This window comes from Komagataeibacter medellinensis NBRC 3288, assembly GCF_000182745.2.
Classification (GTDB): Bacteria; Pseudomonadota; Alphaproteobacteria; order Acetobacterales; family Acetobacteraceae; genus Komagataeibacter; species Komagataeibacter medellinensis.
The window spans coordinates 1,531,750-1,885,000 of record NC_016027.1 but is presented as its reverse complement, the minus strand read 5'-3'; the positions used below and the strand labels follow the sequence as shown (position 1 = coordinate 1,885,000).

At 60.2% G+C, this 353,251-nt stretch carries 359 protein-coding genes, 9 tRNA genes, 2 rRNA genes, 15 pseudogenes and 2 riboswitches (2 of these 387 running past the window's edge); of the genes and pseudogenes, 202 read left to right on the top strand and 183 right to left on the bottom strand.

Annotation, left to right across the window (positions count from 1 at the left end):
- From GLX_RS08805 to GLX_RS08790, 5 genes and pseudogenes are all read left to right on the top strand, one after another.
- A 23S ribosomal RNA gene (locus GLX_RS08805) occupies positions 1–2,437 on the top strand (it extends 302 nt beyond the left edge of the window).
- 108 nt (positions 2,438–2,545) lie between these two features.
- Positions 2,546–2,661: ribosomal RNA gene (gene rrf, locus GLX_RS08800) — 5S ribosomal RNA — on the top strand.
- A gap of 20 nt (positions 2,662–2,681) precedes the next feature.
- Positions 2,682–2,758, top strand: a tRNA-Met gene (locus tag GLX_RS08795).
- A gap of 359 nt (positions 2,759–3,117) precedes the next feature.
- Positions 3,118–3,549, top strand: a pseudogene (locus GLX_RS18095) (transposase); the annotation flags it as partial.
- A gap of 23 nt (positions 3,550–3,572) precedes the next feature.
- Positions 3,573–4,551: pseudogene (locus GLX_RS08790) on the top strand (IS630 family transposase).
- Positions 4,552–4,557: 6 nt separating this feature from the next.
- On the opposite strand, the gene GLX_RS17245 reads toward GLX_RS08790, so the two are convergent.
- The 3 genes and pseudogenes from GLX_RS17245 to GLX_RS18765 all read right to left on the bottom strand — a co-directional run.
- Positions 4,558–5,336 (bottom strand): IS5 family transposase gene (locus GLX_RS17245; protein ID WP_197536207.1). Its coding sequence is split into 2 segments (ribosomal slippage): positions 4,558–5,006 and positions 5,006–5,336, totalling 780 coding nucleotides; the frame shifts between segments, so codons are not numbered across the junction.
- Between the two features lie 56 nt (positions 5,337–5,392).
- Positions 5,393–5,557: a hypothetical protein gene (locus tag GLX_RS18620; protein WP_167537200.1), complete on the bottom strand. Its 165-nt coding sequence runs from the start codon at positions 5,555–5,557 to the stop codon at positions 5,393–5,395.
- A gap of 298 nt (positions 5,558–5,855) precedes the next feature.
- A pseudogene (locus tag GLX_RS18765) lies at positions 5,856–6,299 on the bottom strand (IS1595 family transposase); the annotation flags it as partial.
- A gap of 111 nt (positions 6,300–6,410) precedes the next feature.
- Here GLX_RS18765 and tnpA point away from each other — a divergent pair.
- The 3 genes from tnpA (at position 6,411) to tnpC (ending at position 8,788) form a co-directional block, all read left to right on the top strand.
- Positions 6,411–6,770: an IS66-like element accessory protein TnpA gene (tnpA, locus tag GLX_RS08775; protein WP_007400224.1), complete on the top strand. Its 360-nt coding sequence runs from the start codon at positions 6,411–6,413 to the stop codon at positions 6,768–6,770.
- Positions 6,767–7,114 carry an IS66 family insertion sequence element accessory protein TnpB gene (gene tnpB / locus GLX_RS08770; RefSeq protein ID WP_010510701.1) on the top strand — a complete coding sequence of 116 codons (348 nt, stop codon included), beginning with the start codon at positions 6,767–6,769 and terminating at the stop codon, positions 7,112–7,114. Before tnpA ends, tnpB begins: the two co-directional genes overlap by 4 nt.
- Before the next feature lie 63 nt (positions 7,115–7,177).
- Positions 7,178–8,788 carry an IS66 family transposase gene (gene tnpC, locus GLX_RS08765; RefSeq protein ID WP_007397838.1) on the top strand — a complete coding sequence of 537 codons (1,611 nt, stop codon included), beginning with the start codon at positions 7,178–7,180 and terminating at the stop codon, positions 8,786–8,788.
- On the opposite strand, the gene GLX_RS18455 is transcribed toward tnpC, so the two are convergent.
- On the bottom strand, positions 8,789–9,034 hold the full coding sequence (locus GLX_RS18455) for a hypothetical protein (RefSeq protein ID WP_041247760.1): 246 nt from the start codon (positions 9,032–9,034) through the stop codon (positions 8,789–8,791). It lies immediately after the preceding gene.
- 95 nt (positions 9,035–9,129) lie between these two features.
- Here GLX_RS18455 and GLX_RS08755 point away from each other — a divergent pair.
- A pseudogene (locus tag GLX_RS08755) lies at positions 9,130–9,444 on the top strand (helix-turn-helix domain-containing protein); the annotation flags it as partial.
- 34 nt (positions 9,445–9,478) lie between these two features.
- On the opposite strand, the gene GLX_RS08750 reads toward GLX_RS08755, so the two are convergent.
- Positions 9,479–10,702 (bottom strand): IS256 family transposase, encoded by a 1,224-nt coding sequence (locus GLX_RS08750; protein WP_014104109.1) that lies wholly within the window; start codon positions 10,700–10,702, stop codon positions 9,479–9,481.
- Positions 10,703–10,759: 57 nt separating this feature from the next.
- On the opposite strand from GLX_RS08750, the pseudogene GLX_RS17230 reads away from it, so the two are divergent.
- Together GLX_RS17230 and GLX_RS08735 are read left to right on the top strand one after the other, a co-directional pair.
- Positions 10,760–11,503: pseudogene (locus GLX_RS17230) on the top strand (IS630 family transposase); the annotation flags it as partial.
- Positions 11,498–11,867: pseudogene (locus GLX_RS08735) on the top strand (IS5 family transposase); the annotation flags it as partial. The pseudogenes GLX_RS17230 and GLX_RS08735, both read left to right, overlap by 6 nt.
- Before the next feature lie 28 nt (positions 11,868–11,895).
- Here GLX_RS08735 and GLX_RS17225 read toward each other — a convergent pair.
- Positions 11,896–14,070, bottom strand: a complete 2,175-nt coding sequence (locus tag GLX_RS17225) for a TonB-dependent receptor family protein (protein ID WP_014105619.1) — start codon at positions 14,068–14,070, stop codon at positions 11,896–11,898.
- Between the two features lie 245 nt (positions 14,071–14,315).
- Positions 14,316–15,149, bottom strand: a pseudogene (locus GLX_RS17220) (IS5 family transposase).
- A 96-nt stretch (positions 15,150–15,245) separates the two neighbouring features.
- Between GLX_RS17220 and GLX_RS17215 the strand changes: the two are divergent.
- Positions 15,246–16,003 (top strand): IS5 family transposase gene (locus GLX_RS17215; RefSeq protein WP_148268520.1). Its coding sequence is split into 2 segments (ribosomal slippage): positions 15,246–15,567 and positions 15,567–16,003, totalling 759 coding nucleotides; the frame shifts between segments, so codons are not numbered across the junction.
- Positions 16,004–16,298: 295 nt separating this feature from the next.
- Positions 16,299–16,901 (top strand): hypothetical protein, encoded by a 603-nt coding sequence (locus GLX_RS08720; RefSeq protein ID WP_231850313.1) that lies wholly within the window; start codon positions 16,299–16,301, stop codon positions 16,899–16,901.
- A 125-nt stretch (positions 16,902–17,026) separates the two neighbouring features.
- Here GLX_RS08720 and GLX_RS08715 read toward each other — a convergent pair whose 3' ends face one another.
- The 4 genes from GLX_RS08715 to GLX_RS08700 all read right to left on the bottom strand — a co-directional run bounded on the left by GLX_RS08715 (position 17,027) and on the right by GLX_RS08700 (position 21,556).
- The gene (locus GLX_RS08715) at positions 17,027–17,278 is read right to left on the bottom strand and encodes a hypothetical protein (protein WP_041247307.1); all 252 of its coding nucleotides are present in this window, start codon (positions 17,276–17,278) and stop codon (positions 17,027–17,029) included.
- Between the two features lie 114 nt (positions 17,279–17,392).
- Positions 17,393–18,838: a cardiolipin synthase gene (gene cls / locus GLX_RS08710; protein WP_041247306.1), complete on the bottom strand. Its 1,446-nt coding sequence runs from the start codon at positions 18,836–18,838 to the stop codon at positions 17,393–17,395.
- A gap of 92 nt (positions 18,839–18,930) precedes the next feature.
- Positions 18,931–20,664, bottom strand: a complete 1,734-nt coding sequence (locus tag GLX_RS08705) for a SulP family inorganic anion transporter (RefSeq protein ID WP_041247757.1) — start codon at positions 20,662–20,664, stop codon at positions 18,931–18,933.
- Positions 20,665–20,812: 148 nt separating this feature from the next.
- The gene (locus tag GLX_RS08700) at positions 20,813–21,556 is read right to left on the bottom strand and encodes a hypothetical protein (RefSeq protein ID WP_231850312.1); all 744 of its coding nucleotides are present in this window, start codon (positions 21,554–21,556) and stop codon (positions 20,813–20,815) included.
- Positions 21,557–22,025: 469 nt separating this feature from the next.
- On the opposite strand from GLX_RS08700, the gene GLX_RS08695 reads away from it, so the two are divergent.
- The 4 genes from GLX_RS08695 to GLX_RS08680 all read left to right on the top strand — a co-directional run bounded on the left by GLX_RS08695 (position 22,026) and on the right by GLX_RS08680 (position 24,573).
- Positions 22,026–23,243, top strand: a complete 1,218-nt coding sequence (locus GLX_RS08695; RefSeq protein ID WP_014105613.1) for a tyrosine-type recombinase/integrase — start codon at positions 22,026–22,028, stop codon at positions 23,241–23,243.
- Positions 23,244–23,533: 290 nt separating this feature from the next.
- Positions 23,534–23,746: a DUF4160 domain-containing protein gene (locus GLX_RS08690; RefSeq protein ID WP_041247305.1), complete on the top strand. Its 213-nt coding sequence runs from the start codon at positions 23,534–23,536 to the stop codon at positions 23,744–23,746.
- A complete protein-coding gene (locus tag GLX_RS08685; RefSeq protein WP_014105611.1) occupies positions 23,730–24,134 on the top strand; it encodes a DUF2442 domain-containing protein in 405 nt (134 codons plus the stop codon). The genes GLX_RS08690 and GLX_RS08685 overlap by 17 nt, the downstream gene beginning before the upstream one ends.
- Positions 24,135–24,273: 139 nt before the next feature.
- Complete coding sequence (locus GLX_RS08680; protein WP_041247304.1) at positions 24,274–24,573, top strand: HigA family addiction module antitoxin; 300 nt, start codon at positions 24,274–24,276, stop codon at positions 24,571–24,573.
- A gap of 523 nt (positions 24,574–25,096) precedes the next feature.
- Here the strand turns inward: GLX_RS08680 and GLX_RS18085 are convergent.
- The 3 genes from GLX_RS18085 to GLX_RS18080 all read right to left on the bottom strand — a co-directional run bounded on the left by GLX_RS18085 (position 25,097) and on the right by GLX_RS18080 (position 26,617).
- Positions 25,097–25,336 (bottom strand): hypothetical protein, encoded by a 240-nt coding sequence (locus GLX_RS18085; RefSeq protein WP_148268570.1) that lies wholly within the window; start codon positions 25,334–25,336, stop codon positions 25,097–25,099.
- A 31-nt stretch (positions 25,337–25,367) separates the two neighbouring features.
- Complete coding sequence (locus GLX_RS08675; RefSeq protein ID WP_041247303.1) at positions 25,368–25,982, bottom strand: hypothetical protein; 615 nt, start codon at positions 25,980–25,982, stop codon at positions 25,368–25,370.
- 104 nt (positions 25,983–26,086) lie between these two features.
- Positions 26,087–26,617, bottom strand: coding sequence for a helix-turn-helix transcriptional regulator (locus GLX_RS18080; protein ID WP_231850311.1), 531 nt, complete (start codon positions 26,615–26,617; stop codon positions 26,087–26,089).
- Positions 26,618–26,727: 110 nt separating this feature from the next.
- Between GLX_RS18080 and GLX_RS08665 the strand changes: the two genes are divergently transcribed.
- From GLX_RS08665 to GLX_RS08605, 14 genes are all read left to right on the top strand, one after another.
- Complete coding sequence (locus GLX_RS08665; protein WP_050856109.1) at positions 26,728–26,973, top strand: hypothetical protein; 246 nt, start codon at positions 26,728–26,730, stop codon at positions 26,971–26,973.
- The gene (locus GLX_RS08660) at positions 26,970–27,167 is read left to right on the top strand and encodes a hypothetical protein (RefSeq protein WP_041247287.1); all 198 of its coding nucleotides are present in this window, start codon (positions 26,970–26,972) and stop codon (positions 27,165–27,167) included. Before GLX_RS08665 ends, GLX_RS08660 begins: the two co-directional genes overlap by 4 nt.
- The gene (locus GLX_RS08655; protein ID WP_014105608.1) at positions 27,164–27,424 is read left to right on the top strand and encodes a hypothetical protein; all 261 of its coding nucleotides are present in this window, start codon (positions 27,164–27,166) and stop codon (positions 27,422–27,424) included. The genes GLX_RS08660 and GLX_RS08655 overlap by 4 nt, the downstream gene beginning before the upstream one ends.
- Positions 27,421–27,654, top strand: coding sequence for a hypothetical protein (locus GLX_RS08650; RefSeq protein WP_041247302.1), 234 nt, complete (start codon positions 27,421–27,423; stop codon positions 27,652–27,654). Before GLX_RS08655 ends, GLX_RS08650 begins: the two co-directional genes overlap by 4 nt.
- Positions 27,651–27,899 (top strand): hypothetical protein, encoded by a 249-nt coding sequence (locus tag GLX_RS08645; protein WP_041247301.1) that lies wholly within the window; start codon positions 27,651–27,653, stop codon positions 27,897–27,899. Before GLX_RS08650 ends, GLX_RS08645 begins: the two co-directional genes overlap by 4 nt.
- Positions 27,896–28,225 carry a hypothetical protein gene (locus GLX_RS08640; RefSeq protein WP_014105606.1) on the top strand — a complete coding sequence of 110 codons (330 nt, stop codon included), beginning with the start codon at positions 27,896–27,898 and terminating at the stop codon, positions 28,223–28,225. The genes GLX_RS08645 and GLX_RS08640 overlap by 4 nt, the downstream gene beginning before the upstream one ends.
- Entirely contained in the window at positions 28,222–28,410 is a 189-nt protein-coding gene (locus GLX_RS18075) for a hypothetical protein (protein WP_148268569.1), read from the top strand. Before GLX_RS08640 ends, GLX_RS18075 begins: the two co-directional genes overlap by 4 nt.
- A gap of 2 nt (positions 28,411–28,412) precedes the next feature.
- Positions 28,413–29,186 (top strand): hypothetical protein, encoded by a 774-nt coding sequence (locus GLX_RS08635; protein ID WP_041247300.1) that lies wholly within the window; start codon positions 28,413–28,415, stop codon positions 29,184–29,186.
- 94 nt (positions 29,187–29,280) lie between these two features.
- Positions 29,281–29,487, top strand: coding sequence for a helix-turn-helix domain-containing protein (locus GLX_RS08630; protein WP_014105604.1), 207 nt, complete (start codon positions 29,281–29,283; stop codon positions 29,485–29,487).
- Positions 29,488–29,687: 200 nt separating this feature from the next.
- The gene (locus tag GLX_RS08625; protein WP_014105603.1) at positions 29,688–30,095 is read left to right on the top strand and encodes a hypothetical protein; all 408 of its coding nucleotides are present in this window, start codon (positions 29,688–29,690) and stop codon (positions 30,093–30,095) included.
- Positions 30,092–30,364, top strand: a complete 273-nt coding sequence (locus tag GLX_RS08620) for a hypothetical protein (RefSeq protein ID WP_014105602.1) — start codon at positions 30,092–30,094, stop codon at positions 30,362–30,364. Before GLX_RS08625 ends, GLX_RS08620 begins: the two co-directional genes overlap by 4 nt.
- Positions 30,361–30,663: a hypothetical protein gene (locus tag GLX_RS08615; RefSeq protein WP_014105601.1), complete on the top strand. Its 303-nt coding sequence runs from the start codon at positions 30,361–30,363 to the stop codon at positions 30,661–30,663. The genes GLX_RS08620 and GLX_RS08615 overlap by 4 nt, the downstream gene beginning before the upstream one ends.
- Positions 30,664–30,666: 3 nt before the next feature.
- Entirely contained in the window at positions 30,667–33,264 is a 2,598-nt protein-coding gene (locus tag GLX_RS08610; RefSeq protein ID WP_014105600.1) for a DUF927 domain-containing protein, read from the top strand.
- A 1,010-nt stretch (positions 33,265–34,274) separates the two neighbouring features.
- The gene (locus GLX_RS08605; RefSeq protein ID WP_014105599.1) at positions 34,275–34,835 is read left to right on the top strand and encodes a recombinase family protein; all 561 of its coding nucleotides are present in this window, start codon (positions 34,275–34,277) and stop codon (positions 34,833–34,835) included.
- Between the two features lie 345 nt (positions 34,836–35,180).
- Here GLX_RS08605 and GLX_RS08600 read toward each other — a convergent pair.
- Together GLX_RS08600 and GLX_RS08595 are read right to left on the bottom strand one after the other, a co-directional pair.
- Positions 35,181–35,257: transfer RNA gene (locus GLX_RS08600), tRNA-Arg, on the bottom strand.
- 57 nt (positions 35,258–35,314) lie between these two features.
- Positions 35,315–36,397 (bottom strand): alpha/beta fold hydrolase, encoded by a 1,083-nt coding sequence (locus tag GLX_RS08595; protein ID WP_014105598.1) that lies wholly within the window; start codon positions 36,395–36,397, stop codon positions 35,315–35,317.
- Positions 36,398–36,472: 75 nt separating this feature from the next.
- Here GLX_RS08595 and GLX_RS08590 point away from each other — a divergent pair, with 75 nt between their 5' ends.
- The 4 genes from GLX_RS08590 to GLX_RS08575 are packed head-to-tail and all read left to right on the top strand — an operon-like array spanning position 36,473 to position 41,800.
- Positions 36,473–36,688: a zinc-finger domain-containing protein gene (locus GLX_RS08590; RefSeq protein WP_014105597.1), complete on the top strand. Its 216-nt coding sequence runs from the start codon at positions 36,473–36,475 to the stop codon at positions 36,686–36,688.
- Between the two features lie 14 nt (positions 36,689–36,702).
- Positions 36,703–39,477 carry a DNA polymerase I gene (gene polA / locus GLX_RS08585; RefSeq protein ID WP_014105596.1) on the top strand — a complete coding sequence of 925 codons (2,775 nt, stop codon included), beginning with the start codon at positions 36,703–36,705 and terminating at the stop codon, positions 39,475–39,477.
- On the top strand, positions 39,477–40,106 hold the full coding sequence (locus tag GLX_RS08580) for an SCO family protein (RefSeq protein WP_041247297.1): 630 nt from the start codon (positions 39,477–39,479) through the stop codon (positions 40,104–40,106). Before polA ends, GLX_RS08580 begins: the two co-directional genes overlap by 1 nt.
- A 14-nt stretch (positions 40,107–40,120) precedes the next feature.
- Positions 40,121–41,800 (top strand): ABC transporter substrate-binding protein, encoded by a 1,680-nt coding sequence (locus tag GLX_RS08575; RefSeq protein WP_014105594.1) that lies wholly within the window; start codon positions 40,121–40,123, stop codon positions 41,798–41,800.
- Positions 41,801–41,872: 72 nt separating this feature from the next.
- Here the strand turns inward: GLX_RS08575 and GLX_RS08570 are convergent, their stop codons facing one another.
- Positions 41,873–42,322 carry a DUF2501 domain-containing protein gene (locus GLX_RS08570; RefSeq protein ID WP_041247296.1) on the bottom strand — a complete coding sequence of 150 codons (450 nt, stop codon included), beginning with the start codon at positions 42,320–42,322 and terminating at the stop codon, positions 41,873–41,875.
- A 384-nt stretch (positions 42,323–42,706) separates the two neighbouring features.
- Between GLX_RS08570 and GLX_RS08565 the strand changes: the two genes are divergently transcribed.
- Positions 42,707–44,476 (top strand): ABC transporter ATP-binding protein/permease, encoded by a 1,770-nt coding sequence (locus tag GLX_RS08565; protein WP_193360639.1) that lies wholly within the window; start codon positions 42,707–42,709, stop codon positions 44,474–44,476.
- Here GLX_RS08565 and GLX_RS08560 read toward each other — a convergent pair.
- From GLX_RS08560 to GLX_RS18985, 4 genes are read right to left on the bottom strand one after another with little or no spacing between them, the layout of a single operon-like run.
- Complete coding sequence (locus tag GLX_RS08560; protein ID WP_014105591.1) at positions 44,448–45,344, bottom strand: metal ABC transporter solute-binding protein, Zn/Mn family; 897 nt, start codon at positions 45,342–45,344, stop codon at positions 44,448–44,450. The two genes, GLX_RS08565 and GLX_RS08560, sit on opposite strands and share 29 nt — an antisense overlap.
- A gap of 13 nt (positions 45,345–45,357) precedes the next feature.
- Positions 45,358–46,221 (bottom strand): metal ABC transporter permease, encoded by an 864-nt coding sequence (locus GLX_RS08555; RefSeq protein ID WP_014105590.1) that lies wholly within the window; start codon positions 46,219–46,221, stop codon positions 45,358–45,360.
- Positions 46,218–46,946, bottom strand: coding sequence for a metal ABC transporter ATP-binding protein (locus GLX_RS08550; RefSeq protein WP_014105589.1), 729 nt, complete (start codon positions 46,944–46,946; stop codon positions 46,218–46,220). The genes GLX_RS08555 and GLX_RS08550 overlap by 4 nt, the downstream gene beginning before the upstream one ends.
- Positions 46,947–46,956: 10 nt before the next feature.
- A complete protein-coding gene (locus GLX_RS18985; protein ID WP_228391337.1) occupies positions 46,957–47,097 on the bottom strand; it encodes a hypothetical protein in 141 nt (46 codons plus the stop codon).
- A 239-nt stretch (positions 47,098–47,336) separates the two neighbouring features.
- Between GLX_RS18985 and GLX_RS08545 the strand changes: the two genes are divergently transcribed.
- Both GLX_RS08545 and fumC read left to right on the top strand, forming a co-directional pair.
- The gene (locus GLX_RS08545; RefSeq protein WP_269448770.1) at positions 47,337–47,912 is read left to right on the top strand and encodes a LysE family translocator; all 576 of its coding nucleotides are present in this window, start codon (positions 47,337–47,339) and stop codon (positions 47,910–47,912) included.
- Between the two features lie 181 nt (positions 47,913–48,093).
- Positions 48,094–49,548 carry a class II fumarate hydratase gene (gene fumC, locus GLX_RS08540; RefSeq protein WP_014105587.1) on the top strand — a complete coding sequence of 485 codons (1,455 nt, stop codon included), beginning with the start codon at positions 48,094–48,096 and terminating at the stop codon, positions 49,546–49,548.
- Positions 49,549–49,647: 99 nt separating this feature from the next.
- Here fumC and GLX_RS08535 read toward each other — a convergent pair whose 3' ends face one another.
- The 4 genes from GLX_RS08535 to GLX_RS08520 form a co-directional block, all read right to left on the bottom strand.
- Positions 49,648–50,859: an SMP-30/gluconolactonase/LRE family protein gene (locus GLX_RS08535; RefSeq protein WP_041247295.1), complete on the bottom strand. Its 1,212-nt coding sequence runs from the start codon at positions 50,857–50,859 to the stop codon at positions 49,648–49,650.
- 70 nt (positions 50,860–50,929) lie between these two features.
- Positions 50,930–51,244: an antibiotic biosynthesis monooxygenase family protein gene (locus tag GLX_RS08530; RefSeq protein ID WP_014105585.1), complete on the bottom strand. Its 315-nt coding sequence runs from the start codon at positions 51,242–51,244 to the stop codon at positions 50,930–50,932.
- A gap of 26 nt (positions 51,245–51,270) precedes the next feature.
- Positions 51,271–52,035 carry an SDR family NAD(P)-dependent oxidoreductase gene (locus tag GLX_RS08525; RefSeq protein WP_041247294.1) on the bottom strand — a complete coding sequence of 255 codons (765 nt, stop codon included), beginning with the start codon at positions 52,033–52,035 and terminating at the stop codon, positions 51,271–51,273.
- A gap of 102 nt (positions 52,036–52,137) precedes the next feature.
- A complete protein-coding gene (locus tag GLX_RS08520) occupies positions 52,138–52,491 on the bottom strand; it encodes a hypothetical protein (protein WP_014105583.1) in 354 nt (117 codons plus the stop codon).
- Positions 52,492–52,736: 245 nt separating this feature from the next.
- Between GLX_RS08520 and GLX_RS08515 the strand changes: the two genes are divergently transcribed.
- Together GLX_RS08515 and GLX_RS08510 are read left to right on the top strand one after the other, a co-directional pair.
- On the top strand, positions 52,737–53,048 hold the full coding sequence (locus GLX_RS08515) for a hypothetical protein (RefSeq protein ID WP_050856108.1): 312 nt from the start codon (positions 52,737–52,739) through the stop codon (positions 53,046–53,048).
- Between the two features lie 93 nt (positions 53,049–53,141).
- Entirely contained in the window at positions 53,142–54,542 is a 1,401-nt protein-coding gene (locus GLX_RS08510) for a cryptochrome/photolyase family protein (RefSeq protein ID WP_014105581.1), read from the top strand.
- Between the two features lie 137 nt (positions 54,543–54,679).
- Here the strand turns inward: GLX_RS08510 and GLX_RS18980 are convergent, their stop codons facing one another.
- A complete protein-coding gene (locus GLX_RS18980; protein ID WP_231850307.1) occupies positions 54,680–55,084 on the bottom strand; it encodes a hypothetical protein in 405 nt (134 codons plus the stop codon).
- Positions 55,085–55,175: 91 nt separating this feature from the next.
- On the opposite strand from GLX_RS18980, the gene GLX_RS18975 reads away from it, so the two are divergent.
- A complete protein-coding gene (locus GLX_RS18975) occupies positions 55,176–55,418 on the top strand; it encodes a hypothetical protein (RefSeq protein WP_231850306.1) in 243 nt (80 codons plus the stop codon).
- A 268-nt stretch (positions 55,419–55,686) separates the two neighbouring features.
- On the opposite strand, the gene GLX_RS18070 is transcribed toward GLX_RS18975, so the two are convergent.
- The 3 genes from GLX_RS18070 to GLX_RS08495 form a co-directional block, all read right to left on the bottom strand.
- A complete protein-coding gene (locus GLX_RS18070; RefSeq protein ID WP_014105578.1) occupies positions 55,687–55,890 on the bottom strand; it encodes a hypothetical protein in 204 nt (67 codons plus the stop codon).
- 96 nt (positions 55,891–55,986) lie between these two features.
- Entirely contained in the window at positions 55,987–56,628 is a 642-nt protein-coding gene (grxB, locus tag GLX_RS08500; RefSeq protein WP_014105577.1) for a glutaredoxin 2, read from the bottom strand.
- 7 nt (positions 56,629–56,635) lie between these two features.
- Positions 56,636–56,824 (bottom strand): YqaE/Pmp3 family membrane protein, encoded by a 189-nt coding sequence (locus tag GLX_RS08495; protein ID WP_014105576.1) that lies wholly within the window; start codon positions 56,822–56,824, stop codon positions 56,636–56,638.
- Between the two features lie 302 nt (positions 56,825–57,126).
- On the opposite strand from GLX_RS08495, the gene petA reads away from it, so the two are divergent.
- The gene (gene petA / locus GLX_RS08490) at positions 57,127–57,756 is read left to right on the top strand and encodes a ubiquinol-cytochrome c reductase iron-sulfur subunit (RefSeq protein WP_041247293.1); all 630 of its coding nucleotides are present in this window, start codon (positions 57,127–57,129) and stop codon (positions 57,754–57,756) included.
- 95 nt (positions 57,757–57,851) lie between these two features.
- On the opposite strand, the gene GLX_RS08485 is transcribed toward petA, so the two are convergent.
- From GLX_RS08485 to GLX_RS08460, 6 genes are all read right to left on the bottom strand, one after another.
- Positions 57,852–58,163 (bottom strand): hypothetical protein, encoded by a 312-nt coding sequence (locus tag GLX_RS08485; protein WP_014105574.1) that lies wholly within the window; start codon positions 58,161–58,163, stop codon positions 57,852–57,854.
- Between the two features lie 338 nt (positions 58,164–58,501).
- Positions 58,502–59,893, bottom strand: a complete 1,392-nt coding sequence (locus GLX_RS08480) for an NAD-dependent succinate-semialdehyde dehydrogenase (RefSeq protein ID WP_014105573.1) — start codon at positions 59,891–59,893, stop codon at positions 58,502–58,504.
- A 90-nt stretch (positions 59,894–59,983) separates the two neighbouring features.
- Entirely contained in the window at positions 59,984–61,141 is a 1,158-nt protein-coding gene (locus GLX_RS08475; RefSeq protein WP_014105572.1) for an iron-containing alcohol dehydrogenase, read from the bottom strand.
- Between the two features lie 85 nt (positions 61,142–61,226).
- Positions 61,227–61,823 carry a TetR/AcrR family transcriptional regulator gene (locus GLX_RS08470; RefSeq protein ID WP_014105571.1) on the bottom strand — a complete coding sequence of 199 codons (597 nt, stop codon included), beginning with the start codon at positions 61,821–61,823 and terminating at the stop codon, positions 61,227–61,229.
- A gap of 163 nt (positions 61,824–61,986) precedes the next feature.
- Positions 61,987–63,117, bottom strand: a complete 1,131-nt coding sequence (locus GLX_RS08465) for an L-dopachrome tautomerase-related protein (protein WP_014105570.1) — start codon at positions 63,115–63,117, stop codon at positions 61,987–61,989.
- A gap of 102 nt (positions 63,118–63,219) precedes the next feature.
- Complete coding sequence (locus GLX_RS08460) at positions 63,220–63,759, bottom strand: DUF1269 domain-containing protein (RefSeq protein ID WP_014105569.1); 540 nt, start codon at positions 63,757–63,759, stop codon at positions 63,220–63,222.
- Between the two features lie 257 nt (positions 63,760–64,016).
- On the opposite strand from GLX_RS08460, the gene GLX_RS08455 reads away from it, so the two are divergent.
- A complete protein-coding gene (locus GLX_RS08455) occupies positions 64,017–64,355 on the top strand; it encodes a hypothetical protein (protein WP_041247292.1) in 339 nt (112 codons plus the stop codon).
- 55 nt (positions 64,356–64,410) lie between these two features.
- Here the strand turns inward: GLX_RS08455 and GLX_RS17200 are convergent.
- Positions 64,411–64,969: pseudogene (locus tag GLX_RS17200) on the bottom strand (IS5 family transposase); the annotation flags it as partial.
- Positions 64,970–65,487: 518 nt separating this feature from the next.
- Here GLX_RS17200 and GLX_RS08450 point away from each other — a divergent pair.
- Together GLX_RS08450 and GLX_RS17195 are read left to right on the top strand one after the other, a co-directional pair.
- A complete protein-coding gene (locus GLX_RS08450; protein ID WP_014105567.1) occupies positions 65,488–66,444 on the top strand; it encodes an alpha/beta hydrolase in 957 nt (318 codons plus the stop codon).
- 603 nt (positions 66,445–67,047) lie between these two features.
- Positions 67,048–67,797: pseudogene (locus GLX_RS17195) on the top strand (IS5 family transposase).
- Positions 67,798–67,840: 43 nt separating this feature from the next.
- Here the strand turns inward: GLX_RS17195 and GLX_RS08435 are convergent.
- A complete protein-coding gene (locus GLX_RS08435; RefSeq protein ID WP_014105564.1) occupies positions 67,841–68,050 on the bottom strand; it encodes a hypothetical protein in 210 nt (69 codons plus the stop codon).
- Between the two features lie 155 nt (positions 68,051–68,205).
- On the opposite strand from GLX_RS08435, the gene GLX_RS08430 reads away from it, so the two are divergent.
- Entirely contained in the window at positions 68,206–69,045 is an 840-nt protein-coding gene (locus GLX_RS08430; RefSeq protein ID WP_014105563.1) for an acid phosphatase, read from the top strand.
- A gap of 90 nt (positions 69,046–69,135) precedes the next feature.
- On the opposite strand, the gene GLX_RS08425 is transcribed toward GLX_RS08430, so the two are convergent.
- The 3 genes from GLX_RS08425 to GLX_RS08415 all read right to left on the bottom strand — a co-directional run bounded on the left by GLX_RS08425 (position 69,136) and on the right by GLX_RS08415 (position 73,521).
- Positions 69,136–71,130 carry an AAA family ATPase gene (locus tag GLX_RS08425; protein ID WP_041247291.1) on the bottom strand — a complete coding sequence of 665 codons (1,995 nt, stop codon included), beginning with the start codon at positions 71,128–71,130 and terminating at the stop codon, positions 69,136–69,138.
- 187 nt (positions 71,131–71,317) lie between these two features.
- Positions 71,318–72,313 (bottom strand): hypothetical protein, encoded by a 996-nt coding sequence (locus GLX_RS08420; RefSeq protein WP_014105561.1) that lies wholly within the window; start codon positions 72,311–72,313, stop codon positions 71,318–71,320.
- 284 nt (positions 72,314–72,597) lie between these two features.
- Positions 72,598–73,521 carry a glucosamine inositolphosphorylceramide transferase family protein gene (locus GLX_RS08415; protein ID WP_014105560.1) on the bottom strand — a complete coding sequence of 308 codons (924 nt, stop codon included), beginning with the start codon at positions 73,519–73,521 and terminating at the stop codon, positions 72,598–72,600.
- Between the two features lie 108 nt (positions 73,522–73,629).
- Here GLX_RS08415 and GLX_RS18065 point away from each other — a divergent pair, with 108 nt between their 5' ends.
- A complete protein-coding gene (locus GLX_RS18065; protein WP_148268565.1) occupies positions 73,630–73,815 on the top strand; it encodes a hypothetical protein in 186 nt (61 codons plus the stop codon).
- A complete protein-coding gene (locus tag GLX_RS08410; protein WP_041247290.1) occupies positions 73,812–75,197 on the top strand; it encodes an MFS transporter in 1,386 nt (461 codons plus the stop codon). The genes GLX_RS18065 and GLX_RS08410 overlap by 4 nt, the downstream gene beginning before the upstream one ends.
- On the opposite strand, the gene GLX_RS08405 is transcribed toward GLX_RS08410, so the two are convergent.
- Complete coding sequence (locus GLX_RS08405) at positions 75,146–77,473, bottom strand: TonB-dependent receptor (protein ID WP_041247289.1); 2,328 nt, start codon at positions 77,471–77,473, stop codon at positions 75,146–75,148. The genes GLX_RS08410 and GLX_RS08405 overlap by 52 nt on opposite strands.
- A gap of 171 nt (positions 77,474–77,644) precedes the next feature.
- On the opposite strand from GLX_RS08405, the gene phoU reads away from it, so the two are divergent.
- The gene (phoU, locus tag GLX_RS08400) at positions 77,645–78,349 is read left to right on the top strand and encodes a phosphate signaling complex protein PhoU (protein WP_014105557.1); all 705 of its coding nucleotides are present in this window, start codon (positions 77,645–77,647) and stop codon (positions 78,347–78,349) included.
- Between the two features lie 5 nt (positions 78,350–78,354).
- On the top strand, positions 78,355–79,089 hold the full coding sequence (locus GLX_RS08395; protein ID WP_014105556.1) for a response regulator: 735 nt from the start codon (positions 78,355–78,357) through the stop codon (positions 79,087–79,089).
- A 99-nt stretch (positions 79,090–79,188) separates the two neighbouring features.
- Here the strand turns inward: GLX_RS08395 and GLX_RS08390 are convergent, their stop codons facing one another.
- The 9 genes and pseudogenes from GLX_RS08390 to GLX_RS08350 all read right to left on the bottom strand — a co-directional run.
- Entirely contained in the window at positions 79,189–79,698 is a 510-nt protein-coding gene (locus GLX_RS08390; protein ID WP_014105555.1) for a peptide deformylase, read from the bottom strand.
- 13 nt (positions 79,699–79,711) lie between these two features.
- Positions 79,712–80,344, bottom strand: a complete 633-nt coding sequence (locus GLX_RS08385) for a hypothetical protein (protein ID WP_231850305.1) — start codon at positions 80,342–80,344, stop codon at positions 79,712–79,714.
- 169 nt (positions 80,345–80,513) lie between these two features.
- Positions 80,514–82,157, bottom strand: coding sequence for a carbohydrate porin (locus GLX_RS08380; RefSeq protein ID WP_148268564.1), 1,644 nt, complete (start codon positions 82,155–82,157; stop codon positions 80,514–80,516).
- Positions 82,158–82,308: 151 nt separating this feature from the next.
- Positions 82,309–82,501, bottom strand: a riboswitch (cobalamin riboswitch).
- A 26-nt stretch (positions 82,502–82,527) separates the two neighbouring features.
- Positions 82,528–83,472: a ribokinase gene (locus GLX_RS08375; RefSeq protein ID WP_014105552.1), complete on the bottom strand. Its 945-nt coding sequence runs from the start codon at positions 83,470–83,472 to the stop codon at positions 82,528–82,530.
- A gap of 79 nt (positions 83,473–83,551) precedes the next feature.
- Positions 83,552–84,403, bottom strand: coding sequence for a 23S rRNA (adenine(2030)-N(6))-methyltransferase RlmJ (locus tag GLX_RS08370; protein WP_041247750.1), 852 nt, complete (start codon positions 84,401–84,403; stop codon positions 83,552–83,554).
- A gap of 221 nt (positions 84,404–84,624) precedes the next feature.
- Positions 84,625–85,728, bottom strand: a complete 1,104-nt coding sequence (locus GLX_RS08365) for a glycerophosphodiester phosphodiesterase family protein (RefSeq protein WP_014105550.1) — start codon at positions 85,726–85,728, stop codon at positions 84,625–84,627.
- Between the two features lie 12 nt (positions 85,729–85,740).
- Positions 85,741–88,152 carry a TonB-dependent receptor gene (locus GLX_RS08360; protein WP_014105549.1) on the bottom strand — a complete coding sequence of 804 codons (2,412 nt, stop codon included), beginning with the start codon at positions 88,150–88,152 and terminating at the stop codon, positions 85,741–85,743.
- A 272-nt stretch (positions 88,153–88,424) separates the two neighbouring features.
- Positions 88,425–89,053 (bottom strand): annotated as a pseudogene (locus GLX_RS17190) (transposase); the annotation flags it as partial.
- Between the two features lie 126 nt (positions 89,054–89,179).
- Positions 89,180–89,599, bottom strand: a pseudogene (locus tag GLX_RS08350) (IS630 family transposase); the annotation flags it as partial.
- 57 nt (positions 89,600–89,656) lie between these two features.
- Between GLX_RS08350 and GLX_RS08345 the strand changes: the two are divergent.
- Positions 89,657–90,880, top strand: coding sequence for an IS256 family transposase (locus tag GLX_RS08345; RefSeq protein WP_014104109.1), 1,224 nt, complete (start codon positions 89,657–89,659; stop codon positions 90,878–90,880).
- A gap of 34 nt (positions 90,881–90,914) precedes the next feature.
- Here the strand turns inward: GLX_RS08345 and GLX_RS19345 are convergent.
- Positions 90,915–91,103 (bottom strand): annotated as a pseudogene (locus tag GLX_RS19345) (IS630 family transposase); the annotation flags it as partial.
- Between the two features lie 20 nt (positions 91,104–91,123).
- Between GLX_RS19345 and GLX_RS19340 the strand changes: the two are divergent.
- Both GLX_RS19340 and GLX_RS18060 read left to right on the top strand, forming a co-directional pair.
- Positions 91,124–91,447, top strand: a complete 324-nt coding sequence (locus GLX_RS19340; RefSeq protein WP_041247237.1) for a hypothetical protein — start codon at positions 91,124–91,126, stop codon at positions 91,445–91,447.
- Positions 91,448–91,636: 189 nt separating this feature from the next.
- Entirely contained in the window at positions 91,637–92,188 is a 552-nt protein-coding gene (locus tag GLX_RS18060) for a hypothetical protein (protein WP_014105545.1), read from the top strand.
- A 61-nt stretch (positions 92,189–92,249) separates the two neighbouring features.
- Here the strand turns inward: GLX_RS18060 and GLX_RS18450 are convergent, their stop codons facing one another.
- From GLX_RS18450 to GLX_RS08325, 3 genes are all read right to left on the bottom strand, one after another.
- Positions 92,250–92,405, bottom strand: a complete 156-nt coding sequence (locus GLX_RS18450; RefSeq protein ID WP_158309228.1) for a hypothetical protein — start codon at positions 92,403–92,405, stop codon at positions 92,250–92,252.
- A 260-nt stretch (positions 92,406–92,665) separates the two neighbouring features.
- A complete protein-coding gene (locus GLX_RS08330; RefSeq protein ID WP_014105544.1) occupies positions 92,666–95,224 on the bottom strand; it encodes an EAL domain-containing protein in 2,559 nt (852 codons plus the stop codon).
- A gap of 206 nt (positions 95,225–95,430) precedes the next feature.
- Positions 95,431–95,823 (bottom strand): cupin domain-containing protein, encoded by a 393-nt coding sequence (locus GLX_RS08325; protein ID WP_407927267.1) that lies wholly within the window; start codon positions 95,821–95,823, stop codon positions 95,431–95,433.
- Between the two features lie 984 nt (positions 95,824–96,807).
- Between GLX_RS08325 and GLX_RS08320 the strand changes: the two genes are divergently transcribed.
- The gene (locus tag GLX_RS08320) at positions 96,808–98,019 is read left to right on the top strand and encodes a tyrosine-type recombinase/integrase (protein WP_014105542.1); all 1,212 of its coding nucleotides are present in this window, start codon (positions 96,808–96,810) and stop codon (positions 98,017–98,019) included.
- Positions 98,020–98,234: 215 nt separating this feature from the next.
- Here the strand turns inward: GLX_RS08320 and GLX_RS17180 are convergent, their stop codons facing one another.
- The 3 genes from GLX_RS17180 to GLX_RS17170 are packed head-to-tail and all read right to left on the bottom strand — an operon-like array spanning position 98,235 to position 99,654.
- Positions 98,235–98,702 carry a hypothetical protein gene (locus tag GLX_RS17180; protein ID WP_014105541.1) on the bottom strand — a complete coding sequence of 156 codons (468 nt, stop codon included), beginning with the start codon at positions 98,700–98,702 and terminating at the stop codon, positions 98,235–98,237.
- A complete protein-coding gene (locus tag GLX_RS17175) occupies positions 98,699–99,418 on the bottom strand; it encodes a DUF3800 domain-containing protein (RefSeq protein WP_014105540.1) in 720 nt (239 codons plus the stop codon). Before GLX_RS17175 ends, GLX_RS17180 begins: the two co-directional genes overlap by 4 nt.
- Positions 99,415–99,654, bottom strand: coding sequence for a helix-turn-helix domain-containing protein (locus tag GLX_RS17170; protein ID WP_041247747.1), 240 nt, complete (start codon positions 99,652–99,654; stop codon positions 99,415–99,417). Before GLX_RS17170 ends, GLX_RS17175 begins: the two co-directional genes overlap by 4 nt.
- A 395-nt stretch (positions 99,655–100,049) precedes the next feature.
- Here GLX_RS17170 and GLX_RS08305 point away from each other — a divergent pair, with 395 nt between their 5' ends.
- The 17 genes from GLX_RS08305 to GLX_RS16550 all read left to right on the top strand — a co-directional run bounded on the left by GLX_RS08305 (position 100,050) and on the right by GLX_RS16550 (position 110,747).
- Positions 100,050–100,247: a hypothetical protein gene (locus GLX_RS08305; RefSeq protein ID WP_041247287.1), complete on the top strand. Its 198-nt coding sequence runs from the start codon at positions 100,050–100,052 to the stop codon at positions 100,245–100,247.
- Positions 100,244–100,504, top strand: a complete 261-nt coding sequence (locus GLX_RS08300) for a hypothetical protein (RefSeq protein WP_014105608.1) — start codon at positions 100,244–100,246, stop codon at positions 100,502–100,504. Before GLX_RS08305 ends, GLX_RS08300 begins: the two co-directional genes overlap by 4 nt.
- Positions 100,501–100,734 carry a hypothetical protein gene (locus GLX_RS08295; protein ID WP_041247286.1) on the top strand — a complete coding sequence of 78 codons (234 nt, stop codon included), beginning with the start codon at positions 100,501–100,503 and terminating at the stop codon, positions 100,732–100,734. Before GLX_RS08300 ends, GLX_RS08295 begins: the two co-directional genes overlap by 4 nt.
- Positions 100,731–100,979: a hypothetical protein gene (locus GLX_RS08290; RefSeq protein WP_041247285.1), complete on the top strand. Its 249-nt coding sequence runs from the start codon at positions 100,731–100,733 to the stop codon at positions 100,977–100,979. The genes GLX_RS08295 and GLX_RS08290 overlap by 4 nt, the downstream gene beginning before the upstream one ends.
- Before the next feature lie 70 nt (positions 100,980–101,049).
- A complete protein-coding gene (locus GLX_RS08285; protein ID WP_231850303.1) occupies positions 101,050–101,304 on the top strand; it encodes a hypothetical protein in 255 nt (84 codons plus the stop codon).
- A gap of 12 nt (positions 101,305–101,316) precedes the next feature.
- Positions 101,317–101,949, top strand: coding sequence for a hypothetical protein (locus GLX_RS08280; protein WP_148268563.1), 633 nt, complete (start codon positions 101,317–101,319; stop codon positions 101,947–101,949).
- Between the two features lie 147 nt (positions 101,950–102,096).
- A complete protein-coding gene (locus tag GLX_RS08275; protein ID WP_014105537.1) occupies positions 102,097–102,294 on the top strand; it encodes a helix-turn-helix transcriptional regulator in 198 nt (65 codons plus the stop codon).
- Between the two features lie 192 nt (positions 102,295–102,486).
- The gene (locus tag GLX_RS18445; RefSeq protein WP_158309227.1) at positions 102,487–102,627 is read left to right on the top strand and encodes a hypothetical protein; all 141 of its coding nucleotides are present in this window, start codon (positions 102,487–102,489) and stop codon (positions 102,625–102,627) included.
- Complete coding sequence (locus GLX_RS16555; RefSeq protein WP_014105536.1) at positions 102,624–103,484, top strand: hypothetical protein; 861 nt, start codon at positions 102,624–102,626, stop codon at positions 103,482–103,484. The genes GLX_RS18445 and GLX_RS16555 overlap by 4 nt, the downstream gene beginning before the upstream one ends.
- Complete coding sequence (locus GLX_RS08265; protein WP_014105535.1) at positions 103,481–104,284, top strand: bifunctional DNA primase/polymerase; 804 nt, start codon at positions 103,481–103,483, stop codon at positions 104,282–104,284. The genes GLX_RS16555 and GLX_RS08265 overlap by 4 nt, the downstream gene beginning before the upstream one ends.
- Positions 104,281–105,699, top strand: a complete 1,419-nt coding sequence (locus GLX_RS08260; protein ID WP_014105534.1) for a phage/plasmid primase, P4 family — start codon at positions 104,281–104,283, stop codon at positions 105,697–105,699. Before GLX_RS08265 ends, GLX_RS08260 begins: the two co-directional genes overlap by 4 nt.
- 505 nt (positions 105,700–106,204) lie before the next feature.
- Positions 106,205–106,780 carry a recombinase family protein gene (locus GLX_RS08255; RefSeq protein ID WP_014105533.1) on the top strand — a complete coding sequence of 192 codons (576 nt, stop codon included), beginning with the start codon at positions 106,205–106,207 and terminating at the stop codon, positions 106,778–106,780.
- A gap of 128 nt (positions 106,781–106,908) precedes the next feature.
- The gene (locus GLX_RS08250) at positions 106,909–107,265 is read left to right on the top strand and encodes a hypothetical protein (RefSeq protein ID WP_014105532.1); all 357 of its coding nucleotides are present in this window, start codon (positions 106,909–106,911) and stop codon (positions 107,263–107,265) included.
- 14 nt (positions 107,266–107,279) lie between these two features.
- Positions 107,280–108,701, top strand: coding sequence for a hypothetical protein (locus GLX_RS08245; RefSeq protein WP_148268658.1), 1,422 nt, complete (start codon positions 107,280–107,282; stop codon positions 108,699–108,701).
- Positions 108,695–109,528 carry a DUF2213 domain-containing protein gene (locus tag GLX_RS08240; protein ID WP_014105530.1) on the top strand — a complete coding sequence of 278 codons (834 nt, stop codon included), beginning with the start codon at positions 108,695–108,697 and terminating at the stop codon, positions 109,526–109,528. The genes GLX_RS08245 and GLX_RS08240 overlap by 7 nt, the downstream gene beginning before the upstream one ends.
- Entirely contained in the window at positions 109,528–110,199 is a 672-nt protein-coding gene (locus GLX_RS08235) for an ATP synthase subunit B family protein (protein ID WP_014105529.1), read from the top strand. The genes GLX_RS08240 and GLX_RS08235 overlap by 1 nt, the downstream gene beginning before the upstream one ends.
- The gene (locus tag GLX_RS16550) at positions 110,199–110,747 is read left to right on the top strand and encodes an HK97-gp10 family putative phage morphogenesis protein (RefSeq protein WP_014105528.1); all 549 of its coding nucleotides are present in this window, start codon (positions 110,199–110,201) and stop codon (positions 110,745–110,747) included. The genes GLX_RS08235 and GLX_RS16550 overlap by 1 nt, the downstream gene beginning before the upstream one ends.
- 179 nt (positions 110,748–110,926) lie before the next feature.
- Here GLX_RS16550 and GLX_RS18725 read toward each other — a convergent pair whose 3' ends face one another.
- The gene (locus GLX_RS18725) at positions 110,927–111,367 is read right to left on the bottom strand and encodes a hypothetical protein (protein ID WP_014105527.1); all 441 of its coding nucleotides are present in this window, start codon (positions 111,365–111,367) and stop codon (positions 110,927–110,929) included.
- 13 nt (positions 111,368–111,380) lie between these two features.
- Positions 111,381–112,379 carry a hypothetical protein gene (locus GLX_RS08220; RefSeq protein WP_014105526.1) on the bottom strand — a complete coding sequence of 333 codons (999 nt, stop codon included), beginning with the start codon at positions 112,377–112,379 and terminating at the stop codon, positions 111,381–111,383.
- Between the two features lie 24 nt (positions 112,380–112,403).
- On the opposite strand from GLX_RS08220, the gene GLX_RS18440 reads away from it, so the two are divergent.
- Positions 112,404–112,562, top strand: coding sequence for a hypothetical protein (locus GLX_RS18440; RefSeq protein ID WP_158309226.1), 159 nt, complete (start codon positions 112,404–112,406; stop codon positions 112,560–112,562).
- Between the two features lie 75 nt (positions 112,563–112,637).
- On the opposite strand, the gene GLX_RS08215 is transcribed toward GLX_RS18440, so the two are convergent.
- From GLX_RS08215 to GLX_RS19270, 36 genes are all read right to left on the bottom strand, one after another.
- A complete protein-coding gene (locus GLX_RS08215) occupies positions 112,638–112,838 on the bottom strand; it encodes a hypothetical protein (RefSeq protein ID WP_014105524.1) in 201 nt (66 codons plus the stop codon).
- A 3-nt stretch (positions 112,839–112,841) separates the two neighbouring features.
- A complete protein-coding gene (locus GLX_RS18970) occupies positions 112,842–113,585 on the bottom strand; it encodes a hypothetical protein (protein WP_014105523.1) in 744 nt (247 codons plus the stop codon).
- Positions 113,586–113,596: 11 nt separating this feature from the next.
- Positions 113,597–114,082, bottom strand: coding sequence for a hypothetical protein (locus tag GLX_RS08205; protein ID WP_041247283.1), 486 nt, complete (start codon positions 114,080–114,082; stop codon positions 113,597–113,599).
- Positions 114,083–114,084: 2 nt separating this feature from the next.
- On the bottom strand, positions 114,085–114,387 hold the full coding sequence (locus GLX_RS08200) for a hypothetical protein (RefSeq protein ID WP_014105521.1): 303 nt from the start codon (positions 114,385–114,387) through the stop codon (positions 114,085–114,087).
- 99 nt (positions 114,388–114,486) lie between these two features.
- A complete protein-coding gene (locus GLX_RS08195) occupies positions 114,487–114,957 on the bottom strand; it encodes a phage fiber-tail adaptor protein (RefSeq protein ID WP_014105520.1) in 471 nt (156 codons plus the stop codon).
- Positions 114,954–115,367, bottom strand: coding sequence for a hypothetical protein (locus tag GLX_RS16545; RefSeq protein WP_014105519.1), 414 nt, complete (start codon positions 115,365–115,367; stop codon positions 114,954–114,956). The genes GLX_RS08195 and GLX_RS16545 overlap by 4 nt, the downstream gene beginning before the upstream one ends.
- Entirely contained in the window at positions 115,367–117,202 is a 1,836-nt protein-coding gene (locus tag GLX_RS16540) for a glycine-rich domain-containing protein (protein ID WP_050856103.1), read from the bottom strand. The genes GLX_RS16545 and GLX_RS16540 overlap by 1 nt, the downstream gene beginning before the upstream one ends.
- A 147-nt stretch (positions 117,203–117,349) precedes the next feature.
- On the bottom strand, positions 117,350–117,946 hold the full coding sequence (locus GLX_RS08180; protein WP_014105517.1) for a YmfQ family protein: 597 nt from the start codon (positions 117,944–117,946) through the stop codon (positions 117,350–117,352).
- The gene (locus GLX_RS08175; RefSeq protein WP_014105516.1) at positions 117,946–119,061 is read right to left on the bottom strand and encodes a baseplate J/gp47 family protein; all 1,116 of its coding nucleotides are present in this window, start codon (positions 119,059–119,061) and stop codon (positions 117,946–117,948) included. The genes GLX_RS08180 and GLX_RS08175 overlap by 1 nt, the downstream gene beginning before the upstream one ends.
- Complete coding sequence (locus GLX_RS08170) at positions 119,033–119,512, bottom strand: phage GP46 family protein (RefSeq protein ID WP_014105515.1); 480 nt, start codon at positions 119,510–119,512, stop codon at positions 119,033–119,035. Before GLX_RS08170 ends, GLX_RS08175 begins: the two co-directional genes overlap by 29 nt.
- Positions 119,509–119,985, bottom strand: a complete 477-nt coding sequence (locus GLX_RS16535; protein WP_014105514.1) for a phage baseplate assembly protein — start codon at positions 119,983–119,985, stop codon at positions 119,509–119,511. Before GLX_RS16535 ends, GLX_RS08170 begins: the two co-directional genes overlap by 4 nt.
- Positions 119,985–121,133, bottom strand: coding sequence for a phage baseplate assembly protein (locus GLX_RS08160; RefSeq protein WP_014105513.1), 1,149 nt, complete (start codon positions 121,131–121,133; stop codon positions 119,985–119,987). The genes GLX_RS16535 and GLX_RS08160 overlap by 1 nt, the downstream gene beginning before the upstream one ends.
- On the bottom strand, positions 121,130–122,434 hold the full coding sequence (locus GLX_RS08155) for a DNA circularization protein (RefSeq protein WP_014105512.1): 1,305 nt from the start codon (positions 122,432–122,434) through the stop codon (positions 121,130–121,132). Before GLX_RS08155 ends, GLX_RS08160 begins: the two co-directional genes overlap by 4 nt.
- Positions 122,435–124,660, bottom strand: coding sequence for a lytic transglycosylase domain-containing protein (locus tag GLX_RS16530; protein WP_014105511.1), 2,226 nt, complete (start codon positions 124,658–124,660; stop codon positions 122,435–122,437).
- A 117-nt stretch (positions 124,661–124,777) separates the two neighbouring features.
- A complete protein-coding gene (locus GLX_RS08145) occupies positions 124,778–125,089 on the bottom strand; it encodes a phage tail assembly protein (RefSeq protein ID WP_014105510.1) in 312 nt (103 codons plus the stop codon).
- A complete protein-coding gene (locus GLX_RS08140; protein ID WP_014105509.1) occupies positions 125,086–125,463 on the bottom strand; it encodes a phage tail tube protein in 378 nt (125 codons plus the stop codon). Before GLX_RS08140 ends, GLX_RS08145 begins: the two co-directional genes overlap by 4 nt.
- A gap of 9 nt (positions 125,464–125,472) precedes the next feature.
- Positions 125,473–126,948, bottom strand: a complete 1,476-nt coding sequence (locus tag GLX_RS08135) for a phage tail sheath subtilisin-like domain-containing protein (RefSeq protein ID WP_014105508.1) — start codon at positions 126,946–126,948, stop codon at positions 125,473–125,475.
- Positions 126,945–127,196, bottom strand: coding sequence for a DUF2635 domain-containing protein (locus GLX_RS08130; RefSeq protein WP_014105507.1), 252 nt, complete (start codon positions 127,194–127,196; stop codon positions 126,945–126,947). Before GLX_RS08130 ends, GLX_RS08135 begins: the two co-directional genes overlap by 4 nt.
- A complete protein-coding gene (locus GLX_RS08125) occupies positions 127,196–127,759 on the bottom strand; it encodes a phage tail terminator protein (protein WP_014105506.1) in 564 nt (187 codons plus the stop codon). The genes GLX_RS08130 and GLX_RS08125 overlap by 1 nt, the downstream gene beginning before the upstream one ends.
- Entirely contained in the window at positions 127,756–128,295 is a 540-nt protein-coding gene (locus GLX_RS08120; protein ID WP_014105505.1) for a hypothetical protein, read from the bottom strand. The genes GLX_RS08125 and GLX_RS08120 overlap by 4 nt, the downstream gene beginning before the upstream one ends.
- Positions 128,282–128,683: a phage head completion protein gene (locus GLX_RS08115; protein WP_014105504.1), complete on the bottom strand. Its 402-nt coding sequence runs from the start codon at positions 128,681–128,683 to the stop codon at positions 128,282–128,284. The genes GLX_RS08120 and GLX_RS08115 overlap by 14 nt, the downstream gene beginning before the upstream one ends.
- Positions 128,676–129,320 (bottom strand): head-tail connector protein, encoded by a 645-nt coding sequence (locus GLX_RS16525; protein WP_014105503.1) that lies wholly within the window; start codon positions 129,318–129,320, stop codon positions 128,676–128,678. Before GLX_RS16525 ends, GLX_RS08115 begins: the two co-directional genes overlap by 8 nt.
- A complete protein-coding gene (locus GLX_RS08105) occupies positions 129,320–129,622 on the bottom strand; it encodes a hypothetical protein (protein WP_014105502.1) in 303 nt (100 codons plus the stop codon). Before GLX_RS08105 ends, GLX_RS16525 begins: the two co-directional genes overlap by 1 nt.
- A gap of 41 nt (positions 129,623–129,663) precedes the next feature.
- Positions 129,664–131,202, bottom strand: coding sequence for a phage major capsid protein (locus GLX_RS16520; protein WP_014105501.1), 1,539 nt, complete (start codon positions 131,200–131,202; stop codon positions 129,664–129,666).
- Between the two features lie 41 nt (positions 131,203–131,243).
- Positions 131,244–131,942, bottom strand: coding sequence for an HK97 family phage prohead protease (locus GLX_RS08090; RefSeq protein ID WP_014105500.1), 699 nt, complete (start codon positions 131,940–131,942; stop codon positions 131,244–131,246).
- A 2-nt stretch (positions 131,943–131,944) separates the two neighbouring features.
- Complete coding sequence (locus tag GLX_RS08085; RefSeq protein ID WP_014105499.1) at positions 131,945–133,264, bottom strand: phage portal protein; 1,320 nt, start codon at positions 133,262–133,264, stop codon at positions 131,945–131,947.
- Between the two features lie 6 nt (positions 133,265–133,270).
- Positions 133,271–134,908 carry a terminase large subunit gene (locus tag GLX_RS08080; RefSeq protein WP_014105498.1) on the bottom strand — a complete coding sequence of 546 codons (1,638 nt, stop codon included), beginning with the start codon at positions 134,906–134,908 and terminating at the stop codon, positions 133,271–133,273.
- On the bottom strand, positions 134,908–135,477 hold the full coding sequence (locus GLX_RS08075; RefSeq protein ID WP_014105497.1) for a phage terminase small subunit P27 family: 570 nt from the start codon (positions 135,475–135,477) through the stop codon (positions 134,908–134,910). The genes GLX_RS08080 and GLX_RS08075 overlap by 1 nt, the downstream gene beginning before the upstream one ends.
- A 20-nt stretch (positions 135,478–135,497) precedes the next feature.
- Positions 135,498–136,136 carry a helix-turn-helix domain-containing protein gene (locus GLX_RS08070; protein ID WP_014105496.1) on the bottom strand — a complete coding sequence of 213 codons (639 nt, stop codon included), beginning with the start codon at positions 136,134–136,136 and terminating at the stop codon, positions 135,498–135,500.
- Complete coding sequence (locus tag GLX_RS08065; protein WP_014106060.1) at positions 136,136–136,438, bottom strand: HNH endonuclease; 303 nt, start codon at positions 136,436–136,438, stop codon at positions 136,136–136,138. The genes GLX_RS08070 and GLX_RS08065 overlap by 1 nt, the downstream gene beginning before the upstream one ends.
- Before the next feature lie 276 nt (positions 136,439–136,714).
- Positions 136,715–138,559: a hypothetical protein gene (locus tag GLX_RS08060; RefSeq protein ID WP_014105494.1), complete on the bottom strand. Its 1,845-nt coding sequence runs from the start codon at positions 138,557–138,559 to the stop codon at positions 136,715–136,717.
- Positions 138,546–139,577 carry a DUF7146 domain-containing protein gene (locus GLX_RS08055; protein WP_014105493.1) on the bottom strand — a complete coding sequence of 344 codons (1,032 nt, stop codon included), beginning with the start codon at positions 139,575–139,577 and terminating at the stop codon, positions 138,546–138,548. The genes GLX_RS08060 and GLX_RS08055 overlap by 14 nt, the downstream gene beginning before the upstream one ends.
- Positions 139,574–139,786, bottom strand: coding sequence for a hypothetical protein (locus GLX_RS08050; RefSeq protein WP_014105492.1), 213 nt, complete (start codon positions 139,784–139,786; stop codon positions 139,574–139,576). The genes GLX_RS08055 and GLX_RS08050 overlap by 4 nt, the downstream gene beginning before the upstream one ends.
- Positions 139,783–140,136, bottom strand: a complete 354-nt coding sequence (locus GLX_RS08045; RefSeq protein WP_014105491.1) for a hypothetical protein — start codon at positions 140,134–140,136, stop codon at positions 139,783–139,785. Before GLX_RS08045 ends, GLX_RS08050 begins: the two co-directional genes overlap by 4 nt.
- A gap of 159 nt (positions 140,137–140,295) precedes the next feature.
- Positions 140,296–140,592, bottom strand: coding sequence for a hypothetical protein (locus tag GLX_RS08040; protein ID WP_014105490.1), 297 nt, complete (start codon positions 140,590–140,592; stop codon positions 140,296–140,298).
- On the bottom strand, positions 140,589–140,813 hold the full coding sequence (locus GLX_RS19270) for a carph-isopro domain-containing protein (RefSeq protein WP_081477930.1): 225 nt from the start codon (positions 140,811–140,813) through the stop codon (positions 140,589–140,591). The genes GLX_RS08040 and GLX_RS19270 overlap by 4 nt, the downstream gene beginning before the upstream one ends.
- A gap of 91 nt (positions 140,814–140,904) precedes the next feature.
- On the opposite strand from GLX_RS19270, the gene GLX_RS08035 reads away from it, so the two are divergent.
- The 11 genes from GLX_RS08035 (at position 140,905) to GLX_RS07990 (ending at position 146,078) form a co-directional block, all read left to right on the top strand.
- Positions 140,905–141,249, top strand: coding sequence for a helix-turn-helix domain-containing protein (locus GLX_RS08035; protein WP_025437313.1), 345 nt, complete (start codon positions 140,905–140,907; stop codon positions 141,247–141,249).
- Positions 141,246–141,695: a hypothetical protein gene (locus GLX_RS08030; RefSeq protein ID WP_014105489.1), complete on the top strand. Its 450-nt coding sequence runs from the start codon at positions 141,246–141,248 to the stop codon at positions 141,693–141,695. Before GLX_RS08035 ends, GLX_RS08030 begins: the two co-directional genes overlap by 4 nt.
- Before the next feature lie 115 nt (positions 141,696–141,810).
- A complete protein-coding gene (locus tag GLX_RS08025; RefSeq protein ID WP_041247278.1) occupies positions 141,811–142,188 on the top strand; it encodes a hypothetical protein in 378 nt (125 codons plus the stop codon).
- Positions 142,189–142,386: 198 nt separating this feature from the next.
- On the top strand, positions 142,387–142,650 hold the full coding sequence (locus GLX_RS08020; RefSeq protein ID WP_014105488.1) for a hypothetical protein: 264 nt from the start codon (positions 142,387–142,389) through the stop codon (positions 142,648–142,650).
- Entirely contained in the window at positions 142,637–142,882 is a 246-nt protein-coding gene (locus GLX_RS08015; RefSeq protein WP_014105487.1) for a hypothetical protein, read from the top strand. Before GLX_RS08020 ends, GLX_RS08015 begins: the two co-directional genes overlap by 14 nt.
- Positions 142,879–144,519 carry a ParB/RepB/Spo0J family partition protein gene (locus tag GLX_RS08010; RefSeq protein ID WP_041247277.1) on the top strand — a complete coding sequence of 547 codons (1,641 nt, stop codon included), beginning with the start codon at positions 142,879–142,881 and terminating at the stop codon, positions 144,517–144,519. Before GLX_RS08015 ends, GLX_RS08010 begins: the two co-directional genes overlap by 4 nt.
- On the top strand, positions 144,519–144,731 hold the full coding sequence (locus GLX_RS16515; protein ID WP_014105485.1) for a hypothetical protein: 213 nt from the start codon (positions 144,519–144,521) through the stop codon (positions 144,729–144,731). The genes GLX_RS08010 and GLX_RS16515 overlap by 1 nt, the downstream gene beginning before the upstream one ends.
- A gap of 133 nt (positions 144,732–144,864) precedes the next feature.
- Complete coding sequence (locus GLX_RS18435) at positions 144,865–145,035, top strand: hypothetical protein (protein ID WP_158309225.1); 171 nt, start codon at positions 144,865–144,867, stop codon at positions 145,033–145,035.
- A complete protein-coding gene (locus GLX_RS16510; protein WP_148268561.1) occupies positions 145,032–145,631 on the top strand; it encodes a hypothetical protein in 600 nt (199 codons plus the stop codon). Before GLX_RS18435 ends, GLX_RS16510 begins: the two co-directional genes overlap by 4 nt.
- On the top strand, positions 145,628–145,876 hold the full coding sequence (locus GLX_RS07995) for a hypothetical protein (RefSeq protein ID WP_014105482.1): 249 nt from the start codon (positions 145,628–145,630) through the stop codon (positions 145,874–145,876). The genes GLX_RS16510 and GLX_RS07995 overlap by 4 nt, the downstream gene beginning before the upstream one ends.
- A gap of 1 nt (position 145,877) precedes the next feature.
- Positions 145,878–146,078 carry a helix-turn-helix transcriptional regulator gene (locus tag GLX_RS07990; RefSeq protein WP_014105481.1) on the top strand — a complete coding sequence of 67 codons (201 nt, stop codon included), beginning with the start codon at positions 145,878–145,880 and terminating at the stop codon, positions 146,076–146,078.
- Here the strand turns inward: GLX_RS07990 and GLX_RS07985 are convergent.
- Both GLX_RS07985 and GLX_RS07980 read right to left on the bottom strand, forming a co-directional pair.
- Positions 146,067–147,296 (bottom strand): tyrosine-type recombinase/integrase, encoded by a 1,230-nt coding sequence (locus tag GLX_RS07985; RefSeq protein WP_014105480.1) that lies wholly within the window; start codon positions 147,294–147,296, stop codon positions 146,067–146,069. The genes GLX_RS07990 and GLX_RS07985 overlap by 12 nt on opposite strands.
- 167 nt (positions 147,297–147,463) lie before the next feature.
- Positions 147,464–147,549, bottom strand: a tRNA-Tyr gene (locus tag GLX_RS07980).
- Positions 147,550–147,667: 118 nt separating this feature from the next.
- On the opposite strand from GLX_RS07980, the gene rlmB reads away from it, so the two are divergent.
- Positions 147,668–148,495, top strand: a complete 828-nt coding sequence (rlmB, locus tag GLX_RS07975) for a 23S rRNA (guanosine(2251)-2'-O)-methyltransferase RlmB (RefSeq protein WP_014105479.1) — start codon at positions 147,668–147,670, stop codon at positions 148,493–148,495.
- A 70-nt stretch (positions 148,496–148,565) separates the two neighbouring features.
- On the opposite strand, the pseudogene GLX_RS07970 reads toward rlmB, so the two are convergent.
- Positions 148,566–149,484: pseudogene (locus GLX_RS07970) on the bottom strand (transposase); the annotation flags it as partial.
- A 90-nt stretch (positions 149,485–149,574) separates the two neighbouring features.
- Between GLX_RS07970 and GLX_RS07965 the strand changes: the two are divergent.
- From GLX_RS07965 to GLX_RS07920, 11 genes and pseudogenes are all read left to right on the top strand, one after another.
- Positions 149,575–149,766: a hypothetical protein gene (locus GLX_RS07965; protein WP_041247275.1), complete on the top strand. Its 192-nt coding sequence runs from the start codon at positions 149,575–149,577 to the stop codon at positions 149,764–149,766.
- Between the two features lie 5 nt (positions 149,767–149,771).
- Positions 149,772–150,122, top strand: coding sequence for a RidA family protein (locus GLX_RS07960; protein ID WP_014105475.1), 351 nt, complete (start codon positions 149,772–149,774; stop codon positions 150,120–150,122).
- Positions 150,123–150,215: 93 nt separating this feature from the next.
- Positions 150,216–150,916 (top strand): annotated as a pseudogene (locus tag GLX_RS07955) (SDR family oxidoreductase).
- A 188-nt stretch (positions 150,917–151,104) separates the two neighbouring features.
- Positions 151,105–151,248 carry a hypothetical protein gene (locus GLX_RS18430; protein ID WP_158309224.1) on the top strand — a complete coding sequence of 48 codons (144 nt, stop codon included), beginning with the start codon at positions 151,105–151,107 and terminating at the stop codon, positions 151,246–151,248.
- A 145-nt stretch (positions 151,249–151,393) separates the two neighbouring features.
- Entirely contained in the window at positions 151,394–151,831 is a 438-nt protein-coding gene (locus tag GLX_RS07950) for a CHRD domain-containing protein (protein WP_041247274.1), read from the top strand.
- Positions 151,832–151,974: 143 nt separating this feature from the next.
- Entirely contained in the window at positions 151,975–152,508 is a 534-nt protein-coding gene (locus GLX_RS07945; RefSeq protein ID WP_014105472.1) for a hypothetical protein, read from the top strand.
- A gap of 64 nt (positions 152,509–152,572) precedes the next feature.
- Positions 152,573–153,442, top strand: coding sequence for an aldose 1-epimerase family protein (locus GLX_RS07940; RefSeq protein ID WP_014105471.1), 870 nt, complete (start codon positions 152,573–152,575; stop codon positions 153,440–153,442).
- 186 nt (positions 153,443–153,628) lie between these two features.
- Positions 153,629–153,859: a hypothetical protein gene (locus GLX_RS07935; protein ID WP_014105470.1), complete on the top strand. Its 231-nt coding sequence runs from the start codon at positions 153,629–153,631 to the stop codon at positions 153,857–153,859.
- 142 nt (positions 153,860–154,001) lie between these two features.
- Entirely contained in the window at positions 154,002–154,628 is a 627-nt protein-coding gene (locus GLX_RS07930) for a hypothetical protein (protein ID WP_014105469.1), read from the top strand.
- Positions 154,629–154,642: 14 nt separating this feature from the next.
- Positions 154,643–155,284 (top strand): 5,6-dimethylbenzimidazole synthase, encoded by a 642-nt coding sequence (bluB, locus tag GLX_RS07925; RefSeq protein ID WP_014105468.1) that lies wholly within the window; start codon positions 154,643–154,645, stop codon positions 155,282–155,284.
- A gap of 243 nt (positions 155,285–155,527) precedes the next feature.
- Positions 155,528–156,193, top strand: coding sequence for a DedA family protein (locus GLX_RS07920; RefSeq protein ID WP_014105467.1), 666 nt, complete (start codon positions 155,528–155,530; stop codon positions 156,191–156,193).
- 37 nt (positions 156,194–156,230) lie between these two features.
- Here GLX_RS07920 and GLX_RS07915 read toward each other — a convergent pair whose 3' ends face one another.
- Positions 156,231–156,707, bottom strand: coding sequence for an RrF2 family transcriptional regulator (locus tag GLX_RS07915; protein WP_014105466.1), 477 nt, complete (start codon positions 156,705–156,707; stop codon positions 156,231–156,233).
- Positions 156,708–157,543: 836 nt separating this feature from the next.
- Between GLX_RS07915 and GLX_RS07910 the strand changes: the two genes are divergently transcribed.
- Positions 157,544–158,806, top strand: coding sequence for a dicarboxylate/amino acid:cation symporter (locus GLX_RS07910; RefSeq protein ID WP_407927266.1), 1,263 nt, complete (start codon positions 157,544–157,546; stop codon positions 158,804–158,806).
- Between the two features lie 134 nt (positions 158,807–158,940).
- Here the strand turns inward: GLX_RS07910 and GLX_RS07905 are convergent, their stop codons facing one another.
- Positions 158,941–160,161 carry an NADP-dependent isocitrate dehydrogenase gene (locus tag GLX_RS07905; RefSeq protein WP_014105464.1) on the bottom strand — a complete coding sequence of 407 codons (1,221 nt, stop codon included), beginning with the start codon at positions 160,159–160,161 and terminating at the stop codon, positions 158,941–158,943.
- A 240-nt stretch (positions 160,162–160,401) separates the two neighbouring features.
- Between GLX_RS07905 and GLX_RS07900 the strand changes: the two genes are divergently transcribed.
- Positions 160,402–162,057: a phosphoethanolamine transferase gene (locus tag GLX_RS07900; RefSeq protein ID WP_014105463.1), complete on the top strand. Its 1,656-nt coding sequence runs from the start codon at positions 160,402–160,404 to the stop codon at positions 162,055–162,057.
- 14 nt (positions 162,058–162,071) lie between these two features.
- Here GLX_RS07900 and GLX_RS07895 read toward each other — a convergent pair whose 3' ends face one another.
- Both GLX_RS07895 and GLX_RS07890 read right to left on the bottom strand, forming a co-directional pair.
- The gene (locus GLX_RS07895; protein ID WP_014105462.1) at positions 162,072–162,467 is read right to left on the bottom strand and encodes a hypothetical protein; all 396 of its coding nucleotides are present in this window, start codon (positions 162,465–162,467) and stop codon (positions 162,072–162,074) included.
- 116 nt (positions 162,468–162,583) lie between these two features.
- Entirely contained in the window at positions 162,584–163,189 is a 606-nt protein-coding gene (locus GLX_RS07890; RefSeq protein WP_014105461.1) for a GDSL-type esterase/lipase family protein, read from the bottom strand.
- Between the two features lie 130 nt (positions 163,190–163,319).
- Between GLX_RS07890 and GLX_RS07885 the strand changes: the two genes are divergently transcribed.
- From GLX_RS07885 to GLX_RS07875, 3 genes are all read left to right on the top strand, one after another.
- Positions 163,320–164,372 (top strand): restriction endonuclease, encoded by a 1,053-nt coding sequence (locus GLX_RS07885; RefSeq protein ID WP_041247721.1) that lies wholly within the window; start codon positions 163,320–163,322, stop codon positions 164,370–164,372.
- Positions 164,373–164,687: 315 nt separating this feature from the next.
- Positions 164,688–164,894: a hypothetical protein gene (locus tag GLX_RS07880; protein ID WP_231850302.1), complete on the top strand. Its 207-nt coding sequence runs from the start codon at positions 164,688–164,690 to the stop codon at positions 164,892–164,894.
- A gap of 3 nt (positions 164,895–164,897) precedes the next feature.
- The gene (locus GLX_RS07875; RefSeq protein ID WP_014105458.1) at positions 164,898–165,230 is read left to right on the top strand and encodes a DMT family transporter; all 333 of its coding nucleotides are present in this window, start codon (positions 164,898–164,900) and stop codon (positions 165,228–165,230) included.
- Positions 165,231–165,542: 312 nt separating this feature from the next.
- Here the strand turns inward: GLX_RS07875 and GLX_RS18610 are convergent, their stop codons facing one another.
- Positions 165,543–165,719, bottom strand: a complete 177-nt coding sequence (locus tag GLX_RS18610; protein ID WP_167537198.1) for a hypothetical protein — start codon at positions 165,717–165,719, stop codon at positions 165,543–165,545.
- A gap of 233 nt (positions 165,720–165,952) precedes the next feature.
- On the opposite strand from GLX_RS18610, the gene GLX_RS07865 reads away from it, so the two are divergent.
- Positions 165,953–166,438 carry a phosphate-starvation-inducible PsiE family protein gene (locus GLX_RS07865; RefSeq protein WP_014105456.1) on the top strand — a complete coding sequence of 162 codons (486 nt, stop codon included), beginning with the start codon at positions 165,953–165,955 and terminating at the stop codon, positions 166,436–166,438.
- 30 nt (positions 166,439–166,468) lie between these two features.
- Here the strand turns inward: GLX_RS07865 and GLX_RS18605 are convergent, their stop codons facing one another.
- A complete protein-coding gene (locus GLX_RS18605; protein ID WP_167537197.1) occupies positions 166,469–166,630 on the bottom strand; it encodes a hypothetical protein in 162 nt (53 codons plus the stop codon).
- 215 nt (positions 166,631–166,845) lie between these two features.
- On the opposite strand from GLX_RS18605, the gene GLX_RS18600 reads away from it, so the two are divergent.
- Both GLX_RS18600 and GLX_RS07855 read left to right on the top strand, forming a co-directional pair.
- Complete coding sequence (locus GLX_RS18600) at positions 166,846–167,022, top strand: hypothetical protein (protein WP_167537196.1); 177 nt, start codon at positions 166,846–166,848, stop codon at positions 167,020–167,022.
- A 356-nt stretch (positions 167,023–167,378) separates the two neighbouring features.
- Positions 167,379–167,570 carry a hypothetical protein gene (locus GLX_RS07855; protein ID WP_041247271.1) on the top strand — a complete coding sequence of 64 codons (192 nt, stop codon included), beginning with the start codon at positions 167,379–167,381 and terminating at the stop codon, positions 167,568–167,570.
- A gap of 24 nt (positions 167,571–167,594) precedes the next feature.
- Here the strand turns inward: GLX_RS07855 and GLX_RS18595 are convergent, their stop codons facing one another.
- Both GLX_RS18595 and GLX_RS07850 read right to left on the bottom strand, forming a co-directional pair.
- The gene (locus GLX_RS18595; RefSeq protein WP_014105452.1) at positions 167,595–167,768 is read right to left on the bottom strand and encodes a hypothetical protein; all 174 of its coding nucleotides are present in this window, start codon (positions 167,766–167,768) and stop codon (positions 167,595–167,597) included.
- A gap of 80 nt (positions 167,769–167,848) precedes the next feature.
- Positions 167,849–169,045: an aldose epimerase family protein gene (locus tag GLX_RS07850; RefSeq protein ID WP_014105451.1), complete on the bottom strand. Its 1,197-nt coding sequence runs from the start codon at positions 169,043–169,045 to the stop codon at positions 167,849–167,851.
- A gap of 142 nt (positions 169,046–169,187) precedes the next feature.
- On the opposite strand from GLX_RS07850, the gene GLX_RS07845 reads away from it, so the two are divergent.
- Positions 169,188–169,661: a surface-adhesin E family protein gene (locus GLX_RS07845; RefSeq protein WP_193360638.1), complete on the top strand. Its 474-nt coding sequence runs from the start codon at positions 169,188–169,190 to the stop codon at positions 169,659–169,661.
- Positions 169,662–169,810: 149 nt separating this feature from the next.
- On the opposite strand, the gene GLX_RS07840 is transcribed toward GLX_RS07845, so the two are convergent.
- Positions 169,811–170,728, bottom strand: coding sequence for a hypothetical protein (locus tag GLX_RS07840; RefSeq protein WP_148268560.1), 918 nt, complete (start codon positions 170,726–170,728; stop codon positions 169,811–169,813).
- Between the two features lie 356 nt (positions 170,729–171,084).
- Here GLX_RS07840 and GLX_RS07835 point away from each other — a divergent pair, with 356 nt between their 5' ends.
- The 3 genes from GLX_RS07835 to GLX_RS19335 all read left to right on the top strand — a co-directional run bounded on the left by GLX_RS07835 (position 171,085) and on the right by GLX_RS19335 (position 172,638).
- Positions 171,085–171,696, top strand: a complete 612-nt coding sequence (locus GLX_RS07835; RefSeq protein ID WP_228391388.1) for a hypothetical protein — start codon at positions 171,085–171,087, stop codon at positions 171,694–171,696.
- Between the two features lie 131 nt (positions 171,697–171,827).
- On the top strand, positions 171,828–172,355 hold the full coding sequence (locus tag GLX_RS07830; protein ID WP_148268559.1) for a hypothetical protein: 528 nt from the start codon (positions 171,828–171,830) through the stop codon (positions 172,353–172,355).
- Positions 172,356–172,461: 106 nt separating this feature from the next.
- Positions 172,462–172,638 (top strand): IS5 family transposase, encoded by a 177-nt coding sequence (locus GLX_RS19335; RefSeq protein ID WP_014105446.1) that lies wholly within the window; start codon positions 172,462–172,464, stop codon positions 172,636–172,638.
- Positions 172,639–173,472: 834 nt separating this feature from the next.
- On the opposite strand, the gene GLX_RS17150 is transcribed toward GLX_RS19335, so the two are convergent.
- On the bottom strand, positions 173,473–173,643 hold the full coding sequence (locus tag GLX_RS17150) for a hypothetical protein (protein WP_231850301.1): 171 nt from the start codon (positions 173,641–173,643) through the stop codon (positions 173,473–173,475).
- 281 nt (positions 173,644–173,924) lie between these two features.
- On the opposite strand from GLX_RS17150, the gene GLX_RS07820 reads away from it, so the two are divergent.
- Entirely contained in the window at positions 173,925–175,325 is a 1,401-nt protein-coding gene (locus tag GLX_RS07820) for a GntP family transporter (protein ID WP_014105443.1), read from the top strand.
- A gap of 114 nt (positions 175,326–175,439) precedes the next feature.
- Here GLX_RS07820 and GLX_RS07815 read toward each other — a convergent pair whose 3' ends face one another.
- Complete coding sequence (locus GLX_RS07815; RefSeq protein WP_014105442.1) at positions 175,440–177,971, bottom strand: excinuclease ABC subunit UvrA; 2,532 nt, start codon at positions 177,969–177,971, stop codon at positions 175,440–175,442.
- Between the two features lie 218 nt (positions 177,972–178,189).
- Here GLX_RS07815 and GLX_RS07810 point away from each other — a divergent pair, with 218 nt between their 5' ends.
- The 3 genes from GLX_RS07810 to GLX_RS07800 all read left to right on the top strand — a co-directional run bounded on the left by GLX_RS07810 (position 178,190) and on the right by GLX_RS07800 (position 179,913).
- Positions 178,190–178,657, top strand: a complete 468-nt coding sequence (locus GLX_RS07810; protein WP_231850300.1) for a hypothetical protein — start codon at positions 178,190–178,192, stop codon at positions 178,655–178,657.
- A 187-nt stretch (positions 178,658–178,844) separates the two neighbouring features.
- Positions 178,845–179,075: a DUF2171 domain-containing protein gene (locus GLX_RS07805; RefSeq protein WP_014105440.1), complete on the top strand. Its 231-nt coding sequence runs from the start codon at positions 178,845–178,847 to the stop codon at positions 179,073–179,075.
- A 121-nt stretch (positions 179,076–179,196) separates the two neighbouring features.
- Positions 179,197–179,913 carry a M15 family metallopeptidase gene (locus tag GLX_RS07800; protein WP_014105439.1) on the top strand — a complete coding sequence of 239 codons (717 nt, stop codon included), beginning with the start codon at positions 179,197–179,199 and terminating at the stop codon, positions 179,911–179,913.
- A gap of 161 nt (positions 179,914–180,074) precedes the next feature.
- Here GLX_RS07800 and GLX_RS18965 read toward each other — a convergent pair whose 3' ends face one another.
- Positions 180,075–180,392, bottom strand: a complete 318-nt coding sequence (locus GLX_RS18965; RefSeq protein ID WP_014105438.1) for a hypothetical protein — start codon at positions 180,390–180,392, stop codon at positions 180,075–180,077.
- A gap of 85 nt (positions 180,393–180,477) precedes the next feature.
- Complete coding sequence (locus GLX_RS07790; RefSeq protein ID WP_407927265.1) at positions 180,478–180,816, bottom strand: helix-turn-helix transcriptional regulator; 339 nt, start codon at positions 180,814–180,816, stop codon at positions 180,478–180,480.
- Between the two features lie 91 nt (positions 180,817–180,907).
- On the opposite strand from GLX_RS07790, the gene GLX_RS07785 reads away from it, so the two are divergent.
- Both GLX_RS07785 and GLX_RS07780 read left to right on the top strand, forming a co-directional pair.
- Positions 180,908–181,159 (top strand): hypothetical protein, encoded by a 252-nt coding sequence (locus tag GLX_RS07785; RefSeq protein WP_014105436.1) that lies wholly within the window; start codon positions 180,908–180,910, stop codon positions 181,157–181,159.
- An 82-nt stretch (positions 181,160–181,241) separates the two neighbouring features.
- Positions 181,242–181,757, top strand: a complete 516-nt coding sequence (locus GLX_RS07780) for a nucleoside deaminase (protein WP_050856161.1) — start codon at positions 181,242–181,244, stop codon at positions 181,755–181,757.
- 13 nt (positions 181,758–181,770) lie between these two features.
- Here the strand turns inward: GLX_RS07780 and GLX_RS07775 are convergent, their stop codons facing one another.
- Entirely contained in the window at positions 181,771–182,283 is a 513-nt protein-coding gene (locus tag GLX_RS07775; protein WP_041247715.1) for a hypothetical protein, read from the bottom strand.
- A 197-nt stretch (positions 182,284–182,480) separates the two neighbouring features.
- Here GLX_RS07775 and GLX_RS07770 point away from each other — a divergent pair, with 197 nt between their 5' ends.
- Positions 182,481–182,711 carry a hypothetical protein gene (locus GLX_RS07770; RefSeq protein WP_014105433.1) on the top strand — a complete coding sequence of 77 codons (231 nt, stop codon included), beginning with the start codon at positions 182,481–182,483 and terminating at the stop codon, positions 182,709–182,711.
- A 156-nt stretch (positions 182,712–182,867) separates the two neighbouring features.
- Here GLX_RS07770 and GLX_RS07765 read toward each other — a convergent pair whose 3' ends face one another.
- The 5 genes from GLX_RS07765 to GLX_RS18585 all read right to left on the bottom strand — a co-directional run bounded on the left by GLX_RS07765 (position 182,868) and on the right by GLX_RS18585 (position 187,866).
- Positions 182,868–183,818 carry an efflux RND transporter periplasmic adaptor subunit gene (locus GLX_RS07765; RefSeq protein ID WP_014105432.1) on the bottom strand — a complete coding sequence of 317 codons (951 nt, stop codon included), beginning with the start codon at positions 183,816–183,818 and terminating at the stop codon, positions 182,868–182,870.
- Between the two features lie 12 nt (positions 183,819–183,830).
- Positions 183,831–184,025 carry a DUF1656 domain-containing protein gene (locus GLX_RS07760; protein WP_014105431.1) on the bottom strand — a complete coding sequence of 65 codons (195 nt, stop codon included), beginning with the start codon at positions 184,023–184,025 and terminating at the stop codon, positions 183,831–183,833.
- Positions 184,025–186,088, bottom strand: a complete 2,064-nt coding sequence (locus tag GLX_RS07755; protein ID WP_014105430.1) for an FUSC family protein — start codon at positions 186,086–186,088, stop codon at positions 184,025–184,027. Before GLX_RS07755 ends, GLX_RS07760 begins: the two co-directional genes overlap by 1 nt.
- A gap of 137 nt (positions 186,089–186,225) precedes the next feature.
- Positions 186,226–187,623, bottom strand: coding sequence for a siroheme synthase CysG (cysG, locus tag GLX_RS07750; RefSeq protein ID WP_014105429.1), 1,398 nt, complete (start codon positions 187,621–187,623; stop codon positions 186,226–186,228).
- A 93-nt stretch (positions 187,624–187,716) separates the two neighbouring features.
- Positions 187,717–187,866, bottom strand: a complete 150-nt coding sequence (locus GLX_RS18585) for a hypothetical protein (protein ID WP_167537195.1) — start codon at positions 187,864–187,866, stop codon at positions 187,717–187,719.
- A gap of 171 nt (positions 187,867–188,037) precedes the next feature.
- Here GLX_RS18585 and panC point away from each other — a divergent pair, with 171 nt between their 5' ends.
- A complete protein-coding gene (gene panC / locus GLX_RS07740; protein WP_050856160.1) occupies positions 188,038–188,934 on the top strand; it encodes a pantoate--beta-alanine ligase in 897 nt (298 codons plus the stop codon).
- A gap of 101 nt (positions 188,935–189,035) precedes the next feature.
- Here the strand turns inward: panC and GLX_RS07735 are convergent, their stop codons facing one another.
- From GLX_RS07735 to GLX_RS07725, 3 genes are read right to left on the bottom strand one after another with little or no spacing between them, the layout of a single operon-like run.
- Positions 189,036–189,230 carry a Trm112 family protein gene (locus GLX_RS07735; RefSeq protein WP_034931738.1) on the bottom strand — a complete coding sequence of 65 codons (195 nt, stop codon included), beginning with the start codon at positions 189,228–189,230 and terminating at the stop codon, positions 189,036–189,038.
- A gap of 46 nt (positions 189,231–189,276) precedes the next feature.
- Positions 189,277–190,044, bottom strand: a complete 768-nt coding sequence (locus GLX_RS07730) for an LON peptidase substrate-binding domain-containing protein (RefSeq protein ID WP_014105426.1) — start codon at positions 190,042–190,044, stop codon at positions 189,277–189,279.
- Positions 190,041–191,018, bottom strand: coding sequence for a tetratricopeptide repeat protein (locus tag GLX_RS07725; protein ID WP_041247268.1), 978 nt, complete (start codon positions 191,016–191,018; stop codon positions 190,041–190,043). Before GLX_RS07725 ends, GLX_RS07730 begins: the two co-directional genes overlap by 4 nt.
- A gap of 226 nt (positions 191,019–191,244) precedes the next feature.
- Between GLX_RS07725 and GLX_RS07720 the strand changes: the two genes are divergently transcribed.
- From GLX_RS07720 to GLX_RS07705, 4 genes and pseudogenes are all read left to right on the top strand, one after another.
- Positions 191,245–191,319: transfer RNA gene (locus GLX_RS07720), tRNA-Gly, on the top strand.
- 152 nt (positions 191,320–191,471) lie between these two features.
- The gene (locus tag GLX_RS18960; protein ID WP_014105424.1) at positions 191,472–191,954 is read left to right on the top strand and encodes a transposase; all 483 of its coding nucleotides are present in this window, start codon (positions 191,472–191,474) and stop codon (positions 191,952–191,954) included.
- Between the two features lie 187 nt (positions 191,955–192,141).
- Positions 192,142–192,345 (top strand): annotated as a pseudogene (locus GLX_RS18955) (transposase); the annotation flags it as partial.
- 246 nt (positions 192,346–192,591) lie between these two features.
- A complete protein-coding gene (locus tag GLX_RS07705; RefSeq protein WP_041247267.1) occupies positions 192,592–193,881 on the top strand; it encodes a carbohydrate porin in 1,290 nt (429 codons plus the stop codon).
- 348 nt (positions 193,882–194,229) lie between these two features.
- Here the strand turns inward: GLX_RS07705 and GLX_RS07700 are convergent, their stop codons facing one another.
- On the bottom strand, positions 194,230–194,691 hold the full coding sequence (locus GLX_RS07700; protein ID WP_014105421.1) for an Lrp/AsnC family transcriptional regulator: 462 nt from the start codon (positions 194,689–194,691) through the stop codon (positions 194,230–194,232).
- Between the two features lie 116 nt (positions 194,692–194,807).
- Here GLX_RS07700 and GLX_RS07695 point away from each other — a divergent pair, with 116 nt between their 5' ends.
- Positions 194,808–196,259, top strand: a complete 1,452-nt coding sequence (locus GLX_RS07695; protein ID WP_014105420.1) for an aminotransferase class V-fold PLP-dependent enzyme — start codon at positions 194,808–194,810, stop codon at positions 196,257–196,259.
- A gap of 177 nt (positions 196,260–196,436) precedes the next feature.
- On the opposite strand, the gene GLX_RS18950 is transcribed toward GLX_RS07695, so the two are convergent.
- A complete protein-coding gene (locus tag GLX_RS18950) occupies positions 196,437–196,610 on the bottom strand; it encodes a hypothetical protein (RefSeq protein ID WP_014105419.1) in 174 nt (57 codons plus the stop codon).
- Between the two features lie 564 nt (positions 196,611–197,174).
- Here GLX_RS18950 and GLX_RS07690 point away from each other — a divergent pair.
- Together GLX_RS07690 and GLX_RS07685 are read left to right on the top strand one after the other, a co-directional pair.
- Positions 197,175–197,384, top strand: coding sequence for a DUF3311 domain-containing protein (locus tag GLX_RS07690; RefSeq protein ID WP_014105418.1), 210 nt, complete (start codon positions 197,175–197,177; stop codon positions 197,382–197,384).
- On the top strand, positions 197,377–198,780 hold the full coding sequence (locus tag GLX_RS07685) for a sodium:solute symporter family protein (RefSeq protein WP_193360637.1): 1,404 nt from the start codon (positions 197,377–197,379) through the stop codon (positions 198,778–198,780). Before GLX_RS07690 ends, GLX_RS07685 begins: the two co-directional genes overlap by 8 nt.
- Positions 198,781–198,807: 27 nt before the next feature.
- On the opposite strand, the gene GLX_RS07680 is transcribed toward GLX_RS07685, so the two are convergent.
- Positions 198,808–199,734 carry a LysR family transcriptional regulator gene (locus GLX_RS07680; RefSeq protein WP_050856101.1) on the bottom strand — a complete coding sequence of 309 codons (927 nt, stop codon included), beginning with the start codon at positions 199,732–199,734 and terminating at the stop codon, positions 198,808–198,810.
- A gap of 312 nt (positions 199,735–200,046) precedes the next feature.
- On the opposite strand from GLX_RS07680, the gene GLX_RS07675 reads away from it, so the two are divergent.
- The 7 genes from GLX_RS07675 to GLX_RS07650 all read left to right on the top strand — a co-directional run bounded on the left by GLX_RS07675 (position 200,047) and on the right by GLX_RS07650 (position 208,377).
- Complete coding sequence (locus GLX_RS07675; RefSeq protein ID WP_231850299.1) at positions 200,047–201,516, top strand: amidase; 1,470 nt, start codon at positions 200,047–200,049, stop codon at positions 201,514–201,516.
- A gap of 285 nt (positions 201,517–201,801) precedes the next feature.
- A complete protein-coding gene (locus GLX_RS07670) occupies positions 201,802–202,596 on the top strand; it encodes an aldolase (RefSeq protein ID WP_014105414.1) in 795 nt (264 codons plus the stop codon).
- Positions 202,597–203,078: 482 nt separating this feature from the next.
- The gene (locus tag GLX_RS07665; RefSeq protein ID WP_050856100.1) at positions 203,079–203,993 is read left to right on the top strand and encodes an amidase family protein; all 915 of its coding nucleotides are present in this window, start codon (positions 203,079–203,081) and stop codon (positions 203,991–203,993) included.
- Between the two features lie 26 nt (positions 203,994–204,019).
- Positions 204,020–205,243, top strand: a complete 1,224-nt coding sequence (locus GLX_RS07660; protein WP_014104109.1) for an IS256 family transposase — start codon at positions 204,020–204,022, stop codon at positions 205,241–205,243.
- Complete coding sequence (locus tag GLX_RS17140; RefSeq protein WP_148268654.1) at positions 205,240–205,479, top strand: amidase family protein; 240 nt, start codon at positions 205,240–205,242, stop codon at positions 205,477–205,479. Before GLX_RS07660 ends, GLX_RS17140 begins: the two co-directional genes overlap by 4 nt.
- Before the next feature lie 53 nt (positions 205,480–205,532).
- Positions 205,533–207,857: a TonB-dependent receptor gene (locus GLX_RS07655; protein WP_014105411.1), complete on the top strand. Its 2,325-nt coding sequence runs from the start codon at positions 205,533–205,535 to the stop codon at positions 207,855–207,857.
- 208 nt (positions 207,858–208,065) lie between these two features.
- The gene (locus GLX_RS07650) at positions 208,066–208,377 is read left to right on the top strand and encodes an EthD family reductase (RefSeq protein ID WP_014105410.1); all 312 of its coding nucleotides are present in this window, start codon (positions 208,066–208,068) and stop codon (positions 208,375–208,377) included.
- A gap of 112 nt (positions 208,378–208,489) precedes the next feature.
- Here GLX_RS07650 and GLX_RS07645 read toward each other — a convergent pair whose 3' ends face one another.
- The 5 genes from GLX_RS07645 to GLX_RS07625 form a co-directional block, all read right to left on the bottom strand.
- The gene (locus tag GLX_RS07645; protein WP_014105409.1) at positions 208,490–209,416 is read right to left on the bottom strand and encodes a 2-hydroxyacid dehydrogenase; all 927 of its coding nucleotides are present in this window, start codon (positions 209,414–209,416) and stop codon (positions 208,490–208,492) included.
- A gap of 92 nt (positions 209,417–209,508) precedes the next feature.
- Positions 209,509–210,573: a CorA family divalent cation transporter gene (locus GLX_RS07640; RefSeq protein ID WP_041247709.1), complete on the bottom strand. Its 1,065-nt coding sequence runs from the start codon at positions 210,571–210,573 to the stop codon at positions 209,509–209,511.
- 129 nt (positions 210,574–210,702) lie between these two features.
- Entirely contained in the window at positions 210,703–211,104 is a 402-nt protein-coding gene (locus GLX_RS07635; RefSeq protein WP_041247708.1) for a DUF3597 domain-containing protein, read from the bottom strand.
- Between the two features lie 76 nt (positions 211,105–211,180).
- Positions 211,181–212,479: an adenosylhomocysteinase gene (gene ahcY, locus GLX_RS07630; RefSeq protein WP_014105406.1), complete on the bottom strand. Its 1,299-nt coding sequence runs from the start codon at positions 212,477–212,479 to the stop codon at positions 211,181–211,183.
- A gap of 80 nt (positions 212,480–212,559) precedes the next feature.
- On the bottom strand, positions 212,560–213,591 hold the full coding sequence (locus tag GLX_RS07625; RefSeq protein ID WP_014105405.1) for a dipeptidase: 1,032 nt from the start codon (positions 213,589–213,591) through the stop codon (positions 212,560–212,562).
- Between the two features lie 191 nt (positions 213,592–213,782).
- On the opposite strand from GLX_RS07625, the gene GLX_RS07620 reads away from it, so the two are divergent.
- From GLX_RS07620 to GLX_RS07580, 10 genes are all read left to right on the top strand, one after another.
- Complete coding sequence (locus GLX_RS07620; RefSeq protein ID WP_014105404.1) at positions 213,783–214,616, top strand: aldo/keto reductase; 834 nt, start codon at positions 213,783–213,785, stop codon at positions 214,614–214,616.
- Complete coding sequence (locus GLX_RS18050; protein ID WP_148268555.1) at positions 214,613–214,810, top strand: hypothetical protein; 198 nt, start codon at positions 214,613–214,615, stop codon at positions 214,808–214,810. The genes GLX_RS07620 and GLX_RS18050 overlap by 4 nt, the downstream gene beginning before the upstream one ends.
- On the top strand, positions 214,779–215,909 hold the full coding sequence (locus GLX_RS07615) for a lytic transglycosylase domain-containing protein (protein WP_041247266.1): 1,131 nt from the start codon (positions 214,779–214,781) through the stop codon (positions 215,907–215,909). Before GLX_RS18050 ends, GLX_RS07615 begins: the two co-directional genes overlap by 32 nt.
- Positions 215,910–215,943: 34 nt before the next feature.
- Positions 215,944–216,561, top strand: a complete 618-nt coding sequence (locus GLX_RS07610) for a peroxiredoxin (protein ID WP_014105402.1) — start codon at positions 215,944–215,946, stop codon at positions 216,559–216,561.
- Between the two features lie 241 nt (positions 216,562–216,802).
- A complete protein-coding gene (locus GLX_RS07605) occupies positions 216,803–217,528 on the top strand; it encodes a CbtA family protein (protein ID WP_041247707.1) in 726 nt (241 codons plus the stop codon).
- A gap of 178 nt (positions 217,529–217,706) precedes the next feature.
- Positions 217,707–218,828 carry a lysophospholipid acyltransferase family protein gene (locus tag GLX_RS07600; RefSeq protein ID WP_148268554.1) on the top strand — a complete coding sequence of 374 codons (1,122 nt, stop codon included), beginning with the start codon at positions 217,707–217,709 and terminating at the stop codon, positions 218,826–218,828.
- 132 nt (positions 218,829–218,960) lie between these two features.
- Entirely contained in the window at positions 218,961–221,219 is a 2,259-nt protein-coding gene (locus GLX_RS07595) for an EAL domain-containing protein (RefSeq protein WP_014105399.1), read from the top strand.
- Positions 221,220–221,342: 123 nt separating this feature from the next.
- Positions 221,343–223,076 (top strand): putative bifunctional diguanylate cyclase/phosphodiesterase, encoded by a 1,734-nt coding sequence (locus GLX_RS07590; protein ID WP_014105398.1) that lies wholly within the window; start codon positions 221,343–221,345, stop codon positions 223,074–223,076.
- Entirely contained in the window at positions 223,073–223,540 is a 468-nt protein-coding gene (locus tag GLX_RS07585) for a hypothetical protein (protein WP_014105397.1), read from the top strand. The genes GLX_RS07590 and GLX_RS07585 overlap by 4 nt, the downstream gene beginning before the upstream one ends.
- Before the next feature lie 161 nt (positions 223,541–223,701).
- Entirely contained in the window at positions 223,702–223,905 is a 204-nt protein-coding gene (locus GLX_RS07580; RefSeq protein WP_148268553.1) for a hypothetical protein, read from the top strand.
- 286 nt (positions 223,906–224,191) lie between these two features.
- Here the strand turns inward: GLX_RS07580 and GLX_RS07575 are convergent, their stop codons facing one another.
- The 7 genes from GLX_RS07575 to GLX_RS07550 form a co-directional block, all read right to left on the bottom strand.
- The gene (locus tag GLX_RS07575) at positions 224,192–224,755 is read right to left on the bottom strand and encodes a recombinase family protein (protein ID WP_041247264.1); all 564 of its coding nucleotides are present in this window, start codon (positions 224,753–224,755) and stop codon (positions 224,192–224,194) included.
- A 250-nt stretch (positions 224,756–225,005) separates the two neighbouring features.
- On the bottom strand, positions 225,006–225,224 hold the full coding sequence (locus GLX_RS18045; RefSeq protein ID WP_148268552.1) for a hypothetical protein: 219 nt from the start codon (positions 225,222–225,224) through the stop codon (positions 225,006–225,008).
- Positions 225,225–225,558: 334 nt separating this feature from the next.
- A complete protein-coding gene (locus GLX_RS07570; protein WP_014105396.1) occupies positions 225,559–227,952 on the bottom strand; it encodes a hypothetical protein in 2,394 nt (797 codons plus the stop codon).
- Between the two features lie 417 nt (positions 227,953–228,369).
- Entirely contained in the window at positions 228,370–229,605 is a 1,236-nt protein-coding gene (locus GLX_RS07565; protein ID WP_014105395.1) for a tyrosine-type recombinase/integrase, read from the bottom strand.
- A 116-nt stretch (positions 229,606–229,721) separates the two neighbouring features.
- Positions 229,722–229,796, bottom strand: a tRNA-Thr gene (locus tag GLX_RS07560).
- 96 nt (positions 229,797–229,892) lie between these two features.
- Entirely contained in the window at positions 229,893–230,306 is a 414-nt protein-coding gene (dksA, locus tag GLX_RS07555; protein WP_010508899.1) for an RNA polymerase-binding protein DksA, read from the bottom strand.
- Positions 230,307–230,417: 111 nt separating this feature from the next.
- Entirely contained in the window at positions 230,418–232,058 is a 1,641-nt protein-coding gene (locus GLX_RS07550; RefSeq protein WP_014105393.1) for an efflux transporter outer membrane subunit, read from the bottom strand.
- Between the two features lie 170 nt (positions 232,059–232,228).
- Between GLX_RS07550 and GLX_RS07545 the strand changes: the two genes are divergently transcribed.
- The 3 genes from GLX_RS07545 (at position 232,229) to GLX_RS07535 (ending at position 236,033) form a co-directional block, all read left to right on the top strand.
- The gene (locus tag GLX_RS07545; protein ID WP_050856098.1) at positions 232,229–232,927 is read left to right on the top strand and encodes a TetR/AcrR family transcriptional regulator; all 699 of its coding nucleotides are present in this window, start codon (positions 232,229–232,231) and stop codon (positions 232,925–232,927) included.
- A gap of 331 nt (positions 232,928–233,258) precedes the next feature.
- Complete coding sequence (locus tag GLX_RS07540; RefSeq protein WP_014105391.1) at positions 233,259–235,448, top strand: TonB-dependent receptor; 2,190 nt, start codon at positions 233,259–233,261, stop codon at positions 235,446–235,448.
- A 63-nt stretch (positions 235,449–235,511) separates the two neighbouring features.
- Positions 235,512–236,033, top strand: coding sequence for a GNAT family N-acetyltransferase (locus tag GLX_RS07535; RefSeq protein WP_014105390.1), 522 nt, complete (start codon positions 235,512–235,514; stop codon positions 236,031–236,033).
- Between the two features lie 77 nt (positions 236,034–236,110).
- On the opposite strand, the gene GLX_RS07530 is transcribed toward GLX_RS07535, so the two are convergent.
- Both GLX_RS07530 and GLX_RS07525 read right to left on the bottom strand, forming a co-directional pair.
- Entirely contained in the window at positions 236,111–237,490 is a 1,380-nt protein-coding gene (locus tag GLX_RS07530; RefSeq protein ID WP_014105389.1) for an ammonium transporter, read from the bottom strand.
- Complete coding sequence (locus tag GLX_RS07525) at positions 237,487–237,825, bottom strand: P-II family nitrogen regulator (RefSeq protein ID WP_041247704.1); 339 nt, start codon at positions 237,823–237,825, stop codon at positions 237,487–237,489. The genes GLX_RS07530 and GLX_RS07525 overlap by 4 nt, the downstream gene beginning before the upstream one ends.
- A 436-nt stretch (positions 237,826–238,261) precedes the next feature.
- On the opposite strand from GLX_RS07525, the gene GLX_RS07520 reads away from it, so the two are divergent.
- The gene (locus GLX_RS07520) at positions 238,262–239,536 is read left to right on the top strand and encodes a chloride channel protein (RefSeq protein WP_041247262.1); all 1,275 of its coding nucleotides are present in this window, start codon (positions 238,262–238,264) and stop codon (positions 239,534–239,536) included.
- A gap of 169 nt (positions 239,537–239,705) precedes the next feature.
- On the opposite strand, the gene GLX_RS18580 is transcribed toward GLX_RS07520, so the two are convergent.
- The 3 genes from GLX_RS18580 to GLX_RS18425 form a co-directional block, all read right to left on the bottom strand.
- Positions 239,706–239,882 carry a hypothetical protein gene (locus tag GLX_RS18580; RefSeq protein WP_167537194.1) on the bottom strand — a complete coding sequence of 59 codons (177 nt, stop codon included), beginning with the start codon at positions 239,880–239,882 and terminating at the stop codon, positions 239,706–239,708.
- Between the two features lie 111 nt (positions 239,883–239,993).
- Positions 239,994–240,848, bottom strand: a complete 855-nt coding sequence (locus GLX_RS07515; protein WP_014105386.1) for a vanillate O-demethylase oxygenase — start codon at positions 240,846–240,848, stop codon at positions 239,994–239,996.
- Positions 240,845–240,982, bottom strand: a complete 138-nt coding sequence (locus tag GLX_RS18425) for a hypothetical protein (protein ID WP_153470187.1) — start codon at positions 240,980–240,982, stop codon at positions 240,845–240,847. The genes GLX_RS07515 and GLX_RS18425 overlap by 4 nt, the downstream gene beginning before the upstream one ends.
- On the opposite strand from GLX_RS18425, the gene GLX_RS07510 reads away from it, so the two are divergent.
- The 3 genes from GLX_RS07510 to GLX_RS07500 all read left to right on the top strand — a co-directional run bounded on the left by GLX_RS07510 (position 240,981) and on the right by GLX_RS07500 (position 243,000).
- Positions 240,981–241,646: a Rieske 2Fe-2S domain-containing protein gene (locus GLX_RS07510; protein WP_041247261.1), complete on the top strand. Its 666-nt coding sequence runs from the start codon at positions 240,981–240,983 to the stop codon at positions 241,644–241,646. The two genes, GLX_RS18425 and GLX_RS07510, sit on opposite strands and share 2 nt — an antisense overlap.
- Complete coding sequence (locus GLX_RS07505; RefSeq protein WP_014105384.1) at positions 241,643–242,260, top strand: glutathione S-transferase family protein; 618 nt, start codon at positions 241,643–241,645, stop codon at positions 242,258–242,260. Before GLX_RS07510 ends, GLX_RS07505 begins: the two co-directional genes overlap by 4 nt.
- Before the next feature lie 137 nt (positions 242,261–242,397).
- Positions 242,398–243,000 carry a hypothetical protein gene (locus GLX_RS07500; RefSeq protein WP_014105383.1) on the top strand — a complete coding sequence of 201 codons (603 nt, stop codon included), beginning with the start codon at positions 242,398–242,400 and terminating at the stop codon, positions 242,998–243,000.
- Here GLX_RS07500 and GLX_RS07495 read toward each other — a convergent pair.
- Positions 242,981–245,185, bottom strand: coding sequence for an FUSC family protein (locus tag GLX_RS07495; RefSeq protein WP_014105382.1), 2,205 nt, complete (start codon positions 245,183–245,185; stop codon positions 242,981–242,983). The two genes, GLX_RS07500 and GLX_RS07495, sit on opposite strands and share 20 nt — an antisense overlap.
- A 187-nt stretch (positions 245,186–245,372) precedes the next feature.
- Between GLX_RS07495 and GLX_RS07490 the strand changes: the two genes are divergently transcribed.
- The 6 genes from GLX_RS07490 to GLX_RS07465 all read left to right on the top strand — a co-directional run bounded on the left by GLX_RS07490 (position 245,373) and on the right by GLX_RS07465 (position 253,718).
- A complete protein-coding gene (locus tag GLX_RS07490; protein ID WP_014105381.1) occupies positions 245,373–245,888 on the top strand; it encodes a MarR family winged helix-turn-helix transcriptional regulator in 516 nt (171 codons plus the stop codon).
- Between the two features lie 142 nt (positions 245,889–246,030).
- Positions 246,031–247,017, top strand: a complete 987-nt coding sequence (locus tag GLX_RS07485) for an HlyD family secretion protein (protein ID WP_014105380.1) — start codon at positions 246,031–246,033, stop codon at positions 247,015–247,017.
- A complete protein-coding gene (gene rbbA, locus GLX_RS07480) occupies positions 247,014–249,788 on the top strand; it encodes a ribosome-associated ATPase/putative transporter RbbA (protein ID WP_014105379.1) in 2,775 nt (924 codons plus the stop codon). Before GLX_RS07485 ends, rbbA begins: the two co-directional genes overlap by 4 nt.
- A 4-nt stretch (positions 249,789–249,792) precedes the next feature.
- Positions 249,793–250,920, top strand: coding sequence for an ABC transporter permease (locus GLX_RS07475; RefSeq protein ID WP_014105378.1), 1,128 nt, complete (start codon positions 249,793–249,795; stop codon positions 250,918–250,920).
- The gene (locus tag GLX_RS07470) at positions 250,920–252,353 is read left to right on the top strand and encodes a TolC family protein (protein WP_014105377.1); all 1,434 of its coding nucleotides are present in this window, start codon (positions 250,920–250,922) and stop codon (positions 252,351–252,353) included. The genes GLX_RS07475 and GLX_RS07470 overlap by 1 nt, the downstream gene beginning before the upstream one ends.
- Before the next feature lie 18 nt (positions 252,354–252,371).
- Complete coding sequence (locus GLX_RS07465; protein WP_014105376.1) at positions 252,372–253,718, top strand: GntT/GntP/DsdX family permease; 1,347 nt, start codon at positions 252,372–252,374, stop codon at positions 253,716–253,718.
- 110 nt (positions 253,719–253,828) lie between these two features.
- Here the strand turns inward: GLX_RS07465 and GLX_RS07460 are convergent.
- A tRNA-Thr gene (locus GLX_RS07460) sits at positions 253,829–253,903 on the bottom strand.
- A 95-nt stretch (positions 253,904–253,998) separates the two neighbouring features.
- Between GLX_RS07460 and GLX_RS07455 the strand changes: the two genes are divergently transcribed.
- From GLX_RS07455 to GLX_RS07445, 3 genes are read left to right on the top strand one after another with little or no spacing between them, the layout of a single operon-like run.
- Positions 253,999–255,486, top strand: coding sequence for a paraquat-inducible protein A (locus GLX_RS07455; RefSeq protein WP_014105375.1), 1,488 nt, complete (start codon positions 253,999–254,001; stop codon positions 255,484–255,486).
- Positions 255,483–257,147, top strand: a complete 1,665-nt coding sequence (locus GLX_RS07450) for a PqiB family protein (RefSeq protein WP_014105374.1) — start codon at positions 255,483–255,485, stop codon at positions 257,145–257,147. The genes GLX_RS07455 and GLX_RS07450 overlap by 4 nt, the downstream gene beginning before the upstream one ends.
- 3 nt (positions 257,148–257,150) lie before the next feature.
- Positions 257,151–257,798 carry a PqiC family protein gene (locus GLX_RS07445; protein WP_014105373.1) on the top strand — a complete coding sequence of 216 codons (648 nt, stop codon included), beginning with the start codon at positions 257,151–257,153 and terminating at the stop codon, positions 257,796–257,798.
- Between the two features lie 213 nt (positions 257,799–258,011).
- Here the strand turns inward: GLX_RS07445 and nusG are convergent, their stop codons facing one another.
- The 3 genes from nusG to GLX_RS07430 form a co-directional block, all read right to left on the bottom strand.
- A complete protein-coding gene (nusG, locus tag GLX_RS07440; RefSeq protein ID WP_010508943.1) occupies positions 258,012–258,542 on the bottom strand; it encodes a transcription termination/antitermination protein NusG in 531 nt (176 codons plus the stop codon).
- A gap of 8 nt (positions 258,543–258,550) precedes the next feature.
- The gene (gene secE / locus GLX_RS07435; RefSeq protein WP_041247702.1) at positions 258,551–258,745 is read right to left on the bottom strand and encodes a preprotein translocase subunit SecE; all 195 of its coding nucleotides are present in this window, start codon (positions 258,743–258,745) and stop codon (positions 258,551–258,553) included.
- A gap of 136 nt (positions 258,746–258,881) precedes the next feature.
- Positions 258,882–258,958, bottom strand: a tRNA-Trp gene (locus tag GLX_RS07430).
- 223 nt (positions 258,959–259,181) lie between these two features.
- On the opposite strand from GLX_RS07430, the gene GLX_RS07425 reads away from it, so the two are divergent.
- From GLX_RS07425 to atpC, 7 genes are all read left to right on the top strand, one after another.
- Positions 259,182–259,255 (top strand) — tRNA-Gly (locus GLX_RS07425).
- 99 nt (positions 259,256–259,354) lie between these two features.
- Positions 259,355–260,785 carry an MFS transporter gene (locus GLX_RS07420; protein WP_014105371.1) on the top strand — a complete coding sequence of 477 codons (1,431 nt, stop codon included), beginning with the start codon at positions 259,355–259,357 and terminating at the stop codon, positions 260,783–260,785.
- A 304-nt stretch (positions 260,786–261,089) separates the two neighbouring features.
- Complete coding sequence (locus GLX_RS07415; protein WP_041247259.1) at positions 261,090–261,686, top strand: F0F1 ATP synthase subunit delta; 597 nt, start codon at positions 261,090–261,092, stop codon at positions 261,684–261,686.
- Positions 261,686–263,224 (top strand): F0F1 ATP synthase subunit alpha, encoded by a 1,539-nt coding sequence (atpA, locus tag GLX_RS07410; protein WP_014105369.1) that lies wholly within the window; start codon positions 261,686–261,688, stop codon positions 263,222–263,224. Before GLX_RS07415 ends, atpA begins: the two co-directional genes overlap by 1 nt.
- Before the next feature lie 16 nt (positions 263,225–263,240).
- Complete coding sequence (locus GLX_RS07405; RefSeq protein ID WP_014105368.1) at positions 263,241–264,122, top strand: F0F1 ATP synthase subunit gamma; 882 nt, start codon at positions 263,241–263,243, stop codon at positions 264,120–264,122.
- A gap of 32 nt (positions 264,123–264,154) precedes the next feature.
- Positions 264,155–265,630 (top strand): F0F1 ATP synthase subunit beta, encoded by a 1,476-nt coding sequence (gene atpD, locus GLX_RS07400; protein ID WP_014105367.1) that lies wholly within the window; start codon positions 264,155–264,157, stop codon positions 265,628–265,630.
- 32 nt (positions 265,631–265,662) lie between these two features.
- Positions 265,663–266,088, top strand: coding sequence for an ATP synthase F1 subunit epsilon (gene atpC, locus GLX_RS07395; protein ID WP_014105366.1), 426 nt, complete (start codon positions 265,663–265,665; stop codon positions 266,086–266,088).
- 213 nt (positions 266,089–266,301) lie between these two features.
- Here atpC and queF read toward each other — a convergent pair whose 3' ends face one another.
- Positions 266,302–266,781 carry a preQ(1) synthase gene (gene queF / locus GLX_RS07390; RefSeq protein ID WP_041247701.1) on the bottom strand — a complete coding sequence of 160 codons (480 nt, stop codon included), beginning with the start codon at positions 266,779–266,781 and terminating at the stop codon, positions 266,302–266,304.
- Positions 266,782–266,919: 138 nt separating this feature from the next.
- On the opposite strand from queF, the gene rnd reads away from it, so the two are divergent.
- Complete coding sequence (gene rnd / locus GLX_RS07385; protein WP_014105364.1) at positions 266,920–268,107, top strand: ribonuclease D; 1,188 nt, start codon at positions 266,920–266,922, stop codon at positions 268,105–268,107.
- 147 nt (positions 268,108–268,254) lie between these two features.
- Positions 268,255–268,881, top strand: coding sequence for a GcrA family cell cycle regulator (locus GLX_RS07380; protein WP_193360681.1), 627 nt, complete (start codon positions 268,255–268,257; stop codon positions 268,879–268,881).
- Positions 268,882–268,983: 102 nt separating this feature from the next.
- Here GLX_RS07380 and GLX_RS07375 read toward each other — a convergent pair whose 3' ends face one another.
- On the bottom strand, positions 268,984–269,604 hold the full coding sequence (locus GLX_RS07375) for a bactofilin family protein (RefSeq protein ID WP_014105362.1): 621 nt from the start codon (positions 269,602–269,604) through the stop codon (positions 268,984–268,986).
- A 283-nt stretch (positions 269,605–269,887) separates the two neighbouring features.
- On the opposite strand from GLX_RS07375, the gene GLX_RS07370 reads away from it, so the two are divergent.
- The 3 genes from GLX_RS07370 (at position 269,888) to GLX_RS07360 (ending at position 273,405) form a co-directional block, all read left to right on the top strand.
- Positions 269,888–270,898, top strand: a complete 1,011-nt coding sequence (locus GLX_RS07370; protein ID WP_014105361.1) for an adenosine kinase — start codon at positions 269,888–269,890, stop codon at positions 270,896–270,898.
- Between the two features lie 189 nt (positions 270,899–271,087).
- Complete coding sequence (gene typA / locus GLX_RS07365; RefSeq protein ID WP_014105360.1) at positions 271,088–272,911, top strand: translational GTPase TypA; 1,824 nt, start codon at positions 271,088–271,090, stop codon at positions 272,909–272,911.
- A gap of 227 nt (positions 272,912–273,138) precedes the next feature.
- On the top strand, positions 273,139–273,405 hold the full coding sequence (locus GLX_RS07360) for a hypothetical protein (RefSeq protein WP_041247257.1): 267 nt from the start codon (positions 273,139–273,141) through the stop codon (positions 273,403–273,405).
- Positions 273,406–273,523: 118 nt separating this feature from the next.
- Here the strand turns inward: GLX_RS07360 and GLX_RS07355 are convergent, their stop codons facing one another.
- Positions 273,524–274,789, bottom strand: a complete 1,266-nt coding sequence (locus GLX_RS07355) for a D-amino acid dehydrogenase (protein ID WP_041247700.1) — start codon at positions 274,787–274,789, stop codon at positions 273,524–273,526.
- Between the two features lie 94 nt (positions 274,790–274,883).
- Positions 274,884–275,909: an NAD(P)/FAD-dependent oxidoreductase gene (locus GLX_RS07350; RefSeq protein ID WP_041247699.1), complete on the bottom strand. Its 1,026-nt coding sequence runs from the start codon at positions 275,907–275,909 to the stop codon at positions 274,884–274,886.
- Between the two features lie 162 nt (positions 275,910–276,071).
- On the opposite strand from GLX_RS07350, the gene tsaE reads away from it, so the two are divergent.
- The 5 genes from tsaE (at position 276,072) to trxA (ending at position 284,338) form a co-directional block, all read left to right on the top strand.
- The gene (tsaE, locus tag GLX_RS07345; RefSeq protein WP_014105356.1) at positions 276,072–276,539 is read left to right on the top strand and encodes a tRNA (adenosine(37)-N6)-threonylcarbamoyltransferase complex ATPase subunit type 1 TsaE; all 468 of its coding nucleotides are present in this window, start codon (positions 276,072–276,074) and stop codon (positions 276,537–276,539) included.
- On the top strand, positions 276,536–277,297 hold the full coding sequence (locus GLX_RS07340; protein ID WP_014105355.1) for a nucleotidyltransferase family protein: 762 nt from the start codon (positions 276,536–276,538) through the stop codon (positions 277,295–277,297). The genes tsaE and GLX_RS07340 overlap by 4 nt, the downstream gene beginning before the upstream one ends.
- Positions 277,294–280,344, top strand: coding sequence for a double-strand break repair protein AddB (addB, locus tag GLX_RS07335; protein ID WP_014105354.1), 3,051 nt, complete (start codon positions 277,294–277,296; stop codon positions 280,342–280,344). Before GLX_RS07340 ends, addB begins: the two co-directional genes overlap by 4 nt.
- The gene (gene addA / locus GLX_RS07330) at positions 280,341–283,934 is read left to right on the top strand and encodes a double-strand break repair helicase AddA (protein WP_041247256.1); all 3,594 of its coding nucleotides are present in this window, start codon (positions 280,341–280,343) and stop codon (positions 283,932–283,934) included. The genes addB and addA overlap by 4 nt, the downstream gene beginning before the upstream one ends.
- Positions 283,935–284,008: 74 nt before the next feature.
- Positions 284,009–284,338: a thioredoxin gene (gene trxA, locus GLX_RS07325; RefSeq protein ID WP_014105352.1), complete on the top strand. Its 330-nt coding sequence runs from the start codon at positions 284,009–284,011 to the stop codon at positions 284,336–284,338.
- A 21-nt stretch (positions 284,339–284,359) separates the two neighbouring features.
- Here trxA and hpnK read toward each other — a convergent pair whose 3' ends face one another.
- The 5 genes from hpnK to dxs all read right to left on the bottom strand — a co-directional run bounded on the left by hpnK (position 284,360) and on the right by dxs (position 290,743).
- The gene (hpnK, locus tag GLX_RS07320) at positions 284,360–285,214 is read right to left on the bottom strand and encodes a hopanoid biosynthesis-associated protein HpnK (protein WP_014105351.1); all 855 of its coding nucleotides are present in this window, start codon (positions 285,212–285,214) and stop codon (positions 284,360–284,362) included.
- A gap of 79 nt (positions 285,215–285,293) precedes the next feature.
- Entirely contained in the window at positions 285,294–286,718 is a 1,425-nt protein-coding gene (gene hpnJ, locus GLX_RS07315; RefSeq protein ID WP_014105350.1) for a hopanoid biosynthesis associated radical SAM protein HpnJ, read from the bottom strand.
- A gap of 108 nt (positions 286,719–286,826) precedes the next feature.
- Positions 286,827–288,005 carry a bacteriohopanetetrol glucosamine biosynthesis glycosyltransferase HpnI gene (gene hpnI, locus GLX_RS07310; RefSeq protein ID WP_014105349.1) on the bottom strand — a complete coding sequence of 393 codons (1,179 nt, stop codon included), beginning with the start codon at positions 288,003–288,005 and terminating at the stop codon, positions 286,827–286,829.
- Positions 288,006–288,068: 63 nt separating this feature from the next.
- The gene (locus GLX_RS07305) at positions 288,069–288,731 is read right to left on the bottom strand and encodes an ABC transporter substrate-binding protein (protein ID WP_014105348.1); all 663 of its coding nucleotides are present in this window, start codon (positions 288,729–288,731) and stop codon (positions 288,069–288,071) included.
- Positions 288,728–290,743: a 1-deoxy-D-xylulose-5-phosphate synthase gene (dxs, locus tag GLX_RS07300; RefSeq protein WP_014105347.1), complete on the bottom strand. Its 2,016-nt coding sequence runs from the start codon at positions 290,741–290,743 to the stop codon at positions 288,728–288,730. Before dxs ends, GLX_RS07305 begins: the two co-directional genes overlap by 4 nt.
- A 448-nt stretch (positions 290,744–291,191) precedes the next feature.
- On the opposite strand from dxs, the gene hpnH reads away from it, so the two are divergent.
- Together hpnH and GLX_RS07290 are read left to right on the top strand one after the other, a co-directional pair.
- On the top strand, positions 291,192–292,373 hold the full coding sequence (hpnH, locus tag GLX_RS07295; RefSeq protein WP_014105346.1) for an adenosyl-hopene transferase HpnH: 1,182 nt from the start codon (positions 291,192–291,194) through the stop codon (positions 292,371–292,373).
- 129 nt (positions 292,374–292,502) lie between these two features.
- Positions 292,503–293,792, top strand: coding sequence for a hemolysin family protein (locus GLX_RS07290; RefSeq protein ID WP_014105345.1), 1,290 nt, complete (start codon positions 292,503–292,505; stop codon positions 293,790–293,792).
- Positions 293,793–293,954: 162 nt separating this feature from the next.
- On the opposite strand, the gene GLX_RS07285 is transcribed toward GLX_RS07290, so the two are convergent.
- Both GLX_RS07285 and GLX_RS07280 read right to left on the bottom strand, forming a co-directional pair.
- The gene (locus GLX_RS07285) at positions 293,955–295,934 is read right to left on the bottom strand and encodes a lytic transglycosylase domain-containing protein (protein ID WP_014105344.1); all 1,980 of its coding nucleotides are present in this window, start codon (positions 295,932–295,934) and stop codon (positions 293,955–293,957) included.
- Positions 295,935–296,116: 182 nt separating this feature from the next.
- Positions 296,117–296,980 carry a uracil-DNA glycosylase gene (locus tag GLX_RS07280; RefSeq protein ID WP_014105343.1) on the bottom strand — a complete coding sequence of 288 codons (864 nt, stop codon included), beginning with the start codon at positions 296,978–296,980 and terminating at the stop codon, positions 296,117–296,119.
- A gap of 120 nt (positions 296,981–297,100) precedes the next feature.
- Here GLX_RS07280 and GLX_RS07275 point away from each other — a divergent pair, with 120 nt between their 5' ends.
- Positions 297,101–298,939, top strand: coding sequence for a tetratricopeptide repeat protein (locus GLX_RS07275; RefSeq protein ID WP_231850295.1), 1,839 nt, complete (start codon positions 297,101–297,103; stop codon positions 298,937–298,939).
- Positions 298,939–299,868 carry a 4-(cytidine 5'-diphospho)-2-C-methyl-D-erythritol kinase gene (locus GLX_RS07270; protein ID WP_014105341.1) on the top strand — a complete coding sequence of 310 codons (930 nt, stop codon included), beginning with the start codon at positions 298,939–298,941 and terminating at the stop codon, positions 299,866–299,868. Before GLX_RS07275 ends, GLX_RS07270 begins: the two co-directional genes overlap by 1 nt.
- A gap of 155 nt (positions 299,869–300,023) precedes the next feature.
- Here the strand turns inward: GLX_RS07270 and GLX_RS07265 are convergent, their stop codons facing one another.
- From GLX_RS07265 to GLX_RS07240, 6 genes are all read right to left on the bottom strand, one after another.
- The gene (locus tag GLX_RS07265; RefSeq protein ID WP_014105340.1) at positions 300,024–301,010 is read right to left on the bottom strand and encodes an SDR family oxidoreductase; all 987 of its coding nucleotides are present in this window, start codon (positions 301,008–301,010) and stop codon (positions 300,024–300,026) included.
- 132 nt (positions 301,011–301,142) lie between these two features.
- Positions 301,143–301,721 carry a YqaA family protein gene (locus tag GLX_RS07260; protein ID WP_014105339.1) on the bottom strand — a complete coding sequence of 193 codons (579 nt, stop codon included), beginning with the start codon at positions 301,719–301,721 and terminating at the stop codon, positions 301,143–301,145.
- 39 nt (positions 301,722–301,760) lie between these two features.
- Positions 301,761–302,237, bottom strand: a complete 477-nt coding sequence (locus GLX_RS07255) for an OsmC family protein (protein ID WP_014105338.1) — start codon at positions 302,235–302,237, stop codon at positions 301,761–301,763.
- 40 nt (positions 302,238–302,277) lie between these two features.
- A complete protein-coding gene (locus GLX_RS07250) occupies positions 302,278–303,834 on the bottom strand; it encodes an ATP-binding protein (RefSeq protein ID WP_041247254.1) in 1,557 nt (518 codons plus the stop codon).
- 7 nt (positions 303,835–303,841) lie between these two features.
- Positions 303,842–304,561 (bottom strand): response regulator, encoded by a 720-nt coding sequence (locus GLX_RS07245; RefSeq protein ID WP_014105336.1) that lies wholly within the window; start codon positions 304,559–304,561, stop codon positions 303,842–303,844.
- Between the two features lie 96 nt (positions 304,562–304,657).
- On the bottom strand, positions 304,658–305,680 hold the full coding sequence (locus tag GLX_RS07240) for a cysteine synthase A (RefSeq protein WP_014105335.1): 1,023 nt from the start codon (positions 305,678–305,680) through the stop codon (positions 304,658–304,660).
- Between the two features lie 135 nt (positions 305,681–305,815).
- Between GLX_RS07240 and GLX_RS07235 the strand changes: the two genes are divergently transcribed.
- Complete coding sequence (locus GLX_RS07235; RefSeq protein ID WP_014105334.1) at positions 305,816–306,226, top strand: rhodanese-like domain-containing protein; 411 nt, start codon at positions 305,816–305,818, stop codon at positions 306,224–306,226.
- Between the two features lie 30 nt (positions 306,227–306,256).
- Here the strand turns inward: GLX_RS07235 and GLX_RS07230 are convergent, their stop codons facing one another.
- On the bottom strand, positions 306,257–307,126 hold the full coding sequence (locus GLX_RS07230) for a DUF2272 domain-containing protein (RefSeq protein WP_081477882.1): 870 nt from the start codon (positions 307,124–307,126) through the stop codon (positions 306,257–306,259).
- Between the two features lie 259 nt (positions 307,127–307,385).
- Here GLX_RS07230 and GLX_RS07225 point away from each other — a divergent pair, with 259 nt between their 5' ends.
- Positions 307,386–308,384 carry an aldo/keto reductase gene (locus GLX_RS07225; protein ID WP_014105332.1) on the top strand — a complete coding sequence of 333 codons (999 nt, stop codon included), beginning with the start codon at positions 307,386–307,388 and terminating at the stop codon, positions 308,382–308,384.
- 121 nt (positions 308,385–308,505) lie between these two features.
- Here the strand turns inward: GLX_RS07225 and GLX_RS07220 are convergent, their stop codons facing one another.
- Both GLX_RS07220 and GLX_RS07215 read right to left on the bottom strand, forming a co-directional pair.
- Positions 308,506–308,865 carry a hypothetical protein gene (locus tag GLX_RS07220; protein ID WP_041247253.1) on the bottom strand — a complete coding sequence of 120 codons (360 nt, stop codon included), beginning with the start codon at positions 308,863–308,865 and terminating at the stop codon, positions 308,506–308,508.
- A 63-nt stretch (positions 308,866–308,928) separates the two neighbouring features.
- Positions 308,929–310,695 (bottom strand): Na+/H+ antiporter, encoded by a 1,767-nt coding sequence (locus GLX_RS07215; protein WP_014105330.1) that lies wholly within the window; start codon positions 310,693–310,695, stop codon positions 308,929–308,931.
- A 272-nt stretch (positions 310,696–310,967) separates the two neighbouring features.
- On the opposite strand from GLX_RS07215, the gene GLX_RS07210 reads away from it, so the two are divergent.
- Entirely contained in the window at positions 310,968–311,909 is a 942-nt protein-coding gene (locus tag GLX_RS07210; RefSeq protein WP_014105329.1) for a DnaJ C-terminal domain-containing protein, read from the top strand.
- Complete coding sequence (locus GLX_RS07205) at positions 311,906–312,235, top strand: chaperone modulator CbpM (RefSeq protein WP_014105328.1); 330 nt, start codon at positions 311,906–311,908, stop codon at positions 312,233–312,235. The genes GLX_RS07210 and GLX_RS07205 overlap by 4 nt, the downstream gene beginning before the upstream one ends.
- Before the next feature lie 148 nt (positions 312,236–312,383).
- On the opposite strand, the gene GLX_RS07200 is transcribed toward GLX_RS07205, so the two are convergent.
- Positions 312,384–312,785, bottom strand: coding sequence for a hypothetical protein (locus tag GLX_RS07200; RefSeq protein WP_014105327.1), 402 nt, complete (start codon positions 312,783–312,785; stop codon positions 312,384–312,386).
- A gap of 212 nt (positions 312,786–312,997) precedes the next feature.
- Here GLX_RS07200 and budA point away from each other — a divergent pair, with 212 nt between their 5' ends.
- The 5 genes from budA to GLX_RS07175 all read left to right on the top strand — a co-directional run bounded on the left by budA (position 312,998) and on the right by GLX_RS07175 (position 319,853).
- Complete coding sequence (gene budA, locus GLX_RS07195; RefSeq protein WP_193360636.1) at positions 312,998–313,801, top strand: acetolactate decarboxylase; 804 nt, start codon at positions 312,998–313,000, stop codon at positions 313,799–313,801.
- Between the two features lie 75 nt (positions 313,802–313,876).
- Positions 313,877–315,568, top strand: a complete 1,692-nt coding sequence (alsS, locus tag GLX_RS07190) for an acetolactate synthase AlsS (protein ID WP_014105325.1) — start codon at positions 313,877–313,879, stop codon at positions 315,566–315,568.
- A 196-nt stretch (positions 315,569–315,764) separates the two neighbouring features.
- Entirely contained in the window at positions 315,765–317,498 is a 1,734-nt protein-coding gene (gene dld / locus GLX_RS07185; protein WP_041247695.1) for a D-lactate dehydrogenase, read from the top strand.
- Between the two features lie 135 nt (positions 317,499–317,633).
- Positions 317,634–319,328 carry an alpha-keto acid decarboxylase family protein gene (locus tag GLX_RS07180; protein WP_014105323.1) on the top strand — a complete coding sequence of 565 codons (1,695 nt, stop codon included), beginning with the start codon at positions 317,634–317,636 and terminating at the stop codon, positions 319,326–319,328.
- A 93-nt stretch (positions 319,329–319,421) separates the two neighbouring features.
- Positions 319,422–319,853, top strand: coding sequence for an NUDIX hydrolase (locus GLX_RS07175; protein WP_014105322.1), 432 nt, complete (start codon positions 319,422–319,424; stop codon positions 319,851–319,853).
- Positions 319,854–319,911: 58 nt separating this feature from the next.
- On the opposite strand, the gene GLX_RS17135 is transcribed toward GLX_RS07175, so the two are convergent.
- The 3 genes from GLX_RS17135 to GLX_RS07165 all read right to left on the bottom strand — a co-directional run bounded on the left by GLX_RS17135 (position 319,912) and on the right by GLX_RS07165 (position 322,898).
- Positions 319,912–320,094 (bottom strand): hypothetical protein, encoded by a 183-nt coding sequence (locus GLX_RS17135; RefSeq protein WP_081477881.1) that lies wholly within the window; start codon positions 320,092–320,094, stop codon positions 319,912–319,914.
- A gap of 320 nt (positions 320,095–320,414) precedes the next feature.
- Positions 320,415–321,398, bottom strand: a complete 984-nt coding sequence (locus GLX_RS07170) for a phosphotransferase enzyme family protein (RefSeq protein ID WP_014105321.1) — start codon at positions 321,396–321,398, stop codon at positions 320,415–320,417.
- Between the two features lie 45 nt (positions 321,399–321,443).
- The gene (locus GLX_RS07165; RefSeq protein ID WP_228391403.1) at positions 321,444–322,898 is read right to left on the bottom strand and encodes a carbohydrate porin; all 1,455 of its coding nucleotides are present in this window, start codon (positions 322,896–322,898) and stop codon (positions 321,444–321,446) included.
- Between the two features lie 287 nt (positions 322,899–323,185).
- Between GLX_RS07165 and moaB the strand changes: the two genes are divergently transcribed.
- A complete protein-coding gene (gene moaB, locus GLX_RS07160; RefSeq protein WP_014105319.1) occupies positions 323,186–323,737 on the top strand; it encodes a molybdenum cofactor biosynthesis protein B in 552 nt (183 codons plus the stop codon).
- A gap of 24 nt (positions 323,738–323,761) precedes the next feature.
- Positions 323,762–324,337, top strand: a complete 576-nt coding sequence (locus GLX_RS07155; RefSeq protein WP_014105318.1) for a DJ-1/PfpI family protein — start codon at positions 323,762–323,764, stop codon at positions 324,335–324,337.
- Between the two features lie 202 nt (positions 324,338–324,539).
- Here GLX_RS07155 and folE read toward each other — a convergent pair whose 3' ends face one another.
- The 3 genes from folE to metZ form a co-directional block, all read right to left on the bottom strand.
- Entirely contained in the window at positions 324,540–325,145 is a 606-nt protein-coding gene (folE, locus tag GLX_RS07150) for a GTP cyclohydrolase I FolE (protein WP_014105317.1), read from the bottom strand.
- Between the two features lie 42 nt (positions 325,146–325,187).
- Positions 325,188–325,598 carry a Co2+/Mg2+ efflux protein ApaG gene (gene apaG / locus GLX_RS07145; RefSeq protein WP_041247694.1) on the bottom strand — a complete coding sequence of 137 codons (411 nt, stop codon included), beginning with the start codon at positions 325,596–325,598 and terminating at the stop codon, positions 325,188–325,190.
- Between the two features lie 86 nt (positions 325,599–325,684).
- Entirely contained in the window at positions 325,685–326,887 is a 1,203-nt protein-coding gene (gene metZ / locus GLX_RS07140; RefSeq protein ID WP_014105315.1) for an O-succinylhomoserine sulfhydrylase, read from the bottom strand.
- Positions 326,888–327,021: 134 nt separating this feature from the next.
- Positions 327,022–327,102: riboswitch (SAM riboswitch) on the bottom strand.
- A 116-nt stretch (positions 327,103–327,218) separates the two neighbouring features.
- Between metZ and GLX_RS07135 the strand changes: the two genes are divergently transcribed.
- Positions 327,219–327,292 (top strand) — tRNA-Gly (locus GLX_RS07135).
- A gap of 99 nt (positions 327,293–327,391) precedes the next feature.
- Here the strand turns inward: GLX_RS07135 and GLX_RS07130 are convergent.
- The 11 genes from GLX_RS07130 to GLX_RS07080 form a co-directional block, all read right to left on the bottom strand.
- Positions 327,392–327,892 (bottom strand): hypothetical protein, encoded by a 501-nt coding sequence (locus GLX_RS07130; RefSeq protein ID WP_231850425.1) that lies wholly within the window; start codon positions 327,890–327,892, stop codon positions 327,392–327,394.
- A gap of 140 nt (positions 327,893–328,032) precedes the next feature.
- The gene (locus GLX_RS07125; protein WP_014105313.1) at positions 328,033–328,704 is read right to left on the bottom strand and encodes a PqiC family protein; all 672 of its coding nucleotides are present in this window, start codon (positions 328,702–328,704) and stop codon (positions 328,033–328,035) included.
- Positions 328,701–329,657, bottom strand: a complete 957-nt coding sequence (locus GLX_RS07120) for an MlaD family protein (RefSeq protein WP_014105312.1) — start codon at positions 329,655–329,657, stop codon at positions 328,701–328,703. The genes GLX_RS07125 and GLX_RS07120 overlap by 4 nt, the downstream gene beginning before the upstream one ends.
- Positions 329,658–329,662: 5 nt before the next feature.
- On the bottom strand, positions 329,663–330,481 hold the full coding sequence (locus GLX_RS07115) for an ABC transporter ATP-binding protein (protein WP_014105311.1): 819 nt from the start codon (positions 330,479–330,481) through the stop codon (positions 329,663–329,665).
- Between the two features lie 5 nt (positions 330,482–330,486).
- Positions 330,487–331,623, bottom strand: a complete 1,137-nt coding sequence (locus tag GLX_RS07110) for an ABC transporter permease (protein WP_193360661.1) — start codon at positions 331,621–331,623, stop codon at positions 330,487–330,489.
- A gap of 227 nt (positions 331,624–331,850) precedes the next feature.
- Entirely contained in the window at positions 331,851–332,903 is a 1,053-nt protein-coding gene (locus GLX_RS07105) for a hypothetical protein (RefSeq protein ID WP_014105309.1), read from the bottom strand.
- A gap of 5 nt (positions 332,904–332,908) precedes the next feature.
- A complete protein-coding gene (locus GLX_RS07100; protein WP_050856097.1) occupies positions 332,909–333,655 on the bottom strand; it encodes a 2OG-Fe dioxygenase family protein in 747 nt (248 codons plus the stop codon).
- A complete protein-coding gene (locus GLX_RS07095; RefSeq protein ID WP_014105307.1) occupies positions 333,636–336,239 on the bottom strand; it encodes a mechanosensitive ion channel domain-containing protein in 2,604 nt (867 codons plus the stop codon). The genes GLX_RS07100 and GLX_RS07095 overlap by 20 nt, the downstream gene beginning before the upstream one ends.
- Positions 336,240–336,431: 192 nt before the next feature.
- On the bottom strand, positions 336,432–337,037 hold the full coding sequence (locus GLX_RS07090; protein WP_014105306.1) for an RDD family protein: 606 nt from the start codon (positions 337,035–337,037) through the stop codon (positions 336,432–336,434).
- Positions 337,038–337,146: 109 nt separating this feature from the next.
- The gene (argJ, locus tag GLX_RS07085) at positions 337,147–338,382 is read right to left on the bottom strand and encodes a bifunctional glutamate N-acetyltransferase/amino-acid acetyltransferase ArgJ (RefSeq protein ID WP_014105305.1); all 1,236 of its coding nucleotides are present in this window, start codon (positions 338,380–338,382) and stop codon (positions 337,147–337,149) included.
- 96 nt (positions 338,383–338,478) lie between these two features.
- Positions 338,479–339,354 carry a peptidylprolyl isomerase gene (locus GLX_RS07080; RefSeq protein ID WP_081477880.1) on the bottom strand — a complete coding sequence of 292 codons (876 nt, stop codon included), beginning with the start codon at positions 339,352–339,354 and terminating at the stop codon, positions 338,479–338,481.
- Between the two features lie 281 nt (positions 339,355–339,635).
- Between GLX_RS07080 and secA the strand changes: the two genes are divergently transcribed.
- The 14 genes from secA to ftsH form a co-directional block, all read left to right on the top strand.
- Positions 339,636–342,377: a preprotein translocase subunit SecA gene (gene secA, locus GLX_RS07075; RefSeq protein ID WP_014105303.1), complete on the top strand. Its 2,742-nt coding sequence runs from the start codon at positions 339,636–339,638 to the stop codon at positions 342,375–342,377.
- Positions 342,378–342,437: 60 nt separating this feature from the next.
- A complete protein-coding gene (locus tag GLX_RS07070; protein WP_014105302.1) occupies positions 342,438–343,187 on the top strand; it encodes a YebC/PmpR family DNA-binding transcriptional regulator in 750 nt (249 codons plus the stop codon).
- Between the two features lie 8 nt (positions 343,188–343,195).
- Positions 343,196–343,702 (top strand): crossover junction endodeoxyribonuclease RuvC, encoded by a 507-nt coding sequence (gene ruvC / locus GLX_RS07065; RefSeq protein ID WP_014105301.1) that lies wholly within the window; start codon positions 343,196–343,198, stop codon positions 343,700–343,702.
- On the top strand, positions 343,699–344,319 hold the full coding sequence (ruvA, locus tag GLX_RS07060) for a Holliday junction branch migration protein RuvA (protein ID WP_014105300.1): 621 nt from the start codon (positions 343,699–343,701) through the stop codon (positions 344,317–344,319). The genes ruvC and ruvA overlap by 4 nt, the downstream gene beginning before the upstream one ends.
- Positions 344,316–345,359, top strand: coding sequence for a Holliday junction branch migration DNA helicase RuvB (gene ruvB / locus GLX_RS07055; protein ID WP_014105299.1), 1,044 nt, complete (start codon positions 344,316–344,318; stop codon positions 345,357–345,359). The genes ruvA and ruvB overlap by 4 nt, the downstream gene beginning before the upstream one ends.
- Before the next feature lie 4 nt (positions 345,360–345,363).
- Positions 345,364–345,783, top strand: coding sequence for a YbgC/FadM family acyl-CoA thioesterase (locus GLX_RS07050; protein ID WP_014105298.1), 420 nt, complete (start codon positions 345,364–345,366; stop codon positions 345,781–345,783).
- A gap of 201 nt (positions 345,784–345,984) precedes the next feature.
- Positions 345,985–346,650, top strand: coding sequence for a protein TolQ (tolQ, locus tag GLX_RS07045; RefSeq protein WP_081477879.1), 666 nt, complete (start codon positions 345,985–345,987; stop codon positions 346,648–346,650).
- Between the two features lie 2 nt (positions 346,651–346,652).
- Positions 346,653–347,090 carry a protein TolR gene (gene tolR / locus GLX_RS07040; RefSeq protein WP_014105296.1) on the top strand — a complete coding sequence of 146 codons (438 nt, stop codon included), beginning with the start codon at positions 346,653–346,655 and terminating at the stop codon, positions 347,088–347,090.
- A gap of 30 nt (positions 347,091–347,120) precedes the next feature.
- Entirely contained in the window at positions 347,121–348,113 is a 993-nt protein-coding gene (locus tag GLX_RS07035) for a hypothetical protein (RefSeq protein WP_014105295.1), read from the top strand.
- 30 nt (positions 348,114–348,143) lie between these two features.
- On the top strand, positions 348,144–349,514 hold the full coding sequence (tolB, locus tag GLX_RS07030; protein WP_014105294.1) for a Tol-Pal system beta propeller repeat protein TolB: 1,371 nt from the start codon (positions 348,144–348,146) through the stop codon (positions 349,512–349,514).
- A 248-nt stretch (positions 349,515–349,762) separates the two neighbouring features.
- Entirely contained in the window at positions 349,763–350,236 is a 474-nt protein-coding gene (gene pal / locus GLX_RS07025; protein ID WP_014105293.1) for a peptidoglycan-associated lipoprotein Pal, read from the top strand.
- Between the two features lie 111 nt (positions 350,237–350,347).
- Positions 350,348–351,103, top strand: a complete 756-nt coding sequence (locus GLX_RS07020) for a tol-pal system YbgF family protein (RefSeq protein WP_014105292.1) — start codon at positions 350,348–350,350, stop codon at positions 351,101–351,103.
- A 60-nt stretch (positions 351,104–351,163) separates the two neighbouring features.
- Entirely contained in the window at positions 351,164–352,393 is a 1,230-nt protein-coding gene (tilS, locus tag GLX_RS07015; protein WP_050856157.1) for a tRNA lysidine(34) synthetase TilS, read from the top strand.
- Between the two features lie 131 nt (positions 352,394–352,524).
- On the top strand, positions 352,525–353,251 hold the 5' end (the start) of the coding sequence (ftsH, locus tag GLX_RS07010; RefSeq protein ID WP_014105290.1) for an ATP-dependent zinc metalloprotease FtsH. 1,217 nt of this gene lie beyond the right edge of the window; only the first 727 of its 1,944 coding nucleotides appear in the window; the start codon lies at positions 352,525–352,527; its stop codon lies beyond the right edge, outside the window.

The following is a 353,251-nucleotide window of genomic DNA, read 5'->3' as shown; positions in this document are numbered from 1 at the left end:
CCGGCCAGAGCGGGTGATAGCCCCGTATGCGTAGTGTCCACAGTGATCCTTGAGTAGGGCGGGACACGTGAAATCCTGTCTGAACATGGGGGGACCACCCTCCAAGCCTAAATACTCCCTGGTGACCGATAGTGAACAAGTACCGTGAGGGAAAGGTGAAAAGCACCCCGACGAGGGGAGTGAAAGAGACCTGAAACCGAATGCCTACAAGCAGTCGGAGCCTCTTATGGGGTGACGGCGTACCTTTTGTATAATGGGTCAGCGAGTTTCTGTTTGCAGCAAGCTTAAGCCGTTAGGTGTAGGCGTAGCGAAAGCGAGTCTGAATAGGGCGACGAGTTGCTGGCAGAAGACCCGAAACCGAGTGATCTAGCCATGGCCAGGCTGAAGGTGCGGTAACACGCACTGGAGGGCCGAACCCACGCCTGTTGAAAAAGTCGGGGATGAGCTGTGGCTAGGGGTGAAAGGCCAATCAAACTCGGAAATAGCTGGTTCTCCGCGAAATCTATTGAGGTAGACCGTCTGGTATTACCCCGGGGGGTAGAGCACTGGATGGGCTAGGGGGGCCCAAAGCCTTACCAAACCTAACCAAACTCCGAATACCCGGAAGTATGAGCCAGGCAGACAGACAGTGGGTGCTAAGGTCCATTGTCGAGAGGGAAACAGCCCAGACCACCAGCTAAGGCCCCCAAATCGTGGCTAAGTGGGAAAGGATGTGGGGATTCCAAAACAACCAGGAGGTTGGCTTAGAAGCAGCCATCCTTTAAAGAAAGCGTAATAGCTCACTGGTCTATTAGAAACCCTGCGCCGAAAATGTAACGGGGCTCAAGCCACGTGCCGAAGCTGTGGGTGCATTCTATGAATGCGCGGTAGCGGAGCGTTCCGTAGGTCTGTGAAGGAGACGGGGTGACCCTCTCTGGAGATATCGGAAGTGCGAATGCTGACATGAGTAGCGACAAACAGTGCGAGAAACACTGTCGCCGAAAGTCCAAGGGTTCCTGCGCAAGGTTAATCCGCGCAGGGTGAGCCGGCCCCTAAGGCGAGGGCGAAAGCCGTAGTCGATGGAAACCGGGCAAATATTCCCGGGCCTGCCAGAAGTGACGAATACAATATGTTGTCGGGTCTTATCGGATTGATCCGGCTTTTGGCGTATTCCAGGAAATAGCTCTGGCATATAGACCGTACCCGAAACCGACACAGGTGGACTGGTAGAGAATACCAAGGCGCTTGAGAGAACGATGCTGAAGGAACTAGGCAAATTACTTGCGTAACTTCGGGATAAGCAAGACCCGTCAGTGGGCAACCATCGGCGGGTGGCACAGACCAGGGGGTAGCGACTGTTTAGTAAAAACACAGGGCTGTGCGAAGTCGAGAGACGACGTATACGGCCTGACGCCTGCCCGGTGCCGGAAGGTTAAGAGGAGGTGTGCAAGCACTGAATTGAAGCCCCGGTAAACGGCGGCCGTAACTATAACGGTCCTAAGGTAGCGAAATTCCTTGTCGGGTAAGTTCCGACCTGCACGAATGGCGTAACGACTTCCCCGCTGTCTCCAGCATCGGCTCAGCGAAATTGAATTCCCCGTGAAGATGCGGGGTACCCGCGGTCAGACGGAAAGACCCTATGAACCTTTACTGCAGCTTTGCAGTGGCATCAGAGACATTCTGTGTAGGATAGGTGGGAGGCTTTGAAACCGGGGCGCCAGTTCCGGTGGAGCCATCCTTGAAATACCACCCTGACTGTTTCTGATGTCTAACCGAGGCCTGTTAGCCAGGTCCGGGACCCTGCATGGTGGGCAGTTTGACTGGGGCGGTCGCCTCCCAAAGTGTAACGGAGGCGCGCGATGGTGGGCTCAGGCCGGTCGGAAACCGGCTGTCGAGTGCAATGGCATAAGCCCGCCTGACTGTGAGAGTGACAGCTCGATCAGAGACGAAAGTCGGCCATAGTGATCCGGTGGTCCCGCGTGGAAGGGCCATCGCTCAACGGATAAAAGGTACTCTAGGGATAACAGGCTGATCTCCCCCAAGAGTCCACATCGACGGGGAGGTTTGGCACCTCGATGTCGGCTCATCACATCCTGGGGCTGGAGCAGGTCCCAAGGGTTCGGCTGTTCGCCGATTAAAGTGGTACGTGAGCTGGGTTTAGAACGTCGTGAGACAGTTCGGTCCCTATCTGCCGTGGGTGTTGGAGACTTGAGAGGATTTGTCCCTAGTACGAGAGGACCGGGATGAACATACCTCTGGTGCACCGGTTGTCGCGCCAGCGGCACAGCCGGGTAGCTAAGTGTGGACGGGATAACCGCTGAAAGCATCTAAGCGGGAAACCCACCTCAAAACAAGGTCTCCCCAAGGGCCGTGATAGACCATCACGTCAATAGGCCAGGTGTGGAAGCGCAGTAATGCGTGCAGCTAACTGGTCCTAATCGCCCAATAGGCTCATTCCATAGCCCCCATAAAGGGCAACACACATGCACAGCAGTCATCCACTCTCAACACCTAACAAAAACACCAACCCATCCACATCCCTCCCCATACCGGGGAGACTAGATGACCTGGTGGCAATGGCGGGGAATGATCCACCCGATCCCATCCCGAACTCGGCCGTGAAATGCCCCAGCGCCCATGATACTGTGCCTTAAGGCACGGGAAAGTCGGTCGCCGCCAGGTCTTCCAGTCTCCCCTACAATCGCGGGGTGGAGCAGCCCGGTAGCTCGTCAGGCTCATAACCTGAAGGCCGCAGGTTCAAATCCTGCCCCCGCAACCATGAATTCCAAATAAAATCAATGACTTAAAAGGCGGCGCAAGCCGCCTTTTGGCGTTCCAGAACACCAACTGGAATCATATAGGAATCAAATCGTCTGGAATCGTCCCGAGAGCACCAAATCTTCGTCGCTTTGCGGTCAGATGAAAGCTTCCACAAATTTACGGTACGACTTTAAGAGGTCACGGGAAAGCTCGTCATCATTGAGTACGCGAGCAACCGCTACGCCTCCGATTATGAGCGCGCTAATGGCTAGCAGCCTGTCGGGTTGAAGTACCCTGTGACGGGGTGAGGTTGTAAGGTGGTGAGATGAGCAGCTTCATCCCGTTTGACCGGTCTCAGCCGTATCTTCTGCCGCCTGAGCGGACGCGCCATCCTTTGCCAGCACCGTGCTGTCGATGGAAAACATGATCGGTCTCCCAAAGACAGTGCTCGCCGACATCGGTTACGCCAGCGGGCAGGCGGTCCGGAAACTACGGGAAAAGGGCATTGATCCGCTGGTCGCCATTGGGCGGCCTTGCGCCCGCAGGTCATATGATCTCCGGCCACCTCCTGAAAACAGGGAGCCACGCCGGATAACCGAACCCTGGCGGCCTGCCATGAAGGACAGGCTGGAAACCACAGAAGCCGGAGATGTTTACAGACTACGAAAATAGACCGTTGAACCGGTCTTTGGAATTATCAAAAGTATCATGGGATTCAGAAGATTCAGTCTGCGCAGCCTTGCGAAAGTCACGACCAAATGGACCCTTGTCGTTCTTGCATACAACTGCAAAAAAATGGCGCGGCTCACGCAGCATAAGCCGGGTCAGCCTCGGTGTTATCAGTCGCAAAATGCCCAACCCGACAGGCTGCCAGTGTCCTGATCGAACTGACGGCATTAGAGCGTCAGGAACTGGAGTCTCTGGCAAGGGCGCGCAATACGGGTCAGGCGCTTGCGCGGCGAGCCCGTATTGTCCTTGCCGCAGCCGATGAGCATGAGAACAGGGCGATCCGTGACCTGACGGGCGAGGACATCAACACGGTTGGCAAATGGCGCCGACGGTTCGCGGTGGACCGTCTGGAGGGGCTTTACGATGAACCACGCCCCGGGACGCCGCGCTCGATCGGCGACGAGGAGATCGCGGAGACGATCCGCAGGACACTGGAAGAAACCCCGCGCGATGCCACGCATTGGTCACTGCGCTCGATGGTGCAGGCCGTGGGGTATGCACCGTCAACGATCCATCGAATATGGAAAGCGTTCGGGTTGTAGCCAGCCCATGCTGCCGATGCGGCCCGGTAAGATCGAGCGGCGGACACACGACTATACCCGCCACGGCACAACCTCGCTGTTTGCCGCTCTCGACATTGCCACCGGCCCCATCATTGGAAAGTGCTCTCCGAAGCACCGATCCATGGAATTCCGCAAATTCCTCGACCAGATCGAAACCAATGTGCCGACTGACCTCGATATCCATCTGGTGATGGATAACTATGCCACCCACAAGACGAAGCTGATTCGTGACTGGTTGGCCGGGCGCCCGCGCTGGCATGTTCATTTTACGCCGACCGGGGCCTCGTGGATCAATCAGGTAAAGCGGTTTTTTGCTCTCGTCACTGAAAAGCAGATCAGGCACAGCATTCACCGTTCGACCGAGGCCCTGGAGGCCGACATCAGGGCTGTCATCGTCGCTCATAACGAACAGCCCAAGCCCTTCAAATGGACCAGGTCCGCTGACGACATCCTACAGGCCGTCAAGCGATTCTGCCTCCGTACTACCAAAATCAGCAAAACTTCAGAATCAGGACACTAGGGCCTGTTAGACCTTGATATAATCTGCTGTAGCAGCGATGAGGATGACGGAGAGGCAGGATGCGGCGGTTTTCTCATATCGGGTCGCGACAGCCCGCCACTCCTTGAGTCTTGCCCACAGGTTTTCGACCAGATGCCGGTGTCTGTAAGCCCATTTGGGACAAGCGACTTCCGGATCATTCTTCCTTGGCGGGATGACAGGACGAGATCCACGGTTCCAAAGATCTTCACGAAATTTATGTGAGGCATACCCACGATCACAGACGACATAGATTAGTGGGTATGGCAGAGCGTCAAGCAGGGCATAGGCACACGGTAATTCATGTGCCTGTCCGGGTGCCAGCGTAAAGGACAGTGCCCTGCCATGACTGTCCGCAGCTACGCAGACCTTGGTGCCAAACCCTCCACGTGAGCGGCCAAAAGCCTCACGATCCTTTCGGCGTTCTCTATGCCCTCTTTTTTAGCCGCTCCGGCCGCCTTATGATGGGCACGGATTGTCGTGCCATCAAGAAAGACCATGCCGAGGTCTTGATCCCTGTCTTTGACCTTTTCAAAGAGGCGCTGCCACACACCGGGCTTCGACCATCGAATGAACAACTGTGCAGCAATCCACCAGGGACCAAACTCTGATGGTAAGGCACGCCACTTCGCGCCGTTCTGATGGCGCCAGAAAATCGCGGATATCGTCCGTCGAAGGTTCTTTGGTGGGGTCTTGCCCTTCGGACGGACTTCCTCGATCAAAGGCTCCCAGACGGACCATGCGGTATCGGAAAAGGCAGACTGCATCATGCTCATCATAAACAGCTATGCAATCCGTTCCGTCATTCAAGGCATAACAGGCCCTAGCTCAGGAGCAGAAAGGCCACGAGCACCCAGAACGGCACACTCAACGCAAGACCGAATATAATGCCCCTAACCGGGCTGTGTACAGTGGGAATGTCCGAACGCACAGGACGGTCATCATGCTGATGCACCGTATCTGACAGGACAATACTATCAAACGCCATGACCTTGGCCTTCAAATGGATGGTAGGGAAAATTTCTGAATTCGGGCACCGGTGCCGCAATAGTGCGCCTTAAAAAGAACACGATCTTCTGTCAATAGGTATGTAAAGTATTCGCTTTTTTTCTGCGATTTAAAATGTAGCACAGTTTACAGCGCAAGATATATGATATTGATATAAACCATGTGAAATAAAATAGAGGGATCGAAGAATCGTTGATTGATGTGTCCGGCTTATGATTTCAGGCTTTTATGGAAAAAAGAGTTTGGGGCTGGCATAGGTAAGCATTGTTTGCGACGGTTCACGTGGGCAGTTTAGCCCATTGAGTGAGAGTTTTCAGAAGTTTTGCAGGTGAGCGGATGTTGAAGCGCCACTCGTACTCGGCCAGGAATAGATGGAAGTCCTTGCGTGGTATTCCATTGTATTGCCGCAGATGCCGCTTCGCCTGACTCCAGAAATTCTCGATACCGTTGATATGGTTTCTGCCCAGGGCAAGATGCCTGCTGTGGGGAATGCGTTCGTGATGAAATTCCGAGACATCCAGCTTGTCGTAAGCATGCCAGGAATCGCTGTAAACGATTGAATCCGGCTGTACTTTATTTCGAATGATCGACATCAGTGTTTGATGTCCAGCGTCAGGAATCATGACGGCATGGACACGGTCATGTCGTTTCAGCAGGCCAAAGACGGCCACTTTTCCGGCAGTGCCCCGGCCCCGTTTTCCTTTGCGATGTCCACCGGAATAGCGTAACCGGCCGTTTGAGGCCGCCTTATGATTGAGGATTGTGACTGGTAACTTACCGTCGTTAACGACGTCGTTAACGACGTCGTTATTGACGTCATTTGAGAGGTAAGAATGACCCAGGAAATCCTGATTGGCGTTGAACGCCGCCGCCGCTGGTCGGATGAACGGAAGCTGGCGATACTGGCTGAAGTTGGTGTGGATGGAGCAAGTGTATCGGATGTGGCACGTCGACATGACCTGACCCGCCAACATCTTTACCAATGGCGGACGTCATTCCGTCAAAGACTATCTTCCCCAGATCAGTCTGTGGCGTTTGTTCCTGTTGCTTCAGTGACGACACCTGCTGTGGCATCTGGCGGTGATCCTGACGAACTGGCCATAGTGCTGCGCAATGGCCGTAGTATCAGGGTGACGGGACATCCTGCCGAAGATCTTCTGGCCCGGGTCATCCGGATTGCGGAGACGGCATGATTGGCGTGGGCAACGGCGTGCGTGTCTATCTGGCCTGCGGGGTGACCGATATGCGCAAGGGCATATCGGGTCTGGCAGCACTGGCACAGGACGTGCTGCGTCAGAACCCGACATCAGGGGCGCTCTTTGCCTTTCGTGGTCGCCGTGGGGACAGGATCAAGCTTCTGATGTGGGACGGTCAGGGGTTCTGTCTTTATTACAAGGTGCTTGAGAAGGGACGTTTTCCATGGCCGTCTCCGGCAGAGGGCGTTGCACGCCTGACGACAGCACAGATGGCCATGCTGTGGGAAGGCATGGAGTGGAGACGCCCTTCCTGGTCTGCACCACCGTCTCGCGTGGCCTGATTTTTATGGCGTGAGAGTGCAGAACATTTTGAATTTTCTTAGGTTTTCTGCTATTTTTTCATAATGACGTCTGCACCTGCGGTCCTGCCTGATGATCCGGATACCCTGAGGGAAATGATTGTTTCCCTGCAGACCGAAGTGGCTCGGCTTTCTGCGTCAGCCCGTGCGTATGAAGCTCTTGTCCAGTCTCTCAAAATCCGGATCGCACGTCTTCAGAAACAGAAATTCGGGGCCAGTTCAGAAAAGATAGACCGTGAGATTGAACAACTCGAACTGCTCCTTGAAGATGTAAAAATCGCCATCGCGGCAGCCGATCCTTCTCCTGATATCAGGGAGCATGATGTCAGCGATGATGCACTCTCTCCCCCACGGCAGCGTGGCAAACCAAAGGTTTCTGACACGACACCACGGGAGCGTATTGTTCTCGACCCAGGTGAGGCCTGTCCTGCCTGTGGCGGTCCCCTGCGTCTTGTAGGCGAAGATGTCACCGAAATACTGGACTTTATTGCGGCAAAACTGAAAGTTGTCGAAACGGCACGGCTGAAGAAATCCTGCCGTCACTGCGAAACACTGGTGCAGCCTGAAGCACCGTCGCGCCCTGTCCCACGGGGGATGGCTGGCACCGGGCTTTTAGCCCATATCCTGGTCTCGAAATTCGATGACCACATTCCGCTTTATCGTCAGAATGAGATCTTTGCCCGTCAGGGTGTGGACATTCCCCGTTCAACCCTGATCGACTGGTGTGGTCAGGCCGTTGCCGTTCTGCGTCCTCTGACAGATCTGATCCGTCAGGATGTCGTAAAGGCAGACCTGCTACATGCTGATGATACACCCATCCAGGTTCTTGACCCCCGTCTGCGTCAGGCTGGCAAACCCCGGGGCGTGAAGGAAGGGCGGATCTGGAGCTATCTGCGCGATCCCCGCCCATGGGGAGGGAGTGATCCGCCCGCCGTGGCCTACTGGTTCTCTCCCGATCGCAAGGGGATCAATCCCCAGACCCATCTGGCACAGTTCCGGGGCATTCTGCAGGCTGACGCCTACGCCGGGTTCAGGGATCTGTATAAACCAGACGCAACAGGAACCGTGCACGTGCGCGAAGCGGCCTGCTGGGCTCATCTCCGCCGGGCCTTCCATGATGTCTGGAAGGGCAGTGATTCGACAATCGCAAGGGAAGCACTTGAACAGATCGGAGAGCTCTACGATATCGAGCGCCAGATCACCGGACACCCGGCCCCGTATCGTCTGGCTGTCCGACAGGAACAAAGCCGCCCCCGTGTCACAGCATTCCACGCATGGTGCGAAACACAGCTTGCCCGTATCCCTGGAAAGGGGGAACTGGCAAAAGCGATCCGTTATGCGCTCAACCGGTGGAAGGCCTTTACCCTGTTCCTCGAAGATGGTCGTGTCGCCATCGACAACAATCCTGCCGAACGCGCCATACGGCCCGTATGCGTGGGGCGAAAAAATTATCTCTTTGCCGGATCCGACACCGGGGGCGACAACATCGCTGATGCCATGACGCTTATCGAAAGCGCAAAACTCTCCCGGCTTAATCCGCACGATTACCTCGCCGACGTCCTGGCCCGTATCAACGAGCACAAGATCAACCGGCTCCACGAACTGTTGCCATGGAACTGGAAACCCGTGAATACACTGCACAGACAGGCCGCATAATCAAGGCGGCCCAGAGCGGCCGGTTACGGAATAGCTCTCGTCGACTTCGATTTCACCCGAGATCGGTGCCTCATGAGCAATCTGTTCCGCGATGATCTCTCGTAATTTCTGGGAATACAGGGTCTCTGTATTACGATTGGCGCCTACAGGTTCGGCGGCGCTCCGGGCGGGCATGCCCGCAACGAAGTGCTCCAGAAGGCGTTTTTGGGTGCTGACAGTCAGCCGACTGCGACGACGTGCTTTCATATGATATATCATACCAAAGGATGTAGCCCCTGACTCGTATGTGAAGAGACGAATGGAGTTGGCTCTGTTTCTCTTGCTGCGGAAGAACCTGGCTGATGACGAGGGCGGTGAAGCTACGGGATGACTATTCGGCCTCTGAATTGAGGCGGCTTGCGGCGCGCAGTCGGCATGCGAACACTGCGCGCCGGCTTCTGGCCCTGGCGGCAAACCGCACCGATGCAGCCCGCGTAGGGGGCATGGACCGCCAGACATTGCGAGACTGGGTTCACCGTTTCAATACCGGAGGGCCCGATGGCCTGCGCGACCATCAGCACGCGGGGCCGGCCTGCAGTCTGAATGCCGCCCGACAGGCCGAATTGAAGGCTCTGGTCGAGGCGGGTCCGGATCGGCAGCGCGATGGCGTGGTGCGCGAGACTGTGTAGAATTTTGTGCGGTGCCATTTTTTCAGGCCATTGGGAAACGATCATCGAACATGATAGCGAGCTGGCATCTGACAGCGTACCATTCGCGCACTGAGCGCTTCCACTGTGCTGAGGTAGCATTGAGCGCCAGGTAAATCAATTTTGCTGCGGCCTCTTCACTGGGGAAATGGCCGCGGGTGCGCACGGCACGACGGATCTTTGAGTTCAGGGCCTCAATGGCATTTGTTGTGTAAATCAACCTGCGCACTTCTGGAGGATAATCGAGGAACGGAATGACCTCATTCCATGCCCTGCGCCAACTGGGCGCGATGGCCGGGTATTGTCTGCCCAGATCGCTTTCTTCGAACCCGCCGAGGGCTGCCTCGGCCTCTGTGGCGTCCACTGCTGTATAGATTGCCTTGAGAGCTGTGGCGATGGCCTTGCGGTCCTTGTAGCTGGCAAAGCTCATGGAATGACGCAGCAGATGAACGATACACGTCTGAATGCGGGTTCTGGGGAAGACCGCCTCAATGGCCTGCGGAAAGCCCTTCAGCCCGTCGACTACGGCGATCAGGATGTCCTGCACACCCCGATTGCGCAGGTCGCTGAGGACCTTGGCCCAGAATTTGGCCCCTTCATTCGCCTGGAACCACAGCCCCAGAACGTCCCGTGTGCCGTCAGGCAGGATCGCGAGCGCCACGAAGACAGCCTTGTTCGAGACAGTCCCATCACTGCGGATATTGACCCGGATCGCGTCCATGAAGACGATCGGGTAGCAGGGTTCCAGCGGACGGTTCTGCCAGGCGGCGACCTCCTCCATCACGGCGTCGGTAATCGCGGAAATGAGGCTCGGGGAGGCCTCAACGCCATAGATTTCTTCAATATGCCCCTGGATTTCGCGGGTTGTCAGACCTCGGGCATACATGCTGATGATCTTGCGGTCGAACTCGGGAAAGCGACGCTGATACTTTGCAATCAACATCGGATCAAACGTACCGTTCCGATCCCGGGGAATATCCAGAACAACCTTGCCGCTCTGTGTCGTCACGGTCTTCTGGCTATTGCCGTTTCTGCGGTTGGGCGGCTGATTATCCTCAGCAGAGGCGCCATCGGCGCGCTCCTCATCAAGATGAAGTGTCATCTCCGTGTTGAGCGCCCGCTCCGCCAGAGCCTTCGTCAATTCCGAGAGTATGCCGCTTTTGCCAAACAGGTCGCCCGGTGAACGACCTTCCATCAGACGGTCCAGAAGATCTTTATCAATGCTCATGCGGGGGCTCCTCTTCGAGCAGATTATCACCGCACCGCACAAAATTCAGGATAGTCCCTGGTGCGCTGGCGCCGCGTCGATCTGCAACGCGTGATTGAAGAGCGCTTCGGTGTCACCTATCATGAGCGTCACGTATCCACCCTGCTGAAACGGCCTGGTTTTTCCCATGTCAGCGCCCGGCCGCGTCATCCGGGGCAGGATCCTGCCGTCATGGAGGCATTCAAAAAACTTCCCTCGCATCCCGAGCGCCCACATCGCCATCTGCCAAAGGGAAAGCCGATCGAGATCTGGTTCCAGGACGAGGCCCGGATCGGCCAGAAGAACGGCATCGTCCGGCAATGAGCCCGACGCGGCACGCGGCCACGCCAGCCGGCCAACCAGCGCTACGACAATGCCTGGCTGTTCGGGGCGATCTGCCCGGCGCGCGGCAAGGCCGCTGGCTTGGCGCTTCCATTCACCGGCACGGCCAGCCTGCAACTGCATATCGAGGAAATCTCGCGTTGCGTGGCACGAAACGTCCACGCGGTTGTCTTGCTCGATCGCGCCGGATGGCATACTACGCCCAGGCTCAAAATGCCCCACAATGTCAGCCTGATCTTCCTGCCGTCCCGTGCTCCCGAACTGAACCCGGTCGAGAATATCTGGCAGTTCCTACGTGCCAACTGGTTGTCCAATACCGTCTTTGACGGCATCAAGCACATCATCGATGCCGCCTGTTCCGCCTGGAACAACCTTGCCGATCTGCCGGAAACCATCCGATCCATCAGTCTCAGAAAGTGGGATCATACAGGTCAGTCTCTCTGCGACGCTTTGGGCAATCCGGTGGAACTCGGCATCACACCGTGACAGGATGCCGAATATAACCCAGGCGGAACCCCTTCTGGAAAACATCGACCCGGATGCTTTCCTTGCTGACAGGGCGTATGACGCGGACAGGTTGATCGATCGGCTGATACAGCGCGGGATTACCCCGATCATCCCGCCAGAACGCAACAGAACGACACGACGGAAAACCGATTTTTCTCTCTACCGCGAACGGAACCTTGTTGAGAGGTTCTTCAATAAACTCAAGCCGTTTCGCGCTATCGCAACCCGCTACGATAAACTGAAATCGACCTTCCTTGCAGCCGTGCAGTTCGCCTCAATCATCATCCTGTTTAACTGACGACACGCCATAGCGGAAATAAAAAATATTAGTTCATACCGAAATCAACTCCTGCAAATACGCCCGCTCCAGCTCCTGGCGTTTCTGCCGCAGCATCATGATTTGTTGCTGTATAGGCTGGTATAACTGCCGAAGCATAATGCGTGTTTGTTAAATTATTTCCAGAGATATAGACATCTATATCTTTATTTTTGCCAGGAAACTTATAACCAAAGGTTACATTAAATATATGATAGGGCGCAGCCTTGGCTTGATTATCGTATGACGCATAAACTGACGACGAGACCTGCGTGCTAAAAGCTGCATATATCCCATTAGCAAGGTCTAAATGAATCGTACCTTGATAAAAGTGCTTTGGTATTCCGGGCAGATAATTGTGCCTAAACATAACGTCATGATTATAACGAAAATCAGAATATGTATACGATTGTATAAGTTTTATTTTATTTTTTCCATGATGCCATAGCGTTGTATCAGAACCAAATTCAAGACCCTGATGTGTTGTTGGACTGGCATTGTTATAATTAGATGTCATATATTTGGCAGATTGTGCTGTCATAACACTTAAAAGTTCATTTTTTACAGAAGAATGATAATATCCTGCTGTCCAATTTGTATTGAATATTTTTCCACTAATTCCGAATTCAAATGTTGTTGCTCGTTGCATATGCATATTATCCCAACTGCCATTCAAATTGGCGGCAGGACCAGAAGCATATGGCTCAACTCCAGATGCACTATATGTAGCACCATTCAAAAGCTGCCATTCATTTGCCGGCTGCAGGCTTCGCGTTACATTTCCATAAATTTGCAAGGAGGGTGTAATTACGTATCGGAATCCACCACGTGGTGCAAAATTTACCGATGACTGGTGTAAGGTGTCTTGTGTAGGGTATGTTAATGAACCGCCTTTTTGAATAAAAGCCAATGCTCCTGCTGCTGTAATATAAAAATTATGGAATACCTCAGTTGTATTACTAAGATGAAAATAATTTTCTGTTCCTATAAAATTAGCATGTCTAACGGTAGCCCCCATCGCCGGATTTGTCGCAACTTGGCTAGGTATTCTGACCATGTCTGACTCCTGTGCGCTCAAATCACTTGTGGTATAAATTCCAAAATTTGTATCACTTTTGTGATCATATAGATAATCAGTTCGTGTATAGTCTATTGTCCCCGTTGCAAATTTGTAGTTAAAAATATTCGCAATTGGCCCATTTTCATGATGCATGGGGGAATCCAAGTAAGCAAAACCAATGATAATTTTTGATTTGTCATCAATCTTTATTGTAAGGCGATCTGCTAGAAATTTTGTTCCCGGCTTTACGGTTTGCGTTCCTGTAAAGCCCACTTCTGCTTGCCGAGGATCGGCAGCAATCTGTGCACGCGTTAAGTAACCAGGATAACCATTATCAACCTGCCGGTAACGGAAAAAAATTCTATTATCTATACGGTCATTAAATTTATAACCATAATTAAAATTTACTCCAAAACTTGTGGATTTTGTGTTTTGTTGGTATCCCGCTCCGTAGGAGTTTGTTACGCTTATGTAGTAGTCAGATTTTCCTATAACTTTACCCGAACTAATTTGTTCTTTTATATATCCAAAACTACCTGCTTCTACTCGGGCTTGATATAAACGTGAATCGTATCCTGTATTAGTCACATAATTTATAGCGCCTCCAAGTTGAAGTGCACCAAAATCAAAACCATTCCCTCCTCTATATACTTCTGTATAACGTGTGCCTAATGGTTCCCATAATTCATAAATAGTTCCAGTTGGTGTAGTCAAAGGTATCCCATCAAATAAGAATGTCATTCCTGAACGCACATAATTTACGCCCGTTTGTATTCCAGAACCACGTATTGAAATACGAATTGAGTCACCCCCATTTGTAGATTGAGCAAACACACCGGGCTGATAGGCTAATGCATCTGCATTTGTTGCATTCCTTCCTTTTAATATATCTTTTGCATCAATAAAGCTTGTTCCTCCCGGAACTTTCCGTAAATTTTCTTTTGCAACTTCAATTGATGTTAATCTCTTTCGAGATACATGAATATTTTCTACAGTATCATGTTTATTTTCATTTATATTTTTTTCGTCTTCAGCATGAGATGTTTCTAAATTGAAAGAAAATATAATGAATACGGAAATGTATATTATTCCTGTTCTATTATTCTTCACATACCTGATCAGCATGACATCCCCTTAGTGATATTCATATATCACGAATAATATCGCATATATTTTCACTAGAAAACCACTTATGATGTAGTATGTTTATATTGCACATAAATGTTGCATATGTGGTACTATTTACACGTTGTTTTTAGTTAATAAAATACGGAATTATAGATATGCGGAAATTTAACTATAGGGAGAAATATCTCTCCGCCATACCCTGTTTCTTGGGTTATGACGTTTTGATTGATGTAAATCGGCACTCAAAAATAGGTGGAGGGTTCTACGTGTTTAGGGCCCGTTATGGCTTGACCGCAGTCTGAGGCGGCAGCGATATGGATGACCGCGAGGAACGACGTTGCTGTTTTTTCGTATCTGGTTGCGATAGCGCGCCATCCCGTGAGGCGAGCCCGGAGGTTCTCAACGGGATGCCGGCACCGATAGACCCATTTTGGGCAGGCGACCGCCCCATCGCATCGTTTCGCAGGAATGGCGGGCCGGGCTCCCATGTCCCATATCCGTTCACGAAAGGCGTTTGACGCGTAACCCCTGTCCGCCACGACCCATAGGGGAATGGCGAGTATGGCTGGCGCCAGAGGCAGTTCATGAGCCTGTCCGGGGGGCAGCGCAAAACCAAAGGCTTTTGCCATGGCCATCCGCGATCACGCAGACTTTCGAGCCGTAACCGCCGTGAGGGCGGCCAGGTGCTTCACGATGGTCTCGCTCTTCGAAAGAGGCCCCTTTTTTTAGGCTCCCACCGCTTTATGGTGAGCCCTGATGTTCGCGCCATCCAGAAAAGTCATTCCGAACGCCACTCCGTGTTGTTCCTGAACCCGTTCGAACAGGCGTTTCCATACGCCGGGTTTCGCCCAGCGGATGAAAAGCTGTGCTGCCCGCCACCACGGACCCAGTTCAGCGGGAATGCTCCGCCATTTCGCACCATTCTCATGGCGCCAGAAAATCGCTGCTATCGTGCGTCGCGGATCATGGGGCGGCGTCTTGCCTCGTGAGCGAACCGCCTCAATCAGAGGTTCTTCCCAGATCGCCCATGTCTCATTCGTAAAAGTGCCTGTTCCGTCTCCTTCTTTCCTCCCTATAATATGGGAAGAATTTTAAGATCTAATAGACCCTAGGCTCAGGACCCATTGATTTGTGTAGGGAATTTTGCTTCAGGTTCTGCAAGGAGACTGAAGATGAGTGACCTGTTTTGGCTGACGGATGAACAGATGGAGCGTCTGCGGCCGTTCTTTCCCAAGAGCCATGGTAAACCGCGCGTTGATGACCGCCGCGTGCTGAGCGGCATCATTTTTGTGAACCGCAATGGTATGCGCTGGCGTGATGCGCCCCGGGAATACGGTCCGCACAAGACGCTCTACAACCGTTGGAAGCGTTGGGGCGACATGGGCATTTTCATGCGGATGATGGATGGCCTGTCTGCCGCGAAGGCTGAGCCTCAGACTATTATGATTGATGCGACCTATCTCAAGGCACACCGCACGGCTTCAAGCCTGCGGTTAAAAAAGGGGATCCAGGCCGCCTGATCGGACGCACTAAAGGGGGCATGAACACCAAGCTGCATGCGGTCACCGATCAGAACGGACGACCGCTGAGCTTCTTTATGACAGCCGGACAGATCAGTGATTACACCGGAGCTTCTGCTCTGCTGGACAACCTTCCCATGGCACAGTGGTTGCTGGCGGATCGGGGTTATGATGCTGACTGGTTCCGGGATGCCCTGGAGGAAAAAGGGATCAGGCCCTGCATTCCGGGAAGAATATCCCGCGGAAAACCAGTCAAATACGACAAGCGAAAATACAAAAGACGCAACCGCATCGAAATCATGTTCGGCCGCCTCAAGGACTGGCGGCGGGTCGCAACACGCTATGACAGATGCCCGAACGTCTTCTTCTCAGCCATCTGTCTCGCTGCAACCGTCATCTTCTGGCTATGAGTCCTGAGCCTAAACACCTAGGGTACCCCACATCGTATAAGGGTTGAAGGCATGCCCGGACTACAATCGGTGTGGGTATGCAACATTTTTCCTGTGTCTGCGTTTGGGTCGAAGCAAAAATCCGGTTGTCCAGACGGTTACCATTTATAAAAATCGTACAGATGGTATGCAGGATCATATAGCATGGGCTGCGCCCTCTCTCCCCTCATGCAATGAGACGGGGTGTTCCCAGACGCCAAGTAGCAGGAGAAACATGATCATTGATCAATATCGTTCCAGACACGATTGTTCCTCAATGGCAGGCCTGACCCGTCGGGGTGTCGGATGGATGGCCGTGCTGCTGGCACTACTGATGGGGCTGTCGGGATGCGGTTATACGGATTCACGTGCGGCACACCGTGCCCAGATGACCATGATCGGCATAAGCAGCGAGGACGTGCAGACCTGTGTGGGTATTCCAGACAAGATAAAGAAATTAAACGATAATACTCAGATATTCGAGTATACGCGCACCCTCAATATCCCTTCTACCAACGATTCCACCCTTATCCCGCTACAGACGCTCGTCAACCTGACCGAAACCGCCCTTGGTGGTGCGGGAAAGACCTGTGTAGCCGATATCCGTTTTGACAATGATAAGGTGACGCAGGTGCATTATAGTGGCGATGATGATGAGATCATCGGTACGGATGGCGTCTGTTCCATTGTTGTGCGCGGTTGCATACGCCAACCCCTGCCCACCATGAAACATGTTCGGAAGGGGCCGTTCGGACCGATTTCCGGTTTCTATTCACCCCGGATCAAGGAAGAATCCGAGCCTGCCGCCGTCTTGAACCCGAGACCATCCGTGCCCGTTACACCTGTAGCCGCACCTGCCATGGTCCCAGCAGGCGACTAGATATGCGCTAGCCTGCCGCTATTCAGGTGTATGTTATTGTTTCGTAGTGGTGGTGTGACGTTACCTCCCTGGCCCTGCATCCTGCCGGTTGGGCAGGGAACAGGGTCATAAGGGTGACGATGGCGTTATTCTGCCGATTTGCGGCCAAACACGAAGCTGCCGACCGAGAAGGCAGCAAGGATAAGGAGCCCGAATACCTTGCAGTAGGTCGGGATCTTCTTTTCATGCAGGCGGACCTCACCCTTCAGCCCCGCCAGATGTTCCGCAATCTGCTTGTGCAGGTCGGCCTTGTGCGTGTGCAGGGATTTTTCAACGCTCTTGGCAATTTCCTGAATGTCTTCAGGACTCAGTTTGCTAAGGTTTTCAGCGGTGCTCATGATGCAATATGTCCTGTCCGGTTCTGGTCCTACCCGCCCTGTCAGGCGGGCATCATACATCTAAGGTCGGTACCGGACCGATCATTTTCAAGGGATGGCATAAAACCGTGCCGCCTATAATACCGGCCCTACCATGGCCAGTACGTTGTTCCACAATACGCGATATGCGGACCAGTGCTGGACATCCTCCAGCGTGACGGGCCGTGAGGCATCGGTATAGCTCTGCTGGCGGGCGTGGATGGTGGTGGTGAAGGTCTGATCCACGAGCAGGATGTTGTTTTCAAAATTCAGGTCAAAGCTACGTCTGTCCAGATTGGCCGAGCCGATCATGGTCATGTGTCCGTCCACCGTAAGTGCCTTGGTATGTAGCAGGCCATGCGGATATTCGTACAGGGTTACCCCAGCCTCCAGCAGTTCTCGGTAATAGCTGCGGCTTGCACCTGCCACGATCCATGAATCATTGTGCTGGGGCACGGTCAGGGTTGTTTTCACGCCTCGCCGGGCGGCGGCGCATAGAGCGGCCTGTATGGGTTCGTCCGGTACGTAATAGGGGGTGGTGATGGTCAGTTCCCGCGCAGCCGCATTCATGAGGGAGACGAACACTTCGGGCATGGCTGCGTAGCGCACGGCAGCACTGGTTCCAATGACCTGCGCTACAAATCCCTCGCCCCCCGGTATGGGAGCATGGGCCAGCAGGGGGGTCAGGTCCTCGTTGGTATGGGCGGTCCAGTCGGTGGCGAAAAGATGCTGGTTCTGCAGTACGATCGGGCCTTCAAACCGGGCGACAAGGTCAACCCATGGCGCGAAGCGTGCCTTCACCCGAAAGGCGGCATCGGCGCAGTTCTGGCTGCCGCAATAGGTAATGCGACTGTCAATCACCACGATCTTGCGGTGGTTGCGCATGTCGAACCGCCCGCGAAAGGGACGTTGCAGCGGGTTGCCAATGGGCAGAGCACGTACCACGCGCACGCCTGCGGCTGCCATATCGGTCCAGTGGCGGCTATGGACAAGTCGGCGGGAGCCAAGGTCGTCCGCCATGACCCGGCACGTAATACCCCGTAGTGCAGCGCGCTTCAGCGCCGCGACAACCTTCATGCCGTTATTGTCGGCCAGCCAGATATAGAAGCTGATATGCACATGCGCCTGTGCTGCATCAATATCGGCTACGATCGCATCAATCGCCGCATCCGAATCGGCCATCAGGCTGGCGCGGTTGCTGCCCATGGGCGGATAGCCGCTGATGGACTGCCCCACCCGGAACAGCGGGGCCAGGCGAGGGTGCAGGCCAAAGTCCTGCTCAGCGTCGATCAGGGCTTCGCTGGTCTTGCCGGGAATGGGCAGTTGCTGGATCGCGCGGCGGATGCGCTCCATGATGCGCCAGTTGAGATGGGTCTCCCCCAGCAGCAGGTAGGCCAGCATGCCCACAATGGGCAGCGAGCCGATAATGGCCACCCAGGCCACGCGGGAGGCGGGTTGCCGATGTGGTCGCAGCAGTACCCGCACGATGAACAGGATCTGAAACCCGATGGTGGCGGTTGCACCCACCCAACCCCATTGTATAGCCAGTTTCCGTGTCCCACTTGCCTGAAAGGAAGCAGCGTATCGCCTTGAGGCAGGGGCGACAACCGTCCCCGCCAGACCGGCGGTGTTGCCTATGTCGTGTGCGGGCCGGTTGCTAGAGGCATAGGCGCTTGCTCATCCATTGCCGTACGGGCCGCAGCAATGGCGGTATGGAGTTGGACATGGATGTTGCACGCCTCCACCACGGGAGTAATGCGGTGGCGGTCCATGTCGGCGCGTAGGTAGGGGCTGACCCGCCCGAAAATGACATGCGTGCCCCCCTGCCGCAGCATGGTGAACAGGTCGCGCAGGTCGCTGGCGGCGGAAAAGTCGATATCGGTAATGGCGCTGGCATCAATCACCAGGCAGGAAACGGGGGTGGGTGCATGGTCCACCAGCAATCGCACATCGCGCCCGAAGCGGGCGGAATTGGCATAGAACAGGTCGGCACAGAAACGGTAGACAACCAGCCCCGGTGCCGTTTCCTGCCCGGCTGCTACGTCAAAGGGTTCCAGCAGGCCGGAATGCGGGTCATGGCGCAGGATCATGGTGTGGGGTTCGTAACTATGGCGCACATGCCGAAATAGCGAGAGCGCAATGGCCAGGAAAATACCCTGCTCCACCCCGATGCCCACCACGGCGGCCGCCGTGACCAGTGCCAGGCCGTATTCGCCGGGGCTTTCACGCCATATGGCACGCAATGCCCGCAGGTCGATCATGCCAAGTGCCACGGTAAAGACGATGGCGGCCAGCACGCAGCGCGGCAGATACTGTAGCGGTCCGGTCAGGAACAGCAGCACAAGCATCGTTACCCCGGCAAAGGTGACCTGGGCCAACTGGCTATGCGCGCCCGCGCGCACCGCCATGGCGGTCTGGGTCGGGCTGCCATTGACGGTAAAGGTCCCGCTCAGCCCCGCCACCGCGTTGGCGGCGCACAGGCCCAGTATGTCGGCATTGTCATTGACCGGATCATGGAAGCGCAGGGCAAAGGCGCGTGATGTTGCCGCACTTTGTGCAATGATGACAAACACGCACGATGTGGCGACCGGCAGCAGTGCCAGCATGTCGTTCCACGCCACGCGCGGCAGGTGCAGGCGCGGCAGGCCGCTTTCAATCGGGCCGATGGTCGCAATGCCGTAGTGAGAAAGGCCCAGCGTGGCGCTGGCCACGATCGCGCCCACGACCATGGCCAGTGGCAGGGGGGCGCGCGGCGCCAGACGTTCCCCCACTATGATCGCGCTGGCAACGGCTGTGGAAAGTAGCACGGTGGGCAGGCTGGCCTGTGGCAGGTGGACCAGGATCTGCGCCAGTTGCACCACGGTATTGTGTGCGGTGACCGTGATGCCCAGCATGTCGCGTAGCATGGCTAGGGCTACCTGCACCCCTACGCCGGCCAGAAAGCCGACCAGCACCGTACGGGAGAGGAAGTCCGCCAGAAAGCCGAGGCGGAATAGCCGCGCCACCAGCAGGAAGGCAGCACTGAGCAGGGCAACCATGCTGACCAACGCCATGTAGTAAGCGCTTCCCGGCGTGGCCATCTTTTCCAGTGCACTGGAAAAGATGGCAGCCGTGGCCGAGTCCGCCGCCACCACAAGGTGCCGCGATGCCCCGAATCCGGCAAATGCCACCAATGGCAGCAATACGGTGTACAGCCCCGTTACAGTAGGCATGGCGGCGATGCGGGTATAGCCCAGCACCTGCGGAATGTTCATGGACGCCAGCGATAGGCCCGCCACGACATCGCGCATCCGGGCCCGCATCCCGCCGCCCGATGGGGGCGCCCCGGCACATGTGTGTGGCTGCGTATCGTTCGTCCCGGTCTGCATCGTGCCTACCACCATTCCTTTCGCGGTACCGTGCCACCGGGGTCATCCGGTTGCTCGTGCCGGACATATCCGCAAACGGGCTGCCCGTGGCAAGGGTGCGTGCAGGGTACCGGCCATGCTCTGTGGCCGTGTGCCGGGGTGGGCGGGGTTACTGCAGGTGTTCGCTCTCTTCATCCATGTTGTTCAGCAAGGCTTGCATCAGCCCCTGATGCGTGCGGAGCAGGGTGACGTTATCGGGATCAAGGGCCGGGATGTTTTTGCCCCGTGCCCCGGTGTCGTTCAGTCGTTCGGCGGTCATCTGGAATGCGGTGATACTCATCACGAAATCCCGCGCCGACAGGCCATACTGTTGCAGCAGCGCCTGAAGTTCCGGCATGGCTTCGGTGCGCCGTATGGTGGTGGCCAGTGTCATGTTCGTGGTCTGGGTGGGCGGGATGATGTGGGCCACCCTGATCTGCCGGGTCAGGGGGAGCATGTGGGCAAAGAAATCCTTGGGCAGTTTGTACTGCGCCACGGCGCGTATGTCCTGCTGGATCGCCTCATGCACCATACGTTCAAGCTCCGCCTTCTGTTCCGCCGTAGGGCCATGCTGGGGGGCCTGCTGGTCCGTCTGCTGGGCGGTGGCATGGGGCACGATGGTCAGGCCAAGCAGGCAGGCCGCAACCCCAAGCAGGGTATGCAGGCGGGTGGAGCGCATGGCGGGTGGTTCCATCTTGTCCTCGTCCGGTTCTGTCAGGTGCGCTGGTGGGCGTCGTACTGACAGCTCTCGTAACGATTGTGCTGGATGGGTCCTGTCAGTCAATACGGCATCTGTCTGCTGGCCATGCGGGTCAAGAAGAGCGTAACCGCTCTGGAACAGTGCCGTCTGCCGGGACAGGATGAAAACCTGCATCCGCGCTGCGGCCCGGTTTGTGGCCTCGGATATTGGAAATAGCCATGAAGCAGGTAAACAACTCATATGGCATGGGCTTGAGGCAGGATCGCACCTGTGGGGTCATATGCCTGCGGTATGCCCTTGACTGCTGCGCAACCTGCTGAGGGAGTGCACGGACAGTTCGTCTCACCGCGACGGCAGCGTTTCTCTATCACGTGGCACCTGTGGTACCAGTGGGAAAAGGACTGTTTTCTGCTATTTTTTGGAAATTAATGGCGGACTCGAAATCCACCTAACTGCTGTTCCTGATTGTGTCAGGATATCCAATTAATGCACTGTTTCATATGGATATAATTTCTACCCTGTTCCCTCGCGTATCTCAGTGTATCCCACGATAACAATTTCTATCGTGGGTCTCATCATGGGTTTGGTATCATGGGTCTGATAAATCGATTCGTTTTCCAAACCCCAGACCGCAGGATTTGCCGTGCCCCGTATCAGCCATAACCGCCTGTCTGCTCGTGCCGTTGCGTCACTTAAGGACGGTGTGTTTGCGGACGGCGGGAATCTATGGCTAACCGTCAAGGGCAATACACGGGCATGGTCGGTTCGATACACCAGCCCCGTGACCGGCAAGGCAAGGGAAATGGGAATCGGGTCCACACGGACGATCAGCCTGGCCGACGCTCGTGAACGTGCCGCTGTAGCCCGTAAAATGATTGCTGATGGTCTGGACCCTATCGAGGTTAGGCAGCAGGAGCGGGCGGCCCAGAAAAAAGAAACCGGCCTGACGTTCGAGCAGGTGGCGCTTTGCTATATCAAGGAACAGGCACCAGGCTGGAAAGACCGGAGGGGGGAGGCAATCTGGCAAGGCTCCCTCCGGCAGCACGTTTTCCCAGTGTTCGGTAGCAAGCAGGTCGGCAGCGTGGATACAGATGATGTGTTGAAGGCCCTGCGACCTATCTGGACCCGGCTGACAGAAACAGCCCAGCGCTTACGCGGGCGTATCGAACGGATTCTGGATTATGCCCGTTCGCAGGGATGGCGTGAGGGAGAGAACCCGGCACGCTGGAAAGGCCACCTAGCAACCATCCTGCCGAAGCCGGGGGCTGTGACGACGGTCAAACATCATGCTGCCGTGCCGTGCCGAGACCTTCCCGTGATCATGCAGGCCCTCCAGCAGTCACGGGGCACCGCGGCTCGGGCTGTCCAGTTCGTCTGCCTGACCGCTGCCCGATCCGGTGAGGTGCGCGGCGCTGTGTGGTCCGAGATTGATATGCAGGCCCGGATGTGGAGCATTCCTGCCGAGCGTATGAAAATGAAGCGGGAGCACCGTGTTCCCCTGAGTGATAGGGCGGTGGCAATCCTTCAAGAAATGCTGCCACTTCGTGCTGCGGCCAAGGGAGACTGGCTGTTTCCTGGGCAGAAAGCAGGCAGGCCATTATCAGACGTGGCTCTGTCCAAGGCTTTGCATCTGGCGGCCGGCACAAAGGATGTGACCGTGCATGGCTTGCGATCGACCTTCCGCGATTGGGCTGCGGAGGAAACCGACTATCCCCGAGAAGTGGCCGAGATGGCTCTAGCCCATGCTATCGGAGACAAGGTGGAGGCGGCTTATAGGAGAGGAGACCTGCTTGAAAAACGTCGTGCCCTGATGGATGAATGGGCTGCTTATTGCTGTGGGTTACACAGGAACCGGCCATGACGTAGCGGGTCACACTCTCAATTTCCATTCAGGGTCTGTGTTTTTGGGTGTGACTGGTGTGACCGGTGTGACCGGACGGCGGGAAAGCCATATCTTGTCCGGTGTCCGTCCAGCATCTATCGGGTGTCTTTCATGTGCCTGTTCAGTCTGAAAACAGGCCAAGCGGAATCCGTCCCCCAAGCCAAAATATGACTGTCACATCCCAGGTCATAATAAAAATACCCATCATGTTGGGTTTGTGGTAGGGTGTGGCTATGCCAACAGTTCACCGAGTGGGCCGCTTCCGGTTCATGATCTATGCGAATGACCATGATCCGGCTCATGTCCATGTGTTCTGTGATGGTCGTGAGATCATTATCAACCTTGGGGAAACCGAGGCAACGATCCGGGACATCGACCCCGGCGTAAAGCGGGCAGACGTGCGCGAGGCGTTCAGGATCGCGGTGGAACAACGTGAAGCCCTATTGTCTGCATGGAGGAAGATTGATGCACAACGATCATGACGTCGATAAGCAGATAGATGCGGCTTACGAGCGTGGGCGCGTCCGGCGTGAGATGGTGCCACAGGCGATTTCTGCGGGTTATGATGCCACGACAGGTCGCGTAACCGTTGAACTGTCCAACGGCACCCGCTTTGAATTCCCTGCCTCACAGGCTCAGGGCCTTGAGAGAGCAACGCCAGAGCAACTGGCCCAGGTAGAAATCATGGGTGGCTACGGCCTGCACTGGGAGGCATTGGATGCTGACCTGCTGGTGCCGGAACTGATGGCGGGCCTGTTTGGGTCTCGCGCCTACATGGCGGCAAAGGCAGGGCGACAGGCATCCCCAGCCAAAGCGGCGGCAGCACGTCGGAATGGTGCCAAAGGCGGTCGGCCAAGGAAGGTAGCGTAATCTGCGCCCGGTCGGGACGCCATCCTGACAATATCGGTGCAGGCACGGTATCTGTCCGCGACTGTCACACGTAACTGGCGGCTGACATTCCGGCTGAATGACCTTGGCGCAATCGAAGATATGGATCTGGAGGACTATCATGGCAATTAGGATGCACCCCTCCTTGGCTGTCCATGCTGGGGAATGGCTTCGGACGGAAATCGTGGAACCGGCGGGCATTACCGTCTCTGGGCTTGCTGCTTACTTTGGCTTGTCACGGCAGGCGGTGAGTGCGCTCCTGAACGGTAGGGCAAATCTGTCCGCCGATATGGCTATCCGGTTCGAGAAGGCATTTGGCGTAAAGGCAGATACTCTGATGCGGATGCAATCGGCCTATGAGATGGCCCGTGCCCGCGCACATGAGGACGAGATACAGGTGGCGCGTCTGGTCGCGGCTTAGCGCTGGGTATCTATTTTTGCGGTGTTCCACGTGTTCCGGTGTTCCACCGCGCTGCGCCCCTTGAGAAACTGCGGTTTTTCAGGGAGGCAGGGTGGAACACCTTGGAAAATGGCCGGTGTTCCGGGTGTTCCAGCATGGTTTTGAAGTGGGCGGAGACGCCATTTTCGGTCGGTTTTAAGCCGAACAAATGGGGTAAACAAGCAAGGCGTATGTAGCTGAATATGAGTTCAAATGACTGGGTTTGGGTGAGATCGTAAGCCTCGGTGATCGTAACTGTCGCTACGCGGACACCCTACCCAACGCGTCTGATGTTCCGCGTGAGCGCTCATGTTTCCACTCTTTGCCGGGCCATGAAGACGTACGTGTCCATGACATTCGAGGCAACGGATTTTCCGTTTTTTAAGATCGTCAGGCTTCATGGAAAGCGCTAAAGAAACATCCATTTTCCTCCACACGCCATCAGTCCCCTGAATTTCTATATCTTTAGAAAGGACCATAATTTTTTATCCTACATATTGTTGTTTTATTCTTGATTATTCTCATGCGGAAATTGACCTGGGCCAAGATACCTAAAAATCTCTTTGGCTTGCTCAGGAGTGGCTGCAATGCGCCGATCATGTGGGAGTTGGGAGAAAGCGGTCCACTGACTTAGTGTACTATCCCACCAACCCCACAGGTTCCCATGCCATTCCCGATTGGTCTCAAGTAAGGCGTGTGGCCCATCCTGTTTTGAATTTTCAGGTATACCATTCCATTCGCTCATTTACATTTTCCTTTTGCCGCCGGTACGTTTTTTACACTTGCGGTGCAGATATTCTCAGGAATTCATCTGCAAAGCCACGACGACTTACATAGAAATTAGCGTAAGTACCTGCCGGAGCATCTGGCGAGACACAATCGTGCTTATAGTCCTTCACCATCCACCCAAGCTCACATCCCCACAAAGGTATGCAAAGATCCGGGAAATGGGGCAAAACCCTTTTCCCGCCCTCATGCTTACCCAGTGGTATTTTTCGAACCTCATGCTTAGCAAAAGGCATCCTAACGGCGTCAAGTTCGTCAAAAAGAAGCTCAAGAGGTTTGGCCGCGGGCAGTTCCACATCCCTGATCATCACTCTGCACACCTCATACAGCCCCATAATCCATAATTTCGACAGGGCACGGCATTCGTAGAAAGCAGAACTCTTTTCCAGACCGTCCATGGCTTGAGATGTGCGTTCGATAGGAGGTTTCTTTTGAAATGGACGCAAAACCTCCGCTACCTCTTTTTCAATGACAAGGATAGAACGCTCAGCCCATGATAAATCTAAAATAGCAGACGGTATCCATGGATCTTCTTCGCACGCCAAAAGGTCGCTTGCCTGTACCCAAAGTACGTGCCGATCCTCCCAGTCATTCGGTATCATCATTCTCACCCGTGCTTTTCCTCAACGCACCCCAGCCCCACCGCCATTATCAGCAATGAACTCGACCCCGCCCTAGCACAAACCTATCAGAATCATCCCGAAGAAATTTATCGAAACGCCACGTAGTCATAATGGCCGCTTCTCGGCTCAGAGTAGGGTCTACGGGTAACTTCAATAATGGTCCCATTGTCGCCTGGCGCGGCATAGGTTTGGACATAAATTCCATACTCCGGTGACTTGTTAACGGGAGCAACGCCTTGCGGTGTTTGTGCGCCAAGTTTCATCACGTATTCTTCATTGGTGAATATGGAAATCGGATCGCCGACTTTTGCAAAACCTTCTGGTGCGTTCTGAATAATCATCCATCTTCGCAATAGGCGCACACCGGGAACACGCCCGTTATCATCGATAAACTCGATTCCTGCTTGCTCAAAGGCATTCTGAATGGCCAGCAGGTTGTTTGGATGCGGCACTCTCGCTTCTTTTTCAAAATCAATGACAGTCATACGGGATACTCCCGCTTTTTCTGCGAGTCTGCTCTGGTTCCAATCGAGCATTGCTCTGGCAGAACGGCTTTGAATGGGAGAAATTTTACCTTTAGTCAAAGGTCGTACTTTCTGTTTGACTTCGATGGGCATTCTTCGCATATTGCCCGAAGTTTGACATAAAGCCAAACAAAGCGGCCGGACAAGGAGCTTGCACCCTCCAATATCCGGCCTGACCACAACCGCTCGCACAGGAGCAGGCAATGGCTAACAAAGCCTATAGCGTAGCGCAGGGGGCCAGTACAAGCCTTCTCGCATCTGATATTCCCCTGCATGGGTCCAATCCACATTCTCTGGCGTTGCTCACATCCGAGCGTCTGGCGGCCGGGCTGATCTTCCCCGCGCTGGTGCTGGTCGCCCTGGCCGGGTTCGCCCAGCCGGAGGTTCTGCGTCACAGCAGCGCGAAACCCCACCCCACAGTGACCGCGTTGGCGGAGGTGGCCCGATGATCGAAACACCGAAAGAGCGTGTGCATGCCATCGTATGCGATTTGGGGTCTTTGGCTGAAATCTTGGATGCCCTGATCTCCGCTTCAGAACCTGTCCCCGTGCAGTGGATGCATGGATGGGTAAAGCGCCTCCACACCGAACTGGATGTGGCATGGCTGGGTATCCCCGATGAGCGCCGGGAGAGAGCTAAATGACCAGCCCCATCCGCAAGGCCACCATGGCCGCCCTTGGCGCTGATCGCCGCTGCTGGAAAGAATCTGGCACGACCGATGCACAGGCCCAGTCCAATCGCTTCCGGGCTGCCTATCGCAAGGTGATCCAGACCCCGGCCCGGTCCTTTGCCGACCTTCAGGACAAGGCCCGGTTGGTAATGCTGTTCGACCCGGACCCCCACCAGATCGAGGCCAGCCTTGTCCGTGACATTCTGGCGATGAAGGGAGAGGTGAAGTGAAAGACCCTTATGATCTCGGCAGGTTAATCGTAACCACGGAAAATAGCTGTAACGAACTGGACCGACTTGTGCATGCCCTTCGGCTGATGGGTAGCCAGATGATGGACGCCGCCGACATTCCAGCGCCCGCGCCTACCAAAGAGGACATTGGAGGATGGGCAGACGGGCCTTACTGGGCAGCCCAGACGCTGGAAAAGATCATCGCCGGTCTGCGGAGGGCCACGAAATGAGCTGTATCCCGAACTTCCCGGAGAGAGGGGAATATGCCCTCAACTGGCAGCAGCACACAGCCCAGCACTTGCGGAATACCCTTCACACCCTCGCGCATGACATGGACATGACCGATGAGGTCACCATGGAGATCAAGAGTCGGTGGATGGACGTGGTGTTCTGGCTGGCTGACTTCACCGCAAAAATGGAGGCCGCCGCACAGGAGGATGTCGAGGCTGTGAAGGCCGGAGGGTACAAGAAATGAGTCGACCTGCACGCATCTGGTCTGCCCGTGACCTGCATCGTATCAAGAGACTTTGCAGCGATGGCCTGACATGGCGGCAAATTGGCGAGGCGATGGGCAGCAGTTCCGCGTCCTGCCACCGGGTATGGCGCGCGCATACCGCGCCATCCAGCCTCACAACGCCCGACCGGCTGGCGGCCATACAGGCTGCCACCACGGAAATCAGTGTCATGGCCGGGATACTGGCCCGCATGGCGGAGGGGGACAAACAGACCGGCACTGAGTTGGCATGGCTGGCCGATGGGATCGGTCGACATGCCAATGCCATTGAGGACTATATTTCATGACCGATAGAACAAACAATCAGCGCCGTCAGGAAGCCTTGCAGGCAGTGGCAGATATTGCGTGCCTTTCCTATCTCCTTGCCAGTGCTTCCCAGAATAAGAGCGAGCCAATGGCACACGAAGCCGTGGAATGGGCGGCACGCGAAATTGCGCGGCGGACAACGTGTATAGGAGCCGGGCTGCGGTGAACATGTTTCTGCAAGAAGCCCCCTGCCTCAGAAACCATGCCGACGTGACTGCGGATTTTCTGCGGTCACTGAGTGATGAGTTGGGACTGGCACCACGCCCCGGTATATCTTTTGGCAAGATGGCAGAGCGTATTGCCTTCGCGCTCGATCGTTTTGCTTTGCACGAACGGCGAGTGCCCGAGGCGCAGCGCCGGGCGGAAATAAAGCAGACAGCCATTGCAATGCAAAAATGGGCAGAAGCCGGTATGCATATGATTGGCAACGGGGACGTAAGCGAATCAACTGCATGCCGGGAGACTTTTATCTGGATTGAACGCTATATTGCCCAGCGTTCCCCGGAAATAGCTGCTTCTTTAGCTGCAAAAGTTGGCAAGCAGGATGAAGGAGTGCTGGCTGCGTTCAGGCTATTGCCGGAAATACTCAATATCTTGGCCGGTGGCAGCACCTCATTGCTCAAGGAACTAGGCCGGAACCCCATCCGCAAGCCTGCCGATCTGGGCAAGCGGTATCTGGTTGCGGACCTGAAAGAGCATTTCGAGCAGCTTTATACGGCCCGCTTCACCATTTCCACCCGGCACGGTTCGGCACGCTATGGCGTGGCGCTGAACTGGTGTCGGGCCATCTTCGCACATGCGGCTGCCCAGGCTGAACAATCTGATCTGCCAGATCATGTGCCCGAATTCCGCGCATTACAGCAATGGGCAATGCGGAGTGATGCCTTGCCCACCGTAATCAGGAGCATAAACCGGATGCGAAAGGCCACTAAGGGTAAATAGTCCACCGGATAATTGGTGAATATTTACCCTAAGACATGCATGCCATGGCTGATCTATTCCAAGAGTCACCACGATACACGTAGGACAATCACACATGGACACGCCCGTTACCGAATTTCCCGAATATGCCAGTATTGCGGAAATCACGGCCAGGTTCGGGATCAGTCGTGGCACGCAATATCGCCTGATCACCGATGGCAAGATTGAGGCCGTGAAGGTCGGGTCCGCCACCCGCATCATTACTGCAACGGTCGAGAAGTATTTTACCAGCCTGCCACGTCTCAAGGCAGCAACCCGATAAAACAAAACCGCCCCGATAGTCGGAACGGTTCTGCAAGCCTGTGGTCAGAATTGGAAGTCTGGCACGCATGATATGCAGATTACTTCCCGTCGGGCAATAGGAGAATAGCCAGTCATGGCCGTTCAAAAGTCAAAAGAGCCACGCGCACAGGCGCGGATGGCAACAGGACAGTATTGCCACACGTCAGGAGGGCAGAACTGATGCAAACCCCTCTCTATACCGGCCACGTCAACGGGCGCCCGCTACGCTACTTCCGTGCCGATGATGGTGGCCTGCCGCGCCACGCCTTCCTTGACCTGCTCGATGCGGCTGCCCTGCCCGAAGATGCCAAGCTGATGTTCCTGCGGATGGTCCGCAACGGCCAGTGGAAGGATGACACGCAGGTTGTCCCGACCCCGACCGGCCCGGTGGTGACTGCGCCGCATTTCATGGCGCAGGGCTTCATCGGTGTTTTGGGTGAACTGGGAATGAACAATGACCTTATCGACCGGGCTTATACGGAAGGACTGACCAGCGCGTGTGATGCGCTAATGGGCGACCTGCCGCCACAGGCACGCTTTGAGGCCATTATCAGCATGGGCCGCAAGCACCTGGGGGTGGATCAATGAGTGGAAACCATTCCTCTGACGCTGGCACGCGGCAGGAAATGCTACAGGCCATGACGCGGGACTATCTCGGTCGGCTGGAACGCTGGATTTCACAGGACCCGCCCCCCTTGGGTGAGGGGCGCAGCATCGCGCAATGCGCCGCCTTTTCAGCCATGAGCCATCTACTGGCAATCGAGATGCAGCGGGCTGGACCCGCAGCCGTGGAAGTGCTGGTCGGGGCGGCCTGTGTCATGCGCGATATGGCGCTGGGGCGGGAGCTACAGCCATGAGCAACCCATCCGTCGACTTTGCCCGCATCAACAGTGCAGCACTGGCCTCGCTACCCGCCCTGCTGGGCCGGTGGCTGCCGGACGGCAAGCGTGAGGGCCACGAGTGGGTGGCCCGCAATCCCCGGCGCAGCGACCGCGAACCGGGTTCCTTCAAGGTGAATATGAATACCTGCCGCTGGTCTGACTTTGCCACGGGTGACCGGGGCGGCGATCCCGTCTCGCTGGCTGCCTACCTGTTCAATATCCGCCAGGGTGAGGCCGCGTCCCGTCTGGTCGCCATGCTGGGGCTGGGGGGGTGATGCATGAGTGAAAATGACATGCCCGTTGACTACACCGATCCCGCACCTGATCCGCATATCCCGGTGCCCGCCACGTCAATCGACAATTTCGGCAATATCACGAACCTGACGCCAGACCTTGAAAGCGCGTTCTCCCCACTGGCCGAGGCCGAAAGGCAGACCATTCCCGGCCGGACCGGCGAGATATGGGACCCCATCACACCAGCCCCCAGCGAGCCGGAGATGCCGCGTGGTGCCTCCGCCATGTGGGTCTACCGCGATGCGGACGGCCAGCCGCTCTGTGCCCGTTTCCGCAAGGATGATGGTGCGGGCGGCAAGGTGGTGCTGCCCCTGACTTACGGCCGCCGCCTATGGACGGACGGGAAGGGCAGCCGCTGGGATGTGACCGGCTGGCACTGGAAACAGGGGGCCAAGCCCCTGCCGCTTTACGGACTGGAGCAACTTGCCGCCTTTGCTGACGTTCCCGTGCTGCTGGTGGAAGGGGAAAAGACGGCGGACGCGGCGGCTGCGCTGTTCAAGGATTGTGTTGTCATGACTTCCCAGGGTGGGAGCAAGGCAGCGGCAAACAATGACTGGTCGCCCCTTGCCGGACGGGATGTGATCATCTGGCCGGATAACGATGATGCCGGGCAGGCATGGGCCGATGACGTGATCCGCTACCTGCGTGAAGCCGGTGCTGGGATCGTCCGCAAGGTGGATGTGCCCGCCACCCTGCCCTTGGGCTGGGATCTGGCTGATGATGTGCCGCCGGACGTGCTGGCGGAGCAGGAGAATACCAGCGCGGCAGAATGGGCCGTCCGGCTGGTTGAGGTCGCACCGATGGCCGCTCCCAACGTGCAGATGCCGCCTGGCTATTTCATGAACCCGGCTGGGCTGCATTTCATGCCTGACAGCAACGGCGATATACCCGCACCGCCCATCTGGATCGCAGCCCCGTTTGATGTGGTGGCCGAGACCAATGACGGTACCGGCTTCGGCTGGGGACTGATGATCCGTTGGCAGGACCGTGACAACCGCAAGCATGAATGGGCCATTCCCAAGCGCATGGTGCACGGCGACGGCAAGGACATTTCAGGCGAACTGGAGGATGCTGGGCTGAACTGCTCCATTTCCGCCACTCGATACCTGCGCCAGTTCATCGCCAGCGCCCGCACCAAGGCTCGGCTGCGGTGCGTGGACCGTGCCGGGTGGCATACCGCGCCAGATGGTCATACCTTCATCCTGCCGGGCGGCCTGCCCATCGGCACCGGGGCACGGTCGGTCGTGTTTCAGTCATCACGGGCCACAACAGGGCAGGAATTCGCCGTGGCGGGCACGCTGGCGGAGTGGCAGCACAAGGTTGCGGCCTGTGCCGTGGGCAACAGTCGTCTTGCCCTGTTCCTGTCCGCAGCCTTTGCCGGGCCGCTGCTGGACATTGTAGGCGAGCAGTCCGGCGGCATCCATCTGGTCGGCAAGGCCCAGTCCGGCAAGTCCACTGCCGCCTATATCGCGGGTAGCGTATGGGGACGCGGTGACCGGGAAGGCCAGATACGGGCATGGCGCGGCACCGCGAACGGGCTGGAAGGGGTTGCGTCCGAGACTTCGGATACCGTGCTGATCCTTGATGAAATGGGGCAGGCCGACAGCCGGGAGGTGGGCGAGATCACCTATATGCTGGCGAACAACAGCGGCAAGATGCGGGCCGGACGCACCGGCAATGCCCGCGCTCGCAAGACATGGCGTGTTCTGTTCCTGTCCACCGGCGAAGTCACCCTGGCCGCCAAGATGGGCGAGGCTGGCAAGCGGATCATGGCAGGGCAGGAGGTGCGTCTGGTCAATATCCCCGCTGATGCAGGGGCAGGCATGGGTGCATTCGAGAATCTGCACGATATGGAATCAGGCGGGGCACTGGCCGACCACTTACGTGACGCCGCACGCACCTGCTACGGCACGGCCTCACGGGCTTTCCTGTCCCGTCTGGTGCATGACCGGGCACATGATGCCGAAGGGCTGGAAAAACGCCTCAAGGCTATCCGCCGACAGTTTGAGGCCCGCTTCGTGCCACCCAAGGCTGATGGCCAGGTGCGGAGCGTGGCCGCCCGTTTTGCCCTGATCGCTGGAGCAGGGGAACTGGCGACCAGTTACGGGGTGCTGCCGTGGAAGCGGGGCGAAGCGTTCCATGCTGCCGGGGCGTGCTTTGCGGCGTGGTTTGCCGAGCGAGGGAGTGCTGGAGCCAGTGAGGACATGAAGGCGGTCGATCAGGTCCGGGGCTTTATCGAGAAGCACGGGGAGAGCCGCTTTACCAACATTGCTCTCATTACCCCCATGAGCGAAGCCGAAGGCGTTCTGGCTGCCAGCCGGACCATCAACCGCGTGGGGTTCAAGCGCAAGGTCGAAACAGGCGGGCAGGTCCGCTGGGAATACCTGATCCTGCGGGAGATGTGGAAAACGGAAGTCTGTCAGGGACTGGATGCCGTGCGTGCCGCCAAGGCTGTGAGGGATGCGGGGTATCTTGTGACGGAGGAGGGGCGTGACCTGACCCGCAAGGTGTCCATCCCCGGCGAAGGCCGTCCCCGTGTCTATGTCATCCGGGGAGCGATCCTTGGCGATGACGAAGCCTGACCGACACCCCAACATGGGTTTTTATGTCGGGCATGTCGGGCATGTCGGGCAGGCACGCTATACCCCGCAGTTTTCCACCATTCTGGTTTCCAAAAAGCTGCCCGACATACATTCGGGCAGTCGGGCATGTCGGGCAGAAGATGGAAAGGGACGGGATGTGTGCCCGACCTGCCCGACTGGGCAACCTTATGTCGGGCAGAAAAGAGATAGATAAAAATGGCGGTTTTCAGGGGCTTCTAGAGTACCTGCCCGACCTGCCCGACCTGCCCGACCAATTTTTTGCAATGCCCGGTCGGATATTGGCGCGCGGTCTATCCACACGTTGAGCTAAAGGCGAGTAAGTCCGTTTCCCTAGCTAGGGTCACACATCTTGCTGATCCGTTTTCTGTCTTGTTCGGCCTCAAATGGCCCGACTTGGCCCGAAGCAAAGAAACAGCCTGTCCGGGCCGTTTAGGGCCATCTCGGGCTGAGTTGGAACAAATCTGGGCTGGCAAGATGTGTTGCCCCGTCCGGGGCACCGGCCTGACTTGCATTGCATGCTCGACGGAGTAACGCACAATCAGGCATCCATCGCTCCTTGAACGCTCCCCATAGAAATGCGGGCTCTCATACACCATTGCACCGTTGGTGCGGGGGCTCCTTAAAGCCTCAGAAATCGTCACGCGTCAGATTGGCGCGTTTGGACGAAATTGCGGATGGCGCTCACAAGCGTGGATGCGTCGCCCGAAAAGCCTCCAGATCGCGCACGCGTCAAAATAGAGCCGCGCGAAGGCGTCAAAGCGTCCGCGCTGGACGAAATCGGGCAGATAGATCGCACGCGTTCGCGCGGAAGCTACTTTGGTGCTGATTTGGTGTCTCGTGATGGCTCTGGCTGTTTCCCGCTGTCACAATAGGGCAAGGTTCATAGTGACATTTGCGCTGTTACAGTTTTACGTCACATTAGGGTTGATTTTTGGTTTTTTGTGACACTACGTTATGAACATCATAGACCTTATTGTGACAGGTGACGCATGAAAATCGGTTACGCACGGACCAGCACGGTCGATCAGGACGCAGGGCTTGAGGCGCAGGTGCGCGATTTGCAGGCGCATGGATGCGAGCAGGTCTTTTCCGAGCAGGTGAGCGCAACGCAGGCGGCCCGTCCTGAACTGGAGACGGCCATCAGCCATTTGCGCGAGGGTGACGTGCTGGTGGTCTGCAAGCCAGACCGTCTGGCCCGCTCCACGGTTGACCTGCTGGGCCTGATTGAGCGTGTGGAGGCCCGCAAGGCTGGTCTGGTCATCCTGTCCATGTCCGGGCAGGTGCTGGACACGACCACTCCGACCGGCAAGCTGATGCTGACCATGCTGGGGGCCGTGGCTGAGTTTGAGCGTTCCCTGATGCTGGAGCGCCAGCGAGAGGGGATTGCCAAAGCCAAGGCAGACGGAAAATACAAGGGGCGGCGGCCTACGGCGATGGAGAAAGCCTCCCAGGTGCAGGCCCTCAAGTCGGAAGGGATTAGCCCGACCGAGATCGCCCGCCGCCTGGGGATCTCACGCATGAGTGTTTATCGGTGTCTGGAGGCTATTTAAGAGAAGGTACGCTTTTCCATTTGGTGCCAATAAGGCTTCAACGCGCCTACGCGCGCGCCTAACCCTCGTTTTCACGCCTGTGACGCCCGCAGATGCCAAAATGCTCTCGCGTGCCGTGCGTGTTGCCGCTGATCGCCTCGCGCCTGATTTGATTAAAAGTCAGTCCAGCCTGTTTTTTGACCCTGCCGCAGAAGCCCAAAAGCTGGATGCTTGAAAAGTCTAAGCTCGCACTGGCTGTCCCTGAGTGTATCTCACAATAGTATGCGCTATCGTGGGTTTAATCATGGGTAAAACCCAGATGTCATGCCATAAAGTGCTGATTTTATTGATAATTTTACGGGATAATGGCGGACTCGAAAGGATTCGAACCTTCGACCTTCGCCTTCGGAGGGCGACGCTCTATCCAGCTGAGCTACGAGTCCACTTTCGCCTGCATACATCGGGATTGGGCTAAATGCCACCCCTGAAAGCAGGAAAAATCATTGCGGCGTGATCCAATCCATCCATCCCGGCACGATGGGGGGTGGGGCGCTACGTCCTTTCTGGTCCGCCATCCATGCCGCTGCTGCCATGTCGCCGCCCGATGGCAGGAAGCTGTCGGGATTGATGATCCAGTGCGTCATGTCCGCCGTGATCTGCTCGGCGTTATGGCTACGCAGCAGCAGATGGTAGCCGCCGGGAATATAGTCATGTCGCGTGGCCTGTGGCATGCGCCGCCACGCCCGTGCCATGGCCGGGGCGGGAATGATCTGGTCATGCCCGCCATAGATCACCAGCACGCGCCCCGCCATGTGGGCATCCGCCCGTGCTGCGCGGTGCATGAGGTCGGTCAACCCGGACAGCGCCACCGTGCTGGTGTCCCGCAGGGTCAGCGGGTCGTAATACAGGCGGGCAAGGGCCAGCATGTTGTCCGCCGCCGTGACGTGGACGGGCAGTTCACGCCCGCTCAGCCGCCACCGGGGTGCGAGTGCCGCGAGCAGGTGCGTGGTCGTGCGCGTGCCGGTATCAAGATCCCATACTGCGGGGGCGAGCAGGATGTAGCCTGCAACCGGCGGTGTGTCGGGCTGTGATGCCAGCATGATCGCCAGCGCGCCGCCCATGCTTTCCCCCACGACATATACGGGCATGCCGGGATGTTCGCGCCCGATGGTGATGACAAGCGTGGATGCGGTGCGTAGCAGGGCATCCGTTCCCACCCATCCGCCACGCTGTACCGTCTGGCCAAAACCGGGCAGGTCAGGGGCAATGATGGTCATGCCCGCCGCATTCAGCGCAGGGGCTGGGCGTTCCCATGCATCACGACTGTCATTGAAGCCATGCAGCGCAAGGATGACGGCCCGCTCCGCGCTCCGCGCGGGCCAGATCCGCAGCGGCACCGCGCCCACGCCCGCAATCGTGACCGTCTGGTCAGCAGGTACCAGGCGGGCAAGGTCCGGGTGGCGGGTAGGCGGTGCCGGGGGCGGAGCTTCCTGTGTGGTGCAGGCCGTCAGCATCACAAAAAGCGCTGGATAAAGCAGGCGTGACAGGCGAATGTTTGAAAGCACGGCAATCCTGCGTATCATCATGAACAGGTGCATGGCCCGCCCGCAGGCGGGCCATGCAGACCAAAGCCGGACAACAACCCGAGGCCCGTCAAAATGCAAGCCCTGTCCCACGATCCCGTCCCGCACCCTCGTCTGGGTATGATTGAAACCATCGTTGTCGATTCGCGTACTCTGTCCTGTGATGGCGGCCTCGGCGCGCTGGGGCATCCGCGGGTGTTCCTGCGCATCGCGCATCACCAGACGTTCTGCCCTTACTGCTCGCGGCTGTTTGTGCTCAGCCCCGACGCCCCGGCAGATACCGGCCACTGATCGCATCCTGATACATGTCCAGCGACAAGCAGGTTCACCTGATCCTGGTGGATGGTTCGGGCTTCATTTTCCGCGCCTTCCACGCACTGCCCTCCATGACCAGCCCCGACGGCACGCCCGTCAATGCGGTTTATGGTTTTTCGAACATGCTGTCGCGCCTGCTGCGCGAACATGCAGGTACCCATCTGGCGGTCATATTCGATGCGGGACGCCATACTTTCCGCAATGACCTGTATGGCGAATACAAGTCCCATCGTCCCGAACCGCCGGAAGAACTCCGCCCGCAGTTCAGCCTCGTGCGCGATGCGACCGCCGCTTTCGGCGTGCCAGCGCTGGAGGAAGCGGGATGGGAAGCCGATGACCTGATCGCAGCCTATGCCCGCAAGGTGACCAATGCGGGCGGACAGTGCACCATCTATTCATCTGATAAGGATCTCATGCAGCTCATCCGCCCCGGCGTGATGATGATGGACCCGATCAAGAACCGCCCGATCGGACCCAAGGAGGTCGAGGCCAAGTTTGGTGTAGCCCCGGATCGGGTGGCGCAGGTACAGGCCCTGATTGGCGACCCGGTAGACAACGTGCCCGGCGTGCCGGGCATCGGCCCCAAGACCGCATCGGCGCTGATGGCGGAATACGGGTCGCTGGACGCCATACTGGCCGGGGCCGAGAGCATGAAGGCGTCCAAGCGGCGCGACAACCTGCTGGCCCATGCCGACATGGCGCGCCTGTCGCTGCAACTGGTCACACTGCGTGAGGACGCGCCGTGCCCCGAACCGCTGTCCGATCTTGCCTGCTGCGATGTGGACATGGAGCGTCTGGGCGCATGGCTGTCGGATATGGGGTTTTCATCGCTGCTGCAGCGTATGGGCCTCAAGGCGAAGCCACGCCCGCGTATTTCCGCCCATGTTACACCTGAAGGGCTCAGTCAGCCTGAGAGCGAACTGCCCCCCATTCCGCCCGAACCCTATGGTGGTTACGAAACGGTGACCGACCCCGCAGTGCTGCGTGAATGGGTGGAACAGGCCCGCACCAGCGGCGTGTGTGCGGTGGATACGGAAACAGACGGGCTGGACCCGCTCACCGCCCCGCTGATCGGCATATCACTCGCCCCGCACTGTGGCCGCGCGTGCTATATCCCGCTTGGTCATCAGGTGGATCTGATGGACAGCCCTGGCACGCCCCAGATGCCGGTGAAAACCGCGCTGGAAATCCTTGAACCGCTATTTGCCGACCCGTCGGTGCTCAAGGTGTTCCAGAACGCCAAGTTCGACCTGCTGGTACTGACACAGGCAGGCAGCGTCCAGCCCACGCCGATTGATGACACCATGCTGATTTCCTACGCCCAGTCGGCGGGCAAGCATGGGCAGGGGATGGATGAGCTTTCGCGCCTCACGCTCGACCACACACCCATTCCTTATGACGAGGTCACGGGCACGGGCCGCAACCGGGTGGTGTTCTCCAGGGTCGATATCGCGCGCGCCACGCCCTATGCGGCAGAGGATGCGGATGTCACCCTGCGGCTGTGGCAGATGCTGAAACCCCGGCTGCGTACCAACCACGCGCTGGCGCTGTATGAGGAAATGGAGCGCCCGCTGGTACCGATCCTGGCGGATATGGAACGGGCTGGCATTGCGGTCGATGCCAATGACCTGCGCGCCATGTCCACCGAATTCGCGCAGCGCATGGGCGTGATCGAGGCCGAGATCCACAAGCTGGCCGGGCGTGACTTCAATGTCGGTTCCCCCAAGCAGTTGGGCGAGATCCTGTTCGATGAAATGGGCCTGCCCGGTGGCAAGCGCACCAAGGCGGGGGCATGGGGCACGGATTCATCGGTATTGCAGGACCTGGCGGATCAGGGGCACGACCTGCCCGAGCGGATTCTGGCGTGGCGGCAGTTGGCCAAGCTGAAAAGCACTTATGCCGATGCGCTGCTCAACCAGATCAACCCGGCAACGGGACGGGTGCATACATCGTTCCAGATGGCGGTAACGACAACGGGCCGCCTGTCATCAAATGATCCCAACCTGCAGAACATCCCCATCCGCACGGAAGAAGGCGGGCGCATCCGCCGGGCCTTTGTCGCGGCCCCCGGGAATGTGCTGGTCTCGGCTGACTATTCCCAGATCGAACTGCGGCTTCTGGCGGATGTGGCGGATATTCCCGCATTGCGTGAGGCGTTTGAACTGGGGCAGGACATTCATGCCCGCACGGCGTCCGAAGTGTTCGGTATCCCGCTTGAAGGCATGGACCCGCTGACACGCAGGCGGGCCAAGGCCATCAACTTTGGCATCATCTATGGCATCAGCGCCTTCGGGCTGGGGCGCCAGCTTGGCATTCCGCCCGGTGAGGCGCGTGGTTACATTGACGCCTATTTCGCCCGTTACCCTGGCATCCGCGACTACATGGAACGGGTGAAGGCGCAGGCGCGGGCGAAGGGATATGTCACCACGCCATTCGGCCGCCGCTGCTGGGTACCGGGCATTGGTGATAAAAGCGCCATGCGCCGCAATTATGCCGAACGCCAGGCCATCAACGCCCCGTTGCAGGGGGGCGCTGCCGATATCATCAAACGCGCCATGGTGCGAATTCCCACGGCCCTTGCGGATGCGGGGCTTGACGGACGCATGCTCCTTCAGGTCCATGACGAACTTGTGTTCGAGGTGCGCAAGGATGATGCTGATCGTCTGGCAGCCCTCGTCAGGCAGGTCATGGAATCCGCAGCCACCCTTTCGGTGCCGCTGGTCGTGGAAACCGGGACCGGAACGAATTGGGCGGATGCACATTGATGATGCGAAATGAACGGGACCGGTTTTTTATGCTGGTCGGACTGGCCATCGTGGTGGTCTCTTCAATTTTTGGCTATGTGGGCTATCGCTGGTCGGATAGCGCACCGGTACCGCTGACCAGCTATGGCAACCCGGTGGGTGGTTCGTTCAGGCTGGTCAACGGGGCGGATGGGTCGGTGCTGGATACCGATTTCCGGGGCCGGTGGATGCTGGTTTATTTCGGTTCCACCCATTGCCCGGACACGGTCTGTGGTGCCACGGTCAAGGCCATGGCGGAGGGGGTGGAGGCACTGGGCCATGACCGCGCGCGTCTGGCGGTGCCCATCTTCATCACCCTCGATCCCATGCGTGATACGTCGGACATACTGCGCACCTATGCGCTGCGCTACGGCTCGCATGTCACGGTCATGACTGCATCCCCTAAAATGATTGAGGCGGTGGCGAAGGAATACCACGCCCCCTATGTCCGCCATGAAGGGGAGAATGGCGACTACACCATGGAACCCGCCACCCAGATCGTGATCATGTCCCCTACCGGCCGGTATGAGGGCAGCCTGCCCGCCACCGCCACGGCAGCCGAGATTACGGCGCGTATGACCGAACTCATGAACGCACGGGACGGGCACTGAAACACGGCCCGCGCATGAAGCCCGCGTGGCGGCATGCGGGCAGGCTTGCCCTTGCGGGTGGCCTTGCCCTGCTGGCCCTGCCCGTGTGGGCGGATACGCAGGCCAGCCCCCACCGCGGCGGCACCCTGCGCCTGACCGCCGCAAGTTCTGCCGGTACGCTGGACCCGCAGATCAACTACACCAGCCAGTACATGCAGGTCGAAAGCGTCGTCTATGACGGGCTGCTGACCTATCCCAAGCTGGAGGGACCGGCGGGTGCGCAGGTCGTGCCCGATCTGGCGCAGGCCCAGCCCGAGCGGCTGGACGGGGGGCGGACATGGGTCTTCACGCTGCGGGAGGGCATCCGCTTTTCCAATGGCGCGCCCGTTACGGTGGCGGATGTGGCGGCATCGCTGCGGCGTATCTTCATGGTGGGCTCACCCACGGCGGGATCGTTTTATGGCGACATCATCGGCGCGGATGCCTGCCTGCGTACCCCGGCGGCCTGCACGCTGCGTGGCGGGGTGGAAACGGATGAAGCCACGCGTCGCATCACCATCCGCCTGAATGCGCCGGATTCCGAATTTCCCTACAAGCTTGCTTTCGGCCACGCGGTCATCCTGCCCGCCAATACCCCCACCCATGACCTGGGCAATGACATTGCACCTGGTACCGGACCGTACCAGATCGTCTCCTCCGATCCCGAACAGGGCATGCGGCTGACGCGCAATCCCTACTTTCATGAATGGAGCGAGGCGGCGCAGCCCGATGGCTATGTGGACGCCATCGATTATGATTTCGGCCTGTCGGAGGAAGATGCGCTGACCGCTGTGGAACGCGGGCAGTATGACTGGATGGCGGGTCTCAAGCCGCTGGACCGGCTGGGGGAGATCGGGGGGCAGTACACCGCGCAGGTGCATGTCTATCCGCTCTATGGCCTCCTGTTCCTGCCGATGAATGTCAACATTCCACCCTTCAACAACATCAAGGCGCGGCAGGCGGTCAATTACGCGCTGGATCGCCGCGCCATGACCATCCTGTACGGCGGGTCGGGCATTGCCGCCCCGCTATGCCGCATGGTACCGCCGGGCCTGCTGCCCGGCGATGGCGCCTGTGCGTGGACCCGTGGCGCCGACCCCGACCATCCGGCCCCTGCCTGGACCCATCCCGACCTGACCCGTGCGCGCCAGCTTGTGCATGAAAGCGGGACGGAGGGGCAGGACGTGACCCTGATCGTGGAGGCCACGGCCATGGACACCAGCATGGGCACCTACCTGCGCGACATGCTGCAGGCCATAGGCTATCACGCGCGGCTGCACCCGCTCTCGCCCGCCATGCAACTGTCCTATTCCCAGAACACGGCCAATCATGTTCAGATCAGCCTGATAGGGTGGTACGCGGATTATGCGTCCCCCTCCAACTTCCTTGATACCGTGTTCGGCTGCGAGAACTTTCATCCTGGCTCCGACAGTTCCATAAACTTCTCTGGCTTGTGCGATCCGGTGGTGCAGGCGCTGGTGGCGCGTATCCGCCAGGCACCCGACACGCAGGCGGCACAGGCGCTATGGCAGCAGGTGGACGACCGCATTACCCGTCTGGCCCCCGCCGCCCCGATGATCAGCATCAGTTATGTGGATCTGGTCTCGCCCCGATTGGGCCATTACTTTTCCACCAGCCTGTACCACATGGCGTTCTCACGCGTATGGGTGCGTTAGGCGCGGGATATGAAAAACCCCGCCGGAAGAACCGGCGGGGCATCATCAGACCAGTGGAACGGGTATGCCGGTTCAGAGCAGGGACTTCGCACGGGCTTCCACTTTTGCACAGGCCTGCTTGCGGATGTCGGTCGAGGCATTTTCCAGCGAGATGGGTTCCTTGCCACCCACTTTAAGCAGACCGGTGGAGCCATCGGCATAGGACATGTTGCCCTTCTGGTTGGAAGGCACGTCGTTCGTCTTCTTATTAAAGGCAGCCAGCACCGGCCATGCTTCGGACGCGGTCAGGTAGTTGGACTGGATGCAGTAGTTCATGATCCCGCCCAGATCGGCCGGCTTGGCGGATTCAACGGCGGAGAAGACCGTATCGGCGGACAGGGAACCGGGGGCAATCTGTTCAACCTGGTTGGCAACGCCCGCACCCGTGGGGGGAGAGACCTCAGCGGCATGGGCCGCAAGCGGTGCTGTTGCCAGCACGGTTGCAAAGGCACTGGCGGACAGGACACGACTGAACGACACCATATTCATTCTTCCTTGCATTGTTCATCGGGGAGTGGGCTGTACCCACTTCCTTTGTGAATTTATGCGTTAAACTATAGTCACGATGTTCCAAGCCTGTACCCCTGAGTCTGATGGGGCAGGCATTCGGCTTTTCGATGTATCGCGCCATTATTCAGGGCACAGGGGCGAGCATAAACCCCTGTTATCAGCGGGCATGGCCGGGTTTTGGCTACAGGGGGCACAACGGGATGAAGGGTGGCCCGGACATGTCAAGAAGTTGTGAGATGCCTTAAGTATCCGTCTTCAGGGCAACAGACATGCCGCTGGCATGCAATGGAGATTGAGTCCATCCCCGCTTCGTGGGAATGCTGGAGGTTCCACGCCCACCCACTGCACGGGATCGACATGCAGCATCTGCGCCTTCTCCTGAAAGACGTCTGGTATCTTACCCGCCCCTATTTTGTCTCGGAGGACAGGAAATGGGCCTGGGGGCTGCTGGCCGCCGTACTGGCCCTGACCTTCTCCATGGTAGGGTTGGACCTGCTCCAGTCCTTCTCGCGCAATGTGTATTACACAGCGCTCCAGCAGCGCGATGCGACCACCTTCCTGCGCGGGCTGTTCTGGTATGTGCATAATGATGAAGGCTTCGTGCTGGGCTTCTTTGTCATCACCATTCCGGCCATCATGTGCTCTATCTACGCAACCTACCTGCAGCAGATGCTGGGCCTGCGCTGGCGGCGGTGGCTGACCGTGCGCATGACCCGGCAGTGGATGGAAAACCAGACCTTTTTCCGCATCGCCATCACCACATCGGGCATCGAGACCGGGACCGACAACCCCGACCAGCGCATACAGGAAGACCTGAACAGCTTTGTGACCGATACGCTGACGCAGTTCATCAACCTCGTTACCAATGTCGTGACCCTGTTCAGTTATATCGGGCTGCTCTGGGCGCTGTCCGGCCCGCTGGAGGTGCTGGGCATTTCCATACCGGGCTACTTCTTCTGGGCAGCGCTGATCTATTCGGTGGGGGCGACGTGGGTCACGCACCTTGCAGGGCGCAAACTGGCAGGGCTGCAGTTTTTCCAGCAGCGTGCCGAGGCCGATTTTCGCTACAGCCTTGTTCATGTCCGCAACAATGCCGAGGGTATTGCGCTGTACCGTGGTGAGGGCGAGGAACAGGCCGGGCTGGACCGGTCCTTTTCCGTTGTCTATCACAATTTCCTCTCCATCATGCGGCGCACCAAGTGGCTGGGGCTGCTCACCACCGGGCTGGAGGTGGTCTCGGGCAACTTTGCCCTGCTGATCGGCTCCATCCGCTATTTTGCCGGCAAGATGAGCTTCGGCACGCTCATGCAGTTGGTTATGGCGTTCTCGCGCGTTCAGGGCGCGCTGAGCTGGCTGTCCACATCCTATGCCTCGCTGACCACATGGCATGCGGAGGTGGCGCGTCTGGCCACTTTCCAGCGTGTGATGGATCGCGCCCGCGCCATGCGCGATGAGGTGAAGGTACTGCCCGCCCCCGCCGGGGCCGATATGGTGGCGGCCGGGCTGGATGTCTTCCGCCCCGATGGCACGCCGCTGCTGCACGGCGTGAACCTGACCCTGCCGCATGGGCAGATGACGGTGGTGACGGGGCCTTCGGGCACCGGCAAGTCCACGCTGTTCCGTGTGCTGGCGGGGATCTGGCCCTTTGCCACGGGCAGCATCACCCAGCCCGATGCAGCCATGATGTTTATCCCCCAGCGCCCCTACGTGCCCACCGGCACGCTGCATCGCGCCGTAGCCTACCCGGAGGGTGTGGAGTCCTGCCCGACAGCCCAGGTGGCGCAGGTACTGCGCCAGGTCGGACTGGAGGGGCTGGTGCCGCGCATGGAGAACGAGGAACCATGGGGGCAGATTCTCTCGCCGGGGGAACTCCAGCGTCTGGCCTTTGCCCGGATCCTGCTGGCCCGGCCGGACTGGGTCTTTCTTGATGAATCGACATCCAACCTCGATGCCGCGTCGGAGGCAGCGCTTTACGCTCTGCTTCGGCAGGTCTGCCCTGGCATGACGGTGGTCTCGATCACGCATCGGCAGTCGGTTGTGGACATGCATGCCAACCGCATCGACCTGACCCCCTTTGCCGTGAAGGGGGGGACGGATGTCAGTGCAGGCGCATCGCCGCAAGCATGAGATCGGTATTGTGGCGCATCATCGTGATGTAGTCCGGCACCGGGCCGGTGGGGGGTGACAGAGCTTCGGCATATAGTTCACCGCCCGGTGTTGCCCCCGTTGCATGCGCCACCTGCCTGACCATGCGCGGGTCGGTGGCGTTTTCCATGAAATAGGTGGTGACATGATTGGCGCGGATCTGCGCGATCAGGCTGGCCATATCGCCCGCCGAGGCTTCCGTTTCGGTAGAAAGACCCTGCGGGGCAAGGAATGTGACCCCATAGGCACGGCCAAAGTAGCCAAAGGCGTCATGGCTGGTCAGGACGCGCCGCTGGTTGGCGGGAATGGTGTCGATGCGGGTGCGGATATCGCGGTCAAGCGCTTCAAGCTGGCTGATGTAAGCCGCAGCCGAGGTACGGAAGCTGTCGGCATCCGCAGGGTCGATGGCAACCAGCGCGTCGCGGATGTTGTTGGCCCAGACAATCACGTTGGCCACGTTGTTCCATACATGGGGGTCCGCTTCCGCCTGCCTGCCGCCCGGCGGGGTATAGAGGCTGATCCCATTCGAGACGATGACGGGTGTGCCATGGTAGCCCGCCGCATGGGCCAGGCGGCTAAACCAGCTTTCCAGCCCCTCGCCGCTCATGAACACGATATTGGCCTGCCGCAGCACGCGCGCGTCATTGGGGGTGGGTTCAAACTCATGCGGGTCGCCATCGGGCGGCACCAGTGAGGTTACGGTAACATGCGTGCCCCCCACATGGGCCACGACATCGGCCAGCACGGTAAAGCTGGCCACTGCGCGCACGGTGTGCGGCGCGGGGTCCGCGTGGGCGGGTGTGAGCGACAGGAACCCGTAAAGGCCCAGCAGGCAGGACAGGCGGCGCATGATCGGGATTTCCTTAAAGGGACAGGCCCGCTCCCGCCCGGATGCCGGTAGGGGAGGCGAGAAGGGAAAAAATATACAGCACGCTGCATGTCAGGATGATCGTGGGGCCTGCCGCCAGCTGGAAATGGTAGGATACCAGTAGCCCCACCAGACCCGCCATCACCCCCACCATGGCGGACAGCGCCATCATGGGCAGCAGGCGGCGCGTCCACAGCCGTGCGGTGGCGGCGGGCACCATCATCATACCAACCGACATGAGCGTGCCCAGCGCCTCGAACCCCGCCACCAGGTTGATGACCACAAGGAACAGGAACACCATGTGGTACAGCCCGCCGCGCCCGCCGCTCATGCGCATGAAGCCGGGATCGACGCATTCCATGACCAGTGGCCGCCAGATCACGGCCAGCAGGGCTACGCTGAGCGTGGTGATGCCGCCCATCAGGTAAAGCGCCGGGCCATCAATGGCGAGGATGGTACCGAACAGCACATGCAGCAGGTCGATGTTCGACCCGCGTGCCGAGACGATCAGCACGCCGAGCGCCAGCGATGTCAGGTAGAAGCTGGCAAAGCTTGCATCTTCGGCCAGGTGGGTGCGCCTGCTGACCAGCCCCGCCAGCAGCGCCACCCCCAGCCCCGCCCCGATGCCCCCCAGCCCCATGGCGGTCAGTGACAGCCCGCCCGCCAGCAGGAAGCCGATTGCAGCACCGGGCAGGATGGCATGGCTCATCGCATCGCCGATCAGGCTCATGCGCCGCAGTTGCAGCATCACGCCAACCGGTCCCGCTCCCATGCCCAGGGTCACGCAGGCTACAAGGGCGCGGCGCATGAAGCCGAAATCGGCAAAAGGACCCCACAGGGCGGCAACCAGACTGCTCATGTATCCATACCCGGCCAGTGGGCCTGCAGGCCGCCATAGGCCTGTTGCAGTGTGGCGGGGGTCAGGATGCGGGCGGTCTCACCCCAGACTGCCCGCCTGTCCGAGAGCAGGACAACATGGGGAAAGCAGCGGCGGATCTGGTGCATGTCATGCAGCACGGCAATGATGGTGCGCCCCTGTCCATGCCATTCGCATACCAGCCCCAGAAGGTCCTGCGTTGTGGGCGCATCGAGGGCGGTAAAGGGTTCATCAAGCATGATGACGCGGGCATCGGTCATGAGCAGGCGGGCGAAGAGCAAGCGCTGGAACTGACCTGCGGAAAGGGCATCGATCATGCGCCCCGCCTGACCGGACAGCTTGACACGCGCCAGCGCATCGGCCGCGCGCTGGCGGATGGTGCATCCGGCCTGGCCAAAGGCGCCCATGTGGTGCCATGCGCCGCTCAGCACCATGTCGGTCACACTGATGGGAAAGGCGCGGTCGATCTTGCGGGCCTGCGGCAGGTAGCCAAAATCCTGCGGGCGCAGGCCATCAAGCGTGACCGTGCCCGTGGTCAGCGGCACTTCACCCAGTATGGCGCGCAGCAGCGTGGACTTGCCCGCCCCGTTGGCCCCTGCGATGGCGGTCATGCTGCCGGGGTTAAAGCCGCCGGTCACATGCTGCCATACAGGCGTGCCGTTGAGCACCACGCCCGCGTCGTCCAGCCTGATCGTACCCTGTTTCACGAATGGGCGGTCATGGCTGTGTCACGGCCCAGCCGATCAACCCCCACATCAGGGCGCAGGGTAGGGCAACGCAGGCCAGGCGCTGCCACCATGCGCGTGCCATCCATGTCAACGGTAGGGGAGATGTGACATGGGGCGTTGGCGCGGGCATGGCTGTCTGTATGCCTTGGGTAGGAACGGGCGCGTTGGCGAGGGGCGGCATGATGTGCTCAAAATGTTATAATATAACAATCTCTATACCAGGGGCTTGCCTGCCGTCAAGGGAAGACGGCATGGTGCAGCCCGCATAGCCGCACCGTGGCCATGCGCGGATGGTAACAGGGGTAGGGCAGGCGGGTGACGTTTCATACGTGGCTGTTATTTTTAACGACCACTTTCGTGCTTTCGGCGATGCCGGGGCCGAACATGATGCATGTAATGTCGGTTAGCGTGCGCTACGGGGTGGCGCGCAGTATGGCGGTGATGGTTGGGTGTATGCTGGCCATCGTGCTGGTGATTGTCACGTCTCTGGGGGGTATGGCGGGCGTGCTGGCAGCTTCCCCCCGGCTGTTTGCCGTGCTGCGCATGGTGGGGGCGGCGTATCTGGTTTTTCTGGGAATGCGGGTGTGGATGGCGCGCCACGCCGTGCAGGCGGGTGCGGGTGGCATGTCACAACCGATGCGCGCTGATGTGCGTGATCTTTTACGTGACGGATTCCTGACCGGGATCAGCAATCCCAAGCTGCTGCTGTTCGCGGCGGCCTTCCTGCCGCAGTTCGTCAACCCCATGGCGGCGCGCATGCCGCAATACGGGTTGCTCGTCGCCACCTTTGTGGGGGCGGAGGCATTCTGGTACGCGGTTTACGCAACGGCGGGGCGCGTCCTGTCTACCTGGTTGCGCACGCCCCGTGTGCAGGCGCTCTTTGCGTGGGTTACGGGAGCGGTGTTCATGGGGTTTGGCATCATGCTGCTCATGGCGCATGTATAGTGATGTACCAGTCGGTCACGGACGCGGTGATCGTCACCGGCCGGGCGTGACACCTACGCCATGACGGGGTGCCAAAGCCGGTCCCGCAAATCATGCGCACTCGCTTGTGATGCCGGGCAAGGGCGCGAAAGCGTTGTGACGTTCCCATATTCCTCTTGATACAAAAGGAAGGAACGCCACCATGACCGAACCCGCCCCCCCTGTATTGAAAGACTGCCCCATCGGCCTTGATGCCACTGGCACGCGGCGCGAAAAGGATTCGATGGGGGAGATCGATGTCCCCGCCAGTCATTACTGGGGTGCCCAGACCCAGCGCAGCCTTGTGCATTTTTCCATTGGTCGCGACCACATGCCCATCGAGGTCTGTCACGCCTACGGTATCGTGAAAAAGGCGGCAGCCCAGGTTAATGCAGCCGAGGGGCGCCTGCCGCAGTGGAAGGCCGATGCCATTGGTCGTGTGGCGGATGAGGTGATTGCGGGCAGGCTGGATTCCGAATTCCCGCTTTTTGTCTGGCAGACCGGGTCGGGCACCCAGACGAACATGAACGTGAATGAGGTGATCGCCAACCGTGCCATCCAGCTTCTGGGTGGCGTGGTCGGGTCCAAAAGCCCGGTCCATCCCAATGATGACGTGAACATGGGTCAGTCAAGCAATGACTCGTTTCCCACCGCCATGCATGTTGCAACCCTTCTGGAAATTGACAGCCGCCTGCTGCCGCGTGTGCGTGAACTGATCGAAAGCCTGCGCGCCAAGGCAGAGGAATGGATGCAGGTTGTCAAGATCGGCCGCACGCACCTGCAAGATGCGGTGCCGCTTACAGTGGGGCAGGAATGGTCGGGCTGGGCACAGCAGCTTGAAGATGCGTTGGAGGCGGTCGAGGCCGCCCGCCCCGGCCTGCTGCAACTGGCCGCCGGTGGCACGGCGGTGGGTACTGGCCTGAACGCTCCGCCGGGTTTCAGCCGTGCCATTGCAAAGCGCATTGCCGAACTGACCGACAGGCCGTTCGTGACCGCACCCAACAAATTCGCGGCCCTTGGCGGGCTGGATGCCATGGTGCGGGCTTCAGCCGGGTTGCGCGGGGTGGCGGTCAGCCTGCTCAAGATCGCCAATGACATGCGCCTGCTCGGCTCTGGCCCCCGCTGTGGCCTGGGGGAGTTGCACCTGCCTGAAAACGAACCCGGTTCCTCCATCATGCCCGGCAAGGTCAATCCGACCCAGTGCGAGGCCATGGTGATGATCTGCACGCAGGTGCTGGGCAACGATACCACCGTGGCGTTTGCGGGCAGCCAGGGCCAGCTTGACCTGAACGTCATGCGCCCGGTCATTGTGGCCAATGTGCTGCATGCCATCCGCATCCTGGCCGATGGCTGCCACAACTTCCGTGTCTTTTCGGTAGAGGGGACCACGCTCAACCGCAAGCGCATTGATGCGTATGTGGCGGGATCGGTCATGCTGGTGACGGCACTCAGCCCCGAAATCGGCTATGATCGTGCTTCTGCCATTGCCCATCAGGCCATGGAGCACGACATCAGTCTGCGTGAGGCAGCCCTGGCTTCAGGCTTTGTGGATGGCGCGACCTTTGATCGCCTTGTTCGGCCGCTGGACATGGTGGGCAAGGGTGTAGGCGGCGCGTAAGATTGAAGACAGTAAGACGTTTTTGGTGAAGCTTTTTTCCAAAAGCACCGAAGAATGCCGCCTTTATTTAAAAAGGCGGCACCCAAAAACTTTTATTTCTTAAGAAGATGCAGCCCCCTGCGTGTTGACCTGCAGTGTAAACAGCGCATCGCCTGCACACATGAACAGCATGTCGCGCTTGGGGCCGCCAAATGTCAGGTTCGACACGCCGCGCGGCAGGCGGATGCGCCCGATCATGTGGCCCTGCGGGTTGTAGATCACCACCCCGCATAGCCCCAGCGGGCCGCCAGCACCACACCACAGGTTGCCAAATACATCTACGCGCATGCCATCGGCAATCATTTGGTGGCCATTCAGCATCATGTCGGCAAAGGGGCGCAGGTTATGCACTTCTCTGCTGGTCACGTCACCTGCGTGGATGTGCAGGTCGCCGCCATGACCGTCCTGCCCCGGTCCCGGCCCTGCCGAAATGACGTAAACGATCTTGCCATCGGGTGAAAACGCAATCCCGTTCGGGTCCGCCAGCTGCTTCTGGGTCAGGACGGCGCGAACCTCACCCGTCGTGGGATCCACGCGGAAGACGTGGTCCTCCTGCCGTCTGTGGCCACCGAACTGGGTTACCACTTCGCCATCCAGCGTCCAGCGTTCCACGCCGTTGCGGTTGGCGGGGCCGCCGGGGGCATCGGGGTGGCCTTCGACAATTGTGTCGCCATAACCCGGATCGGTGAACCAGATGCTGCCATCGGGGTGAACCGCCAGATCGTTGGGGGAGTTCAGCGCCGCGCCGCCATAACTGTCGGCCAGCACGTGGCACGAGCCATCATGCTCCCAGCGCACCACGCGGCGCATGCCGTGCTCGCAACTGACCAGACGGCCCTCATTGTCGAAGATGTTGCCGTTGCTGTTGTAGGAATAATTGCGGAAGATCGAGATCGCGCTGTTTTCCCACAGATAGCGGTACTGTACGGCGCGGATCGTATCACTCAGCAAAAGAAAGCGGCCTTCGCTATTCCACGCCGGTCCTTCCAGCCAGCCACCGCCGCGCCATGCCAGTTTGATGTTGGCATTGGCGTAGGCCAGATTGCCGAAACTGGGGTCAAGCACCAGTATGTCCGGGTCGGGCATCGGGCTGATGGGCGCATCTGGCCCCCATTGGCGCGGCGGGCTGGAAATGACGGTTGCGGGCTGGGCTAGCCCGTCTCCCCCGGCTGCGCGGGCGGCCAGCCCACTGCTCCATACCCCCCCTGCCGCCAGCCCCCCTGCAAGCAGGGCACGCCGGGGAAAGCGGGGCTGGTGGCTGGCTGGGGGCATGGATCTTTTTCTCCGCTTCGGGTCGGGCATAAATGAAAGGTCCCCGGAGGTGTCGGGGCCTGAAGGTGACTCAGCTCTCGATGTTCTGCAGCACCTCGAATCCTTCAAATACCGGTGGCCCCGCCATCAGCGGCTTACGGTTGCCCGCATGGGCGTGGGCGGCGCGGAACTGCTCGGACTGGGTCCAGCCCAGAAAGGCTTCGTAGGATTCCCATACGGTGTGGGAGGCGTACAGGATATAATCCTCTTGCTGCGGCCCCTTGAGGAACTGGAAGCTGACAAAACCGGGCACCGTGCGCAGGTGGACCTCGCGTCCCAGCCAGCGTTCACGGAATTCCTGCTCGTTTCCGGGCGGGATACGGAAACGGTTCATGGCGATGTACATGTTCGATTCTCCTGTTGCGTGCCGGGCTAGCGCCCGCCGGACACCGTCATCACGCTTCCTGTCATATAGGATGATGCGGGCGAAAGGAGAAACGCTACCGCCTGCGCAATCTCGTCCACATGGCCCACGCGGCCCATGGGCACTACGGTTTCGGCCAGTTTTGCGGTCTCGGGCGGGACCATGTCGGTTGCGGTCAGGCCGGGGGCCACGGCGTTGACGCGTATGCCTTCATGCGCGACCTCGTTGGCAAGGCCACGGGTAAAGGTCTCTACCGCTGCCTTGGTCGCGGCATAGGGCACAAGCCCGGGCAAGCCCCCCAGACGCGCCGCGACGGAAGACAGGTTCACGATGACCCCGCCGTTTCCGCCATGGCGGATGGACATGCGACGCACGGCCTCGCCCGCCGCCAGTATGGTGGCGCGTACGTTGATGTTGAACAGGGTATCGAGTGTCTCTGCCGTCTGCTCGTCAATGCGGACCTTGGTGCCGGTAATGCCAGCGTTGTTGACCAGCCCCGCCAGGGGGCCGAGCGTGGCCGCGCGGTCGAACAGGGTGGGGATTTGCGCCGGTTGCGAGAGGTCGGCCCGGATCGCCAGTGCGCGGCCGCCCTGTGCCATGATGGTGTGGGCCAGTTCCTCTGCTGGGGCGGCGTTGGTGGCGTAATTGATGGCGACAGTGTGCCCGCGGCGTGCCAGCAGGGTACTTATGGCGTGGCCAATGCCCCTGCTGCCGCCGGTCACGATCACCACGCCGGATGTCTGTGCCGGGGGGGAGGGGGAATTGCTGTTCATGGGTCTGTCCTGCCTGCTGTGTCGTCCATTATGGGCGATCATAGGCTCCCCCGCCCACCTGCAAACACTTAAAAGGACAGTTTGCAGGCTGTGGGGCGTATATCAGCCATCCAGCCGCGACAGGTGGGGCATCAGGTCAGCCAGGGCCTTGATGGTGGCGTTGGGGGTATGGCCCGTCTCATTGGCAAAACGCTCGATGACGGGTGTGGGGAAGAGCTTTTTTACGGTCTCTTCATCCGCCGGTGCGCTGCTGGTGTGATTTCCCCACTGGTCAAGCCGGGATTCCAGACCAGCATGACGGGCGCGTTCATGCACTTCGCGGCGGCCGGGGCTGTTCGCATCGCCCATATACGCGATCACGACGCTCATGAGACCGGAGGTATCGGTGCGGGCGCCGGTCAGGGTATCGGCAACCTTGCTGGCGGCAGTCCCGATCTTTGTCGTGGTGGTGGTCATGATGTGCCTTCCTTAAGTTCCGTATGCGATAGCAACGTAAAAAAGGCGGTATGCGTGGCATCACGGATTTATGAATTCTGCCGGCCTTTCTCGGCGAAACCCTTCATGGGGGCATGCGTCACGGGCGGTCGGATGGCCCTGCTGTGGGGTTGTGATTTGACTCGGCTGTCAAAGTGTATTGCGCTGGGAGATGATATGACAAACTCCGCCCTGGTCTCGCCAATGGAGAGAGAAGGATGCACTGCATGCCAGATGTCCGCCCTTCTGGAGCATGGACCCTGGTCCGGGTCATCCCTTTCGTGATGATCCTGTCAGGCGTCCTGCCCGCATGCGCGAGCGAACGCGAGGAGCAGATCCGTGCGTGCAAGGATGATGTCTTCCGGCTGTGCTTTCTCGACATTCCCAATGAAAAGCTGATGTCGGCCTGCCTGGAAAGCAAGCGTGAACGCCTTTCCCCCCGGTGCCGTGCCCAGTTTGAAGATGATCCGCCATCCGCGACCCGGTCAGGCCAATCTGGTATGCCGCCTGCTTCGGCGGCTCCTGCCACCGAGCATTGAGAGTCAGCGTTACGAACATTTGACGGTTGCCTTTTTGTGTCACACACAGTACTGGCCGCCTTTGCCCGAAGGCTGAACCGGAACAGAAAGCTGATGCCCGATCGTGCCCCCACAGTCATGTGGTTTCGTGATGACCTGCGTCTGGCGGATAACCCGGCTCTGACTGATGCCGCGACGCAGGGTCCGGTCATCTGTTTGTATGTGCATGACCCTGCTTTCGCGTTGGGTGCGGCCGAACGGTGGTGGCTGCATGATGCCCTGACGGCACTGGACCATGACCTGCGTGCCCGTGGTGGGCAGCTCTGTATCATGGAAGGGTCAGCGCAGGCGGTTGTGCAATGGCTCGCGCAGCAGGCGGGTGCAACGGCAGTGGTGTGGAACCGCCGTTATGGCGGGCCTGCGCGGCAGGTCGATACGGATATCAAGACCGCGCTGAAGGTAATGGGTATCGACGCCCGCAGCCACCCGGGCAACATGCTGCATGAACCTTGGCAGGTGCGTACCCGGCAGGGTACGCCATTTCGGGTCTATACCCCGTGGTGGCGGGCCGTTCAGGCCATGGAGGCACCGCTGCCACCTGTGTCCGTGCCCGCGTCGCTGACCTTTGCTTCGCTGCCCCCCGCTGTGGGGGAGCAGCAACTCGCTCCGTCCGCGCTGCGCCTGCTGCCGACCCGCCCGGACTGGGCGCAGGGGCTGCGCGATACATGGCAGCCCGGTGAGCAGGCCGGTCAGGCACGTCTTGATAGCTTTGTTGCAAAACGGATGGCAGGCTATGCCCGCCAGCGCGACCTGCCCGCCCGGCCTGCGACGTCGGCCCTGTCACCCTATCTGCGCTTCGGCCATGTCTCCTCCCGGCAGGTCTGGCATGCGGTGGCAGCGGGGAAGGAGATGGATGAAGATGGCGCCTGTTTCCTCAGCGAGGTGGGCTGGCGGGATTTTGCCCATGCTACACTATTTGAATTCCCCGAAATGGCGACGCGCAGCCTGCGACCCGAATATGACCGCATGCCGTGGCGTACTGACCCTGCGGCATTGCAGGCCTGGCAGCAGGGGCGCACGGGCTATCCCATTGTCGATGCGGGCATGCGTGAACTGTGGCATACAGGCTGGATGCATAATCGGGTAAGGATGATCGTCGCATCCTTCCTGACCAAGCATCTGCTGCTTGACTGGCGCGCGGGTGAGCGGTGGTTTGCCGATACGCTGGTGGATGCCGACGGGGCGAGCAATCCCTTTAACTGGCAGTGGGTGGCGGGGTGTGGACTGGATGCGGCACCTTATTTCCGTATCTTCAACCCGGTCCTGCAGGGGGAGAAATTCGATCCCGCAGGTGATTACGTGCGCCGGTGGGTGCCCGAAATCGCACACTTGACCGGCAGGGATCTCCATACGCCATGGAAGATGGCCCCGCGTGGCTACCCTGCTCCTATTGTGGACCTGACGGCAGGGCGCACGCGCGCGCTTGCGGCATGGCAAACACTACAGGATGCGTGATTTTGTTTCAGGTCGAGGAACGTATTGTTTTTTGAAATAAAAAAACATATTAACATTATATATAAGAAATTATTTTTGTGAATATTCTGATAATGTGAGAAAAACAGCAATTATTATTTTGGATTTTGTTTTTATTATTAAAAATAATTAATTTTTTGGAATAATTGTCCAGAGCTATGTGATCGGTAACAGATTATCGGGAACGGGCAGGTCATGTATTGAAGCAGGGAATACCATTCATGAGCAGGCAATATGGTCCAGCGGCAGAAATCGCGTATGAAGAAGGGCATCTGTCTTTTCGTACCGGTCATTTTGACATGGACATGATAAAGCAGGCCATTACTCATTCCCGTAGGGATACCGTCTACGATTCCCTGCACCTGCAACCCCTTGTCATGCACTCCGGCGCATGGCTGAGTCTGCGCCTGCAGCAACTTCAGGGATGGAATCAGGGGCTTTTCAGTCTTGATGGGGGTACCCTTGTCATTCATCCTGCCGCCGTCGATACGGTTACCATGCTGCCGATCGATATTCGCAGCCACGGAGGCAGCCTGCCTGATCTTCACTGCGGCGGAGAATGCATCCGGTACCCTGCTCGTTCATCTGCTGCGTTCCAGCAACGCCCATGCGCCCGTGCAACTTGTCTTTCAGGGATGTGCGCTACAGTTCGCCCATTATGATCCCATGACGGACATTACCCTGGTGGGTTTGATGCCAGAATATGAACTGCCCCATGGGTGGATAGCAGTCAGGCTGGATGGCAATCCGTGGCAGATCGACAATGCCGTCAACCTGCCGGGCATTGGCAAGCCCGTCCTGCGCCGGGAGTGGCCGGCGGATAAGTGCGAGACCGTTACCCTGACCCTTCCGGGCTAAGCGCAGGCTACGAACATATCACCAAAACGAGAGGACTCTGTACAAGCAGAGCCTTGATATTAAAGAACCAACAGAGTTATCCACAGGCGTTCAACTCGGACCCAACCTTGCGACTCTGTTTTTATGGTGCGGAAAAGAGACAATAAATGGCTATTTTCCGCCATTGGCAGGATTCTGTTTGCCTCCTGCGTGTCCCGGCCTGTGCTGTTATCGACTGGACTCGGGTTGAGTCCAGAAAAAAAGTCCACACCTGAGCGGATCGGCCACTTTATCCCCCCGTGCGTTTATGCCCGACCGTGGCTGTATGGGCGGTTACGTATGCATCGTCAATCTGCAGCAGGATTTCCGGCGGCAGGTTCTCATTGCTGACCATGGTGAACCGATTGCGCAGGGACTGGCGTACCCAGGACTCGAATGGTGAAAAGGTTCGTCTCGGGCTATGGTGCTGCACGATATCGGGTAATGATGACATGGGTTGCCTCTCTGCCAGCGTGGGCTGTCAGATAGGAAACGGTCGGAGCGGTCCGACAGTTTCCATCCATCCCGCATACTGCCATGACCCGTGGCATCAGGCCGCCATGTTATCAAGCAGTGGGATGCCGGTTGCCTGCGCCATGTGTCGGCAATACGCCCATACCGGTGCGGGCCATTCCAGCCCCGCCACGATTGTCAGGCCGCGCAGGTAGGCAAACAGGTGAATGTCATCTTGCGACAGGGTACCGTTTACCGCACCGGGTTGCTGTATCAGTCCCGACAGCCGCGCAAGTGCCCTGCTGGTGCTGGCACACAGGGCGGCACTGTCGGCCAAGGCTGCATTGAAGGGGCCGATCATGTCTTCTTTGTTGCGGATGAAATACAGTCGTGCCGCCGTAGTGGCGAATTCCGGCAGGGGTGCCGCTGCAAAACGGGGTAGCATGAGGGTGTAAGCCCGCGCCTCATCGCTGATCCACTGGCTGATCTCGGGACGGGTTGGTCCGGTCAGTACGGGCTTGCCGTCCATTGCATCGATATGGGCGACAATGTCCATGCTCTCGCCCATGAACCGGCCATCATGCTCCAGAATCGGCACCAGCTTACGCCCGATCATGCGGGTAGGCGTTTCCACATCATCATTGAGTAGCACAACATCCGTAACCGGTACGTGCTTGAGGCCAAAGATTATGCGGGCTTTCACACAAAAGGGGCAGTGATCGTAAATATAGAGCTTCATCCCGACCTCAGGGGCGTGTCAGTGTCGCGATCTTACGATCAGTCTTGTACTGGCTCAGCGCATAGACGGACCAGATCGCGGCGGGAATCCAGCCAATCAGGGTAAACTGCAGCACAAGGCAGACAAGCCCCGCAAAGGGGCGGCCGATGGTGAAGAATTGCAGCCAGGGCAGAAGCAGTGCGAGAATGAGCCGCATGTCGGGTCTCCTTACAGGGGCTTTTCAGGTCGGGGTCTATCAGTCCAGAAAGCTGTCAGATTAAGGTTTTTTACGCAATAAAATTGCTTTAATTATAAAAATTATAGAATTTTCAACACAAAGAACAGAAATATGTTTTCATAAGTAAGTTATGGATAATATCTATTTTAGCTTCCAATTCGACAGCCTGCTAGGGCGAATTGCGTGCTCGTGCAGCCGGATCCTGTTTCCCGTGCTTCGCACGTGCCCGTCGGGTGTGTATGCCCTTCCTTTTGGTCAGTGATCGGGATAGAAAACGCAGGATGGAAAACGCGTCGGATACACACGCGGCACCCGGTGGGCGCCGGAATTTCCTTGGGCTTGTCACGGCCGCCACGGCTGTTGCCGGCGCGGGGGCCTGCTTGTGGCCATTCCTGCAAAGCCTGGCCCCGCGTGACAGTGCGGCAGCACACCTGCCGGTCGATGTGGATATCTCGGCCCTGCCACCGGGGCAGCAGATTGTCGTGACATGGCAGGGCAGGCCGGTTTTCATTACCCACCGCACGCCCGAAGCCCTTGCCTCCCTGCAGGATACAGCACTCACGGCCCGCCTGCGTGACGGGCAGTCCCGCGACCTGCAGCAACCCCCCTATGCCGCCAACTGGCACCGCTCCATCGACCCACGCTACGGCGTGGTGGTGGGCATCTGCACGCATCTGGGCTGCGTGCCCGCCTACCGCCCCACGCCCGAAGGGAACGGTAGCACAGCGGGGGGCTATGCCTGCCCCTGCCATGGCTCCAGATTCGATCTGGCGGGCCGGGTATTCCGTGGTGCGCCCGCGCCCTACAACCTGCCGGTGCCGCCATACAGCATGCCGTCTCCCACCCTGATCCGCCTGGGCGAGAATCCGACGGGGCAGGAATTTGATTTCTCGACCATTCTTCAACTCTGATTATGTTACAAAGCGCGTGACCAGTCCGCCCACAAAATAACCTGAAAATCATAAAGAAGTTTTTGGTGAAGCTTTTTTTCAGGGCCTGTTTGGAATTATCTTGAATTGATGATTGCGCCAACGAGAGAGATCATGGTTGCGCGTGATCTGTCAGTCTTCTCGCGTCGCATGGCGATACGGTTTTTGCGCTGGGGAATGACCACGTAGGCGCCTTGCGCGTATATGGTGTCCACGATCCAGTGGACGTCAAACGCCTTGTCAGCAAGAATTCCCTCGAAATCCGCGGGTTCGAGCAGGGGTGCAACGCCGACCGTGTCATAATACTGGCCGGGAATGAGCGTGAAGTGGGCCAGATTGTCCAGGGCATCCGTCAGTATGAAGCGATCCATATCAACTTTGAAACACATCACAGCCCTTTAGAAACCCCAATTCCAAACAGGGTCTGGTTAACCCACTACAATGCTGAAAAAAGACACTATTCTTACCTCTGATCGCGGACAATCAATCTCAACAGGGTTGGCATGATCGCCAGTGTCTTCCTGCCCAGATGAGATCGCAGTTCATATATGCCCCCGTGCAAGGGTCGAAGCGGATGTGTAAATACAATAAGTAAGATGTGGATCAAGATTTATGTTCTGCTTCGATCAACTCTCAATAAATATTGGCACAGCCTGCTTCTTTATAACCGTTTCCCGTTATGGGTGAGACCGGGCACGCATCATTGTGCCCGATCTCTCCTGTTTCGTCAGAATGCCGCGTCGATATCCACCACGTTGATCAGCTTGTGGTTAATGAACTCCTTGATGCCAAGGCCGATCAGTTCACGGCCATAGCCCGAGTTCTTGATGCCACCGAACGGCAGGTCGGCCTTGGGTGACAGCGGATGGTTGATAAACACCATGCCCGTGCGGATGGCGCGTGCCACCCGTGCACCGCGTGCTTCGTCCTTCGTAAAGACGGAACCACCCAGTCCGTAAGGGGAGTCATTGGCGATACGGATGGCGTCCGCTTCATCCTTTGCGCGGTATATCTGGGTAACGGGACCAAAGAATTCCCAGTGACGGGCAGCATTCTTTTCATCAAGCCCCGACATGAGCAGCGGCTGGAAAAACGCACCCTGTTCCGGCACTGGCGCTCCGATGATCTCGACCTTCGCGCCCAGATCCATCGCCCGCGTGACCTGATCGCGCAGGTCGTCTGCCGCTGCCTGTGACGATAGGGGAGCAAGTGTGGTAGACGGGTCCATCGGGTCGCCTGCCTTCAGGGCTGTAACACCTTCCTTGTACAGGGCAAGGAACTGGTCATAAACGCTATCTGCCACGATCAGGCGCTTGGCCGAAACGCAGACCTGACCGGCATTCCAGTGGCGACCGATAACCGCCCAGCGGGCTGCTTTTTCTACATCGGCATCATCCAGAACGATAAAGGCGTCCGCGCCCCCCAGTTCCATGGTCGCTTTTTTCAGCGCCTTGCCCGCAATGCCGGCAATAACGGTGCCAGCACCTTCCGAACCCGTCAGGGCAACACCACATACGCGCGGGTCGTTCAGGATCATGGCAGTGTGGGGGCGTGCCGCATACAGGTTGCGGAACAGGCCTTTGGGCAGGCCCGCTTCGGCCATCAGCGTATCAAAGGCGGCCGCGCATTGCGGCAGGTTGGATGCGTGCTTGAGCAGCACGGCGTTACCGGCCGAAAGCTGCGGCGCTATGATGCGCACGACCTGATAGAAAGGGAAGTTCCACGGCTCGATTGCAAGCACGATGCCCAGCGGTTCATGCACCAGAACGGGCCTGCCTTCTGCGGCGTTGGCAACCGGCAGTATTTCCGGCTTCAGAAGTTCTTCGGCATGATTTGCGTAGTATTCGAAGATCTGGGCAGAAAGAATGACTTCCTTCTTTGACTCTTCGAACAGCTTGCCCATTTCCAGCGTGCCAAGGCGGGCATATTTGTCCATGTCACGGCGTAGGATGGTGGCTGCCGCGTTCATGACCTTTGCACGGTCAGCAAAGGACGTGTTGCGCCAGCTTTCAAATGCAGCATGTGCTTCGCTCAGTGCTGTCTGTACTTCCGCATCCGTGGCATCGGGGAAAGTGGCGACAACTTCGTTAGTATAAGGATTGGTTGATGCGTAAGCCATTTTAGATATCTGTCCCTTAATAAAGTTCGTTATGCTTGGGATATGGCGCGTGGCTCGCGTGGCTGTATCCCGGTGGTATTCCAGTCAAAATCAGGCAGCGGCTTCGAGGATTTGGCGGCTGACATCCAGCGTGACATCACCGTTTTCACCCAGATGGGTCATGCCGTGATCTTCAAGCTGCTGCACCAGATCGTTGATGCCTTCAGCCCCGATGCCGTAAGCCGACAGGTGGGTTGGTACGCCAAGGTTTTCAAAGAATTCCTCGGTTTTGCGAATGACCGCGTCGATCCGCTCGTCTTCCTTGTCTTCGGTCAGGTTCCATACCCGTGCGGCATACTGCAGCAGCTTGGCGCGCTTTTCAGTGCGCCGCACCTTCAGCAGGGCGGGGAACACCGTGGCCAGCGTGCGGGCGTGGTCGATGTGGTATTTTGCCGTGATTTCATGGCCAATCATGTGCGTGGTCCAGTCATGCGGCACGCCCGCGCCGATCAGGCCATTCAGTGCCAGGGTCGCAACCCCCATGAGGTTGGAGCGCAGATCATAATCTTCCGGTGTGGCGACGATACGCGGCCCGATTTCCACCAGGCTGGACAGCAGCCCTTCGGAAAAGCGGTCCTGCGCCATGCCGTCGACCGGATAGGTCATGTACTGCTCCATCACATGCACGAAGGAGTCCACAACACCATTGATGACCTGCTTCATGGGCAGGCTCATGGTGCGCATGGGGTCGAGCACGGAAAAGCGCGGATAGACCAACGGGTTGGAAAACAGCAGTTTGTCGCCCGTTGACTGGCGTGAAATCACGCTCAGGCAGTTCATTTCAGACCCGGTGGCGGGCAGGGTCACAACGGTGCCCAGCGGCAGCGCTCTCTTTGCCGCTTCGCCCTTACTGACCAGAATGTCCCATGGTTCGCCTTCATACGGCACGGCGGCAGCAACGAATTTGGTGCCATCCATGACCGATCCGCCACCGACTGCAAGCAGGAAGTCAAGCTTTTCTGCCCGTACCATGGCCACGGCGTTCATCAGGGTTTCGTAAGTGGGGTTGGCTTCAATGCCACCAAACTCACGGAAGGTCCGCTTGCCCAGTGCCGCTCGTACCTCATTCAGCGTGCCGCTGCGTTCCGCGCTGGAGCCACCATACAGAACGAGTACGCGGGCTTCAGGTGACAGCTGTTCATCAAGGCGTGCAATCATGCCTTTGCCAAACAGGACCCGGGTGGGGTTGTAGAATTCGAAATTCTGCATTTTTACACCTATTAGACCGGTCGTCTCTAATAGACCGGTCATCTATTAAAATCGTGGAACAGGGCACTCTGCCATGCTCCGGAAACTAGATTTCCAGTAGCTGCCTGCTTGCTGCCCTGGCATGATCAAACGGCGGAGAGCTGTGGGTGATCTTCACCATAAGCGTCGAACCCAGCCAGAGCTGGTACAGCGATGCCGCCAGCACCGGCGCGGGTTGCCGTGTATTGCCAATGGACCCTTCCGCCTGACCGGTGGCAATGACTGCGCTGATCCGGTCAATGACCGTACGGGTGCCGACATCCAGAATGGCGCGCATCCGTTCGGACAGGTCTGATACTTCGGCTGCCAGCTTTACGATCAGGCATTTGTTCCCGATCTGCCCTTCGATATGGGTATCGCGCCAGAATTGACAGTAACGGGTGATCCGTTGCGCTGCATTCGTGTTGCGGTCACCAAGAATGTCATCCATCTTTATCAGATAGTCATCTATGTAAGTCTGGAGCAGGGCCTCACCAAATGCTTCTTTTGACTCGAAGTAGTGATAAAATGATCCCTTGGGAATGCCCGCGACATCCAGTATCTGCGCCAGACCGACAGCCGAAAAACCACGCTGGCCGATCAGCGGCCGGGCCGCTTCAAGGATGTGCTGCCGGGCAGCGCGATGTTTTTCTGCGATCTTCATGGGAGTGTATATACGGAGGACCAGTCAGAGTGTCCAGATAAAAATTAGACCAGTCGTCTCTTTTCTGTCTGCTACCTGTTCCTCAACAAGAGGCAAAGAGCTTCAGAGAATGCCGAAATAAAAATTTGTATTTATTTATCAATTGTTTATTTAAAATAAATGTTTAACGGACAGGCTTGAGATGCAGGTCCATGGTGTAGATCGCCACCGGCAGCCGCACGCGTGAGACACCATCGGACTGGAATGTGGCGGTGCGGTTGAGTTGCACGGCCGGAATCCACAGCACGCCGTGGCTGTCGATCCACATGGCATCTGCCCAGACCAGCCGTTTGTCATGGATCAGCGTGCTGGCCTTTCCTTGCGGCGTGATGCGCAGGATACGCAACCGGTCCACATCCGATACATACAGGTTGCCATCGCCATCAATGGCGCTGCCGCCGCTACTTGGCGTGTTGTAGAACAGGTTAACGGCGCGTGCGAGGTCGGTGGCAGGCAGGGCCGGGTTTTCAAGGGCTGCGGTGGGTACGGTCCACATCGGTCCAGAACTGGGCTGGAAGTAAAGGATTTGCCCATCGGGCGAGACTTCAAGCTGGTCGGCATGGATACGGGCAGGCTGGCCATGCACGCGTAGGAGCTTGCCTTCGGCATACATCGGGCGTTCATCGGTCGTGGAGCGGTCATGGGCCAGCACGCGGCGCTGTGCACCGGTGGTGAGGTTGACCACGACAAGCGCCGGATCGCCTGCGTCGGTTACGAAAATCGTATCATTATGGAAGCGGATGTCATCCATGTAGCTGTGCGGTGTGCTGGCTGCGTGCAGCGAAAGAGCATGAACCACTGCGCCGGTCATGATGTCAAAGGCCAGCAGCCGGGCCGGTGCGCCCCCCGTCGGGCTGGGCGGGCCGCCCACATTCGCATCGCCCGAATCTACAACCCACAGCAGCCCGTCTGGCCCGATACGGATGGCGTTTACCCGCACGAAAGGCTGGAGCATACCCTTCGTGCCATCGGGGTGGTTCCAGCGCGCATCGGGAAAGGCATGGGTCTGGCCGCTTGCGTCAATCTCGGCCACCGTGGGGCCGCTGCTGCCACCGCCGCCCCAATAGGGAAACGAAACGAACCTGCGCCCGTCATCCGCAATGGCCACAGCGTTGAGGACGCGCTCCGATGTCAGGGCGACATGGAGTTTGTCAGCATGCTGCGCCATGGCGTGCCGCAGTGGCGCGGCGCAGGACAGCAGGCTGACAGCAAGCATGGCGCGCCACGGGCGCCAGCGGGGGCGTAAGGTTGGCATGGGCCTAGCCTATCACCACTCCCGCGCATGTGGCATCACGGATGCGTGCCTACCCCCACATGGCACCAGGGCCATACGGGGGCAGGATGCCAGACCGTGGGATCAGGCTGCGGAAGCCGGGGCCGCCGCCAGCTGCCCCAGTGCCGCGCGTAGCTTGCCTTCGTTCTCGGGCGAGAGCGAGGTCTGCAGCACGCGGGCATGGCCCCTGAACTGTGAAAGGTCGGCCAGCACCTTGTCCGGCTGCGACTTGCGCACCAGTACGAACAGTGCCGATGTGTTGGCGGGAATGGTGGCGCCAAGCGACTTGATGAAGTTGTCATCAATTCCATAATCGGACATCTTACCCGCAATCGCACCAGCTCCCGCGCCAACAAGGCTGCCAGCCACGAAACCCGCCAGCGGGTTCAGGCACAGAAGCCCCACCAGCGCACCCCAGAACCCACCGGAAAACAGTCCGTAAGACGCACCCAGCTTTTCCAGATTGACGCTTTGCTGCAGGTGTAGCTTGCCGTCAGCACTGCGCACTACGACAACCGCGTCCTCCAGATCCAGCAGGTATTCCTTTTCCAGCTTCTTGCATTCGGTCAGGGCGGCCGTGGCTTCGGCCGTGTTGTCAAAACCGACAACGATCAGATCGGACATAGGATACTCCGTTTGTGATAGTCGCCATCATCTGGCAACGTAAGGTCAGCATGATATTACATGCATGCCCGCCATATTTCGCGGCGGTTTTTGGACATGGTTGCCCCCGGTTGGGCGCAGGTCTACCCGTGCCGTGCATGTGGCGCCCCCCAGCCATGAAACCGGGCGGGGTGCATGGTGGTGAACCGTGGTTCACGCTGTGTGTTGTCTGCCAGCGGCCATGGCTCAGGTCGCGCATTATACGGAGAGGGAACCCGATGCCCCGTTTCATGAATGATGATGACCGTCCCGACGATGGCGGGAAAGGCAAGCACGCTACCGCCCGCAGTCTGGCCGAGGCCGGGTTGCGTGCCGAGCGTGCGGGCGACCAGGCTCGTGCCGATAAACTATTTGACGAAGCCGAGCGCACTGACCCTGAAGCGCTGGAAACCGTGCTGCGGGACAATCCCGTTCCCCGCCGGCGTGTATCGGGGCGGGGATTTGGCGATGACGCGGGCGTTGCGCGGATGAGCCGTACGGTGGAGCCGGATACCGATGCACCCTCGCGCAGCGGCATTACGCAGGCGGGTAGCGGTGCCGATTCAGAGCAGCGTTAATTCTGTGATCGCGAGAAAAAGTTTTTGATGAAGTTTTTCCAGATCCTGTTTGGAATTATCTTGAATTGATGACTGCGCCAACGAGAGAGATCATGGCTGCGCATGATCTGTCAGTCTTCTCGCTTCGCATGGCGATATGCCTGAACGCCTTGAGCTTGCAGAAGACGTTCTCGATGAGATGGCGTACCTTGCAGGGCGCCATCGAAGGGGTGCAACGCCGACCGTGTCATAATACTGGCCGGGAATGAGCGTGAAGCGGACCAGATTGCCCAGGACATCGGTCATGGCGATGATCCTGGTCGACCACCCTGTCACACTGCGTCCTGTCGCCTGGCTTTGGGGCATCCTTTTGCGCCCTGACCGTGGCGGTGAACCCGAACCACCGTGCTGTCGATCATCGCATAGTCCATGTCGGCATCGTCAGAGACAGCTTCAGAAAGCTGTTTGAAAACACCGGCTTTCATCCAGTCACTGTAGCGGGAATAGACCGGGTTCCAATGTCCGAAATACGTTAGCAGGTCCCGCCACGAACTGCCGGTCCGCGCTATCCATAAGACCGCTTCGATAAAGAGGCGGTTATCCTTCCCGCGACGTCCGCGATCCGTATTCTTGCCAAGGCATTACGGCCCTTTAGAAAACCCAATTCCAAACAGGCCCTGACGCTACAGTTGCATTTTGTGTCGAGTTTTGAATCCATGGATTACCATGATTCAGGATCTGACGAGTGGCGGTGCATCTGTTGTAAAGACGCTGGATTTGTGGGCGTCCAGGCTTCGGACAGTAAAAAGAGTGGATCGCGGCTCTGTTTATGCAAAAGCATGTTGTGGCGTCTGCGTTGCCTTCATTGACGTTCTGATTGGTAATGAACCATGCCAGACGGGATGGAGCAGGGCAGTTCCAGAAGTGTAATAATATTTTATATTCATAGGATATATAGAAAATATAAACTATGAAAATAAGTTGGTTTTAAAATATAACAGATAAACAAAACCTATAATTTTATAGTTTATATTCAATAATATAGAATATTATTTGATGTCGGTCATGGCCAAGCACACATGCGTGCTTGACCCTTGCCGGAAGTGAAGGCGCCCCAATGGGCGGCTTCTGATTGAAAAGGACCAGCGTCACCATGCCCAAAAATGTCGTAAATCCTGAATTCCTGCCGGTCTTGGAAAAAATGCCGTCGTTTGATGGCCTGTCCGGGCGGTCGCTGCCGGAAGTGCGTGAGGTATTCATGACTGCAGTCAGGCTGATTGAAGGGCGCCCCCTGCCGGATATTGAAACGCAGGAAGAATACATTCCCGGCCCTGCTGGCGCACCGGATGTCCGTGTCCTGATCTATCGCCCTCGTGCCAGGCAGCTCAATGCTCCGGCAATGGTCTATATCCATGGTGGCGGACTGGTTTCGGGCCATCCGGAAGTAGATGATCCCAAGTGCCAGGTACTGGCCAGCAGGATGGGGTTTGTCATTGTCTCGGTTGATTACCGGCTGGCACCGGAAGTCAGGTATCCCGGCGCGATCGAGGATTGTTATGCGGCCTTGAAATGGGTGCATGAAAACGCGCCCGGACTGGGTATCAACCGCGACAAGGTTGTCGTGGCGGGTGAAAGTGCCGGTGGCGGCCTGAGTGCCGCACTGGCGCTGATGGCGCGGGACCGCAAGGAATACAAACTGGCCTATCAGTTGTTGATCTATCCTATGCTGGATGATCGTACGGCGACGAAGGTCGATCCCGCGCCCGATTTTGGTGAATATGTCTGGACCCGTTCGGCCAATAAATACGCATGGGAAGCGTATCTGGGGACTGCGGCAGGGGGTGACGACACGCCTGCCTATGCATCGGCCGCGCGGGCAAAGGACCTGTCGGGCCTGCCGCCGACCTTTGTCGGAGTGGGGTCAATGGACCTGTTCCTGTGCGAGGATCTGGACTACAGCCGCCGCCTTATGGCCGCAGGTGTGCCAACCGAAGTCATGGTCGTGCCGGGCGCATATCATGTCTTTGACATGTTCGTGCCCGATGCGGAACTGTCGCGCCGGTTCATGGATGCATATTGCGCGGGCCTGAAGCGGACCCTGAACCTGTAATATAAAGCTTGCCGCCGGCCGTGACCATGTTGTCATGACCGGCGGACGATGGGGCATTTTACCGTGTCGTCATGTTGGTTGGCAGAACAGGGTGATATTTTTATATGCAGTGAATTGCTGAGCGTCTGGTTTGCTTATGGTGCGGGCAAGCAATATCCCTGATATATACACGCATATCATGAACCGGATCACCGTTGGGGAGGGCAGTCTTCCGGCTTCCAGATGGAAGTGTGAAAATATGGTCTGTTATGCTGCCGATTTTCCTGCCGGATTCGGGGAATACGGCCTGAACAAAGCAGGCGTGTCGAGGTACGGGAACAACAAAGGACCACAGCATACCTTCCCGCAGCACGCTTACATGTTCCCATATACCGTTACCTGATTACGCCTGCCAAGCCTGCAGGATATATCCGGATTCATCTCGTCATTTCTTGGATGTATCCACCAGAAGGACATGGATCTGGTCGCTTTGACTTGGAGGCTTGTCTAACAAGACTTCTTGAAAAACATCCTGTAATTATAAGTAAGCTTCTGGTAAAGATTCTTTCAGAGGTCGTTTGGAATTGGGTTTTCTAAAGGGCCGTGATGCGTTTCAAAGTTGAGATGGATCGCTTCATCCTGACCGATGCCCAATGGGCGAAAATGGAACTGCTATGCCTTGGCAAGAAGACGGATCGGGGATGCAGCGGGAAGGATAACCGCCTCTTTATCAAAGCGGTCTTATGGATAGCGCGGACCGGGAGTCCGTGACGGGACCTGCCAACGTATTTCGGACATTGGAACCCGGTTTATTCCCGCTACAGTGACTGGATGAAAGCCGGTGTTTTCAAACGGCTTTCTGAAGCTGTCTCTGACGATGCCGACATGGATTATGCGATGATCGACAGCACGGTGGTTCGGGTTCACCGCCACGGTCAGGGCGCAAAACAGGACCCCAAAGCCAGGCAACAGGACGCAGTGTGACAGGGTGGTCGACCAGGATCATCGCCATGACCGATGCCCTGGGTAATCTGGTCCGCTTTACGCTCATCTCCGGCCAGCATTATGACACGGTCGGCGTTGCACCCCTGCTCGAACCGGTGGATTCCGAGGGAATTCTTGCTGACAAAGCGTTTGACGTCCACTGGATCGTGGACGCCCTACACGCGCAAGGTGCCTGCGTGGTCATTCTCCAGCGCAAAAACCGCATCGACAGGCGCCCCTTCGATGGCGCCCTGCAAGGTAGGCCATCTCATCGAGAACGTCTTCTGCAAGCTCAAGGCGTTCAGGCGCATCGCCATGCGAAGCGAGAAGACTGACAGATCATGCGCAGCCATGATCTCTCTCGTTGGCGCAGTCATCAATTCAAGATAATTCCCAACAGGTTATTTTCAAACAGTCTCTTAAATGGAGCCGTCTAAAGCGATGGCCCCCACATACCCGCCACAAACACGATTGCCCCAAGGGCAAGCATGGCGATATGGAACATGACCTGCCCTGGCATGTAGTCGGGCGTTATGTTCAGTCCGTGGATGAACTGGACCACCACCAGTGTTAGCCCAACCACGCACAGGCCGATGCGCACGGGGCTGACCGTAACGGGCCATATCGGGTTCTTGCGGTTCATGGCGGCAGCTCTCCAGGTTTTGGTGCCAGCATGCCATAAAAACCGGCGTGGCAGAAGCAGCGTCTTTCATGTCAGGATTTGCCCCCGTCGCCGTGCATGCTATGCGCATGCTAGGCCATACGGGTCATGGCTACCGGTGAACTGACAGGAAAAGAATGCGCCTTGATCGCTGTGCCCCTGCTGGCACGCTTGCCGCCTGTGCTGTGATGACCGTGCTGCTGGCAGCACCCGCGCGGGCACACCCCCACCACCATGGGTCGAACGTGGTCGCGCGGCATACCACCACCACCGAGGCACCGGTAGGTCCGCCCCTGCCTGATGGCCAGGTTTTCCTGCCTCCGCCGCCGGGACCGGAGACGGCGCAGCGCGCGGCGGATGCTTCCATCTATGCGGCTACCCGTGCATTGGAAGGCACGCTGCGGTGGAAGCTGGCGCAGGCCGATAACCGCGATACGCCCGCCCATCTAGTCTCGGCCTTTTCCTGCGCGGTGGGCTTTACCCTACCGCCCGAACACCTGCCGGAGTTGGTAGGCCTGTTTGCCCGTATCGAACGCCGGCTTGACCCGGCCGTGCACGCGCAGAAAACGCTATGGAACCGCCCACGTCCGTTTACCGAAGCCGAATTGCCGTTGTGCATTCCCCTGCGTGCCAGTCTGCGGCAGGACCCGTCCTACCCCTCGCTCCATGCCACGCTGGGCTGGGTGGCGGGGCTGATCCTGGCCGATATCCTGCCCGAACGCACGGCATGGATCATGCAGCGTGCCCGCGTGTTCGGGGAAAGCCGGGTTGTGTGCGGCGTGCAGTGGCAGAGCGATGTCACGGCGGGTTGGCTTAATGGTGGCGTGCTGTATTCCGCCATGGAGCAGGATGAGGGCTTCCGGCAGGAAATGGATGCGGCCCGGACCGAGGTCATGGCCCTGCGCACCACCATGGCCGCACCGCCCGCCGCCGAATGCGCGGTGGAAGCGGATGCCGCTGCCCATCCACCCCAGTAGATAGTTCACAAGTAATAAAAGTTTTTGGTGAAGCTTTTTTCTAAAAACACGGCACCCAAAAACTTCTTTACGTTTTACATCCTTAAAGGATCAGGACAGGAACCCGATCCGCCGGTTGCCGTCCCGCCCCGCCGTTTCCGTCCGCAGGCGCTCAAGCAGTTCATCCGGCGTGGGGTCTTCATCCAGCAGGCGCGCCCGGCGCAGCACCAGCGCGAAATCCGATGGTACCAGTGTGCGCACATGGCGTAGCGCGGCGGGTGCGGTCTTGCCAAAGAAGCTCTGGAACGCATGCGCCGCCTGCTGTTCGGTCAGGTAGTCAAAACGCGCGCGGAACAGGAAGCGCCGCATGCTGGCGGGGTCCAGCTTTTCCACCAGGTTGGTGGTGCAGGCAAAGGGCAGCGGGTGCTGCTCCATCCATGTCAGCATTTCGTTGACCTGGCTGATCTCCCATGAGCGTTCGGCCGCCCGGCGGTCGCCCAGCAGGCTGTCGGCCTCGTCAATTACCAGAAAGGCGCCACTGTCGCATGCTTCGGCAAAGGCTGCGGCAATCTGCTGCTCGCTCTGGCCGACATACTTGTCCAGCAGGTCAGACGCGCGCTTCTGCAGCACCGGCATGTCCATCCGGGTGGCCAGATGGCGGGCATAGGCACTCTTGCCTGAACCCGGCGGCCCGGACAGCAGGAGTGACACCGCGCGCGGCGCGCCGGGGCGGGCAAGGCGCGCGGTCAGGGCATTGAGGTCGCAATCCGCATTGATCAGCGTTGCATCGTAATCCGCCACGTCCGGCTGTGATGGCATGGGCATCTGGCCGCCTGCGGCCGCACGGGCAATACCGGTCGCGATCATGCTGGCCATGGCCGAATCCCCATTTGCCAGATGGGTGGAGCGCAGCGCGTTGCGGAAAATGGCCGGCGCTGCGGGAATGGCACGGGCAAGGTCGGCGGCATCCGCCGGGGCCAGGGCCACCTTTTCCTCCCGTGCCATGTCCTGCCACAGGCGGGTGCGCACACCGATTCCGGGCTGGCGGACTTCGATGCACAGCGCCATGCGCCGCGCAATGGCGGGGCCAAGCGTATTCAGGTCGTTTGCTGTCCAGATGACGGGCGTGCCGCCCTGTTCCAGCAGGCGATGGAAGAAGACACGGCTGTAGGACTGTGGCGGGTCGAACAGACTGGCGGTGAACAGGTCCTCCGCCTCGTCAAACAGCAGGATGGAATCGGTGTTGCGCAAAAGCCGCGTGCTGCACCGCAGGTCGGCCAGGCGTTCATGACGCGAAGGTTCGTCGCCTGCGCTGTCGGCTTCACCCACAGGGTACAGGGTTGCGCCGATATGGTGGGCCAGCGTTGCCGCAAATTCGGTCTTGCCGGTGCCCGGCGGACCGTACAGCAGGATATTGATGCCCGTAGCATGCTGCGCGATGGCGGCTTTCACCAGCTTTGCCGCGATCTCCGCCTGCTGGCCCAGATGAGCAAAGGCATCCCATGGCAGGGTTGCCGCGCGCGGCTGGCCCAGCAGCAGGGAGCGAATGTCGCCCACTACGTTTGCGCGCCGGTTCATCAGCGCCATGAGACGGGGCAGCAGGGTAATGTCGCCATCCTCGTCCACGGTCATCAGCCCGCTCATGCGCAACTGGCCATCCGGGGCCAGGGCAGTGGCGATCGCATCCTCCTCTTGCCCTAGAAGCAAGTGCAGCAGCGGGATATCCTCGCACAGGAACGGCCCGCGCGAGCGGTTCTCGCACAGGTCATCCCACAACTGTTCGAAATGCCCATTCAGCCGGTAGCACATGGCAAGGCCCAGCACTTCGCTTGCCACCCGGCCCAGCCCAGTGGCCTGGGTCAGTTCCTCGAGCCACGTATCCACGTAACCCCGGTCGCCCGCATGCTGGAGGCGCACTTCCTCCAGCGCGTGACCAAGGCGCTTCCATTCTGTGGCGGTGGGCGGGTTCTCGCCATCATGGCGGGGGCTGGCGGGCAGATCCTTGTCCGGCAGGCCCAGATCGGGCTGTGCCTGCACCACGCAGCGCACCAGGGCGCCTGCATCACGTGACCCTCGGTGGATCGAACCATGCAGGATACACAGCATTTCCAGCAGGCGGCGTGTCTCACCCCGTACGCGTGGTGAGCGGGGCTGGGCCGTCCGGCGCCGGGGTACCGGTTTTCTGCTTCTGGCTAGCGCCATGTATCGGGTCTCCTGCTACTCCTGTGCAATATAGGGGTTGCTGGCGCAGATGTCGCGTGGGGAAGGGGAATATGTTTTCCCCCACCCGCGTTCAGTTGCCCCCCGACAGGGCGAAACCGGTCTCGACCTGGTCCAGCATGGCATCAAGCCCGGGGCGGCGCAGGGGGTCGGTACCAGTGGCCACATGGGTGCGTGCACGTTTTTTCAGGCTGCCGGCAACCCGCGAACTGACCGGTCGCGTTGCACCATGGCGAAGCAGGTCGGCAATGCTTGCGCTCTGTTCATGAGCGGCCAGGATGACCGAGAATGCCATTTTGTTGACGATGCTCTCGAACTCGAACCGCCCGAAGCGCGAGCGGCAGCGGCTGAACTGTTCCAGCGCCGTGGCATAGTTTTCCACTGCGGTGGGCTGATTTGCGGTACGGAAATGCTGGGTATGGTAGCGCGATGCCTGGATATGCTCCTCACGCGCAAGATCCCATTCGCCAATCGCCGTGCATTCCGTCTCGAGCAGGCAGTGCAGGGCCCGGGCATTAAGGCATGCCGCAATGAAATCAGGGTGCGTGATGTCGTTCCATGACAGGGACTGCCCCGCGCGCCGCAGGGCAAAGCGGAAGCCGCGGTGACCGTCAATGCCGTACAGGATGGTGGTGTTACCACGACACAGCGGGTCGACGCCTGTCACCATGATATGACCGCTATCGGCACGGTGCATGTAGTGCTGCCACGTTAGGACATCAAGCAGGGTCTCGTCATCCACCATCCGGTCGGTATGGCGGCGGACATGCTGCATGAAACTGGTCGCTTGCAGGCCGGTTACGGCACGGGGCGAAAAATCGACCTGCCACCACATACTCGCTCGCAGCAGATGGAATGCAAGCGAGTCGCGCAGCGCGGCCAATTCGGCATTTTCCGTGGCGGGGCTGTCCATCTGTGCATCGCACAGGGCCTTTACGGCACTGAAGCGGTGCGCAAGCATGTCAAGCTGCCGCGTGACTGGCTGCCATGGGTCAAAATAGCTTACCAGCGTCTCGGGGTGCGAATGCTGCAGATGCCAGGCAGCCGGGGCGGTGTGAAGTTCACGCATCAGGCAGTCCTTGAAGTATCTGTGGCCGAAGGATCAGGGCGGGTTGGCGGTCCGAGCAAAGGGCTACGTCCGCATGGGTTGGTCCCCGTACCGTGCAGTGTTGCCGGTAATGGGGATAACGGCATGTTTCCCCTATACATCAGGGGCGTGTGTGACACGCGTGCCATGGGGTGCCGCATTGATGTATGTTACAGGCATATTATGTGATATTGCTAATTAATATCACATTAAATTCATGACAGATTTTTATGCCTGCTGGGGCGGCGCCATGGGCTACCCTGAATCTAACGCGGTATGTGGCGGATAAGTTCGCGGGTCATGCGGGCAATATCTACCCCGGCCCGGCGTATGACCGAACGACTGGTATGTTTGGCATCGACCAAGGTTACGGTTCCGGCCGCAGACAGGGTATGCAGCCCGTCGGTTGCGGGGCGCCATGGGGCGGGCGCATGGAGCATGGGTCGCGGATGAGCTGCGAATTCCCGGGTGGTCAGGGTGGTTATGGCCAGTGGCGTGATAGCCCCGCCATAAGTTTGCGCGCAGTCCTGCGTAGGCAGGATGATGGTACCGTCCTCCATGGCCACCGGCGTGCCACCGGGGCGTGCGCTGTGGATATCGCGGCGTACGGGGTTACCGGGGTGCTGGTGCCATGGGCCAGCCAGCCTGTCGGCCCAGGCAACATGCAGCGTATCGACGCGGGGCCGCTCAAGTTCATGCCACGGTGTGTAGAACAGCCACCACCGTCCATCATGGAACAGGGGGGAGGCGTCGATCATGGGGCCGGGAAAGGCGCACCCTTCCACTTCCTGCCAGCGATAGGGAAAATCCGTTGCGCGGTACAGGCGCTGCCTGCCGCTGCCACCCGATTCCGGCATCATGACGAATGTACCGTCCCGCTCGCGTAGGATAACGGGATAGGACAGGTGCCACGGTTCCACCAGTACGGGCGCATGGGCCAGCAGGCGCAGCGCGCGGTCGAGGATGAATACATCGATCCGCCCGACCCTGACGCGGTAGTCATAGGCCTCGGCAAACAGGTACAACCTGTTTTCGTGCCAGATGCCAAACGGGTCGGCAAGGAAGCGGAAGGGGCCGGGATCGGGCAGCCACGTAACCGGCAGGCCATCCAGTTGCCCCGCACGCAGTATATCGGGCAGAGGGCGATCGATAATGCCCGTCTGCCATATGTCGGTCCGGCCCAGTCCCATGCGTGCGGTCCCTGTTCATTCCTGCCATGGCGGATTTGCAAATACGCATATGCTGCAATATGCCAGCTATCATCTGTACCAGAGGCACATGTCAGGGGAATAGCAAGCATGGGCAGGGCGGAACAACCCCGTTGCCGGACCATGGGGGGAGCAGGCAGGGAGATGGCAGTGGCGGGCCTACCGGGCACCGCAGCCCTGTATCCTGTCTGCCACCATGTTTGCGACAATGGTACGACCGGTGCCCCCATTGCCCATTACGCATGGGTCATGCGCCAGCAGGCTACGTCGGGATGAGGTATGCGCGTGGGGCCGCCATGCCTACGCCGCCCCCTGTCGGGATGCTGGAGATCGTGGCGTTTGGCGCGGGTGACATGGGGTTCAACATCATCTGGGGGCTGATGCTCAGCTACCTTGCATACTTCTATACCGAAATCTGCCTTTTCCCGGTGCAGATGGTGGGCTTCATGCTCATGGCCGCGCGCGCGGCCAGCCTGCTGACTGATCCGGCAGTGGGGGTGTGGATTGATCGCAGGCCGGTGGGCAGGCAGGCCCTGCCGCTGCTGCGCGCGGGCATTGTGCCGTTCATGCTGCTGGTCATGCTGACCTTCGTGCCACTGCCAGGTGGGTGGCCGGTCGTGGTGCGCGGCGTCTGTGCCGCCATGGGCTACATGGGCCTGTGCGTAGCCTATGGCGTGGTCAACACCGCCTATGGCGCCATGACCAGCCTGATCACATCTGTCCCGGACATGCGCCTGCGCCTGGCTACCAGCCGCATGGTCGGGGCTACGCTGGGTGGGTTTGTCATCAGCATCGTGACCCTGCCCGCAGTGGACTGGCTGGGCCATGGCAACCGGCAGGTAGGATTTGCCCTGTTCATGGTGGGGGTGGCGTGTGTTGTGGGTGGACTTTTGTGGCTGTCGGCCCGTTTCTGCCACGAGCGCGTGGTGACGCCCGCGCATGCCGGTAAAACGGTGCGTGCGCCTGTCCGCCGGCTTGTAGCCGCCCTTATGGCCAACCGGAGGTGGCGGCGGCTGACCGGGGCCATGCTGCTGACCATGCTGGGCAGCACCTTCCTGTTTGGCGCGCTGGTATATGATGTGCGCTATGTGCTGGGGCAGAAGGACTACATGGCGGGCGGACTGCTGGGCCTGATCAGCCTGATGGTGCTGGTGGGGTGCTGTGTGTCCCTGCCACTGGCGCTGCGGTGGGGGGCGGCGCGCGTCATGCGCGGTGGTACAGTAGCGGCGGGGGCTGTTTTGCTGGTGGCGTACGGGCTGCCTGCGCGGTTGGAGGTAACGGGCAGCCTGCTTGCATTGTTTGGCCTGTGCGTGGGGATCTGCAACCCGGTCTGTTTTACCCTGCTTGCGCACTGTCTGGACCGGGACCGTGTGGCTGGTGGCGTGCAGACGGTGGGGCTGGCCTGGGCCCTCAACTCCACGGCGTCCAAGATGGCGTTTGACATTGGTGGCAGCCTGCTGGCCGGGGTGCTGGCGGCATTTGGCCTGACCAGCGGGGAGAGCGTACAGTCAGCGCATGCGCAGGCAGGTATTCATGCCGGCTTCCTGCTGGTGCCAGGCGTGCTGTACCTGCTGGCGGGTGGAGTGGTGCTGCGTGCGCTGTCCGCTCAGAACCCCGTGGCCGCCGTAAACAGCACGGCCAGCCCGCCGCCCACGTAGTATTGCGGTCCGTTAGCCGCTGTAAGCGTTGGGGTTGCCACGCCAGAGAGGTAATGCTGGTTGGTGATATTGTTGAAATTCATCCGAAATTCAGGGTGCGCGAGAAACGCGTGGTCATCCATCCGGTACCCGATGGCCAGGTTGCCCGTGGTGTGGTCGGGCATGCGCTCATCATTCATGAAGGTGGCATACTGCCGCCCGACATAATGGATGGATGCCATGCCGAAAAAGTGCCCATCATCATAGCTCAGCCCGGCGGAAGCCTGCAGCCGCGGGCTTTCCACCGCGGTTTTGCCGCGTGTGGCCAGCAGGCCGGCTCCATTGGGGATGTCGCTGTCGATGGTGGCATGCAGGTACTCGCCCGACACGTAGGGCGCCCAGTGGTGCCAGGGCTTCATACCGATTTCCACATCTACCCCGCGTGAGGTCTGGCCGCCACCATTGATGGTGGATTCGATCTGGCCGATCTGGGTCTGGATCTCGCGGTTGGTGAAGTCGTAATTGAACAGGGTCAGGCTGCCCATTAGCAGGTTGCCGTTATAGCGGTAGCCCAGTTCTTCCGACACGGAATATTCATTTTTAAGCTGTGTTGTGATGCCGCTGGCCGTGACCCCACCGAATAGTGCGGTCTCATCTGGCGTGCGGAAACTGGTGGTAGTGTTGAAGAATACCATGTGGTGTGGCGTGATGGCATAGCGGATCGCGATACGCGGCAGGGGGGTGGCACTGTTGCTGCCAGCAGCCGTCTGCACCCCGGCAGAGGTAGTGGTGCCGGTGCGGTCCAGCATCACTTCCTTGAAGCCCACATCGACCATCAGCCTGCGGCGCAGGAAATGCATCCGGTCACCGATATAGAGGGCATTGGTCTGCGATACCATGTGATAGCTGCCCGCATTCACCTGCTGTCCACTCGCGTCAAGCAGGGTGCGACTAATCCGGTCCACCCATATGTCGGTCGCATAACCCTGTGCATTGACGGCGGTGAAGGGCTGGTGTTCGCTATCATCGGAGTAGTCGTACCAGTAGCCGAACACCAGGTCATGATTGCCCAGTTGCCAGTCCAGCGTAGTGTTGAAGCCCGAGCGGTAGCTGGTCTGCTTCCAGTTGGCGCGTACCACCGCATTCATGTCGCACCCTCCCGTGCCGTCACATAGCCCGGCATCGCCCATGGTCGTGCCGCTGGGGTTATTGCCGTAGCTCCACTGCGCATAGGGCGTGACCTTCAGGTGCAGGTTACGTGCCAGCGTGAAGCGCGCGGGGGCCGCCATGTAGGCAATGCGTTCGGGTTGACGGTACAGTTCCCAGTAGTTGGTGCCGTCTGCGGCATTGTTCGGGTTGTAGCTGGCGGCAAGGTTGTTGGCGGCCCCATGCGGCCCCTGTGCCTGCCAGTTGGCCTTGTTCACGGTGGGGTAGTAGCTGGCCACCATCGTGTTCCATGTGCCGATCAGCGAGACCCGGTTGCCATCCCCCCATTCGCGCAGGAACTTGAAGTCTATGTGCTGGCGCTCGTCATGGCCGGGGCCACGCCAGTTGTCGGTATAACCGTGGGAGTAGGATACGAAACCACGCAGGCCCGTATTGCCGATCTGCCCGGTTTCAAGCCGCAGGAACTGCCGGTTGGTGTTGTATGACCCGTACGAGACATCCGCATATCCCCCGGCCCGCAGGGAGGGGTCACGGAAGGTCATGTTCATCAGGCCACCCGCCGCGTTGAGCACAGGGGCATCAAGGTCGGCTGCCCCCTGCGCGAGGGAGACGCTCTGGTAGTTCTCGGTATCAGCAAACTGGCCGGGATAGCCGTTGTAATAGGCAATATCGTTGAGCGGCATGCCTTCAAGCAGGTAGCCGATCGAATCTCCGCCCAGTCCACGCACGGTTATGTTGGTCTGGGGTGAAAAGCCCAGCGCGTCTGATGAGGCCACGTTGGCGCCGGGTAGCAGGCTGACCATGTCGAACGCCGTGGCACTGGGGGCCTGCTTGCGCATGAAATCCGTACCGATCGTACTGACCGATTTCGGTGCGTCTTCCTCGCGGATCAGGCCGCCGCCGGGCTGGGTGCCCACTACATGCTGGCTTGTCACGGTCAGGGTTTCCGCCTTGTCGGGCGGGGCGGTCGTGCCCTGCGGGCCAGGCGGGGTGGTGCTGCCCTTGCGCGGCGTGGCCAGGGCAGGATCAACACTCATGCCCAGCAAAGCACCCAGTGCTACGCCAAGCGTCAGCCGGGATGAAAGGGGGCAGGCCCGCGGCGCAGCGGGGTGGCGGGTGGCGTGCGGCATGGGGCGTTCCTGCAAAAATCTTTTTATTTCATTATTATGTGTCAGTGCGGGCGGGTATGAGATCGCTTTGAACAAATGCGGGACCGATATAGTATACTCGCGTGACGTATCGTAAGCCCTGATATCGGGCATATCCCGTATAAATGTACGGACAGGTGGAAAGGTTTGCGGGTGGAACAGGAATCGGCACATATCGTAAGCAGTTACGAGCAGGAACTCGAGCAGATGCGCTCCATGATGGCGCGTATGGGCGGCCTGGTGGAACGGCAGACCTCGCAGGCTGTCGCGGCCATTGCTGATATGGATGAAAATGCCGCTGGCGTTGCTTCCGACCTCGACCCCCAGGTCGATACGCTGGAACGCGATGTGGAGGCGATGGTCATCCGCATACTCGCCCTGCGCTCGCCCGTGGCAGGTGACCTGCGCGAGGTCGTCTCGGCACTCAAGATCACGGGAGACCTAGAGCGTATTGGTGACTGCGCGGCCTCCATCGCCCGGCGTTCGCTGCGCGTGGAACTGGTGAACGCGCGCGTATCGCTCAGCGGCCTGCGTGGTATGGGCCGGCTTGTGCAGGACAACCTGCGGCGCGCGATTGATGCGCTCGGCCAGCGCAATGCCGACCTTGCGCGGGAAGTTTGGCAGTCCGATACGGCGGTGGATGAACTCTATAACGCCATGTTCCGTGAACTGGTTACCTACATGATGGAAGATCCGCGTAACATCAGCGCCTGTACCCACCTGTTGTTCATTGCCAAGAACCTGGAACGTATCGGTGACCATGCCACCAACATTGCCGAGCGCGTGTACTATACCGCAACCGGTGAGATCCTGCCGGTGGTGCGCCCGCGCGGCAGCTTTTCAGGACAGGGGAGCTAGGTGCCGTGAACCCACAGGTTGACCGGCCGCTGCGCATCCTTGTGGCGGAGGATGATGCCGCCCTGTCCGTCATGCTGTCCTACAACCTTGAAGCGGCGGGCCACGCGGTCATGCCCGTGGATAACGGGGTGGATGCCCTGCGGGAGGTAACGGAATGGAAGCCCGACCTCGTGCTGCTGGACTGGATGATGCCCGGCCTGTCCGGGGTGGATGTGTGCCGCAGGCTGCGCATGGCCACGACCACGCGCTACCTGCCTGTGATCATGCTGACCGCGCGTGGGGAGGAACGCGATTCCATCCATGCACTGGATACCGGGGCTGATGACTATCTGGTCAAGCCCTGCGGGATGGATGTACTGCATGCGCGCGTGCGTGCGGTCATGCGGCGGTGTGCGGGCCGAGGCGTGGCGGGAGGCGCTGAACAGGATGCTGATGTACTGCGCTTTGCCGATGTGACGGTGGACCATGGCGGCCGTCGGGTCACGCGCGGCGATAGCACGATCGCCCTTGGTCCGACCGAATACCGGATCCTGCTGCATCTGCTGCGTAACCCGCGCCGCGTGTTCTCACGCGCGGAAATACTGGCTGCCGCGTGGGATGATCGCATTCATGTGGAAGAACGCACGGTGGACGTGCACATCCGCAGGCTGCGTCTGGCGCTGAACGCCAGCGGTGGCGCGGACCTGATCCGCACCGTGCGTTCCAGCGGTTACATGCTTGATGATGGCAAGGCGAACTAAAACATTCCTACCGAAAACCGGTTCGGTGAAAATGTCCTGATTTATTGCTTTTAAGGGCATCTTCACCTGTTTGGACGCACGCATCCAAACAGGGTCTGCCTAGCCGGCCCCGTTCAGTCGGGCCTGTTTGCCATAACGTTTCATGGCCCGTTCGCGCCGCAGGGGCGAGAGGCGGCGGGTCCAGAAAATGCCGTTGATCTGGTCGATCTCGTGCTGCAGGCAGACGGCCAGCAACCCTTCGGCCTCTTCTTCCATGTCCACGCCATCGGGTCCGGTATGGCGCACCCGTACGCGCGCGGGACGGGTGACGGGGGCATGGATACCGGGCATGGACACGCTGCCTTCCTCGCCCGTTGCGGTTTCGCTGTCCTGCCACACGATCTCGGGGTTGGCATAGATTCGTGGGCCGGGGCCTTCGGGCAGGTCAATGACCACCAGCCGCAGCAGAATACCCACATGGCACGCCGTAATGCCTATGCCCGGTGCGGCGTGCATTGTCTCCAGCAGATCACGCGCCAGTCGAGCGGTCTGTGTGCTGGTTGCATCAACCGGTGTGGCCACCTGCTGCAGGCAGGCATGCGGGTAGCGGATGATCGGCAGGATGGCCATTGTGTGGGTCCGTTCAGTACAGGAAGGGACCGTTATCGTCCGGGCTGACGTTGGTGTAGTAGGGAATATAGAAATTCATGCCAAACGGGCTGTAGGTATGGTCCACGCCAGATACGGGGCGGATGGGCTTCACCTTATGCTCGTCCAGGCAGTCGTACAGCGTCTCGCGCAGGTGTTGGGTGTCTTTGTCCGACTTTGGTGCGCCGAAAAACAGGTCATGCGCGTAAGGTTTGCACGCCTGTGGCGTGTGGTCGTAATAGGTGGCGTAGCGTTCCTGCCTGTTCTTGCTGATATCGGCATCGGATACCCACTGGTGGCTGGCGGCAGTGGTTGTCCATATTTCCTTCCAGTCCGTGCGCATGTTGGGCAGGCGGGCAACGGCCACGCCATCCTGCCGGGTGCCGTCCTGGCGCACCAGCGTACCATGGCAGGACATGACCTGCATGTGGTCGTTGTAGACAGCACTTTTTATCGTGCCGTTCTCGAAGCGCCGGGCGGGGGAGGTGCTGGTCGTGCCCTGGTTGGCAATGGCCACGATGGCGGTGTCTACGGCTGGTTGCTGGCAGTAATTCACCATGGGGCGGGGCGTATGCTGCGCGCAGGCGGCCATACCAAGCGGAAGACATAAAGCTACAAGACGGCGCAACGCTCTTATCCTTTTTTTATGGTGCGGTACAGGGTGGCTTCCCATGCCCGTTTCACCCGGGGTACAGGAGGGGGTTGGCTCCCACAATGATATAAATTTTCAATCCGGGTCTGTGCTTTTGTCTTCTCTTGCCTGTTGGCTGGTATGGGGGTGTGTGTGGCGTGCGCCCTTAAAATGTCAGGCTGGTATGCAGGCCGAATATGGCTTCATTCCCCACGCGACGCCGTCGGGTCCAGTCGGGCGTTCCGCCCGAAGGGTGCCAGACGTACTGGAAGTCAGGCTGCATCACCATCCACGGCGTGACCTGAGCCTGATAGGTCAGTTCCAGGTGGTTTTCATTGCCCTGCACAAGCGTCTGCCTGTCTCGATCAAATTGCCGCAGGCCAGAACTGGCGCGACCGATGCCCCAGCCCAGACCGATCGTATCGTTGTTACGCCCCCTGAACGGCGCCTTCAGGTTCAGTCCTGCGTCAATGGCGAAGCTGATCTGGTTACGATCGCCGCCATTACCGGTGGCGCGCACGAACACACCCACCGAGCGGGCGGATGTTAACGAGGGCCGCCAGATCATCTGGTCAATGATGCCGTAGACCATCCAGTTACCCCGGTCCCAGCGCGGGGTCAGGTCGCTTTCGGTGCTGGCGGGATTGACCGAGGCCGCACCCAGTGAGCCACCATTGCGGTTGTAGCGGTAGTCGGCGAACTTCGCGGTATCATAGAACCCGCCCAGCTTGTACACGCCCGGCAGGCCGGGGTTCTTGGTCACGTTGGACATGTCGGCAGGCTGGGGGTTGAGCGCGTATTGCAGTTCGGTCATCAGCAGCGCCCCGGTGTTCATGTTGAAATTGGTACCGTTGGCGCCATCATAGGTCTGGCTGGTGGGGTCGGAATTGTAACCGCTGAGTGACCCGGTGGCCTGCTGGATGGGGGTGGAATTGTAACGGTTGCCCGGCGGGTTGTCGTCCGCTGCCGCAAACATGAAGGTGAACTTCTCGCTGGGCCGGTAGCGGATACGGATGGCGGGGGATGACAGCGGCCAGGACGGGCCGCCGCCATACAGGTTGACCGATGGCGCCATGGGCCAGCCGAAATTGGCGTTGAGGTAAAGCGAGGCGTAATCGCTGATCAGGAATTCGGTATCGAGATCCTGCTGCCCCACCTTTACATCCAGCTTGCCGCCAAGGAAGGACTGCTGGTACCACAGTTCGAACAGGCGGGTGGAGTGGTCGGCCTCGAACCCACTTATGGGGTTGAAGTTGGCCAGGTGGTCCTGCGAGATCGAGCGCCCGTGTATCTGCAGGGCGCTGACATTGAACAGGCCACCCTTCAGCCCGAACAGCTTTTCGGTATCGACGGTAAGTGTTGGCATGGTCACGCCATCATAGGACGGGCCGGTACCCGAGCCTGCCGCGCCATCATTACCCGAAGCCGAACCGCCAGTGCCGTTGCCCCACAGTTCATCGACTTCCTGGATGTCAAAACTGATGCCATGCCTGTACAGCCATGGCCGCGCGCCCCACATGTTGCCCAGCAGGTTGCCGCTGGTGTCCAGCCTGTCGCCATCATCGGCGGCGGCTTCGTGTGCTTTCTGCGCATCAGCCTGCGCGCGTTCGGAATCCCGCACGGTGGCGGGGTCGATCTGCTGGATCAGCGGTGTGGAATTGCCAAGGCGGGCGCGGTCATCGGCAATCTGGGTCGGGAGCGCCTGCGCACGGGCCGTGACCGTGCCTGTGCCGATCAGCGCACAGGACAGGAAAAGGGCGCGCGGCAGGATCACGCGCCGTTGCGGGTGAGGTATGGGAAAAATTTTCATGAAATGGAGACATCCCGTCAGGATGGGCCTGACCCCGGTGGGCCAGAAAGGGAATGACCCCGCAATGGAGCCAACACTGCTACGGGGTAACGGGCGTTCAGGTAATCTGAGGCATGGTCCGGTATCCATCTCCGGTCGATCCCGCCCGGCAATATCGCAAATAACAACGGCAGGTCTCCTGACTTGCGGGTCATGGTGCGCCTGCTGCAATGGATGACGCACTCTCCGCCTACAGTTGCGGGCATAGTTGCCGACTACACCCCCGGGTTTTCAAAAACCCAGCCAGGGCTTACGGCATTCCCTTTCTCACCCGCTTGCACGGGACCGTTGACTTCCGCCCCGAACCTAGAGTGTGTGCAGCCCGGCAAGATCATGGTACGGACTGGGTTGCCATGAGGGTCATGACTTCGTCCATGGTGGGGGCGGCCTGCGCGGCACCTGCCCGCGTGGTGGCCAGGGCACCGCACGCAGCGGCAATCCGTACGGCCTGCCCCAGCGGGTGACCCGTAACCAGCGCCGTGGCCAGGCCCGCGTTGAAGCAGTCGCCCGCCGCCACTGTATCGATGGCATGCACCCTGAAGGGGGGAACAAAACCCTGTGCATCGGGGGCGGAATAGACCACGCCCCGGTGCCCCAGCTTGATGATGGCGGTGCCCACGCCGCGCGCGTGCAGGATGCGTGCGGCGGCCAGGGCGGTTGTCTCATCCGTCGGTTCAATGCCGGTCAGGGCGGCGGTTTCACGCTCGTTAGGGGTGATGAGATCGGCCAGCGCGCAGAGTGCTTCGGGCAGGCCATCGGTGGGAACCGGCGCGGGATCCAGCATGACCGGTATGGCATGCGCCCGGGCGTGGCGGGCGATGGCCAGCATCAGCGTGGGGTCCATTTCCATCTGCATCATGACCAGCCCGGCCCCGTCCAGCGCGGGCAGGATATGGGCCAGGGATGCGTCGGTATGGGCCATGTTGGCCCCACCATCCACCAGGATCTGGTTCTGACCCGCCGCGTTGATGGTAATGAAGGCGCGCCCCGTGCCGCAGGTGGTATCTTCAAGCAGCCAGCGCGTGTTCACTCCGGCAGCCTCGAGTGTCGTACGCGCCATGTCAGCCAGCATGTCTTGGCCGGTCCACCCAGCCAGCGCCACCGTCTGTCCCAGCCTGGCGACCGCCATGGCCTGGTTGGCGCCCTTGCCACCCAGACCGGTGGAGGAAGAACGGACATGCATCGTCTCGCCTGGCTGGGCAAAGCGGGTGACATGCATGACAAAATCGATGTTGGTGCTGCCGATCACGGCAATATGGGTACATGGGCTGGACATGAGGAACCTGCAGGAGGACTGGAACGGATGACGGGTCCAATCATACCATCATCGGGTGTGATGGAGTAGGGTGGCCGCTTTATTCTGGCACGACCCATTCCACGCTGGCCTGTGCTTCACCATCGCCCAGATGACGGGCCAGCATGGCGGTTACGGCGCGCGCGGTGTGTTCAAACTGGAATGGTGGGTTGGCGATAAGAAGCCCGCTGCCGTTCAGTCGCGCAGGGTCAAGTGGCGGGCGCAGTGTCAGTTCGATGGCCAGCAGGTTGCGTTGGCCCGCATCCTTGAGCGTGTTGAGGAAGGCGCGCGTGGGCGCACGGTGCTTGATGGGGTACCATGCGGCAATCATGCCAGTGGCAAAGCGCCGCCGGGCCGTGATGATGGCCTGCGCCAGGCGATCGAACTCGCCGGGCTGTTCAAACGGCGGGTCCATGAGCACCAGCCCGCGCCTGGCGTGCCGGGGCGGCAGCAATGCGGTAATGGCCTCGTAGCCATCGCGGCCATGCACGGATACGGCGGGGTCGTGGCGGAACAGGCGTCTCAGGCTTTGCTGGTCCTGATGGTGAAGTTCACAGCAGGTCAGGCTGTCATCGGGGCGCAGCAGGCGGGCGGCAAGGACGGGAGAGCCGGGATAGAATAACTGGCCATCATGGGCTGCCATCACCGCCCGGACCATGTCCAGCCACTGCTGCAGGCACGGGGGTGTTGCCGGGTCGGTTGGCAGGGCCAGCAGGCGGCCGATGCCTTCGCGCCATTCACCTGTGGACTGGGCTTCCCGCCCCGAAAGGTCGTACAGTCCGATACCGGCATGCGTATCAAGGATGGAAAACGGCGAGGGCTTGCGGCGCAGCATGTCGATCAGCGCCACAAGCATGACGTGTTTCATGACATCGGCAAAATTGCCTGCATGATAGCTGTGTCTGTAATTCAATGTCCTGTTGCCCCGCAGCATGCCGGCCCCCATGGGGGTATCAGGCAGGAGTGTTACTGCAAGGCCATGCCTTTTTCCATGGGGGACGTGCCGCCCTGTGACGGGTGGAGCGTGCCCTGGGGCCGATCCTGTTCGAATGCGTGCATTCAGACAGGTGAGGATGCTCGTAAAAACAGCAGACTGGAGCATTTTCACCGAACCGGTTTTTTGGTGGATATTTCCTAACCGCGCAAGGCCGCGCGCCCGATAGCCGGGTCATCGGTAAAGAACCCGTCCAGTCCCATGTTCAGCATGCGCTGGATTTCGGCAATGGAGCCGCGTGGGTTGCGGGCATCATCGCCACGGTCATCGCGCAGTTGGGCGGGCAGGAAACGGTTTTCGGGCCGAAAGGTATAGGAATGGACCAGCAGCCCGGCCCGGTGTGCGTCATCAATCAGTGTGGTTGGCTCAAGCCATGCCCCGGTGGCGTCACGCGGAATGATGTCGGTATTGGATGGCCCGATCACATCGGCATACTGGCGTACGCCCGCCAGCCCTTCAGCGCTCATCAGGTCGCCGAAGGTCAGGGGGCGGGATGTGCCCAGCGTGTCGGGTACATGCTGCGTGCGTTCCCCCATCAGGAACATCAGGCGGGCCTGCGGGTTGATGGTCTGCACCCTGCCGTGCAGTGCGCGCAGGTTTGCGGTCTCGAAGGACTGTACTTCAAGCGGGCAGAAACGCGTGTATTCGTGGGCCGCGATCACGCGCAGGAATGTTTCTTCTGGTATGTGGCCCAACTTGTGGAAATGGGTGGAATTCTTGATCTCGGGTATCAGTCCGATCACGCGCCCGCGGGCTGCGGCTTCGGCTGCGACAAAATCGATGACTTCCTCAAAGGTCAGGATATCGAAATGCCCGTCATAACGGGTGTTGTGCGCGCGCACCGTGGGCAGGCGTTCTTTTGCGCGCAGGGTCTTGAGTTCAGCCAGGGTGAAGTCGGTGGTGAACCAGCCGGTCTCCTCCATGCCATCAATGGTCTGGGTGCGGCGGCGGGAGGCGAACTCGGCATGGGTTGCAACATCCGTCGTGGCGGCGATGTTGCTTTCATGGCGGGCGATCAGCACGCCATCACGGGTGGGCACCAGATCAGGCTCGATATAGTCGGCCCCGTCCATGATGGCGCGCGCATAGGCCGCCAGCGTGTGTTCAGGCCGAAGCGCCGAAGCGCCACGGTGTGCCATGAGCAGTGGCACCGGTGCCAGCGAAGGGGCCGCATGGGCATTGCGCGTAAGGAGCAGGCTCATGCCCATAAGAGTGCCTGTTATGGTCTGTCTGCGTGTTAGCATGAACCCGTATCCCTAGAAGCTGGCGCCAATGGTAAGAAAGAACATGCGCGGCGCAATGGGAAATGCGGAATACTGACCGCTGGCATAGGAGGTGCTGAGTGTGGACCACCCGCGCGTGCCGGTCAGGTTTGTGATGTTGCCCTGTACCTTGAGGCCCTGGACATGGGGAATGCCGCGAATGGTGTAACCTGCGTTGATGCTGAACAGGGCATAGGACTTGACGGAAAGGTCATTGGTATAGGTCGTGTACCGTTTGCCGATCACATCACCGATGAACTGGGCATAGAAATTGCCCCAGTTGGTGGAGGCTACGAATTTTTCTGTCCAGTTGGGAATGCCGACAACATTTTTCCCTGCGGTGGAAACCAGGGTGGTGCCGCTCATGTAATTGTCGTTATAGACCGATTTGTTATAGGACAGCGCATTATAGAATGAAAAATGCCGCCCGAACTGGGCCGTAAAGGAGAAATCCATACCATCGGTCGATACCGAGCCAACATTGGTCAGGACCGTGGCGCTGCCCACGATCGAGGCAATGGTGGGTGTGGACGAGACGGCCAGAAGGCGGTTTGAAAAGTGGACGTGGTAATATTCGATCTGCCCGCTGATATTGGTAAGGGGGCCGGCATTGAGGTGGCGGTTGGTACGGAACCCGGTCTCATAGGTCCAGGCGGTTTCAGGCTTGCCTTCCTTCTTGAACAGTTCAAAGGCTGACTGGCTGGTCATGCCCCACGGACTGGCGTTACCGTAACCTGTATCCTGGAATGAACGCATGTTTTCCTGGATGTTGGCGAACCACTGCTCATGCGGCGTAATGTTCCACAAGGCACCGAATGAAGGCAGGAACGGTTTTACGGTCGCGATCCGGCCACCGGGAATGGTCTGAGCCGATGCGGGAGATAGCGAACCCGGAAGCCCTGCTACCGGCAGGATGCCATTCGTATAGACCAGTTCGGACTTGAAGCCAGCGTTCAGATTGAAATTCTTGGTAATCTGCCAGCTGTCCTGAAGATGGGTAGTCCATGTATTGGTATAGAAGTAATTGGTATACTGATGGATCAGCGGATTGGACTGGCGGTCATAAGGTGTGGTCGGGCTGTTTATGTCAAATGCATACCAGCGACGGGCCTGTGTGTTGTTGTTGCGCTCGTACCAGCCACCCAGTTCAATATGGTGGTGTCCAACATCGTAATGCAGGGTGGACATGAGACCACCGCGGTTGTCCCAGTATTCCGTCGTGCGTGTGGCCATGCCCGAGCCACCAAAGACATCGGAAAGCTGACCTGAAGAATAACTGGGGAAATAGGCGCTGAACAGTGTCGGCAGGCCCGCCGCTGAAATCGGTCCGGCCACGACACCTTCACCCAGATCATGATGGTAATAGATCTGGTTGTCCCAGCGCAGGTGGGAATTGAAAGTGTGGGACCACTTTACATAAGCCAGAAAATCTTCACGCTGTGCATCGGAATAGTAATTGCGGTAATTAAGCCCCGCGTTCTTGTAAGCTGATGAATTGTAGTAATTAACGGCCTCGTTCAGGTTGGGGTACATGAACGGGCGGACATACAGGCTGCCGCCCATGGGTTCGACAACGCCATCCTCGTTGGGTTCGACCTTGTCCGACCAATCAAAGAAAGCCGTGACTTTGTCCTTGGACCCCTGATGTACGAATTTGGCGTTGACCTGATTACCACCCTGGTGCCCTGCAAAGTCCCATGCCCGCGCATCCTGGCGTGCCCACGAGAAATAGGCGGAGTTGCCATTGCCGAAATCACCGGTATCGACGCGCGCAAATGTGCGGAAGGTCGACCAGCTGCCAAAGGTCTGGGATAACTGCCCCCCGGCCTTGTGCAGCGGGTCCTGTGTGGTGAATTCAAGTGATCCGCCCAGATTGCTTGTCGAGGCCGTGCCAAGCGCACCCGAGCCCGTTGCCACCGAGGCGGAACCAATGTTTTCACTCAGCGCCGCACGCTGGGGGGAAAGCCCGTTATAGTTGCCGTAGGACTGATCGCCCAGCGGGACGCCATCAAGGGTGAATCCAAGCTGGTTCTGGTTGAAACCATGAATGTAGAGTGATGAATTCTGTTCGTTATTGCCCCAAGGATCGGCATTTTCGAACACGACGCCCGGCAGGATCTCGAGTGCCTTGAGCGGGTTTATGCCCGGCAGCAGGCGCTGCAACTGGGTATGGTTGACGCTCTGCTCGGAACGCGAACGTTTGGCGGTAGCCATGATCTGTTCCACATTGGCAGAGGACGCCTGCACACCCTTGCCGGCCGTGTTCGTAGCCTGGGCAGAAGCCCGCGCAGGCTTGCGGTCCTTTGTGTAAGGCTGGATGGTCTGTGCATGTGCCGTGGAGAGCGCCAGAACGGAACAGAACAGGCCTAGGGTAATACGGCCATTGAGCAGTAATTTCGGTGCCACAGGTCTTTTTTCCCGCAATATAAATAGCAGGAACCGTATAGGGATTCATTTTCGGGATTTCATATTAAGGTTTTATGACGGTGCTGTTCTGCAACACAGGGATGTGAACTGAATTATCAATTATGAAATTTTTATTTCATAAATATAGATTTAAATGAATCCAGAGAATTTCGCTAAATTCACGCAAGGGTCTATCCTGCTGCATTCCCATGGTACAGGCCCACCCGCCGATCTCTGACCTGCGGGGACGGTTTCCTGAATAATACCAACGACTATCCCCTTTGACCTTGATGCATCCATTTTCTGAGGCCAATGAACCGGATGGTTTTGGGGAGCGCGACGAGATTGTTCCACGCGTTACTGGCGGCAGTGATGATATGATCGAAGACGGTGTTGGCCAGCCAGTTGGCGCGGAGGAACTGCCAGACGTTTTCGACCGGGTTCAGTTCGGGAGCACGCGATGGCAGGAAGACCAGGCTGATATTGCGCGGCAGTCTGAGTTTGGCGGTCGTATGCCATGGCGCGCGATCAGGCAGAACGACGGCATGGGTTTCCCGGGCTACACAGCGCGCAATCCCGTCGAGATGCAGGTGCATACTGTCCGTAGCGAGGTCTGCGGCCTTGTTGCCCCATGCGGGACGGATTACCCCGAAAAGCCAGGCGTTGGCATGGCGCTGGTCAGCGGGCTGGCATGGCCGGGTTCCCCGTCTGGCTCCTTGCCGGACGACACCGTTCTTTTGCCCGATCCGCGCTTCGTTCTGGAATCAGATTTCAATCTGTTTGCTGCGCGGCAGATGGCCGGTGTGGAACTTCAGGATTGTCGGGAAGTTTTTTTGAAGGCGTCCATGACAGACAGGTCCTGTCCCGGATGGCAGGGTCGTGCGCTGACATGATTGAAGCCCTATCCTCCCTCACAAGACAGAAACAGAACAGGATGACTATGTCACTTTACAGGTGAGTCAGATGTAATTGCCTTTGGTATTATACCAATCCGTAAGTTCGCCTGTATATCTAGAGCAATTTCCTCTCAATCTGGCTCATATCCAGCGGCTGTAAAGAAGTTTTCGCATTCTGCTGGTGAGACCTGATTGATCAGTGTGCCGATCCTGTCCCAGAGGGCGTCGCGTGTGCGTTCTGCGGCTTTACGGAGATGGGCCTTGAGTTTGGAGAAGGCCTTCTCGATTGGATTGAAGTCCGGGCTGTAGGGTGGAAGGTAGCGCACGGTTGCTCCTGCGGCTTCGATGGCGGCCTGCACACCTGAGCCTTTGTGAGAGCTGAGGTTATCCATGATGACAATGTCGTCTGGCCGCAGATCGGGTATCAGCACGCGGTCGACGTAGGTCTGGAAGCTGCGGCCATTGATCGGACCATCCAGCACCATGGGCGCTACGATACCGCTCAGCCGCAACCCGGCGACGAATGTCGTCGTTTTCCAGTGACCATGTGGGGACTATCCTGAATTTTGTGCGGTGCGGTGATAATCTGCTCGAAGAGGAGCCCCCGCATGAGCATTGATAAAGATCTTCTGGACCGTCTGATGGAAGGTCGTTCACCGGGCGACCTGTTTGGCAAAAGCGGCATACTCTCGGAATTGACGAAGGCTCTGGCGGAGCGGGCGCTCAACACGGAGATGACACTTCATCTTGATGAGGAGCGCGCCGATGGCGCCTCTGCTGAGGATAATCAGCCGCCCAACCGCAGAAACGGCAATAGCCAGAAGACCGTGACGACACAGAGCGGCAAGGTTGTTCTGGATATTCCCCGGGATCGGAACGGTACGTTTGATCCGATGTTGATTGCAAAGTATCAGCGTCGCTTTCCCGAGTTCGACCGCAAGATCATCAGCATGTATGCCCGAGGTCTGACAACCCGCGAAATCCAGGGGCATATTGAAGAAATCTATGGCGTTGAGGCCTCCCCGAGCCTCATTTCCGCGATTACCGACGCCGTGATGGAGGAGGTCGCCGCCTGGCAGAACCGTCCGCTGGAACCCTGCTACCCGATCGTCTTCATGGACGCGATCCGGGTCAATATCCGCAGTGATGGGACTGTCTCGAACAAGGCTGTCTTCGTGGCGCTCGCGATCCTGCCTGACGGCACACGGGACGTTCTGGGGCTGTGGTTCCAGGCGAATGAAGGGGCCAAATTCTGGGCCAAGGTCCTCAGCGACCTGCGCAATCGGGGTGTGCAGGACATCCTGATCGCCGTAGTCGACGGGCTGAAGGGCTTTCCGCAGGCCATTGAGGCGGTCTTCCCCAGAACCCGCATTCAGACGTGTATCGTTCATCTGCTGCGTCATTCCATGAGCTTTGCCAGCTACAAGGACCGCAAGGCCATCGCCACAGCTCTCAAGGCAATCTATACAGCAGTGGACGCCACAGAGGCCGAGGCAGCCCTCGGCGGGTTCGAAGAAAGCGATCTGGGCAGACAATACCCGGCCATCGCGCCCAGTTGGCGCAGGGCATGGAATGAGGTCATTCCGTTCCTCGATTATCCTCCAGAAGTGCGCAGGTTGATTTACACAACAAATGCCATTGAGGCCCTGAACTCAAAGATCCGTCGTGCCGTGCGCACCCGCGGCCATTTCCCCAGTGAAGAGGCCGCAGCAAAATTGATTTACCTGGCGCTCAATGCTACCTCAGCACAGTGGAAGCGCTCAGTGCGCGAATGGTACGCTGTCAGATGCCAGCTCGCTATCATGTTCGATGATCGTTTCCCAATGGCCTGAAAAAATGGCACCGCACAAAATTCTACACAGTCTCACCATGTGGCACGGCAGAGCGCAGCCTCTGGCCGCGCAGACACCGCCCATAACGGCGTGCCATATTGGTGGAGGCCCAGGTTTCATCAATGAAGACCAACCGTGTTGGATCGAGATCGGGCTGGGCATCGAACCACTCCTGGCGTCGTGTCAGGATGTTCGGCCTGTCCTGTTCCGACGCGTGAGCGGTCTTTTTTTCCATGTAATCTTATGACGGGCGAAGAAACGCCACAGCGTGCCGATTGCAAAGTGATGGCCATCCTCAGCCAGTCGGGCACGGATCTCGGACAGGGTCAGATCATCCTTCCCGGCAATCAGAGCATGAATGCGTTCAGCCTGCGCCTCGATCCGGTGAGACAGACGATCCCCGCCACGCGGTCTGGCGGCAGCGCTGCCGGTCGTGGCGGCAAGAGCGCACCAGCGAACCGCACTCGCAGGACTGACGCCAAACCGTTCAGCCGCCTGACGACGCGACAGACCATTCGAGACAGCAGCGACAACACGTTCGCGAAGATCCAGAGACAATGTGCGTGATGACATCCACAGCCGGCCCCCATCCCGGTTATCATCTTGAATCAGATCACAACCACTTTGGGAATCCCTGACGACTCATTCTGCGCAGAAAACGCTCTAGAATGCATTTTCCGGCCTACGTATAGCGTCGCGCGTGATGATATTTCCCATAGTCGCAAAGTGGAAAAACAATATGGGGATGATTAGATCATGCGTAAAACTGCGAGACAACATCTCGTTCGCGTCGCGTTTTCAGTCGGTTTATTTGGAACATTAGCTTCCTTGATGTCGACGACGTACGCTGACCCAGATGTAATGCCGAGAGTATTCGGACACTGCGCGGTCGGTCCTTCTCACAATGATTTTGATGCGGTTATTGTGTTTTGTGGAGAGATTAAAACAGAACCAAGTATCGTAATAGGAACTACGATTGACGATGGAAGCCCGAAAAAAAGGGTTCCAATTTTATATTATTATGATCTCCATAACAAAGATATAAATAAAAACGTCACGTTCGATTTTGGCTCCTATCATTATATCAACGGTTGGGTTACAATCCCACCAGGAGCATGGTTCATAGATGAAGGTCGTTTGTCCATCTGGACGCCAGCACTTCAAGCACTAATGAGTGCTGAAACCTTCAGTGCCACAAGCGATTCAGGTACGAGTACGGTAGACTTAACCGGATTTAGTCAAGCCTTCCAATATTTCGCAAGCGAATATAAAAGAATTCATCACCAGCCTTTTCCCGCATGGCATTGAGGCGGTCGACTTTCTGACCGTCCGCGTTTCCTGGTCGAATATAGGGAAACGCGGATATGAATTATTTGGTCATTTTGACCTTTTCTTCATCAATTCTATCCAGCAACGCTTTGGCGTCATTCTGCTGGTCCGCGGTCACGCAGCAGGCAGAGCCATTTCGCCATTGATCCCGCAGCATTGAACCGGTGCCCCAGTCCCGCAGGGTCTGCCGGTTCATGCCACCGATCCGTACCGCGTCCCCTCGCTGATACCCTCTCGCACCGCAGCCAGAGACAAAAGATGCCGCGCAACATGCGCATCCCATGCACGAGCAGCCAGCCGAACAGGCCATTCGTGTCACTGCACAGATAAGTCAGAGACAGTAATCTTTGGTATAAGCCCCGTCAGGTTCTTCATGACGGGGTACCATATTACTTTTGAAACGGTCTTACGAAAAAGTATCCGTGGGGGGAAGTAATCTGAATGGACAGGCAGCCTTCATGCCACGGGCAGGGGTTCCGCACTGCGTTCGTTGATCCAGGCGTCAAGGGATGCGGTATCCATGGGGCGGGCAAAATAATAGCCCTGGATCACGTCGCAGCCGATCGCGCGCAACTGCTGGCACTGTTCGGCTTCCTCCACCCCTTCGGCAATGACGGTCATGCCCAGTGTGTGGCCGATACGGATGATGGCGGTCACCACCTGGCGTACGTTGCCGGTGCTGCCAAAGCCATTCATGAAGCTGCGGTCGATCTTGACCTCACTTATCGGCAGGCTGGCCAGGTTGGACAGGCTGGAATAGCCGGTGCCGAAATCATCCATCGACAGGCCGATGCCAAGGTTGCGAATGGCGGTAGCCGTGGTTACGGTCTGGTCGAAATTCTCGATCATCGCCGTTTCGGTCAGTTCCACGATCAGCCGTTCCGGCGGCACGCCGGTCCGGTGCAGGATGGTGGCCAGCCGCGATACCAGTTCGGGGTCCTGGAACTGGATGGCGGACAGGTTGACCGAGACCGTGGGCACCATAACGCCGCGTGCGATCCACGTCGCCATCTGTTCACAGGCAACCTGCAGCGACCACAGGCCCAGTTCACGGATCTGACCGGTTTCCTCGGCTACGGGAATGAAACGTCCCGGCGAGACCATGCCCAGTACCGGGTCGTTCCAGCGTGACAGGGCTTCCACCCCGTGCAGTTCGCCGGTACGCAGGTCAATCTGTGGCTGGTAGACAAGGGTCAGCCGGTTATCAGCAATGGCTTCGCGTAATGCAGATGCCAGAATGACATGGTCATCCGCCTGCCGGTTCATGGAGGGATGGAAGAAACGGTAGCAGCACCGGCCTGCCTTTTTTGCCTGTGCCAGCGCGGTATAGGCCTGATGCAGGAGTTCTTCCACGTCGTGCCCGTCGTCATGGGTACAGATGCCGATACTGCCCGATATGCTGACGGGAATGCCGTCCACGCTGAAGGGTTCTTCCAGATTGTGGATGATCCGTTCGGCCAGCAGGGTAATGTCGGCGCTGCTTTCTTCAGTCAGCACCACGAACTCATCGCCTTCGGTTCGGATCAGTACGTCGCGCCCGACAATGCCTTGGCGCAGGCGGCTGGCGAATTCCAGCAACAACTGGTCCGCGCGGCCCTGTCCCAGCGCCTGTACAATCTTACGGAAACGGTCGAGATCGATGATCAGCACGCTCAGTGGCACGGCAGGGGGGCGTGCGGTCAGTTCGGCCATGCGGCGGTTGAGCCACGTACGGTTGGGCAGGCTGGTCAGCCGGTCGGTATAGGACAGGCGAATGATGGATTCACGGCTGCGCTGCTGCTCCACCGCCAGCATGGCCAGATGCACGCAGGCATTGACAATGCGCCGGTGCCACCGGTCGGGTTTGCCCGGTTTGCGGAAATACAGCGAAAAGCTGCCTGCCACATCACCATTACGCAGGATGATGGGTACGGCCCATTCTGCGGCCAGCCCGTGCTGGCCTGCGACCGAGCGCAGGACCGGCCAGCGGGTTTCCTGATTGAAATCGGGTATCACCACTTCCTCTGCCGTGGTGATGGCGGTGCCGCACGCACCCCCAGCCATGCTGGCTTCCAGCCCCTCGAACGCTTGCAGCACAGGCATGGGCATCCCGCCATGGCCGCCCGCACACAAAACAGCGCCGGTGCTGAGCATGACCACCGCCATGCAGTCCGGTGCGATCAGTTCAATACGACGGCACATGAAATCCAGCATTTCACGTAGCGAGAACTGGTCTGTCAGCGCCTCCACCACATCGCGTTGCAGGTCGCGCAGTTGCCGGTCATGGGTAATGTCATGCAGGATGACGATGATGTCTGTCAGTTCACCCTCAGCGCTAAAATGCGGAGTCACCGCGCAGCGCAGCCACAGGTCTGTGCCCTGCGGGCCACGGGTATGCACATCCAGCTCAAAACCGATGCGATGTGCAAGGTTCTGGCGGAACTGGCGCAGAGTCTCGATATCGCGCTCGGCACCCGACAGGAGCGCGCCAAAAGGGGCATTGCGCAGGGCGTCCGGCTGCATGCCCAGCAGGCTGGTCACAGCCCGGTTGGCATGGGTGATCCGGTATTGCGGGTCAAGCAGCAGGATTCCCCGGTCAGTTGCCTGCATGATCAGGGCGCTGATGGCTGCGTCCTCGCGCGCCTGCTCTTCCTGCGTGCGGTCCTGCAGGGCAATCAGTTCATGCAGCGTACCATCCCAGTCCACGCTTTCGCGCCACAGGCGCACCGGTAGGCCCAGTCCGTCCCTGCGGCGCAGGGTTGCACAGCTTTCCTGCCGTGTGATGCCGGATGGGCCAGGTGGCGGGGGCGTGCCCTCCCACGCGGCCGGGGTATTGGCGTGCTGCATCTGTTCGGGAAAAAGGCGGCCAAGCCATATTTCCTCCTGGTTTGCGGGGTCATGGCCAGTCAGGATGATGGCCTGCCTGTTGGCATAGACAACCCTGCCGGATACATCCGCCATCATGACGGCCAGCGGCAGTTTCTCCAGCAGGGAGGAAGCAATCCGTGTGATGTCCGTCATGGTTATGTCTTTCATACTGTATGGTCGGAAATAAGGTCAGACAGAAGGCGGGGGGGGGGCAGTTTTAGTCAGCAAAAACAGATTATGAAGAGATTATTAAAAATAATACGGCAGTTTTGTGGCCTCGTAAGGGTGTGCGGATTGCATGATTTTTGAATCCGTTGACTGTTTTTTCGGAAATTACGATTGTCCTGTATTTGAAATTTCGTATGGATCAAGAATCAGTATTCAGGCTTTTCACCTTTGGCCGGAACAGACGTGGGTGTGCCTGGCGTGCCCGCATAGGTCAGCAACACTACGGTCCGGGTATTTCCTGATTCGCCGCGGTGGGTATCATTGACGGACTCGGCAAACGCTTCACCCTGATGGAAAGTTTCCGTCCTGCCACTGGCCTGATCGTGAATGGTCAACTGGCCTTCCAGCACATAGCCCGCATTGGGCACTGGATGGGTGTGCCATGGCAGAGCGGTGTGGGCGGGAATGGTCAGGCGGATCATGGTCAGTTCTGGCGCGGTGGCCGGATAGTGATCATAAGCCATGCCATTCCACGAATGGGTGGCCTGCAGCAACATATCCCGATGGCCAGAAGCAACGTGCTGAGCCTGGGCCTTCATGTTGGTAGTGGCAAGCAGGCACCCTAATGTCAGGAGAACAATGTATCTTGGCATTTCACGCTTTTCCCGTCAGTGATCCTGTATGATGGGTGTAGCGTCTGATATTCTGATACGTTTCCACAATGTTAACAGAATGGATACTGTCTCACACGATCTTGAAATCGGTGGTGCGGTGGCAGTGGTTCAGCACATAGCCATAAAGTGCGCCTATAATACTGTATTATATTATGGGGTTATGTTGCGTTAATCAAACGGCTGGAACCGGGCGGCAAGGCGTCTGGGCAGCGCTTCCATGTTCGTATTGGCTGGATACATTACCTGATAGTGAAAAGGCGAATCTCTAGGCATGGACCGCCATTCAGTGTGCTCCGTTTTAACTGTTCCAATAGGGTAATGATGACATTTTGAGCACCGCGCATGCAGGCTCGATAGGCCGCCGGTATCTGCCAGCCGGTACGCCTTGGTTTCCAGCCTGGCCCCCGGAGCTTCGTGTCGGTCAGCATGCCGATTCCCTCCCTTACCCGCTCCCTACGGATTTCATACCCGCTATTTGCTGAGGGTGCCTGAGAGATTGTTTGAAAACAAATCATTGATAAAAAATAAGAAAAGTTTTTGGGTGTCGCCTTTTTTCAAAAAGGCGGCGTCTTCTGAAGCTTTTTGGAAAAAGCTTCACCAAAAACTTTTATAATTTCAGGATATTATTGAACCCGACTTTTCAAACAGCCTCTGATACAAATAGGGAACAATAGGGACAGAAGAAACACGAAAAGCGCCGGAAAACCAGCGCTTTGATACAGCATGTTATCAATGGATAAGGGGGGATGGTGGAGGGAGTTGCCACCGGAATAATAGTCCAGTGTGTTCGCCTGTTATCCAAAAATGTGATATATTATAGGGATATAAGGGAATATCTGTTCACAGATGTTCCCCTATGTTCGCCGGAAGTATGGTTTTTAAGATGGGTACCATGATGGGTACAGAAGCATGAGCCGACTCGCCCCACACCAGTTGACCGCCCGTAAGGTTGATACCCTGAAGAACGGTGTCCTTGCCGATGGCGGCAACCTGTGGGTGGTAGCTCGCCATCCTTCCAAGGTCTGGACCTTCCGCTATACCAGCCCTCTGACCGGTAAGCGTCGTGAGCTGGGGATTGGTTCGGCCACGACGGTCAGTCTGGCAGAGGCCCGGCGTTTGGCCGCTGAGGCCCGTAATCTGATGGCTCAGGGAATCGACCCCATAGATCGAAAGCGTGAGGAAGAAGCCGCACGCAAAAAGCTGACCGCCCCAACCTTCGAGGAAGTGTCTCGTGCCTATATCAAGGATCAGGCCCCAGGCTGGCGTGATCCCCGTGCTGTGGATATCTGGACCAGTTCACTGACCCGATTCGCGTTCCCTGTCTGTGGCGCCAGGCAGGTGAATGCCGTCGATACCGATGACGTGCTGGCGATCATCCGCCCCTTGTGGTCAGGCATGACCGAAACAGCCAGCCGCCTACGTGGCCGAATCGAGCGCATATTGGACTATGCCCGCACCAGTGGCTGGCGTGAGGGTGAGAATCCGGCCCGGTGGAAAGGGCATCTGGCGGCCATCCTGCCCAAGCCTGCCGCTGTAGCCAAGGTGAAGCACCACGCTGCCGTGCCCAGGCAGGATCTTCCGGCCGTAATGGACGCACTGAGCAGGGCTGGAGGCATCGCTGCCTATGCAGTCCGATTTGTCTGCCTGACCGCAGCCCGGTCTGGAGAGGTCCGCAGCGCCGTATGGTCGGAGGTCGATCTGGATGCGAAGGTCTGGATCATTCCCAAGGAAAAGATGAAGGCCGGCCGTGAGCATCGTGTGCCGCTGAGTGACGGTGCACTGACCATCCTTCGCGAATTGCTGCCGCTTCGGGATGCCGGGAATGGGGATCTGGTCTTTCCGGGCCAGAAAACGGGCAAGCCTCTATCGGATGTGGCGCTATCGAAGGCTTTGCATCTGGCGGCTGGCACGAAAGATGTGACCGTGCATGGCCTGCGATCCACATTCCGCGACTGGGCAGCAGAAGAAACCGACTATCCCCGTGAGGTGGCCGAGATGGCTTTGGCGCACGCTATCGGGAATAAGGTGGAGGCCGCTTATCGGAGAGGTGACCTGTTTGAGAAGCGACAGGAAATGATGAAGGATTGGGAGCAGGCAGCGATATCTGTCAGGCGATCATAGGATCAGGTTCAACACGCTCGACCTTAGCGTCAGCGCGGCAAATGTTGACTATGATGGTTTCAATCATATTGGTCAGGCTGTCCGCCTCGTGAACCTTGCTGTTTTTTGACCTTGAAACCTTACGCTCATAGAGTTATATAGACCTTGTCTCACCTGCCATGTGTAGGCAGAGCATTCGAAGCCGTCCAAGAAAACTTGGGCGGCTTCAGTCGTTTTTAGGGATTAGAATTTAGGAAGGCGTCGCGTTCTTTTGTGAGTTGTGCAATGCGCCCTCTTTTCTCTGTGCAATACGCTGTTTTCAATAAATAGTAACCGTTACGATGTGAGAGAACCACTAGGTATTCTGTACGAAACCAGAGTAGCGTATTGGTCTCATTACCGCGTTGATTCTGCCAGATATTGATTTCGGGATTAGTTTCCGCATTTTCGATTACCCAACGTACCCAGCGAATTCGCTCACATCTACGTAGATCAGGCGTACGTTCGGTTTCTATCATGCCTTCCTGTATCAGATGCCAAAAGGCAGCCCATCGGTTGGCAGTTTCTGGGAAACGGCGGCAACTTACTGAATCCCCGCGAAAGGTAAGGCCACCTTGCGCAATTTCAGTAATAAAGACCCGGTTGAGTTCGTGTTCATAAGCTGACCAGTCATTGCAGAACTCGATTAGTTCAGGCGGCTTCATTCCGCCATCTCCCGTGCTCGCCAAACAAGAATATTGAATTTTGTCGCCGAAAAGGAGGAGGTGCAATTTAAAGCATTTGTTCCTAATCGCGTTTGGATTCGTGCGACAATGGCTGATTTAGCTTGACTAGTCGTGAGGCCACGATTGGCATATGTCAATGCGCCAATCAAAATATCAGTAATCTGCAGCAACTCGCTCTCGTGGCTACGGATCTGTTGTACACGCTGAATAGTCTGCTGATTAAAATCGTGAAGGCTATTGGCTAGGACCTCATGTAGTTTACGGGTTTTGGGACCACCACATGTGTCCTTTATGTCTAGATAGATGCAATATCGATGTTGTGCGCAAAAGATATGGCGCAACATAACAAAATACATCTTGTAGTACCAGTCATTGTGGGATTGGTCGAAGCGTGAGTGATCCAAAACTTGCTTGTCAGGGACAACGAGGCCACGAAAATTTAGACAGTCTTCGGAGAGGAAAAGGTCAATTAAACCTAAATAGAAAGATAGTTTCGCCGGTGAAATTTTAGTCCATTTTGCTTCGAATTTTATGCTTAATCCATGTGATATTTTCAATCTACGGATTTTTTCTGCAACGTTCCAGACTGCGCTTTTAGGGCATGTTATTGCCCCCCAAGCCATGACTGGTACGCCATCATGCTCAAGATGACAGCTTTCGTCGCAATAGACATTGTAAAGAGGCATGTGAGTCATTCTGCGTCCTTCCTCAACCGCACCCCAGCCCCACCACCATTCTCAGCAATGAACTCGACCCCAGCCGCCTCCAGGGCGGTGCGGAGGGCTGTCAATGTTCGAGGATAAGGCGTGCGGGCTTCTCGTTCAAAATCTGCAATCGTCTTTTTGGCGACCTGAGACGCTGCTTCAAGCTGGCTTTGAGACCAGTTGAGCAATGCGCGTGCAGCACGGCATTGAGCGGGCAGAAGTTCCACCAAAAGAGTAACCTTACATCAATAGTGTTGACCGCATCAGCGGAGTGAGGTTACATCATAAATGTGAGGCGCATAGTCCGCAACACAATGTGGCCGAACTAGGTGCTGGCACACCTAGCCCGGCCTGACCACAACCGCTCATCCAAGGAGCAGGCAATGGCTAACCATGTTCATAGCTCACAGCAGGAGGTCTGTACAAGGCTTTCTGATCGCAATTCTCTCCAGACCCGGGGCTCTATCACTCCGCTGCCTATGACGACTGAAGTTTGGCTTGCAGTTCTCATCACTCCTGCCTTGATGGTTATCGCCCTGGCCGGGTTCGCCCAGCCGGAGGTTCTGCGTCACAGCAGCGCGAAACCCCACCCCGCAGTGACCGCGTTGGCGGAGGTGGCCCGATGATCGAAACACCGAAAGAGCGTGTGCATGCCATCGTATGCGATTTGGGATCTTTGGCTGAAATCTTGGATGCCCTGATCTCCGCTTCAGAACCTGTCCCCGTGCAGTGGATGCATGGATGGGTAAAGCGCCTCCACACCGAACTGGATGTGGCATGGCTGGGTATCCCCGATGAGCGCCGGGAGAGAGCTAAATGACCAGCCCCATCCGCAAGGCCACCATGGCCGCCCTTGGCGCTGATCGCCGCTGCTGGAAAGAATCTGGCACGACCGATGCACAGGCCCAGTCCAATCGCTTCCGGGCTGCCTATCGCAAGGTGATCCAGACCCCGGCCCGGTCCTTTGCCGACCTTCAGGACAAGGCCCGGTTGGTAATGCTGTTCGACCCGGACCCCCACCAGATCGAGGCCAGCCTTGTCCGTGACATTCTGGCGATGAAGGGAGAGGTGAAGTGAAAGACCCTTATGATCTCGGCAGGTTAATCGTAACCACGGAAAATAGCTGTAACGAACTGGACCGACTTGTGCATGCCCTTCGGCTGATGGGTAGCCAGATGATGGACGCCGCCGACATTCCAGCGCCCGCGCCTACCAAAGAGGACATTGGAGGATGGGCAGACGGGCCTTACTGGGCAGCCCATACGCTGGAAAAGATCATCGCCGGTCTGCGGAGGGCCACGAAATGAGCTGTATCTCGAACTTCCCGGAGAGAGGGGAATATGCCCTCAACTGGCAGCAGCACACAGCCCAGCACTTGCGGAATACCCTTCACACCCTCGCGCATGACATGGACATGACCGATGAGGTTACCATGGAGATCAAGAGTCGGTGGATGGACGTGGTGTTCTGGCTGGCTGACTTCACCGCCAAAATGGAGGCGACTGCACAGGAGGACGCCGAAGCTGTGAAGACTGGAGGGTACAAGAAATGAGCCGCCCCGCACGCATCTGGTCCGCCCGTGACCTGCATCGTATCGAGAGACTTCGCAGCGATGGCCTGACATGGCGGCAGATTGGCGAGGCGATGAGCAGCAGTTCCGCGTCCTGCCACCGGGCATGGCGCGCGCATACCGCGCCACCCAGCCTCGCAACGCCCGACCGGCTGGCGGCCATACAGGCTGCACCACGGAAATCAGTGTCATGGCCGGGATACTGGCCCGCATGGCGGAGGGGGACAAACAGACCGGCACTGAACTGGCATGGCTGGCCGATGGGATCGATCGGCATGCTAATACAATTGAGTGCTGCATTTCATGATTGAGGAATACGATGCCGGATAACACAAACAAATCTACATCAGAAAATATTGGATGGGATCCAGATCCATCTAGTGTTTCTCCTGCGATCATAAATGCAATAAATATGGAAATTGATATGTATAGACAGTCCAATAATCCACTTTTTTTGTGGTCGGCTTTGTCTAACATTATTATGTTGCATGCGCATGAAAAAGAAGATGGTCAGTTGGTAGTCCGTCAGGAAGTTACTATTCCAGCTGAGATCGCCGACTATCTTCTTAGGTCTGCTTTTTCATTAACCCTGCTGGGATGGGGTCAAAAGCAGAAAATACCTATCACGAAAGACTGGACATCTAAGTTACGTGAGGCGTCACTCAAAACTGAGGAAGCGTTGAAACTTGTGCCTAAAGTACTCGGTCTAAGTGGAAAGCCGCGTACCAGTGCTTTTTCCCACCTTAGAAGCCATCAGGAGATGGCCGCCCAAGCCCTTGCTTACAATGCATTGGTAGGACAGGGCATGAAGGCGGATGTAGCGAGGCAGAAGGCTTTTAAGATCTTCGGAGCGGAAAAAAGTGATGACCGAGAGGAAAAGCGGGTGACGGCAGGTCGCCATTTCCTGCGTGGGGTAGTGAAAAGTGTCCTTTTTTCCAAGAAAAATCGGTAATTGGCATAGCTGTCTGCCATTGTACATCTGGATCATACAACCCGTCACTTTATCGGACGATACAACGCCGACTGACTTTTCGCGGTGCATAGATGATGCTGTTCCCAGACGGATCAACGTGTTTCAGGAAATAAGGATGAGCTACTAATGGTGCCGCCGAACACTTCACGCCGCCTGTTGAAAATTCAGGAAGTGATGCAGGAGACGGGCTTGGGTCGCACAAGCATTTGGCGGCTTGTGAAAGACGGGAAGCTTGTAAAAGTGAAGATCGGGTCAAATACCCGCATTACCGCTGAAAGCTATAATGCCTGGCTGAAGAACCTGCCCCGCGTTGTTGTTGCCTGATAAAAAGAAATCGCCAGTCCGCGATTAAACAGACTGACGACCCGATAGATGCAGACAATGGAATCCCTTCCCCGTTTGTAAGTCGTCTGCCGGGTCTCTGTCCATAAAAATCGTAGCTGGCACATAGGAAAAGTGCCGATGCCAAGCCTTGAAAGGCGTGGACGCCCGAAGTGTGTCCGCAGTGGGGGAACTGTGCCCCGTGTAATCCTTATACCCGATGCAATCGGCCCTGATGGCGAGCCTCGTGCCGCCCTGCTGATGCCCGGTTTCCGCCTGCCGGTCCTTTATCGTTCGGTCTCGGCTGCCATGGCAGCGATGGAGGTGCGGGCATGAGTAAGGAAACTTTGGCCTTCCTGCCGCGCCCCACACTGACTTCGGGGAAATGCACCTCATATGAGGTCGCACCCGAAGGAGAAATCGACTGGAGCATGGTCCGAGACCTGTGGGTTCAGTCCATGTCGCTTGAGCGGGATGGTCATGTGTCGCGTGTCTATGCGCCGTGCGTGGTGTTCCTTGATGGAACATGGCTTCCCATTGGTCCGATGGGAGAGCTGGATGCCGCGCGGCACCTCTGCCACCGATGGTCCGCAATTCACGATGCGTCAGTCAGTGACATGACGCGGCCCCGGCTTCCTGCCATCTCACCAGAAGGTAATCTGATCGATATTTCCCCTGCTGATCTCGGGGGAGATATCACGGATGATGCCTGGAGTTATGACGCCAAGGAAAACCGGTTTCGCCTGAATCTGGCCTGTGTCGGCACTGACCTTGCGATAAAGGTCATGAACCACGGTAGGACGCTGGATCAGAAGATTGAAGCCCTTACGCCCGGTCTTGATCGCATCGAAGCGATATTCCGTGCGTGCGAGTTCGTACAGCCGCACTACGTACGCCCATGGATGGAAAAGGTGCGTGAAGCCGCCGTCTGGTGGCTGCGCGAAACGGACTGGTCCGATGCCGATTACATCAAGACCCCGGAGGATGATGGGCGTTCGCTGGCTGATGAAGTCAGGAAGGAAGGGGTGACAATCGCACACGGGCTGGTGCGTCTCAAGGAACGAATTGTGCAGCTCTACAAAGAAATGCGCTGGGATGATGGCACCTTGGTCGAGGACCGCGCAGAAAGGGCTGAGACGGCTTTCAAGGCTGGCTTTGATCGTCTCGTATATTTTGCAGGGGACAAGCCATGAGCGCCCTGCGTCATATCGATGTAGCGCCCCCGCATGTGGTCCAGGCGATTTCTCTGGCCCGGCATGGCGTTGCCGTTTTCCCCTGCCTTGAGAACAAGTGTCCAGCCACCCCGCACGGGTTCAAGGATGCGGTATCCAGCCCTGATGAGGCCGCTACGCTCTGGCAGCGTTATCCAGGTCCGTTGATCGGTGTGGCAACAGGGGCCGTATCCGGCATCGATGTGCTGGATCTGGACCTTCATAAAGAAGGTGCAGACGAATGGCATTCAGCCCATTGCACCTATCTGCCTCGTACCCGCACGCACGCCACGCGCTCGGGCGGTCTGCACATGCTGTTCCGTCACCGTGAAGGGATGCGTAACAGCGCAAGCCGGATCGCGGAAGGCATCGATGTGCGTGGGGACGGCGGCTACATCATCTGGTGGCCTGCCGCGGGCCTCGACATTGTGGACCGCTCGCCCGCTGCCCAGTGGCCTGCATGGCTTGCGGAACAGGCCATGCCGCCTCCCCCGTCGAAGATGGACCCAGCCGCAACAGAGCAGACCCTGCGTGATGCAGACCGCTATGCTGCCGGGGCAGTGCGTGCGGCTATCCAGTCCGTGCTTACAGCCCCGCAAGGGCGGCGCAATGACACCCTGAACGGCGAAGTCTATTCGCTGGCCCGTTTCGTGCCGCAAGGACTGCTGACAGCCGGGCAGATTGCCCAGGCGATGGCGGCGGCTGGATTACAGGCCGGACTTAACCAGCGTGAAATTGAAAAAACCATTGCAAGTGCCCTGCGGGCAAGGATCGGCACATGACGGGTGTTAGCGATTTTACCGAGCTGACACGGCAGGCGATGGAACGGGCACAGATCGAAGGTAGCGGCCTGCCGGACCCGCGCGGGACCAATACGCATGTGCTGCTGACCGAACATGGCGTGGCCGAAGCCTTCACCGCCCAGTTCCGGGATACGCTGCGTTATTGCAATTCGGCTGGATCATGGTTCCTGTGGTCGGGCACGCACTGGGAGAAGGACAAGCGGCATCGCGCCTTTCAATATGCCCGTGAACTGATCGCGAAAAGCAACAGGCATAGCGAGTTCAAGTCCCAGGCCATCACAGGCAAGGCGTCGTTTGCGGGTGGCGTTGAGCGGTTTGCCCGATGCGATCCCGCGCATTCGGTCGTGGCGGAGGACTGGGATCGCGACCCTTACCTGCTGGCGACACCCGGCGGCACTGTTGACCTTCGCGCCGGTTCGATAAGGCCCGGCGACCCGGATGATATGATGACCCGTATCACCGCCGTGGCCCCCGCTTGTGTGGATTGTCCTCTGTGGAAACAGTTCCTGCAGGACACGACGAACAATGACAGTGAACTGGTCGACTTCCTGCAACGGTGGTGCGGATACTGCCTGACCGGCGATACCCGCGAACATGCCCTGCTGTTCGGGTTTGGCCCCGGCGGCAATGGCAAGAGCGTGTTTCTCAATACCGTGTCCCGCATCCTGGGGGATTATGCCACGGTTGCCGCCATGGACACGTTCACAGCCAGCAATAGTGACAAGCATCCGACCGATCTGGCGATGCTGCATGGTGCGCGGCTTGTGACGGCCACCGAGACAGAGGAAGGCCGCGCGTGGGCAGAAAGCCGCATCAAGCAGATGACCGGCGGGGATCCGATTACTGCCCGGTTCATGCGTCAGAACTTCTTTACCTTCACACCCCAGTTCAAGCTGACCATCGTCGGCAATCACAAGCCCGTCCTCAAGAACGTGGATGATGCCGCCCGTCGCCGGTTCAATATCGTCCCGTTCATTCACAAGCCTCCCAACCCAGATCGGGAACTGGAGCACAAGCTGGAAGGGGAATGGCCTGGTATCCTGCAATGGATGATCGAGGGGTGCCTTGCATGGCAGCAGGATGGATTGCCCCGGCCCGCAGTTGTGAAGGAAGCCACAGCCGAATATTTCGAGGCGCAGGACAGCTTCGGGCAATGGTTGGGAGAGCGATGCATTCTTGATCCCGGTCTGGAGTGCAAGCCTGCCGATCTGTTGAAGGATTTTCAGGAATGGTGCCGGAAGAACGGGGAACCGGAAAGCGATAACAAGCGGCTTCGCGGGATGCTGGAGCGCACGGCCGGAGTGCGGCACGTTAAAATAAAAGGCGCTCGACGGTGGCGTGGTGTTGGTTTGCGTCCGCCCGAAGATGCTGCACATGCGCGATGGATGGATTGAACATGAGGGGGCGCAGGGGGCGGGGTGGGGCAGGGTTCTACCGTTAATCGCATACGCGCGCGCATGTAGCCTTCAACCTTTTGACCCTGCCCCACCCCGCCCCCTATTTGATTGGCTTGAGCACCTTGGTGCGAATATGCCCAGGTGTGAAGGTGCACCCTTCACCCATCCTGCCCCGTCTTTGGTCTCTGATATTGCGTTGACACATTTGGCTCTGTGCGTTTTCAGGTCTGACGGAGACGGTAATTTGCTGTCATTTTTTGCGTATGAATGAAGGCTGAAAGCGGCCTCAAAAAATTTCTCGATTTGCGTGGCTATAAAATCCAGCGGGCCAGCATGACCCGATGGTCAGCCTGTCTCTGCATCATGTCACAATAAAGCTGGCTTAAAAGTGACGTAACAGAGTTCCAGAAAAACAGCCGGAAATCTGTCACATATAAATTGACTTTCGTATTTTGATACGATACCTTGCAAACATCTTAGATGTAAATGTTACAGGTGAGCCATGAAGATCGGTTACGCACGGACCAGCACAGTCGATCAGGATGCTGGACTTGAGGCGCAGGTGCGAGATCTTGAGGCGCAGCGGTGCGACCGGATTTTCGCGGAACAGATTAGCGCCACCCAGATAAGCCGCCCAGAACTGGAGACGGCCATCAGCCATTTGCGCGAAGGTGACGTGCTGGTGGTCTGCAAACCCGACCGTCTGGCCCGTTCCACAGCTGACCTGTTAGCCCTGATCGAGCGTGTGGAAGCCTGCAAGGCTGGTCTGGTCATCCTGTCCATGTCCGGGCAGGTTCTGGACACGACCACCCCGACCGGCAAGCTGATGCTGACCATGCTGGGTGCGGTTGCCGAGTTCGAGCGTTCCCTGATGCTGGAGCGCCAGCGTGAAGGGATTGCCAAGGCCAAGGCGGACGGCAAATACAAGGGGCGGCGACCATCTATCGATAAGGGCCAGATACAGGACATGAAGGCCCAAGGTATCGCCCCCAGTGAGATCGCCCGGCAGCTTGGGGTATCCCGCATGTCCGTATATCGGGCTCTGGAGGGAGAAAAATCGGAAAAAAATACGGGCTGATATACTGTTTATACATGTTTCCCTATGTTTCTGTACGTTTGTGTGTTCACAGTATAGATTGAGTATACAAGGCAAAACCTACCAATAATTACTTGTTTTATGCGTTATGTGCCTGATATGAATAGGGCATGCGTAAGATTAAGCCCTATTCCAGTTCAGATAGCCTGCGGAAACTCGACGGTCGCAGCAAGGAAGCGCGTCTGCTGCGGAAAGTGCGTGCGGAACTGACAGCGCATATCGGCGGCAGGCCGACCATCACCCAGAAGGCCCTCATTGAACGTGCGGCATGGATGACACTGCATCTGGGTATGATGGATCGTAAGATGTTGGGGGATGTTCCATCTGAGCGTGATGCACGGCAGTATCTTGCCTGGTCGAATACTCTTACCCGCGCGATTGCTCAGCTTGGTGTCCGTGACACTTCTGAGCGGAACCGTCCACCTTCTCTCGATGAGCTGCTTGCCAGCCGTAGGGCAGCATCATGAACGTGCTGGAGGCTATGGACGATCCTGCCCTGTTCGGGCGGGAGTTCGAGGGGGAGACATGGGACGCATGGCGTGCCTTCCTGGCCGCGCTTACAGGCGCAGCCATGACGGAAAGACAGCAGGAGATATGCTGGGCAGCCACCGGTCGTAATGACCTGCCTGCCGAGCCGTTCCGGCGGGCTGCCCTGATCTGTGGGCGACGTGCGGGCAAGAGCCGCATTCTGGCGCTGCTGGGAACCTGTCTGGCAACGCTGAAGGATTATCGGCCCTACCTGTCTGCCGGTGAGGTTGCAACCGTTGGGATCATCGCAGCCGATCGTAAGCAGGCCCGGACCATCTTCCGCTATGTGCGCGGTCTGCTGGCCTCTGTCCCGGCGATGGAATCGGAGGTAACGCGCGAGACTGACGAAATCATAGAAATGGCCTCCCGCCGGGTCGTGATCGAGATTGGCACGGCCAGCTTCCGCGCCACCCGTGGCTACAGCTATGCCGCTGTGCTGGCGGATGAGATCGCCTTTTGGCGTGATGATACCAGCGCCAACCCTGATGAGGAAATCCTGCGGGCCCTGCGCCCTGGCCTGCTCTCGATCCCCGGTTCCATGCTGCTGATGGCTTCCAGCCCTTACGCGCGACGTGGGGCATTGTGGAAAGCCTTCCGACAGGACTATGGCCAGAACGGTGCACATACCCTTGTCTGGAAAGCCTCCACGCTGGAAATGAACCCGTCACTGGATCAGGCGGAAGTTGATCAGGCTTACGAGGAAGATCCGGCTTCCGCCGCGGCGGAATATGGGGCTGATTTCAGGAGCGATATTGCGTCCTTCGTCTCGTCCGAAGTCATCCAGGCGTGCACGATAGGCGGCCGGTATGAACTGCCTTTCATGCGGGGCAATAAATACCGCGCCTTCTGTGATCCATCAGGTGGATCGTCGGACAGCTTCACGCTTGCGATCTGCCATGATGAAGATGAGGTGACGGTCCTTGATTGCGTCCGTGAAATCAAGGCTCCCTTTTCCCCTGATGCCGCCACACGGGAGATGGCGGATACCATCAAGGCGTACGGCCTGCATGAAGTAACGGGCGACCGCTACGCCGGGGAGTGGCCGCGTGAGCGGTTCCGGGAATATGGCGTTACCTACAAGGTCAGCGAGAAAGACCGCTCTGCCCTCTACATTGAGGTTCTGCCGAAGCTCAATTCTGGCAAGGTGGAACTGCTGGACCTGAAGCAGATCGAACGTCAGTTCTGCGGTCTGGAGCGGCGCACAGCGCGTAGCGGAAAGGATTCCGTCGATCATGCACGGGGCCAGCACGATGACCTTGTGAATGCTGTCGCCGGGGCCATCGTCGCGGCTCCGAAGCGGGTCGTTATTTTCAGTGCTTCTGACAACGCAGCGATCACCCCACAACCTTTCTGGAATAGAGACCTCGCATGGTAAGCCTCCATTCACCGCTGCATGGCAGGCGGCTTCCCCTGGCTTATGACCGGTCTGTCCGGCGCGTGGACAAGGATGGGCACCTGTTCGTGGATAAGTGCACGTTATCCTCGGCCATAGTGAGCCAGTATTACGGGTGGGAAATCCCGGACGGTGAAAGTCTCGGCTTTACGCGGGATCGCCTGTACCGGCTTTACAGGGATGCAGATGCCCTGCGGACTGCGGCACCCTCTCTCAATGGCAAACCGATCCTCATGGATCATACGGCCATTACGGCACAGACCCATCCCCATCAGAAGGTTGTGGGTGCGGTCGGGTCCGATGTGCGTTTTGAGAATCCTAATCTGGCCGGTTCCTTGAGCTTCTGGGCGCCCGAGGCCATTGAGGCCATCCAGTCGGGGCGCATGCGCTCCGTGTCAGCAGGGTATCGCTACCGCGCCGTCAAGGCCGCCGGTTCGCACAATGGCGAACGCTATGACGGCATCATGACCTCCATTCATTTCAATCACCTGGCTCTTGTCGAAGCTCCGCGCGTTCCTGATGCGGTGATCGGCGATTCTCTCCCCACTATGGATATGAAGAAAATGGCTGACTCTCTTGAAAACCTGATCTCCGAACGCATGACGTTTCTAAAAAACCCGGGCGGCGTCAACGCGAATGATTTTAACGAGGCGTGGCTTGCCAAGCTTGACGAAGCCCTGACTGGCGAACAGCAGGATGACACGAGGGCAATGGATGGTCGCCGCATGTCGGGCGCAGGCTGGCGCAGCGGGCCGGAAAGGCTGTCCGGGGTTCTCGCGCCACTCTCGCGCATCAAGGTTCTGGGCTGATGGGCGCGCCCGTGGTCAGCCGTGATCGCCTGAAGGATCTGGTAGCTCAGATTGGCAAGGTTGAAAGCGATCTGGTGAAGGTTTCGGACCTGCGATGGGAACTGTCAGGCAAGCGCATGACAGCCGAACAGGCGCTCCAGAAGGCGACAGAGGAACTGGAACAGGCGCGTCATATGGATGCGTCTCGACTGGTTGATGTGGCGCTGGGGCGTGATGTAGCTGGACCGTCCGATCTGACGGCGCAGGAAGAACGTGTCATGGCTGCAAAGGCCGATCTGGATCGGGCTGAAGGATATTGCGCTGAGGTCCGGGCACGTTCGGAAGAATACCAGACGTTGCTTGATACGCTGAAGGTGAAGGCCACGCAGGAAGCCAATCGCATCACGGCTGAAAGCCCAGAGTTTGCCGCCATGCTTGAAGATGTCAGGCAAGCGGAAGCTGTGCTTATGCGTGCCGTGAGCGAGGTCCAGATCCTGAAGCGGCGGGGTGTGCCGGTCGGCAAGCTGCATGGTCTTTTCGGTGAACTGGCTGACCGCTTTCACAAGCATGGCGATTTGGTGAAGGTGCCCATGCATCCGGTCGAGTCCACGGAGTGGGCGCAGTTTGCTCAGATGCTTGCTATGAATCCAGATACTCCCGCTCCAGGCGCTAGGCTGAAAAAGGGGCGGTAATGGCTAGGAATGTTAAGATTTCTGGAGGCGGGAAGCTGAAAGCGGCGCTGGCAAATCTGTCGCAGAAGGTGAAAGACGGGACGCATGTGCGTGTGGGTTATCTGGAGGGCGCGACGTATGATGATGAGAAACATACGCCAGTGGCCCAAGTCGCGGCATGGGATGAGTTTGGCACTGCAACTGCTCCACCGCGTCCGTTCATGCGCCCAACTATTGCTCAGCACCAAGACGGATGGGGTAAGGCGCTCGGAAGCGCCCTGAATCAGACAGATTTTGATGTTGATCGCGCACTGGCGGGCACCGGCGCTATTATGGCCAGTCAGATCGTGGACCAGATCGACGCAACCACATCTCCTGCAAATGCCCCTCTGACGAATCTTCTGAAGGACCGTTTCCCAAAGGGCGACTATACTAGGGATGACTTCCTCAAGGCGGTCCATGATCTTGCAGCAGGCGCTCAGGCTCCGCCTGGGCAACCGCTAAACTGGTCCGGTCGTATGAGGAATTCGGTAAGTTACGAGGTGAAGCCTAGCTCCGAGGAGGGATAGGCTTACAGCGTGCGTAAGGTAGGTACCAAGATGGGTACAAAAATCAGGGTCATGATAACCAACTGATTTTATTGATATTTTTAAGAAAACTGGTGGAGGGAGTTTCTAATAGAAACTAGCCATATCGCCTTGATATGGCCAGTTTTCTACACAGTTTTACCGGTGCCTTACCCGCTTACTTACCCGCTTTTTTTATCGTCTGCTTCTGCCTTTGTATCTGGGGCCTCGGCTTCTTTTTCTATCGTCTTATCCGTTGTTTTTTCCGATTCCGGTGCTTCTGCAGCCTTTGTGATTTCCTCGTTCACTTTTTCGATATGAGACGCGGGAATGTCAGTGGGGCTTGTCTGTGCAGGCTCATCTGTTGCCCCGACCGAATTGGCTACCTCGCCCACGGTGCTGTGCATGTGAGGGGAATTCAGGGCCTCATTGCGGGCGATGCGGGTAGCGTGTGCCTCGCTGATCAGGGCGTTGAGCGGGCGGTATTCGGCGGCTGTCAGGGCGCGGCCGGAAAGGATCGCGCCCTTGAGCGTAGGCCAGACGGCGGAGAACGGCGCATCCGTTCCTGCCAGACGGGCCATGACATCCTGGAATGTGCTGTCGGCTGCGTAATTGTGGGCCATTGATCGGCTCCTTTCAGATGGTGTTGGCGTCTTCGTCACGCATGACCGACAGGCGCCGCAGGCCGTCGCGCAGGATACGGTTGTCACGCGCCAGGCAGGGCAGCCCGTGGCGGTCGTATGCGATGTCGAGATCGGGATCGAAGCCGGATTCGCGCAGGATATCCTTGCGGTCCAGGTAGAACCGCTTGCGCTTGGGGCCATGGAAGCCGTGCGAGAGCATGCCGGGCACCACGCCGATGTCCTGTTTCACATGCTCATCGCACAGGGCCGCGAACTGCTGCAGGCGCCGCGTGCAGCTGGAGGATGTGTAGGTGTCGGACGTGTTGAGCAGACCGGCAAAGGCCATGGCGCTGATGTAGTCGGCCGACCCGGTCACCAGCCAGTCAGGCAGGCCGCCGATGGCGTCATATACATCGGCACGGAATGCCCAGGCGTAGCCATAATGCTGGCGCCAGTCGCGGCGTTCTTCCTTGAGCATCCACGATGCGGTGGGCTGCCCCATGCCGTAATCGTTCGGGGTGACGCGGATGTCGCCGGCAGCCCAGGCGGCGCAGAATGAGCGGTCCATCAGGCGGCCGTTCTCATCCATGACCGGGTTTTCGTCTGGCCCCAGATCGACCGAGTAGGACCAGGGCTGCCCCACACGGTGGATCTGGAGCATGTCCAGCGTAGCGCTGGCCCAGTCGGGGCGCTGGAAAGCAACGTCGGCATCGATCTGGGCAATGTAGCGGGCGGAATCCGGCAGGCGCTGCCGGCCATAGCGGATCAGGCCTTCCTTGAGCCAGTTCTCCTGCCGGTCGGTGCCGCGCACCTGGAACAGCTGGGTATGGCGGAAGGCGGGATCATCGGACTGCAGCGCGAAGTCGCGCTCACCGATCGTATGCTCCACAATGGTCAGGCTGACGCCGCTGTCCAGCATATGAGAGATGAAGCGGTAGAGCAGCCGCTCCCGCGACTTCCAGCGGCGGTTGTTGGAATAGACACAGATAACGTGCAGGTCGGATGGTTTCATCAGGGCACCGGGATATGGGGAATTATGTGGTCAGGGAGCAGGAGGGCCGAGGCGGTCATCGATGACGCGCGCGCGCCGGGCCTTGCGGTAGAGGCCAGCGGTGATCGCCAGGATCTGGCCGATGATCGCACCGCCGGAGAAGACCAGAAGGTCATGCATCGGGGCGCGCCCAACAATCGCTGACGAACCGCCACATGAGGGTGCCAAACGAAATGGCGGCTCCCGCCGCCATTCCGCTGGCGAAGATTGCCACGCCCTTCATGATGCCTGGATGGCAGCGTTGGCCGCCTTGCACTTGGCGGCCAGGGCATCCATGGCGGCCGTGGTGGGACCGGATTTGCTTAGGGTCGCCGTGACGGCTTCCTTCACGTCATCGACAACCTGCGGGCCATATTTTTCGGCCAGTCCGACAAGGGTGGTGGCAGCGCCGAGGATGGCGCTGATTTCTGCTGCGTCCATGGGTCAGTTCCCTGTGGTCGTTGTTGTGGTGGCAGGCACCAGGTCGGTGCAGGACGTGGGGACCGTACCGGCCTGCACGCCGGTCCAGCAGGTCTGGAAGCTGGCGAAATCCGTCTCCAGCCCGGATACGGCGGTCTCTGTCAGGGATTTGCCGCCGTCTATCGCGGTCTGGAGCGTGGCGATTTCGTTATCGACGGTCTGGCTGGCTTTCTTGATCAGGGCCTTGTCCGCGTCCGTCAGGGTGATGCCGGGCACCTTGCCGGCCATCACGTCGGGCATGGGCTCGGCCAGCACGTCATAAGCGCTTTCCAGATCATTGACCGACTGGCGCAGCTTGACCTGCGTGGTTGAGCCGCAGGCGGTCAGAAGCAGTCCGGTGGCAATGAGGCAGGCGATGGCAGATAAACCGGTCGGCCGGGATGATGGTGCGGGCGCCGGCGGTCTTGTGATGGCCAGCGTGCCATCGGTCAGCAGGTGCGGTGCCGTGGCGCGGATGACCTGCATGGCGGCCGATCCGACTTCATGGTGGGTGGCTAGCGCATTCACGACCGCGACCAGGGCGGGATTGGCCGCCGTGTCGGATGTGGTGTCATTGAGCAGGAGCGGCAGGGATGCACCCAGCATGATGACGGCCGCCCCCTGTGGGATGATATTGCACCAGGTGGCGACGGCGGTCCCGATCACGATGACGAGGAAGAACAGGGTAGTGGGCTGCCGCACCCATGCGGATGCCGATTTGGGGTTCATGGTGCGACCTTTCACGTTGCATCGATCGCGGCCTGGAACAGGACGCGGTTGGACCCGGCGTTCGCGGCGCCCAGGACCGAGTTGTAGAATTGCTTGTGGTAGGCGGAGAGCGCTGCCGCATCGGTAGCAACAGGCAGCGGGGCCGGGGCGCGGAACAGACGCACGCGCGCCATCGCACAGGCGTAGCGCAGATTGGATACCAGCTGGGTCAAACGCGGTTCGGGGGACAGCAGACCCTCGATACGGCCGCGCAGCACGGACTGCGCCGTGCTGTTGAGAAAATTGGTCCAGCAGTCATCATGCGTGGCCGGCTCCATCTGCCACAGGCCCAGCGCCGGGCCATTGAACTGGCGCAGGTAGGCCGCCCGGCTTTCCGCCAGGGCGATGCCGGTCACGAGGTTTACGGCGGCCGGACCATCCAACGCGATGGCCTGTAGCGTAGGTGCGATGATTTCATGCTTGAGCTGGCTGATATCGAGACCAGTGCATACCGACATGATCATGATGCACCTGCAGCCAGATGCTTGAGCAGCATGATGACGCCGGCGCCCGCACTGGACCCAGCAAACGACAGGACCAGGACAATTCCCCGGATTGTACCCTTCTTCAGGGTGTTTTCATCGCGGAGCGAGACGATATTGCCGTTCATGGTCGCCAGCTGGGCGGCGACGCCATGCTCGAACCGGGTCCGGCTTTCGCGGTCCAGGTCGAATTTCGTTTCCATCACAGTCATCCTTCGGTCCAGCGAAAGAAGACTGATCTGCTGTTCCTGCCCCGGCGGTTCAGGAGGCGAGAGTTCCATAGGGCAGTCCCTTGTGCACGATCAGATTACGAGCACAGAGGTTGCATATGGTCGGTGCACCCGTACACAGCGAAATGCCGGGTGCACCGTTATTAAAGGCTACGCGTTCGCGGTGCCGTTTATGGTAATTGTTCCGGCCGTAAACGTGATGTCAGGCGGTGTGCATGCGCTGGCGGCCGGCATGTCGTCCGAGGCGGAAACAGACAGCGTGAAACGCCCGGTAATGGTGCGTTTCTGTGCCGTGGTCACAGTAATGAGGATCTCGTAACGTGGCCCAGGCTGGCCGCCAGACAGGCCAAGGGTGACGATACCGTTGACGAAGACCGCCCAGTCGATCGACAGGCCCGTGGCAGGAGCAGCGGATACATCCTTGACCGCGATTGTGCTGATCGTGTCGTTACAGTCTGCCAGCCATGGTGTGTAATCGACACTGTAGTCCAGTGCATCTCCGGCAACCTTGGGCGGCCATGCCCGTGGAAACGGTCGAACGGAGATACCGCGCAGGGCAGAGTCACCCGGAACCGGAAAAAGGATTGTGCGTGCCCGACTGGCGACCCAAGACGCGGTCATGATGTCTGCGATGTCCCATTAAGATCGGCAGGCGCCACAGGCAACATTGTGCTGGTTACATCAGAGCCATTGGCGATTGCCTGCAGGGCTTTCAGGTAAGCCACGATATCTGCAGGTGTTGATTCCCCATACATGCCATAGGCCTGCCATGTGGCGGACGCAGCAGATGTCAATGCATCCTGCGCCTGTGTTTTCAGCGGCACGACAGCAGCAACCGGTGCGGCAAAGGTCCATGCCCCGCTGGCCGCCTGCGTTGCGGTCCAGCGTTCCTGCGGTACAGGCGAAACGGCCGTGACGTCCACGCAGGCCGCCACGAAATCCGGGGCGTAGAGCGATGACAGGGTTGCATCGGTGGTAATGATCTGCCCCACGACGCCATTGTGCACCCATGCATATGTGGATGTGGCCATTACGCATACTCCCTGATCAGGATGAGGCCGCCGCCGCCGTTCCCGGCCACGACGCCCGTGGTGTTATTCGGCCCGCAGCACGCCCCCGATCCGCCTGCACCGAAGTTCTGCGCGCTGCCGGGGGAACCCGAACCGCCGCTCATCGGGGGGCCACCGGACCCGAAACGGGAGCGGCCGCCCGCCATGACGCCAATGGCGTTCCCGGTAACGACGCCCGTTGCAATGCAGGGACCGCCGCTCTCACCAATCTCGGAAACCAGTATGCCGCTGCCGCTGGGCGTAGCCGACCTGCCCGAAGAACCCGAAAAGATATTGGAGGCCGACACATTTGCGGTGCCATAGAAGCCGCCAATCCCGCCCGGAGCCGTGCAGTAACTGCCAAACGATGATGCGCCCCCGTTTCCGCCAGCATTGCCTGCGGATGCCGTGCCATAGCCGCCAACGGTAATGGGAACGCCAGACGAGACATCCAGGCTGGATATCGCGTAGCGGGCAAACGCGAAGGCACCGGCACCGCCGGCAGCCCCCATTGCAATCTCATTGCTGGCCGTTGCTGCGCACGAACCACCAGCGGCACCACCGCCCTGGACCAACACCTCGATGGTTTTGGTGCCTGCCGTCGGGGTGTAGGTTGCCGATCCGGGCGTGGCGAATTTCTGGACATTCAGGAGACGACCGGGAGAGACGGCATCGACCTGCGCGGTCGTCCAGCTTCGCGTTGCCCCCAGGTAATTGCCCGATGCTGTCTCGATAGAGAGGTAATCCGCGCCGCTTCCATCGTCGGCGACATATCCAAGCCGCTGGATGTAGGCTGTCTGACTGTCCGTGTAGGTCTGGGGCAGGAAGCGTGCGACACCCTTGGAATCCGTGCACGCCACGATGTTCTGGTCAGTGTTGAACCCGATGCTTACAACCGGCGTGGTATTGGCATTGGACAGTTGCGCGACATAGGTGGCGGCTGCCCAGTCGCGTGTGGCGCCCAGGTAATTGCCTTCTGCCGTCTCGATCGAGAGATAGGAGAGGCCCGAACTGTCCTTGGCGACATACCCGAGCCGCTCGATGTAGGCGGTCTGGCTGTCCGTGTAGGTCTGGGGCAGGAACCTGACCACACCTGCGGAATCGGTGCATGCCACGATGTTCTGCTGGGTGTTGAACCCGATGCTTACAACCGGCGTGGTATAGGCATTGGACAGTTGCGCGACATAGGAAGCGGCTGTCCAGTCGCGGGTGGCGCCCAGGTAATTGCCTTCTGCCGTCTCGATCGAGAGATAGGAGAGGCCCGAACTGTCCTTGGCGACATACCCGAGCCGCTCGATGTAGGCGGTCTGGCTGTCCGTGTAGGTCTGGGGCAGGAACCTGACCACACCTGCGGAATCGGTGCATGCCACGATGTCCTGCTGGGTGTTGAAGCCCATGGATTGCATGGCCACGGTCACGTCATTGGCCAGCCCGGCGACAAAGTTGGCGGTGACCCACGGCTGCATCGCCCCCTGATAGGTGCCCTTGGCCGTCACAACAGACAGGTAACCTGCCGCGTTCCCGCCGCCGGGCACGTACCCCAGTTGCTGGATATAGTCGGTCTGGCTGTCCGTGTATGTCTGGGGCAGGAAATATACGGTGCCTGCGGTATCTGTTGCCGCCACGATTTTCTGCTGGGTGTTGAAGCCCAGCGAGGCAATGCCAGTCGTGGCATCGTTCACCAGCTGCAGGACGCCGCCATCAGACAGCGCAGTGGAAATCAGCTGTTTGATTGCTGCCAGAACCTGCCCGTTATTGCTCTTGTCGGGCGCCATGCCGACGGCAGCAGGGATGGCGAATAATTCCTCCTGGACCATATTGAGCCACCAGTAGCGTACGCGTGTCGCGGACTGCCCCCCAGTGGAGCCTCCAGTAAAAAAACCCGGATTTCCAATATTGTCTGTGGGGTTTGCTGGTAATGTCGCAACTGCTGTGGTGTCGTCTATACGATAGACCATGATTGATTATCCGTATGCAAACAGGACAGAGGTGTGGGCAGGGACACGCGCCGTAATTTCACACTCGAGGACGGCATTGCCCCAGACGGCGAGTGCATCATCAGCGTAGGACTGATCAGCGGAGAAATAGGTGACGGTGGTGCTGGCCGCGTTCACGCGCCAGACATAGGCCCAGAACGGGTCGTAAACCGGGTCATCCGCACACAGGAAGTCCGCCTGTGCAGGGGAAAACTGGGTGATGGTGATGTCGTATCCGAGGTTTTTGGCAAACTGGACGAAGTAGCCGACGGACGCGCCGCCGGTATCAGCCAGACGGGCCACTACCTGGTTGCGACGCTGCTGGATGGTGGGACTGTTACCCGCGCAGGGATCGGGCAGCCCAAGGGTTGCTTCCCATTCATCCAGCACGCTGGTGGCCGTAGCCGGAAAGACATCAGGCACTATGGAACGGGCGGCGTTGATGAAGCGTGCGGCCGTGGGCATGAAGCCTGCAAGCGCGGCATGCATGACCGTATCGGTTCCGCGCGGCCACGCACGGCCCCGCGGGAGGGTGCGCTTGAAGGCTGCCAGTGTCCGGTCAGCGGAGTAGCCGGGAATGCCCATCAGGATGTTGCTACCAGATTGCCGACGGATGGCAGGGAGCCGACCGGTATGGATACAGGACCAGAGGGCGAGGCGATGGTGAACGATGCGCCAGTGGAAATCAGGGCACTTTCGATATCACTCTGTTCCAGTGTCATGCCCAGAGGGGTGCCAGACCTGAAATACAGGTCAGACAGAGCGGTTTTCATGGCTGCGATCTGGGTTGCGGTGTTGGGGGAAAGGTTCGCTACGATGACATCCACGGGGAACGGTTTGGGCGCGCATACGGCCACCAGTGCAGTAACCGGCTGTTCGGTCCAGATGGCATTGGCAACGGCTAGCTGGTCGCCAGTGGCAACAGTGTATCGGGTTTCGTTTGTTGCACACCCGTCTGTTCCCTGCGGGTATCCGCCATTTTCCTCCTGCGCATCATCCAGCATCACATAGACCGTGACGGTGCCGGGGCCGAAGGCGAGCGGGTTGCACCAGGCGCGGGTGACGCCAGCCACATCTTCCGCCCATTCCACATAGTCGGACTGGCGGCCGCCACCCGCGCGGGATGCGTAGGCCGTGAGCACCCGGGTGCGGTATTCGCTGTCGGTCTCCTGATCGGCGCTACCGGTCATGCCGGCAGGCGTGCTGCCCTGTGCCGGGATGCCGGAGACAGATGTGAGCAGGCTGAAAGCCACGCCGGCATCACAATTTCCGGTAGCGCCCGTGGACTGACAGGTAACGGGCACCGTCAGCGTGCCCGAGGCATCGGCCGTGGCATCAGCGGTGGTGGCATAATCCACCCCATCGGCACGCATGATGACGGTGCCGGACGGGAGCGGGACGTCCGGCGTGCAGCCGGTGAACTGGACCTGGCCGCTGGCCGTGGTGGCATCCTTGCGCAGGATGTCGCGCATCGCCCCCCAGCCGTCCAGATTTTCATCCGTGGCGGTAAAAGGGACCGCCTGCCGGTAGCAGTAGGCCAGATAGTCGTAATTGCCCCAGGTCAGGTTGGAAAAACACCATGCCAGGGTGCGCAGTACGGAACGCGGCAGGAGGGACAGGCCCTTCGTGATATTGCTTGAGACAATATCGTTCAGGGCCTGGGATTTCAGGTCAGAAAGGGTTGGCTGTTGATAGGGCATTCCGGGCGGTGTCCTTCCATGCCCACGCATACTGGAAGGATGTGTCGGTGCCATCGGGCTTTGTCAGACGGATGCCGATATTCAAGGATGTGGCGTTCAGCCACGATGTCTGCACGGTAATACTGCCCACGATCCCGTCATCGACCAGCCATTGCAGGGCCTGTTCGCATATGGTGCGGGCGTGGGTCAGCAGGCTGTTGCCCTGTTTCTTCGCACCCTCGATCGTCCAGAGCAGGGAGCCCATCTGGAAACTTTCCAGCCCGTCGATCCAGCAGCCACGCAGGTCGTTCGATCCGTCGGGCGTGACCGTGCCGCTGGGGGCAGGGGCATCGGTAAACAGGCTGAACAGGACGGCGGTTTCCAGATCCGCGTCCGTGTCCAGATCACCATTGGTGATGACCCAGTCGCAGTGCATTTTCGTGTTGTCATAGACCAGGCGGATATCGGTCATCCCTGTGGCCCTTGTGTGCTGGAGCTGCCCTGCTGGACCCCGCTATGGGTGTGATCGGACAGCTTGACGCCGCCGGCGGTGATGAAATCTTTTGCCGTGACTGTGCCGCCATCCACAATGACCTTGCCGGATGCGGGCTTGATGTAAACATCCCCATTCGCCTTTGCGAGAATGACGGTGCCGACAACCGGATTCGCGATGCCGGCCTCACCCGGCTGCGCGCCGGTATGGCGGTATTTCTGGTGGTTGTGGCCGGTGATCACGCTGTCCGTGCGTTTGCCGCCAGTACATGTGAGCATGACATCAGACCCGACAGGCGGGCAGCTGATCAGGCCGTAGGCGATGATGACCGGCTTGCCATCCAGCGTTTCATATTCATTGAGGCTGATCTGCACGGTCTGGACGGGGCCGCTATCGTTCGGCGCAGTCGTTGTGCGGCCAATACCGAACAGGCGGGAAAGCAGGTGCCTCATTATGCCTGTTCCTGCCCGGCAGTGCTGGCCAAATCATTCTGCACCTGCCAGTCAAACGGGGTCTGCACGGCGGGCTCGACTGTCATGGCCTCGGGCGGCATCAGGGTCAGTTCCGCCGTGGTGCCCTGCTCGGCACTCTTGGAGAACGTCACATCGGTAATCAGCCATGTCTTGCCGGGCAGTTTAAGGGCCGGCAGGTGAACGGGCACAAGGGTGTTCGGGGTCCAGAGTACGCCAGCCCTGTCATGCCAGGAATCGCAGACCAGGCGCACGGCCTGCGAGCGGCCACGCCGGCGCTGTAGTTCCCACTTGGCCCGCAGTTCAGCCAGGAACTGGCCGTTGTAGCTCTGTTCACTGACCACGAAATAGGGTCGGTAGCGTGGCACGCCGGGATCTTTGAGCGGGGTAAACTGGTTGCCGGCGTTGGCATTGTCGAAATCGTTGAAGTTCTGCACGCTGAACAGGACGGGCAGGTAGGTACTGAAGCGCTCATCCATGCGGTAGGTGACGCTGCATTCCAGTACGTTCACACCCTCGGCAAAACCGCTGGCGTGGGTGTCTGTGCCGACAGATGACAGAACAAGGTTGCCGTCCGCATCATCGTAAACCATGACCGCCATATACCGGGCGCATTCCTCGATCAGCTGATAGGGGGTCTGCCCGAGTGTTACATTGAAGATCTGGATGATGCGGTCGCTGGTGGTCGATGGCAGCGTGATGTTCTTTGTCACCACATCGATCCCGTAGGGCGTGCAGAGCTGCTTGGCCAGCTGGACCAGATCACAGCTGCCCAGCTGGCCGCGCGGCACGACGGCATGCGTATCGACCAGATCGGAGCAGCGCGAGCGGCCGCCGATACGGACCTGATGGCCTGTGCCGACACCGATTTCGTAAATATCCACGTATCCGTCGATCACCTTTACATCGCCGATGGAAAGCGTGCAGGGCTCCCCGGGCATGATGTCGAGCTGGCTGGTGTCGAGATATTTCTCGGTCAGACCGATATCGTAATCGGACGGGCAGCGTTCGGCCCCGCGCGTGACACGGATTTCCTGCCAGCCGGACCATTTCGTGTTGCCCACGGTCAGCGTGACTTCGGTGTTGATGTCCGGCAGGTCGCCGCCTGCCAGGGCGTTGATCAGGTTCATTGGTCCAGGGCCTCGAACTGCAGGGGCATGAACAGGGGATGGGGACAGTCCGCGCGGGCGACCAGGTCGCGGGTGCGGGTCGGGTCTTTGTAGAGACGCCATGCCAGCGTGATGGCGGGCATGGAGGCGTTGAACGTGAATGTCTCGATGTGAGCGAGCTGGGCGCCGCGCTCGCTCAGATCCTGCACCACGGTGGTGCGGAGCGCGCGGAGCGCGGCATAGCTTTCGCTGTCCGCACTGTCGGCTGCCGTGATGATCTCGGCATCGAGCACGGTGATGATGCTGACCAGCATGGCCTGCGCCTGTTCGGCACTGTCCGGCTGGGCCGCCTCGACCGCTTCGGCCAGGCCGATGATGGCGGAGCGGCGCAGGGCGTTGCCCATGGCGGTCTGTGCGGTGGCGACATCCGCCCCGATGGGGGCCGTGGTGGCCATGACGGATGGCTGGTAGCCGGCCAGCGTAGACAGCACGCGGATCTGGTCGGCCGGGCTGATGGTGGCGGCCCGGATGGCCACGACCACGGCCCGCGCGGCCGTGGCGCAGGCGGCAGGATCGGATACGGCGGACAGTGCGGCTGTGGACAGGGCTGCCACGGCCGCATCGATCGCGGTGCGGGACGTGATGACGGCAGCGCGCTGGCTGGCCACAGTGGCGTTGGCAGGTGCGGGCGCGGCCAGCATGCCGCCGGCATAGCGCCCGTTATAGCTGGTCAGGCCCGAGGTTTCGTTCGCGATGGCGGCGGGATCGCGGCCTGCCGCCGATGCGCCTGCCCCCCATGCGCTGGCGACATTCTGCGCCCCCAGGCTTACGGCACTGGCGGTGGATTTTATGCTGGCAAGCTGGCTGGCCAGAACGTCGGCCACGGCCAGGACGGCAGCCGCAACCGCGACAAGGATCGCATTCTGGGTATTGATGAGCAGGTTGGGATAGAGACGCGAGCCGGCCTGCATCAGGACCAGATCGAACTGGACCTCACGCTGCGCTTCGCCCCGGTCGCGGAACTGGACCGGCTCGACCAGGCTGCACTGCACCGGGCCCAGGGTAGGATGGATCAGAAGGCCCGGGCCTTCCAGTTCACAGGCAGCCAGCAGGGCGGCGCGCTGGAGGTACACATCATCGCCCACCAGGCGCCCGGCCAGTGTCATGACGCGGGGTGCGCGGCCCATATCCTCGGGCCATGGGTCATCACGGTATGGATATTCATGGACAGCAGTGCGTCGTCCGCCGGATAGCGAACCTTCACGCACCAGGAACGGGACACCCCGCCATATGGCGGGGATGAACAGGTCGATTACGGACATTTACATCGATTCCGACGGCATGGCAGTGGAGATTTTTGGCGCGGGGCCACCGCCCGCCATGCGTGCGCCCTTTATGCTGACACGCGGGGCCTGCGGATGGCCATCGTTGTGGACGCGCAGATCAACGGTCAGGCGCCGGGCAAAATCGTTCCAGGTGCCCCCCCCGGAGCGGGATGCGGTTTCAGATCTGGCACTATCGTTGTCCGAACCGGAGCGGGCAGCGGCGCCCTGGGCCGGCCGGTCCTGCCAGACCGGGCCACGCGGTGCACCGACCGGAGCGGCAGCCGTTTCTCCAGCGGCATCATCATCTGCGGGGACCGGCACACCATCACCGTGCGCGACATCAGCATGCATGCGTTTGGCGGAACTGGTCAGGGCGTCAATGGAGGCGACGTAATCCTGCGTTTCCCGGGGGAGGCGTGACGGGTCGCCGGTGGCGGCAAACAGCTTTACCCCTGCCTTGTTCGGCCCGGCGTTATAGGCCGCTTCCGCCGCTTCGTAATTGCCGTGAAACAGGTCGAGCAGGCTTTTGAAGTAGCGTGCACCGCCATCCAGATTGCCCTGCCAGGTGTAGTGCGGATCATTGATGGACCTGGGAAGCCCCAGTCCACCCGCTGTTCCCGGCATGAGCTGGGCCGGTCCGAATGCGCCGGCTGGCGATACGTTGCGATAGCCACCCCCTTCGGTCTGGAGCAGGCTGGAAAACCGGTCAGGGTCCAGACCATGACGCGCGGCGGCGATGCGGGCTTCTGCCGCCACGTCCTTTTTCAGGGGCGGTGTTCTTACGATGGTGTCATTGCGGGCCAGGTGGCCGCCACCGGTAAGGACTTCATTCCACACATCATATGCCAGGGCGGTCATGCCCAGGAGAGGCAACGCACGGCCGCCCAGGCGCAGACCGGCGCGGCCCATGTTCATTGTGCGCGCCACAATGCCCGTTCTGGCAGCGCCGCCCGCAGCGGCGGCGGCTCCCCCTGCCACTGCAGCGCCTTCCGCCACAGATCCGGCGCCTGTTGCCGCTGCCGCCTCAGTGCCTCCTGCTGCGGCGGCCGCAGCCGCACTGGCGGCTGATGCGGCCTCGGCAGCAATGGTTGCCGTGCGCATGGCCTTGAGGGCCAGAGTGACCTGTACGATCTTGCCCAGCGTCATGCCGAGGCCCAGCAGCATCCGGCCGATCAGGACGGCCATGATGACCTTGCCGACATCCTTCGCGGTCTCTTTCCAGCCGCCCAGGCTTCTGGCCACGCTCTGGGCATCATCGGCAACCTCGGCAATGTCATCGCCGATCTGCTTCCAGTCCACGGACATGATCCATTTGGCGAAGGACTCGACTGCCTGCCCGATCCGGGCGGCAATGGCCTCGCGGTTCTTGGCGATCAGGTCGGTAAACCAGTTGAGCAGGGACTGCAGCCCCGGGCCTGCTTTTTCCGCAATGGAATAGGCGAGGCCGCGCGTGGCCAGCCCCAGCCGGGTCTGGGCCAGTTGAAGATCGGATGCAGCCTGCACGCCTTTCTGGTTGGTCACGCCCAGCCTGCGGGCATCGGCCTCCAGCATCTGCATGCCTTTTGAGCCACGGCGCAGGTAAGGGAGCAGATCTTCACCGGCAGAACCCAGCAACTGGGTGGCAACGCGGGCCTGCAGGGTCGGGTCGCGCAGCCGGGCAATCTTGTCGGCCAGTTCAGGGAGTACCTGCGTCACATCGCGGACGCCGCCGCGCATGCTGCCTATGCGGATGCCGAGCTGGCGGAAATAGAGCAGGGCCTCATTGTTCCGGCCGCCGATGGCATCGACCATGTTGTCGTGCAGGGAGCGCAGGCCGGTCGTCATGGACCCGGCTGATGCACCGGCTTCTTCTGCTGCCCCCTGCAGGGCCTGCAGTTTCTGGGGCAGGATGCCTATGCGCTGGGCGTCAAAACCCAGGCGCGTGCCGAACTGCGCCCAGGCGGTGGTCAGCTTGTAGAGGCCTGTCAGCGATGCGGCACCCGTCAGGATGCCCATGGGCTCAATGACCTTGAGCAGGGATGCTGCCGTGCCGAGGCCTGCCGCCGTCCAGTCCCGGAATGCGCCCGCGAGGCGGCGCACACCACTGGCATCCATGAACCGACCGAATGCCCCCCGGAAGCGGCGGATGGGGGCATTCATGCCGTTGACCCGCCTGGTGATGTCGTTCATCACCCGGCTGGCCTTATCGACTGCGGAAATGGTGATGGTAAAGCCGCTAGCCATTTTCGCGTTCCATTTCAGTCTGCCTGTCTATTTCCTCCAGCCACCAGACCATTTCCGAACCGGTCAGGCTGTGTGATTCCCGTGCTGACCAGCCCAGCCGCTGCGACAGGAGAACGGCTAGCTGCCGCCAGTCTCCTGGCCAGCCTCGATAAAAGACTGGAGGTAACGGGTTGCCTCATTGATCACGCTGATCGGGAAGTAGTCGCGGATATCGGCAAACGGTATTCCCGCGTTCTGCGAGACCAGCGTGAGCGAATACATGCGCAGGTCCACCGGGCCGATGGTGGCCCCCTTGAGGTGCTTTTCGGCATTGAGCACCTGGCCGCCGGTGGGTTCGCACAGGTCCAGCTGGGTGTAGCAGGCCCCTGATTTCGTGTTGATCGGGGTTTCAAGCTCGATGGTTTTTACCGGATCGGGCAGCTTGCTCATGATGTGGGGGTCTCCGTAACGCTCACGCCTTCAAACGTGACTTCCATTGTTGCTTCCCCGGTGCTGACCTCGACAGCCTCGGTGCACCACAGGCCCGAGCCGCCCACGGTCTTGTTCGTGGCAAGCTGGAGCTGCACTTCGGCGTCCGACATGTCGTTAAAGTCGCGGACCGTCATGCCGCCGGCATCACGGATCGACATGATGATGCGGCCCTGCTGGGGGTTTTCGGAATAGCCGTGGATGCCGTTCTGCCCCTTTAGGGTTTCACGGGTCCATCTGGCGGGGCTGTAGCGGCATTCGATGATGTCGTATGGCACGCCGTTGATGAAACCGGCACCAACGCCGGCGCGGCGCATGCCTGCTGAACTGGCCATTTTCGGTCCTTAACTCTTGCGGAACTGGATGAGCATGGGGATGTCGCGCACCTGGTTGACGACATCGATCGGCAGCAGCTCGCGCAGCTGGCCGCCGCCAGCGTTCTGCACGATGATGGCGGCTGCAAAATTGGCACTGTTCTGCACGTAACCTGCATCTTCCAGCGCTGCGTAGCGGCTGATCAGCGCCTGCTTGACCACGGGAGCATTGATGGCATTGGACCCGGCCGCGATGCGGGTTGTGTCGGACACCAGCTTCTTGGTCAGGTAGGGCGTCTGGAACTCGCGCAGGTCACGGATGACGTAGGCCAGCTGATTCATCGTCTCGCAATCGAGATAGGAATCATCGGGCATGCCGGCGGCATTTTCCTGATACGTGGTGATCAGGCGCAGGATGTAGACGGTGCTGTCATCACCGACCGAGAACACGGACAGGCCTTCATACAGGAGGCTGTTCTGTTCGGAGAACGTCCACTGGTTGGGCTGGGACGGCGGCAGAACCGTCAGCGCTACCTGGGTGATGGGGATGCCCGGATCGGCGCGCACCTTGACTGCCACGCCTGCCGTGATTTCTGCCGCCCAGCGCAGGGGCGAATGCGGGCTGTCTGCAATGGGCATGACGGTCAGGTGCTGGTCATTGACCGTGCCACCGAAGGTGGTCACTTCCCCCAGCGTGCCACGCACGGCGGAGAAGACATGCCCGAACAGCATCTGCAGCCACGACCATCGGCCGGTCTGGTCGTTCCAGAATTCCTTGATGGCGGCAAGGCTTGTGGCGTCCGTGTAGGGACAGCACACGAAATCGAACGTCCGGTTGCCGAGGTTGGCGAGTGCGGGCGTGATGGCGGCGGACGGGTTTTCACTGCCACCCGTGAACTGGGTGAAAGTGATGGTCAGGCCGTCGGACGTGTAATCCGAGGACGTATCGGACGTGCCGAGCAGGATGTCATTGCCGCACGCGCCAGCATTGAGCGCGGTCAGTGGCAGGGAGGCATCGGTGATGGTGCCGGCCGATACGGGGATGTTGGCGACCTGCGCCATGGCGGTGGGGATGCGGGCAAGGATATCGGCTGCGGCATCGCCCACGGCATAGGCGACCGGGACCAGTGCGCCGTCGATGAGGAACACGATGGTGCCCGAGCCGGTTGGCGTGCCGGATATGGCGATGGCGCCAGCGGCAGCCTGCGCTGCCGCATCATCATCGAGCGGAAGCACCCACAGCTCACCGAAGGTGTCGATGTTGCGATAGTGCGATACCGCAATGGCGGCCTGCGATCCGGCGCCGAACATGGTGACGGCGGCGGCCGGGCTGGGGATGATGACCGGCGTGCCGGCAGGTGCCGTGCCGGATTTCAGGCGCTGGGCGATGATGAGCGCGCGCAGCGCCACCGTTGCAGTATTGGCCTGGCTGGGGTCGATATCCGCAAACACGCCCGGGACGCGGTTCGTGGTGGGATAGTTGGGGAAGGTGATTGATTCGCTCACGACTTATCCTCCTGCGCGGGGGCCTGTGCCTTGGCAGCAGCCGGGGCTGCCGCCTCATCCTGCTTGGCGGTGGCCTGTGCGACGGGTGCGGGCGCATCCACTGCGGGTGGTGTTTTCGTGACATCGCCATCGCGCAGGCGGCGTGCCCAGAACGGATCGTAATCCGAGACGGTCAGGCCCTTTTCGGGAACTGGCGCGCGGGTGCGGGGGTCTTTTACCGTCCGCCCCTCGACCGGGTAGATTTTCATTATGTGCCTCCAGGCGAACCGAGCGTGAAGCCGAACGGCGTTTCCTTGCCGTTCTCGGGATCAGTCAATGTTGCCTCTATCCCTATGATGGGATCGGCCGGGGGCTGCCAGCCGTCCTGATCGGTAATCAGGATTTTCAAGGAGAAATCGAACTGCCAGTGCAACCGCTCCCGATCCATGTGCACGAGATGGCCGCCGGCATAGTTGAAACCCTGCGATGAATTGGCCCAGTCCGGTCGCCAGTTGAGGATGCAGCGGAACAGGTCGGCCCGGGCGAGATCAAGCAGGGAGGAGGCGAACTGGCCGCGCTGGTCGGCACGGTTGGGCAGGTCCACCACGATGCCGATGGTTTCGGTCACGTCCTGGTCCAGGCCGTTGCTGGAGAGGTTGTCCCCCGCTGCATCATCGAGCGAAATGACATAGGCGGCGGGGCGTTTGAGCCATGCCTTGTCCACCACCTGGGCCAGTTCGGCTGCACCGGCCGCACAGCGTTCGCCATTGGCATCGAGCGACAGGAACGTCGAACAGGCGCGGATCTGCATGATGACCGCATCGATATTCATGTCTTTACGCGCTCCATCACAATGTCCCTTACGGCGGCATCGGCCAGGCGGCGCTGGATGGAGGGCGCGCGCTGGGCCAGCGCGGTGGAAAGGAACTGGCGGGGTGCCAGAACGCGACCACTGGAGACGTAGAGCTGGCTGCGGCTGCGCTTGTTCCGGCTGCCCGCCTTGCCGCCCCTGGCGCCGGCTTCCAGAAACTTGGCGTAGAAGGCAGCGTCACGGATGGACTCGACATCGCGGGTCTTGCCCTTGAGCAGCCGGGCGCGGATCGAACGGGCGAGTGTGCCGGTGACATTGACCGGCGCCTGCCCGGGTGCTGATGCGCGGTGTTTGCCGGGACTGGTACCACCGCGGTATTTGATACTGCCGCCGCCGCCGTAATACAGACGGCCACCACCGACAGATGAGCGGATGAGCCTGCGGGCTGCGGTGGCGACTTCACGGCCTGCTATCTGGAGGTTCTTGCGCAGGTTCTTCTTTGAGAACTCGGGGGCGTAGGCGGATATCTCGATCTGAATGTTGCTATTCTGTGGCATCGATCTGGTTGTCCGTTCCCTGCTGTTCCAGCTCGCATTCGATGCACACGAACCGCTTGCGGCCACCGAGTTCCTTCCAGCGGCGCACGCGGAACTGTTCCCACCGCAGCGAGCCGTCATTGCGGCGTGTGGTGCGGAAAATGGCGTGGGTGTTGGGGATGGCATCCGTCCAGCGCATGAAGATGCGATGGGTGACGGCGGGGCTGTCGGTCTGCATGGTGCCCCAGTAGGTCATGGCGCCGACTGCCTGCACATCGGCCCGGACCTTTGCCATGCCATCGAACGACGTGACGATGCCCGTTCCGGTCTGGTCGGGCATCTGGTTGCGGCGCGCGATCAGGACCGGCCAGCGCAGGCGGCCCACGCGGATGCGTTCGTCTTCAGGCACCGAACCAGACCAGGCGGTAGTTGAAGAGCATGGCCTCGGCCCAGTCGGGCATGGCCTCCATGGTCATGTCGCCCCGGTTTTCATAGATGTAGGCGGTGAGCATGGCGATCGCGAGCCTGATGTCAGCGGGGATCTGTTTGTGGGTGTCGCCATAGCCTGCGGTGAAAGTGACCAGCAGGTGACGGCCGCGTAGCAGGCCGAACGATCCGGTCATGGAAAACCGGGCTGGCTCGGACGCGACATCGAGCCAGTAGTCGGTGGGGGAGAGAGTTTCGGTCGCGCCTTCCGGGTCGATGACCTGAATGCCGCCAAAAGTCTGGAACGGGGCGCGCAGCAGGCGGTACGGCCGTGGGTGCATGGGTGGCCATGAATAGGCCAGCGGCAGGACCAGCAGGGGCGACGGTGTCATGGGCCATGCGTTGGCGATGGGCTGGTCACCGATGGCCATGGTGTATTCTGTGGTGATGAGGGCGCGGCCGGTGAACTTTTCCACCCATGACGTTGCGGCACGGATGTAGGTGCGCAGCAGGTCGTCATCATCATCGTGGTCGATACGCAAGTGCCGCTTCGCAAAGCCAAGGGAAATGGCCTTGCGTTGCGGTGGCGTCTTGACCCGCAGGACAAGCGTGGTGGGCATCAGGCGCGGGCGCGCTTGGGGCTGGTGGGTTCAGCGAGGCCCTGGATGACGGATGCGCGCAGGCGGCGGTCCTGCATGATTCCATCCATCTGGATCTGCACGCGACGTTCGTCGTCTTCCTTTTCGTCCTTTGTGGGCTTGTAGGGGATAGCCCAGCCCTTGGCCTTGAGCTGCGTGGCGGTGATCGTGTCGAACCGGGCAACCTGCCCCTTCTGGTAACCTCGCCACCAGCGAACGAGGCGCACGACCTCGCCTGGATCTGCAGCTTTCTGGGCAATAGTTGTGGCACGGCGGAAATTCATGGTCTGATGTTCCTGTTAGGAATGGGGAGGGGTGGGCAGCGTTAGCTGCCCGTTGTGCCCGTCGTACCGCTGGATGACGTGCCCGACGTGGTCGTCCCATTGGTTGGGTTGGCGCTTTGCGCTGCGGAGCCGGACGTGTTGAGCGTCTGGGTGGTGAAGGGTGCACCAGCAGACATTCCGGTCCAGCCACCGGGCATCCAGGCATCCACGTCCGCCACAGCGATGGACTGCTGGTGCCGGGTCTGGATATCGTGTTCGCGGATGATGCGGAAAACAGTCTGGTCACGCTGGAAGGCCGAGACCATTTCGCCGTCAGTTCCCTTGTAGGCACCTTCGTAAGAGACCTCGATGTCGGCGGTATAGGCATCCCCGATCAGGATATCGGCCATGTCGACAAAGAAGATGTAACTGCCCTTGCCGTCGGTCTGGAGGTTCGTGGGTAGCTGCGTGGTGGTGTAATAATCGTAGCCGGACAGCTTCCCCGTGTTCATTTCATCACGGAAGAAATAGCCGCCGACTTCGTTGGTCAGGCCCTTGAGGAAGGCTTCCACCGCTGGGTGGAAAATCCACACGGGCTTGATCATGCGGCTGTTGCCGTTTTTCAGCGTCAGTTCACATGACTGGAGCGTATTGATTGCGCCGGTCAGGGTAGCTGCCCCACCTGCAACAACGCCACCGCCCATGTTCAGGATACCGATCGGGTCTTTCAGTGCGCCGGCACCCAGAAGGAATGCCAGATCCTCGCGCCGCGAGGCTGACGCGATCAGGTCGTCACGCACAATCTGGTCCACCGACATGGCTGCGCGGCGGATAAGATCGTTTGATACCGGGACAATGGTGGTCAGCTTCTTGGCATTGAACTGCAGGTCGTCGAAGGTTTCCTGACTGATGCCGATATCGTCCAGTTCATCCATGTAAGCAGACGTGGCACCCCCGGCCAGGCGCGGCACGGTCAGGTTGCCGGTTGCCATGTCGATGGTGCGGGCGCCGGCGCGGCGCACGACGGTGGCGGCACGGAGCAGCTCGATGAGGTCGGCCACGAACTGCTGGGGCACGAGCGCGCCGCCGGTGGTCTGGCCGCCGGCAGCGAGGGCACGCTCGACATCGGTGTTGCCCAGGCCTTCCTTGGCGTATTTGAGAGCGCTCTGGAAACCGTATTTCTTGGCGTGGCCAACGGTCAGCATGTAGTGGATGAACTGGCCGCCGGCTTTCAGCTGCTGCTTGAAGGGTACGCCGATGATGGTGCGCTGGACGTTCTGGCGCATGCCCATTTCCTGCTGGCCTTCGGGTTCTGCCGGATCGGTTGCCGCTGCGGCGTCGAGGTTGAGGACTTCCTCCACGCGGCCGATGCGGGTGTCGAGGTCTTCAATTGTGCGCTGGAGCGCGGTCAGGGCGTCCGTATCCGCCTTGTCTTCGGTCTGGGCGGTTTCGGGATCGACCGGGCTGCCATCCTCGGCGGCCTTGACGCGGGCGATGGCGCGTTCTTCCAGCCGTGCTACGGTATTGCGGTAATCATCCGCCGCCTTCTTGCGCTGGCGGCGGAGTTCCTTGAGGGATTCGAGATTGATTGGTGCGGGCATGTTCCGTCCTCTTGAGGGCGCGCCCGCACCCGTAGGGAAGATCAGGCCGGGAGCGCGAACCGTCTTGCCCGCGTAGCACGCAGGTGCGCATGCGCTACGGCGATACTGGTCGGGACCGGCTGTGTTCCGGGATTTTCAAGGCTTTTCCCACCGGCATCCGGCGCGGTGGCAGTGGGCGCGAGCAGGGCTTCGGGGTTGGCCGGCACGCTGACCACGGAGAACTCGGTCAGTTCCTGCCGTTTGAAATCGATGCCGGGGAACCAGCTGTCGCCGTCCCGTTCCTCGTCTTCCGTGAAATCCCATTCCAGAGGGCGGAAGCCGACACTGGTGGCGCGGATGAAGCCGGTCACGCCGGAGCGGAAGGCGTAATCCGCCCAGCTGCCCACGATGGGCATGTCACTGGGCTGGAACTGGACGGTAGCGTCCAGGCCGTTGCCGGCGCGGGAGATGTCGATTGCCTTGCCAATGACCAGGTCATGGTCATGGCCCCACAGCACGACGGGGTTCTGCAGGTAGGATTTCAGATCCCAGCCATCGGCCGAGATGACATCCTGCATGCGGTCCACGGCATCGGTGGTGATGGTGTAGCGCAGCTGGCGGCTGGTGTCGGCATCCTCTGCCACGTCCAGCTTCGTGATGAAGGAGCGCACGACGCGCAGGTCGGTCAGGCGGGATGCGCCGCCACGCTTGCGGCATTCCCATGCCATCTTGGCGAAGCGTGCGGGGGAGACGGTACGCATGGTCAGTTGTCCTCTGGTGCGGGTGCTGTCTGGGGTGTGACTTCGGGGGCGGTGTTGCCCGGTGCGCCGGTCGGTGGCGGGGAGGGCGGCTTGATGTCGCCGGTGTTGAGCGGGAAGCGGTGGACATCGCCGCCCTCGATCGGGGGCAGGCCTTCCCGGGCGCGGGCTTCATTGACCGACAGGATGCCAGTCTGGGTGCCGATGCTGTACGCCTCATACCGGGCTTTCTGGTTGCCGCGCAGCAGGCTGTCGAAATCGAAATACAGTTCGATGCCGGCGGCGATGTCATCCTCGAACAGAAGGCGTTCGCTGCCCATCTGTTCGATCTCGGTCGCTACCGGCTGGAGCGTATCATTGATATAGGCCTGTTCTTCGTTCTCGATGTCGGAGAACGTGCCGCCGACCAGATGCTGCACCTTGTGGGGTGGCACGCGGAAGATGCGGCAGATTTCCTCGACCGAGAACCGGCGGGACTCCAGGAACTGGGCTTCCTCATTGGTCAGGGTCATGCGCTCGTATGTCATGCCGGAGCCCAGCACCATTGGCTTGCTGGAGTTTTCCACGCCCTGGTAATGGTTGGCGACTTCATTGGCGATCTGGACCGCGCCTTCGGGTGAGAGGGGTTTGTCCGTGGAGAGCACGCCGCCGGTCTGGTTGCCCTGGCGGAACAGGATGGCGGCATGGCGCTGGGCGGCGATGGCAACGCCCATGACATCCTGCGCATAGGCGATGGGGGACAGGCCGACATATCCGCCATCCACCATCATGTCGCGGAAGTGGAGGATGTTTTCCTGATACCACAGCTGTCCCTGTCCGATCATGGGATGGGAGAAGCGGTAGAAGACGCGGCCCGTATCGGAGATGACGGGCGTGGTGACATCGGGCGAGAGCGGGATCAGGGATGTGGGCTCGCCACCATAGTTGCGCAGGATGGCGGCGTAGGCGTTGCCGCGCAGCTTGAGTGAGGTGGACAGATAGCGCCAGAACTGGCTGCGGGTCTGCCACGGGTTGGGTTTACGCAGGACCGTGAGCAACGGGTGGTCGGTGACGGCTGTGTAGCCACGATTGCCCGGCAGCTTGCGGCGCATGGTGAGCGACAGCTTGCCGATGTCTTGGCTGATGCAGTTGACGCAGCCGTAAACGGCCGAGGCCTGCAACGCGGTAAACGGGGTAACAGGCGTGCCGGTGCTGGCGGGGTAGCCGCCAAATGCCGCGAACATGCCCAGGCTGGGGATGGTTGTGGTGCCGACATCCTTGTTCACCGGCGCGGGCTTGCGTTCGGGGAAGGACAGTTTCGGTTCACGGCGGATAGCAGGAGGCATGTGCAGTCACCCTATGACGAGGATGCCGTTGATGTTCTGGACACCGACCGGCTTTTCAGGAGGTTTGAGGGTGGCGCCACCGTAGGCCATGATCGCGGCGACGATGCCATCGATCTTGCCCGATGCGCCCGTCTCGACCGATTTGTCAGGCTTTATGTTCCCGGCCGGGTCGGATGTGACGGAGATGTTGCGCGCCATCCATGATGCGACGGGGTTGCCGCCGTGCTGCATCTTGTGGCCGATGACCAGGCGCTCGAAGCCCTTGCAGGCGGGTGACATGGAAAGGTAGCCCTGCCGGAAATATTCGATGGGCAGGCCATCGGTATCCTTGAGGCGGTTGGGCATGTCGCCAGTGTTGAAGGGATCGATGCCGATCCATTCCGGCTGGAACAGCTTGGCGTCGTCATTGACCTGCTGGCGGATGAAGGCGTTGTCCACGATGGCGCCGGGCAGCAGGGTCAGCGCACCACTGTCTGCAAAGGACTGGAAGCGGGCGCGGCGGCCGGCCGGCTGGTCCTTCAGGGACTTCTTGGGAAGCCAGAAGCGCCAGATGAAGATGTAATCGCCATCGGGCTGGTCATCGAAGGGTGGGAAGCACCAGCACAGCGCGCTCCAGTCGCGCGCCTGGGACAGATCGATGCCGCCGAAACAGCGGCGCCCCCGCACATGGGCGGTCAGGTCCTGCCACCCGATGGGACCGGCGCAGGCCTTCCATTCAATGACGGGCAGCCAGCGGGTGACCTGTTCGGTCCACTGGTTGAGATGGAAGCGGCGGAAATCGTTTTCGGCGCGTGGGGAGCGGGCGGCCTTGGCGGCTTCCTCGCGCATGTAATCGGGCTTGGGCGATATGCCGTAATTCGGGTTGGCCTGGCGCCAGGTCTCTTCTTTGGTCCAGTCGTCGTTCTCACCGGCGGCGAAGATGACGACAAGCATGGTCGGATCGATCACGTCTCCCGACAGGATTTCCATGGCCAGTTCATGCTGTTCCCAGGCATAGCCCACGCCATTGATGCCGGCCGTGGTGATGTAGATTTCCAGCGGCTGGCGACGGGCGGCCGTTCCCTTGTGCACGACATCGGCCAGTTCACCGTCGCGCCATTCGTGGACTTCATCGCCAATGGCGAAGGTGGGGGAGAAACCGTGTTTGCCGCGCGGGCCCGATGAGAGCGGTTTGAATGAGGATGACAGGGCAGGGCAAAAGATCGATTTTTTCAGCAGCTCCAGACGGTTCGACAGGGCTTCGTTCATGGACACCATGACGGTGGCCTTGTTGAACACGATCTTGGCCTGGTCTTCGTCCACGGCCATGGAATAGCCCTGGCCGCCGAACTCCTGATCGACGAACATCAGGAGCAGTGCGAGGCCGGCGGCCAGTTCTGTCTTGCCGTTCTTGCGTGGCACCTCGATCCAGGCGGAACGGTACAGGCGTGTCCCGTCCTCGCGCTTCCAGCCGAACAGGGGGCGCACGATCCGGTCACGCTGCCAGTCCCGCAGATGGAATGGCTTGCCTGCCCATTCCCCTTCCGTGTGGCGCAGCATGGCGGGGAAGAACGCACAGGCGCGCTGGGCTGCAGCCTCATCCCACCAGGCGCCGAACTTCTCGGCACCCCGTGGCATGGGCGGAATGGGCAGCTGCTGGTCCATCAGTGGCGTGTGGTCGTCTGGTTAAAGAAATCCAGCGGATCAGATGGAACCGCAGGCGCATCGGGCATCCCCGTGCCCGTTGACTGGTCTGCATTGTTTTGCGCCCCTGCCAGCGGCAGGGAGGACTGTGTGCCTGCAGCCATGCGGGCAAGGATCTGCTGACGTGACGCTGGCGTGAGGCCGAAGCGGTCCTCCAGATCCTGCAGCCGCTTGGTCAGGCGCTCCTGCACCATGAAGTATGGCGAGATCCGCTGCATGGTGCCGTGGTTGCTTTCGGTGACATACACATGCCCCTGCTTGTCCAGCGCTGCTGTGACCTTCACGTAATCGGCCAGTGTCTCGCAATACCGCGCCAGTGCGTTGCGGTCGGACGTACGCACGATGCGGCTGTCTGACAGCCATCCTGCAACCTCCACCCAATACTTGCGACCTTTTGCGCGCATATGCTTGGGCGCGTCGATGCCGGCAACAGGAAGGGCATCGAGATTGATAGTTTTTCGGGCGCGTTTGCCGGGATTTCCCCGGGCTTCATTGATCGCGTCCGGTGTGGGTTTGCGTCCCCGGATCATGTCTGTCTCCAAAAAAAAGTTCAGGAATTTCGCGGCGGTGAGAGTTTTGAGGGGGTGCGGTCCACGCTTTTTTGGTCTGTGGTTTTGACCCCCCCTATCCCTGCGGGTGATCCAGGCAGGGAGCGGGAAGGTTCTGGCTGGACGGGATCGGCATCGAAGTCAGGGATGGGCAGGCCGGCGTCGCGCAGCTGGCGGTGCAGGCGGGTGATGGCGGCGCGCTTGGCACGGTATTCGCTGCGCGCCTGTTCGTATGTCAGGCGCGCTTCCTCCAGCCGGGTCAGCGCGGACTGGGTGCGGACGTTTGCCTGCTGTGCGACCAGACGGGCCGCGTCCAGTTCGGCTGTCAGCTGGTCCAGACGTTCGTCGCGCTGCGCCTGGGCGGTTGCCGCGTCGCGTGGGTCCATGCTGCTGGCGGTCATGAGCTTCCTCTGTGCAAGATCGGGACGGAGACGGTCAGGCGTGATGCCGAGCAGGCGGGAGACGGTCTCGACATGGTGGGTCGGCACGCGCTTCCACTGGCTAACTGCCTGTGGCGTGACGTTGCAGGCAGCGGCGATGCGTGAGCAGTCGCCCCAGTGACGGAACAGCCGCACGCCGCAGGGACGCCGCCAGAACGCCAGTGGACCACGCTGAGGCATGATGTGTGCGGCCGTGCGCATCAGTACGTCCGGCCGCCTTCACGGCGCGTCTTGCGGGAATGGCATTCCTTGGTCAGGGCCTGCCAGTTGGCTTCATCCCAGAACAGGTCGTAATCGCCACGATGGGGCTGGATGTGATCGACCTCGGTCGCGGGGCGCTGGCATTCGGGATCACCGCACTGGCAGACGGGGTGCTCCAGCAGGAACTGGCGGCGCGCACGCTGCCAGCGACGGCCATAGCCACGGGCGGATGCGGAGCCACGCTGGCTTTCACGGGATGCCTGCAGGTGAGCATGCGGGCGGAATGTGGTGACTGGGGACATGCTGGCCTCGATCCTGACGGTTAACTGCCGGTCACAAGAGGTCACAAGGGAAGTCACATAAAATACCTATATATATCAGTTAGTTATATAGTTATGTGACTATGTGACTAATGTGACCACTATTTTGAGTGCAAAAGAGACAAGGGCCGCGAAACTCCAATACGTATGGAGAAATGCGGTCACATTGGTCACATGGTTACAGACCTGAAAATGCTAAACTTTCTTGTCACAAGAAAGTCACAGCCGGTCACAAGGGGCGCATGTCGTGCCCTGATATTACTCATCTTCATCATAATCGAAACCCAGTTCTTCCGCAGAAACCCACAAATACTTGCCTGGAGGCGTCTGCCCAATGCGGACGTTGGTTTTGGAGCGCCTGGCGCTTTCCAGCCTCATGACCTCGTAAACCCAGCGATTGCCCTCGAACGGCGTGCCGTTGAACAGATCCTTGAGCATGGAATTGTTGGGCGCGAACCAGATGCCGTTGCCCAGTGCCAGACGCGGCGCGTCACGCCCGCGCTTGTCTTTCGGCTCATCGGCGCGGATGACACGGATGCCGTGCTGCGCCAGCACCTCGCCAGCCACGCCGCGCGAGAAATCGGGGCCATCCGCCTCGACCGCCAGCTTGCGTGTCAGCACGCGCTCGATCAGTTCACCGATGCTTTTGCGCTCGGTAGAGCGTTGCAGCTGGACGGTGGTGGACAGCAGGTGGCTGACCATCTGCATGGGCGCATCCTGTGCGACCACGTCCTCACGGTCGCGGATGAAGTCGCGCACGGCTTCCACGCCGCCGGCTGCCTGCTTTTCGTTCGGCAGGCCGTCCGATGTCAGGATGAACCAGCCCGCCAGCAGCGCGCCCAGCTGATCCATCTCACGCGGGGCACAGCCGATGGCCGCAAGCGCGCGACGGTAGATGGCGAGACTGTCGCGGTAGCGTGTCCAGCCAGCCAGCGCGCGGCCCCAAAGTGCTGCGCCGTGCTTCTGCGCCCACTGGGCGAGTTCCTTGTGCTCGGTGCTGTAGTCTGCCCCTTCATCAGGCCGCACCAGGTCAATGATGGTGAAGCGGCCAAGATGCTGTGACTTCATGTCTGGCGGCGAGATGGAGGCCATGATGATGCTGCCGGCAACCTCGATCTTGCGGGCCCTGCCATCCACGCCGCCACGGCTGCCGCGCGTTCCTTCGCCACCCGATGCCGAGAGCACGAGATCGAGCAGGGCGCGGGCGCCGCGCTGGTCTTCACGGTCGGATGCCTCGTCAATGAAGCTGGGCATGGCGCGGCCATCGAGCGACTGCTCCAGGCCGGCCTTTGACGTGTCGTTCGTGTAGAAGTTCATGGGGCTGGCGCCGCGCAGCACGGTCAGCAGCGAGGACTTGCCCGAACCTGCGCCACCGATCAGGAATCCGGCAGGACGCCACGGGATGGCCGCACCATAATAGGCACAGCTCAGCAGCCCCATGGCCATGATGGCGCCACCGGCACAGCGGTAGTTCCACAGTTCCTGCAGCTGATGCTGGAGCGTACGCCCGATATCCGGGCCGCAGGGCTGCGCCGGGCGTGAAGCTGGTGGCGCTGCCGCCCAGATCTGGTTGCCGGTGCGCGTGCCAGCGGGTTCCAGCCGGTCACCGATCAGCACCTGATCGCCACAATGCACCACCGGCATGCCATCGCGCTCGGCCCAGATGCCGGGACGGCGGATGAGGATATGATCGCCAAACAGGCCGGCAGCCGTGCAGCCGGCCTGCAGGAATGCCGCAACGGAATTGATGCGGAAATCGACAATCCGTTCCTCGGTCGTGTCCTGTCCGTTCGAATCCTTGATCTTGCACTGGGCTTTCTTGGGGAACTCGGCCCGCAGCCAGTCATCGTGGCCGCCGAACAGGCCGACAAGGTCGTGCCGATTACCGATCTGGCGCGCGGACAGGCTGCGGAGCTGGCCCACGCTGTCCAGCAGGTAATAGGTGCCATCGAGATGGCCAATGGGTGTGACGGGGCAATGACCGGGATCGGTATCGCCTTCGGGCGGACCACCGCCACGCCTGCCGCCGTCAATGACCTGAAACTGCCGGTCGGCCGAGAGAACGGCGGCGCGGACATCATGCAAGGAGTCAGGTGATGGCATCGTTAAAATCCTTGCCTTTTGGCGAGCGGGCGACGCGAACCTCACGCCCCGCTGCCAGATGGAAATCGATTGCCCGGCGCAGGCCACGCTGCGCCTGGGGATTTGTGTCGTTATCGGCCAGCAGGATCACGCTGCGGATCTGCTCCGGCAGCTGCACGCTGGCCATGTTTCCGAGGCTGGCGGCTGCCAGCACACGCATCTCCGGGCAGGCGAGGGCGACGGACAGGCATGTCTCGATGCCTTCCCCGATTGCGACCGTCTCGCCTGCCGGTGAATCCTTGAGTGACTTGCCAGAGGCGCCGCGCTGGAGGCGGATCGATCCGCCCAGGAACGCGCCCATGATCTTCTTGCTGGCATTGAGCCGCGCCTTGCGCCACACGCCACCGTCATCCTGCGCCAGCCATGTCTGGTGCGTGGCGATATGCGCGCCGGTGCCATCGGTTATGGCCGCCAGCATGGCGGGCAGCGGACCACGCACCTCATGACAGTAATGTTCCGGCGAAAAGCGCAGGGCGCGCGGCACGGATGCAAGGCTGGCCAGCTGGATGCCACGCCCGGCCAGATACAGATCGACTGGCGTGCCGATCACGTCATGCCGCGCACCAAGCCACATGGCGCGGGCACGTTTCTGGCGCTTTTCTGCCGTTTCATCTGGCGTAGCATCGGCCTTTTGCGCGATCTGCCGCCGGTGTTCTTCCACGCGTCCCATGTCGCGCAGGCCAAGGTGATTGACGGCCCAGCGGTATGCCTCTTTCAGGTCGCCTGCCGTCATGACGGCGGCGACCAGGTCCAGCGCGTCGCCGGTCTCGCCAGTCGAGAAATCGGCCCATTTGCCTGCCTTGTCGCCATGCAGGTGCACGGCCATGGACCGACCGGCCTCACCGGCGACCGAGCCACATACCCATTCGGCACCCTGCCGCGTGCCGCCGGGCAGCAGCGTTTGCGCAAGGGCATGCATATTGTGCGCTAGCATGCGCGAGACCTCACGCGCATCGGGCAGGGTGGGGCCGGCGTTCACAGCCGGTCGATCCACTGCTGTATGGTGGCCTTGCGGCGCTGCTGCCGGGCCATGATGCGGCGGACGCGGCGGTTGGTTGCCTCGATCCGGTGCTGCATGACCTTGATGCGCAGCACATGCAGCCGGATGCGGCCGCCCTGCACCACCACCACGATCCATTCATAACAGGCAGCACCGAACCGGATCACGGCAACCCACAGGCGGATCATGGTACGCCTCCATCATCCTGAATCGCCGCCATGATCAGTTCCATTTCATGCGCCAGCTGGTCGTGGCGCTGCTGGAGCAGCTGGCGGTGGCGGGCACGCACCAGTTCCCATTCATCGGCCGAGACGCGGCGGATTTCGTGGTGCCAGCAGGCACGCACGCGGCGTTCGGTCAGGCCGAACAGCCGCGCTACCTGGCCAAACGCTGCCTTGAGCCCATGGGCACGGCGGCTTTCGACTTCGGCACAGACCGCAGTCTGGAACTGTTCGGACAGGGTGCTACCGGACATGGGGCGTGCCTGCATGCTGGCCTTGGGTGAAATACCCGCGCGCGTGGGTGAAATACCCAACATCTTGGGTGTCCTCTCTGTCAGTCTCCACAATGTTGGTGACGGAGAGACTTGCAGAGAGGGAGGACACAAACGACACGCCAGAGGGTGCGCGACGGACTGGGGAGACCGTTCGCGCACCCGGCGTCATTTTACCGATGCGAGGCATGCCGCAGTTCATGGTCAGCCGATTTCGTTCCGGCGCGCGAGTTCCACGTGCTCGAACCCGCAGACGGTCGAATCTTCACTGACCCGGACCAGGGCAACGCCGTCGCCCGTTATTATGTAGGTGGTAGGCGGACAGTCCGAACGACGGCGCAGCCACTGCACTTCCTGCAGCTTTTCATTGAGTTCCTTGACCTTGGCCAGCGCCAGATCGGCCCGACCTTTTGCGATCAGGCTTTCGGCATTCCGAATTCTTTCCTGCACGGGAACGGCACGCCCCATAGTGCATTCACCAGCGTCTTGGTTTTTGTTCATGCTGCAGCTCCATCAGCTTGCGTTGCTTGGGGAAGGGGATCGCGAAAGACATCGGGACACACATCGGCGGGCTGGAGCCCGGCCATCGCCGCTATATCGACAGCGTATTTGGCAGGCACACCACGCCTGACCCACAAGGAGACAGTGGAATGGTGCAATCCCAGAATGGACGCGACCTTGGTGACGCCACCGGCCCGTCGGATGATCTCCCGTGTGCTCATGGGCTGGATGTTGCAAAAAACAACATGAGTGGTCAAGCTTCATGTTGCTAGAAACATCCCCGCCTTTTCCCGCTGCTTCAAAATGAACCACATGAGCGAGCAGCAAACGATCGGCACACGAATAAGAACGTTGCGCGAACAGGCACAAATGGACCAAGCTGTCTTGGCAGAGGCAGTTGGAACAGCCCGGACGCATTTGACCAACATCGAACGCGGTCGGGCCAAACCAGGAAGGGACCTGATGTTGGCTATTGCTCGCTATTTTGATGTGTCGGTCGATTGGCTTGCCAACGGGACAGGCGAACGCTGTCTTGTTGACCCGATGACCCCAAAAGAAGCGCTTTTGTTACAGGCGTTTAGGGAGCTTCCAGAGCATGAGGCAGACCTGCATCTGCAGCTGATCATGTCGCGTTCGACAGCAGGAAAAAACTCATGACCAAGCATAAGGGCGCTCTGGCGCTCTTTTTTATGCTCGCCTTCCAGGTGATGCCATCTCATGCGGCCGCACTGCCAGACGAATATATGAAAGTGACGATTTCAGGCGGCAGGCACCCGGTTATAGACATCGCAACTAACCTGCCGGAAAACATGGATGTTTCTGTCGATATAAACCCTGTAGGCGGCGGCTTTGACGCTGGTGATATCTATCAGGTTCATAATGGGCATGTGCATGTCGGACCGCTTTCGGATAATGGGGCGGATGTTCTGGTTGGTCCCTACAATCTGCTGATCACCAGCACGGTTTCCCAATTCCAGAATGACCCGAAGGTGCAGCAGCTGCTGGGCGACAACGGCCAGAACCTTAATGGTCCCGACGTCAAGGAATCGGCGATGGGGCTGGGCCGGGTAATCGATATTCGCAGGACTTTTACGGTCAACTGACCCGCTTCGTGATGCCGCACCGTTGTGTCATGTTGCATTTATAAACATTTTCGCTTGACCTCTCATGTTGCAATAAGCAACATCCCCTCATCGTCACCAGCGATGGAGGAAGACCGTGCACAATATTTTGCGCGGATGCCCGATCAAACCGATCGGCATGCGGACAGATGGCACTTACGTTTTTAATGATTATTCCGGGCAGACGAAGGCCCTTACGCGCGGCCAGCTGGCCTGCCGCGACCGCTTCGTGGATCTGTTTGGCGGCGACGACACATGGCTGCGCCATCATTTCCCAGTGCAGCTGTGTAAAGATGGGCAATGCATCACTGCGGACTATTCGCACCAGAATGCGCTGATGTTCATGATGGGCGCATGCCAATGGGCTGACGTCGAATATCGTGATGCAGTTGCCCGGGGCCTGGCGAGAATGGCGCCTTTGGTCGGGACTATAACCGGTCGGTTTAGGGTCACTGGACCCGGGCATCGTGGTTAGGATGCCTGCGCCACCGCGGCCAAAGCCGTCCTCCAGGCCATTACAAGGCGAGAGTTTCAGCCCTGCTGCTATTCTGTTGCTTGCCGTTTCTTATGCTGCGCTCATTGCTTTAGGCGCGTGGCTGGGCAGCGGTTTTATTATCGAAACACCTGAGCAGCACAGCGCCCGGCTGCACATCTGTGCCCGAGGGTACGAGATATGACCCGCCAGCTGCCGCGCTGCTACCGCGCGCCGGCGCAGCTGCTGCTGGCATCGCGCCGGTTCTCGGCCGATGCGCTGCTGATCGCGGCTGATGCCTACCGCGAACTGGCGGCCGACCTGACCATCCATGGCTTTTGTGACGTGGCCCAGCAGGCGAGTGACCTTGCCGACCGGCTGGCGACCGAGGCCCCGAAGCGCGCCTGTGCGCTCCCCACATTCTTCCCGACCCAACACAAGGGGAAACCCCATGCAGATCATTGATGCCGAAGTGCTGTTCTCGCGCCTGACCGACGAGGACGCCAAACAGGCCCGCATCTATCAGGCCAATGCCCGTAACCTGGACCGCTACAGCCGCCAGCAGGCGGAAATGGGCTATGACCGCGCAGCCCGGGCATGCGCACGGGATGCCGATGCCTGCCGTGAAAGGCTGGAGGCACTGCTGATGACCGCGATGCAGACGGCCTACGTTCCCTTTCGGGGGAAAGTGTCATGATGGTTGCCATTGCTGACATCCACGAAAACGGCAACATGCGCCGGGTGCAGCCCACGGCGGAAGTCACGGCGGCGCTGGAAGGCTCGATCCGTGCCCTTGGCGTGCTGCAGCCGGTTGTGGTGCGGCCTGACCCCGAAGGCGGCTACATTTTAATTGCAGGCTACCGCAGGCTGAACGCGGCGCGGAGTGTCGGGCTGACCGAGATCCCGGCCGTGACACATCTGTTGAGTGAGGTCGAGGCCGAGGCGGCGCAGGCGGCCGAGAACATCCAGCGCGTACCCGTGGACCCAGTTGACCAGTGGCGCCACATCGAGCGCATGGTGGCGGACGGCTACACGGTTCGGAAGGCCGGGCTGGCGCTGGGCATGACCGATCGGCAGATAGGGCAGATATGCAAGCTGGGCGGGCTGGCGCCCGAAGTGCTTGATGCCCTTACGGGCCGCGAACTGCCCAGCTGGCGGATACTGGGCGAGATCTCGCAGGCGGCGCATGAGGTTCAGGCAGCGGCGCTAAAGCGCCATCTTTATCATGGTGACGCTGTTCAGTGGAACAGCGTCGCGGGTGAGTGCATTACCCGTCGCATCCCCCGCGAACGCGCCCTGTTTGACGTTGAGGCCTCGGGCATCGTGTTTGACGAGGACCTGTTTGCCGAGCCCGGATCGCCCGAGCAGTTCACCACGACGGACACGGCCGGCTTCATGGCAGCGCAGCGCGGCGCGGTAGAGGATCTGATCCAGACCGGCGATGAGCCCGCGCTGCTGGTGGACTACAACGCCACCACACTGCTGCCGCAGGTGCCGGCTGGCTGGATGTTTGCCGACAGTTCCGGCGGGGCGGACAAGACATTGACCAGGCGCAGCCGGCACAAGCGCGCGTACGCCATCGTGCCACTCAACCATTACCATGATGCCTGCAGTGTGGTGTCGGTCATTATCAAGCCGGTGAAGGCTACCGCTGCCGTGGTGGCGGATGACCAGGCCGATGACGTGGTTGAGGAACCCGATTCCGATCCGGGCGCAATCGAGGTGGTTGAGACGGATGATACCCCGGCCGAGGAACCGCAGATTACCAAGGCGGGGCAGGACTATCTGGCCGAAATCCGCACGAATGCCCTGCGTTCGGCGCTGCGCAATCCGCTGCGCATGACGCCGGAAGATGCCTTCCACGCCCTGCTGATCGCCTATGTGGCCGGCAACAGCCAGATGCGTGACATTCTGGCCGCGCTGGTTTCGCCCGCAGGCGACCTTCCCGAACTGGAGTTCACCCGCATGGCGGAACTGGCGGGCGAGGCGCTGGCGCGGACCCTGACCGTGGTGGCGCCACACCGCCAGACATCGACATGGAAACCGCCCGAGGAATATGCCCGGCCTGAATATATCGGTGCCCTGATCAACGCCGATGCCCAGATGCCCGAACTGGATACGGCCGAGATGCTGGCGCATGTCAGCGGCAGCACGCTCAAGGCCATTGCGAAAGACTATGCACCGCGTGGCGAGAAGGCGCCCGCGAAGGTGACCGACCTGCGCCAGTGGCTGGTCGGCCGCGCACCGGACTGGTGCCCGGTCCATTTTGGCGTGCCTGGCCCGCGCTGCGAGCCGTGGGTGCGTAATGCCGACAGGAAAGGGGAGGCAGCCTGATGCCGATTTCACCGTTCGACCCGGAGAACGATCCGGTCCAGCTTTACCGCCGGCGTCATGGCGGCCCCATATATCGTTCCATGGGCTGGATTACTGACCCGGCCATTATTCTCGAAGATATCGCAACCGGTGAGCAGCATACGGTTGTGATCGGCTGTCCCAATGCTGATGACTATATCCGATTGATAGATGCGCCGGGGCAAGAGCCATAATCCAGCCCCAGGACGAAAAATGGATCACATGGGCCACACGCAACATGCCCACCACGGCCGAGCTGCTTCGCGCCGTAGTGGTGGTCAGCCTGATCTGGCTGGCGCTGATCGTGCTGTGGATGGTGGTGGTGCCTTGAGCAGGCCACAGGCATGGCAGCATGGCTATGAATGGGCGCATGGGCTGGGCGCACTACGCGTGGCCGATGCCCTGAAATCCTACGGATATGAAACGCACAGCGAGGAAGCCCGGCAGTTCGTTGCTGGCGCCAACGCCGCGCTGGATGAAATGGAGGGGCGACCGTGAGCATGCCAGATGAAACACCGATGTATCTTGTGCCAGGCGAAGTATCGGACGAACAGGCATCAGAAGTCGCAACCGTAATCGCGCTGAACACGTCGAAAAAGATCGGCGTCCATCAGGCGCTTGAAGCCATCGGCACCCCCATCCAGCCCTGTACGGATGTAGAGACGGTTGGCGTGTATTATGAAGTAAACTTGGGTTACTATGGTGCGCCTTCTGTGTGGAAACCAAGGGTTTCTGCTACATCATCGAAACATCTTCCCTGTCGCGATATAACGCCTCTCGTCCGCCGCATTGACATGGCAGCACAGGTTACAGTGCGGGACATGGAGATTGCTCGGCTCAAAGAAAATGCCCTGCCCGATGAAATGACGCCGGACATTGAGGCTGCATTGGGCCTTATCTGTTTTCAGGCGGCGCCATATGCGAATGCCTTTCGTGCCGCCGGCGCCAAGATCCCCCACAAAGCAGAAGCCGAACAGGCCTATGTGATCTTCAAGCTGTTAAAGGGCGTCTTGAAGCTGGGGGATTTTGAAAAGGCATCCAAGGCTTTGCATGACCAGGCTGTCGCATCCCTTGGTAAGGACACAGCGGGATGAATACGCAAAGGCGCGACTGGCGCCAGCACCCGATCTTTCGCGGTACGGTCCTGGGCAAGGAAGTCTATGACTTCAACCTGCAGCAGGACAGGGATGGCAACTATGTCGGTTACCTGTCCGACCCCGAGGGCTGCCGGATCTCGATCATTGCCAAGCTGGTGCACCAGGGCGGCAAGCACATGCTGAAAGGCCGGGGGCTACTGACCGGCACGAACGACACGGGGGAGGAACCGAAAGGTGGGTGAGATGCAGCGCAATAGTGAAGAACGGCTGTTGACGGCCAAGGAAGTCATGACGCGTACGGGCCTTAGCCGGATGACGATATACCGCTACGTGAAAGCGGGCACCTTTCCGGCTCCGCGCAAACTTTCGGCCGGGGCTATCCGCTGGCACTCGGGCGTGATTGACAGCTGGATCAGGGGAGGCGCGGGTGCATCAGGGGGCTGATTTCCGTTTCTTTGCCACCAGATCCCCCAGGCCGGTCTGCCCATCACTGACCAGATCGGCCCATTCCTGCGCCAACTGGCGCCGGCGCTCCAGGTAGAGCGCCCTGTTATAGGCCCCTTCCACCTTATCCTTTGGCACATGGGCCAGCATCACATCGATCACCTGCCGGTCTGCCGGGCAGCGCTCATTCATCACGGTAGAGAATGAGGCCCGGAAGCCATGCGGCACATGCCGATGGTGGAAGCCTGCACGGTTCAGCAGATAGCCCAGTGCATTTTCACTCAATACCTGTGCCGGCCGCCGCGTGTTCGGGAACAGGTGCGGCCAGTGGCCGCTAAAGGGGCGCAGCGCCTGCACGGTTGCCACGGCCTGCCGCGATAGCGGGACCAGGTGCTCGCGCTTCATCTTCATCCGCTCGGCCGGGATGCACCATAGAGGCCGGTCACCATCCATATTCTGGAACTCATCCCACCGGGCTGCACGCAGTTCGCCCGGGCGCACGGCCGTCAGGTAGAGCAGCCGGAAGGCCAGCAGGGTAGTGGGGTGGGCATCTTCCGCTTCCGTCTTGCTGATCAGCATGCGGACTTCGGCCAGATCCGTGATGGCCGGCTGCCGGCCCCGAATGACCGGCCGCAGTGCCGGTGCCACGATGGCGGCCGGATCGGCCGAGCCAATGCCGGATGCGATGGCATGCACAAAAACGTCGCTCATGCGCTGGCGTACGCGGTGCGCGGTCTCGATCGCACCACGGTCCTCGATCTCGCGCAGCGCTGCCAGCACGAGGGGCGGCGTCAGGTCATTGATGGGATAGTGCCCCACGGCCGGAAACACGTCCCGCTCCAGGCTGCGCAGTACGTCCGTTGCATAATGCGCGGTCCACAGCACCTTGCGCTGCTCATGCCATGCCCGGGCTACTGCCTCGAACGTGGTGGCGGGATCTGTGCGGGCAGCCTGCAGCACGATCTTCTTATCCAGGGAGGGGTCGCGCCCTTCACGCAGGATGCGCTTGGCTTCCTCCCGCTCAAGGCGCGCTTCGGCCAGAGAGACGCCCGGGTAGTCGCCCAGTGTCAGCAGCTTTTCGCGTTTCTCGAACTTGTAGCGCAGGCGCCAGACCTTCTTGCCGCCAGGCATGATGTGCATAAACAGGCCGCCGGTATCTGCCAGCCGGTACGCCTTGGCTTCTGGCTTGGCACCGCGGATCTTCGTGTCGGTCAGCATGCCGATTCCCTCCCTTACCCGCTCCCTACGGATTTCATACCCGCTGCATACCCGCTGTTTGCTGGTGCTGCCTGATACAAATAGGGAACAATAGGGACAGAAGAAACACGAAAAACGCCGGAAAACCAGCGTTTTGATACAGCATGTGATTGTTTGGGAAAGGTAGTTGGTGGAGGGAGTTGGATTCGAACCAACGTAGGCGTACACCAGCGGATTTACAGTCCGCCCCCTTTAGCCACTCGGGCATCCCTCCGGGTTGGCGCGGTAATTAAGGGGTCTGCGGAGGGGTGTCAATAACCTTGTACGAAAAACTTTGCCCAACCCCGGTTTGGGGGCATGACGCCGGTTGCGGTTGGGCTTAAAGAACGATCATGAACATGCGACCCTCTCGCCGCCGTAGCGGCCCGCCCACGGCCCAGTCTACCTCCTCTGCCCGTTCCACGCCTGACCGTAGTGGTCGAGGGGGGCGTGGTGCGGCATCCGCCCCGCGTGGCACATGCTGGCTGTATGGCCAGCATGCGGTGCAGGCTGCGCTGGAAAACCCGGCGCGCAAGCTGCGCCAGCTTCTTGTTACAGCCGAAGCGCAGGAAACGTTGGCTACCCGGCTGGAAGGCGGCTTTCCCATCCAGCCCGTGCGGAGCGAACGCGCAGCACTTGATACGTTGTGCGGTCCCGATGCCGTGCATCAGGGCATGGCGCTTTTAGTGGATGTGCTGAGCCCGCCGGATCTGGATACGGTACTGGAACAGCCCGGTCCGGTGATGGTGCTCGATCAGGTCACAGACCCGCGCAATATCGGTGCCATCCTGCGTTCGGCGGCAGCTTTCGGGGCTGTGGCGGTGATCATGCAGGACCGTAATGCTCCTGATGAGACCGGGGCACTGGCCCGTGCCGCATCCGGTGCGCTGGAAATCGTACCGCTGATCCGTGTGGTCAATCTTTCCCGCGTTCTGGAAGCACTCAAGGCCCGTGGCCTGTGGGTTGTGGGGCTGGACGCGGGCGGCGGCGTGCTGGATGGCGCCGCCTTTCACCAGCGCCGCGTGGCTTTGGTGCTGGGTGCGGAAGGAGCCGGACTGCGGCGACTGACCCGCGAGCATTGCGATGAGATTGCGGGCCTGGCCATGGACAGCCGGATGGAAAGTCTGAACGTATCCAATGCGGCAGCGGTCGCGCTGTATGAAATGTTCCGCCACCGTTAAGGGCAAATTTCAAAAGAGGCTGTTTGATGAAGTCAGGCTCAATAATATCCTGAAATTATAAAAGCTTTTTAAAGGACGACGCCTCCGCTGACGTGGCGGCAACGTCGGCTGTCACGATCAACTGGCTGCCTTTGGCGCAGACCACGGCCTGGGCATTGTAAGCCTGCCGGACCTCGTGGGCGTCCGAACCCGCAAGGCGGCTGTCGGGATCGGTCAGACTGATCTGCCGGTCGGGTGGTGGTTCATCATCAGGCGGTTTGGGCGGCCCGGCCGCGACGCCCTGTTTTTGTGTCATACACTACCTTCTTTTTCTCGTATGCCGGTCGCGCCGCCTCGGCCTGCGCCTTCGCATCTGCTTCCAGTCGGGCGCAGGCTTCGTCCAGCTTCGCTTTCAGTGTTTCCCGTCGGGCAGGCTCTTCGGGCAATGCCTGCGGATCGCTGTCTGTGGCATCTGCGTGCTCCGCCTGCTCCATCAGTTTCGCGATATATCCGCCGCCAGTTGTTCGCGCAGCGCCCTGATCCGGTCGTAGCGCAGGGAACGGTATTTCGAAGCGTCGGCGTCGATTTTCGTGCCGTCGATCAATACGACACCCGGACGCAGCAGACCCGTCTCGCGCCAGAAGCAGGACCTGCGCAAATGCCGCTTCAATGGCTGTCCGGTTCGTCCGCCGAAAAGTGGCAATCGTGTCGTGATCCAGATGCAGGTTCGCCGCCACGAAACGCACCCCGATGTCGCGATATGTCGCCCGCTCGATCCGGCGTTAGGAAAACAATCTGTTCGCATGGCTGAAGATCAGAAGGGCCAGTATCAGGCGCGGATGATACTGCGCCTTGCCTCCCGTGCGCACTGGCACGCAGAACGCATTCATCGGAACCAGCTCAATCGATGCAGCAACGAAATGCGCCATATCATCAGCCGGAAGCCACGACTTCAGATCAGGCGGCAGAAGATATGGCTGAGACCGGTCAAACGGGATGAAGCTGCTCATCTCACCACCTTACAACCGCCTCACGTCCCATTCGATTACCCCTGCCATCAGAATAATCATACAAACTTCTCGATCAGGACACTGGCGGACGTGTGGGCGCAGGTAGGGCGGGTGGGCAACCTGTCTATCCGTCTTGATCTGGGATGGTGCGTGGCGTACCTGAAAATACTGGTGCGTGAGCTGGTGGCGCATGCGCGCTTTTTCGATACGACGCATCGTTTCCATGTCGCACCCGATCCGTTATCCCTGCGGGCGCACACGGATGCATCACAAGGAACTTAACATTTATGACAATCAAACGCCTGCAACCCGAGGAACGCCTGACCGGCGCCGTTGTGCATAACGGCACTGTCTATCTGGCAGGGCAGGTCGCCGATGACCCGAGCCTTGATGCTGAAGGACAGACGGCTGACATCCTGCGCCAGATCGATGCTCTGCTGGCCGAAGCGGGCACCAGCAGCGCACGCCTGCTGTCGGTCCAGATTTTTCTCAGCGACATGAATGACATGACCGCGATGAACCGCGCCTGGGATGCCTGGCTCAACCCCGCCAGCAAACCGGCCCGCGCCACAGTGGAAGCCCGTCTGGCTGATCCGCGCTGGAAGGTCGAGATCACCGGTATCGCGGCTCTTCCCTGATCGCGCTGGGCTGTTGGGGGGCTGGCAGGTCCATATCCATGCAACCGTGGGGCGGACAGGCAGTTCTGTCATGTAAAGGACAGGTGCACCTCCATGCCAGATGACAGCATGCCCCCTTCTTCCCGCCGTACCGTTCCGGCGGACGTTGCAGCCGGTCTTGTCGGTGCCGCGGCTGCGGGCAGGGTGCAGGCGGCGGACATGGCCCCCGAAGGCGTCTATCCCCGTCCGCCCTTTCTCCAGCAGTCCCAGCCATGGCCCGGCCTTGCGGGCAAGATGATGCCGCGCCCCGACCATGGTGAGACCAGTTACCGTGGCTCTGGCCGCCAGCGCCACCAGCCCACCGGACTCGACATTACCGACGAGCCGTCTGACGAGACTTTCCGCACCAATATCTACGCCCTGTTCTACCTGAGCAAGGCCGCCATACCGTTCATGCCACGGGGCGGCGCGATCATTGCTACGGCCTCGGTCAACGCATTCAGCCCGTCCGAGATCCTGCTGGACTATTCGGCCACCAAAAGGGGTGATTGTTGCCTTCGTCAAGTCGCTGTCCAAGCAGATGGTCCATCGTGGTATCCGCGTGAACGCCGTGGCCTCCGGCCCGTTTTGGACGGCATTGCAGGTCAGTGGTGGTCAGACGGAGGGGAATATCCATATTTTGGTATGAGCCCCCCATGGGCCGCGCGGGCCAGCCGGTGGAACTGGCGCCGGTCTATGTTTTGCTGGCTTCGTCGGAAGCCAGCTACATTATCGGACTGGTCTACGCGGTCTCTGGCGGGACGGGTGTGGACTGATACGGCGTACCCCTTGCGGCACCAGCGTTGCGGTGGCACATGGCATGGATGCGTATGATCGTATCCTGCCTGTTCATGCTGCTGGGTGTCGCGGCATGTTATTTCGCCATTGGCATGATTACGGATGCCGGGCGCTTCATATCGGATGCACACCCCTGGTAAGGGGCGTCTGTGGTGGGTGTTGGCATATGATGAACCGTAGATGGTCAATGGGTATGGGGCATCTGGCCGGTATGCTGTGGCCTCGCCATCATGGCTGTTACCGCCGTGCTTCCGTCTGGTTCAGCCCCGACATGGGGTGGCTGGAACGCCCCCGCCCGCTGGACATATGAATGCAGCAGTGCGGGCCGGTCCGGCGCAGGGGTGTGAGCAAACATTTATGCCGTCCCCCGTTGCCGCATGCCCCTGTCAGGCGTTGGATCTACAGGGTCGGCAGCATGTGCATGTCGGCATGGTTCTGAAATGTTGGAGGTTAGCATGATCCGTTTTCCTGCCGTGGTTACCCTTGTCGTGGCCGGTATGGCAGTCGCCTCACCCGCCATGGCGGCGGTCCTGCGCTTTGAAGGCCATTTTGTGGGTGAGCATGGCACCACGTCCCATCCCGATGGCAAGGTCGAGGCCGCGCTGAACACCCGCACGAACCTGGTCCGCTATGTCATTACATGGAGTGGACTGAGCGGGCCGGTCACGGCAGCCCATTTCCATGGTCCGGCCTCTGAGGGGGAGGAAGCTGGTGTAATCGTGCCCATTGGTGGCCCTTACAAATCGGGCCAGCATGGCGCACTTGTCCTGTCATCCGAGCAGGCCCAGACCCTTCAGAATGGTCAGATTTATGTCAACCTGCACACGCAGGCCCAACCCAATGGGGAGGCCAGGGCCCAGTTGGAACGCCTTACCCCTGCGGTGCGGCCCTGAATCTGCCAGACTGCCCCGCCATTCATGATATGATTTGCATGGTCGTGGCTTGTGCGGCAGTGTGGATAGCGTGATATGGAAACATGTCAGCCATGTGAAAAGCCCGGGGCGACGGAGTTCGCCGCAAGTCATGGAGTCTGCTTTTGCGCCTAGCATCTCTGGCCGTTGCGGCGGCTGTTGTCTCCCTGTCCGGGATCGGTTCCATAACCCAGACCCATGCGGCGGATGCGCTGGGCGAACACACGGCCACCATCAGCTTCAGGCTATCTGCGGCGGACCTGGGGGCTGGTGTCTCGTGGGGGAAGGGAGTCCTGTCGTTTGAAGGGCATGACTATCCTTTCCGCATCCGGGGCGGTTCGGGGGCTGCCATAGGTTTTTCCACCATGCAGGCCACGGGTACCGTCTACAACCTCTATCGCCTGCAGGATGTGGAGGGGACATATTGGTCCGTCCAGGGTGAGGCGACGATTGGCGCGGGCAAGGGGGGGGCCGTGATGGAGAACAATAACGGCATCCATATCAAGTTCACCTCCAGTAGCAGTGGCGCCCGGCTTGCCTTCTCGGTGGAGCGGTTGACCCTGCGCCTTACACCCGTGGCCAAGGCCGCCATACCGGCGGCCCAGAGCGCACAGGGGCCGGGCACACAGGACCGGACTGCGGCGCCCGCAACCCATTAATAGTATATGCGGTCCTGATCGTGCATGGTGACACCCTTGATAAAACTAAGGGAGTCACCCAAGCATGACAGACACTATCCATACATTTGGCGATGGACGGCTTGCGGCCAGCGTACGGGCGCATGGTGCGGAACTGTGTGCCCTGCGGGCCGATGACCGTGATCTGCTATGGAACGGGCAGGCTCCGTGGCCACGGCATTCTCCCGTGCTGTTCCCCATTGTGGGGCGACTGGTGGAGGATACGGCATGGGTGGATGGCAGATCCTACCGCATGACCCAGCATGGCTTCGCGCGTGACTGTACGTTCCGCTGGCTGGAACGTGACGAGACAGGCTGCCGCCTGGAACTGACCGATACGCCTGATACCCGTGCCTGCTATCCCTTCGCCTTCAGCCTGGTCATTGAATACCGTATTGAAAACGGTGTACTTTCGGTGCGCTACTGCGTGACCAACCCCGATGCCACGCGCGTTCTGCCCGCATCACTCGGGGCCCATCCCGCTTTTGCCTGGCCGCTGGCACCCGATGTGGCCAAGAACCGGCATGTTATCGAATTCGACCAGTCCGAATCCGCACCCGTGCGTCGGCTGGCGGGCGGGTTGCTCCTGCCCGATTCGTTCCCGACTCCGGTGCGGGGGCGTATCCTGCATCTGGACGAATCACTGTTCGCGGCTGATGCGCTGATCCTTGATCAACTGGCCAGCCGGGGGGTGACCTATCGCATTCCTGATGGACCGGGGCTGCGGCTGACATGGGAGGGCTTTTCCGAACTGGGCATATGGATGAAGCCGGGGGGCGATTTCGTGTGTATTGAACCCTGGTACGGCATGGCCAGTCCAATCGGGTTCGCGGGTGAATTTTCCGCTCGCCCCGGCGTGTTCCACCTCCAGCCGGGTCAGGAATGGCGGGCAGGCTGGCAGGTTGGCTGCATCTGAAGGATGGGGCGGCTGGCGGGTGTATTTTCCATGCAACACCCGCCGGAATAAGCCTTGCGAAAAAAGCATGGATCGCTCGGGAAATCTGCGAAAATATCGTATTTGCAACTACCCGGATGCGGCGTAGCGTGCGCGCAGGAGCAGCATGCGGCAGTCTCGCCCGCTAGGCTCACGGGAAACGCTTCAATGCGTCGTTTTTCTCCTGTTCCCGCCGTGGAATTTTCTCCATCCTGCACGCTTGTCCCCATGCCCAGTGCACGCCAGCGCTTCGTGCGCATGGTCGCTGCCGCCTACCGCAGGCAGGGGATCATGCTGCTAGCCACGCTACCCAGCGTGGCCGTGCCTTCGGGCTGTCATGGCGGCATTGAAAACGCGCCCTCGCTCCTTGCACTGCGTGGTTTCGACCGGGCGGCCTGATCGGGCCGGGGGGAGCCACCGGCACCCCGCTCCCTGTCTGAATGGCGGCGCATTGTGATGCGCCGCCATATTCATGTAGAACGATAGGCTTCCGCGCCATAAGGTACTGCGCCATCGTGGTCGAACAGGGGAGCGCGCGTCTATGCAGGGACACATGTCATGGGGGAGTGCGTGTCTGGGGATCATGCTGCTGGCATGCACCAGCGTGGGCCATGCCGCTACGACGGCGTTTAACAAGCTGCCCGATTACGAAAAATTCGGCATTACGGTCACCAGTTCCTACCATGTCCGCAAATGTGGGGTTACGGTCAGGGTCAATCAGTCCCGTTTTATCGATAGTGCCCCCGCGCTGGAAAATGAAGGCATACTGGATAACGTCGCCTCGACCGTCCTGGCACAGCGCCCGGCCTATTATGTTGGCCAGGCCATTCATGAGCTCGTACCGACCATCATCTATCATATCTTCCTACGCTATTCGGATGCATCGGACTGTCGCTTTGCGTTTTACATGAAGGGAGGAGACGAGGACGCGCTGTATTATGGTATATCCGACCCGGCCTTTCTCAGCTTTGTCGTCAACCGCCATACCATGACGCAGGTTGATTGGTACAAGGCCAGTTTTGACGAAATAAAGGAAGTCGCTTCCAAATTCAGCGAAGATCCCGCCTATGCCGCCCCCGTGAATGCGGAGGAAAATGGTATGCCCCCCCCGCATGTCGCGCCCTCCACACGCGCTGGCATGCGGGACGTGACAGACGGTGTAGAATGAACCAGACAGGGGGCATGAATTCCGTGCCAGCATTCTCCCCTGTCTTTTCCAACCAGTTGCATGAACTGTTCCGCTGGCGGCGGGACGTACGGCATTTCCGCTGCGACCCCGTGCCCGAACCCGTTCTGGAAGGCCTACTGGCCACGGCCTGCCTTGCGCCCTCGGTAGGGTTGAGCGAACCGTGGCGCTTCGTACGCGTGGATGATGCGGACCGCCGGGCTGCCGTGCGGGAGGATTTCAGCCAGTGCAATGCCGATGCCCTGGCCGACCGTGCGGACACGGATGCCCAGCGTTACGCCCGTCTGAAGCTTGCGGGTCTGGACGATGCTCCACATCATGTCGCCGTGCTGTCCCACCCCGATCCGGTACAGGGTAGGGGACTGGGGCGGGCCACCATGCCACAGACGACGACATGGTCCACTGTCATGGCCATCCATACGTTCTGGCTTGCGGCTACGGCGGCAGGTGTGGGGGTCGGGTGGGTTTCCATCATCAATCCCGCGCGGATCAAGGCCATACTGGATGTGGACCCGGCACTGGAACTGGTGGCCTATCTGTGTGTCGGCTACCCTGATGGACAAGCGCCCACGCCGGAACTGGAGCGACGGGGCTGGGAGCAGCGTGCGCCTGAACGGCGCGAATGGGTACGCCGCTAAAACCGGACACGATCCCTGCCCGTGTGGAAGGGAACCGCATCATGGCTGTTCGGGCCGTACCAGACGCTGTCGCGCGGGCATGACAGAAAAGCGGGTGGCAGATATTCGCTAAAGCCGGTTTTTCTGCTGTCGTGTTTCACTCATTCTCCCTGCCGGGTTTCAGGCTGGTTGCCACGCGGGGCAGATCCTTCCCTGTCTGTCTGGTCGCTGGCGGGTGCTGCGATGCATGCCTGTTGACCCGCCATGGAGGATCGAACACTGCTGCACCATTTTGAATACCTGTTCCAGCATTACGGGTATGGGGTGATTACCCTTATCGTCATGCTGGAAAGCATGGGGCTGCCGCTTCCGGCTGAAACCCTGATCATTTCAGCATCCGTCTACTGTGCCGCCACCCATCGGCTTGACATTCAGTGGGTGGCGCTGGCGGCCGTGGCCGGTGCCGTGGTGGGGGACAATATCGGCTACATGATCGGGCGCAGGATTGGCCTGCCCCTGTTGCAGAAATACGGTGCACGTATCAAACTGACCCCCGAGCGCCTGCTACTGGGGCGCTTCCTGTTCCGCCATCATGGTAGTGGCATTGTCTTCTTCGGGCGTTTCATTGCCCTGCTGCGTGTCTTTGTGGCCCTGCTGGCGGGAGCCAACCATATGCCGTGGCCGCGTTTCATGATCTTCAATGCACTGGGCGGGTTGTGCTGGGCCGGGGGATATGCCGCAGGTGCCTATTACCTGGGGCGCAAGGTAACGGAGGTCTCGGGACCGGCCAGTATCGGGCTGGGGCTGGTCGTGGCGGCAGGACTGGTGGCCAGCGCCCTTTTTCTGCGGCGTAACGAGGAGCGCCTGACGCAGGCGGCCCTGCGTGAAGCCCGGGCGGATGCGGCAACGCCGGGTGGTGGCGGCATGTAGGGCTGCCCGGCCATGTCGGCCTGTATAAATGGCCCTGTCAGGCGCGCTGTACGGTATCGCCTGATGCGAGCGGGCCTGGCAGGCGTGCAAGCAGCATGTGGCGCTCATGGTCTGGCAGAAGGTCGGCCAGGGTGGTCGCGTCCAGTATTTTCATGAAAGCATCAAGTGCCTGCGCCAGTGCACCCCGCAGCTTGCACATGTCGGACAGGATGCACGATGTCCCTTCCGTGTGGGCGGATTCGCAACTGACAAGCCGCATATCGTCCTCGGTCTTGCGTACGACATCCCCGATACGGATGTCCTCGGGTGCATGGGCCAGCACCAGACCACCTCCACGCCCGCGCCGCGCATCAATCAACCCAAGACGGGACAGTCGGTGGATGACCTTAACCAGATGATTTTCCGATATATCGTACGCATCGGCAATCTCATGGATGGAGACGCGCCTGTTCGCATGGAGTCCCATGTATATAAGCGTGCGTAAGGCATAATCGGTGTGCAAGGTCAGGCGCATGCTAATATCTAACATGCACTCAGCAGGCAGAAACAGGTCTCTATAAATTGTATTCAATATGCAATTTATAGTTGGAAATACTCTCTACCCCTTGGTTTTAGTGAACAGATCACCCTTAAAGACGACAAATACAGTGCTATAGCATCACGCAAATGTGATCATAATGTGACACATATAATCATTTTACCAATATTTCTCTGCCATGATTCCCGTGAACAGGGTCGGGTGCTGGCAGCCTGACCATTGCCGTGGCCTGAATGTTCTGTCCCAGCGACTGACCTTGCGGGGAAGGGGGGTGGCTCACCTGATATTTTTGGTGCGCCGTGAAAGTCTGCCTGTACCGCCAGCGTGTCGCCCTGATTGCGCCGTGTGCCACATGGCGCTGATGAGCGCGCGAGCTTGATCAGGGCCTCATTTCTCCCGTAGCCAGCGCCACCTGCCTGCATGCAGGGAAAAGAGCCTGCCCTGTCCTCCCTTTCGCCCATGGCATTTCGACCAAGGAAGATGGGAATGGTGTTAGCGATGTTTTATCGTGCATGAGACTTAAGCCCTTAATCTTTTCCTATCTGGATGGGTAGGGTTATCTCGCGATGAAATAATTTTTCATGGAATTGGCTTTGCTGGGTTTTCCGTGCCTGCGCCATACGATGACGTGGATGTGTTTCCCGTCATGGCTAACCCTTGCGGGAGTGCTAGGGGGCATGAAAGGCAAGGGCGCGTGCCATGCTGACTACGGGGGAACATGGCGGCTGGCGATGCGATGATACGTGTCTGTCTTGCATCATGACCGGAGCACGCGTTACTTGCGGCGTGTTTTCCACATTGACAGGACCCCGATATTGGCCGTTCCCAGCAAACATAATGCCAGCCGCCGTACCCGTGCCATCGTGGTGGCCCTGCTGCTTGGCGTTGTCGTGGGGCTGGGGCTCCACATGGCCGGCCCCGCCGCCTATGAGCCCGCCAGCCGTTGCGCCAGTCTGCTGACCGGCCTGTTCCTGCGACTGGTGCGTATGATCATTGCCCCGCTTGTCTTTGCCACACTGGTATCGGGCATCGGCAGCCTGGGTGATGGGGCGCAGGTGCTGCGTATTGGCGGGCGGATCCTGCTGTGGTTTGTCGTGGCATCCTTCCTGTCGCTACTGACGGGACTGGTGGCGGCTAACCTGCTCCAACCCGGTGCTGGCTTCACCGTGCCGCTTTCGGCTGCAAATACGGGCCTTGCGCAGGCACATTTTGATCCGGTGGAATTTGTGCTGCATGTGGTGCCGACCAGTATTTTCGATGCGATGGGGCGCAATGACATCCTGCAGATCGTTGTGTTTTCCGTCCTGTTCGGGCTTGCGCTCCCGGCTGTAGGCAAGGGCGCGCAGCGCATGATCCTGCCATGGACCGGGGAACTGGCACGCATCATGCTGCGGATGACCGACATGGTCATGTATGTTGCTCCCATAGCGGTGTTTGGCTCCGTCATGGGCAGCGTGGCCCATAGCGGGGCGGGCATTCTGGGCACGTTCGGGCTGTTCTTGTGCAAATTCTATGCAACGCTGGGGGTGTTGTGGGCGCTGCTGACCGCCATGACCTTCTGTGTGCTGGGCCGACGTGTGTTTGTGTTGGCGCGGACGCTGCTGCAGCCGATCCTGCTGGGTTTTGCCACCGCCAGCAGTGAATCGGTCTATCCCTTGCTGGTCGAGCGGCTGGAGCAGTTTGGCGTGCCTGATCGCATCAGCGGGTTCGTGCTGCCTCTGGGTTACAGCTTCAACCTTGATGGGTCGGTACTGTTCCAGTCCTTTGGCGCGCTTTTCATCGCGCAGGTCTATGGCATCCATATGCCGCTGGGCCAGCAGGTGGCAATGGTGCTGGTGATGATGCTGAGCAGCAAGGGCATTGCCGGTGTGCCGCGTGCGGCGCTGGTCACGCTGGCGGCCGTCATGCCGCAGTTTGGCCTGCCCGAAGCGGGGTTAGCGCTGATACTGGGAATCGACCACTTCCTCGACATGGCGCGCACGGCGACCAACGTGCTGGGCAATGGCTATGCCGCCGCCGTTGCGGCGCGGTGGGAAGGGGTGCTGGAAAACCGCCAACTGGCGGAAGGGGAATAAGAGTTTTCGGGCGCCGCCTTTCTTTTCAAAAGGCGGCATTTCCTGAGGCTTCCTGAAACAAACTTCACCAAAAAACGTCTTTCATTTTGGTCTTGTGAAAACGTGACGACCGGTGGGCCGTCACGTTCGTGTTTTTACGCCTTGGCCAGTGCCGTGCTCAGCTTTTCATCCAGCACGTCAAGGAAGGGCTGGGTATCGAGCCACTTGGTGTCTTTGCCCACCAGCAGGGCGAGGTCCTTGGTCATCTGGCCGCCTTCGACGGTTTCAATGCACACGCGCTCCAGCGTATGGGCAAAGTGGGTCACATCCGGTGTGTCATCGAACCTGCCACGATAGGCCAGACCCCGTGTCCATGCAAAGATCGAGGCGATGGGGTTGGTGCTGGTGGGCCGCCCTTTCTGGTGTTCGCGGAAGTGGCGGGTGACGGTGCCGTGTGCGGCTTCGGCTTCCACCACGTCGCCCGTCGGGTTCAGCAGCACCGAAGTCATGAGGCCAAGGCTGCCGAAGCCCTGGGCTACGATGTCGCTTTCCACGTCGCCGTCATAGTTCTTGCATGCCCAGACGTAGCCACCCTTCCACTTCAGCGCGCAGGCCACCATGTCATCAATCAGGCGGTGTTCGTAGGTCAGGCCCAGCTTTTCGAACTCGGCCTTGAATTCCCGTTCGTACACTTCCTGGAACACATCCTTGAACATGCCGTCATAGGCCTTGAGGATGGTGTTCTTGGTGGACAGGTAGACCGGCAGCTTCCGGTCGCGCCCGTAGGCGAGGGACGCACGCGCGAAGCCCTCGATCGAGGCACGGGTATTGTGCATGCCAAGTGCCACGCCGGGGCCCTTGAAGTCATGCACGTCGAGCACCTGCTCCGGGCCGCCATCGGCGGGGGTGTAGCGCAGCGTGACCTTGCCGGGACCGGGGATGCGGGTTTCGGCCGCGCGGTAGATGTCGCCATAGGCATGGCGGCCGATCACGATGGGCTGTGTCCAGTGCGGGACAAGGCGCGGCACGTTGGAGCAGATGATCGGTTCACGGAAGATCGTGCCATCAAGGATATTGCGGATGGTCCCGTTGGGCGAGCGCCACATCTTCTTGAGGCCAAATTCTTCTACCCGTGCCTCGTCTGGGGTGATGGTGGCGCATTTCACGCCCACGCCGTACCGGCGCACGGCTTCGGCGGCTTCCACGGTTACGCGGTCATCGGTCTCGTCACGGTGGGTAATGCCAAGGTCATAATATTTCAGGTCGATATCCAGATAGGGCAGGATCAGCCGTTCGCGGATGAAGTGCCAGATAATGCGGGTCATCTCGTCGCCATCCATCTCGACAACGGGATTCTTGACCTTGATCTTTGCCATGGTACGTTTGTCTGCCTTTATGATTTCTATTTTTTAATCGTTGTTTTCTCGGCGCTTTTATCCGCGCTCTGTCTGGCGCCCGTTGGCGTGCGGGCCTCCCGGTGGGTGCATTATTAAGCGCGGCGGCAGGGGATAAAAAGTACTGCTGCGGGGTGGTTCATTCACAAACGTGCCATCACGCAGCCGCAGGGACGGTTGCAGGGCCTATCAGGCACGTCGGGGCCGTGGCATGAACCCGGCATGAATCCGTCCCGCCCGACCGCCCTGCGCCGCCGCCTGCGTGGCTTGTGCGCCCGTTTCTGGCCTGATGCGCTGCTGGGCAGCATGGTGGTGCTGGCGCTGCTGCCCGCCTGCACGGCGCTGCAGGGGGTACTGCGCGCAGTCCTGCTGTGGGGTGTGGTGGCGCTGGCGTGCAACAGCAGGCGGGTGTTGCTGGCCTGCCTGCTGCCCGCAGTCGTGCTGCTGCCCGGCGCGCTTTATTACATCAGCATAAGTGGTGTGCCGCCGGGTTATCCACTGTGGCTGATCCTGTTCTACTGCTCGCTGCCGGTGGTGAAGGGGTATATCGGGCCGGTCCTGCCGTATCTGTGTGCGTGGATGGTGCTGTGGGGGGCGCTTTCGGCGCTGTACTGCCTGCGCCCGCGCGGGCCGGTGGTGCGGTGGCGGCCACGCACGCGCATGGCGTGCATGGGGGTGCTGTTGGCCGTGATCGTGGTGCCGACCGTGCGGCTCTGGTATAGCCTGCCGCCTGCGCGCGGCGGGACCGAAAACCCGATGGTGCCCATCCATGCCCGCTTTGACCGGGCATGGCCATGGAGCGTGCTGAGCGGTTACGTCGCCGCCCGGCGCGAGACGTGGCGCGTGGCACAGATGGCCAGTCGCATCAGCCGTGAACCTGTCCATTTTCTGGCCCCGCCGCCCGATGCGGCACCACAGGTGGTGGTGCTGGTGATTGGCGAGAGCGCGCGGCGTGACCACCAGCACCTGTACGGCTACCCCGTGTCCACCACGCCCGAGATGGAGCAGGTGCCGGGTCTTGTGCGCTTTGATAACATGGTCACTCCCTTTGATTACACGGTGGGTGCCGTGCCGGTCATTCTGTCGGGTTATGACCGTCTGCTGTCTGGTGCCGTACCGGGGCATGACCTGGTATCGGTGTTCAATGCTGCGGGGTTTGATACATGGTGGATCAGCAACCACCCCCGCCTGGGGCCGTATGACAGTGTGATCGGCGCCTATTCGGAACAGGCGCATCATATTGCCTACACCACCGTGCATGGTGGGATCATGAGCAGCCCGGTGCTGGATGAACGCATGTTGCCCGTGGTGGACGGGGCCATTGCACAGGCGCGCGGCCCCGTTTTTATCGTGCTGCACCTGTTTGGCAGCCATGAGAACGCAGCCGACCGTTATCCCGCCGCCTTCAGTCATGTTGGCACATCCTATGACAACAGCATTGCCTATACCGACCACCTGCTGGCGCATGTGCGCGCCAGCCTTGCCGCCCATGGTGGCCCTGCCACGCTGTTCTATGTGTCGGACCACGGGGTGCGCGTAAATGAATGCACGGCGGGCATTCCCGCGCATGGGGATGTGCGTGCGGCGTATGAGGTGCCGTTCTATTTCTGGGCATCCGCTGCCTGGCAGGCTGACCGCCCGCAGGCCATGCAGGCAGCGCGCGACAATACGCATGCCCCCTTTACGCTGGCCGCCATTCCCGCCAGCGTTCTCGATGCAGCGGGACTGGCCTATCAGGGGGCTGATATGGCGCGTTCCGCCCTGTCAGCCCATCCCGGCCTGCCGCGCCGTATCGTGCACGGGGACAGTGCTGCCAACCAGAGCGTGGATTACGATCACAGTCATGATGATGCGCACTGCCATATTGCCCGCAACTGAATGCGGACAGGGGTTCAGTGGCCTTCGGGGTGGGTCTTGCGCCATGCATCGTAGCGGCGCTTGTCCAGGCAGTAGGCCAGGTTTTTGTATAGCTGGATATGGCGGGTGTGGACCACTTCCTCCTGACAGGTGATCTTGTCGCTGTCCTTGTACTCATCCCATGCGGGCTGCAGGACCAGCGCGCGTTCCTTTTCTCCCGTAACGCAGGCATTTGTCACTTCATCACCAAATTCGGTGGTGCAGTCATCCACGATGGGATAGCTGGGAAAGGACAGTGCAGGAGTAGGCAACTGCACTTCGGGGCGGATGTAAAGGGAGTTCAGCTCCCCTTCCGGCACGTTGGCGCGGGCATGGGGCGCGCCGCCTGCTGCGAGTACGCCCAACAGCGCCAGAGTGGTGATCTTCTTCATGTGTCTATGCCTTTTTTTGGGGACTGTTCCAGAAATCTGCTATTGAAACGTCCTGTAAATTATAAAGAAGTTTCTGGTGAAGCTTTTTTCACGACGCTTCGGAGAAGGTCGTCTTTTTAAGTCTGGGCCGATGCGTCCATCCACGCCCGCCACGCAGCCCAGCCATGAATGATGTGGGCCAATTCGTCATATCCCCCACCGGCGGGGTGTGTGCCGTCCCCATGGCTGATTTCGGCACACCACAGGGGCGCGGCAAGCAGGGTATCGGTTATGGGCAGGAAGGGTATCCCCAGTCGCTTACAGGCCGTGGCCTGTGCGGCAGAAAGGGCCTGTGTGCGGACATCTGTCATGGCGGTGCCGGTAGGGGGCGGTCCGACCATCAGTACGGGCCAGTGCGCGGCAGCCATTGCCAGTATGGCGCAGGCAGCGGCCAGACTGCGTTCATACCCGAGCCGAGGCTGCCCATCGGGCCGTATCGTGCAGTCATTGGCACCGAAGGACAGCACGATCCTGCCATCCGCCCTGCCACCAATGCGGGCTTCGGTCTCGGTCTGCCAGCGTTGGGCAATGTCATGGCTGGTCTGCCCGCGCACGCCGAGGTTGTAGAGCGTGACATCATGCCCGGCCTGCCGTTCCATGGCGCATAGCCGCCCGGCCCAGCCCTGACAGGTCTCGTCACCTGTGCCCGTGACGTAACTGTCACCGATAAAGCAGATTCGCATGTCGCCATGATAAGCCGTGTAGGGGATGGAAAACCATGCCGGAAATACAGGTTATTTGCACACTTTCTTATTTTGTTCTCATGTTTTAGGGTCTGCCGCACGACCAATGGCAGGGAGCGGGAACGAAAAGATGCGTGCAGGGATTATGCCATGGCTGTGGGTCTGGCTGCTGCTGGGCTGTACCCCGGCCATGGCCGCACATCCCCTTTATCATTTGGCACCCGCAACGCCCGGCTGCACTCAGCCCGAGGCCCTGCATCGCGCTCGGCACCTGTCTGTAGCCATAGGACATGACCACGCGCTGGCCGCCCTGCACTGCCAGCGCGCGGCGGAGGGGGGAACATGGCAGCTTGTGGGCCAGCATGGTGATGTGTTGCTGCTACGCCATCTTCCCGCGCAGCGGGGAGAGGCTGCCCTGTATTTTCCCGCCAGTGCGGCAACACGGGTGGGCGCATCCCTGCCTGTAGGCCTGTTACGGCTGGTCATAATGGGGGGCGGGGCCATGCTGTTATGGCCGATCCTGCGGCAGGGCTGGCGGTGGTGGCGCAGGCGGCGGGCATGGCGTATGTGCACAGGGCTGATCCGCCAGCATGCCGAGGCCTTGCGTATCCGGCGCAGGCAGCTTGTGCAACCGAACAGCTATGGGGTGGAACAGACCGGCAAATGGCAGCGTGAGATGGCGGCGTTCAGCAGGACCGTCCTGCGTCCTGCGTTGCGGTTACGGCATCTGGACCACGTCTGGCCGGGTCTTGCGGCAGCGGTACAGGCCCGGATCGAGCGCGTTGCCTGCCAGCCCCCTGCGGGTTCCGATGCGGGTTATGCACCTGACATGGACCCCATCGCTTACGAGCATTACTGTGCTGACCGTTTACGGGCATGCGGGTGGGAGGCACATATTACGCCACCGGGCGGGGATCAGGGGGCCGATGTGATTGCCCAGCGGGGCAGGCTGCGGCTGGTCGTGCAGTGCAAGCTGTACCGAAATGCCGTGGGAAATGATGCGGTACAGCAGGTTGCCGCCGCCCGCCTGCACTATCATGCCGATGTGGCGGCTGTTGTCTCCAACGCGGATTACACCGCTTCAGCCCGGCAACTGGCGGGTTCCAATTCCGTATTCCTGCTGCACCATGATGAACTGGCGGATCTTGGCAGTCGTCTGATGCGCACGCGCAAGTTGGGCTAAACCCGACCATGTCATAACATGGCCGCGCTGGTCTGCCTGCCTTTTCCGCCGTGCGGCAGGGCGACTGTCTAGTCCTGTTTGTTGCTGGAAGCCGGTGGCGAAGGATGATTGCGGGTACTCAGCCTGACCGTAATCAGCAGGTGAGCGATCATACGTGCAGAGTTGCTCATGATTCATACCTCCTATCTTCCTCATACATGAATCGTTTCAGAAAAGCGAAGGTTTCCTGCGCGGCGTAAAGTATTTTTGCCTGCTGTTGTGCTCAGCGGTGCGGATACCCATTTCATGCGCAGATATAGCGGGATGAGGACTGCATTGAGACGACACCGCGTGATGCTGGACGGGCGGGAACTGTATGCGGGCGCGCAATGGACACATGTCCAGCGCTTTGCCCGCGCACTGCAGGCACGCGGGCAGGATGCTGTTGCGATTCGGGATGAAACCCCCCGCCCCCCACATGTGTCCCGCCCTCGCTTGTCGGGCCTGCCCCCGCGCAGGCCCCCCCCGGCACGGCAGGCCTGACCGATGGCTTATGCCTGCCTGCTCGTTGCCATACTGGCGGAGGTGACGGCCACGTTCTGCCTCACCCTTTCCAACGGTTTTACCCGGCTCGGTCCTTCCTGCGTGACCGTGGTGGGGTATGGGGTGGCGTTCTATGCGCTGTCGCTGGCGCTGCGCACCATCCCGACTGGGGTGGCTTATGCCATATGGTCCGGTGTGGGGACCGTGCTGATCACGTTGGTATGTCGCGTGGTACTGGGTCAGAAGCTCGATCTGGCCGCTATAGGCGGCATGGCGCTCATACTGGCCGGGGTGCTGGTCATGAACCTGCTGTCAGGCACGGGGCACCACGGATAGGGGAACGGGCCGGTTCCCCAGGAGGGCAGCCCGGACCATTAACGCCGCGTGTCGCCATAGCCGCCCCGCAGGTCATCCACGCAGGCTGCAAGCCCACTGGCAGGCATCTGTATCGGACAGTGATCAGGTCAGTCGTTTCATGGGGGAGAGGTTCCTTTTCCATTAACGGAAGATCTCCCGATCCTGTCAGGTCATCCTGTTATAGAGAAAAAAGGCCGCAAGACGACAGTGTTCCCACGCATCTTTACAACCCTTCCCGCCAAGCGGCTATGCCGGATGCACGCGCGTTGGCGAGAAGGGTAAAGGCAGGCGTTATTTCAGGCCATCGGCCTTGGCCAGTTCCCGCACCCGCCGCAGGAGGGAGACCGCGTAATCCTCGGCTTCCATCTTGGAAGAGAAGCCGCCCAGCGTCTCGCTCAGGCCACCGACATTCACTTCAAGGCTGTACTTGCCCTGTGCATCGGGGCCAGTTGTTGCTGCTTTGCTCATGATTGCTTCCTGTCTGCTCATGCCATGGGCACTGATGGGCGCCATGGGCGACACATTACGTGCCTGCGTGTTATGACATAGGGTGCAGGGCGGGTGTTTCCATGCCACCTGTCGCAATGCTGCCCGCCTGCCGCAGCACTTGACAGCGCAGCGGTTTTGCATGCCTGCCGCGATTCCTGTACAGTCGGTGGCGCAACCATTCACCCCCAGCCAGTAAGGCATTACCCCGCCTGATGATGACACGCCTGCCCGGTTTCCTTCAGATGGCCCGCCTGTTCGATCTGTTCGAGGAGGTGGTCATGCTGGTGCTCACCCTGCTTATCGTCGTCATTGCCGGCACATCGCTGGTGCATGTGGTGGTCGCAGTCGGGCGGATGTTGCTGGCAAGCGGCCTGAATCCGACCAGCCCGGAAATGCTGCAGAGCATCTTCGGCATGTTCTTTACCGTACTGATCGCGCTGGAGTTCAAGCATTCCATACTCGTCCTGCCCGATGCCCAGCCTCATAGCCTGATCCGCATGCGGTCGGTCCTGCTGATCGGCATGCTGGCCACGGTGCGCAAGTTCATCGTCATCGACCTCAAGGAGGTGGATGTCATGGAATTGCTGGCCCTTTCGGCGGCCACCCTTTCGCTTGGGATCGTCTACTGGCTGGTGCGGCCACCAGCGCCCGTGACACAGGCTCCCATTCCCATGCCTGAACACGGACCAGCGGCCTGAGCGGCCTGCCGGTCCGTGATGATGGGCAGTTTATTTCTGGCGGGCGAGTTCGGCCTCAATCTTCTTGATGCGCTGTGCCAGAGCTTGCGCGTGTTCGGGCCGGTCCTTGACGGCAATGTCATGATCGCGGCGCACCTGTGCCAGTTCGCGCTCAAGTTCGGTGGCGGAAGGAAGATGATGGTCTGCTGACATGCTGATATCCCGTTTGCAATTGTTGCTGGAATTCATGTCGGCATGGACAGGTCCGCATGCAACCCGCCATGCATGCGCATGTGCTATGTCATGCGCATGCATGGCGGGTTTGCGATGCCCGGCATGGCTGGCATGATCGGCAGGGGGGCGCAGTGCTGATGGCACCCGGCCCCCGATGGATAGGAACTTTACCGCTGCAAACAGGAGAAGACAGCATGGATTTTAAGGCAGGCGATATTGTGGTGGTAAAGGATGATGCGCCGGTGGCACCGGCCCTGCGGGGCATGAAGGGGACGGTCGTTGAAATCATCGAGAACGGCCAGATCCGCGTACGCGGTGATGGCAGCGGCAACGATGAATGGTTCGACGCCGCCAGCCTGCGGCATGAATAGGGGAGTGAGCGCTTAGTCTCCATCCCACAGGCGCAGGAACGCATAGGGATAGGCCGTGCAGGACTGAACAATGTAACGCATCCGCGCTGACCATTCAGCCTTTGGGCTGTGGGGTGAGATGCGTGCCTGCATTGCCTGTTTTCCTTGCGTGATCTGTCCGCTTACAAACCTGTCAACGTCATGCAAGCATGAAAGAAATATTCCTCCATATCACTTTTGCATGAATGCTGTATGTGTTGTGCAGCAGATGCATTGCGGCTGCGCATGCAGTGTTTGGACGCTGCCCCATCCAAGGTGGTAGAAGGAACGCGATCGCCCCGCATGGCAGATCGATGGACAGACAGCGAAGAGATTTGATGAACCGCAGCAAGATTGTAAAATGGGCAACCATTGTCTCCCTGCTGCTCATGATCGGCAGCGTTGGCGTGCTGGTACGGGGCATGACGGCGGATGGTATCGGGCCGGTGTCATGGATGGTTGCCGAAGGGCTGGCCGGTCTTGGCCTGCTTGGGCTGGGGGTTATCAACATAAGCGGCGGGCGCGACTGAACGCGTCTCTGCCTGCATGGGCTGCTAGTTGCCCATGCCCGGACCGCCGCTGCCGCCGGGGCCATCATTGGGTCCGTCCTGCCCGGGGGAGCCGGTCATGCCGCCCACGCCGCCACTCTGTGACGGGTCGCTGGGCGGGTTGTTGGCTGCACAGCCTGCAAGGCCTGCAAGCAGCAGCAGCGCGGTCAATGTTTTCATCTGAGTTTCCTGTTCCGTGATCACATCAGGGTGAGATATGTAAAGATGATCGGCCGCAAGTCAAAGGTTGCGGCATGGTTTCAGGGAGTACCGTGCCCCATCGGTTCTACGCCCAGGCGGTAAATGGTTGTCTGGTCATAGGTTTCACCTGGCCGAAGGGTGATGGTAGGGAAATCCGGGTGGTTGGGGCTGTCAGGATAATGTTCGGCCTCCAGTGCCACGGCGTCCGTCTGGCGGTAGGCGTGCCCCGCAGGCCCGCTGTAACGCCCATCAAGCGCATTGGCGGTATAGACCTGCAGGCCGGGCTGGGTGGTCAGTACGTCCATGTTCCGGCCCGATGCCGGGTCTGACAGGTGGGCGGCAGGGATCGGTGCCCGCGTGGGCGTGCCGCCCACGATCCAGTTATGGTCGTAGCCGCGCTGGAACAGCATTTGTTGCCCCCCGTCGCGCAGGCCCGCGCCGATGCGCCGGGGCATGCGGAAATCGAGCGCTGTGCCCGCCACTGGCGCTATGGTGCCTAGTGGCAGTGACTGCGCATCTACCGGGGTAAAGGTATCTGCATGGATCTGCAGGATCTCGCTTTCCACCGACCCGCTCCCCTCTCCCCCCAGGTTGAAGTAGCTGTGGTTGGTCAGGTTGACCACGGTGGGCCTGTCGGTGGTGGCGCGGTAATGGAGCGACAGTTCGTTGCGCGTGTTCAGGCCAAATGTGACATGCGTGGTCAGGGTGCCGGGAAAGCCTTCTTCGCCATCGGGACTGACCCGCATCAGGGTCACGCTGGCGGCCTGCGGCGTGGTGGTGATGGTCTCCACGCTCCAGACATGCCGGTCAAAACCCTGACGGCCGCCGTGCAGGGCGTTGGTCCCTTCTGTCTGGGGAATATGGTAGGTGCGCCCATCAAGCGTAAAGCTGCCACCTCTGATGCGGTTGGCCACCCGCCCTACAGTTGCGCCAAAATACAGGCTGCCGCGCGGGTTGTTCACCACGTATCCTTCCAGTGTGGGAAAACCCAGCACCACGTCCGCTACGTGCCCCCAGCGGTCAGGCACGTCAATGGCGGTTATGATCGCGCCATAGGTCATGACCCGCACGCTCATGCCCCGACCGTTAGCCAGCGTGAACTGCTCTACTGTCTGCCCGTCCGCCAGCGTGCCAAAGGGCGCGCGCGTTATGGTTACGGGTTGGGGTGTGGCCCATGCCACGGTGGCGGGCAATGCTGCCAGCAGCCATGTGGCAAGCAGAAGGAGGTGACTTTTACATGGAAGCGTGGCGCGCATGATGCAATCCCGTAACGCAAGAAGAGGCTGGTCCCGATTGGCTGCTGTTATGCTTGCCGCTACCGGCGTGATCCTGCAAAACAGGGATATGAAGCAGGGTCTGGCGTGTACGCCTGTGTGTTGTACACATGAAAGGGAGAAAATGGGATACAGGGTTGTGGTGGCGGTACTGGCCACGGGTATTGCCTGTGGTGGCATGATGGCCGGTGCGCGGATGGCACGGGCACAGGATCTGCCCGCATCCCCTGCGCCGCATGACAGCGTGGAACTGCACAAACTGCCACCATACCAGAACAAGGTTAATGAATATATTGATCTTGCTTCCATCCAGTTGCATGGCGCGCATTCATCGGCAACGTTCATCCAGGATTTTGACGAGGATATGATCCGGCACGGGCTGCCGTTTGCCTCTGTCCGGTTCTCCGTTGTCTACAACTGTGCGGCCGATACGTACCGCACCCTGTCCTATGCCACGTGGTCGGGGCATATGGGCACGGGCCATCGCATAACTGATGGCCCCGTGCCGCGGGGGGAGATGACGGTAGATCCTTCCCTGCGCGATGGCCGACAGATTGCCTGCGCCCGCTGGAGCGCCAGCCACAAGGGCGCTGAATAACAGCCCAATCTGTGGATAAGCCAGTAAATCATGTGGATAACGAAGTGGATGACCCGGTGTGGCATCCACCGTATGGCTGGCGAAACAGGTAAAAATGCAAGATCAGCCTGCTGTGGACAGTCGGTCGCCGTGCGTGCCGCCCGCATGCGTTACGGGGGTGTGGGGGCTGTGGCAGGCGGCTGGCCCGCACCACCATTCTTGGCGGGCAGGATATCGTCACTGCCGCTCGATCCCGATACGAGCTGCCATTGCCGCCGGTCATCCTGATAGCGTGAGAGACACATGAGCAGGGCCTGGTATTTCTCCAGCCGCCCCGGATCGCTGACCAGTGAAAGGCAGGCCCCCTTCAGGTCGCTGTCATACTGTGCCCACTGGGCGGTAAGGGCCGCCTGGCTTTTCTGCTCGGCGGTAATGCATTCCCCGTCGGTATCCTGCATTTCGATGTGGGCGCGTCCGCAATTGGCGGCAATATCGTATAGCGGCAGCACCAGCCTGCGACCGTGTTGGGTATCGTAGGGGTGATGGGCCAGTTTTTCTATGTCCACGCCCGGTGCCGCATGGGTGGCGGGGGCGGGTTGTAGCGGCGGGGGCAGGCTCTCGCCATGGTCCTTGGCATAGTGTGCCAGGTCATCGAGTGCGGCCATTGCTCCGCGGACTGAGAAGGGAACCGGGTCATGTTCGAACGGGATCAGCGCGCCTGTTGCCGCCACCTTCAGGGCATCCACCATGTCGGGCACCGTATCGGGCTTCAGATCGCCGCCTGCCGTGTCCCATTTCTGACCATCAAGGAAGGTCTGCAGCGCAATGGTGAATCTGCCGATCATGACCATGGCCGTTTCTACCCCGCGCGGGTTGCGGTACCGCCCGTGGCGCTGGTGGATGGCGATGCCGATCGTACCACTGGCTGAACGGTAGAACATGACATCCAGCGACCCTTGATGGGACATGACCATCGGCTGGCCTCCAGGCCCGCTATTGGCAAATACCCAGTCAGGGTCGGCCGCGCGGGCCTGCGGCAAGGTACATAGGGTTCCGATTGCCAGGATGGCAGCAGGTAGCAGGCGCATCCCGGCTTTTTCCTTCCGTATCTGCAAAAACATGGTGTGTTGTGAGTATGATAACGCGCCCGCGCCCCTGGGCCAATGCCGCGGGTGGGTACCGGCCTGACGTGGGCGGGAAAATGAAAATCTTCTTTACTATTATTCGGGCTGCCAACGTGGCACGCATCGCGCTGCAAGCAGGACATGCTTTGTCGTATACTGACCATGACCGGACATCATGATCAGGTCAGGCTTGCAGGGTGTAGACATATATTCTTTCGTGTCCATGATTGTGACATTATATGTCTCCATCATATAGCCGTGATTGTCATGATTTGTAACTCCGATTCGTCGGTCTCTGCCGTAATGGGGATTGTCGCAAAGTGAACAGGAAACTGAACCTGCTTCTGGGTTGTCTGGCGTTTGCAGGTGTGCCGGCTGTTGCTGTGGCCCAGTCTTATGATGAAAAGCCGAGTGCGATGCCCGTCGCCATGCTGCCTAGTGACGAAAGCGGCAGCCGCAGTGCATCGCAGATGCTGGTTGATGAACGTGCGGGGGGCTGGGTTGCCATTCATCATACACCCGATTCCGGTGTGCATACCGACCTGTGCATCGCAGGTTCCGAGAGCGAGATCCTGATGTTCCGCGCCGATGCCGATTCGCTTCAGGTGCGCAGCGCGGATGACCACTGGACCCTGGCCACTGGCCAGAAAGGGGACATGACCGTGACCGTGGGTGCCTATACCCATGTGTTTCACATGCAGGCAAACGATGCCACGACGCTCGCGGCCAATATCGCGCCCGGTGAACTGACCACCTTGCTCAATGCCATGGCCGGCACGCATATGGCGCTTGTGAAATTCGGGGATCGTACTACGCTCAGCGTCAACCTTGTGGGCAGCATTCCCGTTCTGGACCGTTTCCGTGGCTGTGCGGAGACCCAGCATTTTGCGGATCTGGGGCAGGGGGCCGGGCAGAAGGCTTCGCCTTTCTAGTGACTGTCCTGCCGGTCATGGGTGCATGGCAGACCGCACGCTGCCCTGTGGTGACAAGGCCCGTCCGTATGGCAGAAACTTCCTTCCAGACTGTCAGCGCAGGCTGATACCCAATGGAAGGAGTACAGGACGTGAGCCGACGTTTTCATCTTGGTGCGCTGGCGGCACTTGCCATCATGGCCGGGGGGCCGTTTCCCAGTGCTGCAATGGCGCGCGCGCGCCGGGCGCAACCTGATGCCCCCCCGCAGGCTCCTGCCCTTGATGTCGCCGCCTTCCAGACTCAGGCGGCCCAATATGTGGGCAAGGCCGTACGCATAGAAGGATGCTACATTACGTCTGCCAATTCAGGCGGGGCGGATTGCGCTGCCTTCCGTATTGCCGACCTGCCCGGGCAGGTGGACTGGAATGGTACCGTGCCCCTTGATGGCACGACCATGGAGGAAGCCTCCCTGCGCCGTGCCCAGCAGATCTGTGGCGATACCGGCCAGCAGCCCCAGTGCCGGGCCGAGGTCAGTGGCGTGGTGTACGATCCGTTCGGCGACATGGGCGTGCAGGGCCAGCGTAATTTCGAATTGCGCAATGCCCGCATCCACTGGCTGGCCCCGGTGGCACCCAAGGCTGCCGCCACTAAGACTGCGGCCCATCATGCTGCGCGCTGAGCCCTTCAGGTGTCTGTTGAAAGATAAGAGACTGTTTTAAAAAGAGTTATTGGGATCTGTTGGGAATTATGCTTTTTGTATCCTCTGAATATGATTCAAAGTTGATATGGGTCGCTTCATACTGACGGATGCCCAATGGGCGAAAATGGAACCGCTGTGCCTTGGGAAGAAGTCATATCGAGGACGCAGCGGGAAGGATAACCGCCTGTTCATCGAAGCTGTGTTGTGGATAGCCCGTACTGGTAGTCCGTTGCGGGACCTGCCGCCGGGTTTTGATCATTGAAACTCGGTTTATTTCCGCTACAGCGACTGGATGGAAGCTGGTGTTTTCAAGAAGCGGTTTCTGGCGATGCCGACATGGACTATGCGACGATCGACGGCACGGTGGTTCAGGTTCACCGCCACGGCCAGGGCGTAAAAGGGGAACCAAAAGCCAGGCAATAGTATGATGGGCATGATGCAGTCTGTCTTGTCTGGTCAGACTTGGTCTGGCTGAGAGACGCTGATCGAGGAAGTCTGTGCGAAAAGGGGCAAGTCTCCACCGAGGAACTTTCGGCCGACGATCTCCGCGATTTTCTGGCATCATCAGAATAGTACAAAATGACGTGCCCTGCCATCTGATCTTGGTTCGTGGTGGATAAGCGTGCAGTTGTGCATTCGCTGGTTGCAACCCGCTGTCTGGCGGCACCTGTCTGAAAAGGTCAGAGGCATGGATCCGGCATTGGGCATGGTCTTTCCTGATGGCACGACAATCTGTGCCCATTACAAGGCAGCCGCAGCGGACAAAAAAGGGAGATATGGTGGACGCCACAGGGATCGTGAGGCGCCTGACTGCTCTTTGGCACCAAGGTCTGCGTAGCCGTAGATGGGCATGGCAGGGCGCTGTTTTTCACGCTGTCGCCCGGTCAGACACATGAACTGCCATCCGCTCATGCTCTGCTTGGAGACCTGTCGCGTTCGCCTGTCCCAAATGGACTTGCAGACACCTGACCGAAAATCTGTGGGCGAGGCTCAGGGAATGGCGGGCTGTCGCAACCCGATATGGGAAGGCAGCCGCATCTTCCTTTCCGTCATTTTCATCGTGGCTACAGCAGATTATATCAGGGCCTGTCAGGCCCTAGCCATTGTGACCAAGCAGGTGGGCGAGCAGCGTGAAGCCGCCGCCGCACAGAAGGCTGCCCATGACCACCATGGGTACGATCCACATTTCACGCATGGCCGTTTTCACATGCGCCATCATCCGGTGCGCGGACTGGCGGTGTGCGGGGGATAGAACAGGGTTGATCATGATTGTCATGGCGTGACGTCCCAGGGCGCGCGATGGCCCAAAAAAGCGACAGCGGTTTGTGACCGGTGGCGCGTAATGCAGACAGCGGACACGCCTGTCAAGCATGAAAATGACCAGCAGGTCTGAAGGGTGTGGCAGCTACGCTGTAAATGACGAAATTCGGCTATTTTCCGTTCATGATATGCTTTAAATAAGGGACGGCGTTGCGGGGTATGGCCGTATGTCCGATAAGATGTCTCTGGCCATGCATGCGTGGTTTTGCTTTCTTACGGAATTCATCCATGACTCCGCTTGCACTGATCCTGATTGGCCTTGGCTCGATTGCCGTTCTTCTGGTTCTGATCCTGTGGGTGCGGCTGCATCCCTTCGTGGCGCTGCTGTGCGTGGCGGTGGCGGTGGCGGTGCTGACCGGTATGCCGGTGGAGAAGCTGGCCGATTCGATTCAGGGCAGCATGGGCCGTACCATGGGCCATATCGCCATTATCGTAGCCCTTGGGGCCATGATCGGGCGGCTGATCGACCTCTCCGGCGGGGCGGCGGTAGTGGCGGGGCGGCTTGTTGATCGCGTTGGAGCCGCCCATGTGCCGCTGGCGCTGGTCATCGCGGCCTTCGGGGTGGGCATACCGGTTTTCTTTGAAGTGGGCGTGATCATGCTCATGCCGCTGGTCTATGGCATGGCGCGCCAGACAGGCCGCGCACCCGCAGTCTTTGGCATACCCATGGCCGTCACGATGCTGACCGTGCATGCCCTGCTGCCCCCCCATCCCGGCGCCGTGGCCGTGGCGGGAGCCCTGGGCGTGGGAGCGGGCCACATGCTGTTACTGGGCCTGCCGCTGGCTGCCGTGGCGACGGGATTGACCTATGTGCTGACCCGCCCAATCATGGCTCGGCCCTTTGGCTGCACACCCGATATCCGTGCGGTGGTGGATGAGGCCAGCCATGTTGCCCACACCCATGATGCGGCAGATGGACCGGCCAGACAGTTCATGCAGGCCAGCCAGCGCCGTCCGGTCGGTGCCGGTGAGATTGTAATGGTGATTGCTGTGCCGGTCCTGCTGATGGTGGGGGGCACGCTGGCGGGGGAACTGATGGCGCCCGGCCGCCTGCGCACGGTGCTGGTATTTGCGGGTATTCCCTTCGTTGCTCTGGGGCTGGATGTGATCCTGTGCGCGTGGCTGCTAGGGCTGCGGCGTGGCGTAGCACTTGGTACCGTATCCGAAGTGGTGGCTGCCGCCCTGCCGGGCACGGCCATTATCATCTTGATTACCGGTGCGGGGGGCGCGTTTGCACAGGTGCTGGTAGGCAGTGGAGTGGGGGATGCGCTGGGTGGCCTGCTGGCCGCCACCGGCCTGCCGTTGCTGGTGCTGGCTTTCGTGCTGACCATGATCCTGCGCGTCGCACAGGGGCCGACTACCGTGGCGCTGATGACGACAGCCGGCATCCTTGGTCCCATGATCGGACGGCTGCATCTTGACCAGACGCATCTGGCGCTGCTGGCGCTGGCGATGGGGGCGGGGGGCATGGGGTTCTCCCATGTCAATGATGCCGGGTTCTGGATCGTGACGCGCATGTGCGGTGTGAGCGTGCGTGAAGGGCTGTTGAGTTGGAGCGTGATGACGCTCATTGCCTCCGTTCTGGTCTTTGTCGGTGTGGCCGGACTGTGGGCGGTGCTGCCTGCCTGAACAGTAAAACGGTAAAAGTTTTTGGGTGCCGCCTTTTTTCAAAAAGGCGGCGTTCTCCTGAAGCTTTTTGGACAAAGCTCCACCAGAAATTTCTTTACGGTTTAAGGCGGTTTCTCAAACTGTTAGTGGCAGAAGGTACGGGGCGGTTCTGCTGGCCGCATTGCGGGCGACATCGTACGGTGTGCCTGCCGCCACGATCCGGCCGCCGCCATCGCCTGCCTGCGGCCCCATGTCGATGATCCAGTCCCCCCGTGCGGCTACGCGCATGTCATGCTCGGCCACGACTACCGTATGTCCGGCATCGACCAGCGATTGCAGGTGTATCTGCAGGCGGTCCACATCGGCTGGGTGCAGTCCGGTGGTCGGTTCATCAAGAATATAGAGCGTATGGCCCCGGCGCTGCTTCTGCAGTTCAGTCGCAAGCTTGATGCGCTGCGCCTCGCCTCCCGAGAGTTCGGTCGCGGGCTGCCCGAGCTTGAGATAACCCAAGCCTCCCTGTTGCAGGGTGCCAAGGGCAATGGCAAGGGCTGGCGTGTCGGCAAAGAAGGCGGCGGCTTCGTCCACCGTCATGTTCAGTATGTCGGCAATGCACCGGCCGCGCAGGGTTACTTCCAGCACTTCGGGCCTGTAGCGTGTACCATGACAGGTGGGGCAGGGGGAATACACGCTGGGCAGGAACAGCAGTTCCACCATGACGGAACCAGCACCCTCGCAGGTGGGGCAGCGTCCCTTGGGCAGGTTGAATGAAAAGCGGCCTGCGTCATACCCCCGCGCCTTTGCCATGTCGGTTGCGGCATAAAGCCCGCGGATCGTGTCAAACAGGCCGGTATAGGTGGCAAGGTTGGAGCGTGGCGTACGCCCGATCGGCTTCTGGTCGATCATGACCAGCCGCTTCAACTGGCTGGCTCCCGCCGTCACCTGTCCGCACGGCGTGCCTTCGGGTAGGTCGTTCACACTGTCGGCATCCGGGTCGGTCGCCAGTTTCTGCCCCAGTGCGTGGGCCACCAGCACGGGCAGCGCCTGGCTGACAAGGCTGGATTTGCCCGAGCCGGACAGCCCCGTCACGGTTACGAACGTGCCTAGCGGAATATCCACCGTCAGGTCATGAAGGTTGTTCCACGTGACTCCTGCAAGTTTCAGCCATGTCGTGGGTGTGCGGGGCGTGCCCGTGATGGGCGCATCGCCTGCGAACAGGTAGGGTGCCGTGCGCGAAAGCGGGACCGCGCGCAACCCGTCGGGCGGACCACTGTACAGCACTTCCCCGCCCCGCGTGCCGGCATCGGGGCCGACATCGACAATCCAGTCCGCGCGGCGGATCAGGCACAGGTTGTGTTCGACAATAAAGAGCGAATTGCCACCAGCCTTCAGTCCCTCCAGCGATTCCAGCAGGTTATGGGCATCGGCCGGGTGCAGCCCGCTGGAAGGTTCATCCAGCACATAGACCACGCCAAACAGGCCCGAGCGGATCTGCGTGCCCAGTCGCAGGCGCTGGTATTCCCCCGGAGACAGGGTGGTGACCGACCGGTCGGCTTGCAGGTAACCCAGCCCCAGGCGTTCCAGAACCGCGATGCGCGCGATCAGGTCCCCGGCCATCCGCCGTGCCGCAATGGCCGTGGCGTCGCCTTCCTGCGGTGTGGTGTCCAGCGCCAGCGTGCCATTGGCCAGCGGGGCAAGGGTGTGCGCCATGGCGGAAAGCGGCTGGCGCGTCATCTGCGCTATGTTCAGTCCGCACAGTGTAACCTGCAGCGCATCGGGGTTCAGGCGCTGGCCATGGCAGGTAGGGCAGGGGGCCGCGGTCAGGAACCGTTCGGCCCGCCTGCGCATGGCGGCACTCTGTGATGTGGCGAAGGTGTGCAGCACATAGCGCCGTGCGCCGGTAAAGGTGCCATTGTACCCCGCTGGAATATGCTGGCTGATCGCGCGTTGCACGGCAGCGTGGTCCAGGCCGGGATAGACGGGATAGGTCGGGGTCTCATCCGTGTACAGGATCCACTCCCGGGTGGCCTGCGGCAGGTCGCGCCACGGGCAGTCCACGTCCACTCCTTTGGTAATCAGGATATCGCGCAGGTTCTGCCCCTGCCATGCTGTAGGCCAGGCGGCCACGGCGCGCTGGCGGATGGACAGGCTGTCATCGGGCACCAGCAGGGAAGTGGTGGTATCCATGATGCGGCCCTGCCCATGGCATTGCGGACACGCTCCCATAGGCGTGTTGGCGGAAAAGGATTCTGCTTCCAGCCTTTGTATGCCGGCCGGATAATGGCCCGCGCGGGAGTAGAGCATGCGCAGCAGGTTGGACAGTGTGGTGATGCTGCCAACAGATGACCGTCCGGTGCCCGTGCCGCGCTGCTGCTGGAGCGCAATGGCGGGTGGCAGCCCTTCTATGCTGCTGACATCGGGTACCGGCATCTGCCGGAACAGCCGGCGGGCATAGGGGGAGACGGATTCCAGGTACCGCCGCTGCGCTTCCGCATACAGCGTGCCAAACGCCAGCGAGGACTTGCCCGAACCAGACACCCCAGTGAATACGACCAGTCTGTCGCGTGGCACGTCCACATCCACATTTTTCAGGTTGTGTTCACGTGCGCCACGTACCTGCACGAAATCCGCCCGATCGAGCGGGCTGGCTGAAGGGGGTCTGTGCGACATGAAAAATGGCCTCTATGCGCTGTTCCGGCCGGGACCGGGTTCGGGGCATCATTATACTGCCGCCTGCTTATTTTGCATGGCTTTGTTATGACATGTTATTATCGCACGTTTTATAATTGATAATGCGGTATAACTTTTGTCTTGCTTGACCGTTGGCGTCGGGCGGCGCATCAGGGATGCAAGGTTATGACGATATGAAAGATAGGGTGGGTACAAGCATGAAGAGCGTAATCATACTGGGCGTATCCCTATGCCTTGGTTCAGCGGGTATGACGCATGCGGCGCATGCGGCGCATCAGGGGGACGTACCGGCCATCGTGGCTGAAGCCGAGCACCATGTCGCTGCCACCCAGCCCGAACCCGGAGCGATGGTGTTCCGCAATGTGGCGGTGCATGGCGTGGACGGGGCATCGGTGGTGTGTGGCGAGATGGCTGCTAAAGATGCGCCAGCAGGGAGCACGCACATGAAATTCGGCTATGTGCAGGGGCAGGATGACCCCGTGGTGTTCAGCGGGCGCGACGTGCCGCAGAAGATCAATTTCAACGATGTCAATTCCTGGCTCAATGACAGCGTCAAGCTTGAGGATCTTGAAGAAATGGGCTGCGTGCCCAAGGGCACCTATCACAGCTATAATGAGCGACTGAGTCACGTCATGTCCCAGCGCAAGCAGTTTGGCGTGAACTGAACCGGGCAACCTGCGCCGGTGTCATGTGTTGTGCACGACATGTATGCCGTCCCTCCGCCGGGTCGCGCACGGGCCACGGGCGAGTTGGCCTGGGGGCGGATTGCACGCTGTGCGCCAACGCGCACCATGATCTGGCATTGCGCTGGCGCACAGGCAGATCACCATGCCGGATGAAAGAAGGTAATTCATGACAGATGTAACGCAGGCCATGCTGGGCCAGGACGTGATTGCAGCCGGTTCGGGTCGTATGGGTACGCTTACGGCAGTCAATGCCGATGGCACGATCCAGATCACAGTGGATGGCCCGGCAGAGAGTACGTTCAACATTCCCCTCTCATGGGTGCAGTCCACTGATGGCGGCAAGATCCTGCTCAGCCACACGGTGGAGGATGTCCAGTCCTACACCCCGCCAGCCTGAGACGCTTTTAAAACAGGTTACTGACAAAAGATAACAAAAGCTTTTGGAGGACACCTTTTCTAAAAAGCTTCACCAAAAACTTCCTTACGATTGCACGGCGTTTGATGGGCGGGATCGTGGCATGACGGATGGGACAGGCCCCTTGTCTGGCCTGCTGGCTGATACGGGGGATGACACGTTTCGCGTGCCCCTGCGCGCTTCCCCGGTTGTGTTGGGGGCGAGGGTGGCGGACCTGTGCATGCCTGCATTCCCGCCCGCGCACCGCGCACCTGATCTGGTTGATCTGGCCCGGTTCGATCCGGCTTTGGCGCTTGATATCCGTTATGCCACGGCGCGTAATTTCCTTGGTTTTCCTGTTTATCCATCAGCGCGGGCGTTCCTGCAGCGCCCGGCGGCCATTGCCCTGTCACAGGCGCGCGAACGCGCGGCCCAGCATGGTTGTGGCCTGCTGGTTTATGATGCCTACCGGCCGTGGCATGTCAGCGCGCTGTTCCGCCATGCCGTGCCCGACAGCCTGCATGATTTTGTAGGGGACCCCGCGCAGGGTTCGCGCCATAACCGGGGGTGCGCGGTGGACCTGACATTGTGGGATCTGGCGACCCGGCGGGTTGTACCCATGCCGTCCGGCTTTGATGAAATGACCGCGCGTGCCCATACAGGTTATGCGGGTGGCACTGTGCAGGCGCGTAAGATGCGTGACCTGCTGTCCAGCATCATGCAGGCCAGTGGTTTTCTGGCGCTGGCTGAGGAATGGTGGCATTTCGATTTCAGGGACTGGCAGGACTATCCCGTCATGGATCTGTCATTTGACGCGATCGGCACAGGTCTTATGCCCTGATTGCCATGCATGCTGGCAATGCAGTTCAGGTAGAATTCTGGAATTGTAAGGAAGTATAAGAGAAGGTCGCCTTTCCAGGAAAAGGCGACACCCGGGGCATGCCATCATTGTTCATTAATGGTATTTTGGAAATACACGTTCAGTTCTTCTGACCCGTTGCCTTAATTGTCATGCAGCGTACGGTCGATCGTGCGTCCCGCCTTTTCGCCCGGCCCTTTTGGCGGGTCAAAGGTGTCCTGCATCTTGTCACCAAAATGATCCAGTTTTTCACCTGCTGTCTCATGATGGCGCTTGCATGCGCTCAGGCCGGTGCCCGCCACGGCCAGCGCCAGACCAAGCAGGGCGATCGAGCGCAGGTTGCGCCATGTAGGGGCGACTGGGGCGGGTGGCGTGACCACGCGGTTGTGATGCAGGGCAATGCGGAACTGGAAATGGGTCGGGTCTGATGATGGCGTGTTGGAATTGTTGGGTGTGCCCATGTTCCGAAAATCCTGTTCTGGAAGACTGTGGTTGAAACAGCGGGGCAGGTGGGACGGTTCCCTTTACACGGGAATGTGAGGTCCTTTAGCTGAACATGGCCCGGCACTCCGGGCACAACCGCAGAAAGCGGCCATCGGCCACGAAGGCGCTTTCGCAGTTCAGGCAGTTGCGGCGGACCTGGTCAGGCCGGTCCATGGGAATGGCATGGCGGATGCGGTGGCGGCGCAGGTGGGCTTCCAGCGTTTTGATGTTCAGGCCCAGCTTGCGGGCCGTCTCGCGGGTGGAGCAGCCCTGCTGATGTAGTTGGGTGACAGAGGGCGCGATGGTGCTCCAGTCCAGTCGTGGCGGACGGGTGCGGCGGGGCGTGGATGATACGTGTGTGATTGAGTGTGCATTTTCATACACACAATGTGTAAAAAAAATATACATACAGCAAGGAAATTAAACCGATCTGTTAGATGAATCGGTGCCTGCTAGATATTTGTGTATCTTTTCTGCACAAACGGAGATCCCCATGCAAGATCCCTATCTGCCCGATGGCTGCACGCCAGCCGATATTGATGCCCGATTCGCATCCGATGAGCCTCCTTGGGTTGCCCATCATGTTCGCCAACTCCAGCAGTACCTGTGCTATCTGGCCACGATCCGGGCCGAACTGGCAGCCGTGCGTTTTGAGGGTCCGTATGACACGTGCGATATCGTGGCTGCCCTTGATGGGGAAATGGAATCCGCCCGCGAAGCGATCGCACATCCCCTGCCTGCATGAGCCACCTGTCATTCGTGTTTGAAAAAGAATGGTCCGGGCGGCACATATAAAAAGGCGTGACCCCCTTGATGGATATGTCCTGATGAGCAAACCAACTGGCCTGCCCGACCTTGATCATGCACACTTCCTGCGCCATGCCTTTGGCGTGGCTGAGCGCGCGCGGCGCGGTGGTGATCACCCCTTTGGCTGCATCCTAGTCGATGCTGAAGGGCAGGTGGTGCTGGAGCAGGGCAATGGCTTTACGGCGGAAGGCGGTGACATGACCGCCCATGCGGAACGCCTGCTGGCCACACGGGCCTCGAAGCGTTTTGCGCCTTCTGTCCTGGCGGGGTGCACGATGTACACTTCAGCCGAACCCTGTGCGATGTGTGCAGGCGCGGTGTACTGGGTAGGGATCGGCCGCGTCGTGTTTGGCCAGAGCGAGCACAGCCTGAAGGAAATGACCGGCGACCACCCCGAAAACCCGACACTCGACCTGCCATGCCGGACGGTATTTGCCGCAGGCCAGCGCTGTGTTGAGGTCATCGGCCCGCTGCTGGAGGAGGAAGCCGCCGAATTGCAGCGTAGTTTCTGGCAGGCCAGGACGGGTCAGGAATAGGGCGACGGCCTTTTCAGAACCCGTTCGTGGTCGTCTGTCCGTTGGCCATGGAATAGGAGCATGCCCTGCTGCCGTCGGTCACCACTAGCCAGATGATGTTGCGCAGCCCCGTATAGAACTGCCCCGCATCGCGCAGTGACGTATAGCCGTGGTGGCGGAACCATGAGGCGATAATGGTGGTTGGCTGGTTGCCAAAAGACTTCCGGACCGTATCAAGCAACTTGTCGCATTGCGGGCGGGTGAAGCTGTCATGGTTCTGGTACCAGATCCCCACCAGGATGCTGTTGCGTCGGGGGTCGAAATCGGCAACCGGCATCATGTCGCTGTCATAGCTGTCGGGCAGGCTGTCAATTTCATGCTGCATGGCGCGCTCGGCGCGGATCAGACCCAGGTCCATCATGGTCAGCTTGTCCGCAAACAGGGTGCTGATAACCTGTGATGGCGGGGTCTGGGCCGTGGCGGGCTGGATGAAGAGCGCGCAGGCAAGGGCGCAGGACAGGAACAGGTAACGCAAGATATCCCCCATGGCGGACTGATTTGGACCATTGTGATCATGGATGCGCCATGCCTGTGACCCGGATGGGCAACCGGGGCCGCATGTCATGACAGGGATTAAATAAAAATAACTTTCAAAGCCATGCATCCAGCCTTGAATGTTATGCATATAAAGCCTATCTGCCATGAACATAATAACTATCTTGGTGGTGAACGGGAGCGCGCGGCATGACGCGGAAGAAACTGGCCCTGCGTGGGTGGATGCAGGTTCTGCGTGGTCAGATCGTGCGTGAGATCGGGTATGCCCTGAGTCATGAGCGGATGCAGCGCCGTGGCATACTGATTGAAAAACTGGGCCATGGCCTGCTTTATCGGGCGCACCGACTGGCCGTACCCAGCACGGTGGGCACGCACCAGCCCGCGCCTGAAGGCACGGTGACGGCCCCTGTCTGGCGATGATGAGTGGGGCACCCCGCTTATCAGAAAAAATTCATACGACTCTTAACGAGTCGGGGAAAACATGCACCTTATCCCCGGTTCCTGCTGTTTCTATCCACAGGGTTGCCCGGACATTCGTCCCCCGAATCTGTGGATAAGGTCAGCGGATGTGCGAGGTTACTGGTGGCCTGCAATATGCTGCAGGTCATCGCCCACATGGTGCAGTGCATCGCGCACGGACATATGGCGGCGGTTGCCTGCTTCGGACACCACGGTCACGGTTGCGGTCATGCCAGCGGCGAGGACCAGGCCCTTCGGCACGTTGTCTATATGCACGCGTACGGGAATGCGCTGCGCCAGCCGTACCCATGTATAGACCGGGTCTACCGCCGGTAGGCCCTGTATGGAGGTTGCGGCGTTGTTGCTGGCAATGCCGCGGGTAATGCTTTCCACATGGCCAAACAGTGGTTCATGGAAACCCATCAGGTCCAGCCGCACGGGTTCGCCCTCGGTAATGGAATGGATCTTCGTTTCCTCGAAATAACCATCCACCCAGTATGAATCCGCATCGATGATCTGGATGTTCACCTGTCCCGCATTGGCGTAATCGCCTGCGCGCATGGTCAGGTTGGTGACATAGCCGTTGATCGAACTGCGTACCTCGGTGCGTTCAAGGTTGATGCGCGCCTGCCTGAGATCGGCCAGTGCCCCGGCATACTGGGCTTCCGCCTGCTGGGCCACGGCCTCAAACTGCTGCTTTTCCTCGCCCGATACCGCAACGCCTGAGATATTCTGCCGCCGTTCGTACTGTGATGTCCTGAACTCCAGGTCCGCGCGGCGTTCGTTGACCGCTGCGGTTGCGATATCCACCTTCACGCGGAAATCGAACGGATCGATTATGTACAGCACATCTCCTTTGTGCACGAACTGGTTGTCGTGCACCCGCACGTCGTTGATCTGACCGGAAATGCGCGGGGCGATATTGGCAACCTGTGCCCGGACCTGCCCGTTACGGGTCCAGGGCGAGGCGGTGTAATAATCCCACAATATAATGGCTACAATGGCGGCAACCAGCAGGATGGTCAGGGTAATGGCCAGACGCACAAGGCGGTTTGCGTATGCGAACACGTCAGGATTCTTTCACAGGAGCAGGGTGTACAGGCCAACAAGGCAGATCAGCAGGCCGAACTGTGCCAGCGGCGGGTTCCACACGAACCGCCACAGGTTGCACCATGACAGCACGGTACGCAGCACGAGCAGCGTACACAGCGCCAGCCCGAGATTCATGACAAAGGCGGAAACCAGTACGCCTTCCACATCCACGACCTGTCGCATCACGTCGCCTTCCGTCTCTGGATGATGCCGTAATGCCGCAGTGGCGCTTCGGCAACCTGCCATGCCCGTAGCACCGCGTTCAGCCCCGCCAGCAGGTTGACCGCCGCGACCTGTGTCTGTGGTGGCAGGTGTGCGGTGGGGGCTGGCACGGCGGCCATTGCCTGCTGTAGTGGCGCGATCACGTCCCATGGCGCGCGCAGCACCAGCGCGCGCTGCGCCCGTTCGGCCGCCGGGCGCAGCAGGGGGCTTTTCTGCGCCTGCCGCGCATACAGGCGTGCACGCGCCAGCGCGCCTTCCAGTTCGGTAAACGTGGCAAAGCTTTCCATCTGCCGGGCATGGCAGGCGGCGGCGGGCAGGCGGTCGGTCCAGAACTGCATCTGGGCCAGTCGATCATAGGCGCGGGTCAGGCGGGTCGGGCCATCGGTCTGGCCGCGTCCAGCCATCTGGCGTTCCAGCGCGCGCACGATGGTGGCCCCCATCCAGAACCGCTGCCTGCGCGCCGAGGGTGGGAACAGCAGCACAAGAGTAATGAAGGCCAGTAGGGCCGCTAGCAGGTAGAAGATGTTACGGTTGAGGAATTCCGTCGGGTTGTAGCTCTGGTGGTTGTCCAGCCCTAGTATGGCGAAGAAAAACACTCCGTAATTGAATCCAATAGCTGCCGTGGACGGGCGCATGAGCAAAAGGCAGGCAATGAAGGTCTGCGGCAGGAGTGTGAGTGCAAGGAAGGGCATGTCCGCGCCATGGAGCAGCACGAAGAAGTTCAGCATCCCCGCCGCCAGCACGCTGCACGGCATGCCGATGACAGCCCCCATGCCAAAACGCGCGGTATCCACATTGGTGGCCGCCAGGGTCAGGGTCAGGGCGGTCTGGGCCAGGGCAACCGTCGCCCCCGGCAGCCCGGTCACCACGCACACACCCGCCGCGAAGGAAAAGCCGATCAGTACCCGCAGCGCGCCAATGAACGCTAGGACGTAATTGGGCTGGATGGCAATGTTGACAGTCGTGCCGTGTTCGGCAGCGCCCGTGCCTTCCGCCAGCATGTCCTGCCCCACGTGCAGTTGCGTGCGCGCGCTGAGCATGCAGGCCGCGCGTTCAATGGCGAAGGCTTCCTCATGGCTGGGTACATGGCCGGACTGGGTGGCGCGGATTGCATCAAGGATATGAAGGGTGAACCCCGCCTGGTCGGTGCGCAGGTCGGTGCGGCGTGCGATGCAGGCAATGGCGTCTGCCACTACGGGGGCAATGCTGTCATGGCTGGTATGGCGGCCCAGACCGTGCGCGCAGTCCAGCACGCTTAGCATGCACGTCATGGCCAGCCGTGCGCCATTGGCCCGCATGCCACCGCGTTCGAGTTCCGTGCGGGCATAGGATAGGCGTGTGGTCAGGGCCAGTACGCGCGCACCCAGCCGGATGTCTGCCTGGGCGCCCCTGTCATACCCATGCTGCAGCGCCGCGCGCGCGGTCTCGCTGATGGGACGGGTCAGCTGTTTCAGTCCGTCCGCCAGGCCCCGCCATGCTTCGGGCGAGCCGGACAGGATATTGATCACGGCTACTGAAAATACCCCCAGCGTGATGGCGGAGGCGCGTGATATGGCAATATTGAAGACGTTCTGGGGTGCGTCGATGCAGTTTACCGCCACCAGTGCCACGGTATAGCCCGACAGCAGGGCGGCGTAGGAGCGGAAGTCACGCTCCAGCGACCCCACGAACGCACAGGCCGCAAGCCACAGCGCCACCCCGCCCAGGAACGGGCCGCGCTGCTGGTTCCATACCGCCACCAGCACGATGGATACGCCCATGCCCACCAGCGTGCCCAGCAGCCGGTAGAACGCTTTGGAAAGCGCCTGCCCACGCAGGGGCTGCGCCAGGATCATGACCGTAACCCCCACCAGCAGCGGGTTGTCGAGTTGCAGCCAGAAGGCAGTGGTTAGTCCGAGCACCAGCGCGCACCAGGTACGCAGGCTGAACCCGACCCATCCCGGTGGCAGCCTGTCCACCCATGGCAGGAGCGCGCGCGCCCTGTCGTGGATGCGCTGCCTGTAACTGGCCTGTATCCCTGCCATGGCCTCCCTGACCGTGTGGTGGGTTTGTGGCGCTCAATACACTGGAAATAGCCGCCTATTCATAACAAATCATGTACGGTCGTTTTTCGCCGTACTACCCTGTGTCCATACTGGTCCGTATTCACGCTGATCTGTGTTCAGGCTGGCGAGATCACGCGGTGGCGCACCACCTCTCCTACAAAGATCAGGGCAGGACTGCCTATGTCTGCCGCACGGGCCTGTGCCGCCAGCGTGCCCAGCGTGCCGGTCACGACACGCTGGTCGGGTCGGGTGCCACGTTCCACAATGGCGGCGGGCCAGTCAGGCGGCAGGCCGTGTTCCATCAGTTGCGCGCACAGGGCGGGCAGGGCGGATACGCCCATGTAGATCACCACCGTCTGGCCCGCGCGCGCCATGCTGTCCCATGGCAGGTGCAGCGTGCCATCGGCGCGGGCATGGCCGGTCACGAATAGGCAGGCCTGTGCACAGTCGCGGTGGGTGAGCGGAATGCCCGCATAGGCAGCACATCCATTGGCCGCAGTAATGCCCGGCACGACCTGGAAGGGAATGGCGGCTTCCAGCAACGCCTCTATCTCCTCTCCGCCCCGCCCGAATACGAACGGGTCGCCACCCTTGAGCCTGAGCACGCGCTGGCCCGCCTGCGCGCGGCGCACCAGTTCGGCATTGATATCTTCCTGCGGCATGGTGTGTTTGTTGCGTCGCTTGCCCACGAACACTAGTTCCGCATCCCGGCGCACCCGGTCCAGCAGACCGGGGGAGAGGAGCTGGTCATACAGCACGCAGTCGGCATTCTGCATCATGTGCAGCGCGCGCAGGGTCAGAAGGTCCGGGTCGCCCGGCCCGGCGCCCACCAGCCAGACCTCGCCACGCGGTGTGGTGCTGGCCAGGATGTCATCAAGTATGGCGCGTGCGCGTGTGGTGTCGCCCGCGCGCGCGGCCTGCGCGCCCGTGCCGTCCAGAAAGGTTTCCCATACCTGCCGCCGCCGCGATATGTCGGGACAGTGGGCACCGACATGCTCGCGCTGCTGCTGCATGAACACGGCCAGCGTGCCGGTGCCTTCGGGTATGGAGCTTTCCACCTGTTCGCGCAGGCGGCGCGCCAGCACGGGAGCCGCCCCCCCGGTCGAGATGGCAATGCGCACCAGACCGCGATGGACCTGTGCCGGTGTGATGAAGGTGGAAGGCTGCGGGTCATCCACCGCGCAGACCGGAATGTTCATTCCGTGCGCCAGTTTCGCCACACTGCGGTTTACCGCACGGTCATCGGTTGCGGCATAGACCAGCCTGCAGCCAGGCAGGGTGGCGCGCAGGGTGGGTTCATCGGCGCTGGTGGCGATGTGGGTGATCGCGCCGTCTTCCTCCCATGCCCGCATTTCCTCGTCCAGCCGTTCCGCAATGATCTCGACCCGCGCGCGGTGGGCCAGCAGCAGGCGTACCTTGTTTGCGGCAATCATGCCCCCCCCCACCACCAGCACCCGGACACCGTCCAGTCGCAGCGCAATGGGAAACCATGCGGGTTCGGAAATATTGGTCATGCACTCAAACAGCCGGGCAGGCCGGCATCCTGTCGTTCAGGGGAAGGCGGGGCGGTCAGCAGGCTCTGCGTAACGATGGGGTGCTGCTGTCAGTCAGTGGGAGGCGACGTTCTTCAGCCCTTCGGCATAGCCCCAGCGTGCCCATGTCGAACGGTCCTTGACCGATCCCGGCGTGTTGGTGGCGCAGGCGGCCAGTGACAGCATGATGGCACAGAGACCAAGGACGGGAAGAAAACGGGCCAAAAAAACCTCCTGCACAACGCAACTGCCCCCATAGCAGAAAAGCCATGCCTTCACCACGCCAATACGTGAACTGCCCGTGTGTGCCACTGCCTTCACACACGAGGGCACGAAGGTGATAAGTCATTCCGGCCCCGTGCCCCGCAGGGGCGAACCGTGGAAGGGATGACGCCGATGGAGACAATCAGCACCGTAGCCGGACTGCGCGCATGCGTGCGGGCATGGAAACGCGACGGGGCCCGGGTGGGCGTGGTGCCGACCATGGGCGCGCTGCATGAGGGGCACCTGTCGCTGGTGCAGGCGGCGCGCGCGCGGATGGACCGTGTCATTGCCACTGTTTTCGTCAATCCCATGCAGTTTGACAACGTCGGTGATCTGGAAACTTATCCCCGCACGCTGGGGCAAGATGCCCGTCTGCTGGCCAGCACTGGGGTGGATGTGCTGTATGCGCCTACGGCTGTCGAAATGTATCCGCCCGGCTTTGCCACACGCATTGCCGTGGCCGGTGCTGCCGCAGGGCTATGTGGCGGGGCGCGACCGGGGCATTTTGATGGCGTGACCACGGTGGTGTGCAAGCTGTTCATGCAGACGCTGGCGGACTGCGCTTTTTTTGGCGAGAAGGATTTCCAGCAGGTGCAGGTCATCCGCCGCATGGTGGCCGACCTTGACCTGCCCATCGAAATCGTGGCCTGTCCCACACGGCGTGAGGCGGACGGGCTGGCCCGGTCCTCGCGCAACCGGCGGCTTACGCCTATGGCCCGGCAGGCTGCTGCCGTGTTGCCCCGCGTGCTGGCGGCCTGTGCGCGTGACATTGCGATGGGGACGGAGGTGGCGGCGGCTTTGGGCAGTGCTGCCGAGCAGTTGGCCGATGCGGGATTTGCGCCGGTTGACTATATCGAACTGCGTGCGGAGGCAGACCTGGCGCCTCTTTCTGCCCTGTTACCCGGCACGCCCACGCGCCTGCTGGTGGCGGCGTGGCTGGGCGATGTGCGGCTGATCGATAACATGCCGGTGCCGCCGCCGGAAGATTACTTTAATAAACAATTGATAAATAATGATAAAAGTTCTTGATTGCCGCCTTTTTTCAAAAAGGCGGCGTTCTTTGAAGCTTTTTGAAAAAAGCTTCACCAAAAACTTCTTTACGTTTCACCTGAAAACCTTGTGGGCAGGCCTTATGCCTCGATATGGCGGGCTTCGTCGGGCAGCATGATGGGAATGCCGTCGCGCACCGGAAAGGCCAGCCCAGCACGCTTGCTGATCAGTTCACCCGCTTCACGGTCATAGACCAGCGGCCCCTTGGTCACGGGGCAGACAAGAATGGACAGCAGCCGGGGGTCGAGTGGGGGAGCGGTCGGCTTTTCGGTCATCGTGGCATATCCCATGCGGAAGTTGCGATTGGAAAGAGGAAAGCGGTCAGAAGGGGGATGCACCCTCACCCGGTCCATGTCCAGTCCCGTCCAGCAGGTTGCGCAGAATCTGCGCGCGCGCGGCGGGGGTAGGCGCCTCCAGCATGAGCTGGCGTGGTGCCGTGCCAAAGGGGCAGATCATGGGCAGGGTGACAAGCAGCGCCGCGTCATCCATCTGGCGCAGGGCATCCCACTGGGTGCTGACCCCCTGTGCTTCGCAGAAATCATGCAGCGCGTTGAGCAGGCCCTCACGGTCGAAGGGAATGTCGTCCTCGCTATCCGTCAGGTCGGACACGAAGGATGACGCATCGATCCGCGCCACCCGGTAGCCCCGGCGCAGTCCCGTCTCGCGCAGCAGGCGGAAACGCGCGATGCCGGTCAGGGTGATGGCGTAGGTGCCATCCTCACGTTCCGTCATGGCGGTAATCCGACCGATACAGCCTATGCCATATAAGGGTGGCGTCGTGCTGTAGCCATCATCCATGCCGGGCTCGTCGGCGTCAGACAGGGTGCTGGTGTCCATTCCTTCCAGCGGGCGGGGCTGGATCATACCGATCAAGCGATTGGTCGCCAGGGCATCCTCCACCAGCGCGATATAGCGCGGCTCGAACACGTTGAGCGGCAGCCGCCCCTGGGGCAGTAGCAGAGCTTCATCAAGCGGGAACAGGCCAAGTTCCGCCGGGAAGTCCGCCAGGGTCATGTCCCCTATTTGCGGAATGTTGCGGGGGATATCATCATGGATGATGACGCTCCCCCTTGCATCATGCTGCGTCACGAAAACAGCAGCGAGGACATGCGTCGCCGGGCGGCAAGGGTATCGGGGTCGGTCTGGCCCCAGGCTTCAAACAGGCGGATCAGCTGCTTGCGGGCGGCGTCATCATTCCACTGTCGGTCCGCCTTCATGATGGTCAGCAGTTCATCGGCTGCTTCCGCCCGCTTGCCAGCCGCATTCAGGGCGGCAGATAGCTCGAAACGGGCGGCATAATCCTTGGGGTTGGCATTGATCCGGGCACGGATCTCTTCCGCTTCCTCCGCCGCCTTGCGACCTTCGCGTTTGAGTTCGAGCGCCGCCCTGGCACCCGTGATCTCGGCATGGCCCGCAATCGCGGCGGGGGCATCATTGAGTGCGGTTTCCGCTCCTTCCTCATCGCCCATCTCGATCAGGGCACGGGCAAGCCCGCCCCATGCGGCAGGGTTTTCGGGCTCGATTTCCAGCACCTGCGAGAACAGGGCGGCAGCGGCCTCGGCATGGCCTTGCGTCATTTCGGCGCGGGCGGCCTCGACCAGGTCGGCGGCGGGCAGCGTGCCGCCGCTTGCGGCTTTCATTACGTTTTCGATAAAGCGGCGGATTTCGCTCTCGGGCTTGGCGCCCTGAAACAGGTCAAGGATCTGCCCCTGCCAGAAGGCGGCTACAAGGGGAACAGACTGCAGCGGCAGGCCGATCTGAGTCAGTTGCTGGGCCAGGGCACGGTTGGCGTCCACATCCACCTTGACCAGCCGCACACGCCCACCTGCCGCCCGCACCACCTTTTCCAGCACCGGGGTAAGCTGCTTGCACGGGTTGCACCATGTGGCCCAAAAATCGACCAGAACCGGCATGTCGCGGCTGGCTTCCACCACATCACGCATGAAGGTGTTCTGCGTGCCATCCATGACCGGGTCCGGCTTGCCGCCCGCCGCTGGAGCCGTAGCAGCATCTGCCGGACGGGAACTGTCATGCCGTGGGGGCTGGCCGATAATGTAGTCCATCTGGTCGTATTCCTGTCGGTCTGGCGGCCTGCAGGGGCATGGGAGCATGTGCCCGCCTTGATGCCCATGACGACCGGTTTGCATTCATTGTGACATACTAGATTGGGATTGTCGGCCATAGCCGCAACCATTTGGTAAGGAGAGGAAAAAAACTTCGAAGAAAATCATTTTTCCCTCTTGCGTGCCCACAGGCTTTGTCGTAAACACCGCTTCACCGACACGGAGCGCGGGCGTAGCTCAGGGGTAGAGCACAACCTTGCCAAGGTTGGGGTCGTGGGTTCGAATCCCATCGCCCGCTCCAGGTTTTCAAAAGAAAACAAGTCGGATACGAAAAAGCCACCGTAAGGTGGCTTTTGTCGTTTCTGGACTGATCAATGCGACAATCCCGGATCCGGGTCTAACTCATGGCACGTCTTGGCAGCCTGTCGGGTTGGGAAGGGCTAAGGTTGTAAGATGAGCAGCTTCATCTCGTTTGACCGGTCTCAGCCATATCTTCTGCCGCCTGATCTGAAGTTGTGGCTTCCGGCTGATGATATGGCGCATTTCATTGTCGCAGCCGTTGAGCGGGTTCCGATGAATGCGTTCTACGTGCCAGTGCGCACGGGAGGCAAGGCGCAGTATCATCCGCGCCTGATGCTGGCCTTCCTGATCTTCATCTATGCGAACAGGACTTTTTCCTCACGCCGGATCGAGCGGGCGACATATCGCGACATCGGGGTGCGCTTCGTGGCGGCGAACCTGCATCCGGATCATGATACGATTGCCACTTTCCGGTGGACGAACCGGGCCGCCATAGAAGCTGCATTTGCGCAGGTCCTGCTTCTGGCGCGCGCGGGACAGGCCCGTTACGCCTGGGTATGGTGTCGACCGACGGCACGACAATCGATGCCGATGCGCCGTCCTGTGTCAGCACCGTGCTGTCGATGGGAAACATGATCGGTCTCCTAAAGACAGTGCGCGCCGATACCGGTTACGCCAGCGGGCAGGCCGTCTGGGACCTGCGAAAAAAGGCATCGATCCGCTGGTTGCCATCGGACAGCCCTGTGCCCGCAGACCTTACGATTTCTGCTTACATCCCGAAGCAAAAGAGCCACGCCGGATAACCAAACTCTGGCGGCTCACCATGAAGGAAAGACTGGAAACCACAGAAGCCGGAGATATTTACCGACTACGCAAACAGACAGTCGAGCCGGTCTTCGGAATTATCAAAAGCATCATGGGCTTCAGAAGATTCAGCCTGCGCGGCCTTGCAGAAGTCACAACTGAAGGCACCCTCTTTGCACGCGCATATAATTGCAAAAGAATGGCGCGGCTTCAGGCTGCATAAACCGGGTTGGCTTCGGGGTTCTAAGCCTAGAAATGCCCAACCCGACAGGCAGATAGAATAAGAAGTGGTTGTATTATTTCTCTTGGCATCATATATATATTGAATTAATAATAATAAATTACTAGTTCATTATGAAAAATGATTTCGTTTTTGATTTACATTGCAAGGATATGTTCCAGTGAAGGGGCATGCATATGGAGACTAAAGCACCTTTGGTTATTATCCTATATAATGACCTTATGGGCCATGGTTCCTGTCTCATATGCCCAGACCGTTCCCGTCAGCGTATTAAGCGCAGGTGTTACCCCGCAACAGAATATTCCCGATCATATCGACCCGCATGCCTATCTTTCCGGGAGTTGGGGCGGATTGCGGGACTGGTTGTTGAAACGGGGAATTGATATCCGCATATCCGATACGAACGAATTATGGTCCGACCCTGTGGGGGGGGCGCAGGCATCAAATAACTATATCGGTTCCACGGCCGTTGAAATGGTGACGGATCTGCACATGTTGACAGGCCTGCCGTTGGGTACATTTGACATTAGCGCCATGGAAATCCGTGGGCGACCATTCAGTAACACGCCCCTGTATGTTTTTAACCAGACCTCGAATATCGAGGCGGATGATAACGGGCGACTGTATGAACTGTGGTACAGCCAGAAATTCTTGGGCGAACGGCTGGCGTTTCGGATTGGCAAGCTGGACCTCGGGCACGATTTCATGGTCAGCAGTGTTGGGCTGAGTTTCCTGAATGCCTCTTTTTCATGGCCCATCATGCCTGATAATGACCTGTATGATCAGGGACCGGTATCACCTGTGACCACGCCAGCGATACGGTTCCGCTATACCCTGTCACCACAATGGAATTTTCTGTTTGCGGCCGCCGACGACAATCCTGTCGGCGCTCCCTTCATCAATGTAAGTGATCCGTGGAACCAGAACTGCGATCCTGCCGGAACACGGTTCAATTTCAATACAGGTGCGCTTTTTTTTGGTGAGGTCCAATACCGTAAGAACATATCGGGAAGAACGGGTACTTACAAATTCGGCGGCTATTTTGATACCGGGCGGTTTCCTGATCAGTCCGATTTCAAAAGAAACCATAAAACCAACTGGGCAGTTTATGGCGTGGCTGATCAGACTCTTCAACATTTCGGAAGGGTGACAGAACTTGACGCTTTTATCCGGGGAAACTGGACAGCGGAGACCGACCGTAACCAGATTGTCTATGCGGTTGATGGAGGTATGGCCCTGAAGGGACCTTTTCGACGTGAAGGTGATATCCTGGGTCTTGGGGCCGGGCTGGGAGCGGCCAGTCCCTATCTGGCCCAGGCAGACCGACGTTCCGGCCAGCCTGCGCAGGGGACCGAGTATCATCTGGAACTGACCTATCAGGTGCAGGTCACGCCATGGTTCATGCTTCAGCCCGATGTTCAGGGTATCGTGTCGCCCAGTGGCGGTGTCCTCGACAGTAGGGGCCAGCGTGTGCATGACGAGGCAATTTTCGGGCTGCATAGCAGCGTGACATTCTGAAGAAATAGGAAATCAGAAGCTTTTTCGTTTTATAATTTTCTTTGAGGACATCAGACTGTAACGCGTGGAACAATCTAGTCGTGTTCCCCAAAACCATCCGGTTCATTGGCCTCAGAAAATGGGCGCATAAAGGTCAAAGGGGATAGCCGTTGGTACCAGGTGGAACTGGGTGATGGTCGTGCCATCATCTGGTTATTCAGGGCATGCAGGCGCTTCGTGGACTATGGATTGCAGAGTGATCAGTCAGAAGCTCGGTGTGGATGCCGGATCTGGTATGGCAGGGATATCTTTCATATGCCGTGGCGCCTGGTGGCATGATATGCAAGCCAGACCTGACATATGCGCCGTTCAGATCGGTAGGTCACGGTTGGCGGCAATGGTTTCCATTGCAATACAGGATGTGACGGTATCCAGATCGACGCGGCTTATGAGCGTGCGATATATCTGGTCGAATGTTTCCATGTCCTGTGTCAGGATTTTCAGCATGTAATCGTAGTCACCCGCAATGCGGTAGAAATCGATTACATTGGGAATGTCATTGACGGCCTTGTGAAATCGCTCCAGCCACTCATGCGAATGGCTGCGCGTACGGATCATGACAAAAACCGTAAGTCCCAGACCTAGCTTGACCGGGTCAAGTCGCAGGGTGTGCTTGCCCGCCAGCCCCGCTGCCCGCAGGGCGTTAAGCCGCCGCCAGCATGCATTTTGTGACAGCCCGACATGGGCGGCCAGTTCGCGCTGCGACAGGCCAGCATCCTTTTGTAGGGTGCGGAGGATGGCACGATCAAAAGCATCAAACTTCTTATCCATAACGGATCATATGACAACATAATCCATGATTCATAGGATAAAATAGGAAAAAATATTGCCTTAAATCCAATTAAACTTTTTCTGTAATGTCTTTTTTTGAGGGATAGGCAACGCAGATGGATGAGACGTTTTTTACGGATTTTGAGGCAGGTCTGCGGATCGGTGGCCGTGACAGCCTCTGTCAGGGACTGATTGGGGAAGGCGCGCCCATTCCTGGCCCATTTGGTGTAAAGCCCCTTGTCTATGCTGATTATGTTGCATCGGGCCGGGCGCTAAAGCAGATTGAGGATTTTGTGCTGGCGCGTGTGCTCCCCTATTATGCCAACTCCCATACCGAAGCTTCTTTCTGCGGCAGTTACATGACCCGCATACGCCAGGCAGCGCGTGCGCATATTGCCCGGCTGTGCGGCGCGGGAGAGGGGTTTTCCACCGTGTTCTGCGGTTCAGGCGCCACAGAGGGGCTTAACCGACTGGTGCATTTGCTGGGGGTACCGGAAGCTGTGGAAGCCAGCAGGCGACCTGTGGTATTTATCGGCCCGTATGAACATCATTCCAACATCCTGCCATGGCGCGAAAGCGGGGCAGAGGTCATTACCATTGGTGAGGCTGCCTGTGGTGGTCCGGACCTGGAGCAACTTGACAGGGCGCTGGCCGAAACCGATCCCGCGCGCCTGCGGATTGGCGCCTTCTCGGCCGCATCCAACGTAACGGGCATTATTACAGATGTGGATGCGGTCACAAAGGTGCTCAAATCCCATGGTGCGCTGGCGGTATGGGATTACGCGGGTGGCGGCCCCTATCTGCCCATCAGCATGCGGGCGGGTACGGTGTATGAGAAGGACGCTGTTGTTATCTCGGCGCATAAATTCGTGGGGGGGCCAGCAGCATCGGGTATCATGATTGTACGCGATGCGGTGGTTGCACGCACGCGACCGGTCCTTACCGGTGGTGGTACGGTACGGTTTGTCTCACCCTGGGGGCATGATTATGCCACCAGCCTTGAAAGCCGGGAAGAAGCGGGCACGCCGAACGTCATTGGCAATATCCGTGCGGCGCTGGCCTTTCTTGTCAAGGATGCGATGGGTGAGCACTGGCTGGATGCGCGCCACCATGCCCTGCGCACCCGTGCGGAGCAGGTCTGGCGGCAGAACCCGCATATCGAAATCGTGGGTAATGCCCGGGCACAGCGCTATTTGCCTATATTTTCTTTCCGCGTGCATACGGACGGGGCCGGCAATATGGTGCACCAGCAACTGTTTACCCGCATGCTATCCGACCTGTATGGAATCCAGGCCCGTGGCGGATGTGCCTGCGCTGGCCCCTATGCCCATAATCTGCTTGCTATCAGCAGGAAGCATTCCGATACCCTGCGTCAGGCTATCCTGAATGGTGATGAAATCAGGAAACCGGGTTGGACGCGCCTGAATTTCTGTGCGTTGATGAGTGATGACAAGGCGGATTTCATTATCCGTTCAGTCGATGAACTGGCCCGGAACCCGACTACGCCGATGCAGGCTTACATGTGTGATACCGCAACCGCCCGGTTTCGGGTTGAACAGCCATCTTAAGTTCAGGATGGATAGCCTTTGGTGGGTATTAAGTAGCCTGATGAAGTATAAATATATTCCTGCGCATGAAAAATTCGACAGAGATTTCAGTAATAATTTCTGGTTTTGAATCATAAAGCGCGAAATATTTAAATACTCATCGGCGCGGTAGCAGGATGAAACCATGTCTGGCTTCGGTCAATCTGGCAACCTCCAGAATGCCCCCAGCGTCCATGCCGCTTCGGCAGGCTTTTCGCCTGTATGAGCGTAATCAGCATAAGCCGGTTCAATGCTCACCTCCGTCGCCGCCTGAATGGCGGCGACGAGGCATTTGTGCTCGGCGCGATCAGTTTCGACTGGCTGGTGTGACATGCGCAGGCCCAGTAGGTGTCCCAGCGATATTCAGATTTGGCCCTGCTTGCGCGTGCATTTATCCTATTTGGCGCGGAGACCGCTTTCCAGCGTCGAGCGTCATGTCCGGCTGTCGAGAAGGGTTGGCGTTACTGTCCCGCAACCATAAACGATATGCAGTTCGGCTCCACCCAGCGATGGGATAATTACGCGCAAGGGTGAGAGCATGCGTCGTTGTAAGGGGTAGGGGTTCAAAGGTGTTGGCATCTCTTATTGGTACAGGAGATGAGGGCCCGTCTGCCAACCGCCATCATTTTGTTGGGTTGGGTACATATTTAAATGTTACGATATCGGTTTATTCCTGTCTATAACATTTTATGAGGCAGGGTGCGCACAAGAATACGATATTTAACACGGTAGGGGACCATGTAGGATAGTCCAGCATCGCTGCAGGATTATAAGAACAGGACCGATGCTTAATACCATCATGAATGATTTGAAAAACGGAATTCTGATGAAATGTTCTTATTGTAATTGTGTGCACGCTTGTACCGTTTTGTAAAAAAGGAAAGGATATGATTCACAATGTCAGCACGTTCCTGCCTTGCAGTGGGCCTTGTCCTTCCATTTCTGGCTGTGCTGGGGCCACTTCCCTGGCTTTCCTCAAGCCATCTTGCCATCGCGGGCATTCCCGCTGCCCTGGCCTGGCTGTTTGCATGTCTTCCACTTACATCCCTGTGCATGGCAGTGGCATGGAAAATGGAAAAATCGGACCGGCAGGATAAGGATGACTGACATGTGGATGGCTTCGGCGGTTTTTATTGCCATTATCGCACTGTCCTTTTTTGTGGCGCTCCTGTCGCGGCGTAACCATGCCCACCAGAACACTCAGGACTTCTTTGCCGCATCTGGCCAGTTTGGCGGGCTCCTGGTTTTTCTGCTGACCGTGGGGGAGACCTACAGCATTGGCAGTATCATGGGGTTTCCGGCTGCCGCCTGGCATGAGGGCATACCCTTTGTCGGCTGGTTCCTAGGTTACATTGTTCTGGCCTACCCTGTGGGGTATTTCCTCAATCCCCTGATCTGGAAGGCGGGCAGGCGTGAGAATGCGCTGACATTTGCCGATCTGTTCAGGAGCTACTTCTCAAGCCGTTTTCTTGAAGTTGCCGTTACCCTGAGCGCCATCCTTTTCCTGTTGCCGCTTGGTGAACTCCAGATGGCGGGTCTGATCGCCACAATCGGTGAATTTCACTGGCCTTTTTCCCCATCAGTCATTGCCGGTGGCTGCGCGGTGCTGACCTTTTCATGGCTGGCTCTTTCTGGTGTCCGTGCACCGGCGTTTGTATCTGCGATCAAGGACAGTATCGTTATTCTTGCCATTGTATTCATCAGTATTGCCGTCCTGTACCATTCTTCATGGCATGCCCTTGTTCAGGCCAGTCGCGCTATGCCGCTGGCTACGCAGCGCGATAACATGCATACGATAACCACCATCCTTATACAGGCCCTCGGCTTCTGTGTCGCACCGCAGACCATCCCTTTCGTTTTTACGGCAAGGTCAGCCAGTATTGTCCGGCGTAACCAGATCCTCATGCCGCTTTATATGTTGATGTTCCCGCTCCTGCTGCTCTGCGCGCTTTATGCCAGCGCCGTAAACCTGCCCCTGAGCGGAAAAAATACGGTTTTTATTGATGTTGCCATGGCCCTTCTGCCTGCCTGGGGGTTTGGCCTTGTGACTGCGGCCTGTGCCCTGTCCGGTCTTGTCGTGCTGGCTGGTGTGTGCCTGTGTATCGGTTCGCTGGTTTCGCGTAACCTGATGCATGGGCTTCCCGACATGCGGCAGAAAAACTGCGCCAAGGTCGTGATCACGCTGTATCTGGTCTTTTGCGTTTATACGGCCATGCGCTTTTCAGCACTCATGCCGGTGCTGACAACGGTTTATTATTTGGGGGTCGTTCAGCTGTTTCCCGCAATGATGTGCATAGGCCTCGGACTGAATGTCTCAACCGGTTTTGTCACGGCCGGTTTTCTTGCAGGTGAAGTGCTGGCGATCGGTCTTGCATTTTTCGATGTGTCAGTGGAAAACATGAATGTCGGTTTTATCGGTCTGCTGCTCAATACCAGCCTGGTGGCACTGGGCTTTGCGACCAGAGCTTCGGACACGGTGAAGCAACGCAGAGAGTTGTTTTGAAGATAAGGCGTTGATGCGGCCTCTCCCTTATAAAGATAGGGCGCGGGTTGATACGATCTGGTTATTGCCCATTCTTGTCATGATTTCGCCAATTCTGGTACTGACAATCCGTGCGGCGGTGGACAGGGATTTATGCGATGCCTTGAGCAGGTCGAGCGAGGTGGGGACCTGCAGGTCGTGCGTTAGCGGTACGGCGCATAACTGCCCGTTCATGATGTAATTGTGGCAGGAGAACTCAGGCAGGAAAAGAATGGCCCGTCCACACAGGGCCAGTTCGATCTGTAGTTCAAACGCACCTGTTATGAATACAGGATCAAGTGAGATGCCATTTGATTTCACAGCACGGTCAAAGGCACGCCGGACAAAATAAGCACTGTCAGGGATGGACAATGTATGATGCGTCAGGTCATGCAGCGAAATCATGGTATTCTTACTGAGAGGGTGGCTCGGGGCCATGATGGCCGAATGAACAACAGGCAGGCGTTTGCACAGGGTCAGTTCAGACAGGTCAGGGGCAAAGATGGTCAGTCCCAGATCTGCCTTGCCTGCAACAAGGGCTTCGCCCACCAAGGGTGCGGATGAGACTTCTACCAGAAAACGAAGACCGGGATATTCATCATTAAGGGATAGAAGCGCGGGGGCCATCATGGTGGTCAATGTGCTGGACGAAACACGGATGTTTACAAGTCCGCTTCTGAGGCCTTTGAGATCATCCACCCGCTTCTGGGTATTGTCCAGTTCATGCAGGACTTTCTCCGCCGTTTCCACCACGATGTTGCCTGCTGGTGTAAGGCGTATGCCGCGCTGGTCACGTTCAAGCAGCTTGACCCGGAAATAATATTCAAGGTGTTCGATCTGTCGGCTCAGGGCTGTGGCAGTGATACCGATTTTCTGTGCTGCACCACGTAAGGATCCGATTTCAGCAATGACGCGCAGGTAATCGAAAGCTCTCATGTGCATTGATGTTTCTCAGCGCTGTGGATCGAAAACCGTAGCGTAGTGTCATCATAATTGTTGTTTTACCGCAATATGTTTTTCATGAAAATACCATGGTGGCTTATGGCCGCCCGAAAGTCGGCCTGCACTGCGTTACGTCTGCTGTTTCTACCATGCGGCAGGTCATGGAAACCTTGGCAAGGAAAGGGTCATGGATCCGTAGAGACATGAGATGACACCGCTCAATACGGCGGGAGCTTGCCCTGTTTGGTTGGCAGAAAATACGTTTTTGGTTATTTTTACTGATAATATAGAGAAAACTGGATATCGATGATGACAATGCCAATGAACTGGGATGAGTGGTTTGCCAGTGATGCAACCCGGTTGGCGGAACGCATTGCACAGGGCGCGTGCACGCCTGCCGAACTGGCGCGGCAGGCCTGTCAGGCCAGCATGCGGATCGTCCCCCAGGTGGGCGGTGTCATTGAAGTGTTCGAGGATGCGGTGGCCAGGCCTGAAACGGATGGAACATGCCTTGATGGCGCTTTTCGTGGTGTTCCTTTCCTGATCAAGGATCTTGGCCCAACGCTGAAAGGCCGGTTGCAGGAACAGGGTTCGCGATTCCTCAAAAACAACAGACCCACGCGGGATGCGTTCCTTACATCCCGGATCCGCCAGGCGGGGTTGAACATCATCGGGCGTTCGGCCGTGCCGGAATTCGGGGTCTGTGGTTCGGTGGAAAATCCAGATATCTATGTTGTCCGCAATCCATGGAACCCGGACTATACAACATTCGGTTCTTCCGCTGGCGCCGCAGTGTCCGTTGCATCCGGTATCGTGCCCCTTGCCCATGCAACCGATGGCGGCGGATCAATCCGCATTCCCGCAGGTGCGCAGGGATTGGTCGGGATCAAATGTTCGCGGGGCGTCTTTTCCATAGCACCGACCATGTCCGATATTACGGGTTATGTTTCCACGCAGGGCTGTGTAAGCCGTACCGTGCGTGATACAGCGCTTTTCATCGACAGTTGCCGTGGCGGGGCACCGGGTGAGTTCATGCCTTACTGGAAAAGTGACGCATCCTATACCAGCCTGATTACAAAAGACCCGCGACCGCTGCGTATCGCGGTTTCGCATCATTGGGGTCAATATCAGGCAGACCCGCATTTTGTTACCGAATTGGAAAGGGTGGCGGGCTTTCTGAAGGAACTGGGGCACCAGGTTGAGTGGGTGCAGCCCGATATTGATTTTGAAGAGGCATTTTCTGCCCAGACCACCTGTTATATTGGAAACTTTGCCCAGTTCATACAGAACATGTTGGACAAAAGGGGACTGATCCGGCCATCGGACGATGAAGTCGAACCCATAAACATCAGGATATGGGAAAAGGGCATAGATATGTCCTACAGCGAGCGGTGGAAGATGCAGGATGTCTTTAACAGGGTATCGCGTACACTGGGCCAGTTTTACGAAAACTGGGACATCATCCTGACACCCACCTTTGCCAAACCCACGCCCCGCCTTGGCCATAAAAAATACCTTACACTGAGTGACAACCCCGATGTGCTGAACTGGTTCTATGAGCTATGGGAGATCTTTTCCTACACCCCGCTGGCCAGTCTGACGGGTACCCCCGGCATCTCATTGCCGCTGGCATGGCAGTCATCTGGGGTGCCGTTGGGCATGCATTTCCAGACCCGGCAGGCAAATGATGGTACATTGCTGCAACTTGCGGCACAGATCGAGCGCGCCATGGAGGGAAATTTCTGGCAGGGCAGGTGCCCTGCTGTTCATGTCTAGGGCATTCCCCCCCTGAATACTGGTTCGGTGAAGAGTCTATAATTAATTGTTTTTACAAGTAATTTTACCTGTTTAAAGGCATGAATTTAAACAGGGTTTGCTCTGGCAGGCTGTCGAATTGGGATATGGAAAGGGATATTATTCATAACTTATAAAAATATATTTCTGTTCTTTGTATCGGAAATTCTAGTATTTTCATAATTCAAGCAATGTTGTTACATAAAAAATCCCAATCCGACAGTCTGTCAGGACAGGAATACAGAAAACCCCGAATAAGGAGACCCGATGGCGCATGAACTGAGCCTGTCGCCTATGCAGCGTATTGTTGCGACAGGGAACAGGAACCTTGATACCAGTGCAATATGGTGTGCACGCACCGAACTGGCCGCCTGCCTGAGAATGGCGAGCCGCCTTGGGCTGGAGGAAGGGATCTGCAACCATTTTTCGGCTGTGGTGCCGGGTCATCCCGACCTGTTCCTTGTCAACCGACTGGGGTGGGCATTTTCTGAAGCAACGGCTTCCAGCCTGCTGATCTGTACCATGGAGGGTCAGGTTATTGCAGGCGATGGTGTGCCGGAAGCCACTGCTTTTTTTATCCATGCCTGTTTGCACAAACACTGTCCGCGTATTGGAGCGGCCTTTCATACACATATGCCCAATGCCACCGCACTGGGCATGACTGCAGGCCCGCCCTTTGTCTGGGCAGGCCAGACAGCCCTGAAATTTTATGGCAGGATTGCCGTAGATGAAGCCTATAATGGCCTAGCGCTGGATACCCGTGAAGGCGACCGGATTGCCGCAGCGTTGGGCACATGTGATATCCTGTTCATGAAGAACCATGGTGTCATGGTCTGTGCCCCCACCATAGCCGAGGCATGGGACGACCTGTATTATCTGGAGAGAGCGGCCGAAGTACAGGTAAAAGCCATGAGCACCGGACGGCCACTTGTTGCCGTTTCTCCACAAATTGCAAGCGAGACCGCCCGCCAGATGCGAGAGGGCGACGCGCAGAGTGCGCAGCTCCACCTTGAGAGCATCTGCCGTATTCTTGACCGTAGCGAGCCTGAATATCGGGTCTGAAACGAGTATGGACCTGCAGGATGCTGATGCAGGTGGAACCGGGGCATGATCATGCTCACGCTACTTTTATGGAGCGTAGGGTATAATAAAAATCCATGATAGACGGCATTTTACAATACAGTTGAAATGAACGCGTGCGCCGGGCCAGCGGTCTGGTCCATGCATGGCTTTTGCAGGGTATGACGTAGGGGGGCATCTGCATGGCCAGACCCTTTCCCGCGGCCAGCGGATGAATATCAGGAAGAATTTCAATTTCATAAAGTTAAATATCAGTTGGCATAGACCTGAAACTATTCTTTGTTTTCTGTTATGACAATAATAATGTGTCCCTGTTCATGCATCATATATCGCAGCATTCTGCACACAAAAACGATGTATGTTACGATACCGAATCTAAAATATCATGGTGCCTGTATCGCAATATGAAGGGTGGCTCACTAAGGCGCACCATCAGGGTTGACCAGCCAGGTCGGGAGATCGGAATGCTTGACATGACCGCGCGCCAGATGATCGACCGGTTTGCTGACACAAGCCTGTCGCCATTGGAATATGCCCGCTCCCTCGTTGCGCATATTGAACGCTGGGAACCGGCACTGGGTGCCCTTTACGCCTATGACCCTCAGGCCCTGCTGGAAGCCGCTGCTCTGTCCGAGGCGCGGTGGCAGGCCGGAATGCCATGCGGTATCCTTGATGATGTGCCTGTAACGCTAAAGGAACTGATCGCGACACAAGATCATCCCATACCCCAGGGCAGTCTGGACAGCACTCTCATCCCGGCCCGCGCCGATGCGCCGGTTGCCGCCAGGCTGAAGGAGATTGGTGTCATTATCTTTGTTAAGACGACTGCGCCTGATCTTGACATGCTGTCATCGGGGTTTTCGACATTTCATACCCTGGCCCGCAACCCGTGGGAGCTGTCGTGCAACCCTGACGGATCAAGTGCTGGCGCGGCGGTCGGGTATGGGTCGCTGGGTTTCAAGCTCAGCCTGGGCCGCATTCCTGTTGATCCCTATTACACAGGCCGCTGTGTCGACCCCATGACCCGGACGGTCGGTGATGCTGCGCTGATGATGAATGCTCTTGCGATGATTACTGGACCACCCGGAGTTGGGCGGAACTGCGCAACCTGTCCGAAAGCCAATTGGGGAAGGTCCCGCCGTTCATCCGTGCATGAGCCGAACGCGGCAGGTATGTCGACGGAGTGCGCGCTTGACGGGCTGGGGAAAACATTCGCCATGCGCCGTGCTTGTATCGCCCTGTTTGGGGACGTTGATGCCGTACTGTCTCCCATCACGCCCAATATCAGTTTCCCGGCCGAAAATGCGGGGCCGACCAACGACCCGGAACGGTCATTCGAGCATATTGGGGACTATCCTGAATTTTGTGCGGTGCGGTGATAATCTGCTCGAAGAGGAGCCCCCGCATGAGCATTGATAAAGATCTTCTGGACCGTCTGATGGAAGGTCGTTCACCGGGCGACCTGTTTGGCAAAAGCGGCATACTCTCGGAATTGACGAAGGCTCTGGCGGAGCGGGCGCTCAACACGGAGATGACACTTCATCTTGATGAGGAGCGCGCCGATGGCGCCTCTGCTGAGGATAATCAGCCGCCCAACCGCAGAAACGGCAATAGCCAGAAGACCGTGACGACACAGAGCGGCAAGGTTGTTCTGGATATTCCCCGGGATCGGAACGGTACGTTTGATCCGATGTTGATTGCAAAGTATCAGCGTCGCTTTCCCGAGTTCGACCGCAAGATCATCAGCATGTATGCCCGAGGTCTGACAACCCGCGAAATCCAGGGGCATATTGAAGAAATCTATGGCGTTGAGGCCTCCCCGAGCCTCATTTCCGCGATTACCGACGCCGTGATGGAGGAGGTCGCCGCCTGGCAGAACCGTCCGCTGGAACCCTGCTACCCGATCGTCTTCATGGACGCGATCCGGGTCAATATCCGCAGTGATGGGACTGTCTCGAACAAGGCTGTCTTCGTGGCGCTCGCGATCCTGCCTGACGGCACACGGGACGTTCTGGGGCTGTGGTTCCAGGCGAATGAAGGGGCCAAATTCTGGGCCAAGGTCCTCAGCGACCTGCGCAATCGGGGTGTGCAGGACATCCTGATCGCCGTAGTCGACGGGCTGAAGGGCTTTCCGCAGGCCATTGAGGCGGTCTTCCCCAGAACCCGCATTCAGACGTGTATCGTTCATCTGCTGCGTCATTCCATGAGCTTTGCCAGCTACAAGGACCGCAAGGCCATCGCCACAGCTCTCAAGGCAATCTATACAGCAGTGGACGCCACAGAGGCCGAGGCAGCCCTCGGCGGGTTCGAAGAAAGCGATCTGGGCAGACAATACCCGGCCATCGCGCCCAGTTGGCGCAGGGCATGGAATGAGGTCATTCCGTTCCTCGATTATCCTCCAGAAGTGCGCAGGTTGATTTACACAACAAATGCCATTGAGGCCCTGAACTCAAAGATCCGTCGTGCCGTGCGCACCCGCGGCCATTTCCCCAGTGAAGAGGCCGCAGCAAAATTGATTTACCTGGCGCTCAATGCTACCTCAGCACAGTGGAAGCGCTCAGTGCGCGAATGGTACGCTGTCAGATGCCAGCTCGCTATCATGTTCGATGATCGTTTCCCAATGGCCTGAAAAAATGGCACCGCACAAAATTCTACACAGTCTCGCATATTGTCTATACCGTGCCGTGGAACATATCCGAACAACCCGCCATTTCCATCAATTGCGGTTTTTCCTCTACTGGCATGCCCATCGGCCATCAAATCATTGCGCCACGTTTTGCTGATCTGACGGTCCTTAAAATGGCTACCACCTATGAAGTCCTGCGTGGGTCCATGCCACGGTGGCCTCAGGCGCCTTCTACGTGAAGTTGATTGACGGATCCATATTTTCTATTCAGAAACAATAGGATGGCGTAACAATGACCCGACAGATACAACTCCGGCACCGTTCTGTGCTTCTGATATGTGGCCTTGCCCTGTCTGCTGCAGGACTTGATAAGCAGGCTTCGGCCCGGCAGGTCTCGGCTGAAAGCTCATCCCTGACACCGCAAAAAAATCGTGTTCTGGTCAAGGCGGTTCCAGATTCCGTTGGCGCGGGAAAGGGGATGGAGCATGAAGAAATACTTGTTCATGGATCGCGGGGCAGTGCGGCCAGGCTGGAGCATACGGGTGTGGCCATCTCCCGCCTCGATCATGCAACACTGGCGCAGGCGGGGGTGACGACCATCAATGACCTGCAGCGTCTTGTGCCCAACCTGCAGGTGGAAAACGCCTTTGGTGGTGGCCAGCCGCAGTTTCACCTGCGCGGCGTGGGGTTTTTCGATTACGGGTCCAACAACATGCCTGATGTCATGACCTATGTGGATGGCGTGGCCTATCCTTTCGGGATCATGACACAGGGTGTGATGTTCGATGTTTCCGAGGTCGAGGTCGAGCGCGGCCCCACGGGTGCGACATCTGGTCGTAACACGACGGGGGGCGATATTGATATCGTGACGGCCGAGCCTACCCATAAATGGTCCGCGGGCGTTATGGAGGATATTGCCAATTACGCCCGCAGCAAGACGGATCTGTATGTCTCCGGTCCGCTGTCAAAGACCGTGACGTTTCGCCTGTCGGCCGAGACCAATCATGGCGGGGGTTATGAGTTCAATCGCACCACGGGCGAGCACATTGGCAACGCCAATCGCGGTGCTGTGCGTGGCAAACTGAACTGGGCGGTGGATGATACCACAACCGTATCGCTGAATGGGCACTGGTCAATTGATGATTCGGATGCAACGCCTGGTTACCTGATCAAGCCCTTTACCACCGAACTGGGTGCGGGCGTGACCATGCCGGCTGATTCCAACCATTATGCCACTGGTTGGGGCATATCGCCGCAGTTCGCCAAAATGATCGGTGTTGCCAACGATGCCAAGCCATTCCGCAAAAACCAGAGTTGGGGTATAGACATATCGGTCAAGAAAGATTTCTCATGGGCGCGCTTTACATCCATCAGCGCATTCGAGGCCATGTACCGCCATGAAATGAATGACTGGGATGCAACGCAGTCGGCTGAAGCCGATAACTACTTTGATACGAACATGACGGTCTTTTCACAGGAATTTCGTCTGACATCCCATACAAGTGGCCCGTTTACATGGGCGGCAGGGTTATACTTCTACAATGCAAATATGCAGGATGAGATGGTAACCGACTATATGTCGACCCATAGTTTCATCAACACGACCCGCTACGGGCAGACGGATACCTCGTTTTCCGAATTTGGTCAGTTGACCTATCACCCCTTTCACAATTTCAGGGTCATATTGGGGGTAAGGCATGAAAACGAGTGGAAATACCTGAACAATTTCTATACCCAGCGCTCCACCTTGGGCCCGGCAACACGCTATGACCGTTCAACCGGCATGGATCAGGTCAGTGGCAAGGTGGGGCTGGAATATAATGTTACCCCCCATATCCTGACATATTTCAATATTCGCCGTGGGGTAAAGGAAGGAGGCTTTTCGGCCTATAACCTGACATCGCCCTCTCAGATCGCACCTTTCAAGCCTGAATGGCTTCTGGCTTATGAACTCGGTTTCAAGGCGGCCATGTTCAATAACCGTTTCCACCTGACGGGTGCGGCCTTCAAGTATGATTATCATGACCAGCAGGTGCAGAGTGCTGTGGTTGATTCTGTGCTCGGCCCGATTGGCAAGATCGTGAACGCGCCGAGTTCGTCCATATGGGGTGTGGAACTGGAGGCGCAGGCCGAACCCATTCACGGGCTGCATCTTTCCCAGACCTTCGGTTACGAACAAGGGCAGTATACCCAGTTCCAGATCGCCAACCTGACCGCGACAGAAGCCCAGCATGCGCAGACAGGCGGCGCATGGCGCGCTGTCTACACCAACATGGCCGGTCATGACATGGGCTTTCCCAAACTGACCCTGAATGGATCGGCCAGCTATGATATTCATATAGCCGGGAAATATGTGCTGACACCGGAAGCGGATTATTCATACCGTAGTCAGGAAACAGCAGTTCTTCTTGGCCCGCTGTTCAATATCAAACCCTATTTCCTGCTGAATACTTCGCTGACTTTTCGCCCGGAGCATGGCCGCTGGAGTGTTACCGGATATGTCCAGAATGCGCTGAACCGCACATATGATCTGACCCGAAACTTCTTTACCACGTCGGATTTCGGTATTGTCGGGCCGCCCCGGTTTTACGGCGCACGGATGAGCTATACCTATTAGGCCATGCCTTGCAGGGAACATATTCATACTGATTTTCGGATAGGAACAATTGTATTGTTGAAATGACATGTATTGATTTTGGAAGATAATATAGTAATAACGATTATTTTTATTTTTATTTTTCATATTTTCTGATAAACAATATTTCAGCCATGCTACGGGCCGCAGTGCAAATGTATCTGGCCATTATTACAGCGGGACAGAGATAATGATGACGATGTACGTGACCTATACCGCAGACCATACAGCCAGCTTTGACCGGGATTATTATGTTGGTCATCATATTCCACTGGTCATGGAACTCTGGCAGCCTATGGGCCTGAAATCGGCCACTGCTTTTTTTCCTTCCCTTGGTACCAGTACGGGCGCACAGGGAAGTGTAGCAATATGTGAATGTATTTTCGAGAATGAAGCCGCGCTGCATGCGGCCCTGTCTTCTCCTGAAGCCGGTACCATCATGGCTGATGTGGACAAATTTACAAAAATAAAGCCCGCTCTAAGCTGTGGTCATGCAATATGATGCAGGAAGCTGTCCGCCCGGTTTCCTGATGGCCTTACACAGGTCGGAATACCTTCCGCTGTCAGGCCGCCCCGGATGTTTGTGCATACGGGGCGGAGAGGTGATGCTTCCTTCAGTAGCATTTTTGCCGATTGACCAGGCCTGCGGGCGTCTTGCCAGCCTGAAAGGCACGGATCGTGTCTATAACGCTTTCCGCACTGCTTTCAGGGTGGCTATTGCTGGCAATATGCGGCGTGATGATCACGCGCGGATGATCCCATAGCGGGGAGTCCGCAGTCAGGGGTTCAGGGTCGGTCACATCCAGTATGGCCCAGCGCAGGTGGCCGCCATCAAGTGCCGCCAGCAGGTCAGACACCACAACCTGTGGCCCGCGGCCCGCATTGATCAGGCTCGCGCCCGTAGGCAGCCGTGCAAACAGCGCGTTGTTGAAGATCCCGCGTGTCTGCGGGGTCAGGGGCAGGAGCGAGACGAGGATATCGGTTGTGGCAAGGAAGTCATCAAGCTGTCCGGTCCCGGCGAACATCGAAATGCCCTCAACGTCCTTGGGGCTCCTGCTCCACCCGCGCACATTGAAACCCAGTGCGCGGATAGCCCCGGCGCACGGAATGCCCAGCGTGCCCATGCCCATGATGCCGACCGTGGTCGTGCTGGCCCGTCGTTCGGTATGGGGGCGCCACAGGTGTTGCATCTGCTGCGTGCGGTAAAGGGGCAGGTCACGATGGGCGGCCAGCACGTAAGCCGTCACATATTCCACCATGCCGGCAGTCAGTGCCGGTTCGATCATCTTCACCAGTCCCACATGATCGGGGAAGGTGGACAGGTCAAACTGATCCACCCCGGCCCCGAGTGAAAAGACCAGCCTGAGATTGGGGAACCGTGTAAACAGGTCCCGCTCCGGGCGCCACATGGCGATGTACTCGACATCAGCCGGGTCACCACATTCAGGATGGAAGTGGAATTCCATCTCCGGCATCAGCCTGTGGAACACATCCTTCCAGTGCACGTCGCGCTTCTGGCTCTGTTTCAGTACAAAAGACATGCTGCCCTTTCCATCATGCTGGTGTGTGCCCTGCCTGCCGGTTCACGTAGCTGCCGGGTATGGAACCAAACGATACATTGATACTGTGGGTGTCACAGCAGTTTCATGACCTTGAGCAGCATCCATGTAATCATCATGAAGATAAAGCAGATACCGCCTGCTTCCACTGTGCCCAGGCTACCCGCAGCCAGGAACATGCCGCCCGTGTTCATGCCGAAAAAACCGGTTACGAAAGTTGCAGGCAGCATGAGCGTGGTCACGATGGAAACGGTGTAAAGGCGGCGGTTGGTTTCTTCCGCCTGGCCCGATGCCAGTTCATCCTGCAAGGAGCGTGCGCGGTCCTGCAGGGCCAGAAGGTCATCGAGTGCCGCATGGATCTGGCGCTGGGAACGGTCGCGTATGTCGTCCTCTGCCCATTCGGGCAGTTCCAGGTCTTCGTTATGAAAAATGCGGTCAACGGGCGAAATCACGCGGCGCAGTTCGGTCGAACGGCGGCGCACGCGTCCGATCAGCCCGCTTATGCGTCCGAAATCCGTGTGCTGGTCCAGTGTCAGCAGCAAGTCCTCGGCCCGGTCAAGCTGGTCATCGAGCATGCCGATGTTGCGTCGCACGGTATCGGCAAACTCAAGCAGGGTGTGATCGACCACCTCGGCAGGGGAATCGAGGGAATCGATGCGTTGCAGCGCGCGGTAGACAACCCCCAGCGCCGGTACGGGCTGGCGGCGGGTGGTGATGAGCAACGTAGGCAGCACTGCGAAGCGCCATGCAGAGAGGTTCTTGTCATCTTCTGACATGGCATCGTCAAAACCGGGCAGGGCACCATAGACAATATCGCCCTCGGCTTCCACATTCGTGCCCCGATCCGTGCTGCCCAGCGCCAGACGCACTTCCTCAGACAGGCAGGGTATGGCCTGTATGTGAGCACGGCTGGCGGTATGGACGATATCGTAATGCAGCCAGACCCACGATCCCGGATTTTCGGGGGGCAGGCCCTGCAGGGCATGGGCGATCTGCGCATCGTTCAGGCGTTGCGGACGCTGGCCCGACTGGCAGGCAATGGCCCACACCAGCCCGTTGGAGACGGATGTGGGAGCAGCCAGCACGGCAGGTAAAGGGGCGGCGTTATCCGCCATCGGGAAATCGGAGATGGTTTCCATCGCATATCCCTTCATCGTGCCGCCGTCCGGGCACTTTTGGCTCTGGCTGGTCGTGTGTCTGGCCCAGATGAAACGGGCGGCCGGTGGCAGCCTGCCACACGTCCGCCCCTCTGGCACTTCAGCCAGGTATTATTTCATGAGGTCGGGGGAGACCTTGCCGCCATTGGCAGCCAGCTTTGCCATGACCTGCTTGATCAGCCAGATGTTCATGGGGGCGGTATCGTTCATGTCGCCGGTGTAGTGCAGTTCCGTTGCCAGTTCCTTGCGCGCCGCAAGCGAGCTGTCCAGGCCCAGTAGCGTCATCAGGTCCACGATGGACGTGCGCCAGTTCAGCTTTGCGGGGTATTTGGCGGCCAGCGCGCTCAGCACGGCTTCCACGTCAACCGGCTGAGCAGGTGCCGCAGCAGGAGCCGGGGTAGCGACTGACGCGGCTGCTGCGGCAGGGGGGGCACCTGCGGCGGGGGTTGCAGGGGTGGCGGCAGCAGCATGGCTGCCGAAGATCTTGGATAGGATTGAACCGAAGATGCTCATGGTCTCTTTCTCCATCGTAAGCGGAACTGGCGTAAGGCCAGTTCCGTCACAGGCACGTTAGGGTGTCCCGTGGCGCCTAGTAACGATACAGGTCATTCTTGAACGGCCCGTTGACGGGTACGTCAATATAATCAGCCTGTTCCTTGGTCATTTTGGACAGGTGGGCCCCAACCTTGGCCAGATGCAGGAAGGCAACCTTCTCATCCAGCTTCTTGGGCAGCGTATAGACCTTGTTTTCGTACTTGCCTTCGGGTGCTTCCCACAGTTCGATCTGTGCCAGCGTCTGGTTGGTGAAGGAGGCGGACATGACGAAGGAAGGGTGGCCCGTCGCGTTGCCCAGGTTCACCAGGCGGCCTTCGGACAGAACGATCAGGCGCTTGCCATCGGGGAAGATGACCTCATCAACCTGCGGCTTGATATTGTCCCACTTGAAGTTGCGCAGCGCACCGATCTGGATTTCGGAATCGAAGTGCCCGATATTGCATACGATCGCACGGTGCTTCATCTCGCGCATGTGGTCGAGCGTGATGATGTCCACGTTGCCCGTGGCGGTCACGAAGATATCGCCGCGCGGGGCGGCCTCTTCCATCGTCACGACCTCGTAGCCTTCCATCGCGGCCTGGAGCGCGCAGATGGGGTCGACTTCGGTCACCAGCACGCGGCAGCCCGCATTGCGCAGCGATGCGGCCGAACCCTTGCCCACGTCGCCATAACCGGCAACCACGGCAACCTTGCCCGCCATCATCACGTCCGTGCCACGGCGGATGGCGTCCACCAGGCTTTCACGACAGCCATACAGGTTGTCGAATTTGGACTTGGTCACGCTGTCATTGACGTTGATGGCCGGGACCTTCAGCGTGCCCTTCTTCTGCATTTCCCACAGGCGGTGCACGCCGGTGGTCGTCTCTTCGGACAGACCGCGCACGTTTTCCAGCAGTTCGGGATACTTGTCGTGCATGAGGATGGTCAGGTCGCCACCATCATCAAGGATCATGTTCGGCGTCCAGCCGTCCGGGCCATGCACGGTCTGCTCGATGCACCAGTTGAACTCGTCCTCGGTCAGGCCCTTCCAGGCAAAGACCGGCACGCCCGTAGCCGCGATGGCGGCCGCCGCCTGGTCCTGAGTCGAGAAGATGTTGCACGAAGACCAGCGGACCGTGGCGCCAAGCGCCGTCAGCGTCTCGATCAGGACGGCGGTCTGGATCGTCATGTGCAGGCAGCCCGCGATCCGCGCACCCTTGAGCGGCTGGGACGCGCCATATTCCTCACGGAGCGCCATGAGACCGGGCATTTCGCCTTCCGCGATGGAGATTTCCTTGCGGCCCCATTCAGCGAGGGAGATGTCCTTGACCTTGTAGTCGGTGCTGGTGGTCATTTTTTATCCTGTGTTCGTCAATTCGGCACAGGATATAGCCGTTTGGGCGCGACTGATCCAGAGCGGGCGGCATTTCATGTTCACGCCATCGTGCGGGCGACCTCTTCCGCCTGTTTCAGTATGCGCAGGAAATTCTCCCCCCACAGTGCGGCGATCTGGCTGTTGTCATAGCCCCGGCTGCGCAGTTCCGCGGTAAGGTTGCCCGACTGCGATGCATCGGCCCAGCCGCGTATGCCGCCGCCGCCATCGAAATCGGAGGAGATGCCGACATGGTCGATACCGATTCGTTTTACCGCGTAATCGATATGGTCCACGAAGTCGGCCACCGTGACCGGGCGCATCTCGCGCACGTCACGGGGGCGGAGGAAGGCATCCATCGCGGTAATGTGGATCACGCCGCCGCAGGCCCTGAGCGCATCAAGCTGCTCATCATCAAGGTTGCGGGGGTGATCACACAGCGCCCGCACGCAGGAATGGCTGGCAAAGACCGGTGCGCGGGACAGGTCCACCGCCTGCATCATCGTGGTGCGCGCGGTGTGCGATACGTCAACCAGCATGCCCAGCCGGTTCATCTCGGCCACCGCATCCCGCCCCAGCGCGGACAGGCCGCCATGCAGGCTTTCTGGATCGTTGAGGTGGTGCATGGGCCGTGCCGAGTCGGCCAGTTGGTTGTGCCCGTTATGGGTCAGGGTCATGTAACGCGCGCCAAGGGCGCGGAAACGTGCAATGAGCGAAAGATCCTCCCCCATGGCATAGCCGTTCTCCACTGCGGGGATGATGGCGATGTCACCGGCCGCATGCGCCGCGCGCACCGCCGCCGCCGTATCGCATACCTGCACGCCCGCGTTCTCGCCCGTGCGGGCAATCACGTCCAGCATGGCCAGAGCCCGGGTGCTGGCCGCCGAATGCCCCGCGTCGTCGCGCGCATCCTGCCCGACATAGGCAACAAGGCAGGCCGCCCCCAGGCCGCCTGCGCGCATGCGCGGCAGGTCCACCCGGCGCGAGGGCGCGCCGATGGCGAAGTCGCCCCGGTCGGGCCACGGGATATCGACATGGGTGTCGATGGTCAGGAGTGTGGGGTGAGCGGTGGCTTGCGGGGATGGATCGGTCATGGGGTCCCTCTCTGTATGGTGACAATGAACCACATGCACCCCAGTCCTGAAAACTGGGCATAAACCAAAACTGCTCCCGTATCGTTAGTCTGTTCACTGGCGACGCACGTCCTGCCCCGGCCTGGTTGCCACCCCGCCGCCCGTGCGACGGGGCACCCCTTTGGCCGGGTGCGCCTGACGAAGGAACCACCATGACCACCATTCCTCTCCTTACCCTTAATGATGGACACCGTATTCCCGCCATGGGCTTCGGTACCTATCCGCTGGACAACCCGCAGGCCGAGGCCGCTGTGCGTGAGGCGCTGAGGGCGGGCTACCGCCTGTTCGATACGGCGTCTCGCTACGGCAATGAAAGCGGTGTGGGCACCGGGTTGGTCAGCTTTGACGTGGGGCGGGAAGATATTTTCGTTACCACCAAGCTGCGCGGTGCCGACCAGGGTTTCGACAGCACGCTGCGCGCGTTCGAGAGCAGCCTTGAACGGCTGAAGATGAGCTATGTTGACCTGTATCTGATCCACTGGCCACTGCCGATGAAGGACCAGTATGTAGAGAGCTGGAAGGCAATGGTGCGGCTGCGCGATGAGGGGCGGATACGCTCGATCGGCGTCTCCAACTTCCTGCCCGAACACTTGCAGCGCCTTGTGGATGAAACCGGGGTCACGCCTGCGGTCAATCAGATTGAAATGCATGCGGATTTTGCCCAGGGCGCGCTGTTGGAAACCCACAGGAAACTGGGCATTCTGACCGAAGCGTGGAGCCCGCTGGGACATGGAAAGCTGATGGAAAACCCGGTGGTGCAGCGCGTGGCGGCCCGGCATGGCAAGTCCGGCGCGCAGGTGCTGCTGCGCTGGGTCATCGACCGTGGCGCCATCCCCATTCCCAAAAGCGCGCATCCCGAGCGCATGCGGGCCAACCTGCACAGTTTCGATTTCCAGCTGACAGCGGACGACATGCGCGACCTCGCCACGCTGGACAGTCCGCACAACCGGATCGGCGGTGATCCCGCCACGTACGTGGAGGAATGACGGCCACGCCAGCGCTGGCGCCGCCCGTCCTGCCCGGCGCAGGACAGGATTGCGCAAGCGCTGGTCGGGCTGTTATGGTGCGCCGCCCGTCCCGCCGGGCGGGCCTTGACCGGCGCGTCCGTCATGGGAGCATGGGCGGCAAGAGCGGGATCACGGCACCACATGGCGGCACTCCAGGCAGTAGCGGTATCTAACGAAGGCAGCGCACCTACGCCCTCGCATTCTCTCCCATACAGGCGCGCCATGCGGTGGCTGGTGCTGGGGCTGGTGGGTATGCTGGCCGCGTGTGCCAGTAGTGGCCCCCGTGAAATGAGCGAAGAGCAGATCATCAAGGAAGCGGATACTTACCGCGCCCGTGCCCATAGCAGTTATACCCCGCCCGGCCCGCCGGAAGACCCTTGGGGCCCGTATATAACCGAAGCCTCGCAGCGTTTCGATGTGCCTGATATCTGGATCCGGCAGGTCATGCAGCGCGAGTCGGGCGGGCACCTCTATCGCAATGGGGAGTTCATCACATCGCTGCCGGGTGCGATGGGCCTCATGCAACTCATGCCACCGACGTATGATACCATGCGCTCGCGCTACGGCCTTGGTTCCGATGCATTCGACCCGCATGACAACATTCTTGCTGGCACCGCCTATATCCGTGAGATGTATGATATCTACGGCTCTCCCGGTTTCCTTGCCGCCTATAACAGCGGGCCGGGAAGGCTGGATGATTTTCTTGACCGCTACCATACCCTGCCCAGGGAAACGCGGGCCTACGTGGCATCCATCGGGCCAAAGATTGCCGGGGCGTCGCCGGTCAACCGCTCCCAGGCCGACCTGCTTGTCGAGTCCCGCGCCCTTGCCCACGCCCAGGCGGTGCAGAATAGCAGGACAGGGCGCAGCAGCGGGGCCCAGCTCCTGGCTTCCGTACCAGGGGGCACCGCGTCCGATGCGCCATCGCCCGAGGCCGCTGCCGTGCGGGCGGCATGGAGCGCGCGGGAGGAAAGTGGTGGTGCCCCCATGGCTACCGTCGGAACGCGGCCAGGCGTGATCAGCATGGCGTCCCGCCATGACTGGTCGGTGCAGGTGGGTGCCTACGGGTCGGTCGGGCAGGCGGAGCATGCGGCGGGGGTGGCGCGGGCCAAGGTTTCGGCCAGCGGCGTGCATACCCAGGTGGCAGGCATTGCATCGCCGCATGGTCATGTTTATCGTGCAAGGCTGACCGGCCTGTCGCATGAGGCTGCCGAACAGGTCTGTCAGCGGCTTGGCGGGGCGGGTTGCCAGATCCTGTCACCTGCCACATGACGGTATGGACCCTGCTTTCAGGGTGTGAGGAAATATGAGATATTTTTACAGGCGTCCACGCTGGTCCCTGCCGGGGCTATGCCTGCCGCTGTTGGGTATCATGGCCTTTGCGGGCTTCGTCTGTTTTTCTCCCGCGCGGGCAGCGCTTCCCGTAGGCAGCCAGGCACCTCTGTTCAATGCACAGGCTACGCGTAATGGCAGCGAGTTCAGTTTCCATCTGGCTGATGCGCTGCGGCAGGGGCCGGTTGTGCTCTATTTCTATCCCGCTGCCTTTACCCGCGGTTGCACCATCGAAGCCCATGACTTTGCCGATGCGATGGACCAGTACAAGGCGCTGGGTGCTTCGGTCATCGGAGTTTCCACTGATGACATGCCGACACTCGACCGTTTTTCGGTCAGTGAGGGGCATGGTCGTTTTCCCGTTGCGGCAGACCCGCAGGGCCAGATCGCGCGGATGTATGACAGCCGCCTGCCCCTGCTCAACCGCGCCAGTCGTACATCCTATGTCATAGCACCCGATGGCAAGGTGATCTATGCTTACAGCGCGCTTTCCCCCAGCGACCATGTTAGCAAGACGCTCGATGCGCTGCGTCAGTGGCATGCAGCACACGACCATGCCAGCCCGGTCTCCCTGCCAACTGCGGTAAAATAGGCTAGCCGCCTTTTATGTATTTGACTCGGGGGCTGGTGGCGCTATTGACTGGCCTTGCGTCATCCGCAGAGGAGAAGCCGGTGGGAACCCGGTACGGTCGCGCCACTGTATACCGCATGCATGCGGGAGTCAGACCTCTTCAGCGGATATGAATTACCATTCCGCTACGGGACGCGTTTTCCCGACAGGAGATCTGAACCATGTCTTTTCCCATTCCTTCCGTACGCCATGGTGTAGCCTGATGGCAGGACGCCTTCTGCTGCGTGGCATGCTGGCAGGCATTCTCGCCGCCTGTCTGGCCTTCCTTTTTGCTCGCGTGTTCGGTGAACCCCAGGTCAATCTGGCCATCGCTTTTGAATCCGCCATGGATGCCGCCGCCGGCGAGGCACCGGAGCCGGAACTGGTCAGCCGTGGTGTACAGGCTTCCTTCGGCATGCTGACAGCCGCCATCATGTATGGCGCCGCCTATGGCGGGCTGTTCTCACTTGTCTTTGCCGCAGCCTACGGGCGGCTGGGCCGGTTTTCGCCGCGTATGCTCGCTCTCCTGCTGGCGGGGGCAGGATTCCTAGCCGTGGTGTTGGTACCGGACCTTAAATATCCGGCCAACCCTCCTGCCGTGGGGCAGCCGGAAACCATCGGCATGCGTACCATAACATATTTTGAAATGATCATCTTCTCGCTCTGCGCGCTGACACTGGCCGTGCTGGCGGGACGTCAGTGCGCGCGCCGTCTGGGCAACTGGGGCGGGTCGCTGTGTGGCGCGGCTCTTTTTGTGGTGCTGGTGGCGCTGCTGCAGGTGGTGTTGCCCGACATTAACGAAGTGCCGGACAATTTTCCCGCCATCGTGCTGTGGCGCTTCCGTGAGGCGGCCCTGGGCATGCAGCTTGTACTGTGGGGCAGTCTTGGCCTGCTGTTCGGTGTCATGGCCGACAGGCTGCTGGCCCGTCCGTCCGTGCGCTACGGCTGAGCATCCGTTTCTGCCCCATCTGTGCCAGGTCACCAGCCGCCATGCCATGCGTCGGTCAATCCGGGGCAGGCTGGGGATGGACGAATACGGCGGAGGCGTTGCGCGCAGGGCACGCCAGCCCTCTGCTCCGGTTGCTCCATATTGTCGCACGCCCTGATGACGGTCTATGGATAGGCGCATGATCGCCGATTTCATCCGCCGTTTCATCCGGCGCCGTTCATCATCACCTGTCCAGTCCCGGTCCGTGTCACGTGCCGCGCGGCAGGTGATCGCGCCCGAATCCGGTTCGGATGCGGCCCATGCGATTGCCACCGTGACGGTTATGCCCTCGGGGAGGGTGCGTGAATGCGTGCGTACCGCGCGCGCGGTGGGCAGGCTTGCGGCCATTACCGTATGGGTGCCGCTGTCGGTCGGTTTCGAGGCCGTGCTGCTGCTGGTGCCCGGTACCGCCAAGATCCGGTGGACGCGCATGGTCTGGGGCGGGTTGTGCCTGCTGCTGTCGCTGCGCATCCGGGTTGTGGGGCGCAGGGCAGGGGGTGTTGGTGGCCGCAAGGCCCGCCAGTGTGGCGAGCGGCCGGTCATTTACGTTTCCAACCATTCCACATGGCTTGATGTGCCGGTGTTGGGCACTGTCCTACCATCGAATTTCGTGGCCAAGGGCGATATCGAGGGCTGGCCCATCATGGGGCTGGTCTCTCGCATTGGCCGGACCATATTCGTCAGTCGTCAGCGCAGCACGACCGGGCGCGAGCGTGACGAAATGCTGCACCGGTTGATGGTGGAAGGTGATAACCTGATCCTGTTCCCGGAGGGGACGTCCTCGGACGGTTCGCGCGTACTGCCTTTCCTGTCGGCCTTTTTCGCCATTGCCAAGCCGCCACGCCTGCCGCCGGGCCGGGCACCGGCCGAACCGGACAGCGAGGCGGCGCTCATTGCCGCCCGCCCCGGCATGACACCGCTGATCCAGCCCATATCGGTCGTGTATGACCAGTTGGAGGGCCTGCCGGTCAACCGCGCGCGCAGGCCGGTCTTTGCCTGGTACGGGGATATGGATCTCGGCCCGCATGTCTGGCAACTGCTCCGGTGGCGTTCGATGCGGGCGACGGTCCTGTTGCACCCGGCACTTGATCCCAATGATTTCCCCAGCCGCAAGGCGTTGGCACAGGCGACCTGGCGGGCTGTGGCGGCAGGCGCGGCCGAACTGCGCCAGAACGTGGCCCAGCCGGAAAATGAAAGTGCTTACGCCTGCCGTCCGCTGGCGGGTATGCTGCCGCAGGATCTTGAACGCAGCCGCGATTGAGGGGTTTGTGTCAAGATTGAGGCATATCATGTTCAGCAGGCATGGTGTTGACTAGGCTTGGGTACGAACCCACAGGTCCATGCTGGCCTGTGGTCGGCCCGGGTGGGTTCATTCCGCCACAGGGCCGGGGCCATGTCTGGCAACGCCAGAAAAGTGATCTCACATGGCGCGGGCTGCCGTGCCGATGCTCTGGAGTCTACGGTGGATCAGCCGAAAATTAGTGCCGATGTCCTGCTTTCTGCCATGGAGCAGGCCATTGACCCCATGGTCGTGATTGATGAGCACAACAACATCATCCTCTTCAACGCTGCCGCCGAGCGTATATGGGGCCTGCCGCGCACGGATGTGATGGGCCGCAATGTAAGCTGCCTTGTGCCGCAGGCCGAGCGTGCGCAGCACGACAGCTACATCGACCGTAACCGCGAGACAGGGATAGGCCGGATTGTCGGCACCTCGCGCGAGGTGGAGTTCACGCGCGCCAACGGTGAGTATGTGTGTGGGGAGTTGTCCATTTCCCGCGTACAACTGGCTGATTCGCACAAGATTTACTACATCGCCGTCATGAAGGATGTGACGGAGCAGAGCCGTCAGCGCAAGATCCTGATCTTGCAGAATGACGTGCTTCAGGCGCTTGCGGCCGACCTGACCGTGCAGGAAATGGGCGACCTGCTGTGCCGCAGGGTAGACGGATTCGTGCCGGGCGGGGTCGCGGCGTTCATGCTGCTTGACCGTTCAAGGCGCGGGCTGTCCATTGTGGCATCTCCGGGCATGCCCAACCGGTACCGTACGGCCCTGGACAGCATGGAACTGAGTACCGAACAGGTCGAATTACTCCGCACGGAACCGGGTAGCAGCAACAAGCTGGTGTGGGATGGCTATTCCTCGCTCGCCCGTTCACTGGGACTGCAGTGGTGCTGCTCGTCGGCCATCATCTCACGCACCGGTCAGGTCATGGGGATTTTTGCCCTCTACCTGCGTGGCGATGAAGCCGACCTGGCATGGCCGAAGCGCGTAGTTACCACGTCCATGCCATTCTGCGCGTTGGCGATCGAACAGAACGAGACGCGCCAGCATATCGCCCAGCTTTCCAATTTCGACAGCCTGACCGGTCTGCTTAACCGTACGTCGCTGCATAATGTCATCGAGCGCCTGATCATGCGCGGTGGTGACAGTCAGTTCTCGCTGTTCATGGTGGATATTGACCGCTTCCGCGATATCAACGACGCTCTGGGCCATGTGAATGCTGACCGTTTCCTCATTGAGATCGGGCGGCGTATCCGTGCGCTGGTCAATGATGAATACATCGTCAGCCGTTCGGGTGGGGATGAGTTCATCATTATCGTGCCCGACTGTTCGCATGCCAAGGCCGAACAGTTTGCCGAAAAGCTGATCAATGCCATCGCAAAGCCACTGCAGGTCGAGGAGAACACCCTCACCATCTCGTGTTGTGTAGGCATAAGCACCTTTCCCGAAAACGGGCCGGACAGCGAATCCCTGCTCAGCCTTGCCGATGCCGCCGCCCGGCAGGCCAAGGAAGACGGGCGCGGCCTGTACCGCTTTGCAGGCCATGAGAAGAACCTGGTGGCGCAGGAGCGCCTGATGCTGGGTTCGGCGCTACGGGATTCGCTCTCCAAGGGCATGCTGAACCTGCATTACCAACCGCAGGTGGAAACCATGACCGGTGGCCTGTATGGTGTGGAGGCCCTGTCGCGCTGGCACCACCCGACACTGGGTAACATCTATCCCTCCCGCTTCATTGCCGTGGCGGAGGAAACCGGGCAGATCGAAGCGATCGGCCGGTGGTCGCTGCAGGAGGCGTGCAGCCAGATGGTGCGCTGGGACCGCGATGGCGTGCGTGTGCCCACAGTTGCGGTCAATCTCTCGGCCGTGCATTTCCGCAACCGCTCACTGCCTGAATATATCGCCAATCTGCTCAGCCATCACGGCCTGACACCCGACCGGTTGACGGTGGAGATTACCGAAAGTGTGATGATGGACAGCAGCAGCGAGACCGAAGAGGTGCTGCACGCCATCCGCAGGCTGGAGGTGGGGCTGTCAATGGATGATTTCGGCACTGGTTATTCCTCGCTGTCGCGGCTTACGCGCCTGCCGCTGACCGAGATCAAGATAGACCGCAGTTTCATCAATGATTTTGAAACGGATACCAATGCCCAGGCCGTGACCATGGCTGTGATCGGCATCGGCTCGCGCCTGGGCATGACCGTCGTGACCGAAGGGGTCGAGACCGAGCAGCAGTGGCGGCTTCTGGAGGAATTGCATTGTGACGTAATGCAGGGCTATCTGTTTGCCAGACCGCTCCCGCCTGCCGAACTGGAGAAATGGTTCCGTGAACGCCAGGCCAAGGGATCGTTCGTTATTCCTTCGGCATGATAGGGGTATGGTTGTGGCCGGTTGCCTCCTGCGCGTTCTGCGCGGCGGTGGACTGGCCGGGCAATCGGTTTGATTTTATGAAATACGTTAGTCTGCTCTTTATTATTGTTTCCAGGCGGGAAAATGGCATTGCAACATGATGATCGGCTGCGGGCCCTGACGCATCAGGATGCGGATTTCTGGGCTGATCTGGTTGATAGTGTCCTGATTGTCGCGATTACGGATAGTGCGGGGGTCATTACTTACGTCAATGACCTCTTCTGTGAGATCAGTCAGTACTCGCGTGAGGAGTTGATCGGCTCCACGCACCGGATCGTCAATTCCGGCTATCATGATGCGGATTTCTTTCGTGACCTGTACCGCACGATCCAGGCGGGACAGTTGTGGCAAGGCAATATCTGCAACCGGGCGAAGGATGGTTCGCTTTATTGGGTGGCCACCACCATCATTCCCAAGCTGGACCGCCAGGGCGTGATCCAGGGGTATGTCGCCAGTCGTTTCGAGATTACCGAACTCATGAATACCCGCGACCGCCTGTGTGAACTGGCGGAGACGGATACCCTGACCGGCCTGCTCAATCGCGGGGGCTTCAATACGGCGCTGGCCGATGAACTGGCGCTTTGCCGCGAGCCCGGCAGCACCGGCCAGCATGCCCCGGCACTGGTCATGTTCGACCTTGATGGTTTCAAGCAGATCAATGACGTGCATGGCCACCATGCGGGTGACATCGTGCTGCGGGCCATTGCCTCACGCCTGATTGAACTGACCCATCCTGATGATCCGGTCAGCCGACTGGGGGGGGATGAATTCGCCGTCATTCTGCATCGCACGCTGGAAGATATCTCGCTGGAGCGGTACATGGACCGACTGCAGGCCATTCTGGAACGGCCCATCGATATCGAGACGGTCACGGTCAGTGTGGCGGGTAGTATCGGCGCGGTCCTGCTTGATGGCACCGATACGATGGAAGATGTGCAGAAAAACGCTGACATGGCGATGTACGCCGCCAAGCGCGCGGGCGGCAAGCAGTCGCAGATGTTCACCAAGAACCTGCGCGAACGCGCGCAGGCGCGTGTCTCCATATTAAGTGAGGCCCGTTGTGGGGTCGAGCGCAACCAGTTCGAGGTGTATTACCAACCCATCCTGAATTGCAGCACGCTGCAGGCGGACCAGATCGAGGCATTGCTGCGCTGGCAGCACCCTGAACGCGGCCTGCTGGCGGCGGAAGACTTTTCGGATGTGTTTACCGATGCGGGGCTGGCACAGGCCATGGGGCCGCGCATGATCGAGGCCTTCCGCCATGACGTGCGTATGTGGGACAGCAACGGTCACCCACAGCGCCAGCTTGCCATCAATCTCTCGCGCATGGACCTGATCCGTGATGACTACCAGCGCGAGCTTGAAGAATCGCTCAAGCGCTTCAACATGCATCCCGAGAACTTCGTGCTGGAAGTGACGGAAGCGATGCTGCACGGGCGTCGGGCCGATCAGGGTATCCGTAACCTGCGCGAACTGGCGCGCTCGGGCTTTCGCATAGCACTCGATAATTTCGGCAAGGGCATTACCGTGCTCAACCATCTGCGCGAACTGCCTTTCTCGCAGATCAAGATCGACCAGAGCATGGTTGCGGGCATTGTCGGCAACCCCGATGCCTGCATGGTCCTGTCCAGCCTGATCGAGATGGGGCAGGGCTTCAGGATGGAGGTTACGGTCGAGGGCGTGGAAAACCGCGAGCAGTTTGATCTGGTCATGCAGATGAAACCCGAACGGATTCAGGGCTTCTACATTTCGTCCGCCCTGTCGTCACGGGATATCCTGACCCTGCCGGAGCGCTTTGATGGGGTGATGCGCCCATGACCGGTGTCTCCCATACCATCACGGCCCGTATTGGTGATGACCTGCCTCGGATTGATGTGATCGCACTGGCCAATACCCGTCGCATCATGCATGCCGAACGTCACAATGATGGCACGCGCATGCCCCTGTTCATCCCTACTGCTTCGTGGGCAAGGCTGCTGGAGCGGCATTGCACCGGGGAAGAGACAGCAGACCAGCCCCGGCTTGCGCCTTCACGCGTCATGGATGGGCTGGAGCGTGCCCTTGGCCGGATCATGACCGAGATCGTCCGCCATGATGCAGCACATGATGAGCCACTGCGTCCGGCCTATGGCGTAACCTCCGACCTGTTTGAGGAGGGGGAGGCGCCGGTGGATATCCGCATGGTGGTAGACCAGAACACCGGCGTCGCCTGCATGCTGGCTGGGCCGCCGTCGGATATTGCAGCTCTTGGGCTGGACAAGGCTTCCGGCACACCTGCCTGAGACCGGCAGAGAGGCCGGTGCGGGCGTCATGAGACAGGACAGGCATTGCAACAGGCTGACCGGAGTACGTGACCATGCCCAGCATCAATATCAAAAAGCTAAAGAAAAGAACGAACTACGCATTGTGGAAGTGGGACCGGAACAATTCGAAGACCGAGAGCATGCAAGGCGTCTACCAGGTGGTGGGCTGGTATCTGCACGGTAGGGAAATCGACCCGCCCAAGAAGCTGCATGCCGCAGAGCAGGCGATTGAATTCCATGTGCGTGATGTCGAGACAGGTGCCCTGCTGGTCCTGACCAAGGACCCGAACGGGTTGGGTGCCATGTTTGATCATGACCGGCGCGTTACATTTCATGAGGCATGAACGAAAGGGGGCGTCAGCCCCCTTTTTTATGTCCGGGCAGCCTGAATACAGGCGGGTGGACTGCGTGTATCCTATGGTTCACCTGAGACAGGCAATATGGGGATACAGATCAAAAATATAGGGAAATCATGGTGCTGCTGGACAGGATTGAACTGTCGACCTCTCCCTTACCAAAATGACAAAAGCATAATAACACATTGATATTATTGATCACTAAAAAGTGTGTGATAAAACTGTGCTACATTTTGGCAGTTAGTTGCTAACCGTATTGTAATGTGAAAACTTTTTAATGTTTGCGTCGTAAGATTCGATAAACCGTCATACGACTGATGCCCAATTCACGGGCAAGGGCTGTTGCCCCTATCCCCGCTTTATGTCGTTCTGTAACCTGTTTACAGATGGAATCAGCTAAGGGCTTGCGCCTTTTATAGCGGCCAAAGGCCTTAGCCTTAGCAATCCCCTCTGACTGTCTTTCCTTCATAAGATCGCGTTCAAACTCCGCCACAGCGGCAAGCATGGTTAGCATCAGCTTACTTGTCGGATTGCGGGTATCTAACTCCTGTCCTCCCATTGAAAGGATCAACAGGGCAGCATCTTTGCCTTCAATATCCTTAACCAAAGCAAGTAGATCAGCCGTTGATCGGGCCAGACGATCAGGCTTTGTAACCACCAACACATCGCCAGCCCGTAAGTTATCCATACAGGCTGCCAGTTCTGACCTATGGGTGGAGGTAGCTGATATCTGTTCCGCATACACCTTGGCACAACCCTTGGTTTCCAAGTCTCTGACCTGACCTTCCAAACCCGCCACTTGATCCGTTGTGCTGGTCCGTGCGTAGCCGATAAACATATCCCACCTCCGAATGTGTAACTTTAGAATCTTAAACCCTGACAAATGTATGTAACATAAATGTAAAAATAATTCTAAAGTTACACAAAAATGTCACATCCGATCAGTAACTTTAGAGCAAGGGCTAAAGTGACACTGATATCCCAAGCCGCCCACGTGTCTACCTTGGGCGGCTTTCGTGAAAGGCAAAGTTAGCTGCTAGCTACAAAAACACCCTGTGTTTTTGTCACACAGGGTGTTTTTGGGTTTATCAGAACGTGGCTGGTTTATCGTCAATCTCTTTTGAGAGAAGATTGACAACATGCCTCGTGTTCCGGTCGTGTATAACAATGGTTTGGTTGCGTCCATCAAACCAAGCCCTACAACCGGGATAGTAACTGGAAACATCATTGATTTCTTCCAGGTCAAGAGATGACCAGTCATCTCCTATGAGATTTCTTGTCCCGTTTTCGATATTAGATTCTTTCATTTTTTCCTTTCAGAATTTTTGTTTCTTTGGTTTCAGCGGATAATCCCCTAAAATACAAAGTAATATTAACAAAAATACATGTTAATGTCAAGGAAAAAGTGATAATATTTCGTTTTTTATCATGATATATTCATCATATGACTGACGCATCGAAAACGAATACATGGAAATGCGGTCTAGTAAGGCGTTCAACCTCTAGGTGTTACCCACACAAAATGGCCCTTAAAAACCCCCCGAAACCCCTATATATAATAGTGGGTTTCGGGAAGAATTTAAGGGTGATAACACCCTAACCTTTTACCAGGTGTTGGTTCAATCCCTTGAGAATGAACGCTCATAACAGGCCCCTTTTACGGAGGGACTTGATAATGCTCTCAATTCTCTGTGCTTTATTTTTGGCAATCAAGCCCGTGTATCTACACGCCATTAATGTGTCCCTGATTTCGGTTTCATCGAACCCGTTACGTGCGAGAATACAACCTAGTCCGAAAAACTTAGCATAACGGCCTGACCCATCAGGTAGGGATTCAAAATCCTCAATCTTGCTTTGGATATAATCGCCCTGATTTTTCCCCTCTGAACTCAATCTTGCTTTGAAAGCATTAAGGGCAACAACCCTTTCCTCTGGGGTTAATGGCTGGTCTTTATGCTTTTTATCCACGACCAAGGCTTTATCTATGATATCAAAGGGATCAAGGACTTCACCGTCATATAAACGAAAATCCATGTCCGTCATTGGTTCGTGATTCGGTAGGTAAAACTTACTGGCACAGTTATATTTGCTGTCATCAAAAGGCAGATTCCCTCCCTTATCTTTGAATCCCTTTTCATACATTATGCGACTGATTTCACGGGTAAGCACCTCCCATGCTTCTCCTGTAACCGGACGTTCCAAAGGAATAACCACACGGAAATTTCCGGGGCCAGAATAGGTTTGATACATACACATCTTGATTTCAGGGAATGTTTGCCTGAAATCATCCATAGTCATGTCATGACCGGGATACCCTTCATCCTTGTCCAACATAATGAATGAAGAAAACAACACGTTGTTTTTTCCAAACCTTGTCCCTGAATCTAAAGGATTAGTATCAACCAAGGCAGGCCAAATCAAACGATTGGGTGTTTTTTTATCATATGATGTAAAGTTTTCTTCTTTTTTAAAGAAGTCTATAATTTCGTCCGCATCATTGAACTCAAGTCTTTTAACAATACCAGTTGTTTTTATGTCATCAATTATACACGCATCAAATTTACTAGAATCATTCCACTCTATTTCATTCAACAACCACTGACATTCATCTTTAATGCGTTTTCTTTCTTGTTTTTGTTCATCGCGTTGTGCTTGTGTCATAGCACCTGAAGATGAAAGCGGAGGTCTACCTCCGTGATTTTCTTCTGGTAAAAACATTTCAGACTCATGACAGACAATGGAAGCCTGCGGGAAACGTTCTTGTAGAAAATCCATACTTCGGGAATCAGGCACAAAGATATGGCGTTCCGCGTTGTTGTCGGGATTTCTGATAGAGGTTCGACTAACAGCCTGATAGGTTGAAGCCAACAGGATACCTTGTTCGATTTCAACCTCATTCAAACCAAGCCCCATTAGATAAGTTTCGGCCTGATCTGGTAGATTAAGACTCGCTAGAAAAGCTACATTGTTAATATGTTGGTATTGGTTTAGACCATGAACATAACTGGATATAACAGAAGTGGAATCCGGGTTAGGAATGGTTACATTCTTAACAATAAAATGAGTCGGAAGCCTTATAGCTTCCTCAACATCTGTATTAATGTCGTTGTTTAGAATGGTAAGACAGTCTTGACCATTAATTATACGTTCAATTATTCCAACCATTTGGTTATGGACGTTATAATTATCAGAACTTCCTAACTTTTTGCTATATTTCCTTGCCATAAAAAAGTGTATAGTTGTGTTATCAGTGTTGGTGTGTTTGTCGTATCTAAGCTGAACCTTACTGGTCATATCCGTAAATGTGACATTATATTTCTTACTCCATACATTATGACATATGGACTGGTCAAAATCCGCACTCATCATAATAACCGCATTAAAACTATCAAAAATCTCTGGTGTTCTATGCCAGAAAAACTCTAAATGCGAGGTTGTTGGATTTTTAAAGTTAGATGTTAAGGTGCTAACTTCGATTGTTGGGTCAAGTAGAATTTTTGATATTGGACCCATTACCGCATTAATATCATCTCTTGTTTGATCATCTCTGAATTTCTTTAGTGGTTGTGGGTTTTTTACATTACATTCCGAAATGGTTTTTTTGTCATTAACAAGACTCACATTGTCTGTTATTAATCGGAAGTGTTGTTTTAGCTGGATGTTGTGAGTCCCGAAAATAGCAGGTGCTTCATCTATAATAAGCACGAAGCGGTCAAGGCATGTGTTTGTGTGTCCTAATCCTGATATGGCTTCCATAAGACCAGCATGGGTCACTAAAAGGATATCTGTTTTTTTAGGTGATCCGCTTAAAAATCCAATGATATCAGATACAGGACTTGTATTTTTTTCACTATCAAAGCGGAATACACTAAAACCCAAGCCACTTAATGTAGTTTCGGTTTCCTTGAGATTGTCAATCTTTGGTTGAGAAATGACAGCTATTTTGTCCTTGTCATGTATGTAGTTGATAATACGAGGGAGGGCGTAAGTTTTACCGGCTCCACATGGAGCATTTATCTTAAAGTATTGTGCCATTGAATAATCTTTCTTGTTAGAAGTTAAAAAAAACCCAGAAGGCTGGCCGACTTCTGGGTTCTAAAGAACGATTATTCACTCTTATTTAGTAGAACCTATATGCGGCCAGCATAGGTGTTATGTTTATTTAGTAAAAAAGCGTTCAACCTCTAGGTGTTACCCACACAAAATGGCCCTTAAAAACCCCCCGAAACCCCTATATATAATAGGGGGTTTTGGGAAGAATTTAAGGGTGATAACACCCTAACCTTTTACCAGGTGTTGGTTCAATCCCTTGAGAATGAACGCTCATAACCTGTAGGGGTATAGGGGTAAAATCCAAAAAGCCCGACCTCCTAACGCAACCACCTCTTATTTTTCTGTATGCGTCGTTTTTTGAAAAGTGTTTCTGACATGACCTTTGTGTGGGGCTTTGTGTCAAAATGAACTCGTTTTGATTCTCAAGTCATCCCTAATGCCTTCAAGGGTCACATGGGAATAAAACCGCTCAATCATATCTACGGATGTCCCGCAGTTTTTAGCTAATTTATAAATCGGCACATTCATATTAAGCATATGTGTTATGTGATAATGTCGGAAGGAATAGGCTGTCCTATCTGCCCCTCTGTAATCCTTTTTTAGATGGCAAGCCTCTAACAGGGCATTAAGTCCCCCGGAAAAGGACTTTACGTGTTGTGCTTGTTCATCCGCAAACACGTAGTCAGACGGGTTAGGTGGCCTACCCCATATGGTTGACTGGATTCCCCATATCAAACCAAGGTCCGTTAGGATGCTATCTTGAGGGATAAATGCCCTATGCTTGTTTTTGCCTGATACCCGTAAAGTGACTTTCTGGCCCTCATAAGGGCTGTTCGCGTCAAAACCAAGCACATCCCCCCATTTCAGCTTTTGGGCCTCTGTAGGCCGCATCCCTGTGCCCACCATTATGCCTATGAAGGCATAAAGCATCGTGCGGTCATATCTTACGCGCGGATGCGGCTGGGCTTCTAATATACGCCTGTAGGCTGTTGCCATTAGCGTTTCGATTTCAGGTGTGGAGAAAGAGGGCCTGGCATTATCCTTCGGTTTTATCCGGTCTAAAACTGGAATCGCGACGATATAGCCGAAATCCCGGCAATAGGTGAGGAACTTTTTGAGGACAATCATTTCCCCATAAAGGGTGGCATCACTAGGAGCGACTCGTTGAACTGGTCGGGATATCCGTTTGCCAGCCCGCATGTAAGTGATGAAATCACAATCCTTACCGGGGCCAGTAATCCAGTAGGTTTTGCGCCACGGGATGAAATTACTCAATGTCTTTGTGGTTAGGTGTGACGCCTCTTTACGTCCACAAAAATCAGCCACATAGCGGCGGAGGTAGGCGGCATGAGTGTCTTTAGGACTCTTGGCCTTAACGTATTCCTCTATCACCTGTGTGACTGTTTTCGCGCGGGCTTCAAGGCCAGCCTCCGCACGGGCTAATGCCGCATAATATGTCTTGGCTGCGCGTCTATGGGCTTCAGCTTCATCTGCTGTTTTAAGCGATTCGCGTATCTGGCCCTGACCCGGCAAAGAGAATCTCACAGACCAGTTTTGTGTGCCTGACCTTTGGAAAATAACCCACTCTTTTTTCGAGAGTGCTTCGGGGCTGTGCTTAAAACTGTGCTTTTCCACCGCTAACCCTTTGATTTTACTAAGCCCAAAAATCCTGTGCTAGGACTGTGCTAGTGTATTTTCAAAAGGTTGGAGAAAAAAGTCTTTGGCTAAGTCGTTGAAAACCAAAGAAAAAATGGTGCTGCTGGACAGGATTGAACTGTCGACCTCTCCCTTACCAAGGGAGTGCTCTACCACTGAGCTACAGCAGCACTGTATGCGCGCTTCCTAACTTTTCCTGACCCGGCTGGCAACCCCTTTTCTCACCTTTTGGCAAATTGGGGAGCCTGGCCGGGGCAGGGGCGAGGTCAGTCGTCGCGGTGGATGCGCTCCATGCGTTCGTGGCGTTCCTGCGCCTCAATCGACAGGGTGGCGATGGGGCGGGCTTCCAGCCGTTTCAGGCCGATCGGCTCGCCCGTTTCCTCACAATAGCCATAGGTGCCGGCCTCAATACGCAGCAGGGCCTGGTTGATCTTGGAGATCAGCTTGCGGGCCCGGTCGCGGGTGCGCAGTTCAAGTGCGCGGTCAGTCTCGACGCTGGCCCGGTCGGTAATGTCGGCTTCGTGAATGCCACCTTCGGACAGGCTGGCAAGTGTTTCGTCTGCTTCCTTAAGAAGGTCGGCTCGCCATTTCAGCAGCTTGAGGCGGAAATATTCCACCTGCTGCGGATTCATGAATTCCTCATCATCCGAAGGGCGATAATCGGGGGGCAATGTAATCATGATGACTGGTCCCTGCGCCATGGTTCCCTGTGGCGGGTCTGGTCCAGCCAGTGGGGAACGGGGCGGCTTATACTAGCATGGCGCACACACGCCAAGCGTTTAACGCGGTTTTCAGGCCCGCTGGTGCACGGAAGGTGATCCAGCGGCCGCCTGCGGGGTCGGCGTGACTGCTGGGTGGGCTGTTGGTGCGCTGCCTCGTTTTGCGTGGGGGACCGGTTCGGGGTAGGTGGTTTCCCACCCGCCGCCCAATGCATTGTACAGTCGTACCAGATTGCCCGATATGGTGGCCGTGCTGGTGGTCAGGTCGGATTCAGCCGCCAGGTACTGGCGTTGCGTATCCAGCACGCTCAGGTAGGTCACCATGCCGTTGCGGTACTGGTCCTGCGCCAGTGCCAGCGCGTGGTGGCTGGCTTCCACGCGCTGGGCCAGATCATCATGGCGGACCTGTTCATCGGTATAGGCGGTCAGGGCATTATCCACGTCATGCCAGGCGCCGAGCACGGTTTTCTGGTAAGTGATGGCCGCTTCCTTCTGGGCGGCCTTGCGCAGTTCCAACTGCCCACGCAGGCGGCCACCCTGAAACAGGGGCAGCGTGATGGACGGGCCGACATTCCATGCCTTGGCATTCCAGAACCCCAGGTCACGGAAGGACAGGGATTCAAAGCCAAAGCCTGCATTGATGGTCACGCGCGGGTAGAACTCGGCCACGGCTTCGCCCACCTGGGCGATGGCGGCATGCAGGTTGGCTTCCGCGCGGCGGATATCGGGGCGGCGGCGTGCCAGTTCGGAAGGCACACCCACGGGCACGCGTGGCGGCACGGGCGGAATGGCAGAAGCATTCAGCAGTTCATCGGACAGCGCGCGGGGGGGCGCGCCCATGAGCAGGCTTAGCGCGTTGACCTGCAGCACAAGCTGCTGCTCAAGCTGGGGGATCTGTGCCAGCGTATTTTCATACTGCGCGCGAGCTTGCTCCACTTCCAGATTGCTGGCCAGCCCCTTGGTGTAGCGCTGCTGGTTCAGGTCCAGCATGGATTTGGCCACATCACGGTTTTCCATGACAATGCGCAGTTGTTCCTGCGTGTTGCGCAGGTCCATGTAGTCCCGCGCCACTTCCGACTGGCGCGAGATCAGCATGCCGCGCCGGGCTTCGTTCACGGCCTGGGTGTTGGCGGCAGCGGCTTCGTATTCACGGCGTACGCGGCCCCACAGGTCCAGTTCCCACGTGGCATCCACGCTGTCGCGCCACTGGTTGAACAGCGGGATCTTGGCCTCGCCGGGCTGGGGGGCAAACTGGGAAAAGCCGGGGGTGTTGGCGAGTTGGGGGTCGCTTTCCACATCGGTCACGATGCGTTGCAGCATCTTGGTGCTGTACTGCTGGCGGGCGTAGGAGCCGCTGGCCGACAGGCCGGGATAGCGCTCGGCGCCCGCAATGCGCAGTTCCGCGCGGCTCTGGGCCATGCGGTAGGCATAGGCGCGCACATCAAGGTTATCGGTGGCCACGCGCTGTTCTAGTTTGTTCAGTTCGGCATCGTGGAACAGGGTCCACCATGCGGTATCGGGGTCATCGGGTGTGGTCTGGCTTGCAACTTGCGCGGGGCTGTCCTTGCCATTGGCTGCTATATGGGCCGGACCGTTGTACTGCTTGGGTGTCCACGGTGTGGGCTTGTGGAAATTCGGGCCAACCGCGCACCCGGCGGTCATGACCGACAACCCAACCACAGCCGTGCGCCATGAAATTCCCCTACCTGTCAACGCGGCCCCCTGTCGTGCCTGAAATGGTTAATATAAATCTGTATTCCAGTGCATGGTTTCGCTACCATGGCTGAAATGACCGATCAGTTCGGTCAGTCCCCTAGCCTATCGGCTTTCCGCACGGGGTCAATCGAAAGTACGCACCGACTACTGGGAGCAGGATGATTTCAATGGACACCACGGCAGACCGGCCACGTCAGGTACAGGCGGAAGATTGCGTGCTTTCGGGGGCTTCGGCCGCCAAACGCGCGCAGATACTGGCGGGTGCCGCGCGCGTTTTTGCCGAACATGGCTACGAGGGAGCCAGCATGTCGGGCATTGCACGTGATGCCGGGGTCTCGAAGGGAACATTGTACAATTATTTTGATAGCAAGGCCACGCTGTTCTCCGCCTTTGTAGAACAGTGCGCATGCGAGAAGATGCCGCTTCTGTTCAGCCGGATAGATGAGGGGGCAAACCTTACGGAATCGCTCGACCATCTGGCCGTAGCCATGGTTCGCCTGTTCACATCGCCGCTTTCGCTCATGCTTAACCGAATCATCATCTCGGAAGCAGGCAATTTTCCTGCCCTGGCGGAGACATTCTGGAAACATGGCCCGCAGAAGGCCATCAACATCCTTTCCGCATGGCTTATGCAGCATAACGATGCGGGTGTGCTGAACATTCCCGACCCCGTTTTCGCGGCAGAACAGTTTTACGCGCTGTGCCAGACGCGTATCGCGGCGCGCGCGCGCATGCAACTGCCGGTCAATACGGATGAGGCGCACATCACCTTCATCGCCCGTTCCGCTGTCAGGACATTCCTCAACGCCTATATGCGTGAAGACCCGCGCCTGCCCCCCCTTGTCATGGAACACGCGCCAGACTGAACCCTGCTGCCGGTCCTGACTGGCAGTTTCCATTACATTTTTTATCCCCTTCCTGCACCGGACTGCCGATGATGACCTCCGTCCGCCTTGTGCCACAGGCGTAAGGCCGGGCTGTCATGCGGTGTTCCATCCGGTCATCATGACAATGAAAATTCTGGTTTCGGGGCTGGTGCCGGCTGCACGCACTGGGTCGAGCAGGGTTTGTGTTGCATAAATACAACATTGCGTAAAAGGCATGCGGCTGACGGCTTTTTTTGATTGTTATGTTATATTGTACCAAATAAGGCTGCGCCTCCCGAAATCACTTTTCTGGATGTGAGGCCGCCCTGCCATGATGCGCTTACGGTTTTCCACCCGTTCCCATTCGCCTGCCATGCTGCTGGCCATGACCATTCTCACCCCCATTGCCAGCGCAATGGGGCAGGATGTCATGACCACTGCCACCCCCACCACTACGGAACAGGAAGAGGGGTTGACCCATCTGTCCTCCGCACCTGAAACCATGACCGTAACCGCCCGGCTTGACCGCGCGCGGGTACAACTCCAGCCCTCTACCGGGGCCACGGTGCATGCCTTCAGCCGCAAGGCGCTGGAAACCATTCCCGGTGGCGATAATGCCGGGTTAAACAGCGTGTTGCTGCAGGCTCCCGGCGTGGCACAGGACAGTTATGGCCAGATCCATGTGCGTGGTGATCATAACGAGGTGCAGTTCCGCCTCGATGGCGTGCAACTGCCCGAAGGCATGAACGTGTTCGGCCAGACGCTCATGACCCGCTTTGCCGATAACCTGTCGCTTTCCACCGGGGCGTTGCCGGTGCAGTACGGCTTCCTGCAGGCGGCTGTGGTGGACATCACCACCAAGAATGGCACAACCAACCAGGGCGGCAATGTGTCGATCTATGGCGGTGCACGGGACTATTTCTTCCCCTCCGTCCAGTATGGCGGGCAGCATGGCAAGTGGGATTACTTCTTTACCGCCGACTATGTGCATGACCGGGTGGGCATCGAGAACACGACCGCATCGTTCAATGCACCGCATGACCTGAGCAACCAGTACCATTTTCTGGGGCACCTGCGGTACACGGTGGATGAGAACACGCGTCTCAGCCTGATTGCCGGGGTATCGAATGCCGAATACCAGTTGCCCAACAACGGCGGCCAGCCGATGTTTGACCAGAACTACACGGCACTGCTGCCCAACGCGCCGGCCAGTGGCGACCTGAATGAACACCAGAAGGAAATCACCGATTTCGCCATCCTGTCGCTGCAGAAGGAAATCGGTGCGTTCTCACTACAGACATCGGTCTTCTCGCGCTACAGCAGCCTTGGCTACAGCCCCGATCCCAACATGGGCGATCTGGCCTATATGGGCATAAGCCAGCATGCCGAGCGTTCGGTCATGTCAACCGGTACCCAGAGTGACGTGACATGGCGGGTGCGCCCCGACCATACCATTCGCTTTGGCTTCCAGGTCTTTGCCGAGCGCAACATCACCAAGGCGGATGCCACGGTGTTCGATGCTAATGACCAGCAGGTCAGCATCCACACGGGTAATGGCCGCACAGGTGATATCTATGGCCTGTATGTGCAGGATGAATGGCGACCGTTGCGCAACGTCACGGTCAATTACGGCCTGCGCTTCGATGGTGTGGGCGAATACACCAACGAACACCAACTCAGCCCGCGTATCAACGTGGTGTGGCGCGCGTGGAAAGGCGGCGTGCTGCATGCGGGGTATTCACGCTATTTCACCCCGCCGCCGTTCGAGGTGGTGGGTGGTTCCGACCTGCAGCAGTTCACCAATACATCCGGTGCCGCGGCATCAAATGGCAGCAGCACGGTCAAGGCCGAGCGCGACCATTATTTTGATGCAGGCTTCGAGCAGACCATTCTGCCCGGATGGCGCGTGTCGTTCGATGCCTATTACAAGATTGCCCATAACCTGATTGACGAGGGGCAGTTCGGCGCGCCGATCATCCTGTCAGGCTTCAATTACCGGCGCGGACAGGTCAATGGCTACGAATTCTCGACCGCCTATGACCGTGGGCCATTTTCGCTTTATGGCAATTTTGCGTGGTCGCGCGCCATCGGCAAGGATATTACCAGCGCCCAGTTCAATTTCGCGTCCGATGATCTGGCCTATATCAGCCAGCGCTGGATTCACCTCGATCATGACCAGCGGTGGACGGCCTCGGCAGGGGGCGCCTACACGTTCTTTCACCGTACCGGGCACCCGACACGTCTTTCGGCCACCATGGTGTACGGTAGCGGGCTGCGGCAGGATTCGGATATACCCAACGGGGGCGTGATCCCGCAATACGCCACCTTCAACATGTCGGTCGTGCAGTCTTTCCGTGACCTGTTTCATTCCTGCTTCCTGCGTACCACGCAGTTGCGGCTGGATGTGACCAACCTGTTCGATCACCCCTATATGCTGCGCAGCGGCACGGGCATTGGCGTGGGTGCGCCGCAATACGGGCTGCGCCGTACCATCCTGACCGGTATCTCGCAGTCTTTCTGACTGACATGGATGCAGGCTGCACAAGGTGGCAGACCTGTTGTGGCCTGTATGCCATAAAGCGGTATGACTTTTTCCATCCGTCCTGCAACCCCTGCCGATGCATGTCACCTCCCGGGCGTTGAACGCTCGGCCGCGCAGGTTTTCCGCACCGTGCCAGAACTGGCATGGCTGGCGGAAGGTGAAGTTCTGCCCATCGAAGCGCATCACGCATGTATGGAACAGCATGCCTGCTGGGTCGCGGTGGATGGACATGACCGACCGCTGGGTTTCCTGAGTGCCGAACGTTGCGGGCGGGACCTGCATATTCTTGAAATGTCGGTAGCCCGCCAGGTGCAGGGTAGGGGGCTGGGGTACCGGCTGCTTGCCTGTGCCGTTGCAGGCGCACGCGAGCATGGTCTGTCAGGGCTGACGCTGACCACCTTTTGCACGGTTGCGTGGAATGCCCCGTTTTACCGGAAGGCAGGTTTTCATATTATTGCACCCTCCGCGCTAGAGCCGCATCTTGCGGCACGGCTGCGGCAGGAGGCTGAAGCAGGTTTTGGTCCCGGCACACGCTGCGCGATGCGCCGTGATGTTACGGGCTGAAGCCCGATTGCGCATAAAAAAAGGGCGACCCGTAAGGGTCGCCCTTTTTTGTTACAGGATCAAGGCAGGGGAAAGGGTCAGGAATTGATCCGCTCGCCATGCAGGCTCATGTCCAGACCTTCCATTTCTTCATCACGGCTGACGCGCAACCCGATGGTCAGGTCAATGGCCTTGAGGAGGATGAAGCTGATCACCGCGCACCAGATGATCGTAACACCCACGGATTCCGCCTGTGCCAGGAACTGGTGGAAGGAGCCGCTCACCCCTTCGGGGCTGGCATCAGTGGCGGAAAGGGGACCGTAGGCAAACACGCCGGTCAGCAATGCGCCGACAATACCGCCAATGCCATGCACGCCAAAAGCATCAAGGCTGTCATCGTAGCCCATCATGTGCTTGAGCCCTGTCGCACCCCAGAAGCAGATCACACCAGCCAGAAGCCCGATCACCAGCGCGCCACCGGGCAGCACGAAGCCCGCTGCAGGCGTAATGGCTACAAGTCCACCCACGGCACCGGAAATGATGCCCAGCACGGTTGGCTTGCCGGTCTTCATCCATTCGGCGCACATCCACGAAACACCGGCCGCTGCCGCCGCGATCTGGGTGGTGGCCATGGCCATGCCCGCACGGCCGTTGGCGCCCCCTGCTGAACCTGCATTGAAGCCGAACCAGCCTACCCACAGCAGGGAGGCGCCGATGACGGCATAGGTCAGGTTATAGGGAGAGAGGTCTTCTTCCCCATATCCCTTGCGCCGCCCCAGTACCAGGGCCGCAACCAGTCCTGCAATACCAGCATTGATATGCACGACGGTGCCACCGGCGAAGTCGATCGCGCCAATCTTGCTGGCAACCCAACCATCCGGCCCCCAGACCCAGTGGGCAACCGGCACATAGACCAGCAGGCCCCACAGGATGGTGAATACGCACATGGCGCTGAATTTCATGCGTTCGGCAAAGGCGCCGGTAATCAGGGCGGGCGTGATGATGGCGAACGTCATCTGGAACGTCATCCACACGCTTTCGGGAATGGTCATGGTGGTTGCGGCATCGGTGCCCGCAGCCATGGTGAAGGGTACGTCAACACCCTTGCTGATGCCGGCACCCAGACCATTAAGCATGACACGCGACAGGCCGCCGATGAATGCGTTGCCCGATGTGAAGGTGAGGCTGTAGCCCACTACCATCCACACCACCGTCATGATGCAGCATATGCTGAAGGACTGCATCAGTGTAGCCAGCACATTCTTCTTGCGGACCATGCCCCCATAGAACAGGGCAAGGCCGGGAATGGTCATGAGCAGCACAAGCGCCGTGCTGACCAGCATCCATGCGGTATCACCTGTATCGACCGCAGGAGGGGGCGCATCCGCCGCCATGGCGGGCAGACCATGCAGGGACGCGGCTGCAACGGCCGCCACCAGCCCCGCATGGCGTCCGATCTTGCCAATCTTCTTGATCACAGCGCGTTCTCTCCGGTTTCCTGTGTCCTGATACGTATGGCCTGCTGCAGGTCGAGCACGAAAATCTTGCCATCTCCGATCTTGCCGGTGCATGCGGCAGTCTGGATCACGTCCACGACCTTGTCGCACTGGGCGGCAGGGACTGCGATCTCCAGCTTGATTTTGGGCAGGAACTGGATGTTGTACTCGGCACCACGATAGATCTCGGTCTGACCCTTCTGGCGGCCATAGCCCTTCACTTCGGTTGCCGTGAGGGCGTCCACACCGATGGAGTTCAGCCCCTCGCGTACCTCATCCAGCTTGAATGGCTTGATGATGGCAATGACGAATTTCATTTCGTTCCCTTCCTGCCGTGCCCCAGAAATGCCATTTTGCTGTCTCTGTTCCGCAAAGGCAACCATATCTGGAAGCAATATGAACTGGCTACTGTCTTTTGCCTTCCAATATGTCTCGAACGTCAGGTGTTGCCATTCTGCATGCCCTGACCGTACTTCTGGCGGGGGGTATCACGATGGTAGCAGGGAGTATTGATATTTCATTGTAACGAAAACGATCCGGCCTGTCCCGCAGCCCCGCATGCGACCTCCGTTGCCGTGGCCAGGCATGGAAAGGGCATGCCTGGCTGGGTCATGGCGGATGTGCCCATCGTGTTCCCAGCATGTGTGAAAGCCTGCTTGCGCCCGGTCCCTGATCTGGCCTACCTCTCATACCGTCATGCCAGCACCTGCTTCCCTCCCTCCTGCCCCTGCATCGCTTACTCCGTGGCCGGTGATGGTCGTGGCGGTCATGGTTACGGGCATCCTGTCCGGGGTGGGGGGGACAGTGCTGTCTCTGCTGCTGCATATGATCCAGCACCTGGCCTATGGCTACGGCCAGCCTGGCGGGCCACATACCTTTGAGCAGGGGGTCAGTGCCGCCGCACCGTGGCGGCGGATTGCCGCGCTGTGTGGCGCGGGTCTTGTTGCGGGTGTGGGATGGTGGGCGCTGGGGCGGTTTGGCAGGCCGCTGGTCGGGATTGGTGCCGCCGTGGGCAAGACGGAACTGGGGCGGCCCATGCCGCCGCTTTCCACCGTTGTGCACCTGCTGCTCCAGATCGTGACCGTGGCCCTTGGTTCTCCCCTGGGGCGCGAGGTGGCGCCACGTGAACTGGGTGCGGTCATGGCCACCGGCACGGGCCGCATGTTGGGACTCGTACCGGCAGACCGGCGCATCATCATCGCGTGCGGGGCCGGGGCCGGGCTTTCAGCGGTGTATAATGTGCCGCTGGGTGGTGCGCTGTTCATACTGGAAGTGCTGCTGGGCACAATGGGCCAGCGTGCCGTGCTGTGCGCGATTGGAGCTTCGGCCATCGGGGCCTGCGTGCCGTGGGCGGTGCTGGGCAATGTGCACCAGTATGCGATCGGGACGATGGCCCTCACCGCCCCGGTCATGCTGTGGGCGCTCTGTGCCGGGCCGATCGTGGGTGTGGTGGCGCATGGGGTGAAGCGCATGATGGCCGTTGTGCAGAGCCGGGCGGCGAAGGGGGTGTCACGCATCGGCTGGTGTCTGGTGGTATTTCCGCTGCTTGGGGTGCTGACCTGCTTCTATCCGCAGCTGCCGGGCAACGGGCGGGGACCGATGCAGCTTGCGCTATCCGACCAGATGGGGGTGCAGACGGCTGCCGTGGTGCTGGCGCTCAAGCTTGTCGTGATCATGGGGGCGATGCGCGCCGGTGCGGCCGGTGGCCTGCTTACGCCCAGCCTGGCCATGGGTGCGCTCCTGTCTACCGTGCTGGCGGGGGTGTGGAACCTGTTTCTGCCGCCGGTTGCCATGGGCACGGTGGCGTTGTTGGGGGGGATCGCCTTTCTGGGTACGTTCATGTCCATGCCGCTTACGGCCATAGCCCTTGGTATCGAATTTACGCAGATGGAGCATGACCTGTGGGTGCCCGTGCTGCTGGTCTCGGCTGGGGCGCTGCTGGGGATGCGGGTGTGCGCGCGGCTTGATGGCCAGCCTGCTCCCATGCTGCGGCCCTCGACGCTGGGCAGCATGTCGGCACGGTCCTGAAAGGGCAGCATAGAAAAAGGCGGCACCGTTGCCGATGCCGCCTTATCCTGAGGACAGTCGCATTATCTGCTGTAACGCACCGTCAGTGCTTTTCATCCCATGGGTGGGGAGCATGCACAATGGGTGGTGACTCACGTTTGAATGACCTCACGCCATTGTGGATATGGACCTATTTCTCGGCAAAGGGGTCGAAGTCGCCGTCGTTCTCACGTACGCTCCACCAGCCTTTGTTCCATTGTTCATAGGCGGGCAGCGTTTCATCGAACGGGTTCTCGATCAGCGGCTCGCCCTTTGTTGCGGCGGCCTTGCCCTGTTCAAAGGCGTCGGTCGTGTTCTGGTCGGTCATGTGGTGGTTCCTGACATGTCTGCCTGATCTGTATGGCAGGCTTACACCATGTGCCCCCTGCCCGCAGCCCCGCATGGTGGTGGGGGGGTAATGCGCTGGGCGCAGATGTGTTCAGGTCGTGGTGCCATAGGTCATGCCACGGTCACGCAGCCAGCGGCGGTAGGCGACGGACATGCGATCCGCCATGGTCGGGATCTCGACCCCGGCAGCCAGTGGCAGGCGGCGCGGACGCTGGTTTTCCAGTATGATGCGGTCCTGGAGGAAAATGGTCTGCTGGAATTCCACCAGGTCGGTCTGGGAGGCTGTTTCGTCGAGCAGGAACATGACCGGGTGCGCGCGCGCGCATTCCTGTGTCATCGGCTGGACGAACAAAGCAATTACGTCAGAACGGTCGGGCTGGGTGGGACAGGTCTTGTACAGCAGGGTCACGAAAGGGCCGGCCACGCGGTAGCTGTATGCGGTATCAATCCCCCCGGTTGCCGAAAGGGCGGCCTTTGGCTGGTAAAAATGGCAGTCCGTGGCCCACAGTTCGCGGCCATTATCGCGCAGTTCCAGGGTGTAACGGGCGACTTCCGTATCCGGCTCGGCCCCCAGTATGTTGGTGTGAACGAAGGGGAAATGTGCCATGTCGAGGAAATTCTCGACAATGCGTGGCGCAGAGGTGTGGATCGTGAACACCCCACAGTCAACCAGCCTGCGGTCGGGCTCCAGGGCTTCAGTAATGACGGGAATGTCCCCTTTCGGTGTGCCGGGGCAGGTCCATAAGCAGCCATGGCGCGCGCGTACGGGTAGCAGGCGCCTGTGTTCCACATCACAGGCAAATGGCCTGCCCTGTGCGTCATGGCCGAAGGTCAGGTGCCGGTCAAACAACATGGTATCGGTGGGCATGCTGCGTAACTGCGAGAGCGGGGTGATCACATGCCATTCATCTGCAACGGCTGCATCGGGATGGGGGATCTGTGTCATGGCCCGGTTCCTGCCTGCGGTCTGTCCTGCCGCGCGGTCAGAGGATGTGCCGCACGGTTCACGACCGCCACGATGGCATGCCATGATGGTGCATGAAAGACCGTAAGCCATATGAAGGAGAACACGACAGACATGGAAAGATGGCATCCGGTCAGTGTCCTGTCCGACATAGGTCGTGGCGAGGTCGTGGGTGTGCGGGTTGAGGGGCACGAGATCGTGCTGTGGCGTGAGGATGTGCCCGGTGCCACCGTACATGCATGGGAGGACCGCTGCCCCCATCGCGGCATGCGGCTGAGTTTCGGCTTTGTGCGTGATGGGGCGCTGGGATGCCTGTACCACGGCTGGCAGTTTGGTGGTACGGCGCGGTGCAGGTTGATCCCGGCCCACCCGAATGTGCGCGTGCCCGCCGCCATTCAGGTACGGGCATATGCGGTGCGTGAACAGGCAGGGCTTGCATGGGTCAGTCTGGAAGGGGCGGAAGATTTTCCGGCCGGTCTGTCCGGCCAGTGGTCGCGGGTCATGCCGGTACGCAGCGTGCATGTGGCGGTCGGTGTCGCGCTGCTGCGTCATGCGCTGGGCATGCCAGCGGATGAAACCATGATCTGGTGCGGCCCGGTCGGGCTTGCGGTGCATGCGCCGGTGGCGGGGCATGCCATGCTGCATGTGGTGCGTGCGCATGGGCCGGGACTGTCCGCGTCCGCGCTGTCGCACTGGGCGGAGCGGTTGCGTGACGGGGTGGAATCCGGCAGCGATACCGCCCCGATCATGGAAGAACTGGCCATGGGGGCACGGCCATGAGCGTGGAACTGCTCCTGTACGACTGGATGCCGGATGTGCGCTGTTACGCTGTGCGCCTTGGCCTGTCGCTGATGGGACTGTCTTGTACCACCCGCGCGGTGGACACGGACCTCCCCCCTGGTCAGCGTCCTGCGGCGCTGGCAGATGGCCTCCGTCCCCCCGTGTTGCAGGCAGGCGGCACGCGCCTGTCACGCCCGTGCACGATGTTGGTGTTTGCTGCCCGCCTGCCCGGTGTGGAACCCGCATGGCTCGACCCCGTTCATGCATGGGCGATCATGGACTGGCTGGATTTTGGCGCCACGGCACTCGATACGCTGGTCACGTTGCGCCATGCGGCTTTTGGCGCCACGCTGCCGGTTATGCCGGATACGCGCCCCCTCATGCTCCTGCTTCGCCGGATGGAAGACCATATGGCCGCCCGTGTTCTGGCGGGGGAGGCATGGTTTGCGGCACCGGCCCCCAGTATTGCCGATGTGGTGCTGTTTGTCGTGTTCGCGCTTTCGGCGGATCTGGGGGTGGAGCGTGATACCTGCCCCGCGCTGCGGCGCTGGGCGCGCGGGGTGCGGCACCTGCCGGGTTTTGCCGTCATGCCCGGTGTGCCAGACTATGCCTGATGGCCGTGCCACCTATGCACGCAGATGTCTGGATACATGACTGATCGCATGCGTTATGGGATAGGGAATCTGGACCGGGCGCAGGCCCGCCAGCCGCGTTTCATATCTGTTAAGTATTGTAGGGAAGAATAATAAACATGAACGTAAAGCTGTTTGCACCCCGCCGCGCGGCGGTCGCCCTTGCTGCCGCCATGGTGGGGAGCGTTGCCGCCCTGTCCGTGCCATCCGTGCCCGCCATGGCGCAGGCACCGGTTATCGTGGGCAACCAGACGGCAACCGCCATTGTCGAAAGCGTGGATCATGACGCGGGCATGATTCTGCTGCGTGACAAGGCGGGCAATCTGGACACCGTGCGCGTGGATGCCGACCAGCGCGCCAAGCTGCCGGTCCTGCATCCCGGTGACAAGATTGGCCTGCGCATTGTCCGTACCATCGATGCTTCCATCGCACCGCCCGGCTCCCCCTTGCCCGAATCGACCGAGAATGCTGCCGGCACCCGCACCGGCCCGCACCCGCATGGCATGATGGTCTCCTTCAAGCGTGAGCGCGTGAAGGTGACGGGCGTGGACACCACCCGCAACCAGGTGGTGTTTGTCGATCCCGATGACATCACCCGCGTCGTGCTGGTGCGCCAGAAGCCGATGCAGGAATTCCTCAAGACCCTCAAGCCGGGCGATGAGGTGGACACCACCGTGATGGATGCGGTGTCGTTCTCGGTGCTCAGCCGACTTCCGGCCTGACGGCGGCCAGCGGCGGCCTGTGGGCGGCGGGATAGCCCTCCGCCCATTGCAGCGGCCCGCGCTGGTCCAGGAAGCCGGGGATATCGCGGATGATCCGTCCCGCCTGTTCAAGGCAGGCCATGGCCTCCACCTGGGCGGGGGGGCGCTGGGCAATCGCATCGGGCGGGCATAGTATGCCTGCGGCCCGGATCAGGGCGGCGGCGGTCAGCAGCGGGTTGTGCGCCAGTTCGGTAAAGGTATCCAGCGCATCATAAATGGCCCTGCGCTGGGTACTGTCTATGTCCGGGCTGGTGGCAAGGGTGCGGATACGCTCGACCAGTCGCCCCAGGGACAGCGTGGCCAGTGCCGCGTCAATATACTGGTGGATAACGCCGGGCTGGGCAAAGAACGACAGGCGCATGGCCAGCCGGATCACCTTCTGCAACTGCAGGTTTTCCCATACCAGCCACTCCGTGCCCTGCCTGCGGCCCGATAGCGCCAGCCTGCGCAGGCTGCGCGTAAGTGAGGAGACAAGGCGGGCGGCATCCAGCCGGTGATTGGGCGGCAGGATGACCCTGAACGACAGCACCAGCATGATACAGCCCATCAGCAGCGCCATCCAGCCGTTGAACAGGCCGATGTCGTTATAATAATGAATCGGGTTGTTCACCTGTAGCATCACGGTGGCGAACACACCGTACCCAAACGCGCCAATGCCGAATTTGGGGTGGAACTGTAGCCACACGCCCGGCAGCAGCATGATACACAGTGAAAGCCACAGCAGCGGATAGCCATCAATCTGGGGCAGCAGGAAGATATGGCACGCAAGCCCCGCCGGCACTCCCAGCGCCGTGCCCGTAGCCATAAGCCCGGCCGCGCGTGAGGCGGAGGGCAGGGTGGACAGCAGGCTCGCCGCCGCCACCACATACAGCATCATCGTCGGTCCCGCCGTCCAGTGCAGCACGTACCAGATCAGGGCCGTCAGCATGGTGATCAGGGCGCCGCGTGCGCCATTGCGCAGGGCCGTGGGCCATTCCAGATAGGGTTGCAGCCGCAGCCTGCGCCCGGCACTCCCCCGGCGGGACAGGTCAAGTAGCGCGGTTTCGATCTGGCCAACAAGATCCTGAATATCATCAAGGAACAGCAGTGACTGGGGCGAGATGCTCTGCCGCGCGCGCGCGATCATGGCATCACGCGTAAGGCGGATGCGCGCGCAGCCTTCCGGCCAGGCGGATTCGAGCGCGCGGTTCTCGGTCAGGTCCATCAGGTGGCGCAACATGGCCACGATCTCGCCATGCACGGCGCGGTCCTGTGTGGTGTCGGGTGCCGTGATGGTGTGCGGGTGATAGGAGGCCACAATGCCTGAAAGCCGCGCCAACCCCGCGCGGATCTCGCGCTGGCGCACGCTTATGTCGTAATTGTCGGTTGCGGCATATTCCACCGCATCCGACAGGCGGCCGATCCGCGCCAGCATGGCCGCACGGCTGTCATGAAAATCCGAGGGCAGGGAGCGGAACGTCGTAGTCGGTGGCCCGTCGGCTTCGCGCGCCGCAAGGTCGGCATAGCCTTCATGGAAGGCCAGGATGTAGCTGACCGTATCGCGGAACAGGGTGTGGATTTGTGTAAACAGCGTGTCCGAGCGGCGTGGTGATGTGACCATGAAGACGGTCGCGGTCGTCACGATTCCCACCACCACGGCGGAAAGCCGCGACATGGCGCTGAGGAAGATGCCGTCAGGATCGCCAAAGGCGGGAGCGGAGATGATGACGATGGTATACCCCGTCAGCACGGCGGCATAGGCGCGGAACAGCCGCAGGAAGGTGGCCGCCATGCAGGCCAGCCCCACCACCACCGACAGTCCCATGAAATACAACACCGGTGACTGCACGAACACCGCCATCAGCCCCACGCTTATGGATGCGCCAATAATGGTGCCGATCACGCGCCACACACTTTTGGAGACTAGCGCCCCTACGGTTGGATTGGCCACGATCATGACCGTTGTGACCGAACTCATGGGGGACTGGAGCTGGAAGGCGAAAGCAAGGAACAGCGCAATGCCGACCGACAGCAGGGCACGCGCGCTGAAGGCCGCCGTGGTGCGCGTAGCGGCCCACTGGGTATCGCTGGCGAAACTGCGCATGAGGCTGGACAACATCTGGGTGCGGACTCCCGGCGGCGGCGTGAGCGCTCCCTGATAACGCATGCCGCGCGAAGATAAAAAGGCTGGGCCTGCTAATGTATTGTATGACAATTAGTGCTATGTCAATTATATCTACGCCATACAGCCTGCCCGCCGGGCAGCCATCGCATAAAGGGGTCATGATCGTCCCGGACCGCCATGCTATCGGGCAGGGAGGGGTCCAGGTGTCGTGGCCCGGTACCAGCAGGGGATGAACATGACCGGACGTTCACCATTGCCCGATATCAAGGGTGCGGGCTTTGAGGACATGAGGATGACTTTCCTCACCATGCGGCTGGCCAATACATGGCGGCTCGTGCTGGACCGTGCCCTGCGGGCGGAGGGGATGAGTATGGCCATGATGCGCCCGCTCGCGTACTTGATGATGCTACCCGACAGGGTCAGCCAGCGCACCCTTGCCCACGCCATGAATACCGATAGTTCCGCCCTGGTGCGTGTGCTTGACCTGCTGGAAGGCGAAGGGCTGGTTGAACGCCATCCCGACCACGAGGACCGCCGCGCCAAGAGTCTGGTCCTGACCGTGCGCGGCAGGCGCAAGTGCGAGACTTTTCACACCACCTGTGCCGCCATGGAAGCCCGCGTGCTTGGCAGCCTGGCACCGGGACAGGTACAGGCCATGATGCAGGTGCTCGCCGGGGTGCTGGGTCGGGCCGAGGCCGTGATGGAGGAGGGGGATAGTCCCCCCTGTACCGGACAGGCGCTGTAAATGACCTGCATCAGTTCGCTGCGTCCCGCATTGGTATAGGACGGAACACGAAGGTGCCCGTACCGGGCGGATGCTAAGTGTGCATGATGTAGTGTTCCGGCTCCGTGCCGGCCTGTGCGTTGGGCAGGGAGAAACAGGCGGTATGAAGTGGCGTGATGTTGCGGTCGGCGCGGGCGCGGCTGTTGTGGCGGTAGGGTGTGCTGTGGGCTGGTATGTGGTCCAGCACCGTGGGGAACTGCCGCCAGGTCTGGCGCGCGCCAACGGGCGGCTGGAACTGGCCCGCATTGATGTGGCGGTCAAGTATCCCGGTCGGATTACCGCACTTGAGTTCCATGAAGGCGATGTGGTTGCGGCGGGTCAGGTTCTGGCGCGCGAGGACGATGTGAGCACGCGGGCCAGCCTTGATGCCGCCCGCGCCCAACTGCTTGCGGCACAGGCCAATGTGGCCCGCGCTGGTGCAGAGCGTGAAGCCCGGCAGGCCGGCCTGCATCTGGCCCAGCTTGACCTTGAGCACGCGCGCACCATGTTCCGCCAGCATCTGGTATCGGACATGGAACTCTCCCAGCACCAGACCAGCCTCGATACCGCCACCGCTGCCGAAAGTGCGGCCGCCCGCGCGGTCGATGCGGCCACTGCGGCAGAGCAGGGTGCCCGCGCGCAGGTAGCCCAGGCGCAGTCCGTCGAGGATGACATGACCATCCGCGCCCCGGTTGCGGGCCGGATCGAATACCGGATCGTGGAGAAAGGTGCCGTGCTGCCCGGTGGCGGCCGCGTAGCCTCGCTGCTGGACCCGACCGACATGTACCTGACCATTTTCTACCCATCGCAGCAGGCGGGCCAACTGCATGTAGGTGACCAGGCTCGCATAGCGCTGGATGCGCTGCACCAGCAGGTGATCCCGGCTACCATCTCCTTCGTCTCGCCTGAGGCACAGTTCACTCCCAAATATGTCGAGACCACGACCGAGCGCGACAAGCTGGTCTATCGCGTCAAGCTGCGGATCGACCCTGCCACAGCGCAACGGTACGGCAGTGTGCTCAAGGCGGGCATGACGGGTGATGGCTATGTCCGCACCGATTCTGCCGTTCACTGGCCTGCCGGGCTTGATGTGGCTGATACCCCGCAATGACCGGGCAGGTCCCATCCCAGCCGCCGCCCGTACCGGGCATTGTCATTACGGGGGTCACGCACCGCTACGGCGCGGTTACGGCGCTGGATAATGTGACGCTGGACCTGCCGGCGGGCACCACCATCGGCCTTGTCGGGCCGGACGGGGTGGGCAAGTCCACCCTGCTGGGGCTGATCGCGGGCGTGCGCAAGCTCCAGTCCGGTACGGTGCGGGTGCTGGGAGCGGACATGGGCGACCGCCATGAGCGTGAGGATTTTTTGCCGCGCACCGCCTTCATGCCGCAGGGACTGGGGCGCAACCTGTACCCGACCCTGTCGGTGCGGGAGAATATCGACTTTTTTGCCCGTCTGTTCGGCATGGATGCCAGTGCGCGTGACGCACGTATCCAGCGCCTGCTCGATGCCACGGGGCTGGCCCCCTTTCCCGACCGGGCGGCGGGTCACCTGTCGGGTGGCATGAAACAGAAGGTCAGCCTGTGCTGCGCGCTGGTGCATGACCCGGACCTGCTGATCCTTGATGAACCGACAACCGGTGTCGATCCGCTGTCGCGCCAGCAGTTCTGGACACTGGTGGACCAGTTGCGCGCCGAGCGCCCGTCCATGACGGTCATCGTCTCGACCGCGTATATGGAGGAGGCGGAGCGGTTCTCATGGCTGGTGGCCATGGATTCTGGCCGGGTGCTGGTCAGTGACCGCACGCAGCATGTGCTTGAACGCATGCATACGACATCGCTGGAAGAGGCGTATATCGCGCTCCTGCCGCAGGGCCGCCGCCCGCAGGAAGGTGGCTTTTCCATCCCCCCTTACGCCAATCCCGGCGGCCCGCCCGCCATCGAGGCTGCTCACCTGACCCGCCGCTTCGGCAGCTTCACGGCGGTGAGCGATGTAAGCTTCACCATCAGTCGGGGCGAGATATTCGGCTTTCTTGGCTCCAACGGCTGCGGCAAGTCCACCACCATGAAGATGCTGACCGGCCTGCTGGATGTGACCAGCGGTACGGCCAAGCTGTTTGGCGAGCAGATCACGGCAGGCGACATGAAAACCCGCATGCGGATCGGGTACATGTCGCAGGCGTTCTCGTTGTATGAGGAACTGACCGTACGGCAGAACCTTATGCTACAGGCGCGGCTGTACCGCATCCCGGCGATAAAGGCTGCGCGGATGGTCGAGCAGTCGCTCGATTCATTTGAACTGCGTGAATGTGCCGATGTCAGCCCCGCCTCCCTGCCGCTGGGCATACGCCAGCGTCTGCAACTGGCTGCGGCGTGCATCAACAACCCCGAGATCCTGATCCTTGACGAGCCGACATCGGGCGTGGACCCTGCCGCGCGCGACATGTTCTGGCGGCACCTCATCCGCCTTTCACGCGAAGGGCATGTGACGATTTTCGTCTCCACCCATTTCATGAACGAGGCCGCGCGGTGTGACCGGATTTCGCTCATGCACCGGGGCCATGTTCTGGCCGTGGGTACGCCTGCCGGGCTGGTGGAAAAACGTGGTGCCCCCACGCTGGAAGCCGCCTTCATCGCCTATCTGCAGGATGCCGAGGCGGCAACGGATGCGCAGGCCCACCCTGTACCGCCCCCGCCCCCCACGCGCTGGCACGCGGTGGCCACACGCCTTGCTGCCCGCTTTGGGGGCGTGGGGGGTGGCGGATGGCTGCCACGCGCCTGGGCTTTTGCCCGGCGCGAGGCGGTTGAACTGCTGCGTGACCGGCTGCGGCTGACCTTCGCGCTGGTCGGCCCGCTGATTTTGCTGGTGGTGGCGGCGTCGAGCATCTCGTTCGATGTGGAGGGTGTGGGCTTTACCGTGCTGGATCATGACCGCACCACGATCAGCCGCGACCTGATCGACAGCTTCCGGGGTTCGGCCTATTTCCATGAACTGGCCCCCGTGGCCGATGCGGATGCGCTGGACCGGACCATACGCAATGGCCATGCCCAGATGGCGCTGGATATTCCCGCAGGCTTCGCGCGCGACATGGAAGCCGGGCGCAGGCCGGAGATCGGGGTGATCGTTGATGGCGCGGTCCCGTTCCTTGCGGCCAACGTGCGGGCCTATGCCACCGGAGTGTTAGCGGGCTACGCCACCACTCTGGGCCGCGCACTGCCACAGCAGGTCGGGCTGCCGATTACGGTGGAGCCCCGTTTTTCCTATAATCAGGAATTCCGCAGCATCTACGCCATGGCGCCGGGCGTGATCATGCTGGCCCTGATCCTGATCCCCACCATGCTCACCGCGCTGGGTGTGGTGCGCGAGAAGGAAGTGGGCTCCATTGTCAATCTCTATGCATCACCCGCCTCGGTCGGGCAGTACCTCATGGGCAAGCAGGCGCCTTATGTTGCGCTGGCCACGCTGAGCTACTTCCTGCTGGTGCTTGTGGCCGTGGTGGTGCTGGGGGTGCCGCTCAAGGGGTCACTGCTGGCGCTGACGATAGGCGGCGTGCTGTTTGTGCTCTCGGCTACGGGGCTGGGGCTGCTGATCTCGACCTTTGTCAGTTCACAGGTTGCGGCCATTTTCGGCACGTCGATTTTGTGCCTGATCCCGGCGGTCAACTTTTCCGGCCTGCTCTATCCGGCCTCCACCCTTACGGGGGGCAGTCGCCTTGTGGGACTGGGGTTTCCGGCGGCGTGGTACCAGCTGATCAGCCTTGGCTGCTTTACCAAGGGGCTGGGGACCGGCAGCTTCTGGGCCATGTACCTTGTGCTGGGCCTGTTTGCCGCAGGCTACATGCTGGCGGCCCGGCTCCTGCTCAAGAAACAGGAAGCGTAAAGCCATGATGCGCTGGCTGGTCAATGTCGGTCTGCTGTGCGGCAAGGAGCTGCGCAGCCTTGTGCATGATCGTGTGCTGCTGGGGCTGATCGTGTTCGCCTTTACCGCAGGCGTGCTGCTGGTGGCCAACGGGGTGAAGGTGGAGGTTTCCAACGCCACTATCGCCTTTATCGACGAAGACCATTCCGGCCTGTCGCGCCGCATGCACGATGCGGTCCTGCCGCCCTATTTTAAGCCTGCCGTGCTGGTGGACCGGGCACAGGCGCTGCGGGGTATGGACCGGGGGGACTATATCTTCGTGGTCGATATCCCGCCGCGTTTCGAGGCGGACGTGCTGGCGGGCCGCACACCCGCCGTGCAACTGCGTGTGGACGCCACGGCCATGACACAGGCGGGGCTGGGCACCGAATACCTGAACGAGATACTGCTGGGTGAAGTGGACGACATGCTGCATGCGCCTGCGGTGGTGGACCAGATCCCCTTTCAGGCGGCCAGCCGTGTCCGCTTCAATCCCAACAGTGAATCCAGCTGGTTCACTTCGGTCATGCAGATCGTGACGAACATCACCATCCTCTCCATCGTGCTGGTGGGGGCGGCGGTGATCCGTGAGCGCGAGCATGGCACGCTGGAACACCTGCTGGTCATGCCTGTCAGCGCCAGTGAAATTGCGGTGGCCAAGATCGTGACCAACGGGCTGGTCATATTCGTCGGTGCCATGCTGTCGCTGTGGCTGGTGGTGCATGTGTGGCTGGGCGTGCCGCTGGCGGGGTCGGTCACGCTGTTTGGCGCGTGCGCGCTGTTGTACCTGTTTTCGGCCACGGCGCTGGGCATCATGCTGGCCACGGTGGCCCCCACCATGCCGCAGTTCGGGCTGCTGGTGGTGCCGGTCTATGCGGTGGCGTACCTGCTGTCAGGTGCCGCTACCCCGGTGGAAAGCATGCCGCGGCTCATGCAGGTGGTGGTGCGCTTTTTGCCCACCACGCAGTTCGTCAACCTGTCACAGGCCATCCTGTACCGTGGCGCGGGGTTGGGTGCGATCATGCTGCCGCTGCTGACGGTAACGGTGACGGGTATTGTATTTCTGGCATTCGCGCTCTCGCGCTTCAGGTCCATGTTGGCAAGGCAGGAATAATGAGGAACAGATTGACGCAGGTTGCCTGCATGGCCCGCCTTGTGGTGGGCGTGGGGCTGGTGGCGGGGTGTACGCCCTTTCATACGCATGTGCCGCCATCGCATGTAAGGCTGCCCAGGCAGTTTACGCAGCAGCAAGTGGCGGGTATGCCCGCAACCGACCTGACACGCTGGTGGGAGGCATGGCACGACCCTGACCTGACCCGCGCGGTGGAAACGGCCCTTGCTGCCAGCCCTGATATCCGCATGGCCCGTGACCGGGTGCGTGAGGCGCGTGCGCTGCATACGGTGGCAAAATCGGCGCTGTATCCTACCGTGGGTGCTACGGGCAACATGCTGGGGGGCGGTATGGACTGGCGCAACCCGTACAGCCTGCCCGCCAATGATCCGGGTACGGACGGGCATCTGGCCGGTATCACCGCATCGTGGGAGCCGGACCTGTTTGGTGGCCGCCATGCGGATGTGAAGGCGGCAAAGGCGGGCGTGAAGGCAGAGGAGGAATACTTCCACGGCGTGCAGATGGTCATCGCCGCCGACGCGGCCAGCAACTACCTGCAGGCTCAGGGGCTGCAACGTCAGATCACGTTGACCGATCGCTCAATTGCCCTGCTGGGGCAGTTGCGCGGCTATGGGCAGGCGCGCTTTACGTCCGGGCAGGCCACGGCGGCGGATGTGACGGAAATTGACCAGAAGCTTTCCGACCTGCGGGCGCGCAGGCCTATGCTGGTAGCCGGGCTGGATCTTGTGCGCAGGCGGCTGGCCGTACTGTCGGGGCAGGTGCCCGAGGGGCTGCCCGACCTGCCGCCGCCGCCTGCCTATTACCTGCCCCCCGCACCGGTGGGGCAGATGCCCGATACCGTGCTGGAACGTCGGCCGGACATCCGTGCCCGACGCGATCAGGTCGATGCGGCGCTCAACCGGCTCAAAAGTGCCAAGACCGACCTGTTGCCCCGCTTCGGGCTGGAGTTCTTTGGTGGCGACGGGCGGCTGCGTTTTGATGGCATTCCCGGCATGTCCGGCACGGGTGGGCTGATTGCGCTGACCACTTACCTGCCCATCTTTACTGCCAACCGCGTGCAGGCCCGCATCCATGCCGCCAGTGCCAGGTTGGATGCGGCGGTGGCAGGCTATGACCAGAGCCTGCTGCGTGCGCTGGCGGAGGTGGAGGACGGGTATGAAAACCGCTTAAGCCTGGATAGCCGGGATAAGGACCTGACCCGCGCGCAGGCGCAGGCCGAGCGGGTTGCGCATGATATGGCCGGGCTGTATGCGGGTGGTCAGCGTACGCTGGGCGATGTGCTGCATGCCCGCATGATGGCATTGGACGCGCAGGGCACCGTGCTGGCCAACCAGGACAGCCGTACCACCGCCACCATACAACTGGCCCGCGCGCTGGGTGGCGGGTGGGAGCAGGCGACACCGCTCTCGCGCTGAACAGAAGGGAAAGCAGCAATGTCGGTCGGCATGGCCCTGTTACTGGCTGTCATGGCCATCTGTATTGTTGTTTTCCTGATTGAGCGCACCAAGCTCAACCCCTTCCTTGCCCTGTTCATCGCGTCCATGCTGCTGGGATTTGCCGCAGGCATGCCCGCGGCAAAGGTCGTGACCTCGTTTGAGAGCGGGGCAGGGCAGGTGTTGGGCCAGATTGCGTCCGTCATCGCGCTGGGCACCATGCTGGGCAAGATGCTGGAGGTCTCGGGCGGGGCAGACCGCATTGCCATGACCGTGGTGTCACTGGCCGGGCCGAAGCGGCTGGACTGGGCGATGATGGTGATCGGGCTGCTGGTCGGGCTTTCGGTATTCTTTACCGTCGGTTTTGTCATTCTGGTGCCGCTGGCTTTTTCCATTGCACGGCGGACAGGCACGCCGCTTCTGCATGTGGCGCTGCCGGTTACGGCGGCGCTGTCCGTGGTGCAGGGCTACATGCCGCCCCATCCCGGCACCATGTTCGCCCTTGCGGCCTACCATGCCGATACTGGCCGCCTGATCTGGCTGGGCGCGCTGGTCAGCGTGCCAGTGGCGATCCTGTCCGGCCCGTTCTATGCCCGTTTTATCGTGCCCCGTCTGCCGTCTGATGCCGGGGCGCAGGCCGCCAGCCAGCATGCCACGGCACCGCGTGCCAGTGGCGACCTGCCTGGTTTTGGCATCACGCTGTTCACCATCCTGGCCCCCATGGTGCTCATGCTGGCAGGATCGGCCACGCGATTCATGGGATCTCAGGCGGCGTGGTGGGCAGTCATGCTGCGTTTTGCGGGTGACCCCAATGTGGGACTGGCGCTGGCGGCACTGCTGTCGTTCTGGACGCTGGGGCTGCGGCGCGGGCTTACGCGTGAGCAGGTGCTTGGCTATTCCAGTGAATGCCTTGGCCCGCTGGCTGGCCTACTGCTTATGATCGGTGCAGGGGGTGGCTTTGGCGCGGAACTGATGGATAGCGGCATTTCGGATGCGATTGCGCGCACGGCGGTGGACATGCATGTGCCGCTGCTCATCCTGGCATGGGGGCTGGCGGCAGGAATGCGCCTTGCGGTGGGATCGGCCACCGTGGCCATGAGTACCACGGCAGGGATTGTCGCCCCCATCATGGCGCATGGGCAGGGTGTTTCGCCCGAACTGATGGTGCTGGGCACCGGGGCGGGGGCGGTCATGTTCGGCCCGATGAATGATTCCGGCTTCTGGCAGGTGCGTGATGCGCTGGGGCTGAGTGTTGCGCAGACCCTGCGGACCTGGTCGGTCATCGAGACCCTGATCGGGGTCGCGGGGCTGGTGATGTGCCTGATTCTGGGGTGGTGCGGGCTGTAGGGGCATGACTTTGGTCAGCTGTGGCATCTGCCTGCCACCTGTTACCCTATAACCATGCAGCCGTAGCCAGGAGGGGTAACAGAAAATCAATATATATCAGGAAGAAAAGGTGGTGCCGACACTCGGAATTGAACCGAGGGCCTACTGATTACGAATCAGTTGCTCTACCCCTGAGCTATGTCGGCAAACCTGTGGGGTCTGATAAACGATGGGCTGGCATGATGCAATATCTCAAATGTGCCATTCCCCATTTTAATTTGGTCTATATGCTGGGCGGTGTATGAGCATGTCACCTTTCTCCACACGGCTGCGCTGTGATGATGCGGGGCTGGGCCACGTCCCGCATGTGCGCATTATTGGCGGCCTGTCGGAATGCCCCGGCTGCGGGCTGTACCAGCGCGTGCCGGACCTGGAGGCAGGCCAGCAGGCCACCTGCACGCGTTGCGGGCAGAAGCTTGCGCGCAGGCGGCGCACCGCCCCGCTGGCAACGCCGCTGGCCTTCTGTATCAGTTCGGCCGCGTTCTACCTTGCGGCCCTTGCCTCCTCGCTCATGACACTGGATGTCTATGGCCGCCAGCGCACGGTGGACCTGCTGACCGGGCCGATGGAACTCATGCATGAAGGCTGGGGAGAGGCAGGGCTGCTGGTTGGCGCGGTTACGATTCTGGCGCCTGCGGTTGCGATCGGGTTCATGTTCGCCATCCTGTATGCCGCTTCGTGCACACGTCTGCCCGACTGGGCGCCGGGCGTGCTGGTGTGGTACGACAAGCTGCGGCCATGGTCGATGGTCGAGGTCTATATTCTTGGCATCTTCGTGGCTTACACCAAACTGACTGATATGGCGCATGTGGACGTGGGGCCTGCGGTGTACCTGATTGGTGCATTGATGCTGACCATGGCCGCTACCGATTCGACACTGGATACCGAGATGATCTGGCGCCACCGCCGGATCGACCGTGTCACCCGTAACGAAAACGGCCAGAAGGTGGTGGTGGATTACGCCCATGTGGACGAGACCGGCCTGCCGCCGGTAGACCATCTGGTCGCCTGCACATCGTGCGGACTGGTGGGGGAACTGGCGCAACCGGTTACCAACATGCACTGCGTAGGCATCTGCCCGCGCTGCGAGCACAAGGTATGGCGCCGCCTGCCGCAGTCGCTCACCCGCACCACCGCCTTCCTGATCGCGGCCATCGTGTTCTACATCCCCGCCAACCTTTACCCGGTCATGACCTTCCTGCGCATGGGCGGCGGCGGGGGGCATACCATCATCGAAGGCGCGATCGAGTTGTGGGTGGATGGCATGATCCCGCTCTCGCTGCTCGTGTTCTTTGCCTCCATCACCGTGCCCATGCTCAAGATCCTCAGCCTGGGGTGGATGATTGGCCAGACCTGGCGTGGCGCGCGGGGGCATCTGGTGGCCCGCACCCGGCTGTTCCGGCTGGTCGACATGGTGGGTCGGTGGTCGATGATTGATGTGTTCATGATTTCAATCCTTGTGGCGGTCGTGCGCTTCAATGCCATGGCCAGTGTCACCGCCAATGCGGGCATGGTGGCGTTTGCCGCCGTGGTGGTGCTGACCCTGCTGGCGGCGTGGAGCTTTGACCCGCGCATCATGTGGGATGCGGCAGGGCGCAACGGCCCGGTAACTGACGGCCTGCCGCCAGCCGTGCTGCGCGCGCAGGCCGGGCGCGACGGTGCCGTATCTTCTTCTTCCCTTACCCCGGCTGGTATTGTTCCAGCCCGCATGGAGCCAGATCAGGCGTGAATGACGATTTTCCATCCAATGATCCGCACGGTGCGGTGCCACAGGCCCGTGCACGGAAATACCGTTTTTCAGTGGTCTGGCTTGTGCCGATCGTGGCGCTACTGATTGCAGGCTACCTGGGTTGGAAAGGGATAACCGGGCGCGGGCCGCTGATCGTCATCACCTTCGATACCGCCGATGGCCTGACCAGTGGTCAGACCGAGGTCAAGAACAAGGCGGTCTCGCTCGGCACGGTTGATTCCATCCGGCTGAGCGATGATTTTCACCATGTGGAAGTCCGCGTGCGCATGACCTCGGCGGCAGGCCGCATGCTGACTGACCATGCCCGCTTCTGGGTCGTGCGCCCGCGCATCAACGGTGCCAGCGTGACAGGTCTGGAAACCGTCATGTCAGGTGCGTATATCGCCATGGATGCGGGTGAACCCGGTGGCCGCTACATCACCCACTTTACCGGGCTTGAATCTCCGCCGGGTGTGCGCTCCGACCAGCCGGGACATACCTATACGCTCATTACCCAGTCCCTTGGTTCATTGGGGCAGGGGGCGCCGATTTTCTTCCGCGATGTGGTGGTGGGCGAAGTGCTGGGCTACACCATGCCCCCCGAAGGACGCGGGCCGATCAAGGTGCAGATTTTCGTTCAGGCACCGTACGACCACTACCTGCGCACCAATACGCGCTTCTGGAACGTATCGGGCGTGCAGGTGGGCCTTGGCGCGGGCGGCCTGAAGGTGAAGTTGCAGTCCCTGCAGGCGTTGCTGTCCGGTGGCGTGGCGTTTGACCCGCCCGATGTGCGTAACGAGAAGAATACCCTGCCCATCACCGCCGGGCCGGATACCACCTTCCAGCTTTATGACAGTGCCGAGGAAGCCAACAGTGCGGGCTACCGTGAGCGGATTCCGCTTGTCACTTATATCACCAGTTCCGTCACTGGCCTGACCAAGGGCGGCAGGCTGACCATGTTCGGCATACAGGTCGGCATGATTGATGATGTGCGCCTGCAGGTCGATCCGGCAACGGGTAAGGCGCAGGTACGGGTTGCGATGGAACTCCAGCCCGAGCGTGTGCTCGATAACCAGCAGGTCTCGCCCAAGGCGCTGGCGGCCCTGCTGCGCACGCAGGTAGCGGACGGACTGCGGGCTTCGGTGCAGAGCACCAGCATGCTGACCGGCGAATCCGAAATCGGGCTGACCTTCGTCAAGAATGCCAAACCTGCCCAGGTTCAGATGGAAGGCGATGCCATGGTGCTGCCGGGCCAGGCGGGCGGCATGGCCGGGATTATGGATTCGCTCTCTACCGTAAGTGACAAGATCGCTGCGATGCCCCTGACCCAGATGGGTGAAAACCTGAACAGCCTGCTGGCCCATGCCGATGCCCGGATCAATAGCCCCGATACCAAGCAGGCGCTGACCGCGCTGCGGAGTTCACTACAGAACCTGCAGGTCATATCGCATGATGCGCGCTCTGAAATGCCACAGTTGCTCAGTGGCATGGACAAGACACTCAAGAATGCGAATTCCGTGCTGTCCAGCTATGGCGGGGATACGGACTTCCAGCGCAACCTGCAGCAGATGATGCAGCAGCTTAACGATGCCGCGCGTTCGCTGCGCTTCCTGTCGGATTTCCTGACCCATCACCCTTCCGCACTGATTACGGGACGATAAGACATGCAACGCCCCTTCTGGCATTTCACTCCTTCCCGGCCGCCGCGCGTGGTGGCATGTGCCGCAGTGGCGGGGCTGCTGGCACTGGCAGGCTGCGGTTCATCCGACCCGACGCTGTACTCCCTGGCCCCCATTGCCAGCACGCAGCCGACCGGTATGGGGGGGCAGGTGCCCGCCGTAATCGAGGTCCGCACGCCCGGCGTACCGCCCTCGCTGGACCGGCAGAACATTGTCGGCACGCAGGATGACTACAGCCTGACCCCGTTGGCGGGGGCGGCCTGGAGCGAGCCGCTTGCCCCCATGCTGGGGCATGTGCTGGCCACTGACCTGCAGCAGCGCCTGCCCGGCCGTAGCGTCTTTGCCCAGAACGATGCGACCACCGTGCCCGCACAGGGTTTTGTGGAAGTAGAGATCACCCGCTTTGCCCGTGATGCGAGCGGCGTGGTGCATCTGGGCGGCAGCCTATCTGTGCACAGGGCGGGAGATGCCGAGCATGCGCTGTCCGTGCCGCTTGCGCTTACGGCTACACCTGCCGATAGCGGTACACGCGCCATGGTGGCGGCCCTGAGCCAGCTTGCGGGGCAGGTGGCGGATATGGCGGCAGAGAGGCTGCAGGCCCTGCCGCCTGCGCCCGCTCAGACTCGCCGGTAAAAACCTGAAATCATAAGAAAGTTTTTGGTGAAGCTTGTTCAAGAAGCTTCAAAGGCTGCTGCCTTTTTGAAAAAAGGCAGCAGACAAAAACCTTTATTATTTTTTATCAAGGGCTTGCTGTGAACCGTGCAAACGCACTGTTGGCAGCCTGAAAAGTGACCGGACAATAAAAAAGGTGCCCGGAGGCACCCTTTTTTCAGAAATGGGGAAGGATCAGACCTTCTCCACCTGATTGTATTCCAGATCCACCGGTGTTGACCGGCCAAAGATGGAAACGCTGACCTTCAGGCGACCGCGTTCCTCGTCTACTTCCTCGATCGTGCCGTTGAACGAGGTGAAGGGACCATCGGCCACGCGGATCTGCTCGCCAATCTCGAAAGTGACGGAGGGGCGCACGCGCTCCACGCCTTCCTGCGCCTGTTTCATGATCCGCTCGGCCTCGACCTTGGGGATGGGCGAGGGGCGCGTCTTGCTGCCCAGGAAACCGGTAACCTTGGGCGTGTCCTTGACCAGGTGCCACGCCTCATCGGTCAGTTCCATGTTGACCAGCACATAACCGGGGAAGAATTTGCGCTCGGAGTTGACCTTCTGGCCCCGACGCACTTCCGTCACCTCTTCCGAGGGGACAAGGATTTCACCGAAATGATCGGCCAGACCCTTCTGGGCGGCCTGTTCCGTGATGTGCTGGGCTATCTTCTTCTCGAAGCCCGAATAGACGTGGATCACATACCACCGCTTGGCCATGGCTGAACTCAGCCTCCCAGTCCGAAGAGTTTCCGTACGGCAAGGCCGATCACCTCGTCGACGAGGAAAAAGAAAACCGATGCAAGACCGGCCATGGCCAGGACCGCACCCGTTGTCATCAGGGTGGCGCGTCGTGTCGGCCAGGTGATTTTTCTGGCTTCGGCACGTACGTCTTCAACAAATTTCGCGGGACTGACCGACACGAAATACCCTTCCTGCAACGCCACGGCGCACCAACTGGACTGCTCCAGCCAGTGCGGGGCCTAAGAATCCGGTGCGGACCATTGTGGCCCGACCCATCGGGTGCCAGGCCGGAAGGGTAATGCCCGACCGGTAGAATGGCAGGGGTGGAGGGTCTCGAACCCGCAACCTCCGGTTTTGGAGACCGGCGCTCTAGCCAATTGAGCTACACCCCTGCAAAGCCGCCTGCGAAACCCCGAAACATCTGGTGTGGCGTAAACCACACCGTTTCGGGTCATCCATGCGAACCCGGCACAGGAAGCGGAAAAAAGTATGACTCGCGTCGAAAGTCAAGGGGGTATGGCATAAAAAGCAAAAGTTTTGTTCCTATTAGGGCTGGCGCTGGTTTATGGCTTGCAACCGGCGGGGCAGAAACGCTATAGGTCTGACAACCTGTGGGCGGGCGTAGCATAGTGGTAATGCAGTAGCCTTCCAAGCTTCTGAGGAGGGTTCGATTCCCTTCGCCCGCTCCATACAGCCCCTTGAAACAGATATTTTTTCCGGTCCTTTGCTGCCGGAAGCGCGGCGGCCCCCGCCATGGGCCATGGCGTTCAGGTCAGGGGTGATCCGTCATGGCAGTTAGTCCCTCCGTCACCATTTATCCGCGTATCGTGCTGGCAACGTGCTGCCTCAGCCTTCTGCTGGTTATGATGGATGTGACGGTGGTTAATGTCGTGCTTCCCTCGATCCGTGCGGAAATGCATGGCAGTTTCTCTACCCTGCAATGGGTGGTGGACGCCTATACCCTCATGGTGGCCAGTCTCATGCTGCTGGTCGGTTCGCTGGCTGACCGCTTTGGGCGGCGGCGGATGTTCCTGTTGGGTATCGGCCTGTTCTGCGGCGGGTCGGCCCTGTGCGGTCTTGCGCGTAGCGTGGACATGCTGGTCATGGCGCGCGCGGTGCAGGGCATTGGCGGCTCCATGCTCAATCCCGTGGCTCTTTCCATCCTGACCAGCGTCTATGTCGAACCGCGCGCCCGCGCGCAGGCCATCGGCACATGGGGTGCCACGTCCGGTGTGGCGCTGGCGCTGGGGCCGATCGTGGGTGGCGTGCTGGTGCACTGGGTGGGTTGGCAGGCGGTATTCTGGGTCAATGTGCCGATCGGGTTGATCGCGATCGCGCTGACCCTGCGCTTTGTGCCGGAATCCCTTGGTGGGACAAAACGGGCAATCGACGCGCCGGGACAATTGCTGGCCATCGTGGCGCTGGCCATGATGACCTCAGGTCTGATCGAGGCGCATAATTATGGCTGGGCTTCTCCAACCATTTTCGGATTCCTAGGTTTCGGGTTCCTGTCTATCGTGGCTTTTGTGCTGGTCGAGCAGCGTGCGGCGACCCCGCTGATTGACCTGCGGTTTTTTCGGGCATGGCCCTTTTCCGGGGCAATCGTGATTGCGGTGCTGGCGTTTGCCATCTTTAGCGCGTTTCTGTTCCTTAACACGCTCTACCTGCAGGGCGTGCGTGGCCTGCCCGCCCTGCAGGCGGGGCTGTGTACGTTGCCCTTCGCCTTTGGCAGCATGCTGTGCGCCCCACTTTCGGGGCGGCTGACGGGGCGGTATGGCGCGCGCCTGCCGCTGGTGCTCTCATCCGCTGGATTCGTGCTGAGCGCCATCCTGCTGACCCGTTTGGACACCACAACCCCGTTGGGGATGCTGCTGCTTTCCTACGGGTTGTGCGGGTGTGGGTTTGGTATGTGCAATGCTCCCATTACCAATTCCGCCATTTCCGGCATGCCGCGCGCGCAGGCGGGGGTCGCCGCGGCTATCGCCTCCACTAGCAGGCAGGTGGGCGCACTTCTGGGCATTGCGCTGGGGGGCGCGCTGAGCGCGGGCAGCGTGCGCGCGGATGGGGTGCAGTGGAGCACATTTGCACAGGCTACACATGTGGTGTGGTGGTGCATGATTGCCGCCGCCTTGGGTATTGCGGTTCTGGGTATGGTTTCGACCGGAATCCGTGCCCGCAAAAGCGGGCAGGATGTGGCGGCATTATTGGATTCAAGATAACGCACCACTGATATGCTGTTTTTGCATGCCACTTTCCGAGAAATCCGCCGCCCGGCTGCGTCGCGCGGCTACAAAATCGCCGCTTTGCTGTTTCCGAAATGGCATCGGACATGTATGATCCCGCCAACCTGTAACGGGGGCGTGCGCAGGCACGGGAAAGCGGTCGGCTTGGCGGCATTGGTATTGTGTCCGCCTGCTGTCAGGTCTGTTGCGTGTGCCTGCGCTGCGTGCTAGAGCCGCGCCAGCAGCGCACGGGACCTGCGGTTTCCGAGCAGGCAGCGTGTGTTTGAATCAAGATTCTGGATTGGAAAAGCGGACAGTGGATTCGGGTGGAACGACCTCAATACCGATCGCCTCCATTGCCAATGGCCTTCCCGGTCGTTATGCGACGGCGCTCTATGAGCTTGCGGCGGAACGCCAGCAGCTTGACCCAGTTCTGGATGAGGCTACGCGCCTTGCCGCAATGATCGACAGTAGTGCCGATCTGCGCACTGTGCTGACGGACCGGACACTCGATATCCGTGACAGCCGCCGCGGTGTCGCCGCTGTTCTGGTTGCCGAAGGGTTCGGCCCCCTCATGAATGATTTTGTTGGCGTGGTGGCGGATAACCGCCGCCTTCCGCGCCTGCGTGAAATTCTTGCCGCGCTGGCGGCTATCGCTGCGGCACGGCGGGGGGAAGTGGTGGCGGATATCGTCTCCGCCCACCCCCTGACCGACCTGCAGCGTGTCCAGCTTCGCAGCCGCCTTACCGAGGCCGGCTATTCCAAAGTCAATATCCAGGAGCGTGTTGACGCGGCCCTGCTGGGCGGTCTGGTCGTGCGCATTGGCGCCCGCCTGTATGATACCAGCCTCAGATCCCGCCTTACCCGCCTGCACCATGCCATGAAGGGAGCCGCGTGATGGAAATCCGCCCCTCCGAGATTTCGGATATCCTCAAGCAGCAGATCGCCACGTTCGACAAGGCGACCGACGTTGCCGAGACAGGTACCATCCTGTCCGTGGGCGACGGTATTGCGCGTGTCTACGGCCTGCAGAATGTTGAAGCCGGCGAAATGCTGGACTTCCCCGCCAGTGGCCAGAAAGGCATGGCGCTGAACCTTGAAAATGACAATGTCGGTGTTGTCATTTTTGGTGATGACTCCTCCATGCGCGAAGGCGATGTCGTTGCCCGTACCGGCAAGGTGGTGGAAGTGCCCACCGGCAAGGCGCTGCTCGGTCGCGTGGTTGACGGTCTTGGCAACCCGATCGACGGCAAGGGGCCGCTGGTTGGTGAAGTCATCAATAAGCGTGCGGAACTCAAGGCCCCCGGCATCATGCCGCGCCAGTCCGTGAGCGAACCGATGCAGACCGGCATCAAGGCCATTGACGCGCTCGTACCCATCGGACGTGGCCAGCGTGAACTGATTATCGGTGACCGTCAGACCGGCAAGACCGCCATCCTGATCGACACCATCGTCAATCAGAAGAACGTCAATGCCCTGGGTGACGAGAGCAAGTCGCTCTACTGCATCTATGTCGCGATCGGGCAGAAGCGCTCAACCGTGGCACAACTGGTGCGCACGCTGGAAGAGACCGGCGCGATGGAGTATTCCATCGTCGTGGCGGCTACCGCGTCCGACCCGGCGCCGATGCAGTACCTGGCGCCCTACGCCGCGTGCTCCATGGGCGAGTATTTCCGCGATAATGGCATGCATGCCCTGATCGTGTATGATGACCTGTCCAAGCAGGCCGTTGCTTACCGCCAGATGTCGCTGCTGCTGCGCCGCCCGCCCGGACGTGAAGCCTATCCGGGGGACGTGTTTTACCTGCATTCCCGCCTGCTGGAACGCGCAGCGAAAATGTCCGACAAGTTCGGTGCCGGTTCGCTGACTGCTCTGCCGGTGATCGAAACGCAGGCAGGCGACGTGTCCGCCTATATCCCGACCAACGTGATTTCCATCACCGATGGCCAGGTCTTCCTTGAAACCGACCTGTTCTACCGTGGCATCCGCCCTGCCGTGAACGTAGGTGGTTCCGTGTCCCGCGTTGGTTCAGCGGCACAGATCAAGGCGATGAAACAGGTTGCCGGCAAGATCAAGCTGGAACTGGCCCAGTATCGTGAAATGGCTGCGTTCTCGCAGTTTGCATCTGATCTGGACCCCGCCACCCAGAAGCAGCTGGCCCGTGGCGCACGTCTGGTAGAACTGCTCAAGCAGCCCGAAACTTCACCGCTGTCGGTTGAAGAGCAGGTTGTGGTGCTGTTTGCCGGCACGCGTGGCTACATTGATGCCGTGCCGGTCGATAAGGTCACGACCTATGAAAAGCGCCTGCTGGATGATGTCCGTACGTCGGGCAAGGACATTCTGGAATCGATCCGCACCCAGCGTCAGCTGAGCAAGGATATCGAAAGCCGTCTGAATGATTTCCTGACGACATTCGGCCGTCAGTTCGCCAACTGAGGAAGATCGGGCAACCATGGCTTCCCTGAAGGAACTGCGCGCACGGATCGGCAGCGTCAAATCGACGCGCAAGATTACCAGCGCGATGAAGATGGTCGCGGCAGCCAAGCTGCGCCGGGCGGAAACCCGTGCAGCGGCCGCTCGTCCATATGCTGACGCAATGCGCCGCATGCTGGCCGAAGTCGGTCGTAGCGTGGCAGGCCAGGGCGGGCAGCCTGCACTCCTGACCGGAACCGGTCAGGACAAGGTGCATCTGCTTATCCCGATGTCCAGCGACCGTGGTCTGGCCGGTGCATTCAACTCCAACATCAACCGTACGACCCGTAACCTGGTGCTTAAGCTCCAGGCCGAGGGCAAGACCGTCAAGATCCTGCCGGTCGGGCGCAAGACGTACGAATTCCTGTCGCGCGACTTTGCCGACCTGATCATCGATCACCGCCATCTGGCCGCAGGTAAGGAAATTCCCTTTTCCGCCGCGACGGAACTCGGTGAGCAGATCGCGGCGCTGCTGGAAAAGGGCGAGTTTGACGTCTGCACGCTGGTCTATAACCAGTTCCGCAACGTCATGACCCAGACGCCCACAGAAATGCAGCTCGTGCCGCTGGCGTTGCCGGATAATGACAACGCCGATGAGTCCGATGTTGCAACCTACGAGTTTGAGCCCGATGAGGGCACGCTCCTGACCAGCCTGCTGCCGCGTAACCTGCAGGTGCAGATCTACGCGACCATGCTGGAGACCGCAGCGGGTGAAAACGGCGCGCGGATGACGGCCATGGATAACGCGACCCGCAACGCGGGCAAGGCCATCGACGGGCTGACACTGAAGTACAACCGTACGCGTCAGACCAATATTACCAATGAACTGATCGAGATCATCTCGGGCGCGCAGGCTGTCTGAGGATCGATCTTCACGCTCACAGGAGCTGTCCCATGTCGGAAACCACAACTCAAGAGGCTCCTGTCTCCACGCAGGCGCAGAAAAGCAATGTCGTTGGTCGCGTGACGCAGGTCCGCGGCGCCGTTGTTGACGTGCAGTTCGAGGGTACGCTGCCGCATATCCTTGAAGCGCTGCATATCCAGCTCAACGGCCAGACCTTGGTGCTGGAAGTGGCGCAGGAAATCGGTGAACACGAAGTCCGCTGCATTGCCATGGATACGACCGATGGCCTGAGCCGCGGCGTGGAAGTGACCGCCACTGGCACCCAGATCACCGTGCCGGTTGGTCCGGGCACGCTGGGCCGTATCCTCAATGTCATCGGTGAGCCGATTGATGACCGCGGCCCGGTGCAGGCCGTTGGCCGTTCCTCCATCCACCGTGCCGCCCCGGCTTTTGATGAGCAGGCTGCCGCGACCGAGATCCTGCCCACGGGCATCAAGGTTGTCGATCTGCTGTGCCCGTACCTGAAGGGTGGTAAGGTTGGCCTGTTCGGTGGTGCTGGCGTGGGCAAGACCGTCATCATCCAGGAACTGATCAACAACATCGCCAAGGCGCATGGGGGCGTGTCGGTTTTTGCTGGCGTGGGTGAACGTACCCGTGAAGGTAACGACCTGTATTACGAAATGCAGGACGCGAACGTCATCAAGCTGAATGGCGATTCAACCGAAGGGTCCAAGGTGGCGCTGGTCTATGGCCAGATGAACGAGCCGCCGGGTGCGCGTGCGCGTGTTGCCCTGTCCGGTGTGACGGTTGCGGAATATTTCCGTGATGTCGAAGGTCAGGACGTACTGTTCTTCGTCGACAACATCTTCCGCTTTACGCAGGCTGGTGCCGAAGTGTCCGCGCTTCTGGGGCGTATTCCTTCCGCTGTGGGCTATCAGCCCACGCTAGCGACGGAAATGGGTGCCCTGCAGGAGCGCATCACTTCCACCAAGAAGGGTTCGATCACCTCGGTGCAGGCCGTTTACGTGCCGGCCGATGACCTGACCGATCCGGCACCTGCCGCGACCTTCGCCCATCTGGATGCAACCACGGTGCTCAACCGTTCCATTGCGGAAATGGGCATCTATCCGGCCGTTGACCCGCTGGATTCCACATCGCGCTCACTTGACCCCAAGATCGTGGGTGATGAGCATTATCAGGTGGCACGTGACGTGCAGCGTATCCTGCAGACTTACAAGTCCCTGCAGGACATCATCGCCATCTTGGGCATGGATGAACTGTCGGAAGACGATAAGCTGATTGTGGCGCGTGCGCGTCGTATCCAGCGCTTCCTGTCCCAGCCGTTCCATGTGGCCGAAGTGTTTACGGGTGCACCGGGCAAGCTGGTTTCGCTGGAAGATACGGTCCGCTCGTTCAAGGCGATCGTGGCGGGTGAATATGATGACCTGCCTGAAGGTGCCTTCTACATGGTTGGTGCGATTGAGGAAGCGGTGGCCAAGGCTGAGAAAATGAAGGAATCGGCCTGAACCCCGCCCCCCTGACGCAAGGAAGATAGACCATGTCCATTAAGGTCAAGATTGTCAGTCCGGAAAAGGTCATGTTCGCGCATGATGCCGATATGGTCGTCATGCCAGGGTCGGAAGGTGATATCGCGGCAATGCCGGATCATGCGCCGCTCATGCTGATGCTGCGCGGTGGTGTGGTTGATGTTTATGAAGGGGCGGCAGTTACAAACCGCTTCTTCGTGGCGGGTGGGTTTGCCGATATGGCACCTACCCACTGCACCATTCTGGCTGACCGGGCGCTGCGGGTTGAAGATCTTTCGGTTGACGATGCGGAAGCACGACTGGAAGGCCTGGAAAAGTCCTATGAGGCGGCGGACAAGATGAACGTGCCCGCGCTGGATATCCTCATGGGCAAGATCCAGTCTGCCCGTGCCGAGATCGAGGCCGCGCAGTCTGTCGTGCCGATTTCATCGATCTGATGCTTTATGTTTCATGCCCGTAAGGGCATGGGACCAGGTAATTGATCCGTAAAAAGCGCCCTGTTTGGGGCGCTTTTTTTGTTTTTAAAATAATAGGAAGTTTTTGGTGAATCTTTTTCCAAAAAACTTCAGAGAATACCGTCTTCTAAAAAAGCGATACCAAACAAAACTTTATTATTTTTTTATCAAGGCATGAAAATCACGGCTGATTGCTCAGCCGCGTCCACGATAGCCAGGTACATCCTGCGCAGGAACCCAGACGCCATCGGGCGCGGTGCCGGTCTGCCAGAATATGTCGATCGGTATGCCGCCACGGGGGTACCAGTAGGCCCCGATCCGCAGCCAGACAGGCTTGAGCAGGTCAACCAGTGTCAGCGCGATCTGCATTGAACATTTTTCGTGAAATGCACCATGATTGCGGAAGCTGGTCAGGAACAGTTTGAGGGACTTGCTTTCTACGATCCATTCATCGGGAATATAGTCAATCACGATATGTGCGAAATCCGGCTGCCCGGTAACCGGACAGAGCGATGTAAACTCTGGCGCCGTAAAGCGGATAACATAGTGTTGCCCGCGTTCGGGGGCGGGTACGCGTTCCAGTCTGGCTTCTTCGGGGCTGGAGGGTTGGGTGGCATTCTGGCCAAGCTGGGTCAGGGACCGACTGCCGTCATCAGGGATAGGGCGGGTGTTCATGAAGGGATCCATCAGCACTGGAATAGGGTTGCATGGCTCATGCAGGATTGGTGTGGCTTGCGTCAACGGAAATACAGGGGGTCGGCATGCGGTTTTCCCGGCTTTCGCAACAGGGGGCAGGCGTGATAACTGCACGCTATGGCACGTGTATCCCGACCCGAATTTCCTGCTCCTGTTCTGATAACCACCACGGCGGAGCTTGAGGCTGTCACTACGCGACTGCGCGGTGAGCCGTTTGTCACGATTGATACCGAGTTCGTGCGCGAACGTACGTACTGGCCCGAACTGTGCCTGGTACAGCTGGCCGGGAAAGATGATGTGGTGGTGATCGACACGACCGCCCCGGGTATTGATCTGTCTTCCCTGGGGGAACTGCTGGATGATGCGGGTGTGGTCAAGGTCTTTCATGCCGCGCGGCAGGACCTTGAAATTTTCCTGCACCTGTTTGATCGCCTGCCTGCCGCCCTGTTCGATACCCAGGTCGCGGCCATGGTGGCGGGGCATGGCGACCAGGTGGGGTATGACAATCTTGTCTGGTCCTTGCTGGGTGTGCAGATCGACAAGTCACATCGCTTTTCCGACTGGTCGGCCCGCCCGCTTTCCCCGGCCCAGATCGGGTATGCGGCGGCGGATGTCACGTATTTGCGGCTGGTCTATGACAAACTGCTGACCCAGTTGCAGCAGGAAGGCCGACTGGAGTGGGTTGCGGCCGAATTGGATGTGCTCAATAACCCCGCCACCTTCCGCCCCGACCCGTTTACATTGTGGGAAAAGATGCGTCCGCGCACCAACAACCGCCGTATGCTGGGCATTCTGCGTGCCATCGTGGCGTGGCGGGAAGGGGAGGCCCAGCGTATCAACGTGCCGCGCCAGCGCCTGCTCAAGGATGAAAGCCTGATGGAAATCGCGGCCACCATGCCGGCGACCATAGAGGCTCTTGCCCGTGTACGCGGTGTCTCGCGCGGCTTTGCCGAAGGGCGGAGCGGCCAGACCCTGCTGGAAACCGTGGCGCAGGCTCAAACCATACCCGAAGCGGACCTGCCGCGCCTGCCCAAGGGGCGTGCAAAGGATACGCAGCGTCCTTCGCCCGCGCTGATCGCGCTGCTCAAGGTGCTGCTGGCTGCCTGTTGCGAGACGCATCGTGTGGCTCCCAAGCTCGTGGCCTCATCAGAAGACCTGGACCGTTTTGCACTGGATGACGCAGCGGATATTCCTGCCTTCCATGGCTGGCGTAACGAAGTTTTTGGCAAGCTGGCGCGCGAACTCAAGGCAGGGCGTCTGGTCATGGGGGTCGAGGAAGGCAAGGTAAAGCTGATCCACGATTGATCCAGCGCCGGCCTTGCGCGTTTTACCGGGGTTGCAAACAGGTTATGCGCAGAACTGTCCACAAGATTCTGTGCATTGGGAGTTGAGCCGGATAGGGGATGCGCCTAGTTTCCCCCCATTCCGCGTAAGGAGTGCTGAACGATGGCGATGGAATGGACCGAGGAGACGATCGCGCGCCTGCGTGATCTGTGGCAGCAGGGTTTGTCGACTGCGGAAATCGGCCGCCAACTGTCGGTTACCAAGAACGCGGTTGTGGGCAAGGCGCATCGCCTTGGCCTCAAGCCCCGTCCGTCGCCTATCCGCAGGGCGGCGAAGCCCGTAACGGCGGCGCCTGCGGCTGAATCTGCCGCAGCGATGGCCTCGGCCCAGGCAGCGCCCTCTTCGCCAGCCCCGGCAGAGGTGGAAGCCGCGCCTGCCGCCGCAGCTGTCCCGCCCCCTGTGCCGCAGGCCGCCCCCGTGGTTCCGGTCGAGGCATCCCGGCCCAAGGTGGAAGTCACTGCGCCAACGCCTGCCGCTACCGCGCAGGAGCCGGCGGTAGAACCGCGTGCGCCCCGTCCTTCCGCCCGTGCAACGCGCGCTGCGGCCGCAGCGCTGCGGCCGGTCAGTGAACCGCGCCGCCGCAGCAGCCAGTCCTGCTGCTGGCCGCTGGGTGATCCCGGCACGCCGGGCTTCCATTTCTGTGGGGCTACCCCACTACCGGGCAAGCCCTACTGCGCTGAACATGCCCAACTGGCCTATGTCAAGCTGCGTGACCGGCGCGATAACGTGGCCTGATCGTTCACGCTGTTTGGTTGCTCCCATTAAAAAACGCCAGGGCATGACTGCCACTGGCGTTTTTTATATCCCGCCCGGCATGCCGGGCGGAACATAAGCTGTTCAGCTTGCGACCGGACGCGGGGCGGGCTGGGCCGCAGGGGTAGCCGGAGCGGGGGTTGCAGGGGCTGCGGGAGTGGTGATCATTTCCAGCTGACCGGTAACCTGTCCGCCATCTTCCACCTTCAGGCGACGGCACTTCGCCTTGCCCAGCAGGCGCCCGGTGGAGCGGATGGTCAGGCTGCCGCGTACCGTAAGCGTGCCGTCGATGGTGCCGGCCAGTTCCGCGTCCTCGACTTCAACTTCACCCTTGAAGATGCCGCCCTGTGCAATCTGTAGTTCGGATGCGTTGATCAGCGAGGATTCAACCGTTCCTTCCACGACCAGACGCTCGGCGTCCTGAATGGTGCCCTGTACGCTGATGCCACGGCCAACGACCAGGGTCCGGCGGTCATTTTCCTTCTTGGCTGCAGGTGCGCCCGGGGCACCGGGGCGCGGTGCGCCACCCGGAACGGGGGAGGGCGTGGGCGGGAAGGGAGGACGGGCCATGGATGCGTTTTCCTTGCTGGCAGGTAGGGAGGGGGAGGAAGTGCCACCGGCGGCGGCCGGACGGCCCGGCTGCTGCGCGGGGGGCGGAGTGGGAGCAGATGGCTGGGTTGCTGCTGGCTTGCGTCTTTTAAACAATATTACCCCGCTTGGTTATGCTGCATCGGAACACAGAACGCTCCGGACTGGAAGATACTTACGCTCTCGGGCTGGTTGCAGGCCGCAGCCCCCTTCCATCGGTTATACTTGCCCCGATCAGGTGGACAAGGGCGTTAAGGGGAACAACGGTGCTAAAATATCATCCGTTGCGCCGCTTACCGGCCAATGATAGCGATGCGCTGCATCATGTGGGGACAAATGGGTTATTTCATGGCGTCCGGCGCCATGCCCGCGTGGAAAAGATGGGGCAAGGAGCCAGGATATGGAAAATTCGGGACAGACGGCGGAATGCCGGTTCGACCTGCTGGGCATCGGCAATGCGATTGTCGATGTTCTGGCGCCGGTTGAAGCCGATTTCCCGCACAGCAATGGCATGACGCCGGGCAGCATGACACTGATTGATGCCGCGCGTGCCCAGGCGCTGTACAACCAGATCACGCGCGAGAAGGAAATGGGCGGCGGGTCGGCTGCCAATACCTGTGTGGTGGCGTCCAACATGGGGGCGCGGGTGGCCTATCTGGGCAAGGTGGCGGATGATGCGCCGGGCCGCGCCTTTGCGGCCGACATGCAGGCGGCTGGTGTGTATTTCCCCTCATCCCCGCTGCAGGGCGATGCCAGCGAGCACAGCCCCACCGCGCGCTGCATCATCCTTGTCACACCCGACGGGCAGCGGACCATGAACACCTATCTGGGCGCCTGCGTCACCTTCAGTCCGGCCGATGTGCTGGCTGATGTCGTGTGCGCATCAAAGGTGCTGTATATGGAAGGTTACCTGTTCGACCCGCCAGATGCGCAGGAAGCCTTCCGCACGGCCGCACGCATCGCGCACGAGGCGGGGCGCAAGGTTGCCCTTTCCCTGTCCGACCGTTTCTGCGTGGACCGTCACCGCAAGGCTTTCCATGACCTTGTGCGCGGGCATGTCGATATCCTGTTCGCCAACGAGACCGAGATCTGCGCGCTGTACGAGACCGATGATTTCGAGGAGGCGGCCCGCCGCGTCGCCACCGAGACGCACTTCGCTGTCCTGACCCGCTCCGAACAGGGCAGCGTGATCATACAGGACAGCAAGCGTATCGTGATCGACAGCGTGCGCACGCAGGTGGTGGACACGACCGGGGCGGGCGATGCCTATGCGGCGGGTTTCCTGGCGGGGTGGACATCGGACCGCACGCTGGCCGAATGCGGGCGTCTGGGCAGTGTTGCCGCATCGGAAGTGATTTCGCATTACGGCGCGCGCCCGCTCATGAACATGCGCCAGGACATGGATTTCTGAGCAGGGCCGCCCCCATCATGCGGGTGTGAGGGGGGAGTACGCGAAGTTTCGCGTGCAATCCCGCCCTTTCCCCGTTATCTACGCACCCAGCAGCCACCCATTCCGCCGCTGCACGCACGGGTATCCGCCCGTAATGTGCCGCTGCGCCCCTTATGGCATCCGCCAAGGAAAGTCAGGTCAAGAGCAGTTATGGATATCCGCAATATCGCCATTATCGCGCACGTCGATCATGGCAAGACCACACTCGTCGATCAGCTTCTCAAACAGTCCGGTTCCTTCCGTGACAACCAGCACGTTGCCGAACGCGCCATGGACAGCAATGACCTGGAGCGTGAGCGTGGCATCACCATCCTGGCCAAGTGTACGTCGGTTGTGTGGAAAGATACCCGCATCAACATTATTGACACCCCGGGCCATGCCGATTTCGGTGGTGAGGTCGAGCGTATCCTGAGCATGGTTGACGGCGCGGTCGTGCTGGTCGACTCCGCCGAAGGCGCGCTGCCGCAGACGAAGTTCGTGGTGGGCAAGGCGCTGGCGCGCGGCCTGAAGCCGATCGTGGTCGTCAACAAGATCGACCGTGGCGATGCCCGTCCCGACGAAGTCCATAACGAGATCTTTGACCTGTTCGCCGCCCTGGGCGCGAATGACGAACAGCTTGATTTCCCCATGCTGTACGCCTCGGGCCGTCAGGGCTGGGCCGATACGGAAATCGAGGGACCGCGCAAGGACCTTTCCCCGCTGTTCGACCTGATCCTGCGCCACGTACCGGCGCCGAAGGTGAACAAGGACGCGCCGTTCGCGATGGTCGCCACCATCCTTGAAAACGACAACTTCCTCGGTCGCGTGCTGACCGGTCGTGTTGAACAGGGCACGGCAAAGATGAACATGCCGGTGCATGTGCTGCGTCCCGATGGTTCGGTTGTGGAAACTGGCCGTCTGACCAAGCTGCTGTCCTTCCGTGGCCTGGACCGCGTGCCGGTGGAAGAAGTCGAAGCCGGTGACATCGTGGCCGTGGCCGGCCTGTCGGATGCGACGATTCCCGAGACGATCGCTGCCCTTGAAGTCAAGGAACCGCTGCCCTCCACCCCGGTTGACCCGCCGACGCTGTCCATGACCTTCCGCCTCAACGATGGCCCGCTGGGTGGCCGTGAAGGCAAGAAGGTCACGTCGCGCCAGATCCGTGACCGCCTGTTCAAGGAAACGGAAGGCAACATCGCCATCCGCGTATCCGAAAGCCCCGAGAGCGAGGCTTTCGAGGTAGCCGGCCGTGGCGAACTGCAGCTTGGCGTGCTGATCGAGCAGATGCGCCGCGAGGGTTTCGAGCTGACCATCGGTCGCCCCCGCGTGCTGTTCCGCACCAATGAGGAAACCGGTGAGCGCGAAGAGCCGTTCGAGGAAGTCCTGATTGACGTGGACGAGCCGTATTCGGGCGTTGTGGTTGAAAAGATGGCGCTGCGCAAGGGCATCATGCAGGACATGCAGCCCTCTGGCGGTGGCAAGGTGCGCCTGACATTCCAGATCCCCTCGCGCGGGCTGATCGGCTATCACGGCGAATTCCTGACCGACACGCGCGGTTCGGGCATCATGAACCGCCTGTTCTCGGGCTATCAGCCCTATGTCGGCCCGATTGCCGGCCGCCGTAACGGTTCGCTGATCTCGTCCGAAGATGGCGCGACCACGCAGTATTCGCTGTTCTCGCTGCAGGACCGTGGCACGCTGTTCGTCGATGCGGGCGAGAAGGTTTACGTGGGCATGATCATTGGCGAGCATTCGCGTGAGAATGACCTGGAAGTGAACCCGATCCGTGAAAAGAAGCTGACCAATATCCGTGCCGCCGGCAAGGATGAGGCCCTGCTGCTGATTCCGCCGCGCAAGATGAACCTTGAGCAGGCCATCGCCTATATCGAGGATGATGAACTGGTTGAGGTCACACCGTCTGCCGTGCGTATCCGCAAGCGTTACCTTGACCCGCACGAGCGCAAGAAGCGCGAACGTTCGGGCACGGTTGACTGATTTCCTGCCCTGCCCCGTGTGGGACTGCAATCTTTAGTAATGTTTCAGTTCTTGAGATTGTGGTCCCCATGCGGCAATTAGATGATGCTTTCCATAAATTTAGAAATTTTAATTCGAGACACTCCCCATGCGGCATGTTACAGCATGGGGGTCAGTCCGGGTGTAGCGATTCGCTCTCCTGGTGGACGTATTGGGATGAAAAGTCCCGGTCTGTGGAGTATTTTTATATGATCGTTTCCCCCCGTCGTTTTCTTGCCGCCATGTCCGCTGTTGCCATCATGGGCGTTGCCGCACCTGTCATGGCGCAGACGGCTGAGCCCACAACTCCGGCCGTTTCTGCCCCGGAACACGCACCGGACGCCGCTGCTGGCACCGCTGCTCCGGAAGCTGGTGCGAAGAAGCACCACAGCGGCAGCCACCACGGTGGCCATCACCATGGTGCGAAAAAGGCTGCTGCGGGCGCAGAAGCCCCTGCTGCTCCGGCCGCACAGTAATCACTGCCGCATGCCGACCGGCCCCGCCGCCATGGTGGGGCCGGTCATGGCAGCCAGATGGAAAAGCCCGGTTTACACCGGGCTTTTTTATTGTCTGCAAGGTAGGGCACCAGTTCTGTCAGCCTCTGGCGTAACGGTCCAGTGACAGGTCAAGGCTGGGGATTTCAGTCGGTCTGTTGCTCATGCGGTCTGCCAGGATACGGCCCGAACCACAGGCCATGGTCCAGCCCAGCGTGCCATGCCCGGTATTGAGCCACAGATTGGAGAACCGTCCGCTCGGCCCGATGACCGGCGTGCCATCAGGCGTGCTCGGACGCAGGCCGGTCCAGTAAGTGGCCTGTGACAGGTCGCCGCTGCCGCCAAACAGTTCGGAGAAGGAGAGTTCCAGCAATGCGCGCCGGTCGCGGCTCAGGCGCAGGTTGTAGCCGGTCAGTTCTGCCGTACCACCAATGCGGATGCGCCCACCCAGACGGGTGATAGCAACCTTGTGGCTCGTGTCATTGACCGTCGAGAGCGGTGCGTGCATCGCATTGATGACCGGCAGCGTCAGGGAATAGCCCTTGGTAGGATAAACCGGCAGAGCAAGTCCCAGCGGGCGCAGCAGCAGGGGGGAATAGCTGCCCATGGAAACAACATAGGCATCTGCTGTCAGGCGCCCGTGCGATGTGCGTACGCCCAGTATCTCGGTGGCGGCGGCGTCCAGTGCCTCCACCACTGTCTCATAATGGAACGTGACGCCCAGTTCCGCTTCCGCCTTCTGGGCCAGGCGTTGGGTGAACATGTGGCAGTCTCCCGACTCGTCACCTGGCAGGCGCAGGCCACCACTGAACAGGTGTCGCTTTGCCGCAAGGCCCGGTTCGTGCCGGGCAATCCCGTCGCGGTCCAGCAGTTCGTGGGCAATGCCCGCCTGTTCCAGCAGCGCCATGTCACGGCTGGCGCCATCAAGTTGCGCCTGCGTGCGGAAAAGCTGAATCAGGCCGCGCTGTTCATCATCATAGGTAATGCCGGTATCCTGGCGTAGCGTATCAAGGCAGTCGCGGCTGTACTGCGCCACGCGCAGCATGCGGGCCTTGTTGATCCCGTAATCATGTGCATTGCAGTTAGCCAGCAACTGTCCGATCCAGCGCAGCATGGCCAGGTCGAGGCGGGGACGGATAGTGATGGGAGCGTGGCGGCCGCTCATCCACCGCAGCACCTTGAGCGGCAGGGCAGGTTCGGCCCAGGGTGCGGAAAACCCCGGTGAGATCTGGCCCGCATTGGCAAAGGATGTTTCCAGCGCGGCTGCAGGCTGGCGGTCCACGACCGTAACCTCATGGCCTTCCTTTGCCAGGTACCATGCGGCGGTAACACCCACCACGCCCGCGCCCAGAACGATAACCTTCACAGTTTCATCCTTACTTCCGTCATCAACACTGCGGGGATGCGCCAAGCGGAAGCAATGGTCAACCGCCTGTGTCATAACAGGGGGTGCGGTAAATTCAGGTGGTGGGCACGCCCTTGCTGGTTGAATATTCGAAATGTAGCGCGGTTTCGGGGTGTACGATGGGATGGATGGCGTGTGCGGCCATGGCCCCTTCGCTAAAGCCCTGCAAGATCAGCTTGAGCTTACCGGGATAGGTCGCGACATCACCCACGGCAAAAATGCCGGACAGGCTGCTTTCGCATGTCGAGGGGGTGACGGGAATGGTCCCGCGCACAGTGTCCAGCCCCCATTGCGCGATGGGGCCAAGGTCGGTTGCCAGCCCGAAGAAGGGCAGCAGGTGGTCACACGCGACATGGCGCACCGTGCCATCCAGTGTGGCCAGGTCCACACCTGCAAGCTGCCCGTCCGTGCCGTGCAGGCCGTGCAGCTGGTAGCCGATGATCTTCTCGACCTCGCCGCGCGCCACCGCTTCGTCAAGCTGGCGCAGGCTTTCGGGAGCAGCGCGGAAGCGGTCGCGCCGGTGCACCAGCTTTACGCTGCGCGCGACCTCGCGCAGGGAAAGCGCCCAATCCACAGCCGAGTCGCCTCCACCTGCGATCAGCACGTCGCGGTTGGCAAAGTCGGCGCGGCGGCGCACGAAATACTGCACGCCCCCACTGCGCTCGAATGCTTCCAGCCCTTCCAGCGGGGGGCGGTTGGGGCCGAATGCGCCAGCACCCGCCGCAATGATGACCGCATGGGCATGGATGGTGTCACCGTTGCTGGTACCCAGGCGAAAACTGCCGCGCGTGCCCTCCAGACTTTCCACCCGGCGGCCCAGCAGGCGGGGCACGTCAAAGGGTGCGATCTGGCGGTCGAGTGCATCGATCAGCGCGCCGCCTTCAATGGCAGGGTGACCCGGAATGTCATAAATCGGCTTTTCGGGGTACAGCGCCGTGCACTGGCCGCCAACGGCATCGAGTGCATCGATCAGGATGCAGCCCAGCTTGAGCATGCTGCACTCAAAGGCGGCGAACAGCCCGGCCGGGCCTGCGCCGATAATGGCCACATCCGTGGTGTGGGTGGGGGAAGGGGTGGTCATGTCCGGCTCTGTCATCCCGCGATCCATCAGGTCAAAGGCATATGTTGGCTGCGGTTTTGCGTTGTTGCCCGCAATGGTGCAACCCCCTTGTGCATGGCGGTGGGGCAGGGGCACAATCAGCCAATGCAAGACAACCCCACAAGGGCGGAAGAAGGCAGCGCCATGCTGGAAATTCCGCTATCCGACACAACTGCCACCCACCGACTGGGTCAGGCCCTGGCGCGGTTGCTGACGGCAGGTGACGCCGTGTTGCTGGAAGGCGATCTCGGTGCTGGCAAAACCACGCTGGCACGCGCCCTGCTGCGCGCGCTGTGCGCCGACCCGGACATGGAAGTGCCAAGCCCGTCCTACACCCTGGTGCAGGTCTATGATGCACCGGTGGCAGAGGTCGCGCATTTCGACCTGTGGCGGCTGGACGGGCCGGGCGCCCTGTTTGAGTTGGGCTGGGATGATGCGTGCGAGGGCATTGTTGTGGTGGAATGGCCTGATCGCCTTGGCACGCTTGCCCCCCCGGATGCGTTGCGTATTCACCTGCTGCATGGGGCGGATGGCGGACGTGTGGCCCGGCTTGGGGGATGGGGCGCGCGGTTGGCGCAGCTTGGCAATATGGGGAGGGGAGAACAGTCATGAGCGTAGACATGCCGCGTGTCGCCATGGTTTTTGCAGCGGGAATGGGGCAACGCATGCGACCCCTGAGCGAGCAGGTGCCCAAGCCGCTGCTGCAGGTTGCGGGGCAGCCGATCATGGATCATGTGCTGGACCGGCTGGAGGCGGCGGGCGTGCCCGAAGTCGTGGTCAACGCCCACTGGCAGCCGCAAGCCATTCATGCAGCCTTGGGCGCGCGCGCCGCCAGCGGGCGGGGGCCGCATACGACCGAACAGGTTGAAACCACCCTGCTGGAGACCGGTGGTAGTGCCGCTGCTGCGCTGCGGGCGGGACGGCTGGGGTCGGGGTCGTTTTTCCTGCTCAATGGTGATGGTATGTGGCTCAATGGTCCCGTGCCCGCCCTGCGGCGGCTGGCGGCGGCTTTTGATCCTGCGCGCATGGATGCCATGCTGCTGCTTGGTGCCATGACGCGGGCAGTGGGGGAGGTAGGGCAGGGCGATTTTGCCATTGATACCCATGGTAACCCACGCCGCCCGCGTGCGGGTGAAATCACGCCCTATGTCTTTACCGGGGTGCAGATCGTCTCGCCCGCCCTGTTCGCGGGCGCGCCTGAAGGTGCGTTCAGCATGAACAGGTTGTGGGACCAGGCCATGGCGGCGGGCCGACTGGGGGTGATCGTGCATGATTCGCTATGGTTCCATCTCTCCCGCCCGGCTGACATCACGGCCGCCGAGCAGGTTCTGCATTCCGCCCTCAATCCGGACCGGGACAACGATATATGACCGGAAGCCGGGAACGTCCCTGCCCACGGGGGCGCGTGGCCATGGTGCCGTCACATGTGCCCTTTGTGGACCAGATCGCGGCCCGTTGGCTTGAACAGGCCAGGCATGACCCGCAGGCCAGCGGCACCGGCCTGATCCTGCTGCCCAGCCGCCGTGCCGCCCGCGCCCTGACCGAGGCGTTCGTGCGCCAGGTCGATGGCCGCCCCATCCTGCTGCCCCGTATTGCCCCGATTGCCGCCCTTGATGAGGCAGCGCTTGCCCTGTCTGGCCGCAATGCGCTTGATCTGCCGCCAGCGGTGGACCCGGTGCGGCGGCTGGCTACGCTCAGCCTGCTGGTCATGCAGGCGGGACGTGCGTTTGGCGATGTGCAGGGCGTGGATCAGGCCTGGCCGCTGGCGCGCGCGCTGGCAGACCTGATGGATGAGGCCGAATGGGCCGAATGCGACCTGCGCGAACGCCTGCCCCATGCGGCGGAAGGTGATTTTGCCCAGCACTGGCACCAGACGCTCAGGTTCCTCTCCATCGTGACCAGCGTGTGGCCTGCATGGCTGGAGGAACAGGGAGTGATGAACCCCGTGGCCCGGCAGGCCGCACTGCTGCACGCGCAGGCAGAACGGTGGGAAGATCATCCCCCGCCGCCGGGCACCCCCATATGGGCCGCCGGTTTTGCCGATGCCGTGCCTTCGACCATCGCCATGCTGCGTGCCGTGTTGTCCCTGCCCGACGGGCTGCTGGTCCTGCCCGGTGTGGATATGGCCTGTGCCGGGGCGGTATGGCAGCGCCTGCCGCCTGACCATCCGCAGGCTGGTACCGCCCGCATGCTGGCTGAACTGGGTATCGGGCGTGAAAGCATGGAACAGTGGGACAGCCTGCCCCCCGGCTGCAACGCCAGCAGCCCGGCCTCGCGCGCGGGCCTGCTGGCGCGCGCGCTCCTGCCTGCCCATGCGCTGGAACAGTGGCGCGCGCCCGATGCGCCGGTGGCGGCCGATGGTCTGTCGGTGCTGCGCAGCACCGACCAACAGGAGGAAGCCGCCGCCATCGCCATGGTGCTGCGGCAGGTCCTCGAACGGCCTGGCCAGCGTGCGGCCCTTGTCACCCCCGACCGGGCGCTGGCCGGGCGCGTGGCGACGGAACTGGTGCGCTGGGGCGTGATTGCCGATGACAGCGCGGGTGAAAGCCTGCTGGCCATACCGCAGACCGCCTTTTTGCGCCTGATCGTGCAGGCGGTTGATGGTGGCCTTGGGCCGGTTGCACTCCTGTCCGTCATCAAGCACCCGCTGGCGGCGTGTGGCCTGACACCGGGCAACTGCCGCGCCAGTGCCCGCCAGCTGGAGCGGCTGGTCCTGCGTGGCCCGGCCCCCCCGCCCGGTATTACGGGGCTGCGTCGCGCGCTGGTGCGGGCCGCAGACGACCCCCATGGCGCCATGGCCGACGCACCTGATGCACCGGAGGAGATCAATGCCTTCCTGACCCGGTTGGAGACTGCCTTCGGTCCCCTTCTGTCCCTGCCGCGCAGTGCGCTGGTGCCGGTTTCCACCCTGCTTTCCGCGCTGGTCGAGGTTGCGCAGAACCTTGCCACCACGGATACGGCCGATGGCGCCGAGCGCCTATGGGCGGGTGAGGAAGGCAATGCGCTGGGTCAGCACATGAGTGCGATGCTGGCCTGGTGCGATGTGCTGCCCGATGCCCGGCTGGGCGCGCTGGATGGTCTGCTGGCCTCCTCGCTTGCGGGTATGAGCGTGCAGGGGCGCAGGGCGCTGCGCGGGCGCTCGGGCACGGTCCACCCGCGCGTGTTCATCTGGGGCCTGCTGGAAGCCCGGCTACAGACGGCAGACCTGATCGTGCTGGGCGGCCTGGCCGAAACCGTATGGCCCCCCGCCACCGATCCGGGGCCATGGATGAGCCGCCCCATGCGCACGCGCGTGGGCCTGCCCCTGCCAGAATGGGCGATCGGGCAGGCGGCGCATGACTTCGTCTCCTGTGCGTGTGCGGCACCACAGGTCGTGCTGTCGGTAGCAGGGCGGCGGCAGGGTGCGCCTACGGTGCCCGCGCGCTGGCTGGTGCGGCTGGATGCCTATCTGGCCGGGCATGGCCACGCGCTGCCCGCCCATCCCGCCCTGCGCTGGCTGGACAGCCTTGACCGGCCCGAGGGCGCGGCCACTCCGGTTGCCCCCCCACAGCCGCGGCCTGTGGTTGGCCTGCGCCCGCGCAGCCTGTCGGTGACCGAGATCGAGACATGGATGCGTGATCCTTACGCCATTTATGCGCGGCGGATCCTGAAGCTGAACAGGCTGGCGGATCTGGAGGAACAGGCCGATGCCGCCGATTACGGCCAGATCGTGCATGCGGCCCTTGAACGCTGGTTCCATGCCCATCCTGCTGACTGGCCCGCCGATGGTGCCGTGCAGATGCAGGCGGTCTTTGCCGATGTGCTGCGTGAAGCCGACCTGCGCCCGGCCCTTGCCGCATGGTGGGGGCCACGGCTGGAGCGGATTGCCACATGGTGCGCCCGGACCGAGCAGGCGCGCCGCACCACTGGCGGTCCGCGCACGGTGCTGACGGAGCTTACGGGTCGGATGGTGCTGACCGACCTTCCCGGCGGCCCCTTTACCCTGCGCGGGCGGGCTGACCGCATTGACCTGTATGGTGAGGGCAGTCTGAGCCTATTCGATTACAAGACCGGCACCCTGCCATTGCGGCGCAGCGTGATCGAGGGCTGGCAGTCCCAACTGGTGCTGGAGGCCGCAATGATTGAAAGTGGTGGTTTCCCACCCCCCGTGGCGGGCAATGTGGCGGAACTGGTGTACTGGCGGTTGACCGGCGGCCATGTGCCGGCCCAGGTGCTGGACGTGGCGCGCGGGGCCGAACTGAGCGACCTGATCGCGCGCTGTCGTGATGGGCTGCGCACCCTTGTTGCGGCCTATGACAGCCCTGACCAGCCTTATCTGTCCCATCCATGGCCCGGCGAGGAACCGCGCTTTGCCGATTATGCCCACCTGGCCCGGGTGGCGGAATGGAGCGCCGCACGCGAGGAGACCGCCGGATGAACCGACCCGTCATGAAAGGGGAAGGCATGGTGGATGCTATCGGCCTGGCCAACCGCAGCCAGGCGCAGGCATCCGACCCGCAGGCTTCCGTATTCGTCTCGGCCTCGGCGGGCAGTGGCAAGACCAAGCTACTGATCGACCGCCTGCTGCGCCTCATGCTGCCGCGCGATGTGCCCGACCGCGATGGCGTCATGACCCGTGTGCCCGGCAGTGATCCCGCGCGCATCCTGTGCCTGACCTTTACCAAGGCGGCGGCGGCAGAAATGTCCATCCGCCTGCAAAGCCGGCTGGGTCAGTGGGTCATGCTGGCCGATGATGCGCTGGATATGGAACTGGCCCGCCTGTCGGTGCCCACTGGGGCCCAGACAAGGCAGGTGGCGCGTGAACTGTTCGCCCGCGTGCTCGACCTGCCCGGCGGCATGCGCATTGGCACCATCCATGCCTTCTGCCAGTCGCTGCTGCGGCGTTTTCCCATTGAGGCCGCGATCAGCCCGCATTTCACCCTGATCGAGGAAACCGACGCCCGTCTGGCCCAGCGCGCGGCGGTGGAGGATGTGGTGGGACAGGACGGCCCGGCCGTGTCCATTCTGGCCGCCCAGATCGGGGTGGGGGAGTTTACGACCCTGATCGGCCGCCTGCAGGCCCAGTCGCGCCGTATTCTGCCCGTGGCGCGGCGCTGGCAGAGTGATCCCGCTACGGTAGAGGCTGCCCTGATGCGTCTGCTGGGCATCAGGGGCCGCAATGCGGAGGACGTGCTGCATAATGCCTGCGCCACTATTCCCGATGAGGACGCCCTGCGTGATGGCCTGCGGTTTGTAGCGCAGAAAGGTTCGCCCACCGTGCGGGCGCAGGCCGAAACCATGCTGGCATGGCTGGGACAGGACACGGCGGCCCGTGCGGCAGGCTGGTCCACATGGCGTGCCAGCCTGCTGACCCAGAAAGGCGAACCCCGCCAGCGTGGGGGGCTGAATGCCAAACTGGCGGCCGAGCGTCCTGAACTTGCTGACCAGCTTATGGCGCAAGCCACGCGCGTGATCGGCATTGACCGACAGTTGCGTGCCATTACGGTGTTTGAACTGACCTGCGCCCTGCTCTCCGTGGCCCAGCCGGTGCTGGAACGCTACGCCACGCGTAAAAGTGCGCAGGGCATGGTCGATTACGATGACCTGATCGACCGCACGCTCCAGCTGCTGGATGATCCGGGGGCGGCGTGGGTGCTGTACAAGCTCGATGGCGGCATCGATCACCTGCTGCTTGATGAGGTGCAGGATACCTCCCCCGACCAGTGGGCCATTGCCGGTGGCTTGACCGCCGAATTCTTTGCTGGTGAAAGCATGCATGATGATGAAGGCTGCCCGCGTACCATCTTCGCGGTAGGGGATTACAAGCAGTCGATCTATTCTTTCCAGGGTGCGGACCCGGAAGCTTTCCGCGCCTGGCGGCAGCGCTTTCGCAGGCGGGCGGGGGATGTGCAGGCCCTGTGGCGCGAACCGGCGCTGACCGTCTCCTTCCGCTCCACCGCTCCGGTACTGAATCTGGTCGATAGCGTATTTGCCAATCCCGCCGCCGCCCGTGGCGTGGTCGAACCCGAAGGCGGGATTCCCGCCCATGTCACCGCCCGGCCGGGACAGGGCGGGCGGGTGGAAATCTGGCCCCCCGTACCGGCGGAAGCCAGCGAGACGGATGTCAGCCCGTGGATGGCGCCGCGCCAGAATGCGGGCCAGTCCACCGCCCAGCAGCGCCTGGCCGATACATTGGCAGGCTGGATCGCGGGCGAGTTGCAAAAAGCGCCTCCACCGGGGGAGGCACCGCTTGCGCCGGGTGATGTGCTGATCCTTGTGCCACGTCGTTCCGCCTTTGTCCGCGCGCTGATCCGGGCGCTGAAAACGCATGACGTGCCGGTGGCGACCCTGGTGCGCACCGTGCTGACCGACCAGCTTGCTGTGCGGGACCTGATGGCGCTGTGCGCGGCCTTGTTGCTGCCACAGGATGACCTGACCCTTGCCTGTGTCCTGACCTCGCCCATTGGTGGGCTGGATGATGAAGCACTCATGCCGCTCGCTACCGGGCGCAATGGTCAGCCGCTGTGGGCGGTACTGCGCGCACGCCATGCCGAACGGCCGGATTGGGCGGCGGCGTGGCATGTGCTCAATACCCTGTTCCGACAGGTGGACTACGCCACCCCCTATCAGCTTCTGGCCGAAGCCCTTGGCCCATTGGGGGGGCGTACGCGGCTGCTGGCCCGCCTGGGGCCGGAAGCGGTGGAGCCGGTGGATGAACTGCTCTCCGCCGCCCTGCGCTTTGAGGAAGCGCATGCCATCTCGCTACAGGGATTCCTGCACTGGCTCAACGCATCGGACGAGACCGTGCGCCATGAGCCGGATGCCTCGGCCAACATGGTGCGCGTCATGACCGCGCATGGGGCCAAGGGGTTACAGGCGCGGCTTGTCATCCTGCCCGACACCATTGCCGCCCCGCGTTCCGACACCAACATCCTGTGGGAGACTGACAGCGCAACCGGGCTGGACATACCCATCTGGGTACCTCGGCGCGAACTGGGCACGGATGTGACGGCATCCCTGCAGGAAAAGATCCGCCTGAATGCGGCGGAGGAATATAACCGCCTGCTTTACGTTGCCCTGACCCGCGCCAGTGACCGGCTGGTGGTATGTGGGTGGGAGCCGGGCCGTGGCGTGCCCGATGGCTGTTGGTACGACCTGTGCCGGCAGGGGTTTGAAAGCGCGGGCGCTGTGGCTCGGCCATTTGATCTGGGCTGGGAAGAGGAGATGCTGGTGCTGGAGGAACTGCCCGCCAGCCCGGTGGCCCGCGCGACCCCCACACCGGTCCCGGATGGCCAGGGCATGGAGGCACGAACGCTGGCGCTACCGGACTGGATGGGCCATGCCCCCCTGTGGCGGCCCGTCATGCCGGTGGCGGAAGGGCCGCTGGCCCGCCCGCTCGCACCCAGCCGACCTGATGACGTAGCCCTTGGCTCCCAGCCCGCCGTGCGTTCGCCCCTTGTCATGGCCAGTACCGTGCGTGACCGGGCGGATATGCTGGCCCGCCGCGCCCGTGCGCTGCAGCGTGGGCAACTGGCCCACGCCTTGCTGCAGTACCTGCCCGATTGCCCCGTGGACACACGGGCGGAACTGGCCGAAGCCTGGCTTGCCCGCCCGGCGGCTGGTCTTGCGTCCGGGCAGCGGGGTGAACTGGTGGCGCAGGTGCTGGCCATCATGGACCAGCCCGAACTTGCCGCCCTGTTCGCGCCGGGTAGCCGCGCGGAGCAGCCGCTGGCTGGTGTTGTAGGTCAGCAGGTGATCGTGGGGCAGGTGGACCGTATGGCGGTGGGTGCCGATACGGTTACGGTGTGCGATTTCAAGACGAACCGGCACCCTCCTGAAAGCATTGACAGGACACCGGTGTTGTACTTGCGGCAGATGGCGGCCTACCGGGCGCTGCTGCGCGGGGTGTATCCGGGACGGCAGGTTGTCTGCGCGCTGGTCTGGACGGAGGGCGTGCGGGTTGACATCCTGCCTGCTGCATTGCTGGACAGGTATGCACCCGATATGAAGGATGCCGCGCAGGCTTGACCCCATGCCCCGTCATGGCCATGTCAGCACAACACGGGCGGTTACCCCACCGCCACGAAAGGAGTTTTTGAGTGATGAGCGAAAATACGATTGCCGTAAGCGACGACCAGTTCAAGACCCTGGTGCTGGAGTCCAAGGAGCCGGTTCTGGTTGATTTCTGGGCGGAATGGTGTGGCCCGTGCAAGATGATTGCCCCAGCACTTGATGAAATCGGTGCGGAATTCAAGGGCAAGATGACCGTGGCCAAGGTCAATATCGACGATAACCAGCGCACGCCTAACGACTACGCCGTGCAGAGCATCCCCACCCTGATCCTGTTCAAGGACGGCAAGCCCGTGGCCAAGCAGTCGGGCGCCGTGCCCAAGAGCCAGCTCAAGGCATGGGTACAGGCCAACCTCGGCTAAAAATGATGTAGTCGTGGCCCGTCAGCGTGCGCGGGCCACGTCCGTCCATGTCGTGGGGGTTGCCCCCGCATGTGCCAGGCCTGAGCGGAAGCCGGGAGCGCACAGCGTGCGCAGTTCGGCCTCATGCTCATAGGTAGGCATCAGCTTCTGTAATAACTGGTTCTTTGCCGTGGCCGGATGGAAATAGATTTCTGACAGGCCATCAGGCAGGTGGGCGGCAAGGGCCGAGACGCGTTCGGTCGTCATATGTCCGCTCCATGCCAGCCCGAAGCACCAGTCATTGGTAACCAGTCCTGCCTTATGTGCCTGGTGGCGCAGCAGGCTGGTCCAGCGGCGCAGGGCTGCATCCCCCAGCGTATCGGCATAAGTCCCTGCCGCGTAAAGCGGCTGGGGTGGTTCCAGCGGCACACGGATCGCACGCAGGCCGTGGCGCAGGCCGCTTTCAATCATGTAACGCCCCACGGTGGGGTGCAGGTGCATGTGCTTGTGTGCGTTGGCGTGGTCCAGCGCCAGGCCGGTTGCGCTGAAGGCACGGAACTGGGCCTCGATCTCGGCTGCCAGTTCCCGGCGCACGGCGGGGCGGAAGAAATACTCCACGCCCAGCTTCAACTGGTCGGAAGGGAACTGTCCGTCCTGCGGCACCAGCAGTGGTATATCGGCAGGCGGCAGGGTTGCCGGTCCTTCGATTGCAACCAGGTGTAGCCCCACCCGCAGGTCCGGCAGTTTTTTCGCACGGCGCACGGCGTCAGCTGCCGCCGGTCCCGATACCATCAGGCTTGCGGTTGACAGTAATCCGTCCCGATGGGCGATCTCGATCGCCTCGTTCACTTCTTCGGACAGGCCGAAATCATCGGCGGATATGATGACGCGCTTCATGATGGAAAACCGGATGGCATGAAAAAAGAAATGCCGGAACCCGAAGGTCCCGGCATGGGTGTAATCGCAGGCAGCCAGATCAGGCGGCGCGGCGTTCGCGCAGGAACTGGAAGAACTCCACCCCTTCGCGCAGGCGGCGCTTCATCATCTGCGGGCTGCGGACCATCTCGTTCAGGATCGAGGCGATCTTCGGCGCGCGGAAATAGAACTTCCGGTAGAATTCTTCCACGCTCTGGAAGATTTCCGTGTGCGACAGATGCGGGTAGTGCAGCGGTGCGATCTGCACGCCGTTATCGTCGATCAGTTCGGCGTTTTTCTCATCCAGCCAGCCATTCTCGGTCGCCTGCTTGTGCAAGAACGTGCCGGGATAGGGCGCTGCCAGTGAAACCTGCAGGGTGTGCGGGTTGATCTCGGTGGCAAAGCGGATGGTTTCCTGAATGGTCTCCTTCGTTTCGCCCGGCAGGCCGAGGATGAAGGTGCCGTGGATCTTGATACCCAGTTCGTGGCAGTTCTTGGTGAACTCACGCGCCGTCTCGACGAGCATGCCCTTCTTGATGTTGTGCAGGATCTGCTGGTTGCCGCTCTCGTAACCGACCAGCAGCAGCCGCAGGCCGTTGGCCTTGAGCACTTCCAGCGTCTTGCGGGGCACGTTGGCCTTGGCGTTGCACGACCATGTCACGCCCAGCTTGCCCAGTTCCTTGGCAATCGCTTCGGCGCGCGGCAGGTCATCGGTGAAGGTGTCATCGTCGAAGAAGAATTCCTTCACCTGCGGGAAGTACTGCTTCGCCAGGCGGATTTCAGCGGCCACATGCTCGGGGCTGCGGGTGCGGTAGTGGTGGCCCCCTACCGTCTGCGGCCACAGGCAGAAGGTGCAGCGCGACTTGCAGCCACGACCGGTATAGATCGAGATATACGGGTGCATCAGGTAACCGATGAAGTAATCTTCAATCTTCAGGTCACGCTTGTACACTTCGGTCACGAACGGCAGGCTGTCCATGTCCTCGATCATCGCGCGATCGCGGTTGTGGATGATCTTGCCGTCCGCATCGCGCCAGGAGATGCCATCGACATCTTTCCACTCGCGGCCTTCTGCCATTTCCTTGATGGTGAAGTCGAACTCGTTACGTGCCACGAAATCGACCGGCGGGGCGTTGAGCAGGCTTTCTTCCGGCTGTACGGCCACTTTCGCGCCGACCATGCCGATCTTGACCTTCGGGTTCGCGTCCTTGAGCATCTGGGCCACGCGTACGTCCGAAGCGAAGGACGGGGTGGAGGTATGCATGATGACAAGGTCGCGGTTACGCACGTCTTCCAGGATCGGCTCCATGCCCATGCGCGCGGGCGGCGCGTCAATCAGGCGGCTGCCCTCGACCATGGCGGCAGGCTGTGCCAGCCATGTCGGATACCAGAACGATTTGATTTCCCGCTTGGCCTGATAGCGGGAGCCGGCCCCACCGTCGAATCCGTCAAACGAAGGCGGCTGGAGAAACAGGGTTTTCATCATGCTACGCGTATCCTCGGGTTCTGGCGGGGAAAGTGGGGTTCCCTTATACCCGTTCTTATTAACTACAAGGTTGGTTTTTCAAAGCAGGTTCAGCCTGCCCATGGCGGGTCAGTCACGGGGCGATGCCGGCTGTGACCGCGATGTCATGACCGAATGAGGTGTGACATGCATGGTCTGTCCGCGCCAGGCAACCCGGGTGCCGGTTACGCTGCCCACCATGATCGCGGCCGATATCCAGTCGCGCAGGGGTAGCAGGAGCAATGGCAGCAGGCTGCGTTGCGCCAGTGCCCGGTCCAGGATGAAGGAACATATGCCCCGCCATGCCCATGTCCCGGCAAAGAAGAACCACGTCCAGGCGGCATGTGGCGCCAGAAGCACGGCAACACTGGCCCAGAACAGTGGCAGCTGGATGGCGGACGCCGCATAGCCCGCAGGCTCCAGCGTCTTGACGGTACGGCCCCAGCGCAGTTCATGCGCCAGCACCTCACGCATCGAGGTTTCACCCACCGTGGTCCATGTCATGCACGCAGCAATGGCGATGTCCTTGCCCCGGTCGCGCACATAGCGACCGAGGATCGCATCATCCGCCACATGTGGTACCAGAGCTTCCAGCCCGCCAATCGCGTCGAGCATGGAACGGCGCAGCGCCATGGTGGCGCCCAGGCAGTCCTGCCGCCCCAGATAGCGCGACAGCATGACGCCGGGCAGGAAGTTGTGGTTGATCTGGCACGCGGCCAGCAGGCGCGGCACGGTGGAGGAGGCAGGCAGACCAGCATAGAGCGTGGTGACCAGCCCCACATCGGCTGGTACCAGCGCACCTACTACATGGCGCAGGTAATCAGGCGCCACATGGATATCCGAATCGGAAATGACCAGCACATCATGCTTCACTTCACGCATGATGTTGATCAGGTTGCCGATCTTGCGGTTGACCCCGTGAAAGGTGGCGTCAACCACCAGTTTCATGTCCACCGCCGGGTGGCGTTCCATCAGGCGGTGCACGATAGGAATTGCCGCATCATCTTCCGATTGTACGCCAAAGACGATCTGCATCTGCGGATAGTCCTGGGTGCAGAAGCTTTCCAGCGCTTCTTCCAGAAGCGGCTCATCACCATGCAGTGGCTTGAGCACGGATACGGGGGGCATGGGCACCTGCCGGTCCACCCGTGCTTCCTGCCAGCGAAAACGCGAGACCAGAACGGTGCCGAGCGCTGCCTGCATGCACCCGGCAGCCGCAACGGTTGCGGCCAGTCCGGCGGGTGAAACAAGAGCGTTGAGAACAGACATTATCTTTCCGGCAAGGTCCCGCGTATGGAGCGAATCAGAACAGGGCGTAAGGGAAGGGTACGATTACTCTTCCGCAAACGTCTTGATTTTCTTCTGTAACAGATTTGTCAGTTTTTGCACATTCCCGCCCGAAAGCGCGGAGCTGAAATCAGCACGCTGTGCCGCGACCTGGCTGATATGGGCATTGAGCAGCACATCAACGATCTGCCAGCCCTTCGCACCCGAACGCATTACGTAATTGATTTCGGTGCCGTTTGCATCATCAGAGGAGCCGATGCGCGTTACAACAATGCGGTCATTGCCAACCGGTGAGGGGGTGACGGCAGGCTCGATGGTGAAGCGTGCGTCACTGCCCGGCTTGAAGCTGGATACGTAGCGGGCAATCGTGAATTGGCGGAATGTTGCCAGCAGGGTCTGCTTCTGGTCAGCGGGCAGTGTCGCGTAGCGCGGGCCGATGGACGATGCGAGTACGGTCTCCATGTCATAGGCATGGTCGATGACCGGGGCCAGGATCTGGGAACGCTGCTCGAACGAACCGGCCCCCTTGGCCTGGATACGGTCAAGGGCGGCATAGAGCGCCTTGATCGGTTCCTGCACCTGTGTGTCAGATGCGCTGGCAGCATGCGCCGCATGGATGGGGAAGACGGCAGGGACGACCGGTGCCGCCATCAGGCTGGCGCACAGCGCCAGCGACGTGGTTTTCAGGACATGTTTCATAATGTTCATGATTTCGGTCCGTTTGCGGTCTTTAGCAAGGGCTGCGTCATGCTGATTCCGACACCCAGCGCCTCAAGGGCGGTATTGGTGATGGCCGCCGCATCCAGCCCTGCCTCGATATACTGGGCATCCTGGGTGTTATGGTCGATGAAGCGGTCGGGCAGTGTCATGGGGCGGAAGCGCACGCGGTCCAGCAGGCCGGTTTTGGCCAGATGGGTCATGACAAAGCTTGCAAACCCGCCAACCGACCCTTCCTCGATGGTGATCAGCACGGCATGGTTGCGCGCCAGCTGTTCGACCAGTGCGGTGTCGATCGGCTTGGCGAAGCGGGCGTCGGCCACGGTGGGGGACAGGCCGTGCGCGGCCAGCATGTCGGCGGCTTTCAGCGCATGTTCCAGCCTGGGACCAAGCGAGAGGATGGCAATGCCACCCTGTTCCGGCCCGGACTGGCGCGCCATCTCGCGCACGATTCGCCCGCGCCCGATCTCCAGCACCTCGCCCGCTGCCGGCAGCGCCAGCCCCAGCCCGGCGCCACGCGGGTAACGCAGGCCGATCGGGCCTTCGTCAAACGCGATGGCGGTGGCGGTCATGTGCATCAGTTCCACCTCGGTGCTCGGCGCCATCAGCGTGATGCCGGGCAGGCAGCCAAGGTAGGCGATATCGAAGGAACCCGCATGCGTTGCGCCATCGGCCCCCACCAGGCCCGCGCGGTCGATGGCGAAGCGCACCGGCAGTTTCTGCAGCACCACGTCATGCATCACCTGATCATAGGCGCGCTGGAGGAAGGAGGAATAGATGGCGCAGAACGGGCGCAGCCCCTCGGTCGCCATACCGGCGGCAAAGGTCACGGCGTGCTGTTCGGCAATGCCCACATCAAAAAAGCGATCGGGATAGGCTTTGGCAAACTTGTCCAGCCCCGTGCCCGACGGCATGGCGGCGGTGATCGTGACGATCCTGTCGTCCGTCGCGGCCTGGCGCACCAGTTCCTTGGCAAAGACCGAGGTGTAGCTGGGCGGGCCGGACGGACCCTTCTTCTGCTCACCGGTCACGACATTGAATTTGGAGACGGCGTGATACTTGTCACCTGCCGACTCGGCCGGGGTGTAGCCATGGCCTTTTTCGGTAATCACATGCAGCAGCACGGGGCCGACATCCTCGGCATCGCGCAGGTTGCGCAGGATGTGGACCAGCTGGTTCATGTCGTGGCCGTCAACGGGGCCGACATAATAGAAGCCCAGTTCCTCGAACAGCGTGCCGCCGGTCATGATGCCGCGTGCGTATTCATCCGCCTTCTTCGCCGTGCGTTCCAGTCGGCCGGGCAGGCGCTTGGCCATCTTGGCGGCAAGTTCGCGCAAGGAAAGGAACTTGCGCGAGGACATGAGCCGCGAAAGGTAGTTCGACATCGCGCCCACCGGGGGGGCGATCGACATTTCGTTGTCGTTGAGCACCACGATCAGGCGCTCGGCCCCCGGACCGCAATGCGACGCGTTGTTCATCGCCTCATACGCCATGCCTGCCGAGATCGAGCCATCGCCGATCACGGCAATCACATTGCGTTCGCGGTAGGCGGGGTCTTCTTCCGCGCGCAGGTGATGGGCCACGGCCATGCCGAGACCGGCGGAAATGGAGGTCGAGGAATGGGCCGCGCCAAACGGGTCGTATTCGCTCTCGCTACGGCGGGTGAATCCCGAAAGGCCGCCCGGCTGGCGCAGGGTGCGGATGCGCTCGCGCCGCCCGGTCAGGATCTTGTGCGGATAGGCCTGGTGGCCCACATCCCAGATCACCCGGTCATCGGGCGTGTCGAACACGGCATGGAGCGCGACCGTCAGTTCCACCACGCCCAGCGACGCGCCAAGATGCCCGCCGGTGGTGGAGACGGCATCAATCGTCTCGGCGCGCAGTTCGTCCGCCAGTTGCTTCAGCTGCTCCACCGAAAGGTTGCGCATGTCATGGGGGGCCCGGACTCGGTCAAGCTGCGGGTAGCGACCAAGGGTGGGAATCGCGGGTTTGGTCTGGTCCATGATGTTCGCGTCCGTTATTCTGTGTTGGCCCTTAGTCCCTTGCGGGGAGGAACCAGCCCGGGTTTCGGTTTGGCCAGTCGGTTCCGGGATCGGGACCGGCACCAGGCTGCTCCGGCGGTGATGAATGGCTCATGGCATGAAAACCATGGCGACCGTAGCGTAATCGCGATGTGTTACTCCGGTTAAGCGTGTAAATACAGTCTCTAATTCTCTGACTGTTGTTAATTGGCCACACCGAAGCCAATAGCAATTGAATACAGGATAGTTTCTGTCCTATACCCTTCCGAAAGGCTTCATGTGTCGTACAAGTCCGCAACCTCGGCATGCTCTATATGCACGGCTGGGCGATGTTGGGCTTGTTTTCTCGTAGGTGGATGTGTCCATAGTCCGACCTACCAGACTTGAAATATGAGACCGGCGGTTGGGCCGGTGCAGGAGCAGAGGTTTCATGGCCGTTCCTATTATGCAGGCAGTCCGCGTTGGTGCCTATGTTGTCAAGCAGCATATCACGCGGCGCAAACGTTATCCGCTCGTGCTTATGCTCGAGCCATTGTTCCGCTGTAACCTGGCCTGTGCCGGGTGCGGCAAGATCGACTATCCCGCCCAGATCCTGAACCAGCGCATGACCCTTCAGGAATGCCTGGATGCCGATACCGAGGCAGGCGCACCGGTCATTGCCGTAGCTGGAGGTGAACCGCTTCTGCACAAGGAAATGCCCGACATCATCCGCGGACTGATCGCCCGCAAGAAGTACGTGTATCTGTGCACCAACGCCCTTCTTCTTGAAAAGAAGATGGACGATTACGAGCCGAACCCGTTCTTCTCGTGGGATGTGCATCTTGATGGCGACCCGGCCATGCATGATGCCTCGGTCTGTCAGGATGGCGTGTACGAACGTGCCGTCTCTGCGATCAAGAAGGCGAAGGCTCGCGGTTTCCGCGTGTCGATCAACTGCACCTTGTTCGACGGGGCCGACCCTAAGCGCGTCGCCACTTTCTTTGATGAAGTGATGGCCATGGGGGTCGATGGCATCATGACCGCACCGGGCTATGCCTATGAGCGTGCGCCCGATCAGGAACACTTCCTGAACCGCCAGAAGACGAAGCAGCTGTTCCGTGACATCTTCCGCCTGGGCAAGGGCAAGAAGTGGCGTTTCACGCAGTCGCCGCTGTTCCTGAACTTCCTGGCGGGCAACGAGCAGTACCACTGCACGCCGTGGGGCAAGCCGCTGCGTAACGTCTTTGGCTGGCAGCGTCCGTGCTACCTGCTGGGTGAAGGCTATGCCAAGAGCTTTGAAGAGCTTATGGCCGATACCGATTGGGATGCCTACGGCACCGGCAATTACGAAAAATGCGCCGACTGCATGGTCCATTCGGGCTACGAATCCACGGCGGTCATGGATGCCGTCCGTCGCCCCTGGCATATTGCCAAGGTTGCCCTGTTTGGGCCGGAGACGGAAAAGCCGATGGCGCCGGAAATCTCGCTGGCTAACCAGCGCCCGGCCGAATACGTGTTTACCCAGCATGTGGATGCGAAAATGGCGGAGCTTGCCGCCCGCAAAAAGCCAGCGGCCCCACCGCGCGTGAACCGGGTATCGGCCCCGGCCGAAACCGCGGATGCAGCCGACTGAACCTGACGTTCAGACTGCCAGATACATACTGAAGATGGGAAAGGCGGGGCATTTGTCCCGCCTTTTCCTTTATTGGCCCCTGTGCGGTGTGTGCCCGCGCGGACAATTATGCTGTAGGATCGTGGGATCATGGTTGTCTCACTTATTGTCATATTGGGTCTTGTCCTGCTCAACGGGTTGTTTGCCATGGGTGAACTGGCCCTGATTTCCGCCCGGCGGGCCCGGCTTGCCGTTCTTGCGCGCAACGGCACCAAGGGGGCGGACCGTGCCCTGCGGCTGGCTGCAGACCCGCAAAGCTTCCTGCCCACCGTCCAGATCGGCATGACCCTGGTCTCGATTCTGGAAGGTACGTTTGGTGGTAACAGCATAGAGGCTGGCGTCAGCCACTGGCTGGCCCATGTGCCTGCCCTGCGCTCCATTGCCGATGAACTGGCCATGTTCCTTGTGGTCAGCGCCATCACCGCCGTCATGCTGGTGCTGGGTGAGCTAGTGCCCAAGCAGATCGCCCTGCAGCAGCCCGAACTGATCGCGGCCCGCCTGTCGCTGCTGCTGGAATGGATGGCGTGGGCCACGCGCCCGGTGGTGTGGCTGCTGGGCCGTTCATCCGAACTGGTGCTGCGGCTCATGGGTGTAGGGGGAGCGATCCGGCAGTCCGTATCGGTTGAAGAACTGCGTGCCTACATTGCCGAAGGGGCGCAGGCGGGGGTGCTGGAGCAGGAGGAGCGCGACATGATCGAGCGCCTGCTGCGGTTGGCCGAACGCCCCGTGCGCGCCATCATGACGCCGCGTACCGAACTGTGCTGGGTTGAGCGCCACGTCCCGCGCGCACAACTGCTACAGGTTCTGCGTTCGACTACCTATTCCCGCATTGTGGTGTGTGAGGGGGGCGTGGACAATCCCGTTGGTATTATTCTGGCCAAGGACATGCTGGACCGTTTCCTTGATGGCAAGAGCCCTTCGGTCGAGATCGGGCTGCGCCACCCCATATCGGTGCCTGATACGCTTTCTGCCTTCGATATGCTCGAGCGCATGCGGGCCTCGCCATTGGGGTTGGCGCTGGTGCTGGATGAGTACGGGTCGTTTGAGGGGATCGTGACCTCCTCCGACCTGTTCGGCGCCATTGTGGGTGAACAGCATGAGCCGGGTAGCACACCGCCGCAGCGTCTGGGGCATGATAACGTGCTGGTGCTTGATGGCGCCATGCCCGCTGACGAGGTCAAGGACCGCCTCGGCCTGTCCGATCTGCCGGCGGAAGGCAGTTACCATACGCTGGCGGGTCTGGTGCTGGCCCTTCTGCGGCGCGTGCCCGCCAAGGGGGACAAGGTGGTGTTCTCTGGCTGGCTGTTCGAGGTGCTGGAAATGGAAGGTCGCCGCGTCGTACGCGTGCAGGCCAGTCGCCAGCTTCTGGCAGAAAACTGAAGGACTGTCTGAAACGACCAGAAGTTTTTGGGTGCCGCCTTTTTTCAAAAAGGCTTCACCAAAAACGTCTTTCTGATCTGTGGACAAGACGTTATCACGCCCCAAAGAACGCATCCATGCTGGGATGCGCCCCTTTGGGCCGAGGTTACTGTGTGGGCCTGATCAGTGGATGGTGTGGTTTGTGTGGTCCGCCATGGCGATTTCCGCCCCGAATCCCGGCCATTCATTGCGGGCCAGTGACTCGAGCGAGGGTGCGGCAATGCCCAGTCGGTCAGCGTAGATCCACAGATAGGTAAAGGCCCGGCGCACGTATTCCCGTGTCTCGCCATAGGGCAGGCTTTCTATGTACAGCAGAGGATCTTCATCTTCCGCCATGGTGGCGCTGCGGCGCGAAATAGCGGCGGGACCGGCATTGTAGCTGGCTAGCACGCGGATCATGTCCCCACCGGACGGTACATGCGTGCCATCAGCCTGCGTGGAAAGCTTCGCCAGATAGAGTACGAAACGCTGCCCAATATCCAGATTGGTGGCCGGGTCATGCAGCGCGGTCGGGTGGCGGGTGAAGTGATCCTTCTCATGGCTGATGAAATCGGCCGTGACCGGCATCAGTTGCATGAGTCCGTGCGCGCCGGAACCCGAGACGATGTTGCTGTCAAAATTGGATTCCAGCCGCGTCAGTGCATAGACCAGAGCCGGGTCCATGCGGAAGCCATGCTCGGGCTGGAGGGGTGGCAGCGGGAAACGGGAGGCGTGGGTATCGTGTTCGCTCTCGTTGGTGTCGATCAGCGTGAGCATTTGCGAGGAAAGCGCCTTCATCCCCATGGCATCCGCCACCATCTGGGTGGAGTGGCACAGCGCCGCATCATTCTGGATATCGGGCCACATGCGGCGCAGCGTGGCCTCCGCCCGGTCACGCTCACCTACCTGCAGCAGGGCAAAGGCGCGGCGTCCCATCTGGGTGGCGGCGACGGCCTCGATGTCGATTTCACCCAGGACCGGGCTACCTGCATGGACGTCCAGCCGTTCGGTGGCAAGTGTCAGCGCATTGGCGGGGGCGATGGTATTGGGCGTATTGCCCGGCCTGTTGCCCGGCGCGCGGCGCAGGCCCAGGATCTGTGAGGCGAGCTGGCCATAGAAGGTATGGGGAGCTGCCGCAGCCCGGTGCAGCCATGGCTGGTAGGCGGCGGTATCTCCCGTGGCCTGGTGGGCGCGTGCGGCCCAGTAGGCAGCGCCCGCGCGGATGCCCCCCGGTGTCAGGCTGGCGCGGGAAGCCGCCTCGAACAGCGGTTCGGCCATATCGGGCCGGGCCTGCCGCCAAGCGGCAAGACCGGCCACGTAACCGGCCAGGCCCAGCCGCTGGCCGGATTTTTCAAACGCTTCACGCGCAATGGACAGGGCCAGCCGGTTTTCGCCGTTGCTGAACATGGTCATGGCTATTTCCGCCTGCAGGTGGGCGGCATACAGATCATTCACGCCCGGCGTCATGGCAATCAGGTGCAGGGCGCTGCGCGCGCCCTTTGCCCCCTGCGCCGCACGTTCGCGTACAGCATGGTCAAGCAGGCTGTTGCGGGTAAACACGCGCAGGGAGGGGTCATCTTCCTCCGGCAGGTGGATATGCTGGGGGGAACGTGTGCTGTCCAGCGCAGTATTGGCGGGGGCGGGCGGTAGCGGACCACCCCTGTTGGGCATGGTGGACAGCAGGGAATAGATTGCTGGAGAATCAGCCAGCCCCGAGAAGGTACGCAGCCACATCCGCAACTGCCCCGCACTGGGGTGGTAGGCGGGGTTGAGGTAACGTGCCGCCAGAATGTCACCAAGCAGCACATCGTCGTGGATGGCGGCGGTCTCGCGGATCGCATCGTCAAACCGGCCATCCGTCTGCAGGCGGAACACCCGGCGGATATGGCCGACATCTTCTGGTGAGAGCGGACGCGGCAACCCGACATTACCCTGCGCGGGCAGGCGTGGAAGGGCGAGTGCCGTTTCCTCGTTATGGTCGCCGTGGGGGGTGGGATCCTGATCCACCCTGCCGGTTTCCACTGTTTGGGCACGCAGCGGCGCGAACGCGGCTCCTGCCAGAAAAGCAGCACCAGCCAGAAAGGCCGTCACTGCGTGATGGGGGGTATTGATTGTCCCTCGCATGGCGATGGGGATTTAAGCGCTGCGCAAACAGAAAGCAATAGATAATTCAGATCGTGTTGGTAAATAAGTTTTCAGAACAGATGAAGGAAATATTGTGCAGGGTGCTGGAACACATGCTGGGACAGGAACGATTATCTATAGGATCGAATGCTAATATACAGGAATGATTATGTTAATACCCTTTATGATTTTGTAGTCATGTTCCCCAGTGTTTCACGTATCAGCAGCATGTCCTTCCATGTATCGCGCCGCGCGGTCGCACTGGCACGCAACTGCTGGGGGTGGCGCATGGCCAGTACCGGCACGGCGGCCGCATCATGCGTGCCCGGCGGTGGCGGCAGGGCAAGGCTGCGCCACCGGCCGCGCAATCGTGCCGCCGTGCCGCCCCCACCCAGCAGGAGGGAGACCGGCAGGTTGCCCATCAGGATGACATGCGCCGGGCGCGCAAGGGTTATGGCGCGCTGGATGAAGGGCAGGCAGATTTGGGTTTCGGCCTCGTAGGGGGGCCTGCCGCCCGGTGGTCGCCAGGGAATGACCGGGGCGCGGAGCAGACTGTCACGCGCAATGCCGATACTGGCGAACATGGCATCGACCAGCGCCCCGCTTTCCCCCGCAAAGGGGTGGCCGCTGCGGTCTTCATCTGCATCCGGGGCCTCGCCTATCAGCATCAGCGGCGCGCCTTGTGGTCCCTCCACGCCAACGCTGTGGGTTGCGCTCTCGCGCAGGGAGCATGCACCGAACCCACGGATGGCTGCGTGCAGTTCCGCCAGCGTGCCCGCCGCCTGCGCCAGCGCGCGGGCCTGTGCCACGGCCTGTTCCACCACAGGGGCGTTAGGGCGGGGAGCCGTAGCACGGGCAGGTGGCGCAGCGGGGCGGTGATTGCCATGTCCATTCTCCCCATCTGGCTGTATGGGGGGGGGCTGTGGCACCGGTGCGCGGTTGTGTATTATGGCGTCCTGCGCCATCCAGTCATGCGGGTGGCTGTCCAGTGCGTCATCGGCGCCCCATTCCACATACAGGCGCAAGAGGGACAGGGAATCAGTCATCGGATGGATATACCCCGCACCAGTACAGGTAATGCAGGCGCGTGCCGTCCTGCCTCAAGGTGCCCTGTCTTCATGCGCAGGGTTTGGCAGCGAACGCCGCACGCGGTAGATTTTGGCGTCATGCTTTTACCTTGTCTGTCACGCATGGTCGTGGCTGCCCTTGTTGTACCGCTGCTGGCCGGGATTCCCAACCGGGAAATGCACGCGGCCACCCCGGATGACCCCATCGTCCATGCCGGGCGGCAGGATCTGGCCACCAGCCTGCTGGTGGGGAGCGTTGCCGCCAGCGAAGGCGACAATGCCGAGGCCGCGCGCGCCTTCACCGCTGCGGCGCATCTTGCCCCTGCCTATCGTCTGTTTGGCGAGCGGGCCTTCTTCTACAGCATCATGGCGGGCAGCCCGGAGGCCAACGCCCTGGCCAGCACCCAGCCCGGCGGGGTCATGCCAGACCTTGTCATGGGCAATGCCGCAGCCCTGGCGGGGGAGTGGAACAGTGCGCTGGCCCATTATCAGAATGCGCCGGATGATCCGATCATGAACCTGTTGCGCCCGCTGCTGCGTGGCTGGGCCCTACAGGGTGCCGGCAGGACGGATGAAGCACTGGCCGCTCTTGATCATGCGCGTGAGGATCATACGCTGGGCGGCTATTATACCGTGCACGCCGCCCTGATCGCTCAGCTTGCCGGCCAGCAGATGAAGGCGGATACGCTTTTCCGCCAGTCCACCAGCATGGCGGGTGGAGACCTGTTTACCGCGCTGGTCATGGCGCACTGGCTTGTGGGGCAGGGGCAGGAGGCGGCGGCCGAGGCGCTGGTCAACCAGCGTGTCGCCGCCATGCCGGTGCTGGAAGCGGCGCGTTCCGGCATTATGGCCATGATCCACCGTCCGGTCGTGACCCATGCAGTGCAGGGCCTGGCGCAGGCTTACGGACTGGTGGGCCTGCTGATCGACCAGCAGCTTTATGCCCATGACGGCACGGAAGATGACCATGAGCCCGACATTGCGGCGGAAGTGGGCACCCTGCGCGGCACCGAGCAGATGATGCTGCGCATGGCGCTGGTGCTTGACCCGGCGGATTCGGAGGCGCGCCTCCTGCTGTCTTCCATGCTGCATGGTCGCAAGCAGGACCGTCAGGCCCGCGCGGCGCTGGACGGCGCCCCGGCTGATGATCCGTTCCTGCCCGTCTATCGCACCGAACAGGCCGACCTGGACCTGGTGATGGGCCACAAGGAACAGGCAGCACAGGAACTGCGTGACCTGCTGCATGATGCGCCCGGCGACCGCATGCTGTGGAGCAGCCTGGGCGATGCCCTGCTGGACCAGCAGCAATGGGCGGAAGCCCTGGATGCCTACCGCCATGCCACCGCCTTGACCCCGCATAGACTTGAAGGCGATGACTGGCGGCTGCTTTTCGGGCAGGCGATCGCGCAGGAGCGGCAGAACCACTGGCCGCAGGCGCGCGCCCTGATCCAGCAGGCGCTCCAGCTTGCCCCTAACGAGGCGGACCTGCTGAACTACCTTGGCTATTCCATGGTCGAGCATGGCGAGAACCCGGCCATGGCCGAGAGTTACCTGCGCCGTGCCCTTGCCCTTGCCCCAGCCGACAACCAGATACGCGACAGTGTGGGCTGGGTGCTTATGCGCCTGGGCCATGTGGCGGAAGGGCTGCCCCTGCTGGAACAGGCGGCCGAGCAGATGCCCCAGGACCCCGCCATCAACTACCATCTTGGTGTTGCGTACTGGATGGCGGGGCGCAGGCTGGAGGCGGTGAATGAATGGCAGAACGCCATCCAGTTCCAGCCCGATCCCATGGACCATCGCAAGATCACGGCAGCACTGGCCTATGCCCGCGCATGGAAGGCCAACGCAGCGCATCCGGGCATGGTGCTTCCGGCTGACCTTAAACCAGCGGCTGTGCCCGCCTCTTCTCACCCACCGGCAAATGGAACCCAGCACTGATGTCCTCCCTGCACGAAATGGCTCATGCGAAGATCAACCTGTACCTGCATGTCACGGGCCGGCGGGATGACGGCTATCACCTGCTCGATAGTCTGGCCGTATTTGCCGGTGCGGCGGATGAACTGCGCCTGCACCAGGGTAGCGGGCGAGGCGGACAGGTTGGCCTGCGCATAGAGGGCACGTTTGCCCCCGGCCTGCAGGCCGATGACTGCGCCGATAACCTGATCGTACGCGCGGGCGCGCTCCTGCGCGCGCATGTCGGGCCGGATGTGGCGGCCCGACTGCCCGATGTGGATATCGTACTGCGCAAGGAACTGCCCGTGGCGTCTGGCATCGGGGGCGGATCGGCCGATGCGGCCGCCGCGCTGCGACTGCTGTGCAAGGTCTGGGCGCTGGACATTGCGCGCGCGCCGTTCATGGAACTGGCCACGCGTCTGGGGGCGGACGTACCGGTCTGTCTGGACCAGCGCGCCGCCCGCATGGAAGGCATTGGCGAGGAACTGACCCCCGCACCCGCCCTGCCGCCCTGTGGCATGATGCTGGTCAATTGCGGGCAGAGTGTCTCCACCCCGCAGGTGTTCAGGACCCGCGCACCGGTCTTCACGCCGCGCGCCATCCTGCCGCCGCAGTGGCCCACACTGGCTGAGATGGTGCGCGACCTCGCGGCACAGCGCAATGATTTGCAGGATGCAGCCTGTGCGCTATGCCCCGAAATCACTACCGTGCTGGATGTCCTGCGCGCAGCCCCGGGCTGCCGTCTTGCGCGCATGAGCGGTTCGGGCGCGACCTGTTTCGCCTTGTTTGACAGCCCTGCGGTAGCACAGGCAGCGCAGGGTGCTGTCCGGCGCGAGGGTTGGTGGGTTTGGGCAGGTGATCTGTGTCGCAGTAGTGGTCGCGCAGTGCAGGGTATCGGAGCGGTCCTGGCCTGAGGAGACCTGTAATCCACGAATAAAAAAGGCTGATCCTGCTTCAGGGCAGGAAAAGCCTCGGTCAGCATGCAGCAGAATGCGGCAGACAGAACGGAAGTTTTTGGGTGCCGTCTTTTTTGTAAAAGCTTCACCAAAAACTTTCTGATGTTTTTTGGTTATTTCCGTTTGCGGCGTAGCGCCAGCAGGAGCATGCCCATAAAGCCCATCGCGGTAGCAAGCTGGGCATGGCGCGTGGTCAGCAGCAGCGGCATGCCCTTGCGGGTAACCATGTCAAAACGGCCATGGGCTGCATAGGCGCCGGGCACGGTTTCGTACAGGTCATCAGGTTCATCACCCGTAACGGCGGTCTTTTCTATCTGCCTTGCGTAGCCCTTGCCCGCCAGCCAGCCATCCGACAGGCCGGGCAGGAAGGTGGATAGCAGCCAGTTGCGCACGCCAGACAGACCAACCCAGATGTCACGCTGCTGGTCGAAGGCGGCGCGGCAGATGGCCTCAGCCGCGATTTCAGGTTCATAGACGGGTCCCATCGGCTTGAGGCGCTTGCCGGTATGGTTGCGCGTCCATGAATAACGCGGCGTGTTGATGGCGGGCAGGTGCACCAGCGCGATATGGATGCGGTCGCCATCATGCAGGATTTCGGGCCGGATGCTTTCTGAAAAGGCCCGAACAGCTGCACGTGCGCCATTTTCCACCGCCTGTAGCGGCGGCGGTCGTAGGCTGGCCAACCGGTCCAGGTTGACAATCGTGCCATGGCCACGGCGGCGCATGCGCGTCAGGGCCGCGCGGGTGCCATTGACCGTGCCAAGGTAGGTGACTTCCGTGGCGCGGCGGATCTCGTCGGCCTCAAGCGCTGCGACCTGCCCGGTCACTGTCGCACCCGCGCAGTTTACCCATAGCGTGATGGGGCCGAGCTTTTCCTCGATTTCCTCCGCAGCCTGTTCCACGGCAGCAGCATTGGCTACGTCCACGCATACGATATGGGTGCGCACATTGAGTTCGCGCAGTTCGGCCGCCGCATCCCCCAGTCTGTCACGGTTGCGGCCGACAAGGGCGACGTCACACCCGGCGCGGCCCAGTGTGCGTGCTGTGGCGCGACCGATCCCCGCGCCCGCTCCGGTAATGACGGCAACCTGCTGCGGCATGAACTGTGCTCTCCCACCCGTTGGCATATCAGTCCTGTCAGGCCACAGGGCATACAGGACAAACTGACGACATATGCCATCATACCACGCCTGTCCCCGCCCGAACACTGTCGCACGCCCCGCTTCGCAGGTTCAGATATATTTGAGGGCCACGATCCCGGCCACGACGGCAACCGCCACCAGCCCCGCCACCAGCGGCAACCTGCGTTCGATAAAAGCCTGGATTGGCGCGCCAAAGCGCTTGAGCAGGGCTGCAAGCAGGAAAAACCGCGCCCCGCGCGTAATGGCGCACGCCGCCAGGAACGGCACGAGCGGCAGGTGGGCGGCCCCGCTGGCAATGGTGACGAATTTGAACGGGATGGGCGTCAGGCCCTTGATCAGGATGATCCAGATGCCCCATTCACGGAAGCGCTCCTGCAATGCCAGTAATGTATGCTCGGCATGATAGAACCGCACTATGGGCATGGCTGCATATTCCAGCAGGAACGAGCCGATGCACCATCCCAGCACCGCTCCGCATACACTGGCCAGCGTGCAGATGGCGGCCAGACGGAAGGCGCGTGCCCGGCATGTCAGCACCATGGGCACCAGCATGATGTCGGGTGGTAGGGGAAAGACGCTGGCTTCGGCAAAGGCGATGACCGCCAGCCAGATCACGGCGTGCGGGCTGGCGGCCAGGCCAAGGATGCGGGCATACAGGCGGTCAAGCATTATCGGGCAATGCCATTGTCCCCCATGGGCAGCAAGGGATTATTGTGCGCTGGTGACTCGTGGCTCGCACAATACGGGAAAGCTGACCGAGCGTGCGATGCAGCTACGCATGGCCGCATCCTGATGCAGGTCGATCACCTGCTGGGTGTCGTGCGGGGTGAAAAGGGCGGTGTGGGGCCGCAGGATAACCTGGGTGAAGGAGAAGGAACCATCCTCGAATTCATCCAGAACGGCTTCCGCGTGGTCGGCATAGGACAGGATGCCGATTCCCATTGCCGTGCACAGATGGATGAACCAGAGTTGATGGTCGGCGCACAGTGCGCCAAGCAGCAGCTTTTCGGGATTCCATTTCTGTGCGTCCCCCCGGAAGGCCGGTGCGGCCGAACCATCAATGACCGGTCGACCGGGGCAGTGCAGTTCGTAGCTACGTTGGGGGGCCTGCCGGGAAGCCCCGTCGTGTCCGCCGTTTCCAGTCCATAAAAGCGAGACCTGATAGCGGTGTGTTCTGTCCGGCATTGAGCGCTATATCCTGAATTGTCCGTACTGGAATCGGACCTTAGCAGACAAGTGTGACAGTCACACGTAGTCCATGCGGGTTACGGTTGCCTAGCCGGATATCACCGCCAAGCCCCCATATGATATTGCGCGAGATCGAAAGCCCCAGCCCGGTGCCACCGGTTTCGCGGTTGCGGCTCTGTTCGGCGCGGACAAAGGGGTCGAACATGCGTTCAAGGTCTTCGGTCGGCAGGCCGGGGCCTTCGTCCTCGATCAGGATGGTGACCTTGTATTCACCCGCGTCATCCCCTTCACCCCGCTGGGGGGGGAGCAGCACGATCCTGGCCTCTCCGGCATATTTGACCGCGTTGCTCACCAGGTTGCCCAGCGCGCGCTTGAGCGCCACGGGGCGGGCGCGTACCAGCACATTGTCGGGCGTTTCGGATAAGAACGTGACCTTGTCTTCCAGCAGGGGGCAGGTCTCGGTGGTTTCATCGGCGATGGTCTGCAGCAGGGCGGTCAGGTTGACCTGGCCCATCGGTTCACGCTGGGCGGCATCGCGGCCAAAGGCCAGCGTTGCAGCCACCATGGCCTCCAGTTCATCAAGGTCGCTGAGCATCTTGGCCCGTATCTCGTCATCTTCGACGAATTCCGCCCGCAGTTTCAGCCGCGTGATGGGTGTGCGCAGGTCATGGCCGATCGCGGTCAGCATAAGCGTGCGATCGGTCAGGTAGCGGCGGATGCGGTGCGCCATGGTGTTGAAGGCGTGGGCGGCGCGCGCCACCTCGCGCGGGCCGTCTGCGGGCATGGGGGGCGCGTTCACGTTGCGCCCCAGTTCCTCGGCGGCGGCGGCAAGTGTGCTGACCGGGGCGATCAGCCTGCGCACGCCCCACAGGATCAGGATCCCGCCCGCAAAGGTCATGATGAGGAAGGCGATGGGAAAAGTGGGGGAGCGGAACAGGCTGGGACGGGGCAGCACGTAATGGATCGTGACCCAGCGCCGTTCATCGGGTAGCAGGAAGGCCACCGTGCGGTGCCGCCCCGGAATGGGAGAGACCATGACCTGTTCGGGCCGGAGTGACTGGGGCAGGGGGCCCATGCCGGGGTCACCCTCCCCTGGGCCACCGGGGTGGCCGGACCAGTGGAAGCCATGTGGGCCGAAGCCCCTGCCTTCCCCCGTGCCGTCGGGATGGCCGTTCCAGTCATCGGGCCCGTGCATGTGGGGCGGCGGGTGGGAGGGCAGGACCAGTCCGTTGACCATGTCGGGTTCGGGGCCGGGGGTCAGGGTCATACTGACCCCTTCGGGCAGTTGGAGTGCCGCAAGTTCACGCGCCCGGTCGGGGGGAGCGGTTTCCACAATGGCGCGGTAATAGGTGAAAACCTTGCTGCGCGCCCGTTCATGGATCATGCGTTGGTCAAAATCGAACCGGTCCATGGCGTGGATGGTCAGTCCGACCACCTGTATGACCCCCAGCCCCCCGATAAGCAGCAGCGTGGTGCGCGCCGCCAGTGACTGGGGCAGCAGGCGGCACATCAGGCGCTGACGCCAGCCTCGCGGGGTCTTGGCTGATGTGAGGGGGGCAGAGAACAGGAAGAAAGGTCGGGATACGGGTGACATGGCGCGCTCAGAGACGCTCGACTTCCGCCGCCAGCACATAGCCCCCGCCGCGCACGGTCTTGATAAGCTGGGCATTGCGCCCGTTATCTTCCAGCTTGCGGCGCAGGCGGCTTATCGCCACGTCAATCGCCCTGTCAAAGGGCCCGGCCTGCCGCCCGCGCAGCAGGTCGAACAGCATGTCGCGTGTCATGACGCGGTTTGCGCGCTCCAGCAGGGCCAGCAGCAGGTCATATTCACCCCCGGTCAGCGGGACTTCAACCTCATTCGGGTTGAGCAGCCGCCGCCTGCCGGTATCGAGCGTCCAGCCCGCGAAGCGCAGCGTGTGCAGCACCGGCACGCTGCGCGGGTCGGGGGTATCGGATGTGCGGCGCAGTACGGCGCGGATGCGCGCCAGCAGCTCACGCGGGTTGAAGGGCTTGGACACGTAGTCGTCTGCACCCAGTTCCAGGCCGATGATGCGGTCAGTGTCATCGCCCATGGCAGTCAGCATCACGATGGGCACATTGGCCTGCGTGCGTAGCCAGCGCGAGATGTCCAGCCCGCTCTCACCGGGCAGCATGAGATCGAGGATAACGAGCTGGTAATGCCCTTCCGACCAGCGGCGGCGGCCCTCATGCCCGTCGCGCGCCGTGGTGACCCGCAGTTCGTTGCGTTCGAGAAAGCGTGCCAGCAGGTCACGGATCTCACGATCATCATCAATGATCAGGATATGCGGCAGGGGATTCATTGCCGCATCTTACACGAGTGCAACGGCGGAAACATCTGATGTTTCACTCCGTTGCAATCATGTCGCAACCCGCAGGAAGCGGCCCATGTTGTGCGCTCAGGCCAGCCAGTGCGGAACCGGCAGGTCTTTTGCGCGCAGGAAGGTGGGGTTGAACAGCTTGGACTGGTAGCGTGCCCCCCCGTCGCACAGGATGGTGACAATGCGGTGGCCCGGACCCATGGCGCGCGCCACCCGGATGGCGGCGGCGATGTTGATGCCTGCCGACCCGCCAACGGACAGCCCTTCGTCAATCAGCAGGCTGTAGATCTGCTCCAGCGCTTCGGCGTCGGGTATGCGCACGGCATCATCGAAATGTAGCCCCTCCAGGTTGCCGGTCACCCGTGACTGGCCGATTCCCTCGGTAACCGAGGAACCACTGACCGACAGGTCGCCTGACTTGACCCAGCCGTACAGGCCCGAGCCCTCCGGGTCGGCCAGCACGATGCGCGGACGGGCAACGCCTGCCTGGCGCGCCGCGTCCTCCAGCCCCAGAGTCACGCCCGCCAGCGTGCCGCCCGTGCCGCATGAGCAGGTGAAGGCATCGATCCTGCCGCCCGTCTGTTCCCAGATTTCGGGGGCGGTGGTGTGGCGATGGCCTTCGCGGTTGGCGGTGTTGTCGAACTGATTGGCCCATACGCCGCCGGTCTCTTCCGCCAGGCGGCGCGAGACATGTACGTAATTGCCCGGATCACGGAAGGGTTTGGCGGGCACCAGACGCAGATCGGCGCCGATCATGCGCAGGAAGTCGATCTTTTCCTGGCTCTGGGTCTCGGGCATGACAATGATGGAGCGGTAGCCGCGCGCATTGGCTACCAGTGTCAGGCCAATGCCGGTATTGCCCGCCGTGCCTTCCACAATTGTGCCGCCGGGTTTGAGCGTGCCACGGCGCTCGGCATCGTTGATGATGGCCAGCGCCGCCCGGTCCTTGACCGAGCCGCCGGGGTTCATGAACTCCGCCTTGCCATAAATATCGCATCCCGTTGCCTCCGATGCCCGTCGCAGGCGGATCAGGGGCGTATGGCCGATCGCAGCCGGCATGTCCGGTGAGAGGGAGGAGGCGGGATTTGCACTTTCGGTCATAAGGCAGCACCTTCGCGGGTCTGGATCAGAAGAGGCAGCATGGGGTCCATGCCAGCGTGTTGCATTCTCTACTATCAGGAATGTTCATTGCTTGGCATATCCCTAAACCGGTTTTCCCGATGAAAGGAACCAGTGATGATTGACGATATTTCGCCCACCGCCACATGGGAGGCCGTGAGCAGCCGCCCCAACGCTTGGCTGGTTGATGTGCGTACCCCCATGGAATGGGAACACATTGGCGTGCCCGACCTGTCGGGTGCCGGCAAGGCGCTGGTGCTGGATAGCTGGCAACTGCCGCCGGCGGGCCAGGTCAACCCCGATTTTGTGAAAACGCTGGAGCAGGCGGGCATTGGCAAGACGGATGAGGTCTATTTCATCTGCCGTTCCGGCGCGCGCAGTATGGCGGCAGCCCATGCGGCCTATGATGCGGGGTATCACACCGTATTCAACGTGGCCGATGGGTTTGAAGGCCCGCAGGATGCCACCGGCGGCCGGGGCCGGCTTGCGGGCTGGCAGGCATCCGGGCTGCCCAGCACGCGTGGCTGACAGCGCCGCACGTAAGGCCACCGCAGGCGGTCAGCGGTCCGTCTGCGGTTCGCTGTCCGCATCGTAGCGGACCTGTAGTACCACGCACCAGGGATAGCGGCTGTCCAGGCTGTTGCCCCTGCTGTCGAACAGCCGCCCGTCCGGTCCGACCGGTACATGGGTCAGGGCTACCGCATCATCTATATTGCCACCGATAATGCTGATTTCATGGCCGAACGGCGCGTCATCATGCGGGCCGGCCACGACAAAGCCGCAATGGGCGGGAAAGCCATGCGGCGTGGGTAGGTCACGAAAGCGCACCGACTTGCTTCCCCCCCGGCCTACACAGATAAGATCGCCCAGCTTTGGCGCGTAATGGGCGGGATTGCGTGCCTTCACGCCCTTTTCCTGCCCGGATGCGGCGGCATTGATGTAGGTGGCGTGGTTGGGAGAATAGGCAAAGCGGTCATTCGCCCCCGCAACCCGCATGACATAGGAAATGAACGCCGCCGACCATGCATAGCGTCCGTCATGGACAAAATCGGTTATGTGACCGTTCGCGTCATGCTTGCCGTCCCACGCGGCCTCGGTCTCCTGCGGGTCCTGGCCGATCCACCAGTATTCCCCCACGCGCTGCCACAGGCCGGGCGTGCGTTCGGGCTTGGTGACAGGGGTGGTGGGCTCAAGGCGCAGTTCGGGGTCGTCATCATTGACCGGCTGCCCAAACAGCCGCCATTCACGCAGGGCAATGGCCACTACGTCCTGTCGGGTGAAGGGTTCGTAATTGCGGGTGGCGAAATCCGGCACATGAGTATTGACCGCAAGCGCTCCGGTTCCCGTGGCCTGGTGCGTATGGTTGTCCGGCCCCTGGGCGCAGGCGGCAAGGCAGGCCAGGGGTAAGAGAAGGGCTATCTTGCGCAAAATTGGCACTCCATTGCAGGCGGCGTGCTTTCTCCATACGGCGCGTACCGGCCATACGGAAGGGGGTGGAGCCCATGGGGCAGAAAAAACGCAACGCCCGCACGGCCTTCGTGTTGGTTGGACTGGGACGCGCCGCATGCATGCCAGCAGCCAGCATGTGGCGGGTAACGGTCAGGTGCCGGGACATGGCAGCATGTGTAGGATGGCCCGCGCGGCCATGGCCCGACCAGATGCAAGCCAGACGATTAAGTGAGGATTCATGACACAGCCATCCGTTACGGAAACCACCACCATCCGTGGCCTCGACCATCCCGTCTCGCGTATTGCCCTTGGTACATGGGCAATTGGCGGATGGATGTGGGGCGGCCCGGATGACCGGCAGGCCATCGCCACCATCCATGAAGCGCTGGATCTTGGCATCACGCTGATTGATACGGCACCCGTCTACGGTTTTGGCCATTCAGAGGAAATCGTGGGCCAGGCTGTGGCCGGCCGACGCGACCGGGTGGCCATCGCCACCAAGGTCGGGCTGGACTGGAAAGAAGACCACAAGCCCTTCCGCAATACGTCAGCTACGCGCATCCGCAAGGAAATTGAGGATTCTCTGCGTCGCCTGCGCACCGACTACATCGACCTGTATCAGGTGCACTGGCCCGACTCCGCCGTTCCGATGGAGGAAACCGCCCGCACGCTCGAAGCGCTGGTGCGCGAGGGCAAGGTCCGTGCGCTGGGGGTCAGCAACTTCACCATCGCGCAGATGGAAGCGTTCCGGGAGTTCGCTCCCCTTGCCGCCGTGCAGCCGCCCTACAACCTGTTCGAGCGTGCGATGGAGCACGATATCCTGCCCTACGCCCGCCAGCATGACCTGACCATCCTGGCCTACGGTCCGCTGTGCCGGGGGCTGCTGTCGGGAAAGATGATGGCGGACACGAAATTCGGTTCCGATGACCTGCGCAGCGCCGACCCCAAATTCCAGCCGCCCCGCTTTGCGCATTACCTTCAGGCCGTGCAGGAACTACAGGCCTTCGCGCGTGAGCGGCATGGCAAGTCCCTGCTGGCGCTGGCGATTCGCTGGGTGTTGGACCAGGGGCCGACCATCGCCCTGTGGGGCGCGCGCCGCCCGGACCAGATCGCGGCCGTGGCGGATGCCACCGGCTGGCAGCTCAGCGCGGAGGATCGCCGTGAGATAGATGCCATCCTGACCCGCTGCATTCCCGACCCCGTTGGGCCGGAGTTCATGGCGCCTCCGGGTCGCTGAGCGGCGGCAGACGGCCTGCTGACGCAACGGATGCTTCCAGTGCCGGGTGCCGCCTTTTTGAAGAAAGGCGGCACCCAAAAACTTTCCCTTTTTTATCAATTATGTATTTTCAGGCACCATTTTACTGGTTCAGGTTGCCGCCTACATCATTTGTGTAGCGGGTCTGCCAGACCCCTTCCTCCACCATGCACTGGCTAAAAAATTTCACATGGCTGTCCCCGGCCGAGACCTGCGCGCTGCCACCGTTGGCGCTGGTCAGTGCACCCATTGCGCCCTTGGCCTCGCATTTCTGCGTTGCGGCCACGTAGCGGGGATCATGTTCGTCCATGGTGGCCTGATAGTTCTGCACATGGCCGTAGGGTGAGTTGGCATGGACACGGTGCTCGGGCACCTGGAAATGGTGGGAGCGGGCCTGCGCGCCGGTGACGGCCATCGTGGCAAGGCCCAGCCCGGCTAGCAGGATGCGACGGATGGGGGGCATGGAGCTTCCTTCATGGTGCTTGGGTATGTGGCCGCTATCGGGGCGGGCCACCACTCCCTTGTGTCAGCTTGTTACGGGTTCGGCCATGCATTCAGCGCGGGACTGTGTGGCGGGGCCGGGGGCAGACTGTGGCAGGCTGTCAGGACGGGGAAGGGAGCGGGCCTCGATCTGGAGTTCCTGTTCGATGAAATCGAGTTCCTGATTGATGGTCCATTCGGTCTCGTCATTGATGTGTTTCTGGATCACCCGCATATGCAGCCGTTCCCGCATGTGGCGAATGACACGGAAGCGCAGCGCCAGTTCCGTGCGTTTTTCACGTATGGCGGCCGTACGGATGCTGGCCTCCGCCGCGCGGGAATTGTCCAGCCGGTGCACCGTGTCCTGATATTCGTGCAGCAGGCGCGCAATGGCTTCCTGCTTCAGGTCGAGCGTTTCTTCACCGCCGGGGGCGGCGTTCATTTCCTGCTGGGCCAGCGCCGCCTGTTCGGTGTGCAGCGCCTCTATCGCGGTCTGCGCCAGTTCTATGCGCATCATGTCCAGTTCATGCAGGGAGGGATCGTCCTCTCCCGTGCTCATGCCGTGCAGCAGGGCGGGTATGGCAAGGCTTGCCAGCAGTAGCGAGCTTATGATCACCCCTGCCGCCAGCGTAACCAGCAGGTCACGCCCCGGAAAGCCCGAGCTGGCCAGCGTTGCCACTGGCAGCGAGAGCACGGCGGCCAGCGTGATGGCCCCGCGCGTGCCCGCCACCGTCATGAGCAGGATGGTGCGCACGGAAGGGATGACCGTCTTGCGGTGGCGGAAATGCGCGAACAGCCGCCGTGCGGAGATGGAAATCCAGATCCAGACAAAACGGATCAGGCTCATCATGAACTGGATGCCCAGGATTGCCAGGATCAGGAACCAAGGCGAAATCCCGCCCGCGCGGGCAATCGCGGCCCCCCCGCTGATCAGTTGCGGCAATTGCAGCCCCAGCAGCAGGAAGATCACGGCATTGAAGGTGAAGTTCACCATATCCCACACGGTGGTGGCCTTGAGCCGTGTTTCAGTACGGGCCTCGTGCATTACCCCGGTGAACTTTACGGTCATGCCACCCGCTACGGCGGCAAGGATGCCCGAACACTCTACCGCATCCGCGATCAGGTAGATGCCAAAGGGGAGCATCATGGCCAGGATAATCTGGGTGGGCGGGTCGTCGTACCCGCGTGTCAGCAGCACATGTTCCGCCCGGCACGCCGCCCATGCGCACACGATGCCGATCACGATACCGCCGACAGACATGAAGATAAAGCTGCCCAGCGCCTGCTGGAACGAGAACAGCCCTGTCATGGCCGCCGCTACTGCGAACTTGAAGCACACCAGCCCCGATGCATCATTCAGCAGCGCTTCCCCATGCAGGATATGCACCACGCGCGCGGGTGCGCGACCGCCCTCGATCATGCTGCCGACCGAGACCGCATCGGTCGGCGACATGACGGCGGCCAGCGCAAAGGCCGCGGGCAGCATGATGGGCGGGATCAGCCAGTGGATGAAATACCCGCACGCTAGCGTGGTGAACACCACCAGTCCCAGCGCCATCATGATAATGACGTTACGCAGTTCACCGAACTCGCGCATCGGCATGCGGTAGGCATCGGCATAGAGCAGGGGTGGGATGAACAGCAGCAGGAACATGTCGGGATCAAAGCCGATATTCAGCCCCGCCAGGGCCGCGATCGCGCCAACCCCGATCTGGATCAGCGGCAGCGGTATGGGAATGCGCCCCACGCGGGAGATCAGGCTGCTGATCCCCGTTACGGTCAATAATGCAAGGGTGAGGAAAACGGCGTGCATCAGGAAGGATCTTTTTTATATTTCTATTGTTTTTGGAATACTTCATTTCTCATTTAATTAAAAATACAAAAAATGTTATGGTTAAGTCTCTCTTTTGTTATTTTCTTCTGCCAGCTATGCATGGATTGAAGATTTCATGTCCTTTCATTGACCATGCCCTTTCCACTTCCCATTATTGAGGAAAGAGTGGCCATATGGCCGTATTCATGATGTTCAGGGCAGACATGGCGCACGGACGGGCCGGGTGCTCCTGACGGAGGGATGATTTTTAAGTGAGCAAGGATCCATACGAGGTACTCGGCCTGAAGCGAACGGCCAGTCAGGATGACATACGCAAGGCCTACCGCAAGCTGGCCAAGAAGTACCATCCCGACCTCAACCCCGGTGACAAGGTTGCGGAGGAGAACTTCAAGGCCGTGGGCGCGGCCAACGCCCTGCTGTCTGATGAGGCGCAGCGTGCCCGCTATGACCGTGGCGAGATTGACGCCAGTGGCCAGGAAAAGGGCTTTGGCGGCGGCGGTCGTGGCTACCGCGATTATGCCGAGGGGCCGCAGGGCTTCAATTACGGTGGCGGTCAGTTTTCGGAAGATGACCTGGGCGACATCTTCGGCACCATGTTTGGCCAGGGCGGCGGTGGTGCCGGTTTTGGCGGTGGCTTCCGCCGCAGGCCGCAGGGACCGCAGAAGGGGGCAGACCGGCAGTATGCGCTAACCGTAAGTTTCCTCGATTCCGTCAATGGCGGCACGTCGCGCATCACCCTGCCCGGTGGCGCGCAACTGGATGTAAAAATCCCGCCAGGTATCGGGAACGATCAGGTCATGCGCCTGCGCGGCAAGGGTGATCCCGGCCAGCAGGGCGGTCCCGCGGGTGATGCGCTGGTCACCATCACCGTGGCGCCCGATGCAACCTATACCCGCGATGGCAACGATATTCGCATGTCGCTGCCGGTGGACCTGAAGACGGCGGTGCTTGGTGGCAGCATCACCATTCCCACCCCGGCGGGGTCGGTCAAGATGAACGTCCCCCCCCATTCCGACAGTGGCAGCGTGCTGCGCCTGCGCGGGCGTGGGGTCAAGGCGCATGGCGGGCATGAGGCGGGCAACCTTTATGTCAAGCTGGTGGTGACCATAGGTACGGTGGATCCGGCTCTTGAGGCCTTCCTGCGCGGCGAGGCGCTTGATGCCGTCAGGGAGCAGGAGGAGGGGAAGGCATGATCACGCTCGAGACCCTGTGCGTGCGCATCGGCAACGTGCCGGTAGCGGACGTGCAGGAATGGATCGACAGTGACTGGCTCCGCCCCGAAGGCGCGCGTGGGCACTATCTGTTCCGCGAGATTGACGAGGCGCGGGCGCATCTGATCCGTGAACTGCGCGAGGACATGGGCATCAATGATGAAGGGATGCCCGTTATCCTGTCGTTGCTGGACCAGCTTTATGCCGCCCGCCGCCAGATGCGCCGCCTGCGTGAGGCGATCAGCGTGCCGCGCGAGAACGAACTGCGCAGCAGGGTGCGTGCCCTACTGGCCAGCATGCATGACTGAGTGGGGCAGTGGCCGAAAAGTAAACGCTTAATAAAAAAGAACAAAAGTTTTTGAATGCCGCCTTTTTTTGGCAAAAGGCGGCATTCAGTTTTTTGCAGGTATGATTGCAACATGCCCGCCATCGGGCTGGCCGAATGTTATGTCGTGTTCAGTCCGCGCGGCTAAGCGGCAGGTCCAGCTTCTGGCCGGGCTTTTCGCCCTGCATCTGCAGGTCGGCCGCGTTGGGGGATGTCAGGCGGAAGATGGTGCGCGGGTTGTCATCGACCGAACGCAGCGATGTCCCGTCCTGCACCTTCAGTTCGATTGTCCGCCCGGTCAGACCCGTGATCTTGCCTAGCGAATCTGGCAGTTGCAGGTAAAGCCGTGCTGCCGGACCCAGTGCCTTGTTGGCGGTAATGGTGACGGGCTTGAGGCCAAGTGCTGTCCATGCACCGGTATAGGTACCGGGACCATAGGGGGGCTTGGGGTCGCTTTCGGCATGGGCCGCGCTGCTGCCCGCGATCAGGCCGCCCATGCAGAAGGCGGCGAGCGTCATGTAAAGTGGCTTCATATCCGGTCATCCTGAATTTCAATGCGCGTTCACAATGGCAGTCCTGAACGGCCAAGGGCAAGGCCAGGGCCTGCACGGCGGCATTTCCATATATTTTATATATGGAAATAGGCTTTAATATATATTGGACGTACGAACCTGCCTGCATCACCATTAGTCTGCAATCACAAATGACCGGGTTGAGGCGATGCCATGTGCCGCATTGTCCCCCGATGCAGGAGACTGAGGTCGTGAAGCTTAAATGCTACTCGGTAGGGGATGTTGATACCCGGTCCAGCGCTGCTGATTCGACTGGCGTGCGTCCGCGCATGAACCGCCTGTACCAGACATCGACCATGGCCGCGCTGCTTGATGCGGTCTATGATGGCGAGACCACGCTTGATGAACTGCTGATGCACGGCAATTTCGGGCTGGGCACGTTCAACGGCCTTGATGGCGAGATGATCGTCAATGACAGCGTAATCCACCAGTTCCGTGCAGACGGGCAGGCCGGTCGTGTGCCGGGCGACCTCAGGACTCCGTTCGCCTGCGTTACCTTCTTCAACCCGGAGAAGGAATACATGATCGACACCGCGCAGGATAAGGAAGGCTTCGAGGCGATCGTGGATCACCTCGTCAACAATCCCAACCTGTTCGCCGCCGTGCGCTTTACCGGCATGTTCGAGCGGGTCGAGACCCGCACCGTGTTCTGCCAGTGCCAGCCCTACCCACCCATGCTGGAAGTGGTGGCCCGCCAGCCCACCATGCAGCTTGGTGCCTCCACCGGCACCATGCTTGGTTTCCGCACGCCGGGCTACATGCAGGGCGTGAACGTGGCGGGTTATCACCTGCACTTCCTGACTGAGGACGGACGCCGTGGCGGCCATGTGACCGATTACGGCGTGCTGCGCGGTCGGCTTGAGGTGGGCGTGATTTCCGATGTGGAAATCCAGCTGCCCCGCACCGAACAGTTCGCGCGCGCCAACCTGTCCCCCGAAAACATTCACGAGGCCATTCGCGTGGCCGAGGGCGGCTGAGGGTTTCCCCTCCCGCCTGAGCAACTGTCCGCTCCGCCCCGGCTGCGGTGCCAACCGTTCAGGATACCTGAAATCATGACTGACAAGACCAAATCGGCCGCGCCGGAGTGCGGGGCGGACATGATCGTGCGCAACCTGGTTGCACACGGCACGACCCATGTATTCGGCATTCCCGGTGCCAAGGTTGACCGTTTGTTCGACGCGCTGGTGGACAGCCCGATCGAGACCGTGGTGACCCGCCATGAGCAGAACGCCGCTTTCATTGCCGGTGGCATCGGCCGCCTGACGGGCAAGGCGGGTGTTGCCATTGCAACCTCCGGCCCCGGTGCATCGAACTTCGTGACCGGCCTTGCCACCGCCAATTCCGAAGGCGACCCGGTGCTGGCCATTGGCGGCGCGGTCAAGCTGGCTGACCGGCTGAAGCTTACGCACCAGAGCATGGACACGGTGGCCCTGTTCCAGCCGATCACCAAATACAGCGCGGAAATCACATCTCCCGCCGCCGTGTCCGAAGCGGTTGCCAACGCGCTGCGCTTTGCCGAGAGTGGTCGCCCCGGCGCCGCCTTCATCAGCACGCCGATGGATATCCTGTCCATGCCGGCGGAAGGCAAGGTGCTGGCGGGTCGCCCGCAGCCCGCACCCGGCGCCGCCCCCGCAGAGGCGGTAAACGAGGCACTGGGCCTGATCCGCAAGGCGCAGCGCCCGGTTATCCTGCTGGGCCTTCTCGCCAGTCGTCCCGATGTGTCGGACGCAGTGCGCGCCCTGGTGGCCACCACCGGCGTGCCGGTTATTGGCACCTATCAGGCGGCCGGTGCCGTCTCGCAGGAACTGTCCGGCCGCTTTGGTGGCCGCGTTGGCCTGTTTCGTAACCAGCCGGGCGACCAGTTGCTGCATGAGACGGACCTGGTAATCTCGATCGGCTACAATCCCATCGAGTACGATCCGTGGCTGTGGAATGTCGATAACGGCCGCAAGATCGTTCATATCGATGTGGTGCCCGCTGAACTGGACACGCATTACGACCCGGCGGTGGAACTGGTTGGCGATATCGGCGCCTCCGTCCGTGCGCTGGCGGCCAAGGCGGGCAAGCTGCCGCGCGCCCCGCAACTTGAGGATATCCTGCGCCAGTACCACGCTACCCGCCTGTCCGCGCTGTCAGGCGCGCGCAGCACGTCCAACACGGCGGTGCACCCGCTGCAGATCGTGCGCGAGCTGGAGCAGTTCGTAACCCCCGATGTCACGATGTGCCTTGACATGGGCACCTTCCATATCTGGCTGGCGCGTTACCTGCTGTCCTTCCGCGCACGCCAGATGCTGATCAGCAATGGCCAGCAGACCATGGGCGTGGGCCTGCCGTGGGGTATTGCGGCCAGCCTTGTCAACCCGGCGCAGAAGGTGATCTCCATCTCGGGCGATGGCGGCTTCATGATGTCGTGCATGGAACTGGAAACGGCGGTGCGCCTGAAGTGCAACCTCGTCCACATGGTCTGGGTCGATCAGGCCTACAATATGGTCGAGATGCAGGAGAAGAAGAAATACGGCCGTGGTTCGGGCGTGGATTTCGGGCCGATCGACTTTGCCATGTTTGCCCGCTCCTGCGGGGCGCACGGCATTGCCGTCCAGTCAGCCGATGGCGTGGCGGGCGCGCTGCGTGATGCCATGGAAGTCGAAGGCCCGGTTGTGATCTCGGTACCGGTAGACTATTCCCAGAACCATCTGCTCATGAAGCCACTGGCAACGCTGGGCGAGACTTCGGCCGCAGCGTAAACCAGCCCCAGGCGTGACAGGACCGGCCCGCATGCCCTGATCGGCTGGCGGGCCGGTCCGTTTGGACATGTGACATCGGCATTTTATGCGCACGTCCTGTTGTTCGGAACATGCCAGACTATACAATACCATTTCGGAAATACGGCCATCTTCCCGATGGTCCGGTTTTCCGTGAATGGCAGACATAAACAACAGCATGCTGAAAGCGGCACGGGACATGTCATCTACTGAAGGCGCACAACTGGTTACGGAACTCCAGCAGATCGTGGGCGGTCATCATGTGCTGACCGAAGATGGGGCGACGCTGCCCTATCGCCGGGGTTTCCGTTTTGGTGAGGGGCGCGCGCTGGCGGTTGTCATGCCTGGGTCGCTGGTGGAGCAGTGGCGTGTGCTGCAGGCCTGCGTCAAGGCGGGCGTGATCGTGATCATGCAGGCAGCCAATACCGGCCTGACCGGTGGCTCCACGCCCGATGGCAATACCTATGACCGCGATATCGTGATCGTGCACAGCATGCGCATGCGCACGATCCACCTGATTGGCGGCGGAAAGCAGGTTGTCTGCCTGCCCGGTGCGACGCTGGACCAGTTGGAGGGCATGCTGGCCCCCATCGGGCGTGAGCCGCATTCGGTCATTGGTTCCTCGTGTATCGGGGCATCGGTGTTTGGCGGGGTCAGCAACAATTCAGGCGGCGCACTGGTGCGCCGTGGCCCGGCCTATACCGACATGGCGCTGTTTGCCCAGGTTTCGGACAAGGGCGAGCTGCAACTGGTCAACCATCTGGGCATCGAACTCGGCACGGACCCCGAGACGATCCTCAGGCAGGTGGAAGCGGGCAACTTCCCTGATGCCAGCATCAACTGGAATGCCGGCCGCGGGCATGATGATGATTACGCCACCCATGTGCGCGATGTGAACGCCGATACCCCGGCCCGCTACAATGCCGACCTGCGCCGCCTGCACGAAGGCGCTGGCTGTGCGGGCAAGCTGGGACTGTTCGCGGTGCGTCTGGATACGTTCGAGGCGGAGAAGAATCCCGTTGTCTTCTATCTCGGCACCAACAGGACCGATGTGCTTGAAGATGTGCGCCGCCATATCCTGTCGTCCTTCACGGAACTGCCGATTGCCGGTGAATATCTGCACCGCGATGCCTTCAACATTGCGGAGGAATATGGCAAGGACACCTTCGTCATCATCCGCATGATCGGTACGCGGCGGCTGCCGGCCCTGTTTGCCATGAAGAACGCGTTCGACCGGCTGGCGGACAGGATCGGCTTCCTGCCTAAGCACTTCAGCGACCGGTTCATGCAGTTCATGAGCCACTTCTTTCCCAAGCACCTGCCCGCGCGCATGCGTGACTACCGCGACCGTTTCGAGCACCATCTCATGCTCAAGGTCAGCGCGTCCGGCGCGCAGGAAGCGCGTGATTTCCTGAAAAGCCATTTCGCGACGCATGAGGGGGATTTCTTTGAATGCACCCCCGATGAGGGATCAAAGGCATTCCTGCATCGTTTTGCAGCGGCAGGCGCTGCCGTGCGTTACCGCAACGTGCATACCGACACGACCGAAAACATCGTGGCGCTGGACGTGGCCCTGCGCCGCAATGATCAGGACTGGTTCGAGGTGCTGCCGAAGGACATCGAGGACGAGATCATCGTCAAGCTCTATTACGGCCATTTCCTGTGTCATGTGATGCATCAGGACTACGTGGTCCGCAAAGGTTATGACTGCATCGCGCTGGAGCACCGCATGCTGCCGGGTCTGGACAAACGCGGCGCGCGTTACCCGGCGGAGCACAATTTCGGTCACCTCTATGCGGCACCCGATGATGTGCTGGCCCATTACCGCCAGCTTGATCCGTGCAACTGTTTCAATCCGGGCATTGGCCAGGCCACCAAGCGCCGGAACTGGATTGCCGAAAGCGTAGGCTGACCGGGCCGGATTCGCGGACCCGGCAGGTATCCTGTCCTTTCGGCATGATGGCCCCGATGTGGGCCGTCCATGTGGCCCCTACGGGAAAGGGCGCGCGCCTGCGCGCCTCCACACAAGGGAAGGAAAGTCGAAATAATGACATATACTGTTGGCCATTATCTTGGTGAACGCCTGGTACAGATCGGGCTAAAGGATCATTTCGCGGTTGCGGGCGACTATAATCTTGTTCTGCTTGACCAGCTTCTGGAAATCGACGGCCTGCGGCAGGTCTATTGCTGTAACGAACTCAACTGCGGTTTCAGCGCCGAGGGCTATGCCCGCGCCAATGGGGCGGGGGCAGCGGTCGTTACCTTCAGCGTGGGGGCGCTGTCCGCGCTCAATGCCATCGGCGGTGCCTATGCCGAAAATCTGCCGGTCATCCTGATTTCGGGTGCTCCCAATTCCAACGACCATGGCAGCGGGCACATTCTGCACCATACCATCGGCACGCCTGATTATGGCTACCAGCTTGAAATTGCAAAGCGCCTGACCTGTGCGGCGGTCTCAATCACATCGGCCGATGATGCGCCGGTGCTGATTGATCATGCCATCCGCACCGCGCTGCGCGAAAAGAAGCCCGCCTACATCGAAATTGCCTGTAATGTCTCCTCCCAGCCCTGTCCGCGCCCTGGCCCGGTTGGTGCGATCCTGGCCGATGCCCCCTCCGATGCCCAAACACTGAAGCTGGCGGTGGACGAACTGGCCGACTTCATTGCCAGCCGCAAGAAGCCGATGCTGCTGCTGGGTAGCCGCCTGCGCGCCGCAGGGTGTGAGGAAGCCGCCATCCGCCTTGCCGATGCGCTGGGTTGTGCCGTGGCGACCATGGCCGCTGCCAAGAGCTTCTTTCCCGAGGACCATCCCGCCTATGTCGGCACGTACTGGGGTGATGTCAGCAGCCCCAAGGCGCAGCAGATCTTTGACTGGTCGGATGGCGTGCTGTGCCTGACCCCGGTTTTCAATGACTATTCCACCGTTGGCTGGACCGCATGGCCCAAGGGCGAAAACGTGGCCCTGCTGGATGGCCGCCATATTGCGGCAGGGGGCAAGGCCTTTGACGGCATTCACCTGCGTGATGTGATCGATGCGCTGATTGAACGGGTGAAGGGCCAGCCTAAAAAGGATGCAACGCTGGTTGAATACCGCCGCATTAGCACACCGCACACCCCGGTCGCCGCCGCCAGCCCCGATGCACCGCTGGTGCGCGCTGAAATGGCGCGCCAGATCCAGAACCTGCTGACATCGAACACCACGGTAATCGCCGAGACGGGTGATTCATGGTTTAACGCCATGCAGATGAAACTGCCGCGTGGCGCGCGCGTGGAACTGGAGATGCAGTGGGGTCATATCGGCTGGTCCGTACCCGCCACCTTTGGTTATGCCGTGGCCGAGCCGGAGCGCCGGATCGTGACCATGGTGGGCGATGGCTCCTTCCAGCTGACCGCGCAGGAAGTAGCCCAGATGGTGCGGCTCAAGTTGCCGGTAATCATCTTCCTGATCAACAACCGTGGCTACACCATTGAAGTGCAGATCCATGACGGGCCGTACAACAACGTCAAGAACTGGGATTATGCCGGGCTGATGGGCGTGTTCAACGCGGAAGATGGCCACGGCAAGGGCTTTAAGGCCACGACCGGGGCGGAAATGGAAAAGGCCATTGCTGCCGCTGTTGCCAATCGGGAAGGGCCGACCCTGATCGAATGTGTGATCGACCGCGATGACTGCACCAGCGACCTGATTTCGTGGGGGCGGCGTGTTGCCACTGCCAATGCCCGCCCGCCTGCCGCGCGGTAAGGCCACGGATCTGCTGGTATCGCGACATGATGCGGGGGTGCCTTCGGGCGCCCCCGTGTTGATGGGGCACCTGTTGCACAAGGGGAGGAAGCCATGACCGATATGACAAGGCCGCGCGTGGGCTGTGGCGCGGCCATTATTGACCGGGATGGGCGTATCCTGCTTCTGCGCCGCCTGCGTGCGCCCGAGGCGGGCTGCTGGGGATTGCCCGGCGGCAAGGTGGAAGCGTACGAGACAACGGCCCATGCGACGGAGCGCGAAATTCACGAAGAACTGGGGATTACCATACAGGCGTGTGACCTGCTGTGCCTGGTGGAGCAGATGGATGCCGTGGGTGGCCACCACTGGATTGCACCGGTCTATCTGGTCACGGCATGGCAGGGGGAACCCGCTCTGATGGAGCCGGAAAAGCACGAAGGCCCGCGCTGGTATGCCTTTGATGATCTGCCAGATGCGCTGACGGTGCCAACCCGGCAGGCGATAGCGGCGCTACAGGCACGTCAGGACAGGAACATAGCGGAATAATATCAAAGTTTGATTTTTGTCGTGGTCGGGCCAGCCGCTGTAGGATCAGATAAGCGGATCAGGACGGATCGTTCGGGGTGTTGAGCGTGCGGGCGTAGTCACGCAGTGCCCTGCGATGGCGGGAATAGATCATCCGCGTTGTTTGCGACCGGGTGGGGATATCGTCCCCCGTCAAGGGCAGCCCAGTGGCCACAGCAGGTGATGCGGTGGGGAGGGCAATCGTCTCAACTGCAGGGGTCATTGCTGTTTTTCCGCTATGTGCCAAAGACAGGGCTCGCTCCGGTGACTCGGGTTGTGTACCGAACGACACATTACATAAACTTCATACGTGTCAGGATTGGGGCATAAAAGTCATAGTCTGTCCAGAAAACAGATTCTAATAATCACATTTAATTTACTATATTGAACTTATGGCCTTAGTGTCCGGTTATGCTTTGTTATCGCCAAAACTTTCTAAAAGTTAACCTGCGTAGTTTGAGAGCACAGGTGAATTAAAAAAATATCTAATTATCATAATTAATGATTAATTTTATTTATTTTTATAATTAATTGGTGGGCAGCTTACCCGATATGCCTGAACAACTGCCCCCTGTCCCACGCGCGGCACAGGTCCAGCGTGCGGGCAAGCCAGTCCGTGCCCAGGCTACGCACCTGTGCGGTGTGGCGGTGCGTTCCGGTCCAGGCCAGTAGCTGGATCCGGCGCTGGATGACGAGGGCGGGCAGGATACGCAGGTCAGCGGTTTCCAGTTGCCCGTAGCTGCCATAGCCCTTCAGCCAGTGATCGACCCAACGGGGGGCCTGGGCATGGTCTTCATGGAAACTCAGGGCTGCGGCCAGGTCCTGCATGAACCAGCTCAGCCCGCAGTCATCAAAATCGATCAGGCGTGTCTCTGCGCCGCTGACCAGCAGGTTGGCCAGTCGCAGGTCCGCATGGATCAGCCCGAAGCGGTGTGGCCGGGTGCCGTACTGCGCCAGTTCCGTTCCCACACGCGTCAGGCAGTGCGCGATCAGGTCACGCGCGGTCATATCCATGCCTGGTACAGTCTGCCATTGGCCCCATAAGGCATCAGAACCGGTCATGGTGGCCGGTATCCATGCCTTGCGGGTAAAGCCCATGGGGCGTTCCCATGCGCGGCTGTGGGCATGCAGCCGGGCTGTAATGCGCCCCAGCCGCCGGAAGGCGACCGGGTCGATGTCGGTTGTGGGTTCGGTGCCCTCCATCCATGCAAACAGTACGGCATGGCGGGGGGGGGCATCCGTGCCGGGCAGGGTAAGGATACGCGTCCCGTCACGGGCAGGCAGGGGGCGGGGCACGTCCAGCCCGGTCGTAAGCAGGGCATCAAGCCATGCCAGTTCGCTGCCTATTTCAGCCACGTCATGATAGCCCGGCCGGTGCAGGCGCAGCGCGTAACGCATACCGCCGGAGGCATCGATACGGAAGATCACGTTTTCTGAAATGGAAATCAGACGGCAGTGCGCATCGTGCAGTGCATGGGGGGCGAGTGCCAGACGGGCAAGGTGGTACAGGGAAGCGTGATCGGTCATGATCCGCCTCCCATATCGTGGAAGCAGGCCCGGATGAAGAGTGGATTACAGGATGCAGTTGAACTGCAGGCCCATTACCGCCGCATCGTGGTAGGTGGTGGTGCCGCCGGGACGGTTGATGTACTGGAAGTCGGGCTGGAAGCTCATGCCGCGCGCGGTATGGATGTTGTAGAACACTTCATACACGTTCTCATGCGTCTGGATGCCCCAGACCCTGCCCCACTGGTTGTTCAGGAAGGGCGTGCCAGCCAGCACCGAGGATTCCTGCTGCAGGATCGAGGCGCGGCTCATCTCGTAATAGTGGAACATCGCACCCACCGTATCCAGCGGGCGCCCCCATCGCGCGCCCGTCTCCACCAGACCGGCCCAGGTATGGTCCTTCATGGCCGAGACCTTGCCCGAGGTATACATGTAGCCCGCCAGCAGGATCAGGCCATTGGTCGGGCCTGCGCCATTGCGCATGATCATCTGGTCGGCTTGGAACCAGGCGGTGCTGACCCCGGACTGCTTGCGGAAGGGCCGGCCCGTCAGCACGGCAGAGTTGCCGTTGATGTCCGAAAACAGGTCATTGTACTGCGAATTATCATAACCATAGCCCGCCTTGTAGTGACCGGCCAGGTGGTTGCGGCCGAATTCGGGCAGCCAGCCGATTTCCACCGGGGTGGAGAACTTGCCAAGGCCGCTCTGTGCCCATGACCAGCCGGAAATACCACCGTTATATGAGTGGGGCGATACGGCGAACATGCTGGCCATGATGTAGGTATCAACCGTGGGCATGACACGCATCACCACACCCAGGTTGCCCGAAGGCCAGTCACGCCCGCCCGGCACGTATTTGCCCGGTGCGGGGTTACCGCAGATCGATACGTTCATGAAGTCACAGAACAGGGGGGAAGCGGCAAAGAAGCTGCCTACCGGAATCCAGCCCGCGCTGATATCCAGCCGGTTATGGAACAGCGACTGTTCAGCATACATGTACACCAGATGTGCGACCACATTACCACGGGCGCCATAGATCTGCTGCACCCCGGCAAGCGAATCGTGAATGTAATCCGTACTGGCATTACGGCCATGACCGTTTACGATCATGGTATGGGTCCAGAAATTCTTGGGTGCGCCCGCCAGCTTGTTCCAGTCGATATCGATTTCCACACCAACCTGGCCCGCATCGGTCACCCCCTGCTTGGCGCCACCACGGAAGTTACCGGCCAGTTCCTCATGCACGTCGGCTTCAATATGCACGCCGTGCTTGATCAGGAAGGGTTGCAGCCCGGCCCAGTCACCAAAAAAATGCTGGTTGCCGTATGGGGCGCTGAAGAACGATCCCGGATCGTTCACCTTTACATTACGGCGGGAGTTGACATTGAGGCTGGGCTGCGAGCCGATAACCCCCTGCCCCTCACCGGGAATGGCCTGGGCCGAAGCGCCTTCGCATAATGCAAAAAGTGCAAGAAAAAATAGGGGGAGCGATACAACAAAGCGGGGGAATGTTCTGGTCATTCGCATATCGGTAGCATATTTCATGCCGTTTATAAACCTTGGACGGGAATTTATATAAAAACTAATGGTTTGTAAAATAACGGTAAAGGCATTTTTTTTGTTATATCAATATATTTATGTAGAGTTCCACTATTCCTTGTCACATTTTTTTGTGCAACGCACAAATACATCAGAACTTCGTGTTTGTTCTGGAATATTACTCGCCCTGGCAATTTCGTTCCGCCCCGTTCCGGTACCGTCACAGGCAACCGTTGACGCCACGGCACGGGAATGGTGAACATGGCGCCATGTCACGACTTGATATGAAAAAGCCCTTCCTGCCCGTTCGCATTGCGGTACTGACGGTGTCCGACACCCGCACGCCGGAAACGGACAGGTCAGGCGATATACTGGCCGCGCGCATTACGGCAGCGGGCCACGTTGTTGCCGCCCGCGCCATCGTGCCCGATGACGCGGCGCAACTGGCCGCCACCCTGTCGGGCTGGATTGCGGATAACGGGGTAGATGTTGTCATCTCCACAGGCGGGACGGGGGTGACGGGGCGCGATGTTACGCCCGAGGCGTTCGATCAGGTGATTGAAAAGCGCATAGAAGGCTTTGGCGAACTGTTCCGCATGTTGTCGTACCAGAAGATCGGCACCTCCACCATCCAGTCCCGTGCGCTGGCGGGAGTGGCGAACGGGACCTACCTGTTCGCACTGCCCGGCTCGTCCGGCGCGGTGAAGGACGGGTGGGATGACATCCTGGTCTGGCAACTCGACAGCCGCCATGTGCCCTGCAACTTTGTTGAACTCATGCCCCGCCTGCGCGAGCACCTTCCTCCTGCAGCCCATGACTGATCCATAACGGGAAAGATACGGAATATGAGCACGCCTCGGCTCCTGCTGCTGGCAGGCGATTATGTGGAAGATTACGAGATCATGGTGCCCTATCAGGCGCTGGTCATGCTGGGCTACCAGGTGGATACGGTCTGTCCTGGCCGTAGGAAGGGCGAGTATGTCCTGACCGCCATCCATGATTTTGAAGGCGCGCAGACCTACAGCGAAAAACCCGGCCACCGTTTTGTGCTTAATGCAGATTTTGATACCATCAACCATGCCGATTATGCGGGTCTGATCCTGCCCGGCGGGCGGGCGCCGGAATACCTGCGGCTTGACCCGCGCGTGATCGAGCTGGTTCGCGCCTTTGCCGACCGTCCGCTCGCCGCGATCTGCCATGCAGCCCAATTGCTGGCAGCCGCCCGGATTGTTGAAGGACGCCGGGTTTCGGCCTATCCCGCCTGTCGCCCGGATGTGGAACTGGCCGGGGGCATCTATGCGGATATTGCGATTGATGCCGCCGTGACCGATGGCACGCTGGTTACGGCCCCCGCATGGCCGGCCCACCCGGCCTGGCTGGCCCAGTTCATTGCCGTGCTTGGGGCGCAGGTCACGCTGTAAGAAATTGTCCTAGAACGGTGGATTGATAAAAAAATAGAAGTTTTCGGGTGCCGCCTTTTTTCAAAAAGGTGGCGTTCTTTGAAGCTTTTGAAAAAAGCTTCACCAAAAACTTTTATCATTTTAGGGTATCAGCGGGTCTGCCTTTTCAGGCAGACCCGGAATATTGCACAAGGCAGGCCAGTCCTGCCACCAGTGCCCGTATTCAGATCCCGGTGCCGTTCATGGCCGGACGGTTCAGAATCGACAGGAATTCCCGCCGTGTGTCGGAATTGGTGCGGAATGTGCCTAGCATGCGACTGGTCACCATGGATACGCCGGGGCGGTGCACGCCGCGCGTAGTCATGCACTGGTGGGCGGCCTCGATCACCACGCCTACGCCATAGGGCTGGAGTTCGTCATTGATGGTGTTGGCGATCTGGGCCGTCAGGCGTTCCTGTATCTGGAAACGGCGGGCATAAGCGTCCACCACCCGGGCCAGCTTGGAAATGCCCACAACCCGCCTGCGCGGCAGGTAGGCCACATGCGCTACGCCAATAATGGGCACCATGTGGTGCTCGCAGTGACTCTCCACGCGGATATCACGCAGCAGGACCATCTCGTCATAATCCGCTACTTCCGAAAAGGTGCGGCGTAGCATTTCCGCAGGGTCTTCCGCGTAGCCGCAGAAAAACTCGCCGTAGGATTTCACGACTCGCGCGGGCGTATCAAGCAGGCCTTCGCGGCCAGGGTCCTCGCCTGCCCAGCGTAGCAGGGTCCGTACAGCTTCTTCGGCGTCCGCTCGGGTGGGACGGGTGTCAATGGGGGTCATGGTGTCGGTTCTTGTTGCAGGGAGAGGAAACCGGGCCGGAACCTAATGCAGGATGGCCGGGTGGTGGGGGCTATCCAGGCTGAAGACGGGAATGCTGACATCAAAATGCTGCCGGCTGGCCGGGCGGATCATGTGATACATGCCGCCCATGAAGCCAGTCGGCGTTTCCAGTGCGGCGCCTGACATGTATTCAAAACTGCCACTGGCGTCGATCAGTGGTTGTTCGCCCACCACACCTTCGCCATCCACCCGGTCGATCCGGCCCTGCCCGTCCACGATGCGCCAACTGCGACGCAGGAGCTGGATCTGTTCGGTGCCGTGGTTTTCGATCCGTACCCGATAGGCCCACACATAGCGGTGCTCATCAGGTTCGGACTGGTCATCAAGCCAGAAAGTCTGGACAACAACACGGACGCCGTCCGTCATTGCCTCGAAACAGGGGACATTATCCATTGACACGCCCGGCGGAGAATCCGCCCCTTCCCCGCCGGGGGGAGGAAAATGCCTGTTCTTGCTCATGAAACGGCGGTGCTCCTGTCTTATCGTTTGGCCAGCGCCGCAAGGCCACGGCGCAGATCATCGATCAGGTCATCGGCATCTTCCAGCCCCACGGAAAAGCGGATTGCCCCGTCATTGATGCCAAGGCGGGCCCGGTCCTCGGGCGTCAGCTTCATGTGGGTGGTGGTGGCCGGATGTGTGACAAGCGAGCGCGCATCGCCAAGGTTGTTGGAAATCGAGATCAGGCGCAGCGCGTTCATGAAGGCAAATGCCCCCGCCTTGCCGCCTTCGACCTCAAAGGCAACCAGAGTGGAACCGGCCGACATCTGCTTTTTCGCCACTGCGTATTGCGGGTGGTCCTTGCGGCCCGGATAGAACACGCGCCTGATGCCTGGTGCCTCAGCCAGGAAGTCGGCCACCTTTGCCGCGTTCCTGGTCATGGCGTCGACACGCAGCGCCAGGGTCTCGATACTTTTCAGCATGACCCAGGCATTGAAGGGCGAGATGGAATTGCCGGTATTGCGTGCAAACGGGCGCAGTACCGCGTCAATCCACTTAGCCGTGCCCAGCACGGCGCCACCCAGTACGCGGCCCTGACCGTCAATATGCTTGGTGCAAGAATACACCACTACATCGGCACCCAGTTCCAGCGGCTTCTGGTACAGCGGCGTTGCAAAGACGTTGTCTACCACCACAGTTGCACCCGCCTTGTGGGCCAGATCGCAGATCATGCGGATGTCGAGCACATCAAGCATCGGGTTGGACGGGCTTTCCAGCAGCACGGCGCGTGTGGGTTTGGCCAGTGCTTCCTGCCAGGCGGCCATGTCGCCACCATCCACGAAGACCGTCTCCACCCCGTAGCGCGGCAGCAGTTCGGCCACGATCCAGTGGCACGAACCGAACAGCGCGCGTGAGGCCACGACCCGGTCGCCCGCGCGCACCTGCGCCAGCAGCGCGCATGAGACCGCGCCCATGCCCGTTGAGGTCAGGACACAGGATTCAGCACCTTCCACATCGCACAGGCGGCGTTCGAGGTTGGATACGGTCGGGTTGCCGAAGCGGCTGTACTGGTAGTGCGACACATCACCGGTAAAGGTGCCTTCCGCCTGCTCTGCGCTGTCATATACAAAGCCCGAGGTCAGGAACATCGCCTCGCTGGTTTCACCATAGGGCGTGCGCTCAATGCCTGCATTGATCAGGCGAGTAGCCGGGCGGAAGGATCTGGGATCAGGCTGGTCAGTCATGGTTGGTGGTCATTCCTGTGTACAGGGTGGACGGGACAGGCAGGCAAGGGCCAGCCCCGGTTCATGGCCCGGCGGCACGCCCCACCTGAAGCGGTTCACAACCGTGGAAACCAGATGCCCGCGCCCTGACAGAACGGTAGCGGTATCAGGCCTCTTTAGCGCGTATGTTTAACCTCGCCGCAAGCCGGCCGTATCAAATCGCGAGGGTCGGACGGATCATTCGCCCAGACAAGCATGCTTATTGCGGATCAGGGCACGGTGCGTCAACTGCCGCTCTGTCGGGCAGGGTGATTGCATAAGCGGCATTTGTGCAGTATAGAGGGGCCAGCGTGCGGGTGTAGTTCAATGGTAGAACGGCAGCTTCCCAAGCTGCATACGAGGGTTCGATTCCCTTCACCCGCTCCATTTTCCATTTAAATACAGCCTATTGATGGCTATCCGCGTGGCTAGACCGCATGCTCGGTCCATGTGTCGGCACAGGGATGCAACGTGTCCTGTATTTCTCTATGGCTGTTCTGCCGGTGCAGGTTGGGTGGTGGCCTGTGTGTCGGCATAGGTTGTACCGTTCCAGACCCAGCGGTCCGTGCTGTCGACCAGCAGGTCATGCATGCCGCCATGTACCTGTGGGGTAATGGTGATCGGCCCACTGACGGAATCCAGCACCCGGGTCCACTTGCCACCATCGCGCAGGTAGACCGAGGTCACACACCCGGCCGAGCCACACAGGCTGGCGGACTGCACCTGCACGAATAGCCCCATGCGGCGTGGATTGGCGGAAAGCTGGCCCGACCCGGTCAGCAGGACCGGGCGTTCGTGGCTGCCTGCGGCATCACTCAGGTCGGATTCCATCAGGTCGCGTGCCTGCCGGTCCAGTTCGGTGTCGGGATGCTGGGCCAGGATGACCGGCCCCGTCTGCCCCCATGCCGGTCCCGCCAGCCCCATGGCAAGCAGGGCCGCCATGATGGTGCTGCGGGTGCGAAGGGGGGAGGAGGGGACAGGCGGCAAGATGGCTACTCCGGCAGGTTATTTATGCGGTGTCCATCCAATCAATGCCAGTCCTGCCCGAAGGTTCCCCATATATACGCGGACCGGACTCCGGCTGTGCTGCGGTGCCGGATGGTCCGGGCGGCGTAGGGGCTGGTGGTTCAGTTCCGGCTGCGGTGGTGCGGGGCTATGGCCTGTGGGCTGCCCGTGCCGGGCCAACTGGCTTCGATCCGGTTGGTCAGTTCGTTCAGCAGGTTTTCCGTTACACTGGCAATGTTGGCATTGCTGGCGGTATTGCCGTTGGTAACGATGACGGTGCGGTTGCGCAGGATGGAGGCACGCGGGTCCTGCGGAATGATGGCCCAGTCCGCGTTCAGCGCCGACTGGCCATCGCGGCTTACGTCAAGCCGGCTGATATTGAGCTGTAGCCTCCATGTGGGGCGGTCGGGCTGCGGCTGGTCGGTCACGAACATGTCCGACCATTTCTGGGCCAGGCGCGCGGTGATGAGGTCCGTGGCCCCTACCGAAAGGCGGCTTGCCCAGCGACCCAGCCCGCTGCGTTCGATCTCGTGACCATTACGGACCATGATGTCCTGACTATCCAGATAATCGGGCAGGCGGGTACGCTCCACCTCGATCACGGGCGTGCTTTCTGTAATGGGGGTGGTGGCGGTCGTCTGCGCGCCCACGGCCACGGCAGGCGCGCCCAGCGTGTAAAAGCGCACCGGTGCCGAGGAGCACGCCGAGAGCATGGCGGCACAGAGCAGCAGTCCACCTGCGGCCCGCAGGGGCGCATACAGGCGGGAAGGAAAGGCGGACGGGCGCGTTTTCATTGGTTGTGTCCCATTAGCAGAAGTTGTGGATTGCTTTCGACTTCAGTGGCGAATCCGCGCAGCCCGTAGCCTGCTTCCATCACATCACGCATCGTAGCGTTCAGATTCAGCCTGTCACGGGATTGTGGGTCGGTCAGTGCGCGCAGGACGGCCAGTGTCTCACGTGCCTGCGCCATGGTGTGGTGCGTGTTGCTGATCAGTGCCTGCAATTCGGCGCGACGGGCCACGAATTCGCGGTTATTGGTGGTGATCAGCAGGTTAAGACGGTTGATGGTCACGCTGGCATGGTCCGTCACGTCGGTAATGGCCGCGCGGATCTGGCTGGCCGCCGTGCCGGCATGTTCCGATGTGGCGCGGACGCTGGCGATCATGCCGGGCATGTCACGGTCGATGTCCGCCGCTAGCGTGCGGACGCTGGCCAGTGCGGTCAGCAGGTCATTATGGAGTTGCTGGATGGAAGTGGAGACCAGGGTCGCTTCCATTTGTTGGAGTGCTGTCTGGCCCATGGGGATTTCCGGCATGTTCCCCGTCAGGTTGGGATGCAGGCGCTGCGGAACTTTCGGGTCCAGGTCCAGGTCCAGCTCGGTCTGGCCGGTTACCAGGCTGTGCAACACCATTTCGGCGCGTAACCCGTTGGTCAGGAGCGTGGACAGGGCGGGCAGGTCGCCACGGCCCGGTGCATGTGCGGGGTCGAACAGGATATAGACGGGCATGTAGGTGTGGTGGTCCACCGGGTCCACGCGCACCGTAATGCGCTCGACAGCACCCACCGGCACCCCGCGGAAATTGACGGGCGAGCCGATATCCAGCCCGTTGGTCGGGCTTTCAAACACCACGACGGCCTCGGTGCTGCGTCCTGGTATAGGCAGCCAGCCCGTCATCCCCAGTATGGCCAGCGCAATGGCCCCTGCACCCAGAACGGCCGCGCCGATAAGCCTCTGCCTGTCGGCCATGGGGCTTATCCGCCTTCGTGGGGGCTGGAATTGTCCAGCTGCTCACGGTGCATGAAGGCATGAACCATGGGATCGGTGCAGTGATCGCGCAGCCATGTGGGGGAACCATGGGCAATGGCGGTCTTCTGCCCGGCATCAAGGAATATGCCGTCATCGGCAATATGGAACAGGCTGGACAGTTCGTGGCTGACGATGATGATCGTGGCGCCCAGACCGTCGCGCAGGTTCAGGATCAGTTCATCCAGCCGGGCCGAGGTGATCGGGTCCAGACCGGCCGAGGGCTCATCGAAGAACAGGATGTCGGGGTCCAGCGATATGGCGCGCGCCAGTCCCGCGCGCTTGCGCATGCCGCCGCTGAGTTCGGAGGGGTACTGATCAATGGCCTGTAGCATGCCCACCAGCCCCAGCTTGAGCTCTACCATCTGCCGGATGACCGAAGGTTCCAGTTTGGTAAACATCTGCATGGGCAGCGCCACGTTCTCACCCACGGTCATGGAGCTCCATAGCGCCCCGCTCTGGAACAGCACGCCAAAGCGCCGACCGATACCGATACGGTCCGCATCATTACCCGCCCAGTAATTGTCCTTTCCCACCAGGTAGTTGCCTTTGGTGGGCCGCAGCAGGCCGATCATGCTTTTGAGCAGGGTGCTCTTGCCGCAGCCTGACCCCCCCATCACGGCAAAAACGCTGCCGCGCTTTACTTCAAAGGACACGTCGTGCTGGATCACCTTGGAGCCGAAGGCCAGTGTCACGTCCTTCACCGAAATCATGACCGGGCGGGTATCATCGGGGGCGGAGGGCATCTGGTTGTGTACGTCGTTCATGGCGGTCAGATTCCGATTACGTTGGCAATAACCGCGAATACCGCATCCAGCGCGATCACACCCACAATGCCCACCACCACCGCCTTGGTCGCGGCAATGCCCACATCGGCGGCGCTCCGTCCGGCCTTCAGACCGATGCGGCAACTGGTCAGGCCAACAAATACGCCAAACACCAGGCTCTTGATGAATCCGAAGGTAAACTGGTCCAGCGGCAGTGCCTGTAGTGTTTCATGGAAATAGCCCAGCGGCGAGACATGCAGCATGATGAACGAGACAACAAACCCGCCCAGCATGCCGATCAGGCAGCCGTAAAGGTACAGCAGCGGCATGGTGAAGCCCAGCGCCAGCACTGAAGGCAGGATCAGGTAACTGGCAATGGGAATGCCAAACACCTGCAGGGCGTCGATCTCCTCATTTGCCTGCATGGTGGAAATGCGCGCGGCATAGGCGCCACCGGTGCGGCCCGCCATGATGATGGCGGTCATGACAGCCGACATCTCGCGCACCATGGCAATGGCCACAAGGCTTGCGACATAGATATCGGCGGCGAATTTATGCAGTTCCACCGACCCCACGAAGGCCAGGATCGCGCCGACCAGGAAGTTCACCACGCCCACGATCAGCAGTGCCGCAGGGCCGGCGGCGGCAAGGTCGGACATGAGATCGACGGTCCGCATCATCCCCCGGCCCACCAGCGCGGCAATGCCGCCACGGGCGGCGGCGGTCCCCATTTCGCTCACGCAGCCGATCTCGTTGAGCGTATCGAGCGTAAACTGTCCCACCGCCGTCACCGGGGCGAAGGTGCGGGGCGGGGGCGGCGTGGGAGTTGGCGGGATTTCAGGCAGCAGGTCGAGCAGCTTGTGGGCGGATTCGGGCAGGGTATCGATGCGGAAATCCACATGGGCTTCGCGCGCGCTGCGCTTGAGTTCCCACAGGAAACTGATCAGCGACGTGTCCCACTTGCCAAGCTGTGCGGTATCGAATGCCAGCGCAGTGCCCTGCGGTACATCCTTCAGCCCGCTCTCGGGAAAGGCGGGGACACGTCCTTCCTGTGCGATCCAGTTACCCGACAGGGCAACAAGGGTCCGGTTCGTCTCGGGCTGCAGATGCCATTGCGGCGCACCATTGACGGACGTATTCACCAGCCTCTCCAACCTCAGTGCCGCAATCTGACCGCCCGGTCGCGGGGGCGGCCTGCACAAGACGATCCTGTGCCCTGGCCCCATGCCTGCGGTGTGCCTGTAACCAGAACGGGCATTTCACGCTATCCTGTTTTCCATACCAGATGACCCGCCCGGCACAAGCCCCGCCGCCGGGGAGGCTCCGCGATGGCAGCGCATGGCTTTGGTATCCCCCGGTCTTCAGCAGCCTAGTGCCGGGCGGGCTTGTACAGGATGTCCAGCGCCGGATCGGGCTGGCCGTTACCCGTCACCGCCGTGGTGATCGCCGCGATCACGCGATGGGCGACGGGGATGCGGTAATGGAGCGGGTCCCAGAAACTGTCGCTGTTCAGGGTCAGTGCGCTGTCATGGTTGAAATCCAGCGCGATGGTATTGGGAGTCCGGGCCGCAAGGGCCGTTACCCCCAGCCTGCATGCCTGCAGGCGCGCTGCGGCAACGCTGCCGGTCGGCCCGTGCAGGGTGGCGGATGCGGGTGGGAACCACACGATTTTAAGTGTGGTGGCAGGCATGCGCTCCAGCATGGCGGCCAGCAGGCGCATGCTGGCGGGCGGCGTGTCCGCCATGCCGGGTGGGGCTGGTGCGGTGTTGGGCGGTGCCCAGTGCGCGAATATGGCGGCCACGCGGACGGGGTCGTACTGGCTGTCTGGTGGCACGAAGCTGGCATACCCATCCGTGCCAAAGCGCTGGGCCTTGTGTCCGGTCATCCACAAAAATTCGTTGGCGGCTTCCTGCAGGGCGTACAGGCTGGCCATGTGCAGGTAGCCCTGCCATGCGGGGTGGCCGTACATCCATTCCGGCCAAGGGCGGTTGGGGGTGGTCAGACTGCCGGGACGTTCGTGGCACCAGGCTGCATCAACCCCGATCATGACGGTGCGTGGAGCGCGGTGACTGTGCAGGAAGGCGTCCATCTCACGTTCCTGCTCCCACGGGCTGGCGCTGTTCATGGCCATGTTGAGGAAATGCCCGCCCAGTGCGCGGTCCAGCATGGCGGGCTGCATCAACCTGCTGGTGGAGGTGCCCACCACCACGGAATCAAAGAGCGGGTTCCGTGCCAGGGCGGGCATGGTGTAACGGGCATTTGACGTGACGGGTATGCGTGCAAGCGGCGGGGAGAATGGCAGCACGTTCCACGGGTCCACCATTACGATGAACAGGTAGAGCCCGCCGCCCACCGCCACGATGGTCCCCACCGCCAGCAGGCACAGGCGCCGCCACGCCCTGACCTGCCCCGGTAGGGTCATGTCTTTCATTGGTGGCGGAAAGTCACGACCAGTACGTCGCGGTACGCCGGGCGCGCGGGGTCGAGCGGCCGTACTGCCGTCACCCCGTGATAGACACGGTTGTCATTGACCACTGCCGTATCAAGCGGCTGGTCAAGCATGAAGCCACCAACCGGGCTGCGTTGCAGGTCATGGATCGTGGTTTCGCCAGACATCACGTTCTCGCGCCGGATCATGACAACCATCACCCAGTCCACGCCATCACGATGCAGCCCTTCTGGCGTGGGCTGGCCCGGTGCGTTGTCCAGCGCCTCGATCCGGAACTGGTGGACTTCGGTATGCCAGACATCGGGCAGGTGGGCCGGATCGCTCATGTCGGTCACGATCCGGTGCATGAGGCGCAGGATGGCCAGAAGTGCCGGGTGTGTACCTATCTCCGGCTCCATGGCGCGGAACCAGCGTTCTATCCCGCCATTGAGCTCGTTGTAGTCCCGGCTTTGGTAATGGGGCTGGTGCTTTTTGCGCTGGATGCCCCCGGTATCAATGGCAAAGGTGGCATGGCGGCGGCGGCGGTAGCGCCCGCCATCCGCCATGTAGCGATCCAGACCAAGCCGGTTCCAGCTTGCCGCAAAACTTGCCCACCCACATAGGCCGTACTGTGCCAGCAGTTGCTCCATGTCGCCTGCGGGCACGAAGGCAAAGCCATTTGTGCGCAGTGGCGTCTCCAGCCGCGCCAGCGGCGTCAGGGCCGTGTCACTCACGGGAGGGGTCATTCCCACGGGTTGCGCCAGTCGCCTGCCCGGCCTGCGGAGACGGAAGGGTCGGTGCCGCCCCGGCATCCTTTTTGCCAGCATCATCAGGCTGTGCCGCCTGCGCGGCGATGATGGCGCTGGGTTTTTCCTCCATGTTCATCTGCAGGGCGCCAGCGGGGCCATTGGCCAGCAGGTTGACGGAGGTCGGGATGGGGAACTTGACCTGTTCCTTCACCATGCGCGCGCTCAGGCGGCTGTAGTACTCACGGTAGACCTTCCATTTCGCGCCAGCGGCCGTACGGATGGAGCCAAGGAACTTGGCGCCGTTGCCATCGGCCTGCTCCAGACCCAGATAGGAGAAGTCGGACTTGATCAGTGGGCCAAACACGGGGTCCTTGCGCAGTTCCGAGAGTTCATCCTTCAGGATGGCTGCCACGCGGTGCGGGTTTTCCGACAGGTCAAGCATGAAGCTGACCACCACAAGGTTGTAATCGCGTGAGGTATTGGCGATCGAGGTGACGGAGGAGAACGGGATGATGTGCAGATCCCCGTTCACTGCACGCAGCCGCAGGGTGCGGATGGAAAGATGCTCCACCGTGCCCGCGACACTGCCCGCCGTAACCCAGTCGCCCACCTGCATCGCATTTTCCACCAGCATGAAGAAGCCGGTGATGAAGTCTTTAACAAGGCTTTGCGAACCAAAGGCGATGGCGGCACCCATGATACCCGCACCCGTAAGCAGGGGGGCGACGTTGATGCCGATCTGCGACAGTGTTGTCACGGTGACGATGATGATGATGAAGGTCAGCAGAACCGTGCGGATGATCGGCAGCACCGTGCGCAAGCGGGTTGCGCGCGACGCCTGTTCCGATGTTTCAAAGCGGGTGATCTGGTTCTGCAGTATGGCATTGGCCACTTCCCACACCACGATCGCGATGGTGTAGGCGATCATGATCGTCAGCATGGCGCCCACGATCTTGGTGCCAAGCGAGCCATGCACGAAGAAGCGGATGGCCGGCAGCCCCCAGGACTGGGCCAGCAGCACGATCGTGAAGAATGTTAGCAGCACAGACAGCGTGCGACGTGCGATCGGGTAATAATAGTCAACCCGCCCCTGCAGGCCGGGATAGCGCTTTTCCGTGGCCTCGGGCACATGAAACAGCTTGTTTTGCACACTGAACGCCAGAACAGACAGCAGGCGCGCGCCCAGGATAACCACGATGGTGAGCGATAGCGTACGCAGGATCCACGCATACCCGCCACGGATCTGGGTGGCCCAGACCAGCCACAGTGCGAAATCGAAGAACATGGCCGGAATCCACCAGAAGCGGACCATCTTGCCCACGAACATCCAGAATGGCTTCTGCTGCAGGCGCGCCGAGGGTTGCAGCGCCGCCCCCACATGGTGGCGGATACGCCAGATGAAGATCGCGATCAGGATGTGTTCGATCAGCACCACGGCGCGGATGATGGCTTCCGTGCCGCGCGCGGGCATGGCGAATACACCGCCCAGCGTGGACAGGCACACAACAATGGAAGGCGCCGCGACCAGGAAGTTCCACCACCGCGTAACCATCAGCGCCGTCGTATCGGATGCGCTGCACAGGCGGATGGTAGGGGAATGGGGTACGAATACCGTCTCAAGCAGCAGGTAGATCACGCGCGCAATCACGTAAGCATTGGTCAGTGTGATCGTGACCATTTCTGCCTGGTGGGTCGAGGTTAGCAGTACAGAACCGCCATAACCCAACCCGAAGAACAGCACCACTGGTAGAAGCTTGATCAGGAAATGCAGCAGCGAATAGGGGATGCGCGTGATGATGCGCAGCGTTTCGTGCTTGTGGCGGTCATCCTGCTGGCGGGTCTGCTCGGTCTGCTGTTCCGCTTTGGCGTCGGCGGTGGAAGCGGGCGGAGGGGCAGGCTGGTCCTCTTCATGCTCCTCGGTCATGATGCGCTGATTAAGCCGGGATTCGGTTGCTACCGCGCGCGCGGTTACACTGGCCAGCGTCTTGCGCATGGTAATCGACAGCCCGCGTTCGGCCACCAGCGCCACGATGAAGATGATGCTGGCGCGCGTCAGCGCATCAAGCAGGATCTGGCGCGAATCCGTGTTGGACAGCATGGAGTGGACCCACCGCCCGACAAAGGCCAGGTCCTTGAACAGCGCCATGAAGTTCTCGCCCTGCTGTAGCGCGACATCGCGCATATGGGTCAATTCGTTCATGGTTTCGCTGCTGATGCTGTCGGGCTCGAGCTCCACATCAGCCGCAGCAGCCGGCTTCTTGGCTGGTGTCGGTGTCGGTGTCGGTGTCGGTGCCGCCTGCTGGGCGGGCAGCCCCTTGGCGATGGCATCGAGTGTGTGGGTGAACTCCTCACGCTTTTGCGGGTCATTAAGGACCGAGAGCACCTGCTGGGCCTGCTGGGCGGTCATGACCTGCCCGGTGGCCTGGGCGGGTGTGGTGTCCGCCGCGCGTGCTGGTGTGGTAGTCCATGGCAGCAGTGCCAGCATGAAGGCGGCCAGCACGCTCAGCATGCCATGCCCCCCGCTACGATTGGGGACGGGTCGGGCGGTCGTCATGGAATGGGCCGACATGCCGGTGTTCATCTCCTTTAAATGGCGCAATACCCGGTGTGGCGTATTCCGGGCTTCCCTATGCGGTCATGGCAAAAGGCCCACGCGCATCCCTGCGGGGGCATGCCCTGATACAGCCGGGAAGTATGCAATATCATGCAGTATCAGGGTAAAAGATTACAAAAGACGGCAGAGTTGCATGCATGGCCGCCCTTTTTTGCTACTTCAGCCCCACTGGGGTGGCTGGGGTGCCAGGGCACGGGACTGGCGGCGGATCACGCATGTACCTGCCAGGATGTCATGCAAGCCCTGCTTGCGCTGGGTCCACATGACCATGAGGAAGCCGATGCCCAGGATGAACGCGGAAAGGTATTTTCCAAAATACCGCCCCATGGCGCGGGCCACTGTAATGCGGTTGCCATACAGGTCGGTTACCCGCATGCCACACAGAAGCTTGCCCGGCGTTGCCTGCGCGCGCGAGGCTTCGCACAGGATATAATAGGCGGCGGGCAGGAGGAGGGAGAGAATCTCGAACAGCCCGTTACCATTCCAGTGCAGGTGGGGGATGGTGGAGATGATCGTGTAATCCGCAGGCGTGTAATCCACCGGGTGGATGTAGGAGATGCGGTAATCCCCCCCGCTGCCGCCTGTTGATTGCGGATCGAAGATCGAGACAGAAAGGCTGGGTGGCACGAGCACCAGCCCCAGCAGGGCCAACACCGCCCACAGCACGATGGAATCGATCAGGTAGGCCACGACCCGCATCCAGAACCCGGCATAGGTCCATACGGCCTGCGGATTTGGGTCAGGTCGGAAAAACGGGTTGGTCATGCAGGGCGTTCCTGTCTGGCTGGCATGGGGTTCAACAGCACAGCAATGCCATTGCTCCGGCCTGAACGGAACAGGAAAAAACAGGTGCGCCCTGCTGCCCCTGCGCGGCCTAGCTGCGGTAGGAGCCGTTGATGTCGATATAACCGTGGGTCAGGTCGCAGCCCCAGGCCTGAGCGGTGCCATTGGCCAGACCGATATCAATCCCGATCTCGATTTCCTGACCCTTCATATGGGCAACCACGGGCGTTTCGTCATAGTCCGTCACCACGGTACCATTCTGTGCAATGCAGGTGCCACCTATGCTGACCGAAAGCGTATCGCGGTTGGCGGGTTCGCCACACTTGCCCACAGCCATGACCACGCGGCCCCAGTTGGCGTCTTCTCCCGCTACTGCCGTCTTGACCAGCGGCGAGTTGGCAACCGCCATGGCAATGTTGTGGGCGGACCCGTCCGATACCGCGCCGGTAACGGTGATGTGCATCATTTTGGTCACGCCCTCGCCGTCACGGATGACCAGCAGCGCCAGTTCAAGCAGCAGGGAATCGAGAGCTTCGCGGAATTCCGCCAGTTCCGGCGCATCGGCTTCGGTCACTTCGGCATTGGCCGCCTGCCCGGTGGCAAACAGCAGCAGCATGTCGGACGTGGAGGTATCGGAATCGACCGTAATGCAGTTGAAGCTGTGCCTGACGCCATCATTAAGCAGCGCCTGGATCACGCTGGCGGGCAGTTTGGCATCGGTTGCCACAAAAGCCAGCATGGTGGCCATGTCGGGTGCGATCATGCCGCTGCCCTTGGCAATGCCCTGGATACGCACGGTGGTGCCCCCAATGCGGGCGGTGCGCGTCGCGGCCTTGGGGAAGGTATCGGTGGTCATGATGCCACGCGCGGCATCCGCCCAGCCATGGTCGGACAGCTTGGCGTACAGTCCGGGCAGGGCCGTGGAAATCTTCTGGTAAGGCAGTATCTCGCCAATCACACCGGTGGAGGCGAGGAACACCTCGCTTGCCGGGCAGTTCACCAGGCGTGCGGCATCTGCGGCGTTGGCCTGTGTGGCCTCAAAGCCCGCGCGGCCGGTAAAGACATTGGCGTTGCCCGCATTGACCACCAGTGCGCGTGCCCGCCCGTCGGCCATGGCCGCACGGCACCAGTCCACCGGCGCACCGGGGCATTTGCTGCGGGTATAGACACCTGCCACCGTCGTGCCTGGTGCGAATTCCGCCATGACCAGATCGGTGCGCCCCTTGTAGCGGATGCCAGCCTCAGTCGCGCCAAAGCGCACGCCCGCCAGTGGCGGCAGTTCAGGCAGGGGCCGGGCAAGGGGGGAGACGGGCAGGGCTTTGGCCATGGTCGGTCAGGATCCTGAAATGTGCGGCGGGACGGGAGGGTAAAGACGGAACCGATGCCGCCGGGTAACCCGTAGGCTACCCGGCGGCGGCCCGGATCAGTGGGCTGCGGCTGGCTGGTTTTCGGGCAGCGGCTTGCCGTCGGGGCCAAAGCGGACGACCTTGACCTGTGACAGGGCGTTACTCACGGCCTTCTGCACACCATCCTGGATCAGCTTCTGGCGGATCTGGTCGCGCATGGCATCCAGCGTGGGGGTCGGCGCCGTGCGCTTGCCCAGCACCTGGATCACATGCCAGCCGTACTGGGTGTGCACCGGGGTCTGGCTGAAGCTGTTGGGCTGCATGGCCGATGCCGCATCCCAGAAGGTTGGCAGCATGTCGCCCTTCTTGAACCAGCCCAGATCACCGCCATTCTGCTTGGCCGATCCGGGATCGGTGGACAGTTTGGTGGCAAGCTGTCCAAAATCGGCGCCGCCCTTGAGCTGCTTGATGATGTCGTTGGCTTCCGCCTCGGTCTTGACCAGGATGTGGCGGGCGTGGACTTCTTCCGCACCCGGCTTGTTGGCGTAGTTCTGGTCGTAATACGCCTTCACGGCGTCATCTGTCAGCGTGGGGGCCACCTGGGCGGACAGATAGGCATTCTGCAGCGCATTCTGTGATGCCTGCTGCATCTGCTGCTGCACGTCGGGCTGTTTGTCCAGCCCGGCCTTGGCGGCGGCGACCTGGATGGCGCGCTGGTCAACCAGCTGGTTGAGCAGGATCGGGACAATGACGGTGTCCGGCAGCTTGCGCAGCTGCTCGGGCATCGTGGCCATGGCCTGACGCACGTCGTTGAGGCGGATATCCTGCCCGTTCACGCTGGCGAGCACCGGATTCTGCTCCGCCGTGCCGGTCGCAGCCGGTTTGGTCGGAGCTGGTGCCGGGCCTGCCGCAAGCGCCGGAGGAATAATGAAGGAGGAAGCAAGCAGGGCCATCGTTGCGACAGCCTTTGCCGGACTGATAGTCCGCATGTGCAAAAAACCCTAGTTATGAACGCGTTCGGTAGGCATCATGACGAAGGGCGGCCCCGCCTGCAAGGCCCGGATGGCAGATGGCTGCCCCTTGCGCTTCTTTCATGGCCCTGCGGTCCATCGGTTGACCCGTGGCGGCGTGGGTCCTATCTCATGTTTCCGCGCGGGAATTTTATCCGCCAAGCCTGCCCCGCGTCCGCCGGTCTGTCGCGGGTGGGCGGGACTGTCATTCCGGGAAGGTCTTCATGTTCGCCAGTATTGCCCGCGCCCTGTTCGGAACCGCCAATGACCGGGCGCTGAAATCCTATCAGCGGCGCGTACCCGCAATCAATGCGCTCGAACCGCAGGTCCAGACGCTGGACGATGCGGCCCTCGCCGCCAAGACACCCGAATTCCGTGCCCGCCTGGCCAAGGGAGAAACGCTTGATGCGCTGCTGCCCGAAGCCTTTGCCGTCTGCCGTGAGGCTGCGAAGCGGGTGCTGGGCATGCGTCATTTCGACGTGCAGCTGATCGGTGGTATGGTCCTGCATGATGGCAAGATTGCGGAAATGCGCACCGGCGAGGGCAAGACCCTTGTCGCCACCCTTGCCGTCTACCTGAGTGCCCTGGCCGGCCAGGGTGTGCATGTGGTGACCGTGAACGACTACCTTGCCAGCCGCGATGCCGAGCAGATGGGCCAGTTGTACAGCTTCCTGGGGCTGAGTGTCGGCGTGGTCGTGCCCAACATGCCCGAGGACGAGCGCCGTGCCGCCTACCGTGCCGATATAACCTACGGCACCAACAATGAATTCGGCTTCGACTACCTGCGCGATAACATGAAATATCGCGTGGAAGACATGGTCCAGCGTCCCTTCCACCACGCGATCGTGGATGAGGTCGATTCGATCCTGATCGACGAAGCACGCACCCCGCTCATCATTTCTGGCCCGGCGGAGGACAGTTCCAGCCTTTACCGCTCGGTCGATGAAGTGATGACCGCACTGGTGGTAGACCCGCAAGCGTATGAAAAGGACGAAAAGTTCCGCTCCGTCATCCTGACGGAAAAAGGCGCGGAACAGGTGGAAGACCTGCTGCGCACAGCCGGCGTGCTGCATGATGGCGGCCTGTATGACAGCCAGAACGTGGCGGTGATCCACCATGTGCAGCAGTCACTGCGTGCCCATACGTTGTTCACGCGCGATGTGGATTACATTGTGCGTGGCGGCAAGGTGGTCATCATCGACGAGTTCACTGGCCGCATGATGGAAGGCCGCCGCTATTCCGATGGCCTGCACCAGGCGCTGGAAGCCAAGGAACATGTCGAGGTCCAGCAGGAAAATCAGACCCTGGCCTCCATCACGTTCCAGAACTACTTCCGTATGTACCCCCGCCTGTCGGGCATGACCGGCACGGCCATGACGGAAGCAGACGAGTTTGCCGATATCTATAAGCTCGAAGTCATCGAGATCCCGACCAACCTTCCCGTCGCCCGCAAGGATGATGATGATGAGGTTTACCTGACCGCGCGCGAGAAATACGAGGCTGTGGCCGCCCTGATCAAGGAGATCAGCGCTACATCCGGCCAGCCGGTTCTGGTGGGCACCACCTCGATCGAGAAGAGCGAATACCTCTCCTCGCTCCTGCGCAACAACGGCATCCAGCACAACGTGCTCAATGCCCGATTCCATGAACTGGAGGCCGAGATTGTGGCCCAGGCGGGTGCGCCGGGTGCCATTACCATCGCTACCAACATGGCCGGGCGCGGCACTGACATCAAGCTGGGCGGCAATGTGGACATGCTGATCCACCAGCGCCTTGCCGGCATAGAAGACCCGGATGAACGCGCCCGACGCGAGGTGGAACTGCGTGAGAAGGTGGCGGTTGATCACAAGACCGTGCGCGAGGCGGGCGGCCTGTATGTGATCGGCACCGAGCGGCATGAAAGCCGCCGCATCGACAACCAGTTGCGCGGCCGTGCGGGCCGTCAGGGCGATCCGGGCAATTCGCGCTTCTTCATCTCTCTTGAAGATGATCTTATGCGTATCTTCGGCACCGACCGCATGGGCAACATGCTGCAGAAGCTGGGCCTGAAGGAAGGGGAGGCCATCGTCCATCCCTGGATCAACAAGGCACTTGAGCGTGCGCAGAAAAAGGTCGAGGCCCGCAACTTCGACATGCGCAAGAACACGCTCAAATACGATGACGTGATGAATGACCAGCGCAAGGAAGTCTATGCCCAGCGCCGGGAATACATGGCATCGGAAGATGTCTCACCCATCGTCGCCGAAATGCGCGAGGATGTGATCCACGATATGGTGGCCCGCCGCATCCCGGAAAAATCCTTCCCCGAGCAGTGGCTGAAGGATGAACTGGCGCAGGATGTGCAGACAACGCTCAACCTGTCCTTGCCCATCGCGGAATGGGCGAAGGAAGATGGCGTGGACGCGGGCGTCGTGACCGAACGGATCGAGCAGGCGGCGGCGCAGTCGCAGGCCAGCCGGGCGGCCAATTTTGGCCCCTCTGTCATGCGTTATGTTGAAAAGCAGGTGCTGCTCACCACGTTTGATGCGGTGTGGAAGGAACACCTGCTGGCGCTGGACCAACTGCGTCAGGGCATCGGCCTGCGCGCCTATGGCCAGAAGGACCCGCTGAACGAGTTCAAGCACGAGGCATTTGAACTGTTCCACGCCATGCTCGATCACCTGCGCGTACGCGTGACCGGTACCATGGCGCGGGTGGAAATGGCGCCCCCGCCCATCGACAACCCCTTCGCCGGTGTGGCCGAGATCCATTCCGACCCCGAGGTGCCGGGGCTGGAGAACGAGCCCGGTCCGGGCCTGATGCCCGATGCCACGGGCCGCCAGCCGGACCCGGCCATGGCAACGCCAATCGGAGGGGCCGCGATCATGCCCGATGACCCGTCAAGCTGGGGCGAGGTCTCGCGCAATGCCGCCTGCCCGTGCGGGTCGGGCAAGAAATACAAGCACTGCCACGGGCGGCTGGTCTGACCAGCCTGCCCTTGGCAGACAGGCAAGAATAACAGACGATACAGGATTCAGGGACGAACGATGGCGGGTCATTCCCAGTTCAAGAACATCATGCACCGCAAGGGCGCGCAGGACGCCAAGCGGGCCAAGCAGTTTGCCAAGGTCATTCGTGAAATTACCGTGGCCGCGCGCGAAGGCATGCCTGACCCGGCCATGAACCCGCGCCTGCGTGCCGCCATTTCCGCCGCGCGTGAAGTCAACATGCCCAAGGATACGGTCGAGCGCGCGATCAAGAAGGCATCGGGTGCTGGCGGCGGTGATGATTATACCGAGGTCCGGTACGAAGGCTACGGCCCCGCCGGTGTAGCCGTGATCGTGGAAGGGTTGACCGACAACCGCAACCGCACGGCATCCGATGTACGCGCAGCGTTTTCCAAGCATGGCGGCTCGCTGGGGGAGACCAATTCGGTTTCCTTCATGTTCACCCGGCTGGGCGTGATTGCCTATCCGCTTGATGCGGCCAGCGAGGACGACCTGATTGAGGCAGGTCTGGAAGCCGGTGCCGAGAATGTCGAGACTGTGGACGGCATGCATGAAGTGACCTGCCCGGTTGAGTCCTTCTTTGCCGTGCGTGATGCGCTGGAAACCCGTTTTGGCGAACCAGCCTCGGCCAAGCTGGACTGGCGGCCGGGCAATACGGTCGAACTGGACGAGGACAAGGCGCGGAGCGTGTTCAAGCTGATCGACACGCTGGAAGACCATGACGACGTGCAGGCCGTGTATGCCAATTTCGACCTGCCGGATGACGTGGCCGAAAAGCTTTCGGCCTGAGCGGGTCGATGGTCCGCATCCTGGGCATTGACCCCGGCCTGCGTTTTACCGGCTGGGGGGTCATTACCGCGCAGGGCAACCGTCTGGCCCATGTGGCCGATGGGGTGATTGCAACCGACTCGGCACTCAGCGTGCCCGAACGGCTGCGCCACCTGCATGATGCGCTGCTGGAACTGGCCCGCAGCTTTGCCCCCGATGAAGCCGCGGTGGAGGAAACCTACGTCAACCGTAACGGGGCTGCCACGCTCAAGCTGGGCTATGCTCGTGGCGTGGGGCTGCTGGTGCCGATGCTGCTGGATATTCCCGTGTCCGAATACGGGGCAAAAACGGTCAAGCGCGCGGTGGTGGGCACAGGGGCCGCGACAAAGGAACAGGTCAGCATGATGGTCCGCCGGATCCTGCCTACCGCCCTGCTCAAGCGCGCCGATGCGGCGGATGCGCTGGCCGTGGCCATCTGCCATGCCCATCATCGCACCAGTGCCGCCCACATTGCCCGCGCCACGAGAATGGCATGATCGCACAGTTGCGCGGCCTGCTGGCGCAGGTGGAAGCCGACCGCTGCGTGATTGACGTAAGCGGTGTGGGCTATCTTGTGCAGGCATCCAGCCGCACGCTGGCGGTACTGCCCCAGCCGCCGGAACTGGCTTTGGTACTGGTGGAAACCGTGGTGCGCGAGGACGCGATCCTGCTGTACGGCTTTGCCGAGCCATCGGAACGCTCATGGTTCCGTCTGCTGACCACGGTGCAGGGCGTGGGAGCCAAAGTGGCGCTGGCCATCCTGTCGGTTTTGCCGCCGCCTGAACTCATGGTGGCCATCGGGTCGGGTGACAAGGCCATGCTGACCCGCGCAGGCGGCGTGGGTGCGCGACTGGCCCAGCGAATCGTGACTGAACTGCGTGACAAGTGCGAAGGTATGCCCACCGGCGTGGCAGCGGGGGCAGGCGTGGCGGGTGTGACCATTACCATGCCCACGCCGCACAGCATTGCGGCGGATGCGCTGCTTGCGCTGTCTGGCCTTGGCTTCAGGCGCGGGGAGGCGCTGTCGGTGGTGGAACGGGTGATTGAGCGGCATGAAGGCAAGGTAGACCTTGATGTCGTGATCCGTGACGCGCTGAAGGAACTGGCTCGATGAGTGAACTGCCAGAACGCGAGATCGACGCCCGCAGGAGTGAAGAAGACGGCAACGAAGGCACGCTGCGACCCCAGACGCTCGATGATTTTACCGGCCAGAAGGCCAGCCGTGAAAACCTTGCCATCTTCATCGCCGCAGCCCGTCAGCGTGGCGATGCGCTTGACCATGTGCTGTTGCACGGGCCGCCGGGCCTGGGCAAGACCACGCTGGCCCAGATCGTGGCGCGTGAACTTGGCGTAGGCTTTCGCGCCACATCCGGGCCGGTCATCCAGCGTGCGGGTGATCTTGCCGCGATCCTGACCAACCTCCAGCCGCGCGACGTGCTGTTCATTGATGAGATCCACCGCCTGCACCCTGCTATTGAGGAAGTGCTCTACCCGGCGATGGAGGATTTCCAGCTCGACCTGATTATTGGTGAAGGGCCAGCCGCGCGTTCCGTGCGGATCGACCTCTCTCCCTTCACGCTAGTGGCGGCCACCACGCGCGCGGGCCTGCTGGCTACCCCGCTGCGTGACCGGTTCGGCATTCCGCTGCGGTTAGTGTTCTATACGCCGGAAGAGTTGTGCCAGATTGTGACCCGGGGTGCGCGCAAGCTGGAATTCGACCTGACACCGGAAGGGGCGGAGGAAATCGCCCGCCGCTCCCGCGGGACACCACGTATCGCAGGCAGGCTGTTGCGCCGGGTACGCGATTTTGCCGCCGTGGCGCGCGCAGGGCGCGGGCCGGTGGACCGGGTGCTGGCCGATGCCGCACTCTCCCGGCTGGAAGTCGATTCGATGGGGCTGGACAGCATGGACCGCCGCTACTTGCGCCGCATTGCCGAATTCCACCACGGTGGTCCGGTGGGGGTGGAAACGCTGGCTGCCGCCCTGGCTGAAGCCCGTGATACGCTGGAAGACGTGATCGAGCCGTACCTGATCCAGGAAGGGCTTGTGCTGCGGACAAGCCGGGGGCGCATGCTGGGCGAGAGGGGGTGGCGGCATCTGGGCCTTCAACCCCCCGCCCGTACGCCCGGACAGGGCGACCTGCTGGGGGATTGAACCGATGGTGCAACATAATATCGACTTCCGCATCTATTACGAGGATACGGATGCGGGGGGCGTGGTCTATCACGCCCGCTACCTGGGGCTGGCCGAGCGGGCGCGCACCGAGGCCATCCGCGCGCAGGGGCGATCGGCTTCCGATCTGCTGGCTGATTACGGGCTGGCCTTCGTGGTCAGGCAGGCCATCATCGACTACCGCGCGCCGTTGCGGCTGGATGACATCGTGCGCGTTACGACTCGCCTGACCGAACTGGGGGCGGCAAGCTGTCGGCTGTGGCAGGAATTTCACAAGGTGGGAGACGCAGCGGGAACAGGATGTGGCACGCTTGATGTCCGTCTGGCCTGCGTGCGCGCAACAGATGGGCGCGCTGCCCGATTTCCGCCGCCTTGGCGTGATCTGTTACGTGCACTGATCGCGTAAACACCACCAAGTCATGCGTTGTGCAGGGTCTTTTCGTGTCATGGGTTGACCGTGATGCAAGGCTGTGCGGAAAGCAGGTTGGCCGTGACTTGCTAAATGGGCAATCTTCGTGTTTGAGCGAACGGTCAAGGTGGGCAGGAGGCATATTTGGACCAAGCGGTTAATGCGGCAAATCTAGGGGCTGCAGCAGGCGATCTGTCGATGTGGGCATTGTTCATGCATGCATCCATTGTCGTGAAGCTGGTGATGATCGGCCTTGTGACCTGTAGTGTGATTGTATGGGCAATCATTTTCGACAAATTCACGACCGTTCGTCGGGTCAACCGGCTGGCTAATGATTTTGAGGAGCGGTTCTGGGCGGGTGGCAGCCTGGAAGATCTGTACGAATCGGATGGGGCGAAGCCTGTGCACCCTATGGCTGCGGTATTTGGCGCGGCCATGGGTGAATGGCGGCGTTCATCGCGCATATCCGGTATCGACCTTGTGCATGGGGGGGTGCAGGACCGCGTCAACCGCGCCATGGCCATCACCATCACGCGTGAGATGGACCGGCTGAACCGGTGGATCATCTTTCTGGCGACCATCGGGCCGGTGGCTCCCTTCATCGGCCTGTTTGGCACGGTATGGGGCATCATGCACGCCTTCGGCTCGATCGCGGCGATGCATAATACCAACCTGTCGGTTGTGGCTCCTGGTATTTCGGAAGCCCTGTTCGCAACCGCCATCGGCCTGGTCACGGCCATTCCGGCGGTGATCGCCTATAACGTGATCAGCAACAGCATGGGCGTGTTCGAGGACCGGCTGGATGCCTTCGGCACCGAGTTCGCGGCCATCCTGTCACGCCAGTCCGAAGAAAGGGGTGCGTGAGCATGGGGGCAAGCCTGGGCGATCTGCGTGGGCGGCGGCGCAAGCGGCGGCCCATGGCGGAAATCAACGTCACCCCGCTGGTTGACGTGATGTTGGTGCTGCTCATCATTTTCATGGTGACGGCACCGATGATGACAAGCGGCGTGAACGTGGACCTGCCCAAGACCGATGCGGCGCCGGTCAATACCGATACCAAGCCCATCACCGTCTCCATCCGGTCCAATGGCGACCTGTACCTTGGTGATGACCCCGTCTCGCAGGACCAGTTGGTGGACCAGTTGAAGGCGGCTGCCCAGAATGACCGTGAGCACCGCATCTTCGTGCGCGGTGATTCCCATATCGATTATGGCCGCGTCATGCAGGTCATGGGGCAGATCACGGCTGGCGGGTTCACGCATGTAGCCCTTCTTGCACAGCAGCCGCCCGGCGGCGGCCACTGACCTGAACCGCATATCGGGAGCCGTCTAATCGTGGTGCCACCGCGTCGCTCTGAACGTATCCTCATGCGGCGTTCCGTCCTGGTATCGGGCGGCCTGCATGTGGCTCTGCTGCTGACCGTGCTGCTCAGGCTGCCGGTGCCGGTTCCTCCTGAACCGCCACCGCCGCCTACGGTCGAGATGGAATTCGCTGCCGATACCGGCACATCCACCCCGCACAAGGGCGATAAACCCGCGCCCAAACCGGCACCCGCACCTGCGCCGGTAAAGCAGGAAGCGCCGCCGGCACCCACGCCGCCCGAAAAGACCCCCAACGAGGAAGCGGCGCCCCCGCCGCCGCCTCCGCCGCCCATGCCGCCGCCGCAGCAGGCACCCAAGCCGGTGCCCGATGCGCCAACGCCGCCGCGTGAGCAGCAGCCTTCGCCCGATGCGGTCAAGCTGCCGCCCACGCCGGCCAAGGCAGCCCCCGCGCAGGCGCATGCCCCGGTGCCCCCTTCGGCTCAGCCGGACCCCACGGCTGCGCCCAAGGTGCAGGAACACTCAAGCACGACCCAGCCCAATGAGGCGAAGAAGCATGTCCCGGACACGCATTCCCTGCTGGCGACACTGGATTCCTTCCGTGCGGACCAGAAGCAGACCCACCCGCCCAAGGCCCGCGCCAACCCCGTGCAGGGTGGCGCGCCCGATGGCGGCGGCACGCCGGATGGGGATATTACCAGTGCCCTGACATCAACCCAGCAGAAGGCGATCGGCAGTGCCGTACGCCGCTGTTATTCTGAAGATACGGCCGCGCGCAATTATGCCCAGTTCGTGGCGCATCTGGTCGTAACCGTGGATGAGACCGGCACGGCGCGACTGGTGGAATTCGCACCGCAGACACAGGCGCAGATGGACGCGGACCCGTCATACCGTGCGCTGGCGGAACGCGCGCGTGATGCGGTGCTCAGCCCCACCTGTGCCAAGCTGCCCATTCCGCAGAACCTGTTGGGTCAGACCAGACAACTGAAATTCGTATTCCGTCCCTGATATGCAGCGGACGAAGGCGAGGAGAGGAAGATGACGTCAAGAAGCGTAAAGCCACTGATTCCCGATGATGATGCAGCACGCCTGGCAGCAGCATTCAGCCGGCGTGGTTTCATGGGTGCGGGCGTGGCCGGTGGTCTGCTGGCCACACCGCTGTTCGCAGCGGGTTCCGCCCACGCGCAGGCCGCAGGTGAGGCCGAGATTACGGTGGACCAGGCCCGGACGGCACCCATTCCCATTGTCCTGCCCTCACTTGGCAGCGGAGTTGCCCAGCAGATTACCGATGTGATCTCGGCCGATCTGGGCAATTGCGGGCTGTTCCGCCCCATCAGTGCCAGCATGCCGCAGGGCGCGCCAGATTTTGCTTCCTACAAGTCCATGGGCGCACGCGCCGCCGTGACTGGCAAGGTCATTGACCAGGGCGGTTCACTTCGGGTGGAATTCCGCCTGTGGGATGTGCTGGTGGGCAAGCAGATCCAGGGCACGGCCTATACCGCTGCGGCACAGGACTGGCGCCGCATCGCGCATGTGATCGCCGATGTGATCTATAGCCGCATGTTGGGCGAGCAGGGCTACTTCAACTCCCGCATTGCCTATATCGCGCGTTCTGGCCCGCGCGCACACCAGACCACGCGGCTTGCCATTATGGACCAGGACGGGGCGGACAGCCGTTACCTGACCAACGGTCAGTGGCTGACCCTGACCCCGCGCTTCAATCCGGCCAATAGTGAACTGGCATTCATGTCATATGCCAACTACAGGCCGCGTGTTTACCTGTTCAACCTCAATACCGGGCAGCAACGCCTGCTTGGCGATTTTTCCGGTATTTCGTTTGCCCCCCGTTTCTCTCCCGATGGGCGGTCAGTCATCCTGTCGGTCACGCGTGGTGGCGGGTCCGATATCTACCTGGTGGACCTTGCCAGCATGTCGCGGCGGCAGTTGACGGCATCAGGTGCGATTGACACCAGTCCGTCCTTCAGCCCCGACGGGTCACAGATCGTCTTCAACTCCGACCGTGGTGGTTCGCCTCAGCTTTATGTCATGAGCGCAGCAGGCGGGGAGGCAAAGCGGATCTCCTATGGCCATGGGCAGTACGGATCGCCCGTCTGGTCGCCGCGCGGGGACCTGATCGCGTTCTCACGCATCGCCAATGGTAGTTTCTCGCTGGGTGTCATGGCGCCGGACGGAACGGGAGAGCGGATACTGACGCAGGGCTTTACTGTGGAAAGCCCGACTTTCTGCCCCAATGGCCGCGTTCTGGCCTTCTGCCGCCAGAGTGCTTCGGGGAGTGGTGGTGCCGGATTTGCAACAGGTATCAGCACAATTGATATCACCGGCTTCCATGAGCGCGCGCTCCCGGCGGGCAGTGCGTCCGACCCGACATGGTCGCCGCTAAATAAGTAATAAATATCAATATGTTGGGCAGATAGTATGCCGGGATCCCCGTTCTGGACGGATGGCCGGTATGTGTTTGTCCAACATTGACGAAAGCGGGCTTTTCCGTCTATGCTAGTGCCGGTTTCCAGCGATCGCGAGTTTCTGTTTTACAGTTTGTTTGGCAGGGCGCAACGAGACTCGGGACCGTTCCATATTTAAATCCGGAAATTCAACAACTGGTTTCGATCAAAGAAACCGATCCAGGATCAAAAGTAATGAAACTAAAGCTTCTTGGTGCGGCCGGCATGGCCCTTTTCCTCGCCGCCTGTTCCGATCATGCAGACAAGAACGCGAACACGGGCGCAGCCACGCAGCAGCAGGTCGGCCCCGCGCCGGGTAGCGAGGCTGATCTGGTGGCAACGGCGGGCGACCGCGTTCTGTTCGCGCTGAACCAGAGCACGCTGTCGAGCGATTCAAAGGCTGCTCTCGACAAGCAGGCCGCATGGCTGGCCAAGTACCCGCAGGTACACGTGCAGATCGCCGGCAACTGCGATGACCGTGGCACGGAAGAATACAACATCGCACTGGGTGAGCGCCGTGCGAACGCCGCACATGATTACCTGGTGGCGAAGGGTGTTAATGCTTCGCGCATGACCACCATCTCCTATGGCAAGGACCGTCCGACTGCTGTTGGTGACGACGAGTCCTCCTGGGCCCAGAACCGTAACGCTATCACGGCGGTACAGTAAGTCCCTGCCGCCGCTTTCTCAGGCGTGGTAGTATGGAACCGGCCGGGCGTTCATCGCTCGGCCGGTTTTGTTTCAGGTAGGCAGGTGTTGTCATCATAAGGGGTTTGGTTCATGCGGTCTGTAATGTCGGGTTTCCTTTCGGTTGCCTTCCGGTCGTGTCGATGGGGCAGGATGGGCATGCTGGCGGGCGGTATCGCGCTGGCCGGCCTTGGTACGGCACGGGCCGATGACAATAATAACCTGACCCTGCAACTGCTCGACCGTGTCAATACGCTTGAGCAGGAAACGCGCGACATGCGCGGCCAGATTGATCAGTTAAACAATCAGGTCCAGCAGCAGAATGCTGCCATGAACAAGCAGATCGAAGACATGAACTTCGCCATGCAGCATGGCCATGGTGGCGCGGGTGGGGGAGTGCCAGCAACTGCTGCAACTGCCGCAGCCGCCACCGCTGCAACTCCTGCCGCCCCGGCAGTGAAACGCAGCGCGGACGACCTGCTCAAGGCCGGTAACGATGCGCTGATGCAGCAGGATTTTGCAACCGCGCAGACCGATGCGCAGCAGGTGCTCTCCGGCCCCAAATCGGCCAAACAGGTTGATGCGCAGTATCTGCTTGCCCAGTCGCTGGCGGGCCAGAAGCAGTACCGTCAGTCAGCCCTTGCCTATTACGATGCTTATAACCGTGCACCCCATGGCGCAAAGGCACCTAGCGCCCTGCTGGGGGTTGCAGCAACGCTTGTGGCGCTCAATGACAAGGCATCTGCCTGCCAGGCGCTGGACAAGCTGGCCAGCGAGTTTCCCGTACCCGCGCCGCGTATCAAGTCGGCCGAACAGGTCTATCGCAAGCGCGCCAAGTGCAGCAACTGAGTGGCGACGCCGCCGTCCGGCCCGGATGAACCGCTGGGTCTGAGGCATTTCGGCCCTGTCATGGCAGCCCTTGGTCCATGGCCGGGTGCAGGCGTGCCGGTTGCGGTTGCAGTTTCGGGTGGGGCGGACAGCATGGCGCTGGCGGTTCTGGCCCGGCAGTGGCGGCCAGACGTGGTCGGGCTTGTGGTTGATCATGGCCTGCGTGCCGAATCCCGGCGGGAGGCGGAACAGACCATAAGCCGCCTGTCCGCTCTGGGCATGTCCGCACACCTGCTGGTGCTGGCGGGGCTGGAACGCGGCACCCGCATGGCCGAACGTGCCAGGCGCATGCGTTACGCGGCCCTCTTTGCCGCTTGCCGCGAAATCGGGGCGCTGGACCTGCTGGTGGCCCATCATGCGGGCGACCAGGCCGAAACAGTCATGATGCGCAGACGGGCCGCTAGCGGGGATGATGGGTTGGCGGGTATGGCGCTGGCCACCCCCATGCTGGATGTGCGGATTGTCCGGCCTCTGCTGCCCTTTACCAAGCCTGCCCTTTACGCCACGGTGCGTGCGGCGGGTGTAGCATGGGTGGAAGACCCCTCTAACGCGGACCTGCGCACTGAACGGGCTCGCGCGCGGCAGGCATTGGCGCAGGATGGCGAACTTGATGCCGCGCTGAAGACACAGGCCCTGCGCGCGGGGCAGGCCCGCATGGCGCGTGACCGGGCGGATGCAGGCTGGCTGGCCATCCATGCCCGTTTTCACCCCGGTGGGTGGGTGGTGCTTCCCGCAGGGCTGGCGCCCCCCCGGGTGCTGTCGGGTCTGGTTCGGGTTGTGGGGGGGCATGACTATCCCCCTGACCGTGCGCGGATCACTTTACTTGCCCATGCCGCACAACCCGCAACGCTGGCAGGCGTTGCACTCATGCAATGGCGTGAAGGACAGTGGCTTGTAGCACGCGAGGAAGCGGCCATGGCGCCACGCATGCCCGCAGTAGTGGGATGTGTATGGGACCGGCGGTTCGTACTACGTGCCCGTACCCTGCCCCCCGGGTGTGAGGTCGGGGCAGCAGGCCCCGTGGCGGCATGGTGGCCACGCGCGTGGGGAAGGCCTGCATGGCCCGCGCGCGTGCTGCGCACGCTTCCCGCGCTGTGGCTGGGGGGGCAGGTGGTTGCCGTGCCCCATATGGGCGTATGCAGGATGGACTGGGCGGCGGATGCGGTTTTTGCAAACCATCCTCCCCAACCCATGCTGCCGGGGATGCTGTTCGGGGGGACTCAGGGCAATCTGGTGGGCCGGGTGTCATAAAAGGTAATGGATGGGGGTGTGAATATCCCTTGATCGTCCTATGTATGATAGAACTTAGTGAACGTGGCGTCTGCTCATCCGCCTGATCCGGGGCGATGGCGGAAGGGCCAGCGGATGGAACAGTAGGCAAGATGAACAATTTCGGCCGCAACCTGGCCCTGTGGGTTATCATCATCGTCCTGTTGCTGCTGCTGTTTAACGTTTTCCAGCCGGGAAGCGTGCAGCACGCATCGCAGCAACTGGCATATTCCGATTTCATCGGGGACGTGAACAGCGGCCATGTGCGCTCTGTTGTCGTGCAGGAACACAACATTACCGGCACGCTGACCGATGGCACATCGTTCGACACCTATGCGCCGCAGGATCCGACCCTGATCCCCCGCCTGACGGAAAAGGGGATCGAAGTCGCGGCCAAACCGCTTGAGAACGATACCAATCCCTTCCTGCGCTACCTGATCAACTATGCGCCGCTGTTGCTCATGGTGGGTGCGTGGATCTTCATCATGCGTCAGATGCAGTCCGGTGGCGGGCGCGCTATGGGCTTTGGCAAGTCGCGTGCACGCATGCTGACCGAAAAGCAGGGCCGCGTGACGTTTGATGACGTGGCGGGCATTGATGAAGCCAAGAGTGAATTGCAGGAAATCGTGGACTTCCTGCGCGATCCGCAGAAGTTTACCCGTCTGGGTGGCAAGATTCCCAAGGGTGTGCTGCTTGTCGGCCCCCCCGGCACGGGCAAGACGTTGCTGGCCCGTGCCATTGCGGGTGAGGCGAATGTCCCGTTCTTTACCATTTCCGGCTCCGACTTCGTGGAAATGTTCGTAGGCGTGGGTGCATCGCGTGTCCGTGACATGTTTGAAC

Coding starts and splice junctions, on each gene's coding strand:
- GLX_RS08450 (WP_014105567.1), top strand. CDS start 65,488: ATGCCCAAAAATGTCGTAAATCCTGAATTCCTGCCGGTCTTGGAAAAA.
- GLX_RS08160 (WP_014105513.1), bottom strand. CDS start 121,133: ATGAACCTGATCAACGCCCTGGCAGGCGGCGACCTGCCGGACATCAAC.
- GLX_RS08575 (WP_014105594.1), top strand. CDS start 40,121: ATGAAGCCCGCGTGGCGGCATGCGGGCAGGCTTGCCCTTGCGGGTGGC.
- GLX_RS08470 (WP_014105571.1), bottom strand. CDS start 61,823: ATGAAGATCGCAGAAAAACATCGCGCTGCCCGGCAGCACATCCTTGAA.
- GLX_RS07875 (WP_014105458.1), top strand. CDS start 164,898: ATGGCTTATGCCTGCCTGCTCGTTGCCATACTGGCGGAGGTGACGGCC.
- GLX_RS07605 (WP_041247707.1), top strand. CDS start 216,803: ATGGCAGGACGCCTTCTGCTGCGTGGCATGCTGGCAGGCATTCTCGCC.
- GLX_RS08365 (WP_014105550.1), bottom strand. CDS start 85,728: ATGCTAACACGCAGACAGACCATAACAGGCACTCTTATGGGCATGAGC.
- GLX_RS08570 (WP_041247296.1), bottom strand. CDS start 42,322: ATGGTGTCGTTCAGTCGTGTCCTGTCCGCCAGTGCCTTTGCAACCGTG.
- GLX_RS07180 (WP_014105323.1), top strand. CDS start 317,634: ATGACATATACTGTTGGCCATTATCTTGGTGAACGCCTGGTACAGATC.
- GLX_RS08675 (WP_041247303.1), bottom strand. CDS start 25,982: ATGATGATACCGAATGACTGGGAGGATCGGCACGTACTTTGGGTACAG.
- GLX_RS08380 (WP_148268564.1), bottom strand. CDS start 82,157: ATGAAAATTTTTCCCATACCTCACCCGCAACGGCGCGTGATCCTGCCG.
- GLX_RS18960 (WP_014105424.1), top strand. CDS start 191,472: ATGAGCAGCTTCATCTCGTTTGACCGGTCTCAGCCATATCTTCTGCCG.
- GLX_RS08520 (WP_014105583.1), bottom strand. CDS start 52,491: ATGACCACCACCACGACAAAGATCGGGACTGCCGCCAGCAAGGTTGCC.
- GLX_RS08255 (WP_014105533.1), top strand. CDS start 106,205: ATGAAGATCGGTTACGCACGGACCAGCACAGTCGATCAGGATGCTGGA.
- GLX_RS08705 (WP_041247757.1), bottom strand. CDS start 20,664: ATGCAGACCGGGACGAACGATACGCAGCCACACACATGTGCCGGGGCG.
- atpD (WP_014105367.1), top strand. CDS start 264,155: ATGTCGGAAACCACAACTCAAGAGGCTCCTGTCTCCACGCAGGCGCAG.
- GLX_RS18595 (WP_014105452.1), bottom strand. CDS start 167,768: ATGAAAACATTGACCGCGCTGCTGCTGCTTGCAGGCCTTGCAGGCTGT.
- GLX_RS18045 (WP_148268552.1), bottom strand. CDS start 225,224: ATGAAAGAATCTAATATCGAAAACGGGACAAGAAATCTCATAGGAGAT.
- GLX_RS07170 (WP_014105321.1), bottom strand. CDS start 321,398: ATGACCGATCACGCTTCCCTGTACCACCTTGCCCGTCTGGCACTCGCC.
- tnpB (WP_010510701.1), top strand. CDS start 6,767: ATGATTGGCGTGGGCAACGGCGTGCGTGTCTATCTGGCCTGCGGGGTG.
- GLX_RS17150 (WP_231850301.1), bottom strand. CDS start 173,643: ATGATCAACCCTGTTCTATCCCCCGCACACCGCCAGTCCGCGCACCGG.
- tnpC (WP_007397838.1), top strand. CDS start 7,178: ATGACGTCTGCACCTGCGGTCCTGCCTGATGATCCGGATACCCTGAGG.
- GLX_RS07575 (WP_041247264.1), bottom strand. CDS start 224,755: ATGTTTATCGGCTACGCACGGACCAGCACAACGGATCAAGTGGCGGGT.
- dld (WP_041247695.1), top strand. CDS start 315,765: ATGCTGAAAGCGGCACGGGACATGTCATCTACTGAAGGCGCACAACTG.
- ruvA (WP_014105300.1), top strand. CDS start 343,699: ATGATCGCACAGTTGCGCGGCCTGCTGGCGCAGGTGGAAGCCGACCGC.
- GLX_RS19340 (WP_041247237.1), top strand. CDS start 91,124: ATGACGGGCGAAGAAACGCCACAGCGTGCCGATTGCAAAGTGATGGCC.
- GLX_RS08015 (WP_014105487.1), top strand. CDS start 142,637: ATGCAGATCATTGATGCCGAAGTGCTGTTCTCGCGCCTGACCGACGAG.
- GLX_RS08390 (WP_014105555.1), bottom strand. CDS start 79,698: ATGGCCATCCTGCCGATCATCCGCTACCCGCATGCCTGCCTGCAGCAG.
- GLX_RS07445 (WP_014105373.1), top strand. CDS start 257,151: ATGCAACGCCCCTTCTGGCATTTCACTCCTTCCCGGCCGCCGCGCGTG.
- GLX_RS07735 (WP_034931738.1), bottom strand. CDS start 189,230: ATGACCGAAAAGCCGACCGCTCCCCCACTCGACCCCCGGCTGCTGTCC.
- GLX_RS08660 (WP_041247287.1), top strand. CDS start 26,970: ATGATCGAAACACCGAAAGAGCGTGTGCATGCCATCGTATGCGATTTG.
- GLX_RS07900 (WP_014105463.1), top strand. CDS start 160,402: ATGAATCCGTCCCGCCCGACCGCCCTGCGCCGCCGCCTGCGTGGCTTG.
- GLX_RS08485 (WP_014105574.1), bottom strand. CDS start 58,163: ATGTGTTTCAAAGTTGATATGGATCGCTTCATACTGACGGATGCCCTG.
- tnpA (WP_007400224.1), top strand. CDS start 6,411: ATGACCCAGGAAATCCTGATTGGCGTTGAACGCCGCCGCCGCTGGTCG.
- GLX_RS07260 (WP_014105339.1), bottom strand. CDS start 301,721: ATGCTTGACCGCCTGTATGCCCGCATCCTTGGCCTGGCCGCCAGCCCG.
- GLX_RS08275 (WP_014105537.1), top strand. CDS start 102,097: ATGGTGCCGCCGAACACTTCACGCCGCCTGTTGAAAATTCAGGAAGTG.
- GLX_RS08155 (WP_014105512.1), bottom strand. CDS start 122,434: ATGTCCGTAATCGACCTGTTCATCCCCGCCATATGGCGGGGTGTCCCG.
- GLX_RS07070 (WP_014105302.1), top strand. CDS start 342,438: ATGGCGGGTCATTCCCAGTTCAAGAACATCATGCACCGCAAGGGCGCG.
- GLX_RS16555 (WP_014105536.1), top strand. CDS start 102,624: ATGAGTAAGGAAACTTTGGCCTTCCTGCCGCGCCCCACACTGACTTCG.
- GLX_RS07265 (WP_014105340.1), bottom strand. CDS start 301,010: ATGCCGCAGCAGGTTGCCGTCATTACCGGAGCGGGCGCGGGGATCGGT.
- GLX_RS07985 (WP_014105480.1), bottom strand. CDS start 147,296: ATGCTGACCGACACGAAGATCCGCGGTGCCAAGCCAGAAGCCAAGGCG.
- GLX_RS07510 (WP_041247261.1), top strand. CDS start 240,981: ATGGAAAGATGGCATCCGGTCAGTGTCCTGTCCGACATAGGTCGTGGC.
- GLX_RS07915 (WP_014105466.1), bottom strand. CDS start 156,707: ATGCGCCTGACCTTGCACACCGATTATGCCTTACGCACGCTTATATAC.
- GLX_RS07495 (WP_014105382.1), bottom strand. CDS start 245,185: ATGCGTTATCAGGGAGCGCTCACGCCGCCGCCGGGAGTCCGCACCCAG.
- GLX_RS19270 (WP_081477930.1), bottom strand. CDS start 140,813: ATGAGCACACGGGAGATCATCCGACGGGCCGGTGGCGTCACCAAGGTC.
- GLX_RS07520 (WP_041247262.1), top strand. CDS start 238,262: ATGGTCGTGGCGGTCATGGTTACGGGCATCCTGTCCGGGGTGGGGGGG.
- GLX_RS08435 (WP_014105564.1), bottom strand. CDS start 68,050: ATGAACCGCAAGAACCCGATATGGCCCGTTACGGTCAGCCCCGTGCGC.
- addB (WP_014105354.1), top strand. CDS start 277,294: ATGACCGGAAGCCGGGAACGTCCCTGCCCACGGGGGCGCGTGGCCATG.
- apaG (WP_041247694.1), bottom strand. CDS start 325,598: ATGGATAATGTCCCCTGTTTCGAGGCAATGACGGACGGCGTCCGTGTT.
- GLX_RS17175 (WP_014105540.1), bottom strand. CDS start 99,418: ATGACTCACATGCCTCTTTACAATGTCTATTGCGACGAAAGCTGTCAT.
- GLX_RS08220 (WP_014105526.1), bottom strand. CDS start 112,379: ATGAAACCATCCGACCTGCACGTTATCTGTGTCTATTCCAACAACCGC.
- budA (WP_193360636.1), top strand. CDS start 312,998: ATGCAGGAGACTGAGGTCGTGAAGCTTAAATGCTACTCGGTAGGGGAT.
- GLX_RS07475 (WP_014105378.1), top strand. CDS start 249,793: ATGATGCGCTGGCTGGTCAATGTCGGTCTGCTGTGCGGCAAGGAGCTG.
- GLX_RS07115 (WP_014105311.1), bottom strand. CDS start 330,481: ATGAACGACGTACACAACCAGATGCCCTCCGCCCCCGATGATACCCGC.
- hpnI (WP_014105349.1), bottom strand. CDS start 288,005: ATGTCTGTTCTCAACGCTCTTGTTTCACCCGCCGGACTGGCCGCAACC.
- GLX_RS08140 (WP_014105509.1), bottom strand. CDS start 125,463: ATGGCCAGTTCAGCAGGCATGCGCCGCGCCGGCGTTGGTGCCGGTTTC.
- GLX_RS07360 (WP_041247257.1), top strand. CDS start 273,139: ATGATCGTTTCCCCCCGTCGTTTTCTTGCCGCCATGTCCGCTGTTGCC.
- GLX_RS07660 (WP_014104109.1), top strand. CDS start 204,020: ATGAGCATTGATAAAGATCTTCTGGACCGTCTGATGGAAGGTCGTTCA.
- addA (WP_041247256.1), top strand. CDS start 280,341: ATGAACCGACCCGTCATGAAAGGGGAAGGCATGGTGGATGCTATCGGC.
- GLX_RS08580 (WP_041247297.1), top strand. CDS start 39,477: ATGATGCGAAATGAACGGGACCGGTTTTTTATGCTGGTCGGACTGGCC.
- GLX_RS08050 (WP_014105492.1), bottom strand. CDS start 139,786: ATGATCCGCCTGTGGGTTGCCGTGATCCGGTTCGGTGCTGCCTGTTAT.
- GLX_RS07940 (WP_014105471.1), top strand. CDS start 152,573: ATGACAGACACTATCCATACATTTGGCGATGGACGGCTTGCGGCCAGC.
- GLX_RS07220 (WP_041247253.1), bottom strand. CDS start 308,865: ATGCCCCCCATCCGTCGCATCCTGCTAGCCGGGCTGGGCCTTGCCACG.
- GLX_RS08090 (WP_014105500.1), bottom strand. CDS start 131,942: ATGCGTACCGTCTCCCCCGCACGCTTCGCCAAGATGGCATGGGAATGC.
- GLX_RS07625 (WP_014105405.1), bottom strand. CDS start 213,591: ATGACCGATCCATCCCCGCAAGCCACCGCTCACCCCACACTCCTGACC.
- GLX_RS08260 (WP_014105534.1), top strand. CDS start 104,281: ATGACGGGTGTTAGCGATTTTACCGAGCTGACACGGCAGGCGATGGAA.
- dxs (WP_014105347.1), bottom strand. CDS start 290,743: ATGGACCAGACCAAACCCGCGATTCCCACCCTTGGTCGCTACCCGCAG.
- nusG (WP_010508943.1), bottom strand. CDS start 258,542: ATGGCCAAGCGGTGGTATGTGATCCACGTCTATTCGGGCTTCGAGAAG.
- GLX_RS08415 (WP_014105560.1), bottom strand. CDS start 73,521: ATGGGACTGGGCCGGACCGACATATGGCAGACGGGCATTATCGATCGC.
- GLX_RS08685 (WP_014105611.1), top strand. CDS start 23,730: ATGCACAACGATCATGACGTCGATAAGCAGATAGATGCGGCTTACGAG.
- GLX_RS07380 (WP_193360681.1), top strand. CDS start 268,255: ATGGAATGGACCGAGGAGACGATCGCGCGCCTGCGTGATCTGTGGCAG.
- GLX_RS07695 (WP_014105420.1), top strand. CDS start 194,808: ATGGATGAGACGTTTTTTACGGATTTTGAGGCAGGTCTGCGGATCGGT.
- GLX_RS07420 (WP_014105371.1), top strand. CDS start 259,355: ATGGCAGTTAGTCCCTCCGTCACCATTTATCCGCGTATCGTGCTGGCA.
- GLX_RS08610 (WP_014105600.1), top strand. CDS start 30,667: ATGAGTGAAAATGACATGCCCGTTGACTACACCGATCCCGCACCTGAT.
- GLX_RS16525 (WP_014105503.1), bottom strand. CDS start 129,320: ATGCCCACCACGCTTGTCCTGCGGGTCAAGACGCCACCGCAACGCAAG.
- tilS (WP_050856157.1), top strand. CDS start 351,164: ATGGCAGCCCTTGGTCCATGGCCGGGTGCAGGCGTGCCGGTTGCGGTT.
- GLX_RS07205 (WP_014105328.1), top strand. CDS start 311,906: ATGATCACGCTCGAGACCCTGTGCGTGCGCATCGGCAACGTGCCGGTA.
- atpC (WP_014105366.1), top strand. CDS start 265,663: ATGTCCATTAAGGTCAAGATTGTCAGTCCGGAAAAGGTCATGTTCGCG.
- GLX_RS07645 (WP_014105409.1), bottom strand. CDS start 209,416: ATGTCTTTTGTACTGAAACAGAGCCAGAAGCGCGACGTGCACTGGAAG.
- GLX_RS07090 (WP_014105306.1), bottom strand. CDS start 337,037: ATGACCAACCCGTTTTTCCGACCTGACCCAAATCCGCAGGCCGTATGG.
- GLX_RS16550 (WP_014105528.1), top strand. CDS start 110,199: ATGGCTAGGAATGTTAAGATTTCTGGAGGCGGGAAGCTGAAAGCGGCG.
- GLX_RS07855 (WP_041247271.1), top strand. CDS start 167,379: ATGAACCGCAGCAAGATTGTAAAATGGGCAACCATTGTCTCCCTGCTG.
- GLX_RS07240 (WP_014105335.1), bottom strand. CDS start 305,680: ATGACCGAAAGTGCAAATCCCGCCTCCTCCCTCTCACCGGACATGCCG.
- GLX_RS07805 (WP_014105440.1), top strand. CDS start 178,845: ATGACAGATGTAACGCAGGCCATGCTGGGCCAGGACGTGATTGCAGCC.
- GLX_RS08545 (WP_269448770.1), top strand. CDS start 47,337: ATGCCGGGGCCGAACATGATGCATGTAATGTCGGTTAGCGTGCGCTAC.
- GLX_RS07885 (WP_041247721.1), top strand. CDS start 163,320: ATGCGTGCAGGGATTATGCCATGGCTGTGGGTCTGGCTGCTGCTGGGC.
- GLX_RS07960 (WP_014105475.1), top strand. CDS start 149,772: ATGACAATCAAACGCCTGCAACCCGAGGAACGCCTGACCGGCGCCGTT.
- GLX_RS07815 (WP_014105442.1), bottom strand. CDS start 177,971: ATGTCGCACAGACCCCCTTCAGCCAGCCCGCTCGATCGGGCGGATTTC.
- GLX_RS08630 (WP_014105604.1), top strand. CDS start 29,281: ATGGACACGCCCGTTACCGAATTTCCCGAATATGCCAGTATTGCGGAA.
- tolB (WP_014105294.1), top strand. CDS start 348,144: ATGACGTCAAGAAGCGTAAAGCCACTGATTCCCGATGATGATGCAGCA.
- GLX_RS07950 (WP_041247274.1), top strand. CDS start 151,394: ATGATCCGTTTTCCTGCCGTGGTTACCCTTGTCGTGGCCGGTATGGCA.
- GLX_RS07465 (WP_014105376.1), top strand. CDS start 252,372: ATGTCGGTCGGCATGGCCCTGTTACTGGCTGTCATGGCCATCTGTATT.
- GLX_RS07535 (WP_014105390.1), top strand. CDS start 235,512: ATGACTTTTTCCATCCGTCCTGCAACCCCTGCCGATGCATGTCACCTC.
- GLX_RS08750 (WP_014104109.1), bottom strand. CDS start 10,702: ATGAGCATTGATAAAGATCTTCTGGACCGTCTGATGGAAGGTCGTTCA.
- moaB (WP_014105319.1), top strand. CDS start 323,186: ATGTCACGACTTGATATGAAAAAGCCCTTCCTGCCCGTTCGCATTGCG.
- GLX_RS08020 (WP_014105488.1), top strand. CDS start 142,387: ATGACCCGCCAGCTGCCGCGCTGCTACCGCGCGCCGGCGCAGCTGCTG.
- GLX_RS08290 (WP_041247285.1), top strand. CDS start 100,731: ATGAGCTGTATCTCGAACTTCCCGGAGAGAGGGGAATATGCCCTCAAC.
- GLX_RS08240 (WP_014105530.1), top strand. CDS start 108,695: ATGGTAAGCCTCCATTCACCGCTGCATGGCAGGCGGCTTCCCCTGGCT.
- GLX_RS08215 (WP_014105524.1), bottom strand. CDS start 112,838: ATGGACGCAGCAGAAATCAGCGCCATCCTCGGCGCTGCCACCACCCTT.
- GLX_RS08690 (WP_041247305.1), top strand. CDS start 23,534: ATGATCTATGCGAATGACCATGATCCGGCTCATGTCCATGTGTTCTGT.
- GLX_RS08555 (WP_014105590.1), bottom strand. CDS start 46,221: ATGAGCAGTCTGGTTGCCGCCCTGTGGGGTCCTTTTGCCGATTTCGGC.
- GLX_RS07705 (WP_041247267.1), top strand. CDS start 192,592: ATGGTTCCTGTCTCATATGCCCAGACCGTTCCCGTCAGCGTATTAAGC.
- GLX_RS07290 (WP_014105345.1), top strand. CDS start 292,503: ATGGTTGTCTCACTTATTGTCATATTGGGTCTTGTCCTGCTCAACGGG.
- GLX_RS18085 (WP_148268570.1), bottom strand. CDS start 25,336: ATGAGCGAATGGAATGGTATACCTGAAAATTCAAAACAGGATGGGCCA.
- GLX_RS08205 (WP_041247283.1), bottom strand. CDS start 114,082: ATGTCGGTATGCACTGGTCTCGATATCAGCCAGCTCAAGCATGAAATC.
- GLX_RS07505 (WP_014105384.1), top strand. CDS start 241,643: ATGAGCGTGGAACTGCTCCTGTACGACTGGATGCCGGATGTGCGCTGT.
- GLX_RS07020 (WP_014105292.1), top strand. CDS start 350,348: ATGCGGTCTGTAATGTCGGGTTTCCTTTCGGTTGCCTTCCGGTCGTGT.
- GLX_RS07845 (WP_193360638.1), top strand. CDS start 169,188: ATGGGATACAGGGTTGTGGTGGCGGTACTGGCCACGGGTATTGCCTGT.
- GLX_RS08665 (WP_050856109.1), top strand. CDS start 26,728: ATGGCTAACAAAGCCTATAGCGTAGCGCAGGGGGCCAGTACAAGCCTT.
- GLX_RS07920 (WP_014105467.1), top strand. CDS start 155,528: ATGGAGGATCGAACACTGCTGCACCATTTTGAATACCTGTTCCAGCAT.
- GLX_RS07865 (WP_014105456.1), top strand. CDS start 165,953: ATGATGACACGCCTGCCCGGTTTCCTTCAGATGGCCCGCCTGTTCGAT.
- GLX_RS18425 (WP_153470187.1), bottom strand. CDS start 240,982: ATGTCTGTCGTGTTCTCCTTCATATGGCTTACGGTCTTTCATGCACCA.
- GLX_RS08615 (WP_014105601.1), top strand. CDS start 30,361: ATGAGCAACCCATCCGTCGACTTTGCCCGCATCAACAGTGCAGCACTG.
- GLX_RS07250 (WP_041247254.1), bottom strand. CDS start 303,834: ATGTCACCCGTATCCCGACCTTTCTTCCTGTTCTCTGCCCCCCTCACA.
- GLX_RS07665 (WP_050856100.1), top strand. CDS start 203,079: ATGCTTGACATGACCGCGCGCCAGATGATCGACCGGTTTGCTGACACA.
- GLX_RS08465 (WP_014105570.1), bottom strand. CDS start 63,117: ATGCCAACCTTACGCCCCCGCTGGCGCCCGTGGCGCGCCATGCTTGCT.
- GLX_RS07640 (WP_041247709.1), bottom strand. CDS start 210,573: ATGGAAACCATCTCCGATTTCCCGATGGCGGATAACGCCGCCCCTTTA.
- tsaE (WP_014105356.1), top strand. CDS start 276,072: ATGCTGGAAATTCCGCTATCCGACACAACTGCCACCCACCGACTGGGT.
- GLX_RS07225 (WP_014105332.1), top strand. CDS start 307,386: ATGACACAGCCATCCGTTACGGAAACCACCACCATCCGTGGCCTCGAC.
- GLX_RS08145 (WP_014105510.1), bottom strand. CDS start 125,089: ATGAGCAAGCTGCCCGATCCGGTAAAAACCATCGAGCTTGAAACCCCG.
- GLX_RS08405 (WP_041247289.1), bottom strand. CDS start 77,473: ATGCCGCACGCCACCCGCCACCCCGCTGCGCCGCGGGCCTGCCCCCTT.
- GLX_RS18985 (WP_228391337.1), bottom strand. CDS start 47,097: ATGCCCGCGCCAACGCCCCATGTCACATCTCCCCTACCGTTGACATGG.
- GLX_RS18450 (WP_158309228.1), bottom strand. CDS start 92,405: ATGAACCGGCAGACCCTGCGGGACTGGGGCACCGGTTCAATGCTGCGG.
- GLX_RS17180 (WP_014105541.1), bottom strand. CDS start 98,702: ATGAAGCCGCCTGAACTAATCGAGTTCTGCAATGACTGGTCAGCTTAT.
- GLX_RS07810 (WP_231850300.1), top strand. CDS start 178,190: ATGAAGAGCGTAATCATACTGGGCGTATCCCTATGCCTTGGTTCAGCG.
- ruvC (WP_014105301.1), top strand. CDS start 343,196: ATGGTCCGCATCCTGGGCATTGACCCCGGCCTGCGTTTTACCGGCTGG.
- GLX_RS18725 (WP_014105527.1), bottom strand. CDS start 111,367: ATGGCCCACAATTACGCAGCCGACAGCACATTCCAGGATGTCATGGCC.
- pal (WP_014105293.1), top strand. CDS start 349,763: ATGAAACTAAAGCTTCTTGGTGCGGCCGGCATGGCCCTTTTCCTCGCC.
- GLX_RS08305 (WP_041247287.1), top strand. CDS start 100,050: ATGATCGAAACACCGAAAGAGCGTGTGCATGCCATCGTATGCGATTTG.
- GLX_RS07600 (WP_148268554.1), top strand. CDS start 217,707: ATGATCGCCGATTTCATCCGCCGTTTCATCCGGCGCCGTTCATCATCA.
- GLX_RS08085 (WP_014105499.1), bottom strand. CDS start 133,264: ATGCCTCCTGCTATCCGCCGTGAACCGAAACTGTCCTTCCCCGAACGC.
- queF (WP_041247701.1), bottom strand. CDS start 266,781: ATGAACACCCGCCCTATCCCTGATGACGGCAGTCGGTCCCTGACCCAG.
- GLX_RS18605 (WP_167537197.1), bottom strand. CDS start 166,630: ATGTCAGCAGACCATCATCTTCCTTCCGCCACCGAACTTGAGCGCGAA.
- GLX_RS08105 (WP_014105502.1), bottom strand. CDS start 129,622: ATGAATTTCCGCCGTGCCACAACTATTGCCCAGAAAGCTGCAGATCCA.
- atpA (WP_014105369.1), top strand. CDS start 261,686: ATGGAAATCCGCCCCTCCGAGATTTCGGATATCCTCAAGCAGCAGATC.
- GLX_RS07080 (WP_081477880.1), bottom strand. CDS start 339,354: ATGGCCCTGCTTGCTTCCTCCTTCATTATTCCTCCGGCGCTTGCGGCA.
- GLX_RS08425 (WP_041247291.1), bottom strand. CDS start 71,130: ATGCTGTGTATCCTGCATGGTTCGATCCACCGAGGGTCACGTGATGCA.
- GLX_RS07540 (WP_014105391.1), top strand. CDS start 233,259: ATGATGCGCTTACGGTTTTCCACCCGTTCCCATTCGCCTGCCATGCTG.
- GLX_RS07895 (WP_014105462.1), bottom strand. CDS start 162,467: ATGAAGAAGATCACCACTCTGGCGCTGTTGGGCGTACTCGCAGCAGGC.
- GLX_RS07990 (WP_014105481.1), top strand. CDS start 145,878: ATGCAGCGCAATAGTGAAGAACGGCTGTTGACGGCCAAGGAAGTCATG.
- ruvB (WP_014105299.1), top strand. CDS start 344,316: ATGAGTGAACTGCCAGAACGCGAGATCGACGCCCGCAGGAGTGAAGAA.
- GLX_RS08460 (WP_014105569.1), bottom strand. CDS start 63,759: ATGTCCGATCTGATCGTTGTCGGTTTTGACAACACGGCCGAAGCCACG.
- GLX_RS08645 (WP_041247301.1), top strand. CDS start 27,651: ATGAGCTGTATCCCGAACTTCCCGGAGAGAGGGGAATATGCCCTCAAC.
- GLX_RS08200 (WP_014105521.1), bottom strand. CDS start 114,387: ATGGAACTCTCGCCTCCTGAACCGCCGGGGCAGGAACAGCAGATCAGT.
- GLX_RS16530 (WP_014105511.1), bottom strand. CDS start 124,660: ATGGCTAGCGGCTTTACCATCACCATTTCCGCAGTCGATAAGGCCAGC.
- GLX_RS08125 (WP_014105506.1), bottom strand. CDS start 127,759: ATGAATATCGATGCGGTCATCATGCAGATCCGCGCCTGTTCGACGTTC.
- GLX_RS08035 (WP_025437313.1), top strand. CDS start 140,905: ATGAGCGAGCAGCAAACGATCGGCACACGAATAAGAACGTTGCGCGAA.
- GLX_RS07340 (WP_014105355.1), top strand. CDS start 276,536: ATGAGCGTAGACATGCCGCGTGTCGCCATGGTTTTTGCAGCGGGAATG.
- GLX_RS07690 (WP_014105418.1), top strand. CDS start 197,175: ATGTCAGCACGTTCCTGCCTTGCAGTGGGCCTTGTCCTTCCATTTCTG.
- typA (WP_014105360.1), top strand. CDS start 271,088: ATGGATATCCGCAATATCGCCATTATCGCGCACGTCGATCATGGCAAG.
- GLX_RS08720 (WP_231850313.1), top strand. CDS start 16,299: ATGGCAGGCCTGACCCGTCGGGGTGTCGGATGGATGGCCGTGCTGCTG.
- dksA (WP_010508899.1), bottom strand. CDS start 230,306: ATGATTACATTGCCCCCCGATTATCGCCCTTCGGATGATGAGGAATTC.
- trxA (WP_014105352.1), top strand. CDS start 284,009: ATGAGCGAAAATACGATTGCCGTAAGCGACGACCAGTTCAAGACCCTG.
- GLX_RS07930 (WP_014105469.1), top strand. CDS start 154,002: ATGCAGGGACACATGTCATGGGGGAGTGCGTGTCTGGGGATCATGCTG.
- GLX_RS07370 (WP_014105361.1), top strand. CDS start 269,888: ATGGAAAATTCGGGACAGACGGCGGAATGCCGGTTCGACCTGCTGGGC.
- GLX_RS07255 (WP_014105338.1), bottom strand. CDS start 302,237: ATGCCGGACAGAACACACCGCTATCAGGTCTCGCTTTTATGGACTGGA.
- GLX_RS08195 (WP_014105520.1), bottom strand. CDS start 114,957: ATGACCGCGTCTTGGGTCGCCAGTCGGGCACGCACAATCCTTTTTCCG.
- GLX_RS07570 (WP_014105396.1), bottom strand. CDS start 227,952: ATGGCACAATACTTTAAGATAAATGCTCCATGTGGAGCCGGTAAAACT.
- ahcY (WP_014105406.1), bottom strand. CDS start 212,479: ATGACCACCAGCACCGACTACAAGGTCAAGGACATCTCCCTCGCTGAA.
- GLX_RS08475 (WP_014105572.1), bottom strand. CDS start 61,141: ATGCAGAATTTCGAATTCTACAACCCCACCCGGGTCCTGTTTGGCAAA.
- GLX_RS08175 (WP_014105516.1), bottom strand. CDS start 119,061: ATGCCCTATCAACAGCCAACCCTTTCTGACCTGAAATCCCAGGCCCTG.
- GLX_RS16520 (WP_014105501.1), bottom strand. CDS start 131,202: ATGCCCGCACCAATCAATCTCGAATCCCTCAAGGAACTCCGCCGCCAG.
- hpnJ (WP_014105350.1), bottom strand. CDS start 286,718: ATGATGAAAACCCTGTTTCTCCAGCCGCCTTCGTTTGACGGATTCGAC.
- GLX_RS08455 (WP_041247292.1), top strand. CDS start 64,017: ATGCCCCGTTTCATGAATGATGATGACCGTCCCGACGATGGCGGGAAA.
- GLX_RS08625 (WP_014105603.1), top strand. CDS start 29,688: ATGCAAACCCCTCTCTATACCGGCCACGTCAACGGGCGCCCGCTACGC.
- cysG (WP_014105429.1), bottom strand. CDS start 187,623: ATGACCAATATTTCCGAACCCGCATGGTTTCCCATTGCGCTGCGACTG.
- petA (WP_041247293.1), top strand. CDS start 57,127: ATGGAAAACGCGTCGGATACACACGCGGCACCCGGTGGGCGCCGGAAT.
- GLX_RS08040 (WP_014105490.1), bottom strand. CDS start 140,592: ATGAACAAAAACCAAGACGCTGGTGAATGCACTATGGGGCGTGCCGTT.
- GLX_RS18620 (WP_167537200.1), bottom strand. CDS start 5,557: ATGGCGTTTGATAGTATTGTCCTGTCAGATACGGTGCATCAGCATGAT.
- GLX_RS08045 (WP_014105491.1), bottom strand. CDS start 140,136: ATGTTGGGTATTTCACCCACGCGCGCGGGTATTTCACCCAAGGCCAGC.
- GLX_RS08300 (WP_014105608.1), top strand. CDS start 100,244: ATGACCAGCCCCATCCGCAAGGCCACCATGGCCGCCCTTGGCGCTGAT.
- GLX_RS07405 (WP_014105368.1), top strand. CDS start 263,241: ATGGCTTCCCTGAAGGAACTGCGCGCACGGATCGGCAGCGTCAAATCG.
- GLX_RS07500 (WP_014105383.1), top strand. CDS start 242,398: ATGAACGTAAAGCTGTTTGCACCCCGCCGCGCGGCGGTCGCCCTTGCT.
- GLX_RS07820 (WP_014105443.1), top strand. CDS start 173,925: ATGACTCCGCTTGCACTGATCCTGATTGGCCTTGGCTCGATTGCCGTT.
- hpnK (WP_014105351.1), bottom strand. CDS start 285,214: ATGAAGCGCGTCATCATATCCGCCGATGATTTCGGCCTGTCCGAAGAA.
- GLX_RS07650 (WP_014105410.1), top strand. CDS start 208,066: ATGATGACGATGTACGTGACCTATACCGCAGACCATACAGCCAGCTTT.
- GLX_RS07125 (WP_014105313.1), bottom strand. CDS start 328,704: ATGAAAACGCGCCCGTCCGCCTTTCCTTCCCGCCTGTATGCGCCCCTG.
- GLX_RS08060 (WP_014105494.1), bottom strand. CDS start 138,559: ATGCCATCACCTGACTCCTTGCATGATGTCCGCGCCGCCGTTCTCTCG.
- GLX_RS07165 (WP_228391403.1), bottom strand. CDS start 322,898: ATGACCAGAACATTCCCCCGCTTTGTTGTATCGCTCCCCCTATTTTTT.
- GLX_RS18610 (WP_167537198.1), bottom strand. CDS start 165,719: ATGAGCAAAGCAGCAACAACTGGCCCCGATGCACAGGGCAAGTACAGC.
- GLX_RS18050 (WP_148268555.1), top strand. CDS start 214,613: ATGACGGCCACGCCAGCGCTGGCGCCGCCCGTCCTGCCCGGCGCAGGA.
- GLX_RS07675 (WP_231850299.1), top strand. CDS start 200,047: ATGATGACAATGCCAATGAACTGGGATGAGTGGTTTGCCAGTGATGCA.
- polA (WP_014105596.1), top strand. CDS start 36,703: ATGTCCAGCGACAAGCAGGTTCACCTGATCCTGGTGGATGGTTCGGGC.
- GLX_RS07470 (WP_014105377.1), top strand. CDS start 250,920: ATGAGGAACAGATTGACGCAGGTTGCCTGCATGGCCCGCCTTGTGGTG.
- GLX_RS08010 (WP_041247277.1), top strand. CDS start 142,879: ATGATGGTTGCCATTGCTGACATCCACGAAAACGGCAACATGCGCCGG.
- GLX_RS07285 (WP_014105344.1), bottom strand. CDS start 295,934: ATGCGAGGGACAATCAATACCCCCCATCACGCAGTGACGGCCTTTCTG.
- GLX_RS16535 (WP_014105514.1), bottom strand. CDS start 119,985: ATGAGGCACCTGCTTTCCCGCCTGTTCGGTATTGGCCGCACAACGACT.
- GLX_RS08715 (WP_041247307.1), bottom strand. CDS start 17,278: ATGAGCACCGCTGAAAACCTTAGCAAACTGAGTCCTGAAGACATTCAG.
- secA (WP_014105303.1), top strand. CDS start 339,636: ATGTTCGCCAGTATTGCCCGCGCCCTGTTCGGAACCGCCAATGACCGG.
- GLX_RS07515 (WP_014105386.1), bottom strand. CDS start 240,848: ATGACACAGATCCCCCATCCCGATGCAGCCGTTGCAGATGAATGGCAT.
- GLX_RS07755 (WP_014105430.1), bottom strand. CDS start 186,088: ATGGCAGGGATACAGGCCAGTTACAGGCAGCGCATCCACGACAGGGCG.
- GLX_RS08510 (WP_014105581.1), top strand. CDS start 53,142: ATGCCCGATCGTGCCCCCACAGTCATGTGGTTTCGTGATGACCTGCGT.
- GLX_RS08560 (WP_014105591.1), bottom strand. CDS start 45,344: ATGCGCCGCCTGTCCTGCCTGCTGGGCCTTTACGGGTTCCTGTCGCTC.
- GLX_RS07935 (WP_014105470.1), top strand. CDS start 153,629: ATGCGTCGTTTTTCTCCTGTTCCCGCCGTGGAATTTTCTCCATCCTGC.
- GLX_RS07215 (WP_014105330.1), bottom strand. CDS start 310,695: ATGCACGCCGTTTTCCTCACCCTTGCATTATTGACCGTAACGGGGATC.
- GLX_RS07890 (WP_014105461.1), bottom strand. CDS start 163,189: ATGCGAATCTGCTTTATCGGTGACAGTTACGTCACGGGCACAGGTGAC.
- GLX_RS08515 (WP_050856108.1), top strand. CDS start 52,737: ATGCCAGATGTCCGCCCTTCTGGAGCATGGACCCTGGTCCGGGTCATC.
- GLX_RS07095 (WP_014105307.1), bottom strand. CDS start 336,239: ATGAACACCGGCATGTCGGCCCATTCCATGACGACCGCCCGACCCGTC.
- GLX_RS18065 (WP_148268565.1), top strand. CDS start 73,630: ATGGGCAGGGCGGAACAACCCCGTTGCCGGACCATGGGGGGAGCAGGC.
- GLX_RS07840 (WP_148268560.1), bottom strand. CDS start 170,728: ATGCGCCTGCTACCTGCTGCCATCCTGGCAATCGGAACCCTATGTACC.
- GLX_RS16515 (WP_014105485.1), top strand. CDS start 144,519: ATGCCGATTTCACCGTTCGACCCGGAGAACGATCCGGTCCAGCTTTAC.
- GLX_RS07350 (WP_041247699.1), bottom strand. CDS start 275,909: ATGACCACCCCTTCCCCCACCCACACCACGGATGTGGCCATTATCGGC.
- GLX_RS07280 (WP_014105343.1), bottom strand. CDS start 296,980: ATGACTGATTCCCTGTCCCTCTTGCGCCTGTATGTGGAATGGGGCGCC.
- tolR (WP_014105296.1), top strand. CDS start 346,653: ATGGGGGCAAGCCTGGGCGATCTGCGTGGGCGGCGGCGCAAGCGGCGG.
- GLX_RS08345 (WP_014104109.1), top strand. CDS start 89,657: ATGAGCATTGATAAAGATCTTCTGGACCGTCTGATGGAAGGTCGTTCA.
- GLX_RS07775 (WP_041247715.1), bottom strand. CDS start 182,283: ATGGGGGATATCTTGCGTTACCTGTTCCTGTCCTGCGCCCTTGCCTGC.
- GLX_RS07120 (WP_014105312.1), bottom strand. CDS start 329,657: ATGGCCGACAGGCAGAGGCTTATCGGCGCGGCCGTTCTGGGTGCAGGG.
- GLX_RS08410 (WP_041247290.1), top strand. CDS start 73,812: ATGAGGTATGCGCGTGGGGCCGCCATGCCTACGCCGCCCCCTGTCGGG.
- GLX_RS08680 (WP_041247304.1), top strand. CDS start 24,274: ATGGCAATTAGGATGCACCCCTCCTTGGCTGTCCATGCTGGGGAATGG.
- GLX_RS07455 (WP_014105375.1), top strand. CDS start 253,999: ATGAGCATGTCACCTTTCTCCACACGGCTGCGCTGTGATGATGCGGGG.
- GLX_RS08635 (WP_041247300.1), top strand. CDS start 28,413: ATGTTTCTGCAAGAAGCCCCCTGCCTCAGAAACCATGCCGACGTGACT.
- GLX_RS07610 (WP_014105402.1), top strand. CDS start 215,944: ATGAGATATTTTTACAGGCGTCCACGCTGGTCCCTGCCGGGGCTATGC.
- GLX_RS18060 (WP_014105545.1), top strand. CDS start 91,637: ATGCGTAAAACTGCGAGACAACATCTCGTTCGCGTCGCGTTTTCAGTC.
- GLX_RS18950 (WP_014105419.1), bottom strand. CDS start 196,610: ATGTCACACCAGCCAGTCGAAACTGATCGCGCCGAGCACAAATGCCTC.
- GLX_RS08620 (WP_014105602.1), top strand. CDS start 30,092: ATGAGTGGAAACCATTCCTCTGACGCTGGCACGCGGCAGGAAATGCTA.
- GLX_RS07680 (WP_050856101.1), bottom strand. CDS start 199,734: ATGAGAGCTTTCGATTACCTGCGCGTCATTGCTGAAATCGGATCCTTA.
- grxB (WP_014105577.1), bottom strand. CDS start 56,628: ATGAAGCTCTATATTTACGATCACTGCCCCTTTTGTGTGAAAGCCCGC.
- GLX_RS07725 (WP_041247268.1), bottom strand. CDS start 191,018: ATGGACTACATTATCGGCCAGCCCCCACGGCATGACAGTTCCCGTCCG.
- alsS (WP_014105325.1), top strand. CDS start 313,877: ATGACTGACAAGACCAAATCGGCCGCGCCGGAGTGCGGGGCGGACATG.
- GLX_RS08075 (WP_014105497.1), bottom strand. CDS start 135,477: ATGATCCGGGGACGCAAACCCACACCGGACGCGATCAATGAAGCCCGG.
- GLX_RS08700 (WP_231850312.1), bottom strand. CDS start 21,556: ATGCAGGTTTTCATCCTGTCCCGGCAGACGGCACTGTTCCAGAGCGGT.
- GLX_RS07760 (WP_014105431.1), bottom strand. CDS start 184,025: ATGCGACAGGTCGTGGATGTGGAAGGCGTACTGGTTTCCGCCTTTGTC.
- GLX_RS08030 (WP_014105489.1), top strand. CDS start 141,246: ATGACCAAGCATAAGGGCGCTCTGGCGCTCTTTTTTATGCTCGCCTTC.
- GLX_RS07485 (WP_014105380.1), top strand. CDS start 246,031: ATGAAGTGGCGTGATGTTGCGGTCGGCGCGGGCGCGGCTGTTGTGGCG.
- GLX_RS08080 (WP_014105498.1), bottom strand. CDS start 134,908: ATGGACCAGCAGCTGCCCATTCCGCCCATGCCACGGGGTGCCGAGAAG.
- GLX_RS08235 (WP_014105529.1), top strand. CDS start 109,528: ATGGGCGCGCCCGTGGTCAGCCGTGATCGCCTGAAGGATCTGGTAGCT.
- GLX_RS08495 (WP_014105576.1), bottom strand. CDS start 56,824: ATGCGGCTCATTCTCGCACTGCTTCTGCCCTGGCTGCAATTCTTCACC.
- GLX_RS07525 (WP_041247704.1), bottom strand. CDS start 237,825: ATGAAATTCGTCATTGCCATCATCAAGCCATTCAAGCTGGATGAGGTA.
- GLX_RS07670 (WP_014105414.1), top strand. CDS start 201,802: ATGGCGCATGAACTGAGCCTGTCGCCTATGCAGCGTATTGTTGCGACA.
- GLX_RS08265 (WP_014105535.1), top strand. CDS start 103,481: ATGAGCGCCCTGCGTCATATCGATGTAGCGCCCCCGCATGTGGTCCAG.
- GLX_RS08130 (WP_014105507.1), bottom strand. CDS start 127,196: ATGAAAATCTACCCGGTCGAGGGGCGGACGGTAAAAGACCCCCGCACC.
- GLX_RS07595 (WP_014105399.1), top strand. CDS start 218,961: ATGTCTGGCAACGCCAGAAAAGTGATCTCACATGGCGCGGGCTGCCGT.
- GLX_RS07700 (WP_014105421.1), bottom strand. CDS start 194,691: ATGGATAAGAAGTTTGATGCTTTTGATCGTGCCATCCTCCGCACCCTA.
- GLX_RS07105 (WP_014105309.1), bottom strand. CDS start 332,903: ATGACCCTACCGGGGCAGGTCAGGGCGTGGCGGCGCCTGTGCCTGCTG.
- GLX_RS07275 (WP_231850295.1), top strand. CDS start 297,101: ATGCTTTTACCTTGTCTGTCACGCATGGTCGTGGCTGCCCTTGTTGTA.
- GLX_RS16540 (WP_050856103.1), bottom strand. CDS start 117,202: ATGGTCCAGGAGGAATTATTCGCCATCCCTGCTGCCGTCGGCATGGCG.
- GLX_RS18075 (WP_148268569.1), top strand. CDS start 28,222: ATGACCGATAGAACAAACAATCAGCGCCGTCAGGAAGCCTTGCAGGCA.
- GLX_RS18430 (WP_158309224.1), top strand. CDS start 151,105: ATGATGAACCGTAGATGGTCAATGGGTATGGGGCATCTGGCCGGTATG.
- GLX_RS18070 (WP_014105578.1), bottom strand. CDS start 55,890: ATGTCATCATTACCCGATATCGTGCAGCACCATAGCCCGAGACGAACC.
- GLX_RS07995 (WP_014105482.1), top strand. CDS start 145,628: ATGAATACGCAAAGGCGCGACTGGCGCCAGCACCCGATCTTTCGCGGT.
- GLX_RS08480 (WP_014105573.1), bottom strand. CDS start 59,893: ATGGCTTACGCATCAACCAATCCTTATACTAACGAAGTTGTCGCCACT.
- GLX_RS08120 (WP_014105505.1), bottom strand. CDS start 128,295: ATGCCACAGAATAGCAACATTCAGATCGAGATATCCGCCTACGCCCCC.
- GLX_RS08420 (WP_014105561.1), bottom strand. CDS start 72,313: ATGCGTGAACTTCACACCGCCCCGGCTGCCTGGCATCTGCAGCATTCG.
- GLX_RS08375 (WP_014105552.1), bottom strand. CDS start 83,472: ATGTCCAGCCCATGTACCCATATTGCCGTGATCGGCAGCACCAACATC.
- GLX_RS07050 (WP_014105298.1), top strand. CDS start 345,364: ATGGTGCAACATAATATCGACTTCCGCATCTATTACGAGGATACGGAT.
- GLX_RS07585 (WP_014105397.1), top strand. CDS start 223,073: ATGACCGGTGTCTCCCATACCATCACGGCCCGTATTGGTGATGACCTG.
- tolQ (WP_081477879.1), top strand. CDS start 345,985: ATGTGGGCATTGTTCATGCATGCATCCATTGTCGTGAAGCTGGTGATG.
- GLX_RS08655 (WP_014105608.1), top strand. CDS start 27,164: ATGACCAGCCCCATCCGCAAGGCCACCATGGCCGCCCTTGGCGCTGAT.
- rlmB (WP_014105479.1), top strand. CDS start 147,668: ATGAACATGCGACCCTCTCGCCGCCGTAGCGGCCCGCCCACGGCCCAG.
- GLX_RS08565 (WP_193360639.1), top strand. CDS start 42,707: ATGCAGCATCTGCGCCTTCTCCTGAAAGACGTCTGGTATCTTACCCGC.
- GLX_RS08280 (WP_148268563.1), top strand. CDS start 101,317: ATGCCGGATAACACAAACAAATCTACATCAGAAAATATTGGATGGGAT.
- GLX_RS08430 (WP_014105563.1), top strand. CDS start 68,206: ATGCGCCTTGATCGCTGTGCCCCTGCTGGCACGCTTGCCGCCTGTGCT.
- GLX_RS07175 (WP_014105322.1), top strand. CDS start 319,422: ATGACCGATATGACAAGGCCGCGCGTGGGCTGTGGCGCGGCCATTATT.
- GLX_RS07905 (WP_014105464.1), bottom strand. CDS start 160,161: ATGGCAAAGATCAAGGTCAAGAATCCCGTTGTCGAGATGGATGGCGAC.
- GLX_RS07770 (WP_014105433.1), top strand. CDS start 182,481: ATGACGCGGAAGAAACTGGCCCTGCGTGGGTGGATGCAGGTTCTGCGT.
- GLX_RS07590 (WP_014105398.1), top strand. CDS start 221,343: ATGGCATTGCAACATGATGATCGGCTGCGGGCCCTGACGCATCAGGAT.
- GLX_RS18455 (WP_041247760.1), bottom strand. CDS start 9,034: ATGAAAGCACGTCGTCGCAGTCGGCTGACTGTCAGCACCCAAAAACGC.
- GLX_RS07615 (WP_041247266.1), top strand. CDS start 214,779: ATGGCGGCACTCCAGGCAGTAGCGGTATCTAACGAAGGCAGCGCACCT.
- GLX_RS08180 (WP_014105517.1), bottom strand. CDS start 117,946: ATGGGCATTCCCGGCTACTCCGCTGACCGGACACTGGCAGCCTTCAAG.
- GLX_RS07785 (WP_014105436.1), top strand. CDS start 180,908: ATGCAAGATCCCTATCTGCCCGATGGCTGCACGCCAGCCGATATTGAT.
- GLX_RS07100 (WP_050856097.1), bottom strand. CDS start 333,655: ATGACCCCTCCCGTGAGTGACACGGCCCTGACGCCGCTGGCGCGGCTG.
- GLX_RS08605 (WP_014105599.1), top strand. CDS start 34,275: ATGAAAATCGGTTACGCACGGACCAGCACGGTCGATCAGGACGCAGGG.
- GLX_RS07685 (WP_193360637.1), top strand. CDS start 197,377: ATGACTGACATGTGGATGGCTTCGGCGGTTTTTATTGCCATTATCGCA.
- GLX_RS08320 (WP_014105542.1), top strand. CDS start 96,808: ATGAGCCGACTCGCCCCACACCAGTTGACCGCCCGTAAGGTTGATACC.
- GLX_RS08065 (WP_014106060.1), bottom strand. CDS start 136,438: ATGTCCCCAGTCACCACATTCCGCCCGCATGCTCACCTGCAGGCATCC.
- GLX_RS07490 (WP_014105381.1), top strand. CDS start 245,373: ATGAACATGACCGGACGTTCACCATTGCCCGATATCAAGGGTGCGGGC.
- GLX_RS08250 (WP_014105532.1), top strand. CDS start 106,909: ATGCGTAAGATTAAGCCCTATTCCAGTTCAGATAGCCTGCGGAAACTC.
- GLX_RS08640 (WP_014105606.1), top strand. CDS start 27,896: ATGAGTCGACCTGCACGCATCTGGTCTGCCCGTGACCTGCATCGTATC.
- GLX_RS07800 (WP_014105439.1), top strand. CDS start 179,197: ATGACGGATGGGACAGGCCCCTTGTCTGGCCTGCTGGCTGATACGGGG.
- GLX_RS18580 (WP_167537194.1), bottom strand. CDS start 239,882: ATGACCGACCAGAACACGACCGACGCCTTTGAACAGGGCAAGGCCGCC.
- GLX_RS07270 (WP_014105341.1), top strand. CDS start 298,939: ATGTCCTCCCTGCACGAAATGGCTCATGCGAAGATCAACCTGTACCTG.
- rnd (WP_014105364.1), top strand. CDS start 266,920: ATGGCACGTGTATCCCGACCCGAATTTCCTGCTCCTGTTCTGATAACC.
- GLX_RS07200 (WP_014105327.1), bottom strand. CDS start 312,785: ATGAAGCCACTTTACATGACGCTCGCCGCCTTCTGCATGGGCGGCCTG.
- GLX_RS07780 (WP_050856161.1), top strand. CDS start 181,242: ATGAGCAAACCAACTGGCCTGCCCGACCTTGATCATGCACACTTCCTG.
- GLX_RS18965 (WP_014105438.1), bottom strand. CDS start 180,392: ATGGGCACACCCAACAATTCCAACACGCCATCATCAGACCCGACCCAT.
- GLX_RS07635 (WP_041247708.1), bottom strand. CDS start 211,104: ATGAGCATCTTCGGTTCAATCCTATCCAAGATCTTCGGCAGCCATGCT.
- GLX_RS08535 (WP_041247295.1), bottom strand. CDS start 50,859: ATGCCCCCAGCCAGCCACCAGCCCCGCTTTCCCCGGCGTGCCCTGCTT.
- folE (WP_014105317.1), bottom strand. CDS start 325,145: ATGACCCCCATTGACACCCGTCCCACCCGAGCGGACGCCGAAGAAGCT.
- GLX_RS07305 (WP_014105348.1), bottom strand. CDS start 288,731: ATGAACATTATGAAACATGTCCTGAAAACCACGTCGCTGGCGCTGTGC.
- GLX_RS08590 (WP_014105597.1), top strand. CDS start 36,473: ATGCAAGCCCTGTCCCACGATCCCGTCCCGCACCCTCGTCTGGGTATG.
- GLX_RS08525 (WP_041247294.1), bottom strand. CDS start 52,035: ATGAACAGCAATTCCCCCTCCCCCCCGGCACAGACATCCGGCGTGGTG.
- fumC (WP_014105587.1), top strand. CDS start 48,094: ATGACCGAACCCGCCCCCCCTGTATTGAAAGACTGCCCCATCGGCCTT.
- bluB (WP_014105468.1), top strand. CDS start 154,643: ATGAATTCCGTGCCAGCATTCTCCCCTGTCTTTTCCAACCAGTTGCAT.
- GLX_RS07580 (WP_148268553.1), top strand. CDS start 223,702: ATGCAAGGCGTCTACCAGGTGGTGGGCTGGTATCTGCACGGTAGGGAA.
- rbbA (WP_014105379.1), top strand. CDS start 247,014: ATGACCGGGCAGGTCCCATCCCAGCCGCCGCCCGTACCGGGCATTGTC.
- GLX_RS08245 (WP_148268658.1), top strand. CDS start 107,280: ATGGACGATCCTGCCCTGTTCGGGCGGGAGTTCGAGGGGGAGACATGG.
- GLX_RS08170 (WP_014105515.1), bottom strand. CDS start 119,512: ATGACCGATATCCGCCTGGTCTATGACAACACGAAAATGCACTGCGAC.
- GLX_RS18080 (WP_231850311.1), bottom strand. CDS start 26,617: ATGCCCATCGAAGTCAAACAGAAAGTACGACCTTTGACTAAAGGTAAA.
- argJ (WP_014105305.1), bottom strand. CDS start 338,382: ATGGCCAAAGCCCTGCCCGTCTCCCCCCTTGCCCGGCCCCTGCCTGAA.
- metZ (WP_014105315.1), bottom strand. CDS start 326,887: ATGACTGACCAGCCTGATCCCAGATCCTTCCGCCCGGCTACTCGCCTG.
- GLX_RS08595 (WP_014105598.1), bottom strand. CDS start 36,397: ATGATACGCAGGATTGCCGTGCTTTCAAACATTCGCCTGTCACGCCTG.
- GLX_RS07155 (WP_014105318.1), top strand. CDS start 323,762: ATGAGCACGCCTCGGCTCCTGCTGCTGGCAGGCGATTATGTGGAAGAT.
- GLX_RS08330 (WP_014105544.1), bottom strand. CDS start 95,224: ATGAAAGACATAACCATGACGGACATCACACGGATTGCTTCCTCCCTG.
- GLX_RS08530 (WP_014105585.1), bottom strand. CDS start 51,244: ATGTACATCGCCATGAACCGTTTCCGTATCCCGCCCGGAAACGAGCAG.
- GLX_RS18600 (WP_167537196.1), top strand. CDS start 166,846: ATGGATTTTAAGGCAGGCGATATTGTGGTGGTAAAGGATGATGCGCCG.
- GLX_RS17225 (WP_014105619.1), bottom strand. CDS start 14,070: ATGCTGATCAGGTATGTGAAGAATAATAGAACAGGAATAATATACATT.
- GLX_RS08285 (WP_231850303.1), top strand. CDS start 101,050: ATGGCGGCAGATTGGCGAGGCGATGAGCAGCAGTTCCGCGTCCTGCCA.
- GLX_RS18970 (WP_014105523.1), bottom strand. CDS start 113,585: ATGAACCCCAAATCGGCATCCGCATGGGTGCGGCAGCCCACTACCCTG.
- GLX_RS16545 (WP_014105519.1), bottom strand. CDS start 115,367: ATGGCCACATCCACATATGCATGGGTGCACAATGGCGTCGTGGGGCAG.
- GLX_RS07620 (WP_014105404.1), top strand. CDS start 213,783: ATGACCACCATTCCTCTCCTTACCCTTAATGATGGACACCGTATTCCC.
- GLX_RS08070 (WP_014105496.1), bottom strand. CDS start 136,136: ATGCGCACGGCCGCACACATCATGCCTCAGCGTGGTCCACTGGCGTTC.
- GLX_RS08325 (WP_407927267.1), bottom strand. CDS start 95,823: ATGAAGGCCCAGGCTCAGCACGTTGCTTCTGGCCATCGGGATATGTTG.
- GLX_RS17135 (WP_081477881.1), bottom strand. CDS start 320,094: ATGACCCCTGCAGTTGAGACGATTGCCCTCCCCACCGCATCACCTGCT.
- hpnH (WP_014105346.1), top strand. CDS start 291,192: ATGGCCGTTCCTATTATGCAGGCAGTCCGCGTTGGTGCCTATGTTGTC.
- GLX_RS07235 (WP_014105334.1), top strand. CDS start 305,816: ATGATTGACGATATTTCGCCCACCGCCACATGGGAGGCCGTGAGCAGC.
- GLX_RS07850 (WP_014105451.1), bottom strand. CDS start 169,045: ATGCGCGCCACGCTTCCATGTAAAAGTCACCTCCTTCTGCTTGCCACA.
- GLX_RS07655 (WP_014105411.1), top strand. CDS start 205,533: ATGACCCGACAGATACAACTCCGGCACCGTTCTGTGCTTCTGATATGT.
- GLX_RS07245 (WP_014105336.1), bottom strand. CDS start 304,561: ATGAATCCCCTGCCGCATATCCTGATCATTGATGATGATCGTGAGATC.
- GLX_RS18440 (WP_158309226.1), top strand. CDS start 112,404: ATGTGGTCAGGGAGCAGGAGGGCCGAGGCGGTCATCGATGACGCGCGC.
- GLX_RS19335 (WP_014105446.1), top strand. CDS start 172,462: ATGGGTCGCTTCATACTGACGGATGCCCAATGGGCGAAAATGGAACCG.
- GLX_RS07545 (WP_050856098.1), top strand. CDS start 232,229: ATGGACACCACGGCAGACCGGCCACGTCAGGTACAGGCGGAAGATTGC.
- panC (WP_050856160.1), top strand. CDS start 188,038: ATGGAGACAATCAGCACCGTAGCCGGACTGCGCGCATGCGTGCGGGCA.